Annotated in this window: 320 protein-coding genes, 2 tRNA genes, 11 pseudogenes and 2 riboswitches (2 of these 335 only partly in view); of the genes and pseudogenes, 273 read left to right on the forward strand and 60 right to left on the reverse strand. The window is 53.3% G+C overall.

The window, feature by feature from the left end; all coding sequences use genetic code 11:
* From RGB73_RS03475 to nadA, 23 genes and pseudogenes are all read left to right on the forward strand, one after another.
* A protein-coding gene (locus RGB73_RS03475; RefSeq protein WP_310769209.1) for a type IV secretory system conjugative DNA transfer family protein crosses the window boundary here: on the forward strand, window positions 1-99 show its final stretch. The gene continues 1,395 nt to the left of window position 1, outside the view; the window shows 99 of its 1,494 coding nt (coding positions 1,396-1,494); its start codon lies off the left edge, out of view; the stop codon is at window positions 97-99.
* A gap of 156 nt (window positions 100-255) precedes the next feature.
* Window positions 256-435, forward strand: a complete 180-nt coding sequence (locus RGB73_RS03480; protein WP_310769211.1) for a hypothetical protein — start codon at window positions 256-258, stop codon at window positions 433-435.
* 75 nt (window positions 436-510) lie between these two features.
* Complete coding sequence (locus RGB73_RS03485) at window positions 511-1,395, forward strand: hypothetical protein (protein WP_310769213.1); 885 nt, start codon at window positions 511-513, stop codon at window positions 1,393-1,395.
* Window positions 1,396-1,401: 6 nt separating this feature from the next.
* A complete protein-coding gene (locus RGB73_RS03490) occupies window positions 1,402-1,971 on the forward strand; it encodes a hypothetical protein (RefSeq protein WP_310769215.1) in 570 nt (189 codons plus the stop codon).
* Window positions 1,972-2,684: 713 nt separating this feature from the next.
* A complete protein-coding gene (locus tag RGB73_RS03495; RefSeq protein ID WP_310774104.1) occupies window positions 2,685-3,416 on the forward strand; it encodes a leucine-rich repeat domain-containing protein in 732 nt (243 codons plus the stop codon).
* A gap of 83 nt (window positions 3,417-3,499) precedes the next feature.
* Entirely contained in the window at window positions 3,500-4,156 is a 657-nt protein-coding gene (locus tag RGB73_RS03500) for a hypothetical protein (RefSeq protein ID WP_310769217.1), read from the forward strand.
* Window positions 4,157-5,029: 873 nt separating this feature from the next.
* The gene (locus RGB73_RS03505; RefSeq protein ID WP_310769219.1) at window positions 5,030-5,161 is read left to right on the forward strand and encodes a hypothetical protein; all 132 of its coding nucleotides are present in this window, start codon (window positions 5,030-5,032) and stop codon (window positions 5,159-5,161) included.
* Complete coding sequence (locus RGB73_RS03510) at window positions 5,158-5,598, forward strand: putative toxin-antitoxin system toxin component, PIN family (protein ID WP_310769221.1); 441 nt, start codon at window positions 5,158-5,160, stop codon at window positions 5,596-5,598. The genes RGB73_RS03505 and RGB73_RS03510 overlap by 4 nt, the downstream gene beginning before the upstream one ends.
* 134 nt (window positions 5,599-5,732) lie before the next feature.
* Window positions 5,733-5,945, forward strand: coding sequence for a hypothetical protein (locus RGB73_RS03515; RefSeq protein ID WP_310769223.1), 213 nt, complete (start codon window positions 5,733-5,735; stop codon window positions 5,943-5,945).
* The gene (locus tag RGB73_RS03520; RefSeq protein WP_310769224.1) at window positions 5,935-6,291 is read left to right on the forward strand and encodes a type II toxin-antitoxin system PemK/MazF family toxin; all 357 of its coding nucleotides are present in this window, start codon (window positions 5,935-5,937) and stop codon (window positions 6,289-6,291) included. The genes RGB73_RS03515 and RGB73_RS03520 overlap by 11 nt, the downstream gene beginning before the upstream one ends.
* Before the next feature lie 846 nt (window positions 6,292-7,137).
* Entirely contained in the window at window positions 7,138-8,940 is a 1,803-nt protein-coding gene (ltrA, locus tag RGB73_RS03525; protein ID WP_310764563.1) for a group II intron reverse transcriptase/maturase, read from the forward strand.
* 106 nt (window positions 8,941-9,046) lie between these two features.
* A complete protein-coding gene (gene ssb, locus RGB73_RS03530; RefSeq protein ID WP_310774106.1) occupies window positions 9,047-9,442 on the forward strand; it encodes a single-stranded DNA-binding protein in 396 nt (131 codons plus the stop codon).
* Between the two features lie 129 nt (window positions 9,443-9,571).
* A complete protein-coding gene (locus RGB73_RS03535; RefSeq protein WP_310769225.1) occupies window positions 9,572-10,621 on the forward strand; it encodes a hypothetical protein in 1,050 nt (349 codons plus the stop codon).
* A 197-nt stretch (window positions 10,622-10,818) separates the two neighbouring features.
* Complete coding sequence (locus RGB73_RS03540; RefSeq protein WP_310769226.1) at window positions 10,819-11,370, forward strand: hypothetical protein; 552 nt, start codon at window positions 10,819-10,821, stop codon at window positions 11,368-11,370.
* Window positions 11,367-12,059 carry a PD-(D/E)XK nuclease family protein gene (locus RGB73_RS03545; RefSeq protein WP_024984520.1) on the forward strand — a complete coding sequence of 231 codons (693 nt, stop codon included), beginning with the start codon at window positions 11,367-11,369 and terminating at the stop codon, window positions 12,057-12,059. Before RGB73_RS03540 ends, RGB73_RS03545 begins: the two co-directional genes overlap by 4 nt.
* 10 nt (window positions 12,060-12,069) lie before the next feature.
* Complete coding sequence (locus RGB73_RS03550) at window positions 12,070-13,086, forward strand: DUF932 domain-containing protein (protein WP_310769227.1); 1,017 nt, start codon at window positions 12,070-12,072, stop codon at window positions 13,084-13,086.
* 72 nt (window positions 13,087-13,158) lie between these two features.
* A complete protein-coding gene (locus RGB73_RS03555; RefSeq protein ID WP_310769228.1) occupies window positions 13,159-13,623 on the forward strand; it encodes a hypothetical protein in 465 nt (154 codons plus the stop codon).
* Window positions 13,624-13,777: 154 nt separating this feature from the next.
* Window positions 13,778-14,143: a hypothetical protein gene (locus RGB73_RS03560; protein WP_310769229.1), complete on the forward strand. Its 366-nt coding sequence runs from the start codon at window positions 13,778-13,780 to the stop codon at window positions 14,141-14,143.
* 135 nt (window positions 14,144-14,278) lie between these two features.
* Complete coding sequence (gene radC, locus RGB73_RS03565) at window positions 14,279-14,944, forward strand: RadC family protein (RefSeq protein WP_396136195.1); 666 nt, start codon at window positions 14,279-14,281, stop codon at window positions 14,942-14,944.
* Window positions 14,945-15,048: 104 nt separating this feature from the next.
* Window positions 15,049-16,170: a DNA polymerase III subunit beta gene (gene dnaN / locus RGB73_RS03570; protein ID WP_310769231.1), complete on the forward strand. Its 1,122-nt coding sequence runs from the start codon at window positions 15,049-15,051 to the stop codon at window positions 16,168-16,170.
* 59 nt (window positions 16,171-16,229) lie between these two features.
* Window positions 16,230-16,754 carry a hypothetical protein gene (locus tag RGB73_RS03575; RefSeq protein ID WP_310769232.1) on the forward strand — a complete coding sequence of 175 codons (525 nt, stop codon included), beginning with the start codon at window positions 16,230-16,232 and terminating at the stop codon, window positions 16,752-16,754.
* Between the two features lie 14 nt (window positions 16,755-16,768).
* Window positions 16,769-17,609 (forward strand): annotated as a pseudogene (gene nadC, locus RGB73_RS03580) (carboxylating nicotinate-nucleotide diphosphorylase).
* Window positions 17,606-18,724, forward strand: coding sequence for a quinolinate synthase NadA (nadA, locus tag RGB73_RS03585; protein WP_310769233.1), 1,119 nt, complete (start codon window positions 17,606-17,608; stop codon window positions 18,722-18,724). The pseudogene nadC and the gene nadA overlap by 4 nt, the downstream one beginning before the upstream one ends.
* Before the next feature lie 57 nt (window positions 18,725-18,781).
* Here nadA and RGB73_RS03590 read toward each other — a convergent pair whose 3' ends face one another.
* Together RGB73_RS03590 and RGB73_RS03595 are read right to left on the reverse strand one after the other, a co-directional pair.
* Window positions 18,782-20,011 carry an FAD-dependent monooxygenase gene (locus RGB73_RS03590; protein ID WP_310769234.1) on the reverse strand — a complete coding sequence of 410 codons (1,230 nt, stop codon included), beginning with the start codon at window positions 20,009-20,011 and terminating at the stop codon, window positions 18,782-18,784.
* Window positions 20,012-20,244: 233 nt separating this feature from the next.
* A complete protein-coding gene (locus RGB73_RS03595) occupies window positions 20,245-21,030 on the reverse strand; it encodes an isochorismatase family protein (protein ID WP_310769235.1) in 786 nt (261 codons plus the stop codon).
* Window positions 21,031-21,563: 533 nt separating this feature from the next.
* On the opposite strand from RGB73_RS03595, the gene RGB73_RS03600 reads away from it, so the two are divergent.
* The 8 genes from RGB73_RS03600 to RGB73_RS03635 all read left to right on the forward strand — a co-directional run bounded on the left by RGB73_RS03600 (window position 21,564) and on the right by RGB73_RS03635 (window position 29,711).
* On the forward strand, window positions 21,564-22,385 hold the full coding sequence (locus RGB73_RS03600) for an alpha/beta fold hydrolase (RefSeq protein ID WP_310769236.1): 822 nt from the start codon (window positions 21,564-21,566) through the stop codon (window positions 22,383-22,385).
* A 158-nt stretch (window positions 22,386-22,543) separates the two neighbouring features.
* Entirely contained in the window at window positions 22,544-23,710 is a 1,167-nt protein-coding gene (locus tag RGB73_RS03605) for an ABC transporter substrate-binding protein (RefSeq protein ID WP_310774108.1), read from the forward strand.
* Window positions 23,711-23,721: 11 nt separating this feature from the next.
* Window positions 23,722-24,597 carry a branched-chain amino acid ABC transporter permease gene (locus RGB73_RS03610; protein ID WP_310769237.1) on the forward strand — a complete coding sequence of 292 codons (876 nt, stop codon included), beginning with the start codon at window positions 23,722-23,724 and terminating at the stop codon, window positions 24,595-24,597.
* Window positions 24,594-26,378 (forward strand): branched-chain amino acid ABC transporter ATP-binding protein/permease, encoded by a 1,785-nt coding sequence (locus RGB73_RS03615; RefSeq protein WP_310769238.1) that lies wholly within the window; start codon window positions 24,594-24,596, stop codon window positions 26,376-26,378. The genes RGB73_RS03610 and RGB73_RS03615 overlap by 4 nt, the downstream gene beginning before the upstream one ends.
* On the forward strand, window positions 26,371-27,087 hold the full coding sequence (locus RGB73_RS03620; RefSeq protein WP_310769239.1) for an ABC transporter ATP-binding protein: 717 nt from the start codon (window positions 26,371-26,373) through the stop codon (window positions 27,085-27,087). The genes RGB73_RS03615 and RGB73_RS03620 overlap by 8 nt, the downstream gene beginning before the upstream one ends.
* A 33-nt stretch (window positions 27,088-27,120) precedes the next feature.
* Window positions 27,121-28,146 (forward strand): 2,5-dihydroxypyridine 5,6-dioxygenase NicX family protein, encoded by a 1,026-nt coding sequence (locus tag RGB73_RS03625; RefSeq protein WP_310769240.1) that lies wholly within the window; start codon window positions 27,121-27,123, stop codon window positions 28,144-28,146.
* A gap of 138 nt (window positions 28,147-28,284) precedes the next feature.
* Window positions 28,285-28,965, forward strand: coding sequence for a maleate cis-trans isomerase family protein (locus RGB73_RS03630; protein WP_310769241.1), 681 nt, complete (start codon window positions 28,285-28,287; stop codon window positions 28,963-28,965).
* Window positions 28,966-29,060: 95 nt separating this feature from the next.
* Window positions 29,061-29,711 carry an isochorismatase family protein gene (locus RGB73_RS03635; RefSeq protein ID WP_310769243.1) on the forward strand — a complete coding sequence of 217 codons (651 nt, stop codon included), beginning with the start codon at window positions 29,061-29,063 and terminating at the stop codon, window positions 29,709-29,711.
* A 125-nt stretch (window positions 29,712-29,836) separates the two neighbouring features.
* On the opposite strand, the gene RGB73_RS03640 is transcribed toward RGB73_RS03635, so the two are convergent.
* Window positions 29,837-31,237, reverse strand: a complete 1,401-nt coding sequence (locus RGB73_RS03640; protein ID WP_310769245.1) for a sensor histidine kinase — start codon at window positions 31,235-31,237, stop codon at window positions 29,837-29,839.
* Entirely contained in the window at window positions 31,234-31,941 is a 708-nt protein-coding gene (locus RGB73_RS03645; protein ID WP_310774110.1) for a response regulator transcription factor, read from the reverse strand. Before RGB73_RS03645 ends, RGB73_RS03640 begins: the two co-directional genes overlap by 4 nt.
* Window positions 31,942-32,118: 177 nt before the next feature.
* Between RGB73_RS03645 and RGB73_RS03650 the strand changes: the two genes are divergently transcribed.
* The 5 genes and pseudogenes from RGB73_RS03650 to RGB73_RS30715 form a co-directional block, all read left to right on the forward strand.
* On the forward strand, window positions 32,119-32,925 hold the full coding sequence (locus RGB73_RS03650) for a DUF3048 domain-containing protein (protein WP_310769247.1): 807 nt from the start codon (window positions 32,119-32,121) through the stop codon (window positions 32,923-32,925).
* Between the two features lie 121 nt (window positions 32,926-33,046).
* Complete coding sequence (locus RGB73_RS03655; RefSeq protein WP_310769249.1) at window positions 33,047-33,379, forward strand: carboxymuconolactone decarboxylase family protein; 333 nt, start codon at window positions 33,047-33,049, stop codon at window positions 33,377-33,379.
* Between the two features lie 395 nt (window positions 33,380-33,774).
* Entirely contained in the window at window positions 33,775-34,992 is a 1,218-nt protein-coding gene (locus RGB73_RS03665) for an SEC-C metal-binding domain-containing protein (protein WP_310769251.1), read from the forward strand.
* Window positions 34,993-35,137: 145 nt separating this feature from the next.
* Window positions 35,138-35,851, forward strand: a complete 714-nt coding sequence (locus RGB73_RS03670) for a class I SAM-dependent methyltransferase (RefSeq protein WP_310769253.1) — start codon at window positions 35,138-35,140, stop codon at window positions 35,849-35,851.
* Between the two features lie 237 nt (window positions 35,852-36,088).
* A pseudogene (locus RGB73_RS30715) lies at window positions 36,089-36,821 on the forward strand (IS91 family transposase); the annotation flags it as partial.
* A 51-nt stretch (window positions 36,822-36,872) separates the two neighbouring features.
* On the opposite strand, the gene istB (RGB73_RS03685) reads toward RGB73_RS30715, so the two are convergent.
* Entirely contained in the window at window positions 36,873-37,628 is a 756-nt protein-coding gene (istB, locus tag RGB73_RS03685; RefSeq protein WP_310769255.1) for an IS21-like element helper ATPase IstB, read from the reverse strand.
* Window positions 37,625-39,166, reverse strand: coding sequence for an IS21 family transposase (istA, locus tag RGB73_RS03690; protein WP_310769257.1), 1,542 nt, complete (start codon window positions 39,164-39,166; stop codon window positions 37,625-37,627). The genes istB (RGB73_RS03685) and istA (RGB73_RS03690) overlap by 4 nt, the downstream gene beginning before the upstream one ends.
* 142 nt (window positions 39,167-39,308) lie before the next feature.
* Here istA (RGB73_RS03690) and RGB73_RS30720 point away from each other — a divergent pair.
* The 5 genes and pseudogenes from RGB73_RS30720 to RGB73_RS03720 form a co-directional block, all read left to right on the forward strand.
* Window positions 39,309-39,890 (forward strand): annotated as a pseudogene (locus RGB73_RS30720) (transposase); the annotation flags it as partial.
* A 387-nt stretch (window positions 39,891-40,277) separates the two neighbouring features.
* A complete protein-coding gene (phnC, locus tag RGB73_RS03705) occupies window positions 40,278-41,057 on the forward strand; it encodes a phosphonate ABC transporter ATP-binding protein (protein ID WP_310769261.1) in 780 nt (259 codons plus the stop codon).
* Between the two features lie 19 nt (window positions 41,058-41,076).
* The gene (phnD, locus tag RGB73_RS03710) at window positions 41,077-41,994 is read left to right on the forward strand and encodes a phosphate/phosphite/phosphonate ABC transporter substrate-binding protein (RefSeq protein WP_310769263.1); all 918 of its coding nucleotides are present in this window, start codon (window positions 41,077-41,079) and stop codon (window positions 41,992-41,994) included.
* Window positions 41,994-42,827, forward strand: coding sequence for a phosphonate ABC transporter, permease protein PhnE (gene phnE, locus RGB73_RS03715; protein WP_310769266.1), 834 nt, complete (start codon window positions 41,994-41,996; stop codon window positions 42,825-42,827). The genes phnD and phnE overlap by 1 nt, the downstream gene beginning before the upstream one ends.
* A gap of 2 nt (window positions 42,828-42,829) precedes the next feature.
* Window positions 42,830-43,840 carry an NAD(P)-dependent oxidoreductase gene (locus tag RGB73_RS03720; protein WP_310769268.1) on the forward strand — a complete coding sequence of 337 codons (1,011 nt, stop codon included), beginning with the start codon at window positions 42,830-42,832 and terminating at the stop codon, window positions 43,838-43,840.
* Window positions 43,841-43,914: 74 nt separating this feature from the next.
* Here RGB73_RS03720 and RGB73_RS03725 read toward each other — a convergent pair whose 3' ends face one another.
* Together RGB73_RS03725 and RGB73_RS30565 are read right to left on the reverse strand one after the other, a co-directional pair.
* Window positions 43,915-44,820, reverse strand: a complete 906-nt coding sequence (locus RGB73_RS03725) for a selenium metabolism-associated LysR family transcriptional regulator (RefSeq protein ID WP_310769270.1) — start codon at window positions 44,818-44,820, stop codon at window positions 43,915-43,917.
* A 116-nt stretch (window positions 44,821-44,936) separates the two neighbouring features.
* Window positions 44,937-44,987: a hypothetical protein gene (locus RGB73_RS30565; RefSeq protein ID WP_396136196.1), complete on the reverse strand. Its 51-nt coding sequence runs from the start codon at window positions 44,985-44,987 to the stop codon at window positions 44,937-44,939.
* A 237-nt stretch (window positions 44,988-45,224) separates the two neighbouring features.
* On the opposite strand from RGB73_RS30565, the gene RGB73_RS03730 reads away from it, so the two are divergent.
* Together RGB73_RS03730 and RGB73_RS03735 are read left to right on the forward strand one after the other, a co-directional pair.
* Complete coding sequence (locus RGB73_RS03730; RefSeq protein ID WP_310769272.1) at window positions 45,225-46,874, forward strand: M20/M25/M40 family metallo-hydrolase; 1,650 nt, start codon at window positions 45,225-45,227, stop codon at window positions 46,872-46,874.
* A 375-nt stretch (window positions 46,875-47,249) separates the two neighbouring features.
* Window positions 47,250-47,735 (forward strand): annotated as a pseudogene (locus RGB73_RS03735) (transposase); the annotation flags it as partial.
* A gap of 64 nt (window positions 47,736-47,799) precedes the next feature.
* On the opposite strand, the pseudogene RGB73_RS03740 reads toward RGB73_RS03735, so the two are convergent.
* Window positions 47,800-47,931: pseudogene (locus tag RGB73_RS03740) on the reverse strand (ATP-binding protein); the annotation flags it as partial.
* Between the two features lie 205 nt (window positions 47,932-48,136).
* Between RGB73_RS03740 and RGB73_RS03745 the strand changes: the two are divergent.
* Both RGB73_RS03745 and RGB73_RS30570 read left to right on the forward strand, forming a co-directional pair.
* On the forward strand, window positions 48,137-48,679 hold the full coding sequence (locus RGB73_RS03745; RefSeq protein WP_310769274.1) for a hypothetical protein: 543 nt from the start codon (window positions 48,137-48,139) through the stop codon (window positions 48,677-48,679).
* A 338-nt stretch (window positions 48,680-49,017) separates the two neighbouring features.
* On the forward strand, window positions 49,018-49,083 hold the full coding sequence (locus RGB73_RS30570) for an excalibur calcium-binding domain-containing protein (RefSeq protein WP_396136197.1): 66 nt from the start codon (window positions 49,018-49,020) through the stop codon (window positions 49,081-49,083).
* Between the two features lie 49 nt (window positions 49,084-49,132).
* Here RGB73_RS30570 and RGB73_RS03750 read toward each other — a convergent pair whose 3' ends face one another.
* The gene (locus RGB73_RS03750) at window positions 49,133-49,561 is read right to left on the reverse strand and encodes a helix-turn-helix domain-containing protein (RefSeq protein ID WP_310774114.1); all 429 of its coding nucleotides are present in this window, start codon (window positions 49,559-49,561) and stop codon (window positions 49,133-49,135) included.
* A 59-nt stretch (window positions 49,562-49,620) separates the two neighbouring features.
* Here RGB73_RS03750 and RGB73_RS03755 point away from each other — a divergent pair.
* From RGB73_RS03755 to RGB73_RS03865, 23 genes and pseudogenes are all read left to right on the forward strand, one after another.
* Window positions 49,621-49,668 (forward strand): annotated as a pseudogene (locus RGB73_RS03755) (hypothetical protein); the annotation flags it as partial.
* Between the two features lie 15 nt (window positions 49,669-49,683).
* Window positions 49,684-50,070, forward strand: coding sequence for a magnesium chelatase subunit ChlI family protein (locus RGB73_RS03760; protein ID WP_310769276.1), 387 nt, complete (start codon window positions 49,684-49,686; stop codon window positions 50,068-50,070).
* Between the two features lie 139 nt (window positions 50,071-50,209).
* Window positions 50,210-50,617, forward strand: a pseudogene (locus RGB73_RS03765) (transposase); the annotation flags it as partial.
* 112 nt (window positions 50,618-50,729) lie between these two features.
* Window positions 50,730-51,958: pseudogene (locus RGB73_RS03770) on the forward strand (IS256 family transposase).
* 263 nt (window positions 51,959-52,221) lie between these two features.
* On the forward strand, window positions 52,222-52,761 hold the full coding sequence (istB, locus tag RGB73_RS03775; protein WP_239565551.1) for an IS21-like element helper ATPase IstB: 540 nt from the start codon (window positions 52,222-52,224) through the stop codon (window positions 52,759-52,761).
* Window positions 52,762-52,822: 61 nt separating this feature from the next.
* A complete protein-coding gene (locus RGB73_RS03780; protein ID WP_310769280.1) occupies window positions 52,823-53,407 on the forward strand; it encodes a hypothetical protein in 585 nt (194 codons plus the stop codon).
* On the forward strand, window positions 53,404-55,173 hold the full coding sequence (locus tag RGB73_RS03785; RefSeq protein WP_310769282.1) for a TnsD family Tn7-like transposition protein: 1,770 nt from the start codon (window positions 53,404-53,406) through the stop codon (window positions 55,171-55,173). The genes RGB73_RS03780 and RGB73_RS03785 overlap by 4 nt, the downstream gene beginning before the upstream one ends.
* Window positions 55,161-56,774: a Tn7-like element transposition protein TnsE gene (locus tag RGB73_RS03790; RefSeq protein WP_310769284.1), complete on the forward strand. Its 1,614-nt coding sequence runs from the start codon at window positions 55,161-55,163 to the stop codon at window positions 56,772-56,774. Before RGB73_RS03785 ends, RGB73_RS03790 begins: the two co-directional genes overlap by 13 nt.
* 74 nt (window positions 56,775-56,848) lie before the next feature.
* Entirely contained in the window at window positions 56,849-58,453 is a 1,605-nt protein-coding gene (locus RGB73_RS03795; RefSeq protein WP_310769287.1) for a restriction endonuclease subunit S, read from the forward strand.
* A 16-nt stretch (window positions 58,454-58,469) separates the two neighbouring features.
* Window positions 58,470-59,993, forward strand: a complete 1,524-nt coding sequence (locus RGB73_RS03800) for a class I SAM-dependent DNA methyltransferase (RefSeq protein ID WP_310769289.1) — start codon at window positions 58,470-58,472, stop codon at window positions 59,991-59,993.
* On the forward strand, window positions 59,983-61,236 hold the full coding sequence (locus RGB73_RS03805; protein WP_310769291.1) for a restriction endonuclease subunit S: 1,254 nt from the start codon (window positions 59,983-59,985) through the stop codon (window positions 61,234-61,236). The genes RGB73_RS03800 and RGB73_RS03805 overlap by 11 nt, the downstream gene beginning before the upstream one ends.
* Window positions 61,237-61,253: 17 nt before the next feature.
* Window positions 61,254-64,391 carry a type I restriction endonuclease subunit R gene (locus RGB73_RS03810; RefSeq protein WP_310769293.1) on the forward strand — a complete coding sequence of 1,046 codons (3,138 nt, stop codon included), beginning with the start codon at window positions 61,254-61,256 and terminating at the stop codon, window positions 64,389-64,391.
* A gap of 68 nt (window positions 64,392-64,459) precedes the next feature.
* Window positions 64,460-65,077 carry an SLATT domain-containing protein gene (locus RGB73_RS03815; protein ID WP_310769295.1) on the forward strand — a complete coding sequence of 206 codons (618 nt, stop codon included), beginning with the start codon at window positions 64,460-64,462 and terminating at the stop codon, window positions 65,075-65,077.
* Window positions 65,052-65,636, forward strand: coding sequence for a 7-cyano-7-deazaguanine synthase (locus RGB73_RS03820; protein WP_310769297.1), 585 nt, complete (start codon window positions 65,052-65,054; stop codon window positions 65,634-65,636). The genes RGB73_RS03815 and RGB73_RS03820 overlap by 26 nt, the downstream gene beginning before the upstream one ends.
* The gene (locus RGB73_RS03825) at window positions 65,611-66,573 is read left to right on the forward strand and encodes a hypothetical protein (protein ID WP_310769299.1); all 963 of its coding nucleotides are present in this window, start codon (window positions 65,611-65,613) and stop codon (window positions 66,571-66,573) included. Before RGB73_RS03820 ends, RGB73_RS03825 begins: the two co-directional genes overlap by 26 nt.
* 79 nt (window positions 66,574-66,652) lie before the next feature.
* The gene (locus tag RGB73_RS03830) at window positions 66,653-68,101 is read left to right on the forward strand and encodes a transposase (RefSeq protein ID WP_310764996.1); all 1,449 of its coding nucleotides are present in this window, start codon (window positions 66,653-66,655) and stop codon (window positions 68,099-68,101) included.
* 61 nt (window positions 68,102-68,162) lie between these two features.
* On the forward strand, window positions 68,163-69,092 hold the full coding sequence (locus RGB73_RS03835; protein ID WP_310769302.1) for a CBASS oligonucleotide cyclase: 930 nt from the start codon (window positions 68,163-68,165) through the stop codon (window positions 69,090-69,092).
* 219 nt (window positions 69,093-69,311) lie between these two features.
* Window positions 69,312-70,991 carry a PucR family transcriptional regulator gene (locus tag RGB73_RS03840; protein WP_310769304.1) on the forward strand — a complete coding sequence of 560 codons (1,680 nt, stop codon included), beginning with the start codon at window positions 69,312-69,314 and terminating at the stop codon, window positions 70,989-70,991.
* A gap of 210 nt (window positions 70,992-71,201) precedes the next feature.
* Window positions 71,202-71,951, forward strand: a complete 750-nt coding sequence (locus tag RGB73_RS03845; RefSeq protein ID WP_025844071.1) for an aspartate/glutamate racemase family protein — start codon at window positions 71,202-71,204, stop codon at window positions 71,949-71,951.
* A gap of 42 nt (window positions 71,952-71,993) precedes the next feature.
* Window positions 71,994-73,334, forward strand: a complete 1,341-nt coding sequence (locus RGB73_RS03850; RefSeq protein WP_310769307.1) for an MFS transporter — start codon at window positions 71,994-71,996, stop codon at window positions 73,332-73,334.
* Between the two features lie 38 nt (window positions 73,335-73,372).
* Window positions 73,373-75,415 (forward strand): hydantoinase/oxoprolinase family protein, encoded by a 2,043-nt coding sequence (locus tag RGB73_RS03855; RefSeq protein ID WP_197187489.1) that lies wholly within the window; start codon window positions 73,373-73,375, stop codon window positions 75,413-75,415.
* A gap of 4 nt (window positions 75,416-75,419) precedes the next feature.
* Complete coding sequence (locus RGB73_RS03860; protein WP_310769312.1) at window positions 75,420-77,189, forward strand: hydantoinase B/oxoprolinase family protein; 1,770 nt, start codon at window positions 75,420-75,422, stop codon at window positions 77,187-77,189.
* Window positions 77,177-77,512 (forward strand): cupin domain-containing protein, encoded by a 336-nt coding sequence (locus tag RGB73_RS03865; RefSeq protein WP_007786494.1) that lies wholly within the window; start codon window positions 77,177-77,179, stop codon window positions 77,510-77,512. The genes RGB73_RS03860 and RGB73_RS03865 overlap by 13 nt, the downstream gene beginning before the upstream one ends.
* Window positions 77,513-78,200: 688 nt before the next feature.
* Here the strand turns inward: RGB73_RS03865 and RGB73_RS03870 are convergent.
* Complete coding sequence (locus RGB73_RS03870; RefSeq protein WP_007785944.1) at window positions 78,201-79,214, reverse strand: LacI family DNA-binding transcriptional regulator; 1,014 nt, start codon at window positions 79,212-79,214, stop codon at window positions 78,201-78,203.
* Between the two features lie 595 nt (window positions 79,215-79,809).
* On the opposite strand from RGB73_RS03870, the gene iolG reads away from it, so the two are divergent.
* The 44 genes from iolG (at window position 79,810) to RGB73_RS04090 (ending at window position 126,604) form a co-directional block, all read left to right on the forward strand.
* On the forward strand, window positions 79,810-80,847 hold the full coding sequence (gene iolG / locus RGB73_RS03875) for an inositol 2-dehydrogenase (RefSeq protein WP_283858331.1): 1,038 nt from the start codon (window positions 79,810-79,812) through the stop codon (window positions 80,845-80,847).
* A 14-nt stretch (window positions 80,848-80,861) separates the two neighbouring features.
* On the forward strand, window positions 80,862-81,956 hold the full coding sequence (locus tag RGB73_RS03880) for an LLM class flavin-dependent oxidoreductase (RefSeq protein WP_007785949.1): 1,095 nt from the start codon (window positions 80,862-80,864) through the stop codon (window positions 81,954-81,956).
* A gap of 51 nt (window positions 81,957-82,007) precedes the next feature.
* A complete protein-coding gene (locus tag RGB73_RS03885; protein ID WP_310670599.1) occupies window positions 82,008-82,547 on the forward strand; it encodes an NADPH-dependent FMN reductase in 540 nt (179 codons plus the stop codon).
* Window positions 82,548-82,725: 178 nt separating this feature from the next.
* Window positions 82,726-83,142: a riboflavin kinase gene (locus RGB73_RS03890; RefSeq protein ID WP_310769318.1), complete on the forward strand. Its 417-nt coding sequence runs from the start codon at window positions 82,726-82,728 to the stop codon at window positions 83,140-83,142.
* On the forward strand, window positions 83,139-83,420 hold the full coding sequence (locus RGB73_RS03895; RefSeq protein WP_007785955.1) for a hypothetical protein: 282 nt from the start codon (window positions 83,139-83,141) through the stop codon (window positions 83,418-83,420). Before RGB73_RS03890 ends, RGB73_RS03895 begins: the two co-directional genes overlap by 4 nt.
* A gap of 502 nt (window positions 83,421-83,922) precedes the next feature.
* A complete protein-coding gene (locus RGB73_RS03900; RefSeq protein ID WP_310769320.1) occupies window positions 83,923-85,014 on the forward strand; it encodes a tartrate dehydrogenase in 1,092 nt (363 codons plus the stop codon).
* 71 nt (window positions 85,015-85,085) lie between these two features.
* Window positions 85,086-85,949, forward strand: coding sequence for a class II fructose-1,6-bisphosphate aldolase (gene fba, locus RGB73_RS03905; protein WP_007785959.1), 864 nt, complete (start codon window positions 85,086-85,088; stop codon window positions 85,947-85,949).
* A gap of 63 nt (window positions 85,950-86,012) precedes the next feature.
* Window positions 86,013-87,050 carry a LacI family DNA-binding transcriptional regulator gene (locus RGB73_RS03910; protein WP_007785961.1) on the forward strand — a complete coding sequence of 346 codons (1,038 nt, stop codon included), beginning with the start codon at window positions 86,013-86,015 and terminating at the stop codon, window positions 87,048-87,050.
* Between the two features lie 235 nt (window positions 87,051-87,285).
* Complete coding sequence (locus RGB73_RS03915; RefSeq protein ID WP_007785962.1) at window positions 87,286-88,287, forward strand: LacI family DNA-binding transcriptional regulator; 1,002 nt, start codon at window positions 87,286-87,288, stop codon at window positions 88,285-88,287.
* 103 nt (window positions 88,288-88,390) lie between these two features.
* Window positions 88,391-89,541 (forward strand): IS3 family transposase gene (locus RGB73_RS03920; RefSeq protein ID WP_396136110.1). Its coding sequence is split into 2 segments (ribosomal slippage): window positions 88,391-88,652 and window positions 88,652-89,541, totalling 1,152 coding nucleotides; the frame shifts between segments, so codons are not numbered across the junction.
* A 125-nt stretch (window positions 89,542-89,666) separates the two neighbouring features.
* The gene (locus tag RGB73_RS03925) at window positions 89,667-89,951 is read left to right on the forward strand and encodes a YolD-like family protein (protein WP_310769323.1); all 285 of its coding nucleotides are present in this window, start codon (window positions 89,667-89,669) and stop codon (window positions 89,949-89,951) included.
* Window positions 89,952-90,396: 445 nt separating this feature from the next.
* Window positions 90,397-90,738: a YolD-like family protein gene (locus RGB73_RS03930; protein ID WP_221843642.1), complete on the forward strand. Its 342-nt coding sequence runs from the start codon at window positions 90,397-90,399 to the stop codon at window positions 90,736-90,738.
* Window positions 90,739-90,751: 13 nt separating this feature from the next.
* Window positions 90,752-91,060 carry a hypothetical protein gene (locus RGB73_RS03935; RefSeq protein ID WP_310769325.1) on the forward strand — a complete coding sequence of 103 codons (309 nt, stop codon included), beginning with the start codon at window positions 90,752-90,754 and terminating at the stop codon, window positions 91,058-91,060.
* A gap of 907 nt (window positions 91,061-91,967) precedes the next feature.
* A complete protein-coding gene (gene istA, locus RGB73_RS03940) occupies window positions 91,968-93,473 on the forward strand; it encodes an IS21 family transposase (RefSeq protein WP_024985199.1) in 1,506 nt (501 codons plus the stop codon).
* On the forward strand, window positions 93,470-94,198 hold the full coding sequence (istB, locus tag RGB73_RS03945) for an IS21-like element helper ATPase IstB (RefSeq protein ID WP_310769327.1): 729 nt from the start codon (window positions 93,470-93,472) through the stop codon (window positions 94,196-94,198). Before istA (RGB73_RS03940) ends, istB (RGB73_RS03945) begins: the two co-directional genes overlap by 4 nt.
* Before the next feature lie 464 nt (window positions 94,199-94,662).
* Window positions 94,663-94,738 (forward strand) — tRNA-Gly (locus RGB73_RS03950).
* Between the two features lie 170 nt (window positions 94,739-94,908).
* Window positions 94,909-94,985 (forward strand) — tRNA-Arg (locus tag RGB73_RS03955).
* Window positions 94,986-95,203: 218 nt separating this feature from the next.
* Window positions 95,204-96,157, forward strand: coding sequence for an AAA family ATPase (locus RGB73_RS03960; protein ID WP_310769329.1), 954 nt, complete (start codon window positions 95,204-95,206; stop codon window positions 96,155-96,157).
* A gap of 14 nt (window positions 96,158-96,171) precedes the next feature.
* The gene (locus tag RGB73_RS03965; protein WP_310769331.1) at window positions 96,172-97,377 is read left to right on the forward strand and encodes a DUF58 domain-containing protein; all 1,206 of its coding nucleotides are present in this window, start codon (window positions 96,172-96,174) and stop codon (window positions 97,375-97,377) included.
* A 3-nt stretch (window positions 97,378-97,380) separates the two neighbouring features.
* Entirely contained in the window at window positions 97,381-99,615 is a 2,235-nt protein-coding gene (locus RGB73_RS03970) for a transglutaminase TgpA family protein (RefSeq protein WP_310769333.1), read from the forward strand.
* Between the two features lie 20 nt (window positions 99,616-99,635).
* A riboswitch (purine riboswitch) is annotated at window positions 99,636-99,738 on the forward strand.
* A 215-nt stretch (window positions 99,739-99,953) separates the two neighbouring features.
* Window positions 99,954-101,492: a glutamine-hydrolyzing GMP synthase gene (gene guaA, locus RGB73_RS03975; protein ID WP_310774116.1), complete on the forward strand. Its 1,539-nt coding sequence runs from the start codon at window positions 99,954-99,956 to the stop codon at window positions 101,490-101,492.
* Window positions 101,493-101,624: 132 nt separating this feature from the next.
* Window positions 101,625-101,727: riboswitch (purine riboswitch) on the forward strand.
* A 115-nt stretch (window positions 101,728-101,842) separates the two neighbouring features.
* A complete protein-coding gene (locus RGB73_RS03980) occupies window positions 101,843-103,216 on the forward strand; it encodes an NCS2 family permease (RefSeq protein WP_310769335.1) in 1,374 nt (457 codons plus the stop codon).
* Window positions 103,217-103,642: 426 nt separating this feature from the next.
* A complete protein-coding gene (locus RGB73_RS03985; protein WP_310774118.1) occupies window positions 103,643-104,950 on the forward strand; it encodes a histidine--tRNA ligase in 1,308 nt (435 codons plus the stop codon).
* Between the two features lie 47 nt (window positions 104,951-104,997).
* Window positions 104,998-106,665: a M1 family metallopeptidase gene (locus RGB73_RS03990; RefSeq protein ID WP_310769336.1), complete on the forward strand. Its 1,668-nt coding sequence runs from the start codon at window positions 104,998-105,000 to the stop codon at window positions 106,663-106,665.
* 19 nt (window positions 106,666-106,684) lie between these two features.
* The gene (locus RGB73_RS03995; RefSeq protein ID WP_310769338.1) at window positions 106,685-108,223 is read left to right on the forward strand and encodes a M1 family metallopeptidase; all 1,539 of its coding nucleotides are present in this window, start codon (window positions 106,685-106,687) and stop codon (window positions 108,221-108,223) included.
* Window positions 108,224-108,404: 181 nt separating this feature from the next.
* Window positions 108,405-108,893: a 5-(carboxyamino)imidazole ribonucleotide mutase gene (gene purE, locus RGB73_RS04000; protein ID WP_310769340.1), complete on the forward strand. Its 489-nt coding sequence runs from the start codon at window positions 108,405-108,407 to the stop codon at window positions 108,891-108,893.
* Window positions 108,890-110,059 carry a 5-(carboxyamino)imidazole ribonucleotide synthase gene (gene purK, locus RGB73_RS04005; protein WP_310769342.1) on the forward strand — a complete coding sequence of 390 codons (1,170 nt, stop codon included), beginning with the start codon at window positions 108,890-108,892 and terminating at the stop codon, window positions 110,057-110,059. The genes purE and purK overlap by 4 nt, the downstream gene beginning before the upstream one ends.
* A complete protein-coding gene (gene purB / locus RGB73_RS04010) occupies window positions 110,056-111,351 on the forward strand; it encodes an adenylosuccinate lyase (RefSeq protein ID WP_310769344.1) in 1,296 nt (431 codons plus the stop codon). Before purK ends, purB begins: the two co-directional genes overlap by 4 nt.
* Window positions 111,352-111,622: 271 nt before the next feature.
* Entirely contained in the window at window positions 111,623-112,138 is a 516-nt protein-coding gene (locus tag RGB73_RS04015) for an RNA polymerase sigma factor (RefSeq protein ID WP_310769346.1), read from the forward strand.
* 81 nt (window positions 112,139-112,219) lie between these two features.
* Window positions 112,220-112,918, forward strand: a complete 699-nt coding sequence (locus RGB73_RS04020) for a response regulator transcription factor (RefSeq protein ID WP_310769348.1) — start codon at window positions 112,220-112,222, stop codon at window positions 112,916-112,918.
* Window positions 112,915-113,931, forward strand: a complete 1,017-nt coding sequence (locus tag RGB73_RS04025) for a sensor histidine kinase (protein ID WP_310769350.1) — start codon at window positions 112,915-112,917, stop codon at window positions 113,929-113,931. Before RGB73_RS04020 ends, RGB73_RS04025 begins: the two co-directional genes overlap by 4 nt.
* 64 nt (window positions 113,932-113,995) lie before the next feature.
* Window positions 113,996-114,766, forward strand: a complete 771-nt coding sequence (locus RGB73_RS04030) for an ABC transporter ATP-binding protein (RefSeq protein ID WP_310769352.1) — start codon at window positions 113,996-113,998, stop codon at window positions 114,764-114,766.
* Complete coding sequence (locus tag RGB73_RS04035) at window positions 114,741-116,627, forward strand: FtsX-like permease family protein (protein WP_310769354.1); 1,887 nt, start codon at window positions 114,741-114,743, stop codon at window positions 116,625-116,627. Before RGB73_RS04030 ends, RGB73_RS04035 begins: the two co-directional genes overlap by 26 nt.
* A 77-nt stretch (window positions 116,628-116,704) precedes the next feature.
* A complete protein-coding gene (locus RGB73_RS04040) occupies window positions 116,705-117,175 on the forward strand; it encodes a nucleoside deaminase (RefSeq protein WP_310769356.1) in 471 nt (156 codons plus the stop codon).
* A gap of 264 nt (window positions 117,176-117,439) precedes the next feature.
* A complete protein-coding gene (locus RGB73_RS04045) occupies window positions 117,440-117,916 on the forward strand; it encodes an Lrp/AsnC family transcriptional regulator (protein WP_310769358.1) in 477 nt (158 codons plus the stop codon).
* Window positions 117,917-118,051: 135 nt separating this feature from the next.
* Window positions 118,052-119,620 carry an ABC transporter substrate-binding protein gene (locus RGB73_RS04050; protein WP_310769360.1) on the forward strand — a complete coding sequence of 523 codons (1,569 nt, stop codon included), beginning with the start codon at window positions 118,052-118,054 and terminating at the stop codon, window positions 119,618-119,620.
* Window positions 119,621-119,661: 41 nt separating this feature from the next.
* On the forward strand, window positions 119,662-120,618 hold the full coding sequence (locus tag RGB73_RS04055) for an ABC transporter permease (protein WP_310769362.1): 957 nt from the start codon (window positions 119,662-119,664) through the stop codon (window positions 120,616-120,618).
* Window positions 120,618-121,448 (forward strand): ABC transporter permease, encoded by an 831-nt coding sequence (locus tag RGB73_RS04060; RefSeq protein ID WP_310774120.1) that lies wholly within the window; start codon window positions 120,618-120,620, stop codon window positions 121,446-121,448. Before RGB73_RS04055 ends, RGB73_RS04060 begins: the two co-directional genes overlap by 1 nt.
* Before the next feature lie 97 nt (window positions 121,449-121,545).
* The gene (locus RGB73_RS04065) at window positions 121,546-122,520 is read left to right on the forward strand and encodes an ABC transporter ATP-binding protein (RefSeq protein WP_310769364.1); all 975 of its coding nucleotides are present in this window, start codon (window positions 121,546-121,548) and stop codon (window positions 122,518-122,520) included.
* Window positions 122,517-123,503, forward strand: a complete 987-nt coding sequence (locus RGB73_RS04070) for an ABC transporter ATP-binding protein (protein WP_310769366.1) — start codon at window positions 122,517-122,519, stop codon at window positions 123,501-123,503. Before RGB73_RS04065 ends, RGB73_RS04070 begins: the two co-directional genes overlap by 4 nt.
* Before the next feature lie 20 nt (window positions 123,504-123,523).
* Window positions 123,524-124,105 carry a chromate transporter gene (locus tag RGB73_RS04075; protein WP_310769368.1) on the forward strand — a complete coding sequence of 194 codons (582 nt, stop codon included), beginning with the start codon at window positions 123,524-123,526 and terminating at the stop codon, window positions 124,103-124,105.
* Window positions 124,102-124,632, forward strand: a complete 531-nt coding sequence (locus RGB73_RS04080) for a chromate transporter (RefSeq protein ID WP_310769370.1) — start codon at window positions 124,102-124,104, stop codon at window positions 124,630-124,632. Before RGB73_RS04075 ends, RGB73_RS04080 begins: the two co-directional genes overlap by 4 nt.
* 30 nt (window positions 124,633-124,662) lie before the next feature.
* A complete protein-coding gene (gene ggt, locus RGB73_RS04085) occupies window positions 124,663-126,273 on the forward strand; it encodes a gamma-glutamyltransferase (protein ID WP_310769371.1) in 1,611 nt (536 codons plus the stop codon).
* A 130-nt stretch (window positions 126,274-126,403) separates the two neighbouring features.
* Window positions 126,404-126,604, forward strand: a complete 201-nt coding sequence (locus RGB73_RS04090) for a hypothetical protein (protein ID WP_310769373.1) — start codon at window positions 126,404-126,406, stop codon at window positions 126,602-126,604.
* Between the two features lie 221 nt (window positions 126,605-126,825).
* On the opposite strand, the gene RGB73_RS04095 is transcribed toward RGB73_RS04090, so the two are convergent.
* Window positions 126,826-127,020, reverse strand: coding sequence for a CDGSH iron-sulfur domain-containing protein (locus RGB73_RS04095; protein WP_310769375.1), 195 nt, complete (start codon window positions 127,018-127,020; stop codon window positions 126,826-126,828).
* Between the two features lie 298 nt (window positions 127,021-127,318).
* On the opposite strand from RGB73_RS04095, the gene RGB73_RS04100 reads away from it, so the two are divergent.
* From RGB73_RS04100 to RGB73_RS04170, 15 genes are all read left to right on the forward strand, one after another.
* Window positions 127,319-127,774 carry a prepilin peptidase gene (locus tag RGB73_RS04100; RefSeq protein WP_310769377.1) on the forward strand — a complete coding sequence of 152 codons (456 nt, stop codon included), beginning with the start codon at window positions 127,319-127,321 and terminating at the stop codon, window positions 127,772-127,774.
* Window positions 127,775-127,939: 165 nt separating this feature from the next.
* Entirely contained in the window at window positions 127,940-128,770 is an 831-nt protein-coding gene (locus RGB73_RS04105) for a flagella basal body P-ring formation protein FlgA (RefSeq protein ID WP_310769379.1), read from the forward strand.
* Window positions 128,771-128,773: 3 nt separating this feature from the next.
* Entirely contained in the window at window positions 128,774-129,931 is a 1,158-nt protein-coding gene (locus RGB73_RS04110) for a CpaE/TadZ family protein (protein WP_310769381.1), read from the forward strand.
* 14 nt (window positions 129,932-129,945) lie between these two features.
* A complete protein-coding gene (locus RGB73_RS04115; protein WP_310769383.1) occupies window positions 129,946-131,331 on the forward strand; it encodes a TadA family conjugal transfer-associated ATPase in 1,386 nt (461 codons plus the stop codon).
* Window positions 131,309-132,235 (forward strand): type II secretion system F family protein, encoded by a 927-nt coding sequence (locus RGB73_RS04120; RefSeq protein ID WP_310769385.1) that lies wholly within the window; start codon window positions 131,309-131,311, stop codon window positions 132,233-132,235. The genes RGB73_RS04115 and RGB73_RS04120 overlap by 23 nt, the downstream gene beginning before the upstream one ends.
* 4 nt (window positions 132,236-132,239) lie before the next feature.
* Window positions 132,240-133,175 (forward strand): type II secretion system F family protein, encoded by a 936-nt coding sequence (locus RGB73_RS04125; RefSeq protein ID WP_310769387.1) that lies wholly within the window; start codon window positions 132,240-132,242, stop codon window positions 133,173-133,175.
* Between the two features lie 113 nt (window positions 133,176-133,288).
* On the forward strand, window positions 133,289-133,513 hold the full coding sequence (locus RGB73_RS04130) for a hypothetical protein (RefSeq protein WP_310769389.1): 225 nt from the start codon (window positions 133,289-133,291) through the stop codon (window positions 133,511-133,513).
* Window positions 133,514-133,638: 125 nt separating this feature from the next.
* Complete coding sequence (locus RGB73_RS04135; RefSeq protein ID WP_310769391.1) at window positions 133,639-135,054, forward strand: VWA domain-containing protein; 1,416 nt, start codon at window positions 133,639-133,641, stop codon at window positions 135,052-135,054.
* Between the two features lie 38 nt (window positions 135,055-135,092).
* On the forward strand, window positions 135,093-136,175 hold the full coding sequence (locus RGB73_RS04140) for a hypothetical protein (protein ID WP_310769393.1): 1,083 nt from the start codon (window positions 135,093-135,095) through the stop codon (window positions 136,173-136,175).
* A 42-nt stretch (window positions 136,176-136,217) separates the two neighbouring features.
* Window positions 136,218-136,925: a YciC family protein gene (locus RGB73_RS04145; protein ID WP_310769395.1), complete on the forward strand. Its 708-nt coding sequence runs from the start codon at window positions 136,218-136,220 to the stop codon at window positions 136,923-136,925.
* Between the two features lie 31 nt (window positions 136,926-136,956).
* Window positions 136,957-137,157: a hypothetical protein gene (locus RGB73_RS04150; protein WP_310769397.1), complete on the forward strand. Its 201-nt coding sequence runs from the start codon at window positions 136,957-136,959 to the stop codon at window positions 137,155-137,157.
* 27 nt (window positions 137,158-137,184) lie between these two features.
* A complete protein-coding gene (locus RGB73_RS04155; RefSeq protein ID WP_310769399.1) occupies window positions 137,185-137,379 on the forward strand; it encodes a hypothetical protein in 195 nt (64 codons plus the stop codon).
* A 54-nt stretch (window positions 137,380-137,433) separates the two neighbouring features.
* The gene (locus RGB73_RS04160; protein ID WP_310769401.1) at window positions 137,434-137,847 is read left to right on the forward strand and encodes a TadE/TadG family type IV pilus assembly protein; all 414 of its coding nucleotides are present in this window, start codon (window positions 137,434-137,436) and stop codon (window positions 137,845-137,847) included.
* Window positions 137,847-138,521 (forward strand): Tad domain-containing protein, encoded by a 675-nt coding sequence (locus tag RGB73_RS04165; RefSeq protein WP_310769403.1) that lies wholly within the window; start codon window positions 137,847-137,849, stop codon window positions 138,519-138,521. The genes RGB73_RS04160 and RGB73_RS04165 overlap by 1 nt, the downstream gene beginning before the upstream one ends.
* Before the next feature lie 61 nt (window positions 138,522-138,582).
* Window positions 138,583-139,896, forward strand: coding sequence for a VWA domain-containing protein (locus RGB73_RS04170; protein WP_310769405.1), 1,314 nt, complete (start codon window positions 138,583-138,585; stop codon window positions 139,894-139,896).
* Between the two features lie 143 nt (window positions 139,897-140,039).
* Here RGB73_RS04170 and RGB73_RS04175 read toward each other — a convergent pair whose 3' ends face one another.
* Complete coding sequence (locus RGB73_RS04175) at window positions 140,040-140,627, reverse strand: hypothetical protein (RefSeq protein WP_310769407.1); 588 nt, start codon at window positions 140,625-140,627, stop codon at window positions 140,040-140,042.
* Between the two features lie 214 nt (window positions 140,628-140,841).
* Between RGB73_RS04175 and RGB73_RS04180 the strand changes: the two genes are divergently transcribed.
* Together RGB73_RS04180 and RGB73_RS04185 are read left to right on the forward strand one after the other, a co-directional pair.
* Window positions 140,842-141,636, forward strand: a complete 795-nt coding sequence (locus RGB73_RS04180) for a DUF169 domain-containing protein (RefSeq protein WP_310769409.1) — start codon at window positions 140,842-140,844, stop codon at window positions 141,634-141,636.
* A 30-nt stretch (window positions 141,637-141,666) separates the two neighbouring features.
* The gene (locus tag RGB73_RS04185) at window positions 141,667-142,329 is read left to right on the forward strand and encodes a hypothetical protein (protein WP_310769410.1); all 663 of its coding nucleotides are present in this window, start codon (window positions 141,667-141,669) and stop codon (window positions 142,327-142,329) included.
* A 130-nt stretch (window positions 142,330-142,459) separates the two neighbouring features.
* Here the strand turns inward: RGB73_RS04185 and RGB73_RS04190 are convergent, their stop codons facing one another.
* Window positions 142,460-143,575: an aminopeptidase gene (locus RGB73_RS04190; RefSeq protein ID WP_310769412.1), complete on the reverse strand. Its 1,116-nt coding sequence runs from the start codon at window positions 143,573-143,575 to the stop codon at window positions 142,460-142,462.
* Window positions 143,576-143,662: 87 nt separating this feature from the next.
* Complete coding sequence (locus RGB73_RS04195; RefSeq protein ID WP_310769413.1) at window positions 143,663-144,862, reverse strand: iron-containing alcohol dehydrogenase; 1,200 nt, start codon at window positions 144,860-144,862, stop codon at window positions 143,663-143,665.
* Window positions 144,863-145,203: 341 nt separating this feature from the next.
* Here RGB73_RS04195 and purC point away from each other — a divergent pair, with 341 nt between their 5' ends.
* The 10 genes from purC (at window position 145,204) to purD (ending at window position 156,768) form a co-directional block, all read left to right on the forward strand.
* The gene (gene purC, locus RGB73_RS04200) at window positions 145,204-145,923 is read left to right on the forward strand and encodes a phosphoribosylaminoimidazolesuccinocarboxamide synthase (RefSeq protein WP_310769415.1); all 720 of its coding nucleotides are present in this window, start codon (window positions 145,204-145,206) and stop codon (window positions 145,921-145,923) included.
* The gene (gene purS, locus RGB73_RS04205; RefSeq protein WP_310769417.1) at window positions 145,916-146,164 is read left to right on the forward strand and encodes a phosphoribosylformylglycinamidine synthase subunit PurS; all 249 of its coding nucleotides are present in this window, start codon (window positions 145,916-145,918) and stop codon (window positions 146,162-146,164) included. Before purC ends, purS begins: the two co-directional genes overlap by 8 nt.
* A 4-nt stretch (window positions 146,165-146,168) precedes the next feature.
* Window positions 146,169-146,861, forward strand: a complete 693-nt coding sequence (gene purQ, locus RGB73_RS04210) for a phosphoribosylformylglycinamidine synthase subunit PurQ (protein ID WP_310769419.1) — start codon at window positions 146,169-146,171, stop codon at window positions 146,859-146,861.
* Window positions 146,842-149,085 (forward strand): phosphoribosylformylglycinamidine synthase subunit PurL, encoded by a 2,244-nt coding sequence (gene purL / locus RGB73_RS04215; RefSeq protein WP_310769421.1) that lies wholly within the window; start codon window positions 146,842-146,844, stop codon window positions 149,083-149,085. The genes purQ and purL overlap by 20 nt, the downstream gene beginning before the upstream one ends.
* Window positions 149,070-150,488 carry an amidophosphoribosyltransferase gene (purF, locus tag RGB73_RS04220; protein WP_310769424.1) on the forward strand — a complete coding sequence of 473 codons (1,419 nt, stop codon included), beginning with the start codon at window positions 149,070-149,072 and terminating at the stop codon, window positions 150,486-150,488. The genes purL and purF overlap by 16 nt, the downstream gene beginning before the upstream one ends.
* A 33-nt stretch (window positions 150,489-150,521) precedes the next feature.
* Complete coding sequence (purM, locus tag RGB73_RS04225) at window positions 150,522-151,562, forward strand: phosphoribosylformylglycinamidine cyclo-ligase (RefSeq protein WP_310769426.1); 1,041 nt, start codon at window positions 150,522-150,524, stop codon at window positions 151,560-151,562.
* Window positions 151,556-152,164 (forward strand): phosphoribosylglycinamide formyltransferase, encoded by a 609-nt coding sequence (purN, locus tag RGB73_RS04230; protein ID WP_310769428.1) that lies wholly within the window; start codon window positions 151,556-151,558, stop codon window positions 152,162-152,164. Before purM ends, purN begins: the two co-directional genes overlap by 7 nt.
* Before the next feature lie 1,167 nt (window positions 152,165-153,331).
* Window positions 153,332-153,703: a hypothetical protein gene (locus RGB73_RS04235; RefSeq protein WP_310769430.1), complete on the forward strand. Its 372-nt coding sequence runs from the start codon at window positions 153,332-153,334 to the stop codon at window positions 153,701-153,703.
* Between the two features lie 210 nt (window positions 153,704-153,913).
* Window positions 153,914-155,461 (forward strand): bifunctional phosphoribosylaminoimidazolecarboxamide formyltransferase/IMP cyclohydrolase, encoded by a 1,548-nt coding sequence (gene purH, locus RGB73_RS04240; protein WP_310769433.1) that lies wholly within the window; start codon window positions 153,914-153,916, stop codon window positions 155,459-155,461.
* Window positions 155,462-155,496: 35 nt separating this feature from the next.
* Entirely contained in the window at window positions 155,497-156,768 is a 1,272-nt protein-coding gene (gene purD, locus RGB73_RS04245; protein WP_310769435.1) for a phosphoribosylamine--glycine ligase, read from the forward strand.
* A gap of 51 nt (window positions 156,769-156,819) precedes the next feature.
* Here the strand turns inward: purD and RGB73_RS04250 are convergent, their stop codons facing one another.
* The 4 genes from RGB73_RS04250 to RGB73_RS04265 form a co-directional block, all read right to left on the reverse strand.
* Window positions 156,820-158,034, reverse strand: a complete 1,215-nt coding sequence (locus tag RGB73_RS04250; protein ID WP_310769437.1) for an MFS transporter — start codon at window positions 158,032-158,034, stop codon at window positions 156,820-156,822.
* Between the two features lie 12 nt (window positions 158,035-158,046).
* The gene (locus RGB73_RS04255) at window positions 158,047-158,490 is read right to left on the reverse strand and encodes a MarR family winged helix-turn-helix transcriptional regulator (RefSeq protein ID WP_310769439.1); all 444 of its coding nucleotides are present in this window, start codon (window positions 158,488-158,490) and stop codon (window positions 158,047-158,049) included.
* An 89-nt stretch (window positions 158,491-158,579) separates the two neighbouring features.
* Window positions 158,580-158,714 carry an EYxxD motif small membrane protein gene (locus tag RGB73_RS04260; protein ID WP_310769441.1) on the reverse strand — a complete coding sequence of 45 codons (135 nt, stop codon included), beginning with the start codon at window positions 158,712-158,714 and terminating at the stop codon, window positions 158,580-158,582.
* A 12-nt stretch (window positions 158,715-158,726) separates the two neighbouring features.
* A complete protein-coding gene (locus RGB73_RS04265) occupies window positions 158,727-159,257 on the reverse strand; it encodes a YgaP family membrane protein (protein ID WP_310769443.1) in 531 nt (176 codons plus the stop codon).
* A gap of 187 nt (window positions 159,258-159,444) precedes the next feature.
* Between RGB73_RS04265 and RGB73_RS04270 the strand changes: the two genes are divergently transcribed.
* From RGB73_RS04270 to RGB73_RS04295, 6 genes are all read left to right on the forward strand, one after another.
* Complete coding sequence (locus RGB73_RS04270; protein WP_310769445.1) at window positions 159,445-161,196, forward strand: adenine deaminase C-terminal domain-containing protein; 1,752 nt, start codon at window positions 159,445-159,447, stop codon at window positions 161,194-161,196.
* A 320-nt stretch (window positions 161,197-161,516) separates the two neighbouring features.
* Window positions 161,517-162,773, forward strand: a complete 1,257-nt coding sequence (locus RGB73_RS04275) for a branched-chain amino acid ABC transporter substrate-binding protein (RefSeq protein ID WP_310769447.1) — start codon at window positions 161,517-161,519, stop codon at window positions 162,771-162,773.
* Between the two features lie 151 nt (window positions 162,774-162,924).
* Complete coding sequence (locus RGB73_RS04280; protein ID WP_310769449.1) at window positions 162,925-163,878, forward strand: branched-chain amino acid ABC transporter permease; 954 nt, start codon at window positions 162,925-162,927, stop codon at window positions 163,876-163,878.
* 9 nt (window positions 163,879-163,887) lie between these two features.
* A complete protein-coding gene (locus tag RGB73_RS04285) occupies window positions 163,888-165,171 on the forward strand; it encodes a branched-chain amino acid ABC transporter permease (protein ID WP_310774122.1) in 1,284 nt (427 codons plus the stop codon).
* Window positions 165,172-165,189: 18 nt separating this feature from the next.
* Window positions 165,190-165,966, forward strand: coding sequence for an ABC transporter ATP-binding protein (locus tag RGB73_RS04290; protein WP_310769451.1), 777 nt, complete (start codon window positions 165,190-165,192; stop codon window positions 165,964-165,966).
* A gap of 14 nt (window positions 165,967-165,980) precedes the next feature.
* Window positions 165,981-166,688, forward strand: a complete 708-nt coding sequence (locus RGB73_RS04295) for an ABC transporter ATP-binding protein (protein WP_310769453.1) — start codon at window positions 165,981-165,983, stop codon at window positions 166,686-166,688.
* A gap of 125 nt (window positions 166,689-166,813) precedes the next feature.
* Here the strand turns inward: RGB73_RS04295 and RGB73_RS04300 are convergent, their stop codons facing one another.
* Window positions 166,814-166,897 carry a YjcZ family sporulation protein gene (locus tag RGB73_RS04300; protein WP_310774124.1) on the reverse strand — a complete coding sequence of 28 codons (84 nt, stop codon included), beginning with the start codon at window positions 166,895-166,897 and terminating at the stop codon, window positions 166,814-166,816.
* Window positions 166,898-167,129: 232 nt separating this feature from the next.
* Between RGB73_RS04300 and katA the strand changes: the two genes are divergently transcribed.
* The 11 genes from katA (at window position 167,130) to RGB73_RS04355 (ending at window position 179,363) form a co-directional block, all read left to right on the forward strand.
* A complete protein-coding gene (gene katA / locus RGB73_RS04305; RefSeq protein WP_310769455.1) occupies window positions 167,130-168,587 on the forward strand; it encodes a catalase KatA in 1,458 nt (485 codons plus the stop codon).
* Window positions 168,588-168,775: 188 nt separating this feature from the next.
* Complete coding sequence (locus RGB73_RS04310; protein ID WP_310769457.1) at window positions 168,776-169,627, forward strand: LysR family transcriptional regulator; 852 nt, start codon at window positions 168,776-168,778, stop codon at window positions 169,625-169,627.
* Window positions 169,628-169,914: 287 nt separating this feature from the next.
* Window positions 169,915-171,042 (forward strand): C45 family autoproteolytic acyltransferase/hydrolase, encoded by a 1,128-nt coding sequence (locus tag RGB73_RS04315; RefSeq protein WP_310769459.1) that lies wholly within the window; start codon window positions 169,915-169,917, stop codon window positions 171,040-171,042.
* Window positions 171,043-171,243: 201 nt separating this feature from the next.
* A complete protein-coding gene (locus RGB73_RS04320; protein ID WP_310769461.1) occupies window positions 171,244-172,695 on the forward strand; it encodes an ABC transporter substrate-binding protein in 1,452 nt (483 codons plus the stop codon).
* A 79-nt stretch (window positions 172,696-172,774) separates the two neighbouring features.
* The gene (locus RGB73_RS04325; RefSeq protein WP_310769463.1) at window positions 172,775-173,725 is read left to right on the forward strand and encodes an ABC transporter permease; all 951 of its coding nucleotides are present in this window, start codon (window positions 172,775-172,777) and stop codon (window positions 173,723-173,725) included.
* 22 nt (window positions 173,726-173,747) lie between these two features.
* Window positions 173,748-174,680 (forward strand): ABC transporter permease, encoded by a 933-nt coding sequence (locus tag RGB73_RS04330; protein ID WP_310774126.1) that lies wholly within the window; start codon window positions 173,748-173,750, stop codon window positions 174,678-174,680.
* 13 nt (window positions 174,681-174,693) lie between these two features.
* Window positions 174,694-175,701, forward strand: coding sequence for an ABC transporter ATP-binding protein (locus RGB73_RS04335; RefSeq protein WP_310769465.1), 1,008 nt, complete (start codon window positions 174,694-174,696; stop codon window positions 175,699-175,701).
* Window positions 175,691-176,683 (forward strand): ABC transporter ATP-binding protein, encoded by a 993-nt coding sequence (locus RGB73_RS04340; RefSeq protein WP_310769467.1) that lies wholly within the window; start codon window positions 175,691-175,693, stop codon window positions 176,681-176,683. The genes RGB73_RS04335 and RGB73_RS04340 overlap by 11 nt, the downstream gene beginning before the upstream one ends.
* Before the next feature lie 187 nt (window positions 176,684-176,870).
* On the forward strand, window positions 176,871-178,331 hold the full coding sequence (gene pdxR, locus RGB73_RS04345) for a MocR-like pyridoxine biosynthesis transcription factor PdxR (RefSeq protein ID WP_310769469.1): 1,461 nt from the start codon (window positions 176,871-176,873) through the stop codon (window positions 178,329-178,331).
* On the forward strand, window positions 178,328-179,050 hold the full coding sequence (locus RGB73_RS04350; protein WP_310769471.1) for an AzlC family ABC transporter permease: 723 nt from the start codon (window positions 178,328-178,330) through the stop codon (window positions 179,048-179,050). The genes pdxR and RGB73_RS04350 overlap by 4 nt, the downstream gene beginning before the upstream one ends.
* The gene (locus RGB73_RS04355) at window positions 179,040-179,363 is read left to right on the forward strand and encodes an AzlD domain-containing protein (RefSeq protein WP_310769473.1); all 324 of its coding nucleotides are present in this window, start codon (window positions 179,040-179,042) and stop codon (window positions 179,361-179,363) included. Before RGB73_RS04350 ends, RGB73_RS04355 begins: the two co-directional genes overlap by 11 nt.
* Before the next feature lie 16 nt (window positions 179,364-179,379).
* Here the strand turns inward: RGB73_RS04355 and RGB73_RS04360 are convergent, their stop codons facing one another.
* Window positions 179,380-179,565, reverse strand: coding sequence for a hypothetical protein (locus RGB73_RS04360; RefSeq protein ID WP_310769475.1), 186 nt, complete (start codon window positions 179,563-179,565; stop codon window positions 179,380-179,382).
* A gap of 119 nt (window positions 179,566-179,684) precedes the next feature.
* Entirely contained in the window at window positions 179,685-180,443 is a 759-nt protein-coding gene (locus tag RGB73_RS04365; RefSeq protein ID WP_310769477.1) for an IclR family transcriptional regulator, read from the reverse strand.
* 205 nt (window positions 180,444-180,648) lie between these two features.
* Here RGB73_RS04365 and RGB73_RS04370 point away from each other — a divergent pair, with 205 nt between their 5' ends.
* The 5 genes from RGB73_RS04370 to RGB73_RS04390 are packed head-to-tail and all read left to right on the forward strand — an operon-like array spanning window position 180,649 to window position 185,668.
* Window positions 180,649-181,773 carry an ABC transporter substrate-binding protein gene (locus RGB73_RS04370; RefSeq protein ID WP_310769479.1) on the forward strand — a complete coding sequence of 375 codons (1,125 nt, stop codon included), beginning with the start codon at window positions 180,649-180,651 and terminating at the stop codon, window positions 181,771-181,773.
* Between the two features lie 8 nt (window positions 181,774-181,781).
* On the forward strand, window positions 181,782-182,876 hold the full coding sequence (locus tag RGB73_RS04375; protein ID WP_310769481.1) for an ABC transporter ATP-binding protein: 1,095 nt from the start codon (window positions 181,782-181,784) through the stop codon (window positions 182,874-182,876).
* A gap of 3 nt (window positions 182,877-182,879) precedes the next feature.
* The gene (locus RGB73_RS04380; RefSeq protein WP_310769483.1) at window positions 182,880-183,722 is read left to right on the forward strand and encodes an ABC transporter permease; all 843 of its coding nucleotides are present in this window, start codon (window positions 182,880-182,882) and stop codon (window positions 183,720-183,722) included.
* The gene (locus tag RGB73_RS04385) at window positions 183,719-184,519 is read left to right on the forward strand and encodes an ABC transporter permease (RefSeq protein WP_310769485.1); all 801 of its coding nucleotides are present in this window, start codon (window positions 183,719-183,721) and stop codon (window positions 184,517-184,519) included. Before RGB73_RS04380 ends, RGB73_RS04385 begins: the two co-directional genes overlap by 4 nt.
* 12 nt (window positions 184,520-184,531) lie before the next feature.
* On the forward strand, window positions 184,532-185,668 hold the full coding sequence (locus RGB73_RS04390) for a M20 family metallopeptidase (protein ID WP_310769486.1): 1,137 nt from the start codon (window positions 184,532-184,534) through the stop codon (window positions 185,666-185,668).
* A gap of 98 nt (window positions 185,669-185,766) precedes the next feature.
* Here RGB73_RS04390 and RGB73_RS04395 read toward each other — a convergent pair whose 3' ends face one another.
* Together RGB73_RS04395 and RGB73_RS04400 are read right to left on the reverse strand one after the other, a co-directional pair.
* Window positions 185,767-186,942, reverse strand: a complete 1,176-nt coding sequence (locus RGB73_RS04395; RefSeq protein WP_310769488.1) for an MFS transporter — start codon at window positions 186,940-186,942, stop codon at window positions 185,767-185,769.
* Window position 186,943: 1 nt separating this feature from the next.
* Window positions 186,944-187,408: a MerR family transcriptional regulator gene (locus RGB73_RS04400; RefSeq protein ID WP_310769490.1), complete on the reverse strand. Its 465-nt coding sequence runs from the start codon at window positions 187,406-187,408 to the stop codon at window positions 186,944-186,946.
* Between the two features lie 210 nt (window positions 187,409-187,618).
* Between RGB73_RS04400 and RGB73_RS04405 the strand changes: the two genes are divergently transcribed.
* Window positions 187,619-188,593 carry an aldo/keto reductase gene (locus RGB73_RS04405; protein ID WP_310774128.1) on the forward strand — a complete coding sequence of 325 codons (975 nt, stop codon included), beginning with the start codon at window positions 187,619-187,621 and terminating at the stop codon, window positions 188,591-188,593.
* 84 nt (window positions 188,594-188,677) lie between these two features.
* On the opposite strand, the gene RGB73_RS04410 is transcribed toward RGB73_RS04405, so the two are convergent.
* The gene (locus RGB73_RS04410; protein WP_310769492.1) at window positions 188,678-190,177 is read right to left on the reverse strand and encodes an IMP dehydrogenase; all 1,500 of its coding nucleotides are present in this window, start codon (window positions 190,175-190,177) and stop codon (window positions 188,678-188,680) included.
* Between the two features lie 102 nt (window positions 190,178-190,279).
* Here RGB73_RS04410 and RGB73_RS04415 point away from each other — a divergent pair, with 102 nt between their 5' ends.
* Entirely contained in the window at window positions 190,280-190,624 is a 345-nt protein-coding gene (locus tag RGB73_RS04415; RefSeq protein ID WP_310769494.1) for a hypothetical protein, read from the forward strand.
* Here the strand turns inward: RGB73_RS04415 and RGB73_RS04420 are convergent.
* Both RGB73_RS04420 and RGB73_RS04425 read right to left on the reverse strand, forming a co-directional pair.
* Window positions 190,590-191,990, reverse strand: coding sequence for an ATP-binding protein (locus RGB73_RS04420; protein ID WP_310769496.1), 1,401 nt, complete (start codon window positions 191,988-191,990; stop codon window positions 190,590-190,592). The two genes, RGB73_RS04415 and RGB73_RS04420, sit on opposite strands and share 35 nt — an antisense overlap.
* Entirely contained in the window at window positions 191,987-192,688 is a 702-nt protein-coding gene (locus tag RGB73_RS04425) for a response regulator transcription factor (protein WP_310769498.1), read from the reverse strand. The genes RGB73_RS04420 and RGB73_RS04425 overlap by 4 nt, the downstream gene beginning before the upstream one ends.
* Window positions 192,689-192,865: 177 nt before the next feature.
* On the opposite strand from RGB73_RS04425, the gene RGB73_RS04430 reads away from it, so the two are divergent.
* The 10 genes from RGB73_RS04430 (at window position 192,866) to mglC (ending at window position 204,141) form a co-directional block, all read left to right on the forward strand.
* Window positions 192,866-193,924, forward strand: a complete 1,059-nt coding sequence (locus RGB73_RS04430; protein ID WP_310769500.1) for a DUF3048 domain-containing protein — start codon at window positions 192,866-192,868, stop codon at window positions 193,922-193,924.
* Window positions 193,925-194,038: 114 nt separating this feature from the next.
* Window positions 194,039-194,329: a YerC/YecD family TrpR-related protein gene (locus RGB73_RS04435; protein ID WP_005833464.1), complete on the forward strand. Its 291-nt coding sequence runs from the start codon at window positions 194,039-194,041 to the stop codon at window positions 194,327-194,329.
* Window positions 194,330-194,347: 18 nt separating this feature from the next.
* Entirely contained in the window at window positions 194,348-195,037 is a 690-nt protein-coding gene (gene pcrB, locus RGB73_RS04440; RefSeq protein ID WP_310769506.1) for a heptaprenylglyceryl phosphate synthase, read from the forward strand.
* 274 nt (window positions 195,038-195,311) lie between these two features.
* A complete protein-coding gene (locus RGB73_RS04445) occupies window positions 195,312-195,797 on the forward strand; it encodes a tetratricopeptide repeat protein (protein ID WP_310769508.1) in 486 nt (161 codons plus the stop codon).
* Window positions 195,798-195,848: 51 nt separating this feature from the next.
* Complete coding sequence (locus tag RGB73_RS04450) at window positions 195,849-197,453, forward strand: response regulator transcription factor (RefSeq protein ID WP_310769510.1); 1,605 nt, start codon at window positions 195,849-195,851, stop codon at window positions 197,451-197,453.
* 3 nt (window positions 197,454-197,456) lie between these two features.
* A complete protein-coding gene (locus tag RGB73_RS04455) occupies window positions 197,457-199,226 on the forward strand; it encodes a sensor histidine kinase (protein ID WP_310769512.1) in 1,770 nt (589 codons plus the stop codon).
* 4 nt (window positions 199,227-199,230) lie between these two features.
* Entirely contained in the window at window positions 199,231-200,208 is a 978-nt protein-coding gene (locus RGB73_RS04460) for a substrate-binding domain-containing protein (protein WP_310769514.1), read from the forward strand.
* 121 nt (window positions 200,209-200,329) lie between these two features.
* Entirely contained in the window at window positions 200,330-201,424 is a 1,095-nt protein-coding gene (locus RGB73_RS04465; protein WP_310769516.1) for a galactose ABC transporter substrate-binding protein, read from the forward strand.
* A gap of 160 nt (window positions 201,425-201,584) precedes the next feature.
* Window positions 201,585-203,102 carry a sugar ABC transporter ATP-binding protein gene (locus RGB73_RS04470; RefSeq protein WP_310769518.1) on the forward strand — a complete coding sequence of 506 codons (1,518 nt, stop codon included), beginning with the start codon at window positions 201,585-201,587 and terminating at the stop codon, window positions 203,100-203,102.
* 19 nt (window positions 203,103-203,121) lie between these two features.
* Window positions 203,122-204,141, forward strand: a complete 1,020-nt coding sequence (gene mglC, locus RGB73_RS04475; protein ID WP_310769520.1) for a galactose/methyl galactoside ABC transporter permease MglC — start codon at window positions 203,122-203,124, stop codon at window positions 204,139-204,141.
* A gap of 75 nt (window positions 204,142-204,216) precedes the next feature.
* Here the strand turns inward: mglC and RGB73_RS04480 are convergent, their stop codons facing one another.
* On the reverse strand, window positions 204,217-205,047 hold the full coding sequence (locus RGB73_RS04480; RefSeq protein ID WP_310769522.1) for a glycerophosphodiester phosphodiesterase: 831 nt from the start codon (window positions 205,045-205,047) through the stop codon (window positions 204,217-204,219).
* Window positions 205,048-205,327: 280 nt separating this feature from the next.
* On the opposite strand from RGB73_RS04480, the gene RGB73_RS04485 reads away from it, so the two are divergent.
* The 7 genes from RGB73_RS04485 to RGB73_RS04515 all read left to right on the forward strand — a co-directional run bounded on the left by RGB73_RS04485 (window position 205,328) and on the right by RGB73_RS04515 (window position 215,282).
* Window positions 205,328-205,756 carry a hypothetical protein gene (locus RGB73_RS04485; protein ID WP_310769524.1) on the forward strand — a complete coding sequence of 143 codons (429 nt, stop codon included), beginning with the start codon at window positions 205,328-205,330 and terminating at the stop codon, window positions 205,754-205,756.
* 100 nt (window positions 205,757-205,856) lie between these two features.
* Window positions 205,857-208,184 carry a DNA helicase PcrA gene (gene pcrA, locus RGB73_RS04490; RefSeq protein WP_310769526.1) on the forward strand — a complete coding sequence of 776 codons (2,328 nt, stop codon included), beginning with the start codon at window positions 205,857-205,859 and terminating at the stop codon, window positions 208,182-208,184.
* A 31-nt stretch (window positions 208,185-208,215) separates the two neighbouring features.
* Window positions 208,216-210,231: an NAD-dependent DNA ligase LigA gene (gene ligA / locus RGB73_RS04495; protein ID WP_310769528.1), complete on the forward strand. Its 2,016-nt coding sequence runs from the start codon at window positions 208,216-208,218 to the stop codon at window positions 210,229-210,231.
* Between the two features lie 52 nt (window positions 210,232-210,283).
* Window positions 210,284-211,165 (forward strand): sialidase family protein, encoded by an 882-nt coding sequence (locus RGB73_RS04500; protein ID WP_310774130.1) that lies wholly within the window; start codon window positions 210,284-210,286, stop codon window positions 211,163-211,165.
* A 74-nt stretch (window positions 211,166-211,239) separates the two neighbouring features.
* Window positions 211,240-212,307, forward strand: coding sequence for a CamS family sex pheromone protein (locus RGB73_RS04505; RefSeq protein ID WP_310769530.1), 1,068 nt, complete (start codon window positions 211,240-211,242; stop codon window positions 212,305-212,307).
* Window positions 212,308-212,581: 274 nt separating this feature from the next.
* Window positions 212,582-214,129: an L-glutamate gamma-semialdehyde dehydrogenase gene (pruA, locus tag RGB73_RS04510; RefSeq protein ID WP_310769531.1), complete on the forward strand. Its 1,548-nt coding sequence runs from the start codon at window positions 212,582-212,584 to the stop codon at window positions 214,127-214,129.
* A gap of 178 nt (window positions 214,130-214,307) precedes the next feature.
* Entirely contained in the window at window positions 214,308-215,282 is a 975-nt protein-coding gene (locus tag RGB73_RS04515) for an MraY family glycosyltransferase (RefSeq protein ID WP_310769533.1), read from the forward strand.
* 31 nt (window positions 215,283-215,313) lie between these two features.
* On the opposite strand, the gene RGB73_RS04520 is transcribed toward RGB73_RS04515, so the two are convergent.
* Window positions 215,314-216,240, reverse strand: coding sequence for a diguanylate cyclase domain-containing protein (locus RGB73_RS04520; protein WP_310769535.1), 927 nt, complete (start codon window positions 216,238-216,240; stop codon window positions 215,314-215,316).
* A 253-nt stretch (window positions 216,241-216,493) separates the two neighbouring features.
* On the opposite strand from RGB73_RS04520, the gene asd reads away from it, so the two are divergent.
* From asd to RGB73_RS04545, 5 genes are all read left to right on the forward strand, one after another.
* The gene (gene asd, locus RGB73_RS04525; RefSeq protein WP_310769537.1) at window positions 216,494-217,336 is read left to right on the forward strand and encodes an archaetidylserine decarboxylase; all 843 of its coding nucleotides are present in this window, start codon (window positions 216,494-216,496) and stop codon (window positions 217,334-217,336) included.
* Between the two features lie 1,468 nt (window positions 217,337-218,804).
* Complete coding sequence (gatC, locus tag RGB73_RS04530) at window positions 218,805-219,095, forward strand: Asp-tRNA(Asn)/Glu-tRNA(Gln) amidotransferase subunit GatC (RefSeq protein ID WP_310769539.1); 291 nt, start codon at window positions 218,805-218,807, stop codon at window positions 219,093-219,095.
* A gap of 33 nt (window positions 219,096-219,128) precedes the next feature.
* Entirely contained in the window at window positions 219,129-220,601 is a 1,473-nt protein-coding gene (gene gatA / locus RGB73_RS04535; protein WP_310769541.1) for an Asp-tRNA(Asn)/Glu-tRNA(Gln) amidotransferase subunit GatA, read from the forward strand.
* 5 nt (window positions 220,602-220,606) lie between these two features.
* Window positions 220,607-222,043: an Asp-tRNA(Asn)/Glu-tRNA(Gln) amidotransferase subunit GatB gene (gene gatB / locus RGB73_RS04540; protein ID WP_310769543.1), complete on the forward strand. Its 1,437-nt coding sequence runs from the start codon at window positions 220,607-220,609 to the stop codon at window positions 222,041-222,043.
* Window positions 222,044-222,201: 158 nt separating this feature from the next.
* The gene (locus tag RGB73_RS04545; protein WP_310769546.1) at window positions 222,202-224,367 is read left to right on the forward strand and encodes a YcdB/YcdC domain-containing protein; all 2,166 of its coding nucleotides are present in this window, start codon (window positions 222,202-222,204) and stop codon (window positions 224,365-224,367) included.
* A gap of 86 nt (window positions 224,368-224,453) precedes the next feature.
* Here RGB73_RS04545 and RGB73_RS04550 read toward each other — a convergent pair whose 3' ends face one another.
* A complete protein-coding gene (locus RGB73_RS04550; RefSeq protein ID WP_310769548.1) occupies window positions 224,454-226,199 on the reverse strand; it encodes an RNA polymerase sigma factor in 1,746 nt (581 codons plus the stop codon).
* Window positions 226,200-226,370: 171 nt separating this feature from the next.
* On the opposite strand from RGB73_RS04550, the gene RGB73_RS04555 reads away from it, so the two are divergent.
* Genes RGB73_RS04555 through RGB73_RS04570 form a run of 4 tightly spaced genes read left to right on the forward strand, consistent with a single transcriptional unit; the run spans window position 226,371 to window position 229,673 of the window.
* A complete protein-coding gene (locus tag RGB73_RS04555; protein ID WP_310769550.1) occupies window positions 226,371-226,730 on the forward strand; it encodes a hypothetical protein in 360 nt (119 codons plus the stop codon).
* A gap of 50 nt (window positions 226,731-226,780) precedes the next feature.
* Complete coding sequence (locus RGB73_RS04560; protein WP_310769552.1) at window positions 226,781-227,509, forward strand: ABC transporter ATP-binding protein; 729 nt, start codon at window positions 226,781-226,783, stop codon at window positions 227,507-227,509.
* Entirely contained in the window at window positions 227,509-228,690 is a 1,182-nt protein-coding gene (locus RGB73_RS04565; RefSeq protein WP_310769553.1) for an ABC transporter permease, read from the forward strand. Before RGB73_RS04560 ends, RGB73_RS04565 begins: the two co-directional genes overlap by 1 nt.
* 53 nt (window positions 228,691-228,743) lie before the next feature.
* Window positions 228,744-229,673 carry a DMT family transporter gene (locus tag RGB73_RS04570; protein WP_310769555.1) on the forward strand — a complete coding sequence of 310 codons (930 nt, stop codon included), beginning with the start codon at window positions 228,744-228,746 and terminating at the stop codon, window positions 229,671-229,673.
* A gap of 85 nt (window positions 229,674-229,758) precedes the next feature.
* Here the strand turns inward: RGB73_RS04570 and RGB73_RS04575 are convergent, their stop codons facing one another.
* Window positions 229,759-230,730 carry an ROK family glucokinase gene (locus tag RGB73_RS04575; protein ID WP_310769557.1) on the reverse strand — a complete coding sequence of 324 codons (972 nt, stop codon included), beginning with the start codon at window positions 230,728-230,730 and terminating at the stop codon, window positions 229,759-229,761.
* A 144-nt stretch (window positions 230,731-230,874) separates the two neighbouring features.
* On the opposite strand from RGB73_RS04575, the gene RGB73_RS04580 reads away from it, so the two are divergent.
* Both RGB73_RS04580 and rlmD read left to right on the forward strand, forming a co-directional pair.
* A complete protein-coding gene (locus RGB73_RS04580; protein WP_310769559.1) occupies window positions 230,875-231,765 on the forward strand; it encodes a diacylglycerol kinase in 891 nt (296 codons plus the stop codon).
* A gap of 244 nt (window positions 231,766-232,009) precedes the next feature.
* Complete coding sequence (rlmD, locus tag RGB73_RS04585; RefSeq protein WP_310769560.1) at window positions 232,010-233,446, forward strand: 23S rRNA (uracil(1939)-C(5))-methyltransferase RlmD; 1,437 nt, start codon at window positions 232,010-232,012, stop codon at window positions 233,444-233,446.
* A gap of 69 nt (window positions 233,447-233,515) precedes the next feature.
* Here the strand turns inward: rlmD and RGB73_RS30725 are convergent.
* Window positions 233,516-233,739 (reverse strand): annotated as a pseudogene (locus tag RGB73_RS30725) (tyrosine-type recombinase/integrase); the annotation flags it as partial.
* A 175-nt stretch (window positions 233,740-233,914) separates the two neighbouring features.
* On the opposite strand from RGB73_RS30725, the gene RGB73_RS30575 reads away from it, so the two are divergent.
* From RGB73_RS30575 to RGB73_RS04595, 3 genes are all read left to right on the forward strand, one after another.
* Complete coding sequence (locus RGB73_RS30575) at window positions 233,915-234,502, forward strand: IS3 family transposase (RefSeq protein ID WP_396136198.1); 588 nt, start codon at window positions 233,915-233,917, stop codon at window positions 234,500-234,502.
* A 143-nt stretch (window positions 234,503-234,645) separates the two neighbouring features.
* Window positions 234,646-235,605, forward strand: a complete 960-nt coding sequence (locus RGB73_RS04590) for an AraC family transcriptional regulator (RefSeq protein ID WP_310769562.1) — start codon at window positions 234,646-234,648, stop codon at window positions 235,603-235,605.
* A gap of 334 nt (window positions 235,606-235,939) precedes the next feature.
* The gene (locus tag RGB73_RS04595) at window positions 235,940-236,839 is read left to right on the forward strand and encodes an SDR family oxidoreductase (RefSeq protein WP_310769564.1); all 900 of its coding nucleotides are present in this window, start codon (window positions 235,940-235,942) and stop codon (window positions 236,837-236,839) included.
* A gap of 231 nt (window positions 236,840-237,070) precedes the next feature.
* Here RGB73_RS04595 and RGB73_RS04600 read toward each other — a convergent pair whose 3' ends face one another.
* Window positions 237,071-237,274, reverse strand: a complete 204-nt coding sequence (locus RGB73_RS04600) for a hypothetical protein (protein ID WP_310769566.1) — start codon at window positions 237,272-237,274, stop codon at window positions 237,071-237,073.
* 342 nt (window positions 237,275-237,616) lie between these two features.
* Between RGB73_RS04600 and RGB73_RS04605 the strand changes: the two genes are divergently transcribed.
* The 3 genes and pseudogenes from RGB73_RS04605 to RGB73_RS04615 form a co-directional block, all read left to right on the forward strand.
* A complete protein-coding gene (locus tag RGB73_RS04605; protein ID WP_310769568.1) occupies window positions 237,617-238,594 on the forward strand; it encodes a hypothetical protein in 978 nt (325 codons plus the stop codon).
* 64 nt (window positions 238,595-238,658) lie between these two features.
* Window positions 238,659-239,087, forward strand: a complete 429-nt coding sequence (locus tag RGB73_RS04610; protein WP_310769570.1) for a hypothetical protein — start codon at window positions 238,659-238,661, stop codon at window positions 239,085-239,087.
* Between the two features lie 152 nt (window positions 239,088-239,239).
* Window positions 239,240-240,059 (forward strand): annotated as a pseudogene (locus RGB73_RS04615) (sensor histidine kinase); the annotation flags it as partial.
* Between the two features lie 443 nt (window positions 240,060-240,502).
* Here the strand turns inward: RGB73_RS04615 and RGB73_RS04620 are convergent.
* Complete coding sequence (locus RGB73_RS04620) at window positions 240,503-240,874, reverse strand: hypothetical protein (protein ID WP_310769572.1); 372 nt, start codon at window positions 240,872-240,874, stop codon at window positions 240,503-240,505.
* A 17-nt stretch (window positions 240,875-240,891) separates the two neighbouring features.
* Window positions 240,892-241,557 carry a hypothetical protein gene (locus RGB73_RS04625; RefSeq protein WP_310769574.1) on the reverse strand — a complete coding sequence of 222 codons (666 nt, stop codon included), beginning with the start codon at window positions 241,555-241,557 and terminating at the stop codon, window positions 240,892-240,894.
* Window positions 241,558-242,023: 466 nt separating this feature from the next.
* Between RGB73_RS04625 and RGB73_RS04630 the strand changes: the two genes are divergently transcribed.
* Together RGB73_RS04630 and RGB73_RS04635 are read left to right on the forward strand one after the other, a co-directional pair.
* Entirely contained in the window at window positions 242,024-242,656 is a 633-nt protein-coding gene (locus RGB73_RS04630) for an EcsC family protein (protein ID WP_310769576.1), read from the forward strand.
* Between the two features lie 365 nt (window positions 242,657-243,021).
* Entirely contained in the window at window positions 243,022-244,977 is a 1,956-nt protein-coding gene (locus RGB73_RS04635) for a GTP-binding protein (protein ID WP_310769578.1), read from the forward strand.
* Between the two features lie 74 nt (window positions 244,978-245,051).
* On the opposite strand, the gene RGB73_RS04640 is transcribed toward RGB73_RS04635, so the two are convergent.
* Window positions 245,052-245,495, reverse strand: a complete 444-nt coding sequence (locus RGB73_RS04640; protein WP_310769580.1) for a cell wall hydrolase — start codon at window positions 245,493-245,495, stop codon at window positions 245,052-245,054.
* A 658-nt stretch (window positions 245,496-246,153) separates the two neighbouring features.
* Between RGB73_RS04640 and RGB73_RS04645 the strand changes: the two genes are divergently transcribed.
* Window positions 246,154-248,256, forward strand: a complete 2,103-nt coding sequence (locus tag RGB73_RS04645) for a TerD family protein (protein ID WP_310769582.1) — start codon at window positions 246,154-246,156, stop codon at window positions 248,254-248,256.
* Between the two features lie 161 nt (window positions 248,257-248,417).
* Here the strand turns inward: RGB73_RS04645 and RGB73_RS04650 are convergent, their stop codons facing one another.
* Window positions 248,418-249,071: a nitroreductase family protein gene (locus RGB73_RS04650; protein ID WP_310769584.1), complete on the reverse strand. Its 654-nt coding sequence runs from the start codon at window positions 249,069-249,071 to the stop codon at window positions 248,418-248,420.
* Between the two features lie 220 nt (window positions 249,072-249,291).
* Here RGB73_RS04650 and RGB73_RS04655 point away from each other — a divergent pair, with 220 nt between their 5' ends.
* The 9 genes from RGB73_RS04655 to RGB73_RS04695 all read left to right on the forward strand — a co-directional run bounded on the left by RGB73_RS04655 (window position 249,292) and on the right by RGB73_RS04695 (window position 260,505).
* Window positions 249,292-250,641: an aminotransferase-like domain-containing protein gene (locus RGB73_RS04655; protein ID WP_310769586.1), complete on the forward strand. Its 1,350-nt coding sequence runs from the start codon at window positions 249,292-249,294 to the stop codon at window positions 250,639-250,641.
* A gap of 296 nt (window positions 250,642-250,937) precedes the next feature.
* The gene (locus RGB73_RS04660; RefSeq protein WP_310769588.1) at window positions 250,938-251,909 is read left to right on the forward strand and encodes a sugar-binding transcriptional regulator; all 972 of its coding nucleotides are present in this window, start codon (window positions 250,938-250,940) and stop codon (window positions 251,907-251,909) included.
* Entirely contained in the window at window positions 251,906-252,943 is a 1,038-nt protein-coding gene (locus RGB73_RS04665; protein WP_310769590.1) for a galactitol-1-phosphate 5-dehydrogenase, read from the forward strand. Before RGB73_RS04660 ends, RGB73_RS04665 begins: the two co-directional genes overlap by 4 nt.
* 15 nt (window positions 252,944-252,958) lie before the next feature.
* On the forward strand, window positions 252,959-254,506 hold the full coding sequence (locus tag RGB73_RS04670) for an FGGY-family carbohydrate kinase (protein ID WP_310769592.1): 1,548 nt from the start codon (window positions 252,959-252,961) through the stop codon (window positions 254,504-254,506).
* Window positions 254,503-256,005 (forward strand): sugar ABC transporter ATP-binding protein, encoded by a 1,503-nt coding sequence (locus RGB73_RS04675; protein WP_310769594.1) that lies wholly within the window; start codon window positions 254,503-254,505, stop codon window positions 256,003-256,005. The genes RGB73_RS04670 and RGB73_RS04675 overlap by 4 nt, the downstream gene beginning before the upstream one ends.
* Window positions 255,993-256,982 (forward strand): ABC transporter permease, encoded by a 990-nt coding sequence (locus RGB73_RS04680; RefSeq protein WP_396136170.1) that lies wholly within the window; start codon window positions 255,993-255,995, stop codon window positions 256,980-256,982. The genes RGB73_RS04675 and RGB73_RS04680 overlap by 13 nt, the downstream gene beginning before the upstream one ends.
* 50 nt (window positions 256,983-257,032) lie before the next feature.
* The gene (locus RGB73_RS04685; protein WP_310769596.1) at window positions 257,033-258,037 is read left to right on the forward strand and encodes a substrate-binding domain-containing protein; all 1,005 of its coding nucleotides are present in this window, start codon (window positions 257,033-257,035) and stop codon (window positions 258,035-258,037) included.
* Between the two features lie 13 nt (window positions 258,038-258,050).
* Entirely contained in the window at window positions 258,051-258,689 is a 639-nt protein-coding gene (gene deoC / locus RGB73_RS04690) for a deoxyribose-phosphate aldolase (RefSeq protein ID WP_310769598.1), read from the forward strand.
* 97 nt (window positions 258,690-258,786) lie between these two features.
* On the forward strand, window positions 258,787-260,505 hold the full coding sequence (locus tag RGB73_RS04695; protein ID WP_310774134.1) for a methyl-accepting chemotaxis protein: 1,719 nt from the start codon (window positions 258,787-258,789) through the stop codon (window positions 260,503-260,505).
* A 142-nt stretch (window positions 260,506-260,647) separates the two neighbouring features.
* On the opposite strand, the gene RGB73_RS04700 is transcribed toward RGB73_RS04695, so the two are convergent.
* On the reverse strand, window positions 260,648-261,475 hold the full coding sequence (locus RGB73_RS04700; protein WP_310769600.1) for an S-layer homology domain-containing protein: 828 nt from the start codon (window positions 261,473-261,475) through the stop codon (window positions 260,648-260,650).
* 290 nt (window positions 261,476-261,765) lie between these two features.
* Here RGB73_RS04700 and RGB73_RS04705 point away from each other — a divergent pair, with 290 nt between their 5' ends.
* The 4 genes from RGB73_RS04705 (at window position 261,766) to RGB73_RS04720 (ending at window position 265,777) form a co-directional block, all read left to right on the forward strand.
* On the forward strand, window positions 261,766-262,353 hold the full coding sequence (locus RGB73_RS04705) for a helix-turn-helix domain-containing protein (RefSeq protein WP_310769602.1): 588 nt from the start codon (window positions 261,766-261,768) through the stop codon (window positions 262,351-262,353).
* Between the two features lie 112 nt (window positions 262,354-262,465).
* Complete coding sequence (locus RGB73_RS04710) at window positions 262,466-262,591, forward strand: hypothetical protein (protein WP_310769604.1); 126 nt, start codon at window positions 262,466-262,468, stop codon at window positions 262,589-262,591.
* Window positions 262,592-262,762: 171 nt separating this feature from the next.
* A complete protein-coding gene (locus tag RGB73_RS04715; protein ID WP_310769606.1) occupies window positions 262,763-264,313 on the forward strand; it encodes a Na+/H+ antiporter NhaC family protein in 1,551 nt (516 codons plus the stop codon).
* Window positions 264,314-264,352: 39 nt separating this feature from the next.
* Complete coding sequence (locus RGB73_RS04720) at window positions 264,353-265,777, forward strand: amidohydrolase family protein (RefSeq protein WP_310769608.1); 1,425 nt, start codon at window positions 264,353-264,355, stop codon at window positions 265,775-265,777.
* Window positions 265,778-265,838: 61 nt separating this feature from the next.
* Here the strand turns inward: RGB73_RS04720 and RGB73_RS04725 are convergent, their stop codons facing one another.
* A complete protein-coding gene (locus tag RGB73_RS04725; RefSeq protein WP_310769609.1) occupies window positions 265,839-267,644 on the reverse strand; it encodes an SgrR family transcriptional regulator in 1,806 nt (601 codons plus the stop codon).
* Between the two features lie 141 nt (window positions 267,645-267,785).
* Between RGB73_RS04725 and RGB73_RS04730 the strand changes: the two genes are divergently transcribed.
* Window positions 267,786-268,778, forward strand: coding sequence for an aldo/keto reductase (locus tag RGB73_RS04730; protein ID WP_310769611.1), 993 nt, complete (start codon window positions 267,786-267,788; stop codon window positions 268,776-268,778).
* Between the two features lie 63 nt (window positions 268,779-268,841).
* Here RGB73_RS04730 and RGB73_RS04735 read toward each other — a convergent pair whose 3' ends face one another.
* Together RGB73_RS04735 and RGB73_RS04740 are read right to left on the reverse strand one after the other, a co-directional pair.
* Complete coding sequence (locus RGB73_RS04735) at window positions 268,842-269,291, reverse strand: hypothetical protein (RefSeq protein ID WP_310769613.1); 450 nt, start codon at window positions 269,289-269,291, stop codon at window positions 268,842-268,844.
* A 376-nt stretch (window positions 269,292-269,667) separates the two neighbouring features.
* The gene (locus RGB73_RS04740) at window positions 269,668-270,225 is read right to left on the reverse strand and encodes a hypothetical protein (protein WP_310769615.1); all 558 of its coding nucleotides are present in this window, start codon (window positions 270,223-270,225) and stop codon (window positions 269,668-269,670) included.
* A 399-nt stretch (window positions 270,226-270,624) separates the two neighbouring features.
* On the opposite strand from RGB73_RS04740, the gene RGB73_RS04745 reads away from it, so the two are divergent.
* From RGB73_RS04745 to RGB73_RS04760, 4 genes are all read left to right on the forward strand, one after another.
* A complete protein-coding gene (locus RGB73_RS04745) occupies window positions 270,625-273,243 on the forward strand; it encodes a winged helix-turn-helix domain-containing protein (RefSeq protein WP_310769617.1) in 2,619 nt (872 codons plus the stop codon).
* Window positions 273,244-273,357: 114 nt separating this feature from the next.
* A complete protein-coding gene (locus tag RGB73_RS04750) occupies window positions 273,358-277,317 on the forward strand; it encodes an Ig-like domain-containing protein (RefSeq protein WP_310769619.1) in 3,960 nt (1,319 codons plus the stop codon).
* 310 nt (window positions 277,318-277,627) lie between these two features.
* Window positions 277,628-278,815 (forward strand): MalY/PatB family protein, encoded by a 1,188-nt coding sequence (locus tag RGB73_RS04755; RefSeq protein ID WP_310769621.1) that lies wholly within the window; start codon window positions 277,628-277,630, stop codon window positions 278,813-278,815.
* A 15-nt stretch (window positions 278,816-278,830) separates the two neighbouring features.
* Entirely contained in the window at window positions 278,831-279,487 is a 657-nt protein-coding gene (locus RGB73_RS04760) for a carboxymuconolactone decarboxylase family protein (RefSeq protein WP_310769623.1), read from the forward strand.
* Between the two features lie 71 nt (window positions 279,488-279,558).
* Here the strand turns inward: RGB73_RS04760 and RGB73_RS04765 are convergent, their stop codons facing one another.
* The 3 genes from RGB73_RS04765 to RGB73_RS04775 all read right to left on the reverse strand — a co-directional run bounded on the left by RGB73_RS04765 (window position 279,559) and on the right by RGB73_RS04775 (window position 281,800).
* Window positions 279,559-280,977 (reverse strand): MFS transporter, encoded by a 1,419-nt coding sequence (locus RGB73_RS04765; RefSeq protein ID WP_310769625.1) that lies wholly within the window; start codon window positions 280,975-280,977, stop codon window positions 279,559-279,561.
* A 47-nt stretch (window positions 280,978-281,024) separates the two neighbouring features.
* On the reverse strand, window positions 281,025-281,171 hold the full coding sequence (locus tag RGB73_RS04770) for a hypothetical protein (protein ID WP_310769627.1): 147 nt from the start codon (window positions 281,169-281,171) through the stop codon (window positions 281,025-281,027).
* 242 nt (window positions 281,172-281,413) lie between these two features.
* Window positions 281,414-281,800 (reverse strand): VOC family protein, encoded by a 387-nt coding sequence (locus RGB73_RS04775; protein WP_310769629.1) that lies wholly within the window; start codon window positions 281,798-281,800, stop codon window positions 281,414-281,416.
* Between the two features lie 298 nt (window positions 281,801-282,098).
* On the opposite strand from RGB73_RS04775, the gene RGB73_RS04780 reads away from it, so the two are divergent.
* The 7 genes from RGB73_RS04780 (at window position 282,099) to RGB73_RS04810 (ending at window position 288,920) form a co-directional block, all read left to right on the forward strand.
* Window positions 282,099-283,817, forward strand: a complete 1,719-nt coding sequence (locus RGB73_RS04780) for an amidohydrolase (RefSeq protein WP_396136199.1) — start codon at window positions 282,099-282,101, stop codon at window positions 283,815-283,817.
* A 257-nt stretch (window positions 283,818-284,074) separates the two neighbouring features.
* The gene (gene desA, locus RGB73_RS04785; RefSeq protein WP_310769633.1) at window positions 284,075-285,130 is read left to right on the forward strand and encodes a Delta(5) desaturase DesA; all 1,056 of its coding nucleotides are present in this window, start codon (window positions 284,075-284,077) and stop codon (window positions 285,128-285,130) included.
* Between the two features lie 67 nt (window positions 285,131-285,197).
* Complete coding sequence (locus tag RGB73_RS04790) at window positions 285,198-286,337, forward strand: sensor histidine kinase (RefSeq protein ID WP_310769635.1); 1,140 nt, start codon at window positions 285,198-285,200, stop codon at window positions 286,335-286,337.
* Complete coding sequence (locus RGB73_RS04795; RefSeq protein ID WP_310769637.1) at window positions 286,334-286,933, forward strand: response regulator transcription factor; 600 nt, start codon at window positions 286,334-286,336, stop codon at window positions 286,931-286,933. Before RGB73_RS04790 ends, RGB73_RS04795 begins: the two co-directional genes overlap by 4 nt.
* Window positions 286,934-287,120: 187 nt before the next feature.
* On the forward strand, window positions 287,121-287,696 hold the full coding sequence (locus RGB73_RS04800) for a LysE family translocator (protein ID WP_310769639.1): 576 nt from the start codon (window positions 287,121-287,123) through the stop codon (window positions 287,694-287,696).
* A gap of 24 nt (window positions 287,697-287,720) precedes the next feature.
* Window positions 287,721-288,497 carry an AraC family transcriptional regulator gene (locus tag RGB73_RS04805; protein ID WP_310769641.1) on the forward strand — a complete coding sequence of 259 codons (777 nt, stop codon included), beginning with the start codon at window positions 287,721-287,723 and terminating at the stop codon, window positions 288,495-288,497.
* A gap of 15 nt (window positions 288,498-288,512) precedes the next feature.
* The gene (locus RGB73_RS04810; protein ID WP_310769643.1) at window positions 288,513-288,920 is read left to right on the forward strand and encodes a DUF2000 domain-containing protein; all 408 of its coding nucleotides are present in this window, start codon (window positions 288,513-288,515) and stop codon (window positions 288,918-288,920) included.
* Window positions 288,921-288,989: 69 nt separating this feature from the next.
* On the opposite strand, the gene RGB73_RS04815 is transcribed toward RGB73_RS04810, so the two are convergent.
* The gene (locus tag RGB73_RS04815; RefSeq protein ID WP_310769645.1) at window positions 288,990-289,484 is read right to left on the reverse strand and encodes an HPP family protein; all 495 of its coding nucleotides are present in this window, start codon (window positions 289,482-289,484) and stop codon (window positions 288,990-288,992) included.
* A 446-nt stretch (window positions 289,485-289,930) separates the two neighbouring features.
* Between RGB73_RS04815 and RGB73_RS04820 the strand changes: the two genes are divergently transcribed.
* The 14 genes from RGB73_RS04820 to speD all read left to right on the forward strand — a co-directional run bounded on the left by RGB73_RS04820 (window position 289,931) and on the right by speD (window position 305,860).
* Window positions 289,931-290,680, forward strand: a complete 750-nt coding sequence (locus RGB73_RS04820; RefSeq protein WP_310769648.1) for a DeoR/GlpR family DNA-binding transcription regulator — start codon at window positions 289,931-289,933, stop codon at window positions 290,678-290,680.
* Between the two features lie 52 nt (window positions 290,681-290,732).
* Window positions 290,733-292,256, forward strand: coding sequence for an FGGY-family carbohydrate kinase (locus RGB73_RS04825; protein WP_310769649.1), 1,524 nt, complete (start codon window positions 290,733-290,735; stop codon window positions 292,254-292,256).
* A gap of 30 nt (window positions 292,257-292,286) precedes the next feature.
* Window positions 292,287-293,387 carry a M42 family metallopeptidase gene (locus tag RGB73_RS04830; RefSeq protein WP_310769651.1) on the forward strand — a complete coding sequence of 367 codons (1,101 nt, stop codon included), beginning with the start codon at window positions 292,287-292,289 and terminating at the stop codon, window positions 293,385-293,387.
* A 33-nt stretch (window positions 293,388-293,420) separates the two neighbouring features.
* On the forward strand, window positions 293,421-294,230 hold the full coding sequence (locus RGB73_RS04835; RefSeq protein WP_310769652.1) for a BtpA/SgcQ family protein: 810 nt from the start codon (window positions 293,421-293,423) through the stop codon (window positions 294,228-294,230).
* Window positions 294,231-294,286: 56 nt separating this feature from the next.
* On the forward strand, window positions 294,287-295,369 hold the full coding sequence (locus RGB73_RS04840; RefSeq protein WP_310769654.1) for an autoinducer 2 ABC transporter substrate-binding protein: 1,083 nt from the start codon (window positions 294,287-294,289) through the stop codon (window positions 295,367-295,369).
* A gap of 36 nt (window positions 295,370-295,405) precedes the next feature.
* The gene (locus RGB73_RS04845; RefSeq protein ID WP_310769656.1) at window positions 295,406-296,890 is read left to right on the forward strand and encodes a sugar ABC transporter ATP-binding protein; all 1,485 of its coding nucleotides are present in this window, start codon (window positions 295,406-295,408) and stop codon (window positions 296,888-296,890) included.
* A gap of 39 nt (window positions 296,891-296,929) precedes the next feature.
* On the forward strand, window positions 296,930-297,928 hold the full coding sequence (locus tag RGB73_RS04850; protein WP_310769658.1) for an ABC transporter permease: 999 nt from the start codon (window positions 296,930-296,932) through the stop codon (window positions 297,926-297,928).
* Between the two features lie 19 nt (window positions 297,929-297,947).
* Window positions 297,948-299,000 carry an ABC transporter permease gene (locus tag RGB73_RS04855; RefSeq protein ID WP_310769660.1) on the forward strand — a complete coding sequence of 351 codons (1,053 nt, stop codon included), beginning with the start codon at window positions 297,948-297,950 and terminating at the stop codon, window positions 298,998-299,000.
* A gap of 363 nt (window positions 299,001-299,363) precedes the next feature.
* A complete protein-coding gene (locus RGB73_RS04860; protein ID WP_310769662.1) occupies window positions 299,364-300,047 on the forward strand; it encodes a response regulator transcription factor in 684 nt (227 codons plus the stop codon).
* A gap of 1 nt (window position 300,048) precedes the next feature.
* On the forward strand, window positions 300,049-301,050 hold the full coding sequence (locus tag RGB73_RS04865) for a sensor histidine kinase (protein ID WP_310774136.1): 1,002 nt from the start codon (window positions 300,049-300,051) through the stop codon (window positions 301,048-301,050).
* Window positions 301,051-301,146: 96 nt separating this feature from the next.
* On the forward strand, window positions 301,147-301,830 hold the full coding sequence (locus tag RGB73_RS04870; RefSeq protein WP_310769664.1) for an ABC transporter ATP-binding protein: 684 nt from the start codon (window positions 301,147-301,149) through the stop codon (window positions 301,828-301,830).
* The gene (locus tag RGB73_RS04875; RefSeq protein WP_310769666.1) at window positions 301,827-304,400 is read left to right on the forward strand and encodes an ABC transporter permease; all 2,574 of its coding nucleotides are present in this window, start codon (window positions 301,827-301,829) and stop codon (window positions 304,398-304,400) included. The genes RGB73_RS04870 and RGB73_RS04875 overlap by 4 nt, the downstream gene beginning before the upstream one ends.
* A 155-nt stretch (window positions 304,401-304,555) precedes the next feature.
* Window positions 304,556-304,927, forward strand: a complete 372-nt coding sequence (locus tag RGB73_RS04880) for a hypothetical protein (RefSeq protein ID WP_310769668.1) — start codon at window positions 304,556-304,558, stop codon at window positions 304,925-304,927.
* 123 nt (window positions 304,928-305,050) lie between these two features.
* A complete protein-coding gene (speD, locus tag RGB73_RS04885) occupies window positions 305,051-305,860 on the forward strand; it encodes an adenosylmethionine decarboxylase (RefSeq protein ID WP_310769670.1) in 810 nt (269 codons plus the stop codon).
* 195 nt (window positions 305,861-306,055) lie between these two features.
* On the opposite strand, the gene RGB73_RS04890 is transcribed toward speD, so the two are convergent.
* The 4 genes from RGB73_RS04890 to RGB73_RS04905 all read right to left on the reverse strand — a co-directional run bounded on the left by RGB73_RS04890 (window position 306,056) and on the right by RGB73_RS04905 (window position 310,614).
* Window positions 306,056-306,664: an ankyrin repeat domain-containing protein gene (locus RGB73_RS04890; protein ID WP_396136200.1), complete on the reverse strand. Its 609-nt coding sequence runs from the start codon at window positions 306,662-306,664 to the stop codon at window positions 306,056-306,058.
* A gap of 148 nt (window positions 306,665-306,812) precedes the next feature.
* Complete coding sequence (locus RGB73_RS04895) at window positions 306,813-308,306, reverse strand: S-layer homology domain-containing protein (protein ID WP_310769672.1); 1,494 nt, start codon at window positions 308,304-308,306, stop codon at window positions 306,813-306,815.
* A 144-nt stretch (window positions 308,307-308,450) separates the two neighbouring features.
* Window positions 308,451-309,143: a response regulator transcription factor gene (locus RGB73_RS04900; RefSeq protein WP_310769673.1), complete on the reverse strand. Its 693-nt coding sequence runs from the start codon at window positions 309,141-309,143 to the stop codon at window positions 308,451-308,453.
* Window positions 309,121-310,614, reverse strand: coding sequence for a sensor histidine kinase (locus RGB73_RS04905; protein ID WP_310769675.1), 1,494 nt, complete (start codon window positions 310,612-310,614; stop codon window positions 309,121-309,123). The genes RGB73_RS04900 and RGB73_RS04905 overlap by 23 nt, the downstream gene beginning before the upstream one ends.
* 182 nt (window positions 310,615-310,796) lie before the next feature.
* Here RGB73_RS04905 and RGB73_RS04910 point away from each other — a divergent pair, with 182 nt between their 5' ends.
* From RGB73_RS04910 to RGB73_RS04925, 4 genes are all read left to right on the forward strand, one after another.
* Window positions 310,797-311,594 carry a carbon-nitrogen hydrolase family protein gene (locus tag RGB73_RS04910; RefSeq protein WP_310769677.1) on the forward strand — a complete coding sequence of 266 codons (798 nt, stop codon included), beginning with the start codon at window positions 310,797-310,799 and terminating at the stop codon, window positions 311,592-311,594.
* 182 nt (window positions 311,595-311,776) lie between these two features.
* A complete protein-coding gene (locus RGB73_RS04915) occupies window positions 311,777-312,025 on the forward strand; it encodes a GlsB/YeaQ/YmgE family stress response membrane protein (protein WP_310769679.1) in 249 nt (82 codons plus the stop codon).
* A gap of 155 nt (window positions 312,026-312,180) precedes the next feature.
* Window positions 312,181-313,569, forward strand: coding sequence for an L-cystine transporter (locus RGB73_RS04920; protein ID WP_310769681.1), 1,389 nt, complete (start codon window positions 312,181-312,183; stop codon window positions 313,567-313,569).
* 257 nt (window positions 313,570-313,826) lie between these two features.
* Window positions 313,827-315,092, forward strand: coding sequence for an MFS transporter (locus tag RGB73_RS04925; RefSeq protein ID WP_310769683.1), 1,266 nt, complete (start codon window positions 313,827-313,829; stop codon window positions 315,090-315,092).
* A 58-nt stretch (window positions 315,093-315,150) separates the two neighbouring features.
* Here RGB73_RS04925 and RGB73_RS04930 read toward each other — a convergent pair whose 3' ends face one another.
* On the reverse strand, window positions 315,151-316,803 hold the full coding sequence (locus tag RGB73_RS04930; RefSeq protein ID WP_310769685.1) for a peptide ABC transporter substrate-binding protein: 1,653 nt from the start codon (window positions 316,801-316,803) through the stop codon (window positions 315,151-315,153).
* Window positions 316,804-317,008: 205 nt separating this feature from the next.
* Between RGB73_RS04930 and RGB73_RS04935 the strand changes: the two genes are divergently transcribed.
* The 8 genes from RGB73_RS04935 (at window position 317,009) to RGB73_RS04970 (ending at window position 327,773) form a co-directional block, all read left to right on the forward strand.
* A complete protein-coding gene (locus tag RGB73_RS04935) occupies window positions 317,009-318,313 on the forward strand; it encodes a hypothetical protein (RefSeq protein WP_310769687.1) in 1,305 nt (434 codons plus the stop codon).
* Between the two features lie 262 nt (window positions 318,314-318,575).
* Window positions 318,576-319,058: a DUF6530 family protein gene (locus tag RGB73_RS04940; RefSeq protein WP_310769689.1), complete on the forward strand. Its 483-nt coding sequence runs from the start codon at window positions 318,576-318,578 to the stop codon at window positions 319,056-319,058.
* A 1-nt stretch (window position 319,059) separates the two neighbouring features.
* Window positions 319,060-320,268: an MFS transporter gene (locus RGB73_RS04945; protein WP_310769691.1), complete on the forward strand. Its 1,209-nt coding sequence runs from the start codon at window positions 319,060-319,062 to the stop codon at window positions 320,266-320,268.
* A gap of 19 nt (window positions 320,269-320,287) precedes the next feature.
* On the forward strand, window positions 320,288-322,312 hold the full coding sequence (locus tag RGB73_RS04950; protein ID WP_310769693.1) for an AAA family ATPase: 2,025 nt from the start codon (window positions 320,288-320,290) through the stop codon (window positions 322,310-322,312).
* 497 nt (window positions 322,313-322,809) lie between these two features.
* Window positions 322,810-324,345: an AbgT family transporter gene (locus RGB73_RS04955; protein WP_310769695.1), complete on the forward strand. Its 1,536-nt coding sequence runs from the start codon at window positions 322,810-322,812 to the stop codon at window positions 324,343-324,345.
* Between the two features lie 39 nt (window positions 324,346-324,384).
* On the forward strand, window positions 324,385-325,644 hold the full coding sequence (locus RGB73_RS04960; protein WP_310769697.1) for an amidohydrolase: 1,260 nt from the start codon (window positions 324,385-324,387) through the stop codon (window positions 325,642-325,644).
* A 61-nt stretch (window positions 325,645-325,705) separates the two neighbouring features.
* Window positions 325,706-327,109 carry a M20 family metallopeptidase gene (locus tag RGB73_RS04965; RefSeq protein ID WP_310769699.1) on the forward strand — a complete coding sequence of 468 codons (1,404 nt, stop codon included), beginning with the start codon at window positions 325,706-325,708 and terminating at the stop codon, window positions 327,107-327,109.
* A gap of 160 nt (window positions 327,110-327,269) precedes the next feature.
* Entirely contained in the window at window positions 327,270-327,773 is a 504-nt protein-coding gene (locus RGB73_RS04970) for a GNAT family N-acetyltransferase (RefSeq protein WP_310769700.1), read from the forward strand.
* A gap of 188 nt (window positions 327,774-327,961) precedes the next feature.
* On the opposite strand, the gene RGB73_RS04975 is transcribed toward RGB73_RS04970, so the two are convergent.
* Window positions 327,962-328,552 carry a TetR/AcrR family transcriptional regulator gene (locus tag RGB73_RS04975; RefSeq protein WP_310769702.1) on the reverse strand — a complete coding sequence of 197 codons (591 nt, stop codon included), beginning with the start codon at window positions 328,550-328,552 and terminating at the stop codon, window positions 327,962-327,964.
* Window positions 328,553-328,971: 419 nt separating this feature from the next.
* Here RGB73_RS04975 and RGB73_RS04980 point away from each other — a divergent pair, with 419 nt between their 5' ends.
* Window positions 328,972-330,144, forward strand: a complete 1,173-nt coding sequence (locus tag RGB73_RS04980) for an MFS transporter (RefSeq protein WP_310769704.1) — start codon at window positions 328,972-328,974, stop codon at window positions 330,142-330,144.
* 358 nt (window positions 330,145-330,502) lie between these two features.
* Window positions 330,503-331,483, forward strand: coding sequence for a peptidoglycan D,D-transpeptidase FtsI family protein (locus RGB73_RS04985; RefSeq protein WP_310774140.1), 981 nt, complete (start codon window positions 330,503-330,505; stop codon window positions 331,481-331,483).
* A 436-nt stretch (window positions 331,484-331,919) separates the two neighbouring features.
* Here the strand turns inward: RGB73_RS04985 and RGB73_RS04990 are convergent, their stop codons facing one another.
* From RGB73_RS04990 to RGB73_RS05000, 3 genes are read right to left on the reverse strand one after another with little or no spacing between them, the layout of a single operon-like run.
* A complete protein-coding gene (locus RGB73_RS04990; RefSeq protein ID WP_310769706.1) occupies window positions 331,920-332,234 on the reverse strand; it encodes a DMT family transporter in 315 nt (104 codons plus the stop codon).
* On the reverse strand, window positions 332,234-332,596 hold the full coding sequence (locus RGB73_RS04995; protein WP_310769708.1) for a DMT family transporter: 363 nt from the start codon (window positions 332,594-332,596) through the stop codon (window positions 332,234-332,236). The genes RGB73_RS04990 and RGB73_RS04995 overlap by 1 nt, the downstream gene beginning before the upstream one ends.
* A 19-nt stretch (window positions 332,597-332,615) precedes the next feature.
* Complete coding sequence (locus RGB73_RS05000) at window positions 332,616-333,410, reverse strand: MerR family transcriptional regulator (protein WP_310769710.1); 795 nt, start codon at window positions 333,408-333,410, stop codon at window positions 332,616-332,618.
* A 285-nt stretch (window positions 333,411-333,695) separates the two neighbouring features.
* On the opposite strand from RGB73_RS05000, the gene RGB73_RS05005 reads away from it, so the two are divergent.
* The gene (locus RGB73_RS05005) at window positions 333,696-334,844 is read left to right on the forward strand and encodes an acyl-CoA dehydrogenase family protein (protein ID WP_310769711.1); all 1,149 of its coding nucleotides are present in this window, start codon (window positions 333,696-333,698) and stop codon (window positions 334,842-334,844) included.
* A gap of 263 nt (window positions 334,845-335,107) precedes the next feature.
* On the opposite strand, the gene RGB73_RS05010 is transcribed toward RGB73_RS05005, so the two are convergent.
* On the reverse strand, window positions 335,108-336,466 hold the full coding sequence (locus RGB73_RS05010) for a TrkH family potassium uptake protein (protein ID WP_310769713.1): 1,359 nt from the start codon (window positions 336,464-336,466) through the stop codon (window positions 335,108-335,110).
* A gap of 460 nt (window positions 336,467-336,926) precedes the next feature.
* Between RGB73_RS05010 and RGB73_RS05015 the strand changes: the two genes are divergently transcribed.
* Both RGB73_RS05015 and RGB73_RS05020 read left to right on the forward strand, forming a co-directional pair.
* Window positions 336,927-338,678, forward strand: a complete 1,752-nt coding sequence (locus tag RGB73_RS05015) for an ABC transporter ATP-binding protein (protein WP_310769715.1) — start codon at window positions 336,927-336,929, stop codon at window positions 338,676-338,678.
* 4 nt (window positions 338,679-338,682) lie between these two features.
* Entirely contained in the window at window positions 338,683-340,716 is a 2,034-nt protein-coding gene (locus tag RGB73_RS05020) for an ABC transporter ATP-binding protein (protein ID WP_310769717.1), read from the forward strand.
* Between the two features lie 113 nt (window positions 340,717-340,829).
* Here RGB73_RS05020 and RGB73_RS05025 read toward each other — a convergent pair whose 3' ends face one another.
* Window positions 340,830-341,660 (reverse strand): undecaprenyl-diphosphate phosphatase, encoded by an 831-nt coding sequence (locus RGB73_RS05025; RefSeq protein WP_310769719.1) that lies wholly within the window; start codon window positions 341,658-341,660, stop codon window positions 340,830-340,832.
* Between the two features lie 266 nt (window positions 341,661-341,926).
* Here RGB73_RS05025 and RGB73_RS05030 point away from each other — a divergent pair, with 266 nt between their 5' ends.
* Window positions 341,927-342,253: a DUF1904 family protein gene (locus tag RGB73_RS05030; protein WP_310769721.1), complete on the forward strand. Its 327-nt coding sequence runs from the start codon at window positions 341,927-341,929 to the stop codon at window positions 342,251-342,253.
* Between the two features lie 317 nt (window positions 342,254-342,570).
* Here RGB73_RS05030 and thrC read toward each other — a convergent pair whose 3' ends face one another.
* From thrC to RGB73_RS05045, 3 genes are all read right to left on the reverse strand, one after another.
* The gene (gene thrC / locus RGB73_RS05035; protein ID WP_310774143.1) at window positions 342,571-343,833 is read right to left on the reverse strand and encodes a threonine synthase; all 1,263 of its coding nucleotides are present in this window, start codon (window positions 343,831-343,833) and stop codon (window positions 342,571-342,573) included.
* Window positions 343,834-344,029: 196 nt separating this feature from the next.
* Window positions 344,030-344,716 carry a 23S rRNA pseudouridine(2604) synthase RluF gene (rluF, locus tag RGB73_RS05040; protein ID WP_310769723.1) on the reverse strand — a complete coding sequence of 229 codons (687 nt, stop codon included), beginning with the start codon at window positions 344,714-344,716 and terminating at the stop codon, window positions 344,030-344,032.
* Between the two features lie 12 nt (window positions 344,717-344,728).
* Window positions 344,729-345,376: an MOSC domain-containing protein gene (locus tag RGB73_RS05045; RefSeq protein WP_310769725.1), complete on the reverse strand. Its 648-nt coding sequence runs from the start codon at window positions 345,374-345,376 to the stop codon at window positions 344,729-344,731.
* A 130-nt stretch (window positions 345,377-345,506) separates the two neighbouring features.
* Here RGB73_RS05045 and RGB73_RS05050 point away from each other — a divergent pair, with 130 nt between their 5' ends.
* The 12 genes and pseudogenes from RGB73_RS05050 to RGB73_RS05105 all read left to right on the forward strand — a co-directional run bounded on the left by RGB73_RS05050 (window position 345,507) and on the right by RGB73_RS05105 (window position 355,335).
* Window positions 345,507-346,955: a nicotinate phosphoribosyltransferase gene (locus RGB73_RS05050; RefSeq protein WP_310769727.1), complete on the forward strand. Its 1,449-nt coding sequence runs from the start codon at window positions 345,507-345,509 to the stop codon at window positions 346,953-346,955.
* Window positions 346,956-347,112: 157 nt separating this feature from the next.
* On the forward strand, window positions 347,113-348,048 hold the full coding sequence (gene metA, locus RGB73_RS05055) for a homoserine O-acetyltransferase MetA (protein ID WP_310769729.1): 936 nt from the start codon (window positions 347,113-347,115) through the stop codon (window positions 348,046-348,048).
* A gap of 192 nt (window positions 348,049-348,240) precedes the next feature.
* A pseudogene (locus tag RGB73_RS05060) lies at window positions 348,241-348,378 on the forward strand (SDR family NAD(P)-dependent oxidoreductase); the annotation flags it as partial.
* Between the two features lie 32 nt (window positions 348,379-348,410).
* Complete coding sequence (locus RGB73_RS05065; protein WP_310774145.1) at window positions 348,411-348,485, forward strand: hypothetical protein; 75 nt, start codon at window positions 348,411-348,413, stop codon at window positions 348,483-348,485.
* Between the two features lie 82 nt (window positions 348,486-348,567).
* Window positions 348,568-349,968 carry an Ig-like domain-containing protein gene (locus tag RGB73_RS05070; protein WP_310769731.1) on the forward strand — a complete coding sequence of 467 codons (1,401 nt, stop codon included), beginning with the start codon at window positions 348,568-348,570 and terminating at the stop codon, window positions 349,966-349,968.
* 48 nt (window positions 349,969-350,016) lie between these two features.
* Window positions 350,017-350,565: a hypothetical protein gene (locus RGB73_RS05075; protein ID WP_310769733.1), complete on the forward strand. Its 549-nt coding sequence runs from the start codon at window positions 350,017-350,019 to the stop codon at window positions 350,563-350,565.
* 112 nt (window positions 350,566-350,677) lie between these two features.
* Window positions 350,678-351,562: a LysR family transcriptional regulator gene (locus tag RGB73_RS05080; RefSeq protein ID WP_310769735.1), complete on the forward strand. Its 885-nt coding sequence runs from the start codon at window positions 350,678-350,680 to the stop codon at window positions 351,560-351,562.
* Between the two features lie 96 nt (window positions 351,563-351,658).
* A complete protein-coding gene (locus RGB73_RS05085; protein ID WP_310769736.1) occupies window positions 351,659-352,048 on the forward strand; it encodes a CidA/LrgA family protein in 390 nt (129 codons plus the stop codon).
* Entirely contained in the window at window positions 352,026-352,724 is a 699-nt protein-coding gene (locus RGB73_RS05090; RefSeq protein ID WP_310769738.1) for an LrgB family protein, read from the forward strand. Before RGB73_RS05085 ends, RGB73_RS05090 begins: the two co-directional genes overlap by 23 nt.
* Before the next feature lie 252 nt (window positions 352,725-352,976).
* On the forward strand, window positions 352,977-353,396 hold the full coding sequence (locus RGB73_RS05095; RefSeq protein ID WP_310769739.1) for a GNAT family acetyltransferase: 420 nt from the start codon (window positions 352,977-352,979) through the stop codon (window positions 353,394-353,396).
* Window positions 353,397-353,460: 64 nt separating this feature from the next.
* Window positions 353,461-354,372: a DMT family transporter gene (locus RGB73_RS05100; RefSeq protein ID WP_310769741.1), complete on the forward strand. Its 912-nt coding sequence runs from the start codon at window positions 353,461-353,463 to the stop codon at window positions 354,370-354,372.
* A gap of 138 nt (window positions 354,373-354,510) precedes the next feature.
* Complete coding sequence (locus RGB73_RS05105; protein ID WP_310769743.1) at window positions 354,511-355,335, forward strand: protein-glutamine gamma-glutamyltransferase; 825 nt, start codon at window positions 354,511-354,513, stop codon at window positions 355,333-355,335.
* Window positions 355,336-355,391: 56 nt separating this feature from the next.
* Here the strand turns inward: RGB73_RS05105 and solA are convergent, their stop codons facing one another.
* Window positions 355,392-356,525 carry an N-methyl-L-tryptophan oxidase gene (gene solA, locus RGB73_RS05110; protein ID WP_310769745.1) on the reverse strand — a complete coding sequence of 378 codons (1,134 nt, stop codon included), beginning with the start codon at window positions 356,523-356,525 and terminating at the stop codon, window positions 355,392-355,394.
* A gap of 210 nt (window positions 356,526-356,735) precedes the next feature.
* On the opposite strand from solA, the gene RGB73_RS05115 reads away from it, so the two are divergent.
* From RGB73_RS05115 to motB, 4 genes are all read left to right on the forward strand, one after another.
* Window positions 356,736-357,335 (forward strand): flavin reductase family protein, encoded by a 600-nt coding sequence (locus RGB73_RS05115; RefSeq protein WP_310769747.1) that lies wholly within the window; start codon window positions 356,736-356,738, stop codon window positions 357,333-357,335.
* 110 nt (window positions 357,336-357,445) lie between these two features.
* The gene (locus RGB73_RS05120) at window positions 357,446-358,177 is read left to right on the forward strand and encodes a ZIP family metal transporter (RefSeq protein ID WP_310769749.1); all 732 of its coding nucleotides are present in this window, start codon (window positions 357,446-357,448) and stop codon (window positions 358,175-358,177) included.
* A 164-nt stretch (window positions 358,178-358,341) separates the two neighbouring features.
* Window positions 358,342-359,145 carry a flagellar motor stator protein MotA gene (gene motA / locus RGB73_RS05125; protein ID WP_310769751.1) on the forward strand — a complete coding sequence of 268 codons (804 nt, stop codon included), beginning with the start codon at window positions 358,342-358,344 and terminating at the stop codon, window positions 359,143-359,145.
* On the forward strand, window positions 359,138-359,829 hold the 5' portion of the coding sequence (gene motB / locus RGB73_RS05130) for a flagellar motor protein MotB (RefSeq protein ID WP_310769753.1). The gene runs 118 nt beyond the window's last position; 692 of the gene's 810 nt are visible here — the first part of the coding sequence; it begins with the start codon at window positions 359,138-359,140; its stop codon lies off the right edge, out of view. Before motA ends, motB begins: the two co-directional genes overlap by 8 nt.

The raw sequence follows: 359,829 nt of genomic DNA on the forward strand, positions 1-359,829 counted from the left end.
CAGAGAAAGAAGATCACGATTGTGTTTCCGGAGCAGTCCAATCTTTCCGGGGAAGAGAAATGGTTTACGTTACGAAAAACCAAACGAAAAACGGGATAATACGGCTTCCTCTCAAATGAAGTGGGGGTGTCCATTGGATGAAGTGGCGATTTTGGACCCTGGTTTTGGTAGGAATCACGATAGTAACGGGTTTAACCCTTCTGGAGGCATTCTCTTAGTGGGGCTTCAAGATATTTGGTAAAGGTGGAGTATGACATGGCAAGACAAGCAGCTGTCAACAAGCAACGGATAGTGGCTACCAAGAAGCCAACAACCCGGAAGCAGAGATCAGCAAAAGTCAGCGAGGAGGTACCGTTCGTTCCATTTCTCCGAGTGGACATAAAAACGGGAGCATTTATTCTGGACGAGCGAGAAGAAAGATATTGGAAGATATGATCAATAGCTACTCTCCCATAAGGAAGAGGGCTATTTTTATTTTCTCACATTCATGTGAAAAAGGAGGAATTGTTCATGTTGGCAAACATTTTCGAGCGCAAAGGGGATCAGAAAAACTTCTGGGCGGAGTTGTTCGCCGCCAAACAAAACAACATGGCCATTCAGGCCAATGTTGTCGGCTTGGAGACACACAAATTGAACGAAGAATCCGTTCGCTGTTGGGTATTGGAAGTAGAGCCAACTGGGACTGTGAAAGGACTCGTTCCGCGAATGGAAACAGGCGTAGAAAAATCATCCGAGATGAATGAATTCCTGGGGCAGACCATTCCGGTCATGATCCTGCACATTGACCAGGACGCCGAACAAGTGCTGTGCAGCCGTATCCGTGCCATCGAACTGATGCAGGAAATTGCCTTACGGCGGGTGAAGGTAGGGGATCAATACACGGCTACGGTGACAAAAGTATCGCAGAACCGTATCGTGGCAGAAACCTCCGGGTTTTCATTTACGTTTACCAATTCCGACTTGAAATTGCCATTTAAGGATTTGCGATACGTGTATCAAGTGGGTCATACAATCACCGTAGAAGTCAAGGAGATTGTAAGAGACGAGCAATCGGAGACACGGAGCGAAGCCGCTGACGAAGGGGAGCAACAGCCAAACGAAACCAATACTCGCTCATCCACGAAACTGATTGTTTCCCCTGTTCTTCAGGACAAATGGGGATTGATTGGCACAAAGTTCAATCTCCGTGGTGTATACAAAGGCGTGATTAAACGGCAATTCGACGCCGGATATTGGGTCGAACTGGTTCCAGGTTTGGATGTGTATTGCCTGCATCCGAAGCGAAGCCTGCACAAAGGGTTGCTCAAAGAAGGACAAGTAGTGTTCATTCAATTGCAGCGGGTCAACAACAAAGAGCGTCGGTTGAGCGGCGAAATTACCCGCGTAATCGGGTGAGAAAACATGTTCGGGAAATCATGGAAATTCAACTGGGAACCTACGCAAACCTCATCTCTGGAGGTTCAGTCCCTGCTGCTGGAATGGGTGAAAACCATCGGGATCATCACGGCCACTTCCGCAGACTGGTTTCATGCCACCAAGAGAGAAACACGGGAAACGATCAAGCAGCTTTTGTCGGCTGGCATCATGATGCGCGGCCAAGCCCAATCCGAGGACAACCAAAAGCTCACCGTTTACGCCATCGAACCTCTTGCCGGAGACGAGGCCGTAAAAAAACTGATCCTGGAGCGTGTCTTGGACCACTGGCTAGACTACGTGGAGTCCATTGATATTCAGACAAACCCCAGCGGGGGTACGATCCGGATTGGAGAAGAACTGGTGGACATTCGGATTTTGTATGGGGATGTCCACCCTCCCGAACGGGAGCGGGTATTATGGTTCGGGGCAAATTGGGACAAGTTGCGATCTGTCATTCAGCCGGGACACTTTGCTGCGACCCTGGACCTTTGGGAAAAAGGCATGATGATGAAGTGGGAAAATAATTGGACACCCGTTCCCGTCAATAGTTTGTGAAAATGTCACTTGAATATCAAATTAATGTGCACCAGAGACAAGCTATCAAACGTCAGTAAATTGCGGTTAGTAACATCGCCGCATCCGGTTGACAGCGAGCCTCGCGTAGGCTGTTTGTTGCCAATTGGGTCGCCCCCGTAAGGGGAGGATTGGCTAGCCCACCCGCTTAGCAGACTGCTTGGGATTATCAACAATTTTGTTAAAATCAATCAACCAGTTTAGTAGGAAGGTTTCATCCCCTAATTGGAAGTTCTTTCTCGGAGCCAATTGAATCAAGTTCGTAGACAAAGAGAACCCTTGACCCTATTGGGTGGAAAGTAAGAGAATCCTTTTGGGGATGAATCCTTTCTTTAATTAACGGATATAAGGCTGCATTCGATCTTCAAAGAAGTGTTACTGTTTCCGCAGTACCACATTGAAAAGGGGGCGACTTATTCCTTTCCTAAAATGAATGCTCTAGCCATTGTATCAGTCAGTTTCTGGACAGAATTATTGTATCAGTCAGTTACTGGACAGAATTATTGTTAGGATTCCGGCTATATTTGTTCGCAAAAACAAAATCACCTAAAACGTGTAATTTATGGCATAATTTAGTTTGTGATGCGGTGGATTATACTTAATACCAACAGCGGGTTTTATGAGATGGCTGCAATCCTTGGTGCAAAGAAAAAGCAATATTCAGCGAAAAAAGAACTGGGGTGTTGTGCAAAGTGATGTTCAAAAAAAACATTTTATTACTGTTTGCATTGGCAGTGATAGTATTTTTTTCTTCAATATTTGAGGTCAATCGGGAAGTACGTATTCCAGATCCGAATTTAAAGCGAGCTCTTATAAATCAGGGAGTTGATGCAGATAACAATGGATCTATTTCAAAAGGTGAAATGGGTAAAGTTGTAAAGTTAGATTTGTCGGGTCAAAGCATTGAAGATTTAGAAGGACTTCAGTATCTCAAAAAAATACAATCATTAGACCTATCCAACAATTATATAAATAATTTTGAAAGTATTAAAAGCCTATACACTCTTAACCATTTGAACATTAGTTCAAACGGAATTGAAAAAATTGATTTCCTGAGAGATCTAAAAGAAGCCAAAACGTTATATATATCAAACAATAAGATAACAAATATCGATCCCATCGAAAATCTAACGAATTTAACTTTTTTATCTGCAGGCTTCAATCGAATTACGTCTATTGAGAAACTAGAACGTTTAGTTAACTTGAAACATCTTTACTTAGAATTTAATCAGATAAATGATATATCAGCATTAGCCAATCTATCATCATTAGAGACTCTTCATATTTTCCATAACCAGATAACCGACATTATGCCTCTTCAAAATTTAAGAGTACTAAAAAGATTAAACATTAAGGAGAATAATATTAAGGATTTCTCTCCCTTAAACAAACTAAATCGACTCAATCAACTTGAATATAACAAATAAATCAAAATATATAATATATTGGCAGCATTACCATTATTTAGTAATATCTTTCGTGAAGCTATTAAATTATATGAGGTGATACGATGAAAAAACTATTGTGTAGTATTTTGACCACCTTTATGCTGTTTCTCGTTGGCACATCTGTAATGGCTTCGGAGAAGAGCATCACTGTCAAGGTAACTGATCTTACCCGAGAAGAATATCTTAAGATCCTTGCGGAAGATATGGGTATAACCGTTGAAGAAGCCGATAAGTATGATAAAGAGCAGACCAAAAAAACTGAAGCTAGGCTGAAAAAACAATATCCTGAACTATTTGCAGATACAATCACTACTTTAGCTGAAACTAACTCTTACGCCTATAAAACTGTACAACATACTGAAGAATACCCCGAAAATGATGACTTTAGTGCGAAGGTTGTTGCTACTCTAAAAATTTATGCGTCCGGTAGTTTTCGACAAATTGTCGATGTTACAGGTGTTTCTTCCCGTCGCGTTAGTGGAACTTATGATTATGACTGGGAAGAAAACTACGCTTGGACAAGTCCATCAGCTGAGGAAGTAAGAGAAGAGGGCGCTACTGCAATTGATATTGGTGCTAATGGTTATTTCGTTGTTGAAGTCCCCTATGAAATTAATCTTGGCGGATTTGGTTTTGGCGGTGCTTATGGCAATACATTCAGATATGAATCGGAGGAAATGGATATCATTTTTGAGTATGACCTTTATGACAGCATTTAATGACAATGGAGTATGAAATGTAGATTATGGATCTTCGTTGCTTTCCGATACTAAGCCAGGTATCTTCGCACGGTGCGTTCGGACAACCAGTTTGTTCGCAGGTCGCTTCCTTTCATTGAATAGGATTCGCGAGATCTAAGTTTGGTAGTTTCACACAATCGTAGCGCTTGGCCTTGGCACCAGACCATCAGCAATGTGATTATCTCCTGTCCCACGGTGACATTTTCATGACGGGTTACAGGATGACAATATCACAGGCGTACAACACCCCTCTCTCCCTCTTGACGAAGAGATAGAGCATTAGGTAAAATATGGGCAAACCAAGTCCAATATACGAATCATCAGAGGCTTTTTCCGTGAAGCGGATAGGGGTTCGTATACAATCAACCATGTTGAGCATGGGAGATTGCGAAGAAACGGGATACCTCATACCGTTGGGTAGTTGGCAATACCTTTTCCCAATGAGGAGGATGTTTTACGTTGGGCGTAAAACATCAAGAAATGGTGTGAGGCTTTGACCCATGGTGCGCCTCTTCCAAACATGCAGGGGAAGCAGTTTGGACAACATGGGCGGAACGGATGCCGCGCTTGTCGTATCCTTGCTTGGACAAGAGTGGCATGGGGAGTTGCGAGAGAGCAAGGCACGGACTCGTGACGGGTGCAGGTGGCAAACATGTTGGGCATGGCTGTATCATTTGCACATGAGTAATCGTTTTTGGTGCATAGGCGTAGTACGCTTTTTGCAGGATTTTTCTGTCAAAAGGGGTACTACGCCTTTTTGCGTTTTCAAAACACCTTCTTCAAAATACAATAGGGTAAAGGATGTTGTATCAAAAGGGGGTGAAATCATTTATGGAAAAGGAGAGGAAAGGGATGGACAGTTTACAAAAAGAATTGGAAGCATGCCGGAGAGAGTATGCAGATGCACCGCGGCTTAGTGAAGAAGAATTGGATCGAATCATCAAAGAAGTTCGGAGATCGATTCGGGAAGGAGAGGTACAATGAACGTTATCATTGATACCTCTTCTTTTATTCGAGCGATCATTGAAAATGATTCGGTTGCTTGGGAATGTCTCGAAATGGTCATGGTTCACCATCAACATTTGGTAACAGAAGAAATGGCGAAAGAATTACTTGTCGCGATTTACCAAGTAAGTGGGCGAAAAGGCAAAAATCCGTTACCTGCCTTTCGTATGGCAGCATTGTACTTGCTTCGAGCCAAAGAAATTGAGCCTGACCTAAGTTATTCATGGTGTTTTGATCCGAACGATGCCATGTTCATCGAATGTGCGATCTGTGGAGGCGCAAAAGTAGTCATCTCCAATGACAGAAGTTTGACAACACTTCATGAGTACGTTACGGATGAAGAAGGGAAGCGACTCATTCGTGAGATTGAGTTTTTAACCCCGGAAGAATTTGTAAGTAAATATGGCCTGTCATGATTTTTTCATCAGGCACAGGAAATGGAAGACTTTTCAACCGTGAGGGGAGGAAGTCTTTTTTCATTTTGCCCTCTTCCCTTGCGGTAAATCGTCCGTTTACCAATCAGGATGGACGACAATAGGAGGTGTTGCTTGTGGAGATTTCAAAGTATAATGGCTTTGAGGTGGTCTGTATGACAAAAATCGAATCCATCTTAAAGTCCATTATGGAATTGACCGAAACCGAAAAAAGGGAATTATTTTTTCGGTTATACTCTGAATTGGAAGAGATGGGATTCCTGAAGCTGAGTGAATCTTCACTTGCTGAATGGAATAGTAAGGAGGACGATGTATATAATGACCTATGAACAAGGGAGCATCGTCCTACTTCCCTTTCCTTTTTCCGATCTGGAAGGAATGGAGAAACGTCCCGCTCTGGTTCTGTCGAATGCAGACAGCCAAGAGAAAACGGGGCGTTTTATTTGTATGATGATAACTTCCGCTATGCCAGTTAATGAATACGATATCGTCATTCAAAACTGGGAAGCGGCAGGGTTATTAAAGCCTTCCGTTGCCAAAGTGAACAGAGTGTTTACCATCAATCAGGAACTGGTTATCAAGGTATTAGGGAAACTGGAACATTCCGATTTCTACACGATTTTTCAAGCGTTTTTTCGATTATTTCAGGAGCGCTCCACAAAATCTCAGGAATGATGTTGATTCATTCAGGAACGAAAGACTTTTCTACCGCTTTAGGAAGGAAGTCTTTTTTATTTTGCCCCCGTGCGGGCGAAACAATAGCACGAGCCGAGAAATCGGCGGAAAGGAGAAATCATGAATCGAGTAATTTTGATTGGTCGTCTGACGAAAGATCGTGCGACCTGTTTCCCTATAACCGCCTAAACGCGGGAAATGGGAGGGCAATCGCCCAACTCTGTCCCTGAGTGCAGGAATGACGGCACCATGTCTGCCTGAAACTGCACCGCTAAGACTCCTGCACGCGCCGGGTCTGGCAGGGCACGGGGTGTGAAGCCAGGTAAAGGCGGCTGAACCGCGCCTGGAGCCACCCGAGAGGGAAGGTATGGCGCGGGATAGGCCGGGCGGCTGAAAAGCCGGTCATGGTGAGAACGTCCAAAGCGGACTGACGAATCCCCGAATGTACGGGTCTAAATCGTCACGATGACCGAAAGGCACTGCCAGCGGGAGCTGGGTGGGTGGCGTGGAGTACGAATGGTCTTTAGGAAACACGCTATACCGGACAATGGCGGTATCCAGCCCACAGGCCCAGAGGGGTCACCTAAAACCGGCATGGATAGCTAGGGGACAGGGAACAGGGAAAGCGGCAGACACCCACACCAAACGGACTGCCATCCGGGGTGGTCGCTATAAGGCGGAAGCCGAAATGCGTTTGCTGCCGTGAGAGCGGGGGCGCGACTGATGAAGCTCCTGTAATGGGAGCGGAGGAACAGCCCCCAGTCTTGGGCGCCAAGAACCGATTTTCCAGCGAACTGCAAAGGTCGGGTAGGAACGTGGGGACATTCCGAAAGGAGGAATGCCACGGTGCAGGCTTTAAGATACTGGGAGTACTACGGGATGACCGATACCTTCACCAGACTACATGAAGAGGCGAAGCAAGGGAAGGGGTTCGTCCGCCTCTATGACATCATCACCAGCCGTGAGAACATCCTCCTTGCCTTCCGCACCATCAAAAGCAACAAGGGATCGGTCACACCCGGCACAGATGGGGTTACCATCGAGGATATTAAGAGGATACCAGAGGACGAACTGGTTGAAAAAGTCAGGCGGATACTCTCCAACTACCAACCCAAAAAGGTAAGGAGAGTGTACATCCCTAAAGAAGGCAGAAACGGCAAACGTCCACTCGGAATCCCATGCATGATTGACCGCATCATCCAGCAGGCGTTTAAGCAGGTACTGGAACCGATAACCGAAGCCCACTTCTACAAGCACAGCTATGGTTTCAGGCCGCTGCGCTCGGCACACCATGCGCTGGCACGAGTGCAACACCTCGTAAACCACGCAAGACTTCATTACGTGGTTGACATCGACATCAAAGGTTTCTTTGATAACGTCAACCACTCCCTGCTGATGAAGCAGATGTGGAACATGGGAATCCGGGACAGAAAGGTGCTCCGCATTATCATGAAAATACTGAAAGCCCCCATTGAGGGTGAGGGAGTACCGACCAAGGGCACGCCACAGGGAGGAATCATCTCCCCATTGCTATCCAACATTGTGCTCAACGACTTAGACCAATGGGTAGCAGGACAATGGGAGACATTCCGAACACGGCACCAATACAGCAGCAACGAAAAGAAAAACAGAGCCCTCAAGGAAACCAATCTCAAAGAAGGATACATCGTCCGCTACGCGGATGATTTCAAAATCCTTTGCCGGGACTGGAAAACCGCCCAAAAGTGGTACCACGCCGTCCGCCTGTACCTGAAAGACCGCCTGAAACTCGACATCTCCCCCGAAAAGTCCCAAATCGTGAACCTTCGGAAACGAAAATCCGAATTCCTGGGTTTCACGATATGGGCGATCAAAAAGGGTAAGAAATACGTGGCGCACACGGGCATCCGGGACAAGAAGAAACAGCAAATCAAGAAACAAGCCAAGGAACTCATCAAAAACATCCAGAAATCCCCGACAGCCCAAAATGTGCTACGATACAACAGCTTCGTCCTAGGAATCCATAACTACTTCAAGAAGGCAACACACGTAAACATTGAATTCTCACGCATTGCCTACGACCTAGGCAGGTTCCTGTATAACAGGCTCAAGGGTCTCTCCAGATACGAGCATCCCGAAGACCCGCCACCGACGTACACCAAATTCTATAGGAATGCCTATAGAACGTACAAGGTGGCAGGGGTTTATCTCTACCCGCTGGCAGACGTACAGCATGAATGGAACAGTTATCAATTCAAACAAGAACTAACCCCATTCACTATGCAGGGTAGAGAACTCATCCACAAACGACTACAGGGTGACGTGGAATGGGAACTTCTCAAATTGATGAAGTCCCACATTCCAAACGCAACGGTACAGTATATGGACAACCGCCTAAGCCACTACAGCATGAAGATGGGCAAGTGTGAAATAACGGGCATGTTCCTCTTCGCCGAAGATGTACACTGCCATCACTATCTGCCCAAGCATCTTGGTGGCACGGATGATTTCGACAACCTCAGAATCATCCACAAGGTTGTCCATAGACTGATACATGCCACAGACCCTGAGACGATCCGGAACCTGCTGATACGAATCATGCCATCAAAGACGGTACTGAAGCGCATCAACCAGTATCGGAAGAAAGCTGGGCTGGAACTTATCGGTTAAGTAAGCACCCAAGATGGAACGCCGTATGAGGGGAAACTCTCACGTACGGTGTGAAGGAGGGGAAAAGGCGGCGATAACATCAAAGTCTTACCTATTCCTATCGGAGATGCGCTACACGACAAGCGGAATCGCTGTTACGACGTTTACGCTGGCCGTGAATCGCCCGTATGCCAATCAAGAAGGAGAACGGCAAGCGGATTTTATCAACATCGTAACTTGGCAAAAACTTGCCGATCTGTGCGCAAACTACTTGCGCAAGGGCCGACAAGTTGGGGTGGAAGGAAGGCTGCAAACCCGGTCATACGAAAACCAGGAAGGCCGAAAAGTATACGTGACAGAGGTTGTGGCGGACCGTGCTTATTTCCTTGATAAAGCACAGGATGATCAAGCAAACAACCCGCATTCTAACCATGATCCTTTTGCCTCGGCAGATCCATTTGCCGATCCTTTTGGTGGCTCAGGAAAACCAATCCATATTACGGATGACGATTTGCCGTTCTAGGGAATGGTCATCGCAGGACACAAAAGACTTCTCTCTGATGGTTTGGGAGAAGTCTTTTTGTATACACCAAATCCCTCGTGCGGGAGAAAACAATAGCACGTTGGCCGAGAGGCGAAGAAAGGAGATTCCATGAATAACCCACTGACGGTCATCGATGGACAGGAAACTCGCTTGATGGAGGGCTACAGTTCCCAAGAGATGCACGCTGTCTTGCAGGAGATGAAACAAAAACTCAATCTGACACAGCAATTCTTCAAGGAAGTCATGATTGAGGGGCAAGACTACGGCGTTCTGGAAGGTACTGCGAAACCCACGCTGCTGAAAGCGGGTGCCGAAAAACTATGCGAACTGTATGGCTTCTCACCGATCGTAAAGATGATCGAAGAAACGGCGGAAAGAGATACCGGCTACTATCGGGCTCGGGTAACGATTAGCCTGATCCATCGACGCAGCGGGGTGACCATTGCCGATGGGGTTGGGGAAGCCAATACCATGGAAAGCCGATACCGCTGGCGTTGGGTCTACGAAAACGAGTTGCCGAGGGGGATTGATAAAAACTCCTTGGTACAGAAGAGTTTTCCGAAAAAGAACGGAAACGGAACCTATATCAAATACCGGATCGAAAATGAGGATCTCCACTCATTATGGAACACCGTACTGAAGATGGCCAAGAAGCGCGGCCTGATTGACGCGGTGCTTTCTGCAACCCGTTCTTCAGGTATCTTTACCCAGGATGTAGAGGACTTGAAGGATTGGGCGGAAGCAGCTCCATCGGATGAACCCAACCCACGACGTGAGAATGGAACGCCCGGTCACAACCGAAACGAAAGCAGAAGGGCGTCGAACCGGCCGCAAGGACAAGAAGGGAAGCAACCGCCACAAAATCAATCCGGTGCTCATAAGGAACACGCTGCCATCACTCCGTCTGATACGCCCCGTTGGATTACGGGAACCGTAACGGATGTGCAAGGAACGGCCATCAACGACACACCTTGCTTTATTTTGTTCCTGCATAACGGCAGCAAAGTCCTGATTCCGGAAGATCATCCGGTGGCCCAACAAGACTTAAACAACTTGATGGGGGGACAATTGTTAAAGTTCCTGACTCGCACGATGGGAGATTTTGAGGCAATTGCTGGCCGCAGCGGACAAGAGATTCAGGAGGTGCGCAGTGCATGAGCATTTTTCCTGAAATCTTTGACGTAGCGAATGGTTTCCATCTCTTGGCACAGCAAAAGGCTGCGCCGAGAGGTGAGATTCGCATCCATTGCCCGTTTTGCGGAGAGATTGTCGGTACAGCAGATCGCGGGTTCCATCTTTACCTGAATCCTGTCAAGAATACGTTTCACTGCTTCCGCTGCCAGGTAAAAGGGGGCGTGGCAAAATTTATCGGTCTTCTGCAGGGAAAAGGAGAACAAGAAGTGATCAATGAATATAAGGCCAAACATGAAGCCGCCAGGAGGAAAAAGCGGAAGAAAAAGACATGGGCAGATCATCCGGCCATGAAGCTTTCCGCACACCAATGGAAATTGATGGGCTTTCTCGGGAAGATCGACGGGAAAATGTTTTACACCAACCCGCATTATGCACATGCTGTTCTACAGTGGGCATGGCGGGAGTGGCAACTATTCACGTCTGAGAAATCGAAGGAAGCCTTCCATGTCCTTCTGATTGGCAAATACCTGGCGAATGAAAAAGCTGCGGAGGATTTTGTCAGGAAAACCGAGAAAGAAACCGGTATTGAAAGTCTTTGGGAGCGCGCCGTGAAGATGCATCAGCTCCCCAAGGATTTGTGGGCGGAATGGGCCAAACGAGCTGATGTCACCGTTCGCGAACTTGTAGAAGCAATTCGGAACGAAGAGAAAGCGTCAGATTTGGAAAGTACCATTCAGCGAGAGCTGCAAAAGATGAAGGAGAGAACGGCGTGAGCTGGAAATGGAGCTACAGCCGACTCTTCAAATATGACTCCTGCCCCCATGCGTACTATTTCCGGTACGTGTTGGGGATGCCGGAGAAGGAAACGGAAGCAATGGCGAACGGGAAGCAATTCCACGAAGTCATTGCTTCTTCTGTTTTAAGGCAGCCGCCGCCGGTGGGAATTCCGAAAGACGTGCAGGAGTTGGCATTAAAGGCGTATCGAATGTTGCAAACCCACATTTTCAAAGGGGAAATTGTAGCGGTCGAGCGTGAAATCGTCACTCCCATTACGGAAACGGATCTGTTCCATGTGGTGATTGATCTCATTGTCCAGTACGATTTGTTTTCCCTCACAATTTACGACTGGAAAACATCCTGGGCAGTCTATGAGGTCATGCAGAAGCCCAAGCAACTGCTTCTTTATGCTTGGAGCGCGTGGCAATCCGGTCTTTACGCTTCGGAGGTCGCTTATCTGTTTCCAAGGAAGAATGTCATCAAAACCGCACAGGTAACGCCTGAAGCGATTGCGGAAACCCTCGAATGGGCCAAGTTGAAGATTCACCAGGCGAGAGCCGCCTATCAGGAACTGAAAAAAGGGACACAACCGGAGATAGCTTTCCCGCCCAAATTGGGAAGCAGCTGCACCAACTGCAGCTTTATCCGCGAATGTCCCATGACGAAAAAATACCAAGTTCATTGAGGAGGAATGAATGATGAATTACATGCACAATGCAGGAGAAAATTTCAAGCGGATTTTGGACGAACTGAACCGTCAAGCACAGCAAAAAGAAGATTTCGTTGTACCGGCTAATCAGGTACGGATGCGTGACGATGGACACTTTACGTTCCAGACACTTTTTACGAATGCGGTCGCCAGCCCGGCAACTGAATGGGCGGAAAACCAGATGTATCAAAAACTGGAGTTGCCGGCTCGCTTCATGCGCCGCTGCCCAAGTGATTTGAGGGCAACGAACTTTAACTACTTCGCAGAGCGGCTGCCAGGGGACGAGGAATGGATGTTGCGTACGTATCGGTCACGATCCGAACAACTGGGCCCCATGATTCGTGGTGCCTTGTCCAAGGATTACAGCCGGTTTGATGATGATCAGTTCCTCGGCATGATCGAATCCATGATTGGGACAGAGGAAGACCATCGGATTTCATACTGGTACCGCGATGAGCGCGGCATGCACCTGCGTATTGTGTTCCCTGATCTGACAAGAAATATCGGGAGAACACTGGAGGGTCGACCGGATGTCCACATGGTAGGGGTCCATTTGTCCAACTCCGAAGTGGGGGCTCGCTCGGTTACGATCCAACCGATGGTATACCGCCTGGTTTGCTCGAATGGCTTGATGCGCTGGACCCATGACGGGGACGTGTTCAAGCAGCGCCACATTCACCTGCGGGAGAAGGAGATGTACGCCCGGGTAGCCGAAGCGTTTACGTCTGCCGTCAAAGCCGGGGATGACATGTTGGAACGGGCTTTGGCTGCCAAAGAGGTCAAGGTGGAAAACCCGCTTGATTTCATCAAAACGCTGGCCAAGGACAAAAAATACAGTCAATCCATGACGGATACCATCACCAGTAATTACATGATAGAACCTGGTGACAGCCTGTTCTACGTCATGCAGGCCATGACCCGTGCCGCCCAAACTCTTCAAGGGGATGCTCGGGTGGAGCTGGAACAAGATGCCGGCGAACTGCTCACCAAGGTAGCTGTCTAACAGAACGAAAACGAAGAAGCCGATCTGCATGGGTCGGCTTCTCCCATGATCAAAATGGAGGAGGAATATTGCATGAACATGAACGGTCAAACGGTGATTTTTCCATGGGATGAACCGATGGGTATCGAAGCGGTAGCATTGGTTGATGAAGGAACAATCCCAGTGGATCTTCCGGAAGAAAACAAAGAAGAAAATCACAAACAGGCTCAACAATTGGCGGCTGAGATTCTACATTTGGAAGCGATATTGAAAGCCAAGAAGGAAGAGTTAAAGCAGTATGTTGAGCAAAACGGAAAAGTCGTAGTGGGAGACACCCAATTTGATTTTGTCCCGTCTTTTTCGTGGGAAGGGAATTGGGAAGCTCTTGCCCGACATATCCGGGAAAAAGGGTTGAATCCGTTTGATTTCTTCAAGCTGGGATCAACAGAGGCCACGAAGCTCATGAAAAAGACAGGATGGGACGAAGAGCAAATGAAAGAACACGGTGTCTTTCGTGTCATGTCCGGTAAGCAATTCCGCTCATCCAAAGTGAAATAACAATAGGATGAAGTCAAGAGCTTTCATCCGTGTACCAAGGGAAGAAAAATCCAAAAGTGTAGTTGTCATTGTAAACGGCAAAGGACTAAAAAGCCAGTAACTCTTAGAAGAGCTGCTGGCTTTTTCATTTTTCCAAACCGAAAGGGTGGCTTTCATGGAAAAAGACAAACAGCAGCGGGAAGGAATCGATATTTCATCCTTCGCGCAAGAAATGGGGATCAAGATCCCGGTATTCGTATCTCCTGTTCTATGGAGGACTTATATCGAACCGGAAGAGGCGATTTCCGTCGGCCAAACCAAAAATGGAAGAATCTGGGATATGTTGATGAAGCTGAAGGATTACATCATGGGTCGCGTATTGGTTGATTCCGAGACGATTCACTTTTCTGTTCATTTCGTGATCAACGGAAATTTGACCATGGTTTTCCTCAAGGCCACGTTTCACAAAGACGCAATAGGAAAAAACGCCATCTTCATCAAGCTGCCGGATGAAGAGATAAAGGAGATTGCCATTGGTTAAACCAGTTTGGCTAGGATATTGACCCACTCCAATCATCAAGAAACTTTCGCCTACCACCGTGGCGGTAAACGTGTGGCTCAAACATGGGCCACACGGCCCGGTTTGAGTAGGGAGGTAACAGTGCAACAAATTGACATGTTTCAGTACGAATGCTTTGCAACGGATTTTGTCCAAAAAGCCAAGGAAAGCGTATCGTTCTACGGGACGAAGGAAGCAAATCTGAACGATCTGTTGACGATCATTATCGGAAACGAAGCGGATGCTGTAATCATTCATAAGTTAGCTGGCATCGGGATTCAACAACTCGCTTCGATGTCTGCCCATGAAATCATGGAGCTTGTGCCCATCAGTGAAATGGCAGCACAGCGGATCGTCGCCTCCTTTGGATTGGCACACAAATATGTAACCAGCCCAAGAGAGAAAAGGATTTCCATTCGTCTCCCGCGTGATGTAGCGGAACTAATGATGCCTGAAATGAGGTACTTAACGCAGGAACATTTTATATGTCTGTTTCTGAATACAAAAAATCGTGTAATCGGTAAGCAGACAATCTTTATCGGAAGTTTGGATGCATCGGTTGTCCATCCCCGAGAGGTTTTTAAAGAGGCGATCAAGAGGAGCGCAGCAAATGTGATTTGTCTGCACAATCATCCGAGTGGTGATCCCACGCCCAGTCGAGAAGACATAAAAGTAACAAAAAACCTAATGGAAGCAGGAGAAGTTGTTGGCATCCCATTACTGGATCACGTCATTATTGGGGATGACGGATACATTAGTTTAAAGGAACAGAGGTACATATAGTACCTTGAGGTCACGATTTGTACAAATCAGTACCTTCCACAGGGGGAAAAACGTGTGGCTCGAACGATGGGGCCATATGGCCCCGGTTCGAGGAAGGAGAAAATATGAAGAAAATTGTGATCAAGGATTCAGAACGCTTAATTGCTGATCTTTCGAAAGCGTACCGGGCCGTTGCAAAACAGACGACGATTCCGATTCTCACCGGTTTTCATCTCCAATTCACGGGAGAATCTTTGACCATTACCGGCTCGGATACGGATAACACCATCCAGATTACGGAAGAAAACAATTGCTCATCATCTAAACCGTGCGCGATCGTCGTACCGGCTCGAATATTCCTGGACATTGTGCGTAAGCTGCCGGCAGGTGAGATCCAGCTGAAAATTGGAACAAATGAGATCTCCATCTCTGCAGGGAAATCGACTTTCGAGATTAAGACAATGGAAGCGGATGAGTACCCTTCTTTTCCCTTTGACGATACAGGCGTTTGTGTTGAGATCCAAGCATCGGATTTGGCAAATGGGTTACGTTTGGGATACGCATGCGCGGTATCGACTACGCGTCCCACTCTGCAGGGAATCCATATTTTTGGTAAGGAAAAGGCAGTAACGTTTGTTGCAACGGATGCTCACAGGCTGGGAACGTGGACCGTTCAGTTGGAACAAGTGATCCCGCTACCCAAGATGATTTTACCTGCAAGAGCTGCTGAAGAGATGATCAAGCTGGTTGAGGATGCGACCGATAAGGTCACCATCCACTGCACGGAGAACACGTTGCGAATGTCTCACCAAAACGTGACATATGTGTCACGACTGATTTCGGGTACCTATCCGGATACATCCAGGGTAATCCCGACCAATTTTTCCACCACATTTGTGGCAAATCGGGATGAGTTAGTCAAGGTGCTGGAGCGGGTGAGTATCGTCTCCAAGGAAGGAAAGACCAATATGTGTCGCTTGCAGGTGATCCCATCCGCAATGCCTTCTTTGCTCATTTCGGCCAGCCAGGAGGGAATGGGAAAAGTACAGGAGGAAGTGTTTATCTCGGATCTCGAAGGCGAAATGTTTGAGATGAAGTTCAGCACGAAATATCTCCTGGATGCGTTGCGCCATATGAATGTGAAGGAAGTTATGTTTCATGCATCTGGAGTCAATGCACCGCTCATTATACGGCCGACAGGTAATGAACCAGGGTTTGCCCTGATACTACCTGTACGGTCGGTATAACGCACAAAGCAGAAGGGGATTTCTTAGTCCCCTTCTGTGCTTTTGAAAGGATGTATGGAATGAGGAAGAAAAGATTCTCGACCCACGTATTTTTAGAGCAGCTTCAGAAGCGCAACATGCAATCCAAAATGCATCGAAAGCAAACTCCTGGAATGTTTCGCATCATCGAATACCTGTACGCAGGCGTCGATGCGTCCAAAGTCGATTTTGACAGCTTTACACTGGACGAATTGGAATACGTCTACAATGAAGCCCACGCTTTGTATTCGATGGAAGACATCTACGAGAAAATGACGGCAAATGCCGGAATCGTGCGGAACGAACAAGGACTGACGTCGCTGCGAAACTGGCTGGAACAATTTGACTTTTTGCAGATCGATCGTTCCCGATTGTCAAAAGAAAACATCGAAATCGTCAATATGCTGACGGTGGGCTGGTTGATTGCCTCCTCCGCTTTGGAGCGAAAGGAAAGTATCGGCAGCCATTACCGCTCCGATTGCCCGCCGGCAGAGCCAGCCGGTGACGAGCATATCCGCAGGGAAATTTTGCGGCAAATCAATCAGGAACGAGTATCGCGAAGATGAGGAGGAGAGACGGAATGAACAAATTGCAGCTGCAGAAAATGCTGGAATCTTTCCTGCTGGAGGATATCGGCTCCGGAGATTTGACCAGCAATGCGATTTTCCCGGAAGCCAGCAAGGGAAGAGGTGTGTTTTTGGCAAAGGAAGAGGGCATCGTCTCGGGTCTGGAGGTCATTCGGGAAGCGTATCATCTGCTCGAGCCGGACATGCGCGTGGAAACACGCTATAAAGACGGCGACCCGGTGAACAGAGGCGACGTCATCGCGGAGGTGTACGGGCCCATCCGATCCATTTTGTCGGGAGAACGGCTCGTTTTAAACTTGCTCAAGCGCATGAGCGGGATCGCCACGATGACGCGCAAGTGCGTGGAGGCTCTCGACGACCCTTCACATTTGCGATACGAGAAAAACCGTTCCTGGCCTGAGGATGCTGGACAAATACGCCGTCAGGTGCGGCGGGGGGAAGAACCACCGCAACGGCCTGTATGACGGAGTGATGATCAAGGACAACCACATCGCCTATTGCGGCTCCATCACCCGAGCCGTTCAGGCCGTCCGGGAAAACCTGGGGCACATGGTAAAAGTGGAAGTGGAGACGGAAACGAAAGAAGAAGTGCTGGAAGCGGTGGAAGCCGGGGCGGATGTCATTATGTTCGACAACCGCACGCCGGAAGAAGTGCGGGAATTTGCCAAACTTGTACCCGCTCCCATCGTCACGGAAGCGTCAGGGGGAATCCGTCTGGACAATCTGGCTTCCTACCGAAACACCGGGGTCCACTACATCTCCCTGGGATTTTTGACCCATTCCGTCAAAGTGTTGGATATCAGTTTGCAAGTGCACGAGGGGGAGAAAAAATGAATTTCCTGGAACTGGTTCAGCAGCAAAGCGGCAGCATGATGCCGGAGCATTACAAAACAATGGCAGTGGAAGAAATGGAAGCGGAAGTCCGCCGCATCAAGGAAAAAATGGGCAGCCGGCTGTTCATCCCCTGCCATCATTATCAAAAAGATGAGGTCGTGCAATTTGCCGATGCCATCGGAGATTCCCTGCAGCTGGCGCAGATCTCCGCGAAAAATACGGAAGCGGAGTTCATCGTATTTTGCGGCGTGCACTTCATGGCAGAAACAGCCGATATTCTGACGAGCGATGAACAGAAAGTGATTTTGCCCGACATGTGGGCGGGCTGTTCCCTGGCGGACATGGCCGATCTTCCGCAAACCGAACGGGGTTGGGAAGCGATGCAAAAGCAGTTTGGCGATACCATTCTGCCGCTGACCTATATCAATTCCACAGCCGCCATCAAAGCGTTCGTGGGTGAACAGGGCGGTGCAACCGTGACTTCCTCCAATGCCCGGCCAATGCTGGAATGGGCATTTACCCAAAAGGAACGGGTGCTCTTCTTGCCCGACCAGCACCTCGGCCGAAACACGGCTTACGATTTGGGGATCCCCCTGGAGCAAATGGCGGTCTGGGACCCGGTTCAGGAAGCGTTCGAATGCGCCGGCGATCTGGACCAGGTCAAAATCATCCTGTGGAAAGGGCACTGTTCCGTCCACGCCCTGTTCACTCCGGAAAACGTGAAACATGTCCGTACCCGTCATCCCGACGCCAAGATCATCGTCCATCCCGAATGTGCGCGGGAAGTGGTGGCGCTGGCCGATTTCGCCGGGTCCACGAAAACCATCATCGACATGATTCAAAAGGCGGAGCCGGGCAGCAAATGGGCGGTCGGCACGGAAATGAATCTGGTCAACCGGTTGGCGAAGCAGATGCCGGACAAGGAAGTGTTTTCCCTGAATCCGGTCATGTGCGCCTGCCTGACGATGAACCGGATTGATCTGCCGCATTTGCTGTGGGCCCTGGAAAGCCTGGAAAAGGGAGAAATCATCAATCCGATTACAGTCGATCCGGATCTTGCAGCGAAAGCAAAATGGGCCCTGGATCGGATGCTGGAGCCGAAAACGAGCTGTTGATTGCTCAGCCCACAGCCGGAAGACGGCTGTTCTTCTGCTGGAGCGGGATTCAGGTTTTTATACGGACGCTGCAGACTTCCGAAAACGCTGGGGGCAAGTGGTTGCGTCGTATTCGTATACCCACTCGGCGCTGATGCCGACTGCGTTGGGATTTTCCGCCTGTCTTTCCTTGAGCGCAAGATCCCGGCGGCGCTGCTCTTCCGGCGTTTCCAGGTGATACGTACGTCCTCTTTCACGGGATTGGAGCTGGACATCCCGGGTACGGCTGAGGCGTTCTGTTTCATAGGCTTTCAGGGCCAAGGGGACGTTTCCATCAAAATAAACGAGTGCCTCCGAAAGAACGTACGCGTCCTCGATCGCCATGGCAGCACCCTGGGACAGGTACGGAAGCATGGGATGTGCAGCGTCGCCCAATAGCGTCGCATGGCCTTTGGACCACTGTTTCATCGGGTCGCGGTCGTACAATCCCCATTTGAAAACCTGTGAATTATCCGTACGTTCGAAGAGACGAATCAGGTCGGAATGCCAGCCGTCGTACGCCTGAAGCAGTTCCTGGGTGGAACTGGGCTCAGTCCAGGATTCCTTCACCCATTCATCGGTCTCTTTGCAGGCCACAATATTGACGGCCTTGCCGCCCTTGACGTAGTAGGTAACCACATGCGCCTTGGGTCCAAACCAGAACGTGACGGCCGGCAGCACAATAGGCAGCGGGAAGGAATCGACCGGAACCAGCGCCCTCCAGCACATGTGCCCCGTAAACGCGGGGGCATCCTTGCCCCACAATGCCCCCCGGACGACAGAACGGATCCCGTCCGCGCCAACGATGAGGTCCGCCTCGAATTCCGATCCGTTGTCAAAGACGGCTACGGCCCTGTCATCTTTCAGTCTGACATCGACACATTTGACGTTAAAAGTGATGCAATTTTCCGGTAGTCCTTCAGCCAGGATACTGTGCAGGTCTGCGCGATGTACATGGTAGTACTCGGCGCCAAAAAGATTGACGAAAGTATCCTTTAAGGGAGTTCGAAACAATTCTTCACCTGTTTCCCAACTGCGGCCCACCATCGCTTCCGGCAAGAACCCAACCTGCTCAATCCCGTTTTCAAGACCGAGTGATTTCAGTACCTTGACCGCATTCGGCGTCATTTGGATTCCGGCCCCGACTTCCCGAAATTCCGCTGCCTGTTCAAACAAATGAAAGGAAATACCCCGGCGCCACAAGGATCTTGCCAAAGCGACCCCGCCAATCCCTCCGCCGACAATACCGACACGTAAAGACGTTTTCATGCCTTGCTCCCCCCACTAAGATTTTTGCCCGGAGAAAGAGTGAATCTGCATCAACTTGCAAAACCTTTCAACTTTTGCCGAAAACACCCCCCAAACAATATTCTAACTAGTTCAAACTTACAAAATATTGTTTAAAATTTTGATTTTGATTATACTTGGAATGCAATTTGAAAGTCAACATGTACGTGGGAATGTTATTGCGCGGGGGAAAGAGCAAGGATTCGAAAAGGCCTTTACTTTGTTTTTTTCGCTGAACCCGTCTCATTCAGAAATTGAATCACCTTTTCCAGCTTCACGATGTCTGCGTACCGTGCATTCAAGTCCAGCAAGGTCGATCTTTGAATGGATTCGGAGCGGTCGCCGACTGCTTCTTCCGGAATGATGACCCTGTAGCCGCGCTGCAATGATTCCACAGCTGTGGCCCGGATGCTGCCGCTCGTGGTGGTTCCCGCCAAGATGACGGTATCGATTTCCCGCTGTTTTAGAAACTCCTCCAGCGGAGAACTAAAAAAATCATTAATGTAAACAGTTGCATGAATCATGTCATAGGTGAAATCATCCAATTCCGGATGGATTTTCACCCATGCGGTATTTCGGTCAAGCAGCTGGATGTAAGGGAATTTTTGCCCCCACAGGTAGGAGAACTTTTCTGCAGCGTCATAGATGGTTTTGGTAAAAACGACGGGGCAATGATTGGCAAAAGCCGTTTTAATCAACTGTTTTGCCGCTTCGATCTGCCCGCTCTGCTGAATCGCCAATTTGGAATTCAGATCGGTAAAGGCCAGTGTGAGGTCGCGGACAAGCACGGCAGGTTTGCTTCCAAATCCGATCAGTCCTGAAAACCCCTGCTGCGAGTATAGATGCTGTATCTCATCCAAAATGTATCTGCGTTGGCCCCCAGGCGTATAGATTACAGTCAATCCGTATCCTTCCACGACACCGTCATGTTCCAGTCTGCGCAAGGTGCTTGCCGAGACGCCCAAAAGTTTGGCTGCCTCGGAAATATTTAACAATTTCATTGTAAATGACTCTCCTCCGATACTCTTACACCTGGATCAAAAGAAAACGATTGGGTAAGTTTGATAAGTTTTAATCCCTCCACAAAGGTTATTATATAGAAATAGCTGCCAAGTTGAATATAGCAAAGATTTTTTGTACATAGAATCATTTTTTTGTCGGGAGGAACATTCCGCATTGCCCGAAAACCCTTTGCCCGGAACTGAACGGGAATGGCTTTTTGGGACAGGTTGTTCCGTTTTTGCTTGATGAGGTGTAAAAGCGTCGGAATTGCTGCTTTGCGCAAGTTTGAAATGAATTCAGTCCCGATGCCTTGGGAAACTGGCTGGAAAAAATCTGAAAAGGATATATTGACGAGGGAATTTTGTCTGAATATAATGAATTACAACAAAAATCTATAAGTTTATAAAGTTTTATGCTGATTATTTACCTATATTTCGTGATTTTTACGCAAATATAAGCAATAAAAACAAAAATCTATAAAGTTGGATAAGTTTTTGGAGAGCAAAACTTGTCCGGATTTCGGGAGGGAGTCATGTTGAACGAAAAGGAACCGTTTGAACACGTTTACGTCAGAGGCCTGAACGCGGATATTCATTTGCTTGCCAAAGGCGACAGGAATGGAGTGCCGGTTATCTTTCTTCCGGGGATTACCAGCTACAGCATGTCCTTTGCGGAAATTTTAAAACGGATGCCGGAAAATTTTTATTGTTTGTCCATGGATATCCGCGGGCGCGGAAAATCCAGCTGGCCCAAGCAGGGATACCGGATGCAGGATTACGTCGAGGATTTGCTCAATGTGGTCAATGCGTTGACGGGAAATCCGACAGCTCCCTTTCTCGTCGGCCATTCGATGGGTGCGAGAATTGCAGCCGGTTTTGGCAGTACATACTCTTCACTCATTTCCGGCATCGTGCTCATCGATCCTCCCATTACCGGTCCCGGTCACCGGCAGATTTATCCCAACTCCCTTGCGATGTTTCTTGAACAGAAAGCTGCCGTGGAAGAAGGGAAATGGGAGAAATTCCAAAGTTTTTACCCGAACTTCACGGAAGAACAGCGGAAAATCCGCATCACCGAATACCAGAACGTTTGCCAGGAAGCGATCATCGAATCCTACAACAACTTCATCAAAGAGCCTTTTCAGGTCCATGTGAAATTGACAACATGTCCCATGCTGCTTTTGGCAGCAGACCTTGGCGATACGATTCGTCCCGAAGAACTGGAAGAACTGAAGTCTCTCAATCCCAACTTGCAGGCGATCGTAGTTTCCGGCGTCGGCCACATGGTCTACAAGGAGGCGCCAGAGGAGACATCCGATCATATCCGTTCTTTCATCCGGGATCATCTGAACTGACGGTTTATCATCCGAAAAGGAGGTGGGCGACCTTTTTGCGCACCGCAGATCCATACGCAAATGCAAATCCGATTCTTCGCAAAAGGAACGATCATCAGGATCTGGCTATCCCATATTTTTCAAACTCAAATGAAAAGGGGTTGCGACCATTGAAAAAAATGTTTTCATCGTTGTCAGCAGTGCTGCTGCTTTCGCTGGTTCTTTCCGGCTGCGGAACGAATCATGCAGCGTCATCGGGAAACGGGGAAGGTGGCGGAGGCGAAACGCTGAGTTTGGGATACGTCGGGGGATTGAGCGGGGCGACCGCCGCTTTCGGTATTCCGGCGTTCGATGCGGTCAAGTACGCGGTAAAAGAGATTAACGACAACGGCGGCATACTCGGGATGAAGGTGGAGCTGATATCGGAAGACGACGAGGGGAATCCGTTCAAAGGTCAGCAAGCCATCGACAAAATGGCGAACCAGGACATCCAGTACGTGATCAGCGGATCAAGCAGCGCGGTCGCCTTGTCACAAGTGGCCAAAGTAAAAGAAAACAACATGATCGCTGTGTCGCCAATCGCTTCTGATCCGGCCGTGGTCTCGGAAAATCCGCGCTTCTTCGTCAATTTGGCCAACAATAACCAGTTTGGCTGGGCTGCAGCCCACTATGCCGGGAAAGAGATGGGAGTCAAGGAAGTTATCGCGTTTATCCGCGATGACGCTTATGGCACCAGTATTTACAAAGCTTTTCAGGAAAAAGCTGCAGAGCTGGGGATGAACATCGTCCAGGAATTCAAGTACCCCATCGATGCGAAAGACTTTAACTCGTACATCAGCCAAGGCATCAGTTCGCATCCTGACGCCCACATCTTCCTGTCGGGCTATGCAGCTGACAGCGGATTGATTGCCAAACAGGCCAGGGCGCTTGGTTACGACAAACCGTTGTTCGCGACAAACCCGATCTCCAGTCCGCAGTATTACGAAATCGCCGGTGACGCTTCCAACAATACGATTATCAGTGCTGCCTACATTTCCGACGCCACGATCGGGGAAAAAACGAAAACCTTCATCGAGGCGTGGCGAAAGGAATTCAACCTTGACCCCAACGTTTATCAGGTACATGGATACGACTCCGTCTACATCCTGAAGAGCGCGATCGAAAAAGCGGGTTCCGTCAACCCCGAGGACGTGCAAAATGCGCTGCTGGACGTTCAAAACTTTGAAGGAGCATCCGGGGTTACTTCCTTTAACAATGACGGTTCTGCGACAAAACCGATTTTCATGGTGAATTGGGACAGCGGGAAGCTGAAATTGGAAAAAATTCTGGAAGCCGGTTCGTACTAAGGAGGGCTACGGTGTATTTTGACATATTCGTGAGTGGTCTCGCCGTCGGATGCATTTACAGTTTGATCGCCATGTCATACAGCCTGATTTTTCGTTCCTCGGGTGTACTGAATATGGGGACAGGGGAGTTTGTGATGATCGGCGGACTGGTCGGGTTCAGTCTGATCTCCCAGGTCACGGAAAATTACTATCTGGTCACGTTGTTGACGATGGCCGTTGCCGGTCTGGTCGGATACCTGTCGAATGTGCTGGTTTTTCATCCGGTGCAAAAGCGCGGCGGTCAGGCCATTCATGTCCTGATTGCCAGCATCGGAATCATGATCATCCTGCCGCAGATCGGGGCCTTGATCTGGGGAGCGGAGCCGTTGAGTTTTCCCGGCAGGCTGTCTGCCGGGCAGGTGGAACTGGGGAGCGCCAAAATTTCCGGGATCAGTTTTCTCATTATTCTGTTAAGTTTTGTCATCATGGTTTTGTTCCAGCTGTTCTTTAAGTTTACTCGCCTGGGCCAGGCGATGAGAGCCATTGCCGACGACCGCGTCATGTCCCAACTGCTCGGGGTGAATTACCGCAAATACATCGCGCTGATTTTCCTGGTGGCAGGGGCTTTGACGGGAGTTGCCGGGGTATTGTTAGGCCCCCTCTACTATGTCTCGTATGACATGGGGATCATCGGCATCAAGGCGTTTGCGGCGGCAGTGCTGGGCGGTTTTGGCAACATTATGGGAGCGGTTATAGGCGGTATCCTGCTCGGATTGATCGAGGCATTCGGGGGAACGATGATCAGTTCGGAATTTCGCGACCTGATTTTATACGCGATTTTGATTCTGGTGCTGTTGATACGCCCTGCCGGATTACTCGGGATTAAACAACGGAGGGATACCGCTTGAACAAAAAACGATTCCAATCATATGGACCGATTTGCCTGTATGCGATTCTCTTTCTGCTGGCGGTCGTTCTGGTTGATTCCAATTACTACTTGTCGCTGTTTTCCCAGGCAGCCATTTATACGATTTTGGCAGTGTCGCTGCAACTGATATTCGGGTACGCTGGCCAGGTTAGTCTGGCCCAGGCCGGTTTTTTTGGCATCGGGGCATATACATCGGCCATTCTCACGCTGCATCTGGATGTGCATTTTTTGGTTGCCTTCCTGCTATCGGGAATCGCGGCTGCACTCGCCTCGATTATCCTGTCCCCGATGGCGAAACTCTCGGAAATCTACTTTGCCATGTCTACTTTCGCCTTCAACCTGATTTTAACAATTCTGTTTGCCAACGGCGGAAGCTGGACCGGAGGGTGGAACGGACTGACCAATATTCCCTATCCTGACATCCTGGGCTGGTCGGTAGACAGCAAAAAGGAGTTTTTCATCCTCGCGTCCATTTTGTTGATTGTCCAGTACGTTTTTATGGTACGGCTGACGGAAGGAAGATTGGGCCGAAACTTCCGGGCGATTCGTGACAACCAGTTGGCGGCTGCTTCTGTTGGCATCAATATCGGCGCCACCAAAACAAAAGGATTTGTCATCGGCTGTTTTTGGGCCGGTCTGGCCGGCAGCGTAATGGTGCACATGTACGCGTTTATCAGTCCGGAACCGTTCCAGTTTATCGAATCGATCACCGTGATTCTGATGGTGGTGCTGGGAGGTCTCGGTTCCTTCACTGGAGCTCTTCTGGGAGGATTCGGCGTCACGTTCTTCAACGAATTTTTAAAAGAAATCCCCTTGTACCGGCCGATCATATACGGGGCGAGCATCGTGCTGATGATGATTTTCTGGCCGAATGGCCTGTACGGCCTCTTGCAAAAATGGTTGAAAACGGCGAAGGGGCGAATGCCTTCGGTCAAATCCGCGGTCAATTTGAAGCAAATTTTGTCCCGCTCCAAAGCGGAAAACAATGAAATCCTGAAACTCGAACAGCTAACGAAACAATTCGGCGGCATCAAGGCGCTGACGGATGTCAGCCTGCAGGTGCGGTCCGGAGAAATTTTTGGATTGATCGGGCCGAACGGGGCCGGAAAAACGACATTTATCAATATGGTAACCGGGCTGGAAAGGCCGACATCGGGGAAAATCTTTTTTCAGCAGAAAGAGATCACCGGGAAATCGATGAATGAATTGAGCAGCATGGGCATGGTCAGAACTTTCCAGACCAGCAAGCTGTTTGAAAGCATGACGGTCCTGGAAAATGTGACAGCGGGAATGTCGAGCAAATTGAAAAACGATGTCGGAATGGCGCTCTTGCAAAACCAAAAGTTTCGTGCCGAAGAGGAACATGCTGTCAACGTTGCCTATCAACTGATCAAGCTGACGGGTTTGGAAGACAAGGCGTTTGAATTATGTGCCAACCTTTCCTACGGGCACCGCCGCCTGGCGGAGATCGCCCGCGCCTTGGCCTCGCAACCGGAAATCCTGTTTCTCGATGAACCGGCCGCCGGTCTCAACCTCAAGGAAAGGGAACAACTGCAAGCATTGATATTGCGGTTGCGTGATGAATTCGGAATGACCATTTTTATCGTGGAACATGATCTGAATTTGTTGTCCAACATCTGCGATCACATGGCTGTGTTGAATTTCGGAGTAAAGATCGCCGATGGCAGCCCCGAGGAAGTGATGCGGAATCCGGACGTTGTGCAGGCGTATTTGGGAAGGAGGGACAAAAAGCATGCTTAAGGTTGAGCATTTACGAGCCTTCTACGGAAAAGCACAAGCGCTGGAAGATATCAGTTTTGAAGTAAACCAGGGAGAAATTATCTGCATTCTCGGAAACAACGGGGCAGGCAAATCGACCACTTTGATGTCAATCAGCGGCGTAATGAAGCAGAAAGAGGGGGTGATCCATTTTAAAGGAAGCGATATTGGCAAAAAGCAGCCGCATGAGATCGTCGCTCTGGGGATTTCCCAGGTTCCCGAGGGGCGACGCATCTTTCCCACTTTAACCGTGGAAGAGAATTTGAAAATGGGCGGCTTTCTGAAAAAGCGAATCGACAAGGAAAAAATAGGCGAAATTTACGAACTCTTTCCACGGTTGAAAGAACGAAAAAACCAGTTGGGGGGAAGTCTCAGCGGCGGTGAACAGCAGATGCTGGCGATCGGCAGAGCGCTGATCAGCGAACCGCAGCTGCTGATGCTCGATGAACCCTCGCTGGGTTTGGCACCGCAAATCATCGACATGATCTTTGACAGCATCATTTCCTTGCGCAAAAGGGGAATGACGATTTTGCTGATCGAGCAGAATGCCGAACTCGCTTTGGAAGTTTCCGATCGGGCCTATGTCATTGAACTGGGGAGAACGGTGTTGACAGCAGACAGCGAAACGCTGCGGAAGGATCGGTCCATTCAATCCATCTACATGGGACAGCAACATCTGTTGCATGGTTGATGGGAACCAATACAGGGAAGAGGAGAGGATAGTATGAGCGCGGATTTCAATGAAATGGTGGAACTGTTCAAAACGGAATTGGAACTTTGCCAACTGAAGCCAACGGAAACAATGGCTGTGTTGACTTCAGGCGGGGTTCTCGAAGATTATGCCAAGGCGTTTATGGAAGCAGCGAGAATGATTGGAGCCAATGCGTTTCAGTTGAATCTGCCGCCTGCCAATCGCGGAATTTCCGGTTCATTCGGGGTTACTCCGCTCACAGACAACCGGGTCGCGGTGGAAGTTCTGAAAAAAGCGGATTTGATTATCGATTTGGTGCTGCTTTTGTTCTCCAAGGAACAACTGGAGCTGCAAAACGCGGGGAAACGCATCTTGCTGGTTGTGGAACCGTTTGATGTGATCAAAAGGATGTTCCCGAAACCAAGCGACAAAAAACGGGTACTGCATGCCGCCGAGTTGATGAAAAACGCCAAGGAACTTCGATTTACGAACAAGGCGGGCACGGACGTGACGTACAAATTGGGGCAGTATCCGTTCCTGATTGAATACGGGTTTGCCGATGAACCGGGAAGATGGGACCATCTGCCAAGCGGATTTTCGGCCGGCACGCCGAATGACGGAGGTGTGGAAGGCGTGGTTGTCCTGGATCGGGGGGATATTTTGTTCCCGTTTAACCGGTATGTGCAGGAGCCGGTGACACTGACCATCAAGGACGGTTATGTCACGCAGATTGAAGGGGGATTCGACGCCGTGCTGATGAAAGAATACATGGACAGTTTCAAAGACCCCCGGGCTTACGCGATCTCCCACATCGGTTGGGGACTGAATGATCGGGCACAGTGGCACAGTTTGGCCCTGGACAGCAAGGTGTTTGGCATGGATGGACGCTCTTTTTACGGAAACGTGCTGTTTTCTCTGGGACCGAACACGGAACTGGGAGGAACGAATGATACCCAATGTCACCTGGACATCCCCATGAAAAACTGCACGCTGTACCTGGACGGAAAGCTCATCGTACAGGACGGGGAAGTCGTGATTGAAGAAATGAAACCGGAATAACGGATGTTGCAGCGGTGCCTGTTGCACGTGACCAGCTGAAGAAAACATGGGAAAAAGGAGTAGGTCAGTTTGAAAAATTACCGGATTGGGATGATTGTACCCAGTTCCAATACAACAATGGAAACGGAAATTCCGGCAATGCTCAGATCCCGATCGCAGTTGGCAGAGGAGACGTTTACCTTTCACTCCAGCCGCATGCGGATGCAGCATGTGACGAAGGAAGAACTGAATAAAATGGACCATGACAGCCTTCGCTGCGCGGTGGAACTTTCCGATGCAAGGTGTGACATTCTGGCTTATGCCTGCCTGGTGGCCATCATGTGCAACGAACCCGGTTACCATACGGTTTCCGAACAGAAATTGGCAAAGGCGGCAAAGGAAACGGGGGCAGACGTTCCCGCGGTCAGCAGTGCCGGAGCGTTGATTCAGGGAATTCAAACCCTGGGAGCCCAAAAAATTGCCTTGGTCGCTCCGTACATGAAGCCGCTCACCGGGATGGTCATCGACTACATTGAGTCTTACGAAATCGAAGTGGTGGACTCGATCAGCCTCGAGGTTGCCGATAATCTGGCGGTCGGCAAACTGGACCCGATGAATTTGATTTCGATTTCCGAAAAGTTGAACGTACAGGACGCGGATGCAGTGGTACTCTCGGCATGTGTCCAGATGCCGTCGCTTCCAGCTGTGCAGGAGGTCGAAAACAGGTTGGGCAAACCTGTCCTGACCGCTGCGACGGCCACCGTTTATCAAATTCTCAAGATGCTTCAGCTGAAGCGGATGGTTCCCAACGCCGGTGCGCTTTTGTCCGGCAGTTATTGAACCATGGATCAAAATGGGGATGGACGTGATGTGTGCCGGGGAACCGCGTGAATGTCTCGACAGCCGACAAGAATGTGAAAAAAAGGAGGAAATAAATGGAAAGCATTCAGCGTCAAAACGATTTGCAAAACTTTCGTGAAAGGGGTTTTGGGCAAACTCTCGGCATCGGGAACAGGCCATGTGTCCTTGTGGTAGATGTGATCAAGGGCTTTACCGATCCGGCGATGCCTCTTGGTTCCGATTTGTCTCGACAAATCGAAGTCACCAATCGGTTGCTGCGTGAGGCGCACCAAAAAAACCTGCCCGTCTTCTTTACGACGATCGCGTATGAGGAGAATTTGGAGGATTCCGGAATCTGGCTGGAAAAAATGGGAGGATTAAAAACGTTGAAATCCGGAACGGACGCTGTACAGTTGGACCCGCGGCTCCATTACCAAAAAGGGGATGTCATCCTCAACAAGAAGTATGCATCTGCTTTTTTCGGCACGGACCTGATTTCCCGCTTGAATGTCAACCGGGTGGATACGGTGATTGTCACCGGTTGCACGACAAGCGGATGCGTGCGGGCATCCGTGGTGGACGCACTGCAGTACGGCTATCGTCCCATCGTCGTCCGGGATGCTGTCGGTGATCGTTCTCTTGCTTCACACGATCAAAGCCTGTTTGACATGGAACAGAAATATGCCGACGTTCTCGATGCGAGCGAGTTGATCGCGTACATGCAATCGTATACGGCGATTTCCTAGCATGCCATGGAAGGGCAAGGCCACCAGAGGGGTAAGGCCACCAAAGCAAGACCGCTGATGCAAACTCGTCAGCGGTCTTGTTTGTGTGGAAAGCATGAAATTCAGACAGGGGGCGACTTCCCCATTTACTCGTTCCCCTTCACCGGGATCGTGATCACAAAGCTGGGCCCTTCCGGTTCGTTTTGGGCGTGAATCGTGCCGCCGTGCGCCTCCACCACGGCGCGGGTGATGGCCAGGCCGAGCCCGTGCTTGCCGGATTTGCCCTTGCAAAAGCGCTGGAACAGCTGCGGCAGCAGGGCTTCCTCGATGGGCGGCCCATCGTTGGTGATCTTCACGACCACGTTTGTCCCTTCCTGTCTGCCCGTGATCGTCAGGCGGCTTTTTGCGTAGCGCAGCTGGTTTTCCAAAATATTGACAAAAGCGGTGCCCAATTGCTCGCCGTCCGCATTCAGTACCAGTGCCGGCGGCAGGTCCAGCTCCCATTCGATGGCGGGATTGAGCACGGCGAGGCGCAATTTGAGCAGCGGGAACATCTCGCTCAGATCGACCCGCCCGACCTGCACCATCTGCGCGACTGATTCAATTTTCGTCAGGTACAGCAGCTGGCCCACCACTTTTTCCAACCGCTTGCTTTCTTCCATGATGATCGACAGCCCTTTTTCCGCCTGCGGCCCCTGAAACACGCCTTCCATCAGTCCCTGCGTATAACCCTGGATCGCCATGATCGGGGTCTTCAGCTCGTGGGAAATGTTCTGGATGAAATGGCGCTGCGATTCGTCGTATTCCTTCAACTGATTTTTCATCGAGTCAAAGGAACGGGCCAGCTGCCCGATCTCGTCTCCTCTGTCCATCGTCAGCGGGATATCGAACTGGCGGCGGGCAATTTTTTTGCACAGGTCTTCCAGCTTGCGCAAAGGCTTGCTCAGGTAGCCGCTGAACCAGATGGCGAGCAGCCAGCTGACCAGCAGGAGAAGGGCAAAAATGACCAGAAACTGGCGGGTCAGGATCCAGTTGATCTGGTTGAGCGCCTGTTCCCGGGTAAACAGCACGAGGTAGTAGGGAAAGCCGTGGTAGTCCATCTTTTTGCTGACGAACAGGAAATCGCCGTGTTCGCGTTCCAGCGAGCCGTGCTGGATCTGTCCGTTCGGCCGGTTCGCGGCCTGCCGAAAGAGACTCAGTCTGTCCCGGTGGGAGATGTGCTCGCTGCTGCGGCCGCCCAGGTAGGTGCCGTCTTCCGCGTAGATGATCATATCAAACGAATACTCGTAGCGGGACAGCAGCAGCTGGAGAAAGTAGGGCGCTGCCGCCGGGACCGGGAGCAACTCGCGGTTCTCGTTGAACGTAATGTGTTCCGACAGGGAGAGCAGCTCGTCCTCCAGCAGCTGGTACGTGTTGGAGACGAGGTATTGCTTGACGGCGTAGGGATAGCCGAAACCCAGGCCCAGGCCCAACACGCCGGTCAAAAGCATGAACAGGATGAGAATCTGCCGGGAGAGAGGCAGGTCTTTCAGCCGGAATCGGATCATGGGCGGTTCAGACGGTATCCGTAGCCGTACACCGTCTCCAGCGGAAATTTGCTCATCTTTTTGCGAATGCGCTTGACCAGATCGTCAACGGCCCGATCGGAACCGATGTAGTCCTCTCCCCAGATCGATGCGAGAATTTGCTCCCGGTTGAGCGCCATCCCCTGATTGTGCAAAAAGTAGATGATCAGCTCAAATTCCTTGGTAGTCAGTTCGATCAGCTTGTCGCCTTCCTTTACCTGCCGCCCTTTTTCCGAGATCAGGTAAGGGCCGATGCTCACCCAGTCCTGGAAAGTTTGCCCCAAAGCCACAGCGGGAAGCGGGCTCGCTTTTTCATAGGTGCGCTGCAGCAGCTTTTTCGCCCGGATGACCAGTTCCCGGGGAAGAAACGGCTTTGCCAGATAATCGTCACTGCCCAGTTCCAACCCGATGATCTTGTCGATGTCCTGATCGCGTGCCGAGATGAAGATAATCGGCACGTCGGACTTCCGGCGGATCAGGCGCAAGAGCTCATAGCCATCGATGTCGGGCAGCATGATGTCGAGAATCCACAAATGAGGCTGCTCCGCTTCGTCCAGCACCGCCGCGACTTCGCTTCCGGTCGCAAAGGATCGCACCTGCAGACCGGCGCTTTCCAGGTACGACTGAAGCAGCTGCCGAAGATTGGCTTCATCGTCCACCAGATAGACGAGGTAGGGAGTGTCCATGCGAGAATCCCTCACTTTGATCAGGTATGCCTTCATTCTGTCATTCTTCCATTGTAGCACAGCGAGGAAGACGATATGTGGAAGGGAGGCAAGAGAATCGTGGAAAACATGTGGAAGCAGGATTCACCCGGATGGTGGTGAAAAAAGAAGGGGAGAAAAACTGGAAGGAGCGATCCCATGCAACGCCGTCTGAAAACGCCCCTGGTGCTGCTCACCACGTTGGCCCTGCTGTCCGCCTGCACCGGACAACCCGCAGAAAACGAACAACCACCCGCACCGGAACAGCCGCCCGCTCCGACCGTGGAAACGCCTGAGCCTGAAAAAGAACCCGAATTCGCTTACACGGCGCCGCTGACAGGACTTGGCACCAACCAGCCGCCGGAACAGCGACCCGTCATGGTGATGATCAACAACGCGCCGCCTGCTCGCCCGCAGTCCGGTTTGAACCAGGCAGATCTGGTTTACGAAGTGCTGGCGGAGGGGGAAATGACCCGGTTTCTCGCCGTTTTTCAAAGCCAAAAGCCGGAAGTGATCGGCCCGGTTCGCAGCATCCGCCCGTATTTCATCGAGCTGGGCGTCGGTTTCGACGCGGTTCTGATCCACGCCGGAGGCAGCCCGGATGCCCTGGCCACCCTGTCCCGTTCCGACTACAGCCACGTGGACGAGATCCCCAACGGCAAGTACTTCTGGCGGGAGCAGTTCCGCAAGGCGCCGCATAATCTCTATACCAAACCGGAACTGATCTGGCAGGCGATCGACGACAAGGGCATGCGGAAGACATCGGAGCCGATTCGCTTTTCCTTTTTGCCCGAGGGCGCCGACATTGCGGAGGGAGAACCGGCGGCGACCATTGACATTACCTTTCATTCGCTGAACAAGGCTGCTTTTCGGTACGATCCCGAGCAGAACAAATACCTGCGTTTTACCAATGGTGAGCCGCATCTCGACCTGGTGGACAACAGGCAAGAGGTTCTTGTTTTTTAGGGACGGACATGCGTTGCACGCCGATCGGTCCGCAGTCTGAAACGGCCATCGGATGATGCATACTTTTGGATGCGCCGGTAAAGTTTATTTCCTGAATACGCTGTTTCAGGAGGAAACGATAATGAATGACGACAATTACAAGCGATCGATCAAGCATTTGGAGGAACACCTGCCGGAAGTCGTGGAGCCTTATCACGCGTTGACCGGGACCTGTTTTCAGGCGGGGGAGATCGAGAAAAAGCAGAAGCACCTGATCGCGCTGGGGATCAGCATGAGCCATCGGGATGACAATTGTGTCCGCTATCATGTACAGGAAGCGATCCACGAAGGGGCGTCGGAAAGGGAAATCTGGGAAACCGTCGGCGTCACCATTGCGTTGAGCGGCGGCTTGGCAGTGTCCCAGTGTCTGTATTGGGTAACGGAAGCGTTGCAGCAAGGACCGGATCGCGGCTGAGAAGGCGGCGATCCGGAATGCTTGGGGATCGGTCCGAATGACCAGCTCCCGGGGAAAAAAGGACTTGGACAGATCATCGTCGCTTTCCGGTTCCAAACCGACGCCCCTGTCCAGCTCCCGGTTTCTTGCCGACACGAAAATGACCGGCGTCTGCGGATTCCATGCCCGATTGCAGAAGGAGACTTTCGTAGAAAAATGGCGAAATGATGTGAAAAATATGTGATATTCCATCACCTGGCCAAGGTGTGTGTCAGGGGTGTCAACAGAAAAAATGAGAAGATCAAATGGCCGTTCTTCTTTTCCGGGGACGAGGGTATTTGGGTTTGCGGTAGAATAAAAGAGGATGGCAGCGAGGAATTCGAGCCGGCGAGATTTTTGGGAGAGAGGATGGAAGCATGGACAAGCTGTTGCTAAATGAACGAACCAGGATGATGTTTCTGGAGAGTCTGGGTCAGTGGAAGGAAGCGATTGAAGAATTGGAAGCAAAAGCAGAGGCGAAGCGCTGGGCAAAAATGCAGCATCCAATCTCGCTGGCTGATGCTCTTTCCAGGCTGACAAAAGAGGACTTGTCGAAAATCAGAACGACATTGGATGTCAGGGGGGCCAGTTCCTTGCGAAAACAGGAACTGATTGACGTACTGGTACAGCAGATTCCCGCCAAACTGCCCCGCCTGTTGGGAAAGATGGACGAATCACGCTACAAAATCCTGAAGCGCTTGGCAGAAGGGGGCGGAATCGGGTTTGTTTCGCTGACGCCAGATCAGTTGTCTTATTGGATTTCCAGGGGGCTGGTTTTTTCAGGGACGATTCAAGGGAAAAAGACCTTGGTCATTCCCCAGGAAGTTCTGGCGGCTTTCAGACAAGCGGACGGCGACCCGGCTGTGCAGGAAAAAGTGCGCCGAAATACAGAGTGGCTTAAGATTACCTATGGGTGCCTCTACTATTACGGAACATTGGGTCTGACTGAATTGCAAAGCCTTCTTAAGCAGCATGCCAAAGCAGAACCAGAATCGATCGAGTATCTTTTCGTACTATATGAAGCGGAGCAGTTTGAAAAAAACATTCGTATCGATTTGGATGGCACAACTTCCCACTCCGACGTCTGGGATCCAAAACGCGTGAAACAAGAACACCGGGCGAGACCGGATTTGTCGTTTCGCCCATTCAGCAAGACGCAATTGCTGCGTGCCGGGGAACCGGGTTATGTCGACCGGAATGCGCAATACCAGGCTTTTGTCCAGTTTCTCTGTAACCATTACGTAATCACGCGCGAAGAAGCAGACCAACTGGTGGAAGAATGTGTCTATGCCATCCAGAATGGCGAGGAACTGCAGGATACGCTTGGCATGTTTCAGCAAGAGATGGAGATCGACAGTGTGGATATGCTTCAGGAATTCATGAGGCATATTGTAGAGCTGCACAACCATACCAGACAATGGATTCTGAAGGGCCACACGCCAGATGAACTTTTTGCCGAGGAAAAAAAGGCCTTGCGTCCGCTTCCTGCTGCCAAGGCAGAGGTGGTCGATTTCGCGACGAGAAAAAAAGTGGGGAGAAATGACCCATGCCCCTGCGGAAGCGGCAAAAAGTTTAAAAAATGCTGTGGGCGATGAAACTTGCCTGATCAAAGCCAGGGGCGTGAAAATAGATGAATACCTGTCAAACGAAGGCTTTCCTGTGATACAATCAGTGAATCCGGAAGTTCTGCCGGATGAAACGAGCTGAGTTGAGAAGCGAAGAAAAGAAAGGTGAGCGGAGATGAGAAAGATGGAATCAAGCCATTCATGGGATTTGGACCGGATAGTATTCATCGGCAGGGTTTGGGATGAATACATGCAGATGTTTCATCTTGTCGAGGCGGATTTGGCAGGGCGCAGGATTCTCGACTGTCCTGCCGGTGCCTGTTCCTTTACGGCAGGCTGCAACGAACGGGGATTTGATGTGACGGCATGTGATATCGCTTACTACCACCCCGTCACAATTTTGGAACAAAAAGGGCTTCAAGATTTGGAAACCACGATTTCGAATATGGAAAAGGCTGAGGTTCAAAAAAATTTCCGGTGGGATTCTTTCAAATCTGTCGACGATTTGAAACAGGCGAGAAGGGCCGCATTGCGCGATTGTACCGCGGATATGAGACGAAATCCGAATCGGTATATTCCCGCTGTTCTGCCCATTCTGCCTTTCCGGGATGAAGCGTTCGACCTGACACTTTCGGCCCATTTCTTGTTCCTGTACGAAGATCAATTGGATTACGCCTTTCATGTGCAGGCGCTAAAGGAATTGATCCGGGTGACAAAAGAAGAAATCAGGATATTTCCCACAACCAATTTTGCTTGTGAAAGATATGGATACCTGGATCAACTGATTGAGGAAATCCGTCGCCTGGGATGGACCGCCCAGGAAGTGAGGGTGCCTTACGAATTTCAAAAAAACACCAACCAAATGCTGGTGATCAGGAAAGAGAAATAGCCGTATAGAGTTTCGAGTGACATCCCTGTTTGAAACAGGGGTGTCTTTTTTGACTGTATCAGAAAGTATAAACTTCACGGCTCAGCTTCCTGATACAGCAAGAACAACCTTCAGCTAAAACGCGGACGTTCCTCCTCGAGAAGGCTTCGATAGAGGTTTTCTTAACGTATAAGAATTTATAAATTTTGAGGAACCGAAGGCTTCCCCTTTTTCAGTTTTTTCTGTTATGGTGAAGTCATGGAGACTAACATTTTGTGGCGAATCTTTTTCGATGAACATCAGAATTGGGCTGCTTTCGTAAGAAAACACAAGAAGAACATTCGACCTGTTGTCATAAAAGAGGTTGAAAAGTTTCGAGATTGTGGTAACCCAAGGACAGGATTTAAGCTGTTTGTGTGCGAAGGATGTCATGATGTACGCAGAGTTCCCTATCGGTGCAAGGGGAGATTTTGTACTACCTGTTCGGTTGGGGAGACGGAGGAGTGGAGTCGCCTTTTGGAGGAAGAGGTGTTTCAGGTACATCATCGTCATGTGATCCTGACGATTGACGAGGGGTTACGTGTCGTTTTCCTCAAGCATCGTGAATTGCTAAAAGTCTTTATGGATGAAGGGGCGCGGCTTGTAAAAGAGTATTTTGAGAAAAAACATAAAGTAACTCCTGGGATTATTGTCGGATTACATACATTTGGTTCGAAGATGAACTTTAATCCGCACCTTCACATGCTCGTCACCATGGGGGGAATGAAGAACAACGGGGAATGGAAAACGTATGATTTCATTCCGTTTGAAATGTTGCGCAAGCAGTGGCAAACCATTGTGTTGAAGTTGATCCGTCGAATGTTATCGGAAGAAGAAAAAAAGAAAATACAGCCACTTTTGCAAAAAGTACTCTGCCAATGGAGAAGGCTTCTATGTGTATGCCCCAAAACAAAAAGGGAACATCAAGGCGCAATTGGGGTATATTGGCCGTTTGTAACCGTCAAGTATCTTTGAACAAATTTCACTAATTTATATTCAACAACTAGTAACTTCCAAATATGGTTTCACGGTGCCTGATCCGATAACTGTCTCCCGTCAGATGAATCACCTCACTTCGATGCAGGATGCGGTCCAGAATAGCAGCGGTGACAGCGGGATCGCCAAGCAGATCTCCCCATTCTTCTGGTCCTTTGTTGGATGTGAGAATGATAGATGCTTGTCCGTATAGCTTGTTGACCAACTGGAAAAACAAGTGCGCTTCCTGTCGATCCAGCGCCATGAACATCAGATCGTCCACAATCACCAGATCGGATCGCACGATCCGGTTCACCCGCAGTTGGGCGTTCCGAGAAATCTCTTGCGTTTTCAACAGCTGCAAGAGCTGATCCATGGTGGCGAAGCTGACGTTGTACCCTTGATTCAGCGCCTCAACGCCCAATGCGATCGCCAGATGCGTTTTTCCTACGCCCGGCGGGCCGAGGAACAGCAGGTTGTAATGCTGTTCTAGCCAGATCAGTTCCCGAAGTTGTTGCAGCTGTCGTTTTCCGAGCGAGGGCTGTTGATCAACCCGGAATTCATCCAGGGTTTTCAGCTCCGGAAAAGCAGCACGTTTATATCGGCGGGCAAACTGCTTTTCTTCCCGTTTTTTCAATTCGTACGAAAGTACGCACTGCAAACACTGGCGGTAACTCCACTGTCGGGTTTCGGCTTCCATCAGAAGCTCGTCCAGTGCTTGAGCGGCGGCGGTTAACTGCAGTGCGCTGAATACGGACTTCAGTTCCATCGTCACTTCACTCATCTCGATCCCTCCAGGATTGCTTGGTATACTTCAAACGGACGAATTTGCGGCTTCATCTTCAACATCTGCCGCTGGGGCTCTTCCAACAATCGGATGTCTGTGGGAATGGTTGGTTCCGCGCCCGGTTTTCGTTCAGCGAAATGGTGCAGCGCGTCCACAAAATCCGTGGCCTGGTAGAGTTGATGTTTCAAACAATAGGCCAGCGCTTTCGCAAGTGCGTCCGCATCTGTGTCTTTGGCGTGCTTATCAATCCACTGTAACTGATCCCGAATGTAACGCGGTTTCCGTTCCCGGATCATCGTGAGATAGGATCGGGCTTGTCCCGGCTCGGGAAAACGGGCAGCTACGTGTTCGATGTAGGTGTCAATGCCTTTGGAACGATCTCGGGCATGGTTCGTGTTCTTGATCAGCTTCCCTTTACCGGAATGCAGCGGATGACGAGCCAATTCATCACCGGTTTCCGAGTGAAACGCCAGCAACTGCTTCTCCGACGTTACTTTGATCTCCACGAAGGTGTCCGGACCGGTGTAGGTTCCAAGCGGCAGCGAGTATCGGTTCCCCTGAAAGACAACGGTATTGTCTTTTCGCACCCGTCTTGTTATACTGGGGGCAAATTCGGTTTGTATTTTTTCGGGAACCGGCAGGAGATGGAGCCGCTCTTCGGCGAACACCTCTGCCGGTATTTTTTTCGTAGAGTGATGCATCCGCCCATTTCCGGTTCGGTTCAACCAATCCATGCAGTCTTCGTTCCAGCGGTCGATGTGGGTAAAGATCCGATGACGCGCGAAGTTGTTTTTCACAAAACCGACGACGTTTTCCACTCGACCCTTACTTTCCGGATCCTGCTTACGGCACATGCGAATCTGGAATCCACGCTGTCGGACGTAGGCGGCGAATTGGGCCGTGAGGATCAGATCTCCGTGGTTCTCGCTGACGAGCAGCAAATGATCCTGATCATAGACGATTTCGCGTGTCATTCCGCCGAAAAATGCGAAGGCGTTCTCGTGACAGCGAATAACATCTACTGTGATGAACGGCCGATCTTGCCATTCGACGTATTTGTGCCTGGAATGGGATAAAACGAACGCGATGCACCATAATCGTACGGGATGCCCATAAAGATCGCGGGTTTTCGTTTCGCCGAAATCCACTTGCATCTGCTGTCCCATGGGCGGATCTTCGACTGCCTCGTACTGGCGGATCGGTTTGCTTTTCGGCATGCCATGCTGCTCGCGCAAGCGCCGGACAAAGTTGCGCACGGTACTCTCGCAGACATTGGCATCCAAGCGTCGTTCCTTCAACCAGTCATGAATCTGAGCGGCTGAAAGATCGGGATATTCTCGCAACCACTGAACAACTTGGGGCTCAACCGGATCCAGTTTCTTTCTTCGCGTCTTCACCGATTCGATAAAGGCCTGCATCTCTTCCGGTGACATGTGCAAGTATTTGTACACGGTGTTTCGCGAGATCTTCAATTTACGAGCGATCTGTGAAACAGTAAGCCCCAACTGTTTCAGTTGATAGATTTCGATGTACATAGGCCACCTTTCCGCAAATTTCATTCTCCTCACCCAAATCTAAAAAAAATTCCAGCACTATTATATCGGATGAGGGAAAAGTAGGGAATTTGTGTTGAGAGTTATTTCGTGTTTCTTGTTAATTTTAGTTTAGCGGTTACACCGTTATATTCGTCGACCTGCGATTGCGATCCGACGGATCGAGGAATATGACGGACAGTATGTAACGTATCGTTACCATGACAAGACAGATGGACAAGAGAAGACAGAAACCATCACGGTCGAGGAGTTCATTGCACGATTAATACGGCATATTCCAGATGAGGGCTTCAAGACGATTCGATACTACGGCGTTTATTCGCGCAGAATCAAAAGCCTTTGCAAAAAGGTTATTTCTGCATGGCAAAAAACCGTAAGAAAATGGGTTGTGAAAGTAAAACAAGCTCTTCGTCGTAGGAACTGGAGAGAAAAGCTGATCCATCACACAGGTAAAGATCCTATGGTCTGCCCAAGATGCGAATGTTACTATGAATACAAGGGAGAAGTCTGCCTAAAAGATGGACAACTTACGATCGCGTTTGCTGCATGCGATCTTTCAAGGCGTTGTTTAGAAAGGATGATTGAAGATCTCACAGGTGTCAAAAAAGAAAAAGGCAAAGAAAAACCACAAAGCACTACTCGAAAGTTTCCGAAGGAAACAAGAGAAGAACGAAGTCGTCAAATATGTCTGTTTGACGTGTCATGAAATAGAGGAAATTCCATTGAGTGTAGTTCGTGATTTTGATGCAATGGATGATGGTGATCCATCTGTCCCCCCTCAATTTGGTTGTGAGCACTGCGGAAATCCCATGTACCCTGAGTATTACAAAGGATTGCATGGATATGAGTACAAACTTTCGGATATCCTCTAACGCAAAAAGGCCCGGAGCTTCGCTCCGGGTTTTCTTAATAGGACACAGGCGGCTATCCAGGGTGGGCAAAGTAGCGAGATCATTTATTACGAAATCGAATAAATGATATCTAAAAAACGCTCGTTTTATTAACTATTTATTCATAAAAGGTGAGGATTCGCATTAACATAGCCATGCGAAGATGGAACATGTAAATCACGCAAGGTGAGGTGATCCAATACTTGATCGAGATTCAGGAACTGACCAAAGCATTCGGGGGAAATATCGTTCTGGACAAGGTCACCTTCTCCATTCATAACCGGGAATTTCTCGTCATCCTGGGTTCCAGCGGGGCGGGGAAGTCGACGCTGCTGCGCTGCATCAACGGTTTGCTTGCGCCGACAAGCGGACAGATCCGAATGGACGGTACGGTCTATACACAAAAGAACATCCGGGAATTAAGGAGAAAAGTGGGCTTTATCTTCCAGCATTACGAGGTGATCGGCAACCTGTCCGTGATGCAGAACGTCCTGCTGGGCAGCCTGGGTACAAAATCCTTCTGGAATGTCTTTTTTTCCAGGGAGGAGCGCGTCAAGGCAGCGGAAGCCATCGAACTGGTCGGACTGGGGGACAAGGTCCATGTACGGGTCGATCAGCTCAGCGGCGGACAAAAGCAAAGGGTCGGGATTGCCCGGGCCGTTTTTCAAAATCCGCAGGTGATTTTGGCCGATGAACCTGTTGCCAGTCTGGATCCGGTGACCAGTCTGGAAATCCTTTCGCTGCTCAAGCGAATCAAGGAGGAAAAAGGCACGACCATTGTCTGCAATCTTCACCAGCTGGAGTATGCGCGCACTTTCGGGGAACGGATTATCGGGATTCGCCACGGAATGATTCAGTATGACGGGCAGGCATCCCGGATTACGGAAGCGGATATCCGGAACATTTACGGTAATGCTTACATGCTGGAACAGGGTGAGCGTGAAGAGGAAGGACGCACTGCTGCACAATTGGTTCATTCCTAAACAACGAGGAGGGCTTTTTATGAAAAAACGATTTGTGCTTGGCATGATTCTGGCACTCACCGCCATGCTCGCTGTCGGATGCGGAAGCAACAACACGGCGCCAGCGGGGACAAATGCCGCCAATGAGACAAATGCCGCAAAGGCAAGCAAGCCGGAAAAGCTGCGGGTAGCGCTGCTGCCGGACGAATCGCCGTCCACGGTCATTACGAACAATACCGCGTTGAAAGAGTATTTGTCGAAAACGCTGAACATGGAAGTGGAACTGGTGGTGACCACGGACTACTCTTCCATGATTGAAGCGATGCGAAACGGAAAAATCGATGTCGGCTACTACGGCCCGCTTTCCTACGTGCTGCTGAAGCAAAAAATGGAGAATGCGGTGGCGTTTGCGGCTAAAGTGGAAAACGGCTCTCCTACTTACCAAGCTGTCGTGATTGCCGGCGCCGATACCGGGATTCAATCGCTTTCCGATGTCAAAGGAAAAACCGTTGCCTACGGGGATGTATCGTCCACATCCAGCCACTTGATCCCCAAGGAAATGCTCTTGTCGGAAGGAAAAGCGGAAGCAGGCAAGGACTACGAGGAACAATTTGTCGGAGCGCATGATGCCGTTGCCATGGCAGTACAAAACGGAAACGCGCAGGCTGGCGGGCTGAGCAAGCCAATCTTTGAATCGATGGTGGAAAAAGGGACGATCGACCCGAACAAAGTCAAAGTGATTGCCGAATCGAAACCGTATCCGAACTACCCATGGGTATTGAACGGCGAATTGGACGCTGAGCTGCAGGAACAGATCAAACAGGCTTTCTACAACCTGAAGGACGAGGCTGTCTTAAAACCGTTGAAAGGGGAAGGCTTTGCTCCGATCGAGGACAAGGATTATGATGTAATCCGCAACATGGTGGAATTGCTTGGCGTGGATCTGGAGTCGGTCTGATGAAACCGGAACAATCAGAAGCAGTCCACAAGAAAGCAGCTCTCTCGCCCGGAAACAGCTTCTGGGCGAACTGGGGCTGGGTGATCGGCACGGGAGCTGTCCTGATCGTCGGAGCGTTGGTCTATACCCTCGTGATCAGTTGGGAAGCGTTGATGGCAGGCGACATTCTGGAAAACATGTCCCGCATCATCGGCGAAATGTTTCCGCCCGATCTGTCGATTATCGCCACATTGGGCCAACCGATCATCGACACGTTGGCGATGAGTGTAATGGCTACCCTGCTTGCGGTTTGCATCGCCTTTCCGCTCGGCTTTCTCGCCGCGGAAACCACGACCATCCATCCGACAGTGCGGTATTTGGTCAAAGGGTTGTTCAATGCCTTGCGAACCATTCCTGAATTGATTTTGGCGATCATTTTTGTCGCTTCGGTTGGGTTTGGTATCCTGCCGGGAATTCTGGCCTTGGGCCTGCATTCAGCGGGGATGCTTGGGAAATTTTACGCCGAAGCCATTGACAAGGTGGACAAGGGACTGATAGAAGCGGTGGAAGCATGCGGCGGATCCCGTTTTCACGTCATCGTGTTTGGCGTGATTCCGCAGATTATCAGCCATTGCGTCGATTTCTCCCTGTACCGTTGGGAGTACAACTTTCGGGCATCAACCGTTGTAGGGATGATTGGAGCGGGTGGAATCGGCTTCCAACTGATGGCCTCCCTGCGGATCCTGCAGTATCAAGAGGTGTTGGCCATCCTGGTGGCCGTGTTTGTCATGGTTCAGCTTGTCGATGCGTTCGGAAACGCAATTCGAAACAAATTGATCGTGCGGGAGAGGTAATCATGAAGAAGCCAAAGGTGTTTATTTCGCATTGGATGCCGGCCATCGGCGTGGACATGATCCGGCAGCACTGCGAGGTTGACTACTACGACGGAACGGTTCCCCTGGACAAGAGGGAATTCATTGCCCGGGCAGCAGACGCGGACGCCCTGCTGGTTTTCGTACCGGATGTGATCGACGCAGAGATTTTGGACCATTGCCCCAAGGTAAAAGTGATCAGCAGCTTTGGAAAAGGGTATGACAACATCGATGTGGGAGCGTGTTCCAGGCGGGGCATCCTGGTTACCATCAATCCGGACGCCCTGACGGATTCCACGGCGGATTTGGCCATCGGTCTTCTGCTCGCCCTCTCGCGCAACATTTTGCCGGGAGACGCTCATGTCAGAAGAAAGGCTTTTGCCGGATGGCATGCCACCAACCTGCTGGGAAAGGATTTTCACCATTCCACGTTGGGGATTATTGGCATGGGGGCCATCGGAGAAGCGATTGCCGCCAGAGCCAAAGGATTTCAGACGGAGATGTGGTACACCGATGTGCAGCGTTTTCCGGAAAAGGAAGAGAAATGGGGGATTCGCTATACCGACCTCCAAAGTTTGCTGGAACAATCGGATTTTGTCATCGTCGCCGTCAATCTGGTGCCGGAAACCTATCATCTGATCGGCGGGGATCAGCTGCAGCGGATGAAGCCGGGCAGCTGTCTGATCAATATCAGCAGGGGATCCACCGTGGATGAGGCGGCCGTCGCCCGATCCCTGCAGGCCGGGCATCTGGGAGGATACGCGTCCGATGTGTTTGCGTTTGAAGATCCTTCGAACCCCCATCGTCCGGGGTATATCGCCGAGGAATTGCTGTCCCGCCAGACGGACACCGTCTTTACGCCCCATATCGGCACAGGAACCTTGCAGGCACGGGACCGTTTGGCGGTTTCCAGCGCCAATCAGCTGCTGGCCGCACTGAAAGGCGACCGTCCAACAGGTGCCGTCAATTTCCAGCAAGTCAAAGAGTTGGCTTAAGCAAGAAGGAAACGAAAAAGGAAAACCGGCTGCCGTTCTTGCGGCGATCGGTTTTCCTTTTTTATCGAGACTTTTCAGGATGCAAAATACTTTCCGATATAGTGCAGGAACGTTTCCGTTTGGCTGGGTAGCACTTTGCTTTTGTCGCTGACCAGGTAAAAGGAGCGGTGAAAATGCATGCCTTTCATGGGAATGATCCGCAGCGTCCCCAGTTTCAATTCGCGTGTCAGGGCGAACCGGGACAGGATCGAGATCCCCATCCCTGTTTCCACGGCAGCCTTCACCGCCTCCGTATTTCCCAATTCCATCACGATGTGCAGTTTCTCGGGATCAAGATCCAGCCCTACCAGCGTTTCTTCAATGACCTGACGCGTCCCTGACCCCGGTTCCCGCAGAATTAGCGGGAGGGAAAACAGTTCGTATGGGGTGATGGATTCGCGGTTTTGAAGCAAGGGATGGGGCGATTCCCGTGAGCAAACCACCATCAGTTCGTCATCCAGAATGGGCTGGTAGGAAAGCTTGGGGTGGCGCAGCGAAGACTCGATGAATCCCAGCTGTATTTCGTGGTCCAGCAGCTGGTTGATGATCTGATGGGAATTGTTGATTTGCATACGGATCGTCACTTGGGGATAATCCCTCTTGAAGCGGCCCAGTACATAGGGGAGCACGTGCTCGCCAATCGTCGTGCTCGCGCCGATGTGGACCTCGCCGGTTAAAGCGCCGGACAAAAGGGATATTTCCTTTTCGGCGTTCTCCACCAGGTGAAAGATTCTCTCCGCGTAATGAAACAGGAGGTTTCCGGATTCCGTCAACCGGATCGACTTGGTGGTGCGCTCAAAAAGTTTCGTCTGCAGATGTTCCTCCAGACGCCGGATCTGGATGCTGACGGAGGATTGGGAAATGTGCAGGGACTTGGCCGTTTGCGAAAAATTCCGCTTCTTGGCCGCCACGTAAAATACCTTCAAGTGATCGAGATTCATGGATCTTCTCCTGTTTGCCGAGGTTAGTTTTATCTTAAATCATTTTCCGCGACGGAGAAAGACAGCCAACCGGATTTACGCAAAAAGGCGGTTAGCGCAAGTGACCATCGACCGGGTCAAGTGATGCGGTATACCTTCAGCTTGCGGTGCAAGGTGCGTATGCCGATGCCCGGCTCCTTGGCGGCTTCCTGCTTGCCTTACGATCCGCACCGTGCTTCCTGCGTGCCGCCCGGATGGCAAGACGGGCCTGGAAAATGTGATTGAAGGCCGGTTCATTCATGTAAAAAAGAAAAACAGGCAGGAAGCGGCTGACAAGGCGATGAATTTACTGGGAAGAGTGGGACTGACTGACAAGGCGGACGCGTCGGTTCCTGCAGCAACTATTATAAGGAGAAGGTGGACACATGTTGAATTGCCGTGAACAGATTCTGGCTTTGACCGAAGCGTTGGTGGGTGTGGAAAGCGTTGTAAACACAAAGGGCGAAATCGACATCGCCCGCCATCTCTACCAATACCTGAATACGCTCCCCTATTTTCAGGAAAACCCTGACCGGCTTGTCCTCTCCCGTACAGGTAACGACGAGCTGGAGCGGTACAACGTTTTGGCATTTGTCAAAGGCACCAAGAGACCGAGCAGCAAGACGGTCATCCTGATGGGGCATCTCGATACGGTGGGGATCGAGGATTACAACCACCTGAGAGACAAGGCCTGCCGTCCGCGCCCCCTGATGGAAGCCTTGGCGCGGGAGCCTTTGCCGGAACTGGTCAGGCAGCAGCTGGAATCGGGGGAATGGTACTTCGGCCGCGGCGCGCTGGATATGAAGGGCGGTGTCGCCAGCCATCTCTACCTGCTGCGCCACTACGCCGAGCATCCGGAGGAATTGGCCGGCAATTTGCTGTTTTTGGCCGAGTGCGACGAGGAAGACAGTTCCCACGGTGTCCTGTCGGCACTAAAGGATTTGCAAAAATGGCGGGACGAGCACGGCTTCGAGTACATCGCCCTGATCAACTCCGACTTCGTCGCGCCGCGCTACGACGGCGATCCCAATCGCTATATCTACAAGGGGACCGTGGGCAAGCTGCTACCGTCGTTTTTCATCACCGGATATGAAACGCACGCAGGGTCGGCGTTTGAAGGACTTGACCCGAATTTCATCGCCGCCGAGCTCACGCGTCAAATCAGCTACAATCCCGATCTTTGCGACGAGGCGTACGGCGAAATGCCGGTGCCGCCAGTCTCCTTGAAGCAGACCGACCTCAAGCCCACCTACACGATCCAGACGGCATTGTCCGCTTATGTCTACTTCAATTTTTTCATCCACTCCTGGTCGCCGAAGCAAGTATTGCAGATGCTGAAGGAACAGGCGGAAATCGCCTTTGAGAACGCGCTCACGCTTCTTCGCGAACGCCATCGCCGTTTTTGCGAGCGGAGCGGGCAGGCCTGGACCGAACTGCCGTGGAAAACGCGCGTGCTCGTATACGAGGAGATGAAAAAACAGCTGGTGGAGGAGAACGGCGAGGCCTTCCTTGCCCATATGAAACAGTTCAAGGAGCAGCTGCTGGAAGACAAGAGCCTGGATGTCCGGATGTTCGCTGCCCGTGTCGTGGAGGAAGAATGGAAGTGGATGAAGGACAGGAGCCCGGCCATCATCCTGTTTTACTCTTCTCTCTACTCCCCCCGGATCGAGCTGGTGGGCAGGGATGAGCGGGAGCAAAATCTGATCCATGCGCTAGAGCGTGCTGTCGAGACCGTCCAACCGCATTATCCGCATCCCATCGTGACGCGTCATTTCTTTCCGTTCGTATGTGACATGAGCTTTGTATCCCTCTCCGACGATGAGGAAGGAATCCGGGCGGTTGCGGAAAACAATCCGGCTTGGGGGACGAAGCATTTCGTGAATTATCAGGATGTCCGCGAAATCGATGTCCCTTGCATCAATATCGGACCGTATGGATACGACGCGCACAATCGGTATGAGCGCATGGAGATTCCGTACTCGGCGGAAGTGGTGCCGAATGTGACGAATGAAGTGATCAAGGAACTGTTGACGTAAAGGATTTGTCCCGCAAACAGGAACAAATGGGCGGGCCGTTGTCCTTTTGGGGGTGACGGCTTCTTTGTACAAGTGTCGCTGTACGTTTCTGCCTGGACAGTCGGATGGCGGGAATTTTGCCGTTTCGTGTTTCCGATCGTTTTTGTGTATACTCATTACAGGATTCGAAAAAAAGCAACCTTTTGAAACTGCAAAATGCAATACAAGAAAGCGAGTGAAATAAACGTGAAAGTGGCATCCATCCAATTGGAGATCAAGTTGAGTCCGTATAATTGTGTAAAAACAGCATCTCTCTAAAAATAAGGGAGCCATTTTCAATCCCCCTCGGTTAGAATGAAGTTGACTAGACAACATTCGAAGGAGAGGGAATTTGAAATGGCTCAATACCAGATTACCGTAGATTCGCAACTTTTGCATCAGCTTTTTCTCGGCAATTCACAGGATTCGGGAGTGGCCAAGTTGTTGGAATCCGTATTGAACCAAGTCTTGCAGGCACAGGCGACCGAACAGTTGGGGGCGGAACCCTACGAACGGACAGATGAGCGTCAAGCATATCGAAATGGTACATACCCACACCAATTGACTACACGTGTCGGTACGATCACGCTTCGTGTCCCCCGGATTCGCGGCGGGAAGTTCTCAACGGAGTTGTTTGCCAGTTACCAACGCAGCGAACAGGCTCTGGTGCTAGCTTTGATGGAGATGGTCGTAAACGGGGTGTCGACCCGCAAGGTGTCACAGATCACGGATGAATTGTGTGGCACGGCGTTTTCGAAATCCACGGTGTCGGATCTGTGTAAGTGGCTGGACCCAATCGTGACAGCTTGGAACAACCGTCCGCTTCATGACCATTCGTTCCCTGTTTTTGGCAAGTAAGAAATGTAGTAAATGGCAATTAAAAATGTACCACTTGCCTTCAACTTTTTTATTTACCGTGTAAAAGCGATTCTTTGTACCGATGGCTTTCGCCATTGAATATGATCAAATGAGAGTGATGAATCAAACGATCAATCACTGCCACTGTCAAAATTCGATCGCCAAAAACATGGTTCCATTGTGGGATTGGATCCGTGATATTGATCCGGTCGGTCGGCGTATCGGTAAACAACGAGGAGGCATTTTGGGTTGATCTGAGCAGGATAATCGAGGAAAATATGTATCAAAATCTTCCTTTTTCCACGCTCCCTGCCCACGACTGTATTCTAACCCGTTGTCGTTTTTTACCATCAGGTATATACTGTTGTTTGGAAGGAGGGATGGGGATGCTTAGAAGATTTATGTTGGCGTTTATTGCTCTTCTTTGCCTCGGGGCACAAACTGCTTCCGCAGATGTTTCTGTTAAGGGATATTTCAGAAAAGACGGTACATACGTCAAACCACATATGCGGAGTAATCCAGACGGCAACTTTTGGAACAATTGGAGCACCAAGGGCAACATAAATCCATACACAGGGGAACCTGGAACGAAATCATGGCCGACTTACACGCCATCGTTTACACCGTACACACCAACGTTACCGGAACCGACATTGCCTGACTTTCCAACGTACTCACAACCGAATTACACGCCGTCTCAATCCGAACCTGTCCCGCCAGAGGCACCAGAAACATTTATGTCGCCGAAGCCTGCGAAGGGATGCCAATCCATCACAATTCCAGAACGCAAGATACCTCAAAGGGTGATTCCCAAACGTGTCATTCCTGCTCGGACCATCAACGGCATTTACTATCCGGAAATGGTTTTGCCGGAAGTTGTACTCCCTGAAGTTGTATTGCCTGCCCAAACGATGACTATATGTAATTAAAAAGGAGTTGCGCTCATTTATCAATTGGCTCCCATTTCGTTTTCTGTTATGGGCTTCCTTGTGTACACTTTGATAAATGAGATTCTTCCGGAAAAGCATGATTAAGCGAGTCGCATACGCTGGAAGCGACAGCCCAGCAGCGTACCAGAGATGTGGTCATCGTTTTGCCTGTTGAAAGACAGTCCTTCTCTATTCGGGGAAGGGCTTTTATGCTGCGCTAGCCTGTGAAGCACTGCGTAGAGGCGTGACTCCCTCTTCAACTGGTCGGCCAAGCAGGCGAGTGCTTACCTCGCTCCGGCGTTATGGCTGTGTAATCGACTGACCGCGATGAACACTTCATGTGGCTAAGAGCTGGGTATAGACTTGCTTTGGATCGGGATCGTGATGGAGTAGCGTGTGAATAACATTGTAACGCCCTTCTCGTTTTGAGTAAGGGCGTTGAATTTTAACATTTTAGCAAAGTGAAGCTAAAAACGAATCCAGTATTTCCGTGTGTTTTTCTGAAGGAAGGTACTCATCTTTCTCCCATCCCCAAATCATCCGTGAGCTTACTCCCATTAACTTCCCGAACTCTTTTTTGGTGTATCCATGATACAGACGGGCTTTTTTTATCCGTTGCCCAAGTGTCTCTTCCGGGAGATCCTCGAAACAGCCAAGAAACGCAATGGAAACACCGAGCGCTTTAGATAATTTTCTGAGATTGGGCGGGGTGACAGTCGTTTTGTTTTGTTCCGCATTCCTTAACGATACCACGCTGATTCCTGTCCTAGCAGATAGGTCAACAAGAAGCAAGTTTTTGTCTAACCTAGCACGTCTGAGTCTGCCTCCAGGTGTATCATCTTCGGGTAAAGGTGGCGATAACGAAACATTCTTCTTAATCACAATTTCAAAGGTGTTATCTGAACCCTTGTCCGTGCGGATTTTACGGCACAAGGGAACAGATCGAATGTTGCTGTTCGCCGCAGCAGGTTCAGCGGTACCGATCTCGATTGTCGGGACCGCTATTGGATCGAATCGACATCCACCTGGAGGTGCCCCGCGTACCGGTAGAGGTGCTGGACAGCGGGGGGCGCGAAGAGGCGTCTGCCGCTATCCTCAGCAGGGTGGAGCAGGCACGTTCCCGGCAAGTCGATCGTATTCCCCATCGAAAAGACTTTCCGTTCAACAGCGGCATGACACCGAGCGATATTCGCAAATACGTTGTCCTGGATCAGGAGGGGCAGAAATTGCTCCGCATGGCATTTGAATCCATGGGGTTAAGTGCTCGGGCGTACCACCGGATCGTCAAGGTGGCGAGGACAATCGCCGATTTGGCAGGCTCTTCAGAGGTACGGGCAGAGCACGTGGCGGAGGCGATTCGCTACCGGGCGATGGAGCGGAAGGTGGTGTAACAGATATATAACTAAATAGGGCTTGCTGAACGAATGAAAAATTGAGTAACCACAAGGGTTTTGCCCCGTTTTCATCGAAGTCATGTGCAAGGAAATCGATGATTTTCCTGCAAATTCCTTGCACATGGAGCGGATATGGATGTACGAATATATCTCTCATCGTGAAAACCAATTGCTTCTCCCCGATGATTTCTTCTTGCCGTTTGGCGGCAAGTTGAATAAAGAAAATCGCTGGGTCAAACTGGCTCAGTTGGTGCCGTGGGTATATGCGGAGAAAAAGTATGCCAAATCCTTTCGCAAATCATTTCGTGGACAAAAGGCCGTTTCTATCCGTGTCGCCCTTGGTGCCCTCATCATTCAGGAACGCTTGCAGTTGTCGGACCGGGAAACGGTCCAGCAGATTGTCGAAAACCCGTATCTGCAATATTTCATCGGGCTGGAAGGCTATCAGGATCATCCGCCGTTCCACCCGTCGCTCATGACGCATTTTCGCAAACGTCTGGGCGAGCAAGTTCTCCGCGAAATCAACGAGATCATCGCGGTTGAGTCCGTATAATTGTGTAAAAACAGAATCTCTCTGAAAAATAAGGGAGCCATTTCAGTTCCCTCCGGATAGAATGTGGTTGACTAGATAACATTCGAAAGAGAGGGAATTTGAAATGGCTCAATACCAGATTACCGTAGATTCGCAACTTTTGCATCAGCTTTTTCTCGGCAATTCACAGGATTCGGGAGTGTCCAAGTTGTTGGAATCCGTATTGAACCAAGTCTTGCAGGCACAGGCGACCGAACAGTTGGGGGCGGAACCCTACGAACGGACAGATGAGCGTCAAGCATATCGAAATGGTACATACCCACATCAATTGACTACACGTGTCGGTACGATCACGCTTCGTGTCCCTCGCATTCGCGGCGGGAAGTTCTCCACCGAGTTGTTCGCCCGTTATCAACTCAGCGAACAGGCACTGGTGCTGGCTCTCATGGAGATGGTCGTCCATGGTGTGTCTACCCGCAAGGTGGCCCAGATCACAGAAGAATTGTGCGGTACGGAGTTTTCCAAATCGACCGTGTCCGATCTTTGCAAACGGTTAGATCCCATGGTGACCGCCTGGAATAACCGTCCGCTGCACGCTTCTTCGTTCCCCTTTGTCATCGTCGATGCCCTGTACCTGAAAGTACGCGAAGAAGGACGAGTGCGGTCACGCGGCACTCTCATCGGGATCGGTGTCAATGCCGACGGATACCGGGAGGTATTGGGCGTTATGCTCGGCGACAGCGAGTCGGAGGCCAGCTGGAGCGAATTTTTTGGCTGGCTGAAAAGCCGTGGGCTTAAAAAGGCGTCGATCTGATTGTGTCGGATGACCATGGAGGGTTGGTTCGAGCCATCCGCAGGAACTTCCAAGGGGTGACCTGGCAGCGATGCCAGACGCACTTCATGCGCAACATTCTTGACGCCACACCCAAATCCTTGCAGGACGAGATTCATAGCCGGATTCGCCCCATTCTGGAGGCACCGGATGCAAAGACGGCACGGATGCTGTTAGAGAAGGTACTGGAGGAGTATGAAACGAAAGCGCCGAAGGCCATGGCTGTCCTGGAAGCAGGCTTCGAAGATGTCACAGCCGTCTTGGCATTACCGGAAAAGTACCGCAAGCGTCTTCGCACCACCAATCCGATGGAGCGGTTGAATGAGGAAATCCGCCGCCGTGAACGCGTGATTCGGATTTTTCCGAATCGAGAGTCTGCCATCCGCTTGATAGGGGCATTGCTCATGGAGATCGACGAGAAGTGGGCAAGTGGGAAGAAGTATCTGGATACGTCCGACTATCTTGCATGGCGCGAATCGCAAGCAGGATCTCCCGGTTCGAAAGTTACACGCATCGGTTGACCGACGTAGCCTGTCAAGGCCGCGAAGCGTTCCATTTAGCCTTGACAGGCTGAATGAAACACACTTTTGAAAAACCCAGCAAGAGATTGCTGGGGCTGCCATACGGCGAGTGACGGGGTGCAGGGGGCGAACTCCCTGCGTCTTCTCCTTCGGGGGACGGAAGGGGGCGTTCTAACCGAGGGAGAATTTACACACAAATATGGACTTGATCAAGGGATGCTAACCAAATCGCGAGTCGCATCAAGCACGCCAAATTCCCTTACATGAAAACGCTCGATCAATTTGAATTCTCGGCGATTCCGTCCCTCAATAAGCCCAAATTGCTTCAACTGGCTCGTTGTGAGTACATCGAAAAGGCAGAGAACATCATGTTTATCGGAAACTCTGGCACTGGCAAAACTCATCTCTCCATTGCACTCGGGAAGGAAGCTTGCCATCATGGCTATTCCGTCCAGTTTTGGACTGCCGCTAAAATATGCAATGAGCTTATGGAAGCTCAGTCCCAAAAGCGAATTCTCCAGCTAGAGAGGCAATGGTTGAAAACAGATTTGATTATTTTGGATGAAGTCGGGTTTGTCCCTCTCAGTCGGACCGGGGCGGAGTTATTATTCCAATTTTGTGCGGCCCGCTATGAGAAAGGAAGCATGATCATTACCAGTAATCTGGAATTTACGGAATGGACACAGATTTTCAAAGATGAGCAAATGACGTCAGCCCTGGTTGATCGGCTTACCCATCGTGCCCACATCTTTGCAATGAATGGGGACAGTTATCGCTTTAAACAGAGCATTCAAAGATCGTGATCATGAAAAAGTTACCCACCCGACGGGTGGATTGATTTTTGCCATGGTGGTCAATTTTTTGATGAGCACTGTGGTCAACATTTTGGTTGACATTCACACCGTTGCAAAGGATCGGCTGACATTGATTCGCCCGGCTCTCGAGGCGTTACGATCCGGCAAGAAAAAACAAATTCAGAATTTCGCCGACATTTATTCCAGTGTGTCCATTGACGATTATTTGGATCGGATTGAAGCTGAACAGCGGCAAGCGGAACGATTGGAATTGATTCGGAATGAACTTGGTTACGACGTTGTGGAACAAACCGTGAATGAAGTCTGCGCATGGCTTGTTGAGGCGGGGATTGATCAACTGTCAGCGAAGCAATCGGCCGAGAAGGTTGTAAAGGCGTTTTTGAACGAACTTGATAGTGTAGACCTACATAAGGAGGCCTTAAAGCTGGCTTTACAAACTCCGACTGTGCCATCAAGTTCTTCGCCTAAGCAACGCGGAAGAAGCAGTTCAAGAGTGATTCCGACCGAGCCTGACGATTTGAGAGTAATCGTATCACAAGGGAAAAAGAAGAAGTTGTCAGCTTACGAGGCGCTGAAGGCAGCCGGATATATTAAAAATCCTTTGGAGTTCCTTAATGAGGCATTGAACCCATGAATGAACGGTTTCCAATTCCAATTCCGTATCCAGATGAGCTCTTATACGGCGTGATCAGTCGGTATCACTTAAGGGCTAATAACACAAGTCCAAAATGCACGTTTAAAGAAGTGTATGGCACGAAGAATGTCATCCCGACAATTGACCTGCCAAGTCATATCGAGGCATTTTCGCGTAGAAGTATGTGGCATGAAATGACAGCCGATGATTGGATCAAAGACCACACTTTTTATCCGTATTATTCTCCCTTCTTGCCAAAGGATCGTGCCAATCGTTTAAAGCAACTCATGAAAGGGCCGGATGGTTCGGGGATACATGCACTTGTTGGGATTACCGCCAGTACAGTGGATAGGAGCGGTGATTTACGGTTCTGTTCACAATGCTATAAAGAAGATATCCATCAATTTGGGGAACCGTATTGGCACCGCATTCACCAGTTGCCGGGAGTATGGGTTTGTCCGGTTCATCGGGATGTTCTGCATCGGATGACATACCCGGTTTCAGATCGATATGGGTTGACCGTTCTCCCTATTTCGAAGAAGATGTTCGGCTCAGTACCGATTGTCGCCAACTTGTCAGGTAAAACAATCAATCAGCTTTCAGACATCGCAAGAGACATTCAGGCATTAATGCAAACCAACGATTTGCCAGTTCTTTATGAATCCAGGAACATATTTCTACCACGCTTACGGAAGCAAGGGTATGTAACCGCAGGCGGGCGTATTCGCCAGCAAAAACTTGAGGAACAGTTCGTCATTTGCTATGGGAGAGAGCTGCTGGAGATGCTGGGCAGCCTTCCATACGGTAAGGACTACACATGGCTGAATCTGGCGACAAGGTCCGCCCGGCGGGCGATTCATCCGCTGCGGCAGATGCTGCTGATCCGTTTTTTATACGGGTCATTCAATGGATTTTTAGAACAATCCGAGGTGGATGACGCACCCTTCGGTAAAGGGCCATGGCCATGTCTGAACAAAGCAGCGGAACATTATCGAACCTCAATAATAACGGACCTGCGCATTACGCGTTGTACAGATACCGGCCGGCCTGTAGGAACCTTTACTTGTGAATGCGGCTTCGCCTATTCAAGACGAGGACCGGATCAATCCGAAGAAGATAAATACCGCAGAGGGCGTATCAAATCGTTTGGTCCTGTTTGGATGGATAAGCTTCAGGTACATTTGCGAGAGGGCATTTCCTATCGTTCCATGGCAGCGTTATTGGGGGTTGATACGAATACAGTCATGAAGTACGCCAAAGGTACGGTGACAACACGCAACTTGGAACCTGCATTATTAGAGAGTCCAAGAAAATCTTTCAAACCTGTCCGATCCAAGGGATCTAAACATACACGAGTCGACTGGGGGAAACGTGATCTGGAGCTAAGTTGGATTGTCGAGGAAGCATGTAGAAGGATGTTATCCGATCGCAAAAATAAACCTGTCAGAATTACGATTTCAGCGATAGGCAAACGAATCGGGAAACTGAGTTTGCTAGAAAAGCAAAAACAAAAGCTCCCTGTAACGATGGCAGTCTTGTCCGGCTACCTTGAGTCTACATCTCAATTTCAAATTAGAAGAGTTCGATGGGCTGCTGAACAAATGGCTGGCGAATGGCCCATAAAACGGTGGAAACTTGTGAAAAAAGCCGGACTGCGACCAGGATATGCCCAAGAGGTATCTGATGAAATCGATCGTTGTATTGGACAAGGGGCTGCAATAAACCGAATTGCATCTGCTGAGGTGACACCATTATGGCTGCATTGACATTGCGTTCATGGCCGTTTCCGGATAATCAGGGGGTTGAGTTATTTTGGTTCGGGTCCCCTTTCATGGACTACAAAGGGAATTGGAGAGTTCGAGTCGCATTTCGGACGGAAACCGGGGACTTGAAAGTTGTATCCTACCCATGGGGAACAGTACCTTATTTGCGCATGGGACAAGTCTACACCAACGGAGTATTTGATCAAATCAAGCCATTGGAAGGCATTGTACATAGAATAACGATAAGCAGCTTGGATCAAGGTTTGATGAGCAATGGGTTTAAATTGCCCAAGCGTTTGATTGACTTCCGTCAAAATCCGGAGCTTGGGCTTCAGAAAATTATTCAGTTTCAGTTTGACGGGATGATTTATTGCTTTCCAGTGTTCGAATTCATTCGAGCCATGTTTATTAACTCCAGGTATTTGGCGTATTATTTAATGCAGCCGCACGGTCTGGAAATGTTGATCGATAACAGCGATATGAGAGGAACAACTCTGTATTTTGATTTGAGTTTTCGTGTACCGGCCAAATTGGCAAGCGAAAGTAACGCACGTCACCTATCCTGGATTTACATCGATCCCGCTATTCGTACCATGTGGGATTCCGTTTATCAATTGATGTTTAATCAAGCGATCAAGGACTCGCCTCAGAATCCGAGCGCCAGAATGAAGAAGGGAATTCCGCTTGGCGTTGAGCTCCCGGCTGTTGGTCCTCTTGAGTTTCACGTTCGAGGAGAACAATTCAATAACTACTTCTTGGTGAAAGAAATTCTCGGCATTGGCGGTTTTAAGCATCCGGCGGAAGAAATCGTCTTTTGGCACCCATCGAAGAAACGCCGTGAGTCGATTTCAGGAGATAAACAAGTTCGAGTTACGTCCGGATCTGAAAATAAAGACTACATATTGAATGATCAAAGCGAAAATGCCAGGGAAAACACGCGGCAAGATGTATTGGAGGCCCCTCCTACGTTTATGCGTTTCTCCAATTATCCGAGAGTTACTACTCGTCGAGAGGATGTGAGGCATTCCCATACCGGCAACGACGTGATCATCACCTCCGGGAGAGGCGGGAAGAACTCAGGAGGATTAGAGGAAGTAAGCACACAGGATTCAATGGTCGGCGGTGATACGCCTCCTATCGATTTTCAGACGCTTGAAACTATACCAATTACAGAGGCTATCGGTCTTGAATCTTTTTTCGAAATGACTCAAATCTTGAAGCATGTCTTTCCCGGTCATATCCGGATGTCTGTGCTCAGGATTCCTCCCGGCAAAAGATTTTCTGTATGTCCAAACGGTTCCCGACGAACATGTGCGATCGTACAGGCGGATCATGGTATCACGACTAAGTTTATTGTCGAAGTGGCCCGGCCGGATGATTGGTCCATTTCGACATTGATCCTCCACCCAACCCCGCAGATTTCACTAAAGACAGTTGAGCGTGATATTAAGTTACTCCTTGAAGGGCTTGTTCAAAAAGGCGGTCACTGGGATCAGAACATTTTAAACCAATGCAACGGCTTCAATATCGAAAAGGTTAAACATTATCAGAGTGACTCAGTTAGGGATTGGGCGTATCGGATAAACGGGAAATTATCCGGCTAGACAATAGATGTTTGATTTATTTTGGTATTGAAATACTTGATTCTTGGATGGTATAATTTAGTTGGCTATTGGCAGTGAAAGAAGGTGATGAATTGATTGAATCGTTCTGGAATACTTGTTTGCTTCATGATATCACAACCCGTGATCAGCTGCTGCGCGAAGCCATTCGAGTGAAGCGGACACAACAACTACTGAAACTACAACAGTTGGCCGAAACGGAGCTAATTACGGAACCCGAGAAGCTGTTTCTGTGGATGAAGGAACGCGCTTTAGACAGGGAATTAGGCCATTTCCCCGGCGATCGGGATTTATTTTATAAATTATACCATGCAGGCAAGGACATGGACTTGTTGGAATACGCCATGCTCACCATCCAACAAGATCGGGTTACAGGGAGCATTGTCGTCCATCCTGGAATCGTCGAAAAGTTTGTCGATCAGTGTGAGCGGCGTGGTTGCAAGAACATTCTGCTTGCAGAAGCTGAAAAGTATATCAAAGGACTTGTCGAGACGAAATGTTACCATCGCCCATGGACAATCACATTGTTAACGGAAAACTACATCGTAGGCAGGTTGTTCAAAACGTATTTCGAGTCCTACTCCAATATCCGCATCGTTCAAGGGTCCATTTATCAGCCGCTACCTGCAGAAATTCAATTCGACGCGATCCTGGCGATGCCGAATTTCGGTATGAAAATGAACGATGACGAGGTTGCGGTTCGGGAATCCGAGGGCGCGGCGGCCAGCTATCTGCTTCCACTCTTGCAAGATGGCGGGAGATTAAGCGTGACCTTGCCCGCGCGGATGCTGTTTCAATCCGGCGCGATCGCCAGCTGGCGGAAGCAAATGAATGATCAGGCGCCGGTGCAAACGATCTATTCGCTTCCGGACGGCTTGTTTCGTCCCTACACTTCCATCAAGACCTATCAGGTTGACTTTGGAAAAGCGCCTGTGGAAGAGGTGATCCTCGGGCGGCTCCATATGGAGAAGTCAAAGCTTGTGGCGGAACGGGAGATTGCCATCCATCCAGACCGGTTCCGAGAGCTGGATCATTGGCGAATCGAACTGCTGCTGGATGAAGATCAGGATACACTTCGTTCGTTCCAGCAGGCGGCGACCCCGAAAGTGAAGTTGCGCGATGTGGCAGAAATTTTTCGGGGAAAATCGATTCTTAAGCAGGATCTAAAGCCCGGGAACATTAAGGTGCTGAATATATCCAATCTGGATGACGGCGAAGTGCTATTGGATCAACTTGAAACGATTGACGAGGAAGAGAGGAAAGTGAAACGTTACGAGATTCTCCCGGGTGACCTGGTCATGACGTGTCGCGGCACCGTGAACAAGCTGGCTGTATTTCCGGAGGCTCAAGGGATGGTCATCGCCTCCTCGAATATGATCGTGATCCGATTCAAGTCGGCCATCAAGAGCCATTTTGCCAAAATATTTCTGGAAAGCCCGGTCGGGACAGCTCTTATTCAAAGCTTCCAGCGGGGAACAACCGTGATGAATTTGAATCCAGCGGATGTGGCGGAATTGGAATTGCCTTTGGTACCGGAAGATATACAGCAAGAATTAATACAGCAATATATCCGGGAGAAAGAACGATATAAAGAGGTCGTTCGGGAAGCGGCTAACCGTTGGGAACAAGTGAAGAACCAGTTATATGAGCAACTCTACTGAGGAGGAATTCAGGATCATGGCAACAGCGAACATTGGATTCGAGGAAAAATTATGGAGCATGGCCGATAAGCTGCGTGGCAGCATGGATGCAGCGGAGTATAAGCATGTAGCTCTCGGCCTGCTTTTTCTGAAATATGTGTCTGATGCATTTGAAGAAAAATACGAAGCTTTGAAAAATGAGCCATATGCTGATCCGGAAGACCGGGACGAATATGTTGCTGCAAACATTTTCTGGGTACCGAAGGAAGCGCGCTGGAGCTATATCAAGGATAACGCGAAAAAGCCGGAAATCGGGCAGCTCATTGATAATGCGATGATTGCCATCGAGAAGGAAAATCCAACGCTGAAAGGTGTGCTGCCGAAAGATTACGCCCGCCCGGCGCTCGATAAAACCCGTCTTGGCGAAGTGATCGACCTATTCTCGTTCAAAGTGGGCGATGAAGAAAGCCGTTCGAAGGATGTACTGGGGCGGGTATATGAGTATTTCCTTAGCAAATTCGCAAGCGCGGAAGGCAAGAACGGCGGGGAATTCTATACCCCGAACAGCGTTGTTCGCCTGCTCGTCGAGATGATACAGCCGTTCAAGGGCCGCGTATACGACCCCTGCTGTGGTTCCGGCGGCATGTTCGTTCAGAGCGAGAAGTTTGTAGAGGAGCATCAGGGGCGCATTGGCGATATCGCGGTGTACGGGCAGGAGTCGAATCCGACGACGTGGAAGTTGTGCAAAATGAACCTCGCCATTCGCGGCATCGACGGCAACCTTGGGGAGCATCATGCAGATACGTTCCATAATGATTTACATAAAAATCTGAAGGCCGATTACATCTTGGCGAATCCGCCATTCAATATCAGCGATTGGGGCGGCGAGCGGCTGACAGAGGATGCCCGCTGGACATATGGAGTGCCTCCCGCTGGGAACGCTAACTACGCCTGGATTCAGCACATTGTGAACAAGCTTGCGCCCAGCGGTGTTGCAGGTTTCGTACTGGCGAATGGTTCCATGTCGACGAGCACGACGGCGGAGTTTGAGATTCGCAGCAAGCTGGTTAACGCCGATCTGGTCGATTGCATCGTCACCTTGCCGGGGCAGTTGTTTTACTCCACACAGATTCCGGTATGTCTCTGGTTCATTGCTAAAAATAAAGCGCCAAAGGGCCTTCGGGACCGCCGCGGTGAAATCCTGTTTATTGATGCCCGCAAAATGGGCCATATGGTGGATCGCACACATCGCGAACTCAGTACGGAGGATATCCGGAAGATCGCCGATACATACCACGCATGGCGCGGTCAGGCGGAAGCTGGACAGTATGAGGATGTGAAGGGCTTCTGCAAAGCAGTGAAACTTGCGGAAGTGCAGGAGCACGAGTATATTTTGACGCCGGGGCGTTATGTCGGGATTGAAGATGTGGAGGAAGACAGCGAACCGTTCGAGGATAAAATGGCACGGCTGACTTCGGAGCTAGCGGAACAGTTCGCCAAGTCCCGGCAACTGGAAGACGAAATTCGCAAGCGGCTTGGGGGGATTGGGTTTGAGTTTTGAAACTGGATGGAGAAAGTGTACTTGGGGAGATATTTCTACACTTGAATATGGGAAAGCCCTTAGGGATTATAAAGATAAAACAAGTGGATATCCGGTTTATGGTACTAATGGTTTAATAGGATATACTGAAAAATATCTTTCAGATAAGCCAGGGGTAATAATTGGGCGAAAAGGTGCATACCGAGGAGTTCACTATTCCAATAGACCTTTTTTTGTTATCGATACCGCCTATTACTTATCACCCAAAATTCCCCAACTAAATTTAAGATGGGCATACTATAGTTTGCGTAATATAGATATTAATAGCATGGATTCAGGCTCTGCAATTCCTTCCACGAGTAGAAGTGATTTTTACTCAATTGAAGTTGATCTACCAGATATTTATGAACAACAAGAGATAGCAAATTTGCTCTCAGTATTAGACGATAAAATCGAACTCAACAACGCAATCAACAAAAACCTTGAAGAAATGGCCCAAGCCCTTTTTAATAGCTGGTTTGTGGACTTCGAGTTTCCAAATGAAAACGGAGAACCGTATAAATCCAGTGGCGGCGAGTTTGAGGAAAGTGAATTGGGGCTCATTCCGAAGGGGTGGAAGCAGGGGACAATTAGTGAACTTGGTGAGGTTGCCGGAGGAGCAACGCCTTCTAAGAAAAACGAAGACTTTTATACCGTTAGAGGCATTCCTTGGATCACTCCTAAAGATCTATCGAAAACTAACAACAAATATATCTCGCGCGGCGAAATAGATATTACACAGAAAGGGTTTAGCAACTCCAGTGTAAAGCTTTTACCGAAAGGGACAGTTTTATTTAGTTCGCGAGCTCCTATTGGTTATATTGCAATAGCTAAAAATGAAGTTACAACAAATCAGGGATTTAAGTCCGTTATTCCATTCAAACATGTTGGTTCAGAATTCGTCTATTATCTCTTGAAGAGTAATGTTGAGACGATTGAATGTCGTGCATCGGGCTCAACCTTTAAGGAGATATCCGGGACAGAAATGAAGCGAGTGCCTGTTCTTATCCCTACAGAAAATGTCCTTGCGAAGTTTAATGAGATCGTTGAACCGATAGGGAGATTAACACAAAAGTGTGAAGAAGAAAATGAAGATTTAACCCAAATCCGCGACACCCTTCTCCCCAAACTGATGTCGGGCGAGATCCGTGTCCCTGTGGAGCAGGATCATAATCATCCCGATCTGCCAAAGGTTGCGGAGAGCAGCGCAATCTATCAGCCCTAATCCAAAGGAGGTGCAACATGGCCTACTATACGACGTCCTATACCGAAAGCGACCTGGAGCAGGCCGCACTGGAGTGGTTCGAAGAACTGAACTACGAGAAAGCATACGGCCCGGATATTTCTCCGGAAGGCGAGTATCCCGAACGACAGTTTTACCATGACGTCATCCTGAAAGATCGGCTGCGCGAGGCTCTCATTCGCATCAACAAACATGTGCCGCGCGAAGCGATTGAGGAAGCGATCCGGATCGTTGAAGTGCCGCGCAGTCCCAGTTTGCTGATCAACAACCGGGCGTTCCAGAAGATGATCACTGACGGAATCGACGTGCAGTATCAAGCCGCCAATGGCGAATATCCGACAGAGAAAATATGGCTGTTCGACACCGATCCGGACGGGATCGACAACAACGACTTTCTGGTCGTCAACCAGTTTACCATCGTTGAAAATCAGGGAGAGAAGCGCCCGGATATCGTCGTGTTCGTAAATGGATTGCCGATCGCCGTATTTGAATTGAAAAGCGCCTCCAACGAAGAAGTCGGGATCAGCGATGCCTATAATCAAGTGCAGACGTACAAAGGCGCGATACCGTCCCTGTTCACCTACAACTCGTTCCTGGTCATCAGTGACGGTGTGAATGCGCGGGTTGGCACGCTGACCGCCAATGAAGACCGCTTTATGATGTGGCGCACGATCGACGGCGATGACGTGGCGCCCTCCTCCCTGCCCCAGCTTGAAGTGCTTGTAAAAGGAATGTTCGAGAAAAGCCGACTGCTTGATATTATCAAGCATTTCGTGCTGTTTCAGACCGATGGGGAGCATCTGTTCAAAATATTGGCGGGATACCACCAATACCACGCCACCAACAAGGCGATTGCAAGTACGGAAAGAGCGACGATGGATGATGGGGACCGCAAAATCGGCGTCATCTGGCATACGCAAGGCTCCGGTAAAAGCTTGTCCATGGTTTTCTACGCGGGAAAACTTGTTCTGACGCTGAACAACCCGACGATCGTCGTGGTGACGGACCGGAACGATCTGGACGATCAGTTGTTCAGCACGTTCAGCAAGTCGAAGGACTTGCTCAGGCAAACGCCTCAGCAAGCGGAAAATCGGACTCATTTGCGACAACTTTTGTCGGTGGAGTCGGGCGGGATCATTTTCACAACGGTTCACAAGTTCACCCCCGATGAAAATGAAGACAAATATCCTGTACTTACGGAACGCCGCAATGTGATTGTGATTGCGGACGAGGCGCATCGCAGCCAGTACGGGTTTCAGGCGGATATGGTCGCCGGGGACGACGAAGCGGCCATTAAGTATGGCTATGCCAAATATATGCGCGATGCGTTGCCGAACGCTTCTTATATTGGCTTTACCGGAACGCCGGTCGAATTGACAGACAAAAATACGCCCGCCGTTTTCGGTGACTACATCGATATTTACGATATGACCCGGGCTGTAGAAGATGGAACGACGGTCAGAATTTATTATGAAAGCCGCATTGCCCGCCTGGAGTTATCGGAGGCGGAGCGCCCAGTCATCGACAGCGAGTATGAGGAAATTACGGAATATCAGGAATATACGCAGCGGGAGCGTTTGAAGTCGCGTTGGGCTCGGCTAGAAGCGTTGGCCGGTACGGAGAAGCGGGTCAAGAAAGTCGCGCAAGATGTCGTCGAACATTTCGAGCAACGGCAGAAAGCCGGCTTCGGCAAAGCGATGATTGTTGTGATGTCGCGGCGGATTGCCATCGATATGTACAAAGCGATTGTGGCGCTCCGACCGGATTGGCATAGCGACGACGACAATGAAGGCAAGATCAAGATCGTCATGACCGGAAGTTCCAGCGATCCGGAGGAATGGCAACCGTTTATCGGCAACAAGCGGCGACGTGAACATCTCGCGAAGCGGATGAAAGATGTGAACGATCCGCTTCAGATCGTCATTGTCCGTGATATGTGGCTGACCGGTTTTGACGTGCCGAGCATGAATACCATGTACATTGACAAGCCGATGAAAGGTCATAATCTGATGCAGGCGATCGCCCGCGTGAATCGGGTATTCCGTGACAAGCCGGGTGGTTTGATCGTCGACTATATCGGAATTGCGGATTTACTGAAATCGGCGCTACAACAATATACGGAAAATGACCGCAAAACCGCTGGTATCGATACAGACCAAGCCGTTGATTTTATGCTGGAAAGGCTGCAGCTCATCCGCGAATTGCTCCATAGGTATGACTATAGCAAATTTGCTTCCGAGAAAGCATCCGAACGGATGAAGACCATTGTTGAGACGGTCGATTACGTACTTGGATTAGGTGAAGATAGCAAACGGAACTTCCTAAATTGGACGACGGAATTAGCGAGAGCCTTCTCGCTTTGCGCGACGACTCCCGCCGCTGAGGAAGTTAATGTCGAAATTAGTTTCTTCAAAGCGGTAAAATCCGGTATTATTAAGTTGATAACTGATGAGAACAGGAAGAAAACGACGAAAGAACTCGACGCTGAGTTGAATCAGCTCATTTCGAAATCGGTCGTATCCGATGAAGTTGTCGATATTCTGGAAGCTGTTGGTTTGCAGAAACCGAACATCGCGATACTTTCGGATGAGTTCCTGGAACATGTGCGCGGGTTGAAGCAGAAGAATCTGGCTGTGGAACTTCTTCGCAGGTTGCTTCAGGGTAAAGTGAAGGCCGTTTCCCGGACCAGTATTGTGCAGTCGAAGAAATTTTCCAAGATGCTGGAGGAAGCCATTCGGAAATACAACAATCGTACCATCGAAACGACACAGGTTATTGAAGAACTGATCCAGATGGCTAAAGAAATGAACGCTGCCGTTAAGCGCGGCGAAGATCTCGGTCTGATCAAGGAAGAGCTGGCTTTCTATGATGCGCTCGCTTCGAATGAATCGGCCAAGGAACTGATGGGCGATCTCATGTTGAAGCAGATTGCACATGAGCTGACCCAAGCGATCAAGAGCAACATCAAGGTCGACTGGACACTTCGTGAGAATGTACGGGCTCAGATGCGGATTACGGTTAAGCGGCTGTTGAAGAAATACGGTTACCCGCCGGATCTGGAGAAAATGGCAATTGATTTGGTGCTTCAGCAGGCGGAATTAATGGCGCAGGCGGAGACGGAAGAATTTAAATATTAAATGACATCAGGGCGTGGCAGATTTATTATTGCCACGTCCTATGTATTTTGATTTGTTGGAGGAGAAATGTGATTAATAACCCAATTGATCTAGTAAAGGAACTTAAAAGAAAAGCTGAACAAAACAGACAAATGCATTTTAGCATGTGTAGGAAAGCTAATCGGTTAAATAAAACATTACATGCTTTAGCATTAATAGGTTCTTCAGCAACAGCGATATTAACCTTCTCTGAGTATAAAACATTCCTTCCATGGTTTCCGGATCTTTCAGATAGTGAATATAAACTTACGATTGGTGTTTTTGCAGGACTTGTATTTATTTTAACAATCCTAGAAGAATACTTCCGGTTCGGGGAAAAGGCAGTTTCTCACGAATCGATTGGAAAACAACTGACTTTATTTATTCGTAAAGCCAGCATAATTGAAGATTACGAAGTTATAACAGGCGATGATATTGATAAATTAACAAGTGAATATAATAGCATTCATGAAAATGCTCCAATCATTCCAGATCGTATATTCTTGAAGGAAAAACAACGTCTTAGAATCAAAATTGGGATTAGCAAACAACTTGAAGTAACACCGCACATGAGCATATGGTTTTATAGATTGAGAATGAAAATTAAACAATTTAGTGCGCTGGAAAGTAGGAGTGAAGATAATGGTCGAGAAGAGCCAAACCAATAAAGTGTTGATTTTATTGAGCGGCGGAATTGACTCTACTTCCTTAGTTCATTATTACCTCTCAAAAGGAGAAAAAATAGAAGCAATTTTTTTTGATTACGGCCAACTAAGTTGCGAGCGAGAATATCAGTCAGCTATAGCAATTAGTAAACACTACGACATTCAAATTAAACGAGTAAACTTAGGGTTTACGATTCGTGACCAAGAAGGTGAATTTTATTGTCGTAACGCTCTTTTTGTTTTAGCTGCATGCAGTTTTCTTGGAAATTCCGCATCTTATATCTCAATAGGTGTTCATTCTGGTACACCATACTATGATTCAACACCAGCGTTTATTAGAGATACTCAGACGATACTTGATGGCTATTTCGGTGGCGTATTTAGAATCACAGCACCATTCCTTGAATTCTCAAAAGAACAAGTGTATGAATACGCTCTGCGTGAAAGTGTGCCCATTCACCTAACATATAGCTGTGAAATGGGACAACAAGAGCCATGTGGAAGCTGTCTATCTTGCATTGATAGGAGGATGTTAGATGAAAAATCACCAAGGAAAGATTAGATATATTGAAAAGATTGGAAAAAGAACCCCAATTCTTATTCCTTCGTTCTCTAGCAAAGGTTTTCCCCATGTGAAAGATTTGCATAATTATCTGAAACATAAACTCACAGAAGCATCCCTGGTCAGCACTTATGACTTGTACTATGGAAATTTAGAAATTGATCAAATTTATGAGTCCGATATTCTTTTTGTTGATAGCGGTGGCTACGAGAGAAACCGTGAACATGATGTCTCAGATATTTATGGTACTTTGTATTTTCCAAACGAATGGAATGTTAGCCTGTACGAAGAACAGGCAAGTAAACTAAAAACCATAACAGATATTGTGCTTATTAATTATGATTATCAAGAACCGCTCCCAATGGAAGTTCAATTAAATCGCGCAAGAGTAAATTTTGAGAAGTTTCCAGACTTCGCGTCGGACTTTTTATGCAAACCAACATCAAATGAAGAATCACTAATTAACGTCAATGACGTTGTTCAAAATGTAAATCTTCTAGCTCCTTTTGACATATTAGGGTTTACTGAAAAGGAGTTGGGCCACTCAATACTTGAAAGGGTTAACAATATCTACAGGATCAGAAAAGCACTAACCGATGCTGGATTGGATAAACCGATACATATTTTCGGATGTTTGGATCCGTTATCGGTTGCTTTATTTTTTCTTTGTGGTGCAGACATATTTGATGGACTGTCTTGGCTCCGATTCTCATTTAAGAACGGAATACCTGTTTATATGAACCATTATTCAATTAGTAACGGCTACTGGAACAAACATGAAAATGAAGTTAAGGTTTTGGGGTTTTCAGAGAACCTATGTGAGTTATCCAAATTAAAATATCGGTTGGAAAAGTTCTTGCGTTCATCGGATTGGGACGATATTGGAGTATCAGAACATGATCTTAAGCAATTGATGGTTATTCTAGAAGTCCGGTGAAAAAGTCCGCGTAAGCAGGCCTTTATCACGGGTTTGTCGAATTTATATCGTAACACGATGATCGAAAGAGTGATTGAACATGAAAGCCTATAAGTCATCGGCTATCCAGCCTCAGATGTTCCAATTTGTGGATATGGATGAACTCGTACCGAAAAAGCACATCTTGCGCCAACTGAACGAAGCGCTTGATTTTTCCATCGTCCATGATTGGGTGGCGCCGCTGTATACGGAACGTACCGGACGCCCGGCGGCTGACCCGGAGCGGATGGTTCGACTCATGCTGCTTTCGTATTTGTTCAACCATTCCGAACGGGAATTGTATCAACTGTTGCCCATGCATGGGGGCTACTTGTGGTTTTGCGGACTGGATTTCGAATCCGTCTTGCGCCCGGATCCATCCAGGCCGTCCCTGCCGGATCGGACGACCTTGGTGAAGACCCGGAAATTGTGGCGAAAACACGGTATTTTCGACACGCTCATGAAACATGTCGTCGATCAGTGCATCGCCGCCGGACTGGTCCAACCCGATGTAGATGCGGGAGTCGACGGTTCCCAAGTACGCGCCAACGCTTCTATCCACAGCTTGAAAGAAATCACTCTGGCACCTGTGGAGTCGATTGAAGACTACCTGGCTCGCATGGCCCGGCAAGACGAGCAACCCGAAGGTGACGCCGCTGATTCCGATGATGACAGACGGCCGCCCGCACCGCCCACGCGAACAGAACGGCGTCTGGAAGACGAAGCGACACATGAAGATTTTCATGGCAAAAGGTTCTCGAACAAGACCTACCGCAGCGTGACGGACCCGGATGCTCGCTTGTACAAAAAGAGCAACGGTCAGGAAGCGCATTTGCGGTATTTGGTGCATCATGTGACGGATGTCAAATCCGGCGTCATTCTGTCTACGCAAGCGAGCATCGCGTCCGGAACGGCTGAACGCGAGACGAGCTTGCAACAGCTGGCCGCGATCCGTTTTGCCCATCCGCAAATCCGGATTCGCACGCTTTCTGCCGATAAAGCCTACGGTACGACAGATTATCTGCAAGCGCTGTTCGAGCAAGGGATTATTCCTCTGGTTTCGCTTCGCAACCTGGCACTGGAAGATGTACCGACTTGGAAACGCCAAACGAACGATCCGAAGAAACAACGCAAGCGTCTGGCCAAAATCCGAGAAATCCAAATCCGCAACAAAGCCAAACAAATTCAGCTCAAGGGTTCTTACCGTCATCTGCAAAAGTTACGGACGCGGTGCGAGCATGTGTTTGCCGAAAGCAAAGTCGCGCATGGCCTGGGTCGCGCGCGGAGCCGCGGCCTGGATTGCATGCAGGAGCAGGCACTGCTCACGGCAATCGTTCAAAATCTGAAAAAACTATGCCGGTTTAAGAAGAAACGACCCCAAACCGGTATTTCGGCATGTCCAAAACCGAAATCCGTGATGATGGAGGCGGTGTCGGACCTGCTCATTTCGGCGTTGGTTGGGTTGTTTTCCTCTTTTTTCATGCCGAAGAGACGGATACAACTGACTTAAATCACCGGACTTCTAGAACAGATCGGGGAACACAAAAGTAATGAGTAGAGGGGGAAAAAGAATGAGCGGTAGTGGTGGTGGCTACAGTGTTCCGAGAAAAACACTTGCCGAACTGGAGAAAGAAAGAGCAGCAAAAGAAGAAGGTGAAAAATTTGAAACTGAACTAAATAAGTATATCAAAGAGTTATTGAAAGACATAAACGATCGTGATGTGGAAGGAATAAACCGACACTTAGAAACATTGAGAAATGCTTTGGAAAAGGACATAGAAGGTTATGTGGATCTTAAATTTGGTGGTTCCATCATGAAAAACACATATGCTGATGGCTTAAGTGACGTTGATATGCTGGTTCAAATCAATAATAGTGAATTGGCTGGCGCAAAACCGAATGATGTGTTGAAATTTTTTAGTGAACAGATTAAACGTCGTCTTCCGAACACAGAAGTTAAGATTGGAAAGTTGGCAGTTACAGTAAAATTTGCTTCAGGACATGAAGTTCAGTTGTTACCCAGTGTAAAAACAGAATCCGGATATCGCATAGCTCGTCCTGGCGAAAATAGTTGGAGCAATGTCATTAAACCAAAGAAATTTGCAGAGAAGTTGACCTCTGTTAATCAAGCGAACGCTAATAAAGTGGTTCCACTGATTAAGCTCATGAAAAAGATAAATGCTAGTTTTCCGCCTCATAAGCAACTTTCAGGGTATCACATTGAGTCTCTTGCAATTGATGCTTTTAAGAATGCTACATCTGTACCTAAGACGTACAAAGGAATGGTGGAGCATTTCTGCCGACATGCAGAAAAAGCAGTGTTGAGACCAATAACTGATAGTACTGGTCAATCCGTTCATGTAGATAATTATTTAGGTGGGGCAAATAGTGTTGAACGTCAAAGAGTGAGTACAACTTTTAAACAATTACTAAAGCGGATTGAAACTGCGAATAATACTAACTCGTTCTCTTCATGGAAATCTATACTTGAAGGTGAATGATCAAAAACGACCTTCATAGTAGTTTCTTAGTCTAATACTTTATTTTTTCGAGGAATCGTTTTAATAAACCCTGACCTGAATGAGTCTAAAACTTATTTTTCAAAAGCTGACGATTTTCCACCTCAAAAACCGCGTCAAATCAGCAATTGTAGTCTAATACTTTATTTTCACTGAACATTATCTACTTCTAGGAAGGTTAGGCCGAGAGGAGGATCGAAAATGGGGATCACGGTGCAGGAGATGCTGCGGTTGGACGCGCTGCAAAGTTTACGTGTTATCGCCGGTTTCGATGGTTTGGACAGGATCATCAATCAGGTAAATGTTTTGGAAATGCCCATAACCGAAGTGGAGCATTTGGTTTTGGGAGGCGAGCTTGTGCTGACCACCTTTCACAGCTTGAAAGATGATCTGGAGGCACAAGTGAATACGATTAAAAAGCTTGCTGAAAACGGGGCAGCAGCTTTGGGGATTCATCCGATGATTGCTGACAAGATCATGCAGAAGGCGATCGTGGAGGCAGCGAATATTTCTGGCCTTCCTGTCATTTTGTTGCCTCCTGCGATGCCTTATGCTACGGTTTTTTCTGCCGTGTTGGGGACGATCCTGAATCGGCAATCACAGTTGTTGAAACAATCGGAAGAGATTAACCGGGAGATGACCCGTGTCATACTGTATGGCGGTGATGTGAATGCGATTGCCAAGACGTTGACCGGATTAATCAAGCAGCCGGTAATGATTACCGACGATATGTTCGAAATTTTGGCTTTAGGGTCAAAAGAAGCGGCAGAACATTCGTTTTTAAAAAAGTGTTTGCTTATGACAGAAATGTCGGAGCGGATTCAGTTTGATAAAGCTGGAAACTGGACACACGATTCTGCGATGGAGATGGTGTTTCACTCCAGCTTGTTTGAGATAGAGGGGCAGTCTGTACGGCTGATCGTTATGCCTGCAGGAGTAATAAGCGATCCTCTGGGGTACATTTTTACCTTAGAGATGGGGGCTCCCTTACAAGAGCTTGATTTCATTGCTATCTCGCACGCTTCTACTGCGGTCGCTCTGGAGATTGCCAAGCAGCGGGCGATTACCGAAGCGAAAAGGCGAATGCGAAGTGACTTTTTGACGGAAATGTTCGAAGGGAAATATGTTAGAGAAGAGGATTTGTACGAGAGAGCGAGAGCGGTCGGGCTCAATCTGGTGAAAAAACATATGGTGCTGGTCATGCGTTTTGACTTCAGCGATGGTCTTGAAAAAGAGATGGGTAAATTGGAAAGCCGCATCCACGCGGCGGTCCGGTCAACAATCAATCAGCATGCTCCCAAATGCAATTTTGTGGTAAAGGGGGACATGTTGGTCATTTTCATTCATTTTGACAGGCAATTTGACAAGCAACATTCGCAACAAGAGGCGAAAAATCTTGCGGTCCTCTTAAAAGATGCTATCGAAGCGGGAAGCGGCAAAGCCCGCGCATCTGCTGGGATCGGCGGTTTTTATCCGTCGCCGTTGAATTTGGACCAAAGCTACAGGGAAGCGCTGCAAGCTCTTGAGCTCGGCTGCAAAATGTTTGGGACAGGCAGTATTACAGCAGTGAATGAGCTGGGGGTATTCGGGATTCTGGGGGAAATATCCGGCAAGTTGTTAGACCGGTTTACAACGGGGCTTCTCGATCAGCTCTATCAATATGATGCCAAAAATCAAACGGATCTCGTAAAGACGGTGGAAGCGTATCTGGATGAAAAGGAAATCTTTACAGATGTCGCAAAGCGGTTGTTCGTACATCCCAATACGGTCAAATACCGGATTGAAAAAGCGAAGGAGATTCTCGGGTTTGATCCATTTAAAAAGCCTGAGGAAAGATTGAATTTCCATCTGGCGCTGAAGGCCAGGAAGCTATTGCCATAAAAGAAGCGCAAAACAGCTCGTTTTGTCTGCGATAGACAAAGAAACGGGCTGTTTTTTGTTTGTTTGAAATATTAAGATTATTATTTTTGTGTGAAATAATGTGAACAGAAACAAGCAGTATGACTGAAAGCTATGCAGGAGAGGGGGCTGTGGGCTGCATGATGGACACACAAGATTGGGAAAAACCAAAACCGATGAGGGGGCATTCACATGGATAAAAGAATTTTGTGGATCAATCCGGTCACTACTGATTTGTTCGACACCATTTTCAAGAGCGAGTTTGACAGGATCAAGCAGGCGGGGACGATTGTGGATGTGGTTTCCTTGACCCTGGGGCCTGGACCGACTCATCTGGAGTACAACTGCTACGAAGTGATGCTGATGCCCGAAATCCTCCGCGTGATTAAAAGAGCCGAAGAAGAAGGCTACGATGCGGCAATTATCGGCTGCTTCTATGATCCTGTCTTGAGGGCGGCTCGAGAGATTTCGAAAAAAATGGTCGTTACGGCTCCGGCTGAAGCCAGCTTGCATATTGCGTCGACATTGGGAGAGAGTATCTCGATCATTGTCGGGCGGCGCAAGTGGATACCCGAGATGAGAGAAAACGTCCATAAATATGGCTTTGCCGACAAATTGGCTTCTTTCAAGTCACTCGATATGGGCGTGCACGATTTTCAGAAAGATCATCAGGTGACCATGCAGCGAATGCGTGAGGCAGCGCGAGAGGCTGTCGAGAAGGATGGAGCCAATGTGCTTGTGCTGGGATGCACTATTGAATTTGGCTTTTATCGGGAAATTCAGGAGGAGCTGGGTGTTCCGGTTATTGATGCAAGCCTTGCACCTTTTAAATACGCCGAATTTTTGATAGAGCTCAACCAAAAATTCGGTTGGAGCCACAGCAAGCTGGATGGCTACCAATCGCCGCCTGATGAAGAAGTGGCCTGCTGGAAGCTGTTTTAAAAAACGAGTTAGCGGCTGTGAGAAGAGATAAGGGGGGCCATTATGAGAGCAGAAAGCGGAGTGGAGGTACTGCAAAAGCGATCAGTACCCGTTGGAGCGCTGTTTGAAAACATGCCGGTTACCAGTCAGCATTGGCAAGCGGGATTGGTGCTTTTTTTCTCCTTTGTGATTGAATCGTGGGAAATGATGATTGTCATTCTGGCAAGCGCTTCAATTGGCGGCGAGTTTCAACTGGACGGCACTCAAATCGGATCGCTCATCGGCTCCATTTATCTTGGGATGATCCCGGGATGCCTGCTATGGGGAAAGCTCGTTGATAAAATCGGCCGCAAGCAATCAATGATTTTCAGTTTTGGGCTTTATGGAATCATTTCGCTTATTAGCGCATTCTCACTCACCTACGAAATGCTTTGGTGGACCCGCTTCTTGTCCGGTGTGGCGCTCTCTGGGGTTTTGGTGGCAACGTTCCCCTACTTCGAGGAGCTGCTCCCCATGAAGGTGCGTGGGAAGGCCGCGGTGTATCTGGCTTCTGGATGGCCTGTGGGCTATTTGCTTGCCATTGGCACGACCTACCTCTTTATGGAGCTTGGCTGGCGCTGGATTATTGGCGTCAGCTCGCTTACGGGTTTGTGGTTCCTGGCAATCGCGGCGTTTGTGCCTGAGTCGCCGTACTGGTTGGCCGGAAAAGGTCGCCATTCGGAGGCGAAGGAGGTTATTGACAAACTTTCCAAAGGCACGATGCAAAGAGAGATTAACAGCGTCGAGCTTGCTGTGGAGAATGTGAAAACAGGTTCTTTCCTGGAGATTTTTAGAGGGCAATTCCGGCGTTCGACAATTTTGCAGCTCCTCATCAACTTTAGTTTTTCCTGGGGATATTGGGGACTGTCCTCCTGGATGCCGGCACTTTTGGCGAAAAAAGGATTGAGTGCGCCGGAAGGAATGGGCTTTATGGCAATATCTGCCCTCTTCATGTTTCCCGGTTACATGGTCTCCTCGTATTTGACGGGCAAATATGGACGCAAAAAGGTAATGGCGCTGTTCGTCTTTTTTGCAGCGGTCAGCGGGTTTGGCTTTGCCAACGCAAATACCTTGCAGGAAATGTATATCTGGAATTTTGCCCTTTCGTTCTTCAGTTTGGGGGCGTGGGGAGTATGGGATACATGGATGGCTGAGCTGTATCCGACAGAGGTCCGCGGTGTCAGCTATTCTGTAGGGATGACCGGCCAACGGGTAGCCAACGCGATTGCGCCAAGTGTAATCGGAGCTATGCTGGCGATCAACAGCAGCTTTTTGACTACGGTTTCCTTTATCTCCGCTTTTCTTGTCGTTACATTTGTGGCTTCGCTTTTCCTGAAGGAAACGGAAGGCGAGATTTTGCATTAATGCTGTAACAGTCCATTACTCCTAGAAGGGTGGTTCCTATGCGTGTAGCTACAGATATTGGAGGAACGTTTACTGACCTGGTGTACCTAGATGAGAACGGTAAAATCGGTACCGCTAAAAGCGATACAACACCGCCCCATTTTGAGCAAGGGGTTATCCAAGTGATTCAAAAGGCTGGGATTGATCCTTTGGAAATCGCGACTTTTATCCACGGAACGACGGTAATTATCAACGCATTGACGGAGCGCAAGGGAGTAAAGACCGGGTTAATCACGACAAAAGGGTTCCGCGATGTGCTGGAAATCGCCCGAGGCAACCGTCCCGATTTGTTCAATGTTCGCTATCAGAAGCCGACCCCGTTTGTCGCGCGCTTTCTGAGGAAGGAGGTCAGCGAGCGGATCAACTATAAGGGGGAAGTCATGACCGAATTGGCGGTGGAAGAGGTGAAGGCCACTGTCGAGCAACTGCGGGCGGAGGGAGTCGAGGCTATTGCGGTGTCATTTCTGCATGCCTACGCCAACCCCATTCATGAAAAGCTGGCGGTGGAAGCGATCAGGGAAATTTGGCCGGAGGTAGCAGTGACGGCTTCCCATGAGGTGACCAAGGAATGGCGCGAGTACGAGCGGACCAGTACGGCAGTGCTGAACTCTTATGTCAAGCCGATTGCCAAGTCCTACATCGACAAATTGAGTAACCATCTTCACGACATCGGGCTTGATGGCAATAAATATATCATGCAGTCCAACTCTGGCACGACTACTTTTGAGCAGTCAAAAGAAACGCCGATCAACATGGTCGAGTCGGGGCCAGTAGCCGGGATTTTTGGCTCAGCCATCTTGGGGCAAATTCTTGGGGAAGAAAACATCATTGCTTTTGATATCGGAGGAACGACGGCCAAATGCTCCCTGATCGACAAGGGGGAAGTAAAGGTTACGACGGAATACCGGATTGAGAAAGATGAACGAAATGCTGGATATCCGATTAAAGTACCCGTGGTCGACATCGTGGAGATCGGGAATGGCGGAGGTTCCATTGCCTGGATCGACGGTGCCGGCTCATTAAAGGTGGGGCCACAGTCGGCCGGGGCGTTGCCAGGGCCGGTCGCCTATGGACGTGGCGGTGAAAGTCCGACTACAACCGATGCCAATTTGGTTACAGGGCGGTTATCGCCTGCCAATTTTCAAAACGAGGTAAATATGGAAGCGGTCAAGCAAGCGATCCACGAAAAGATCGCAAAACACTTCGGCATCTCCGTGGAAGAGGCGGCGCTGGGAATTATCCGCATCGCCAACTCCAACATGCTGAATGCGTTGAAGCTCATTTCCATCCGCAAGGGTTACGACCCGCGAGAGTTTTCCCTGGTTGCATTCGGAGGGGGAGGACCGATGCATGCGCTGGCATTGGCCAAGGAATTGGGTGTGAAAAAAGTTATCATCCCGATTGCGTCTTCGGTCTTCTCCGCATGGGGCATGCTGATGACTGACTTGCGACATGACTACATCCAGACTTATATTCGCCGAATGAACGGACTGAATCAGGAAGAACTGAATCGTGAATGGAACCAACTGGAAAAAGAAGCGATTGACCAATACGAGCGCGAAGGAATTGCAGCGGATCAGGTACTGTTTGTACGATATGCGGACATCCGTTACGTCGGACAGGAGCATGCTGTCAAGGTTCCCGTGCCAAATGGACTGATGGATGCAAAAGCGATTGAGGAAGTGATTGATCGTTTCCATGACCTGCACGAGCAGCATTACACGTTCAAACTAGAGCATGCACCGACGGAGATTGTAAACCTCCATCTAACGGCGTTCGGCACAGTGCAAAAACCACGGATAGCCAGTCTGGGAAGACAAGGGGACAATAGCGAGGAAGCGCGCAAGGAAGTGCGTCCGGTTCTGTTCGAAGAGTATGGATGGATTGACACGACAGTCTACGATCGCGAGCTACTGAATGCCGGAAGCGCGGTGAAGGGTCCGGCAATTGTCGAGGAAACCTCTTCTTCAACGGTCATTTATCCTGGACAGCATCTCATTGTTGATGAATATGGCAATCTAATCATTACTACGGGGGTGTAGTCAGATGAGTGAGACAACGTTGAAACATGACCAGTTTACGCTTGAGATTGTGAAAGATTCCCTGATCGCCATTGGGGAAGAAATGTTTCATACATTGGCGCGCACGTCGATGAGTCCGATTATTTACGAGGTGCTCGACTTCGCCAGCGGCTTGACAGATGCAAAAGGTCAACTTCTGACTCAAGGCAACGGTGTAACCGGATTTATCGGGATGCTGACCTTTATGGTGAAGGAAACCTTGAAAAAGTTTTCCGCCAATGGGGAGCTAAAGCCGGGGGATATCATCATCATTAATGATCCTTACGGTGGAGGAGGTTCCCACTTGTCTGATGTAGGTCTTTTGCTGCCAATCTTTTACGAGGGCGAGCTGATTGCCTTCTCGGCCAATAAGGCCCACTGGACCGAAGTAGGCGGAAAAGACCCGGGTTCCTGGACGACCGACTCTACGGAGATTTTCCAGGAAGGTTTGCAATTTCCTTGCGTCAAGCTATTTGAAGAAGGCAAGCTGAATCAGCCGTTGGTTGATATCATTGCAGCAAATGTCCGTTTCCCTGATCTCTCGCTTGGCGATATGTGGGCGCAGGTTGCAGCATTGCGAACAGGGGAGAAGCGCTTTCGCGAATTGTGCGATAAGCATGGAAAAGCGGTAGTGAAGGATGCCATTGACCATTTGTTAAGACATGGCGAACAGTTGGCAGTAAAGGAAATTGCCAAGCTGCCGAAGGGCACGTATGAAGCCATAGATTTTATTGATGATGACGGAGTTGGAAACGGTCCATTCAAGGTACAGGTGAAGGTCACCATTACCGATGACGAGTTTATTTGTGATTTCCGCGGTAGTCATCCGCAGGTGTTGGGGCCAGTCAATTGCTCCTATACCGCCTTGGTTTCCGCCGTTCGCGTTATTTTCCTTGCGGTGACGAACCCGTGTCAGGATGTAAACGATGGCGTTTTCCGCCCGCTCCACATTCTTGTAGATGACCGCTCCATTTTCTCTGCGGAACGCCCGGCAGCCGTATCAACCTACTGGGAAACCATGATGTATGGAGCGGATCTCGTCTGGAAGGCACTTGCACCGGTCGTTCCCCATCGGTTGAATGCGGGGCATCTGCTTTCGGTGTGCGGGGTGGTGCTATCCGGCATCCATCCGGATACGCACGAACCGTTCCTTGTGGTTGAACCTTCAGTCGGAGGATGGGGGGCAGGAGACGGACTGGACGGGATGGCCGGACAGTTTTGCATCGGCGATGGGGAAACGTACAACGTGCCGGTCGAAGTAGCCGAGACACGTTATGGCATCATGGTCGAGGAGTACAGCCTGCGTACGGATGGTGCTGGTGCCGGTAAATATCGCGGCGGCTCAGGAGCTATCCGTTCGTACCGCGCGATGTCTGATGGTCAGACGATCACGGCAACCTTTGGCCGTCACAAATATTTGCCATGGGGCTTTAACGGGGGGCATGACGGCTCCCGCAATGAATTTGAGATCGTCAAAGCAAATGGCGAAGTGGCTGGTCCATTTGGCAAATATGCACGCTTTCCGCTTAATAAAGGAGATGTCGTGCGCCTTGTTACCGCAACAGGTGGAGGATATGGCAATCCGCTGGAACGTCCGATAGAGAAGGTCGTCCTAGATGCCAAAAATGGCTATATTTCCGTAGAACAAGCAAGAGACTTGTACGGAGTAGAGCTGGACAAGGCAACGTATCGTGTAGAAGGGGTGACACCACAGCGTCAGTCTTTTGAACAGGAGGAACAGCAATGCTCATTGTAAATGCCAATGCGATTCAGCCGGAAGATCGTCCAGGTGTAACCCTGAAAACCTTGTTTACCGAAAACCAGGTAGAGAACGGAAAAGCTACTTTTGGTGTCGTCGTCGTTCCGCCTGGTGCGCGTATTCCTTTAAGCGGTTTGGGGAGTCATGAGCAGGACGAGTATTCAATCGTCGTAAAAGGAACGATTCTTGCCGGTACTAAAGAGCGAGAATATCGTATGTCAGCAAATGATGCGTCTCTTATTCCTGCTGGTGAGGCCCACTGGGCATACAACGACGGGAGCGAAGAATGCGAAATCGTCTGGGTGCTTGTAAAGCGATAGGCGAAATAGCGGCATAAATACGGAGAGCACGAAAAAAGAACCTGCTAGAATTGGCGATCTCAATGTCACCGTGAATAGAGCATAGGCTCATATAGGCTCATGCGCTCGGATAGGGCAGAGCAACATACCTTGAATCTACGGACAGGCTGTCGACTTTCTCGACAGCCTGTCCGCTTGGTTTAGCGGTGTTTTTGCATGCGGATAATAGTTTTTGGATAAGTTGTTTCGTTTCTTTTTTACAATAACAAATTCGCGGAACATCCGTTGCACGAACTGTTTTCGGGCGATGTCAGCACAAATAAGACTACAGATAGAGTGGAGGGCCTCTTTACCGAGATTACATTGCTGCATAAACACATCGTCGATTCCGATCTTTGGGGCGATCTGTCATCCCTCGTGTGTCGATTTATCCAATTTCATTTTGCTAAAGTGCCATTTACATAAGTTAATTGGGGAGACGTGGGAGCTTCAGCTTTGTCGCAACAGCGCCGACCCAAGACAGGATTGAACCAAAAAACACCGCGCCATTCTCAGGAAGCTGCTTTTCTGCGCCGAGGTCGGTAGCGTGGTAGATTGAAAGGTGCAGGTGATAGGCCAATCAGCTACCGTTGGCCCATCACTACCTCAACCGACAAGCCATCAGCTTTTCAGCCGAGCAACCCCGCAACCCAACCTATCCCACCCGCCTTCAACGCACCAACTCCCTCGTCGACCTCCTGACAACCAGCTCCGGCCGAAGCTGGATTTTTTGTTTGTTGCGCTGCATCCCTTTGATTTCCTCCAGCAGCAGGTTAATAGAGAGACGCCCCATGTCTTGAATGGATTGCGCCATGGTCGTCAATGGCGGGTTGGACATGGCGCTGAGCACAGTGTTGTCGAAGCCGATGACGGACAGGTCATCCGGAATAGACAGCCCCAGCTCCATAGCTGCGTGGATGACGCCGAGCGCCAGAATGTCGTTTCCGGCGAAAATAGCAGTCGGGCGCTGGGGGGCGGAAAGAATCTCCAGCGAAATTTGCTTGCTCTCCTCGATTGTGGCATTCGGAGAGCTGAAAAAGGTCAAGGTTTTCTCGTATTTCACCTCAAATTCCTCGAGCGCGTGCTTGTAGCCGCGCAGCCGTTCTTTCCCCAGCAGCAGCTCCCCCAGTTGAATCGTACCGATCCGGCGGTGCCCAAGCTCCAGCAAATGCTTCGTGGCCTCGTAGCCGCCGATAAAATCGTCGACCGAGACGCTGTCGATCGGCAGCGGTGTCGTCAGTTCTTTGTTCACAATTACAGTAGGAATTTGCTTGTCGAGCAACTCTTTAATAAACGACTCGTCCTGCGAGCCGGAAATGATGATGATTCCATCGACCTTTTTGTCGATCAAAAAAGCGCTGTGCTTGAGTTCATTCGCTTTTTGGAAGTCCGTGCTGCAAATCAGGATGCTGTAGCCTAATTCGCGGCCACAGTCTTCGATGCTTCGGGCAAATTCAGCGAAGAACGGGTTCGCCAAGTCCGGAATCAACAAGCCGATCGAGTGGGAGAGCTTCCCGCGCGGCGCGGAAGCCACCGTCTTGGGCTGGTAGTTCAACTGCTCCATCACGCGCAGCACCTTTTCTTTGGTCTTGTCGCCAATTTTCCCGGTATTATTGATGACTTTCGATACGGTAGCAGTCGATACTCCCGCTTCTTTTGCCACATCGTATATCGTCGGTTTCATGCATGTACCCCCAATTTTTAAGCAAATAAGCGGACAGATGATCCATCCCCAGCGGAAACGCCGTGTTTTGCGCTGGCGCAACACGTGTTTGCCGGATGGCTTCGGGTGTTTGCGGGCGAGCGGATTGTTTTTTCAGGTGATAAGCCCAGCCCAACGCCGCCCCGCGAAAAACTGCGTGAGCCACAACCGCTCTATGTAAACTATACCATAGCGAAGAGGGAAACTTAAAGGTAAAACAGCGAAATTTAAGGTAACAAAATCAAGTTTGTTACCTTAACTAAACTCACGAAAAAATTATTCAGAAAATTAATTAACTTTCTTGTTGAATTGATAAAACAGAGGGTTTATACTGAGTTACAAATGGAACAGCCCACTTTTTACAGTGCGCTACCAAACAAAACGCGAGGAAACAAAAGGGGGTAACGAAAAGCGGTTAACTAAATGAAGTGTTTTGTTTCTTTCGTTTGTTACCTTGCTGCTTTACCAGCGCACGCCGCGAAGCCATACCCGTACGCATCTGGGAAACTACGTGTTCAACTCGCGCATGTGCAAAAGCGGTGTTCAATTGCCATTTTAGGAAAGGGGTTCGAGTGTCGTGGATCGGAAAGTGCGATGTGCCGTTTTGGGGTTGGGGAGATTGGGCAAAATTCATGCCGAAAATATTGCAGGGAAGATAAAAGGAGCGCAGCTCGTAGCTGTCTCCGATGTGATGCCGGGCGTAGCGGAAACATTCGCCCGGGAGCATGAGGTGAAATACTGGTCCACAGAGCCGGATGCGATCATAGCGCGCGATGACATTGACGCCATCATCGTTGTGACGCCAACCAGCACGCATGCCGAGCTGGCTCGGAAGGTGGCCCGGTCGGGAAAAGCGCTGTTTTTGGAAAAGCCGATTTCGACAGACATTCAGGTCGCGAGAAGAACGGCGAGCGTGATTGAGGAAGCAGGGATTACGTGCCAGCTTGGGTTTATGCGGCGGTTTGATCCGGCTTACGCGCATGCCAGAGACAGAATTGCGGCAGGAGATATCGGGACGCCGCTCTATTTCAAAGGCGTTACGCGGGACCCATTTGTCGCGCATGAAGAGTACGTGGCGACATGCGGCGGCATTTTTACCGATTTGAACATCCACGACTTTGATATCGCCCGCTTTTTGATGGGCCAGGAGATCGTGGAAGTGAATGCGATGGGATCGGTCCTGGCTTCGCCGATCGTGGCCAAGTATGACGATGTGGACCAGGCGTTAACGTATTTGCGGTTTGCCGATGGGGCCGCAGGCGATGTGGAAGGGTACCGAAATGCCAAATACGGCTACGACATTCGCGCGGAAGTGATCGGGACGGAAGGGACATTGGTCATCGCCGGCTTGCGCAATCATAACGTGACGCTTCTCGGGCCGAATCAGGGCAGCTTTGACATTATTCCGTTTTTTATGGAACGGTTTGAGACCGCTTACTTGCGCGAGCTGGAGCATTTTATCGAGTGCTTGCACCGCGATGCCAAGCCTGCTGTCGGCATCAAAGACGGATTGATCGCGCAGGAAATCGCCCATGCGGCCAAAACCTCTTGCCAAACCGAACAAAAAGTGCGCGTAAATGTGCACGGACTGAGAAACGAGCATTTTTCTTCATAAATGGAGGGATTATTATGACGAAATTGAATATCGGAATGTTTTTGATGCCGCAGCATCCGCCGGAGCGATCTTTGTACGATGCGACCCAGTGGGATCTGGAAATGATTGAATATGCCGACAAATTGGGGTATAGCGAAGTGTGGATCGGGGAGCATTTTACCGCGCCGTGGGAGCCGATTCCATCCCCGGATTTAATCATCGCGCAGGCGCTGTTGCGGACAAAGCAAATCAAGCTGGCGCCCGGTGCCCATTTGCTGCCCTATCATCATCCGGTGGAGTTGGCGCATCGCGTCGCCTATCTCGACCATCTCGCCCAAGGCCGCTTGATGCTCGGGATCGGGGCAGGCGGAACCCAAACAGACTGGGAGCTGTTTGCTGTCGACGGAAAAATAAACCGGGAAATGATGATGGAAGCGTGGGAGCTGATGCAGAGATTGTGGTCAGACGAGGAGTCCTTTTCGTTCCGGGGGAAATTTTACAGCGCCAACCAGCCAAAGGCGCGGCATGACGGGATTCTCGGACCGCATATCAAGCCGTTCCAAAAGCCGCATCCGCCTATCGGGATTACAGGGTTCAGCGCGGGTTCAGCCACATTGAAAATGGCGGGCGAACGCGGATTTATCCCGATGAGTCTCGGCTGGAACAGCGAGTATATCAAATCGCACTGGAATGCGGTGGAAGAAGGGGCGCGCTCTGTAGGGAAAGAAGCGGACAGAAGCAGTTGGCGCATCACGCAAGACGTCTTTGTCGCGAAAACGGATGAAGAAGCAATGGCCGGAGCGTTGGGAGGCATGATGGGTCGATTCTTTGACGAGTCATGGCTGCCGCTGTTTAAAAAGCAGGGCGACATCAAAAACTTGAAGCCCGATCCGGCGCTTGCCGACGAAGAGGTAACTGCCGAATTAATGGCCAAAACCGACTGGCTGGTAGGATCGCCGGAAACGGTCGCGAAAAAGCTGCAAAAGCTGTATGACACGGTCGGCGGTTTCGGGACTTTGCTGATTACGGGCTACGACTACAGCGAATCGCCGGAAATATGGAAAGAGTCCATGCGCTTGCTGGTCGAGGAAGTTTTGCCTCGCCTGCATGTAAAGCCGCAGACGGTGTAGCCGAAAAGCGAGCTGCGCTGTTTGCAGCTAAGCAGAAGGGAGGGGCTTATTATGAAGCTGTTGGGAATTTCCGGGACGGTCACAGGCAGGAAAACAGCGGCTGTTGTCCAGGAGGTTTTGCGTCACGTAAAAAAGCAGGACGACAGCATAGAGGTGGAATTGCTGGATTTAAGCGAGTACCAGGTGCAGTTTTGTGATGGCCGGGACCCTGGGACCTATACGGGCGACACCAAAAAAGTGATCGAGCTGGTAACGGCTGCGGATTGTTATGTCATCGGAACACCGATTTTCCAAGGTTCGCTCACCGGAGCGCTGAAAAATTTGTTTGACCTGATTCCCGTCTCTGCCCTGCGCCATAAAGTGATGGGGTTTGTCGCGACAGGCGGAACGTACCAGCATTACCTGGTCATTGAAAATCAACTGAAGCCGATTGCCGGTTATTTTCGCGCATTCACGGCTCCAGGCTACGTCTATGCGCATGCTGACCATTTCAATGCGAATAACGAAGTAGTCGCTCCGGACGTCTTGGAGCGAATCGCCCTTTTGGCGCAGGAGATCGTGTTCATGCAAAAGGCGCTCAAAGGAAACTGAGCGAGCGGAAAAGGACGATGCAGCGTGTGGGGGTTCTGGCAAAGCGAGTCCGTGCTTCGGGTAGGTGTGCTTGGAACGCCGCGGCTACAAACCGCGGCCACAAACCGCAACAAAGACAATTGGAGCGACCAATACGCTACGGAAAGAGGGGAAGAAGATAGAGCAGCCCCTTTGTACTTTGCACGGCCAGGTGGTGAGCGGCAAGCAAGTAGGCAGAACGCTCGGCTTCCCGACCGCGAATCTGTCTCTGCTTCCCCCGCATCCCAGGCTGGAGCAGGGCGTGTACGGGGTGACGCTTTTGTGGAACGGACAGACGCATGCGGGCGTGATGAATGTCGGCCGCAGACCTACTTTTCACGATGGAGTGCAAATCAGCCATGAAGTGCATTTGTTTGAGTGGGACGGAGACCTTTACGGAGCGTGTGTATACGTGGACGTACATTTCTACGTCAGGCCGGAAATGGCCTTTTTCGATCTCACTCAGTTGCAAAAGCAGATCGAGCGCGACGTAAACAGCGTGAAGGCAGCGTTTCGGCTGTCCGGGCAAAAAGGGCGGACAAGCAGAGCGGAACAGGAGGCGATGATCGGCTTGTGACAGCAGCGAGCATTGTGCATTTGCCGGACTTGACGTTTGCGCAGCATCTGCAACGGGAATTTGGCATCAATCGCGGCGTTTTCAATACGATGGATGCGTGGTTTTACGAGCACGGGTACGTGGAGATCACGCAAAGAAGGAAGCTGTTGATCGAGTTTCTCCGCATCGCTCGCGAGCAGAACAGGCAGGGGAGACGGATGCGATTTGGTCACGGCGGTCTGGCTGCCAAAATGAATGATTTTCTCATGCAAAACAACGCGCATCAACGGTTCAGCTAACATCCTCGACGGGGGCCTCGTGCCTCCGTTTTTTTGTTTTGCAGGGCAGCAGCATAGTGTGGCTCCAAATGAAGGGCCAGGGCCAAGACCACGGCCAAGCCCAAGACCAAGCCCAAGACCAAGACCAAGACTTGTGCCCTTTGGAGACAAACTCTTCGCTCATGACTTGACTCCGCGCCAGCGCTCCAATGGACTCATGAAATCCAGAGAAAGCCCAGACGCAAGCCTCCCCCTCCCTCGAAGAAACCGCTTAACCTGCTTTCGTTAAAATACTCACATTTTTTCGATAAATACATTTACACCGGAATTGATCGTAAACTATAATACTAGGGTAACCGCTTAATCTAGCGTCAATTCGCTATTTTTTATGAATGCTGTCCGCAGCGGGGACGCCGGAAGCGCGAAAAAGATTTCCTTGTTATTCGATGCGATTAGTAATGAACACGGGTGTATAAACGCCACAATCCAACAACAATGCAAGCGATTGCGAAAGGAGAAACGTATGACGAAATTGTACAAAATTGCCGTCATCCCGGGAGACGGGATTGGCCCTGAAGTGATCCAGGAAGGGGTAAAGGTGCTGGAAAAGGTCGTAGAGCTGACAAATGTTCGATTCGATTTTCATTACTTTCCGTGGGGCTGCGAGTATTACCTCCAGCACGGAAGGATGATGGCAGAGGATGGCATCGAGCAGTTGCGGCAGTTTGACGCCATTTACCTGGGCGCAGTCGGCTTTCCCGGCGTTCCCGACCACATATCGCTCTGGGATTTGCTCTTGAAGATTCGCAAGGAGTTTGACCAGTACGTGAACATTCGCCCGATCACGCTGTTGGATGGAGCGCCGTGCCCGCTGAAAAACACGGGGAAGGAACAGGTCGATATGCTGTTCATCCGCGAAAACAGCGAGGGCGAATATGCGGGAGCGGGGGACTGGCTGTTCAAGGGAAAAGACAACGAGACCGTGCTGCAAACGAGCGTTTTCTCGCGCAAAGGGACGGAGCGGATCATTCGCTACGCGTTTGAAACGGCGCGCAAAACGGGCAAATCGCTGACCAGCATCAGCAAAGGGAACGCCCTGAACTACTCCATGGTGTTTTGGGACCAGGTGTTTGCGGAGGTGGCGAGCGAATACCCGGATGTCCCGACGCACTCGTATCTCGTAGATGCAGCCAGCATGCTGATGATTAAGCAGCCGGAACGATTCCAGGTAGTCGTTACCTCCAACCTGTTCGGGGATATTTTAACCGATTTGGGGGCAGCGCTCGCCGGAGGCTTGGGCTTTGCCGCTGGAGCGAATATCAATCCGGAGCGGACGCATCCTTCCATGTTCGAACCGATTCACGGCTCAGCGCCTGACATTGCGGGAAAAGGGATCGCGAATCCGTTGGCGGCGATCTGGTCGGCCAGTCAGATGCTGGAGTTTTTCGGCTATGAAGAGCTGGCAGGCAGCGTCTTGAAGGCGATCGAGCAGGTGATGGTCGAGGGCGCAGTACTGACGCCCGACATGGGCGGAAAAGCTTCGACCTCCGAGGTTGGCGATCGGGTAGTCGAGGTTTTGGCGAGCATGCACGCGGCAGCCAAGGCACAGGCGTAAAAGCAGGAGCTGCAACGAACAATAAAACGAGCAAGCGACAAAATACCATTTTTTACTATAGGAGGATTCAGATGCCACTCGTATCCATGACAGCGATGCTGAACAAGGCAGTACAAGAAAAGTATGCAGTCGGACAGTTCAACATTAACAATCTGGAGTTTACGCAAGCGATTTTGCAGGCGGCAGAGGAGGAACAATCTCCGGTTATTTTGGGAGTCAGTGAAGGCGCGGCTCGCTACATGGGCGGCTTCAAGCTGATTGTCGGCCTGGTGAAGTCGTTGATCGAGGAGTACAAGATCACGGTTGACGTCGCCATTCATCTCGACCACGGCTCTTCCTTCGAAAAGTGCGTGGAAGCGATTCATGCCGGGTTTACTTCCGTCATGATCGACGGCTCGCACCATCCGCTGGAGGAGAACATCGCGATTACGAAAAAGGTCGTCGAGGTCGCTCATGTGCTCGGAGTATCCGTAGAGGCGGAACTCGGGCGAATCGGCGGGCAGGAAGACGATCTCGTGGTCGATGACGCCGAAGCGATGTACGCCATTCCGGCCGAGTGCGACAGGCTGGCGAAGGAAACAGGAGTGGACTGCCTGGCCCCGGCGCTCGGGTCTGTGCACGGACCGTACAAAGGGGAGCCGAAGCTCGGCTTTGACCGTATGGAGGAAGTGCAAAAGCTGACCGGATTGCCGCTGGTGCTGCACGGAGGGACGGGCATCCCTACCCAGCATATTCGGCGAGCGATTTCTTTGGGCACAGCGAAAATCAACGTCAACACGGAAAACCAGATCGCCTCGGCAGCCGCCGTTCGCAAAGTGCTGGCCGAAAACCCGAACGTCTACGATCCGCGCAAATATTTGGGCCCTGCCCGAGAGGCGATCAAAGACGCGGTGAAAGGAAAGATGAGAGAGTTTGGCTCCTCGGGAAAAGCGTAGACGGCCGCTTTTTGGCACAAACATGTTTCAAGACCGATTTTTCTTTACAAAGAGAGGGTAGAGATGAAGCCGACCATTTACGATGTAGCAAAGAAAGCGGGGGTGTCGATTGCTACTGTCTCGAAAGTCATCAACAATACCGGCCGAATCAGCGAGAAAACGAAAAATAAAGTATGGAAGGTCATTGGCAGCCTGAACTATCAGCAAAATGTGATCGCTACTGCACTGACCGGGAAGCATACGTACACCATCGGACTTTTGATTCCGGATTTGTCGAACCTGTTTTTCGCCGAGCTGGCGCGCAGCATCGAAGACCGCGGGAATGAGCTAGGGTACAACCTGGTCATTTGCAGCACGGACTACAACCCCGACAAAGAAGCGAAGTATATCGAGCTGTTGAAGCGAAAAAATGTAGACGGGTTCATTTTGGCCTCGGGCTTCGAGAACACCTTGGAGGTGGAAAAGCTGATCGCGGAAAAGTATCCGGTCGCCATCGTCGCTCGCGACGTCCCAGCCTTCAATGTGAACGCGGTGTGCATTGACGATTTTCAGGGCGGGTACGATGCGGCCTCCTACCTGATCGAGCTGGGCCATCAAAAAATCGCGATTATCGCCCGCGACGTCTGGAGCAACCGGGAAAGAATCCGCGGCTTTCGCAAAGCGCTGGAAGATCATGGCGGGATTCGCGAGTACGCTTTCAGCCAGTTTACGCTGGAGTCGAACGTCCCGTGGGGCAAAAAAATCGCGCTCGATTATTTGAACTCCCCCGACCCGCCGACTGCCTTTTTTGCCTGTAACGACCTGCTGGCAATCGGGGCAATCGAGGCGATCCGTGAGAAAAAGCTGCGCGTCCCGGAGGATATCTCGGTCGTAGGTTTTGACAATACGGTAATTGCGACGATCATTGATCCGCAGTTGACGACGATTGCCCAGCCGATTCAGAACATGGGGCGCGAAGTGATGGACCTGATCGTGGCCGAGATCAAAGGGGAAAAGCAATACAAAAGCAGAATCGTGCTGAATACGAAACGCATCGTCCGCGACTCGACCACGCGGCTGAAAAAAGAGAGAAGTATAAGCAAGCAAAAGTCAAACGCCTAGCGGTTTTCTGCTACGCGTTTTTTTATTGGCGGCGGCCCAACCAGAAGCCGTGACGCGGTCGGGGATGCCCCGTGTCCCCTCTGTGCTTGCGCGAGCGCGGATATGGGTTATTGCTTCGCGATTATTTGTTCTTTACAATAAATATAAGCTTAAAGCGCTTAATCACTTGGAATGAAAACGAAGTTCATCCCGGACGTCAGATAGATCGCTATCACTATGATGGAAGGAAACTACAATGAAAAAAACCATTTATGATGTGGCAAGGGAAGCGAACGTGTCTATTGCAACCGTGTCCAAGGTCATCAACAACACGGGGCGGATCGGGGAAAAGACGCGCCAAAGAGTATTGCAGGTCATGAAGGAGCTGGATTACCAGCCGAGCCTCGTGGCTTCCGCCTTGACGGGCAAGTCGACGTACTCCATCGGCCTGTTGATTCCCGACCTGGCGAACCCGTTCTTTGCCGAGCTGGCGCGAAGTATCGAGGACCGGGGCCACGAGCTGGGCTACAGCATCGTCATGTGCAGCACGGACTATCGCCCGGAAAAGGAGTCGAAGTACATCTCGCTGCTTAAGCAAAAGAGCGTGGACGGGTTTATTCTTGCGTCCGGATTTCAAAATGATGCCGTGATCCGCGACTTGCTGAATCTGAAAATTCCGATCGCCGTACTGGCCCGCGACGTCTCCACTGTGTCCGTCGATACGGTAACCGTGGATGATTTCATCGGCGGCTACAACGCGACACAGCATTTGCTCGACCTGGGCCATCAGCAGATTGGCGCAATCCAGCTCGATCTGGAGGTCGGCCGGGAGCGCACGCGCGGTTACCGCCACGCCTTGCAGGAAAATGGTTTGGAATATGATGAAAAATACGTCCTTTTTGGTCCGTCGTCTGTAGAAGGCGGCAAACAGATGGGCTTGAAAATGCTGCAGGCTGCTGAACGGCCAACCGCCATTTTCGCAGGCAATGATTTGGTCGCGATTGGGATTATCCAGGCGGCGAGAGAGCTGGGGCTGTCGATTCCCGATGACGTCTCAGTAGTCGGCTACGACAACACGATTCTCGCTGCTATCTCCAATCCGCCGCTAACGACGGTCGCCCAGCCGTTTCACGATATGGGCCGGCAAGTGATGGACCTGTTGATCGAGGAAATCAAAGGGGAAAAGAAAGGGAAAAAGCGGGTAGTGATGCTGCCGGAACTGTGCGTGCGCGAATCGACCAAACGAATCAGAAAATGAAGCGAGAAAGCACCGGGGAATGGTATTATCCCCTTAAGGTAGACAGTGAAAAAAGAGTTCATGCTATCATGAATTCATCACTGTTGACCGGAGGGGATTTTTCATGCCACCAAAGAAAGGGCAAACATTTAATCGTTATGACGAGGTGACCAAGAAAGAAGCCGTTCGCCTGCGTTTGGAAGAACAGTGGAGCTATCCGATGATACGGGGAAAACTCGGGATTAAAAGTGATGCACAAATTATCAGTTGGGTACGGAAGCACCAGAATGGTGAATCATTTGAGGATTACCGTGGGCGTTGGAATAAGAAACATTTTAGCAGCATGGAAGAGGAAAATGCTTACTTGAAAGCGCAGGTAGAATACCTAAAAAAGCTCAATCCGAATCTGCACGGGGAGGGAAGTTGGATCAGCAAGCCCGGTATCGAACCATCGAAAAAATGAGCAAGAACCATCCAATCGTCATGTTGTGCAAGATCGCTGAAGTATCCCGGGCTGGTTTCTATAAGTGGAAGGCCACTATGGGATGCCGCGAAGCTCGCATCGAAAAAGACAGCGATCTCAAAGAACATCTTTTAGCGATTCATCGTATCAGACCATATTTCGGCTACAAACGTATGCGTACCGCTCTGTACAAAGAAGGGTTTCATGTGAATCACAAGAAAGTGCGACGACTCATGCGAGAGCTGGGAATTCGCTCCGTGATCCGCAAGAAACGACCGTTTGCGGGTTGTAAACCATCCGTAGTCTTTCCTAATGTTCTTAACCGCGAATTTACCGCAGAAGTGGTCTTGCACAAATTTGTAACGGACATTACCTATGTTCGGGTCGGACACGATTTTGTTTATTTATCGGTTGTGTTAGACCTGTACAATAACGAAGTCGTAGCCTGGGAGCTATCTGCGCGCAACGATTTGCAGTTGGTATTGGATACGGTAAAACAATTGAAGGCAAAAGGCGCCATTCTCCATTCAGACCAAGGATTTCAATACACAACGAAATCATACAGCAATCTTTTGGAGGAAAAAGAACTGATTGGAAGCCATTCCAGACGTGGAAATTGCTTTGATAACGCATGTATCGAGTCGTTCTTTTCCCACCTGAAAACCGAAAAGCTTTACCTTGAAAAGCCAGGATGTGAGGCTACTGCGCGCAAATTGATTACAGATTATATCGATTACTACAACAACGAACGTTTCCAGAAAAAACTGGGCGATCTCTCCCCGGTGGAATACCGAGCAGCGATCGCCGCATAGGAAAACCTTCTTTTCTTACTGTCTACTTGACGGGGCTATGACCAAGCAGCTGTCTTTTTTTATCTTGAAAACCAAACATACGTTTGTGTAAAATACAAACTAACGTTCTCTTTGGAGGTGCCGACATGGCTCTGTTTGTGGATGAAACTAAACTCGTACAGCGCCCAACAATCGACGAAGACGAACAAATGGAATACGGCTACATGATTACGGAGAGTCAGAAGGACGGGAAAACTGTCACCATACGCTGGTGGCATCCGGTGAAGGTGAAAGAGAAACTGGGCGAAATCCGCAAAATAACCGGCGTGGTAAAGAAGATCGATACGTCCAACCGCCGTATCCGGGTGGAAAACATGCACGACAGCGTCTGGATCGACGTTGCAAAGATTGTCCGTGTATCAACAAATTGAACGGGTGATGAGTATGCACCGTGAACTACAACGATACCTCAATGCTGGCCAGCTGGTGGAGATTATCTACATAGATCGTCGCGGCCAGACGAGCAAACGAACCTTACGTCTGCACGCAATAACCGGTAACCGCGTCAAAGCTTACTGCTTCACTCGGCAAGCAAAACGCGTCTTTACAATCGCCAACATCCTCGCAGTCGCCCCGGTGGTGACCCGACATGCTGTCTGATATCGAAAGGAAGGTCCTGCGTATCATCGGCAACTATTCTGCCGGCCGTCGCCGGACACCAACGGTAGATGAACTGTGCATCAAAACCGGGAGATCCCGGGGCGGAATCATGGAGGTTTTGGAAGTCTTGAAACGAGAAGAATATATCAATTGGGACCGAATGCAGCCAGACAAAATTGTGCTGCTGGAAGCCTGGGAAAGGGGAGTCCATCATCCATGGCGAGCAAAATAGACAATATGTTTGCAGCATCCCGATTTGTGCTGCCAGAGCAGCGCGAGCTGTATCTGCAGCACAGGGAGGATATGAAGCTGGTAAAGATGCCGGAACTCGAGCAAGACGAGCTTGAGTCATTTCATTACCTCATCAGAGACTCGGCCCGCGAGGACTATGCAATCACCATCACCTGGTGGCAGCCAGTCAAAGAGGACTTGGGCAAAATCTTCAGCATGTGGGGCGTGATCAAGTGGATGGATCAAAACAGCCGGCGGGTTAAACTGGTGAACGATGAGGAGAGCCGGTGGATTCAGATGGAAGCAATCATTGACGTAATTCCATAAAGGGGAGAGCAACGTGTCAAATGTACTTACCTCATTTGATTCAATGGATGTAAGAAGTAGGATCATTGGAGCTATTTTTGTTGTTTTTAAAAAACCAGAAGCGATAGCACAATTTGTAGATGAGAGTACTGGGACCACGTACGTTGTTACTTACAACCGAAAAATATTGAAAATTTCGGTTGGTAACGGTGATTACCAACAGTTCGACAACTTACTCGTATTTTTGACATCTCAGATAGGGCCCCCAGATAAAATTTACACCAAAGAATCAAGGCTTGATCCCGGACAGATGATTTCGTATATGGAGTGGCTCAACAAATAAGAAGCTGTAGACCCGTCTCTGCATTAATCGGAGACGGGTCTTTGCTGTCAATATCGATCCAAATAATCCGCTGTATGCATATTTAATATAGAAGAAATCCGACGGACACTTGGGGACGCGGGGACGAATTGGGGACCAAATCGAACAGTAGGTTTCATTTTTTGCCCTTCCTTACCATAAACAGTTTGCACAAAACCCTTGACCCATCAGCATTCGACATGATACACTCTTATCTGTCAGATGGCCTCGACCAGATTTAGGTTCTGGCGGGCAACCGTGGGGGTTCAAGTCCCTTCACCCGCACCATACATGAAAAAGCCTTGAGAAATCAAGGCTTTTTTTATTTGTCAGGAAACCTGGAATAAAGTCCCCAGCTGTTAAATCCAAGTTGGGGACGAAATCGTTAGCTTCTTGATTGAGAAGGGCCTTTTCACCAATAGTACTTTCCAACAAAAAAACACCCCCAGATGGGAGCGGATATGTATGTTCGTACCGTAACAAGCTACAACCAGCACGGGTAAGTCAGAAGGCTCTATTCGGTCGAAAACATTTGCTTGGCCTTTCGCTTCCGTTTGGAATTGTGCATTTGCTCTTCCCAATGAATGAGACGATACGTTTTTCTCAAATAGGTAGAGGCTCCGCAAACATGGTCCCACTGTTTCGTACCGCAACGAGAACAACGATATCTCCGGCGATGCACCTGAACACTTACCGTGCTGCTATCAACGTAATCCTGATAGGTGTACGTTCGTTTTTCATCTGTTTATGGCAGGATAAAAGTGCAGAGAATTGCGGCGGAAAACTGCAGAGTTCCACCGCAATTCTGAGGCCATGAAAAAGGCACTTGCCAACATCCCCCTACAAAATCTACCCTTGGATTTGGCGAAAATCTGAGGGAGTGAGAGGAATGTTGAAAGTGCCACAACAACAGTATATCCGATTTTTGCGAGAAGTCGAAGGGTGTTCGATTCAGGAAATTGCGGAACGTGTCCAGGTGAATTGGCGAACCGCCAAGAAATATGCGGATCGCGACGATTGGAATGAACCGGTATGCAAGCGAAAAGGCCGCCATCCGGTGTTGGGACCGTACTTAGAGATTATTGACACATGGCTGGAGGATGATGAGCGTCTTCCACGCAAGCAACGCCATACAGCCGTCCGCATGTTTCAGCGGTTACGGGATGAGTACGGCTTCCCTGGCGGGCAGCGAACGGTATCCGAATATGTCTCCAAACGGAAGAAAGCCATGGCAGCCGAACGAGCCGAACATTTTGAGCGTTTGGAGCATCCAGGTGGAGAAGCTCAGGCTGACTTCGGGACGGTGTACGTGGTCAAGTCGGGAGAACTGGTGGAGCGGAAAGTATTGACCCTGTCGTTTCCGTACAGCAATGCCGCCTTTGTGTTCCCGGTTCCGAAAGAAAACACGGAATGCTTTCTGGAGGCCTTAGGGCGGCTATTTCAGCAAATGGGAGGGGTTCCTCGCAAGATTTGGTTTGACAACTTGTCCGCTGCTGTTGTGTCCATCCAGCAAGGCGGAAAACGAGAGTGTACGGAAGCGTTTCGGCGTTTCTGCGCCCATTACCGCTTTGAGCCCCTGTTTTGCAATCCATACAGCGGCCATGAGAAAGGCCATGTGGAAAACAAAGTGGGGTATGGACGCCGGAACTGGTGTGTTCCGCCACCGGTTATCGATACGCCGGAACAACTGGAGACGTATTTGGCGGAAGCTGCCCGTGCGGATATGCAGCGCCCTCACTATGTGAAAAAGCAAACCATTGCCGAGTTGTGGGAGCAAGAAAAATGCAAGCTGCTGACGCTGCCGACGACACCGCTGGAGATTTTCCGGCTGGAGACGTGCCACCTGAACAAATACGCTGAGCTGTCGTTTGACGCGGCTCTCTTCCCGTTGCCGCAGTGTCGGGCCATGCAGCCGGTTTTGGTGAAAGTCAAGTGGGATGTGCTGGAGGTGTTAACGGCAGACGGGACATATACCCCGATTGTGACATTGCCTCGTCCCTATACGGAGAAAGTCATTTCAGTAGATTGGAAGGCGGTATTGAAGAGATATGAAAAACGCCCGCGGGCGGTGATGTATTCTTCCTTTACCAACATGATGCCTCAGGCGCTCCAAACGTTTTTGACGGTGGAAGACATGAATGCACGAAAAGCACGAATTCGCCTGCTCCATCGATTGCTCGACACCTATACGTTGGAGGAAATCGGGCAAGTACTGGGAGAATTGTCGCATCAGCAAGAGCATCTGGCTGTTGCCTTGGAGCATGCCCTTTACGCGATAAAACACCCTGTTTTCCGCCCGGAACCGTTTTCAGAGTCGCATACACCCCCTGCCCTTCACGGGCAGATACCCATGCTGGATGAGTACGACCGGATCCTGGGGGTGAGGGTGGAATGAGAGAAGAGCTGGCAAAGGTGTGCAAAACTTTGCATTTGGCGCATGTGATGGAAACCTATGAACAGGTGCCGTTTGAAGATCGGGAGAGCTTCTTGCTGGGAGTCTTGCGGATGGAGATTCAACAGCGGGAGGAGACAAAGCTGAAGCGACTGATAAAGAAAGCCGCGTTTCCCCAACTGAAGACACTGGAAGATTACGCTTTTGAGGCAGTCACCTTACCGGAAACATGTACAAAGGAGGGATTGATCGACCTACGTTTTTTGGAGCGCAAGGAAAATGTGCTGATGCTGGGAAAAGTGGGCACGGGGAAGACCCATCTGGCAACAGCGCTTGGCGTAGAGGCGTGCCGAAGGGGATATGCCGTTCGATTCTTCCGTGTTCCCGATCTGGTTGCGCTCTTGCAGGAAAAACACGCGAATGGGGCACTGATGCGGTTTCAAAAAGAACTGGCAGACTGTGAGTTGTTGATTTTGGACGAGGTTGGGTTTGTTCCCTTTCACCAAACGGGGGCTGAGCTGTTGTTTCATGTTATCTCGGCCTGCTATGAGAGAAACAGTGTGATTGTGACGTCGAATTTGGAGTTTGGGCAGTGGAATACGGTGTTTGGAGATACGCGATTGACGGCAGCCCTTGTGGATCGCCTCGTCCACCACGCCCATATTCTGGCGTTTACCGGAGAAAGCTACCGACTGCGCCATGCTCTATCCAGCATGAAGTCTTCCTAAATTCTTTTGTATTGATGTTGGCAGTGTTCTGCATAAATTGGCCGCCAAACTCTGCATTTTTGAGTTGCAAAATACATTCATCCTTATGGAACTTGGAACACCCACAAGAATGGCAGTGCATGGGAGGGACAATACGCGGACTTGAATCTTCGATCATAAACCTCATCTCCTCAGAACAGTACAACACATGAATAAGAATAACTATAATAGTATTCCAATAAACAAAAATGAGAAAGAGCCAAATATTTGGGAAAGTTTTTAGACCAGGTTATACCCAAGATGCAGCATGTTTTATCCTACTTTACCATAAACAGATTGGACAAAAATCTTGACCCGTCTGGTTGTATTATGGTAAACTTCTTCTGTCAGTTGCTTTTGGACCATTTGTTGCTATTGCTTGCAAGCTTCAGGTCAAGAGCATCCATATAAGGGTTTGTCGAGAAGAGAGTTACCTCTTTCCTTATGCGGACGTAGCTCAATTGGTAGAGCGTCGCCTTGCCAAGGCGAAGGTCGCGGGTTCGAGACCCGTCGTCCGCTCCATGATGATACTCAGGATCTCTCACCCGTGCCGGGTTCACCCTCGAAGATGAACAAGATGGATGGCTCGGGTACTTCAGATCTGGCTTGCTGAGAAGTGTTTCTGCGCAGCAGCGCCAGTGGAAGCGAGACCCGCCGTCCGCTCCATGATGTATCTCAGGCGCGTTTATATTGTGCCCTTAGCTCAGCTGGATAGAGCGTTTGACTACGAATCAAAAGGTCGGGAGTTCGAATCTCTCAGGGCACGCCATTTTTTCATAATGAAACCGAAGAGTAGGAAACCATCCTACTCTTTTTTGTATCACCGGCAGGCAATTTTACAAATTTTAAGTATTTTTTCCTTGTAACTCCCAATCGCATCCATTACTTTAGGATTAAGATGCTTTCTGTGAACGTTTACAGGGGACGCGTAGACGTTGCTGTTGCAAACCTGACTGAAGAATCTTAAGAAACAGGAGTTGTATCAACATGAACCCGATAAAAGTGGAACATACGCATCCTGCAGTAGCGAAGCTGATTGACAATATACAAAAAGTGCTGATCGGAAAGCGTTCAGTCATCGAGCTGATGGTATCGGCCGTGCTGGCCAATGGGCACGTGCTTTTGGAGGATGTGCCTGGCGTGGGGAAAACGATGCTGGTGCGGGCGCTTGCGAAATCCATTGGCGGTGTCTTCAAACGCATTCAATTTACGCCGGATTTGCTGCCGACCGATGTCACCGGGGTGGCGATCTTCAACCAAAAGAGTCTCGAATTCGAGTTTCGTCAAGGACCGCTGTTTGCGAACGTCATCTTGGCGGATGAAATCAACCGGACGTCTCCGAAAACGCAGTCCTCGCTGCTGGAGGCCATGGAGGAGCGTTCTGTGACGGTGGATGGCGTCACGTATCGGCTGGAGGATCCGTTTTTTGTGATGGCGACGCAAAATCCGCTGGAATACGAAGGGACATTCCCGCTGCCGGAGGCGCAGCTGGACCGCTTTTTGATGCAGTTGAGCCTGGGCTATCCGAGTGTGGAGGAAGAAATGCGCATGCTGTCCCGCTTTTCGGATGAGAATCCGCTGGAACAGCTGGAGCCGGTAATGACCGCAGCCGAGCTCAAGCAGCTCCAGCAGCAGGCGGCAGCCGTCAAAGTGTCCGAAGGGGTCAAAGAGTATATCGTACGGCTCTGCCACCGGACGCGGGAGCATCACCATGTTTACCTAGGGGTGAGTCCGCGTGGAGCGCTCGCTCTCTATCGGGCTGTCCAGGCGCTGGCTTTCGTCCGCGGACGGGATTATGTCATTCCGGATGACGTCAAGGAGCTGGTCCCGGTCACATTCGCCCACCGGATGATTGTGAAGCCGGAAGCACGCCTGGAAGGAGCGACCGTTGATCGGGTGCTGACGGTGATTTTGTCGGAAACCCGTGTCCCGGTGAGCTGAGGCGGTGACTGCGGATGAGACAACAACGATGGGGCAAAGTCAAAGTAATCGGGCTGGTGTTGCTCACCTATGTATTCGCCAAGTTCCAGGGCGGGTTTGCGAGCTGGTTTTTGTTTTACAGCAGCCTGGTCTTTTTGGCGTATGAATTGCTCACATACCTTCTTCTGTTTGCGACGCTGGAGGTCGTACGGGAAATCGACAGGACGCGGCTGCAGGACGGGGACGATGTGATCGTGACAATCCGGCTGCGCCGACGCATCTGGTTTCCTCTGGGCTGGAACATGGTACTCGAGCCGTTGCCGGAGAGGCTGGCTGGCGTGTACGAGCCGCATCGGCAGCTCGTGTTTCCCTGGTTGAAACGGGAAGTGGAATTTCGCTACGTGATCCCGAATTTGCCGCGCGGGCATTACCGGCTGACGGATTGCGTCGTGAGCGGAGGAGACTTTTTCGGATTTATCGTGCAACGAAAGGTGTTTCCGCTCTCGCATGAGTTTCTCGTCTACCCTTCTTACCGAAACGTGGAGCATTGGGCGCTGGGAGACGGCAGCTTCAGCGGAAATGTGCATGTGTCCCACCGGCGTTCGGATGATGTGGCTGCCGTGCGGGGCGTGCGGGAATACCATCGCGGTGATCGTTTGAGCCAGATCCATTGGCGGGCCTCTGCCAGAGGAACGGGATTGAAGACGAAGGAATTCGAGCATCAGGCGATGAATCAGGCGGTGTTTTTCCTCGATGTGGAGAAGGCGAGCTACGAAAAGCTGCCCGAGCCTTTATTCGAGACGGCGGTGAAGCTGACAGCCAGCTTGATCGCGTACGCCAATCGCCAACAGTATCATTACGGGCTGGTGTACAAACAGACGGAACGGCTCTCCATCACCCCCGCCCTTTCGCACACGCATTTCTTGCACGTGTTTGACCAGCTGGCTCGGGTCATGCCGCAGGGCGTGGATTCCTTCTCGCGCATCGTTGGGAGGGAAGCGCTGGAACAGCCGCAGGGCGTGACGCTGATCATCGTGACGCCCCGCGTGGGGAAAGAGCTCCTGGGTAGGCTGATCGCCCTGGCTCAAAAGGGCAGACGCATCCAGCTCTTCCTGGTGCGCACGGAAGCGGCGCTCTCGCCGGAACAAAGCAAGGTCATGCAGCTGTTGACGGCCAGCAAGGTAGCTTGTACGTCTGTCCACATCGACGACGACGAGTGGAAACGGATAGGGGGTGCGTAGCTCATGAGTGTGTGGAAACGCCCGACTCTGCTGGAATGGGTCTCGGCCCTTTTGCTTTTTTTGATGCTGAGGGAGTGGCTGCTGCCTTTGCAAAAACTGACCGATACCGGCATTCTCTGGCCGTTTTTGGTCATTGCGGCCGGCGTTCTGTTGCTTGACGCACTGATCCCGTATCGCTGGCTGACCATGCCAGTCAAGCTGCTGGGGCTCCTTCTGCTCTTGAACTTTACGCTTTTTGACGCTCCGCTCTTCGAGATGAAGTGGCTGAAGGTCTTGTTTGTTCAAATCGGGCGGGACATTCCCTTGGCGATTCACCAGGATTGGGCCTCGATGTCTCCGCTGTCGCGCAATGCCTTGTTTGATCTGCTGCTGATGATTCTGATGTCGATGATCACGTACTTGGTGCTCGAACAACGCCAGGGGCTGTGGTTCGTCGTATTGACGGAGCTTTACCTGGCAGTGCTTGATACGTTTTTGCCGTACGAAGGGGACGGCGGGATCGTCCGGACGTTGATTTACGGCTTTTTGCTCCTCGCTGTCAGCCATCTGACGACGATGACCAAACACGCGACTTTGTCCGGAAAACGGAGCTGGATCGCTCTGCGCTCTCTCCTCGCACCGATGCTGGTCATCGCCGTGAGTGTAGGCATCGCCTATACCGCTCCGAAAAAGGATGCGAGTTGGCCGGATCCCATCGCCTACTTCACGGGATCTGAACAGGGCTCGGCGGTCGGAGCGATGAAAAAGGTCGGCTACGACAATAACGACGAGCGGCTGGGCGGTCCTTTCTTGCAGGATGATACTCTCGTGTTCACCGGAGTGACCAACGAGGAGAGCTATTGGCGCGGGGATGCCAAAGACCTTTATACAGGTGTTGGCTGGGAAAAAGGCATCCGGGAGTACGAATCCATCCTGGATCCGGAGAAGCACGAGTGGAAAAACGAGCTGTTTAGCGGCTTTGAAACCAAAAAGGTCCATGCCTCCCTGGAGTTTAACGGACCCCAGCAGTTCGCTACCGTGTTTTACCCCGGACAGCTGAGCAAGCTGAGCGATTATCGCCCGCCGAATGCGACGGTAGTCTATGACAAGGTGAATCAGCAGCTGGAAGTGCGGGCGGGCAAAATCAAGCTGCTGCAGCCGACCGGCGCGTCAGGACAGCCTGCGACCGGGCCGAATACGCTCTTGCTGAAGCTGAACGAGTATCAGGTGGAGTCGGAAGTGCCGATCGTGAGCGAGAAGGCTGTTATGGAGGCGGGGACCAAATACCCCGAGGATATCGAGCAACGGTATTTGCAGCTTCCTGCGACCTTGCCTCCGCGCGTCAAACAGCTGGCTCAATCGATCACCAAAGATGCCAAGACCCCGTATGAAAAAGTGAGAGCCATCGAGAATTACTTGCGCTCCAGTGGAAAATATAAGTATGAAACCAAAGATGTGCCTGTCCCGGAAAACGGCCAGGACTTTGTGGACCATTTCCTGTTTGACAGCCAGCGCGGCTACTGCGACCATTTTTCGACCGCGATGGCGGTGATGCTTCGCTCGATCGACGTACCGACCCGCTGGGTGAAAGGATTTGCACCGGGCAAGCGAGTCGGGGAAGACGGACAAGGAAACGAGATCATGGAAGTACGCAACAAGGACGCCCATTCCTGGGTAGAGGTGTACTTCCCGAACTACGGATGGGTGCCTTTCGAGGCTACCAGCACGTTCATGTCGCCTGTCCGCTTCAAATACGACCTGCAAACCGTCCAGCCGCAGGTTCCCGTACCGCTCCCCGATCTGGGGAACAGGACCACGCCCGACCGGGGAGATGGCCGCCTCGACGAGCTGGAGGAGGGGGACCGCACGTCCGGGAAAGGCTTCACGATTCCTTGGGGAGTGAAGGCGGGCATCGTCGTCCTTCTGATCGCCGGCGGATACGCTGCCTGGAAGCGCAGGCAGGACATCCAGGTATGGTGGCTGCGCCGTCAGATGCAAAGCGAACGAAGCATAGAGTATGATGTACGGTACAACTTGCTGATGCGCATGATGGAGAGCGTCTACTCGCGCCGCCGGGCGGGAGAGACGTTGCGGGAATACGTGGGCCGTATCTCCATACCGGGAGACAAGCGGCAGGATCTGCGCTATCTGACGGAACTGTACGAGCGAACGGTTTACGGCTGCAAGGAAATGGAACAAAAGGCGCGAGCCATGGCCGAACAGTTAATGGAAAGATTGATCCGTCAACTGAAGCCTTGAACAAAGCTGTGTCATCTGCTAGAATGACGATCAATGAGTCTCGTATAATGATCAGGAATAGGGCCTGAAAGTTTCTACCGTCCAACCGTAAATTGGACGACTACGAGGAGAGCATTTCGGATTTTTGTACATGCAACCGCACAAGTGTACACAAGCTGGGACGCTGCCTCCGTATCCATAGTCGGAGGTAGGAGTCCCGGTTTTTTTTCAAATGTGCGACAATTGCGTGGTCGGTGAATCCGGGAGAAGCGGAACTTTTTACGATGCGAGCAGGGAAACCGGCTGCGGACAGCGCCGATACTTGCGAGTCCTGTGCTTTGCAGGAGAAGGGGGATATGATGGACAAGTCATTGGAAATGGTCGTCGTACTTGATTTTGGAGGTCAGTACAATCAGCTGATCGCACGACGCGTTCGCGATCTGGGCGTGTACAGCGAGCTTTTGCCTTACAATACGCCTGTGGAAAAAATCAAGGAAATGAAGCCGAAGGGGATTATTTTCTCCGGTGGCCCTGCGAGCGTGTATGAAGAAGGGGCACCAAAAGTAGACCCGGCTATCTTTGATCTCGGCTTGCCGGTATTGGGTATTTGTTACGGCATGCAGCTGATGAGCCACATGCTCGAAGGAAAAGTGGAGCGCGCAGGCAAGCGTGAGTACGGCAAAGCGGAGCTGCGCCTGCAGCAATCCCACGACCTGTACGACAAGTGGGAAGCGAACGAAATCGTCTGGATGAGCCACTCGGATAAAGTGGTCGAGCTTCCGACCGGATTCCGCGTAGACGCGGTGAGCGACAGCTGTCCCGTAGCGGCAATCAGCCACCCGGAGCGCAAGCTGTACGGGGTGCAATTCCACCCGGAAGTGCGCCATACCGTAAAAGGAAGCGAGTTCATCGCCAACTTTCTGTTCAACATTTGCGGCTGCGAAGCGACCTGGAGCATGACGAGCTTTATCGAAGACGAAGTAGCACGCATCCGTGAAACCGTAGGAGACAAGCAAGTGCTGTGTGCGCTGAGCGGCGGCGTGGACTCCTCTGTAGTGGCAGCGCTGATTCACAAAGCCATCGGAGACCAGCTGACTTGCATGTTCGTGGATCACGGCCTCCTGCGTCTGGGCGAGGCGGAGAGCGTCATGGAGACGTTCGCCAATCAATTCCACATGAAGGTCATCAAGATCGATGCTCGCGAGCGCTTCCTGAACAAGCTCAAAGGCGTTTCCGATCCGGAGAAAAAACGCAAAATCATCGGCAACGAATTCATCTACGTGTTTGACGAAGAAGCAGCCAAGCTGAAGGACATGGACTTCCTGGCCCAAGGCACCTTGTATACGGATATTGTGGAGAGCGGAACGGCGACAGCTCATACCATCAAATCCCACCACAATGTGGGCGGGCTGCCGGAAGACATGAAGTTCAAGCTGATCGAGCCGCTGAAAGCCCTGTTCAAGGACGAGGTGCGCAAGCTGGGTACCGAGCTGGGACTGCCGGATGAAATCGTATGGCGTCAACCGTTCCCGGGACCAGGATTGGGCATTCGCGTGCTGGGAGAAGTGACGGAAGAGAAACTGAAGATCGTTCGTGAATCGGATGCTATCCTGCGCGAGGAAATTGCCAAGGCCGGCCTGGACAGGGAAATCTGGCAATACTTCACGGCGCTGCCGAATATGACGACAGTGGGTGTCATGGGCGACGTCCGTACGTACTCCTACACCGTAGGAATCCGTGCTGTGACCTCCATCGACGGAATGACGGCGGACTGGGCTCGCATTCCGTGGGACGTACTGGAGAAAATCTCGACCCGGATCGTCAACGAGGTGGACAACGTCAACCGCATCGTGTACGACGTCACCTCCAAGCCGCCGGCAACAATCGAGTGGGAATAAAGCAGAAATAGACGAAAATTGAGTGGGCAAATTCAACTAATCGCTAAATTCCGGATGTTAAACGGTAGCTAAAAATTAATGTTCGTATTTTCGTTGACATTTACTATGTCGCCTGATACACTTCTCAATGTGAACAGGTAATATAAGAAGGTTCGTATATTCTTGGGAATATGGCTCAAGAGTTTCTACGAGGTCGCCAGAAAACGACCTGGCTACGAACAAAATGTCAACGGGATGCGGCAATTGTTATTATTATCGAAATTGTTCCCGGAATGTTTTGTTATAGGCCAGGCGTAGAAATGCGCTACGGCCTTTTTTATTGCCACAACAAAATTTGGGGGGACATTTCGGTGCGCAAGTACTTTGAGTTTGACAAACTAGGCACCAACTACCGTCGCGAAATCATCGCGGGGGTCACCACGTTCTTGGCAATGGCATACGTCTTGGCTGTGAATCCGTACATGCTCAGCGGCGCTGATTTGCCGCCGGATCTGAAAGCCAACTATCCGCAGTTCGATGCTGTCTTTACGGCGACGGCACTGGCTGCCGCAATCGGGTCCATGCTCATGGCATTCATCGGGCGTCTGCCGATCGGTCAAGCACCGGGTATGGGGCTGAATGCGTTCTTCACCTACACGGTTGTGCTGACGATGCAAATTCCTTGGCAGCAGGCTTTGGCCGGGGTATTCCTTTCTTGTACGATCTTCCTCATCCTGTCGCTGACCGGGGTTCGCGAAGCGATCATCAATGCGATTCCGACAGGATTGAAATATGCGGTATCAGCAGGTATCGGTTTGTTCATCGCTTTTATCGGTTTGAAAAACGCAGGCATTGTCGTGGGAAATGAATCGACTTTTGTGGCACTGGGCCATTTTACGTTTTTCCATGAAGGAATGAAGCCGGAAGAAATTTTGGCTGCCAAAAACGCGCTGCTTGCTGTTTTTGGATTGGTAGTCACAGTCGTCCTGATGGTACGCAGAGTCAATGCGGCGATCTTCATCGGGATGGTAATCACGGCAGTGGTCGGGATGATCTTCGGATTGGTCGATCTGCCAAAAGGCGTTTTTGCACCTCCGCCAAGCTTGGCACCCACGTTTGGCGCGGCTTTCCAATATCTCGGGGATATGTCTTCGCTGTTTAGCGTGAAAATGCTGATTGTCGTGCTGACCTTCCTGTTTGTTGACTTCTTCGATGCGACAGGCACTCTGCTGGGGGTGGCCAGCCAAGCAGGTCTGTTGAAGGACGACAAGCTGCCGCGCCCCGGCAGTGCGTTCTCGTCCGACGCGATCGCGGGTATGGCAGGCGCCGTGCTTGGTACTTCCACGACCACGGCTTACGTCGAGTCTACGGCAGGGGTAGCTGCGGGCGGCCGTTCCGGCTTTACCGCACTGGTCGTCGGCGTCCTGTTTATCCTGTCTTTGTTCTTCCATCCGCTGCTGGCGGTGGTGACATCCGCGGTTACGGCTCCGGCGCTGATTCTGGTAGGCGTACTGATGGCGTCACACATCACGAAGGTCGCATGGGACGACTTGGCAGAAGCCTTCCCGGCATTCCTGACGATCCTGATGATGCCATTGACATACAGCATCGCGACTGGTTTGGCTTCCGGCTTCATCATGTACCCGATCATGAAAGTGGTGAAAGGGAAAGCCCGCGAGGTTCATCCGGCGATGTACGTGCTGTTCGTCGTGTTCCTCGTTTACTTCATCTGGCTTCGCGAATAGAACGGCATGCAAGACGGCTTTCTGCCCCGGGGCGGAGAGCCGTTTTTTATACAGGGCAACCGCGGCTCCACCAAAAGGCATGGCGCAGCCAGGCTTTCCAACTGGGGTCGAGAGCTTGCTTGCAATGGCACTCCTTCTGCGGTATGATAGGGAAAATCTTTAGCGGAAGGGATGGTCGCCATGACCGGTCTGTACGTATTCCTTCAACAGCATCACCACGGCTAGAGCGTTTGTATCTTCGGAAGAAATTTCCGCAGGTGCAAGCGCTTCTTGTGCTTTGTGCCTGCGGTGGTGAATGAAAGCCATGCGGGCATGTTGCTGCCTGCATGGCTTTTTCTAGTGGATTCGAAAAGGCGCAGGAGAAGGGGACTGCTCGGCAAAGCCGTGTTTGTCCATTAGAAAGAGGATGAAGAAAGGGTGATTACCATGGAAAACGGGATTCTGAAAAATGTAAAGGGCACGCGAGATTTCATGCCGCAGGAGCAGTCGCTGCGTAACCGCATCAGGCGAACCCTCGAGGGAGTCTTTGAAGAATACGGCTGCAAGCCGCTGGAGACGCCGATGCTGTCGGTGTACGAGCTGCTCGCCTCCAAATACGGAGGGGGCGCGGAAATTTTGAAGGAAGTGTACCGCCTGAGCGATCAGGGGGAGCGGGAGCTGGCTCTGCGCTACGATCTGACCGTGCCGCTGGCCAAGGTAGTCGGGATGAACCCGGAAATGCGTCTGCCATTCAAGCGTTATGAGATCGGCAAGGTATTCCGGGATGGCCCCGTAAAGCCAGGGAGATTCCGCGAGTTCGTCCAGTGCGATGTCGACATCGTCGGCACGTCTTCCATGCTGGCGGAGGCGGAGCTGATCAGCATGGCGTTCGCCGCATTTGAGCGGCTCGGGCTGGACGTCTACATCGAGGTGAACAATCGCAAGCTGCTCTCCGGGATTTTGCAGGAGCTGGGCGTTCCGGAAGAGAGGGCGGGGGACGTGATGCTCTCGCTCGACAAGCTGGAGAAGATCGGTATCGACGGTGTGCGGGACGATTTGCGGGAAAGAGGCGTAGAGGAACCACTGATCGCTGCCATCGTATCGTTTTTGCAGGAAGGAGAAACGACGCTGGAGCAGTTGGCCGGTCGTTTTGCTTCGCCGGGAGTACAGCAGGGCGTCTCTGAGCTCGAGCAGCTGCTTGCGTACCTACAGGGAGCAAACGTGACGGGTGATGTGCGCTTCTCCCCTTTCCTCGCGCGTGGCCTGGGGATCTACACGGGAACGGTGTACGAAATCTTCCTGCAGGATGGCCGGATCACCTCGAGCATCGGCAGCGGCGGCCGTTACGACGAGATCATCGGCCGGTTTTTGGGGGATGGCAGGGAGTATCCGGCAGTAGGGATTTCGTTTGGTCTCGATGTCATTTTGACCGCCTTGGAAATGCGGGAGAGCGAGCAGGCGGAGCGGGCTGCCGATGTGCTGGTTGTGCCTTTGGGGACGGAAGCGGCAAGCCTGGGGCTGGCCAATCGGCTGCGGGCGGACGGAATCAGGACTGAGCTCGAGCTGGCGGGGCGTAGGTTGAAAAAGGCGCTCGACTACGCCAATAAGGAGCGCATCCCGTTCGTCCTGATTTACGGCGAGAACGAGGTCGAAAACGGGGCTGTCGTCCTGCGCAATATGGTGGAGGGGACGGAGCAGGCCGTTCCGCTCGCCGAAATCACGCAGCGGCTGCGGGAAGCTCTCATGATCCGGTAGTCTTTCTTTTCTGCTTCCGGTAGGATAGGAGAAAAGGGGGAGTACGCATGAGAAAACGGCTCTTCGCGCTGGCAGGCCTCGTATCATCCTTGCTCGCCATAGTCCCGGCTGTCCCGGTGGGAGCGAATGGCAGCCCGCCCTCAGCGCTTACGCATTACCAGGCCGATGTCCGTATCGACCCGGTGGCGAAGCGGGTGGCCGGAAGCGTGGAAATTCGGTTCCTGCCGAAGGATGAGGCCCATGTCTACCTGCATCTCTATCCCCTCGCATTTACGGAGGAGCATCAGGGTGTATTGTGGGACGAACTTTTAGGCAAACATCCGAAGCTTGGCACGTATGATAGTAGCAGCATTACCGTTCAGGGGAGACCGGTCGCGGTCAAGCGCATGGGTGACGTGATCGAGGTGCCGCTTACGGAGACGGACGAAATGACGCCGGGTGGACTGCATGCGGCCGCCCCGGATGGAGCAGCGCAGGGGACAGGCACGAAAGCGTCGGAAGGAACATCAAAGGAAACAAGCAGGGAAGAGACGGCAGGTTTCCCGGAAGCACCGGCAGACGACTCGGCCATGGAGCCGATTACGCTCAAGCTGGACTTCGCCATGACGCTTCCCCAGAACGACGGACGGATGTCGTATGACGAGCATGCCATGTGGCTGGGCAACTGGCTGCCGATTTTGGCTGTGAAAGATCGGGCCGGATGGCATCTCGATCCGTACGAGCCGATCGGGGATCCTTTTTACAGCGAAAATGCGGACTATCAAGTCAATGTCACCTTGCCGGCCGGGTACCAGTTGGCCAGCACGGCGTCGGACAAGGCTGCCGTTGTCGACACGGGTGAGAAGGAAAGGACGTTTCATCTACAGGCGGACAACGTACGGGATTTTGCGCTTGTCGCGATGGATTCCAGCTATCATTTCATAGAATCAAAGGTAGGAAACACCGAGGTCAGGACATGGTACCGCAAAGGGGACTCCGTAGAGCAGGCGAAGCGGAACCATTTCGCGGCTGCGGACTCGCTCGCGTACTTCAGCAGACAGTTCGGCACGTATCCGTACACCGAGTACGACGTGGTGCGAACGGGAGGCAGCATCAATGGCATGGAGTACCCGTCGCTGGTCTTTCTGGATGGCCGCCACTTCATGCCGGGCGTAGACGGCGGAGTGGCCACCACTGTGCACGAGACCGCGCATCAGTGGTTCTATTCCTTGATCGGCAACAACCAGATCGACGAGGCCTGGCTAGATGAAGGATTCGCGGAGTACGGGACCCTCGCCTTTCTGTCTGCCACCTATCCCAAGCTGGGGAACGATCGGGTCCTGCGAAGGTGGAAGCAGGGGACGACGTCGATGGCTGCCTACACCGAGGAGAAGCTGCGGCCATGGCAATCGCTGCAGGCTTTTCCCGACAACGAGTCCTACAGCGATCTCGTCTACTCGCGCACCTGCACGATGCTGTGGGCGCTGCGGGAGGCTTGGGGAGAGGAGCGTCTGCATGAAATGCTCAGACGGTATGTCTCCGCCCATCGCTTCGGGATCGCCGATGGAGCGGCCTGGAGAGCCTTTTTGTCGGAAGCGGCGGGAGAGGATGCCGGCAGCTTTCTTGACTACTGGCTGAACCTGGATGGGGGCAAACGGGAGGAAGCGGCCGAGTGGCTAAAGAGGCAGCGCCAACGCCAAACCTATCCGTGGGGGAAAGTCGAGTTAGAGAAGTAACCGAAGGCAGGGGATCGCCATGTGGCGGAAGGGTTGGGTAGTCAGTCTGGTGCTGGGGGCCGTTCTGGCTGGCTTTTTATGGGAAAGGCCGTGGGCAGGACAGGCCGGGGCCGATGAGGCGGAGACGTTTTTGCCTCAGCAAATCCCTGCCTCCGCTTTGTACCGGGCGGATGTGAGCGTAGATATGAAAACCCATACCGTTGCGGGGACGTTGACTGTCCGTTTCGCGCCCCAGGATAGCCAGGCGTATTTTCATCTGTATCCGAACGCCTTTCAAGCGAAGGCGGACCTCGGCGGCGACAATTGGGAAAAGGTCCTCGGAAAGCAGCGGGAGCCGGGGTCTATTTCGATAGCGGAAGTCCGGGTCGACGGCCAAAAGGTGCCGGCCGAACTTCAGGGAAGGCTGCAAACGCTGCTGCGGGTGCCGCTGACCGATAAATCGTCCTCCGAGCAGACGGAAGTCGAATTGCGCTTTACCCTGCAAGTGCCTTACAACAACGGTCGTCTATCGTACAACGATCACGCCATGTGGCTGGGCAACTGGCTGCCGATTCTGGCGGTCAAGGGGGCGGACGGCTGGAGGCTGGATCCGTACTCGGCCATTGGCGATCCTTTTTACAGCGAAATGGCAAACTACCATCTGCGCGTGCAGCTGGCGGAAGGGTACCAGCTGGCGTCCAGCGGAATCGAGAGCGTGGCGGTCGTGACCCAGACGCGTCCGAAGCGGCAGACTGTGTACGAGATCGATGCGTGGAACGTTCGTGATTTCGCCTTGGTCATCATGGATGACACGTACCGCCAGCAGATGGGAAAGGTCGGCGATGTCGTCGTCCGCACGTGGTCGCAGGAAGGGGACGACCCAAAGATCGGAGGCAGGCTGCACGAAGTAGCCATGCAGTCGCTGGGCTACTTCGGCGAGCAGTTCGGCCGCTACCCTTACCAGGAGTACGACGTGGTCAAGACCGGCGGCTTTTTTGGCGGGATGGAGTATCCGAGCCTCGTCTTCATCCAGGACGAATACTTCGACCGCTCCGACATGGTGGCCGAAGCGGTGGTGGCGCACGAGACGGCCCACCAGTGGTTTTACGGTCTGGTCGGGAGCGACGAAGTGAACGAAGCGTGGGTGGACGAGAGCCTGACCGACTATGCCACGATGGCTTTTTTGCAGCGTGCCGATCCAGCTTCCGCCCAGGGCTATATCCAGTTGCGGCTGGGACAGTCGGAGGCGGCGGAGTCGTACGCCGGGCAAGGGCTCCAGGTCGGGCAGTCCGTCGAGCGGTTTCCCACGTGGAAAAGCTATACGGAGCTCGTCTACGGCCGGGGCTCCGCGATGTGGTGGACGCTTCGGGAAGCGTGGGGAGAGGAGAAGCTGCACAGGCTTTTGCGCACGTACGTGCACCGCAATCAGTACGGACAGGCGAGCGGGCAGGAGCTGATCGATATGCTCTCGCAGGAAGCGGGCGCGAACGCGGCTCCGTTTATCGACTATTGGCTCAAGCTCAGAATCGATCGGAAGGCGGCAGCAGAAACGTGGATGCGTTCTGGTAAACACGAATAATGTAATTATTATCATTTTAAATTGTTCGGATACAAGGTTGACAGGCAAACTTTCTCCCTGATAAACTGAGGAAGTCGAAAGAAAACGAGTTCGAATAGCCCAGGCGATGAGTACGGTCCCCAGTGCCGTTAGTCGGTTGGGTTTTCTTCTGAGGATATTGACGTAGGGGGCGAAGTGGGCCATGGCCAAACCGTTGGCAGGTGTCATAATGGGCAGTACGTCTGATTGGGAAACGATGAAGGAAGCATGCGCGATTCTGGACGAGCTGCAAGTTCCGTATGAAAAGAAAGTGGTATCGGCACATCGTACGCCAGACTTGATGTTCGAATACGCGGAGAGCGCCAAAAGCCGCGGGCTGGAAGTGATCATCGCGGGTGCGGGCGGAGCGGCCCATCTGCCAGGAATGGTAGCGGCCAAAACCGAGCTGCCAGTCATTGGCGTGCCGGTGAAGTCGTCCAACTTGAACGGACTGGATTCGTTGCTCTCGATCGTGCAAATGCCGGGTGGCGTGCCGGTAGCGACCGTCGCAATCGGAAAAGCCGGCGCTATCAATGCAGGGCTGCTGGCCGCACAGATTTTGGGCATCAAATATCCGGAGATTCAGGAGCGCTTCGTTGCCAGACGGGATGCGGTGCGCAATCAAGTGCTGGAGGGTAGTGAGCTGGAATGACACACGGATACGAAAAACAGATCAAGCCGGGATCGACTATCGGCATTCTGGGCGGAGGGCAGCTGGGGCGGATGATCGCGCTCGCGGGACGAGCCATGGGCTATCGCTTCGTCACGATGGACCCGACGGAGGACGCGCCCTGCGGACAGACGGCCGACAGGCAAATCGTCGCCGGCTACGACGATGTACAAGCTGCCATGCAGCTGGCTGCGGCCAGCGACGTCATTTCCTACGAATTTGAAAACGTGGACGCCCAAGTGGCGGAAGTGCTGGAGAGCCAGGCGTACGTGCCGCAGGGCAGCCGTCTGCTCCGCATCACGCAAAACCGCATCCGGGAAAAGACTGCCATCCGCGAGCTGGGCATTCCAGTCGCTCCTTTCCGCGTCGTCGCCAGTCTGGAGGACTTGCAGACGGCGGTGCGCGAGTTGGGCCTGCCAGCCGTCATGAAAACGGCGACGGGCGGCTATGACGGCAAGGGGCAATGGGTGATCAGGAGCGAAGCGGAGCTTGCGGAGGCGTACGAGACGCTTAGCAAGGCGGGAACGGAGCTGATCGTGGAGCAGTTCGTTCCGTTCCAGCTGGAGCTGTCCGTGATCGCGGCACGTAATCCGGCCGGCGAGCTGGCCGTTTTCCCGACAGCGGAAAACGTGCATCAGGACAATATTCTGCATCTGAGCATCGTACCGGCACGCGTGAGCGAAGACGTAAGGAAGCGGGCAGAGGAAATCGCGCGGACGATTGTGGAAAAACTGGATGTAATCGGACTGATCGCGGTCGAGATGTTTCTGACCGCAGACGGACAGCTGTACGTGAATGAGCTCGCTCCGCGTCCGCACAACTCCGGGCATTTCACCATGGATGCTTGCGTGACGTCCCAGTTCGAGCAGCACGTTCGAGCGGTGTGCAACCTGCCTCTCGGTTCTACCCAGTTGCTCTCGCCGGTCGTGATGGTTAATATTTTGGGAGAGCATCTGCAGCCGGTCCTGGATCGGATCGATCGACTGCCAGACTCAGCCAAGCTGCATTTGTACGGGAAAGCAGAAAGCAAAGTGAAGCGGAAAATGGGCCACATCAACGTGCTGGCTCCCACCGTGGAGGAAGCGCTCGCCGCAATCGAGCAGCTGCAAATATGGACGAATCAGTCGAAGACGGAGGTACAATCATGATCGAACGTTATTCCCGGCCAGAGATGCGCGCCATCTGGACAGAGCAAAACAAGTTTCAGGCGTGGCTGGAAGTGGAAATCCTCGCTTGCGAAGCATGGTCCAAGCTGGGCGTCATTCCTGAGGAAGACGTGAAAAAGCTGTGGGAAAAAGCGAGCTTTGACATCAACCGCATTTACGAGATCGAAGAAGAGACTCGCCATGACGTCGTGGCGTTTACCCGCGCCGTATCGGAGACGCTGGGCGAAGAGAAAAAGTGGGTGCACTACGGGCTGACTTCCACCGACGTCGTAGATACGGCGCTGTCGTATTTGCTGCGCCAAGCCAACGAGATCCTGGAAAAAGACATCGAGGACTTCATCGCGGTCCTGGCCGACAAAGCCCGCGAACACAAGGACACGGTCTGCATGGGCCGCACCCATGGCGTGCACGCGGAGCCGACCACGTTTGGACTGAAGCTGGCTCTGTGGCACGAAGAGATGAAGCGCAACCTCGAGCGTTTCCGCGCGGCGAAAAAAGAAGTGGCGTACGGGAAAATTTCCGGTGCGGTGGGCACCTATGCCAACATCGACCCGTTCGTGGAAGCGTACGTGTGCGAAAAGCTGGGACTGTCCCCGGCGCCAATCTCGACGCAAACCCTGCAGCGTGACCGCCATGCACAGTATATGGCGACGCTGGCCCTGATCGCGACCTCCCTGGAGAAGTTCGCGACCGAGATCCGCGGTCTGCAAAAGAGCGAAATGCGCGAGGTCGAAGAAGCGTTCGCGAAAGGCCAAAAAGGCTCTTCCGCCATGCCGCACAAGCGCAACCCGATCGGAAGCGAAAACATCTGCGGCATGGCCCGCGTCATCCGCGGCTACATGCTGACGTCCTACGAAAACGTGTCCTTGTGGCATGAACGCGACATTTCCCACTCGTCGGCAGAGCGCATTATTTTGCCGGACGCGACGCAAGCTCTGAACTACATGCTTCGCCGCTTTATGAACATCGTGAAAAACCTGACCGTCTTCCCGGAAAACATGAAGCGCAACATGGACCGCACCTTTGGCCTGATCTACTCGCAGCACGTCATGCTCAAGCTGATCGAAAAAGGCATGAGCCGCGAGAAGGCGTACGACACCGTGCAGCCGCGCGCAATGCAGGCGTGGGAAGAGCAGCGTTCCTTCCGGGCGATCGTGGAAGAGGATCCGACGATCAGCTCGACCCTGACCAAGGAAGAGCTGGACGAGTGCTTCGACTATCGCTACCACCTGAAGCACGTGGATACGATCTTCCAACGTCTGGGCTTGATGTAGCACACGCTCAATCATTCAGAGGGGCCGTCTCATACGGTCCCTCTTTTTGCGTCGAGAGCCCGTTCCATCATTTTTCCATATTCCTGACGCCGCCTTGCCACAACCTGCTGGTATAGTGGACTCGTCCGGAGAGGAGAGGGAACGGATTACGGCAGCCTCACGCGAAACTTACAAAAGTGTAAGGTTCCTGAAAGTAAACTCGATAGTTCCCGCCTCAGATCCGCTTTACAATGAAAACAACTCATACGGATCATGAAATGGGAGATCGATTATGAATACCGCACTTGTCTATCCGAAATTGACTCATCAGCAAATATACGAAGAATATTCGGCCAAAATATACCGCTACTTTCGCTATCGCGTGAAAAACGTCTGGGACGTCGAGGATTTGACGACCACCGTTTTCATCAAGGTCTACTCGAAGCTGGAGCAGTACGACGGCCGCCATCCGTTCGGTGCGTGGATCTTCCGCATTGCGCACAACGCTTTGATCGACTACATGCGCAAAAAGCGGGAGTGCCCGGTGGATCAGGAGACGTTTTCGTCGCTTCGGGCGACGGATGAGCTGCCGGAAGAAAGCATTTTGACCCAGGAGTCCATCGATGTATTATGGGAAAAGGTACATACCTTGACCGCAGACCAACGCAACGTGATCCAGCTTCGTTACCTAGCTGACCTGCGAATGAACGAAATTGCGGAGATTTTGGGCAAAACCGAGGCCTCGGTCAAAATTCTTCATTTCCGCGGGATCAAAAAGCTCCAGCAAATGATGAAAGCTCATGCCTAGGATGGACAACAAGTCCATCCTTTTTTTGGTATAGTAGAGGGTGGAGTGGCGGAGACTTAGGAACGAGAGGAGTACAATTTCATGTCGACCATTATGATCGTTGAGGACGATCCGAAAATCAATCAATTGCTGCAAAACCAACTGGAAAAATATGGTTATCATACAGTCAACGTGGAGCATTTTGACCGGGTCATGGAGGTTTTCAAGGAAATCCGCCCGGACCTGGTTCTGCTCGATGTGAACCTGCCCAAATTCGATGGCTTCTACTGGTGCCGCCAGATGCGGCAGGAATCGAATTGCCCGATCCTTTTCATCTCGGCGCGGGACAGCAAGATGGATCAGGTCATGGCGCTGGAAAACGGCGCTGACGACTATATTACAAAGCCGTTTGACTACGACGTCGTCATGGCGAAAATACGGAGCCAGCTGCGGCGGGCCTATGGCTTGTACGCCCCGCAGGAGGGCGAGCGGACGGTCGAGGTGGCGGGGCTCAAGCTGTTTTTGGAGCGGATGGAGCTGATGATGCACGAGAGCAAGGTCGAGCTGAGCAAAAAGGAAGCGCTTCTGCTCGAGGCATTGATGAACCAGTACCCGCGAGTCGTCAGCCGGGAGCGGCTGCTGGAAAAGCTGTGGGATGAGCAGTTTGTCGATGAAAACACGCTCAATGTGTACATCACGCGGGTACGCGGAAAGTTGAAGGACATGGGCCTGGAGGGAGCGGTCGAGACGGTACGCGGCTCCGGCTATCGCCTGCGAGCGGTTTGGGAGGATGGGCAATGAAGCTGTTCCTTCGGGATCAATGGGCGTTTGCGGCCTTTTTTCTCGTTCAGATGATCTTGCTCCTGCTCATCTTTACGCTCGACGGGTACTGGAATGAATCGTTGATGATCTATGCGGTCTTCCTGTCGCTCTTTTTCGCCGGGGCGTTCATGGTCGTGCGCTACTTGACGCACCGCGCTATCTACCAGCGCCTCAGCAACCCGGTAGAGTCTTTGGAAGAGCTGACGCAGACACACGGCAACGCTGCATTGAGCCGCGCCTTGGACGAGACCTTCCTCGAGCACTATCGCCTGTACAAGGAGCAGCTGCATGCGTACGAGAACAAGCAGCGCGACTACACCACCTTTATTCAGCAGTGGGTGCACCAGATGAAGACGCCGATCTCCGTCATCCATCTGCTGCTCCAAAACGAGGACGACCCGGTGGCCGAGAGCGTCCGGGAAGAAGTGGACCGGATCAAGCGGGGGCTGGAAACCGTCCTCTACATCGCCCGGCTGGACCGGTTCGAGCAGGATTTTATCGTCGAGCCGGTGTCGCTGCAATCCCTGGCGCAAAATGTGCTCGCGGAAAACAAGCGCCTGTTCATCCGCAACCAGGTCTATCCTGAGCTGAAGGTGGACGGGCAGTGGCGGGTGGAATCCGACGAAAAGTGGCTGTCCTTCGTATTGAATCAGCTCTTGACCAATGCGGTGCGCTATTCGGCCGGCAAAAGCAACAAGGTGACAGTCCGCGCTTACGAACGGGGATCCAGCGTCGCGCTGGAAGTGCAGGACTACGGGATCGGCATCCCGCAGCAGGACATCCGCCGCGTCTTCCAGCCGTATTTCACGGGCGAGAATGGCCGCAAGTACCCGGAATCCACGGGGATGGGGCTGTATCTCGTCAAGGAGATATGCGGGAGGCTGAATCACGGGGTGGAGCTGGAATCCGAGGTGGGCGAAGGCACCATCGTGCGCATCGTCATGTCCGCCGTCGTGCCAACCTTACAAGAACGTAAGAAAGCTGAAAGTTAATTCGATGGCGGTGCATCGCGACCTTCCGTATAGTGGGGATGAAGGTGTGAAAGGAGTAAGGCCGATGGACATGTTGCAGGTGAAAAGTCTGAGTAAAATATACGGAGGCAAGGTTACGTACCGCGCGTTGACGGATATAGATTTTACGATACGAAAGGGAGAATTCGTGGGCATTATGGGGCCTTCGGGCAGCGGGAAAACGACGCTCCTCAACATGATCGCCACCATCGATTCCCCTACCTCGGGGGCTGTTCTTGTAAACGGGATCAACCCCCACCAGCTGAAAAAGGAAAAGCTGGCGCTGTTCAGGCGCCGGGAGCTCGGCTTCGTCTTCCAGGATTTCAACCTGCTCGATACGTTGACGATCGGGGAAAACATCGTGCTTCCGCTGACGCTGGAAGGCGAGAGCGTCGCCGTGATGGAGGAGAAGCTTCAGACGATCGCGGCCAAGCTCGGCATACAGGAAATTTTGGACAAGCGGACCTTTGAGGTCTCCGGGGGACAGCGGCAGCGGACGGCGATTGCCCGAGCCATTATCCATACGCCATCGCTTTTGCTGGCGGACGAACCGACGGGCAATCTCGATTCGAAGTCCTCCCGCAACGTGATGGAGACACTCGAAGCCATCAACAAATCGGAAAACACCACGATGATGATGGTGACACACGATGCGCTGGCTGCAAGCTATTGCCACCGCGTCATTTTCATCAAGGACGGACAGCTCCACAACGAGATGTACCGGGGCGAGAGCCGTCAGGTGTTCTTCCAGAAAATCATTGACGCCCTGTCGTTCTTGGGAGGGAACAACTATGACCTTTCGACAGTTCGCGTCTAACAACGTCCTGCGCAACAAGCGGATCTATGCGGCTTTCTTCTTGAGCAGCGTCTTTTCCGTCATGATCTTTTTTGTATATGCGATGTTTATCTTCCATCCGGGGATCGCGGATGAAGAGATACACGGCTCGGTCGCGACCGGCATGATGGTGGCGGAGTACATCATCTTCCTGTTCGCGTTTTTCTTTCTTTTCTATTGCGTGGGAGCTTTCCTGAAGAGGCGGGAGAAGGAATTCGGCATCCTGTTTTTGCACGGGATGACGGCGAAGCAGCGCAATCTGCTGATCGTCATGGAAAACATGCTGATCGGAGTCGTGTCGATCATTTGCGGAATCGGATTCGGACTCGTTCTGGGCAAGCTGTTTTTCCAGTTCGCGGGCTTCCTTTTAGATGTGAAGGCCTTGGCTTTTTACCTCCCGTGGAAGGCCATCGTGCTGACGGTTGTCGCTTTTTTGGTTCTGTTTGCCGCGATCTCTGTTTTTTCAGTCTTGCTGTTGCGCAGCCGGAGCCTAATGGATCTGCTCCAGGGGAGCCAACGCCCGAAGCGGGAACCAAGGGCGTCGGTGTTTCTCTCGGTTTTGGCGGCAGGGCTCCTGGGCATCGCCTACCTGCTCGCCTTGACCGCCGACGGGATTTCGGTCATCGTCCTGCTGCTCCCGGTGACGGTCCTGACGGTCGCGGGGACGTATCTGCTCTTCACGCAGCTCAGCGTGTTTTTGATCGGATATTTGAAAAGGAAACGAGCGTTTTACTGGAAGCGTACCAACCTGCTCGTCCTGTCCGATCTCGATTACCGGATGAAGGACAACGCGCGGATGTTTTTCCTCGTCTGCATTGTCTCCACCATCGCATTTTGCGCGATCGGGACGCTGGCTTCGCTCGCCGGCTCCATCCAGGAAACGGTGATCAAGACCAACCCGTTTGCCTTTGAATACCAGACGAAGAAGGGGAATCCGGAGGCGCAGCGACATCTTTCCCTGATTGAAAACACGCTGCAGCAAGCGGGGTTTTCCTTCGAAAAGCATCAGGCGAGCATGCGTGTCTTGCCGCAAGAGATCAACGGAGAGAAGGTAGGGGTCGTCAGTCTGATGGACTACAACCAGTTTGCGATCGCGGCGAATACGCGGGAGCTCAAGCTGGGGAAAAATGAAGCGTTCTTCGTGGTGCGGTGGTTTGGAGATTCCGTGGAGACGAAGGTGCTGGACGTAGGCGGCAGCCAGTTGGCCGTCAAGACGGACGCGAAGATGAATCCGCTGTTGAGCGGCCTCGAATTCGACCGGCTGGCGGTCATCCCGGACGAGGTCTTTAACCGCTTGCAAGGCTTGGACGAAGAGGTCCGCTACGGGTACGTGGTGCCGCGGTGGAAAAATACCCAGGAGATCAGCCTTCTGCTGCAGCAGAAGATCAACCACTTGACCGAAAACTACTACTTCTCTGCACGGGCTCCGGTATACCACTCCTTGAAGCAAATGGCGAACACCGCTCTTTTCATCGGACTGTTCGTAGGCGTGCTGTTTTTCGTCGCAGCGGCCAGCTTCCTGTATTTCCGGCTGTATACGGACCTGGAGAACGACAAGCGGCAGTACGGCGCGATCGCAAAGATCGGACTGTCTGACCGGGAGCTGTCCCGAATCGTGACGATCCAGATCGCCCTCCTGTTCTTCGTGCCGATCACGGTGGCTATCATTCACAGCATGGTCGCGTTCGTCTCTCTGCAAAGTCTGCTCAAGCTGATGCTCGTCGCGTCAGTAGTCAAGCCGACCGCGATTGTCCTGAGCAGCTTCGTGGCCGTCCAGGCCATCTATTTCTGGATTATACGCAACCGGTATCTGTTCCATCTCAAACGATCGGTGGCAAGATAAATCGCGGGCAGATTTTCAAATACGGATCGCGAACCTGCATAAAATAGACAGAGGAAAGAGCGAGGAGGGCGAAATGGATGGAGCGGGAAGCATGGATGGAAAAAGCGGTGCAGCTGGCCTTGGAAAATGTGCTGCAAAGCAGGGGCGGGCCTTTCGGGGCGATTGTCGTCAAGGAAGGCCGGATCGTGGGTGCCGGGAGCAACGAGGTGACCACGAAGAACGACCCGACGGCGCATGCGGAGGTGCAGGCGATCCGGGAGGCGTGCCGCCAGCTGGGCACTTTCCAGTTATCGGATTGCGAGCTGTACACGAGCTGCGAGCCGTGCCCGATGTGCCTGGGAGCGATTTACTGGGCCAGACCCAAGGCAGTGTACTTTGCCTGCACCAAGCAGGATGCCGCCAAGATCGGCTTCGACGATCAGTTTATTTACGAGCAGATCGGGATCCCTTACGAAGAGAGGACGATCCCCTTCATCCAGCTCCAGCCGGAGAGCTTCCGGAAGCCGTTTGAAGCGTGGGCGCAGTCGCCGAGCAAAGTGGAATATTGATTGTCTGTCCAGAAAAAAAGCATTCATCCAGACGGGTGGATGCTTTTTTTTGCATCCGAATTTTTATATCGCTTCACAATATGATAAACAAAAATAAAAAATTGAAAATGCTTTCAAAATCAAATTTTCAGATAAACTGTTGCATATTGTCGAAATTCGTATTATAGTAACAACAACAATAACGTAATTCGTCCTAAATTCAAATTCAATTGACTGTTTAGTGGTTTATTTTTTAGGGAAAAGGACGAATAAGGTAGGGATGATATGGAAGAAAATTTCCGCCGATCTCTTTATCCAGAATTAGATGACATCGATTACGGCATAGTTCGAGCTTTGCAGGAAAACGCCCGCGTACCATTTACCCAAATCGCCAAAGAGCTGGGCGTCACGGAAAAGACAATCCGGATGCGCGTTCAGCAAATGCAGGATGAAGGCGTCCTGAGTCTGGTTGGCATCGTCAATCCAGTCAAGGCAGGGCTGAATGTGCAAGCGTTTGTGCAGATTGCTGTCGAAGCGGACAAGCTGGACGATGTAGTCGCGGTGTTGAACGGAATCGTGGAAGTGCGCCTGGTTGTGTTGACATCAGGGGATTATCAATTGATTACGCAAATCCTGGTACGCAACTATGAAGAATTATCACAATTTTTAATGAAAACCTTGAACAAGATTCCGGGAATCACCAGGGTGAACGTGATTAACGAATTGAAGATTTTGAAATCCAAGTACAAATTCGTTCGGTGAGACATCGCGATCAATGGGAGGGGGAATGCCGTCGGACGGTCACTGCCGTTGGGAGAACTGATTTCCGAAGAGAGCGACAAGCAGGAAAGTGAATAGTCAGCCAGTTGCGACAAAAAAGAGAAAAGGGGTCATCCTATGTTTTCGAAAAAAACAAGCAAAGCATTGATGAGCGCCGTACTGGGAACCATGCTTCTGGTCACGGGCTGCGGCGGGGGCGGCAGCGCTAGCCCAGGCACAGACGGAGGAAAGTCGGAAGCTCCGGCGCAAAGCACAGGCAAAAAGGTCATCAACATCGGACTGAAGGCAGATCCGCCTTCCATGGATCCGAACATTTCGACTTCTCTGTATGACCGCCAAGTGTACGCGAGCCTCTACGACAAGCTGTTCGACATCGATCCTAGCGGAAAGATCGTCCCGATGCTGGCTGAATCGTACGAAGTAACGCCAGACGGCAAGACCTATACCTTCAAGCTGAAGCAAGGCGTGAAATTCCACGATGGCACCGATTTTGACGCGGAAGCCGTGAAATTCAACTTCGAGCGCAATATGAAAGATGAAAAGTCGAAACGCAAAGGCGACATGAAATTCGTGGAATCCGTCACGGCAGTCGATAAAAACACCGTGAAAGTTCAGATGAAAGAACCATTCGCTCCGTTCCTGTCCATCCTGGCAGACCGTGGCGGTACGATGGTATCCCCTGCGGCGGTGAAACAGTATGGCGATCAATATCTCAACCATCCGGTGGGAACCGGCCCATTCGTCTTCGTCGAGCAAGTAAAAGGCGACCACGTCACCTTGAAAAAGAACGAAAATTACTGGGGCGGCGCTCCTAAAGTAGACGAAGTCACTTACAAGGTATTCACCAACGGTACGGCGAAGGTACAAAACCTGCGTTCCGGCATGCTGGATATCATCGACGACACGCCTGTCAAAGAAATTCCGGCGGTAAAAGGCGATTCCAGTCTGCAGCTGACTGCGGAGTCCGGCTGGGGCTATCAAGGTCTCTACCTGAACAACTCCCGCGCGCCGTTTGACAACAAATTCTTGCGCGCTGCCGTAGACCGTGCCATCGATCGCGAAGCATTGGTGAAAGTGCTGTTCAACGGCTATGCGGCACCTGCACGCACGGCGTTTGCAAAAGGCAGCCTGGCTTACAACGAAGAGTTGAACAAACCGATACCGCCAAATGCGGACGAGATCAAGGACCTGTTGGCGAAAGGCGGACAGCCGAACGGATTTTCCTTCAAGCTGTACATCACGTCTTCCCCTGAAAACGAACAGCTGGGTGCGGTTCTGCAAAACATGTGGAAACAATACGGCATCAATGCGACTCTGGAAAAACTCGAGTACGGCCAATTGCTGGAGACCGGTGAAAAAGGCGAATTCGACGCGCTGCAGCTGGGCTGGTCCGGCCGCCAGGACCCTGACCAAAACTTCCATGACTTTGTCGTGACGGGCACTGCCAACAACGACGGACGCATCTCCCTGCCGAAGCTGGACGAGCTGGTGCTGAAAGCGCGCAGCGAAGTCGACGAGACAAAACGCAAAGCGCTGTATGAAGAAGCGACCAAGCTGCTGCAGGATGAAGCAGGCTATTCCTACCTGTACCACCAATACGTGCTGATCGGCATGAACAAGAAAGTATCCGGCTTCACCTATGTTCCGGACGGTATCATCCGTACCGCGACTCTGGACAAGCAATAAAGACAGAAGCATTATAACAGCGAGAGCGAGGAGGAATTGTCATGATGTTTGTGGTCAGACGCTTACTGCTGACAATCCCGATTCTCCTGCTGGTGTCGATTATGACGTTTTCTCTGATCCATATGATCCCGGGCGATCCTGCCCGGGTCATTTTAGGACAGGAGGCGACACCGGAAGCCTATCAGGCACTGCGAACGGAGCTGGGATTAGACAAGCCGATCGTAGTGCAATATTTTTCCTGGTTGGGAAAAGTGGTAACGGGTGATTTGGGAATGTCCATTACGGACCGCATTCCGGTCTCTGAATTGATCAAGCAAAGGCTGCCCGCAACGGTAGAGCTGACAATCGGGACTTTTCTTGTAGCGATCCTCATCGCATTTCCTGCGGGGATCCTGGCGGCGACGCGGCGCGGGACCTGGATTGATTACACGAGCACATTTACTGCGCTGGGGGGCATGAGCATCCCGAGCTTCTGGCTGGCGATGATGCTGATCATCTACTTCGCCGTAGAGAACCAATGGCTGCCTTCTTCGGGCTACGTCTCCTTCTTTGAAAACCCTGCGCAAAACCTGCTGGCGATGGTGCTGCCTTGTGTGGCTACCGGGCTGCGGGAATCCGCTGTCCTCATGCGCATGCTGCGTTCTTCGCTTCTGGACGTGGTCAACATGGACTTTATCCGTACTGCAAAAGCCAAAGGCTTGAATGAAGCGCGCACCATTCTGGGCCATGCCCTTCGCAATGCCATGGTGCCAGTCGTGACAACATCTGGCCTGATGATCGCAGGTCTCCTGGGTGGTCTGGTCATTACCGAATCGATCTTCTCCATTCCCGGCTTCGGCCGCCTGATCGTCGAATCGGTGTTCAAACGGGATTACGTGACGGTGCAAGGAGCCATTCTCGTTTCCGCCGTACTGGTTGTCATCGTCAATCTGGCCGTAGATATTTTGTACGCCGTGATCGACCCTCGCATCAAGGCTGGGAAAGGAGCAAGTGAGTGATGAAAACCGTAGGCAAATTTCTCCGCAATGGACTCGGCGTCATCGGAGCGGTGATTATCCTCGGATTGATTGTGGTGGCGCTGTTTGCTCCACAGATCGCTCCGTACGACCCCAATGCGCAAGATTACAACAAAATTTTGCTTCCGCCCGGCGGCGACCACCTGTTTGGGACAGACGACCTCGGTCGCGATATTTTCTCCCGTGTCGTTTACGGCGCGCGCATTTCCATGGAAGCGGCACTGATTTCCGTAGGAATCGCGATGCTCATCGGGGTGCCGATCGGACTGTTGTCCGGTTACTATCGCGGCTTTTGGGACGAGTGGATCGTCATGCGAAGTGTTGACGCGATGCAGGCATTTCCCTTCCTGATTTTGGCCCTGGCGATCTCCGCCGTGCTCGGCTCGGGCTTTGGCAACGCCATGCTGGCCATCGGTATCGGGTTTGCCCCCGCTTTTGTCCGGATCACCCGCGGGCAAGTTCTGACTCTTCGCAATATGGAGTACATCCATGCGGCGCGCTCGGTGGGAGTCAAAGATGCGCGCATCATTTTCCGGCACATCCTGCCCAATGCGCTCAATCCGATCATGATTCAGGCAACACTGGCGATGGCATCGGGAATTATCGCGGAAGCGTCCCTTTCCTATCTGGGGCTGGGCGTCCAACCGCCGACCCCGTCGTGGGGCAGCATGCTGAACCAGGCGCAGACGCTGATGTCGGTCGCCCCATATGCTACGTTCTATCCCGGTATCGCCATCTTTCTGGTCGTCCTAGGCTTCAACCTGCTTGGGGACGGGCTGCAGCAGGTTCTGGATCCGCGGGCCCGCAAATAAATGATAGGATACACATCCGAAGCATCGCCAGCCAAAAGGCAAGCCAATACCTGGCGTGCGCGCTATCGGGCAACAAGAAAATAAGGGAGTGGAGCAGATGACGACCATCTTGGAAGTGGAACAGCTGAGAACCCGGTTTCGCACAGACAGCGGTGTCGTCAGTGTCGTTGACGGCGTCGACTTCTCCATCCGGGCCGGCGAAACGCTCGGCGTCGTAGGGGAATCGGGCTGCGGAAAAAGCGTGACCAGCCTGTCGATCATGCGACTGCTGCCGCAGAACGGAACAGCAGAAGGAACGATCCGCTTTAACGGAAAAGACGTGCTCGGCCTGTCGGAAAAAGACATGCAGCGCGTGCGCGGCAACGAAATCGCGATGATATTCCAGGAGCCGATGACCTCGCTCAATCCGCTGCACACCGTAGGCAGGCAGATTGAAGAAGCGGTCATGCTCCATATGAAAGTAAGCAAGGCGCAGGCAAAGGAACGGGCGATCGCGATGCTGAAAGCGGTCGGAATGCCGCGCGCCGAAGAAATATACGGCGAATTCCCCCATCAGCTCTCCGGCGGGATGCGCCAACGCGTGATGATCGCCATGGCGATGTCCTGTGATCCAAAGCTGATCATCGCGGATGAGCCGACCACGGCGCTCGACGTGACGATTCAGGCGCAGATTCTCGATCTGATGCGCGACCTGAAGGAAAAGACCGGTACCTCGATCATGCTGATCACGCACGATCTGGGCGTAGTCGCCGAGATGTGCGATCGCGTCATCGTCATGTACGCAGGCCAGGTCGTCGAAGAGACCGACGTAGACACTTTGTTTGAAAGTCCAAAACACCCGTACACCATTGGCCTCATGAACTCGATTCCGGAGCTGGACGAGGAGCGCGAGTATTTGGAGACGATTCCGGGGGCGGTTCCGCTGCCGCATCAAATGCCGGCGGGGTGCCGATTTGCTCCGCGCTGCTCCAAAGCCATGGCGATCTGCCATGAAAAGCCGCCAGAGCTCTTGCAGCTGGAAGGCCAGAAATGCCGCTGCTGGCTGTACGCGGACGGGGGGGAACAAGCATGACGAAACCTCTGCTGACGGTAAAAGGCTTGAAACAGCATTTTCCCATCAAGGGCGGATTTCTGAAAAAGACAACCGGATACGTCAAAGCGGTGGACGGGATTGATCTGGAAGTGTATCCCGGCGAGACGCTCGGAATCGTAGGGGAGTCCGGATGCGGAAAGTCGACTACGGGACGAACCATTTTGCGGCTGCTGGAACCGAGCTCGGGCGAAGTATGGTTTGAAGGAAAGGACCTGGCGAAGCTTCCGAAAGAGGACATGCGCAAAATGCGCAAGGATCTGCAAATGATCTTCCAGGATCCGTACGCTTCGCTCAATCCGCGCATGACGATCAAGCAGATTTTGCTGGAGTCGCTGATGGTGCACAATATCGGTACAACGGCCGAGCGTGAGAAAACCATCGAAGAAATCATCGAGGTAGTCGGACTGCGTAAGGAGCATTTGAACCGTCACCCGCACGATTTTTCCGGAGGTCAGCGCCAGCGCATCGGGATCGCCCGCGCACTGGTCGTAAAGCCGAAGCTGATCATCGCCGATGAGCCGGTATCCGCATTGGACGTATCGATCCAATCGCAGGTGCTGAATCTGCTCAAGGACTTGAAAAAGGAATTCAATCTGACGCTGATGTTCATTTCCCACGACTTGTCGGTCGTCAAGCATCTGTGCGACCGGATCGCGGTCATGTACTTGGGCCGTGTCGTGGAAATCGCAGACAAGCGCACCTTGTTTGAAAATCCGAGCCATCCGTACACGCAGGCGCTGCTGTCTGCCGTGCCGGTGGCCAAACCCCGCCAAAAGCGGGAGAGGATTTTGCTGACAGGCGATCTGCCGAGTCCGGCAAATCCGCCGAGCGGTTGCACCTTCCATCCGCGCTGCCCTTACGCCACGGATGTTTGCAAAACGACGGTACCGAGTCTGGCCGATATCGGAGCCGGGCAAATGGTATCCTGCCATCTGGTGCAATCGGGGGAACTACGCCGCTAAAGGCAGGATGGAGGTACAGCATGATTTACTGGCAATTGTTTCTCGCGTTTTTCCGCATCGGTATTTTCGGTTTCGGGGGAGGACCGACGATGGTTCCCCTGTTCCATACCGAATGCGTCAAGAAGTATAAGTGGGTCACGGATGAAGACTTTGCAGACAACCTGGCGCTCGGCAACGCGCTCCCCGGTCCGATCGGCACCAAGCTGGCCGCCTTTATCGGGTACAGGGTCAAAGGGTGGAAGGGCGCGCTGGTCGCCAATATCGGGGTCGTCCTGCCTGTCGTCGTCGCCATGATCTGCCTTTTGGAGGTCATTTACAAGTGGAAAGACGCACCCGGCGTGTACGGCATGATTCAGGCGATCGGACCTGTCATCGCCGTCATGACGGGAGTGCTTACCTGGGAGTTCTTGCAGAAGTCGTGGCAAGGGGCCTCCAATAAAGGCGGGGTCAGCATTTCGCTCGCTCTCTCGCTTGTCGCGCTGCTCTTTCTCGACTGGCATCCGGGTATCGTCGTGGCAATCGCGCTGGTGATTTCCTTTGGCTACTCCACTTGGTCGGTCCGCAAGCGCAAGAAGAAGGACGGCAAGGAGGGCGCAGCATGATTTACCTGCAGTTATTTTGGGCGTTTTTCATCTCCAACATCTTGGGGTACGGCGGCGGTCCGCCCAGCATTCCGCTGATCCAGAACGAAGTGGTCGATCATTACAATTGGATGTCGGTAAAGGAATTCGGGGAAATGCTGGCGGTAGGCAACGCGCTGCCCAGCCCGATCGCGACAAAGCTGGCCGGTTATGTCGGCTATCAGGTAGCGGGTATACCGGGAGCGACGGTGGCGCTGTTTGCAACGGTGGCTCCGACTGCGATTGCGATGATCCTGCTGCTGCAATTCATCAATATTTTCCGCAGCGCACCGCAAGTAAAAGCCATGACCCAGTCGGTACGCCCGATCGTCACGGTGCTCTTGGGCACCATGACCTACCAATTTGTCTTGGGGGCAGTGGAAGGAATCGGATGGATGCAGACGATCATCCTGTCAGTGGCTTCCTACCTGCTTCTGGAAACCTGGAAGGTCCATCCTGCTATCGTCATCGTAGCAGCAATGGTGTACGGGTTTATCTTCATAGGCTAATTTCTCACAGTTCTCAAGGAGGCTATCAACATGGTACATTTTGACGCGATGGATTACCCGTACGCATCCAGACGCACGACGACCTTTGCCCGAAATGGGATGGTCGCGACTTCTCAGCCGCTGGCGGCGCAGGCAGGTCTGGATATTCTGAAAAGAGGCGGAAACGCCATTGATGCTGCGATCGCAACGGCAGCTTGTCTGACCGTCGTGGAACCGACGTCGAACGGCATCGGCGGTGACGCGTTCGCATTGGTGTGGGTCAAAGACGAACTGCACGGATTGAATGCGAGCGGGCCGGCGCCGAAGAGCATTTCCATCGAAGCGGTGAAGGCGAAGGGGCATGAAGAAATGCCGACCTACGGCTGGACGCCTGTCACTGTGCCGGGAGCGCCTGCTGCCTGGGCAGCCCTGTCCAAACGTTTCGGCAAATTGCCGTTGACCGAAGTGCTGCAGCCCGCTATCGATTATGCGGAAAACGGCTATCCGCTGTCGCCGACACTGGCGCACTACTGGAAGCTGGCGTACAACAAGTTCTCCAAGCTGTGCACAGGAGACGAATACGCTCATTGGTTCAAGACGTTTGCGCCTGAGGGGAAAGTCCCGCAGGTCGGCGACATCTGGAAGTCACCGGGGCATGCTGCGACGCTGCGCGAAATCGCCGAGACCAACGGGGAAAGCTTTTACCGGGGATCTCTGGCGGACAAAATCGATGCATTCTCCCACGAGTGCGGCGGCTTCTTGACCAAAGAAGACCTGGCGGCATTCGAGCCGGAGTGGGTCAAACCGCTCAGCGTAAACTACCGCGGCTACGACGTATGGGAAATTCCGCCGAACGGCCAGGGCATGATCGCCCTGATGGCGCTCAATATCCTCAAGGGCTTTGACTTTGGGGCCAAAGATACACCGGAGACGTACCACAAGCAAATCGAAGCCATGAAGCTGGCATTTACCGACGGCTTGAAATACATCACCGAATCCGGGAAGATGAGCGTCACGGCCGAAGAGCTGCTCGCAGACGAATACGCGAACCAGCGCCGTGCCCTGATCGGAGAAGAGGCGCTCACACCGGAGCCGGGAAATCCGCGTTCCAGCGGTACCGTCTACCTGGCGACAGCCGATGGCGATGGCAACATGGTGTCGTTCATTCAGAGCAACTACATGGGCTTCGGCTCCGGCGTCGTCATCCCGGACACCGGTATCGCCATGCAGAACCGCGGCCACAACTTCTCGCTGGATCCTGCTCACGACAACCGTCTGGAGCCGGGCAAGAGGACGTATCATACCATCATCCCGGGCTTCCTGACCAAGGACGGCAAGGCGGTTGGACCGTTCGGCGTGATGGGCGGATTCATGCAGCCGCAAGGGCATGTGCAGGTCGTCATGAACACGATCGACTTCCATCTTAATCCGCAGGCTTCGCTGGATGCACCGCGCTGGCAGTGGACGGAAGGCAAGACCGTCGAGCTCGAGCGCCACTTCCCCGAGCATTTGGCGATGGCATTGGAGCGCAAAGGCCACCAGATCAAATGGGCGCAGCTCGGCAATTACTTCGGCCGCGGCCAAATTATCTGGCGCGATGAAAATGGCGTGCTGAGCGGCGGTACGGACATGCGTGCCGACAGCTGCATCGCTGCGTGGTAAAAAAATAAAGGGAACGCGAAGGTCGTATGGAACTTGGTTCTGTACGACCTTTTCATTTGGAAAAATTCGGGATACTATTTTTTTAGATCGTCAACCCGTTGTCATTTCAAACGCTGGGGAAGGAAAGGGGATGGGAAATGTGAGCACGGGTCTGTACCTGTTCATTTTGGTGTTCAACATCGGTTTGTCTTTACTGGTGCTTCCGCGATACAAAGAAAAGTGGGCAGCATTTAGAAATACCCCGATGGCAGGGAGGCTGATCGCGGCCGGATTCGCTGTCGTGGGGCTGTGGGTGTTCCTCCTGTATCAGACGTTTGTCATTTTCTTTTGAGGCGTCATGCTTCGCTCACCAGTTGCAGGGCGCGTGGAACGCGGCCAAGAAAGGGGAACTTTTGCAGAAGAACCGTATGGAGAGCAGCCTCCATACGGTTTTTTTTGTACAGAGAGGAATTTATAAAATCCCTATCCAGTATAAGGGCAACCGCAGCTCCGCCAAAAGGTTCATGCACAAAAGCCCTCTGAATCAAACAGAGGGCCTTTGCGGCTTTTGGTCTAGGAATTGGCTCTTACCACGCTTTCAAACTTACCTTTGTGCGCTCCGTTGCAGAAAGGTTTGTTCGAGGACAAACCACAGCGACAGAGATGTACCTGCGCTTTCGTCTCCATGGGATTCCCTTCGCCATCCAGCAGCTTGAACTCGCCCGTGACCAGCAGCGGGCCGTTATCCAAAACTTTAATGTCTGACATGCTTTCACCTCCAGTTACTGGTTATTTTTGCACAACTCCACTTGCAGTAAACGGGACGTCAGAAGCAAGCCTGCTTCGTTTGGCCTGATCTCGCAGAATTCGACAGCTTTCAGGGGGGACTTTGTATGGGCGACGGAGACGCGAGAGAGGCTATACGTCCTGTGAAAAACGCGTATGAAGTGCGCAATGATGGATTTTTTTGAAAAAGGTCCCAAAAAAACCTGGGAATGCTGCAACAAAATTTACCATATTCCCGTCTGTGATGGTGAAATTGTTCCAAAAGAAGGAAGGGGGGTACATGGTGCTATCTATGTATGTCGTCATTCCTATTCTGCTCGTCCTGGCTGTCGCTGTGTATACCGACCTACGACGCAGGCTCATCTACGATTGGCTGACGCTGCCGGGCATTGCGTATTTTCTCCTGTATCATGCGTTTGTGCATCCACAAGCGTGGGTGTCCTATGCTTTGGGAGTCGTCGTGCTGGGGGGGATCTCCCTGCTCATGGCGGTGATGAGCAAAGGACAGGTGGGCGGGGGAGATATCAAACTGTTTGCGTTGGTTGGCGCGGCGCTGGGGTGGCAGGCCGGTCTGTTGATTGTAGGACTTACTTACCTGTTTGCAGGGATCGCGCTTGTACCGATGTGGATTGCGTCCAAACTCACAGAGCGGGTGACTTTCGGACGAGAAATGCCCTTGGCCCCATTCATTGCAGGGGGAACGAGCATGTTGCTGGCAATGGTCTTCCTTTGGTGAGCGGAATGACTCACGGAATGAAGTCCTATTCGATCAGTAGGTATTTTTCCTTATTTTGTAAAAATTGGTGTTTTATCGACAGTATTTTACACGATTCCATTTTGGGCTCCTGTAAAATTTTTGGGAGAAGACTCCTGATTTTGAACAAAGAGAGGATATTTTCTGATGTTGGAATCCAAACGAAGAGCCATCATTTTCCTTGTTTTATCTTTTTTGCTAGCAGCGCTGGCCGGTTTTCTGTTTTTGAAAAAGATCAAGGATATCAACGCCCAGCTGGGCGAGATGGTGGAGATTTACGAAGCGAATGCCGATATTCCCTCCCGTGCTCTGATCCAGCCGGATCAGCTGACCGTGAGGAAGATACCGAAGAAGTACGCGGATGATTCCTACGTCACCGACAAGCTGAGCTTGAAAAACCAGGTAACCATCGTTCCCTTATCCAAAGGGGACATCATTACGAAAAATATCCTCAAGCCGGCCAATATCGTCCGGGACCAAAACAATCGGCTGGTCACCGTGTTCGCCTCGGGGAATATCGTCTTTGACCAGGAGCTGGAGGCGCTTGACCGCGTAGACATCATCGTCTCCCATACGGTAGGCGGACAGCCGGTTACGGAAGTATTCATGAAGGACGTACCTGTGGCGATGGTGGCCAAGTCGGAAAACAAGTTTAAGGGAGTCGCTCTGGAATTGCCGTTTCAGGAAGTGCCCAAGTTCATCCACCAGCAGCATTACGCGGAAGTCATCCGCATTTTGAAAGCCAATGTCGGGAAAGGGGAGCTGGGGATCCCTGATCCGTTCTCCAAGTCAGGGACGGAGCAAAAGGAAGCAATGCCCGCCGACAAGCCTACAGCGGAAACAAAGCAGGTCGCACCGCCGGCCGGACAGACACCGCCAGCCGGGCAAAATCCGCCTGCAGTGCAAAAGCCTCCTGCAGCGCCGCCCCCGGCGGGGCAGACGCAACACACTACGCAGACACCAAAAACCGGGGGATAAGTCATGAACAAAGATCTGAAAATTCTCGTCGTCGCGGATTACGAGTCGGTCAAGGAAATGCTGCGAGAGTTGCTCGCCGCTTACGAACAAGTGCAATATACGACCTCGATAGAAGTGAAAAAGGAAATTGACCGGATCGGTCCCGACGTCGTGCTGCTCGTCCAGCCGGAAGATGGAGCGGGTGTCGAGCTGGTCCAGTACATACAAGGCGAGCTGCCAGAGGGAATCGTCATTTTTCTTACGGAGAAGCAGGATTTCATCTTGCTGCGGGATGTCGTCCGCGCAGGCGCTGTGGAATACATCGTGATGCCGGATGAGCTCAATCTGCTTACAGACCGTCTGGAGAAAATCTCTGAGCTGGCGCAGATTCAGCAGCGGAAGAGCGGTACGGACGCATCCGGAAAAGCGTTCGTCCGTGGGCGCGGAAAGATTATTTCCTTTTACAGCGGAAAGGGCGGAAGCGGCTGCACCCAGCTGGCGACAGGATATGCCCAGGCGTTGAAGCTGGAATCTACGGCGAGCGTCCTCTTGATCGACCTCAACCTGCAGTACGGCGGGGTCGAAACCTTTCTCTCCTTTGACAGCAACCGCACGCTTGGCGATTTGATCCCTGTCATGAACGAGATCAACGAATTCCATATCCGCAACGTCGCGCAGAGAGAGAACCACTCCAAGCTGGAGGTGCTCGTCAGCCCGCGCGATGCCGAGACGGCGGAAAATATGTCGGAGGCTTTCGTCACCAGACTGATTCGCGCCAGCCGCCGCAGCTACGACTTCGTCATCATCGACTTGCCTTCCCATATGAACGAGCTGACGTACGCAGCACTGTCGGAATCGGACCTGATCTACTATGTGATGAACCTGGATACGCCATCCGTGCAAATTTACAGGCTGGTAGATGACCTGTTTCGCCGCCTGCGGATCGATACGGCAGGCAGGCTGGAGGTGGTCGTCAATCAGGTCGGACGTGACAACGAGCTGCTCGTATCCGATCTCAAAGGGTTGATCAACGTTCCGATCACCGCCGAGATCAGCCGCGACCATCAAGGGGTGCAGGCAGCTGTGAACCAGGGCAAGCCGCTGCAAAAAGAGGCGAACGAGAAAAAGCTCTCGTCGGCCGCCAAAGACATTCGCAAATGGGTACTCAACAAACTGTCATAGAGGGTGGGAGTTAGATGGCGTTATTTCGACGCAAGCAAGAACAGACCACGCCTGGCGAAGAAGCTCCCCGGACGCTTGCCGCCTCGCTTGCGGCTCCTTCCTACAATCCGTACATCGACGAGCTGGCTGAGCATTACAAAACCCGTCTTCTGCGGGAAACGAATCTCGAGCGTCTGACCAGCCTGAATCCTCAGGAGATGCGGCTTGCCATCGAGCGGATGGTTTCCCAGTACATGTCGGAAGAAAAGGTCGTCATTCCCCGGGGCGAAAAGGAATTGCTCCTGACACGTCTGATCAATGAATCGGTCGGGCTGGGGCCGTTGGAGCCGCTGCTCGCCGATCCGGAGATCACCGAGATCTCCATCAACGGCCACAATCTCGTCTACATCGAAAAGCGCGGGAGACTGGAATTGACCGATCTGAAGTTTCGCGACGAGGAACATCTGCGCCACATCGTCGATCGAATCGTGGCTCCACTCGGCAGACGCATCGACGAGAGCTCGCCGATGGTCGATGCGCGATTGAAGGACGGAAGCCGCGTGAACGCGGTCATTCCGCCGATCAGCCTGAACGGCACACTGGTTTCGATCCGGAAATTCCGCAAAGAGCCGTATCTGATGGCAGACCTGATGCAATTCGACTCGTTCAACGAGCCCATGTCGCAGTTTTTGCAGGCTGTCGTCGAGGCGAAAATGAACGTGCTGATCTCCGGCGGTACCGGCAGCGGAAAAACGACGCTCCTGAATGCGGTAGCCAGAGCCATCCCGCACTACGAGCGGGTCATTACCATCGAGGATTCGGCGGAGCTAAAGCTGGCGCATCCCAACTGCGTCGGTATGGAGGCGCGTCCGCCCAACATGGAGGGAAAAGGAGAAGTCACGATTCGCCAGCTCGTGCGAAATTCCCTCAGGATGAGGCCGGACCGGATCATCGTCGGGGAGGTGCGCGGAGCCGAAGCGTTTGACATGCTGCAAGCGATGAATACGGGGCATGAAGGCTCGCTTACCACCGTCCACGCCAACTCGCCTCATGACGCATTCAACCGCCTGGAAGGGATGGTCGTCATGGCGGGGATGGATTTGCCGTCGTCCATCGTGCGCGAGTACATCGTCAGCGCGCTCGATATCATCGTACAGGTCACACGCCTCTCGGACGGAACGAGAAAAATCGTGTCGATCTCGGAAGTGGCGAAATCGGATGACAAACGGATCGAGGTGCAAGAGATTTTTCGCTTCAAACGAACCGGGATCGGCAGCAAAGGGGAGGTGCTCGGTTACTTTACGCCGACGGGCATCGTTCCGAAATGTTTGGAGCGGATCGAAATTTCCGGCATTCAGCTGGATACGTCCATTTTCCGGACGGAGGGAGGGATGATACGTGACCATAGCTATTCTTATTAGTATCGCTGTCCTGTTTGGCTTTTGGGGCTTGTACGAGTACATGGGCTACCGGATGAAGAAAACCGAATGGAAAAAGCGGGCGGAAGAGTGGTACGAGGTCAAAACCAAGCGAAAAAGCTTCATCGTCGTGTGGGGCGACAAATTTGACCAGCTGCCCATGGCCAAAGAAGTGCGTCAAAGGCTGAGAAAGGCGAACATTCCCCTGACCCCGTCCGAACTGTACGCGGGAATGGCGGTGGGGGCCGCTCTGATCGCCTTTTTCCTGAACAATGTCGTCGCCATCCCGTCGCCGTACAATATCATCGCTGGTGTGTCCCTGATGTACATCATCCAGAAATTCGTGTTTTTTACGAGGCGCAACAAATATTTGGACAGATTAAACGATCAGCTCTCAGAGGTGTGCCGACTGCTGGCGAACTCGCTGCGCGCCGGCCTGACTTTGACGCAAGGCATCGCCATCGTAGCCAAGGAGCTGAATGCGCCAGCGGGAGAAGAGTTCAAGCGCATGTCCCGCGAGCTGCAGCTTGGCGTCAGCTTTGACCGTGCCCTGCAGGAGATGGAAAAGCGGATTCCCACACGCGACTTCCGGATTTTTTCGGCTACTCTCCTCATTCAGCGCCGGGCGGGGGGAAACCTCAGCGAGGTGCTGCAGGAGATGGCGGAGACGATGGAGGAGCGCCGCATCGTCTCCCAGGAAATCAAAACGATGACAGCCGAGCAGCGGTACGTTTCGTATCTGGTGCCGATCATGCCGGTGATCCTGGTGCTGATGATGAACATGATCAACCGGGGGTTTATCGACCCGCTCTTTACGCCGGCCGGCCTGATCATTCTCGGGTTGTTTATTGCAGGCACGCTATTGTCCTATATCCTCGTGAAAAAAGTGACCAACATAAAGGTGTGATGGCATGGATGCCCTGATTCTCACATGTCTGTTTCTGTTCTTGTTGTTCTTTTCCATTTTCTTAAAAGAGTGGTATTTGTACTCCAGCGAAAAGCGCAAGCTGATCGATCATATGTACGATGTGACCGGCTACAGGTCCTACGATGTGCGGAAGCCGGAAACAGCCTCGGAGCGGGTGCTGAAACGGCTACTGCGCTACGGAGACGATTATTCAGCTTTAGGTCAGCGTCTCAACTTTTTCAGCGAATCGCACGAGGTCGAAGACTGGCTGTTGAAGGCGGGGCGCCCGCTTGATTTGACTGTCGCCCGGTTTCAGGGAGTCAAGATCGTCCTGTCCCTGCTGGGGGTTATCGCGGGTTCCGTATTTTTTGTTCTGAGCCTGCCCTTTTCGCAATTCGGCATCATTCTCTGGCCGCTCGTCGGGTACTTTCTCCCGATCCTCTGGCTGAAAAGGAAGGCGCGAGAGAGACAGCAGCAAATCCGCTATGACTTGCCGGAATTTCTCGACACCGTCAGTGTCACGCTGCAGGCAGGGGTCAGTCTCGACCATGCGCTGCGCGAGGTGATCCGTTTCTTTAGTGGACCGATCCGGGAAGAATTTTCTCGCTTCAATCAGGAGATCGATCTCGGGGTGCCTCGTGAAAAAGCATACGAGCACTTGCTGCGGCGCAATGACAACCCGGAGTTTCAGATGCTGATCAAATCCCTGATTCAGGGCATGCGGCTGGGGGTCCCCATTTCCGTCACCTTTAAAGTGCAGGCGGAAAACATGCGGCGGATGCGCAAGGAGCTGGTCAAGGAAAAAGCGGCCAAGGCATCGCCAAAAGTGACCCTGATCACGACGCTGGTAGTCGCACCTACAGCCATGCTGATGATTGGCGGGCTTATGGTGTTAAACATTTTAAAAGACACAGAAAAGTTTACAGGCATTTTAAAGTAGGATCCGTTCCTTGGGCTTTGCTAGGAGGTGATGCTGCACACAGTCGAGCATGAATGCAACGTGCAGTTCTGATGAAGCATTTCAAAAATATGGCTTTGGAGGAGTAGATTCGTATGAAAAATTGGATGAAAAAAGTGACTGGTACATTTTTTAGACCGCTGCGCAATCAAAAGGGTGCGCAATCCATTGAGTGGATTGCTTTGGCCGCTGTCGTTCTGGCGGTTTTGGGAGCCGTCGCCACCTATTTTGGCGACGATGAAGACAAAGTAGGGAAAGCTGTATCCGGCACCCTCTCCGATGTCATTGAACACGTTGGCGACAAAATTACTGGAGACTAATCATGTTCATGCTCTCTTGCCATTCGATTCGTACTTGCAGGCAGTGGGAATGCGATCCCCCACTGCCTCGCTTCCCATCTTGATGGCACACAACAGTCTTTGAACGTTACGGGGGTACATAAAAAATGAAGCTGATGAAGATGCTGGCGCTAGCCCTCGTGCTGATGACTTTGTTGCACGCATGCTCCAGCGAGAGTCCGACAGATCCGCAGGAGACCACAGCTCCGCCTCAAACAGCAGAGCCTCCCGTGCAAAGTCCGGCGGTGAATGAACCCGGCAAGCAGCAGCCCTCCCATGAAGAGCGTATGGCGGCGCTCAAAGCCTCGCTGCCGGAGGGAGTCACCAAAGTTCCCGAAACGGCGGAGGAAATAGCAAAATTTCCGGCCGGACGTTTCGCAGGTGCGAACAACAGCAAGCAGGGAGAGCCGATGAAGGAGTTTCTGGAACAACTCCCGCCTGCGCACGAAGCGGATGAAGAGACGGCCAATCTGTACTTTCTCGCTCTCCTGAGTGCGTTTGCCGAAAACTATCCGGACCCTGCGCAAATCGAGTATGACATCAAAATGGCCGCGTTTGGAAGTCCTGAGATGGATGACCCGCGTTACCAATTTAAAGAACAGTACAATGTCGAGATCATATTGGATGCGAGTGGAAGCATGGGTGCGAGCATGGGAGGCCAATCGAAAATGGAGGCAGCGAAGGAAGCCATTCTGTCGTTCGCCAAATCCTTGCCCCAGGATGCGAAGGTAGCCCTCCGCGTATACGGACACAAGGGAAGCGGAAAAGACGCGGACAAAGCCCTCTCCTGCTCCAGCACGGAATTGGTGTACGGGATGCAGGCGTACAACGAACAAACCATGCAGAAAAGCCTCAAAGCATTCCAGCCGACGGGGTGGACTCCGATCGCTTTTTCGTTGCAGGAAGCGCAAAAGGATTTGCAGAGCTTCTCAGGCGAGAAAAGCACCAACATGATCTATCTGGTGAGCGACGGCGTGGAAACATGCGGTGGCGATCCAGTGGCAGCTGCGAAACAGCTGGCTACTTCCAGCATTACACCGATCGTCAATGTCATTGGGTTCGACGTGGACAGCGATGGGCAGAAGCAGCTGCGGGCAGTGGCGGAAGCGGCTGGCGGTCGCTATGTGACGATCAAGGACCAGAAGGCGCTGCAAGAAGAGTTTGGCAAGGCCAGGGAGGCGGCGCGCCAGTGGTACAGCTGGAAAAGAAACGAGTCCCATGAGGCCTACTCGCAAAAAGTTGACTATTTGATCAACAATACGAGCTTCAAGCTGGAGTGGAAGTTCCTGGCGGACGATGAGGCGGACAATCTCAAATGGGCGATTCGTCAGATGGAACGGGACGACCGGTTCTCCAAGGAGCTCGTAGCCGAACTGGAAAAGAAGCAGAAAGAGCGGGAACGACTTGTCAACGATTCAGCGGAGAAACTGGAAGATTTCCTGGATTCTTTGACCAAGAAGTCGTACAAGGAAACGATCGAAGCGATTCAAAAGGAATACAACGCAAACGTAAATAAACCGTAGCCGGGTGAATTTCCAGGCACAAGCAAAGGGGGGAGTGTATGAGCAGCCTGTTACGACGTTCAAAATGGGCCGGAGTCATTGCCTGCCTGATTTTGCTGATGAATCTGTTGCCGTTTGGAGCTATCGTCCATGCAGAAGGACTGTCGACCGGGGACGTCAAGCCCGGTGACATCACACCGGGAGACATTGACCCCGGAAGGCTTCGCCCCGGCGATATACAGCCGGGAAATGTGCAATGGGATACGGGTGGGATCCAGCCGGGGGAAATCCAGCCGGGCGATGTGCAACCGGGCGATGTGAAGCCGGGCAATGTGGATCCAGGAGATTTGCAACCAGGTGACGTGCAACCGGGTGACGTGCAGCCGGGTGACGTGCAACCAGGCGATGTGAATCCAGGCAATGTACAGCCGGGCAATGTGCGGCCAGGATCGGTGCAGCCGGGCGATACGCAGCCGGGGGGTGTCTCATCAGGCGACATCAAGCCGGACAATATCGCGCCGGGAAGCGTAAAACCGGGCGATCTCGGTGGTTCCAAAGATTCGCAGGCGTATGAGTATATCAAATGGTCAGCGAACAATGCCTTTGGCGGCAGCCTGAAATACACGGCGGATTTGACCATGCAAGGGGAAGTATCCCCGAGCAGTCTCGCTTGGGGACGCGGACTGTTTTTGGCGGAGCTCGGCGTGAGGGCCTTTGATATTCAGATGAAGGGTACCCCTTTGGAAGATCTGAGCGGTTCGTTCGTAGACGGATTTGACGGAGCGGCGGGCTATGCCAATGTCAAATTCATTTCCGACCTCAGAAGCGGCCTGCCCGTAACGGGACTCGTCAAAGGGCTGAACATCGCTGCGGCGGGCATCAGCCTGGTTTTTGACGGGTACGACACCTTCACCAATTTCCGCGATGCGTTTGATTCAAGCAAAGGGAAAGACGAGCGAATCGACTTTTTCATTGATGGAACAGGGACTGCGGGCAGTACCTTCATCGACGCCGCCGTCATCGCCGCGATGATCCCAGGCGGGCAAACCGTTGCCGTCGTCCTGGTCAGCGTGGGCGCAGCGCTATGGGTCGGCAGCCGGCTGGTGAAGTGGAGCCGAAAAATATACAAATTGTTTGCGTAGATGGTGCGTGTCTATGATTTCTGAGGATGGGAATGAACACGATTGAAGCATCCATTGAAAGAAAGCTTTCTTTTCTATACGAGACACATCGAATCCATGCTGTTGATCTCGGCAGTGGTGGTCCTTCCGTTTTTGCTCATCCACAACTACGCCGTAAATACGATCAACTTCATGGCTTCGTTCACCGGGGCCAAAATTGTGTCTGGCTATTTCAATCTATTTTTGTTGCTGCTGTTCATCACGATCGTGCAGCTTCCGTTTGCGCAGTTCGTGCAAAACCATCTGGACGGCGAGGAACGGCCTGTCCGCCAGGCGCTGGGCAGCTTTTTGGATAATGGCTTTTCCCTGTTTGTCTTTAGTGTGGTCTACGTCCTGGCGGTGTCGACAGGGATGCTTCTGTTTCTGGTGCCGGGGCTGGTGATCCTCGTCCTGTTTTATCTCACGCCCTACCTGATGGTGATCAAAAAACAGCCTGTGAAAGAGAGCTGGAAAAAGGCGTTTGGAGTCGGAAAGAAGCATTTTTTCCCCATCTTGGGGGTCATCTTGCTCGCGAGTGTCGTGGAATGGATCATCGGGCTGATCGGTTTGTACACGGTGACGTACATTACGACGAGCTTTGGCGCTGTGCTATTTACCCAAATCCTGCTGAATGTGATTATTTTCCCGCTCATTGCGGTGATTTTCACCATGTACACGCACAAATGGATGGATGAATCGAAGAGCGCCGAAAGCGAACCGCTGGAGGGGTAGCAGCAGGGACAAGAAGGGAGAGGGGTACGGGTTGTCTACGAAGGAAGCCAAAATGCAGAGGTTTTGGAACGTGGCCGCCATCATTTTGTACGGGGTATTTTTGCCGTTATCCTGCCTGTTTTTGATTGTGGGTGAATCCATTCCGATCGCCTTGATTCTCTTCTGGTTTTTGCTCCCCTATATCGAGCAGTCGGGGATGGAGCATCTGCGGCAAAAAGAGCTGAAACGATAATTCCCGCCTGGGGAGGAGGAGGTTGCCATGTCCAAGCAGGAACGAAACTGGCGGCGCTTTTGGACGTTCATGCTGATTTATTTTTACGCCTTGATCACGCCGGCGACGATCGTGAGCGCGATCTACACAGAGGATTTTCCGCTTAGCCTGGTGATACTTGCTATCGGACTGCCGTTCATGCGCAAGAATCACCTCGCCGCTCTTCGCAGGAAGCATGCCTGAAGTCCAGTCGCCGGAAAAGAGAGCGGAAATCGCGGAGAGGAGGGGGCGAGCGGCATGCGAATCAAGCAAGCACTGTCCAACGAAAAGGGCGCCATTACGATCGAATTTCTCGGAATCCTGCCGCTGGTCTTCATCATCATGCTGATCTGCTGGCAATTTTTGATTGGCGTATACGGGGTCATTGCCGGCCAATCAGCGGCCAATGAGGCTGCCAAGGTGTATGCGATCACGCAAAGCGAGAGCTCGGCTCTGGCTGCTGCGGAAAAAGTGCTGAACGGTGCTGGAGGCGGCATCCGCTACAGCAGCGGCGAATCGTACGTAGAGACGACAGGGGACGGCTACTTCAAGGTAAAGGTCGGCGTCGATCTGGACATCATCTTTTTGCCGGATATTTTGACCCACAATATGGATGAGAGCGACAAGGTCATTTCTTTTCAACGCGAGATCACGAGCCGGGTGGTTCGCTGATGAAGAACATCGCAGGGTACATTCGAAACGAACGCGGAAATGTCACGATTCTGTCCATCAGCTTCTTTTTCGTCATCATGCTGATCCTGTTCATGGCGCTGTTTAACCTGTCGACGGTTTTCGCCTTCAAGGAGCAGGCGTCGAACGGCGCACAGCAAGCGGCCCTGGCCGCGATCAAGCCGGTGTACGACGAAATGGAAATAGCCATTAGACGATACGATACTGCCCCGGGGCGTTACTATGACGAAAGGTATATATGGCCAGCACTCGAATTGGCCGAAAGCTCGATTCGTGCCAGCCATTGGGATTGGGCGCAGAGCGAAGTCCGGTATGCGGCCATTGACCAGGTCCTCGGCAACTGGCTGCCGGCCAACCCGGAGCTTTTGGGCTATGTCATCGACGGGCTCACTTCGGCCCAGGCCGAAATACCGGGTGTCGTCGCCAAAATTTTAAACGACAACCATGCGACGGTATCCGGCTCCATCGTTGTGATCTTCAATGCGGAGCAGCGTGTCGAAGTACAGACATCCGCCCGCTTTCGCTCTACGACATTTGACTTTCCCTTTATGCCCGACCCGCAGCATGAGGAGGAAGTATACCAGACCGCGCAGAGCAGACAGATTGGATTTTTGGATGCCGTAGGGGGCTGGGGGTCCATTTCCCTCACCTTGTAAAATCACGTCCTGCCAAACGATCACGTAATCATCGACATCATACAAGGAGGCTGTCAAAAGGATGCGAAACATACACAGGCGGCTGTTTGGCCTGATGAACAGTTTCTTGATTCTGCTTCTGGCCAGCGGATGTTCGCTGGGGGCAGCGGGGGCGGGTTCGCAGTCCGGAGGGTCTCGATTGCCGCAAACGACGCAGGAGTTAATCGCAGCCGAACCGGGACCTTTGGCGGGAACGCAGTTTTACCTCGCCCAGTACCCGAATCGAGCCGCGATCACGAACATTTTGGAGAGGATGCCGACGGTGGTGGATGGCATGGACCAGTCCCTGTTGGATACGTACTGGAATCAGCTGCTCCTTCTCTTCTCGGAAGATTACCTCAGTCCGCAGATGGTTGTGGATCGGTGGAAAATGGCATCCTTTGGAAGCCCTGACATCGGGGATGCCCGGTTTCAGTTTCGCGAGAATTTCAACGTGGAAATCATTTTGGATGCGAGCGGGAGCATGGCCGGAAAGATCGGCGACAAGACGAAGATGCAGCTGGCCAAGGAAGCGATCAAGGAATTTGCGGAATCGCTCCCGGAGGAGGCGAAGATTTCCTTGCGGGTGTACGGACACAAAGGAAGCAATGCCGATACCCACAAACAGCTCTCCTGCAGCAGCAGCGACATGGTCTACCAGCTGCAATCGTATAACGCCGAGAAGCTGGATCAGGCTCTCGCCATGTTTGAGCCGACGGGATGGACTTCCATCGCGCACTCGTTGCGTCTCGCGCAGCAGGATCTGGCGGCGTTTGACGCAAAGAAGAACACCAACGTCATTTATCTGGTCAGCGACGGCATCGAGACGTGCGACGGCGACCCCGTGGCGGTCGCCAGAGAATTGTCCCAGTCCAATATCATGCCGCTCCTAAATGTCATCGGGTTCGACGTCAACGCCGAGGGGCAAAAGCAGCTGAAGGCGATCGCTCAGGCTTCCCAAGGGCTGTACGCGAATGTGACCAACCGCGACCAGTTCAAGAAGGAGCTGGAGCGGGCGAAGGAAATCGCCGAGAAATGGGAGCAGTGGAAACGCGACGCCTGGACGGAAGTGGGCAACATCCTCATCGACCGAAGAAAGTGGATAGATGCCTACGATCGGGATTGGTACGAGAAAAACTGGCGCGAGAGCATGAACCTGGGGACGGCGATCGACTATTTGTACGCCACAGGAAAGATCGGCAATGAGGCAAAAGCGTACTTCACCCAACAAAGACAAAGCAGAGAAGCCCTGGCGACCCAGTCCAAAGAAGAGCTGATCGATTACCTCGTCAATCTCACCAACAAGACGTATGAGGAAATGCGCGTGGAGATCGAGGAAAAGTACAGCGGCGGCTAGGGGAGGATTCTCTTTTTCATAGAAACCGAACAAAAAAACAGCGGGAATGGGCCTCCCGCTGTTTTTCATACAGATAGAAATTAAAGGCAACCGCGGCTCCGCCAAAAGCCATGGCGTAGCCGGGTTTTCTAATCAGATGTGTTTTAGATGTACGTGAAGGTAACCACTTGGCGCGACACGGTATCGACTCCGATCGCGATGGCTTGTCGGCCGTCGGTATAGTAAAAGTAGCGTTTCAGATCGTCCGGATTCGGGGGAGAAGTCTTGACCAACTGGAAAGCCGCAGGGGTAAGCAGCCTTTGCGTACGGATGAACTCTTCCGCGGCCTGCTTGAGCTCGGCATCCGTCATCGTCTTTGCGGTTCGCTCTCCATCCGTGCCGAGTACATCGATGGATACCGAGAGCACGACCTTCGACTTCGGGTCGATGATGGCGTGAAAGGCGGAAACTTCTCCGGGTTGGGGGTTGCGGTTCAAGACGGCATGGACGGGAACTCCTCGGAAGATCGGTTCGCCGGTAGCCGACTCCACGAGCTTGGCCGGATCCTCCAGCGTGATTTCCCGATCGGCTGCGCTTACGTCGAGATGGTAGTATTGCCTGACAGCGGCAGAGGCGATCTGCGCCGCTTCGTCTTTGGTAAGTCCCTGCACCTGCTCAGGGGAAGAGTCTGTACTGCAGCCGGTCAGCAGCGAGACAAACAGGAGCAGCTTGATCCACGAAAACTTTGTCATTGTACCCTCCGTTGTTCCTTGTAAGTCATGTCTATCTTAGCAAGGATGGGGTCACATCGAAATCGATTTTCCTTTCCAGCACCTTACGAAGTTGTAAGCTTCGCCTTAGGGGGGAAACCAGGCGGGCAGACCCGCATTTCCAGGAAGAGAGGAGTTCGCAGGAGAAGAGACGAAACATTCAGAGTACGGTTTATTTCCAAAGGAGGGGTAGAGCGTGAACGCAAAAGAGCTGAACCAAGCCATCCGAGATTATGTGAGGACGGAGACGTTTCCTGTGGGAGTCAAAATCGTAAAGGACAAGGGAGCGCTGCCTGCGAAGGCGAAGCGTCCGGTGCGCGATCTGGGATACCCGATCACCATTTGCCAGGCCGTCAGCTTTTCCCGCCGATACGGCTGGAGCATCGCCATGAACGGGTCTGATCTATCCTGTCCCATCGCCCAGGTGGCGTTTGGCTACGAGGAGCCGCTGCCTTACTATGCGGAAGGCAATCTGGCCTGCGGCATGTACACCGATTCGCTGGAGGCGGGGGCGAAAAGCGAGCAGAACGTCCCCAAGCTTTCCGCGGAAGAGAGCGGGTATTACGTGTCCTATCCGCTGGAGCGGGCGGAGGTAGATCCGGATGTCGTCGTCATCTACGGCAATTCCGCACAGGTCATGCGCCTGGTGGCAGGGATGCTGTACAAGCGGGGCGGTTCGCTTCCCTCGACGTTCTCCAGCCGGGCGGACTGCGCGGACATCGCGATCAAGCCGCTGCAGACAGGCGAGCCGCAAGTGATCGTGCCTTGCTATGGCGACAGGCTGTTCGCCCAGACGCAGGATCACGAGATGGCGTTCAGCTTCCATTTCCGGGATGCGGCAGAGCTGGTTGAAGGGCTGGCCGGCACGCAAAAAGGCGGCGTGCGCTATCCCATCCCGTCTTTCCTGCGTTACGAGGCCCAGTTCCCGCCTACCTATCAAAAGCTCACAGACCTGTTTGGGGAAGGGAAAGAGAAGGAGCTGTCGTCGTAGGAGGACAAGGAAGGCTGTAAGGAGGAGACAGTGAGAAACTCAAGGGGAATCGTGCTTGCCGGCTGTCTGGTCGTCGTACTGGCCGGTTTCGTCGGCTGGTACACGGAGGCAGCAGAGACACCTGTTCCTTTTTTGACCCAAACGTCTCTGGATCGCGTGAGCTTCCAGGACCAATGGGATCGGTTCCGACAACAGGCAGGCATATCCGAAGACGCCAGGGTGGAAGAGTTCCATCTCATCCACGATCAGCGGCAACAGGCAGTATCGCTTCGCTTGCGGATCCTGGACGAAGTGGACGGCCAGTTCTACCGCTACCTTTCGAAGGCGTGCTATGACTGTCCGGTTAAAGGCGAGAGCGGGAAGGCTGTTTGGAAAAAGCGCAGGCTGGACATAGCGGAAGCAGGGGAAACGAAAAGGTTGGCCAAAGCCACGTCGTTCTTTCAGGCGTTGGATGCGGGAATGCAAAGCGCGGAGATTTCTCGGAGCGATTTTCCCTACTATTTGATAGCCAGCGATGGCACGTACGAGACGGTTGCGTTGCCAGGCACCTATTATCAGGTCAAAAGATCCAAAGTAAAGCGAATGCCCTCTTCCAATCGGGAGGATGCTGCCGGTTTTTCTATCAAAATCAGGGGAAGCGGCACACCCGGACCGTTTCCCAGCAGCGACGAGGATGTACTCCTGCTATTCTGATCGAACAGAAAGTCGTTGCCAGTCCAGGGTAACGCAAGAGCTGCTTGCCGTACGTCACAATACAAAATAAGGGCAAATCCCGCGTCTTCTTTGAGACGATTGGGATTTGCCCTTTCTACTTGGAAAGCTTCTACACCAGATTTTCCGGATTCAGACCTTCCAGCTCCGGCAGGACGAAGCGGCCGTCTTTGCGGATCAGGACGTCGTCGAACCAAATCTCGCCGCCGCCGTATTCCGGACGCTGGATTTGCACCAGATCCCAGTGTACGGAGGAGCGGTTGCCGTTGTCCGCCACGTTGTAGGCGTTGCCCGGTGTGAAGTGGAAGCTGCCGGCGATCTTTTCGTCGAACAGGATGTCGAGCATCGGATGCAAGATGTGCGGGTTGAAGCCGATGGCGAATTCGCCGATGTAGCGTGCGCCTTCATCCGTGTCGAGGATGTCGTTCAGCGCCTTGGTGTTGGAGCTGGTCGCCTCGACGATTTTCCCTTCCTTAAAGGTGAATTGCACGTCGGTAAAGGAAATGCCGTTGTAGACGGTCGCGGCGTTGTAGAAGATCGTGCCTTCTACGGAATCGCGCACAGGCGCCGTGTATACCTCGCCGTCAGGGATGTTGCGTTTGCCGTCGCATTTGATGGCGTTGATCCCTTTGATGGAGAAACGCAGGTCGGTTTTCGGGCCGACGATGCGGACGCGGTCGGTGCGCTCCATCAGTTCCTTCAGCGGGTCCATCGCGTTGGACATTTTTTGGTAATCGAGGTTGCAGACGGAGAAGTAGAAGTCTTCGAAGCCCTCCAGGCTCATCCCCGACAGCTGCGCCATGGATTTGTTCGGGTAGCGCAGGACGACCCAGCGCTTGTTCGGCACGCGCTCGTTTGTATGTACGGGCTGGTACAGGAAGCGGGAATAGATGCCCATCTTGTCTTCCGGCACGTCGGCGTATTCGTTGATGTTGTCAAAGGCGCGCACGGCGATGTAAGCATCCATGTCTTTCATCCGCTCGTACTCGTACTTGGCCATCAGCGCCATGTGCTCTTCGCTCGTGCCTTGGTACAGGGCCCGGTTTACTTCCTGGTCTTTCAGGGTGACCAGCGGCAGGGCGCCTACTGCAAACGCTTCACGTACGAGTGCGCGCACGAGCTCAGGCTGCAGGCCGGTGTTTTCGATCAGCACTTTTTCCCCTTTTTGCAAATTGAGCGAGTAGCGGACGAGACGGCTGGCGAGTTCGTTAATCCGTGGATCTGCCATTGTTTCGCAACCTCCATAATAAAAATTTTTTTATTAGGTCTATTATCGCACAATTCCCGAAGAGCACGCCAGTCTATATGCGATGCCTTATAAGCACGCTTCGTAAATGGCTACGATGTCCTCGGCATTCAGCTTTCGAGAGCTCGGCAAATACCCGACGCCGCGCCCTCCGATGACTACGGCCTCCTCTGCCATTTTGCCCAAAGCGTCACGAGTTACCCCGAAATCGGCGAGGCGTTCCGTGATGCCCATCCGCTCATACCAGGTGCGCACGGCCGCGATAGTAGCCAGTGCCGCTTCCCGCTCGTCCTCGGCGGTCACCCCAAAGCAGTGGCGGCCCATCCGTGCCAGACGCTCCGGGCGATCCGGGAGAATCACCTGTTCGAAATAGGGAAGGGACAAAATGGCGAGACCTCTGCCGTGAGCCATGTCGTAAATGCCGCTGAGCGGATGCTCCACGCCGTGTAATGGCATCCCTGCCCCACGGCCTGCGTTGGCAAACGGGCTGATGCCAAGTGTGCTGACCCAGAGCAAAGTAGAGCGCGCTTCTTCATGGTCAGGCTGCTCGATGGCAGTAAGCGAATGCCGTGCGACCAGGCGGATGAGCGTTTCCGAGATGCCGTCCTGGACATGGGTGCCTTCTGCGCTGATCAGATAGGCTTCAAACAGATGGGAGAAAATGTCGGCGCACGCCTCCGCTGTGACTCGAGCGGGCACGGTATACGTGACCGACGGATCGAGAATGGCGATTTTCGGATAGAGAGCAGGGCCGTTGATGGACGATTTTTCGTGTGTGTCCCAATGGGTCAGCACACTGATGTTGTTGGCCTCGGAACCGGTGGCGGCAACCGTCGGCACGGTCATCAGCGGCAGGGCTTCCTGCACGGGGACGAGCTCCTTGGCCGAACCGCTCGGATTGCCCCGCATGTAATCGTAAATCGGTCGTCCGGAGCGGGCAGCGGCAGCAATCGCTTTGGAAGCGTCCATGACCGAGCCGCCTCCCACGGCGAGAATGAAGTCGCAGCCGTGCTCACGAGCCATGGCGGCTCCGGCGTCGACGGTGGATGTGCGCGGGTTCGGCTCGATTTTGTCAAAAAGGACGCTCGCGACTCCTGCTGTCTGCAAGAGCGCCTGTACCTGATCCAGCAGCCCGGTCCGCTTGGCGGCATTTCCACCCGTGACGAGCAGCGCCTTTTTGCCCATGGAACGGGCTGCCTCGCCGAGGCGGTTCAGCTCGCCGACGCCAAAGTATATGTGGGTAGGAAAAGATACTTCAAAAGGAAACATCTGAATACCTTCCTTCTTTCTTTGCTTCGTTCTTCATTAGAGTGCACCACTCTCAGTGTATCACATGAAAGGGAGGAGAGCCCAGGCGAGAGGCGCGGGGGAGGTTTGGGCAGGAAGGAGGAGAGGTGAAGCGGCGGAGCAAAGGGAAGGTAGGGAAAAAGGTGTACAAACGAATATTAGACTAGGAATAAAAGATGAATTGCTAGCAATTCCCGAACTATTGTCGAGAGACGTTCCTGCTTTTTTCGTTGATAAATGCGTATGTTTGTGTTTTAATGTAGTTGAAACGTTCGTGAATTCGCATTAACTCAACCTTTTTAGCTGGGAAGGTGGCTCCTAAAGTGGAAAAACAGGAACAACTCTACGAAGGTAAGGCGAAACGTATTTATCGGACATCGACGCCTGATCAATACTGGGTGGAGTATAAAGACGACGCAACGGCATTCAACGGTGAAAAAAGAGCGCAAATCACGGGCAAAGGCGAACTGAACAACCGGATTACCGCCATCTTTTTCACGATGCTAAAAGAGCGTGGGATCGACAACCATTTCATCCGCCTGTTGTCAGCCACGGAGCAAATCGTGCGCAAAGTGGACATTATCCCCTTGGAAGTGGTCGTCCGCAACATCGCGGCAGGCTCGCTGGCCAAGCGGCTGGGCATGGAGGAAGGCACCGTGCTTCCGCAGCCGGTTGTCGAGTTTTACTACAAAGACGATGCTTTGGGAGATCCGCTGGTGAATGCGTCCCACATCAAGGTGATGGGAATCGCGAGCGAAAGCGACCTGGCGACCCTCGAGAAAATGGGCCTCGCCGTCAATGAAGTGCTGCGTCCCTACCTGAGGGAACGAAACATCACGCTGGTCGATTTTAAATTGGAATTTGGCAAAACGGCGGACGGAGAAATTCTCCTCGCCGATGAGATATCGCCGGACACGTGCCGGTTCTGGGACTCCGAAACGAACGAAAAGCTGGATAAGGACCGCTTCCGCCGCGATTTGGGCAATGTAGAGGAAGCGTATCAGGAAATGCTGAAAAGATTGGGAGGAGACGTACATGTTTAAAGCAATCGTTTACGTAACTTTGCGCGAGAGCGTATTGGACCCGCAAGGACACGCGGTGAAAGGCGCCCTGCATTCTCTCGGTTTCGATGAAGTAAACAATGTGCGCATCGGCAAGTACATGGAGCTCGAGCTGGGCACGAACGACCGCGCCCAAGCGGAAGAGCGCGTACGTGAAATGTCCGAGAAGCTCTTGGCCAATACGGTGGTTGAAGACTATCGCTTTGAGATCGTGGAGGGTTAACGACATGCGAGTAGCGGTTATTGTCTTTCCCGGCTCCAATGCCGACATCGATTTGTACAACGCGGTTGAAGACGTCATGGGAGTGCCGGTCGATTACGTATGGCACTCGGATACGGACCTTTCCCGGTATGACGCGATTTTTCTGCCGGGCGGTTTCTCCTACGGGGACTACCTGCGCTGCGGTGCGGTCGCCCGATTCTCGCCGGTCATGGAGCAGGTGGTAAAAGCGGCGGAAGAAGGCAAGCTGGTCATGGGGATTTGCAACGGCTTCCAGATCCTGACCGAAGTCGGCTTGCTCCCTGGCGCGCTGCTGCGCAACCGTTCGCTCAAATTCCGCTGCAAGCTGTCCGCGCTGCGCGTGGAAAACAACGACACCCCGTTCACCCGCGACTATGCGGCCGGGGAAGTCATTCACATTCCGATCGCGCACGGCGAAGGAAACTACTACTGCGATGAAGCGACGCTGGCCCAGCTGAAGGCGAACGGCCAGATCGTCTTCCGCTATCACGGCGAAAACCCGAATGGCTCGCTGGAAGATATCGCAGGCATCTGCAATGAGCGCGGCAACGTCCTCGGCATGATGCCTCACCCGGAGCGCTCCGTCCACACCTGGATGACTTCCGATGACGGACGCCGGATGTTTACCTCGATTCTAAAGACGTGGAGGGAAAAAAGCAGTGTCACAACTCACGCATAAAGAACCGACAGCCGAGCAAATTGCCGATCAGAAGCTCTACCGCGAGATCGGCCTGACGGATGAAGAATACGGCCGTGTCGTAGAGATCATCGGCCGCAAACCGAACTGGACAGAAACTGGTCTTTACAGCGTCATGTGGTCGGAGCACTGCTCGTACAAAAACTCCAAGCCAGTGCTGCGCCGCTTCCCGACAAAGGGTCCGCGCGTCCTGCAAGGTCCAGGGGAAGGTGCCGGGATTGTGGACATCGGCGACAACCAGGCCGTCGTCTTCAAGATCGAGAGCCACAATCACCCGTCTGCGATCGAGCCGTACCAAGGGGCAGCGACAGGCGTGGGCGGCATCATCCGCGACGTGTTTTCCATGGGCGCTCGTCCGATTGCCCTCCTCAATTCGCTTCGTTTCGGGGAGCTTACGTCTCCTCGCGTGAAATATTTGTTTGAACACGTCGTATCAGGGATCGCGGGCTACGGGAACTGCATCGGCATTCCGACCGTAGGCGGCGAAGTGAACTTCGACCCGACCTACGAGGGCAACCCGCTGGTAAACGCGATGTGCGTCGGTCTGATCGACCATGAGAAAATCCAGAAGGGTGTCGCTTCCGGGATCGGCAACCCTGTGATCTACGTAGGCTCCAGCACAGGCCGCGACGGGATTCACGGCGCGACCTTCGCATCCGAAGAGCTTACCGAAGAATCAGAGAAAAAGCGTCCGGCAGTACAAGTGGGCGACCCGTTCATGGAAAAGCTGCTGCTGGAAGCTTGCCTGGAGTTGATCGACACTGGCATCGTCGTCGGGATCCAGGACATGGGGGCGGCTGGCCTTACCAGCTCCAGCTCCGAAATGGCTTCCAAAGCGGGCAACGGAATCGAGATGAACCTCGATCTGGTACCGCAGCGCGAAGCAGGCATGTCTGCTTACGAAATGATGCTGTCCGAATCGCAAGAGCGCATGCTGGTCGTCGTAGAAAAGGGCAAGGAAGCGGAAGCGATCGCGATCTTTGACAAGTGGGGCTTGGCTTCCGCTGTCGTGGGCAAAGTAACGGATGACAACATGCTCCGCCTCTTGCACAAGGGCGAAGTCGTGGCGGAAGTGCCGGTGAACAGCCTGGCGGACGAAGCGCCTGTGTACCATCGTCCCTCCGCAGTTCCGGCTTACTACGAGGCGGGCGCAAGCGTAGACGTGCTGGCCGCGATCCCTCAGCCAGCCGACCTGAACGAAACGCTGAAAAGCATTCTGGCGCAGCCAACCGTGGCCAACAAATCGTGGGTGTATGAGCAGTACGACCATATCGTTCGTGCAAATACCGCGGTGAAGCCTGGTTCCGATGCGGCTGTCGTCATGGTCCGCGGCACCCGCAAGGCGCTGGCGATGAGCACAGACTGCAACGGCCGCTACGTGTATCTCGATCCGAAAGTGGGCGGCGCGATTGCGGTAGCGGAATCCGCGCGCAATGTCGTCTGCTCCGGTGCAGAACCGCTGGCCATCACCGACTGCCTCAACTTCGGCAGCCCGGAAAAGCCTGAGGTGTTCTGGCAGTTTGAAAAGGCGTGCGAGGGCATGAGCGAAGCGTGTGTAGCCCTGGATTCGCCGGTAATCGGCGGCAACGTCTCTTTCTACAACGAACGCAGCGGCGATGCCATCTACCCGACCCCAACCGTCGGAATGGTGGGACTGATCACCGATGTCGACCATATTACCACGCAAAACTTCAAGCACGAAGGCGACGCGATCATCCTCCTGGGTGAGACTTTTGCAGAGCTGGGCGGCTCGGAATATCAAAAACTGGTGACAGGCTCCATCTCCGGTCGTCCGCCGCAAATCGACCTGGCCAAGGAAGCGGCGGTTCAAAAACTGACGCTGGAAGCGATCCGCAGCGGTCTCGTCAAGTCCGCGCACGACCTGTCCGAGGGCGGACTGGGTGTCGCCCTGGCGGAATCCTGCTTTGGCGAAGGCTTCGGTGCGCAAGTGACGCTGGAATCGGCACTTCGTCCGGATGTTCTTTTGTTCAGCGAATCGCAATCCCGCATTCTGCTCAGCACGTCCGCAGACAAAGCGGAAGCGCTGCTGGCGCTGGCAGCGAAGCACGGAGTGCCTGCTGCGAAAATCGGTACGACCGGCGGGGATCGCCTGGTCGTCAACGTAAACGGTAAGGAAGAAATCAACGCTTCGATTCAAGAGGTGAAAGCAGCCTGGAAGGATGCGATTCCATGTTTGATCGGATAATCTGGGACGAACTGAATGAAGAATGCGGCGTCTTTGGCATCTACAACCACAAGGAAGCTCCCCAGCTGACATACTTGGGACTGCACGCTTTGCAGCATCGCGGTCAGGAGAGCGCAGGAATCTGCGCCTCCGACGGCGAGAAGTGGTATAAGCACCGCGGAATGGGCCTGGTGGCGGAGGCGTTTGGCAAAGGCGACCTGGAGAAGTTCAAAGGGCACATCGCCATCGGCCACACCCGTTACACGACAGCCGGCTCCAGCAAAATCGAGAATGCGCAGCCGCTCTTTTTCCGCTATGCGCAAGGCAGCATGGCTGTCGCCCACAACGGAAATCTCGTAAACGCCGCTGTGCTGAGAAAAGAGCTGGAAGCCAAAGGCTCCATTTTTCAAACGACCAGCGACACCGAGGTCATTGCCCACCTGATTGCCCGTTCCGAGCGTACCGATCTGCCGGGAGCGGTGAAAGATGCACTCCAGCACATCAAGGGCGCGTATGCGCTCTGCGTCATGAACGAGCATCAACTGGTGATCGCACTCGACCCGAATGGCCTGCGTCCTTTGTCGCTCGGCCGTCTGGGCGATGCCGTCTGCGTCGCTTCCGAGACGTGCGCCTTTGACATCATCGGCGCGGAATACTGGCGGGATGTGCAGCCGGGCGAGTTGATCGTAGTCGACGAGAACGGCATCATGGAGTCTACTCATGCAGAGAAGACGCAGCGCTCGATGTGCATCTTCGAATACATTTACTTCGCACGTCCGGACAGCGACATTGACGGAATCAACGTGCACATGGCACGCAAACGGCTGGGCAAGCAGCTCGCCGCCGAAGCCCCTATGGATGCGGACGTCATCATCGGCGTGCCTGATTCCAGCATTTCGGCCGCGATCGGGTTTGCGGAAGCGACCGGCATCCCGTACGAGATCGGCTTGATCAAGAACCGCTACGTCGGGCGCACGTTTATCCAGCCGAGCCAGGAGCTGCGCGAGCGCGCGGTCTACATGAAGCTCTCTGCCGTCCGCAAAGTGGTGGAAGGCAAGCGCGTCGTGATGATCGACGACTCCATCGTGCGCGGGACGACCAGCAATCGCATCGTCCGCATGCTGCGCGAAGCAGGTGCCAAGGAAGTGCATGTGCGCATCAGTTCTCCGCCCGTCATGAATCCGTGCTTTTACGGCATCGATACCTCGACGCGCGACGAGCTGATCGCCGCCACCAAGTCCGTAGAGGAAATTCGCCAGGCGATCGGTGCGGATTCGCTCTCCTTCCTGTCTGTGGAAGGGATGCTCCAGGCGATCGGCCGGGAAGATTCGGCTCCAAACAACGGTCATTGCCTCGCTTGTTTCACCGGGCAATACCCGACCGAGATCGACTTTGAAGAAGCGCTGCCGGCGCTCAAGTGCTAAGGCAGCCCAGCACCTCTTGTAGGGGGAGAAACGATGAGTGAAGCATACAAACAAGCAGGCGTCGACATCGATGCGGGGAACGAAGCAGTCGAACGCATGAAAAAGCATGTCAAGCGGACCTTCCGTCCCGAAGTGCTGACCGATTTGGGCGGCTTCGGAGCGCTGTTCCGCATGGATACCAAGAAGTATGAGAAGCCGGTGCTCGTCTCCGGTACGGATGGCGTCGGCACCAAGCTGAAGCTGGCGTTTGCCATGGACAAACACGACACCATCGGGATCGATGCGGTCGCGATGTGCGTCAACGACGTGGTCGTGCAAGGGGCGGAACCGCTCTTTTTCCTCGACTACCTGGCTGTCGACAAGGTCATTCCCGAGAAGATCGAAGCGATTGTCAAAGGAATTGCGGATGGCTGCACGCAGGCAGGCTGCTCCCTGATCGGCGGAGAAACGGCAGAGATGCCCGGCATGTATTCGGAAGGCGAGTACGACATCGCCGGCTTTACCGTAGGCGTCGTCGATGAGAGCAAAATGATCACCGGCCAAACCGTCGCGCCGGGTGACGTCCTCATCGGTCTGGCGTCCAGCGGCGTGCACAGCAACGGGTTTTCGCTCGTGCGCAAGGTGCTCCTCGCCGACAAAGGCATGTCGCTCCACGACCATGTAGACGTACTGGGCAAAAAGCTGGGCGAGGAACTCCTGACGCCGACGCGCATTTACGTCAAACAGGTGCTTTCTGTGCTGGAAACGCATGAGGTAAAGGCGCTGGCCCACATCACGGGCGGCGGCTTCACGGAAAACATCCCGCGCGTCCTCCCGGAAGGCACCCAAGCGGTGATCGACGTCGGCGCCTGGCCAGTCCTGCCGATTTTCGAGCTCGTGCAAGACGCCGGCAGCATCTCCTATCCGGACATGTACAAGACCTTCAATATGGGCATCGGCATGATTCTGGTCGTCAAGCCGGAGGATGCGGGATCCGTCACGGAAAAACTCCAGGAGCTGGGTGAGCAGCCGTATCGCATCGGCGAAATTCGGGCAGGGGAGCGAAAAGTCGTATACAACGGGGTGGAATGGTGAAAAAGGTAGCCATTTTCGCCTCCGGCAGCGGCTCCAACTTCGAAGCGATCGTCCAGGCCGTGCAAAGCGGACGGCTGAACGGCGTCGAAGTCGAGCTGCTCGTCTGCGACAAGCCGGGAGCCAAGGTGCTGGAACGGGCACATCGTCTGGGCATCGAAGCGTTCGTGTTCGAACCGAAGTCGTACCCGGACAAAGCCGCTTTCGAAGCGGAAATCGTCGCCCAGCTCCAGCAGCGGGAAATCTCTCTGGTGGTCCTCGCGGGATACATGCGCCTCGTCGGGGACACGCTCTTGTCCGCCTATGAAGGCCGCATCATCAATCTCCACCCGTCCCTCCTGCCGGCGTTTACCGGCAAGGACGCGATCGGCCAGGCACTGGCTTACGGGGTAAAGATAACGGGGGTAACGGTACACGTGGTCGACGCCGGTCTCGATACCGGACCGATCATCGCACAAATTCCCGTAGCCGTGCAGGACAATGACACTGCCGAAACTCTGGCTGCCCGCATCCACGAAGTCGAGCACGGCCTTTTGGTAGACGTCATCCAATGGATCGCAGAAGGAAGAGTCAAACTGGAAGGCCGCCACGTCCAGTTGCTATAAAGCATAAGGGAATGAAGGAAGGAAAAGCGCTCTGTTCGAGGAACAGGCGCTTTTTTTTGTTGGTCGGAGCGACGAGTCCCTGTTTCCGGCAGATCAGTTCGAGCAAGCAGGAATAGAACTGCGAAGCGCATGCCCAAGCATGCTTTTGCAAAGCCCGCCAAACAAAATAGCCGCCCAGGAAAAAGGGGAAAAAAGCGAAGGTCTTAGGGACACCACCCAGGCGGAGCGGAAAAAGTGGAACACGCCCGAGCGGCCACCCATGAGAAGCTTCCGTGATACGGCGACTTTGGCCGCCGTTCCACTTTTGGAGCGCAGCCGGCCAGAGATAGCATCCGTGCAAGTGTCCCTACGAACCTGGAGCGTTTTCCCCTTTTTCCACCCCAGGCACAGAAGTCCGAGCGAGCTCAAAGAAGAACAACGAAGCGGCACCCAGACAAACATTTGGATCTTTACAAAGCCGGCCAAACAAAAAGGCCGCCCAGGAAAAAGGGGAAAAAAGCGAAGGTCTTAGGGACACCACCCAGGCGGAGCGGAAAAAGTGGAACACGCCCGAGCGGCCACCCATGAGAAGCTTCCGTGATACGACGACTTTGGCCGCCGTTCCACTTTTGGAGCGCAGCCGGCCAGAGATAGCATCGAAGCAGTGTCCCTACGAACCTGGAGCGTTTTCCCCTTTTTCCGCCCCAGGCACAGAAGTTCGAGCGAGCACAAATAAGAACAACGAAGCGGCACCCAGACAAGCATTTGGATCTTTACAAAGCCCGCCAAACAAAATAGCCACCCAGGGAAAAGGGGGAAAAAAGCGAAGGTCTTAGGGACACCACCCAGGCGGAGCGGAAAAAGTGGAACACGCTAGAGCGGCCACCCATGAGAAGCTTCCGTGATACGGCGACTTTGGCCGCCGTTCCACTTTTGGAGCGCAGCCGGCCACAGATAACATCCGTGCAAGTGTCCCTACGAACCTGGAGCGTTTTCCCCTTTTTCCGCCCCAGGCACAAAAGTTCGAACGAACCAAGAAAAGAACTCCGCAGCTTATGTTGCATGCTTTAAAACCCTCGCATGAACAAACGCCCGAAAAGGTAGGCAAGCACGGATTAAGCAAACCAAATAACCCCCCCTCACATATGGTAAAGGGAAGAACGAAGCCGTAACCGAGGAGGGGCCCATTTGAACGGGGATTTTGTTGCCGATTTGCTGGGCAAGCTAAGCAAGAAGACAGGAAGGGAATGGACGCTCGCCGACATCATGAGGCTCGCTGAGAAATTCCCCAAAGACGGATCGAAAGACATCGACTCGGTCATGAACGAGTTAGCCGATATGGGACTCGACGTCCCGCAGGAGACCAGGGAAAAAGTCAAAGAACGGATGAACAGCGGCGAAGGTCTCGGTATGGATGAACTCGGAAAGCTGATGCGCAAAGATGTGAAAGGCAAGCGCAGCAAGGTGAAAAAGCCGAAACCTGCCGTTGCCAAATCGAAATCCCTCTCGCTGGCAGAGCGGGTACGAAAGTTGTCGGGCAATCACAAGAAAAAACGCTGATCAATCGCATAGAATAAAAAAGCAGTCGCGAGTGCCGAACAGGCATGGGCGGCTGCGTTTGTTTTCCGCCATGAAAACATTGATTAAAACGTACAATTATGATTTAATAGTATTGAAATGTTCGTGTTTTTGCTTCGATATCACGCATCTAGACATCTTTGAACAGCCTCTCCAGAGGTTTTCATACTAAAAGTCCAGGAGGTTCTATCCGTGAGTGTGAAAAAAGCGTTGATCAGCGTTTCTGACAAGACAGGATTGATTCCGTTTGCTCGTCGTCTGGCAGCTGCCGGGGTAGAGATCATTTCAACGGGAGGGACGGCTTCTCTCTTGAAAGACGCGGGTGTTCCCGTCATCGGCATCTCCGAGGTAACCGGATTTCCGGAAATTTTGGACGGACGCGTCAAAACGCTGCATCCGAATATCCACAGCGGTCTCTTGGCTGTTCGGGACAATGAAGCCCACCGCAAGCAGCTGGAAGAACTGAAGATCGAAACGATTGACCTGGTTGTCGTAAATTTGTATCCTTTCAAGGAAACCATTGCCAAACCGGACGTAACCTTCGAAGAGGCGATTGAAAATATCGATATTGGCGGTCCAACCATGCTCCGTTCGGCTGCGAAGAACCACGCGTTTGTCAGCGTCGTCGTCGATGCGGCAGACTACGAAACCGTAGCAGCGGAAATCGAGGCCAACGGCGATACGACGCTGGAGACGCGCCGACGCCTGGCTGCCAAAGTATTCCGTCACACGGCTGCTTACGACGCGCTGATCTCCCGTTACCTGAGCGAACAGGTAGGCGAGCTTCTGCCGGAGAGCTTCACGGTGACGTACGAAAAGGCGCAGGATTTGCGTTACGGCGAAAACCCGCACCAACGCGCCGCTTTTTACCGCGAGCCGCTTGCAGGCACTGCCAGCATCGCGTACGCGGAGCAGCTGCATGGCAAAGAGCTCTCTTACAATAATATTAACGATGCGGATGCGGCTCTGGCCATCGTCCGGGAATTTGCCGAACCGGCGGTAGTCGCGATCAAGCACTCCAACCCGTGCGGAGTCGGTATCGGAGCTACGATTCGCGAAGCGTACCAAAAAGCTTACGAAGCGGATCCGGTATCCATCTTCGGCGGCATCGTGGCGGCGAACCGCACGATCGACCGCGATACGGCGCTGGCGATGAAGGAAATCTTCCTGGAAATCATCCTTGCCCCTGATTTTACCGAAGAAGCGATTGCCGTTTTGACCGAGAAAAAGAATCTCCGTCTGCTGCGCATTCCGACCTTGAACGAAGCTTCCGTAAAGGCCAACCACTTCCGTGTGGCCCCGGTAGCCGGCGGCGCGCTGGTGCAGGACTACGATGTAAAGCAGCTGGAAGATGCGGAGATCAAGGTGGTCACGGACCGCGTACCGACTGCTGAAGAGCTGGAACAGCTGAAATTCGCCTGGAAAGTAGTCAAGCATGTGAAATCCAATGCGATTCTGCTGGCCAAAGACAACATGACTGTGGGTGTCGGGGCTGGTCAGATGAACCGCGTCGGCTCAGCCAAAATCGCGATCGAACAAGCGAAAGACCTGGCAAAAGGCTCAGTAATGGCTTCAGATGCGTTCTTCCCGATGCCGGACACCGTCGAAGCGGCTGCAGCGGCCGGCATTACGGCGATCATCCAGCCGGGTGGCTCCGTGCGTGACCAGGAGTCCATCGACGCATGCAACCGCTTCGGGATCGCGATGGTCTTCACCGGAACTCGTCACTTCAAACACTAATAGAGCGGATCACCTCTCGCACAGGAGGAAAGACGATGAAAATTTTGGTAATCGGCGGTGGCGGACGGGAGCACGCCATCATCTGGAAATTGCTGCAAAGCAAAGGTGTCACGAAGGTATACTGCGCTCCGGGGAACGGCGGAACGGCCCAGATCGCGCAAAATGTACCCATTGGCGTACATGACTTCGCCGCGCTGGCGCAATTCGTAAAAGACGAAGGGATCGACTTGACCGTCGTAGGCCCTGAGGATCCGCTTCTGGGCGGCATCGTGGACTTTTTCCAGGAGCGCAACCTGCCGATCTTCGGTCCGAGCGGCCGGGCTGCGATGATCGAGGGGAGCAAATCGTTTGCGAAAAAGCTGATGATGCGCTACAGCATTCCGACCTCTGCCTACGAGTCGTTCATCGATTACGAGTCGGCGGTCGCCTACGTTCGTGAAAAGGGTGCGCCGATCGTCGTCAAGGCGGATGGACTCGCTGCTGGCAAAGGAGTCGTCGTGGCGGAAACGTTGGAAGAGGCGGAAGAGGCGCTCCGCCAAATCATGGAGGAAAATGTGTTCGGCGAAGCAGGCGCGCGCGTGGTGGTAGAAGAGTGCATGCGCGGGGAAGAGCTGTCTCTCCTGGCTTTCGTCGACGGGGCGACGGTCAAGCCGATGGTCACCTCGCAGGATCACAAGCGCATTTTCAACGATGACAAAGGGCCGAACACAGGCGGCATGGGGACGTACGCGCCTGTGCCCCACATGTCCGACGAGCTGGTAGAGCAAATCGTCGAGACCATCGTCAAACCGATGGCGGAAGGGATGGCGAAGGACGGCATTCCGTTCAAAGGCATTCTGTACACCGGTTTGATGATCACCGAGCAAGGCCCGAAAGTCGTCGAGTTCAACGCGCGCTTCGGCGATCCGGAGACGCAGGTCATCCTGCCCCTGCTGGAGACTGACCTGCTCGACATCGTAGTGGCGACCGTAAAGGGTGAACTGGATGCGGTCGACGTGAAGTGGAAAGACGGCAGCGCCGTGTGCGTCATCATGGCGGCACCCGGATACCCGGGCGACTATCCGAAAGGCGAGCTGATTTCGGGATTGGAGAGTGCCGGTGAAAACGTCACGGTCTTCCATGCAGGTACCAAGTCAACCGAGGACGGGATCGTCACAAGCGGCGGCCGCGTGCTTGGCGTCACGGCGACGGGAGAAAACCTCGCCAAAGCGCGTGAAGCTGCGTATGAAACCGTGCAGAAGATTTCCTTCGAAGGGGCACAGTATCGGACAGACATCGCAGCAAAAGCGATGCGCCATCAAAAATAGCGGATGAAATGCAAAAGCCCAGGCAGATCTATGCCTGGGCTTGTCTTCTGGTTATGCTTCGTAATTTTGGCTGACAACTGTGTTCACTACCGCATTTTTGCGTTGTTTGACGGCAAATGCGCGAGACACAAAGTAGATGATCAAAAACAGCAGCATGAGGATCGACGACAAGCGGTACATCATGGCGTAGCTCGTATGGGCCGCCACGGAGCCGAGCAGGATCGAGCCGACAGCGATGCCGAAGTCGATGGAGTTCAGGAAGAAACCGTTTGCCATCCCGCGCTGCTCCGGCTTCACCTCTTTGACCATCCAGGCTTGGATCGAAGGCTGGATGCAGCCGTAGCCCAGTCCGTACAGCATGGCCGAGACGATCAACAGGGTGTTGCCGTCGACCATCGACAAGCCGAGAAGACCCAGTCCGATAAAGATCGCTCCTGGCGGAAGCACAGCGATATGGCCTTTTTTGTCAAACAGCTTTCCGGCAATGGGACGGACGAGGACGATCGCGACGGCGTTGCAGAGGAAAAACCAGCTGATGTTTTCCATGTTCGTTTCTTTGCCGTACAGGGCGAGAAAGCTCACGAGTCCGCCGTAGGTGATTGACATGCAAAAATTCAAAAAGGCGGGCAGCAAGATCTTCTTGTCGTAAAACCGTTTGAGTCCTTTTTCGTGGGCATGGGCGTCAGGTGTGGGCTCCTTGTAGGCGCGAATGATGGAGGTGAGCGGCAAAATCAGCACGATGCAGACGACCCCGACGGTCAGCATCGAGCCGAAGCCCAGCGTCGTCAATACGGTCAGGCCGATCATCGGTCCCAAGGCCTGTGCAAGGCTGTTGGACAGTCCGTAGTAGCCCATCCCTTCCCCGATCCGCTTACCCGGGATGGCGTTTGTCACGATCGTCGGAAGCGTCGTGCTGCTGATCCCGAACCCGGCTCCGAACAGGGCACGCATGATGAGCAGAAGCATGACCGAGCCGGTCCAGTAGTAACCCGCGGTGGTAAGACCGACGACACCAAGCCCGATGAGGAGGATGGTTTTGCTGTTTTTGCTTTTCAGCAGCTCGCCGGTGAAAATTCTCGCGACAACCGCCCCCAATGCAAAAAAGCTGGCAGTAAGGCCGGCGACAAAATCATTAGCTAAGTAAGTTTCTTTGACATAAGTAGGAAACGTGGGCAACTGCATTTGGACGATCATAAACAGCAGCAAATTGCTCACAGTAATGAGGACGAAATCCTTCGTCCACAGTTTCTCTCTCGATTCTCCCAATGTTGACACTCCTTATTCTTTTGTATGTCTGTTCACGTTTGCTGCGATGTCCAGCAAGGTCTGTCTGAGCAGGTCAAGCCGATCCGGGGCGATTCCTTCGAGCACTTCCCCCATCGCCTTCGCTTCCGCCACAGAAGCAATGCCGATCAATTCCCTGCCTTTCGGTGAAAGCATGAGCAAAAAAGCGCGGCGATCCGTTTCGCTCGCTCTCTTTTCGATCAACCCTTTTTTGGACAAGGCGTCGAGGAGCCTGGTGATGGTTGGCTGGTCCTTGGCGGTGCGGACGGCCAGCTCCTTTTGATTGATGCCCTCTTGCTTGCTCAGGCTGAACAAGACAGAGAACTGCTCAGGAGTCAGGTCGAATTCCCGCAAGTGCGTGGTGACGTGCATGACGATTTTTCGATACGTTTTGCCGATCAGAAAGCCGATGGATTCATCCTGCCAATGTTCCGTCAAGAAAGGTACCTACTTTCCTTCCAAAATACTTGCTTTACTAATTATATGTTAAACAAGTAAAATTGCAAAGAAAAAGTACCGCCAAATATTTACTGGCGGTACCTTCCTCTTTTTCGCGAAGAGTTGTAAACAAAATAACCCATGGCGGCGATGACGCCGATCACTGCTGCAATGACAAAAAAGTTGTGCGAGAGCCATTCGTAAAAGGGAGGGCCGGTGATCATAGACAAAGCCTCCTAAGAATAGGTTGGGTAACGATGCTCGTCGTGACTGTATTGGTCAGACTGGTTTTTTTCATGCGTGGAATCGGTTCGGTGCTCATCCATGTCCTCGGAACGATACGAGACGAATTCTCTCGCTGCTTTCTCGAGACGTTCGTCTTCGGGAGAAAGCTTCCGATCCTTGGTACGGGCTGCATCATGTGCAGCGGAAGCGGCAGTATGCTGTTGTTGACTTGCAGGCGTGCTTTCGTCTTTTCTGGCGTTCAGCGTGCGCGTCACTTGCTTCATGACCATTTGAACACCCTTGTCCTTCGCTTGGCTCCACATGTCTTGCATGCCTTTTTCGGAACGCGTGTTGATTCCCATCGCCCTGTACATCGGACAGTGCCTGGTGATGCCCTCCGCCACCTTCATGGCGGAAAAAGCCATCAACAACCACGGAGCATTGTACGGGCGTCGACTCATTTTGCCTATTCCGTAAGCCAGTCCCAACAGTCCCCCTGTAATGCGGATGAGGGCATCTGTCGTGCCGACGTTCTTGCGCATAATAGCCAGCCTCCTATCGTCGTTCCTCTATGACTAGTTTGCTTCCTGCACAGGAAAAGCAGCCGCGGAAATTGTTGCTAGCCATGACAGGAGGACCATACCTGAACGGCGAAGGTGTAACGATCTGCGTGAATGAGCAGTCAGTTGGTTCGGATTTACGTTGCGAAGTCGGGGAGGAGAGAACCAAATGCGAGTACGGCCACTAGACTCAGAAAAACATCTTCACCTGCTGCGAGTGAGCAGAAGGCAGGCGCCGGCCAGTATGTGGATCAAGGGCGCCCAAGTCCTGAACGTGTATACAAAAGAATGGCATCAGGTACATGTGGTCACGGCGGGCGAGCGCATCGCTTACGTGGGGGAAAAAGAGCCGTTGACAGACGAAAAAACCGAGATCGTGGATGCCAGCGGGGCCTTTCTCGTTCCCGGATATTTTGAGCCGCATGCACACCCCTTTCAATGGTACAATCCGTTTTCGTTGGCTGACTTTGCCCTTCAGCGAGGGACGACGACACTGGTGTCGGATACGCTCATGCTGATGAATCTGCCGTTTGCCGAGATCGAGGCCATGATGGAATCGCTGATGGAACATCCCGTCAAGCAGTACTTCTGGGCGAGATTCGATCCGCAAACGGGAGCCGATCATCCGAAATTTACGAGAGAAGGCATCAAGCGGATGCTGGAGCATCCGCTTGTGATACAAGGCGGCGAGCTGACCCGCTGGCTGGGAGTGCTGAACGAAGAGGAAACCATCCTGTTCGGGCTCAGGCACACGGGCGATCTGGGCAAACGGATGGAAGGGCATTTGCCCGGAGCGTCATGGGAGACGTTGAATGCAGCGGCTGCCGCAGGGATTACTGCCTGCCACGAAGGAATCACAGCCCAGGATCTGCTGGCGCGGCTTCAGCTCGGCATGTACGCGACCTTGCGCCATTCCTCGATTCGGCCTGACCTGCCTGATCTGGTCAAAGGCTGGCTGGAGCTGGGCTTGCCCTGGTCGCCGCGAATGATGCTCACATCTGACGGCAGCACGCCGCCGATGCACCGAAACGGGTTGATGGACGGCACGATCCGAGTGGCGATCGAAGCCGGCATGCCTCCGGAAGAAGCCTACGTCATGGCATCGCTGAACCCCGCCGTCTACTACGGCCTCGACAGTGAGATCGGCGGGATCGCACCGGGGAGAATCGCGGATATGCTGCTGCTGTCCGCCAAAGACGAGCCGACGCCTGTGGCTGTGTTTGCCAACGGGAAGCGGGCCGTACAGGACGGCAAGCTGCTGGTCCCAACAGTGCAGCCTGAATGGGAGAGGTATTCGTTTCCAAAGCTCGACGTCCTGGAGGAAAAGGCGAATCCGGACTGGTTCCGGTTGCGGCAAACAGCTAAAACTCCAGTCCTGCACATGGCAAACGCGGTGATTACCCGTCTGGAGATGGAAGAGCTGCCGGTCGATCGGGAAGGCTTCGTCACGCTCGACCACGACCCGCAGCTGGCTCTGATCGCCTGCATAGATCCTACTCGGCGCATGCGTACGGCGGCAGTGCTGAAGGGCTACGGAAGCGATCTGGAGGCACTTGCCAGCACCTACACAGCCTCAGGCAATTGGATTGTGCTGGGCAGGGATCCCGAAGCAATGGCCCGGGCTCTGCAGCGGGTACGGGATATTGGCGGTGGCGTCGTGCTGATCGATGAAGGCATCGTTGCAAGCGAATGCCCTTTGCCCCTGGCTGGAAAGCTGTCCCCGGCCCCCATGGACGAAGTCATCCGCATGGCCGAAACGCTGGTCGAACGCTTGCGGGCAAAGGGACACCTCCACCTCGACCCGATCTATTCCATTCTGTTTTTTACCGCCACGCACTTGCCGTACGCGAGGCTGACGGCAGACGGAATTATCGACGTAAAAAGCGGCCGCATTGTGGTCCCATCACTTCCGCTCGATTGAGCGGAAGTTTTTTTGCGTCTGAAGCGGAAAAAAATTTTTATGGATAACGTTAATGCTTTCCAACGGTGAAGGAATGATATATTGATTTAATTTCAATTTGATTCCAAAAATGACGAGTATGTAATGATTCTTCATGTATCTGAAAATTATATTTTTTCTCTTGTAAATTTTTCGATTTATTTTACAATAAAGAAGAACCGGGCCATATCTGTCTTTGTACCTAATAGAATCAGTGCTTACCAAGTCGCAACCTGGGAAAAAAGACAGGTGGTTTTGGAAAACAAAAAATAAAGAAATGTAAAAGGGGGATTCAATTCCGCATGAAAAAACGCTCTCACATCAGCATTCTCTCTGCGGTATTGGTGGCAAGCGTTGCATTGACAGGTTGCGCAGGTGGTAACAGCTCATCAGGATCAGGAGGAAACAGCGCCAGCGGCGGGAGCCAGCAGCCGGCACAGACTCAGTCTGGGAGCAATTCCGGCAGCGCTTCGCCAGCTGACGGGGGAGTCATCAAAATTGCGACGCAGACCCCGCTCTCCGGTAACCAGTCCTCCCTGGGAGACGCCATCAAGACAGGCGCTGAGTATGCACTGAACCAGCGCAAGGAAGAATTCAAGAAGCTCGGCTTCGATCTGCAGCTCTTCCCTCAGGATGACCAGGCTGACCCGAAAATCGGCGTCTCGAACGCGGAAATGCTCATTTCCAACCCGGATGTATACGGGGTGGTCGGCCACTTGAACTCGGGCGTCGCCATTCCTTCGTCCGTGAAGTACGAAGAGGGCAAGCTGGTCATGGTCTCGCCGGCGAACACCGCAGTCAAGCTGACCGAGGAGGGCAAGAAGACGGTGCACCGCATCTGCGCCCGCGACGATGCCCAAGGGCCGAAAGCGGCGATGTACGCGAAGAACACGCTGGGCGTGAAAACAGCCTTCATCATCCACGACAAGACCGCGTACGGCCAAGGGCTGGGCGACCAGGTGAAAATGCAGTTCGAAAAGGACGGCGTGCAAATCCTGGGCTATGAAGGCATCACGCAAGGCGAAAAGGATTACAGTGCCGTTCTCAATCAGGTGACCGCGAAAAACCCCGACATCATTTTCTTCGGCGGCCTCTATCCGGAAGGCGGAATTCTGATCAAGCAAGCGAGGGAAAAAGGGTACAAAGGCTATTTTATGGGTGGCGACGGCTTGGACTCTTCTGATATGATTAAAATTGCCGGCGATGCTGTCGAAGGTGTGGTTTTCACGTCGGTTGCTGGCGACGTGACCCAGACCGAAGAGGGCAAGAAGTGGGCGGAAGAGTACAAGAAAACCACGAACAAACCTCTCGAGACCTATTCCGTTTACGGCTATGACTCGATGAACGTCATCCTGAACGGAGTACTGGAAGCCATCAAGGCAAATGGCGGCAAAAAACCTACCCGTGAGCAAGTCCTCGACGCTGTACACAAAACAAAAGATTTCCAAGGGCAATTTACTAAAGTCAGCTTTGACGACAAAGGAGACAACATCAACGCCGACGTATTTATTTATAAGTATGATAAGAGCAAGTCGAATTTTGTAGGCAAGGCGCAGTAAAAACACCTGACATCGCAGTTCTTTTTCAGCCTCATCCAAAATAAGGGGCGACACTTTGTGGACGCCCCTTCCTTTATGGGCATTCGTCCGTTACTATAATGAATGCAGAAAATTTCTGACAAGCTTACGAAGAAATGGGGGATGGGATCGCATGTTGCTCAACATTTTGCCTCAGGTGTTGGTTGACGGTTTGACACTTGGCTTCATGTACGCTGTTGTCGCACTTGGTTACACCATGGTTTACGGGATTTTGGAATTTATCAACTTTGCTCATGGGGAAATTTTCATGGTAGGTGCTTTTGTCGGTACGGAGGTTTTGCTCATTACCGATGCACTGGGAGCACTTGAAGGCATGAATCCGTTTGTAGCCTTGTTCATGACGCTGATCATTGCCATGGTGTTGACGGGGGCTCTGGGGGTCTTGATTGAGAGGGTGGCTTATCGGCCGCTGCGCGGAGCGCCGAGGCTGGTTCCGCTGATTTCCGCAATTGGTGTCTCGTTTTTGCTGCAAGACGTGGTTCGTTTTACGGAAGCGCTGGCTCGCAACGAATTTTATCTGAACACTCCTACTCTTTTCACTAGTTCCATTTCTCTGGGTGGCATTGCGACCATCCCTGCAAAAGGCTTGATTGTCATTGTTCTCGCGATTGTGATGATGTTGGCTTTGACTCTGTTTGTGAACAAAACAAAGTGGGGAATCGCCATGCGTGCCGTTGCGCAAGACAGAAGCACGGCTTCGCTGATGACTATAAATGTGGACAAAGTAATCATGCTGACCTTTTTGATCGGCTCCAGTCTCGGCGGAGCGACAGGTGTGCTGTTCGCGCAAAACTACGGGACGATCGATCCGTATATCGGCTTTATTCTCGGGTTAAAAGCCTTTACTGCCGCTGTTTTGGGAGGAATCGGCAACCTGCGCGGAGCGATGGTGGGGGGCGTTCTCCTCGGCCTTTTGGAATCGCTCTCCGGTGCCTACATGGGGCCGCTTACGGGCGGGGCGTTCGGTGCCGAATACAAAGACGTATTTGCTTTCAGCATCCTAATTCTCGTGCTTCTTTTCAAGCCGGAAGGTCTGTTTGGCGAAGCCGTGAAAGAGAAAGTGTAGGTGATTGATGTGGCAAACATGAAATGGAAATCGTTCAAAGGCATTCCTCTCCTCGTCACGCTGTTGTGGATTGTGGCGTTTGCGGCAGCCCTGCACTTCATGGAAAAATCGGTAATCGCGTTTCTGGGAATTCTCTCGTCCATCGTTCTGGTTTACTACACGAATACGTCCAAGATGATCAAAATGGTCGTCGGCGCGGCTGTTCTTTTGCTGATCATCCCGCTGGTCGCCGGCGACAACCGCTACTACATGGAGGTAGCGTCGCAGGTAGGCATTTACGTGGCGATGGCGCTCGGTCTGAACATCGTAGTCGGCTTTGCCGGTTTACTCGACCTTGGCTACGTGGCGTTCTTTGCGGCAGGCGCGTATGCGTACGCCATTTTCTCCACGTCCCAGGCCAATGAGTTCATCGCAGGCAATCTGTTCCCGCTGTCGGGCGGATGGTTCTGGCCGTTTCTGATTGTGGGGCTGATCGTCGCCGCTATTTTCGGGATCTTGCTGGGGTTGCCCGTTCTCCGGGTAAAAGGGGATTACCTGGCGATTGTGACCCTGGGCTTTGGAGAAATTATTCGGATTATTTTCAATAACCTGGACAAACCGATCAATATCACGAATGGTCCACAGGGGATTACACCGATACCGTCTCCGGAACTGTTTGGCGTGAAGATGGGGACGCCGTTCTATTTTTACTTTATTGTCCTGTTCGTCATCGCCTTCATCGTGCTGGCCAACATCCGCTTCGAGCACTCCCGGCTGGGACGTGCGTGGATCGCTGTTCGCGAAGATGAGCTGGCCGCGCAGTCGATGGGGATTTCCCTTTTGAACGCCAAGCTCGCCGCTTTTGCTACGGGCGCGTCCTTTGCCGGCGTGGTCGGCGTGATCTTTGCAGCGAAACAAACGTTTATCGACCCTACTTCCTTTACACTGATGGAATCGATTGGGATTCTGGTCATGGTCATCCTGGGGGGGAGCGGCAGCATCCCGGGTGTCGTCCTTGGTGCGGCCTTTGTCACCATCCTGCAGGTCCAGCTCTTGAAGGAGTTTTCCAACTTCCTGCATTCCCTGCAGCAATCCGGCATCATCAACCTGCCGAACCAGTTGGATCCATCCAAGTTCCAGCGTCTCGTGTTCGGGATCATGCTGATCCTCGTGGCGTTGTATCGACCCAACGGGCTGATTCCGGCGAAGAGGAAGAAAAACGATGTGGAAGCGATCAAGGCGAGCAAGTTCGGCCAAGCAAAACTGGGGATTTTGAGCAAGATTTCCCAGGCTTCTTCGGGCAAGCAGTCGTAGGGACAAGGAGGGAAGATCATGGCACTCTTGGAAGCGAAGCATCTGACGAAACGCTTTGGAGGCCTTGTGGCCAATCAGGACGTTTCCATTTCCATCGATAAAGGCAGCATTACGGCAGTCATCGGCCCGAACGGAGCGGGCAAGACGACTTTCTTCAACATGATCACGGGCTTTTACGAGCCGGACGAGGGAGAAATTCTGCTCGGGGGCAAGAGCATCAAAGGGCTGAGGCCCGACCAGATCGCCAGCCGCGGGATTACGCGGACGTTTCAGAACATCCGGCTGTTCAAGGAAATGACGGCTTTGGAAAACGTAATGGTCGGCGTCCACAGCCGGTTGACTGCCGGGCTGCTCGGCATATTGTTCAACACGAAGCGAGTGCGGGAGGAAGAGGAAAAAGCCCGCGTCGAAGCCTACCAGCTGATGGAATACGTGGGGATCGCCCATGTGGCCAACGAAGCTGCAGGCAGCTTGCCGTACGGTTTGCAGCGGCGTCTGGAGATCGCACGGGCCATGGCGACCAATCCGCAAATCATCCTGCTGGATGAACCAGCCGCAGGGATGAACCCGCGCGAAACCGTGGAAATGACGGAGTTTATTCGCCGTCTGAAGCGGGAGCTGGATTTGACGATTATCCTCATCGAGCATGACATGAAGCTCGTCATGGGGCTGAGCGAATACATTCACGTGTTGGATTACGGGAGGAAGATTGCGGAAGGGACCCCGGAGCAGATCCGCAACAACCCGAACGTGATCGAGGCGTATCTCGGAAAAAGCGCGTCGGAAGTGTCGTAGAAGGAGGAAACGATATGGCACTGTTGGAATTGCATGGCATTCACACCTATTACGGCGGAATTCACGCGTTGAAAGGCTTGACCATTACCGTGGAGCAAGGCGAGGTAGTTACGCTGATCGGTTCGAATGGTGCGGGGAAATCGACCACGCTGAAAACGATTTGCGGACAGACGCGGGCGAGCGAAGGGAAGATTATCTTTAACGGCAAGGACATCACGCAAATGCGCACGCATGACATCGCACACCTGGGAATTGCGCATGTGCCCGAAGGCCGCCGGATTTTCCCCAAGCTGACGGTGCGAGAAAATCTGGAGATGGGGGCCTTTTCCGTCACGGATAAAAAGATTATCGACGAAGGAGTCGAGCGGGCATTCGCCTACTTTCCCCGCTTGAAGGAACGCATCAACCAAAAAGGCGGCACGATGTCCGGCGGCGAGCAGCAGATGCTGGCAATCGCCCGCGGCTTGATGATGAAGCCGAAAATCCTGATGCTGGATGAGCCGTCCATGGGTTTGGCGCCGATTCTGGTCGAACAGATTTTTGATATCGTCACTGAGCTGAACAAGGAAGGCATGACCATCCTGCTGGTCGAACAAAACGCCAACCAGGCGCTTTCGGTAGCGCATCGGGGCTACGTCATTCAGACAGGAGAAATCATTTTGAAAGACGACGCGCAGACCTTGCTGGCCAATCCGCAGGTTCGCGAGGCGTACCTGGCATAAACGGCATCGACGATGAATATCCCCTTTGTATAGGCGTGAACCGCTGGACTGCGGCGCTGCGCCTACTCAAAGGGGATTATTTGTTGCGAAGGCAAAAAGGAGAGGAGATCTCCCCGATTCCGAACTTAGCAATCACAGCTGCACCCAACGATTACCAGCAGAATAAAGAGTACGAGAATCAAGGCAAAATTGTCATCAAAGAAACTCATTCGCTCTCCCTCCCTCCCGGTGAATACTTGTAAGGTATGATGAATTGGCCGGGTATGTATGGACAGATGAAGGGGATGACGAAAAATAGGCGATGGGTATGTATTTATTAGATGGAATATTCAATTAATTATAGTAAGTGTAAAATAGTATTGATTTTATTTTGAAAATGATTATCATAGGACATATAGTCTTCCGCAAGTTCATATATAAATCTACAGAGGTGATGCGATAATGAGCACGAACAAGAACCATTTGACGACCAGTTGGGGGGCACCGGTAGGGGACAACCAGAACTCCATGACCGCCGGAGGGCGCGGGCCGACATTGATCCAGGACGTGCACCTGCTGGAAAAGCTGGCCCACTTCAACAGGGAACGTGTACCGGAACGCGTCGTTCATGCCAAGGGAGCCGGAGCTCACGGTTATTTTGAAGTAACCAACGACCTGACTCGATTCACAAAGGCTAAATTTTTGTCGGAAGTAGGCAAACGCACACCGCTGTTTATTCGTTTCTCGACGGTAGCAGGCGAGCTCGGCTCTGCGGATACCGTACGTGACCCTCGTGGTTTCGCAGTCAAGTTTTACACGGAAGAGGGCAACTACGATCTGGTCGGGAACAATACCCCTGTCTTTTTCATTCGCGATGCCATCAAATTCCCGGACTTCATTCATACGCAAAAACGCGATCCTCAGACGCACCTGAAGAATCCGACGGCAGTATGGGACTTCTGGTCGCTCTCGCCCGAGTCGCTGCATCAGGTGACGATCCTGATGTCTGATCGCGGCATTCCGGCCACGTATCGGCACATGCACGGCTTTGGCAGCCACACGTTCAAATGGGTGAATGAGCAAGGGGAGGGCGTCTGGGTCAAATACCATTTCAAGACGGAACAAGGAATCAAAAACCTCGACGCGCAGCTGGCAGCTCAGATCGCAGGTGAAAACCCCGATTACCATACAGAAGATTTGTTCAACGCGATTGCCAAAGGAGACTATCCGTCCTGGAAGCTGTGCGTGCAAATCATGCCGCTGGAAGACGCCAATACGTACCGGTTCGATCCGTTCGACGTGACGAAGGTGTGGTCGCAAAAAGATTACCCGCTGATCGAAGTGGGGCGCATGGTCCTGAACAAAAACCCGGAAAATTACTTTGCAGAGGTGGAACAGGCGACGTTCTCCCCTGGATCGTTCGTACCGGGCATCGAAGCATCCCCGGACAAAATGCTGCAAGGCAGGCTGTTCGCATACTCGGACGCGCACCGTTATCGGGTGGGCAGTAATCACAATCTTCTGCCGATTAATCGTCCGAAGTCGGAAGTGAACAACTATCAACGCGACGGGGCGATGAGATTCGACAACAACGGCGGCGGCTCCGTCTATTACGAGCCCAACAGCTTTGGGGGGCCGAAAGAAACGCCGCAGAACAAAACGACCCCGTATGAAGTCGTGGGATACGCAGACAGTGTCGCTTACGATCACGACGACCATTACACCCAGGCAGGCGACCTGTATCGCCTGATGGACGAGGGCGAACGTTCCCGTCTGGTGCAAAACATTGCGGCGTCGATGAAGGGCGTACAGAAGGAAGAGATCAAGCTCCGCCAGATCCAGCACTTCTACAAGGCGGATCCGGAGTATGGACAGCGCGTGGCGGAAGCACTAGGCCTGGCTGTGCAGCAAGAAAAGTAAGAGAAATGCAAGCATATCCCCCTATAAGCGGCTCTGTGAAATCTCCTGTCCAAAAAGGAGCGACATGCTGCTTGGAGGGGGATTTTTGTTTGATTCCGCATACAAGGAGTAGCCCTTCTCTTATCGAATACAGTCTCCAAGGTAGAATCGATGAGCGGAGGATGGCTATGAACGAGAAGGATTGCTTGATGCTGAAATATATTTGGGAAACACAAAATCTGACGAAGGCTGCAGAACTTCTCTATATCACACCTCCGGCCTTAACGTATCGGCTGCAGCAGCTGGAGAAAGAGTTCGGGGTGAACATTCTCACCAAAAACGGCAGGAGCATCGAATTTACACCGGAAGGCAGGTACCTGGTTCAGTACGCCAAGAAATCATGGATGGATTTGCGAAAGACAAAAGACTATATGCTGAATATGGGAAGTGAGGTACAGGGAATCCTGCGGCTTGGAATTTCCAGAGTCATTGCGCATTACAAGCTGCCTCCGATTCTGAAGGCATTTTTGAATCAATTTCCCAAGGTCGAGATCAATGTGAACACCGGGATCAGCGACGAGGTATACGAATTGCTGCGAAACAATGAGGTTCATGTGGGGATCGTCAGGGGCAGCTATACGTGGTCAGAGAAGAAGCATTTGCTGAAAGAAGAAAATGTCTACATCCTTTCGAAAAATCCAGTACGGCTTGAGGACTTGCCCACGATCCCCCGAATCAACTATCGCAATAGCTCTGACTTTAACGAGGAGATTAATAATTGGTGGTATGAACGATTTACGGATCCTCCCTTGATCAACATGCAAGTGGATACGTTTGAAATTTGCAAGGAAATGGTAAAAAACGATCTGGGATATGCGATTATTCCGCAGATTTTTTTGAAGGAAGACGATCCGCTGTACAAGGAAGGACTCATCAACAAAAACGGGGCGGCCGTTACGATGAAAACGTGGATGCTGTATCGGGAATCTTCCACCCAATTGGCAATGGTAGACAAGTTTGTGAATCACATGAAGTCGCTTGACCTCATGGAATATTCGTGACGATGCAATCAAAGCAGCGCTTATTCAAGCGCTGTTTTTTATGGTGGTGCCTATAGAGTGCTGAGATGGGGAGAAAGCAGGCTTCCGAAGTGGCTCCGCCAGGAAATCGGCTTCTCCTGTAGGGCAATCCTTAAAATTTTTTGAAGAGTTAAGCAAAAATTATGAAATTTACTTTAAGGAAAAGATATGTAATATTTCCATTAAGCGAAATATTTAAAAAACGGGACTTCCCTAAAAAGGAGATGAACAGAATCCGGGAAGGAAACCAAGCGTAAGGAGAAAATCGTATGTCGGAACGAACAAAAGAGATGCATAAAGACAGATCCCGGAAGTCCTTTCCGTTTTATCGGTTTTGCGGCACACATCGGCAGATTGGTCAGCAGTTTGGGGAAGCGTGCTCGGAATTGATCAGGAAACATCGCGATTATGCGGTGGAACGATTGAACGGCAAATTTCAGGTTTCATCCAGGAGGTTGCAAGAGGCGGTCCTGAAGTACCGGCCCTTTGTCCAAAAATACGCCCCGGGCTTTGATGACGAGGTGCAGGGTATCGCGGAAGGGGCGGGCATCACACTGGAGGATGCGTATTTGCTTCAACTGAGAGCTGAGATCAACCATTATTGCAGGTCGAATACGGAGTGCACGACGTTTGCGATTTTGGCGGAAGCCACCTCCAATGGCATTCCGCTGATCGGTCAAAACTGCGACCTGCCCGCTTTTTATTCCGATCTGGGTGTGGTGGTCGAATACGTTCCCGATGAAGGGCCTGCCTGTCTGATGCTTACGCCTGCCGGTCAGGTGTCCTATATCGGGATCAATGATCTGGGAATGGGGACATTCGCCAATTTCCTCACCTGCGAGGGATGGAAGCCTGGCTTTCCTCGGTATATGCTGTCACGGCTTGCTCTGACCAAAGGGACGGTCGAGGAAGGGATCGATCTGGTCCGCCATGTAGAACGGGCATCCTCCCGCAATCTGATTATGCTGGACAAATACGGAGGGGCGGCCGATCTGGAAAATACGCCGACTCGAGATGCCTTGATCCGACCGGAAAACGGGCTGCTCGCCCACTCCAATCACTATACGGCGGACAGCTTGCTGGAAGAGGAGCGGCTGCATGGAGTCGAGCTGGAAAATTCGCGAATCCGCCTGAAGCGCATGGAGGAATTGCTGAGAGAAAACCACGGCAGGCTGAATGCCCTCGCCATGCAGGAGATCTTGCGGGACCGCGGCAGCTATCCCCACTGTTTATGCCAAATTCACGGGGATGAGAAAGTGCAGTCGCCGGGGGATAAAGGGGCTGACATTATCACATTCGCTTCGGTGATCGCAGAGCCATCGGAAGGCAGTCTCTGGGTCGCGATCGGACCTCCCAATCAATACGAATACAAACGCTACAGCTTCTCCGGGATCTAGAGGAGAAAAAAGGAGAGAAGCCAAGCCTAAGGGGGAAATGGCATGAAAGGGTCTGGAATTGCCAAAAAGGTAAGTATTTTTCTCCTCGCATGTTCTCTTGCGGGATGCGGGACACCATCTGGACAGAGCGAAGGATCCAAAACGCAAACAAAGACAGAAAACGGTACATCGGCGCCAACGGAAGCGAAAGCAGGGGGGGAATTGAGAATTGCCTATCAAGCGCAGCCTCCCACGCTTGATCCTCATGTGACGACATCGCAGGCTTCGGCTACCATTGGCAGAAACGTCTTTGAGACGCTGGTTACGGTCGATTCCAACTACCGCACGCAGCCGTTGCTGGCCGAATCCTGGGAGCAAAGCGAGGATGGGAAAACCATTACCTTCCATCTGCGGAAGGGAGTTCGTTTTCACAACGGCAAAGAGATGACGGCAGACGATGTCGTCGCGTCCATGAACCGGTGGATTCAAATATCCAGCGCAGGAAAGGACCATTTTAAAGGAGCGCTCTTTGAAGCGAAAGATCCGCAGACAGCCATTCTGCACCTGCAAAACCCTACCTCTACGGCGCTGCCGATCATGGCATACGGGGGAGGAAATTATCCGGCTATCATGCCAAAGGAACTGATAGATGGCGCCGATCCCAAAGGCGTCAAGGAGTACGTGGGAACAGGCCCTTTCCAATTCAAGGAGTGGCAGCAAGACCAGGAAATCCATCTGAGCAAATTTGCGGATTACCAGGCGAGGAGCGAAGCGGCTGATGGACTGGCCGGAAAAAGAGAAGCGCTGGTGGATGATTTGCGCTTCATCTTCACCCCTGATTCCTCCACGCAAGTCGCAGGGCTGCTCTCCGGTGAGTACGACGTGGCAGCTGACGTTTCCTATGACAGTGTGCAGCAGTTGGAGAACGATTCGGATATTCAAGTCAACGTGGCTCCGACAGGAATGCTGAATCTGTTCTTCAACAAGAAAAAAGGACTGTTTGCCAATGTAGCGGCACGCCAGGCCATCGGAGCGGGCATTGACGTGGAATCGATCCTGATCGCGGCTTATACGGATCCGAAGTACTATCAACAGAACCACAATATGATGATGTACTACCAAGTCGGGCAATGGGCCAGCGAGAACGGAAAAGAGCTTTACAACCAGAACAATCCGGATAAGGCGAAGCAATTGCTGAAGGAAGCGGGTTATCAAGGGCAGGAAATCAAGATCGTCACGAGCCGCGATTACGAAGACATGTACAACGGGGCAGTGGCCTTGCAGCAGCAGATGGAGAAGCTGGGCATGAAAACCAAGCTGGAAGTATACGATTGGCCGACTTTCACCGAGCTGCGTAACGATGAGAACAAATTCGACATTCTGGTGATCACGAACACGCCTAAGCCGGAGCCAAGCTCGCTGGCCTTCATGAGAAAGGACTTCCCGGGATGGACGGACAGTCCGGAGCTGGACAAGCTGCTAATCGAATTCCGAAGCGCGCCAAACCTGGAAAAGGCGATGAGCGTGTACGGCAAGCTGCAATCGTGGTTCTACGAATATGTGCCGGTAGTCAAAGTCGGGGACGGAAATTCCATCTCTGCCTCCAAGAAGACCGTCCAAGGCATGAAATGGCTGGACGGCCTCGTATTCTGGAACGTTTCCAACCAGGAATAGTCAGCATCCTCTCCACCCATTCTATCGCTGGAATGGGTGGAGAATTTTCGATCAAACCGGACGAAAGGTAGGGTGAACCGTGAGAATTTACCTGATAAAGCGAATACTCGCCCTGATTCCCGTGTTGTTTGTGGTGTCCGTCGTCATCTTTTTGATTATCCATATCACCCCTGGGGACCCGGCTGCGGTCATGCTTGGGGAATCGGCTACGGAGCAAGATGTAAAAGCGCTCCGGCAGCAGCTGGGGCTTGATCTTCCGCTGCATACGCAATACGTGAACTGGATGGCCGATGTGCTGAGGGGGGATTTGGGAGACTCCTACTTCATGAAAGAATCGGTAGCCGAGTCCATTTTCAGCCATTTGCAGCCGACACTCTCTCTGGCCATCCTCGCCCAGATCGTCGCACTGGTCATTGCCATCCCGATCGGCATTGCCGCCGCATTGCGCCGGGGAACGGCAACGGATCAGACGGTCATGGGGTTTTCCTTGCTGGCTATGGCGGTTCCGAGCTTTTTGCTTGCTCTCTTTTTGATTCTTTTGGTCGGGGTGAAGCTGCAATGGCTGCCTGTAGCCGGGTACAAGCCGCTGGAGGCGGGACTGTGGAACCATCTGAAATACTTGATTCTTCCCGCCATTTCTCTCGGCGCCATCCAATCTGCGCTGATTACGCGCATGACCCGGTCTTCCATGCTGGAGGTTCTGAACACCAATTACATCAAGACGGCACGCTCCAAGGGAGTCAAGGAGCGCACACTTGTCTACAAGCATGCGCTGCGAAACGCGTTCCTCCCGATCCTGACGGTCATCGGGCAAACCTTTGGCGGCTTGGTCACCGGTGCCGTGGTGACGGAAACCATTTTCAACATTCCGGGAATCGGTCAGCTGATCATCAATTCCGTGGAGCGGAGGGACTATGCCGTCATCCAGGGAGTCGTTCTGTTTGTGACCGCCGCTTATGTATGTATCAATCTGATCGTCGACATGCTGTACGGTGTGGTTGATCCGAGGGTGCGGCTCGAGCGGAAGTAGAAGGGGAGGAGTAATCATGAGTATGGGTGCCCTTGGATCAAGCGCTGGCAAAGTCGAGCTGTCCCAAGTGAAACAACGATTGCAAAAAGAGCAGCAAAGGCTCCTGCTGCGCCGCTTTCTGTCCAATAAACTAATGCTCACAGGGAGCCTGATCATCGTCCTGATGACGGTTTTCGCCATAATCGGACCGCATCTGGCTTCCTTTGATCCGTATGAAATGGAGCCGTCCAATCGACTGCAGCCGCCTGGCGGGGAGCATCTGCTCGGGACGGACAACTTTGGCCGCGATCTTTTTGCGCGGATCGTCTACGGGGCGCAAGTATCCATCTGGGTCGGATTTTCGGTGGCCCTCATCTCCGCATGCATCGGTATGGTGATCGGATTGTACGCAGGCTATTATCGGGCACTGGATCAAGTGCTGATGCGCATTTGCGACGGCCTCATGGCGATACCGGGAATCCTTTTGGCGATCGCCCTGGTAGCTGCACTTGGGCCCAGGCAGGAAAATGTCATCATTGCGCTGGGGGTCGTGTTTATCCCGTACATTGCCAGGATCGTCCGTTCTGCAACGCTCGTCGTGCGGGAGGAGACCTATATCGAAGCGATGAAGGCACAAGGAGCCAGTGCGACGCGAATCATCTGGATGCACATTGCGCCCAACACGCTGTCACCCCTCGTCGTGCAAGCGACTTTCGTGTTTGCTGACGCCATCATCACAGAAGCGGCGCTCAGCTTTTTGGGGGCTGGCGTTCCGACACCGGATCCGAGCTGGGGCAACATTTTGTACGATGGAAAGCTGGTCATCTTTAAAGCGTGGTGGATGACCGTGTTTCCCGGCGTTTTGATCATTTTGACCGTGATGGGCTTGAACTTCTGGGGAGATGGCCTGCGCGATCTGGTAGACCCGCAGTCCAAGCACAACTGGAAGAGGAAGAGGAAGAAAAAAGGAAGCTAGGGGGATTTTCGCGGTGAATCAACCTCTCTTGGAAGTGAAAGAGCTCAAAATCCATTTTCATACCGAACGCGGCACCATCACAGCGGTCGACGGCATTTCGTTTCATGTGGAAGAAGGAGAAATCCTTGGGGTCGTGGGGGAGTCGGGCTGCGGAAAAAGTGTGACATCCCAGGCCATTCTTCGATTGTTTGACGAAAAGCATACCGTACAGTACGACGGAGAGATTTATTTTAAGGGAAAGGATCTTCTTCAGCTTTCTACGGATGCCATGCAGCAAATCCGGGGGAATGACATATCCATGGTGTTTCAGGATCCGCTAAGCTCCCTGAACCCAGTCTATACGATCGGCTACCAGATCGCCGAATCCATCCTGCTGCATCAGAAGGTCTCGAAAAAAGCGGCTTATGAAAAGGCGGTCGATCTGCTGCGCATGACAGGAATCCCCGCCCCTGAAAAGCGTGTGCATGAATATCCCCACCAGCTGTCGGGAGGCATGCGCCAGCGGGCGATGATCGCGATGACGCTAGCCTGTCAGCCAAAGCTGCTGATCGCAGATGAACCGACGACGGCTCTCGATGTCACCATTCAAGCCCAGATCCTGGACTTGATGCTGGAATTGAACCGCGATCACCAGATGGGCATCATTTTTATCACACACGATCTCGGGGTGGTAGCGGAGATTTGTACCCGCGTGGTGGTGATGTATCTGGGTCAAATCGTGGAGGAGGCGGATGTGGATACGCTGTTTGCAAAGCCGCGCCACCCGTATACCAGGGGCCTCATGAAATCCATCCCGCAACTGGACGGAGATCGGTCGCAAAAACTGCACGTCATCGAAGGGATGGTGCCATCTTTGGACAATATCCCTGTCGGATGCCGCTTTGCTCCCCGATGCCCTCATGCCGATGGCTTGTGCAGCGAACATCCCCCCGAATACAGGGAGTACGCAGCCGGCCACAAGGTCAGGTGCTGGCACGCCGAAAAAATCGCGCAGGAAGAGGAGAGAAGCCATGTCTCTTGAACACCAAGAAACCAAACGGCCGCTCCTGGATGTCCGAGGGCTGAAGAAATACTTTCCCGTCAAGGGCCCGCTCGGCAGCCTCGGCGGCGTCAAAGGATATGTAAAGGCGGTTAACGACGTATCCTTTCACCTTTACGAAGGGGAGACCCTCGGCATAGTAGGGGAATCCGGCTGCGGCAAAAGCACGATGGGACGAACGATCCTGCGTCTGACAGATCCCACGGAAGGTCAGGCGTTGTACAAGGATGAGGACATTTTTCAGCTGTCCGGCAAAAAAATGCAGCCGATCCGCAGGGATGTGCAAATGGTGTTTCAGGACCCCTTTTCATCGCTGAACCCGCGCAAGCGTATCGGGCAGACACTGGAAGAACCTTTGGCCATCCACTCTATCGGGGAAAAGCAGGAACGAACGGAACGGGTGATGGACATCATGAACAAGGTGGGGCTGCAGCTGGATCACTACTACCGTTATCCCCATGAATTTTCGGGAGGGCAAAGGCAGCGGATCGGTTTGGCGAGAGCTTTGGTGGCAGGGCCGAAGATCGTGATTTCCGATGAGCCCGTATCCGCGCTTGACGTATCGATCCAATCGCAAATCATCAACCTGCTGCAGCAGTTGCAGGAAGAGTATAAACTGACCTATCTGTTTATCGCCCATGACATCAGTGTGGTTCGTCACATTTCTGACCGGATCGGCGTCATGTATTTGGGACAAATGGTGGAGCAGGCCCCGACTCCCAGCCTGTTCGCCACTCCGCTGCACCCGTACACGAAGGCATTGTTGTCAGCTGTACCGATCCCCCATCCATCGCGGAAAAAAGAGCGGATCGTCCTGCGAGGCGAGATTCCGTCTCCCATGAATCCGCCGACGGGGTGCGTTTTTCATACGAGATGTCCGTATGTGACGGATGTATGCAAGACGGAGACGCCGGTAAAAAAGGAAGCAGCTGCCGGGCATATGGTGGCTTGTCATTTATATTGAAAGGCGGAATCAGCCCGATCTGGCAAAGGGGATGCAGAACAATGTTCTGCATCCTTTTTTCTTGCACCGAGGGAGGAATCTGCTACCCGTTTCTGCTATGATAGTCGTATTCGTAAAGGTTCCTCTTTATTTTTCGAATGTTACAAATGGCAGGTGCTTCAGTTCGTTTGCGTAAGGAGGGGAACGTGTGCTGGATATCAGTCCTCACCTGGAAGAAGGTGCCGACGCGCTTTATTTGCAATTATATCGATATTTTTGTGCAGAGATTCAGTCCAGACGCTTGCCGTCGGGGACGAGACTGCCATCGGTCCGGGCGCTCAGTCAGCATTTGCGGGTGAGCAAGACAACCGTGGAGACAGCGTACCATCAGCTGCTCGCGGAAGGGTATTTGGAGAGCCGGGAGCGAAGCGGCTTTTATGTGGTGGACGTGGACTGGGATAGTCTTGCCGCTTTCGGTGGCCCAACCGTGCGGACGAAGCAGGGAAAAGTCGCAGCGCAGCCGCCGGCAGCAGGTGTGCGGAAACAGGCTTCCTGCACGATTCGGTACGATTTCCATCAAGCGCAGGTCGATGCGGAGCATTTCCCTTTTGAGCTGTGGAGAAAGTACTCCAACCAGTGCATGCAGCGCGAAAACCGCAGTGTGCTCTACTACGGAGACCGTCAGGGGGAGCCCGGCCTGCGCGAGGAAATCGCCCGCTATCTAGGGCAAGCTCGGGGTGTGCAGGCAACAGCCGAGCAGGTGGTGGTCGGTGCGGGGACACAGGTCATCATGACCCTGATCGGCCTGTTGTTTGGACTCCGGGGGCAAGCAATCGCCATGGAAGACCCGGGATACCACGGGGTTCGCACCGTATTCCAGCAATTAGGTTTTGCGATTCAGCCGATTCCGCTCGAGGAAGATGGCATTGATGTAGAGGCACTGGGACGGAGCGATGCGCGGCTGGTCTATATTACGCCTTCTCATCAGGACCCGACCGGGATTGTGATGCCCTATGCGAAGCGGCTCAAGCTGCTGCAATGGGCGAACCGGACGGAAAGCTACATCCTGGAGGACGATTACGACGGGGAGTTCCGCTATCACGGGCGGCCCATTCCGTCGTTGCAAGGCTTGGATAAGGATGGACGAGTGATCTATCTGGGGACGTTTTCCAAGGCCCTACTGCCGACGATTCGAATCAGCTACATGGTGCTTCCGCATTCCTTGCTGCCGGCATTTCACGAGCGACTCGCCGAGTTTGACCAGACGTGTTCCCGGGTTCATCAGGAGACGCTGGCGCTGTTCATGAAAAATGGCGATTGGGTGAGGCACATTCGCAAGATGAGGACCTTGTACCGCAAGAAGCATGAAGCGATGCTTCGCGCCCTGCAGGAGCAATTCGGGAGCGGCATTCACGTCACGGGCCAGGATGCGGGAATGTCCGTGATGGTGGAAGTCCACAGCGATTCCAGCTCCGCGGATTTGGCGGACATCGCGAAAGAGGCGGGCATCCGCGTCCATCCGGCGTGCCACAAATGGATCGACCAGGCGCGGAAAGGATCGCCGTCTTTTCAGTTTGGCTTCGGCGGGCAGTCCGTCGAAGAGATCGAGGCTGGTCTCAGGCTGCTTAAGGAAACGTGGCAGCCTTATCTACGGGAGGGCGCTAAATGAAAGAAGAGAACGTGTATGGGAGAGAAGAGACAACAGCCAGCTTGGCTTACGCACCATTTGTAAAAGGAATGAAGCAAATCTTTCCCGTAGCAGCTACAGGAATCGTAGACAGGTTGGTGTTTGGCATCCTGGCGAGACAGGCGGGCCTGGGAGTGACGGAAGCCATGCTGTTTTCGCTGTTGGTCAATGCCGGCTCCTCCCAATTTGCAGCTGTCGGCCTCATCTCGCAAGGAATCGTGGGATGGCCGATCCTGGTCTCGACGCTGTTGCTCAATGCCCGCCATCTGCTGTACGGGCTGTCGCTCGGCCCCACCTTTCGGGGAACGGCGACGTGGAAGCTGGCCTTGATGGGAGGCTGGCTCAACGACGAGACGTACGCGCTGACGGCTACGAACCTGGCGGCAGGGGAAAAGCCGAGCCTGTCCTACTTTGCCGGGGCGAGTGCCGCTGATTACCTGATCTGGAATATCAGCACGCTTGCCGGCGCGTTGTTCGGGACCATCTTTACCAATACGGAAGCGTACGGGCTGGACTTTGCCTTCGTGGCGACCTTTCTCGGGTTTCTTGCGGTGAATCTGGCGTCGTCTTTTCATCTGAAAGTAGCGGGGTGTGCAGCTGTCGTAGCCTGCATCGGATACGCCATCGGAGGAGCGACGATCGCCATCATCGCGGGGACCTTGACTGCAGTGGTGATAGGGGCGGTGAGCGGTGAACGATAAGATCCTGCTTTATATCGGACTGATGGCATTGATTACGTATCTGACCCGTTTCCCCATGCTGCTGTTCAGCTCCCGATGGGACATTCCCGCGTGGCTCAAACGGGGGCTGGCAATGGTGCCCGTCGGAGTATTCAGCTCGATGACGATCCCGACGATCCTGTTCCACGCGCCTGGCGGGTCGTGGAACCCGGAATACCTGGGCGCAGGCCTGGTCTCGCTCGGGGTCGGCTTGTGGAAAAAACAGATCGTCTGGGCTTTGTTTGCCGGAGTCGTCACGATTGCACTGTGGCGGCAAGTGGTCCAGTGGATGTAAAAAGCTCTGGATGAGCTCACATTTTGGTTCGCGATGAGAGACAGGATACCAGAAAGCCAATGCCGCTCAGGAGCAGGAGGAAGGGCGGGAGGATCGCAAAGGAAATGCCGTTGTGATCGATCCACTGCAACACGATGGAAGTGAGCGAAAGCACAATCATCAAGACGGATGCAACGAAGCTGACGCGTTTTTTTATCGTCATGGCCAACTCCTATGATCGGTTTCTATATCTTTAGACGAAAAGAGGTTGGGGATCGTTTCCAAAACCAAAAAACACCTCTTGCGCATCCGCTACGGAGAAGCGCAAGAGGTGTTTTGCATTCAGGATGACCGATACCCGAGCTGTGCAGACATTTCCTGTACAGTCGCGAGCGTCTCGCGCAAGAGTTCTTCTTTCTGCGGCAGGACGCGGTCGGAAGGGCCGATGACGCTGATGGACGCGGTCACCTGGCCGGATGCGTCGAAAATCGGGGCGGCGATCCCCGTCACTCCTGCATTGCGGCGATTGGAGCTGATCTCGTAGCCGCGCTCTTTGATCATGGTCAGATCTTGCTTCAGTTCGCTCACCGAGGTGTAGGAGTGAGGCGTGTACGTCTTGAGCGTCTCCCCGAGTATCTCATCCTGGAAGGACTCCGGTTGATAAGCCAGCAAGACGCGGGCTGCCGACGTCGAATAGAGCGGAAAGCGCCGAAACGACTCGACCGTAAAGCGAATCGGGTGGGGCGAGTCGACCTTCGCCACATAGATGGCGTCCTTGCTGTCCTTGACGCAGAGAACGACCAGCTCGCTCGTGCGTGACACCAAGCGCTGCAAAAACGGCATCGAGAAATCGACGATATCGTGGTTTTTCAATACTTTGGTCCCCAGCTCCAAAAGCGTGTAGCCAAGCGTGTACTGCTTGGTTTTTTCATTTTGGCGGATGAACCCTTCGGACTCGAGGGTGGAGAGCAGCTTGTGCACCGCCCCTTTTGAGAGCTGAAGCATTTTGCTCAGTTCGGTTACCCCGAGCTCCTTTGGCGAATCGAGAAAAATTTTTAACAGCCGGCAGCTGTTGCGGACAGAAGACAGCACTTGATCCATAGATAGGTCTCCTTCAAATTGCATTGCCCTCATTCTACCACAAAACAGGCAAGCGCTTGCCCCCGAGAATTGAGCCAATGGTTTTTTTATATGACTACCTTGAATAGTCAGTTTCTTTTATGATAGGATAACACTATCGTTCTCGAATAGCAAACATCGTTCTCTATTCGTGAACAACCAAGAAAAAATCGGGGGTTGAACATTCGTGAAGAAAAAGACATTATCCGTGCTCTCCATTTTCGCTTTGACCGGTTCTTTGCTCGCGGGCTGTGGCTCGCCTGCACCGCAATCGTCGGCTCCGGCCCAAAATGCCGGCTCCAAAGAAGGGGGACAGGCAGAGGCGCAGGTGCAGCTGGAAGACGCGCTCGTCGTCGCCGGGAATGGCGCAACCGTAGAAAAGCTGATGAAAGATGAGATCTTCAAAAAGTTCAATGAAAAATATCCGAATGTGAAGCTGACCTATGTGTCCGGTGTGTCGACCGAGATCGTGGCGAAAGTGAAAGCGCAGCAAAACGCTCCGCAAATCGACCTGACCATCGTAGAAGGCGGCGAGCAGGAAAAAGGACGCCAGGAAGGCTTGTGGGATACAGTATCGGCCGCAGATATCCCGAACATGAAAAACGTGCCGGACGACCTCAAGATCAAAGACGACAGCGGCGTAGTCGTGAACTTCACGCCGATGGGGATTTCCTATAACAGCGAGCTGGTCAAAGAGAAGAACCTGCCTGTGCCAAAGTCCTGGAACGACCTGGCCAAGCCGGAAGTGAAGGGTAACATCACGATGACCGACGTGGCGAGCAACTTCGGCCGCTCCACGATGATCATGCTGGCTTATGCCAACGGCGGTTCGGAGAAAAACATCGAGCCTGGCTTTGAAAAGCTGGGGACTATCGCAGGGTACATGCCGACTTTTGCCAAGAGCGCGGCTCAGCTCCAGCAAAACCTGCAAAACAAGAGCGCTGCCTACACCACCTGGACGATGGCTCGCAGCCTGACCCAGAAGGAAACCGGATTGCCGATTGAATTCGTCTTCCCGGAAGAGGGCGGAAACATCGTGCCGAACGTCGCGACATTGGTCAAGGGAGCCAAACACCCGCAAGCGGCCAAGGCCTTTGTCGACTTCCTGCTGACGGATGACGTGCAAACCATGTATGCGACCAAGCTCTACTACAACCCGGCTACTCCTGTGAAGCTGCCTGACGACGTGGCGAAAACGCTGGAATTTGACCGCTCCAAAGTAGTGAACTTCGACTACGAGGTCCTGAGCAAGGAAACGTCGAACTGGTTGGATCGCTTCAATAAAGAAATCGCACCCAAGACTGGAAAGTAGGTGTCAATGTGGCCAAGGTGATTGACGTCGAACTGCGCGGCATCATGAAAACGTTTCAAAACAATGTCGTGGTTCAGGACTTCAACCTGCAGGTGGAGCAAGGCGAGTTCATTTCCTTCCTGGGACCGTCCGGTTGCGGGAAAACTACGACCCTGAACATGATCGCGGGCTTTCTCGATCCGGATGGCGGCGACCTGCTGATCAAGGGGCAGCGCATGAACGGCGTGCCTCCTTACAAACGGGAGCTGGGGATGGTGTTCCAGACCTACTCCCTCTTCCCGCACATGACGGTGGCGGAGAACATCGCATACGGCTTGAAGCTGAGAAAAGTAAGCAAAACGGAAATGCAGGAGCGCGTCAAACGCGTGCTTGATCTGGTCAAGCTGCCGAATGTAGCGGACCGTTACCCGAAGCAGCTATCCGGCGGCCAGCGCCAACGGATCGCGATCGCAAGGGCTTTGGTAATCGAGCCTTCCCTGCTGCTTTTGGACGAGCCGCTCAGCAACCTCGACGCCAAGCTGCGCGAGGAACTGCGCGACGAGCTCAAGCGGCTCCATCAGGAAATCGGGGTCACGACGATCTTCGTCACACACGATCAGGAAGAAGCGCTGTCCTTGTCCGACCGGATCGTGGTGTTGAACCACGGTTTTGTGGAGCAGATCGGCACGCCGCTGGAAATCTACAATCAGCCGGCCTCGGAGTTCGTCCATACGTTCATCGGCAAGACGAACCGGATGGAGGGCGAAATCGTCGGGCTGGAAGGCGATCGACTGACCATTCGCACAACAGAAGGAATGATCATCCATGCGGGCAAGCAGCAGCGCCCGTTCGCGTTGGGACAAAAGGCAATCGTGTTCGTTCGGCCAGAAAAAATCGTGCTCACGGATATTGCCGCCGGCGACTACATCAATCAGGTGGAAGGCCGACTGCAGCTGGCGTCCTTCCTCGGCTCCTACACGGAGTGCGAGGTGCGGGCGGGTGGACACACGCTGGCCGTCAAGGTGCAGATGAGCGACAAAGCGGCGCAGCGTGAACCGGGAGCCAGCCTGTTTTGCAGCTGGAATGCGGAAGACGTGCTGGTCATGCCGGCAGAGAGGGGATGACGGATGAGCAAACGTCTCTCGATTACACTGCTGACGGCGCCTGCCATGATTGTTCTGCTGGGTGTCTTTCTCATCCCGATGCTGCTGATGCTGCTGCTCAGCTTCCAGGATGAAAATCAGGCTTTTTCGCTGGAGAATTACTCGCTGTTCGTGCAAGATCCGTTTTATCTGCAAATTTTGTGGCGGACGATCCGCGTCAGCCTGTGGACGGTGCTCGCCACACTGGTGCTGGGCTATCCGGTCGCGATGTACATGGCGCAAGCGACGGGCAAAATGCGCGGCATCGTGACTATGCTCATCCTGGCACCCCATCTGATCAGCGTGGTCATCCGCAACTTCGGCTGGGTGGTCGTGCTGGGGGAAAAGGGCTGGATCAACGAGATGCTTCTTGCGCTCGGCATCATCGAGCAGCCGCTGCGCCTGTTGTACAACGAGCTGGGTGTGGTGATCGGCTTGACCGACTCGTTCATCGCCTACATGGTGCTGGCACTGGCGACGAGCATGTACGCCATCGATCCGTCGCTGAACAAGGCGGCAGCCATTCTCGGCGCATCGCGGGTGCGCACATTCTTTAGCGTGACGCTGCCGCTGAGTCTGCCGGGGATCGTCGCGGGCACGACGCTGGTGTTCAGTCTGTCGATGAGCGCCTTTGTGACGCCGGCCTTGATGGGCGGCACCTCCGTCAAAGTGATGCCTGTCATTGCCTACGAGCAAATCATGTCGACGTTGAACTGGCCGCTGGGTGCCGCGCTCTCCTTCCTGCTGCTCGCCAGTACGATCGTGCTGGTCACGCTGTATACCAAGCTGGTGGAAACGAAGAGGTACAAAGAGGTGTTTGCGTCATGAAAAAGCTGAATATCACGGGACTCATTACCTTTTTGGTGCTGCTTCTGGTCAATCTGCCGTTTTTGGTGATCATCCCCAGTTCGTTTACGGCTGCCGGCTATCTGGCTTTCCCGCCGGAAGGCTTTTCCTGGCAGTGGTATACGATGATTTTGGACAGGCCGGAGTTTATCGACTCGTTCTGGACGAGCCTCAAGCTGGCGGCGATCACGGCTGTGCTGGCGACGTTTTTGGGCACGCTCGCGGCGTTTGCCCTGTCCAAGTACAAATTTAAAGGGAGCGGCGCCATCAATGCTTTGATGCTGTCTCCACTCACGGTCCCGTCCTTGATCATCGGGATTTCGGCCCTGTTGTTCTTTACGCGGATCGGCATCGCCGGGACGTTTACCGGGCTTTTGCTCGCCCATATTTTGATTTCCATACCGTACGTGGTGCGGCTGGTCTTGACCGGACTCAGCTCGTTTGACTACACGCTGGAAAAGGCGGGGTATATGCTGGGGGCGCATCCGTTTCGCGTGTTTTGGGACATCACATTGCCCCTGCTGCGACCGGCGATCGTATCCGGGATGATCTTTTCGTTTTTGACGTCGTTTGACAACGTGACGGTTTCGCTCTTTTTAGTGGCGCCGGACACAACCACACTGCCGCTCGCGATCTTCACCTACATGCAGGAAACGCTGGACCCGCTGGTCGCTTCCATCTCGTCCGTCGTCATCCTGCTCAGCCTGGTGTTTATCGTCCTGCTGGAAAAAGTGTACGGGCTGGAGCGCCTGTTCGGGCTCAACTCCCAATCCCACTAAGGAAGAGGCAATATGTCCATTCACACGTATTTACAAGACAACATGAACAGCTTTTTGAAACTGCTGGAAGAGGCAGTCAACATGGATTCCCCATCGCGGGACAAGGTTCTGGCGGACCGGATGGCTGGGTGGTTTGCCGTCCAGTTTCAGCGATTGACGGGAGGGGCCGCTGAGCTGATTCCCAATCCGACCTACGGCGATCAGGTGAAATGCACGCTCGGAAGCGGAGATCGGCAGGTGCTGGTGATCGGGCACTACGATACCGTATGGCTGAAGGGAGAAGCCGGCAAAAGGCCCTTTGCCATCCGGGAAGGGAAAGCTTACGGCCCCGGCGTCTACGATATGAAGGCAGGGGTGCTGCAAGCGATATATGCGATGCGAGCCCTGGTGCAGCAGGATCGGCTGCCAAAGGATAAAAAAATCGTCCTGCTCCTCAGCAGCGATGAGGAAATCGGCAGCCCGACATCGCGCGCGCTGGTGGAAGAGGAGGCTTCCCGCTCGGTGGCGTGCTTTGTTCTGGAGCCTCCGACGGAGCCCATTGGCGCCCTCAAGACATGGCGAAAAGGGAGCGCTCATTTTACCTTGCAGGTCCATGGCGTCTCGGCTCATGCCGGCGTCGATCACCAAAAAGGAATCTCGGCGATCGAAGAGATGGCCAGACAGATTCAGTATTTGCACGCGCTCACAGATTACGAGCTGGGAACGACCGTCAATGTCGGTCTGGTCCAGGGCGGAATCGGCTCGAATGTGGTCGCGGATTTTGCGGAGGCGCAAATCGACGTGCGCGTCGTTTCCATGGGGGAAGCGGGGCGGATCGAACAGGTGATCCGCGGGCTGCAGCCGTTTTTGGCGGGAACGAGCGTACACGTGACGGGAGGGATACGGCGTCCTCCGATGGAGCGGACAGAAGAGACTGGCGCATTGTTTGAGCTGGCGAAGACGATCAGTTTCCACGAGCTGGGCTTCGCGCTTGAGGAATCGGGGACAGGAGGGGTAAGCGACGGGAACTTCGCAGCCGCCTGCGGTGTCCCGACGCTGGACGGACTGGGCTCCAAGGGCGCGTTTGCCCACTCGCCGGACGAATATATCGAACTGGGTGAAATACCGGTCCGCGCCGCACTGCTGGCGCGACTGATGGAAGAAGTATAGAGAGAAAGCAACAAAAGGCACCTGCATGGATGGGAGGACAAGTCCCCATCCGGCAGGTGCCTTTGCTATTGCGATGAATCAGAATCACGAAAAAACGATCAGTCGAGATTGGACAGGTGCCGGCGTCCGATGAGCAGAGCGAGCATGCTGATCAGGACGGCGAGAGCCCCCGCGTAAAACGGAATGCTGGAGGAATACCACTCGGACAGTTTGCCGGCCAGCCACGGAGCGATCGCACCGCCGACGAACCTCACGAAGCTGTATGCAGAAGACGCAATCGCTCTTTCGACGGGAGCCACATCCATCGAGCAGGTTGTCAGGACGGTATTGATGATCCCCAAGAGACCGCCGGCGATCACGATCGCGATGACCAGTCCGGTCTGCGAGCCTACGCCAAAGCCCATGTACGCGAGGACGATAGCGAGCAGAAAAAGGATGGCGAACAGGGTCGACACCGAACCGAATTTCTCTTGCAGCTTCGGTGCGACGATGACGGACGTGATGGCGAGCAGCACGCCCCAGCAGAAGAAGACAAGGCCCAGGCTGTGCTCATCCATGTGCAGCACGAATGGCGAATACGCCAGCAAGGTAAAGAAGCCGAAGTTGTACAAAAGCGCTGTGACGGCCATCGTAAACAGTCCGGGATGGCCAAGCGCGCGGAACGGATCGAGGATCGACGTGCGTTTTTTCGGTTTGGGTATATCTTTGAGCAGGACGAAGACGGCCAGGAACGCGATTGCCATCAGGACGGATACGCCGAAGAAGGGACCGCGCCAGCTGATTCCGCCAAGAAGTCCACCGAGCAGCGGACCGACGGACATGCCGAGGCCGATGGCAGCTTCATACAGAACAATGGCCGCCGCGGTGCCTCCGCTCGCTACGCTGACGATGACGGCGAGTGCGGTGGAAATGAAAAAGGCATTCCCGAATCCCCAACCCGCGCGGAACCAGACAATCCCGGTAACGGAATTGGCCATGCCGCCCAAGAAGGCAAAGACGATGATGGCAAGCAAGCCGAACAGCATGGTTGGTTTTGGACCGATCCGGCTGGAAAGCCAGCCGGTGACGAGCATGGTAATCCCGGTCATGAGCATGTAGCTCGTAAACAGCAGCGACACCTGGCTTGGCGTGGCGTTCAGCTTGCTGGCGATGGCCGGCAGGATCGGGTCAACCAGACCGATCCCCATGAACGCGACGACACAGGCAAAGGCGACGGCGTAAGCAGACTTGGTCTGTTTCAGTATCGTACGAAGTGAGTGTGCTTCCGAAGACATGTTAGTTGGTTCCTCCCTTGTATTTGGACGTCAGCTCGTTTCGCTTGCTGACAATGATCTCCAGCTTTTCATCAAAGCTTTGCAGCAGATCCTGCATTCGCTCGATCTTGCTTCGTAGCAGGTTGCGCTGGGGTCTGAGGGTATCCTCGAGCTTCTGCAGCATTTCGATTCGCTTGAGCAGCTCGGGTCCGTCCAGATCGCGGTTCTTGTAGTTCTCGTTGTAGAACTCCCGCTGCTGCTCGTAAAGGCGGCCGAGCTCCACCATCTCCTTGATTTCGCCCAGACTGGCTCCAAGCAGATCGCGCATGTCCTTGACGTGTAAAATCCGTTCGACGTCTTCTTCGGTGTACATGCGGTAACCGCCATCGGTTCTCCCGGATGGGGAGACCAGTCCCAGCTCTTCATAATAGCGGAGCGCTCGTTTGGTCAGCTTCGTTTTTTGCGCGACCTCATCGATTTTGTACAACAGATCCCCTCCCATCCTTTCGCGTTCCTCCCGTATCGTTTCGGTACAACAATAACATTAACGTAAACGTTATTGTTTTGCAATGTGAAATTTTTTCGCTTCCGTATAGGTTTTCCTAAAAAGCGTTTTCACAGCAAAGGAGACATTCTGCCTTCCTTGAGAGATAATGGTAGAGAAGCATGGAAGATCATCCGAAAAGAGGGAGAAGCGATGCACTATCGCCGTTTGGGCAACAGCGGCCTCAAGGTCTCGGCTCTGGGTTTGGGCACCAATTCATTCGGAGGACGGGCGGACGAGACTGCTTCCGCCAGAATCATTCATCAAGCGATCGAGAGCGGGATTACGTTTATCGATACGGCCAATATTTACACCAATACCGAATCGGAGCGCATCATCGGGGCGGCGCTGGAAGGAAGGCGGCATGAAGTCGTGCTGGCGACCAAGGCTGGCCTGGTGCGCGGCGAAGGCCCCAACCGGCGGGGCTCATCGCGGTATCACCTGGTCAGCGAGCTGGAGGGCAGCCTGAGACGGCTGCGGACGGACTATGTGGACTTGTACCAGATCCATACGTTCGATCCTGAGACGCCGTTGGAAGAGACGCTGCGGGCGCTCGACGACATGGTGAGATCCGGCAAGGTCCGCTATATCGGGGCATCCAACTATGCGGCGTGGGAATTGGCAAAAGCGCTCGGCATCAGCGAGCGGGAAGGTCTCAACCGCTTCGTTTCCACCCAGGTCAGCTACTCGCTTGCCGACCGGACGCCGGAGAGGGAGCTGGTGCCGGCTTGCCTGGACATGGGCGTGGGGATCATTCCGTATTTTCCGCTGGCCGGCGGGATTTTGACCGGAAAGTACGCCGCTGTGGATGAGGTGCCGAAAGGGTCACGCGCCGATATCGAACCGCGCTTTACCCGCTTTTTGAAGGAAGACAAGGTCGCTTTTGGCCAGCGTGTAAGCGAGATGGCCAAGGGACTGGGGTATTCGTCAAGCGTTCTTTCCCTCGCCTGGCTGATGCACCAGCCTGTGGTTTCGACTGTGATCGTGGGCGCGACTCGCGTAGAACAGCTGCTGGACAACGTGCAGAGCGCTTCGGTCAGACTGGACGAGGAGACGCTGGCCGCTTTGGATCAGCTCAGCGATTCGTACCGTTACGGGGAGCCATTTGCGGAGTACCGTCTGCCGTAAGTGCAGGACAACGAAGGGGTAAGGCCAAAATCGCACAAAAAACGGCCCCGGACACAATTGCAGGTCCGTGGGCCGCCTTTTCTTTTATTCCGCTGCCATCGTGCTTTCTTTCAAGATGACGTCGTGCGCGCCGCCTTCGACCAGGCTGGTCGCGGAGATGAGGGTGATGCGCGCTTTTTGCTGCAGTTCGGCAATGGAGAGCGAGCCGCAGTTGCACATGGTCGACTTGATTTTGTGCAGGGTGCGGTCCATGTTTTCGCGCAGGCTTCCGGCGTACGGTACGTAGGAGTCTACGCCTTCTTCGAACACCAGGCCTTGCTTGCCGCCTGAATCGTAGCGCTGCCAGTTGCGGGCGCGGTTGGAGCCTTCACCCCAATACTCTTTTACGAAGTTGTTCCCGATCTTCACTTTTTTGGTCGGGCTCTCGTCGAACCGGGCGAAGTAGCGGCCCAGCATGACGAAGTCGGCGCCCATCGCAAGTGCCAGCGTCACGTGGTAGTCGTGGACGATACCGCCGTCGGAGCAGATCGGGACGTAAATGCCGGTCTCTTTGAAATATTCGTCACGCGCTGCCGCGACTTCGATTACAGCGGAAGCCTGGCCGCGGCCGATTCCTTTTTGCTCGCGTGTGATGCAGATGGAGCCGCCGCCGATCCCTACCTTGATAAAGTCGGCCCCTGCTTCCACCAGGTAGCGGAAGCCTTCCTTGTCGACGACGTTGCCCGCGCCAATCGGAACCTTGAAGTTTTCTTTTACGTATTGGACCGTTTCGCTCTGCCATTCGCTGAAGCCGTCGGAGGAGTCGATCACGAGAATGTCTACTCCTGCTTCCACCAGTGCAGGTACCCGTTCCTTGTAGTCCCGTGTATTGATGCCGGCTCCGACGATGTAGCTCTTGTTTGCGTCCAGGAGCGACAGCGGATTGTTTTTGCGAGCGTCGTAGTCCTTGCGGAAGACGAGGAAGTCCAGGTGCTGTCTGTCATCCACGATCGGCAAGCAGTTCAGCTTGTGCTCCCAGATCAGGTCGTTCGCTTCGGAGAGAGTGATGCCGGACTTGCCGTAGATCAGGGAGGAGAAAGGCGTCATGATTTCGCTGACCGGCTTGTCCAAGGAGTCGCGGCTGATCCGGTAGTCACGCCCTGTGACGATGCCGAGCAGTTTGCCTTTCGCAGAACCATCTTCCGTGATCGCCACTGTGGAATGGCCGGTTTGTTCCTTCAGTTCCAAAATATCTTTGAGGGTATGGCTGGGGGTCAGGTTGGACTTGCTGACGACGAAGCCGGCTTTGTACGCTTTCGCTTTGCGTACCATGGTCGCCTGGCTTTCGATCGATTGGGATCCGAAAATAAAGGAAATACCGCCACATTGAGCCAAAGCAACCGCCATATGATGGTCGGATACTGCTTGCATGACTGCAGATGAGAACGGTATGTTCAAGGAAATGGCAGGTTTTTCACCTTTTTTAAATTTGGTGATAGGGGTGCTAAGGTCGACGTTTTGAGGCGTGCATTCCTTTGTGGTCAGGTTCGGAAGCAGCAAATACTCGTTGAACGTCCGTGATGGTTCTGTGTAATAAAAAGCCACTACTCTCTCCTCCTAAGAAATCTTTTTATAAGAGAAATTTTAATCATGGTAACCGTGAAAACGCACTACCGTCAATAGGGAATCGAAAGGTGGTATGGATTCTTGGTGAAAATGCTGGATCGTGTCGAACAATTGCAATTGCTGAAACAGGTGGAATTGGAACAAGCGTATAGGCTTTACGGCAGCTTGCGTCTGAAGGCGGACCGCAGCCTGACGCTCGCGGATTCGGGAGAGCTGGGGTGGAAGGCGGCCGGCTCCTACTTGCGGGGAATGCCGTTTCATGTGTTCACCTTTCCGAAAGGCTCTGCTTTTCCACGGTCGAGCGCTATTCCTTCTTCACGTTTCGGTGGTAGCGAAAAAGCCCCTCTCCCCACGTTTCCTTCGCGTGGAAAGGGGCTTTTGCCATGGGAGCTTACGCTTTGGGATCGACGGGAATGGTCATGGTAAAGCAGGGGCCATCCGGGTCGTTGCGGGCCACGATGGTGCCTTTGTGCGCCTCGAAAACCGCCCGGGCGATCGCCAGTCCCAGCCCGTGCTTGCCGGACTTGCCTTTGCGGAAGCGCTGGAACAGATGGGGCAGCAGCGCTTCCTCGATCTGCGGGCCGTCGTTGGCGATGCTGATGACAGCGTTCTGGCCGACCAGTCTGCCGGTAATGGTCAGGCGGCTCTTGGCGTAGCGCAGCTGGTTTTCCATGATGTTGACGAAGGCGGTGCTCAGCTGCTCGCCGTCCGCCTCCACGATCATCTCGGGAGGCAAATTCAGCTCCCACTCGACATTCGGGTTCAACACCGAGAGGCGCTGCTTCAAAAGGTGCATCATTTCCGCCAGGTCCACTCGCCCCATCTGCATCATCTGGGACACGGACTCGATTTTGGTCAGGTACAGGAGCTGTCCGACGACCTTCTCCAGCCGCTTGCTCTCTTCCATGATGATCGTGAGTCCCTTTTCCGCCTGCGGCCCCTGGAACACGCCCTCCAGCAGCCCTTGGGTATAGCCCTGGATGGCCATGATCGGCGTCTTGAGCTCGTGGGAAATGTTCAGGACGAAATGGCGCTGCGATTCGTCGTACTCCTTCAGCTGGTTTTTCATCGTGTCGAACGAGCGGGCGAGCTGGCCGATTTCGTCTCCGCGATCCATGGTGAGCGGGATATCGAACTGCCGGCGGGCGATTTTTTGGCACAGCTCGTCCAGGCTGCGCAGCGGCTTGCTCAGGTAGCCGCTGAACCAGATGGCAAGCAGCCAGCTGACCAGAAGCAGGAGACTGAACACCAGCAAAAATTGCCGGGTCAGGATGGAGTTGATCTGGTTGAGCTCCTTCTCCTTGGAAAACAGCACCATGTAATAAGGAAAGCCGTGGTAATCCATCCGCTTGCTGACGAACAGGTAGCTCTCGTTACCGCGATTCAGCGTGCCGTGTTGAAGCTGGTCGTTCGGATGGGCGGCGGCGCGGGCGAACAGTTCCCGACTGTCGGAAGGCGGGATGCGCTCCGTGCTCCGGCTGCCCAGCTCTTTCCCGTTTTCCGCATACACGATCATGTCAAACGAATATTCATAGCGGGATAATAGCAGTTGCAAAAAGTAGGGAGCCGCGGCGGGAACGGGGAGCAGCTCGTTGTGCTCGTTGAACGAAATGTGCTCGGACAGCGTGTAAAATTCATCCTCGAGCAGCGCGTACGTATTGGAGACGAGGTACTGCTTGACGGCAAGGGGATAGCCCACCCCCAGTCCGACGCCGAGGACCCCGGTCAAAATCATGAACAAGATGAGAATTTGCCGGGAGAGCGGCAAGTTTTTCAACCGGAATTTGCTCATACACGCATCATCCGGTAGCCGAATCCGTAGACCGTCTCCAATGGAAACTTGGGCATTTTTTTACGGATACGCTTCACCAGGTCATCGACGGCCCGGTCCGAGCCAATGTAGTCTTCGCCCCAGATCGAGGTGAGAATTTGCTCGCGGTTGAGCGCCAGCCCCTGGTTGTGCAGGAGATACACGATCAGCTCGAACTCCTTGGTCGTCAGCTCGATCAGATCGTCCCCTTCTTTTACTTGGCGGCCTTTTTCTGAGATCATATAAGGACCCACATTTACCCAGTCTTGAAAGGTCTGCGACTGCGCAGGTACGGCGCCTTGCTTCTCGTAGGTCCGCTGCAGCAGCTTTTTGGCGCGGATGACCAGCTCGCGGGGGAGAAACGGCTTCGCCAGGTAGTCGTCGCTGCCCAGCTCGAGTCCGATGATTTTATCGACGTCCTGGTCGCGGGCCGAGATGAAGATGATCGGCACATTCGACTTTTCGCGGATGAGCCGCAGGAGCTCGTAGCCGTCGATGTCCGGCATCATGATATCCAGGATCCACAGATGCGGCTGGTGCTCCTCATCGAGAAGCGGAAGCACGTCGTTCCCGCTGGAAAATGCTTTTACCTGCAGCCCGGCGCTTTCCAGGTACGACTGCAGGAGTTCTAACAGGTTGGTTTCATCGTCCACCAGATAGACGAGGTAAGGGGTGTTCATGTGTTTCGCCCTCGCTTTTCTTCGGTCTTTAGTCGTTTCATCTATTGTAGCACAGGAAAAATGGCCGCGTGTGGCAGGGCCGTAAGAGAATCGTGGAAAACATGTGGAAGCAGGATTCGCCGGAAGCCTCACGAAAAAGGTAGAAGACTATCCAGAAAAATGGAAAGGAGCGATCTCATGCAACGTCGCATTCAATCGTCACTCGTCATGCTCAGCTTGCTGCTGCTTACCGCTTGCAGCGGACAACCTGTCGATACGCAGCCCAAGCCGGCTCCCGAGCAGCCGCCCGCTCCGACCGTACAGACCCCGCCAGTCGATCAGCCGCCCCAGTATCCTTACAAGGCGCCTTTGACGGGTCTGGGCAGCCAGGAAAATCTGGACAGCAAACGCCCCGTCATGGTGATGATCAACAACGCCCCGCCGGCTCGTCCGCAATCCGGGATCAGCAAGGCCGATATGGTCTACGAGGTGCTGGCAGAAGGCGAAATGACGCGCTTCCTCGCGATTTTCCAGAGCCAGAAGCCCGAAATCATCGGACCCGTCCGAAGCATTCGCCCCTATTTTATCCAGATCGGAATCGGATTCGACGCCGTACTGGTACACGCAGGGGGGAGCCAGGAAGCGCTCGAGACGCTCGCCCGCTCCGATTACAGCCACCTCGACGAAATACCGAATGGCCGCTACTTCTGGCGGGAGAGCTTCCGCAAAGCTCCGCACAACCTGTACACCAAGCCGGAGCTGCTGGAGCAGGCCATGCACGATAAAAACATGCGGACGACATCGGAAGTGCCGCATTTTACGTTTTTGCCCGAAGACGCAGTCATCAAGGAAGGGGAGCCTGCTACCAAGGTGGATCTCACCTTCCATTCTTTGAACAAAGCCGGCTTCGAGTACGATGAAAAAGAGAAAAAGTACATGCGCTTCACGGAAGGAAAGCCGCACGTCGACCTGTCGGACAACAAGCAGCTTTCGACCTCGAACTTGCTCGTCATCGCTGCCAAGCATCGCGTCCTGGACAAGGAAGGCCGGCGTCAGGTAGATGTGGTCGGTCCGGGCGACGGCTACCTGTTCCAGCAAGGCAAGGCGCGGAAGATCAAGTGGAAGCGCTCGGGAGGCGTCATCCGGGCCTACGCGGATGCAGCGCTCACTCAGGAGCTGCCGCTGCTGCCTGGAAATACGTGGATCGAGATTTTGCCAAGCACACCCGGCCTCGCGCAATCCTTGAAGTTCCAGTAGGAAGAAAAGGTTGCAGTCCATGACGGTTTCTTCTAAGATATTTCATGAAGGCTTTAACGCTTAAAAATTGTACAGTGAGAAACCGGAAACGGATCCGATAACGGGGTGAAGGATATGCAACTGGAAAAGCTGAAAGGCAAGGGAATCGAGCAGTTGTTTGAAGCGATTCTGTCCTTGGAAACCATGGAAGAATGCTATCAATTTTTTGATGATCTGTGCACGGTGAACGAGATGCAGTCGCTCGCTCAGCGACTGGAAGTGGCGCGCATGCTGCGAAAGGGCTTCACCTACAACCAGATCGAAGCCGAGACGGGAGCCAGCACGGCTACCATTTCCCGCGTGAAGCGCTGCCTGAACTACGGCAACGACGGGTATCAAATGGCGCTGGAACGGATCGGCAAATAGAGTAGGAGGCAGGCATCGTTGATTGACTATCGTGGCTGGCGCCATACGTTTAAACTAGACCCGGACAAATCCATCAGCGACGAGGCCCTCGAGGCGATCTGCGAGTCGGGGACCGATGCCGTTATTGTGGGAGGCACGTACGGGGTCACCTTTGACAATACGCTGGAGCTGATGTCCCGCATTCGTCGCTATGCGACCCCTGCGGTACTGGAAATTTCCTCGCTTGACGCGGTCGTGCCGGGATTTGATGCGTACTTCATCCCGCTTGTCCTCAATGCGGGGGACCCGGACTGGATCTTTGCTCCTCACGTCTCGGGCCTTACAGCGTACGGCTCCTACATACATTGGGATGACATCATCACGGAAGGCTATCTGATTGCCAATCCCGATGCAGGAGTCGCCCAGCTGACACGGGCCCGCCCCGTCGAGGATGCGGCCGAAGCCAAGGCGTACGCACAGGTCGCCACCAAAATCTGCCGCCTCCCGCTTGTTTACGTGGAATACAGCGGAGCGTACGGCGACCCGCAAATCGTTCGGGCTTGCCGGGCAGGCGCGGATGAAGCGCACCTTTTTTACGGGGGAGGCATCCGTACTCCCGAGCAGGCAGCCGAGATGGCGGCCATTGCCGATACGGTCGTGGTGGGCAATGTGATTTACGACGATCTGCAGGCGGCACTGGCTACGGTGAAAGCCGTGAAGGCGCTGTAAAGAAAAGGCTGCTGGCTGGACGGATGGGTCCAGAAAAACAAAGCATCATGAATGAAAGCCGAGTCGAACAGGAAGTACCTGTGGCGCTCGGCTTTTTTTGTACAGATAGGAATTAATAAAATTCCTATCCAGTATAAGGGCAACATAGCGAGACTTCGAACACAGTGAGATAGCGAGACTTGTGCCCTTTGGGTACCGCGGCTCCGCCAAAAGGCATGGCGTAGCCAGGTTTTCTAAGTTTCTTTGACAAGGGGAAAAGAGGAGCGGATGAAACATGAACGAAAAACTGCAGGAAGTCGTACGACTGCGAACGGCAGGGAATTTGGAGGAAGCGAGAGCACTCGCGCTGCAGCTGGCAAGTGAATCTCCCGCAGACCCTGTCGTCCACTACCAGTGCGCGTGGTGCCACGATGCCGCCGGCCTGGAAAGGGAAGCCGTTCCATTTTACGAAAGGGCGATCCAGCTCGGGCTTCGGCCAGAGGACGATTTGGCGGGAGCCTTGCTGGGACTGGGAAGCACGTACCGCACGCTGGGGCAGTACGAGCAGGCGGCTGAGACCCTCGCCAAAGGCATGCAGCAATTCCCTGAAGACCGCGCCTTCCCCGTGTTCCTCTCCATGGCCTTCTACAACCTCGGCAGACATCACGAAGCGATGCGGCTGCTCATGCAAAACCTCGCGGAGACGACGAGCGATCCCGCCATTTCCGCGTACCGGAAAGCGATTTTGTTTTACGCCGACGATCTGGACAAGACCTGGTAAGCAGGAGTTCACGCAGCCCCCGTTGTACATGTACATCAGCGGGGGGTGCCTATGTACAAATTGATTCTGGTAGATGACGAGGAAGACGTGAGAGAAGGGGTCAGCCAGGAAATCGACTGGCACGCGCACGGCTTTGAGGTGCTGGCAAAAGCCGAGAACGGCAAGGAGGCGCTGGATCTGGTGGAGCGTCTGCGGCCGGATGTGGTCGTCACCGACATCCGCATGCCGTTCATGGATGGGCTGCAGCTCGCAGAGGCTGTACGGCGGCAGTTTCCGGCGACCCGTATCATCATTCTCACGGGCTTCGACGAGTTTGAATACGCGCAAAAAGCGGTCAAGCTCCACATTGACGAATACGTGCTCAAACCGTTTTCCGCCGTCGAGCTGATCGACGCGCTCGGCAAGGTGAAGGCTCGGATGGACGAGGAAGCGGCCCATCGGGAGAACAACCAGCTTTTGCGGGAGAGCTATCGAAAAAGCTTGCCTGTCCTGAGGGAAGTTTTTTTGTCATCCCTGCTGAATCGCGGACTGGCGAAGGAGGACATCCTGGCGAAAGCGACCGAGTACGGTGTGCAGCTGATTGGAAGCGAATATCTGGTGGCGCTTGTCTGCCTCGATCAGAAGAACAAGGAAGAGCAGCACATCCTGCTGTTCGCCGTCAAAAACATCGCGGAAGAACAGCTGACGCTCGGAGAGTGCCCCGGCCTCGTCTTTTTGCACAACGATCAGGTCGTGCTTCTGCTGCGAAAGGAACAGGACAGGGAGGATCGCCTGGAGCGGCTGTTTCAGTCGGTCGGGGAGGAGATCAGGCGCTCCGTTGAAAAGTACCTGGGTGTCACGGTGACGGTAGGTGTCGGCACGGTGGTCCGCGAGTTGACGGAGCTGCCGTACTCGTACGAGGAGGCGGCAGTGGCGGTAGACTACAAGAGCATCCTGGGAAACAATCGGCTCATTTTCATCTGCGACGTGGAAAAGCAGCCGCGGGACAGCGTCCGTTTCGACGAGCGAAAAGAACACGAGCTGGTCCGCTGCATCAAAATGGGGACCTTGCCCGAGCTGCATCAGGCGGTGGAGGAGCTGTTCGCCGAGGTGACGGATGGCAACGTCTCCATTCAAGACTATCGTATCTACCTGCTGGAGATCATGACCACGATTTTGAAAACCGCCCAGCGCGCCGATCTCGACATGGACCAGCTGTTTGGCGGCCAGGCGCGGCTGCTTGCGGAAATCACCTCGTTCAACAGCGTGCAGGAGGCCCGAGACCGGATCATTGACCTTTGCGAGAAAATCATGGGCGGCATCGCGAACGGCCGGACCCATACATACAAGCGGCTTGTCGACCAGGCGATCGCTTATACCCTCAAGAACTACCAATCCCCTGACATTTCGATCCACAAGGTGTGCGCAGAGCTGCACATCAGTCCAGGCTATTTCAGCAGCATTTTCAAAAGAGAGACCAAGACGACGTTCGTGACCTACCTGCTGCAGCTCCGCATGGAAAAAGCCAAAGAGCTGCTGCGAACCACGGACCTGAAAACGTTTGAGATCGCGGAGCGGGTGGGCTACTCCGATGCGAACTACTTCAGCTTTTGCTTTCGAAAACACGTCGGCCAGTCAGCTAAAGAGTACCGAAGCAGCAGCGGCAAAGAGGAGTGACCGATGAGAAAGCTCCTCGTTGGCGTAGTGGATTCGGTCAAGGCCAAGAGCATCCAGTTCATCATTACGACGTCTTTTACCCTCGTCACCGTGCTGGTCGTGCTGTTTGTCGGCGTCATGCTGTACAGCAAATTCACCGAGACAGCGGAGCAAAACGCCTACCTCAATACACAGCAAATTCTCGAACAGGTCAAGTACAACCTCGACAGCTACCTGAACGGGACCACGCAAATCTTCGAGCTGGTCGACGACAAGATCAGGCGAAGCCAGTCCATTTCCTCGGAAAAGCTGAACGAACAGCTGGAAGCCATCGTGGAGACGCGGAAGGACATCGTCTCGATCGCGGTGTTCAGCAGGAAGGGAGAGCTCTTGATGGGCACTCCGGCCAGGGCGATGCGCAAAAACAGCAAGCTCACGGATCAGAGCTGGTTTCAATCGGCGATCGATGATCCGAACAACCTATCGTTTTCTTTGCCGCACATCCAAAACCTGTTCAAGGGAGAGTACACCTGGGTCGTCTCCATGAGCCGAGGGATCACGGTCAAGGGACCAAGCGGCGATGTCCAAGCGGTACTGCTCGTCGATGTAAACTTCAAGGAGATCGACGACCTCTGCCAGCGAGTCGGCTTGGGGAAAAAAGGGTACGTGTACATCATCGACCTGGTCGGGAATATCGTCTACCATCCGCAGCAGCAGTTGATTTACGTCGGCCTGAAAAACGAAAACCGCTCCTTGCCGCTGAAGTATTCGTACGGCAGCTACGTCGACGATAGCGGCAAAGAGAAGCGCCTTATCACGATCAAGACCGTCGATCAGCTAGGCTGGAAGATCATCGGCGTCTCTTACATGGACGACATCGCCACGACGAAAAGCGAGATCAGCCGCTTCCTCATTTGGCTGTTGATTGTGGTGAGCATCATCGTCCTGTTTGTTCTCTCGTACATCTCGGCGAAAATTTCGCGTCCGATCAAAATGCTCGAGCGATCGATGGAGCGTGTGGAGCAAGGCGATTTTACGGTCAACGAACCGATTCGCGGCAGCCATGAAGTGGAGCAGCTGTCCCTGCGCTTTCATTTGATGGTGGCCAAAGTCAGGGAGCTGATGAGCCAGATCATCCGGGAGCAGGAGGCCAAGCGGAAAAGCGAGCTGGAAGTGCTGCAGGCGCAGATTCACCCGCATTTTTTGTACAATACGCTGAATTCCGTAGTGCGGATGGTCGGCATCGGGAAAAACGAAGACGTCATCACGACGATCACGTCCTTGTCCAAGCTGTTTCGCATCAGCCTCAGCCGGGGCAAGAGCGTCATCACGGTGCAGGAAGAGCTGGAGCACGTCCGCCATTACCTGATCATTCAAAAAATGCGCTACAAGCAGAAATTCGCGTACTGGATCGAGGCGCAGGAGGAAGTGCTGTCCTGCAGGACGCCGAAGCTGCTGCTACAGCCGATCGTGGAAAATGCCATCTACCACGGCATCGAGCACATGGCGGATCCCGGAGAGATTCACGTGTCGGCCTCCTTGTGCGACGGGAAGGTGCTGCTTCAGGTGCGGGACAACGGGCTGGGCATGTCCCCCGATGTGCGGGAGCGGGTGCTGGCAGGCACGTACAAGAGCGAGGGCGGATCGGGAGTAGGCATCCGCAACGTGCATGAGCGCATCCGGCTGTCCTTTGGAGACGAGTACGGGCTGGAAATCGAGAGCGAACTGGAGGTAGGGACAGTGGTCAACGTATGGATTCCCTGCCGGCGAGACGACGAAGGGCAAGAGGGGTGAGCGGATGGGGGCAATCAAGCGCTATGGAGTATACGTACTGCTGCTGGCGGCAGCCATTGCCGCCTCTGTCTCCTGGTACTCCCGGACGGTCGATTCGGCGCCGGACAAGAAAAAGACGGTGGCGCTGATCGTGCGGATGAAGCACGGGGACTACTGGCGCACCGTGAAGCTGGGGGCGGAAATGGCTGCCAAGGAATACGATCTCAACCTCAACTTTTACGCTCCCGACTATGAAGAGGACTCCCAGAGCCAGATGGAGCTGGTAAACCAGGCTGCACGGGACGGGTATGACGCGCTGGTCGTCGCCCCGAGCGACGACAGCGTGCTGCAGGAGGCGATCTCCCAGACCAAAGGGGGCGTGCCGATCATCGCGCTTGATGCGGAGGGAGAGCGGGCGGAGGTAGCCGGCTACATCGGCACGGACAATTACGATATGGGCAAGAAGGCGTGCGAGAAGATGATTCAGCTGATCGGCAAGAGTGGCCGTATCGCTCTCGTCGGCACGGGCAGAGGCAAGGAAGGGGCGACGCGCCGGGAACAGGGAGTGCGCGATGTGATCGCCCAGAACAGGCAGGTGGAGCTGGTGGCGAGCCGGTACGCCCAGCCGGACAAGAAGCTGGTGGGCGAGCTCATCCGCGAGCTGATTCAAAGCGAGCCGGACATCAGGGGAATCATCGCCCTGGACGCTGGCACCTCGATCAGCGTGGCGGAGGAGATCGAAAAGCTCGGCTTGCAGGAAAAGGTAAAGATTGTCGCGATCGACAGCCCGCTGGAGGTGCTGGAATATTTGCAGGAAGGAGTCATATCGGCAACGGTCATCCAGAAGCCGTTTTCGATGGGGTATCTCGGCGTCAAATACGCGCTGGATGCCAGCCGGGGAGCGGGTGTGCCGAGCCGGGTCGACACGGGGACGAAGGTCATCGACCGCGAGAACATGTTTTGGTCCGAAAACCAGAAGCTGCTGTTCCCCTTTGTCAAATAGCCGGCAAACTGATGAGAATTTTCATGAAAAAGCGGAGGATTTTCGATGGTCTGCTGATTGGAAAACGCTTACATTTACTATATATCAGATGAACACATAGGGGATAAAGGGGGAAGTTTTCATGAGAAAGCTGATTGCCAGTACGCTGGTCGCGGCGGTAACGCTCACCGTCGTCGGATGTTCCCAATCTTCGGGCACCTCGCAGCCTGCAGCCTCGGGGGGAGGGGGCGGCAGCTCATCTGCACCCGCTCCTTCTGCGCCCGCACCGGCTCCAGCAGCCGAAGGCCAACCCAAAATCGGCGTGGCCATTTACAAGTTTGACGATACGTTCATGACGGGTGTGCGCAATGCGATTTCCAAAGCGGCGGAAGGCAAGGCAGAGGTGGACATCGTCGACAGCCAAAACGCCCAGCCGACCCAAAATGACAAAGTCGATCTGTTCATCAACAAAAAGGTAAACGCGCTCGCCATCAACCCGGTGGACCGTACGGCGGCCGGTGTCATCATCGACAAAGCCAAGCAAGCGAACATCCCGGTCGTCTTCTTCAACCGCGAGCCGATGCCGGAGGATATGCAGAAGTGGGATAAGGTGTACTACGTGGGTGCGAAAGCCGAAGAATCCGGAACGATCTCCGGGCAGCTCCTCGTGGACTACTGGAAGGCCCATCCGGAAGCGGACAAAAACAAGGACGGCGTACTGCAATATGTGATGCTCAAGGGCGAGCCGGGGCACCAGGACGCCGAGTTGCGCACCAAGTACTCCGTCAAGGCGATCGAAGACGCGGGGATCAAGGTGGAAAAGGTCGCGGAAGATACGGCGATGTGGGACCGCGTGAAAGGCCAGGAAAAAATGGCGGCGTTCCTGGCAGCCTCCGGTGACAAGATCGAAGCGGTGCTGGCAAACAACGACGACATGGCCCTGGGCGCAATCGAAGCCCTGAAAGCTGCGGGCTACTTCACCAACGGAAAATACATGCCCGTCGTAGGGGTAGACGCGACGGCGCCGGCGCTCAAGGAACTGGAAGCGGGCACGCTGCTCGGCACGGTGCTCAACGACGCGAACAACCAGGGCAAGGCGACGCTCAACATCGCGGCAGCCCTGGCCAAAGGGGAGACGCCCAACAAGGAAACGACCGGCTATGACATTACGGATGGCAAATACGTATGGGTGCCGTACAAAAAAATCACGAAGGAAAACATGAACGACGCAAAATAGGGCTTCCTGCCGGCGACTGGACTGATCGCTTGGGGGAAACGAAACGGGCGAGAGAGTCGGTGGATGGATGTATCGATCTGTCTCTCTTGCCCTTTTCCTGCCTTTGGGGGCGGCTGCGATCCTCCGCGAGATCCACATTCACAGGCGAGGAGGCATGGACATGAGTCAAAGCGATTACGTGCTTGAAATGAAGCACATTTCCAAAGAGTTTCCGGGTGTGAAGGCGCTGGACGACGTCACGCTGCGAGTGCGGCCAGGTACCGTGCACGCTCTGATGGGAGAAAACGGCGCCGGCAAGTCCACCTTGATGAAATGCCTGTTTGGCATCTACAAGCCGGATTCGGGCGAAATCGTACTGAGCGGAGAGAGGGTGGCGTTCGCCAGCTCGAAGGACGCGCTCATGCACGGGATCTCGATGATTCACCAGGAGCTGCACCCGGTTCCTTTTCGCAGCGTGATGGAGAACATCTGGCTGGGGCGCTTTCCCGTCAGGAAGATCGGGCCCTTTCCGTTCGTGGACGAGAACAAAATGGTGCGGGATACGGAGAAGCTGTTCGCGGATCTCGGAATGGAGATGAATCCGTACGAGATCGTGCGCAATTTGTCCGTATCCAAGGTGCAGTCGCTGGAGATCGCCAAAGCCGTCTCGTACCAATCCAAAGTCATCGTCATGGATGAACCGACTTCCTCGCTCACCGGAAACGAAGTGGAGCAGCTGTTTTCCATCATCCGCGAGCTGAAGAGCAGGGGAGTATCGATTATTTACATTTCCCACAAAATGGAGGAGATTTTGCGCATTTCCGACGACGTGACGATCATGCGCGACGGCAGGCTGATCGGCACCTGGCCCGCCGCGGAGCTGACGACGGACCTGATCATATCCCGGATGGTGGGCCGTGACCTGACTCAACGCTTTCCGCAGAAGAGCAGTACGCCCGGAGATGTCGTGCTCAAGGTCGAGGGGCTGACCTCCGCTTTCGCCCATTCGTTTCAGGATGTGTCGTTCGAGCTGCGCCGGGGGGAGATTCTCGGTGTGGGCGGTCTGGTGGGAGCACAGCGTACGGAGCTGATCGAAGCGCTGTTCGGCTTGCGGCAAATCGCGTCGGGAAGGATCGTGCTGCACGGAAAGGAAGTGCGAATCCGCTCCCCGAAGGAAGCGAAAAAGCACAAGATGGCTTTGCTCACGGAAGAGCGCCGGGTGACGGGAATCATTCCGGTCCTGCCCGTCCTGGAGAATACCGTAGTCGCCAACCTGGCCAAATACCAGACGCGCTACCTGCTGCTTCATGAGCGGAGGCGCCGGGAGGATGTCAGTCAGAGCATCGACATGCTCCGGGTGAAGACGCCGTCGATGAAGACCCTGATCAAAAACCTGTCGGGCGGCAACCAGCAGAAGGTCCTGCTGGCGAGATGGCTGCTGACGGAGCCGGATATTCTTTTGCTGGACGAACCTACCCGCGGCGTAGATGTCGGGGCCAAGTACGAAATATACTCCATCATCGCGGACCTCGCGCGGCAAGGGAAAAGCATCGTCATGATCTCCTCGGAGATGCCCGAGCTGCTCGGGATGTCGGACCGGATCATGGTCATGTGCGAAGGGCGGCTCTCGGGCGTCATCGCCGGTGCCGACGCGACAGAAGAAGAGATCATGAGGCTGGCAACCAAACATTTGGTTTGACCGGGAAAGGAGGACTCACATGAGCAGCACTGCTCAAAAGCAAATACAAGGCTTCGTGACGCAAAACGCCATCTACATCGTCCTGGTCGTGCTCATCGTTGGCATCGCGATCTATGAGCCTCATTTTCTGTCAATCACGACCTTGCGGGATATTCTGCTCCAGTCGTCGACGCGGGCGATCATCGCCTTGGGAGCGGCGTTCGTCCTGATCACGGGAGGGACGGACCTCTCGGCGGGGCGTGTCGTCGGCTTGACTGCCGTCATATCGGCATCCCTGCTGCAGGATCAGGACTACCCGCGACGATTTTTCCCCGATTTGCCGGACCTGCCGCTGCTGGTGCCGATCCTGATCGCCATCGCGGCAGGCCTCGTCGTTGGACTGATCAATGGCATCATCGTGTCCCGCTTTAGCGTCCCGCCGTTTATCGCCACGCTTGGCACGATGGTCATCGTATACGGCGTCAACTCGATCTACTTCGACATGGAACCGAACCAGTCGCAGCCGATCGGAGGGCTGCGAAAGGACTTCAGCCATCTGGGCACCGGTTTTATCGGCCCGAGCGGCCCTTATTCCGTGCCGTACATCGTGATCATCGCCATTGTGGTGGCGCTGCTCGTCTGGGTGATCTTCAACAAGACGAGGCTCGGCAAAAACATGTACGCCATCGGGGGAAATATCCAGGCGGCGACGGTGTCCGGCATCAATGTGGCCTGGAACCTGATGATCATCTACGCCATCGCTGGAGCCTTGTACGGACTGGGCGGCGTGCTGGAGTCTGCGCGGACGGGCGGCGCGACGAACAACTACGGCAACATGTACGAGCTGGATGCCATTGCGGCGTGCGTCGTCGGCGGGGTGTCCACTTCGGGAGGAATCGGCACGGTGCCGGGCGTGCTGGCCGGCGTCCTCATCTTTGGCGTCATCAACTACGGGCTGACGTTTATCGGGGTAAACCCGTACTGGCAGCTCATCATCAAAGGGCTGATCATCGTGGCGGCCGTCGCGTTTGACATCCGCAAATATTTGGCGAAAAAGTAGAGCGATGCAAGAATCAAGGAAGAACCCCGACTGTGCCTCATCCTTGGAGACAGTCGGGGATTCTTCGTCCTCGCTCTATTTGTGCTTGTTGCGCGGTACGTAATCAGGGTAGTCGGTGATGATGTCGTCGACCCCGGCTTTCAGCAGCGGCTCGACTTCCTCGGGCTTGCGGACGGTCCAGACCGAGATTTGCATGCCGAGGTCGTGGATGCGGTCCACGAGGTCTTTTGTCACCAGCTTTTGCGTCGGGTTCACGTAATCCGAATAGACAGCAAATTCGGCCAGCTTCTCGTCCGTCAGATCTTCCTTGTTGCTGGTCAGTACCCCGATCGGAACCTTGGGCAGCAGCTTGTGGAAGGTCTTCATGGAGTCAAAATTGAAGGACTGCACGATGATCTTTTCGTTTGCAGGCTTGTCCAAATTCCGCTCAGCCAGGGCGTCGGCCACTTTTTCCTCGATCCCCGGATACAGCTCCGGCGATTTCAGCTCGATGAGAATGCCTGTTTTTCCTCGGAATTCATCCAGGACTTCTTCAAAGGACGGGATGCGTTCCCCGGCGAATTCGGGTCCGAAGAAACTGCCGGCATCCAGTTGGCGAAGCTCGTCCCACGTGAAGCTTCCCACTTTTCCGGTGCCGTCCGTGGTACGGTCTACCGTGGTGTCATGGATGACGACGAGCTTGCCGTCTTTGGTTGCCTGCACGTCGAGCTCGATGTAGTCGGCTTTCATTTTGACGGCTTTGCGGAAGGCAGCCATGGTGTTCTCCGGAGCATAGCCGGACGCTCCCCGGTGGGCGATGGTGTCCACCCGATCAGCCTTTTCGCTCGGCGCAGCGGAAACAGACAGCGGTTGAAGCAGTCCCGTCAAAACAGTGGCGGCAAGCAATGTCTTCCTCACTCGATTCATGTCTACATTCCTCCTTTGATTGGAACTTCCCCTTGACTATAAGAAAAGCATGTAAAGCCTCGGTAAAGTCCATGTAAAGATGTGCTTATACGGTTGTTTTTCGTTCGGAAGACCCTGATCCCCGCCTCGATACACGTTTCCAAGGAACTGGGGAACCCGCATTTCCCAGGAAAAAGGAGGGAAGAGGTACCCGATCCAAAGACGCAGAAGACCCCGAAACTAAATGGGGCAATCTTCCGTCCAACATCTAAAGGAAATTCTTTTGGATGGAGGGAACGGGATGAAGCCGATCACGCGCGGCAGATGGGCTGCTGGCGTTTGCTACTACCGCTGGAAAAGGCGGACGGAATGGCTCTTCGGCAGAAAGAAATACGCTCGGGAAAGGCAGTCGGGCAAGCTGCCGCACGTTCATTTTCGCCACCGGACGATTCTGCTCCGCCCACTGAAAGCCTTTCAGCTGCATGTGTACGTAACCGAGTCGCACCTGGTAGGAGAATGGCGTTCGGACATGCCGCCGACACGAACGTATGAGATCGTAGAAAAGGAACACGCCATCCAGCCGGCCATCTGGGGCGGGTACGAGCGCTCCAACCATTTGTACCGCAACGTCTGCACGCTGGACGGGGAGTGGCTGTACGAGGAATGGGTGACGCAAAATCAAGCGAGGATGATGTACGAGCCGCTTTTGACGGAAGGTGCGGGAGGATGATCTTTCCTCCTGTTGATCCCAACTGGAACTCCACTGCGATCTGTGCGAAAATAGGAACATATGCTTTCGTCTAGGAACGTGGAAAGGTGGACTCATACATATGTCATCTGTTGAGCGAATTACATCTGGCCTGAATCCGGAGCAGCGCGAAGCTGTTCTCACTACGGAAGGGCCGGTCCTGATACTGGCCGGTGCAGGCAGCGGAAAGACCAAGGTGCTCACCCAGCGCATTGCTTATCTCATCAGCGTCAAGCAGGTGGCGCCTTGGAGCATTTTGGCGATTACGTTTACGAATAAGGCAGCGCGCGAGATGCAAAACCGTGTGGCAGGCATCATTGGCGGTGCGGCGGCGCAGGATGCGTGGATTTCGACGTTCCACTCCTTGTGCGTGCGCATTTTGCGGCGGGATATCGACCGCCTGGGGATCAGCCGCAGCTTCTCCATTTTGGACGCGGGCGATCAGCTCTCTGTCGTCAAGCAGTGCATGAAGGACTTGAATCTCGATCCGAAGCAGTACGAGCCGCGGTCCATCCTGGCTACGATCAGCTCGGCGAAAAACGAGCTGACCGATCCGGCGACCTTTGCAAGGCTGGCGGGAGATCCGTTCGCACAGGCGGCTGCCAAGGTGTACGAAGCGTATCAGAAAAAGCTGAAAAACAACCAGTCGCTGGACTTTGACGACCTGATCATGACGACAGTGCGGCTGTTCAAAGAAGTGCCGGAAGTGCTGGAGTTTTACCAGAAGAAATTCCGCTACATCCACGTCGATGAGTACCAGGATACCAACCGCGCCCAGTACCTGCTGATTTCCATGCTGGCGGACATGCACCGCAACGTCTGCTGCGTGGGTGACGCCGACCAGAGCATCTACAAGTGGCGAGGCGCTGATATTTCTATCATTTTAAACTTTGAAAAAGACTATCCCGAAGCGAAAATGATCAAACTGGAGCAAAACTACCGTTCCACCAAAACGATCCTGCAAGCGGCCAACCAGGTGATCGCCAACAACAAGCTGCGCAAGGAAAAGAAGCTGTGGACAGAAAACGCGGGCGGCGAGAAAATCGCCTGCTTCCAGGGGGATTCGGAGCACGACGAGGCTTACTTCATCGTCGATTCCATCCGCAGGCAGATGGCCCAGTACAAGCGCTACGACAAGTTCGCCGTGCTGTACCGGACCAATGCCCAGTCCCGTGTGGTGGAGGAAGTGTTCATCAAGTCGAACATCCCGTACACCATCGTGGGCGGTACGAAGTTCTACGACAGAAAAGAAATCAAGGACATCCTCGCCTACTTGCGGCTGATTTCCAACCCGGACGACGACATCAGCCTCACCCGCATCATCAATGTCCCCAAGCGGAATATCGGGGATACGACGGTGGAAAAGCTGCAAGCGTACGCCAACGCAAACGGAATGTCCCTCTACCAGGCCATCCAGGATACGGCCTACATGGGGCTGCCCGCCCGCACGACCAATGCAATTCTTTCCTTTAACGACCTGATCACCAACCTGATGAACATGACGGACTACCTGAGCGTCACGGAGCTGGTCGAGGAAGTGCTGAAACGCTCCGGGTACCGGGAGTCGCTGAAGGAAGACAAAACGCTGGAAGCGCAGGCGCGCCTGGAGAACATCGAGGAGTTTCTGTCCGTGACCCAGGAGTTCGAGCGCAAAAACGAGGACAAGAGCCTACTCGCCTTTTTGACCGACCTCGCACTGGTCGCGGATATCGACTCGCTTGGCGATGACGGGGCGCAGGAGGAAGTCTCCGCCGAAGGGCAAGTCGTCCTCATGACGCTGCACAGCGCCAAGGGTCTGGAATTTCCCGTCGTTTTCCTCGTCGGCATGGAGGAGGGCGTATTCCCTCACAGCCGCTCGCTCTTTGACGAGTCCGAGATGGAGGAGGAGCGCCGCCTTGCCTACGTAGGGATCACACGGGCCGAAGAGCGCCTCTTTTTGACTTGCGCACGGATGCGGACCTTGTTTGGCCGGACGAACGTCAATGCGCCATCCCGGTTCCTGCAGGAAATCCCGGCTGATTTGCTCGAGGGAAGTCCTGTTGCCGAACGGGCTTTTGGCGGCGGCACGGGAGGATTCGGTCAGCGGGACATGGGACGCTCTTCCTTTGGCGGCGGAGGCTATCAGGCGGGGGCGTCCGGACGAATCGGCATGGCGCAGCGCACAGCGGCGGCTAGCGGCTCGCCGTTTGCCCGACCTGCCGCACAGGCGCCAGACAAATTGCCTGGCCATGGCGCCGGAGCAGGAGTCGACTGGAAAGTGGGAGAAAAAGTAAAACACGGCAAATGGGGAACGGGAACCGTCGTCAAGGTGAAAGGGACCGGTGACGACATGGAGCTGGATATCGCGTTTCCGAGCCCGACCGGAATCAAAAAGCTGTTGGCAAAATTTGCTCCGATCGAACGGGGATAAGGAAAAGTCGGCAAAGTAAAGGATGGACGAAATGGATCGATTGACGGCGGAAACAAAAATTGCGGAATTGACGAAACGGATTGAGCGGCACAACCGTCTTTACTATGAAGAGGATCGCCCTGAGATTTCAGACCAGGAATACGATCAATTGGTGCGGGATTTGCAAGAGCTGGAAGCCAAGTTTCCCGACCTGGCAAAGGAGGATTCTCCGACACGGCGAGTGGGCGGACAGCCCCTGCCTTTCTTTGAGAAGGTCGTGCATAAAACGCCGATGCTGAGTCTGGGAAATGCCTTCAGCGAAGAGGATCTGCGGGATTTTGACCGCCGCGTGCGCCAGGCAGTCGGCAATCAGACGGTACGCTACGTCGGCGAGCTCAAGATCGACGGCCTCGCCGTCTCGCTGCGCTACGATAACGGCGTGTTCGTGCAGGGAGCCACGCGCGGCGACGGTACGACCGGAGAGGACATTACGCAAAACCTCAGAACGATCCGTTCCATTCCGTTGCGGCTGACGCGGCCGGTGTCGCTGGAGGTGCGCGGCGAGGCCTACATGTCCAAGGGGGCCTTTGAGCGGCTGAACAAGGAGCGCGAGGAGAAGGGCGAAGCGCTTTTCGCCAATCCGCGCAACTCGGCGGCAGGCTCGCTCAGGCAGCTCGACCCGAAGATCGCCGCATCCCGCCAGCTGGATACGTTCATCTACGGCATAGGAGAGCTGCAAGGGGAGACGGTCGAGTCGCACAGCGAAGGGCTCGCCCTTCTGGAGGAGCTGGGCTTTGCCGTCAACCCGGAGCGCCGGGTGTTCGACAACATCGACGACGTGATCGCCTTTATCGCGAGCTGGACGGAAAAGCGGCCGAGCCTGCCGTATGAAATCGACGGTATGGTCATCAAGGTAGACAGCTACGCCCAGCAGGAGGAGCTCGGTTTCACCGCGAAAAGCCCGCGTTGGGCCATCGCCTACAAGTTCCCGGCGGAAGAAGCGGTCACAGTGCTGGAGGGCATCGAGGTATCGGTCGGCCGTACGGGAGCAGTCACTCCTACTGCGCTGCTGAAGCCCGTGAGCTTGGCCGGGACGACGGTCAAGCGCGCTTCTTTGCACAATGAAGACATCATTCGGGAAAAGGGCCTGCTTATCGGAGATCACGTGGTCGTAAAAAAAGCCGGGGACATCATCCCGGAGATCATCGCGGTGCTGCCTGAACGCCGTACGGGCGATGAGACGCCATTTTCGATGCCGACCCATTGTCCGGAATGCGGCAGCGAGCTCGTGCGCCTCGAGGACGAAGTGGCCTTGCGCTGCATCAACCCGATGTGTCCGGCGCTCATTCGCGAAGGCATGATCCACTTCGTATCCCGGACGGCAATGAACATCGACGGCCTCGGTGAAAAAGTGGTGGCGCAGCTGTTCAACGACGGTATCATCCACAGCGTGGCCGATCTGTACTATTTGCACCAGCAGCGCGATGTGCTCCTGGGGATGGAGCGGATGGGAGAAAAATCGGTCGACAACCTGCTGGCAGCCATCGAGGCGAGCAAGCAAAACTCCCTGGAGCGCGTGCTGTTCGGGCTGGGCATCCGCCTGGTGGGGGCAAAGGCGGCGCGCGTCATCGCCGAGCATTTCGGCACCATGGATGCGATCATGCAGGCGAGCGAGGAAGAGTTTACGCAGATCGACGAGATCGGTCCGAAGATGGCGGCGAGCCTGGTGAACTACTTCGCTCAGCCGCAGGCCAAAGCTGTCATCGAGCGGCTCAAGGCAGCCGGCGTGAATATGGAGTACAAGGGCCTGCGCGTCGAAGCGGGCGAGGATCTGCCATTCGCCGGCAAAACGATCGTGCTCACGGGCACGCTCTCGCAGATGTCCAGGCAGGAAGCGGAAGAAGCAATTGCGCGTCTGGGCGGAAAAGTGACGGGCAGCGTGAGCAAGAAAACGGATCTGGTCATCGCAGGGGAAAAGGCCGGTTCAAAACTGGAGAAAGCAGAAAAACTGGGCGTTGCCGTGATGGACGAAGCGGGATTCCTGCAAGTGCTCGAGGGCAACGGCTGACTCAATACCGCAGGCGTAGACGGGATGAGGTAAGGAAAGGGACGTGAAGGGCATGAAGGGCTTCCTACGATGGGGAATTGGAGCAACGGTTCTGGCACTCTTGGTCGGCTGCAGCGACACGGAGCGCGTAAAACCGGCTTCACCCTCCGTGACGGCAGCAGCTCTAAAGGGTGACCTAACGTATCAGGATGTGTTGGAAAAAGGTGAGACCGTGCACAATTTGGCCATGACAGCGGACGCCCAGCGAGTCTGGGTGGGCACGCACTCGGGCTTGTACAGCTCGACGCCGGACGGCCTTTGGAGCCTGCTGTCTGCCCAATTGGAACAGCACGACATTGTCGGGTGGTTCGTCGATCCAAACGACCCCAACCAGATCTTTGCTGCAGGCAGCGAGGGCGTGCTTCGCTCATGGGATGGCGGGAAGTCGTGGTCATCCATCGGGACGGGACTGCCCACTCCCGCCGATATCGGCAGCTTTGCCGGTGTCAGGGAAGGGGAAGAGATTCGTCTGTTCGCTTTCGTCACCGGCGAAGGAATCTATCAATCGGTAGACGGCGGCGAGAAGTGGAGCCTTTGGCAGCCGATGGACCAGGAAGTATTTGCCATGGATTTCAACCTGGAGGAAAACCGTCTCTATGTGGCGGCGCAGTTCAGCTTGCTTTATAATGAGGACGGGACCTGGAAGACGGAAGTCCTCCCCGATGCCCAACAGATTTACTCTCTCTCCGTCGACAAGCGCACAGGTGTCTTGGCTGTGGCCACGGAAAAAGGCATTTTCGAAAAGAAAAAGGGCGAATGGCAGCCGTTGAATGCCCGTTCGCCGGAAAAACTGATCATGATTTCTTCTGGCGAAGGAGATACGAAGTGGGTGGGGGTCGGGGAATCGGCTCTGATCTACAAGCTTTCCGACAACAGATGGATCAAATGGAATTAATCCGAAAAGCAGGTGCAGGCTCCGTCACGCTTCGTGGCGGAGTCCAGTTTTCTAAGGAAAAAAAGGAGTAGCGTATGAATGCGAAGTTTTTGACAGGATGCAGGCTGATGACGGCGTTCCTTCTGACGATGGCAGCAACCGGTTGTTCGCTGCTGCCTGGCAGCCAGGAAAAAGGGGTAGAGCCCGCGACTCCCTCCTTGTCTCCGATCGTGGAAGTTTCGGAAGATTACTACGGCAGCCTTCCGCCGTACAAGCCCAACCAGACGCGAGGCATGCTCAGCGATACGAAATACCGCATTGACTTCAGTCACCTCGAGCTCGGGCTGATGGAATTTGCCCGCGACACGTTCCCGACTTCCGAGTACTACTTCCAGGAAGGCCAACAGATCAAAAAGGAACAGGTAACGGAGTGGATCGCCCAGGACAAGGCAAGTGCTACGGGCGGACAGAAGAAAAAAGGGATTCTGGTACACGTTCTGGAACATGACTACGTGACAAAGGACAAGGGGCAGTTGGCCGGAATGGTGCTTGGATTGTCGCTTTCCCCCGAATATCAGGACGCCACGGGACAGGATAAAATGTACACGACGCAGGAGCTTCAGGCGAAAGGCCAGCAGCTGGCATCCCGTATCGTGCAGTCGGTTCGTGTCAATACTCCGACGGTGCCGATGCTCGTCCTGCTTTATCAGGTGCCGGAAGCGAACTCATCGCTGGTGCCGGGCCACTTCATCATGTCCGGTACAGTCAACGCCAATGAGGCAGCCATCTCCAAATGGCAGCCGATCGATGAGGAGTTTTACTTGTTCCCGAGCTCGGACGTAGAAAAGAAATACGCCCAGCAGTCGCTGCAATATGACAAGCTGATGCGCCAGGCTCAGTCGTACTTTGGCGAATACGTCGGGATGACGGGTGTGGGCAGGTTCATGAGCGGAAAGCTGACGGAGCTGACCATCACCGCGACGGCAGAATACGATTCCCGCACCGAGGTCCTGCAGTTTACGCAATTTGCCGCAGGGGCAATCAACCAGCTGTTCGACAAGAGCGTGCACGTCAACCTGTACGTCCAGTCGATGAACAAACCGCTGGCGATCTACATTCGTCCGAACGCGGGCGAACCGTATATGCACATCTATCGGCAGTAACAATCAGAACAGACAGGCTCTTTCACCAAGACGTGAAAGAGCTTTTTTTCTGGCATCGGCAGCAAGTGTTCTCTATGACCGCAAACATTTGTGTATAACAGTGTGCATAAAATAAACAAATGTGTTCAAGGGAATGGGATGAGCCTGACCGTTGTTTTTTTGCAAAACATGCAAACAATATCGGAATGCACCGACGCGTGTTTTGTTGGTATGATCCTTGCATATATTTAAAGAGTGATCCTAACCATGGAAGAAACGATAAGGAGGCGTCACCATGCAAGTAGAATTCAAAAACGAACCGTTTACTAATTTTAGCTTGCCGGAAAATAAAAAGGCCTTTGAAGAAGCACTCGCGAAAGTGGAGAGCGAACTGGGCCGCGAATACGATCTGATCATCGGCGGAGAGCGCATCAAAACCGAGAAAAAATCCCGCTCCATCAACCCTTCCAATAAAGAGCAAGTCGTGGGTATCGTATCTCAGGCTGACCAGGCGCTGGCGGAAAAGGCGATTCAAGTGGCTGCCAGCACCTTCGAAACGTGGAAAAAGGTGCCGGGTACTTCCCGCTCCCGTTACCTGTACAAAGCGGCAGCCATTCTGCGCCGCCGCAAGCACGAATTCTCCGCATGGCTCGTGAAAGAGGCCGGGAAAAGCTGGGCGGAAGCAGACGCGGATACCGCAGAAGCAATCGACTTCATGGAGTACTATGGCCGTCAAATGGATAAGCTGTCCCAGCGCCACGACCTGCCGCGCATTCCGGATGAAGACAACGAGCTGTACTATGTTCCGCTTGGCGTAGGGATCGTCATCCCGCCGTGGAACTTCCCGCTCGCGATCATGGTAGGGATGACCACTGCAGCGCTGGTGGCGGGCAACACCGTCGTTCTGAAGCCGGCTTCCACGACTCCTGTCATCGCTGCGAAATTCATGGAAATCCTCGAGGATGCTGGCGTGCCGGCAGGCGTAGTGAACTTCGTTCCGGGCTCCGGCGGCGAAATCGGCGACTTCCTCGTCGAGCATACGCAAACCCGTTTCATCAGCTTCACAGGCTCCCGCGATGTAGGTCTGCGCATCAACGAGCTGGCTGCCAAACATCGTCCGGGACAAAAATGGATGAAGCGTCTGGTCGCGGAAATGGGCGGAAAAGACTCTATCGTTGTAGACAGCGACTGCGATATCGAACTGGCTGCACAAGCAATCGTAGCTTCTGCATTCGGCTTCTCCGGTCAAAAATGCTCCGCCTGCTCCCGTGCGATCGTACACCAGGACGTATACGATCAAGTGCTGGGCCGCGTCGTAGAGCTGACCAAAAACCTGACCGTCGGCGATGTGAGAAGCAACGAGTTCTATACAGGCCCGGTCGTGGACGACAAAGCGTACAACAAGATCCTCGAGTACATTGAGATCGGAAAAACAGAAGGCAAACTGGTTGCAGGCGGCGAGAAAGGTCCGGAAAGCGGCTACTTCATCCTGCCGACCGTATTTGCTGACGTCGCTCCGGATGCGCGCATCATGCAGGAAGAAATCTTCGGACCAGTGGTTGCGTTCTGCAAAGCAAACGACTTCGATCATGCGATGGAAATCGCCAACAACACCGAGTACGGCCTGACCGGCTCCGTCATCAGCCGCAACCGCGCCAACCTGGAGCGCGCACGCGAAGAATTCCACGTGGGCAACCTGTACTTCAACCGCAAGTGCACAGGCGCTCTGGTGGGCGTGCATCCGTTCGGAGGCTTCAACATGTCCGGTACCGACTCCAAAGCGGGCGGACCAGACTACCTCCTGCTGTTCACCCAAGCCAAACTGGTTTCGGAAAAACTGTAAGGCTTCCTCGCTCTAACAAAGCTGCCTCTTTCACGGAGGCGGCTTTTTTTTACAGATAGGAATTAAAAAAATTCCCATCCGGTATAAGGGCAGCTACTGCTCCACCAAAAGGCATAGCGTAACCAGTTTTTCGAATGCCCTTTTTGTCCAAACTAAAGACAAAAGAAGGCGCGGGCAGGTGAGAAAGCTGTTTACCTATGTAGTAACGGGGCTATCCGCATTTTTTCTCGTCTATTTGCTGATGCCGGCTGCGAATTGGCTGGCATGGAAGACCAAGCTGCTGGACATTCCGCGAGGGCGAAAGGGACATAGTCGGCCGATGCCGTTGTCTGGCGGGGTCGCCATGTTTGTCGGGATGATGGCAGTGTCAGTTTTTTTTGCATGGGTGCAAAAAACGGTTGCAGTTTTGGCGGTTGGCGGAGCGATATTGATCGCGATCGGGTGGGTCGACGACGCGTTCAAAGCACGGAGGAAGGATTTTCCGGCGTTACCCAAATTATTGGTGCAATTGTTGGTAGGAATAATGGTATTTTTCTTTGACATTCGCTTCCGGGGCGTCAGTCTTTCCTGGTTGGGCGGCGAGGATGACGCTTTTGTTACCTTTCCTGTCTGGATCTCGCTTCTCGCGACGGTCGTCTGGATTGTCGGTTTGATCAACATGGTCAATTTTTTGGATGGGGTAGACGGGCTTGCGGCTGGGGCGACGGTGTTCTCCGCTGTGACGCTGTTTTTTCTTTCCTTGGTAAAGGGACAGGAGCTCACGGCACTTTTGGCTGTGGCATTGGCAGGGGCTGCGCTTGCGTTTTTGCGCTTTAACTTTTATCCGGCAAAAATGTTCATGGGAGATGCGGGCTCGATGTTTTTGGGGTTTGCATTGGCTATTATTTCGTTGGAAGGAACAATGAAAGGGGCCACGCTGATTTCACTCGTGGTGACGGTTCTCGCATTGGGGCTTCCCGTGATGGATACTTTGCAGGTCATGATCAGTCGATTGCTCGCAGGATCTCCCATGTATCAAGCGGATCGGCGCCACGTGCACCATCGGCTGATGTCCCACGGATTGACCGCAAAACAGACGGTGGTGGTATTGTACGTCGTCAGCTTTTTGTTTTCTGCTTTATCGCTGTTTTTGTTCTACTTTCAGAGAATTTGAGGGCAATGGCAGGCGGCGCGGCGGTCGGTCTTTATTTCACGGCTGATGGCGTAAAGAAGCGAAACTGGTTGCGGCCGGAGTCTTTCGCCAAGTAGAGGGCTTTGTCTGCTTGCATCAAGAGCTGGTCGGCGTCGAGGGCTGTCGTCGGATAGAGGGCGATACCGATGCTTGCCGTGCATTGAAACTCGGCCCCATCGATATCCCATGGCTTTTGCAAAACGGTCAGAATACGGTTTGCCACCTTTTCGACCTGTTTGGACGACTGGATGGCAGTGAGGACGACGACGAACTCGTCTCCACCGAGACGGGCTACGGTATCCCCTTCGCGGACGCAGGACGAGAGCCGGTCCGCTAGCATTTGCAGGAACATATCTCCGGTATTGTGCCCGCTCGTATCGTTGATCTGCTTGAAGTGGTCGCAGTCAAGGAAGAGGACGGCGAGCATGTCCCCGTTTGCTTTTGCTGCCGCAAGGGCGTTGTTCAGGTGGATGTGGAGCAAACGCCGATTGGGCAGTCCCGTCAACACATCGTGATAGGCCAGGTACTCCAGTCTGGACTCCAGTTTTTTTCGTTCTGTGATGTCGCGGGTGACGGAAAAGACATGGGTGCATACGCCATCCTTGTTGAAAACAGGGGAAAGGATCGACTCTCCGATTACGTCGCCTTCACTCGTGTAGTGAATCGGCACACCGCCCTGGACGGCTTTTTTGTACATACAGCTCAATTCGGCCGCCTTGTGCGCGGGGTACACGTCTTCGATGCGCTTTCCGTAGGCTTCCTCCGTCAGATGGGCGACTTGCATGGCAGCGGGGTTCATCAAGACGTAGCGAAATTCCAGCTCGCCGGCCTCAGACTCCTCGACCGACATGAGAAAGAACATGTCCGACAGATGTTGAAAGAAGCTGGTCAGGATCTCCCCGTATTGGCTGATCAGTGTTTCAATGTCGAGCTTTGACATAGCTGTAGTCTCCTGATTGTAGGCTTGTCCACCATATTATAGTATAGCAAGCGACGCGTGGAAAATGATGAGCCGATGGTAGGAGTGCGGGGTTTACTGACGATTGGCGTAAGTGGTAAAGTAAGGTTATCCTTTTTTCCAGCAGACTGGCTTTGGGGAGAGGAGACGGAGGTGTGGCAAGACGAAAAACGCCCGGGCGCAGGCAGCCACCTTCCATGGAAAAAGAGTGATTGGAAAAACGAGGAGTTGTCCTATGCGTAAAAAGTTGCTTCCCGGCCTGATTCATCGCCTGCCGCAAAATGCGATGTCTCGGACGATGGGAAAGATTACGGCATCACGATTCAGCCGATTGGCGATTCAGCGTTACATACGCCATTACCACATAGATGCTACCGTCATCGAAAAGCCGGTCAGCCAATACCGCACCCTGAAAGAATTTTTTTGTCGCCGACTCAAGCCCGGCGCCAGGCCGATCGCTCCCGGAGCGAATGTCATCGTCAGCCCGGTTGACGGCACGGTTTCCCAATTGGGAGACATTTGCGAAGGGACGCTGATCCAGGCGAAAGGCAAAGAATTCGACGTCGTCGAGCTGCTCGGCGGCTCCACGGAAGAAGCCAAACGCTATTACGGCGGAAAGTTCATCACCATCTATTTGAGCCCGAGGGACTACCATCGGATCCACATGCCTGTCGAAGGCGATCTGGTCCGCTACAGCTACCTGCCCGGACGGCTTTATCCGGTCAACAAGCTGGGGATCGAAAATGTGGACCGGCTGTTCGCCCGCAACGAGCGCCTCGTCACCTACATCCACACAAACGGGCTGGGCGACATCGCGCTGGTCAAGGTAGGCGCCCTGTTCGTCGGAAGCGTCAAGGTCTCGTACAACACCGCTACGACCAACATCAAGCACGGCCGCCAAACCAACTCACCCATCCAAGGCACCCCGCATTACCAAAAAGGGGAAGAGCTCGGCTGGTTCGAATTCGGCTCCACCGTCATCCTCTTGCTGGAATCCAGCCACATCCAATGGGCGGAGGGAATCGCCGAAGGATGCTCCCTGCTCATGGGCCAGCTTTTGGCAGTCAAAAACGACTAAATAGCTGCCGCAAAACGCAGCGCCGCGAAAACTCCAAGGTCGCCGAACGTATGGCGGTTTGGGGTTTTTAAGTTTGCTGGGCGGGAAAGGGGCAGAAGGGTAAGCACCGTGTGTCATCACTCAGAAGACTTTGCCCCAGCAGGCTGTCCGTAGCTGAGACGAAAAAAGGCAAACGGCAGCGGAGGAACAATAGATTTTGGGCTATGATGATGGCGAGCATAGATGGATCGGATTGAGCGAAGACGAATGTTTGCCGAGTCCTCTTTGCTGAACATAATGGGCACCAGAATATTTTCCATCAGGAATAGAAGCTTTTAAGAATGCCCGTCAGACCACCTCAGCTGCTCAGGAAAAAGGGGAAAAAAGCGAAGGTCTTAGGGACACGACCCAGGCGGAGCGGAAAAAGTGGAACACGCTCGAGCGGCCACCCATGAGAAGCCTCCTGAGACGGCGACTTTGGCCGCCGTTCCACTTTTGGAGCGCAGCCGGCCAGTAAAGACATCCGCGAAGTGTCCCTACGAACCTGGAGCGTTTTCCCCTTTTTCCGCCCCCGCCGCTGAAGCCCGACGGGAGTCAAACTTCGAAGCGATTCCAGTCCATTTTGAAAGAATTATCGGTTAACGGAGGGTGAACCTCTAGTGTGTGAAAAAGTGTGAGACAGCGAAGCAAATCCTTCCATTCTTTTAAAAGCTCGCCAAAGAAACCAGCTGCCCAGGAAAAAGGGGAAAAAAGCGAAGGTCTTAGGGACACGACCCAGGCGGAGCGGAAAAAGTGGAACACGCTCGAGCGGCCACCCATGAGAAGCCTCCTGAGACGACAACTTTGGCCGCCGTTCCACTTTTGGAGCGCAGCCGGCCAGTAAAGACATCCGTGCAAGTGTCCCTACGAACCTGGAGCGTTTTCCCCTTTTTCCGCCCCCGCCGCTGAAGCCCGACGGGAGTCGAACTTCGAAGCGATTCCAGTCCATTTTGAAAGAATTATCGGTTAACGGAGGGTGAACCTCTAGTGTGTGAAAAAGTGTGAGACAGCGAAGCAAATCCTTCCATTCTTTTAAAAGCTCGCCAAAGAAACCAGCTGCCCAGGAAAAAGGGGAAAAAAGCGAAGGTCTTAGGGACACCACCCAGGCGGAGCGGAAAAAGTGGAACACGCTTGAGCGGCCACCTATGAGAGACTTCCTGAGACGACGACTTTGGCCGCCGTTCCACTTTTGGAGCGCAGCCGGCCAGTAAAGACATCCGTGCAAGTGTCCCTACGAACCTGGAGCGTTTTCCCCTTTTTCCGCCCCACCGCTGAAGCCCGACGAGGTAAACATCAAAGCAATCCCCTCACGGACCCTTTCCAACCCTGTTAAAATATTTTCAACCGACCCACATTCCTTTCCAACGACAGAAATCCCGTCGAAAATTGACTGAACCCGCTCTTTTCAAGTAAGATCAAAGTTATGTGATACAGATTCGGAGGTGGAAACATGAGTGCCATTACCCGCAAGGAAGTCGAGCACGTAGCCAATCTTGCCCGCTTGCAGCTGACTGAAGAAGAAGCAGAGCGTTATACCAAAGACCTCAACGCCATTTTGGAATTCGCCGCCAAGCTAAACGAGCTGGATACGTCCAACGTACCCCCAACCAGCCATGCGACCGACGTGAAAAACGTCATGCGCGATGACGTCAACCGCCCGTCCCTGCCGCGCGAGGAAGTGCTGAAAAACGCGCCGGATCACGAAGAAGGACAGTTTAAAGTACCAGCCGTGTTTGAATAAATCATCCAGGAGAAGAGAAGGGAGGAACCCACTGTGTCGCTGTTTGACAAGCGATTGTCGGAAATACATAGCGCCCTGCGCGCCAAGGAATTGTCCGTGACCGATCTGGTGCAGGCTTCCATCGCCAGCATCAAGGAGCACGACAACGAAATCAAATCCGTCCTGCACGTAGATGAAGAAGGGGCTCTTGCTCATGCCCGCCGATTGGACGAGCGTCTCGTCAAGGGAGGCGAAGAGCTGGGCCTCTTGTACGGTCTGCCGGCCGGACTCAAGGACAACCTCATTACGAAGGACGTCCGTACCACCTGCGCCAGCAAGTTTTTGGCCAACTTTGATCCCGTGCATGACGGGACCGTTTCCAAAAAGGTGAAGGACGCCGATGCGGTGATCGTGGCCAAGCTGAACATGGACGAGTTCGCCATGGGCGGCTCCAATGAAAACTCCGGCTTCTACCCGGCGAAAAACCCGTGGAACACCGAGTACGTACCCGGCGGCTCCAGCGGCGGTTCGGCGGCGGCCATGGCTGCGCGCCACTTCTACTTTACCCTCGGGTCGGATACAGGCGGCTCCATCCGCCAGCCAGCCGCTTTCTGCGGCGTGGTAGGGCTGAAGCCGACGTATGGCCGCGTATCCCGCTTCGGACTCGTAGCCTTCGCGTCTTCCCTTGACCAGATCGGTCCGGTGACGAAAAACGTGGAAGACGCTGCTTACGTCTTGCAGGCCATCTCCGGCCACGATCCGTACGATTCCACTTCCGCAGACGTCGAAGTGCCTGACTTCCTGTCCGCGCTGACCGGAGATGTCAAGGGGCTGCGCATCGGTGTGCCGAAAGAACTGATCGGCGAAGGCATCGATCCGGAAGTGCGCGACGCCGTGCTGGCTGCATTGAAGCAGCTCGAGAGCATGGGCGCGACCTGGAGCGAGGTATCCATGCCGCATACCGAGTATGCTGTGCCTGCGTATTACCTGCTCTCCTCTTCGGAGGCATCGTCCAACCTGGCCCGCTTTGACGGTGTACGCTACGGCGTGCGTGCCGACAATGCGTCCAACCTGATCGACCTGTACAAGGAATCCCGCAGCCAAGGATTCGGTCCGGAGGTAAAACGCCGGATCATGCTCGGTACGTACGCTCTGTCGTCCGGCTACTACGATGCGTACTACAAAAAGGCGCAGCAAGTGCGCACCCTGATCATCCAAGACTACAACAGCATTTTTGCCGACTTCGACGTGATTCTTCATCCGACGACCCCGTCCACGGCCTTCAAAATCGGGGAGAACGTCGACGATCCGGTCAAAATGTACCTGGAGGACATTTGCACCGTGCCGGTAAACCTGGCAGGACTGCCAGCGATCAGCGTGCCGTGCGGTTTCTCCCAGAAAGGGCTGCCGATCGGTCTGCAGATCATCGGAAAAGCGTTTGACGAATCCACCGTATTGCGCGTGGCGCATGCCTACGAACAGTCCGTCGGCTACCATCAGCGCAAGCCGGAATGGGTGAGGGGGTAAAGAGCATGAGCAAGTACGAAACCGTCATCGGCCTGGAGGTCCATGCCGAGCTGTCCACCAAGAGCAAAATTTTCTGCGGCTGCCCGACCGAATTCGGCGCGGAGCCCAATACCCATACATGCCCGATCTGCTTGGGCCATCCCGGCGTGCTGCCCGTCACCAACAGACAGGCTGTCGAGTTCGCGATGAAGGCGGCCCTCGCCCTCAACTGCGAAATCTCCCGCGAGACCAAGTTCGACCGGAAAAACTACTTTTACCCGGATTCTCCGAAAGCGTACCAGATCTCCCAGTACGACCAGCCGATCGGCTACAATGGCTGGATCGACATCGAAGTGAACGGGGAGACCAAACGCATCGGCATCACGCGTCTGCACCTGGAGGAGGACGCGGGCAAGCTGACGCACAGCGACTTCGGCGGCGAGTCCCTGGTAGACTTCAACCGCGTGGGCGTGCCGTTGATCGAGATCGTCTCCGAGCCGGACATCCGCACACCGGAAGAAGCGCGGGCGTACCTGGAAAAGCTGAAAGCGATCATCCAGTACACCGAAGTGTCCGACGTCCGCATGGAGCAAGGCTCGCTGCGCTGCGACGCCAACGTCTCCATCCGCCCATATGGCCAGAAGGAGTTCGGCACCAAGACCGAGCTGAAAAACATGAACTCCTTCCGCAACGTGCAAATGGGCCTGGAGTACGAAGTGCAGCGCCAGACCGAGGTAGTCTCTTCCGGCGGTACGATCGTGCAGGAAACCCGCCGCTGGGACGAAGCCAACCGGAAGACGGTCAGCATGCGTTCCAAGGAGGAAGCGCACGACTACCGCTACTTCCCGGATCCGGACCTCGTGCGCATGCAGATTTCCGAAGAGTGGATTGAAGCCGTCCGTGCAACGATTCCGGAGCTTCCCGACGCTCGCCAGGCGCGTTACGTAAACGAATTCGGGCTTTCCAGAGATGACGCGGCAGTCCTCACGATGTCCAAGGAGACGGCCGATTTCTTCGACGAAACCGTCAAGACGGGGGCCGAGCCGAAAGCGGTCGCCAACTGGCTGATGGTTGACCTCCTGGCCCATCTGAACGCCAACAACCTGGTCTTTGCCGACGTGAAAATGACGCCGCACGGACTGGGCGAAATGATCAAGCTGATCGCCGACGGCACGATTTCTTCCAAAATCGCGAAAACCGTCTTCAAGGAAATGGTGGAGACAGGCAAGGAACCGAAGAAGATCGTGGAAGAAAAAGGCCTGGTACAAATCAGCGACGAGGGTGCACTGCGCCAGATCGTCGTCGATGCGATCAACTCGAATCCGCAGGCAGTGGCCGACTACAAGGCCGGAAACGAAAAGGCAGCCGCTTTCTTCGTGGGCCAAGTGATGAAGCAGACCAAAGGCAAGGCCAACCCGCCGATGGTCAACAAACTGATTGCGGAAGTCTTGAAAGAAATGTAAAAGTGAAGCATAGCTGATCGAAGCCGGTCAGCTGGCAGGCGCTCCCCGACTCGTGCGGGCGGGCGCCTTTTTTGTACAAGCAACCCGATGACAATTCTGCCAGTCTGTATCATAATGGGTGTAGTTCCAGATACATACAGAGGAAATCGGGGGAGACTATGAAGCTTGCAGATTGGATCAAAAGAGGAACGGCAATGGCGCTGTGCGGAAGCTGCCTCGTCTTTTTGCCGGTTGTGGACGGAAACGCAGGGGCGGTTGTATACGCAGCCTCGGACAAGACCCTGTCGCTCACGGAAGCCCAAGCTGCCCGGATGGCCAAAGCGTGGCCGATCGACCTGAAAGATTACGAGCTTGCCGAGGTGTTTCCAGATGAGCGGCTGTCCCATGAGAGAGGCAGCGAGGTTTGGACGATCGACTGGAAACATACAAAAGATGAAAGCCAGCGAAAGTGGACGACGGTGGAGGCTTCCACCGGCAAGCTCCTGCGCTACTCGCGGTTCCAGGGGGACAAGCAGCCGGACGCTGGCGAACGGACCATTTCCCGAGCTGAAGCGTTGAAGCTGGCGGAGAAGTTTTTGCAGCTGGCAGCTCCCGAAGAGTTACAGCGGACGGCGAAAGACAACCAGTTCCAGTCGATAGAGCCTCACCCGCCGCGGGCAGGCATTTACGCGTTTTCCTTTGCGCGCGTGGAGAACGGCATTCCCTTTCTGGAAAATGCCTTGCAGGTGACGGTCGATATCCAGGGAGAAATCGTGTACTACGAACGGAACTGGTTCGACGGGGCGCTGCCTGATCCCGAGCCGAAGCTTTCGCTTGTGGAGGCGAGGAAGCGCTGGGAAGAGGCTGTACAGCCCTCGCTTGGCTACGTGTATGCAGGAGAAGAATTGATAAAGTACGGCTTGAAGCAAAAGAAGACCATTCTGGCCTACCATTACAACGAAAAAGCTCCGGTGCTCATCGACGCCTTGACCGGACAACCGTATAACATCCTGGGCGAAAGCGTGAGCCAGCCAGCCAAAATCGCACCGTTGGGAGAATCGGGTAAAGGTGCCAGGACAGCACAAAAGGAGCTGACCGAGTTCGAACTGAGAAATAGGGCGGATGGCATCGCCCGCGATCTCTTCGGCGCGGAGCCGGATCGAAGCAGGGTAGGTGGGACGACCTTTGTGGTCATGGACGATTTTGGCGAAGGAGGAGGCGGCAATAGCAGTTTGTTCTTCTATGTACGTCCCGCCAGCGGTGAGGAGAGGGAAAAGAGGTACTCGCTTGGCATGGATGACTACGGAAACGTGACGAATCTGTCGCTCGACGAGGAGCGGCGGGAAGAGAAGCGCGAAACGGTTTCCCATCCGATTTCGTACGAAAAGGCGCAAGCCATCGCGACTGATTTCGTCAAGAAGCTGTTGCCTGACCAGTTGGGCGAGCTGTACCCCGTCCAGCTTCCGCCTGCCGAAGAGAGCAAAAAGTATCTCTTTGGGCAAAACGGCGGCTACTTCATCGTTTTTGGCTGGCTCAAGCAGGGGATCCCGGTAGAACATCTGGAAACAGAGGTCATCGTCGATCCGGTGACAGGCGAAGTCAAAGGGGTGTACTCGATTCCGATCTATCAAAGGATGGAGGAGATTCCGCAACAGTCGGCAGGCATTGATGTGTCGCGGGCCAAGCAGGTGGAAGCGGAACAGCGGGAGCTGCTGCTGACTTATTTCATACCCCATCCCGAGTGGCGACAGGGCAGCTATTTGGTCAAACGAGAACCGAAACTCGCATACAGAATGACGGGCGACGACGGCGTGGTGGATGCGAACGAAGGCAAGTGGGTGAGCTTTACGGCGTACCGGCAGTCGAAAATCCCGGAGGATATCGCGACACATCCGCAACGTACGGCCTTGGTGAACGCGGTAGACAAAGGATATTTCCCTGTCGTGGGGAGCAAGCTCGAGCCGGAGAGACCCGTCACCCGTGGGGAGTTTGTGCGCATCCTTGTCCAGTCCAATCGGTTCTACGGCTTCGCGGACTCGTACCGTGAAGAGGTAGCCCTTGCCTTTTCCGACATTGCACAAAGCCATCCCCTCTATGAAACGATGAAAAAAGCCGCAAGTATAGGCTTGGCTCAGCCGAAAGCATCGGGGGCAGCGTTCGAGCCGGACCGGCCTGTAACCAAGCAGGAAGCACGCGAAATGATAGGCGACTTGCTCGGCTCGGATTTGAGAGATCGCGTCTTTCAGCAAGTGGGGAAAGTGCGGCAGCTCCACGACCATTTGACGCTGGCGGATGCGGCCGTTTTGCTCAGCGAGATGGAGTCCGCAGCTAAAGCGATGCGGTAACTGGCGGCGAGTGGCTGCACAAGGATCGCTCGGATAAAAAAGCACGGCTGTCTCTGGGCAAGCTCTCGAGACAGCCGTTTTTTAGGTTATTCGGACAGAGCTTTCTGCATATTCTCCAACAATGCCGCCGCCCGCTGCTCTTGGCTCTGGATGTTTTGCAGCAGCTGGATCGCCTTTTGGCTCTCTGCTGGGGCGTTTGGTTCGCCGCCAGCAGGAAACGGAAAGAGTAGGCAAAGCTCGGCGTACCCTTCGGCGATTCCTCCATACAAGTCCGCCGCTTCCAGCCAGGAGGGGCGAACGGCGTCAAATGCGGAGTCGGTCCATGTGTCGGCCAGCTCGCGCCAAAATGCGGAGGCGTTGCGGCGGGCATCATGGACGACCGCCAGCGTGTAGGAGTTTCCGTTCGGTTCGATGCCCCGCTTTTCAAAGGCTTCCAGCCATTTGGCGTACGCTTCCAACCCGTTTACGGCTCCGCATCCTGGTTCTGTTCCCCGGTAGTGCTCGATCGCCATTTGCAGAGCCCCGATGAGCATCTGGCGTTGATCGGTTTCCACTGCCTCCCCGAGAGTGAGGACAAACAAATCCTCCATCAATCCGCGACCCAGATGATCGTACGCAATCGTAGCGTTATGACCGCAGTTGTCCCCGGCATGCAGCTGTTTTTGTTCGTCGTCGTACCCGTATATCAGCCCGAACTCGGGAATGAACAAGTCCCAGGCCGCGACCGGATAGCCTCGATCGATGGAACGATGGATCAACTCCAACGCTCGCGGAAGCATCTGGGAGAGCTCCCGTTTCTCGCGGGCTTTCGCGCCGAGCAGGGAGGGATCTACAAAATTGGCGTTGACCCCGATATTTTCGCCCGGCTTGAAATCGTTGACGACGTGGGAGGAGAAACCCATATTTCGCAGGCCCTGTTGCAGCACTTCGTTAAAGGGGAACATGGTAGGACCGGCAATATGGATCTGCTCCGGGACGACCGTCAAACGGAAGGCGTGCCCGGAAAGTCCCATCACCATCGGGAGGGAGAAGCTGCGGCCGGCAGCATTCACCATCCCGTGCAGGGCCATCGCACACGTCACCCAGGTCTGTAAACCAAACGCTTCCGGCGTCTTCAAAACCGCTTTTTTCATCATACTCGCTTCCTTTCGAGACAGGACGTATTGGTCAACAGCGACGCGAGTTTTTTCCTGGAGCAGCTTTTTGCGCGAACGGGACAGGAGCTGGTAGACATTTGCCTGAGAAATCTGGAACAGCCGGGCGATCTCCTGCGGCGAGAGATGGTCGAAAAAGTGGGACTCCACAATCCGCCGCTCCCGGGCACTCAGACAGTGGAGCATGCCGGTGATCGTTTGCAAGAGCTCCTTGCGTACGAGTACATCCTCGGGAGTTTCCCCAGGGTTGGCAGGCTGCGACCATCGGCGGCCCAATCGGTGCAAAATGCTGTCCAAGTCTTCCCAGTCGGTGTTCTCTTGCATGGATGGAGCGGAGGACAGCCCGGAAAAGACCTGCTCCCGTTTTTGCGGCGCCTTTTGCAGACGGGTGTAGGCCTGGTTTCGCACGATCCGGTGCAGCCAAGGCAAAAAACGCCGGCTGTCTACCAATGTGCCCAGGTGCAAAAACGCCCGGATGAGCGCATCCTGTACGATGTCTTCCGCAAGAAAAGGCTCCTGCGTGTACGAGCGCGCATACCCGTATACCTTGGCGCGATGCCGCCTGACCAGCTCGCCAAACGCCTCGCGGTCGCCTGCCTTGGCCCGCTCTACCAGGATGTCGTCTGCCGTTTGCTGCTCTTCCTGCTCCTCGTGTCGACTCAAGATCGTGGCATCCATCGAAATAACTCCTCGCTTGTTTGTTGACTTGCTACATAGACTCGAACAGGGCGGATTTTCTGACAACGTCCCCGAAAATTTTTTGTGCAGAATCGGGAAAGGGATTATTTGTAACCATTTCCACTCTCCCCTATAATGAACATACACGAATATGAAGGGGGAAGAAAGCAGATGAAACTGATTTCCGTCACCGGTGAAAATGTGCCGCCAAGCAAAGGAGGATCGCCTGCGGAGACGTTCGACCGTTCCATCGCGACGTATGAAGAGAACGGCGAACAAAAGACCCTGACCGTTACGTATGTCCGCTACTTCGCGAAGGTGCTGGCCGAGCGCGGCATCTACGACGAGGAGGCGGAGGGCGTCCCGGTCCATCACCTGGTCGCGCTGCTGTTCGCGGAAAAATATCCGAACCTTCCGGAAAAACGCCATTACATCAACGACACCGATTCGTTCACGGCGCTGTTCGAAGGCTTTTCGCTTGCTGCGTTCCGGGATCGCTATCCGGGATTGATCGGGCACACCGTGGCGTAGCGGCCTAGGCCCGCGTTTGTGTCCGCAACCATCGGGAAGGAGGAATGCGGATGATCGATGTCAAGCAAGTCAGCAAACGATTTGGCCAGTTGACGGCAGTCGACGATATTTCTTTTCGGGTGGAGGCGGGAGAAGTGTACGGCCTGCTCGGGGAAAACGGCGCGGGAAAGACGACCACCATGCGCATGATGGCGACCATTTTGCAGCCCACCGAGGGAGATATCGAGATCAGCGGGTATTCCGTCCGGCGCGATCCGGTCGAGGTCCGGCGCCGCATCGGCATCCTGTTTGGCGGGGATGTAGGCTTGTACAATCGCTTGACAGCCCGCGAGAACATCGCGTATTTCGGCAGCCTGTACGGACTTGAGCCGGCACATCTGCAAAAGCGGATCGACAGCCTCAGCCGGATGCTGGACATGGAGGATTTTATCGACAGGCGAGTCGCTGCCTTTTCGCGGGGGATGAAGCAAAAGGTGGCGATCGCCCGCACGCTCGTCCACGATCCGGATGTGATCCTCCTCGATGAGCCGACGACCGGCCTGGACGTGACGGCCGCCAATATCTTCCGACGCATGGTAGGCCGCATGCAGGAGGAAGGCAAAACGATTTTGTTCTCGAGTCACAACATGGGAGAGATCAACAAGCTGTGCAAGCGGATTGCCCTGATTCACAAAGGGCGGCTCCGGTTTGCGGGGACGCTGGACAGCTTGCGGGAGCGATTCGGCATCGCCGATCTTGACGACATTTTCATGGCCGTGGTGGAAGGGAGCGAGAGCTGATGGGCAGGGGAGTCGTTTGGACCGTCTTTCAAAAGGAAATGCTCGACCTGCTGCGCGATCGCAAGACATTGCTGGGAACATTCTTGGTTCCGTTGGTCATTATTCCATTTGTCTTCTTTTTGCTCGGAATGTCGTACAGCAACGTGGAAAAAGAGGCCCGTGCCTATGTGCCGATCGCGATCGAAGGGGAGTCCGGGCTGGTCGCGGCCCTCAAGGAAATACCGGGCGTGCGCATCCTGGCGCCGGACGATCCGGAGCAAGCCCTGCAAGCGGGGACGCTGCGGGCGGTCATTACCATTCCGCCAGCCTTCGACGAGAAGATCCGTACTGGAGGAACGGCTGAGCTGACGGTCTCCTACGATTCCACCAACCAAAAGTCCGTGTACGCGCGGGACGTGATCGAGCAGACGGTGAAGACGTACAGCCAGAAAATCGTCGCGAACCGTTTGAAGCAGGCCGGCCTGTCCGAGGGGGCTATCGAACCGATCGCTTCGACCTTTCAAAACGTAGCCACCGAGGAGAGGCTGTCCGGGGGCATGCTGGCGGGGATCATCCCGCTGATGCTGGTCGTGTCGCTCGCGTCGGGCGGAGTCGCTTCGGCCAATGATCTGATCGCCGGGGAAAAGGAGCGGGGCACGCTGGAGTCGCTCATGACCGCCCCGATTGCCGCCAACCACATCCTGACCGCCAAGCTGCTGACTGTCATGGTGATGAGCTGTTTGAGTGCGGCGGCTTCGCTGGTATCACTCTCGCTAGTCTTGGGCCTCGGCCCCTTGGACATGGAGGGGGCGGGCTTCACTCTCGGGTTCATCTCGCCTTCTACCTTGCTCGTGCTTGTGCTGACCATTCTGGTGCTAGCCGCTACGTTCGCTGGCCTGGAGCTCGTATTGAGCACGATCGCGAAGTCGTTCAAGGAAGGGCAGACCTATATGAGCGGCGTCATTTTCGTGGCGATGGTCCCCTCCTACATGCTGATGCCGCTCAATCCGGTCGACGTTCCCGCTTATTATTATTTTCTGCCCGTATTCAACGGTGTGGCTCTTTGCAAGGAAGTCTTTTACGGAAAAGTCGATCCGCTGCACGGTCTGATCGGCCTCGGGACGTCGCTGGTGTATGTGGCGGTAATCATCGCCCTGACGTCCAAACTGTTTCGCAGGGAAGGGGCCGTCGTCAAAAATTGAGGCGGCTTCTCCCCGGTGTCGTGGCCATGAGGGAAAGCTGGTGAAAAGAATAAATGAATCCACTTTATACAGGGGTCTTGTTCGTATTGGTTTCGGCTGCCGGCTTCGGCGTCATGTCGATCTTCGCCGTCTTTGCGTATGCGGCGGGCGTGCCGGTATCCACCTTGCTGTTCTTGCGTTTTCTGTTCGCCGGCGCGCTCTTTTTCGGCTGGCTCGCCTGGCGCAGGGAGCGGCTCCGCATTGATAAAAAGCAGGCGCTGAGCCTGTTTGCCTTGGGCGGTGTGCTGTACACCCTGCAGTCGCTCAGCTATTTTTCCGCGGTTCAGTATATCCCCACATCGATGGCGGCCTTGCTGCTGTATACATTTCCGGTGTTTGTCGCCGTCTTGAGCTATTTCGTAGACAAAGAGGCGCTGCGCAAAAAGACGGTCGTCGCCATGCTGATTTCGCTCGTGGGACTGGGCATGGTGCTGGGCCTATCGTTTGGAGGAATCCAGCCGATGGGAGTCGCCCTTGCGCTTGCCGCCGCCCTTTTTTACTCGGTGTACATCGTATCGGGCAACCGGGTCGTAAAAGGACTTTCCCCGCTCGTCACCTCCGCGTACATTTCGCTGTTCGCGAGCCTGTCGACGTTTGCGATCGCGCAAAAGAACGGAGGGATCGACCTGTCATTCGGCCCGCAAGGCTGGTGGGCCCTGGCCGGCATCGTGATCTGTTCCACCGTGGTGGCCATCGGCTTTTTCTTCCGGGGGCTGCAATTGATCGGGTCGACCAAGGCCTCCGTGTTGAGCACACTCGAGCCCGTCGTGACCTTCATCTGTTCCGCGCTGCTGTTGGGCGAGGCCTTCAGCTGGCTGCAGCTCGCGGGGGGACTGGCGGTACTGGGCGGTGCGGCGCTCATCGTATCGGGTAAGGACGAAACGGCGGGACAAGCCGGCAAGTCTGCGAAGTCCGCGAATTCTGCACACAACAGCCTTTCGTAGTTCACGCAAAAAAAACGCTCCCGCGAATGTCTCTTCTTTTCCCATTCGCCGGGAGCTTCTTCGTTTGGTTCGTGTATTCGTTTATTCAATCGGCCAGCCGGGAGCGGATCATCCAGCCTGCGCCGTAGACGCCGGCATCGTTGCCGAGGCGGGCGGCGGCGATCTCCGTAGACGCTATGACATACGGAAAGGGTACGAAGCGGGCGAACGACTCGCGGACGCGGGAAAACAGGAATTCACCTGCTGCTGCCACGCCGCCGCCGATGACGAACTTGGCCGGGTTTAGCATGATCGCCAGGTGAGACAGGGCGAGGCCGAGGTAGAAAGCGGCCTGGTCGACAATTGCGAGAGACGCAGCATCGCCTTCCTTGGCTGCATCGAGGACGTCCTTTGCCCTGATTTCCCCGCGCTCGGCCCATACAGCGGCGAGCGGAGGACTCGTGCCGTTTGTGGCTGCCAGCCGTCCCTCGCGGATGATGGCCGTGGCCGATGTGTAGGTCTCCAGGCAGCCGGTTTTTCCGCAGTTGCAGATGGAGCCGCTGTTTGGGGTCATCGTGATATGGCCGATTTCTCCGCCGACGCCGTTGATGCCATGGACGACGTTGCCATCCACGATGATGCCGCCGCCGACTCCTGTCCCCAGCGTGATGACGACCAGATCCTTTGCGCCCAGGCCGGCCCCCTGCCACATTTCGCCCAGAGCGGCCATGTTGGCGTCATTCTCGACCGCGACCGGAAGGCCTGTCAGCGCTTCCAGTTTTTCGCGGAGGGGAACAGGCTGGCGCCAATGCAGGTTGACCGCTTGCAGGACGACGCCGTTTTCCGCGTCGATCGGTCCGGGCACACCCACTCCGATACCGCATGCCTGCTCGGTGGAAAAGCCGTGCTTGTGGAGCAGCTCCTGTGTCATTTGCGCCACTTTTTGCAAGATACCGTCTTCCCCTTGCGCGACGGGCGTCGGTTCCTGCACCTTGGTCACCAGCTCGCCGTCCGGGGTAATCAGAGCCATTTTGATTGCCGTCCCTCCGATGTCCACGCCTACGATGATTTGCTCCACGACTGTCCCTCCCGTCCATGAAATTGCCATCTTTTTCTATCTTATCACGCTGGGCGCCGCATAGCGATTCCCAAAAATGGCTATACAGGATATGATGAGAAGAGATGAAAATCCGTGAGCGAGGGAAGGAAGAAGGGATCTGCCTTGAAACGAGCCAGATTAATCTACAATCCGAGCTCCGGCCGGGAGATCGTGCGTCGGCGTTTGCCGGATATCCTCGATTTGCTGGAATCGGCCGGATACGAGACGTCGTGCCATGCGACCAGGGGAGAAAACGATGCGACCGTAGAAGCGGCTCGCGCGGTTGCCCGCGGCTTTGACCTGATCATCGCCGCTGGCGGAGATGGAACGATCTATGAAGTGGTAAACGGGATGGCGGAGCAAAAAGGGCGCCCCACCCTCGGCATAATCCCGTGCGGAACGAGCAACGACCTCGCCCGCGCTGTCGGCATCCCCAAGTCGATCACCCGCGCCTGCGAAATCATCACCAAAGGGAAGAAGAAGAAAATCGACCTGGGCCGGATCAACAACCGGTATTTCATCAACATCGCGGGCGGCGGCTCGCTGACGAACCTCACCTATGAGGTCCCAAGCAAGCTCAAGACCATGATCGGGCAGCTGGCGTATTACGTCAAAGGGCTGGAAAAGCTGCCGTCGCTGCACCCGATCCGCGTGCGCCTGGAGACCCGCAAAGAGGTGCTGCTGGACGAAGAGATCATGATCTTCCTCATCGCCAACAGCCATTCCGTCGGCGGCTTCGACAAGCTGGCTCCGGATGCGGACCTCTCCGATGGCAAGCTGGACGTCATCGTGGTGAAGAAGACCAACATCGCGGAGTTCATCCGTCTGGCTACGCAGGCAGTGCGCGGCGAGCACCTGAAGGACCCCAACATCCTCTATTTCCAGGCAGACTACATCAAGGCGACGTCCCCCGGCGGCGAGATCGTGCAGCTCAACCTGGACGGCGAGCTGGGAGGGCAGCTCCCCTGCGTGGTGGAAGCATTGCCGGGCCATATCGAGTTGTTCGTACCGTAGGAAGATAGTAAAATGGATAGCAACTGCCAAGGGATGCCGATGAGCATCCCTGACGCATGTTTGGGAGGGAAGAGGGCTTGAAGTGCCTGTAGTGCCTGTGCAAGGCAAGGCGACTCCCGGGTGCCAGCAGCTGTCAGAGAAGCGGCGCGCACTGTCCAAAGTAATGTCATGCAGAGGAGCTTCGACAGCGATTCGTACAAATCGCTGATGAAGTCCCATTCGTATATAAAGGAGTAAAGAAACCGTGGCGAAGACAACCAAGAAGCGGCGCGGGCCGCAGCCGGCGCCAAAGGCGGAGCTCAATGTGCCCGTCCGCGTCGGACAAACCGTGGAAGTGGAAATCACCGGACTCAACCACGAAGGAGCCGGCGTCGGCCGGATCGAAGGATATACGCTGTTCGTGGACGGCGCTCTGGCAGGCGAGAAGGTGCTTGCGCGCGTCGACCACGTAAAGAAAAACTTCGGCTTTGCCAAGCTGGCGAAAGTCGTGGAGCAAAGCGCGCATCGTGCCTTGCCGCCCTGTCCCGTCTACGACCGCTGCGGCGGCTGTTCGCTCCAGCATCTGGCGTATGAGGAGCAGCTGCGCCACAAGCAGCAGATCGTCCGGGACAACCTCCGCCGGATCGGCGGCTTTCCGGTGGAGGGAGAAGGCGCCATCACTGTCCACCCGACACTCGGCATGGCCGATCCGTGGCGCTACCGCAACAAGGCGCAGGTGCCCATCGGGGAGGAAAACGGCGCGCTGGTCGGCGGCTTTTACGCGGAGAAGTCCCACTCCATCATCGATATGGACGAGTGCCTGATCCAGCATCAGGCCAATGACGAAGCCGTGGCCGCCGTGAAGAGGATCGCGGCCCGCCTGAACATCCAGCCGTACGACGAGGTCCGCCACACCGGACTGCTGCGCCACGTCGTAGCCAAGATCGGTGTGCGTACCGGAGAAGTCATGGTCGTGCTGGTGACGACCGAGGAGACGATTCCCCGCTCGGACGAGCTGGTGGAAGCCATCCGCACCCAGGTCTCCGGCGTAGCTAGCATCGTGCAAAACATCAACCCGGACAAGACCAACGTCATTTTCGGCAAAAAGACCGTGACCCTCTGGGGCAGCGACGTCATCTACGATTCCATCGGACCGATCAAGTTTGCTATCTCCGCTCGTTCGTTCTACCAGGTGAACCCGGCACAGACCGAGGTCCTGTACAACAAGACGCTGGAGTACGTCGGCGCGACCGGCACGGAGACCGTCATCGACGCATACTGCGGCATCGGCACCATCTCGCTGTTCCTCGCGCAGAAGTCCAAGCACGTCTACGGCGTCGAGATCGTGCCGGAAGCCATCGCGGACGCCAACCGCAACGCGGAGCTGAACGGCGTGAAGAACGCGACTTTCGAGACAGGCCCGGCCGAGGTAGTCATCCCGGCCTGGAAAGAGCAAGGCATCCGCCCCGACGTCATCGTGGTCGACCCGCCGCGCAAGGGCTGCGACGAGGCGCTGCTCGCCACCATCCTGGAAATGCAGCCGCAGAAGGTGGTCTACGTCTCCTGCAACCCGTCGACGCTGGCGCGTGATTTGAAGGTGCTGGCGGAGAAGTATGAGGTGCGGGAAGTGCAGCCGGTGGATATGTTTCCGCATACGGGGCATGTGGAGAGCGTTGCGCTATTGATCTATAAGAGTTTTTGATTAGGCGAAATTACACTTGGGGACGAAAGAGGACTAATAAAAACGGCACATGTATCGTGTGTCGTTTTTTTATTTTTCGTTGGTTTTCCTGAAAGGGAGTATATTCTCGAATTTGTTGGCAACTTCTTTATCAGCCGATTGAAGTGCACGACCATATACGTTCATGGTGGTGGTTATGCTGGTATGGTCCAGGTGCTCAGATATGTGATTTTCGCATGTACACCTTCGTTGATAAGCAGGGTGGCTGATGTGTGGCGCAAATCGTGAAAGCGGATATAGCGCACACTACGCTGCCAACGCGCTACGCGATGCAGCGGGCATCCCCAAAACATGACATATGCCCTCCTGGAGAGTGATATTATCCCCTTTAAGTAGACAGTAAATAAAAAGCCCTTTACTGTTTAACTTGGAGGGGAATATTTATGGGGCCAAATAAAAAAGAGCTACTTCCCTTGAATTCAATCGCGTATTCGCAGGAAACGGAAGTTTTTTGGCCGTAGAGAGCAGGTAGTCGTTTCCGACAACAAATTAAACCGTGATTTTACCGCTACACATCCTCGGGAGAAATGGGCTACAGATATTACATTCGTGATTTTTAACGGACGACGCCTGTATCTGTCGGTTATTTATGATCTCTTCAACAACGAGGTCATCGCCTATAAGATCAGCAAACGGAACGACATTACGCTCGTTATGGATACCGTAAAGGCTGCCCAAAAAATAAAAGAGGCGAACGGCGTCATTTTACACAGTGATCAAGGGTACCAATACACATCTAGGAAATATAACGAATTCCTAAAAGCATCTAACATTACTGTTAGTATGTCGAGAAAAGGAAATTGCCTGGATAATGCTTGTATCGAAAGCTTTTTCAGCCACATCAAAACAGAATGCTTGTATTTAAATGTTTTTACTAAGGAAGATGAGGTGAAGAAGGCAATACAACGATACATACACTTCTATAATTACGAGCGTATTCAAGTCCGGCTAAACAATCTGAGCCCGGTTCTTTACCGAGCTCAGATTGCCTATTATTCACTGAAAATAATGGATTAGACTTTGAAAATGTAGTTGTAGATTAAGAAAATAATGCTTTAGACAAACTTGAGCCATTACGCTAAAACGGGTAGTTTACTCCAACATATCAGCGTTCTAATATTAGATTGAATCAGGTTCAGGAATGGAGTTGTTTGGAGACCATGAGGACGTTTGATGAACATGCGGTTCCATCTATACCAGATAACGCCGAGAAATCGCTTGATGCTGCAACGGCCAGGCTGGCACGCCTGATCTGCGCCCATGCTCCACATGACGGTATCTTTAGCGGACGCATCCCGGGATTGTACTTCGGCCGTCATTCACGAATCGATACGGAAAGTGAGCATACCATCTTCTCTCCCTCTATAGGCATCGCCGCACAAGGTTCAAAGACCGTCAGTGTGGGACAGGAGGTCTATCGGTACGTGGGGTCGCGTATTTTCGTTGCTCCCGTTGCCGTACCGGCCCGTATGCAGACCACACTCGCCAGCTCTACCGAACCTTTCTTGGGTGTTAGATTGGACCTGAACCCACAAAGGATCTCCGAATTAGTGCTGAAAGTGTACCCCAAAGGTCTGCCTGCAGTTCGTCATTGGAGCGCAGGTTATATAATTAACGCTGACTTGAGCATTATCAACGCAGTGACGAGGCTGGTGGAATGTCTGTCCAGCTCCGTCGACGCTGATTTGGTCGCCCCGCTCGTGGTGGATGAGATTTTGATACGGCTCCTTTGCAGCCCCATCGGGGCTCACGTAGCTGAAATGGGTACAGCAAACTCTAGTGTGCAGCGAATAGCAAAGGCGATTGCTGCGCTTCGTGACAACTTCTCGCAACAAATAAAGATCGCAGACTTGGCCGATTTGGTACATATGAGTGTGTCCTCTTTTCATGAGCATTTTAAGTCAGTGACCTCGATGAGCCCGCTGCAATACCAAAAAGCGCTACGCCTTCACGAAGCGAGGCGTCTGTTGTTATCTGGTGAACTGGACACGGCCACTGTGTATCAGTTGGTTGGATATGTGAGCCATTCCCAATTCAGCCGAGATTATAAACGCTTTTTCGGAAACCCTCCGAGCCGGGACATCGCCAGACTACGCAAACAAGCCTATAAACTCGATTGATTATGGAATAACACCAAGGCCCCACACCTTCAATGCAGGATGCATTGAATCCAGCCATTTTTCCTCATATCCCACGCCTGCAGGGCTTTGCGGGCTTTTTTTGTTTCAAGGATTACCAGCCTCGTTTAAAGAATTATCCATTTTCCTTGCACGGTTAAAACTCAGTGACAGTGTTCGATTCGTAGGATTAGGCAAAAAGCAACGAGGAAAAGGCACACTTTTGAATGAGACGGATGCTAGAATGACTCTAGCCTTGAAACCAGTGGTGCGGTTCGTATATGTGCACTTCGGGAGTTTCAAGTAGCTCTACAACCCAGTTTAGGAGGGTATCATTATGCGTGTTTTTGTAACTGGAGCGACAGGGTTCATCGGTTCCGCTGTCGTCAAAGAACTCATTGAAGCAGGGCATCATGTCGTAGGGCTTGCTCGCTCAGACAAGACTGCCGCCGCGTTGACGGCCGCTGGCGCCGAAGTGCATCGCGGTTCTCTTGATGATCTCGAAAGCCTTCGCAGCGGCGCTGCTGCAGCAGACGGCGTCATTCACCTGGCATTTAAGCACGACTTCTCGGACTACGCCGGCGCGGTCGCAGCCGATCTTCGAGCCGTCGAGGCAATGGGGGAGGTTCTTGAGGGCAGTGGCAAACCGTTCGTGATCACCTCAGGGACATTGATGCTCACATTCGTGCTCCCTGCAGGGCAACTCGGGACGGAGAAAGATGCGGTCAACGCCTCAGTGCCCCGGGGCGCAGCGGAGAACGCCGCGGTCGCTCTGGCTGAACGCGGCGTTCGGTCAGCGGTCGTCCGTCTCGCGCCTTCCGTGCATGGCGAGACAAAGGCTGGCTTCGTCTCCATGTTGATCGACATTGCTCGTGACAAAGGCGTCTCGGCCTACATCGGTGACGGGTCAAACCGCTGGCCGGCCGTTCATTACCTCGATGCGGCGCGTCTGTTTCGATTGGCGTTGGAAGCTGCCCCAGCTGGATCTATACTGCACGGGGTCGGTGACGAGGGAGTGCCAGTCCGTGATATCGCCCACATTATCGGTCACCGCCTGAACCTGCCGGTGGTCAGCATTCCCCGCGAAGAGGCAGACGCCCACTTCGGCTTCTTCGGTGCCTTTGCGTCGACCGACAACCCAACGTCGAGTGCACTGACTCAAGAACGCTTGGGATGGCGGCCAACACATCCCACACTGATAGTGGACCTCGAAGAAGGTCGCCTTTTCAACGACTGAACATCGTATCGTGAACTCAGGATGAGTTATAATATTGGCCATTACGCTAACGGGTATCGATAGTTCAATAAAAACAGCGGTGAGCTTAAGACTTTATTATCAGGTCTTAAGTCGCCGCTGTTTCATGTATTAGGCTTAGTTTAAAACTTAATTTTCAACGAACACCTAAACGAGGGCTTGTTTCAAACTGTCTACTTGACAGGGGTAAGACCAGATCCGGGAGGGCTTTTTCTATTTAAATAGTTTTTTCAGCAACGAGAACACGTCAAAAGACGTACGTTGATACACCTTGTTGTATGCGTATTTCTTCGGGCTGGGTAGCCATCCCCAGCCACGCGGCATTTTCAGGCCATATCTATGGACAATCTGGCGTTTCAGACTAGTTCTTGCTGAGGTTCTCCTTTTTAGGCTTGGCTTTCTCATCCCGAAAAACATAGTCATTCTCCCTTTTCCACTTGTACCACCAACCCAATAATTAGGAAACTTCAGTTCTTTCGAAAGCATTCAGTACAACAATACAAAAGTTCATGTCTGTATAGTTTACGAGTTTCAAAGCAATCGTAAATAGATAGTAGTTACATACTTAACTTTTTATAAATAGTTACCCAATTGTAACTATTTTCCAATGTTAATTAGTTAACATTTAAGTATCGTTAATGGAAGGTTGTGGTACTAAAGTGATAAAAAGGAAATTTTTATATGCAAGGAGTAGTGGTGTTTTTCAGTAATGAAAGTATTATCGTAGACTGAAGTGCGAAAATTGTTGGAGGTGTAAAAATGTTAAAAAAACTATCTTTAATGCTTTTTGCTGCACTTCTTCTAACATCGACGGCAGTGTCTGCACAGGGTAAAGCTGGAAATCAAAGAAGCGACAGATCCATAGAATTAGAACCAGGAGTTTTTCAAATTGTATTGACTGACGAGGAAAAAGCAAATTACTATGAAAAAACAGGTGAACAATTACCAAAAGACTATTCTAATGTAGGGAATATTGTAAAGAATCTTATCGAGACAAGTAAGGAAGAAATAGAAGATAAACATGGGAAAAAGCATATAGTAACATACTATCGAGTAAATTATAAAGATACAAAAGAAGCTAGAAATGTTCAGAAAAAAATTGAACAAGCGAAAATTGTTAACCAATCTATTGATGGAAATATCGAACCATTAGGAGTAACTCCTACAGAAGGCGATGTTCGAATTGATGTTACTTTTGAAAAACTGCTTGACGGCTCAAAATTCGATTCGAGCACTAAAAACTATTTAACAGCCTTTAATGCGGAATACTATCGTAAAGTTTTCGACATTGCTAACGGATACGCAGTCTCTAACCCAATTCTCAATTACTTTACTGGTCTTGTACTTACAGACCTTCAGAGTTCACTACAAGGAAAAGGTGATGCTTTTTCATCTTACCGATTAGTTCATAAATTAGGGCAGGTATATCATAATAATAAATGGCAAACTTATTATGATACATACCAGAGAGAATGGTACTGGAAACATGACCAAATAAGTTACAATTCAAATAACACCGTCAAAAATACTGGAACAGCTTATTATTACCCGGATGACCAAGGGTATCTCCCATTCACTTGGGCAACAACATCTGATTTTAATAACAATACAAGAATTCAGGATGTTGCATTGTATCAGTACTCTCTTAACCCAAATGGTACTACTCCTGCACGCGATTTTTTCAAAACTGAGAACTATCGATCAGATTGGAAAGCTAAAGGAAAAATGAGTTATTAAGTCTTTTGAGAGCTCTAATGTTTAGGGCTCTCTATTTCTACTAATAAAATGTGAGGTGAAAGAATTGAGCGGAATAAGATGGTTAATTAGTATTGCTATAATACTTGCTATTGCTATTACGTACTTTCTTTATGTTCATGAGACTCCGATAGGGATTGTAGATGCTACAATTAAAAAAGTTAGGGTTGGGTCAATAAAGGAATTAAATCTTAATCGGGAAGATGTTGAAAAGATCACCACATTTTATTCATTTGTTGATAATAAGCATCTTAGCCGACCTGATGTGGAATATAGTGAAGTAACTATTTCAAATAAACAGAGTCAGGTAGTAGCGTCATTCCAAGTAATTGAATATAACGATAGTAACTCCAATTTAAAAATATATGATGGGAAATTAATTTTCACATTACAAAAAAGTGGTTTTTTCAAATGGAGTATTATAAAAATAGAGATCGGTAAAGAAATGGGAGAGGTAACCCCACAACGAGGGTAATTACATGGTATGAATTATTTGCCTTTGGTAAAAGAGGGTAATGGGCACAAAAAAATAAGCCCTTGCAGAGGGCAAACGGTCGTGTAACGACTTTAATCCAAGAATGTCGAAATGATGTTTTGTTCTCCGTATATTGTGATAAATAACCTGAAAAAAGCATCAACTGTATTGCCAATGGAAAACTGGGCTTAACAATCAGGGTTGAAGGTAAAGACGAACTCACCCAATTAGTTCAAAATATTAATTATATGTCCAAAGAGATTGAAAATAAATTTGAGCACGAGAGAAGATTAGAAACGGCAAAAAATGAACTGATAACGAATGTATCCCATGATTTACGCACTCCTTTAACCTCGATCATTGGATATGTGAATTTATTAAAACAAGGTCAATATGACCATTCGCAGCACCAAGAATACCTTGAAACAATTTATTCAAAATCACAAAGACTGAAAATCCTAATCGATGAACTTTTTGAATTTACTCGATTATCAAGTCCCGATGTTACATTAAATTTAAATGAAGTCGACTTGGCAGGAGTATTGGAGCAAATAATAGGAGAATATATTCCTATATTTGAAAAGGAAATTCTTTTTGTTAATAAGACGATAACAGAAGAAGATGTGCCAGTTTTAATGGATGTTGAAAAGATGGTACGTTTATATGAGAATCTTTTCATGAATGCGATGAAATATAGTGTGAAACCATCCGAATTGCGTATCAATCTCGAAACAAATGGCAACACGGCAATTGTGACAGTATCAAACGGATCGGAAAATCCCTCTGTCAGTGATGTTAGTAAGTTGTTTGATCGGTTCTATAGAGGAGATCAGGCAAGAAGGGATAATGGTGGAACAGGACTAGGGCTTGCTATCTCAAAAAGGATTGTTGAGCTTCAGGGTGGGTCCATTCGTGCAATATAAAGATGGATGGATGAATTTGATTATCGAATATCCTACAATCAGACGATAACTTTTGGGGCTACGCTTCTCCATAAGTTTTTTTGTTGGTTTTTGACGTAAGTAATCTTAAGGGGTTTTATGGAGTGCTTCTTAATTTCATTGCTTTGGATGTATGGATCGAAAGCTATGAGGAGAGTGACAGTATTGAAACAGAAAGTTGCCGTTCTGATTATAGGGCCATTACTACGAATTATTACTATTGAAAGAAAAGGACTTTTATTAGAGTAGCTTTATCTGTTGAGGGACCCACTCGTTCATTCCATCTTTGTAAAGCATGGTTGGTTATCTGTATTCGATTTAAGCAACTACGATTATACCAATAATGCTCTCGGTTTTTATTGAGAAAAAATTCTTTTATGGGGCTAAGATTACCTTCGCTCCTCTCAAATTGTATTTAACCACGATAATCTGCAATGTCTATGCTTTTGGTAAAACGGTCGTTAATACTCATGATCATATCGCCCCCTTCAAATCCTCTGGTTTGTTTCCCATAATCATCTTGCAAATGTTGTTGTACCCAATTAAACGATTTTTTTTAAGGAATTCAGAGAAATAGTGATAATCTCCATAATGCTCAGTTTTTAGAAGGAGCAGGTTATGGTGAATCTCGGCAAGCTTGGCCTGATTTCGAATTTTTTTTATGTATCGCTCATGGATCTCGACATCCATGATACGTTGGCAAATATACCCTAATGGAATTTTATGGTATTCGGCTTTGTATAACAGTGGAAACAGTTTTGAGAAAAATTCGGGATAAGTTGCTCGCATGGATTGAATCGTAGAATAGACTAACTGTAATTCTTGCAAAGATGCTTCAGCAGGCATAGTATCTCCTCCGTACATTATCCATAGATTGCCCATGGCGTGATTAGCTTTTTAATCTGTTTGATGGTCGATTTCTTTGCTTCTTTGGCTTCATTGCTCCCCAGATTTTGCGTTAGCAGGATACTGTTAAGAACGGCAAGAAGCTGTTCATCGGTTAACTCATCTTCAAGAGAGAATATATCGTCATCCTCATCCCAGCTAATAATTGGTTTCTTCATTTCAGCCTTCCCATCATCCGAATCTACAAGTGTTTCCGCCCAGTCTGGCCAAAGAGACGGCCACTTTAGTATTTTTTCGTCTCCAGGATGAATGTCAAACTCCATGATGGTTGTTTGAGCATCGAATACATCCATTGGGACAATCTTAGAGGGGATAAACAGCTTTGATGCTTCTTTCGTAAACTTGTCCCACCCGCGCTCGTTGTAAAGATATCTACTGAAAACAGTCAACTCTTTGGCTGTTACTTTATCAGGAGTACTTCGTTCATAAACGAGCATCAAGCGAAGTGCAACTCCTTCAACTTCCAGAACCGTAATTCTCTTAATACCTTGAAAACGATTATTGAAAAATTCTGCGGCATCATACGTATCTTCTGCAAAGTCATCCAATCCGTTTGCGAGAGCCAATTCGCTTGGGGACTTCAGTTTCAGGTCAAAATAGAAAAAGCTATAAGATTGATTCAAGACGATCTCTCCTTCCTTATGATTAAATAATAGCAAATAAGAATAGCAAAAACAACAAGAATTTTATTCTTACAATTCTTGATCACTAAAACCTGTTACCTTTATCCAGTTTTCGAATCCTTTTCTTCCACATATTACATAGAAGGTTCATATAAACCAGAAGGGGACTTCTATGTTTTTGTTTCCACAGCACCAGAAGAGGTATCAGGATTTCATTAGGCGAGATGGAACTCATCCAAAGGATAGGGAAAAGCAAACGTTATTTTTCGTCTTTGCAGGCTTCGAAGATCTGGGTATAGCATTGATCATTTCTACGACTTTGACCTCGTATGATCCGTCCAGAGGGCTTTGAAGAGGTTGATTTGTACGATAAGCGTGAAGGAAAAGTTTACATTGTGTCGAATGATTTTAGCGATTGTAAATATATGGAGATACATAACTTTGAAGTGCTTGAGGAGAGTAAGATATGGCACAAGAAACGCTAAATCAAGGCATGATAATGAGAACATTGGATTGGGCATACGATAAAGCTATAAATGGAATACCTGGTTTTTATTCTGCTGAGGAAATGGCTAACGATTACCTCAAAGGGAATGGTTCATTAACTGATAAAGTCAATTCATTGATTCGTTGGCAAAATGCTAAATCCGCAACATCGGGCTTTCTTTCAGGGTTAGGAGGAGTAATTACACTGCCTGTAACGATACCTGCTAATATTGCATCAGTAATGTACGTTCAAATCCGTATGATTGCCGCAATTGCTCATATGGCAGGCTATGATCTACGAGATGATCGGGTAAAAACATTAGTTTATACTTGTCTCTGTGGTAATGCCGCAAAGGATATTGTTAAGGAGTTTGGAATCAAGCTTGGTACAAAGTTAACAGAAACTGCTATCAAAAAAATTTCTGCTGAGGTCATCGTCAAGATCAATCAAACTGTTGGTTTTAGATTATTAACAAAGTTTGGTGAAAAGGGAATGATAAATCTGGGAAAAGCCATTCCATTAGTTGGGGGAGTGATTGGAGGTACTATTGATGGAATTTCAACAAATTTAATTGGTAATGTTGCAAGGGATACGTTTCTTGCAACAAGCTAATTTGTTTTACAACATTGGATCATATTTAAGGAGAAATACGGTAAAAATGCAGTACCAAAATAGCCGAGCAGATATCGGGGGTTCTATTCCGAGCTTCTCGGCTTTAATTTCCTTCATGGAAAATCCAGGATGCTCATAAGCAATGTGTAATCAAGATATAATCGGTTGAATCAAAGGTTAATATTGAATGCAGGCAAAATGAGCTTTATATGTACAGAAGCCCATGAAACCAACAGAATGAGCAGTGTCCAGCTCAGTATCCCTCACCAAATGCTCCACTACTCGGCAACGCTATTCTTGCCCTCGCGTCTTATGTTTTAATGAAAGAAGAGATTCAAGTCGAGTAGCTACGGAAGAGGGATAACATGAAGCGTCTAACGATCGGCTTGTTTGCCCATGTGGATGCGGGCAAGACGACTTTCGCAGAACAGCTGCTATATCATACGAACAGCATCCGGTCGCGGGGCAGGGTGGATCATCAAGATGCCTTCCTGGACAGTCATGACATCGAACGGACTAGAGGCATTACGGTGTTCGCCGATCAGGCGGTGATGCACTATAAGGGCGACATGTATTATTTGATCGACACGCCTGGGCACGTCGATTTTTCCTCCGAGATGGAGAGGGCGATAGGGGTCATGGATTACGCTATCGTCATTGTCAGTGCGGTAGAAGGCGTCCAAGGGCATACGGAGACAGTCTGGGAGCTACTGCGCAAGCATCGGATTCCGACGTTCTTCTTCATCAACAAATGCGACCGGATCGGCGCGGATGCAAACAGAACAGAAGAGGAGATACGCCGTCAGTTGACGGGGGAGGTTTGTTCCATCCAGGGCAGCTTCGCTGACGGTATCGTCGGTGAGGAGCTGCGGGAGAGGATGGCGGAGCGGGACGAGTCTTTGCTGGAAGCGTTCCTGGAGGGAAAGGAGGATACGACCTTTTGGCTAAGCGCTTTGCAAGAGATGATACGAGAGGGGCGTCTCTTTCCTTGCGCGTACGGCTCGGCGCTGCAGGACGAGGGCGTCGTTGAATTCCTGGATCAGCTGCATCTGCTGACGACCGTGTCGTATGACGAAACGGCTTCGTTCGGGGGGCGCATTTACAAGATTCGGCACGCTGCAAACGGACAAAGGCTGACGTTCATCAAAGCAGTAAGCGGCACGCTGAAGGTACGGGAGCTGCTCGGCTATGAGAGCAATGGACTTCGATACGAGGAGAAAATTACGCAGATCTTATTGTTCAACGGCAGCAAATCGCACCCGGTTGAACAAGTGGCAGCCGGCGATCTGTTCGCAGTCGCCGGGTTGTCTGAAGCCGAGGCCGGCCAAGGAGTCGGGCTCTATTCAAACAAATTTGCATGCGAGACCCAGCCGACGCTACAGTCGAAAGTGCAGTTCAATGAGTCGCTGCACGTGCAGCAGGTGCTCGGTGCGTTTCGCATCCTGAATACGGAGGATCCGTCGCTGAATCTCGCCTGGGAAGAGAGCTTGCAAGAGATTCACATTCGTGTCATGGGCCTGATCCAGTTGGAAGTGCTGGAGCAGGTAGTGAAGGAGCGCTTCGGTTTCGAGGTCTCGTTCGGCCAGCCGGAAATCTTGTATAAAGAAACGATCCAGTCGGTTGTGACGGGGTATGGACACTTCGAACCGCTCAGGCACTATGCGGAGGTGCACCTCCTGCTGGAACCGGGGGAGCGAGGCAGCGGGATCCAATTCGCCAGCTCTTGTCATCCTGATGAACTGAGCTATCCCTACCAGAATCTGATTCGCTCTCATCTATTCGAACGGGAGCATCATGGACTGCTGACGGGCATGCCGGTTACCGATATGAAAATCACGCTGCTCCGAGGCCGTGCGCATAACGAACATACCCATGGGGGCGACTTCCGCGAGGCCACCTTCCGTGCGCTGCGGCAAGGGCTGGAGAAAGCGAATAACCTCCTGCTGGAGCCGTATTATGACTTCAAAATCAAGGTGGGCCTGGACGAAATGGGGAGAGTGCTGTCTGATATCCAGCGCGCCTCCGGTTCGTTCGAGCCGCCGCAAATGTCGGATACGAATGCGGTCATAACGGGGAGGGTGCCTGTGTCGACATTTATGAACTACGGCACTGAGCTTGCATCCTTCACGCATGGTCGAGGCAGCATCCGTTGCACGTTTGGCGGTTACGACCTTTGCCATAATACGGAGGAAGTGATCGAAAGGAAAGGTTACCAAAAGGATGCCGATCCGCTCTACACATCCTCCTCGATCTTCTGCGCCAAGGGGGCGGGCTACTCGGTGCCGTGGGACGAGGCGGAAGCCAAGATGCATCTGCTCTGAGCGGAGCTCGAAAAAAACACTGCCCCCATTTTCGGTTGGGGCAGTGTAATGCCTGAGCAGTTTTCCTCATCAAATTAAAAGACATTATATACGTTTTCACATTCTTGCGCGGTCGGCTCATAAAAACAATGAAGCCTGTACCGTCCTACGTGCGGCTGATTGTACCAGGTCGGCGGACATGGCTGGGGTGCTGCGGCTGTTCCCGGACGAAAATACCAGAGGGAGAATTTGGCCGGCCAATGCCGCTCTCCATTGACAGCCCGTCGCGCCAGACGGCGTTCCTTGTCTCTGGCCCTTTGGTAGAACATGCCATGAAGCAGGGCTTCAAACGCGTGCGGCTGGTTGATCATTTGCGGAATGGTCCGGAGTCCTTTGAAATCGGAGCAATTCGCTCTGATTCGGTTGATGCCAACATTCCCCACAAGGAGCATACCCATTTCGCCTTCGCCTTCAGCCTCGGCTCGAAGCAACCTGGCCAACATGTCGATATCACTGCTCCTGGCTTTTACGACTGCCATCGGCTCACCTCTTTATCATGGTTCTAGGCACATCATATTGTAGATGGGAAGGATATGTGACACTGCCTTCTGTATCAGCGAACAAGTAAGAAGCCCAAAAGCAATGAAGAAAAGAAAGTTCCCTATGAAGTATGGGGCAATGAGGAATTGCTCGCGCCGTTATCATGGGAGCCTCATATCGACTCCGACAACGACTGGCTCTCAGAGATTCGGGGAGACATAACATGGGGCTATCTGACAAAAAGACAGGCCGAGGCTTTAAAGAGGCGGAAGGCAGCCGTTATCGACCACTGCCAACAAACAACCCGAGCGATTGTATCTCAATCACTCGGGTTGTTTCATTTGGCGACGTCAACAAGCGATCCAGAAAAGGACAAGGCTGACGTGAGCAAAAATTTTCCAATATCGTAATACTTTCGCCATGTTCCCACGCCGAAAACCATGCGATCATGAATCCAACAAGAGTTCAGGGCCATCGGCTTTGAACTCCCCCCTTCAGGCTATTGCGATCCTTCCTTCTACTACAACTTGGCGGATTAGGGTCGCAGCTTTCCTGAAGGATTTCTCTTACAGAGAGGAGGCGTCCAGGCTATCGTATTCCTTCCTTCTCAGGGGTCCTTTCAAGACAATAGGGATACGGCTTTCCTGGACTCTTTTTATGATGCTCAACACCATCTATTTGCGAAGAGCGAACAAACTGATTGTAAACCAGGGAGATCAGTCGGAGCAGCTCCCAAAGGCATACCTTGCTGCCGCTATGAGGAACATTGAAGCTCTCGGCTTTACGTTCTCCTATCCATTGATTCGCGCATTGCGCACCTTGTCCAAGGAACGGTTCGAAGCGTTGTATCGCCAGCTGGAAGCCGATTTGAGGGTGCTGGTAGAGGCTCATGTGAAATACCAGCCGATGTATCCGGATTTCCCGGTGCAGGTGATGCGGGAGGACGACGCGGAGCTGTATTGGAATGCGATCGTTCATTATCTTACGCTGGACCTGCCTGGCTACGAACCTGGGGACAGACCGCCTTTGCTGGATGAGGGCAAGCTGAAAGTGATCGATCTGGGAAGCAAAGCGGATTTCCACGCCATGATCCGTCAGCTGATGCAAGCCCATTCTTCTATCTCCGAGACGGATCGAGCAGATATCGATGCCGCTATCCAAGACAGCGAACCGGATGAGTTGGCCACGATACTCCCGGCCGAGATTCCATACAAGGAGAATGCGGGATTCGTGGCGGCTGCCTTATTGAAGCACGACAAGGCGAATATGCAGCTGATCGGCCGATACTTCAGGACCGCCACCGATGTCCTTCGTCTGGCTGTGGCTTGGTCGGATGGCGATGTCAGTCTGGCTGCCGCTACGCGTTTTCGCAAGTTCAAACGGAGCGAGAGGCGGCTGCTGCTTGGATTGCTGGAACGGTGCCACCCGATTACAGAGGATATGCTGAGATACAAGGACCGCTGGATTCGCTTGGGAGAAATCCTGCATCCTTCCGAATACAAGCAACGGTTTCCGCGTTGTGAGGAAGCGTTTGATATTTTACGCAACAACAAACCCTTTGCGACGTTTAACGGGAGAGTGGAACTGGCCTTCCAATATCGCCAGGTCTGGGATTTGCTCGAGCTGCTGATGCAGCGCCCGGGTGAATTTGCAAGAAGGCTGGATCATTTGTTGCGGTCGACGGAGCACACGGAGTATGTCGTCCTGGCATTTGGCCAAGTGGCGCAGCAGGTTTCGACGCCGGTGCTGCTTCAACTGAAAAATCATTTTGCCCGCCGGCATGAGCGGCAAAAGCTCCGTGTCTTTTTTCCGAAGGGCATTGTCGCCAAAGCTTTTGCCGTACCCGATACGCTCCCGGCTATCGACGAAGCGGCATGCCAGGAAATCGTGCGGTTGTGCAACGAGACGCTCATCCAGCGGTTCTCCGCGCTGCCGCCGCTGGGAGTCGTCTATGTCGATGAGCGCTTGAAGAACTACCCCGTGCCATTCTCCCAGAGATCGGCAAGCAAAGCGCTGCGTACGATTGCGCGGGGGAGCCGTTTGCCGATTGCGGAAGGGGACACGATTCGTTTCTTCTGCTGGTGGAAGGAAGGGACGGTGGACGGCCAGCCAACGGGCCGCGTCGATATTGACTTGTCCGCGGTCATGTACGATCACAACTGGCAGTATGTCGAGCATATCTCGTATACGAATCTGCGGTCCACCAAATACCAGGCCGTCCACAGCGGAGATATCGTGTCGGCCCCTCAAGGAGCGTGCGAGTTCATCGATCTGCACATTCCGTCCATCGTCGAGTACGGCGGGCGCTATGTGGTCGCCACCCTGCATTCCTTCACGAGTCAGCCGTACTGCAACCTGCCGGAGTGCTTCGCGGGCTGGATGATGCGCAAGAGACCCGGTTCCGGCGAGATATTCGAGCCGAAGACGGTGGCCAATAAAGTCGATCTCACCGCCGATACGCAGATTGCCATTCCTGTCATCCTGGATCTGTGGGAGCGCACGGTCATCTGGACAGACGTGGCTTTGACCCGATATCCGCACTACTACAACAATGTAGAAGGGAACCAGAAAGGCATGGTACTCATGGGCAAAGCAATGACGTCCCTGCGGAAACCGGACCTGTACGATTTGTTCTCGCTCCATGCCCGGGCAAGAGGGACAGCGGCGGATACTCCGGAGCAGGCCGATGCGATCTTTTCCGTGGAAAAAGGGGTGACTCCCTTTGACATCGAGCAGATTATGGCAGAGTATCTGGCTTGATTGAGCCGCTATGGATGAGAGGTGCTGCCTCTCATACGTGATTCGCTGGCGGAATATCCCCTCTGTTTTGACGGACCAAGACGTCACCCATTTCACGGTGACGTCTTTCTGCTTTCGATGGTCTGTCGTTCAGCCAAAGGCGTAAGACATGTGGCACGTGCTCATTCAAACCCGTTCCAAACGACCGTCTGCTCCACTGGGAAGCGGGTAGTAGGCCGGGCAGGTTTGGCGGCTTTGCCGATGGCCACGAGCAGGACCGGAATGTATCGAGGCGGGACATGAAACGCTTTGACGAAGGAGTCGGCGTCGAAGCCAACCATCGGGCCCGAATCGAGACCTTTCGCTTTTGCGGCGAGCATGAGCTGCATGGCGGCCAGGGAGGCGTTTCGTATCGCTTCATCGCGCCGATACGAGGACGCTGCGCCGGCCGCATACGCCTCTTCGATTTGAGCGAACAGGACTTGATGGGAATGATAGCCCGCGTAAGAATCTTCGCGACCGGCCTGGATGACGGGGCCGTACACTGCTTCTGCATTCCGATTGGCCTCGAGGTCTCCGAGGATGGCGATGGTGACGGAAGCGTCGACGACTTGCTTTTGGCCGTTCGCGATCGGGAGCAATGCTTCCTTGGCAGCAGCTTCGGTAAAGGCAACGAACTTCCAGTGCTGGAGATTCCAGGACGACGGAGCGCTGCCCGCAATCTCAAGCAGCTCCTTGATTTCTTGTTCGCTCATCTTGTGTGAGGCATCGAAATGTCTGACGGAATGACGTTCACGAAACAGAGTGGAAAAATCGGCTTGCAGAGCGGATGACATGATTTACTCGACTCCTTTGTCTGTGTGAAGAATGGGTACGGACTCTTGCGTATATCGCCTTGTCAGGCTTTCCCCATGGCTTGATGGAGCGGCCGGCCTTGAATCCGTTACCTGAGATGGTAGTGCGATTTGCGGCTTGGAACAATCGCATTTTTTCCAAAGTGTCTCAATACAGTTGACCGCGTATAATAGAGGGGCCGGGGGAAAGCGAGGGAGCGGAATGAAAAAATACGTGGAGATTCTCTCCGATATCGAACAACAAATCAACGAAGGGAGATTCGCCTCGGGCCAAAAGCTGCCATCCGTCCGCAATGCCGCCAGGATGTACGGCTGCAGCGTCAACACGGTAGCACGGGCGTACATGGAATTGGAAAAGCGCCACGCTGTCTATTCCATTGCCCAAAGCGGCTATTACGTGGTGGAAAAGCCCGGGAACCGGCACAACGCTGCGGAAGCCAAGACGATCGATTTCTCCGCTTCGTCGCCGGATCCAAGTCTGTTTCCGTATTTGGACTTCCAGCATTGCCTGAATAAAGCATTGGACTCCTACAAGTACGACCTGTTTACCTGCGGCGATGCGACAGGGCTGGAAACTCTCCGCCACACGCTCGTTTCCCACTTGGCGAAAGACCAAGTGTTTGCCAAAGCGAATCAGGTGATCGTCATGTCAGGGATTCAGCCGGCGTTGGAAATCTTGGCGAAAATGCCGTTTCCGAACGGGAATTCGGCCATATTGGTAGAGCAGCCAAGCTACGATATATTTTTGCGCTTTCTGGAGGCGGAGCGCATCCCGGCAATCGGAATTGCCCGCACGGCTGCCGGTATTGATTTGCGGGAATTGGAAGAGAAGTTCCGACAGGGCAATATCAAGTTTTTCTACACCATGCCGAGGTACCACTCTCCTCTCGGCACCTCGTACAGCGTCGACGAGAGAAAAAAGATTGTCCGATTGGCGAGCAAATATGGCGTATACGTCGTGGAGGACGATTACATGGCCGATCTGGGGGAAGAGCCGGGCTCCGATCCTATTTACGCCTATGACCGTACGTCCTGTGTTGTTTATTTGAAAAGCTTCTCGAAAATCATTTTCCCGGGACTCAGGCTAGGAGCCGCCGTTTTGCCGGAAACCCTGCTGGAGACGTTCCTTGAACACAAGAGATATGCGGATACATCGCAGCTGTCCCAAGGGGCGCTCGAGGTGTACATCAAAAACGGCATGTACGAGCGGCACAAACGCAAAATAGCCAGCCAGTATGCAGCGCGGATTCAGACGCTGAACGAGGCGGTCCGGAGGCATAACGATGCAGGCTTGCTCGAGATAGCAGAGGTCCAATCCGGTGTGTACGTGCAGTTCAAGCTGCCTCAAACGGTCAATCTGGAACGCCTGATCGAGCGGCTTGCGGCGAGAGGGATCCTTGTCCTCTCCGGAAAGCGGTTTTATTTATCGGACTTCCTGGCACGGGAGAAGTTTTTGCGGATCAGCATCGCACGAGCTCAGCAGGAGCAAATCGAGCTAGGGGTAAAGGGGATCATCGAGGAAGTGAGGAGGGGAGTCAAGTCCCTGTTGTAATGGCGAAAAACGGACATCGAACAAGCGGCAAAGGGCTCCTGACAGAGTCCTTTGTTTTTTTGCTGGAGCAGGTGGCTGCAAAGGAAGGGAAGCATGGAGCCGCGTGCTGCGCTTCGAGAACAGCAGGCATTCCGAATTTCTCCGAGAGTTGCCTTAAGGCAAAATTGAAATTTTGTGCAATATTTAAATCATTCTTAAAATTATGTAGCATGTAGGGGTGCCGCTGGCTATAATCAAGGTGTGATTTGAAATTAGGTGCAAGCGCGTGAACAAAATTTCAAGAGAGGAGGGACAGGATGTACACCCAAAGGGAAATGATTCGGGTCGCCAAGCTTTACTACGAAAAAGGGATGACCCAGCAGGAAATTGCGGCCCTCGAAAATATCTCCCGCCCGACAGTCAGCCGGATATTGGATGCAGCCATTCAGGAGGGAATCGTCACGTTCTCGATCCAGTACCCGCTGGAGTCGGTGGATGACCTGGAAGAAGAATTGAAAAAGAGATTGGAGCTCATGAAGGTCTGTGTCGCGCCTGCCATTATTCCGGAGCCGTCCTTCATCTTGACGGACGTGGGCAAGCTGCTAGGCGAGTATTTAAACGAACTGGTATCCGACGGAGATACCATCGGCATCTCCTGGGGGAATAGCCTTACCTATGCGGCCAAGCAGCTGAAGCCGGTGAAGCGCAAGAACGTTCGCGTGGTGCAGCTCAACGGCGGTGTCAGCACGACGGCTTTCTCCACCGGCGCGATGAACATTCTCGATCAATTTGCCAGAGCGTTCGAAGCCCAGCCGCATGCCCTGTCTGTCCCGACCATTCTGGATTCCAGCGAGATTGCCGCCGCGCTTTTGAGCGATTCGAGTATCCGCGAAATTATGGCGGTGGGCAGGGAAGCAAACATAGCCGTCTTTGGGATCGGGCGCACTTCCTATCAATCAGTGCTGAATCTGGCGGGCTATTTTAAACAGGACGAGTATGACAAGCTGCTGCAAAAAGGGGCGGTCGGCGATATTTGCTCCCGCTTTTACTCCATCGACGGATCGATCAGCGACGAGCAGCTCAATGATCGGACGATCGGCTTGCAGCTGGACGATTTGCGCCGCAAGAAGCATACGATTGCCATCGCGTGCGGAGAAGACAAGGTTCCGGCGGTGCTTGGCGCCGTTCGTGGAAAATACATCAATACACTGTTTACCGATGAAAATACGGCAAGAGAATTGATCAAACAGCATGATCTTGTGCAAACAGCGGAGGTGCAGCATAAATGAAAGCGGTTAAATTGTATGAACCTGGAAACCTGCAGGTAGAAGAAATCGACATCCCCGAGATCGGAGCACGCGAAGTGCTGGTCGAGGTAAAAGCCGTCGGTGTGTGCGGCTCTGACATTCCCCGTGCGCTGTATAAAGGGGCGTACTACCAAGGACTGACGCTGGGGCATGAGTTCTCCGGCCAAATTGTCAAATGCGGTCCGGAGGTAGAGGGGTGGCAGGCAGGCGATCGCGTTTCGGTGGCTCCCCTGATCCCGTGCAATGAGTGCCAATACTGCCGGCAAGGCGACTACTCGCTGTGCGAGGACTACAATTACTACGGGTCTCGGACGGATGGCGCCATGGCGCATTATATAAAAGTCACACCGGACAATCTTGTGCGTCTCGGCGACTCCGTTTCCTACGAAGCGGGTGCGATGATCGATCCGGCGGCCAATGCGATTCACGGATTGTGGCGCGGGAAGTGCAAAGCAGGCGATACCGTGGCGGTGTTCGGCCTTGGGGCCATTGGGCTGTTTGCCGTCCAGTTTGCCAAGGTGCTGGGGGCAAAGCAGGTGATCGCCGTCGATATTCACCAGGAAAAGCTGGAGCTGGCTCAAAAACTGGGAGCGGACATCGTGATCAATTCGACGAAAGGGGATCCCGCTCGGGAGATTGTCGAGAAAACGGGCGGGGCCGACTTCATCCTCGATACCTCGGGGTCGCCGATCGCGCAAAATCAGGCGGTTTGCTCGGCAGCCAAGCAGGGACGCGTCGTCTTCCTGGGCATTTCCAACAGCGAGCTGACCTTGAGCAAAGAAGCGGTCAACAACCTTCTGCGCTACGAACTCGCCTTGTACGGTTCGTGGAACTCGTTCTCCAATCCGTTCCCGGGACGCGAGTGGTCATTTACAGCCGAGCTGATGGAAGAGGGCAAGCTGCAGGCAGAGCCGTTGATTTCGCATCGCTACCAGCTCGATCAGGCTCCGGAAGTATTTCAGAAGATTAAGAATAGAGAGCTGATTTTCAATAAAATCATGTTCCTGCCCAACTAAGCAAGGGGGGATAACATGACAACACATCAAGGCTTGGTAGCGGGTATCGACTTTGGCACGCAGGCATTGAAGATCAGCTTGTTTACGCTGGAGGGCAAGCTCGTCTGGAGAGGGGAGCGCGCCTATCCGACCGTCTTCCCACTGGCGGGCAGAGCGGAGCAAAAGCCGGAGCATTGGTGGCAAGCGCTTGTGGAGGTGCTGAAGGAAGCGGCGAAATCCGTCCAGCTCTCCCGGATCGAGGGGATTGGAGTTTGCGCGACGTCTTCCACCGTCCTCGTAGTAGATGAAGCGGGTATGCCGCAAACACCGGCGCTTCTGTGGATGGACAATCGGGCTGTTGACCAGGCAAAGGCCATCAATGAAAATGCAGACACTGCCGTGAAGGAAGTTCTCCGGTATTCAGGAGGAAAGGTATCGGAAGAATGGATGGTCGCCAAAGCCCTTTACCTCAAGGAGCATGGCTACCTGACTCCGGGAAGAAAAGTCGTCGAGCAGCTGGACTGGATCAACTTCAAATTGACAGGAAGGTGGGCAGCATCCCAGTGCAATGCTGTCTGCAAATGGACATACCAGGCAGGCAAAGGGTTTTCTCCCGCCTTTTTTGACGCGATCGGTCTCCCCGACTATCAAAAGCTGTGGCCGCAGGAAGTCATTCCTGTCGGCGACCGGGTAGGCGAGGTGACAGAGCAGGCTGCCGCAGAGCTGGGCATCGCTCCGGGCATTCCCGTCTTTCAGGGAGGAATCGACGCGCACATCGGCATGCTGGGGGCAGGTGCTGTGGAGCCGGGCGTCATGAGCTTGATCATGGGGACGAGCTTCGTCCATCTGGTCCATACCGAGAAGCCTGTTTTTCACGAAGGGCTGTGGGGGCCTTATGAAAATGCCATCCTGCCCGATCAATGGCTGATTGAAGGCGGACAGCTTTCCTGCGGTTCCTTGACGACCTGGTTTTTGCAGCAGTTTTACCCGCATGTGTCTGCCGAAGAAATGGGATCGGTGTATGAGGAAGTGGTGGCGGAAGCCGGAAAGATTGGGCCGGGCAGCGACGGATTGGTCATGATGGACAGCTGGCAGGGAAATCGGACGCCTTATCGCAATCCGCTCGTGACGGGCTCGATGGTCGGGTTGACCCTGGCACATACACGCTATCACATCTTCCGGGCCATTCTGGAAGCGACGGCGTACGGAACACGCAATATTATCGCGGCGTTTGAAGACTCCCATGTGCCGATCAAACGGATCATCGCCTGCGGCGGCGGTACCAAAAACGCACTGTGGATGCAGATTTTAAGCGATGTGACGGGGCTCGTCATCGAGACGCTGGAGGAGACGGAGGCCGGAAGCAAAGGAGCGGCCATTGTCGCGTCTTACGGACTGGGCAAATATCCGAGCCTGGCCGATGCAGCCAAGGCCAATGTCCAATCTGGGCGTGTCTATACGCCGCAAAAAGAAGCCCAGGAGAAGTACGACCGGTACTTTGCCGCCTATCTGGATTTGCATGTAGCGCTATTTCCGATCATGAAAGGGTTGGCGTCACCTGAGAAAGGAGATGGGATGCGATGACGGAGATCCTCAGGATGAAGAATATATCCAAGTCGTTTCCAGGCGTGAAAGCGCTGCAAAATGTGGACTTCTCTGTGAACAAAGGGGAAATTCACTGCTTGATCGGTGCCAATGGGGCAGGGAAATCCACCTTGATGAAAATTTTGGCGGGCGTCTATCCAAAGGACGAAGGCGAGATCTATCTGGAAGGGGAGAAGGTGCACATCTCCACCCCTGCTGACAGCAAACGTCTCGGCGTCATCACCATTCATCAGGAGCTTTCCCTTGTGGAGCATTTGAGCGTTGCGGAGAACATCTTTCTGGGTTCCTACGCCAACCCGCGATTTGGCATGGTTTCATGGAAGCGCTTGCGGGGACAGGCACAGGAGCTGATCGATCGTCTCGGGATTGCGATCGATGTCGATACCCCGGTGTCCGAACTGAGCATGGGTCACAAGCAAATCGTAGAATTGGCCAAGGCTTTGCAGGCAAATGCGAAAGTCATCATCATGGATGAGCCGTCTACGACCTTGTCCGAAAAGGAAATTCGCACGCTTTTCACGATCATTGAAGAGCTGATCAAGCAAGAGATCACGATCATTTATATTTCGCACAAATTGGAGGAGCTGTTTGCGATCGGTGACCGCGTAACCGTCCTGCGCGATGGCAAGTGGGTGGCCACGCAGCAAATGAGCGAGCTGGATCAAGCCAGCCTGACGGAGCTGATCATCGGCTACAGGATGGAACGGCAGGAGCGGAATACGGAGCAGCAGCACTTCTCGGAGATGCTCCGAGCGGAGGGACTTCGGACGCGCCATATTTCCGATGTGTCGTTTTCGCTGGGAAAGGGAGAGGTACTCGGCTTGTACGGCCTTGTCGGGGCAGGCCGGACAGAGCTGCTCAAAGCCTTGTACGGAGTCGATCCTCTTCTCTCCGGCAGCATCTATCTCGAAGGAAAAGCGGTGAGCATCGATAGTCCGAGCAAAGCGATTGGCCTCGGGATGGGACTCGTGCCGGAAAACCGGAAGACGGAAGGGGCGATTCTCGGACTGAGCGTCGAAGAAAATGCCATCCTGCCCGCCTACGACCGCTTTGCGAGCGGCGGTGTCATTCATCCCGGGCGCATTCGCAGCCAGGTAGAAGAAAAAATCCGCGAGCTGAATGTGAAAACGCCGGATGTGCTGACGTTAATGGGCAACCTGAGCGGCGGAAATCAGCAAAAGGTCATCATCTCCAAATGGCTGATCGGCCAGTCCCGGATCATTCTGTTTGATGAACCGACGCAGGGCGTAGACATTGGCGCCAAGCAAGAAATTTACAAGATCATTCAGAAGCTCGTAGCAGAGGGAACCAGCGTCATCGTGGCCTCGTCGGAAATCAATGAGCTCCAGGAAATCTGCAACCGCATCCTCGTCATGTTTCGGGGGAGCATCGTCGGAGAATTCCGCGATCCCGGGAGACAGAAGGAAGAAATTCTCAATTTCGCAGTGACAGGGGGGACTACGTTATGGAACACGTAAAGGAAGTGAGCAGCGAGAAGAAAACAGCGCCCTCGTTCGACCTTGGCAAAATGCTGCGCAAATACAATCTGTTTTTTCTGCTGGTGGTCTTTATCGTGATCGGCTCTGCGCTGTCACCCAAATTTTTGACCATCCAAAACTTCCTGAACCTGCTGCAGCAATCCGCTGTAGTCGGGATCATCAGCATAGGAATGACCTTTGTCATCATCGTGGCCGGGATTGACTTGTCCGTCGGCTCCGTTCTCGCCCTGGCGGGAATGGCTACGGCGCTCGCGATTCCGTATACGGGCGTATTTGGCGCCATTTTACTGGGGCTGATCGCCGGTGCTGTCATGGGCTATATCAACGGCCTGGTGACAACGAAGCTCAAAGTGCCCGCCTTTATCGCCACGATGGCCATGATGGTGGCTGCCCGCGGTCTGGCGCTGCTGTTCACGGATGGAAAGCCTGTGTACAACCTGCCTGAGTCCATCCGCTTTTTCGGCAAAAATCTCTTCGACCGCATCCCGGTCTCCGGAATCATCTGGATTGTTCTCACCATATTGGCTGTGCTCGTCCTGCGCTATACCACGTTTGGGCGCAAGCTCTACGCCATTGGCGGCAATCCGCAATCGGCGCATTTGTCCGGCATACAGGTGAACCGGTACATCACCTACACGTACATCATCAGCGGCGTGCTTTCCGCCTTGGCGGGGATCGTGCTCGCATCCTGGCTTACTGTAGGGCAGCCCACCGCCGGAAAAAGCATCGAGCTGGATGCCATTGCCGCTGTGGTACTCGGAGGAACGAGTCTGTTTGGCGGAATTGGCGGCGTAGGCGGAACATTCGTCGGAGTCCTGCTGATGAGCATGATCACCAACATCTTCAACCTGCTGGGACTGTCCTCGTACTTCCAATCCATCTTCATGGGCGCCATCATCGTCCTGGCACTGGTGCTGAACCGGTTTGTGATCTCCAAGCAAACCAAAGACGTGTAATGCATGATTGGGTTTCACATTCTCCACAAAAAGGATAAGGGGGATTTCACATGAAGAAAACAAACAAATGGCTTATGGTTTCCGCGCTTTTCACCAGCCTGGTCTTTGCCGGCTGCTCGTCGCAGCCATCCGCTTCCGAGGGCAGCGGCGGGAGCACAGCTGCCGGCGGCGACAAAAAAATCGTCATCGGCTTCTCGCAAGTGACTTCCGAGTCGCCCTTTTACACGGCGCTGGTCGACGGAGCGAAGGCAGAGGCAGCGAAACAAGGCGCAGAACTGGTCGTAATGGATGCGCAGAACGACATCGAGAAGCAAAACGCTGACGTACAGGATCTCATCACCAAAGGAATCGACGTGCTGATCTTGAATCCGACGAATCCGACGGCGGTAGTGCCTGCCCTGACGGCAGCGAAGCAAGCCAACATTCAGGTCGTGACCGTCGACCGTCCGACCGAAGAAAAAGTAGCGGCTTTTGTCGGGCGCGACAACAAGGAAATGGGCCGGATCGCCGGGAAGCAGGCGGTTGCGCTTCTGGGCGGCGAAGGAAAGGCTACCGGCAAAGTAATCGAGCTGCAAGGCGACGCCGGCGGCAAGGTCATGATGGATCGCCACGACGGCTTTCACGAGATCGTAAGCAAGGAGCCAGGAGTCAAAATCGTGGAAGGGCCGTATTCGGACTACATTCGTTCCAAAGCGGTCAAAGCATTCCAAGACCTGCTGCAGGCGAATCCGGATGTGAATCTGGTATACGCGCACAACGATGACATGGCGCTCGGAGCGCTGCAGGTACTGGAGCAAGCCAACATGCTGGACAAGGTGAAAATCGTGGGCATCGACGGCCTGTCTGAAGCCGTGAAAGCGATCATCGATGGAAAATACAGCGCAACGGTCTTCAACGATCCGATCAAGCTCGGCTCCATCGTGGTCGATACGGCGCTGAAAGTAGCAAAAGGAGAGCAAGTTCCGGAATACGTGGACGGCGGCACGGGTCTGATCGATGCGTCCAACGCGAAAGATGTCTACAACGAAAAAGACGTGTTTGCACAAATGAAATAGGGAGGCGTCCAGGATGATTGCATCTTACATCGATCACACTCTTCTGAAACCGGAGGCCACAGAAGAGCAGGTGATGAAATTATGTGTGGAAGCTCGCGAGTATGGCTTTGCCTCCGTCTGCATCAATCCTTCCTTTGTGGAGCTGGCAGCCTCCATGCTCCAGACCTCCAAGGCGAAGGTCTGCACGGTCGTCGGCTTTCCGCTTGGGGCCAATACGACGGCAATCAAGGCAGAGGAAACGAGACAGGCTATCCGTGACGGCGCCGAGGAGATCGATATGGTCATCAATATCGGTGCATTAAAGTCAGGCGATGCCAAACGGGTGGAGGATGACATCCGGGCGGTCGTGGAAGCGGCGGAGGGCAAGCTGGTCAAAGTGATTATCGAGACGTGCCTGTTGAACCGGGAAGAAAAGATTTTGGCCTGCCAATTGTCGGAGAAAGCGGGCGCCCACTTTGTCAAAACCTCGACGGGCTTTTCAACAGGGGGAGCGACGGCAGAGGACGTAGCCTTGATGAAGGAAGTAGTGGGAGATCGCTTGGGTGTAAAAGCATCAGGAGGAATCCGGGACCTGGCTGCCGCCCAGCGCATGATCGATGCCGGAGCCACGCGCATCGGTTCGAGCAACAGCGTCGTCATCGTGAACAGTTAAAGGCTTCACGTGCAGCAACGGATGAGAGAGAGCTTCTCGTCCGTTGTTTTCGCGCGCTTTTTACGAAGCTAGCTCAGGAGGAAAACTTGTGAAGAGGATGAATCGCCTGCGGATTTTTCCGCGAATCATGCTGTTGCTGGTCCTGATGCTGGTCACCATGACCGGGATCTGGTTCTCGGGCTTTTACTACCTGAAGGAAACCGGCCAAAACATGCAAATGGTTCACCAGAACAATCTGGTGCCGATTTTGGAGGTCGGGAAAGTTCGGACGAATTTGCGTACGATGGAGACCCTTTTCTATCAGATGACATTGGAGGCGGACACAGCCAAGCACAATGCTCTGATTGGACAAATGATGGCGCTGATCAGCGAAAACAACCAGCTGCTCTCCTCCTTTTCCGATTCCGTGAAGGAGCCGGGACAAAGGAAACGGCTGGAGGAACTGATGGGCATGCTGAAGGAATACCAGGCAAAGCGCTCGGAGCTGATCCAGCTGGTGCTGCATCAGGAGGGCGGGGAGGCGGCAAGCCGGTACCAGACGCTTTCCCCCTTGCTGCAGGAGATCAACAATGGCTTTCAGGAGCTGATGGCAGCCAAGGAAAGCGAAGCACTAGCAAACTATCAAAGGACCACAGCGGATGGAGCCAATGCCAACCGGATCATGATTGCAATCCTCGCGGGAGCAGGGGTGCTGTCCGCACTGCTTGGCATTGGAATTGCCCGCTCGGTGTCCCAGCCCGTGCAGCAGGTGACGGAGTGGATTACCGCATTTGCCGAGAAAACAGCCAGAGGCGAATCAGACTTGACGCAGCGGGTGCGGATCCAGGGATCGGGCGAGATCGGCACACTCATTTCTTCGTTCAATGTGTTTATCGAAAAAGTGCAGGAAATCGTCCATGCCACCAAGGAGAGCGTCGACGAACTGCTGCTCTCTGCGGAAGGCTTGCAGCAAAGCGCGACGCAATCGTACGCTGCGTCGACAGGCGTGAGAGCTTCCATGAAGGAAGTCTCTGCCCTGACGGAAGAGCAGCTGTGCAGTACCGAAGAGGTGGGGGCCGTTGTCGTGCAGGTGAGTACAGGTGTGCAGGAGATCGCGGACAGGACGTCTGCCATCGCGGAAGCGTCAGCGGTGATGACTGGAGGAGCGCAGCAGGGAAACAGCCTGCTGCGGGCAGTCGTGGAGCAAATGGAGCGGATGGATGACAGGGTGAAAGAGACTGCAGGAACGATCCGCGACCTGGGAGAGAAATCGCAAGAAATCGTCCTGGCCTTGGGCGTCATTTCGGATATTTCCAAGCAGACCTCGCTGCTTGCGCTCAATGCGGCGATTGAGGCGGCGCGGGCAAGCGAACACGGGCGGGGATTTGCCGTGGTCGCCGACGAAGTTCGCAAGCTCGCCGAACAATCGCAGCAGTCGGCTGCGCGGATCGAACGATTGATTGCAGAAATCAAGATCGGCTCGCAGCATGCCGTGACCGCGATGGAGGGCATGGTTCTGGAAGTGGAATCGGGCCTCGGGTCGGCTCATGAAACCGGAAACGCCTTTGAACGAATCATGGGCTTGGTGGCAGAGGTCACAGCGCAGCTGCAGGAAATATCCGCTGCCTCCTTGCAGGTCAGCGCCGGCGCACAGGAGACGTCGGCTTCCGTGCAGCAGTTGACCTCGTCTGCGCAGACGGTATCGATCCACAGCAAAGAGGTCGTGGTCCATGCGGAGGAGCAGCTCGCTAGCTCCGAAAAGGTCAGTCAGATGGCAGAAGTCATAGGAACGAGAGCAGAGCGTTTGAAATCGATTGTGGCGGGATTTGATACGTAGTAGGCGGCAAAGCCCAACCGAAGCCCAACCGAAGCCCAACAGCAACCCGAGCGATTGGAATCTTCATTGCTCGGGTTTTTTGTATGTGGAGAAGTGCTTGCCCGGTGAATGAAGCTGCTGATTGTCGATAGAAAGAAATAGGTTACTTGGATGAGTATGCTTTGATTTCACCGTTGTTCTCAAGGTGCTTGTACAAGCGATAAAGAATGGTGACCGCTTCAGCGCGGGTGAGCGGGTCATAAGCTTCGAACTCTCCGTTATACGTTGTCATAAGCCCATCCAATTGCAGACTGGTTAACGTGCTGCCCGTGACGAAAGTATAATCATCGAAGTTCGTGTGCATGCCTTCGGAGTCCTTTACGAACAACAACGGATAGAGCGTATTCGTCGTATCGATCCCCTCGAGATACCCATACCTGCCATCGTTTTGGTAAGACTCTATTTCATCGGGATTTGTAAAAACTTTTACGGGAATGTCCTTCATTTTCGACACAGCATCGTAAATTTCTTGGTCGGTTGGCTCCTTCGGGGTGTAGATGTTGCTCAGCAATTTTGCCATGCCGATCCGGGTTAGCTTTCTTTCCGGGTCAAAACAGACCCCTTTGTCTGTGAAGTAGATTCCCGACCACGCAGATGTTACCATTTCGGAGATGTACTTGTGGCCCCAGTAATTTTGTGGAGCGTCCACGATGCGGTTTGTAGAGCCATTCGAGATATTGGGCCTATATTGATCGAACAGTTTGTAAACCATCACGACGAATTCGGCTTTCGTGACGGGAGCGTCAGGATTAAAACGGCCATGCTCATCGCCGCGGATCACGCCCTTTTGGTTCATGAAGGTGAGGGGTTCAATTGCCCAGGAATGCGTGACGGGATTTACATCAGGGAAAACGGTATCTGCCGCATATGTATTGGAATTAGAAAAAGATAGACCGAGAAGCGCTAGCATCATGACAAGTTTTTTTCTCATTCACTGCCACCTCGTTATCAGGGAGAATTGGGAGAAGATAATTTTACATCATTTCCATCTAATGTGAATAGAGCGACCTTCCTTTTTCTCATTATCGAAAATGCCCCAACAAATGGTATACTTAAATGACATAACCCGGAATCAATACGATGATCGTGCGCGCCGGCTGCGGCGGTTGCGAGACGGATCAACATGCGTTTTGCATAGATAGGTAACGAGCTGTATCCGAATTGCTTGCGATCGCTTCCCTTGTACCCATTCGCGATAGACCCAGGAGGAATGTAAGTAGAATGAATGACATACATCAGTTCGAGCTCCCGATCGGCGTCATCGGAGAGAGAATTCGCTCCAAACGAAAAGAGGCGAATCTGACCGTGGACGAGGTCGCGGAGAAGATCGGTTTGAGCCAGAGCATGGTTTCCCAGCTGGAACGCGGAAAGGCGAAGCCCTCTCTGGATACGCTATGGAAATTAAGCATCATCTTTGACGTGTCTCTTTCCTATTTTTTCGAGGGGATCAAGAAAAACTCCGTATTCCTCTCCAGACGCGAAGAGCAGGAGATTCTCACGATGCGGCACCCGAATGTGCAATATCGGGTCTTGGCTCCTCTGACCGGCACCAAGCTGGAGTTCTTTGAAATCATCGTCAGCCCTGACCGCGGTGAAAAAATCGTGCCCTTGCCTCATCAGGGGGAAGAAGGGGGCATCGTGCTGCACGGAGAAATCGAGGTTACCATTGGCGATGAAACCTACTTGTTGAAGCAAGGGGACAGCATCTACTTTGACAGCACCAAGCCCCATGCATTCCGGAACCCGGGAACGGAGCCCGCCATCGCGATTTGGACGGGGACTCCGTGGGTGCCTATCGATGAAAGCTAATCGCTACGGTATGAATAGGTCGAATAGCAAGAGTGTTTCCCTCGTGGTGACAAGGATGAAAGCCGTCTGAAAGGATCGGCTGCCATTGTCGGCCAGGAGGGTTTTTATTTGGATGGAAGCTGTCGAGCACGAGATCATTGCGCATCCTGCGCGCGACACACCGGGAAGCTCTGGAGAAGAAGGATGGGAGTCGCAGGCGATTGAATTGAGTGAATTTATAAACTATAAATATGAGTGATAAAAAAGTAATGTGAGTAATTTTATTCTTGATTATCGCAATACAATTGCTATTATATTAAATATAATTAATTTTTAGACAGGTGAGGAGGCTGCATTTTCGAACCGAGGAACCGATGCTTTGACATGGGGGAGCAGTAAAACACAAACGATCACAAGGGAGGTTCACCACATGGAGTATGGCATTCTCTCGCTCATCCCGCCGCTAGTAGCCATTATCTTCGCTTTAAAGACCAAGCAGACCTTATTGTCTTTATTCGCAGGGGTTTGGGTAGGGGCCACGATCCTCAATGCGTGGAATCCGGTCGAGGGGCTCGTCAAAGTCATTTCCGACTTCGTGGTCCCGTCTGTCAGCGACAAAGGAAACGCATCGTTGCTCATTCTCGTTTCCCTTGCCGGAGGATTCATCTATAGCCTGAAGGTTTCGGGGGCAGCCGAATCGTTTGCCAGAATCATTACGAAGAAGATCAACACGAAGAAAAAGGCACAGTTGATGACATGGGCATGCGCGTTCCTGTTTTCCTATACGGAGCCGATTCTGATTCTGGGCACAGTGATGCGGCCCATTACGGACAAGGTAAAGGTAGCGAGAGTAAAGCTGGCTTATATTCTTCACTCGATGGGCGGTCCGCTCGCTGCTTTTTCTCCCATCAGCAGCTACGGGCCCTTTATCATCGGACTGATCGCCCCGCAGCTGGTGGCTTTGCAGCTTGGCGACAATCCTTGGTCCGTGTACCTCGATATGTTCGCCTTCAACCTGTACGGACTGTTTGCCATGCTGACGGTTTCCTTCGTGGTGATCACCGGTTTTGATATCGGCGGCATGTATCAGGCGCAAAAAAGGGCCGACGAGACGGGAGAACTGATCGGGGAGAATGACGTCCCGATGGTCTCGGAAAATGAGGAAGATGCGCTGCCGTCCGGCTATCGTCCGAGCTTGTGGAACTTCCTTGTTCCGATGGGGCTTCTTTTCATCGGGATCTTCTCGGTGATTTTTTGGACAGGGGAAATTGGAACGAATGGTTTTGTAGGCGCTTTCTTGCATGGAGATATCGTCACTGCCATTTCCATCGGTTTTTTGGCAGGAGCGGTCGGCGCGTCATCCATGGCGGTTGCAACTCGCCTGCGCACCTTTCAGCAAGCGGTGGATGACTGGGTGAAGGGCGTCAAGCAGATGATGAACGTCCCTCTCATTTTGGTCATGGTCTGGTCGATCGGTGCGGTCACCAGCAAAATGGGCGTAGGGGGATACATCACCCAGCTGATCGATGGCTTCCTGCCCGCAAGCATTGTTCCAGCCTGCATTTTCGTGATCGGCGCCCTCATTTCGTTCGCGACCGGAAGCTCGTGGGGAGTATGGGCCATTCTCATGCCGATTGCCATTCCGATGGCGCACAGCATGGGGGTGTCGCTTCCCCTGGTCATTGGAGCGGTCATCAGCAGCGGCCTGTTTGGAAACCACTGCTCCCCGATCGCGGATACGACCGTCATGACCGCAACCGCCGCCGCCTGCGACCCCATCGAGCACGTCCGTACCCAATTGCCCTATGCGCTCATTATTGCAGCGACGACGGTTTGCGGATACCTGATCGGGGGAATGACGGGGCAAGCGATTCCGAGCTTGTGCGGACAGGCTGTTTTGATCGTAGCAATCTTCTGGATCTTGAACAAAAAAGTAAGGAAGAGGGCACGCGCAGCGAAAAACATAGAAAGCGTGGCGTAAAGAGGGACCACCATCCAAAGCCAAAAGGAGGACTTTCACATGCTGGATATCATCATTTACAACGGTACCGTGATCACGATGGAGGGAGAAGGAGTAGGCGCCATTCCAAACGGGGCTGTCGGGATCAAAGGCAATCTCATCGAAGTCGTGGGGGAAACATCGGAAGTGCTGAAGGACTACAAAGCCCATCGCTATGTGGATGCGCACCGGAAAGTCGTCATGCCGGGACTCATCGACGCCCATATCCATTCCGGAATCGCCTTGCTGCGAGGATTGTCGCAGGATACGGACAACTGGATGGAAAAGGGGCTGTGGCCCTTCCATAAAGTGCTGACCCACGAAGATCGGGTCGCGGGCTCGTTGGTCAACATCATCGAAGGGCTGAAAGCGGGAACGACGACCTTCTGCGACTATGACGATCCGATGCGCGAGATTGTGAAAAATCATGCGATGCTCGGGACGAGGGCCAGGGTCACCGAAATGGTAAACGAGCTCCCGGACGACTTGAGCGATGTAAAAGTGGGCGAGCTGTACACCTTTGATCCGGCGATCGGACAGCGAAAGCTGAAGGAAAATATCGCCCTCCTCGAAGAATGGCACGGGAAAGAGAATGGACGCATCACGTGCCTCCTGGGTCCACAGGGGCCGGACATGATGTCGAAGGAGCTCCTGCTGGAAGTCAAAGAACTGGCAAACAAGTACGACACGAACATCCATATGCACGTGGCCCAGGGAGATCGGGAAATCAACCAAATGGTCAAGCGGTACGGGAAGAGGAGCATCCAGTTTCTGGAGGAACTGAATTATTTGGATGAGCGCCTCATGGCCGTGCACCTCACCGAGGCGACGCGGGAGGAGACGCACGTATTGGGCCGTTCGGGCGCTGCGATGATCCTTTGCTCGGGAAGCATCGGGATTATCGATGGCATCGTGCCGCCGGCTGCGGAATTTCTGGAGGTAAGCAATCGGCTGGCGCTCGGATCCGATCAGGCGCCTGGCAACAATTGCAACAACATGTTCAATGAAATGAAGTTCACAGCCATCTTGAACAAGTGCAAGGTGAAGGACCCGCGCGTCTTCCCGTCGTGGAAGGTACTGCGCATGGCTACCATCGATTCCGCAAAAGCGATTGGGCTCGGGCATGAAATCGGTTCTTTGCGAAAAGGGAAAAAAGCAGACGTGATCATCGTCGATTTCGATAGCCCGAACCTGGTACCGATCATCCAGGAACCGATTCGCAACATCATTCCGAACTTGATATATTCCGCGAAAGGCAGCGAGGTCGAGACGGTGATCATTGACGGGCAGTTTGTCATGGAGAATCGCGTCGTGCTGACGGTGAATGAGAAGCAAGCGGTGAGGAAAGCCCACGAAGCTGCGGCAGAGCTGGCCGAGAGAGCGAAAGCTTCCTTCCACAAGATGGACACCCCGATCGCCAACATGATGAAAGACGGATATCTGTAAGAAGGTGAACCCCCTTCTCTAGAAAGTGAGCAGGACCGCCAAGAGCGGAAATCGCCCCTTTCTAGGAAGGGGATTTTTTATCTGTGCTCCCCTCCGCCCCTTTTCGAATCCATGCCTTCGTGAAATCAATCCACCCAAAGGAGTCGCGGTAAATACCATGAAGCGCAGGATGATGCTTCGATACCCGGTTGATGTGGTAACCGAATAATACCCAATTCTCGTGGCGCATCTCCTGTTCGATTCGGTCCACGATCCGATCACGCAGATCCCGAGATGGCAGCTGAACCATGCTGTCCAGGTATTCCTCCACCCAAGCATGCTGCACATGATCGAAAAATCGGTGCACAAAGCTGGCTTCATCCTGCAGCAGCCGCAGATATCCCCATTCCGTATCGTCCTCCAGCGCTTCGTTAATGAGCAGCAAATCCGCCTCTTGGTCCGCATCGGTCGTATAGTATTCGGACAGAGAGAAGGGATGGAGGGAGATGTGCAGCCCGATCGATTCGCATCGCTGCTGCAGCCACCTGGCGTCGTCCCGCAATTCCTTCCTGTCCAGATAGTACAGCTTCAGCGTTTCGCCCCGATACCCGCTTTCCAGAAGAGAAGCCGCCGCTTCTTCCAGCGTGGGTCTCCCGTAGGGGGCATGCTTGCTTTTCTCGGGGAAAAAGCTGTCCGCCGGTGCAATCCGATTTCCTTTCAACTCTTGGATGATCGCGAGTCGATCGAATAGCAGCCGGACGGACTGGCGAAAAGCTCGATGATGATGAATCCCGTTTTTTCTGAAATTGAAAACGATGAATTGGCAGCCCTCCAGTACCGATTCAAATTCACCGCTAGGCGAGTCGATTGGATGCGGAGCGCTTCCCAGGCTCGGGAGCTGATACAGATCGTCCGTGGTGTCCTTTGGCATCAGCCACCACTCGACCCGATCCAAGAGAGGTCTATTCAGGAAGTAATCCTCATGCGCTTCCAGGACAATCGCCTGGTCTGTGAACTCGGCGATACGAAATGGCCCCGTACCGATCATGGTTCTTTCCGAATACTCGACGTCATAGGGGAGGATCGACGTATAGAACGAACCGAAAAAGTGCAAAAACATGCGATTGGGCCGACGCAGGGAAAAGGAGATCACATGGTCAGACTCGATTTCGACTCGTTCGATCTCCCGGTACTGCCAGCGTGATGGAGAATGCACATCCCGGAGTCGTTCCACCGTATACTGCACATCTTTGCTGGTAAGCGTTCGCCCGTGGTGAAAACGAACACCCTTCCTTAAAAAGAACGTCCATCGGCTTCCATCTTCGTTGTATTCCCAGTCATGGGCGAGTGCCGGAGTGTAGGTATTGCTCCTGGGATCGAAGGACACCAGCGTATTGCAGATTTGCCGAAGAATAAAGGCTTCAGCCGAGCTGGATACAAAAGCGGGATCGAGGGATGCGGATCTGCGGGTCATCTTTACGCGCAGCACGTCGACGGCAGCAGTGACCTTCTGCTCCACTCGATGGCCAAACCGCTGGTCGAGCTGCCCGCGCAGCTTGTTGCGCAAGGGGACGGGCAAATCTTTATGATAGAGCAGATCCATGACCTCTTTGATTTTGCCCCTGTCCAGCAGATCCAGAAAGTGTTCGCCTGCCACATCCTCCATCTCCCGGAGGAAGCGCAGCTGCGAAGGGTTGCCCCGGCCTACACCGGCACGCCATTCGATAAAGCCGTCCTCGATCAGCTTGCGAAGGGTCATCTTCACATTGCGCGGCGTACAGTACAGAATTTCCGCCAGCTCCTGGACCGTGATCGAGACGGTTCCGTCCTTGGCCCGTTTTGCCTGGGGTGACATCAGGATCGTCAGGTAATGCTCGGTGGGGTTCATTTTTTGCCCTCCGTTTTTTGAAAAGGGTGAAGTTTTGGCTTAGATAATACCCTTTTTCTTTCACGCATTCAAGCTACGATTAGAAGAGTGCGGCACGGATTTCCAAGCTGTGTCCCGAATATGACGCAAGGAGGAACGGAAATGAACCACCGGAAATTGGGAAAAAGCGGACTGCTCGTATCTGAATTGTGCCTGGGAACCATGCTGTTTGGCGGGTCAACAGAGGAGGAGGAGGCAATCCGCATGGTGCATCGGTTTCTTGATGCGGGCGGAAACTTTATCGATACGGCAGATGTTTATACAGAAGGGGTTTCCGAGCAGATAGTGGGGAAAGCGATCCAAGGGCGCAGATCCGAGGTCGTACTGGCTACGAAGGCGGGGATTGCAGTCGGACCTCACCCGAATGACAGAGGCTCGACCCGGAAACATCTCATGGATGGCGTGGAGGCAAGCCTGCGCCGATTGAATACCGACTACATCGATTTGTTTCAATTGCACGTATGGGACCATGAAACCCCGTTGGAAGAAACCTTGCGGACGCTCGACGATCTGGTCAAGGCGGGAAAAGTGCGATATGTGGGCTGCTGCAACTTTCTCGCATGGCAGCTGATGAAATCGCTGGCCTGCAGCGATGCCAAAGACTATGTTCGCTTCGTTTCCATTCAGCAGCAGTACAGCCTGGTGAGCCGGGAAATGGATCGGGAGCACATGTCGCTGTGCCAGGAGGAGCAGGTAGGGATCATTCCATGGGGGCCGCTTGGGGGAGGTCTGTTGACAGGTAAATACAGTTCGCTTGAAAAGCCGGACGCCGGTCGATTCTCTCTCGGATTAAGCGGGGAGTTTGATTACCAGAACAAGTTTACGCCGAAAAATTTCGAGATTGTTCAAGCAGTGAATGAGGTGGCCCGCCAAACGGAAAAAACGCCGTCACAGGTCGCATTGAACTGGTTGTTAGGCAAAGAGGGGATTGTGTCCCCGATTATAGGGGCAAACAGCTTTGCTCAATTTGAACAAAATATGGGCGCTGCCGGTTGGTCGCTCACGCCTGAGCAGTGGAGCTATCTGGATGACGTCAGCCGTTTGCCAAGCGAATATCCGGCCCGCATGCAGGAAAGATTCAGACGTACATGGTAGACGGGGGCGGGAATCGTGGTGAACGTAGAACGGAGGGGCTCGATGCCCCTCCGTTGTTGTGGGTTACTGGTACAGAAAGTATTGGAACAAGGATTGTAGAGCGTTAATCGGCAGTTCGATGACGATTGTCCAGACCAGGAATGTGCATGCCAGATTCACGAGCTGTTTTCTCACGCTGGCTTCAGGAATGTGCGCTTCCCCTTTCGTGGGTTTTCTCAAAAACTTCGCGTACAAAAGGTAGGCGATGCCAAACATCAGAATCATTTCTACGAGAATCGAGATCCAGAAAGTACGGATAGGAATTGCAAATAGAAGATGCTGAAAAATAGTGCTGATCACAGAACCGATAAGTATGGCAAACTCGATGAGAAGGAGCTTACGTGTACTCTGCTTGGGGGTGAAAACTGATTTACCGCTCGTATACATGACTAATTTGACGATGCCAGCAATAAACAAGGTACCTAGAATCAAAAAGGGCATGATTGCAAAAATCAAAGAGGACAGACCGCTCATACTCATCTCCCGTTCCTTCCGCTGCGTGTAAGTAGGTAAAGTGTGTACATTCTTTATATCGGTACAAATGCTCAGTAGATTTAGGTCTTTTGGTCTATCAACCAAGATTTCAAATCTGCACCTGTACATATAGCAAAGAAGGGGCATTTAGCCCCTCAGTCTAACAAACTGTACATCGGCCGCTCTGCTCTTTTCCAAGTGCAGACCTTCTCCTTTTACCCATATGCCGCCATGTGCCACCTAGCAACCTGCACCTTCCTGTCATACGCTGTCAATGTGTCCCACTAGCTGCCAGCCGCTCGCTGGACATCCAGCGTCCTTGTCAGAATGGACATGGTTGGTTCACTTGCTTGGTCGTGCGTCCGAGGGGAAATTCCTACTCGTTGGATGGAGATCCGATTTGATCCAGCTTTTTCAATAGCTCCGATACTTGAGCTGCCAGGTCGGCATTTCCGTCTCGCAGCCGTTCAAAGTCGGGGATGGCCTCCAGTAGCAGCAGGCCGCTGTAATAATAGTAGCTGTAGAAGGGCAGCTCCCCGTACCCCGGCGGGTCCTCCTGCTCCCACATGAGCTCATCTTCTTGCTCATCGAGAGGCCATAGATAGCCTTCTTCCAGCAATAATCGGGGCTGCGCTACATGCGGCATGGAATCCAGCTCCTGGTCGGTGAGGGGATCTGCAATTGCTTCGTAGACGTGCAGCTCTGCAAGCGAAACGTCTTCAGGTCGTTTCGTCTTCAGCTCCCGCAGCAAAAATGACAGGACCCACGGGGTCACTTGCCAGAGCGTGCTCTGATGCTCGACCAGGTTTGCGATTTCGTCATAGCGTCCGTTTGCGATGAACTCCGGCAAGTCGCTGCCTCTGCCATACGGGGTAGTCAGCCTTTGCCAGGGGATATCCGCCAGGTTTATCTCCCCAAAGTGGTCAATGATCATCTTGATTCCTCCCCGCCCGCATCCTTTTGATTTTTCTTCCGGATGCCATTTTCCCTACCATTGTAGCTGATCGATTCCCCCGCAACAATCCGTACGACACCCCAAAGTTTCTGAACGAACCCGAGGGGATTCTACCGATGGGCAGGGAAAAACCGCAAACCTGTCTTGCTGCAAGTAAACGCTGAGAAGGCGTCGAAAGAAGGGATCGCGTTTTACCAGGGCAATCATGCTGTATGGTTGGCGGATCGTGTTCCTTCCGCGTTCAGTTCTGTATGGAAAGAATCGGTTGAACCTTGAGCGGCTCCATGCCCCTCAAGGTTCTTTTTTTGATGATGACAATCTGCAGCCTTATCGCCCGTTTCCAACCAATGCTACAATGAAAAAAACGGGATGAAGGCGATGATGACGATGAAAACTACAGGCGATCCGAAGAGCTTTCTGCTGCAGTCCAAGCTTCTGCTGCCGCGTTCCGCTACTCCTGTCGTACCGAGGCCGGAATTGATTGCGTGGTTGAATGAAGGGCTGGAGCGAAAGGCTACCATGATTACGGCGCCGGCAGGGTACGGAAAGACGACGCTCGCGAGTGAATGGGCCGGGCAGTTGACCAGGCCGGTCGCATGGGTATCGCTGGATGAAAAGGACAATGACCTGATCCGGTTCTGGTCGTACGTGGGGGCAGGCATGGAACAGGCGCTGGGCGGTTCGTTCGGCTCGTTTCGCTCGGCGCAGGCCACGCTCGCTCCGGGACAATCCGAGCCGTTTCTGGTGGAATGGCTGAATGAACTGACCGACGTGGAGGAGCCGCTTCTGCTGGTGCTGGACGATTGGCATGTGATCGACGAAGAGAGCATCGTCTCCTCCATGTCGTTCTTTTTGGAATATTTGCCGCCGACGGTGCATCTGTGTTTTATCAGCCGCACGGCGCCTGAGTGGCTGAAAGCGAAGTGGACGAGCCGGGGCTGGACCAATGAATTCGATATCACGTATCTGCGCTTCAATGTACAGGAGACCGTGGACTTTTTCCACTTGCATAACAAGCAGGAGATGACCAGGGAGCAGGCGGAGCAAATGCTGGCCGATACGGAAGGCTGGGTGACGGGGCTGAAGCTGTACTCTCTGGTCATGCGCCATCGGGAGCGGGTGCCGATGCTTCCGGGGAATCATCCTGGGGAGCGTGCGCGAATTCAGCAGTACTTGCTGGAGGAAGTATTTGATGCGCTCGACGAGGACACACAGCGGTTCTTGCTCGCCCTTTCTGTTGTGTCCCGGTTTAACGGGTCGCTTGGTTCGCATTTGACGGGAGAGGTGGACGGAGCGGGAAAGCTTGCGGAGCTGGCTGCCGCCAACCTGTTCTTGATTCCGCTGGATGAAGGGCGGGAGTGGTTCCGGTTTCACCATTTGTTCGCGGATTTTCTGAGGGCGATGCAAAAACGCCGTTGCCCGGAGCGTACGGCGGAGTTTTACAAGGCTGCGGCAGAGTGGTGCGAGCAACAGGGGATGGAGGAAGACGCCGTCGATTACTACCTGGCGGGACATCATTACCGGGAAGCGATACGGCTGCTTGAACAGATGAAATCGGTCATGGTGCGCAGGCAGTTTTCCACGCTGCGCGTCTGGCTGTCTGCGATTCCCGAGGAGCTGCTGCGCGAGCACCACTACCTGTATTATTCGTATGTGCTGGCGCTGCTGTGGGACAACGAACCCGAACGGGCGGAGAAGCATTTGCAGTCGGCGGAGCAATACTACAAGCTCGCGTCTTCTTCCTGGAGCCGCGAAGAAAAGGACCGTTACCTTGGCAATTTGTATTATGTCCGGAACTTCAAAGCGACGAAGTACGACATGGAGGTGGTAAAAGGGCTGGAATACATTCAGCTCGCCATCCAGCATAGTCCGACCGGGACTGATCTTCTTTTCGGATCTCCCTCCATGCCGCTCGCGCCTTCCATCTTGAGATCCTACAACGGCAAGCGCGGACGGCATCTGCCAAGAGAGCTGGCGGATCCTTTTTTTCATAAGATGATCGAATTCATGACACCCATGGGCATCCAGGCATCCACCGAGGTCTGTTACGGAGAGCTATTGTACGAGCGAAACGAATTGGAGCAAGCGGAGGCCATGCTGAAGCGCGGGCTCATGGATGTGGAGCTGACCCCGCATGAACGGGAGAAGGTATACGTCCCTGCCTATCTGTTTCTTTCACGCATCAGCAAGGCCAGAAAAGACTATGGCCAAGCCCGGCAGTGGCTGGATGAAGCGGGGCAGCGGGCCGGCTCGGACATGGAGCAAGCACGGGAAGCCCTTATTCTGATCGAAGCGGAACGGGCAGCCATGCAATTGGACATGGGAGATCTGTCGGCTGCGATCCGATGGAAGGAGCGGTATCAAGTCTCCGGCACGGATCCTGTATCGGTTCATCAACTGTTTGTCTACCTCTTTCTGCTGCGGCTGCTGACGGAGAAAGGCGAGTGCGAGGCAGCCTGGCAATTGTCCGAGAGGCTCCTGGACGTCGCGCAGAAAAATCACAGGCCGATGGAAGCGCTGGAAGTCGAGATACTCCAGGCGGTGATTCTGCTGCGGACGAACAGACCGGAGCGGGCCGTCCTGAAGCTGGAGGCGGCGTTGGATGATGGGGAGCCGGACGACTATATGCGCGTCTTTCTCGATAAGGGGCAGCCGGTCGCCGAACTGTTGGTCGAGTATATTCAGCTGCGGCAAAAAGGAAGCATCCGGGACAAGCTCACGCCAACGCTGGGATACGTACGCCGGATCCTCGCCTGCTTTGGCGGTGCCGGTCTTTCGGCGGATCAAACGGAGACTACTTTGGAGACGCTTCTGACCAAGCGGGAGCTGGCCGTGTTCCGCTGCATGGAAGAGGGGCTGGACAACGCAGCCATTACAGAGAAGCTCGGCATCGGAATGGGCACGCTGAAAGCCCACATCAACCGGATCTACAGCAAATTTCAGGTGACCAACCGCGTAGAAGCGATTCGGCGGGGGAAGGAGCTGCAAGGACTATAACCGGGCTTATAACCGCGGTTAGATTTCACGGTTCGTCCATTGAAATATAATCGGAATAGGTCGATGACCGCCAGGAATTCGACGTGGTTATCTTACATGGACGGAGGGAGTCTCGTGGTTTTCCGCAATCATTTATACAAGCGAATGCTCTTCATGGTATGCGCGCTGCTGCTGGTCTGGATACCGTATGCGCCCGGCGCACAAGCAGCCGCAGCCGACCGGTTGGTCAGCTCACCGCCGGCTTCCTTAGGACTGGGAGGGGGAGTGAGAGATTACCAGCCCACTTCCGACGGAGGATACGTGGCTGCCGGGGGCTCCAGCGTGACGAAGCTGGACGCTTCGGAAAATATGCAATGGTCTGCAAGCATCTCGCCACCGGAGAATGTGCGGATACTGGCCGTTCGCGAACTGCCGATGGGAGGGTATATATTCTCCGGAGAGAAGACGGGCCGATTTATGTACGGGACGCTCAAAGCGAATGGAACCCTGAACCATATGACGCTAAGTCCCCATCCCATAGGCGAAGCGACATCTATTGTCAAAGTCGGCAACGATGGTTTCGTGATCGCAGGACATGTACGTACAAATTTGGGCGATCCGCTCGATCCGTTCTTGATGCGGACAGACGTATCCGGCGTGCTCCTAGGCGAGAAAGTCATTTCCATCCCGGGAGACCAGCGTGTAGACAGCGCGATTGCCGCCGCGGGTACGGACACGGATGTCATTTTGGCGGGAAGCACGAGCGAGAACGCGTCGCATGAAGGCTATATGGCCGAGGTGACCGGCTCGGCGGACAATTTCGGATCGGTGGTATGGGCAAAGAACTATGGGGCCGACAGCACATCCTACTATTCATTAAGTTCCGTCGGTTACGCGAAAGACGAAGCCGGACAGCCAGGCTACGTGGCTACGGGAAATGTGGTGAAACGATCCGGAGTCCAAAATGCCCTGCTTCTTTTTACAGAGCTGGACGGAAAGGAAAAATGGCTGCAGACGTACCAGGCGTCTCCCCAGCTCGGGCTGGACGTCGCACAGGCAAAAGACGGGGGCTTCGCAATCGCCGGGGGCAACAACAATACGGCCGGCTTCCTGTATAAAACCGATGCGAACGGCAATCTGCAATGGCAAAAAGAATGGCCGAACACGGGCAATCTGCTTGACGTCATGCCAATGGACGACGGGATCTACCAGCTGGCCGGAGGAATTTCTGACGGCATTACCTTCCAGACGTGGGTAGGTCCTCCGGCCGGACTTGTCGCGGATGACGATGCCAACCGGATCATCGGGCTGGATGAATCGATGGAATATTCCACAGATGGAGGAAACCGATACGAGGCTTATACCGGCCAAGATCCGGTGTTTGACGGGGAAGTCAGCGTGTTGGTGCGGTACAAGGCCGATCCTGCCGGAGGATATGAGGCTGGCAAGACGGCGACATTCATCTTTACCGCGAATCCAAGTCAGCCGGGTTTGCCCCCGGGATACACATACAGCCAGGACGGTTTCGGCTTTAGCGGCGCGGTAGAGGCCGAGCCCCTCGGCGACCGGATTGTCATGACAGGCTACAACGATTGGCCCAGTGACTTTTCGCTTGATTCAGGCCAATCTTTAGGCGCGTTCAGGGGCGGTGTCTATGACGGCGAGAGCATCTGGATGATTCCGTACGATGCCGATCAGCTGATCAAGCTCGACAAACATACGGGCGAGATGACGGGGTATCACAGCTGGCCAGCGGGCTTCAGCAAACAAAGCCATGCCTTTTCAGGCGGGGTCGACGACGGCAAAAACATCTGGATGATCCCGCAAAATGCGGATCGCGTCATCAAAGTGGACAAATCAACCGGCAGCATGACAGGCTTCAATGCTTGGCCCGACGGTTTTACAAAATCATACGCTGCTTTTTCCGGCGGCGTCTATGACGGCAGGAACATTTGGATGATTCCGGTGCTCGCCGATCGCGTCATCAAGCTGGATACGGTCACGGGCGAGATGACGGGCTACGACCAATGGCCCGACGGCTTTGCCAAGAGCTCGAACACGACGTTCGGCGGCGGTGCTTATGACGGCGAAAATATTTGGCTCATTCCATACGGCTCCGATCAGCTGATCAAACTCGATGCGGGGACAGGGCAGATGACGGGCTATCCTATCGTCGCGCCACAGAACGGCAGCGCCTTTGCTTCGGGAATCTATGACGGCGAGAGCATCTGGATGATCCCGTACCATTCAGACAAGGTCGTCCGAGTCGACAAAGCAACTGGAGACATGACCGAATACAACAACTGGCCGAGCGGCTTTTCCAAAGGATGGACGGCATTTTTCGGCTCCGTTTACGACGGGGAGAGCATCTGGATGATTCCCTATTTTGCCGACCGCGTCGTGAAACTGTCCGCAGCGCCGTTGACATACTCCCTCACCTATGACGGCAATGGGGCCACAAGCGGAGCCGCGCCGTCCGACAGCGCCCAATACCAGTCAGGCGATGTCGTTACCGTATCGGGCAATACGGGCGGCCTGGAGAAGACCGGATACACGTTCTCCGGCTGGAATACGGCAGCAGACGGAAGCGGTACGGACTACGCCCCAGGCGCGAGCTACACGATCACCGGGAATGCCACCCTGTATGCGAAGTGGACGAAGCAAAACAGCGATGCGGATTTACGCAGCCTTGCGCTTTCTGACGGCATGCTGACCCCTTCGTTTTCTGCGGACACGCTGCAATATTCGGCCAATGTCTCCAACCGGATCTCCTCGGTGACCGTCACCGTGGCGACTGAGGAGGATGCCTCGACAGCGACAGTGAGCGTGTATGACAGTGCCGGCCAGCTCGTGCAGGGGCCGCTGCATCTGACGAACGGCGAGGCGTCCGACCCGCTTTCCCTACATGTCGGCCGCAATACGCTGATCGTGACAGTAACCGCTCAGGATGGGACGGAAAAAGCCTACACGGTCTCGGTCACAAGAGCACGGGCGAATCAACCGCCACCGCCTACACAGCCGCCCACTCCGCCCCCGTACTACCCGGTGACGGACATCAGCCTGGACGAAACCGAGCTGACATTCACCGAGGGAGACGAGGCGGTCGAGCTGAAAGCCGCGATTGTGCCGTCCTACGCGACCAATCAGCAGGTCACATGGAGTTCCAGCGATCCGGATGTGGCGACGGTAGATCAGGATGGGACAGTCACGCCAAAAGCACCGGGAACCGCAGTCATCACGGTGACGACAGCAGACGGCAACAAAACCGCATCCTGCAAGGTGACCGTGGAAGCGAAGGAAAGGCCGTTCAAAATCGAGACATCCGATAAGGAAATCCTCGTGGGCCCGAACCGGATGGTATCGTTTCGATCGTTTGTTGTCTACCCCAATGGCAAGCGAAAGGAAATCACGTGGTCGCGGGATGCCGAGTACAGCAGCAGCTCTTCGCTCCTAACTGTAAAGAACGGTCGAATCAAAGCGGGGAAAAAAGAGGGAGAAGCGTTTGTCACGATTTCCTATCAGGGGGAAGAGAGGAAAATCCCCGTACAAATCACGAAAACGCTGGTCAAAAGCCTTTCTGTCCCCTCCAAAACCGTGAAGCTGAAAAAGGGAGAAGGGCAGCAGCTCGAGTTGACCGCCAATCTGACAGACAAACAGACGAAGGATGTCACCGAGCGGGCGGTATGGACGTCGAGCAACGAAAAAATCGCCAAAGTGAGTGACACTGGCGAGGTAACGGCAATCGGTGTCGGATCCACCTGGATACGGGCCAACTACGGGGGTTTCCAGTTATCCGTACGGCTCATCGTAACCAAGGACAAACCGGATCTGAAGAAGCTGACGGCAAGCAGCCGGACGCTTCGCATCGGTGAAGGAGACAGCGAACAGGTGACCCTGACAGCGGTCTTTGAGGATGGCTCGGAGAAGGACGTCACGACAGATGCCGATTGGACCTCGGATGACAGCCGTATTGCGGAGGTAGCCGAGGGGACGATTACGGGCATCACGGCCGGATCCACAACGGTTACGGCAAGCTATGAAAAGAAGAAAGTGACAGTGAAGGTGACCGTTTTGGCCGCGAAAACGACTGAGTGAAAGGGGAGGGCTTTAGCCCTCCTTTCCCCTGTTTCTCTCCACCTTTGGCAGCAGAGGAATCATTGCCTCTCTTATGATTTCAGAAAATTAGCAAATCATTGACTCTTATGGGATAACGACTTATCATGTGAATACATTCTTAAAACAGGCGGATGGGAAGAGGGCACGCCCACCTGCATTCATGAAGCTTTTCTGGGCATCATGTTTGGCAAATGCGTTGGGGCGAGGAGCTGCGGCTGCATCGGAAGCAGGCGGCTTGGCTCTACAGTTGGCAGCAAGGAAATTGGTAGAGAAAGAAGGAGGAGGCGGCATGCAGTACAATTTTGACAAAGTGATCGATCGTTTCCATACAGCTTCTGTGAAATGGGACGAGCAGGAGAAGCTGTTCGGCCAAAAGGACCTGCTCCCGCTGTGGGTGGCTGATATGGATTTTCAGCTGCCTGCGCCTGTCCTGGAAGCGATGAGGGCGCGAGTCGACCACGGCATTTTCGGGTATACCGAGCGTCCCGAATCCTATTACGAGGCAGTCATCGGCTGGATGCAGAGACGGCATGGATGGCAGATCCAAAAGGAGTGGATTTGTTACTGTCCCGGCGTCGTTCCGGCCTTGAGCTACCTCGTGCAATCCTTTACCAAGCCGGGGGAGAAAGTCATGATCCAGCCGCCCGTCTACCCTCCGTTCTCGGGCGTCGTCACCGCCAATGGACGGGAAGTCGTGGAAAATCCGCTGAAATACGAGGATGGGCGCCTCACGATGGATTTCGATGACATGCGAAGCAAAATGGACCCGGACGTCAAGCTGTTCATCCTGTGCAATCCACACAATCCGGGAGGCAGAGTCTGGACGCGGGAAGAGCTGACCGAGCTGGGGAACATTTGCATGGAGAACAACGTCATGGTCATTTCCGACGAAATCCACGGGGACCTCGTGCTGAAAGGGCACACCCACATCCCGTTTGCCTCCATTTCGGAGGAGTTCGCCCAGCACAGCATCGTCTGTACGGCTCCCAGCAAGACCTTCAACATGGCTGGCCTGCAGACGTCCAACATCATCATCGCAAACGAAGAGTGGCGAAACGCTTTCCAGCATACCTTAAACATCCTCTCCCTGCGGCTGACGAACACCTTTGGCGTAGTGGCAACGGAAAGCGCCTACCGGTACGGCGACGAGTGGCTGGACCAGCTGCTGGAATACCTCCAGGGGAATCTGGCGTTTCTCACTTCGTTCATCGAGAGCCGCATTCCCAAGATCAAGGTAGTGCAGCCGGAGGCTACCTACCTCGTCTGGCTGGATTGCCGGGAGCTGGGCATGGATGAGAAAAGCCTGCAGCGCTTTCTATTGACCCAGGCAAAGGTGGCGGTGAATCAGGGCTATACATTCGGGCAGGGGGGAGAGCAGTTCATCCGCTTGAACATCGCCTGTCCGCGCTCCATTTTGGAAGAAGGTCTGAAGCGGATCGAGCAAGCCGTAAACAGCCTGCAAAGCGTGGCCAATTAAAAAGGAGGAGTTCGCATGAGCGATGACAATCTGTACAAAAGGTCGTACGGTGCAAGATTGAGAGAGCTGGGAAAGCTGGCTCCGGAAGCCTTCCGGGCGTTTATGGCGTTTAACCAGCAGGCGATGGCGGAAGGATCGCTGTCCGGGAAGCTGAAGGAATTGATCGCGGTGGCGGTCGCGCATGTCACCGGTTGTCCGTACTGCATCGAAGCCCACGTCAAGGCAGGCAAGAAGTGGGAGGTTTCCAAGGAAGAGATGATGGAAGCGGTGATGGTCGCCACCGCACTGAAGGCGGGTTCGGCGATGGCGCATGGAGCGAATGCGCTGCAAGCCTACGACGAAACAGGCGGCGATGATTTGTACACGAAGTCAGCCATGAGCGAGTACGTGGCGTATCGCAGGGAAAACGCCGAGATGTTCCGGACCTACTCGGCATTCAGCCAGCAAGCGATGCAGCCGGGGCTGCTCAGCCAGAAGGAGAAGGAGTGTATCGCGGTCGCGGTGGCGCATGTCACGGGTTGTCCGTATTGCATCGACAGCCATACGAAGGCGGCGAAAAAGCTGGGCGTGACTCGCGAGGAGCTCGTTGAGGCGATCATGGTCGCTACCGCGCTGAAGGCAGGCTCGGCCATCGCCCACAGCGTCAATGCCCTGAACGCGTACGACGAATAGACCCGCGAAGGAGATACGGAACAAGCCTTTGGGAAGCATCCCGAAGGCTTGTTTGCTGTTAAGCCTGTACGCTAGCGGTCTTTCCTCAGCCAGAATGCCGCTGCGAAGGCAATCACGACGGCGAAGGCCGCCGCCAGAAAGGCATCCGAATAGGAAACGGCATCCAGCATGTACAGGGGATTCAAAGGACGGGAAGCTTCCCGGCGAGCGGATAACAGCGCCCCGATCATTCCTGCCCCCACACCGGCTCCCAGGTACAGCGCCCCCTGGAATATGCCCATCCTGATACCGACTTGGTCTTTTGCGAGCGCACTAACCGCCGCGTTGTTGACAGGGGAATTCGTCAGCGCAAAGGCGATCCCCGCCCCCCATACGCCCACAGAAACCCATACGGGAGAAGCTCCTGAGGCGAAGGTCGACAAGTATAGCGTCGAAGCTCCCATCACGGCCACTCCTGCTAGAATCAGCCGTTTCGTCCCCAATCGATCGGAAATGCGGCCAACAAACGGGGATAGGAGCGCTACGGCCGCGCCGCCCGGCAATAAAACGATCCCGGCCTGCACGGGTGAAAGTCCGTTTACTTCCACGACGAGCAAAGGCACGAAAACAAGCACGGAAAAATACGCGAACATCGAAAAAACGGCCACGATCAAGGAGCTCACGTAATGCCTGTTTTGAAACATAACGGGAGGAACAAAGGGATTCTCGGCAGTGACGATGCGCCAGATGAATCCGCTCAAAGAGAGCAGGGAGCCGGCAAGACTGCCGAGCGAAGGGAAGGAGGCAAAGCCGACCGACTCTCCTTGTGTCACCCCCAACAGTAGCAGCCCTGCTGCAAGGCCGAACAGCGCTCCCCCGATGAGATCAAATTGTCGCGGCTTTTTGGTCTCCCGCACAGGAAGGAATGTCGGCAGCAGGCTGAGCGCGCAAACGGCAACGACCATCGACAGTATAAAGGTAATCCAAAACAGATACGGCCAGCCGAACAACTGTCCAACCACTCCGCCAAATATCGGACCTCCCGCTGTTCCGACTCCTATGCATCCGGCGATGATACCAAGAGCCCCGCCCCGTTTTCCCGGCGGAAATACCTTTGAAATGGCGACGACCGAAAGAACGGGTATGGCCGACATCCCGGCACCTTGAATCATCCGTCCCACAACCAGGCTAAGAAGATTGGGGGCCAGAGCACATATCAGGCTTCCGACAGACAGGATGGAGACTGCGAAAGCAAACAGCTTTTTCAATTCAAAGAAATCCGACATGCGTCCATACAGAGGAACGCCAATCGCCAAAACAAGCGCTACTCCGCTTACCACCCAGCTTACTTGCGCTTTGGTGGCTCCCCATTGTTCGCCGATCAGGTGGAGAACGGGATTCACCATATCGACGGTGACAGCAGCTACAAGGACCGCGAGAGAGAAGATCATCACCAAGAGCACTGTGGGGTGCGGCAAGGCGGAAGGTACGGGTCTATGATTCGGTCTCATACGTTTGCCTCCTAAAAATGATGTGTGTCTATTTTTAGGAGGCGACATCAATTGCTTTCTTCACGAAACTCCTCACCCCATTCCAGTTTGGCGCCACTGCGAAAGGAAGAGCTGTTCAAATGGTTGCCAGCAACACTTTCGATGGCATAGAAAAAGGCGTCGAACGGATCGACGCCTGCTTTTGCCGGTTGCATGAAAAATGTGCAACGTGACTAGCCGTTGCATAGTTTCATAGAAAGAGGCAGAACATTTCCGGTCGTTGTACGGGTATGCGGATTGACTCGGTTGCCTGAAAATGGGCAGACGTATCCCGTTGCAGTCCAGTCACCGGATTTTTTCATCGTTTCTGCCCCCTCTCTCGCATGGATATTCCCTTATTATAGGCAAGGTGGAATCGAAGCGCAATCCGCTGCATCCCACAATGATTCCGCCTGCCTTAAGGTCTGTGGAAAAACTCGACCCACTCGCCTTCGGGTCCGTAGATGAAGAAGTAGCGATAGCCATTCGGCAAGGTGACGATTTCCGGATCGACGAAGCGGGCGCCGAGCTTGCTTACGCGCTCGTACTCTTCTTCGAGGTTGTCCACGTTCACGGCGAAGTGATGGACTTTCCCTTCGGAAGGAAGCTCGTCGTTGTAGCCGTGAATGATTTCCAGCTCGGTCTCGTCCGAGTCTCCGAAGCCGAGGAACGCCAGCTGGAAGGTTCCGTTGGTATGCGTGATCTTGCCTTTCAGGGTGAAGCCGACGACTGTTTGGTAGAACTCGATCGCCCGCTCAAAATCTTTGACGACCATGCCGACGTGGTCAATGCGCTTTTTTGCCATAGGAATCCGCTCCATCTCTTGGAATAGTGAGTGCCCGGGAAAGGGCTTGTCTTCTTTCATTTAAAAAGGTGAAATCCGAGTTGTCAAGTATGGATTAACTCAAAGAACGAGAAAATGACCGAAACGAGGAAACTCGTGGAATTTTCAGAGTTGCGGTGCTACAATCAGCTTTGGCTTGTTTTTTTCTGCAATCGTCAGGGGGAATCCAGCCGGCAAACAGAAGAGAGATAGATAGGTGGGGATTACTTTGTTCAAAAAATGGACGGGCGTGCTGCTCGCCACGGCGTTGGTCAGCCCGATGGCAGCATTGGCCCAAGGGCCTGCGCAAACCGCCCAGGCTCCCGCGGATGGGACCGGAGGCGCGGAAGCCGTACAACCGGCGGACCAGGTCTTGACGAATGGCATCGTCTACACGGTGGACCGCAACCGCAACTTCGCCGAGGCTGTAGCGATTCGCGGCGACAAGATCGTCTACGTCGGCAGCGACGAGGATGCGAGAAAGTACGTCGGAAAGAATACCAAGGTCACCGACTTGCAGGGCAAGATGGTGCTCCCGGGCTTCATCGACAGCCACACCCATGCGAGCAAGACGACCGGGCTGATCTACTCGATCGACTTGTTCGACGGCGGTTCCATGGAGGAGTACGTCGCAATCATCAAGGAATTTGTCAAAGCCCATCCGCAGGAGCCATCGCTGCAAGGGCGGGGCTGGAGCAATCCGGTAGCGCCGGGGATCGGGCCGCGCAAGGAAGTGCTCGATGAGATCGACGCGAAGACGCCGATTGCCTTGACGTCCGATGACGGGCACTCCCTTTGGGTGAACTCGGCAGCCCTCGCGCTGGCTGGGATCACCAAAGAAACCCCGAATCCGGAGGGCGGCATCATCGAGCGCGATCCGAAAACGGGCGAGCCGTCCGGGACGCTGCGGGAAAAGGCGATGGACCTCGTCCTGAAAAAAATCGGGGGCTATACGGTTCAGCAGTACAAATCCGGAATCGAAGAGTACCAGCGCAGGGCGGTGGAACGCGGCGTCACGACGGTGCGCGATCCGGACATGCTGCGCTATCCGAACGTGCTGGAGGCGTACGAAGAGCTGGCCAAGGAAAACAAGCTCACCATCCGCTTCCGCAACGCCGTGACGGCCAATCCGGACAAAGGACCGGAGCAGATCGCCGAGTTCGTGAAAATCAGGGAGCGGGATCAGTACCCGCTGTTCCAGGTAAACGCCGTGAAAATTTTCATGGACGGCGTGGTCGAGGGAGCGACCGCCTATCTGGAAAAGCCGTATGAGCACAAGGAAACAAACGGGGAATTGATCTGGGACGTGGACAACTACAACAAGACGGCGGCTGCGGCTGACAAAGCCGGCTTCCAGCTGCACGTCCATTCCATCGGGGACGCTTCCACCCGCATCGCGCTGGACGGCATGGAATACGCACAAAAGCAAAACGGTGCGCACGACGCCCGCCACTCGCTCGTCCATTTGCAGCTCGTCAATCCGCAGGACATCGAGCGCTTCCAAAAACTCGGAGCGGTCGGCATCGTCCAGCCGTTCTGGTTCATGCAGGAGGACGGTTACTACGACGAAATCGAGGTGCCGTATCTGGGTGAGGAACGGGCCAAGAAAGAGTACCCGATGAAGAGCTTTTTGAACAAAGGAATTCACATCGCCTCCTCCAGCGATTACATCGTGACGCCGGAGTTCAATCCGCTGCACGGGATTCAGCAAGGGATCACGCGGATTGCGGAAGGCGAGACCGACCCGGGGAAAATCGCAAATCCGGATGAACGGGCGACGCTGCCGGACATGATCGCCAGCTTCACCATTGACGGAGCGTACGCCAACCACGTAGAGGACATCACGGGATCGCTAGAGCCAGGAAAAAAAGCGGACTTGGTCGTGCTGGAACAAAACCTGTTCGCGATCCCTGCGGCGAAAATCAAAGATGTGAAGGTGCTCCTCACGATGGTGGAAGGAAAAGAAGTCTACCATTCCCAGAAGGAAACCAAAAAATAAGGAACGCGGATAGCATGGGTGCTCCAAAAGCCGGACAAGCGGCTTTTTGGAGCCCTTTTTTTGTTCCCGGATCGACCTTGTTATGGGATTGTATGGGAGAAACTGCTTTCACGTATGACATTTGTCATATCCTCCTCCTGACGTTTATGACTACATGAAATAGTCAGTATTTTCTACACTATAAGTGAAATGAAACAACGTTCGACAATAATTGATAGATCGTCCCAACGTACGCGTCCGAACGAGGAGGAATATTGATGTCCCGACACACCATAGCCCAACTGAAAAAAGAGGTCGCTCCTTTTGAAAAAACGGATACGAAAGCGAGTATCCGCCAGCTGATCAATACGCTTGGCCCGCTCCTGCTGCTGTGGTATGCCGCCTATTTGTGTCTGTCCGTCTCATACTGGCTCACCCTTCCCTTGACGATTGTCGCTGCGGGATTTACCGTTCGCACCTTTATCCTGTTTCACGACTGCTGCCATCAGTCGTTTTTCAACAGCCGGCTGGCCAATGACATCCTCGGCAACATCACCGGCGTCCTGACCTTGTGCCCGTATGAACAGTGGAAAAACAGCCATGCGATCCATCACGCCACGAGCAGCAACCTCGACAAGCGCGGAGTGGGCGACATCTGGATGATGACCGTCCAGGAATATCTGGAAGCGCCGCTGTGGCAGCGCATCGCGTACCGGATCTACCGCCATCCGCTCTCCCTGTTCATCTTGGGCCCTACGTACGTGTTTGTCCTGCAGTACCGGTTCAACCGCAAAGGAGCGAAACGCAAGGAACGTCTGAACACCTATTTGACGAATGTCCTGATCGTCGGCCTGTATGCGCTCCTGATCGAAGCGGTTGGCTGGCAAGCGTTTTTGCTGGTGCAAGGACCGATCTTTTTCGTATCCGGTCTGCTCGGCGTCTGGCTGTTTTACGTCCAGCACACGTTTGAAGACTCCTACTTTGAAGAGGAATCCGAGTGGAGCTACGTGAAAGCGGCAGTCGAAGGCAGCTCCTACTACCAGCTGCCGAAAGTGCTGCAGTGGATCACGGGAAACATCGGCTTTCATCACGTGCATCACTTGAGTCCGAAAGTCCCCAACTACTATCTGGAGGAGGCCCACAACACGGCGAAGCCGCTTCAAAAGGCGACGACGATCACGCTGGCGACCAGCCTGAGATCGCTGCGCTTCCGCCTGTGGGACGAAGCGAACAAAAGATTCGTCGGATTTCAAGAGATTCGCCGCCCCGCCTCAGTAGCGGAAGCACTGAACGAGTCTCTGCCGCTGACAAGAACGAGCTTGGAAGGAAAATAACCCTGCCATTCCCCCGCCGCTTCCGCTACACTTAGCGTAAGCGGCGTTTTTAAAAAGGTGGGCTCCCATGCAAAAGTGGTATCAAATTCTCCATAAAAACACAGGACTCAGCCCGTACGTCTGGGTGGTCTTTTACATTCTTCCGTTTTACTTCATCTTCCGGTCCTCCTCCACCATGGAGGTGGCGATCGGGATCGTCATGATCTTGATGTTTTTCGTCTGTTACGTGCTTGCCTTTCTCTCCAAAGGCTGGCTTGTCTACTTTTGGACCGGCTTGCAGATCGTGATCTCGATCACCATGACCCTCTTGTTCGGCTACGTGTACTTCTCGCTGTTTCTGGCGTTTTTTATTGGGCACATCCAAAACAAGATCGGATTCTTTACCTTGTACACGATTCATCTGATCAGCACGGTGGTGACAGTCAATGTCGGCCTGATCACAAGAAATCCCGAGGTTGTGGGCCAGCTGCCGTTTGTGCTCGTCAGTCTCATCGCTGTCATTCTCCTGCCTGTCACGACGTACAACTGGAACAAGCGGGAAAAGCTGCAGGGTCAGCTCGAGGATGCCAACAAACGGATTTCCGAGCTGGTGAAGCTGGAGGAGCGGCAGCGCATCGCCCGCGATTTGCACGATACGCTCGGGCAAAAGCTGTCGCTCATCGGGCTCAAAAGCGACCTGTCGTCCAAGCTGATCAGCAAAGATCCCATCCGGGCCAAGCAGGAGCTGGAGGAAATTCGCCAGACCGCCCGGATTGCTCTCAAGGAAGTGCGGGAAATGGTCACGCAGATGCGCGGCACACGGCTGGAGGATGAGCTGCTGCGAATCCGGCAGATCACGAAAGCGGCGGAGATCGACTTCGTTCTCGAGGGAGATCCGGTTCTGCAAGACACTTCGCTGATGGCGGAAAACGTCCTCAGCATGTGCCTGAAGGAAGCCGTCACGAATGTCGTGAAGCACAGCAGCGCGAAGACGTGCTCTGTCGTCATCGAGCCGGCGCGCACCGATCTGGTGCTGAAGGTCAGAGACGACGGGATCGGCATGGCTGCGGAATGCGCGTACATCCGAGGCAACGGACTGCGGGGCATGAAAGAACGGCTCGAATTCGTAAACGGCAGCATGGACATCGAATCAGGCCAGAGCGGAACGACTGTCATCATCAAAGTGCCAAATGTCTTCAAACAAACAGAAAAGGAGGCGGGGCTATGATTCGCATCGTCATCGCCGAGGACCAGCGCATGCTGCTGGGGGCTTTGGCTTCCCTGCTCGATTTGGAAGAGGATATGAAGGTCGTCGGACGGGCGAGCAACGGGGAGGATGCTGTCAAACTCGTGCATCAGCACCAGCCGGACATTTGCATCATGGACATCGAGATGCCGGTCAAAAGCGGTCTCGAAGCCGCCGAAGAACTAAAGGGAAGCGGCTGCAAAGTGATGATCCTCACGACGTTTGCCCGCCCCGGCTACTTCGAACGCGCGCTAAAGGCCGGAGCCAACGCATACCTGCTCAAGGACAGTCCGAGCGAGGAGCTCGCCAGCTCGATCCGCAGCGTCATGGCAGGGCGCCGCATCTACGCTCCTGAGCTGGTGGACGAGGCGTATGGACAGGAAAATCCGTTGACTGAGCGGGAAAAGGAAGTGCTGGAGCTGATCGCCGACGGAAAAAATACCAAGGAAATTGCCAGCCAGCTCTTTCTTACCACGGGTACCGTCCGCAACTACATCTCCGTGATTCTCGACAAGCTGGGAGTCAGCAACCGCATTGAGGCGATCACGCATTTCAAGGAAAAGGGATGGTTTAAATGACCATTTTCTTTCGTTTTTAGCAGAGGAGTAGTTAGGGATAATGTATTGCAGAAATAACGGAGGTTCCTGGGACCGGTTTCCTTCCGCCACCCGTCAGATTCGCTTCGTTGCAGCTGCAATAATGTACTATATACCATTTATGTTGAGGTGTAATTTATGGGAGAAGACATCGAAAGGAGTTTTCTTCATGAATATTACATCTTTTTTACTTTACTGTATTGTTGTTACTTTTACACCAGGCCCCACTAATATCGTTATTTTATCCACCGTGCATCATTCGGGGACAAAAAAGGCAATGGAGTATACGTACGGAGCAACGATTGCTTTTGGTTTGTTGCTTGTTATTTCTGCTATGCTGAATACGATGCTAATCACGATCATTCCTAAAGTGATATTTGTTATGCAGATAATCGGAAGTCTTTATATGTTCTATCTCGCTTATCAAATTTACAATATGGATGCCTCAAAGCCAATCGTAAACCAATCAGCTACTTTTCTGTCAGGCTTCCTTATGCAGTTTTTAAATCCAAAGGTAGTACTATTTACAATGACTGTCATTCCTAGCTTTATTATGCCCCGCGATGCCGCGATGCCTGTGGTTACCATAAGTGTTATCGCGATCACTCTGATTGGATTTTTGGCATTTATTACATGGGTCCTTTTCGGCACTATCTTCAGGGAGTTTTTACAAAATCATAGAAAGACAGTTAATGGAATGATGGCATTATTTCTCGTTTATGCTGCCATCATGATCTGGATGTAGGCAAGCAATGAAGAGGTGAATGAAATGGAGAAATTTATCTACAAAAAATCGGCAGGGATTACTGCGTTGTCAGCAAGCTTTATCGATTTTACGTATAAAAAGCACTCTCATCAGGAGTATGCAGTCGGTGTAACATTGCGTGGTATTCAAAAGTATAACTTGGATGGCAGTTTACAATTGTCCTATCAAAATGGCGTTATGCTTTTTAATCCGGAACAAGCACATGACGGAATGGCACATGACGAGACAGGTCTTGATTATGTAATGCTCTATATTGAGCCACAATTGCTTTTAGAAGCTGCCCAGAAAAAGGATATCGTTCGTTTTACTACCCCTATTGTATATGATTATCGACTTGAGCAAAGAATCGTAAGTCTTGCCGATGCGATATTAAGCGATAAAAATGAGGCTTTGTGCACTGAATTACTCCTCTCCCTGACAGATCACCTTGTTCAAACGAATCTTTCTACAGGAGATAAGAAAGATAACGATCTGCTTAGAAAAGCAAAGGAGATGATTCACAGCAACTTGGATCATGTCCTTAAACTTGACGATATATGCAGAGAGATTCAATTGTCGAAGTTTCAGTTTATCAGATTTTTCAAGGCTCATACTGGAATTTCACCATACCAGTATTATCTTAACTGCAAAATAGAACGTGCAAAGCGGTTAATAGAAAAGAATAGAGATATTTATTCAGCAGTAGCCGAATGTGGCTTTGTTGATTTAACCCATTTAAATAAGCACTTCAAAAGCGTATATGGAACAACAGCCTTTGAATATATGTCCCATTTAAATTGAGGAGGTGTTTTTACAATGGATTTTGATACGAAGCTTGCAGTTATCCTCAAAGAGGACCTTTTCCCATGGCAAAAACTAAATGTTACGGCATTTTTAATGAGTGGAATCGGCGGCACACAGCCTATTATCGGTGAGCCTTATGTTGATGGCGATGGAGTCTCTTATTTGCCGATGTCACAGCAACCAATCATGATTTATTCCGCGAATGGGGACGAGTTGAAAGAGATCCTGCAAAAGGCTCTTCGTAAAGACGTTGCGATGACGATCTATACCGATGAAATCTTCAAGACATATCATGATGAGGACAATCGTGCAAAAGTTGCGGAGTATAAAACGAACGACTTAAACCTTGTTGGTATTGGCATGTTCGGCAAGAAAAATCATGTCAGCAGACTGACAAAAGGACTTCGTCTACATGAGTAGATACATGTAAAAAAACAGTCAAACACCATGTAAAAGTGTTTGACTGTTTTTTTGTATATGATCTGTCCACTACCCAGCAATATCCAGCTTTTCGGACTTCGCTGCTGCCTTGTTGCCCCCGATAAAAGAAAAAACATCGGCCCATTTTTGTTCGATTCGTCCAGCAACGTATAAAAATAGCATTAAACCAAGCATTCCTGCGGCCACAGACAACGGTATGTATAAATGATGGCTGGAATGCGAGAAGAATGGAATGAGCGAGACACCTACGATAGGCGGCGCATTCCACTTGAATTTATTGATCAGCCAAATGGTAAGTAGTACGTTGATAAATATCATGATGGAACTAGGATAGATAAAAAACAGAAGGGTTCCTATGACTGATGAGATGAACGCTCCCAACGTAATTCTGCTAATTTCTGAAAAAGGGAATGAACGCGAGATGAAAAATAGGCTGAATGCCCCCAATGTAGGAAAAAATAATGTATCCAGAAAGGAAACATGCAAAGAAAGCCAATAGATGATCATGATATACACACAAGCAACAACGATTTTAAAATTCATGTACACGACTCAACCCCAATTAACCATCTCTCACAGGTACTCTGCGCACCCGGTACATTCTATTTTGTTTCATGGGCGCTGTCAATGATCACATTGGAGCATATTGTTTCCGGGGGAGTACAAAAAAGGCCTCTTTGCGCCGTTCACACTCCCCGCTCTGCAAAGCGTTGCACCCGGATCGGGTGCATTTGTTTTTGTCCGCACTCCTTCTTGTGGAAACAATCAAAGCAATCGGCTGTGAATCCGGCTACTGATCGAGAAGCACATTCCCACCGGGGCCCTTCTCCGCCGACCGGGCTATTCTGCCACAAGTCTTGCAATCGCTTGCACGATCACATATGATCGAATTGAGAGTTGGAAGTGATCAATTTCTGATTATTTTTGATTTATTATTGATCGAAAATGATCAATCTTGTATGATTTTACTCAAGAGGAGATCGATAAGGATGGCAACCGAACGCGAAAAGGAAATTCTGAATTTTCTGGGTAAAAAATCTCCCCTGACTGTGGAAGAGCTGGCAGCCTCTCTGCACGTTTCCGAGGTCACTGTCCGCAGGGACCTCACCGCAATGGAAAGGCAAGGGCTGATCGTCCGCAAAAGAGGGGGAGCTTCCCTGCCCGAGCTGGGCTTCGAGCCGATGTTCAACCAGCGGCAAAAGAAAAATATCGAGCTCAAGCAAGCGATCGCCAAATACGCCGCAAGCATGATCCAGGAGGGCGAGGTAATCGCGCTGGATGTCGGAACGACGACGGCCGAGCTGGCAAGAGAGCTGGCGAAGCGCTCCGGTATCACGGTGTTTACCTCCTGCATTCAGGTCGCGTCGATCCTCGCCAAGAGCAATCTCCAGGTCTACATGATCGGCGGGTTGATCCGCAAAAGCGAGATGTCGATGGTCGGCAGCATCGCCCAGGAGACGATCCTGAAATTCAATTTCGACCGCTTCTATCTGGGGATCGCCGGCATCAGCCAGGATGCGGGGCCGACGGATTACAGCATCGAAGAGACGGAGATCAAAAGGGCGTTCATCCAACGTTCCAAAGAGGTCGTCGCTCTGGTCGACCGGACCAAATTCGGCGAGTCTTCGCTTATCAAGGTGTGCGAAGCGGAGAGAATCGATGAAGTGATCACAAACGGAGGGGACTTCGGCGGTCCACACCCGGAAGCCCATTTTCGCGGGAAAATCACGTACGTCTGATCACTGGGCGTCATTGGGGAGCGATCATCTTACTGCGAGGAGTGTGAAGGACGTGGCCTATGTCCTCGGAATCGACATCGGCACCTACGAGTCCAAAGGAGCGCTGACAGACGAGACAGGAAGGCTGCTTGTGAGCGAGTCGGTGCCGCACCGCTTGGAAATGCCCCAAAAAGGATGGGCCGAGCATGACGCGGAGCAGACCTGGTGGCATGATTTTACGTATCTGAGCAAGGCCATTACGCGGCAGGCGGCTGACCAGTACGGGATTCGGCCAAAGGAGATCAAAGCCGTGGGGGTCAGCTCGATCGCCCCTGCGGTCGTGCCGGTAGATGCCCAGGGGCAGCCGCTGCGCAAAGCGATCCTGTACGGGGTGGATACGCGTACCCAAAAGCAGGTCGCCGAGCTGAACGAGCGGCTCGGGGCGGAGCGGATCTTCCAGGTGTCCGCACAGGCATTGTCAGCCCAGTCTGCGGGACCGAAAATACTGTGGATCCGGCAGGAGGAGCCGCAAGTGTATGAGCGAACGGCCACGTTCCTCTGCGGCTCCGGCTACCTGGTCCACAAGCTGACGGGGGAGCGGATTATCGACCGCTATACAGCCGCCTCTTACGCTCCGCTCTTCGATATCCACAGGCTGAGCTGGAGCGGGGAGCTCGGCGGCAGCGTGTGCGAGCTGGACAAATTGCCGCGTCTTCTCTGGAGCCATGAAATCGCAGGGGAAGTGACGGAACAAGCGGCGGCGCAGACGGGTCTCGCTCAGGGTACCAAGGTGATCGCGGGTACGGCGGATGCCCTCGCGGAGGCAATCAGTGTCGGCGCGGTGCATACGGGCGATCTGATGCTGATGTACGGGAGCTCTACCTTTTTCATTCTGCTGTCTCCACGTCTGCCCCACACCCAGACGCTGTGGGCCAATTTGCACGCCGTCCCGGGAATGCACACGGTTACAGGCGGCACCGCTACAGCGGGTTCGCTCACCCGCTGGTTCATCGATCAATGGCTTTCGGTTCCAGGCCACAGTCGTATGACCGTAGACGAAGCGTACACCCATGCGACAATGCAGGCACAACAGAGCCCTCCCGGCGCAAACGGACTGCTCACCCTGCCTTATTTTAGCGGCGAGCGGACGCCCATCCATCACGCGACGGCAAAAGGTGTGCTGTTCGGGCTGACCCTGCAGCACACGCAAGCGGACATGTACCGCTCGATTCTGGAAGGCATCTCGCTTTCCATCCGCCACAACCTGGATGAGATCAAGAGCTTGCAGATGCCGATCCACAGGGCCATCGCCGTCGGTGGAGGCGTCAGGAACCGCCTCTGGCTGCAGAGCGTGAGCGACATTTGTCAGGTCACTCAGGCCATCCCGGAAATCACGCTGGGGGCCGCCTACGGAAACGCCTTTTTGGCTGCCTTGGGGCTCGGCTGGTACCGCGATCTTGCGGACATGGAGCGCTGGGTGAAAATCAGGGAGGAGATTGTACCGAGGCAGGAGCATCTGGCTTTATACGAGCACCGTTACGAGCTGTATCGGCGGCTTTACCGGCAAACGCGGGATCTGATGGACGAGTTGGCATGAACGTTACCGAAGACGACGGGGGAGACGACGATGAATTCTGATTTTTCGAAAATGAAGGAAATCTTGCGGGGTTTGACCTCTTGCTTGGCTCTGCCGGGCTACGAGGATTCCGTCATCCGCTATGTGAAGGAGCATCTGTCGAACAAGGCCCAGGACGTTCAAGTAGATCCCCTGGGGAATGTAATCGCACGCATGAATCGCTCGCAGGCGGAAAATCCGTATCGAGTGATGGTGTTCGCCCATATGGACGAGCTGGGGCTGGTCGTGAACAAGGTGGAGGAGGACGGGTTTTTGCGCCTGGAGCGCGTCGGCGGGATACCGGAGAAAAGCCTCGCGGGAACGACCCTCCTCATCGAAACCGGCGGGCGGCAATGGAACGGCATCGTGGGCACCAAATCGCACCATGTCACCCGCCCGGAGGAAAAGTACAAGGTGCTTCCCGTGAGCGAGATTTATGCCGACTTCGGCTTTCGCAGCAAGCAGGAGGTGCTGGACGCGGGCATCTCTCCCGGTACGCCGGTAGGCTACGCGCGGCAGTTTTTTTCCAACGGCTCGATCGTGTTCGGCAATGCGCTGGACAACCGCGTCGGCTGTCTGGCGCTGCTGGAGCTGGCTGACCGGATCGACGCCGCACAGCTGCCCTGCGAGCTGTACCTGGTCTTTTCCGTCCAGGAAGAGTTCAACCTGCGTGGGGTGCTGCCGGCCGTGCGAAAAGTGAACCCGCACCTGGCCATTACCCTCGACATCACCATCGCTGCGGATACTCCCGACCTGAAAGGCGGTCCGGACATACGGCTGGGAGGGGGACCGAGCATCGGCATGTACACGTTTCACGGCAGAGGAACGCTGGGCGGGCTGATTCCCAATCCAAAGCTGGTCAAACAAATCCAGCAGGTCGCGAGGGAAAACGACATTCCGCTTCAGCAAGCGGTGTTCATGGGAATCTTGACGGACGCCTCGTTTAGCCAGCTGGAGAATGACGGCATCCCCATGGTCGATCTCGGCTATCCGGCCAGGTACACGCACGCACCGGTCGAAGCGGTCGATCTGCGCGATGTGGAGCAGCTCGTTTGCCTGCTGGAAAGGCTGCTGCCTGCGTGCGATCACAATCTCGACCTCACCCGTGGGTAAGCGTACTACAAATTGGAGGAGTGGAGTCCTGCTATGACTTGGTTAAAAGACGTAATCGGTACGGAAAAAGCGATCATCGCGATGTGCCACTTGTTGCCGCTGCCCGGCGATCCTTACTTTGAAAAAGACAAAGGGATGGACTACGTGGTAGAAATGGCTCGGAAGGACCTGCGCGCCCTTCAGGAAGGCGGAGTGGACGCCGTGATGTTTTCCAACGAGTTCAGCCTTCCGTACCTGACCGATGTGAAGACGGAGACGGTGGCCGCGATGGCGAGAATCATCGGGGAGATCAAGGGCGACATCAAGATCCCGTTTGGAGTGAACGTGCTGTGGGACGCGAAAAAATCGCTTGACCTTGCAGTGGCCACCGGTGCCCAGTTTGTGCGTGAAATTTTCACCGGTGTGTATGCCAGCGACTTCGGGATCTGGAACACCAACGTCGGCGAGACTGTGCGGCACCAGTATCGGATCGGAGGGGAGGGTGTGAAGCTGCTCTTCAATATCGTCCCGGAAGCGGCGAAGTACATGGCGGAGCGGGACATCGAAACCGTCGCGAAGTCCACCGTGTTCAACAACCGGCCGGATGCCTTGTGCGTCTCCGGGCTGACGGCGGGCACCGAGACCGATTCGCAAATCTTGAAGCGGGTAAAGGATGCCGTGCCGGATACGGTCGTCCTGGCGAATACCGGGGTCAGGCTGGCCAATCTGGAACAGCAGCTGTCAATCGCAGACGGAGCGGTTGTCGGCACGACGTTCAAATACGACGGAAAATTCGAAAATCACGTGGAGCAAGACCGGGTCCGCGTATTCATGGACAAGGTCAAGGCGTTTCGCGAGCGGTAGTCCAACACATGCAGCTGTCATTTTCCAACCAAAAGAAAAAGGGAGGTCCAAAGTCCATGAACAGACAGAAACGGAATGGGACGCTGGCATGCTTGATGCTGGCTGTACTGCTGCTCTTCCTTACGGCATGCAGTGGCGGTGGGGCAGGCTCGCAGAATGGAGCGGGGACACAGCCGCAGGGACAGCAGGATCAGCAGGGCCAAGGGCAACAGGCGGGCGGCAAAAAGTACAAAATCGCCACGGTGGTCAAATTGACCGGCGTCGCCTGGTTTGACCGTATGAATGAAGGCATCAAGAAATTTGGGGAGGACACCGGCCACGAGACGTTCATGCAAGGTCCGCAAAAGGCTGACGCCGCCTTGCAGGTACAGATTATCGAGGACCTGATCGCGCAGAAGGTAGACGCAATCACCGTCGTACCGTTCTCTGCCGAAGCGCTCGAGCCGGTACTGAAAAAGGCAAGGGAGAAAGGCATCGTCGTCATCACGCACGAAGCCGATGGTTTCCAGAATACCGACTTCAACATCGAGGCGTTCGACAACCTGGATTACGGAGCATTTTTGATGGACAACCTGGCGAAGGCGATGGGCGAGCAGGGCGAATACATGACGACAGTCGGGAGTCTGACGACCAAGTCGCACATGCAGTGGGAAGAGGGAGCCTACAAGCGCCAGCAGGAAAAATACCCGAACATGAAAGCGGTCGCGCGCAAGCTGGAGACGAACGACGACCAGAAGACCGCGAGCGAAAAGTTCCGCGAGACGCTGAAGGCGTATCCCAATCTGAAGGGCTTCCAGGGTGCATCCGGGAATGACGCTGCGGGGGCGGCGCTGGCAGTCGAAGAGATGGGACTGCAAGGGAAAGTCAGCGTCGTGGGCACGAGCGTCCCGTCCGTCAGCAAGCAGTATCTGGAGAGCGGCGCGATGAGCATGATCGGATTCTGGGATCCGGCCGACGCCGGATACGTCATGAACAGGCTGGCGGTCATGGTGCTGGACGGCAAGAAGGACGAGATCAAGGAAGGCGCCGATCTTGGAGTGAAAGGCTACGAGCACATCAAGGTGGTAGACGGAAAGTATCTGTTCGGCAGCGCCTGGGTAGGCGTCGGCAAGGACAATATGAACGAGTACAACTTCTAAATCCGAGCGCGAAAGCAGAAAGGGTGAACCGCAATCATGCCGCTCATGCAATTGTCGGGAATCAGCAAGTCATTTGCCGGAGTGCAAGCCCTGAAAGACGTCAGCATCGAGCTTGATTACGGAGAGATCCACTGTTTGGCCGGAGAGAATGGTTGCGGGAAATCCACCCTGATCAAGGTCATGTCCGGCGTTCATGCGCCGGACTGTGGCGAGATGCTGATTCACGGACAGAAACGCACTTTTCACAGTCCGATCGATGCGATCAACGAAGGGATTCAAGTCATTTATCAGGATTTTTCCATCTTTCCAAACCTGTCTGTCGCGGAAAACATCGCGCTGGGGACGGAGCTGGCTCATGGCAAAAAGCTCGTCAACTGGCGCCGGATGAGGCGGATGGCCAAGCAGGCGCTGGAGAAGGTGAACGTGGGACTGGATCTGGATGCCAAAGTCGAGACGCTGTCCGTCGCTGACAAGCAGCTCATCGCCATCTCCCGGGCGCTGATGCACAACGCCAGGCTGATCATCATGGATGAGCCGACGACTGCCTTGACGCAAAGAGAAGTCAGGGCGCTGTTTTCGGTCATCAGCGGCTTGAGGCGGGAAGGAATCTCGATTCTGTTTGTCAGCCACAAGCTGGAAGAGGTCTTCGAGATTTCCGAGAGGATCACGATCCTGCGAAACGGCCAAAATGTGGTGTCGGAGCCGGCCGGCCGGTTGGATCGCGACAAGCTCGTCTTTTACATGACGGGCAGGCAGATCGCAGAAAGCAGCTACGAGATCAAAGAGGAAGAGACAGTGCCGGTCTTGCAAACGGAGAACCTGGGATTGCAAGGGTGCTTTGAACATATTTCCATGCAGATCAGAGCGGGAGAAATCGTGGGATTGACAGGACTCTTGGGCTCGGGGCGCACCGAGCTGGCCGAAGCGCTCTTTGGCCTGCGGCCTGCGACGAGCGGGAAGATTTTCATCGACGGTACGGAGAGGCAAATTCGTACCGTCCAAGACGCCATCCAGCAAAAAATGGCCTACGTCCCGGAAGACCGGCTGACGGAAGGTCTGTTTCTGGAGCAATCGATCGAACGGAACATGGTGATCAGCGTCGTGGATCGCCTGGCCAACCGCTGGCGCACGATCGATGCAGACAAAGCGAAAGCGACGGTCCGAGACTGGATTGCGACCCTGGGCATCGCGACGCATTCGCCTGCCCTGCCCGTCAAGACGCTTTCCGGTGGGAATCAGCAGCGCGTCGTCCTGGCCAAATGGCTGGCGACCGAGCCGCGCCTGCTCATTCTGAACGGACCGACCGTCGGGGTGGACATCGGGTCCAAAGAAGACATTCATCAAGTTGTTCGGAGCTTGGCGAAGGAAGGGATGGCCGTGCTGATGATTTCCGACGATCTTACCGAACTGAGGCAAAACTGCAATCGGGTGCTGGTGATGAAAAAGGGGCGACTGGTCGGGGAAATGGCGGGAAAAGCCTTGACCCAGGAGGAGTGGACGAGGCTCCAGGAAGCGACGTAGACGTGGGGCCAGCGAAGGAAAAGAGGTGTACATCCACAGATGAAAAAGGTAGTGCAGACCAGTGAGTTTTACGTGGCGGTCGTCGTCCTCGCGCTGTTCCTCGTCATCGGCAGCCAAAACGAAGCGTTTTTTACCACCGCCAACCTGTTCGATTTGATTCGCAGCGGCGTCGTTCCCGGCATATTTGTCATGTGCGCGATGCTGGTGATCATTTCAGGGGGAATCGACGTCTCCTTTCCGGCTATCGCGACCTTCAGCATGTTCAGTGCGACGAAGATTCTCCATTCCATCCAGTACGACGGTCCCGTGATCGCGGCCTTCCTTTTGTCCGGTCTGATCGGGCTGTGCCTGGGGATCATCAACGCCGTCTTCATTTCGCTGTTTCGCTTGCCCACGCTGATCGTCACTTTGGGGACCTCCTCCATGTTCAGCGGGTTTCTCCTGACGTTCGTCGGCAGCAGCCAGATCAGTGATTTGCCCCGGTCCTTGCTGGCGTTTTCCAAGGAGCAGATTTTCAAATTTACAAACGAGAGCGGTATCACGGTGGGACTTCCCGCTGCGGTGCTGATCACGCTCGGAGTGATTGTATCCGTAGCTATGCTCTTGCGGTATACGATGATCGGCAGAGGGATCTACGCGCTTGGGGGCGATGCCGTGTCCGCAGAGCGCATAGGCTTTTCCCCGGTTCGCCTCCAGTTTTTCATTTACAGCTTGGTCGGCCTTTTGGCGGGGATCGCGGGCATGATTCACACGACGATGATGCGAAACTCCAATCCGGTCGATTTGCTGGGGACGGAGCTTTTGATCATCGCAGCAGTCGTGCTGGGCGGGACCCGCATCACGGGCGGACATGGGACGGTGCTCGGATCGCTGCTCGGGCTGATTCTCGTCGTCACGATCCAAAACAGCCTGATCCTGCTGGGGATCCCCTCCTACTGGCAGCGATTTGTCATCGGCGCATTGATTTTGATCGGGACCGGCGTGGCGGCCTATCAGGTAAAGAGGTCGATCATGAGGCGGAAGTCGATCATAACGTGACCACAGGAGGAGGCCTTGTATGACAAAAATCGAAGGAAACCATCCCCAACCGTCCATGCCGAAACGCCCCCTGATGCTTGCCCTGACACGCTATTTGCCGCAGGAGGCCAGCGCGAGACGGCTGTTTCTAATCATGGTAGCGGTCTTTGCCTTGATGGCGGCAGTCAGTCCGGGTACGTTTCTGTCCCTGGACAGCTTTACCTCGATGGCGTTCCAGTTTCCCGTGTTCGGCATTTTTGCGCTGGCGATGATGCTCACGATGATTTCCGGGGGGATCGACCTGTCCATCGTAGGAATCGCCAACCTGACTTCGATCACAGCCGCCTCAGTGATGGCACGGCTGCTGCCCGCCGAGGCGACTGCAGGCGAGAGCGCAGCTTTCATAGGGCTGGCAATGCTGGCGGCACTCGCTGTGGGACTCGTGTGCGGACTGTTCAACGGCTTTGCCGTCACGAAGATCGGGATTCCGCCCATTCTGGTGACATTAGGGACGATGCAGCTCTACATGGGAACAGCCATCGTCTTCACAAAAGGGCAAGCGATCGTCGGCCTTCCCGAGCTCTACACGGCGATCGGCAACGGAAGCGTGTGGATCATTCCTGTACCGCTGCTGATATTCGGCTTGTGCACCTGGGCTGCGTATTTCCTGCTGAACAAACAGTCGTACGGCTTGAAGCTGCAAATGCTGGGCGCAAATCCGACCGCTTCCGCATACGCAGGAGTGAACAACACACGTGTGCTGCTCAGGACGTACGCCCTCAGCGGCATGCTCGCCGCAATCGCTGGCCTGGTCATCGTCGCGCAGACGAATTCGGCCAAGGCGGACTACGGGACATCGTACATCCTGCAGGCGATCCTGGTGGCCGTCATGGGCGGCGTCGACCCCAAAGGCGGCTTCGGGAAAGTCTCGGGGATCGTCATGGCGGTCCTGACGCTGCAATTTTTGTCGAGCGGCCTGAACGCCTTGCACGTGGGCAATTTCTTCAAAGACTTCATGTGGGGAATTGTGCTCCTCGCCGTCATGGTCATCAACGAATGGAGCAATCGCAGAAAGGCCAGGAGACTTGTGTAATCAATCAAACCGTTTGAGGAGCCATCCTTCGTCTGGAATCGACGGAGTAGATGGCTCCTTTTTGCCGAGGCATGCTGCTTTCCTATCCATTTGCTTTCCCGTATACCCTTCATGCCAATCGTTTCGCTGACAGACAGGAAAAGAGTGGTGTTAGATTTTTGTTGAACGAACGGAGATGGATAGGGTAATGTATACGTATCATTAAGTGCTTATTTTTGATAGATAAACGTTGATGGAAAATGGCTTCGCAGGATGATGTCTTCATCTGTGGAGCCATATTTTCTGTTCTGCAGGTGTTGAGCCGGTGCTGCTCTCTTGCTTAAGCATAGTCATTTTAAAAAATGAAACTAGGATGATGGTCCAATGAACATTTTACTTGTGGAAGATGACAAAACCATTGCGTCTGGACTCGAATATTCTCTGCAGCAAGATCAGTTTTCCACGGTTCTTTGCCATGACGTCGCATCTGCGAAAAGAGTTTTAGCCGAGAAGATGGATCAGTTTGATTTATGTCTGTTCGATTTATCACTCCCGGATGGAAGCGGGTATGAACTATGTAAAATGGTGAAGCAGCGAAGCGATATGCCCGTTATTTTTTTGACAGCCGTTGATGATGAAGTCAATGTTGTGATGGGACTGGATATGGGAGCGGACGACTATATTACGAAGCCTTTTCGAATTCGCGAGCTGCTCTCCCGGATTAAATCCGTATTGCGCAGATATCACAAGCAGCCGCAGGCCAAGGTTGTCATCGAAATCGATCCGATCCGCATCCATACGCTTGAAGGAAAAGTATACAAGCACGGCATTGAAATTCCATTGACGGCTTTGGAGTACCGCTTGTTGCTGATCTTCGCCAACCATCCCGGGCAGATACTCTCCCGAAATCAGCTTTTGGAACAAATTTGGGATGTGGCAGGGGACTTCGTCAACGACAATTCGTTAACCGTTTATATGAAAAGGCTGAGGGAAAAGCTGGAGGATGATCCGAAGGCTCCAACGATCATTAAAACCGTACGCGGTTTCGGGTATAAGGTCGGTGAGTAGCATGATGCGCAATCGCGAGATCCGCCTCGTACTCTTGGTGATGTGTACGATCAGTCTGGTTTTGCTTGTAGTCGCGGCTTTTTTTTCGCTTGCTGCCGTCGTCCTCGTCCTACTTTCTTCGATTTTACTCATTGGATGCAGTCTCCTTTCTGCGAGATGGAGATATCAGGAGATTGAAAAGCTATCGGGCTATGTGCGGCGAATTAGCGGTGGTGATTATACCCTTGATGTACGCGATAATCGTGAAGGGGAACTCAGTATTTTGAAAAATACGATTTATAAAGTAACAGTCATGCTTTCGGAGCAAAGCGCCCTTTTGCATAAAGACAAGATCCATCTGACAGATGCGATTTCGGACATCTCGCATCAGCTAAAGGCACCTTTGACCTCGATGATGGTCATGGCGGATTTGGTAGATGACGCCAAACTGCCGGATGCGAAACGAAGGGAATTTACACGCAATATTCGCATTCAGCTCGAACGGCTGGATTGGCTTGTTTCTTCGTTATTAAAGCTTTCAAAAATTGATGCAGACGCCGTACCGTTCAGGAAAGAGCAAGTCATGGTGGCAGGACTCATTGAAAAAGCCATGCAGCCCGTGCTCATTCCAATCGACATCAAAGGCCAAACGATTTCGATAACGGGCGAAGACAGCGTCTCGTTTCTAGGCGATCTGAGCTGGACAACGGAAGCGGTCCTCAATATTTTAAAAAACGCTGTGGAACATACGCAAGAAGGCGGAACCATCGCGATTTCTTTTTCGGAGAACCCGCTGTATACGGAGATTATGATCAAAGATAACGGGAAAGGCATCCCCAGGGATGAGCTCCCTTTCATTTTCAAGCGTTTTTACAAAGGAAAGAGTGCAGGAGAGAGCAGCAGCGGCATCGGTCTCTCGATGGCCCACAGCATCATCACGAAGCAAAATGGAGATATAGAAGTTCAGAGTGATATTCATGAGGGAACTGCGTTTCGGATTCGCTTCTACAAGCAATTCATCTAGCCAGGGCTAAGTGACGGGATTGTCACTTTCCAGTCACTGTAAAGTCACTTCGGACAGATATACTACATCCATCAGCAAAAGTATGGAGGCTTCCGTATGGAAATTCTGAAGATCGAACATCTGTCAAAAGTGTTTGGAAAAGGTGACACGGCAGTAAAAGCGCTCGATGACGTATCCTTCTCAGTGAACAAAGGGGAGTTCGTTGCTATCGTCGGCCCGTCCGGTTCGGGGAAATCGACACTATTACATTTGTTGGGCGGGGTAGACCGGCCAACGAGCGGAAAAGTATTTGTGGACAGTACGGACATGTATAGTCTGAATGAAACGCAGCTGGCTATTTTCCGGCGGAGACAAATCGGTTTGATTTATCAGTTCTACAATCTGCTTCCGATTTTAACGGTGGAAGAAAACATGCAGTTGCCGCTCTTGCTGGATGAGCACAAGGTGGATCAGAAGCTGTTTGACGATCTGGTGAAGACGTTGGATTTACAAAATCGCTTACATCATCTGCCCAACCAGCTCTCCGGCGGACAGCAGCAGCGGGTCTCGATAGGAAGAGCGTTGATGAATCAGCCCGCGATCATACTGGCTGATGAGCCAACCGGTAATTTGGACAGCAAAAACAGCAGCGAAATCATTGACTTGTTGAAAATGTTCAACAAAACCTATCATCAGACGTTGATTATGATTACCCATGATGAGCGAATTGCTTTGCAGGCGGATCGCATTATCGCGATTGAAGATGGAAGGATTGCGAGAGATGAGGTCATTCGACCATGAATATCATCCATAAGCTAACGCTCAGACATTTAATGAAAAATAAGAAACAAACGCTAGTGACGATTATGGGAGTCATTATTTCCGTGGCGATGGTAACGGCTGTGATCACGCTAGGTTCGTCTTTTTTGACGCTGATGCAAAAGGAATCGATCAAAGACAGTGGAGAATGGCATGTCCTTTACAGGGGCGTAAACAAAGAGCAGTTAGACGCGATCAAGCGGGACGATGCAACCAAACAACTCATGATTTCAAAGGAACGCGGCTATGCCTGGCTGCCGGGAAGTCAAAATGTCAACAAGCCCTATTTGTTTATCAAAGCGTATAATGCCCAGGGCTTCGCAAACTTCCCGATTGAATTGAGCGAAGGGCGGCTTCCAGAGCGAGCGGATGAGATTGTTCTCTCGGATGCGATCGCCACAAACGCCAAAGTCGCGTATCGGATCGGGGATCACGTAACCCTCGAGGTTGGACAGCGCCATAATCAAGCTGACCCAAGCGATACGAATCTGTCCCAAAATGACCAATTGCGATCTAGCGCCGGTGCGAGTGTCGAAACCTTAGTTGATACAACCGCCGAGACGTATACCGTTGTCGGGTTTATCAAACGCCCTACGTGGGAGCAGACGTGGGCGCCGGGATATACGGCTCTTACATACGTAGATGAGCACAGTTTGGACGCAAGCAAGACTGTTGACGTGAGCGTTGTCGTGAAGAACATCGATCGCACTATATATGATCATGCCAATGACTTGGCAGAGAAAAACAGCATCAGCTCGTTTAAAACGAATGACTCGCTGCTCCGTTATTATGGTGTGATGGGTGGGGGATTGGGCCAAACTTACAACTCGTTATTACTCATTGTTATGCTGGTGATTGTTGTCGGCTCTGTTTCGTTAATCTACAATGCTTTTGCGATTTCCGTCTCGGAGCGTTCCCGATATTTAGGAATGCTCTCAAGTGTCGGAGCAACGAGACGGCAGAAGCGAAATTCGGTATTTTTTGAGGGAGCAGTGATTGGCGTCATTAGCATTCCCTTGGGTGTCATCTGCGGCATGCTTGGAATCGGCATTACATTTCGCTTCATAAACCCGATCCTTGAGGATGCGATGGGTGTCACTGAAAAGCTGACGTTGGTCGTCACGCCTTTATCGATTGCACTCGCCTGTCTGGTCTCGATCATCACGATCTTCATATCTACGTATGTTCCAGCGCAAAGGGCTTCGAAAATCTCCGCCATCGATGCCATTCGGCAAACTGCGGATATTAAGCTCACCAGTAAAGCATTGAAAACCTCGAAGCTGGTCAAACGGATATTCGGCGTAGAAGCGGAGATCGGCTTGAAAAATTTGAAAAGAAACAAACGCAGATATTACGCTACTGTTTTTTCGCTTGTCATCAGCATCGTGCTGTTTCTGGCTGTTTCCTTTTTCACTTCCAACCTGCAGAAATCCCTTGATATTTCACAAAACGGCTATAACTATGACATCGCCATCTACACAATCGGTGATGGGGCAGCGTTGGAGGACGAACAATGGGTAAGAACGATCACATCGTTGGAAAATGTCACGGAATCGAATCTGATGAAACAAATGAATGGCAGCTTCGTGTGGCTTGCTGAAGAGGCTGTTTCGGAAAATGCAAAGCCGTATTTGTACCAGGAACATAACTTGTATAAATACAATATACGTGTAAACAGCATGCACGAAGATAAACTGAAAGCGTATGCCAAACAGGTTGGCGTAGAGTATACGAAGCTGACGAATCCGGATCAGCCGACCGCCATATTGATTGATACCATGACGTTCCTAGATGAAAAAGGTAAATTTGTCGAGACGAGAGTCAATGGGAAAGTCGGGGAAAAGCTGGATCTCGTCTCCGAAGATGCTAAGCAGCAAGCGGTCAACAAGGTGGAGCTGGCAGCAGTGACTGACCAATTTCCTATGGGAATAACACCATCAGATAGCATGCTTCAAGTGAATCTTGTCGTGTCCGAGCCCGTCTTCGAGCAGCTCCTGAAAAAAAGCGTCTTCGTTTCCTCTTATTCGGGACTCTACCTGAAAAGCAAGGAGCCTTTGAAAACCCAGCAAGATATTGAGGAAATGCAAAAGGATGTAACCGTCATGAACCTGTTTCAAGAGAGGCAGCGCTCTGAACGAAAAATTTTGTTTATGTCTGTCTTTGTGTATGGCTTCGTAGCATTAATTACCGCGGTTTCGATAGCGAATATATTCAACACGATTTCGACGAGCATTGCCCTTCGCCTTCGAGAATTCGCGATGCTAAGGTCGGTTGGAATGACCCCGAGCAGCTTTCATAAAATGATCAACTATGAAAGTATCTTTTATGGGATCAAGGCGTTGGCTTACGGCCTTCCGATCAGCGTAGGGATTATGGTGTTGATCTACCGTTCCTTCATGAATAGTTTTTCGTACGAATTCGCATTGCCTTGGACTAGCATGTTGTATGTGATTGTCGCTGTATTTGCTATCGTAGGCTTGTCCATGTCCTACGCGAGCATAAAAGTGAAGAAAGCAAACATCATTGACGCTTTGAAACAGGAGAATTTATGAGTCTTCGCAAAAATATCGTCCGCCGGTGCCCTGCTATGGCTGTGGGAAAGCCGGAATAATGTACGTTCGCCTACGTGACGTCTCCCCATGGGTTCATATAATGTAGGGTACCTTCCCGCTCGAGAGTCACATCATGGATGAAGGAGAGAGCGACCGTGGCAATTGGACAAATGACGAGGGTCAGCCTGCCCTACCCGACGACATGGGATATTCAGGCCAGCTTTGGCGGCAGGCCGACCACGCTTGGGACATTGAGCATCCAGGGTGTCACGCACAACCAGCTGATCGGCTCGGTGAACTTCCGGGGGACGCCGCTAGCCATCCGGGGAACGTGGAATGAAGCGGCGAGGCAGATCGCTTTCGATTCTCCCTTCGCCAGCTTTGCCGGGACGATGTTTTTCAGGGACGATCCCCAGATTCAGCTGCGGCATTACGTATTGCAGGGGCAAGTGCGGATGAAGCCGCCTTCCATACGGGCGGGAGAGACAGGGACGTGGACGGCTACCACTCACGTCCGGATGCGTTAGCAAAAGAGGTCTTGTCCAGAAATGGATAGGGCCTTTTTGCCGTCCGGTTTTCCGCCCGGATGGATGAAAGCAACCGATTGGGAAAACCTGAAAAAGAGCGTTCAACGGGAAGGAGAGGAAAGCGTGGAACCGATACGGCAACAACATGTCACGCTGCACGGCTTCAACAATCTGACCAAGTCCTTGAGCTTCAATATGTACGACATCTGCTACACGAAGACGAGGGCGGAGCGGGAAGCCTATCTGGATTACATAGACGAACAGTACAATGCTGACCGGCTGACCGCCATCCTGAAGACCGTGTCCGACATCATCGGGGCGCACGTCCTGAATATCGCGAAGCAGGACTATGTGCCGCAAGGGGCGAGCGTCACCTTTCTCGTGTCCGAGGGACCGGTCGTGGAAGTTCCAAGGGAATCGTACGAGGAGTCTCCCGGCCCCCTGCCGGACTCGGTGGTCATGCAGCTGGACAAAAGCCACATCACCGTGCACACGTATCCGGAATACCATCCGGATGAAGAAATCAGCACGTTTCGGGCGGATATCGACGTCTCGACCTGCGGAGAGATCTCTCCGCTCAAAGCGTTGAATTATTTGATCCACTCGTTTGATACGGACATCATGACGATCGATTACCGGGTCCGCGGCTTCACCCGGGACATCACCGGCAACAAGCTGTTCATCGACCACGACATCAGCTCGATCCAAAACTACATCCCGGACGAGGTCATCGATCTGTACGACATGATCGACGTCAATGTCTACCAGGAACACATTTTTCATACCAAGTGCAAGCTGAAGCAGTTCGATTTGAACAATTACCTGTTCGGCTATACGAAAGACAAACTGACGCCAGAGGAGCAGCGGGACATCACCGAGCGGCTGCGTCTGGAGATGGATGAAATTTACTACGGAAAGAACATCATACGGTAAGCGGCGGTCATCTCGACAAAGACGCACTGCGGGTCCACGGAATCGCGGTGCTGTTGTCGTGCAGAATGGGGGAAAGAGGTGCGCGCAGAAGAAAGGAGCGCAAAGAAAAAGGAGCGGATGAAATCTCGCTCCTTTTTTCGAGCACGGGCAGGCATGGACTGTCCTCACGCAGGGTCTGGCAGCTACGAGGGACAGTTACTTCGCTCCGGCCTGCGTCAATGCCTCAACCATTTCCCGAAAACCGCGGTTTTTCGCGTGCTGCAGCGGCGTGACACCGTCATGATCGGCCAAATTCACGTCAGCGCCGTGCTCGATCAACAGGCGGACGATCTGCTGATGCCGCTCTCCGCCGTCTCCGAGGATGACCGCTTCGAGCAGGGCGGTCCAGCCCAAGCGGTTGACGTGGTCGATATTCACGTCGGAGTGGGTCAGCAGCTCCTCGACGATGGCGACGTGCCCGCGGTCCGCAGCAGGGATCAGCGCCGTACCGCCGAAGCGGTTGGTGATCGTCGTATCCGCCCCTGCCGCAATCGCTGCTTGGACAAAGTCGAGCTTGCCTGCCGCGCTGGCATAGAGCAGCGGATTGTCCAAGCGCTGGTCGCGGATGTTGATATTGGCGCCCTGCTCGATCAAGAGCTGGAAGATCGGCAATTGATCCGTGTGCACGGCGATCAGGGCGGAAGTCCGGCCCGTCTCATCCGTAGCATTGATGTCTGCGCCTTCTGCCAGCAGCCGCAAAATAGCGTCCTGATCCCCCTGCTGTACGGCCGCCAGCAGGGATTGGTTCAGCTTTTTCATCTCCATGTTCACAGTAAGGGACGCTTGCTGCTCGCTGCCGGGAAGAACAGAATCAACAGCCGCCCCGCAGCCCGCGAGCGCAAGAGTGAAGGCGATCAGTCCCGTGAGCAGCAAGGCATCCTTTCCCCTTTCCGCAGATTTGTTCATCCCTCTATTATTCCACAGTCAGCTTTGCCTGGGAATCGCCTGCCCAATCGCCGACAGGTGTGACCGTATACGCAGTGCCGGCAGACAGTTTGCCGCCCTGCTGGAGGTCGAAAATGCCGACGGCTCCTTTGCGGCTGGAGTATTTGTAGGTGGCCAGCAGCTTCTCTCCATGGTCAGCTGTCAGCTCTACGCTGCGTCCGGAGAACAGCTCGTCGCCGGGATCTTCCGTCAGAGTGACGGCGATGGACGTATCGGAGAGCGCTTCGGCTGCGGCGATTTCCACTGGCGCGATCTCTTTTGCCACGAAAGTCGGATTCTTGATCGTGGCCCAATCGGAGGACACGGTGTACGTCACTCCCGGAGCGAGTACTTGTCCTTCCGGCAGGCGGAATTTCGGCTCCTGCTTGCCGTCTGTCGATTGGGTAAACGGCACGTACTTCGCAACGATCGGCTGACCGCCGGCAGGCGTGATGGTCACTTGTCTGGCCTGCATGGACGAGATGATCTGATACGTCGTGCCGTTCGCGCGATTGTTCGCATCCAGGACGAAGGCGTTTTCTCCGCGTCCCGCGCTGTAAGCGGAAATGACATATCCGTAATCGGTGACATTGTCGGACTTCAGCGCCTCGATCTCAAAGGTGTCGTTGGTGACCTGTCTGCTCTCGTTCATTTGCAGCTTGGTGGCGTTCCCTGTGAATGTTCCCGCTTGCTTGCCCTTGTACGTCAGCGTGTACGTCACGCCTGGCTTTTGGACCGACGTCGGGACGATGTACGTGGCGATGGAGCCTGTTTTCAGGCGAGGCAAGTTGGTCAGGGTGAGTCCATCGTTAAAGGAGAAGTCGACCTTGGCCTTGTCAAATGCCTCATCGGCAGCCGTCAGCGGCGCGTCGAAGGTGACGATCAGCGTGATGGCATTCAGCGACTGCACGCTCGTGATTTTCGCTTTTTCGGACGGGATTGCTTTTTGCGCTGTCTTCAGCAGGTAGGCGACTTCCCCGCGGGTAGCCGCTTGGCCTGCCGAGTAGAAGCGCTCCATCCAGTACTGCACAGATTTGACGTCGCGCTTCAACGCTTTGGACACGATCTGCACGAGCTCGTCATCCGTGACTGTTCCCGCAGGATCGAAGCGTCCTCCATCTGCCTGCATGATGCCAAGTCCGACGAGCTCGGAGGCGTATTGGTAGGCCCATGAGTTCGGCTGCATATCCGTCAGCTTCGCAGGCGTCTGTGCCGTGCCTTCCAGATGTAAGGCCTTTACGACCATTTTCGCCAGCTCGGCGCGGTTGATCTGATTGTGGGCGCCCATGGAGCGGTCGGTGTAGCCTTGCATGACGCCGAGGCGAGCCAGCTCGCTTACCGCTTCCTGAATTTCCTGGGCGGACAGCGGGGCGAGAGCATGGGCGCCGGCAGCGTGGGCTGTCGGCACTGCAAGCGGGAGCGAGGCAGTACCCAGGGCGGCAGTCAAAAGCAGGGCGGCAATTTTATTGGAAACGGGTTTCATTATAAAAATCCTCCTCGTATCGTGATGGAAAGGCGACGTTTGCCTTATCCACAGGATAGAGGAGAGACCTAAACTGCCTAGAAACCTGGTCTTAAAAGATTCGAAACCAATCCTTAAAAAAAGATAAACGGGGGACGTTTGTTCCTACACCGTAAACCGGTAGCCCGCACCCCACACTGTCTCGATGTACTGGGGGTTGGACGGATCGACTTCGATTTTCTCCCGCAGTTTTCGGATGTGGACCGTGACGGTGGCGATATCGCCGCTCGAATCCATCCCCCAGATCCGTTCGAACAGCTCGCTTTTGCTGAACACGCGGTTGGGGTGGCTCGCCAAAAACTCGAGCAGATTGAACTCCCGCGTGGTGAAAATGACCTCCTGATTGCGTACGTAGACCCTGCGGGACGCCTTGTCCATGACCAGTCCGCGGATGCGGATCTCGTCCTTCGGCGGCCCGCCCGCTTTCCCAAGCAGCCGCTCGTAGCGGGCCAAATGCGCCTTGGCGCGTGCGACCAGCTCGCTCGGGCTGAACGGCTTGGTGATGTAATCGTCCGCCCCGAGATTGAAGGCGCGGATCTTATCGAGCTCTTCCTTTTTAGCCGAGACGATCAGAATCGGCACTTCCTTGGCCCTGCGAATCTGGCGGCAAAGCTCGAAGCCGTCCATTCCCGGCAGCTGCAAGTCGACGATGAGAAGGCCGTAATCGCCGTCCAGCGCCAGCCGCAAGCCTTCATCGCCTGTGTGGCAGAGGTCGACTGCGAAGCCGTTCAGCTCAAAGTAGTCCCTCTCCAGTTGGGCAATCGTCGTTTCGTCTTCAATGATCAGGATTCGTGCCATGTGCGCCTCCCGAATTCGTCGTGCGTTTTAGTGAGAAGAACAAGCTGGTGCCGGCTCCCTGCTGACTGTCGGCCCAAATCTCACCGCCGTGCCCTTCGATGATCTCGCGGGCGATGGCGAGCCCCAACCCGCTGCCGCCGGTGGTAGAGTTACGGGACTGCTCCGCGCGGTAAAAGCGCTCGAACAGATGGGGAATGGCATCCGGGGCGATGCCCATGCCGTTGTCGCGAATCTCGACTGTGACCCGAGCCTCGTCGGCATTCAGGGAGACGCCGATCCGTTTCTTTGGCTTATCCATGAACTTTTGGGCGTTGTCGATGATGTTCAGCACCGTCCGCTTGAGCTTTTCCACGTCGGCGAGCACCCACAGCGGTTCGTCCGGACGCTTCTCCCAGCCCAGGTCGATGCCTTGCTCCTGCATGCCGTAGTGGAGCTCCTCGATGCAATCGTCGAGGAACGCGACGATGTCCACTGGTTCATAGGTAAACGGCACCTGCTTGAGGTCGAGCTTGGAGTACAGGAACAGCTCGTCGACCAGCTTGTCCAGGTCTACGGCTTTGGTGTAGATGATGTCCACGTATTTGTCCATTTTCTCGGGGGTATCGGCCACGCCGTCGCGGATCCCCTCGATGTAGCCTTTGATGTTCGTAATCGGGGTGCGCAGGTCGTGCGAAATGTTGGAAATCAGCTCTTTTCGGCTTTCCTCGTCCAAAAGGCGGAGCTGCACCGATTCTTGCAGCCGCTTCCGCATATTCTCGAACGCTTCGTTCAGCTGCCCGATCTCGTCCCTGGAGCTCAGGTTCAGGGCAAATCCCAGGTCGCCCTCCTGGATGCGCTCCGCAGAGCTGCGCAGCAGATTGAGCGGCTTGATCACGCTTTTGGTAATCCACCGGTAGAGGAGCAGGTTGGCGATCACCAGCACGCCGATCAACAGCAGCGTGAGAATGGGGAGCAGCCTGCGGGTCACCTCTGCGAACGGGCTGCGCTCCCGGATGACGAATACGCTGCCTTTGGCTCCATCCGAGTACAGGAAATCGAATTTCGCGTACGCGTAAAACCGTTCGCCGATATTGAACGTGTTGCGAATCTGGCTGTTGTTCAGGTCATAGGGAGGAAGGTACTGCTCCAGCTGCGGCTGATGAAACGTGTACGACTCAAACACCTGGTTGCTCTCCCGCCGCACGTAGAGGCCGGCCCTCACCGTGCGAAGCTTGAAATCGTAGTCGACGAGCAGGTCCTTGTCGAGCAGCTGATCGGGTTCGTTTTTGGCCAGGTACTTGAGCTCGAGAAAGATCGACTCCTCTTGTTCCGTCAAGGGATTGAGCTGGTAATGCACTTTATAGAAATCGCGGATGCTGTGGATGTCGCCAGTAGCCGCAATGGTAAACAGCCCTGCGGCAAGCGCGAATATCAGGAGGCTGAGAACGAGCATCCCGGTGTAGGAGAGAAGCAGCTTGATGCGGATCGACAAAAGTCCCACCTCCCGTCTGTCATGTCAAGTCCATTATATACAAGCGGGTGGCCAGGTAAAGAATTTCCCTTCGCCAAATTGCCGCACGTGCGCCGATGGGAAGAAGCGACTCCTTCCCATCGGCAAAAATCCGTTATACTATTCAGTAAGTACTGTGACCAACCCGAAAGGCGGAGAAAACGATGAAAGTAGCGATTGCGCAGCTCACCTCCACCATGGACAAAGCGGACAACCTGCAAAAAGCAGTAGCCTACATCGCGAAAGCAAAAGCGGGCGGGGCGGACTTTGTCATCTTGCCCGAAATGTATCTCGCCCCTGCCACCCCGACGACCGAAGTCAAGCCGGCACAGGTAGCGGAGCCGCTCGACGGGCCGTTCGTTTCCGGGCTGGCGGATGCGGCGCGCGAGCACGGCATCTACGTCGTTTGCGGCGTGTACGAGAGCATCCCGGACGATCCGAACCGCGCTTACAACACGACCGTGTTTTTGAACCGCTCCGGCGAACTGATCCACACCTACCGCAAGACCCATCTGTACGATGCCTTTTCCTTCAAGGAATCCGATGCGATCGCAGAAGGGGCGGGCCCTTATCAGGCAGTCGAGACGGAATTCGGTAAGATTGGGCTCATGGTCTGCTATGAAGTCAGATTTCCCGAAATCGCCAGGCAGTTTGCCCTGCAGGGAGCCGACATCCTGTTCGTGCCGGCAGGCTGGGTAGCGGGTGCCATGAAGGAAGACCACTGGGAGACGCTCGTCCGTGCCCGCGCCATCGAAAATACGATGTTCGTATGCGCAGCGGACCAGGTAGGAAACATCTTCGCGGGGCGAAGCATGATCGTCGATCCGATGGGAGTCGTGCTTGCGAGCGGCGGCGAGGAAGAAACGCTCGTCACGGCGGAGCTCGACCTCGATCGCATCCGGCGCGTGCGCGGCAAATTGCCGAGCGTAGCCAACCGCCGTCCGGAATTGTACGCGAAGTAAAACCAAAGCAAACGAAAAGGCAGCGGCAGCATTCGAGGGATGCGGCCGCTGCTTTTTTTTTTCGGTAAAACAGGCACGTACCTACGAACCTCTTGGCATGTTCTCAATATGATGGTAGCAGATAACTATAATTTTTATGGTCCTCATGTAAGCGTTACCATCATGAGAAAGGGTGTGTGCGTATGTATTGGATTGTATGGGCATTGGTCGGGCTGGTCGTATGGTGGGCTGTCAACATGGTGATGACAGGAAAGGCGGGCGGAAACAACTGGTGGGCTTCGCTGATCGTAGCGCTGCTGGGCAGCTGGCTGGGCGACGTCCTCTTGGGCAACTGGCTGTGGATGTGGGCCGGCTTCAACGTCATTGCCGGCGTGATCGGCGCCGTTGTGCTGACATGGCTCTGGAATCTTGTCAGCAAGCAGCTCAAATAAGCGAAGGTGGGTGGGACCCAGGAGCCGTTGCCAGCGGTTCCTGGTTTTTTTTGGAAGTGTAATTTCTACTTTACAAATAGGAATTACCCGAATATAAATATATAAGGCGTCAGATATCTAAGAGACATACGAAGGGAAGAAACGGAGGAGGAATCATGTCTACGCTGCTTATCATTGTGAATATTGCGGTATTGCTCTTATTCATTATCGGCTTGTATGCCATGCAAAAGAAACACGTCTCGTTCTCCAAGCGGGTATTTCTCGGTCTTGGACTCGGAATTGTCTTCGGACTGGTCTTGCAGCTCATTTATGGAGCCAAATCCGATGTGCTGAAGACGACGATCGACTGGTACAACATCGTCGGAAACGGCTACGTGAAACTGCTGCAAATGATCGTCATGCCGCTGGTGTTCATTTCGATCGTCTCGGCTTTCACGAAGCTGAAGCTATCGAGCAACATCGGCAAGGTCAGCTCGCTCATTCTCAGCATCCTGGTGGGGACGACCGCGATCGCGGCAGCCGTCGGCATCGCCGCCACGCTGACCTTCCACCTGGACGGCGCGCAGCTCCAGCAAGGTGACGCGGAAACGGCGCGGATTGAGCAAGTACAGCAAAAACTGGGCGATGTCTCGGGTACTACTTTGCCGCAAAAGGTCGTTTCGCTCTTGCCGGCCAACCCGTTCCAGGACCTTACGGGTGACCGCCCGACCTCGACAATCGCAGTTGTGATTTTCGCAGCGATTATCGGCGGGGCATTTTTGGGAATCAAACGAAAAAATCCGGAACAAGCGGATCTGTTCGTCAAAATCGTCGATACGCTCCACGCAATCGTGATGCGGGTCGTGACGCTCATCCTGCGCCTGACCCCGTACGGAGTGCTGGCCATCATGACGAAGGTGACCGCCACCAGCGATTACAATGCCATCTGGCAGCTGGGGAAATTCGTCGTCGCATCTTATGTCGCCTTGGCCGTCGTGTTCATCATCCATCTGCTCATGCTGGCAGCAGTCGGATTGAATCCGTTGACGTATGTGAAAAAGGCGCTGCCTGTTCTCACGTTCGCCTTCACATCGCGGACCAGCGCCGGGGCTTTGCCGCTCAACGTGAAAACACAGACCAGCGACCTGGGGGTTCCCGAGGGAATCGCCAACTTCGCAGGCTCCTTTGGCCTTTCGATCGGGCAAAACGGCTGCGCCGGCGTCTATCCCGCGATGCTCGCCGTGATGGTAGCGCCGCTGGCAGGAATCGATCCACTGAGCCCGTCGTTCCTCCTGACGTTGATCGCTGTCGTAGCGCTCAGCTCGTTCGGAGTCGCGGGCGTAGGCGGAGGGGCGACCTTTGCCGCACTGCTCGTCTTGTCGTCGCTGAACCTGCCGATTGCGATCGTGGGTCTGCTGATCTCGGTAGAACCGCTGATCGACATGGGCCGTACTGCACTGAACGTAAGCGGCAGCATGACGGCGGGGCTGCTCACCAGCAAAGCCACAAAGGAACTGGATACCGGTGTCTACCACGGGACGAAGGAACAATCCGTCACCGTGTAACGAAAGAAAAAACGGCTGCACTGCCTGAAGAGGCAAACGTGCAGCCGTTTTTTTGTGCAGATAGGAAGGGATAAAATTCCTATCCAGTATAAGGGCAATCGCGGGTCCGCCGAGGTTTCGAATCGTGACAATCCGCTGTTATGAGAATTTTGTGAATGAATATACTCATTTGAGATTTACCGTTACCCAGTTAAGCAGTATTATATTTTATATACAAAACGTATGTTTTGTATATAAAACTCCTGGGGGTGTACTCGATGATGGCTTCTGGCAATCCTGGCAAACTGCGTTGGTGGGGTGTCATCACGCTTTTGCTGATCGTAATCATTTCATACGTCGACCGCATGAACGTGTCCGTCCTGATTACGAACGATGATTTTTTGCAGCATTTTGGCATCAAGGGAGATCGGGTAGCGCAGGGTGAGCTCATGTCCTTGTTCCTGATTGGATACGGGATCGCCGCGTTTTTCCTCAGCCCGCTGTACGAAACGTTTTTGGGGGTACGCAAAGGTCTTTTGATCAGCATTTTGATCTGGGCGGTCATGACGATCATTTCGCCTGTGGCGGGTTCGGTCGGTCTGCTGCTGGTGATCCGCTTTATTCTCGGAGCGAGCGAAGGCCCACTGTTCTCACTGAAGACCATGTACATCAAGGACATGTTCGACACACATGAGCGGGGAAAACCGAACGCGGTCAGCTCCATGGGCGTCTCCATCGGTCTGGCGGTAGGGTTCCCAATCGTCACGTTTATCGTACTTCATTCCCACTGGCAAGCTTCGTATTTCATTCTCGGAATCTTAAATTTGATTATCGGGCTGCCGCTGATTCTGCTCTTTATCCGCGAGACCGGCAAGAAAGAGAAAGCGCATTCAGAAGGGTTCTCCGCCAAGGCCCTGAAAGAGACGTTCCGCCAAGCGTGGAAGACACCGGGCTTGATCTGGATTCTGCTCATCGAGATTGCCACGCTCAGCTATTTGTGGGGAAGCAGCTCCTGGCTGCCCTCGTATCTGCTCAATGAGCGGCACTTTTCCATCAAGGAGATGGGGATACTGGCTTCCCTGCCGTTTATTTTCAGCATCGGCTCCGGCTTTCTGGGCGGGTACATCATCGACCGCATCTCGCCGAAACGAGTCTCCCTGCTGTTCGTCGTCGGCGGTTTGGGCACTGCGATCAGCGTCTCCATCGCGATCTTCTCGGCGAGCCCTTACGTATCTGCGATCGGTCTCATTGTAGCCAATCTGTTCTGGGGGATTCAAGGGCCTGCGATTCCGAGCATCGTCCAGTACGCTTCGCCTGGCCAGAGCGTCGGCAGTACGTACGGGATCGTCAACGGGGTCGGCAACCTGGTATCCGCGCTCATGCCGACCGTCATGGGAGCGATGATCGCCGGAAACGGTGCGGAAAGCTTTACGGCAGGGTTTACGCTGCTGATCGGCACGCAGGTGCTGACGGTCATCTGTGCGATCATCGCACTGTCCCGCAATGTGTTTGCTCCGAAAAAGGACATCGCCAAACAATCCTGATGCAAAAAAACAAGCTGCACCGATGCGGGTGCAGCTTGTTTCGTCTTTCGCCGGTCTTTTACTTCACGACAGAGGTAAATTTGAAGTACGCGCCGCCCAGCGGGAAGATGACGAAGTCCTTGACCTTGTCGTTTTTCACGTACGGGCTGCCGCGGAAGTTGATGGGAGCCAGCGGCATTTCGTCCATCAGAATGGTTTCGGCCTCGAGCAGGATTTGCTTGCGCTTCTCCAGGTTCGGCTCCTGGTAGCTTTGGTCGATCAGCTCTTTGAACTTCGGATTTTCCCAGTCCGGATGGTTGTTTCCGCCGGTCTTGTCGCGGAACATTTCCAGGAAGTTGATCGGGTCGTTGAAGTCCGCGCCCCACTGGAACCGGATCATGTCGAAGTTGCCCGTGGACCGCATGTCGCGGTATACCTTCAGCTCGGCCGTGTACAGCTTCACCTGGATGCCCAGCGTTTTCTTCCATTGGTCCTGCAGCGCTTCAGCCATCTTTTTGTTGACGTCGGTGGTGTCGTACGTGTAGGTGACTTCCGGGAACTTGGTGAGGCCCAGTTCTTTCATGCCTTCCGCAAGCAGCTGCTTGGCCTTTTCCGGATCCTCCTTGAAGTAGCCGTCCGGCTTGAGGCCCATGGAGGTCGGCACCCATCCGTAAGCGGCGGGAACGCCAGTCTGCAGGATGTTGTCGATGAGCTCTTGACGATTGATGGCGTAGGCGAAAGCCTGGCGGATTTTTTTATTGTTGAAAGGCGGCTTGGTCGTGTTGAAGACGACCGACTGCGTGCCGGGGTTGTCCGCCACCATCAGCTTGCCCGCGTCCTTCAGCGATTGGATGGCGTCTGTCGGCAGCGTGGAGGCCGGATAGCCGCCCCAGTCCACTTCACCGTTTTCAAACATGGAGAAGGCGGTGTTGTTGTCATCGATCATGGCTATTTCGATGCGGTCCAGCTTGACGTTGTCCTTATCCCAGTAAGTCGGACTTTTGGCGAAGACGATCTTGCTCTTGTGCTCCCATGTTTCCATGTTGAACGGACCGTTGGAGACGATGGTTTTGGCTTCTGCTGCCCAGTTCGGATTGCCCTCCACCGTTTTTTGATGCAGCGGGAACAAGGTCGGGAAGAAGGTCAGCTCCCGGAAAAAAGGAGTAGGCGACTTTAGGTCGAATTGGACGGTGTAGTCATCCAGCGCTTTGACTCCGACATCCTCGGCTTTGCCCTTGCCGGTGTTGTATTCCTCTCCGCCTTTGATGTAATAGAGCTGGTAGGCGTATTCGGAGGCAGTCTTCGGATCGAGATTGCGGCGGATCGCGTAGACGAAGTCGTGGGCGGTCACGGGGTCGCCGTTGTTCCACTTGGCGTCTTTGCGAATTTTAAACGTAAATTGGGTGTAATCGTTATTGTTCGTAAAGCTTTCGGCCGTCGCGTTGGTCAGCTGGCCGTTCAGATCGTAGTTCGTCAGCCCTTCGAACGCCGCGTAAATCATGTCAAACGAATCCGCGTCGACAGCGATACCCGGGTCCAAGGAAGGCGGTTCGCTGTTGATGCTCCAATGCAACACCATCGGTTCTGTCTTTGTAGTCTCTGCGGGTGTCGCCGTGGTTGGTGCCGACGAGGAAGGTGCCTGCGGTTCCGGCTGTGAAGAATTGGAACAGCCTGCGAGGACTCCCCCGAACAGCAAGGTCAGACAGGTTGCCAGTGCAATGCCCTTTTTCATAGTGATCCCCCTTGAAAAAAATGAAAGCATATGTTCAGAATATTTCTCCGTCTTTTTAAAGGCAATAAAAAGATTATCTTGATCGACAAAAAGATTCGTGGGACTGGCTGTCTGCTGGCAGTCGGCACCCAGTACGCGCCAGACGCTTTGTCTGTTATAGTAGAAATAACATTCATCCTATCTAATCGGGGAGCTAATCGGAACTATGTATAAAATCGGTGTGGTGGGACCGCCTCCGTCCGTTGAGCGGATCTTGGCGGTGGCCAATGAATTTGAACACAGCATTGAATTCGTCCCTTTTACGTACGAGGATGCGAAGGAAGTCAGCCGCATCGTCTCCGATCGTAACCGGGAATTCAACGGATGGTTTTTCTCCGGTCCGATTCCCTTTACGATCGCCAAAAACGTGCTGAGCCCGGAAGCCAATATCGTGTATTGTCCGCCGACCGGGTCCAATCTGTACCGGTGCTTTATCCAGATGTCGATCGACAGAGGCGAGGTGATCAATCGCGTGTCCGTCGACATGATCGAATCCGAGGGAAGGTACTTGCACGAATCGCTGTACGAGCTGAATCTCCCGGAAGAGGACATGCATGTGCTGACCTACGACGAAAACTACGATCCCCAGGAAATTATCCAGTTCCATCTCCAGCTGTGGAAAGAGGGCAGGACGCAGGGGGCGTTTACCACGCTGTTTTCCGTCGAGCGCGCGCTGCAAGAGCTGGGCATCCCCGTCTACCGGGTGTTGATGACCAAAATGGAGATCAGGCAAGCGATGAAGATTTTGGTGGAAAGGGCGAAGAGCTCCTACTTCAAGGACACCCAGATCGGTGTGGAGATCATCGAGCTGGAGCAGATGGACAAGATCGCGGAGCGGGCCAAGACGCGGTTTCTCCTGCAGCATCTGGAGCTGAAAATCAGGCAGATCTTGCTTTTGCTGTGCGAAAAGCTGGATGGCTCGCTCATGGCAAACGGAAACGGGCGCTACCAGATTTTCAGCACGCGCGGCGCTATTCAACGGGAGCTCGAGATGCTGCGGACGACGGTGCAGCAGCTGTCGCTCGAGGCGGATGTCCCGGTCGCAGTCGGGGTAGGATTCGGCGAAACAGCATTTTCGGCGGAAAACAATGCACGAAAAGCGATTCAGCACGCCAAGGAACGGCCGGAATTCGGGATCGTCATCGTCCAGGACGACGGTGTCATCATCGAGTCGGTCAGCGAATCCGAGCAGCTGTCGTACTCGTATCGCTCCAGCAACAGAGAGCTGCTGGACAAATTGAACAAGGCCAATGTCAGCATCAAGACGTACAACAAGATCGAGGCGCTCGTACAGCGGATGGGCTGGAACACGTTTACGACGACGGACATCTCCACGTATTTGTCCATGACGGTACGAAACGCCCAGCGCATCATGGGCAGCCTGTGCGAGTACGGCCTGGCGGAGCTGAAAGGCGAGGAGCAGCAGGCTGTGAGGGGCCGACCCAAGAAAATGTATACGCTTAAAAAGTAAGCAGAGAACGTGAAAAGAGACTGACCAACCGGGGAGACTGGTTGGCAGTCTCTTTTTTTGTGTGTGTGCGTGTATCGCGTTCACAGAAAGGCGCCGGTCCTTGGGAGAATGCCTATGAAAGGCAGGCAGCCCTTCCTCGGGAACGCCCATTTTTGAAAAACGGATTGACGCGCGATGAAATCCAAGATAGAATGGTCACTAATTTAGTAAATCAGTAATTTAGTAAATTACTAAATCAAAAAAACGGAAGAAGGGAACAAAAATGAAAATGCCAACGGCGCCCAGCCATAAGCCTGTTATCGTGTCAGAAAACTATGAGCGGGTCGATGGAAGGCTAGCCCGAAACACGGATGCAAAAAGTCTTTCGTTGGGATTGGCCGAAAGGAACGCCGATCGAGGAGCGGCCGATCTTTTGGCCAAGGTATGGGGCTATGAGGGGGATACGTTATCCGAACAATCGGTAGAACTGCCTCTTCATCGCGTGCTGGACTTGTCCATTCTGATTTGCCGGTCTCTGGCGCATTTTCGGGATGCTTACCGATATGAGCATTTGTATGATCCGCAAAAGCCGATCCTCGACCGGATTGGCTTGCAGGGCGATGCCATGACGGTGGCGGTCTGCACCGGCAATGACAGCATTCACGATGACATCAAGCTGTTCAGCCAGGCTCTGAGCGACGATGATGAGATGCTGAGCGAACGTCTTCGCGTGTTATCCAAAATCCTAAAGGATATGGGGTATTGATATGCTTTCCAATCGCTATGTTCGAACGGTGATTCTCTCCCGGGTCTTGCTTCATCTGGGCATCTGGATCCGGAATTATGCGGTGCTCCTGTACGTGACCGATTTGACCAAGAATGATCCAGTGTATGTATCGCTGATTTCCGTTGCGGAATTCGCGCCGATTTTTCTCTTTGCCTTGATTGGCGGGACCTTTGCCGACCGATGGCGGCCGAAGCGGACGATGGTCTGGAGCGATTTGCTGTCCGGCTTGTCTGTTCTGGTCGTACTGCTTGCTCTCCTGAACGGCGGGTGGATGGCGTTGCTCGTGGGATCCTTTGTTTCCGCCAGCTTGTCGCAATTTTCCCAGCCATCGGCCATGAAGCTGTACAAGAGGCATGTGCCAGGCGAGCAATTGCAGGGGGTCCTGGCGATGTCCCAGTCTCTTGTCGCCCTCTTCATGGCCTTGGGCCCGGTCATCGGCACGTTTGTATTTCTACAGTTTGGAATTGGCGTCTCTCTCGTCCTGACGACCATTCTGTTCCTGGGATCTTCCCTTGTGCTGTCGACGCTTCCTCGTGACGGGGAAGAACCGAGGACGGATCAGGCCGGCAGCTTCCGCAAGGAGCTGATGGACGGGATTCGCTATATCGGGTCGAATCCAGCCTTGCGCACACTCTGTTTGACTTTCGCGGTAGTCGGGTTCGCATCGGGTCTGAACCAGCCGCTGCCCATTTTCGTTGTCATCGAAAAGCTGGGCCAGGACAAACCATTTTTGCAGTGGCTGGTCATGACCAATGGAGCAGCCATGCTTGCAGGCGGAATCGCTGTGATGGGGATTGCAAAAAAGGTGAAGCCGCAGCTTTTGCTCATGGCAGGCTTGCTGGTATCCGCTGTCTGTACGATTGGAATAGGCGGGTCCACGATGATTTGGCTGACGATCGTTCTTTTAGTCATCAGCGGACTGGTTTATCCTTGCATCCACGGCGGAATCCAGACGCTGATTGTACGGAACACGGAGGGGGCGTTCATTGGCCGGGTGTCGGGAGCGATCATGCCTGTCTTTATGGGAATGATGGTAGTGGGCATGTTCCTGTCCGGCTACGTGAAGGATGCGCTTTCCCTGTCCGGGGTATATGCGGCCAGCGGCGTGTTGATTATGGCCGGTTCGCTTTTGCTTATCCCTCTTTTCACAGAGAACAGAAGCAGCGCGAAGAGAGGGCCAGCATCTTGAAGGAGAGGAGGAGAGTCGGATGACGGGAGATGAAGATTATCGTTTGTCGCCCGGACGGCAATTGACAGCGGAAGAGGAAAAGCTGGTGTGGAAGAGGCCGTTGTCCCATAAAGTCAGCGAAGAGGAACGGCGCATCAGCAGGGAAATCAAACGCAACTGGAATCGCGGAGAAATGAAAATCGCCAATATCCTGCTGGAAGGTGACGCGGGCTCCGGCAAGACTCAGCTGGCCAAAGCGCTGTCGGCGAACTTCGGGCTGCCGTATACGAAAGTGACCTGTTTTGCCGATATGGATCAATCGGATCTCATCGGGGCCATTTTGCCGGTGGTTTCTACGGACCGACTGGAGAAAATGGAGCCTGTCGACCAAAGAGCTCTGAAAGCATTGTACGAAAGCGATGGTTTTCAAAGCGCGACGGAAATCTTGATGGAGGTACTGGGGATTGCCCGGGAGCAGGCTGCCTTGCAGCTCAAGCGACTGCTCAAGCTCGCAGCCGAATGGACGGATGGCGAAGCGGTACAATATCGCTTTTACCCATCGGAGATCGTCAGAGCCTATCAAAAGGGGTATCTGCTGGAAATACAGGAACCAAACGTGATCCGCGATGCGGCAGTATTGATGGCGTTAAACTCGGCCCTGGAGCTGGATGGCAGCATCAATCTCCCCACCGAAATCGTCCGCAGACATCCGGACTTCATTGCGGTCATCACGGCCAATCGCAGCTATGCCGGGGCAAGGCCGCTCAACGAAGCGCTGCGCGACAGGGTCCAGCATACGGAAAAGATGGATTTGCCGACCAAGGAAGTGATGATCGAACGCGCCATGGCCAAAACCGGTTATCGAGATGAAACGGTCCTGGGCGTTTTGGCAGATGCCATCATCCTTTTGGACAAAACAGCCCGGGCCAACGCGATCAAGGGTGTAGCCGGCATGCGTTCCTACTTTTACTGGGCGGATGCGGTCGCCTGGGGCGCCTCTGCCAAGGAATCCCTGTACCACAAGGTCATCTACAAGATCACGACGGATTCCGAAGAAATCAGATTGCTGGAGGAAGCGCTTGAAAAGCAGGGGCTGTTTGCCGACCTGGAGAAAGTCCGGTCCGAGCTCGCCAAACCAAAAAAGGGGAACGATGCAACGGAGATCAGGACATGGGGGGCGATCGACGAATCGGCCTTTGAGCCTGGCCGAAAAGAAGGGGAAAAAGGGATTGCCCTCAAAAAATCCGCGGATAGCGACACAAGCGCGACCCGTGTCCCTGATGAATCTCTCCATTTGGAGCGTTCCGGTCTGGAGGGAGATGGCTCTCCCTGCTATCATCCGGACAGCCCCGAGACTGCGTCTGAGGATGCGAGGCAAAGAAACCGCGACTTCCGGAAAAAGCTGAATCGGGCTGCGAGGGAAGTCGTGTCCGATTCCATTCATCGGAATGTCAGGCTGATCGTGCACCGTCCCTGCCCGCCGACGGAGTCCCCCTCCCTGGTCGTCGGCCTTCGGATCGACGAATCCGCGTCGATGTCGGCTTTTGGAAGACTGGAAGCGGCAAAACGAGCAGCCATCGCGGTCTATGAATTTTGCCGGATTTGCCAGATTCCCATCTTGATCTACGGAGATACGGCGGATGTGTCGAAGCTGGAGCAAATGTCGGTCTTTGCCTATGCCGACTTTGCGCACATGGATCCCGATGACCGGTTCAGACTCATGGGGATTCGGGCCAGGACCAACAATCGGGATGGGATGGCTCTTAGAATCATGGCGGAACGGCTGGCGGCTTCACCGCAGCAGACCAAGCTGCTGATCAGCATCAGCGACGGGCAGCCAAAAGCCATGGACGACTATACCGGAAGCTATGCCGTTGCCGACATGCAGCAAACCATAGAGGAATACGAACGGATAGGAATCACGTTTTTGGCGGCAGCAATCGGTCAAGACAAGGAGGTCATCAGTGAAATCTACGGGAACGAAAGGTTTCTCGATATTGCCAACCTGCAGGAGTTCCCAGCCCAGCTCGTGCGAATGATCGCGCGGTATTGGAGAAGTTCATGAGGATTCCATTCGCTGCGATAAGAATCACGTCCCCGGTCGGGCAATCGCCAACTCGTCCGGGGCTTTTTTTGGCTCAGAAAAGCGCCCAGGAAAAAAAGCCTACACAATTTTTCCTATCAAATATTTACAGAGGAATCAGGAAGAAAACCTCGTGTTTTCGCGGTTCAGGGGCATTTTTGAAAATACGGGAAGGTACGGAATGCCAGTAAGACGCTTTTGTATTTTGCAAGAAGTCAAACAATTGTATTGAAAAAAATTAAAGAGCGCTATATAATTCAATTAAACGAAATTGTCTTTTAATATTCGCATAATGAAAAGCGGACTATCATCACGAAAGGAGTACATGCTTACTATTTTCTGAAGCGAAATTGAAAGGGCTTTCAATTTTGTCGCGGCAGAAGACTGATCACTCACTCAGCATTGCGTTGTTTCCCATCAGTACCAACGAGAAAGTATGGAAGAGAAAGAAGTAGAAACGACCCAAGGGGGATTGCTCTATGAGTGCACAACCAGTAAGAACCGACCAATATGAGCAACAAGCACAAGGAGGCCTTTTGAAATGGGTCGAGCGTATTGGTAACAAGCTGCCGAATCCATTCATGCTGTTCCTTTATCTGATTGCCATTTTGATGGTCGTCACCGCACTTTTGTCCTGGTTCCACGTGACCGCGATGGATCCGATCAAGAACGAACCAGTAGCAGTGAAAAACCTGCTCAGCCAGGAAGGGCTGCAATGGCTGCTGCCCAACATCATTAAAAACTTCTCCAGTTTCTTGCCGTTAGGCTCCATTTTGACCTTGATGCTCGGGGTCGGGCTGGCTGAAAAAGTCGGACTCCTGGAAGCCGTTATCCGCAAGATGTCTCTGAAAGTAAGCGCCCGCTATGCCAGCTATCTGGTAGCGTTTATCGCCTTTTTCAGCCACGTGTCTTCTGACGCTGCATTCGTCATTATGCCTCCGCTCGGAGCGCTGATCTTCATGGCGGTAGGGCGCAATCCGATCGCCGGTCTCTTGGCAGCGATCGCGGGTGTCGGTTCCGGTTTTACGGCCAACATCCTCATCGTGACCACCGACGTGCTGCTCTCCGGTATCAGCTCGGAAATTTCCAAATCCGTGGATCCGAATGTCACGGTCAGCGTTCTGGACAACTGGTTCTTCATGGCGGCTTCCGTATTCTTGCTGTCCGGTATCATCGGCTTTATCACCGACAAGTTCATCGAGCCGAAGCTGGGTGTCTACAAAGGCGATAAAGCAGGCAAACTGGAAGACTTGTCCGACGTTCAAAAGAAAGGCCTTCGCGCAGCTGGTGTAGCGGCTCTGGTGTTCATCGCCGTCATGGCGGCGCTGGTTGTACCTGCAAACGGTATCCTCCGCGATCCGAAGCTGGGCACAGTGGTTCCTTCGCCTTTCATTTCCGGGATTGTTCCTGTCATCCTGTTGTTCTTCTTCACAGTAGCAATCACATACGGTATTAAAGTCGGCGCGATCAAGAAGCAAAATGACATTCCTGCTTTGCTGACAGATCCGATCAAAGGGATGGCTGGTTTCATCGTCATGGTGTTCCCGCTCTCGCAATTCGTCGCCATGTTCAACTGGAGCAACATGGGCAGCTTCCTCGCTCTGTCCATTACGGATGTGCTGGAAAAACTGAACATGACAGGCGCTCCGGTCTTCATCGGTCTGATGTTCCTGTCCGCGTTCCTCTGCATGTTTATCGCCAGCGGTTCTGCGATCTGGTCGCTCTTGGCGCCTGTATTCGTACCGATGTTCATGGCACTTGGCTTCCACCCGGCATTCGCGCAAATCGCATTCCGGATTGCTGACTCGTCCGTAATTCCGTTCGCGATTGTATCGCCGTTCATCCCGCTGTTCCTGAATTTCTTGCAGGAATACAAAAAGGACGCCAAGCTGGGAACCTACTATTCCTTGATTCTGCCTTATCCGATCGCCATCTTCACTTTGTGGACGCTGCTCTTTGTCGCATGGTATTTCCTTGGTTTGCCTATTGGTCCTGGGGTTTATCCGCACCTGTAAGTTTTGGGATTGCCCCAGAAATAACAGGAGGTATGTGTTATGTTGGATCTGGTTTCACTACGTAGAGATTTTCATATGCACCCGGAGGTGGGGTTCACTGAATTCCGTACCGCTTCCAAAGTGGTAGAAATTTTGACCTCCCTCGGATATGACGTGATTTATGGACAAGACGCGCTGGACGGGCCTTCTCGCAGAGGCCTGCCGGCGCAGGAAGTCCTGGATGGAGCCTATGAACGGGCGCTGCGTGACGGCGCCAATCCTGCCATTCTTGAGAAAATGCGCGGCGGCTACACGGCCGTGATCGGCGTGAAAAAAGGCAAGGCGGACGGACCTACCGTCGCATTCCGCTTCGACATGGACGCGCTCCCCGTGCTGGAGAGCAAAGACGCGGACCACTTCCCGCAAGCGAATGGCTTCCGCTCGCGCTATGAAGGCAACATGCACGCGTGTGCCCACGACGGACACACCACCATCGGTCTGGGGCTGGCGGAAAAGCTGGCAGACGGCGACTTTTCCGGCACCGTCAAACTGATCTTCCAACCTGCTGAGGAAGGCGTACGCGGAGCTTATTCCATCGTCCAAAAAGGAATTCTGGACGACGTCGACTACATTTTCTGCCAGCACCTGGGGGTCAATGTCCCGCTGGGCGAAATCCACGGCGGCTCCCACGGACTCCTGGCGACGACGAAAATGCTGGTTCATTTCCACGGCGTGTCTTCCCATGCGGGCGCTTCTCCGGAACATGGGAAAAACGCGCTCTTGGGAGCGGCTACTGCTTTGCTCAACATCCACGCGATTACGCGCTTCAGCTCCGCTTCCACCCGCATCAACGTCGGCGTGCTGGAAGGCGGAACGGCAGCCAACATCATTCCGGCCTATGCGAAAATGGTCGTGGAGACCCGCTCCGAGACGGAAGAGGTCAATGCCGAGGTCGAAAAACGGGTGCGCAACATCATCGCGAGCAGCGCTGCCATGCACGAGCTCGATTACGAAATCGAAGTCATCGGGGGAGCCATCCCGATCAACTACGACGAGGAAATGGCCGATCTGGCACTGGAAGAAGCCAGACATGTCGATGGATTCCATTCCTTTAAAAAAGGCGAACACAACGCGATGGGCAGCGAGGACGCCAGCTTCATGATCAAGCGCGTACAGGAACGCGGCGGCAAAGGGACCTATATGTCGATCGGGACGGATCTCCCGGCGCCTCACCATCATCCGAAATTCGATATTCAGGAAGAGATCTTGCCGCGCAGCGTCGAGCTGCTTACTCGCATCGCCAAACGGCTTCTTACTTAAGAAACCCTTCTATTGGTCACAGGCGAACGGATTCACAGGAAAATAGAGAGGATGTTTCTACATGCATACACAACGGATTGCAGACATGATCGAAAGCAAAAGAGAAAAGTTTATCAAAGTGAGCGACCGCATCTGGGAATTTGCGGAGACTCGTTTTGAAGAGTTCCAGTCGGCGGAACTGCTTGCGAAAACCCTGGAGGAAGAAGGGTTTAGCGTAGAGAGAGGCGTCGGGGGGATCAAGACGGCTTTTATCGGAAGCTTCGGAAGCGGCAGCCCGGTTGTGGCGATCTTGGGAGAATTCGATGCCCTCTCCGGCATGAGCCAAAAGAAAGGGCAGGCCGTGCAAGAGGCGGAAGTGCAGGGAGGAAACGGACACGGATGCGGACACAATCTGCTCGGTACCGCTTCTCTGGCGGCCGCCGTCGCGGTCAAGCAGTACATGGAAGAAAACAATCTGCCGGGGACGGTCCGCTACTACGGCTGCCCGGGGGAAGAAGGCGGCTCCGGCAAGACCTTCATGGCGCGCGCCGGGCTGTTCAATGACGTCGATTTCGCCCTCTGCTGGCACCCGATGGGCTACAACAGCGTCATGGCGATGAACTCGTTGGCCAACTACCAGGTGTACTTCAAATTCCGCGGGAAAAGCTCCCACGCAGCAGCGAGCCCGCATCTGGGACGCAGTGCGCTGGATGCCGTCGAACTGATGAACGTCGGCGTAAATTACCTGCGCGAGCACATCATTCCGGAGGCGCGCGTGCACTACGCGATCACCAACTCCGGCGGATTGTCGCCAAACGTGGTGCAGCCGTATGCCGAGGTGCTGTACCTCGTGCGCGCACCGATCGTGGAGCAAGTGCAGGAAATCTACGAGCGCGTCTGCAAAATCGCCAAGGGCGCGGCTCTCATGACCGAAACCGAAGTGGAAATCGTGTTTGACAAAGCGTGCTCCAACCTGGTGCAAAACCAGACTCTGGAAGAGGTCATGTACCGCAACTACCAGGAGCTGGGCGTGCCGGTGCACGACGAGGAAGAGCTGGCTTTGGCCAAATCTGTGCGCGCTACCTTGACCGAGGCGGAGCTCCGCACATCGGAAAAAGAGACGCCGGACGGTCCGGACGTGGATATGGTCACCTGGCTCAATCCGTACAACGGCGAGCAAAGACCGCTGAACGGCTCCTCCGACGTAGGGGATGTGAGCTGGATCACACCAACCGCTCAATGCACGACCGCCTGCTTCATCAACGGCTCGACCTTGCACTCCTGGCAATGGGTTTCGGTCGGCGCGACCTCCATCGGCCACAAAGGAATGCTGCACGCCGGGAAAGTCATGGCAGCGACAGCCGTGGATATGCTGAAAAATCCGGAGCTGATCGAGAAGGCCAAAGTCGAATTGAAACAGCGCGTCGGCGAAAACGGATATGTTTGCCCGATTCCGGAAGGCGTCATGCCTTCCGTGAAGAAGTAATCAGGATGAAATAGCTAGTCTTTCCAAAGCCGGCGGTTCCGAATGAAAGGAACCGCCGGCTTTTTCACCGATTTTACATACCTTCCACACTGCATCCATTCAGGCTTTACATGTCTCTGCTAAAGTAAAGACATAACCGAAGGGAAGGAGGCGTGGAAACATGGACGTACGAATCGAACCGGTAAGGCGGGACGATTTTTCAGAGATGATCCGACTCGCGGATTTGACGCTGCCGGATCGCATGAATCTGCATGAACTGAAGAAGTACATCGAGCTGTTTCCCGAACTCATTTTCAAGGCGACTCATGAGGGCCGGCTCATTGGCTTTGGCTGTGCGGGAATCGACATGTACCAAACGACAGGCTGGCTGCTTTTCAGCAACGTGCACCAGGACTACCAGGGAAAAGGGATCGGCAAAAGGCTGGTTGAAGCCCGTTTGCAAGCCCTGCGCCAATTCTCCACGCTCCAACAGGTTCTCGTCACCGTCAGCGAAACGAATATCAAATCCATTCGCGCGCTGGAAGCCTTTGGCTTTGTGCTCGCGCAAAAGGAAGAGGACTACTACGGGACAGGCAAGCAGCGCAACATCATGACGCTGCCGGTGCTGGCGATGCCAAGCCTCGCTCCCAAAGCTGCAGGGGTGTCGATCAATCCTGTTTTGTAGAAGATGCTTATCCAAGTAGAAGAAAGCCGATGTCTCCCAAGGAAACAGGATGGGAGCATCGGCTGTTTTTGTTGGGGAGCTCTGGTGGTTCCTCCCGTTCACGGTCACCGTGCAGTTTACCGGTCGAATCGGTGATTCAAGTTAATGGTTTCATCTGAACGGGCCGGGCAGGGCAATAGCGAAAGGACCTATCCCAGCAGTTCTTTGGCTCCGTTCATTACTAGGGGCAAAGACTGTTCAACGAATGATTCCGCACTGATTAGACACCCCTCCTTGTTCCAAACGTAAGCCGCCCCATACATCCCCCAACTTAACATGATAGCTGCTGTATTTATTAAGAATGGAGCGTTTGGAGTCGCTAGCATCTTGTCCTTGTCTATAAAGGAAAGAAGTATCGTTTGAATTTTTTCCTTTATTTGAATTTCGAATACAGGGACGAGCGATGTATTTCTTCTTTTGCACATAGTGCCTAGACCTTTGTGAAATTCGCATAACCCCAGAAAAATACTTTGAATGGTTTCTTCATTCAATACTTCGTGGCCGCGTATTCTACGATTTATGATTGTCATAAAGGATTCCATTAGTCTGGCCTCAAGAATTTCAAATTTATCTACAAAGTGCGCATAAAAAGTCGCTCGGTTAACAGTAGCCCGCTCTGCAATATCCCTAACGGTTATCGATTCAAAGTCTTTTTCTTGAATTAATGAATCAAAAGCGTCTTGAAGGAGTCGCCGTGTACGTATCACACGAGGATCAGCCTGGTTCTTTTTACTTGTCATGGTTAAGATCTCCCCAGTAAAACGACATTATAGAAATGGTGTTGTCTATACAACGGTTTATGGTTATTGATGATTGCGTACCATTCGGTTGTTATTATAGCATCAAATACAACAGATGTTGTTCAAACGACTGATGTTGGATTGATACAAAATGCTGAATGTCGTTTTTTTAAAAGGAGGAGAGAACCATGTCGGTTTCACAACCGTCGCAAACGAGGAAGCACCAACTTTTTTTGATAGTATTCGAGAACACCTGTCGGTTCGTAGCTATGATCCCGAGATCAACATTTCGCGGGAGGAATTGACCGAAAGATTGAGGCAAGCCGCACGCTGGGTACCTCAGCCGCTAACATGCCGCCGTGGAGGGTTCTCGTTATCGACAAAAATATCGTTATTAAAAAAAATTAGGAGAATGAATTATGAAGAGCACATGGAAAGTTTATGTTCTAGCCTTGATCAGCTTTTTAGTGGGAACATCCAATTACATCATTTCCGGGATATTAGACCGAATCGCAGCGACGTTGGGAACAAGCGTTGCGGCAGCAGGCCAGCTCATTACGGTTTATTCCCTGGCCTATGCGGTCGGCACGCCTATCTTGATGGCACTGACGGCCAAAATGGACCGACGTAAGCTCCTCCTTTATTCGCTTGGCCTCTTTATTGCCGCAAATCTGCTGACATTTATATTGTCCGGCTTCGGTCTCTTCATTGCCGCGAGAATCATTACGGCGTTAGGCGCCGGGGTGGTCACCGTTAACGCGCTCAGCATCGCCGCCAAAATCGCTCCGCCAGGCAAGCAGGCCAGCGCCATCGCAAACGTCACCATGGGCATTACCGCATCGCTCATCATCGGCGTTCCGCTCGGCAGAATGGTAGCCTCGGCTTTTGGCTGGAAAGCGGTATTTCTGGCCATCGCAATTGTCGGGGTCATCGCCATGCTTGTCATTGCTGCGGTTCTACCACGTATGCAGGGCGACAAGCCTGTCCCTTTGATCAACCAATTTGCTTTGTTAAAAAGAACTCAAGTTTTGGTTGCTTTAGCGATTACTTTTTTCTGGTTGGGAGGATATTCGCTCGCCTATACCTACCTCTCCCCTTTTCTGCTAGAGGTGACTCATTTCAATGAATCATTGATTAGCGCAGCTCTGTTCGTGTTCGGCATTGCCAGTTTGATTGGCTCGAAAGTCGGCGGCTACAGCGCGGATAAACGGGGCATCAAATACACGCTCGTTTCAGGGATGGTGCTTCACGTCATTTCGTTGATTTTGCTATCCTTAGTCGGACAGTCGGTCATTGCCATATTCGCCATTTTGATCTTTTGGTCTTTTACCGCCTGGTCATCCGCTCCGGCGCAGCAATTCAACCTGGTTTCGCTTGTTCCCGAATCCTCGGGCGTCATGCTTAGCTTGAACAGTTCCATGATGCAGCTTGCCATGGCTGTCGGTGCAGGAATCGGCGGGTTGATCGTGAACCGTATTTCTTTGGCATCCGTTACCTGGTTCGGGGCACTCGGCGTACTCATCGCCATCATTGCTGTGTTTGTATTGTCCAGCAGGGCATCACGGCAATCGGTGGTTCAATCAGTGGAGTAAGGGTATCTTTCAGTTCTTCGCAAAAAAGCGGATTGCAAATGAACTTCCCTTTCGGAAATTGATTTTCACTACCGCCAAATATGTATCAATAACGGAAAGGCCGGAAAAGATCGAATGATTCCGTATCCGCAATCATGCAAAGAGCTGTTGGCCATGCACGCTGATGCGAGGAAGAAAAAATACAAGGAACGGGAAACGCAAAGATTAGTCAGAATATTCAGTACAATATAATGCTGTACAAAAACTATCATACTTTCAGCATAAAGGTTAAAAGAACAAGTAGATCCATTCGCGCGAAGATTTTCGGGATTAACCTGTCGACAAGGTCACCACGATCGATCCGCAGATTCAGTCGTTGGTGGAAGCGGCGCTCGGCAAGACAGCAGCCGCCTATGACCCTGAAAAAATAACGGTCATCGTATCCGATCCAATTACCGGCGAGATTCTCGGTATGGCGAACCGCAGCAGGCATGCTCCGAACGGAAATCCCGCGGACATGGCCAAAGCGGAGCACGACCCGGTTGCCGCGTTTCAAATCGTGACCCTTGCGGCAGCGATCGAAGAGGGGAAGTTTGACCCGAGTGAAATCTATGAGTCTGGGACCTACAAGGAAATTCCGGGAGCCCCCATTAGAGATCACAATAACGGCATCGGGTGGGGGAAGATTACGTTTGAAGAGGGAATTCGACGCTCCTCCAATGTCGCATTCGCCAAGCTTGCCTATGAACATTTGCAACAACATTTGCTCCAGGAATACTGGGATCGATTTGGCTTTGGACAAAAGACGGGTATCGAGCTTCAAAGCGAAGAAAGCGGAGCACTGCCCAAAATGACAGGTCCACGGGAAGTGGCCCTGGCCAGTATCGGATACGGAGGATCTGCTTCCGCCATTCAACAGATAGCCGCTGTCGGTGCCATCGCCAATGGCGGGGAGCTGTTGAAACCACATTTGATGAAAAAGGCGCAAGCGGATTCAGCTAACGATTACAAGATTCGCAGAGTGGTTTCAGAGGAGACGGCCAAGCAGGTACGAGAAATACTAGAATCGGTTGTAAACAGCGACGTTGGCTCGGGGCGCGCATTTCATATCGACAAATACCCAGTCGCCGGGAAGTCAGCTGTGAACCAGAAGTACGATGAGCAAGGAAAGGTCATGGAAGGACATTACATCGCTTCATTTCTCGGATTTGCACCAAGCGATGATCCAAAACTGCTAATTTACGTAGCAGTCGATGACCCTAAGACTGAACTTCATGTGGGAATAGAATGGAAGAAAATTGTTGCACCGCCGTTCAAAGAAGTCATGGAAAAGAGTTTGCAGTACTTGGAGAAGCGATAAGGGCCGCAGCAAATTGGGGGAAACCCAAGACAGCATGCCTGTGAAACGCAAAGTGAGGGAGTATTCATAGAAAGAGGAAAGAATAGCCCGCCCAAGCACCCCAGCTGTCCAGGAAAAAGGGGAAAAAAGCGAAGGTATTAGGACACCGCCCAGGCGGAACGGAAAAAGTGGAACACGCCTGAGCGTCCACCATGAGACGCCTCCTGAGACTGCTGCTTTGGACGCCGTTCCACTTTTGGAGTGCAGCCGATCAGCGAGGACATCCGTGCAAGTGTCCCTACTACCCTTTGGCGTTTTCCCCTTTTTCCGCCCCCGCCGCTGAAGCCCGAAAAAGTAAGACAAGGGCATCGGGTACATGCTGCAAAGGCTCAAATCCGCTGTGGAACAAAACCAGGAGATTGCTCAGGTCAAATAATCCGTCCCCGTTTTCCCCCGGCTATTCGACAAGCCGAAGCCCGATTACGCAACCGATCACGCCCAGGATGCAGAGCAAGCGAATCGTGTTTTTGGGTTCCTTGTAAAACAGCATGCCTACGACTGCCGCACCGACTGAACCGATGCCGGTCCAGATCGCATAAGCCGTCGACAGCGGGATCGACTCCATCGCTTGTATCAGCAAGGCGAAGCTGGTGATGAAACCTCCAAGAAGAATGAGGTTATTGGTAAAGTTGTTGTGTACGGATACCCGTTTGATTCCAATGACGCCGACGACCTCGAGCAGCCCGGCGATAATAAGCAGCGTCCAAGCCATCAGTGGCGGTCCTCCCCGCTGGTCAATTTTAACCCGATGATAAACAGCAGCAGAAGCAAAATGATGCCGATTTTGAGCAGGCTGATCCCTCCGGAGAAGAACGACTCCACCGCCACCGTTCCGATCGTGCCGATTCCGGCAAATACGGCGTAGGTCGTGCCAACCGGTAAGACCTTCGTGGCGCGGATCACGAGTTCAAAGCTCGTCAAAAGGGCAATCAGCACGAGGATCGAAGGAATCTCGTCATATTTAAACCCCGTTGCCCAGACAATTTCCAGGGCGCCCCCGGCCACGACATATGCCCATGCCTTGTTTTGGCTTAACGGTTTGCTGGTCTTTGCTGCTTTTCCTATTCCGCTCAAATGATCCCCGCCCTTCCCTTCATTGCGATTCCGATTCTTTCGCTTTTCCTTGCCGCAAATATTCGTCCACGATCCGGTCGATGTAGGACATCGTGTCCTCATCCAAGCCGAGGACCTTTTCGCTGCCTCCGGGTTCCGGACGAATCCATTCCCAATACTTGTCCAAAACGTCCTCTCTGCCCTGGAACCATTGTTCTCCGACTTCCAGCACCCGCTTCGCCAACCTTCTGGACATCGGGGAATCCGGCGGCTCCCCGATATGGGCGCGAATGTCCCGAAGCAAGCCGATCCATTCGTCTGCGCGCGGGTCGTCTTCATCGAACCTCGGCAGCCTTTCGATAATCGTCAGCTCGTCGGAATTAAACTGCTTCATGCGGTTTTCCAACTGAGTAGAATTCGCTGCCGTGCCGTCGTCGTTCGTCTGAAGAGCATGGATGAACAGGAGCAATTCCTCCGACCGCACCTCATTTCGAAGTTCAATTGTACGCAGAGTGGTCAGCAGCATGCGTTCGAGCAGATCCAGCCGATTTTTCTCTTTTCGGAGCATCTCCAATTGCATGCGAATCGCGTGCGTCCATGTTTCCGCGCGAAACCACCCGGCCCCCTCTTCCAATACACTCCGAATTTGCGGGAGCGTAAAGCCAAGCTGCTTTAACATGGCAATATGATGCAGCTTCATGATGTCGTCTTGGTTATAGTACCGGTAACCGGTATCCGATACGTAGGAGGGTTTCAGGATCCCCAATTCGTCATAATAGCGCAGCGTCCGAATCGAAATGCCGGCCTCTTTGGCCAGTTGCCCAATTTTATACATCTCTGGTTGCACCTCCCGCCACCTATACTAAACCCTCACGTATAGGTGAGAGTCAAGAAGGTGGAGCCTGTTTTTCCAGTCCATTTTACAGGAAGCCATTAGGAGGACAACAAGCAGCAGAAAAGTGAAGAACCGAGCATATGCTCAAAGAGGGAGCTTCTTCATGCCAAGGCTATTGTTGGACAACAGAGAAAGCGCTTGCAGGAGGGGAGACGAGGAGACGCGGCGAAAACAACCGATAGCGGTATCTGCACTGATCCTGATCTAACGAGGAGTGTGAGTCTGATGGATTTTCGATTGTCAGAGGAGATCCTGTCGTTGAAGCGAGGCATACGCGAGTTTATCGATCACGAAGTGGAGCCGTACGCAATGGAAATCGAAGAAAAAGATGATATTCCCGGGAAAATCATGGAGCTGTCAAAGGAAATGGGGCTGTTTGGCCTCAGCATACCGGAAGAGTACGGCGGGCTTGGCGTAGGCATGGTGGGAAAGTGCGCGGCATCGGAAGAGCTGGGACGCACGCACAACGGCTATACGACCGTCATCGGCGGACACATCGGCATCGGTACCGTCGGCATTGTCGAGATGGGGAGCGAAGCGCAAAAACGCAAATACTTGCCTGACATGGCCGCGGGAAACCGGATCGGCGCCTTTGCCCTGACCGAGCCGAGCGCGGGATCAAACGCGACCAATCTCAAGACGACTGCCGTGAAAAAGGGCGACAAGTACATTCTCAATGGCAGCAAGCACTACATCACCAATGCGTTTATTGCGGACGTCTTTACGGTCATGGCGGTCACCGACCCTTCCAAAGGATCGAAAGGCATCACGTCCTTCATCGTCGAAAAGGGTTTTCCCGGTTTCCACGTCGGGAAGAAGGAGAAAAAAATGGGGCTGCACGGATCCCATTCCGCCGAGCTGTTTTTTGAGGATTGCGAAGTTCCTGCGGAAAACGTGCTGGGGGTAGAAGGGCAAGGCTATGTGAACGCCTTGAAAATCCTGACCAACGGACGGGCAGGGCTGGCCGCGCGGAATCTGGGATCCTGCGACAAGCTGCTGGAGATGTCCCTCGACTACGCCCACACGCGAGTCCAGTTCGGCAAGCCGATTTTTGAACAGCAAATCATTCAGCATTACTTGGCGGAGATGGCGTTGGAGACGGAAGCGTTGCGCTCGATGGTGTACCGCGTCGCGTGGATGGTCGACCAAGGCATGAAAGTGATCAAGGAAGCGGCGATGGTCAAGCTGCTCGGCTCGGAGACGTACAACCGGGTAGCGGACAAGGCGGTGCAGATCCACGGCGGCATGGGGTATATCGCGGACTATCCCATCGAGCGCTTCTACCGGGATGCCCGGATTACGCGCATTTACGAAGGGACATCGGAAATCCAGAAAAACATTATTGCTGCCCAGCTGCATGAAGCATACAAGTAAGCCATACAAGGGATGCCCACAGGGGAAGGAAGCACAAAGGAAGCGGCAATCCCTGAGGATACAGCTGAGGGGGCAGGCGTGCAAGAGAGCGTGCAAGAATGCGGGAAAGACAATTCAGCGCCAAATAAAAGAAATGCCTGTGTGACGGCAGCCCACACAGGCATATTTCTTTGTCAGGCTCGCAGAACTGAACAGTGATTCCAGACCGGCAGGATTGCTTTGCACAGTCTCGGCCGCTCAGCGGTGAAGGTGTACAAGCCACCCTACTGCCCGATAATCACGCGCTCTTTTGGATGGTGGTAGCGCACGATCTGCTCTTTCCGCTTGAGGAACAGCAGCAGGTTGATAATCCCGATCCGCCCTACGACCATGGTGATGATCAGGATGATTTTGCCGCCTGTCCCGAGATTCGAGGTGATTCCGGTCGACAAGCCGGTCGTTCCGAAGGCGGAGCACACCTCAAACAGGACGTGCTGGAAGGGCAGATCTTCCATCCAGACCAGGAGTATGACGGCACTGAAGACCAGGATGACAGCGACGAAAAAGACTGTAAATGATTTCATGATGTCTTCTTCGACCAGCTCCCTGCCGAATACCTTGACGTCCTTGTAGCCTCGCATGTTCGCGAACACGGTGGCGATCAGGACAAAGAACGTCGTGGTCCGGATCCCCCCGCCGACACTGCTCGGAGAAGCCCCGATGAACATCATCCCTGACAGCATGATCAGTGTAGGCGTAGACAGCAGGCTGATGTCCATGGTCGCCAGCCCGCCGCTTCGCGAGGAGACCGAGTGAAACAACGAGTAGAACAAGATCTGATCCCACGTCTGCCCCTGGAAAAAGGCGTGCCGCTCAAACAGGTAGATGAGCACGGCGCCTGCTACGATCAAGGAGAAAAAGGTCAGCGTGGTGATTTTGGTAAACAGCGAAAAGGTAAACCGCAGCTTGGCCCGGCGGTACGACAAGTAGGTCCGCAGCTCCACGAGAACGGGAAAGCCGATGGCGCCGCAGATGATCAATATCATGACGATCGACTGAAAAATGTAGTCGTGGGTGAAGCCGAGCATCGAGTTTCCATACAAGTCGAATCCGGCGTTTGTAAACGCGCTGACCGAGGCGAAATAGCCGTGGTAAAACGCGGTATACCAGTCACTGTAATAACCGGCGATCAGAAAGTGGACGCCAAGCAATATCGTGCCCGCAAGCTCGATCATGATGGCAATGACGAGAATATTCCGCATCAGATCGACGAGCCCGGACAATGTGGCGCGATTGTGGTCCGTGGCGATCCAGATGCGCTGCTCCAGTCCGATCTTGTGCCCCAGCAGCAGCCAAAAAAAAGTGCCCAGCGTCATGATCCCGATCCCGCCGACCTGAAAGAGCAGAGTCAAAAACAGGATGCCCCACTGATTGAACACTTCGTGGACGGTGATGACGGTGAGACCTGTGACACTGATGGCGCTTGTCGCCGTGAACAGGGAGTCGATATACGACAGCGACACACCTGGCTTGTGGAAGATAGGCAAGCACAAGAGCACCGAAGAGACCAGAATCAGCCCCACATAAAAAAAGACGATGATTTGCACAGATGTCAAACGGCGTTTTTGAGAGGAAGTTAACAAAACGAATGGCCTCCTGGTTTTTCTTCAAAGGTAATCATACCAAAAAAAGAGAGCGAGCAAAAATGGAGATGTCGACAAAAACAAACCGTTGACAATGGCGTGCTGCCAATGGTAAAGTTCAGAATGTATTTATTGGAAATTTACAACAATTGTGGAAAGGTGGGATTGTCATGATTCGGTTTGTACATCAATGCGGACAAAATTGGATACATGACGGTACCACACGATCCGGGCGAGTAAAGTAAGCACGTTTTACTGTACACGTACACGCGGCGCTGGTTACCTGTCTTCGTAACCCGCGCTTTTTCTGTTCTCAGGAGGGAAAAGGCAGATTGCCCATGGGCGATGTGCCTTTTTTTTCGGAAAAAGGCAGGACTTCTGGTAGCGGCAAAGCCGGAAGCGCAGAGGGGAGCGAGGCTGACCAGCGGTGTTCCACAAAAAAGAGAGGAGCGGAGGGCGGATGTTTTCAGTATTATCGAAGCTCGACTGGTTTTTTCGGGAGCATAAAAAGCGGTATATCGTCGCGATTCTGCTGCTGATTTGCGGCGGCATTCTCGAAGTGGTTCCGCCGAAGATCATCGGGGTGGCGATCGACGAGCTGCAGATGGGGACGATGACCGGGGAGCGATTGCTCCAGATCCTCCTGTTTTATGCAGGGCTGGCGGTCGTCCTCTACTTGGTCAATCTCGTGTGGGTGAACAAACTCTTCGGAGGGGCGTTTCTGGCGGAGCGGACGCTGCGATCGAGGCTGATGAGCCATTTTCTGAAGATGACCCCGACCTTCTATCAAAAAAACCGCACGGGCGATTTGATGGCAAGGGCCACGAACGACCTAAAGGCAGTGTCGATGACAACGGGCTTCGGCATATTGACGCTGGTGGACTCGGCGTGCTTTACCGGCGCGATTCTCTTGACGATGGGCTTTTTTGTGAGCTGGAAGCTGACTCTGGCCTCCATATTGCCCTTGCCGCTGATGTCCTATGCGATTCACCGGTACGGGAAGGTCATTCATGAACGGTTTTCCAAGGCGCAGGATTCCTTCGGCGAGCTGAACGATCAGGTGCTCGAGTCGGTGGCAGGCGTCAGGGTCATTCGCGCATACGTACAGGAGACGGCGGACGAAAAGCGGTTCCGCGCGATGACGGACGAGGTGTACGAGAAGAATATCGCAGTAGCCAAAGTCGACTCGCTGATCGAACCGACCGTAAAAATTCTCGTGGGGATCTGCTACATGATCGGCCTCATCTACGGCGGCTACCTCGTCTTCCGCCAGGAGCTGACGCTGGGAGAGCTCGTCGCCTTCAACGTCTACCTGGGGATGCTGATCTGGCCCATGTTTGCCATCGGCGAACTGATCAACGTCATGCAGCGGGGGAGCGCTTCCCTCGACCGCGTCCAGGAGACATTGGCGTATCAGGCCGATGTGACGGACCATCCGGAGCCCCTATCTCCGCAAATTCCGCAAACGATTCAATTCGACCGCGTCACCTTCCGTTATCCGACCGCTCATGTCGACCAGTTGAAAGAAGTTTCCTTCTCCTTGGAGCGGGGACAGACGCTGGGCGTTGTCGGGAGGACAGGGAGCGGCAAGACGACGCTGGTTCGCCAGCTCTTGCGCGAATTTCCGCTCGGGAAGGGCTCTATCACGATATCCGGCACGCCGTTGGAGAGAATCTCGCTCGACACGCTCAAAGGCTGGATCGGCTACGTTCCGCAGGAGCAAATCCTGTTTTCCAAGACCGTGCGGGAAAACGTGCTGTTCGGAAGCAAGGACGGTACGCGGGAGGAGCTGCAGGAGGCTTTGCGGCTGGCCGCCTTTGCCCGTGATGTGACGTTTTTGCCGGAAGGGGTGGAGACGCTCGTCGGGGAAAGAGGGGTAGCTCTGTCGGGGGGCCAAAAGCAGCGCGTGTCGATCGCGCGCGCCCTGCTCATCCAGCCGGAAGTTTTGATTCTCGACGATGCCATGTCGGCCGTGGATGGCAAGACGGAGGCGGAAATGATCGCAAATATTCGCCGGGAGCGCGCAGGCAAAACGACCATCATCACGACGCATCGCCTGTCCGCCGTGAAGCATGCGGATTGGGTGCTGGTGCTGGACGAGGGAAGAGTCGTGGAGGAAGGCACGCATGAGCAGCTCATGGCGCGCGGAGGATGGTACAAGGAACAATACGAGCGTCAGCAAATGGAAGCGCAATTGACGGAAGGCGAGTGATTGCATGTCGACAGGAAAGCGATTATTCCGCTACGCGGCTTATTTCAAGAAAACGATCCTGCTCGGCCTCCTGATGCTGTCCCTGGCGGTGGCGGCAGAGCTGACAGGTCCCTTTTTGGCCAAAAAGATGATCGATACCCACATTCTCGGGATCGAGCAGCCGTGGTACGAGACGGAGGAGCGAAGCGATTCCGCCTTTTATCAAGGGAAATGGTACACCCGCCAAGACCATTTGAGCGGGACGGAGCGGCAGGGCCAGCAAGTACGCGTGCTGCAGGTCGGACGGGACTATTACTTTATCGGGCAGCCGATCGCGGCGGATGGTGCGAGGGAGGTGCGGGATGGTCTGCTCACCGTCGCGGGCGATTCCGGAAGCGCCACGTATCCGGCCCAAAAGCTGTCCGTCCAGGAGGCATTCGGGTTCTTCCGCCCGGAGACGAAGGGTCTTTTGACTCTGGCCGCCGTCTATATGGGACTGATCGCACTGGCGTCGGTCTTTCATTATGGACAAAAGTTCATGCTGCAGAAGTCGGCCAACCAAGTCATCCAAAGGCTGCGGATTGACGTCTTCGCGCACATTCAGCGTCTGCCGATCACGTATTTCGACAATTTGCCTGCGGGGAAGGTGGTTGCCCGCGTCACGAACGACACGGAGGCTGTCCGTGAGCTGTTTACCAAGGTGCTGGACCAGTTTTTCAGCAGCTGCATCTATCTGATCGGGATTTTCGCGGCGCTGTTTCTGCTGGATGTTCGTCTGGCGATGGTTTGCCTCCTTATTCTGCCGATCATGGCGGTCTGGGTCTTCCTCTACCGGAAGTACGCCGCTGCCTACAACCAGGTCATTCGCAGCCGACTGAGTGACATCAATGCCATGATCAACGAATCGATTCACGGCATGGCCATCATCCAGGCGTTTCGCAGGGAGACGGAGACGAAGCGGGAATTCGACGAGATCAACGAAGAGATTTTCGCCTATCAAAAAAAGATGCAGCGCTTCAACTCGCTGGCTTCCTTCAATCTGGTCCAGCTGCTGCGCAACACCGCTTTCGTTTTGTTCATCTGGTATGTGGGCGGAGCGTCCGGCGGGGTAGGAAGCCTGTTCACGATGGGGGTCCTCTACGCATTCGTAGACTATCTGAACCGCTTGTTTCAGCCGATCACGCAAATCGTCAACCAGCTGGCCACGCTCGAGCAGGCTAGGGTAGCGGCAGAGCGTGTCTTTGAACTGCTCGACGAGGAAGGCACGGAAGTCGATCGGGGAAAAATGCCGTGCTATCAGGGAAACGTCCGCTTCGACCGAGTTTCCTTCGCTTACCAGCCTTCCCAATACGTCCTGCGCGACGTATCCTTCGAGGCATGGCCCGGAGAGACGGTTGCGCTGGTTGGCCATACCGGCTCCGGCAAGAGCTCTATCATCAACCTGCTGTTTCGCTTCTACGACGTCAGTCAGGGGGCTGTCATGATCGATGGGCGGAATGTGCAGGATATGACCCGCCAGCAGGTTCGCCAGCACATGGGCATCGTTTTGCAGGATCCGTTTTTGTTCACCGGAACGATTCTCTCCAACGTGACCCTGGGAGACCCGGCAATCACCCGGGAAAAGGCGGAGAAAGCCCTCCGCGACGTAGGAGCGGACCATTTGCTCAAGACCTTGCCCAATGGCTTCGACGAGCCGGTGATCGAAAAGGGAAGCACGCTTTCCGCCGGGCAGCGTCAGCTCATTTCGTTCGCGAGGGCACTGGCGTTTGATCCCGCCATTCTGGTGCTGGACGAAGCCACGGCGAGCATCGACACCGAGACGGAAGGGATCATCCAGGAAGCGCTGGAGGTATTGAAAAAAGGACGGACGACATTCATCATCGCCCACCGCTTGTCGACGATCAAAAACGCCGATCAAATTCTGGTGCTGGATCGGGGAACCATCGTGGAGAGGGGCAAGCATGACGAACTGATGGAGAAGCGCGGAAAGTACTTTCAGATGTATCAGCTGCAGCAAGGGGAGGCTGCGTCAAGCGGCGCGGTCTTGGCATCGCCGTAAAAAGCTGCTCTGGACAACGAAAAAAGCTGCCCGCATGGAACGGTGCCTCCTGTCTAACAGAGGGGGCAGTTCAATGGAAAGGCAGCTTTTTTGCATGAAGTCGCCGGGCTTGCTTACCAGACGAAGAAGAAAATGATCGCAGCCAGTACGATCCGGTACAGAGCGAAAGGCACCAGCTTGATTTTGTTGATCAGCTTCAGGAAGAAGCGAATCGCCAGCAGGGCAAAAACGAATGCGCTAATGAACCCGACGATGAAAAAGGGGAGCGTATCCGCCGTAATGAACTGCCAATGCTTCAGGAGCGACAGAAAGCTGGCGCCCGCCATGACAGGAACCGCCATGATGAAGGTAAAGTCGGAAGCGGCCCGGTGACTGAGACCGAGCAAGACCCCTCCGGAGATGGTGGAACCGGAGCGGGAAAAACCGGGCCAGAGCGCAATACACTGGAACAAGCCAATGATGAATGCCTGTTTGTACGTAATTTGGTCGACACTCGCCGCTTTCGGCTTTCCTGGGCGGAACCAGTCGGCGGCGATCATCAGCAGCGCGCCGGCCACGAGTCCGATCAATACGGTGTTGACCGAGAACAGATACTCATCGATGTAGTCGTTGAACAGCAATCCCAATACGGCAGCCGGCAAAAGTCCGACGATCACCTGAGACAAACGGAGCTTGTGGCCTGGGCCGTTGCCATCCGGGGAGATTTTTTTGAGTCCGAGAAGACTGAGAAAGCGATCCTTAAAGACGATGACGGCTGCTAGAATCGAGCCGAGCTGGATGACTACCTTGAAAGTATTCGCGACTTCCGGTGAAAACAGCAGTTTTGAATGCAGTAAGGTATCATCGACGATAATCATGTGCCCAGTTGAGGAGACGGGCGCGAATTCCGTGAGTCCTTCTACGAGTCCCAACACAAACGCCACGAAAATTTGCCAAAGATCCATGGTTACTCACCTTTCCAAAAACGCCTCTCTAGTTTGGGCGCACGTGTAATAGAATTGTCCCTCATACACTTTAATATAAATGCTGCAAAATAGTAAGCCTTTCCTTGCTGGGAGGGGAAAACCAAAAGGAAGATACGTTTCACACCAGGGAAACGGTACAGGTCTTCTGTAAAAAAGGCGGCGTAAAAATTGGCTACTCAGACAACAAGAGGAAAGGTATGATAAAGACAGTCATTTGCCTACTGCAAGGAAAAGGAGGAACCGTTATGCCGCAATTAATCGTGCGAGGGATCAAGGCAGAACAATTGGCGACCGTCAGCGAGCCGCTGCTCACGGAGCTGGCTGCGCTCTGCGGGTGCGGAACGGACAATTTTACCATCGAATGTTTGCATACGACAGGCGTGTTTGGAGGAAAAGTGGTAGAATCCTATCCGTTCATCGAGGTAGGTTGGTTCGAGCGCGGTCAGGAGACAAGAGATCGGTTTGCCGAAATCGTGACCAGGCATGTCCTGTCCCTCGGCATTCCCGAGGTGGAAATGGCTTTCATCCCTTACCAAAAGGAAAGCTACTACGCAAACGGCAAACATTTTTAGACAAGATCGAGATTTTCCGTGCTGTCGATTTCCCGGGAAAGATTTTGAGGATTCGACAGGGGAAAGAAGAAGACCAGCCCCGCATGATGGATGGGAGGCTGGTCTTCCTTATTTGACGACGGGTGTCGCGATATCCTCTGCCCAGTCCAAAATGAAAGCCGCTTGATTGGAGTTGAGCGGGGATGGCAATTCGGTCCTGGAAAAGAATCGGTGTTCATAGCCTAATAAATCGAAGCCGTTCCGTACACAGAAAGCTCTTGCTGTCGGGCGATGGAGTGTGACGGTTGCGTTTGCCGTAAAAGGTGCTGCTTATTCCCTTACAGCAGACCGGCGATGTTGGACAATGTGAGCTCGGCTCCGTGTATCGCATTGCGGAAAGTACCATTCGACGACTCGTCCAGATGGTATTCGCGCAGCGCGTCGGTGTCCTTGAGCATATTCCCCGTCAGGATGCAGACAGCCGTCTCGTCCTTGTCGATGACCTGCCGGGATACGAGCTTGCGCAGCCCCGCTACAGTCGCGGCAGAGGCCGGCTCGCAGCCGATCCCGCTCTTGTCGACCAGCGCTTTGGCATCCAAAATTTCCTGATCGGTTACCGAGCAGGTCACGCCCCGTGTCTCCTCGATCGTGCGCAGCGCTTTTTTCCAGCTCGGCGGATTCCCGATGTTGAGCGCAGATGCACGGGTATAAGGAGCAGGCTCAGGGATCAGCTCGCTGCGCCCTTCCGACATCATGCGATGAAACGGACTGGCTCCCTCGGCCTGGATGAGCGCGACACGGGGCAGCTTGTCGATCAATCCGAGCGATTTCAGGTCTTGCAGGCCTTTCCCCAGTGCGGTGACATTGCTGAGTGCGCCGCCGGGGATCACGACCCAATCAGGCAGCTTCCAGTCGAGGTACTGGGCGATTTCGTAAACGATGCTTTTTTGCCCTTCGATTCGGAAAGGGTTGATCGAATTGCAAATGTAAAGTCCGAGCTCCTTGCTATGCTGCTCGTAAAAGCGGATACCGTCGTCATAGGTGCCGTCAAAGCTGATGACCTTGGCGCCGTAAGCGAGCGTCTGCATCACTTTGTTCAGGGAAATGTTCTTGTTGGGGACGAACACGTACGATTCGCCTCCCGCGATGCTCGCGTACATGGCGAGTGATGAAGACGTGTTACCCGTCGAGGTGCAGGTAAAGCGCCGGTAGCCAAGCGAGCGTCCATGGGAGACAGCGACGGTCATGCCGTTGTCCTTGAAGGAGCCGCTCGGGTTTTCGCTCTGCGCCTTCAGCATGACCTGGCGGTTGCCGGTGTACGACGAGATCAACTCGGAGGCGTACAGTCCGGTGTTGCCCTCGTATTTGGTGGCGATGTACTCTTCGGGCAGGTCGGGAAAGATCAGCTCCTTGTAGCGCCACACCCCGCTGGCGTAAGGAGTCATGCGCTCGGACAGCCGATCGTGAAAGACGCGCTTGAGCTGTTCGGCGTCCAGGTGCCGAAAGTCGTGAGCAATGTCAAACAGTCCGCCGCACTCACACTGATAGGCGAAGGATTCTGCGGGGGATTCCTTGTGGCAGTCGACACAAACCAGTTTCATCATACGTGAGATTCATCCCGTCCAGGGAACGGGTGGCTCTCTCCACCTCTTTTCTCTGTATTTGCCGGCCCGTAGAAACCGGCTTCTGCCCTTTATAGTAGCGGGACGACTCCTGGATGTAAATGCGAAATATTCGTAATAATAGGCCGAATAAAAGACAGGACAGCGTATGGAGGCACGCTCATCCTGTCTTTCGCTACAAGCTTTTATTCAGCTCCTGCAATTCCTCCGGGGTGAGGTCGCGCCACTGCCCGACCCGCAAATGGCCCAGGTGAATGTTCATGATCCGCACCCGCTTCAGCTGCCGCACCTGGTAGCCGAACGCCTGGCACATGCGGCGGATCTGTCGATTGAGGCCTTGGGTGAGGATGATCTGAAAGACGCGGTCGCCGAGCTTGGTCACTTTGCAAGGCTTGGTGACTGTACCGAGGATGCGGACCCCGCCGGCCATTCCTTGCAGGAAGGTTGGCGTTATCGGCTTGTCCACGGTGACGATGTATTCCTTTTCGTGATTGTTCTCGGCTCGCAGGATCTTGTTGACGATGTCGCCGTCGTTGGTGAGCAGTATCAGTCCTTGGGAGTCCTTGTCCAGTCTCCCGATGGGAAAGATGCGCTCCGGATGTCCGACAAAGTCGATGATGTTTCCTTTTACGTGCAGCTCGGTCGTGCAGGTAATGCCGACAGGCTTGTTCAAGGCGATGTAGACATTTTTTTTCTTCGGGCCGACGGGATTGCCGTCGATCCGCACATCGTCTCCCGGATCGACGGTGCTGCCCAGCTCTGCCGGGCGGCCATTGATCGTTACGCGTCCCGCTTCGATGAGCTTGTCGGATTCTCTGCGCGAGCAAAAGCCGGTTTCGCTAATGTACTTGTTGATTCGCATGGAACGTTCCTTTCATGACTTCTGCTGCTTTTCCAGCAGTTTTTGGCGCCAGGGCAATGCGAGCTCTTCCACTTCCAGCATTCGCTGGATCACTTTTGGATCCGGAGATTTTTCGTGGAAGTACAAGTGATGGATCGAGGCGACGGTCACCTGAAGCGGATGGGCAGACAGCTGAACGATAGGAGAATCCTTCTTGATGATTCCTTCCTGCAGGACGCGGAAAAAGTAGCCGGTATAGCCGGTCTCGATGATCTTCTTCAGCAGCAGGTTGTTGCCGTTGCGCTTGTTGATCGTCCCGCACGGATAGCGGCCTTGCGCTACCTGCAGGATCGCATCCCCGAACTGGTAGACGTCCCCGATGCACACCTGGTCCTCCCGCATATTTTCGGCGGTTACATTTTCCCCAAATGCGGATTTATCCAGGGGCTGCTCAAAGACCCGCTCCCAATGGGCATAATGTTCAAAAGGATAGAGGCAGACGACGCGATCCGGGCCGCCATGGTACGCATGGTTGGCGACGTCGTCCTCTTCGATGCGATGAGAGCGGACGTGCAGCTCGTCGGCTTGCTCCTTCCAGATGCCCGAGCGGAAGTCCTGTCCGTTGTATTGCTTTTCCTTGGGCAAGCCCTTGCTTATGTATACGATTTTTCGGCTTGACATTTCATCCACTCCCCACTTGTGCACTCCTTTCATACTATAACAAATCACCCTCCGCTTACCACTCCCGGGGGACAAAGGTGCCCAACTCTGGTATGATGGTAAAAAGGCAGGCACAGGAGGCTTACGTACCATGCAATCGTCAGGTGTGGTTTTGCACACGGATAAATACCAAATCAATATGATGTACGCCCACTGGATCAACGGAACACACAATCGCAAAGTGGTCTTCGAGGCTTTTTTCCGCAAGCTTCCCTTCGGCAATGGCTACGCGGTGTCGGCAGGGCTGGAGAGGATCGTCGCCTACATAAAGAATTTGCGCTTTGAAGAAAGCGATCTTGCGTATTTGAGCCAGATGGAGGAGAACTACGACCCGGGATTTCTGGAAGAGCTGCGCAATCTGCGCTTCACGGGCTCGCTGTACTCGGTCAAGGAAGGGACGCTGGTCTTTCCGAATGAGCCGCTGATTCGCGTCGAAGGGCGGATGATCGAAGCCCAGCTGGTCGAGACAGCCCTCTTGAACTACATGAACTACCAGACCTTGATCGCGACCAAGGCGTCCCGCATCAAGAACGTGGCAGGCTCCGACATTCTCATGGAGTTCGGGACGCGGCGGGCGCAGGAAGCCGATGCCGCGCTGTGGGGGACGAGAGCGGCGTACCTGGCCGGATTCGATGCGACTTCCAATATGCTCGCGGGAAAAATGTTCGACATCCCGACCAAAGGGACGCACGCCCATTCGTGGGTGCAGAGCTTTGACAGCGAGGAAGAGGCGTTCGAACGGTTCGCGAAGGCGCTGCCGGGCCAGGTGACGCTGCTCGTGGATACGTACGACACGCTGAACAGCGGGGTGCCCCATGCGATCGCCCTGGGCAAACGGCTGGAGGCGGAAGGGAAAAAGCTGGATGCGGTGCGGCTCGACAGCGGGGACCTCGCCTACCTGTCCATCAAGACTAGGGAGATGCTGGATAAAGCGGGACTTTCCTACGTGAAGATCGTCGCCTCCAACGACCTCGACGAGCACACGATACTGAGCCTCAAAGTGCAGGGGGCACGCGTAGACAGCTGGGGGGTCGGCACACAGCTGATTACGGCCGCAGACCAGCCGACGCTGGGCGGCGTCTACAAGCTGGTGGCAAGGGAAGGCGCGGACGGAAGCTACTTGCCGACGATCAAGATTTCGGGCAATCCGGAGAAAGTGACGAATCCCGGGATCAAGGATATGTATCGGCTGATCGATCCGGAGACGAACAAGGCCATTGCGGACTACCTGTGCTTCCCGGAGGAGCAGCAGGTGCCGAAGGGAGAGGCGCTGCATCTGTTCAACCCGAGCCACCCGTACCTGAACAAGCAGTTGAAGAAGTACAGGGCCGAGGCGCTTCTGGTTCCGATCTTCCAGGACGGCGAGCTGGTCTACGATCTGCCGTCCCTGGATGAAATCCGGACGTATCACCGCGAGCAGCTGGGCTTGTTCTGGCCAGAGTACTTGCGGATGCTCAATCCGGAGCACTACCGCCTGTACATGAGCGACGAAGTGTGGGAAACGAAAAATCGGCTGATGAAAGAGCATATGAAAAAGTAGCCTGGAGAGCAGCGTCCTTGGGGGAAAAACCTTCGCCCATGGACGTTGCTTTTTTTGGTTCCAGCCATTATCCTAGCAGGAAGGAATGTATTTTTGTCGAATTAGTCGGATTATTGTTTTTCTGCCTGATTTGCAAAGGATGGAAAGGGGGATACTCATGCCAATCAAATTGCCTGACGAGTTGCCAGCTACCGAGATACTGGCGAAGGAAAATATTTTCGTGATGAAGGAAAGCCGGGCTTTCACGCAAGACATCCGGCCGCTGCGCATCGTCATCTTAAACCTGATGCCGCTCAAGGAAACCACGGAGACGCAGTTGCTCCGCCTCCTGGGGAACACGCCGCTGCAGGTGGAAATCGTGCTCTTGCACATGTCCAGCCACACCTCCAAAAACACATCGGAAGAACATTTGTCCCTATTTTATAAAACGTTTGAGGAAATCAAGGATGAGCGCTTTGATGGCATGGTGATCACGGGAGCGCCGGTCGAGCAGCTCGAATTCGAGGAGGTCACGTATTGGCGGGAGCTCCAGCAAATTCTCGACTGGAAAATGACGAATGTGACGTCGACCCTGCACATCTGTTGGGGAGCACAAGCTGCCCTCTACCATCACTTTGGGGTTCCCAAGCATCCGCTGCCGGAAAAGATGTTCGGAATATTCCCGCACACGCTGAACAAGAAAAACGTCAAGCTGCTGCGCGGGTTTGACAACTACTTCTACATTCCGCATTCGCGGCATACGGAAAACCGCCGCGAGGACATCGAGAAAGTGCCGGAGCTGGAGATCCTGTCGGAGTCGGATGAAGCGGGGGTCTACATGGTGGCTACCACAGACGGGCGGCAAATTTTCGTGACAGGGCACGCGGAGTACGATCCGACGACCCTGCAGGATGAATATCGGCGGGACATAAACAAAGGGCTGGACATCGCGGTTCCGCGCAATTACTACCCGAAGGACGACCCGACCCGCGAGCCGATCGTCACGTGGCGTGCCCACGCCAATCTGCTGTTCTCCAACTGGCTGAACTACTATGTCTACCAGGAGACGCCGTACGAGTTGAACCCCGTCAAGCAGGCGGAAACATCCAGATAAAAGAAAACAGCCATCCGCATCAATCGGGTGGCTTTCGTTATTTCAGGATCGGCGTCGTGCAGGGAAAAGGCAGGGCGGGCAGAATGCAGAATATGGAAACGACAATCGGTGATGGACGCTTGGAGCTTGCCGCATGGACGACTCCCATGCCTTGCGATCCGGCGGACACGCCATGACCGAAGGGATCAGGACATGAACAATTTGCAGGGAAAGGTAGCGCTCGTGACGGGGGCCAGCTCTGGAATCGGGCGGGCGACAGCGGAATTGCTAGCAGCACGTGGGGCGAAAGTAGCCCTTCATTATCATGCCAACCAGCATGGAGCAGAGGAAGCGGAAGCAGCGCCCCGCGTGACGTCGCGGAAATGATCGCGTTTCTGGCATCGGACGCAGCGGATTACATCACCGGAGAAATCATCAATGCGAGCGGCGGCAGATAACGGGCAGGTACATACTGTAATCGGCGTATCCAAATGCCGATATAGAAAAATGTGGTAGGAAAAAGTGGAAGGAGAGATCGAGATGAGAAAGACCCATGGCGTCTTGCGGGGATGGCAGAAAGCAGCTCTCGCCGCGGCAGTTGCGCTCGGAGTGGCGCTGTCCGGCGCGGCACACACACCGGTATACGCCAAGACGGAAAAGGCGGAAGCTGCCCAGAAGAAGCTGACCAAGCTGAGCGTCGATGCCAAAACGGTCAAGCTGAAAAAAGAAGGGACACAGCAGCTGACGCTGACCGCCGCTTATAATGACAGGACGACAGAGAACGTCACGGAGCAGGCAGACTGGAGCATCTCGGACAGCGAGATAGCGACCGTGGAAGCTGGGCTGGTGACGGCCCTCCAATCCGGCAAGGCAAAAATCAAAGCGACTTACGGCGGCAAGTCCGTGACGATCCCGGTCGAGATTGAGCTCATCTCCAAGCTGGCGCTCGATCAGAAAAAGCTGGCGCTGAGAAGCGGAGAGACCAAGCAAATCGTCGCCACCGCGACCTACTCGGACAAGGCCACAGCCAACGTCACAGAGGGAGCAGAATGGGAGACAGCGGACAGTAAAATCGCGACAGTCGAAAAGGGTCTCGTCACAGCTGTCGGCTTTGGAAAAACGAAAATAACGGTCACCTACGGCGGCAAGACGACGACGATCCCGGTGGAAGTGGACGTCATCTCCAAGCTGGCGCTAGATCAGAAAAAGCTGGCGCTGAGCAGCGGAGAGACCAAGCAAATCGCCGCCACCGCGACCTTCTCGGACAAGAAGACAGCCAACGTCACAGAGGGAGCAGAATGGGAGACTGCGGACAGTAAAGTCGCGACAGTCGAAAAGGGTGTCGTCACAGCTGTCGGCTCCGGAAAAACGAAAGTAACGGTTGCCTACGGCGGCAAGACGGTGACGATCCCGGTAGAAGTGGACGTCATCTCCAAGCTGGAGCTCGATCAGAAGAAAGTCTACGTCAAACCAGGCGACTTCCTGACGTTGAAGCTGACGGCGACTCTGTCCAATGGCAGCAAAGTGGACGTCACGGAAAAAGCCGAGTGGACGACCAGCGATGCCAAGGTCGTCACGGTAGAAGGCGGCGTCGTGACAGGCGTCGGATCCGGCAAAGCTAAGCTGACTGTCAAATACGGCGGGAAGACCGTCACTCTGCCCGTAGAAGCCGCCGTCATTTCCAAGTTCGAGGCGGAAGTGAAAAAGCTCACGCTGAAGCCAGGGGAGAGCAAAGACGTCAAAGCAATGGTCACCTATTCGGACAAAACGAAAGCAGACGTGACGGAACAGGCGTACTGGGTATCGCTGGATCAATCCGTCGCCGTGGTAGAAGGCGGCAAGATTCTTGGGGTCAAGGCCGGCAAGGCTACCATCGTCGCTACGTACAATGGAAAACGGGCCAATGTGCAGGTCACGGTGGAAGAGCAAAAGCAAAAGTAATGACACGCAAGCATTCATGGAAAAGCTGCCTCCCCAGGCGGCTTTTTTGTGGTCGAATTGATTTTCTATATAGTAGGAGTTTTGCTGAACATAACGTATTTAGGATGTGGAAAAATATGGGTGATGGAGGCGGAGCTCTTGCCAAAAATGATCAAAGCTTGTGTGGCGTTTGTCCTGCTTATTTTTGTTGCAGGATGCTCTTCAACCGAGTGGTCCTATCGTTATGAGGGGAAGACCGATAACTGGATTGCGGTCGCTGAAATCGTCCCGGATCAAGAAACCGGTGCCCGGTTCATAGGGAAAATCAAAAATGGTACCGATAAAAAAGTCAAACGTATCGAGTATCAGGCCGAGGTGACGAGCACGAGCCAGCTTTCAGGAAAGCTTGAAAACCCTGTTTTTACAGAGGGATTCATCGTTTTGTTTGAAGATATCCCGAATACGGATCAAGCAAGGAAAGACTTTCAAAATGGTGTGACGGAAGAGGAAATCAAACGTTTCTTTGGAGAATATCCCGTTTATCGGATCACTTGGCTGGATGAGCTCGGAAATGAGCAAAGTGAAACGATTCGGCTGAATTTTGTCGAGCACAACTAAAATCATGCTGCGGGTGATATGTCCCCGCTCATTCCTGGCGGAGTACGCCCCCCCGGCGTCTCCTGTGGTAAGCTGGTAGTACCAACGAGGAGACACAGACGGGGGTTTCTTTATGGACATCAGGCAGTTGCAGTACTTTGTAGAAGTGGTCAATCAGAAGAGCTTTACCAAAGCAGCCGGCACTTTGCACGTCTCGCAGCCTAGCATCAGCAAGATGATCAAGGCCCTGGAGGAGGAGTTGGGGATCGTGCTGCTGGATCGGACGGAGCGGAAAATGGAGCTGACGGACGGGGGACAGCTGGTCTACGAGCACGCGGTGAAAATGCTCCAGCTCATAGACAGCCTGTCTTCGTCTATCGGGGAGATACGTGGCATGGAGCGTGGACGGGTCAAGCTCGGGATGATGCCGACTGTGGGATCGTTTCTGTTGCCGAATGTGATCGCGCTGTTCAAAAAGCGCTACCCCGGCATCGACATCGAAATGAAGGAGTACAGCGCCAAGCTGTTGGAAGTCCAGGTGGAGCAGGGCAGCATCGACGCCGGCCTGACCGTTCTGCCAGCCGATACGGACCAGTTCACTGCGGTTCCGTTGGTGGCGGAAGAATTGGTCGCCATCGCCCATCGGGATCATTGGCTCGCCGAAAGGGAGTCGGTGAATTTGGCGGAGCTCAAAGAGGAAGCATTCATCCTGTTTACGGAAGAATACGCTATCCATGATGTGGTCAAGAAGGCGTGCCAGCTCTCCGGCTTCGAGCCGAAAGTCGCGTATATGAGCTCGCTTTGGGATTTCGTCGGCGAGATGGTGGCGACCGAGCTCGGAATCTCGCTTGTCCCGCGTTCAATTGTGCGGAGGCTGAACAACAGTGAGCTGGTCACGGTCAAGATCTCGAAGCCGGCGATTGATTGGCAGTACGCGCTCATTTACCGCAAAGACCGTTATTTGTCGCACGCGGCGCGGGCCTTCATCGCGTTTGCTAGGCAGCATTTGTCTCCATAACCAAACGGAATCGATTCTATGATAGTTATGTATTGTACGAATAGTGCCGAGAGCAATTAGAATGAAACCACAACATGTGAAAGCGGAGTGGTTTGGATGAAGAGATGGCTCTCGGCGTTGCCGCAAATCTTGCTGCTGCTGATGTTTGCCTGGGCGGGAAAATGGCTGTCCGCTGTATGGCAGCTTCACGTGCCCGGCAGTCTGATCGGCATGGTCCTCCTGTTTCTGTGCCTGCAACTGGGCTGGATACGGCTGAATTGGGTAGAGGCGGGCGCTACGCTCCTGTTCTCCCAGATGATTTTGTTTTTTGTGCCGGCGATTGCGGGGATCATGCAATATCCGTGGCTGCTCGGAATCAAAGGACTGCTCGTCCTGATTGTCGTCGTGAGCGGCGCTGCGCTCGTGATGATTTCGACAGGCGTCTTGGCTGAGCGTGTGTTCAGGGCCGGAGAGGTGAAGCAGCATGATTCTGTGGAAAATATGTAGCATCCTCGCGACCGTGCTCCTATTCGCAGCGGCAAAACGGCTGAATCGGATGAAGCCGGGCTTGCTGTTTTCGCCGGCCGTTCTCGCCCCTGCGGGCATCATCGTGCTGCTGGTGGCGACCGGCACCCCATTTCAGGAGTATGCAAAAGGAACCGATCTCTTCAATGAGATGCTTGGAGCGGTCACGGTCGCGTTTGCCATCCCGCTCTACCGCAACTGGCCCATTCTCGTCTCGCACTGGCGGATGATTGTGCTCAGTCTGGCCACCGGCTCGCTGATTGCGGTGATGGCCGGGGTCTCGACGACGATGCTGCTCGGGCTGGGAAAGGAAGCGGCGATCAGCGTCATCCCGCGCTCCATCACACTGCCGATCGCGGTGGGACTGTCCGAATCGATCGGGGGGATATCTTCGATGACGGCGCTGTTCGTCATGCTGACCAGCTTTGCCGGCGTCTTCTGGGGGCCGATTCTCATCCGAAAAATGAGGCTGCGGCATCCGGTCTCGGTCGGTTTGATGTACGGCATGGGGGCTCACGTGCTGGGGATGTCCAAGGCGTTTGAGCGGGGCGAGCTGGAAGGAGGCAGCGCCACGCTCGCATTGATTGCCGGTGCGGTCATGACAGTGGTATGGGCATTTCTTTTGCTGCCGGTCATCCAGTCATGGCTGGCGGTATAGTAAGAGTGAACGGGAGTAAAGAGGCCGGCATGGGGCTGGCCTCTTTTTGTACAGATAGGAATATATAAAATTCCTATCCAGTACAAGGGCAACATAGCGAGACTTCGAACACAGTGAGATAGCGAGACTTGTGCCCTTTGGGTAACCGCGGCTCCGCCAAAAGGCATGGCGTAGCCAGGTTTTCTAATCTGGCAATAACCGTATAAATATTTATAATGATGTATAAATATAAGTAGCTTTGGAGGGAATACCATGCGCATCCATTCATTTACGATGGAGCTGTACGAGGAAGTAACCGCCCTGTGGCGGCGGGCCGGACTGAACTTGTCCCGTTCGGATACGCCGGAAGGCATTCGACGAAAACTGGAGCGGGATGGGGAGCTGTTTTTGGTGGCGCGAGCGGACGACGGCAGCATTGTCGGAGCGGTGATGGGAAGCTACGATGGCCGCCGGGGCTGGGTCAATCATTTGGCGGTCGACCCTGACTGCCAGGGGCAAAATCTGGGGACACAGCTGATGCAGGAGCTGGAACAAAGACTTGCCGCGGTAGGCTGCGACAAGGTAAATCTGCTGATCGAGCCGGAGAATGGGGCGGTACAGTCGTTTTACCGCAAACTGGGCTTTTCACGAGACGAGTTAATCTTCATGGAAAAGTGGATAAAGCCCACCTAAAATTCCGCGAAAGGTGTATGATAGATCCAGACTAACAATGAACTCATACTACCAAGGAGGATCTATGAAACCGATTTATGCCGTCCTCTTGCTCTTTACCAGCTTGCTTTGGGGAGGAAACTTCGTCGTCGGCAAGTTTTTGGTCGGTCATGCCTCTTCGCTGACGTTGACCGATTTGCGCTGGATCATTGCGGTCGTCTGTTTGATCCCGTTGGTTTGGATTCGGGAAAAGCGGATTTTGCCGTCCAAACAGGCTGTACTTCCCTTGATTCTGATGGGGGTGACCGGTGTTGCCCTGTTTAATCTGTTCATGTTCTGGGCGCTGGAGAAAACGGATGCCACGAACGTCGGGCTGTTGTCTACGCTGAATCCGGTGTCCATCGCGATTTTTTCGTTCCTGCTGATCAAAGAAAAGATCAGACCGCTGCAAATTGTGGCGATGCTCATCTCCTTTTCAGGCGTGCTGGTGGTGATGAGCAAGGGCGATATGACGCACTTGGCGAATTTGCATTTCAACGTGGGCGATCTCTGGATGCTGGCTGCGGTCGCGATGTGGGGAATTTATTCCGTATGCGGGCGCTGGGCGATGAAGAGCGTCAGCCCGATGATGTCGACCCTGTATTCCGGGTTGTTTGGAGTCGTGCTGATGCTGCCGTTCAACCTGACGACCTTTACTGTGCAAAATACGAGCTGGTCGTTCTGGCTGTCTCTGTTCTACGTCGGGGTAATGGCGACGGTGGTCAGCATGGTGCTGTGGAATGTCGGTGTGCAAAAGGTAGGGGCTACCTCCGCCGGCATGTTTCTCAACTTCAACCCGATTTTCACGGCGATCCTCGCCTTCCTTTTGCTGGACGAAAGAATGACGGGGGTGCAGCTGCTGGGCAGCGTCATCGTCATTGCCGGCTGTTACCTGTTTTCCCGGTTGAAAAATGTTTCGCTGAAGGGAAAGTCTGTCGTCAGGCAGGCTGATCTATAACGAAATGCTAACGTGGCTCCCCGCCTGTTTTTCAGGCGGGGTTTTTCGCGCTGGACAGAAAGTCGATTTTCTTTTCACACGTGGACCTGGACTTCCGCATAGACATAATCATGATGGACTGCGAGAAGGGGGATACCCATGATTGTGATTGCCGGAAATCAGGTGAGCCCGTCTGCATTGGCGGCAGACAGGGGACTGAACGCGGTGCAGGCCGAAGTCGTCGCCAGGATGGCAGCAAGCCCGGAAGTGTTTGAATATTCGTCAGCGGATTTGCTGCAATTCGAATTGAAGATGAGAGACCATCTCGTCAGGTCAGCCAAGGCGCTTTTTGCCAGCGGGATCGCTTTTTCCACGTTTGTGGACTCGCGCTGCAATGAAGCGTACTGGAACCGGACCGAGCTCGGCGGGTTCCGTCTGCGGGAGGGCATACTGCCTTCGCAAGGCATCATTGATATTTTTCGAAATGGAAGGCTGTACGCGACGGAGTGCGCCACAGCCATGGTCATCATCCTGTATCATGCGACGCTGAAATCGATCCGGCCGGCAGACTTTGAGCGGCTGTTTGCGGACATCCTGCTCTACGACTGGCGCTACGACCAGGATCTGGATCTGCAAACGGCTGTGACGAGCACGTTTTTGCCGGGAGATATCCTTTATTTCGCCAACCCCGATTACAACCCGGAGAAGCCGTGGTGGCAAGGAGAGAATGTCGTTGATCTGGGGAGGGGTCTGTACTACGGGCACGGAGCAGGGATCAAGACTGCCGAAGAGGTCGTTGGCTTTTTGAACGATGAAAGGCGGCCGGGAGCGTTCCGCTCGGCTTATCTTGTCAATCAGGCGACAAGGCCGGGCTTCGCCTATCTATCCCGGTTCAGCGACAGCCCACCGGGGGCGCCGGGCCCGATCAACCAGGTGAGCACGCACATCACGGCCCGGATCGGATCGACGGTCTGGAGGGGGTAGCACCAAAAAGAAGCCTCGTCTCCACAAAAGGGAAACGAGGCGTTTTGCACTCGATGCTACTTGAAACGGCTGATTGAGAACATGGAGAGATCGTGCGTGGCCGAACCCTTCGTGAGCAGCTCGCTGGCAGCCTCGCCGACTGCGCTCGCAAATTTGAAGCCGTGCCCGGAGAAGCCGGCGGCCAGCACGATCTGCGGATAGTCAGGGTGGCGGTCGATGACGAAGTGCTCGTCGGGCGTCATCGTGTAGAGGCAGACGCGCCCTTGGCGCAGTGGTCCCGCAGCCTGGGGCATGTACGTCTCCAGAAACGAGCGCACGTCGCATTCATCGGGCAGGAGTGCGCCAAACGTGCGTTCCAGCTGGTCGGGATCGACCGCAAGTCCGCCGTCGTGCCTGCCGATCTTGACACCCGCTTGATCGATGCTGGGGAAGCCGTAGTAGGAGGAATCCTCCAGGTGGAAAATAAAAGCAGGAAATTGATCAGAGCTGTACAATTCCTCGTCCGCACCGAACCAGGCGACAGTTTTTCGAGTCGGGACGAGAGGCAGGACGTGGCCGAGAGAAGCGAGCAGCGCCGGATTCCATGCACCTGCGCTGAGCAGCAGCTTGTCAGCTTTGTACGTGGCGGTTTTGGTCACGACGATCACGCCCTCGCCGTCCGGCTTCAGATCGGTTACGGCAGACCCGGTGTGGATTGTTGCGCCGGCGGCGATTGCCAGCTCGCGGTAAGCGCGGATGCACGCTTCGGGGTAGAGGACTCCCGAATTCGTCTCCAGGCAGCCGTAGAAACCGGCGGGCAAGCGGATCCCCGGCCAGCGGGCATTGACTTCATCCGCACCGAGCACTTCCAAGGGAAGGCTGTATGCTTCGGCGCTTTCCCGCAGCTCTCGCAGGAACGGAGAAGGGAGAGGACCCGCACTGAGGACTCCTGTCTTTTCGAACAGCTTGGTACCGGCAGCCTCCTGCAGTTCCAGCCAAAGCTGCTGGGCGCGCAGGACGAGGGGCACATACCCTCTGCCCTCCCCGTAGGCATGCCGGATGATGCGAGTGTCACCATGGTGGCTGCCCATCGTATGAGGGGGATCGTAAGCATCCAGCAGCAGTGTGCGTACACCCTGCTTGGCCAGGTAATACCCGGCTGCCATGCCCATCGATCCTGCCCCGACAACGATCACCTCGTAGTTTTCCATGTGAATCCCTCCGATTCGTTGAACGTAAACACGTCCTTGCAAGTCATTGATTTTATTATCCTACAAGAACGGTCGGAAAACGAGATGATTGTTGCGAAATTTCCGAAAGAAGCTTGCGGGCATACTTCGAGGGAGATGGAAATGATGGCGCGGTAAAATAAGCGAGCAAACAGTAAAATGCCATTTTTTCCAAAGGAGAGCTTGATCCAGATGAGTCACATTACCATCCATCCCAAAATTTTGTACTACGGAACTCCCGTCATCCTGCTGTCGACCGAAAATACGGACGGTTCCACCAACATCAGTCCGATTTCCTCGTCCTGGGCATTGGGGAGGTACGTCATCCTCGGCTTGGGAGTTGGCTCGCAAGCCTACGAAAACATGAGAGAGCGTCGGGAATGTGTCATCAATCTCCCCGACGCCGGATTGTGGCGGCAGGTAGAGGCGCTTGCTCCTTTGACCGGCCGCGATCCGGTGCCGCCCAACAAACAGGAGCTGGGCTTCCGCCATGAAAAGGATAAGTTTGCCGCGGCCGCTCTCACGTCCGTGGCTTCGGAGGAGATTCGGCCCGAGCGGATCGCGGAGTGTCCCCTGCAATTCGAGGCGGTCGTTCGCGATATTCGCATTCCCTCGTATGCAGACGATTTCGCCATCGTGGAAACGGAGGTCCGCCGCGTACACGCAGCCGAGCAGATCGCGATCGGGGATCGGTACATAAACCCCAAGGCCTGGAACCCGCTCATCTACAGCTTTCGGCATTACTTCGGGCTGACCGACGAGCTGGGCAAAAGCTACCGGTCGGAGACTTGATCCAGGCCGGGAAAGACATCGGGTAGTCGTTTTTCCACGGGCGCGATTTCTTCCGGATCTTCTTGATGGTATGATTTGCAAGAGGGGAATCAAGAGGTGGAGGTATCGAAGTGGAGCAACTTTTAATGGGGAGTTTTCTATCGGCGATGGCGACGGGAGCGGGGGCGCTGCCCATCCTGTTCTTCAGGACGGTCACGCATCGCTGGCGCGACATCCTGCTGGCTTTTACCGCCGGCATCATGGTAGCGGCTGCCACGTTCAGCCTGATCCCGCAAGCGATGGAGACCGCCCCTTTTTATATCGTGTGCCTGGGCGTGCTGACCGGGACGCTGGCGCTCACGGTCCTGGAGAGCTTCATTCCGCATATCGATCTGGAGCATTCGCGGGTTAACCTGTCCATGGATTCCCAAGCGCTGCTCGTTTTGTCAGCCATTACGCTGCATAACATCCCGGAAGGACTGTCCGTCGGCGTCAGCTATTCGAGCGATCAGGCGGGACTCGGTGGGCTGGTTGCGTTTGCGATCGGCCTCCAAAATGCGCCGGAGGGCTTTCTCGTCGCTCTGTTTTTGATCAACCAGCACGTCAGCCGAGCCAAGGCGTTTCTGCTGGCGACTTTGACGGGAGCGGTAGAGATCGTATCCGCCGTCATCGGCTTCTACCTGACGGCATTAGTGAAAGGGCTGGTCGCCTACGGCCTGTCGTTTGCCGCAGGAGCCATGCTGTTTATCGTCTACAAGGAACTGATCCCGGAGAGCCACGGCGACGGCCATGCGCGATCCGCCACGTTTTCCTTCATTATCGGGCTGCTGGTGATGATCGGAATGGTCCAGCAGTTCGGGTGAAACCTTCTTTCTTTGAGTGTGGGCCGTTTGGGTCTGCTTGCTTATGTACGGGCAGGCCCTTGCGGCTGTTTTCATTTTTTCACCAACTTCCTCTCACAAATCGGACCGAATTTACCGAAACCATATATAGAGAGATTTCGATTATGGAAGTAGGGAGTGTCACGATGGAAAAGTCGACCTTGATAGGTATAGTACTAGGTCTCGTCGCATTAATTGTCGGGATGATTTTGAAGCACGCCAGTCCCTCCGCCTTATTAAATCCAGCAGCATTCATGATTATTATCGTAGGGACGGCTGCCGCGGTGTTCAACGCGTTTCCGCTCTCGGAAATCAAACGGATTCCCGCCCTTTTCAAGGTACTGTTTACAGAGCAAAAACTCCCTGGCAAGCGCGAACTGATCGGTCAGTTTATGAATTGGGCGTCGATCGCCCGTCGGGAAGGCTTGTTGGCCCTTGAAAACACATCGGATGAAATTGAAGATCCATTCCTGCGCAATGGCATGAAAATGATCATTGACGGTGGAGAGCCGGATTTCGTCCGCGATGTATTGAATGAAGAAATCCACGCTATCGAAGAGCGTCATCAAGCGGGCGCACTCGTATTCAGCCAGGCTGGCAGCTACGCGCCGACCCTCGGGGTATTGGGGGCGGTAGTAGGGTTGATCGCCGCTCTCGGCAACCTGAGCGACATCGATGCCCTCGGCCTATCCATCGCCGCGGCCTTCGTGGCGACGCTCCTCGGTATTTTTACCGGGTATGTGCTGTGGCATCCTTTTGCGACCAAGCTCAAGCGCAAATCGAAGCAAGAGATTGAAATCAAGAAAATCATGGTAGAAGGTCTCCTCTCCATACAGGCAGGCGTATCGCCGGCTGCTATCGAACAAAAGCTGCTCGTGTACATTCCGTTCCAGGAGCGTGCCGAGGTGAAAGAAGAAAAGGGGGAGGAAGGAGCGACGGTAAATGGCTAAGCGACCAAAGCGACATGCTCAGCATGAAGAGCATATGGACGAGACTTGGCTGGTACCTTACTCCGACCTGCTCACTCTGCTTCTTGCCCTGTTTATCGTACTGTTTGCCTCGAGCGAGATGGACGCCAAGAAGTTTGACCAGTTGGTGAAGTCCTTCAACGTGGCGTTAAACGGCGGGGTGGGCGTTCTCAATCAGCCGAGCCCGGTGCCGCTCGATCCGAACATGGCCCAGCAGACGATCCACAAGGGGGCGCAGGAGTCGGAACGGCCGAAGACCGAAGCGGAGAAAAAGCTGGAGGAAGCGGTACGCAAGGAAACCGAGGATCTGAAAAAGCTGCAGACGCAGCTCGAAGGCTATATTCAGCAAAACAAGCTGCAGGACAAGCTGCAGACGAAGCTGACCGAAGAGGGGCTGCTGATCACGATCCTCGACAATGCCCTCTTCGACTCGGGAAAGGCGGACCTCAAGCCGGAAGCGCGAAAGCTCGCGGCCGAGATGGCCTCGATGCTGGTGCCGCATCCCAAGAAGGTCACTGTAACCGGACATACGGACAACGTCCCGATTCATCGTTCGGAATTCCCTTCGAACTGGGATTTGAGCGCAAAGCGCGCGGTGAACTTCCTCAAGGTCTTGTTGGAAAACCCCAACCTCGACCCGACGAAGTTCAGCGCGACAGGGATGGG

The sequence above is a fragment of the Brevibacillus brevis genome (assembly GCF_031583145.1).
Taxonomy (GTDB): domain Bacteria; phylum Bacillota; class Bacilli; order Brevibacillales; family Brevibacillaceae; genus Brevibacillus; species Brevibacillus brevis_E.

What these genes read in the sequence shown, in the direction of transcription:
- RGB73_RS03480 (WP_310769211.1), top strand. Translation starts at nt 256, where the DNA reads ATGGCAAGACAAGCAGCTGTCAACAAGCAACGGATAGTGGCTACCAAG.
- RGB73_RS03485 (WP_310769213.1), top strand. Translation starts at nt 511, where the DNA reads ATGTTGGCAAACATTTTCGAGCGCAAAGGGGATCAGAAAAACTTCTGG.
- RGB73_RS03490 (WP_310769215.1), top strand. Translation starts at nt 1,402, where the DNA reads ATGTTCGGGAAATCATGGAAATTCAACTGGGAACCTACGCAAACCTCA.
- RGB73_RS03495 (WP_310774104.1), top strand. Translation starts at nt 2,685, where the DNA reads ATGTTCAAAAAAAACATTTTATTACTGTTTGCATTGGCAGTGATAGTA.
- RGB73_RS03500 (WP_310769217.1), top strand. Translation starts at nt 3,500, where the DNA reads ATGAAAAAACTATTGTGTAGTATTTTGACCACCTTTATGCTGTTTCTC.
- RGB73_RS03505 (WP_310769219.1), top strand. Translation starts at nt 5,030, where the DNA reads ATGGACAGTTTACAAAAAGAATTGGAAGCATGCCGGAGAGAGTATGCA.
- RGB73_RS03510 (WP_310769221.1), top strand. Translation starts at nt 5,158, where the DNA reads ATGAACGTTATCATTGATACCTCTTCTTTTATTCGAGCGATCATTGAA.
- RGB73_RS03520 (WP_310769224.1), top strand. Translation starts at nt 5,935, where the DNA reads ATGACCTATGAACAAGGGAGCATCGTCCTACTTCCCTTTCCTTTTTCC.
- ssb (WP_310774106.1), top strand. Translation starts at nt 9,047, where the DNA reads ATGCGCTACACGACAAGCGGAATCGCTGTTACGACGTTTACGCTGGCC.
- RGB73_RS03535 (WP_310769225.1), top strand. Translation starts at nt 9,572, where the DNA reads ATGAATAACCCACTGACGGTCATCGATGGACAGGAAACTCGCTTGATG.
- RGB73_RS03550 (WP_310769227.1), top strand. Translation starts at nt 12,070, where the DNA reads ATGATGAATTACATGCACAATGCAGGAGAAAATTTCAAGCGGATTTTG.
- RGB73_RS03555 (WP_310769228.1), top strand. Translation starts at nt 13,159, where the DNA reads ATGAACATGAACGGTCAAACGGTGATTTTTCCATGGGATGAACCGATG.
- RGB73_RS03560 (WP_310769229.1), top strand. Translation starts at nt 13,778, where the DNA reads ATGGAAAAAGACAAACAGCAGCGGGAAGGAATCGATATTTCATCCTTC.
- radC (WP_396136195.1), top strand. Translation starts at nt 14,279, where the DNA reads ATGTTTCAGTACGAATGCTTTGCAACGGATTTTGTCCAAAAAGCCAAG.
- dnaN (WP_310769231.1), top strand. Translation starts at nt 15,049, where the DNA reads ATGAAGAAAATTGTGATCAAGGATTCAGAACGCTTAATTGCTGATCTT.
- RGB73_RS03575 (WP_310769232.1), top strand. Translation starts at nt 16,230, where the DNA reads ATGAGGAAGAAAAGATTCTCGACCCACGTATTTTTAGAGCAGCTTCAG.
- nadA (WP_310769233.1), top strand. Translation starts at nt 17,606, where the DNA reads ATGAATTTCCTGGAACTGGTTCAGCAGCAAAGCGGCAGCATGATGCCG.
- RGB73_RS03590 (WP_310769234.1), bottom strand. Translation starts at nt 20,011, where the DNA reads ATGAAAACGTCTTTACGTGTCGGTATTGTCGGCGGAGGGATTGGCGGG.
- RGB73_RS03595 (WP_310769235.1), bottom strand. Translation starts at nt 21,030, where the DNA reads ATGAAATTGTTAAATATTTCCGAGGCAGCCAAACTTTTGGGCGTCTCG.
- RGB73_RS03600 (WP_310769236.1), top strand. Translation starts at nt 21,564, where the DNA reads ATGTTGAACGAAAAGGAACCGTTTGAACACGTTTACGTCAGAGGCCTG.
- RGB73_RS03605 (WP_310774108.1), top strand. Translation starts at nt 22,544, where the DNA reads ATGTTTTCATCGTTGTCAGCAGTGCTGCTGCTTTCGCTGGTTCTTTCC.
- RGB73_RS03620 (WP_310769239.1), top strand. Translation starts at nt 26,371, where the DNA reads ATGCTTAAGGTTGAGCATTTACGAGCCTTCTACGGAAAAGCACAAGCG.
- RGB73_RS03625 (WP_310769240.1), top strand. Translation starts at nt 27,121, where the DNA reads ATGAGCGCGGATTTCAATGAAATGGTGGAACTGTTCAAAACGGAATTG.
- RGB73_RS03630 (WP_310769241.1), top strand. Translation starts at nt 28,285, where the DNA reads ATGCTCAGATCCCGATCGCAGTTGGCAGAGGAGACGTTTACCTTTCAC.
- RGB73_RS03635 (WP_310769243.1), top strand. Translation starts at nt 29,061, where the DNA reads ATGGAAAGCATTCAGCGTCAAAACGATTTGCAAAACTTTCGTGAAAGG.
- RGB73_RS03640 (WP_310769245.1), bottom strand. Translation starts at nt 31,237, where the DNA reads ATGATCCGATTCCGGCTGAAAGACCTGCCTCTCTCCCGGCAGATTCTC.
- RGB73_RS03645 (WP_310774110.1), bottom strand. Translation starts at nt 31,941, where the DNA reads ATGGACACTCCCTACCTCGTCTATCTGGTGGACGATGAAGCCAATCTT.
- RGB73_RS03650 (WP_310769247.1), top strand. Translation starts at nt 32,119, where the DNA reads ATGCAACGCCGTCTGAAAACGCCCCTGGTGCTGCTCACCACGTTGGCC.
- RGB73_RS03655 (WP_310769249.1), top strand. Translation starts at nt 33,047, where the DNA reads ATGAATGACGACAATTACAAGCGATCGATCAAGCATTTGGAGGAACAC.
- RGB73_RS03665 (WP_310769251.1), top strand. Translation starts at nt 33,775, where the DNA reads ATGGACAAGCTGTTGCTAAATGAACGAACCAGGATGATGTTTCTGGAG.
- RGB73_RS03670 (WP_310769253.1), top strand. Translation starts at nt 35,138, where the DNA reads ATGAGAAAGATGGAATCAAGCCATTCATGGGATTTGGACCGGATAGTA.
- istB (WP_310769255.1), bottom strand. Translation starts at nt 37,628, where the DNA reads ATGAGTGAAGTGACGATGGAACTGAAGTCCGTATTCAGCGCACTGCAG.
- istA (WP_310769257.1), bottom strand. Translation starts at nt 39,166, where the DNA reads ATGTACATCGAAATCTATCAACTGAAACAGTTGGGGCTTACTGTTTCA.
- phnD (WP_310769263.1), top strand. Translation starts at nt 41,077, where the DNA reads ATGAAAAAACGATTTGTGCTTGGCATGATTCTGGCACTCACCGCCATG.
- phnE (WP_310769266.1), top strand. Translation starts at nt 41,994, where the DNA reads ATGAAACCGGAACAATCAGAAGCAGTCCACAAGAAAGCAGCTCTCTCG.
- RGB73_RS03720 (WP_310769268.1), top strand. Translation starts at nt 42,830, where the DNA reads ATGAAGAAGCCAAAGGTGTTTATTTCGCATTGGATGCCGGCCATCGGC.
- RGB73_RS03725 (WP_310769270.1), bottom strand. Translation starts at nt 44,820, where the DNA reads ATGAATCTCGATCACTTGAAGGTATTTTACGTGGCGGCCAAGAAGCGG.
- RGB73_RS03730 (WP_310769272.1), top strand. Translation starts at nt 45,225, where the DNA reads ATGTTGAATTGCCGTGAACAGATTCTGGCTTTGACCGAAGCGTTGGTG.
- RGB73_RS03745 (WP_310769274.1), top strand. Translation starts at nt 48,137, where the DNA reads ATGCTTAGAAGATTTATGTTGGCGTTTATTGCTCTTCTTTGCCTCGGG.
- istB (WP_239565551.1), top strand. Translation starts at nt 52,222, where the DNA reads ATGAAAACGCTCGATCAATTTGAATTCTCGGCGATTCCGTCCCTCAAT.
- RGB73_RS03780 (WP_310769280.1), top strand. Translation starts at nt 52,823, where the DNA reads ATGAGCACTGTGGTCAACATTTTGGTTGACATTCACACCGTTGCAAAG.
- RGB73_RS03785 (WP_310769282.1), top strand. Translation starts at nt 53,404, where the DNA reads ATGAATGAACGGTTTCCAATTCCAATTCCGTATCCAGATGAGCTCTTA.
- RGB73_RS03790 (WP_310769284.1), top strand. Translation starts at nt 55,161, where the DNA reads ATGGCTGCATTGACATTGCGTTCATGGCCGTTTCCGGATAATCAGGGG.
- RGB73_RS03800 (WP_310769289.1), top strand. Translation starts at nt 58,470, where the DNA reads ATGGCAACAGCGAACATTGGATTCGAGGAAAAATTATGGAGCATGGCC.
- RGB73_RS03810 (WP_310769293.1), top strand. Translation starts at nt 61,254, where the DNA reads ATGGCCTACTATACGACGTCCTATACCGAAAGCGACCTGGAGCAGGCC.
- RGB73_RS03820 (WP_310769297.1), top strand. Translation starts at nt 65,052, where the DNA reads ATGGTCGAGAAGAGCCAAACCAATAAAGTGTTGATTTTATTGAGCGGC.
- RGB73_RS03825 (WP_310769299.1), top strand. Translation starts at nt 65,611, where the DNA reads ATGAAAAATCACCAAGGAAAGATTAGATATATTGAAAAGATTGGAAAA.
- RGB73_RS03830 (WP_310764996.1), top strand. Translation starts at nt 66,653, where the DNA reads ATGAAAGCCTATAAGTCATCGGCTATCCAGCCTCAGATGTTCCAATTT.
- RGB73_RS03835 (WP_310769302.1), top strand. Translation starts at nt 68,163, where the DNA reads ATGAGCGGTAGTGGTGGTGGCTACAGTGTTCCGAGAAAAACACTTGCC.
- RGB73_RS03840 (WP_310769304.1), top strand. Translation starts at nt 69,312, where the DNA reads ATGGGGATCACGGTGCAGGAGATGCTGCGGTTGGACGCGCTGCAAAGT.
- RGB73_RS03845 (WP_025844071.1), top strand. Translation starts at nt 71,202, where the DNA reads ATGGATAAAAGAATTTTGTGGATCAATCCGGTCACTACTGATTTGTTC.
- RGB73_RS03850 (WP_310769307.1), top strand. Translation starts at nt 71,994, where the DNA reads ATGAGAGCAGAAAGCGGAGTGGAGGTACTGCAAAAGCGATCAGTACCC.
- RGB73_RS03855 (WP_197187489.1), top strand. Translation starts at nt 73,373, where the DNA reads ATGCGTGTAGCTACAGATATTGGAGGAACGTTTACTGACCTGGTGTAC.
- RGB73_RS03860 (WP_310769312.1), top strand. Translation starts at nt 75,420, where the DNA reads ATGAGTGAGACAACGTTGAAACATGACCAGTTTACGCTTGAGATTGTG.
- RGB73_RS03865 (WP_007786494.1), top strand. Translation starts at nt 77,177, where the DNA reads ATGCTCATTGTAAATGCCAATGCGATTCAGCCGGAAGATCGTCCAGGT.
- RGB73_RS03870 (WP_007785944.1), bottom strand. Translation starts at nt 79,214, where the DNA reads ATGAAACCGACGATATACGATGTGGCAAAAGAAGCGGGAGTATCGACT.
- RGB73_RS03880 (WP_007785949.1), top strand. Translation starts at nt 80,862, where the DNA reads ATGACGAAATTGAATATCGGAATGTTTTTGATGCCGCAGCATCCGCCG.
- RGB73_RS03885 (WP_310670599.1), top strand. Translation starts at nt 82,008, where the DNA reads ATGAAGCTGTTGGGAATTTCCGGGACGGTCACAGGCAGGAAAACAGCG.
- RGB73_RS03900 (WP_310769320.1), top strand. Translation starts at nt 83,923, where the DNA reads ATGACGAAATTGTACAAAATTGCCGTCATCCCGGGAGACGGGATTGGC.
- fba (WP_007785959.1), top strand. Translation starts at nt 85,086, where the DNA reads ATGCCACTCGTATCCATGACAGCGATGCTGAACAAGGCAGTACAAGAA.
- RGB73_RS03910 (WP_007785961.1), top strand. Translation starts at nt 86,013, where the DNA reads ATGAAGCCGACCATTTACGATGTAGCAAAGAAAGCGGGGGTGTCGATT.
- RGB73_RS03915 (WP_007785962.1), top strand. Translation starts at nt 87,286, where the DNA reads ATGAAAAAAACCATTTATGATGTGGCAAGGGAAGCGAACGTGTCTATT.
- RGB73_RS03925 (WP_310769323.1), top strand. Translation starts at nt 89,667, where the DNA reads ATGGCTCTGTTTGTGGATGAAACTAAACTCGTACAGCGCCCAACAATC.
- RGB73_RS03930 (WP_221843642.1), top strand. Translation starts at nt 90,397, where the DNA reads ATGGCGAGCAAAATAGACAATATGTTTGCAGCATCCCGATTTGTGCTG.
- istA (WP_024985199.1), top strand. Translation starts at nt 91,968, where the DNA reads ATGTTGAAAGTGCCACAACAACAGTATATCCGATTTTTGCGAGAAGTC.
- istB (WP_310769327.1), top strand. Translation starts at nt 93,470, where the DNA reads ATGAGAGAAGAGCTGGCAAAGGTGTGCAAAACTTTGCATTTGGCGCAT.
- RGB73_RS03960 (WP_310769329.1), top strand. Translation starts at nt 95,204, where the DNA reads ATGAACCCGATAAAAGTGGAACATACGCATCCTGCAGTAGCGAAGCTG.
- RGB73_RS03965 (WP_310769331.1), top strand. Translation starts at nt 96,172, where the DNA reads ATGAGACAACAACGATGGGGCAAAGTCAAAGTAATCGGGCTGGTGTTG.
- RGB73_RS03970 (WP_310769333.1), top strand. Translation starts at nt 97,381, where the DNA reads ATGAGTGTGTGGAAACGCCCGACTCTGCTGGAATGGGTCTCGGCCCTT.
- guaA (WP_310774116.1), top strand. Translation starts at nt 99,954, where the DNA reads ATGGACAAGTCATTGGAAATGGTCGTCGTACTTGATTTTGGAGGTCAG.
- RGB73_RS03985 (WP_310774118.1), top strand. Translation starts at nt 103,643, where the DNA reads ATGGAAAACGGGATTCTGAAAAATGTAAAGGGCACGCGAGATTTCATG.
- RGB73_RS03990 (WP_310769336.1), top strand. Translation starts at nt 104,998, where the DNA reads ATGAGAAAACGGCTCTTCGCGCTGGCAGGCCTCGTATCATCCTTGCTC.
- RGB73_RS03995 (WP_310769338.1), top strand. Translation starts at nt 106,685, where the DNA reads ATGTGGCGGAAGGGTTGGGTAGTCAGTCTGGTGCTGGGGGCCGTTCTG.
- purE (WP_310769340.1), top strand. Translation starts at nt 108,405, where the DNA reads ATGGCCAAACCGTTGGCAGGTGTCATAATGGGCAGTACGTCTGATTGG.
- purK (WP_310769342.1), top strand. Translation starts at nt 108,890, where the DNA reads ATGACACACGGATACGAAAAACAGATCAAGCCGGGATCGACTATCGGC.
- purB (WP_310769344.1), top strand. Translation starts at nt 110,056, where the DNA reads ATGATCGAACGTTATTCCCGGCCAGAGATGCGCGCCATCTGGACAGAG.
- RGB73_RS04015 (WP_310769346.1), top strand. Translation starts at nt 111,623, where the DNA reads ATGAATACCGCACTTGTCTATCCGAAATTGACTCATCAGCAAATATAC.
- RGB73_RS04020 (WP_310769348.1), top strand. Translation starts at nt 112,220, where the DNA reads ATGTCGACCATTATGATCGTTGAGGACGATCCGAAAATCAATCAATTG.
- RGB73_RS04025 (WP_310769350.1), top strand. Translation starts at nt 112,915, where the DNA reads ATGAAGCTGTTCCTTCGGGATCAATGGGCGTTTGCGGCCTTTTTTCTC.
- RGB73_RS04030 (WP_310769352.1), top strand. Translation starts at nt 113,996, where the DNA reads ATGGACATGTTGCAGGTGAAAAGTCTGAGTAAAATATACGGAGGCAAG.
- RGB73_RS04035 (WP_310769354.1), top strand. Translation starts at nt 114,741, where the DNA reads ATGACCTTTCGACAGTTCGCGTCTAACAACGTCCTGCGCAACAAGCGG.
- RGB73_RS04040 (WP_310769356.1), top strand. Translation starts at nt 116,705, where the DNA reads ATGGAGCGGGAAGCATGGATGGAAAAAGCGGTGCAGCTGGCCTTGGAA.
- RGB73_RS04045 (WP_310769358.1), top strand. Translation starts at nt 117,440, where the DNA reads ATGGAAGAAAATTTCCGCCGATCTCTTTATCCAGAATTAGATGACATC.
- RGB73_RS04050 (WP_310769360.1), top strand. Translation starts at nt 118,052, where the DNA reads ATGTTTTCGAAAAAAACAAGCAAAGCATTGATGAGCGCCGTACTGGGA.
- RGB73_RS04055 (WP_310769362.1), top strand. Translation starts at nt 119,662, where the DNA reads ATGATGTTTGTGGTCAGACGCTTACTGCTGACAATCCCGATTCTCCTG.
- RGB73_RS04060 (WP_310774120.1), top strand. Translation starts at nt 120,618, where the DNA reads ATGAAAACCGTAGGCAAATTTCTCCGCAATGGACTCGGCGTCATCGGA.
- RGB73_RS04065 (WP_310769364.1), top strand. Translation starts at nt 121,546, where the DNA reads ATGACGACCATCTTGGAAGTGGAACAGCTGAGAACCCGGTTTCGCACA.
- RGB73_RS04070 (WP_310769366.1), top strand. Translation starts at nt 122,517, where the DNA reads ATGACGAAACCTCTGCTGACGGTAAAAGGCTTGAAACAGCATTTTCCC.
- RGB73_RS04075 (WP_310769368.1), top strand. Translation starts at nt 123,524, where the DNA reads ATGATTTACTGGCAATTGTTTCTCGCGTTTTTCCGCATCGGTATTTTC.
- RGB73_RS04080 (WP_310769370.1), top strand. Translation starts at nt 124,102, where the DNA reads ATGATTTACCTGCAGTTATTTTGGGCGTTTTTCATCTCCAACATCTTG.
- ggt (WP_310769371.1), top strand. Translation starts at nt 124,663, where the DNA reads ATGGTACATTTTGACGCGATGGATTACCCGTACGCATCCAGACGCACG.
- RGB73_RS04090 (WP_310769373.1), top strand. Translation starts at nt 126,404, where the DNA reads ATGGGAAATGTGAGCACGGGTCTGTACCTGTTCATTTTGGTGTTCAAC.
- RGB73_RS04095 (WP_310769375.1), bottom strand. Translation starts at nt 127,020, where the DNA reads ATGTCAGACATTAAAGTTTTGGATAACGGCCCGCTGCTGGTCACGGGC.
- RGB73_RS04100 (WP_310769377.1), top strand. Translation starts at nt 127,319, where the DNA reads ATGGTGCTATCTATGTATGTCGTCATTCCTATTCTGCTCGTCCTGGCT.
- RGB73_RS04105 (WP_310769379.1), top strand. Translation starts at nt 127,940, where the DNA reads ATGTTGGAATCCAAACGAAGAGCCATCATTTTCCTTGTTTTATCTTTT.
- RGB73_RS04110 (WP_310769381.1), top strand. Translation starts at nt 128,774, where the DNA reads ATGAACAAAGATCTGAAAATTCTCGTCGTCGCGGATTACGAGTCGGTC.
- RGB73_RS04115 (WP_310769383.1), top strand. Translation starts at nt 129,946, where the DNA reads ATGGCGTTATTTCGACGCAAGCAAGAACAGACCACGCCTGGCGAAGAA.
- RGB73_RS04125 (WP_310769387.1), top strand. Translation starts at nt 132,240, where the DNA reads ATGGATGCCCTGATTCTCACATGTCTGTTTCTGTTCTTGTTGTTCTTT.
- RGB73_RS04130 (WP_310769389.1), top strand. Translation starts at nt 133,289, where the DNA reads ATGAAAAATTGGATGAAAAAAGTGACTGGTACATTTTTTAGACCGCTG.
- RGB73_RS04135 (WP_310769391.1), top strand. Translation starts at nt 133,639, where the DNA reads ATGAAGCTGATGAAGATGCTGGCGCTAGCCCTCGTGCTGATGACTTTG.
- RGB73_RS04140 (WP_310769393.1), top strand. Translation starts at nt 135,093, where the DNA reads ATGAGCAGCCTGTTACGACGTTCAAAATGGGCCGGAGTCATTGCCTGC.
- RGB73_RS04155 (WP_310769399.1), top strand. Translation starts at nt 137,185, where the DNA reads ATGTCCAAGCAGGAACGAAACTGGCGGCGCTTTTGGACGTTCATGCTG.
- RGB73_RS04160 (WP_310769401.1), top strand. Translation starts at nt 137,434, where the DNA reads ATGCGAATCAAGCAAGCACTGTCCAACGAAAAGGGCGCCATTACGATC.
- RGB73_RS04165 (WP_310769403.1), top strand. Translation starts at nt 137,847, where the DNA reads ATGAAGAACATCGCAGGGTACATTCGAAACGAACGCGGAAATGTCACG.
- RGB73_RS04170 (WP_310769405.1), top strand. Translation starts at nt 138,583, where the DNA reads ATGCGAAACATACACAGGCGGCTGTTTGGCCTGATGAACAGTTTCTTG.
- RGB73_RS04175 (WP_310769407.1), bottom strand. Translation starts at nt 140,627, where the DNA reads ATGACAAAGTTTTCGTGGATCAAGCTGCTCCTGTTTGTCTCGCTGCTG.
- RGB73_RS04190 (WP_310769412.1), bottom strand. Translation starts at nt 143,575, where the DNA reads ATGGCAGATCCACGGATTAACGAACTCGCCAGCCGTCTCGTCCGCTAC.
- RGB73_RS04195 (WP_310769413.1), bottom strand. Translation starts at nt 144,862, where the DNA reads ATGTTTCCTTTTGAAGTATCTTTTCCTACCCACATATACTTTGGCGTC.
- purS (WP_310769417.1), top strand. Translation starts at nt 145,916, where the DNA reads ATGTTTAAAGCAATCGTTTACGTAACTTTGCGCGAGAGCGTATTGGAC.
- purQ (WP_310769419.1), top strand. Translation starts at nt 146,169, where the DNA reads ATGCGAGTAGCGGTTATTGTCTTTCCCGGCTCCAATGCCGACATCGAT.
- purF (WP_310769424.1), top strand. Translation starts at nt 149,070, where the DNA reads ATGTTTGATCGGATAATCTGGGACGAACTGAATGAAGAATGCGGCGTC.
- purM (WP_310769426.1), top strand. Translation starts at nt 150,522, where the DNA reads ATGAGTGAAGCATACAAACAAGCAGGCGTCGACATCGATGCGGGGAAC.
- purN (WP_310769428.1), top strand. Translation starts at nt 151,556, where the DNA reads ATGGTGAAAAAGGTAGCCATTTTCGCCTCCGGCAGCGGCTCCAACTTC.
- purD (WP_310769435.1), top strand. Translation starts at nt 155,497, where the DNA reads ATGAAAATTTTGGTAATCGGCGGTGGCGGACGGGAGCACGCCATCATC.
- RGB73_RS04260 (WP_310769441.1), bottom strand. Translation starts at nt 158,714, where the DNA reads ATGATCACCGGCCCTCCCTTTTACGAATGGCTCTCGCACAACTTTTTT.
- RGB73_RS04265 (WP_310769443.1), bottom strand. Translation starts at nt 159,257, where the DNA reads ATGCGCAAGAACGTCGGCACGACAGATGCCCTCATCCGCATTACAGGG.
- RGB73_RS04270 (WP_310769445.1), top strand. Translation starts at nt 159,445, where the DNA reads ATGCGAGTACGGCCACTAGACTCAGAAAAACATCTTCACCTGCTGCGA.
- RGB73_RS04275 (WP_310769447.1), top strand. Translation starts at nt 161,517, where the DNA reads ATGAAAAAACGCTCTCACATCAGCATTCTCTCTGCGGTATTGGTGGCA.
- RGB73_RS04280 (WP_310769449.1), top strand. Translation starts at nt 162,925, where the DNA reads ATGTTGCTCAACATTTTGCCTCAGGTGTTGGTTGACGGTTTGACACTT.
- RGB73_RS04290 (WP_310769451.1), top strand. Translation starts at nt 165,190, where the DNA reads ATGGCACTCTTGGAAGCGAAGCATCTGACGAAACGCTTTGGAGGCCTT.
- RGB73_RS04295 (WP_310769453.1), top strand. Translation starts at nt 165,981, where the DNA reads ATGGCACTGTTGGAATTGCATGGCATTCACACCTATTACGGCGGAATT.
- RGB73_RS04300 (WP_310774124.1), bottom strand. Translation starts at nt 166,897, where the DNA reads ATGAGTTTCTTTGATGACAATTTTGCCTTGATTCTCGTACTCTTTATT.
- katA (WP_310769455.1), top strand. Translation starts at nt 167,130, where the DNA reads ATGAGCACGAACAAGAACCATTTGACGACCAGTTGGGGGGCACCGGTA.
- RGB73_RS04310 (WP_310769457.1), top strand. Translation starts at nt 168,776, where the DNA reads ATGCTGAAATATATTTGGGAAACACAAAATCTGACGAAGGCTGCAGAA.
- RGB73_RS04315 (WP_310769459.1), top strand. Translation starts at nt 169,915, where the DNA reads ATGTCGGAACGAACAAAAGAGATGCATAAAGACAGATCCCGGAAGTCC.
- RGB73_RS04330 (WP_310774126.1), top strand. Translation starts at nt 173,748, where the DNA reads ATGGGTGCCCTTGGATCAAGCGCTGGCAAAGTCGAGCTGTCCCAAGTG.
- RGB73_RS04340 (WP_310769467.1), top strand. Translation starts at nt 175,691, where the DNA reads ATGTCTCTTGAACACCAAGAAACCAAACGGCCGCTCCTGGATGTCCGA.
- RGB73_RS04350 (WP_310769471.1), top strand. Translation starts at nt 178,328, where the DNA reads ATGAAAGAAGAGAACGTGTATGGGAGAGAAGAGACAACAGCCAGCTTG.
- RGB73_RS04360 (WP_310769475.1), bottom strand. Translation starts at nt 179,565, where the DNA reads ATGACGATAAAAAAACGCGTCAGCTTCGTTGCATCCGTCTTGATGATT.
- RGB73_RS04365 (WP_310769477.1), bottom strand. Translation starts at nt 180,443, where the DNA reads ATGGATCAAGTGCTGTCTTCTGTCCGCAACAGCTGCCGGCTGTTAAAA.
- RGB73_RS04380 (WP_310769483.1), top strand. Translation starts at nt 182,880, where the DNA reads ATGAGCAAACGTCTCTCGATTACACTGCTGACGGCGCCTGCCATGATT.
- RGB73_RS04385 (WP_310769485.1), top strand. Translation starts at nt 183,719, where the DNA reads ATGAAAAAGCTGAATATCACGGGACTCATTACCTTTTTGGTGCTGCTT.
- RGB73_RS04390 (WP_310769486.1), top strand. Translation starts at nt 184,532, where the DNA reads ATGTCCATTCACACGTATTTACAAGACAACATGAACAGCTTTTTGAAA.
- RGB73_RS04395 (WP_310769488.1), bottom strand. Translation starts at nt 186,942, where the DNA reads ATGTCTTCGGAAGCACACTCACTTCGTACGATACTGAAACAGACCAAG.
- RGB73_RS04405 (WP_310774128.1), top strand. Translation starts at nt 187,619, where the DNA reads ATGCACTATCGCCGTTTGGGCAACAGCGGCCTCAAGGTCTCGGCTCTG.
- RGB73_RS04420 (WP_310769496.1), bottom strand. Translation starts at nt 191,990, where the DNA reads ATGAGCAAATTCCGGTTGAAAAACTTGCCGCTCTCCCGGCAAATTCTC.
- RGB73_RS04425 (WP_310769498.1), bottom strand. Translation starts at nt 192,688, where the DNA reads ATGAACACCCCTTACCTCGTCTATCTGGTGGACGATGAAACCAACCTG.
- RGB73_RS04430 (WP_310769500.1), top strand. Translation starts at nt 192,866, where the DNA reads ATGCAACGTCGCATTCAATCGTCACTCGTCATGCTCAGCTTGCTGCTG.
- RGB73_RS04435 (WP_005833464.1), top strand. Translation starts at nt 194,039, where the DNA reads ATGCAACTGGAAAAGCTGAAAGGCAAGGGAATCGAGCAGTTGTTTGAA.
- RGB73_RS04445 (WP_310769508.1), top strand. Translation starts at nt 195,312, where the DNA reads ATGAACGAAAAACTGCAGGAAGTCGTACGACTGCGAACGGCAGGGAAT.
- RGB73_RS04450 (WP_310769510.1), top strand. Translation starts at nt 195,849, where the DNA reads ATGTACAAATTGATTCTGGTAGATGACGAGGAAGACGTGAGAGAAGGG.
- RGB73_RS04455 (WP_310769512.1), top strand. Translation starts at nt 197,457, where the DNA reads ATGAGAAAGCTCCTCGTTGGCGTAGTGGATTCGGTCAAGGCCAAGAGC.
- RGB73_RS04460 (WP_310769514.1), top strand. Translation starts at nt 199,231, where the DNA reads ATGGGGGCAATCAAGCGCTATGGAGTATACGTACTGCTGCTGGCGGCA.
- RGB73_RS04465 (WP_310769516.1), top strand. Translation starts at nt 200,330, where the DNA reads ATGAGAAAGCTGATTGCCAGTACGCTGGTCGCGGCGGTAACGCTCACC.
- RGB73_RS04470 (WP_310769518.1), top strand. Translation starts at nt 201,585, where the DNA reads ATGAGTCAAAGCGATTACGTGCTTGAAATGAAGCACATTTCCAAAGAG.
- mglC (WP_310769520.1), top strand. Translation starts at nt 203,122, where the DNA reads ATGAGCAGCACTGCTCAAAAGCAAATACAAGGCTTCGTGACGCAAAAC.
- RGB73_RS04480 (WP_310769522.1), bottom strand. Translation starts at nt 205,047, where the DNA reads ATGAATCGAGTGAGGAAGACATTGCTTGCCGCCACTGTTTTGACGGGA.
- RGB73_RS04485 (WP_310769524.1), top strand. Translation starts at nt 205,328, where the DNA reads ATGAAGCCGATCACGCGCGGCAGATGGGCTGCTGGCGTTTGCTACTAC.
- pcrA (WP_310769526.1), top strand. Translation starts at nt 205,857, where the DNA reads ATGTCATCTGTTGAGCGAATTACATCTGGCCTGAATCCGGAGCAGCGC.
- ligA (WP_310769528.1), top strand. Translation starts at nt 208,216, where the DNA reads ATGGATCGATTGACGGCGGAAACAAAAATTGCGGAATTGACGAAACGG.
- RGB73_RS04500 (WP_310774130.1), top strand. Translation starts at nt 210,284, where the DNA reads ATGAAGGGCTTCCTACGATGGGGAATTGGAGCAACGGTTCTGGCACTC.
- RGB73_RS04505 (WP_310769530.1), top strand. Translation starts at nt 211,240, where the DNA reads ATGAATGCGAAGTTTTTGACAGGATGCAGGCTGATGACGGCGTTCCTT.
- pruA (WP_310769531.1), top strand. Translation starts at nt 212,582, where the DNA reads ATGCAAGTAGAATTCAAAAACGAACCGTTTACTAATTTTAGCTTGCCG.
- RGB73_RS04520 (WP_310769535.1), bottom strand. Translation starts at nt 216,240, where the DNA reads ATGTCAAAGCTCGACATTGAAACACTGATCAGCCAATACGGGGAGATC.
- asd (WP_310769537.1), top strand. Translation starts at nt 216,494, where the DNA reads ATGCGTAAAAAGTTGCTTCCCGGCCTGATTCATCGCCTGCCGCAAAAT.
- gatC (WP_310769539.1), top strand. Translation starts at nt 218,805, where the DNA reads ATGAGTGCCATTACCCGCAAGGAAGTCGAGCACGTAGCCAATCTTGCC.
- gatB (WP_310769543.1), top strand. Translation starts at nt 220,607, where the DNA reads ATGAGCAAGTACGAAACCGTCATCGGCCTGGAGGTCCATGCCGAGCTG.
- RGB73_RS04545 (WP_310769546.1), top strand. Translation starts at nt 222,202, where the DNA reads ATGAAGCTTGCAGATTGGATCAAAAGAGGAACGGCAATGGCGCTGTGC.
- RGB73_RS04550 (WP_310769548.1), bottom strand. Translation starts at nt 226,199, where the DNA reads ATGGATGCCACGATCTTGAGTCGACACGAGGAGCAGGAAGAGCAGCAA.
- RGB73_RS04555 (WP_310769550.1), top strand. Translation starts at nt 226,371, where the DNA reads ATGAAACTGATTTCCGTCACCGGTGAAAATGTGCCGCCAAGCAAAGGA.
- RGB73_RS04560 (WP_310769552.1), top strand. Translation starts at nt 226,781, where the DNA reads ATGATCGATGTCAAGCAAGTCAGCAAACGATTTGGCCAGTTGACGGCA.
- RGB73_RS04565 (WP_310769553.1), top strand. Translation starts at nt 227,509, where the DNA reads ATGGGCAGGGGAGTCGTTTGGACCGTCTTTCAAAAGGAAATGCTCGAC.
- RGB73_RS04570 (WP_310769555.1), top strand. Translation starts at nt 228,744, where the DNA reads ATGAATCCACTTTATACAGGGGTCTTGTTCGTATTGGTTTCGGCTGCC.
- RGB73_RS04590 (WP_310769562.1), top strand. Translation starts at nt 234,646, where the DNA reads ATGAGGACGTTTGATGAACATGCGGTTCCATCTATACCAGATAACGCC.
- RGB73_RS04595 (WP_310769564.1), top strand. Translation starts at nt 235,940, where the DNA reads ATGCGTGTTTTTGTAACTGGAGCGACAGGGTTCATCGGTTCCGCTGTC.
- RGB73_RS04600 (WP_310769566.1), bottom strand. Translation starts at nt 237,274, where the DNA reads ATGTTTTTCGGGATGAGAAAGCCAAGCCTAAAAAGGAGAACCTCAGCA.
- RGB73_RS04605 (WP_310769568.1), top strand. Translation starts at nt 237,617, where the DNA reads ATGTTAAAAAAACTATCTTTAATGCTTTTTGCTGCACTTCTTCTAACA.
- RGB73_RS04620 (WP_310769572.1), bottom strand. Translation starts at nt 240,874, where the DNA reads ATGCCTGCTGAAGCATCTTTGCAAGAATTACAGTTAGTCTATTCTACG.
- RGB73_RS04630 (WP_310769576.1), top strand. Translation starts at nt 242,024, where the DNA reads ATGGCACAAGAAACGCTAAATCAAGGCATGATAATGAGAACATTGGAT.
- RGB73_RS04635 (WP_310769578.1), top strand. Translation starts at nt 243,022, where the DNA reads ATGAAGCGTCTAACGATCGGCTTGTTTGCCCATGTGGATGCGGGCAAG.
- RGB73_RS04640 (WP_310769580.1), bottom strand. Translation starts at nt 245,495, where the DNA reads ATGGCAGTCGTAAAAGCCAGGAGCAGTGATATCGACATGTTGGCCAGG.
- RGB73_RS04645 (WP_310769582.1), top strand. Translation starts at nt 246,154, where the DNA reads ATGATGCTCAACACCATCTATTTGCGAAGAGCGAACAAACTGATTGTA.
- RGB73_RS04650 (WP_310769584.1), bottom strand. Translation starts at nt 249,071, where the DNA reads ATGTCATCCGCTCTGCAAGCCGATTTTTCCACTCTGTTTCGTGAACGT.
- RGB73_RS04655 (WP_310769586.1), top strand. Translation starts at nt 249,292, where the DNA reads ATGAAAAAATACGTGGAGATTCTCTCCGATATCGAACAACAAATCAAC.
- RGB73_RS04660 (WP_310769588.1), top strand. Translation starts at nt 250,938, where the DNA reads ATGTACACCCAAAGGGAAATGATTCGGGTCGCCAAGCTTTACTACGAA.
- RGB73_RS04665 (WP_310769590.1), top strand. Translation starts at nt 251,906, where the DNA reads ATGAAAGCGGTTAAATTGTATGAACCTGGAAACCTGCAGGTAGAAGAA.
- RGB73_RS04670 (WP_310769592.1), top strand. Translation starts at nt 252,959, where the DNA reads ATGACAACACATCAAGGCTTGGTAGCGGGTATCGACTTTGGCACGCAG.
- RGB73_RS04675 (WP_310769594.1), top strand. Translation starts at nt 254,503, where the DNA reads ATGACGGAGATCCTCAGGATGAAGAATATATCCAAGTCGTTTCCAGGC.
- RGB73_RS04680 (WP_396136170.1), top strand. Translation starts at nt 255,993, where the DNA reads ATGGAACACGTAAAGGAAGTGAGCAGCGAGAAGAAAACAGCGCCCTCG.
- RGB73_RS04685 (WP_310769596.1), top strand. Translation starts at nt 257,033, where the DNA reads ATGAAGAAAACAAACAAATGGCTTATGGTTTCCGCGCTTTTCACCAGC.
- deoC (WP_310769598.1), top strand. Translation starts at nt 258,051, where the DNA reads ATGATTGCATCTTACATCGATCACACTCTTCTGAAACCGGAGGCCACA.
- RGB73_RS04695 (WP_310774134.1), top strand. Translation starts at nt 258,787, where the DNA reads ATGAATCGCCTGCGGATTTTTCCGCGAATCATGCTGTTGCTGGTCCTG.
- RGB73_RS04700 (WP_310769600.1), bottom strand. Translation starts at nt 261,475, where the DNA reads ATGAGAAAAAAACTTGTCATGATGCTAGCGCTTCTCGGTCTATCTTTT.
- RGB73_RS04705 (WP_310769602.1), top strand. Translation starts at nt 261,766, where the DNA reads ATGAATGACATACATCAGTTCGAGCTCCCGATCGGCGTCATCGGAGAG.
- RGB73_RS04710 (WP_310769604.1), top strand. Translation starts at nt 262,466, where the DNA reads ATGGAAGCTGTCGAGCACGAGATCATTGCGCATCCTGCGCGCGACACA.
- RGB73_RS04715 (WP_310769606.1), top strand. Translation starts at nt 262,763, where the DNA reads ATGGAGTATGGCATTCTCTCGCTCATCCCGCCGCTAGTAGCCATTATC.
- RGB73_RS04720 (WP_310769608.1), top strand. Translation starts at nt 264,353, where the DNA reads ATGCTGGATATCATCATTTACAACGGTACCGTGATCACGATGGAGGGA.
- RGB73_RS04725 (WP_310769609.1), bottom strand. Translation starts at nt 267,644, where the DNA reads ATGAACCCCACCGAGCATTACCTGACGATCCTGATGTCACCCCAGGCA.
- RGB73_RS04730 (WP_310769611.1), top strand. Translation starts at nt 267,786, where the DNA reads ATGAACCACCGGAAATTGGGAAAAAGCGGACTGCTCGTATCTGAATTG.
- RGB73_RS04735 (WP_310769613.1), bottom strand. Translation starts at nt 269,291, where the DNA reads ATGAGCGGTCTGTCCTCTTTGATTTTTGCAATCATGCCCTTTTTGATT.
- RGB73_RS04740 (WP_310769615.1), bottom strand. Translation starts at nt 270,225, where the DNA reads ATGATCATTGACCACTTTGGGGAGATAAACCTGGCGGATATCCCCTGG.
- RGB73_RS04745 (WP_310769617.1), top strand. Translation starts at nt 270,625, where the DNA reads ATGATGACGATGAAAACTACAGGCGATCCGAAGAGCTTTCTGCTGCAG.
- RGB73_RS04755 (WP_310769621.1), top strand. Translation starts at nt 277,628, where the DNA reads ATGCAGTACAATTTTGACAAAGTGATCGATCGTTTCCATACAGCTTCT.
- RGB73_RS04760 (WP_310769623.1), top strand. Translation starts at nt 278,831, where the DNA reads ATGAGCGATGACAATCTGTACAAAAGGTCGTACGGTGCAAGATTGAGA.
- RGB73_RS04765 (WP_310769625.1), bottom strand. Translation starts at nt 280,977, where the DNA reads ATGAGACCGAATCATAGACCCGTACCTTCCGCCTTGCCGCACCCCACA.
- RGB73_RS04770 (WP_310769627.1), bottom strand. Translation starts at nt 281,171, where the DNA reads ATGCAACCGGCAAAAGCAGGCGTCGATCCGTTCGACGCCTTTTTCTAT.
- RGB73_RS04775 (WP_310769629.1), bottom strand. Translation starts at nt 281,800, where the DNA reads ATGGCAAAAAAGCGCATTGACCACGTCGGCATGGTCGTCAAAGATTTT.
- RGB73_RS04780 (WP_396136199.1), top strand. Translation starts at nt 282,099, where the DNA reads ATGGCAGCATTGGCCCAAGGGCCTGCGCAAACCGCCCAGGCTCCCGCG.
- desA (WP_310769633.1), top strand. Translation starts at nt 284,075, where the DNA reads ATGTCCCGACACACCATAGCCCAACTGAAAAAAGAGGTCGCTCCTTTT.
- RGB73_RS04790 (WP_310769635.1), top strand. Translation starts at nt 285,198, where the DNA reads ATGCAAAAGTGGTATCAAATTCTCCATAAAAACACAGGACTCAGCCCG.
- RGB73_RS04795 (WP_310769637.1), top strand. Translation starts at nt 286,334, where the DNA reads ATGATTCGCATCGTCATCGCCGAGGACCAGCGCATGCTGCTGGGGGCT.
- RGB73_RS04800 (WP_310769639.1), top strand. Translation starts at nt 287,121, where the DNA reads ATGAATATTACATCTTTTTTACTTTACTGTATTGTTGTTACTTTTACA.
- RGB73_RS04805 (WP_310769641.1), top strand. Translation starts at nt 287,721, where the DNA reads ATGGAGAAATTTATCTACAAAAAATCGGCAGGGATTACTGCGTTGTCA.
- RGB73_RS04810 (WP_310769643.1), top strand. Translation starts at nt 288,513, where the DNA reads ATGGATTTTGATACGAAGCTTGCAGTTATCCTCAAAGAGGACCTTTTC.
- RGB73_RS04815 (WP_310769645.1), bottom strand. Translation starts at nt 289,484, where the DNA reads ATGAATTTTAAAATCGTTGTTGCTTGTGTGTATATCATGATCATCTAT.
- RGB73_RS04820 (WP_310769648.1), top strand. Translation starts at nt 289,931, where the DNA reads ATGGCAACCGAACGCGAAAAGGAAATTCTGAATTTTCTGGGTAAAAAA.
- RGB73_RS04830 (WP_310769651.1), top strand. Translation starts at nt 292,287, where the DNA reads ATGAATTCTGATTTTTCGAAAATGAAGGAAATCTTGCGGGGTTTGACC.
- RGB73_RS04835 (WP_310769652.1), top strand. Translation starts at nt 293,421, where the DNA reads ATGACTTGGTTAAAAGACGTAATCGGTACGGAAAAAGCGATCATCGCG.
- RGB73_RS04840 (WP_310769654.1), top strand. Translation starts at nt 294,287, where the DNA reads ATGAACAGACAGAAACGGAATGGGACGCTGGCATGCTTGATGCTGGCT.
- RGB73_RS04845 (WP_310769656.1), top strand. Translation starts at nt 295,406, where the DNA reads ATGCCGCTCATGCAATTGTCGGGAATCAGCAAGTCATTTGCCGGAGTG.
- RGB73_RS04850 (WP_310769658.1), top strand. Translation starts at nt 296,930, where the DNA reads ATGAAAAAGGTAGTGCAGACCAGTGAGTTTTACGTGGCGGTCGTCGTC.
- RGB73_RS04855 (WP_310769660.1), top strand. Translation starts at nt 297,948, where the DNA reads ATGACAAAAATCGAAGGAAACCATCCCCAACCGTCCATGCCGAAACGC.
- RGB73_RS04860 (WP_310769662.1), top strand. Translation starts at nt 299,364, where the DNA reads ATGAACATTTTACTTGTGGAAGATGACAAAACCATTGCGTCTGGACTC.
- RGB73_RS04865 (WP_310774136.1), top strand. Translation starts at nt 300,049, where the DNA reads ATGATGCGCAATCGCGAGATCCGCCTCGTACTCTTGGTGATGTGTACG.
- RGB73_RS04870 (WP_310769664.1), top strand. Translation starts at nt 301,147, where the DNA reads ATGGAAATTCTGAAGATCGAACATCTGTCAAAAGTGTTTGGAAAAGGT.
- RGB73_RS04875 (WP_310769666.1), top strand. Translation starts at nt 301,827, where the DNA reads ATGAATATCATCCATAAGCTAACGCTCAGACATTTAATGAAAAATAAG.
- RGB73_RS04890 (WP_396136200.1), bottom strand. Translation starts at nt 306,664, where the DNA reads ATGGAGATGAAAAAGCTGAACCAATCCCTGCTGGCGGCCGTACAGCAG.
- RGB73_RS04895 (WP_310769672.1), bottom strand. Translation starts at nt 308,306, where the DNA reads ATGAAACCCGTTTCCAATAAAATTGCCGCCCTGCTTTTGACTGCCGCC.
- RGB73_RS04900 (WP_310769673.1), bottom strand. Translation starts at nt 309,143, where the DNA reads ATGGCACGAATCCTGATCATTGAAGACGAAACGACGATTGCCCAACTG.
- RGB73_RS04910 (WP_310769677.1), top strand. Translation starts at nt 310,797, where the DNA reads ATGAAAGTAGCGATTGCGCAGCTCACCTCCACCATGGACAAAGCGGAC.
- RGB73_RS04915 (WP_310769679.1), top strand. Translation starts at nt 311,777, where the DNA reads ATGTATTGGATTGTATGGGCATTGGTCGGGCTGGTCGTATGGTGGGCT.
- RGB73_RS04920 (WP_310769681.1), top strand. Translation starts at nt 312,181, where the DNA reads ATGTCTACGCTGCTTATCATTGTGAATATTGCGGTATTGCTCTTATTC.
- RGB73_RS04925 (WP_310769683.1), top strand. Translation starts at nt 313,827, where the DNA reads ATGATGGCTTCTGGCAATCCTGGCAAACTGCGTTGGTGGGGTGTCATC.
- RGB73_RS04930 (WP_310769685.1), bottom strand. Translation starts at nt 316,803, where the DNA reads ATGAAAAAGGGCATTGCACTGGCAACCTGTCTGACCTTGCTGTTCGGG.
- RGB73_RS04935 (WP_310769687.1), top strand. Translation starts at nt 317,009, where the DNA reads ATGTATAAAATCGGTGTGGTGGGACCGCCTCCGTCCGTTGAGCGGATC.
- RGB73_RS04940 (WP_310769689.1), top strand. Translation starts at nt 318,576, where the DNA reads ATGAAAATGCCAACGGCGCCCAGCCATAAGCCTGTTATCGTGTCAGAA.
- RGB73_RS04945 (WP_310769691.1), top strand. Translation starts at nt 319,060, where the DNA reads ATGCTTTCCAATCGCTATGTTCGAACGGTGATTCTCTCCCGGGTCTTG.
- RGB73_RS04950 (WP_310769693.1), top strand. Translation starts at nt 320,288, where the DNA reads ATGACGGGAGATGAAGATTATCGTTTGTCGCCCGGACGGCAATTGACA.
- RGB73_RS04955 (WP_310769695.1), top strand. Translation starts at nt 322,810, where the DNA reads ATGAGTGCACAACCAGTAAGAACCGACCAATATGAGCAACAAGCACAA.
- RGB73_RS04960 (WP_310769697.1), top strand. Translation starts at nt 324,385, where the DNA reads ATGTTGGATCTGGTTTCACTACGTAGAGATTTTCATATGCACCCGGAG.
- RGB73_RS04965 (WP_310769699.1), top strand. Translation starts at nt 325,706, where the DNA reads ATGCATACACAACGGATTGCAGACATGATCGAAAGCAAAAGAGAAAAG.
- RGB73_RS04970 (WP_310769700.1), top strand. Translation starts at nt 327,270, where the DNA reads ATGGACGTACGAATCGAACCGGTAAGGCGGGACGATTTTTCAGAGATG.
- RGB73_RS04975 (WP_310769702.1), bottom strand. Translation starts at nt 328,552, where the DNA reads ATGACAAGTAAAAAGAACCAGGCTGATCCTCGTGTGATACGTACACGG.
- RGB73_RS04980 (WP_310769704.1), top strand. Translation starts at nt 328,972, where the DNA reads ATGAAGAGCACATGGAAAGTTTATGTTCTAGCCTTGATCAGCTTTTTA.
- RGB73_RS04990 (WP_310769706.1), bottom strand. Translation starts at nt 332,234, where the DNA reads ATGGCTTGGACGCTGCTTATTATCGCCGGGCTGCTCGAGGTCGTCGGC.
- RGB73_RS05000 (WP_310769710.1), bottom strand. Translation starts at nt 333,410, where the DNA reads ATGTATAAAATTGGGCAACTGGCCAAAGAGGCCGGCATTTCGATTCGG.
- RGB73_RS05005 (WP_310769711.1), top strand. Translation starts at nt 333,696, where the DNA reads ATGGATTTTCGATTGTCAGAGGAGATCCTGTCGTTGAAGCGAGGCATA.
- RGB73_RS05015 (WP_310769715.1), top strand. Translation starts at nt 336,927, where the DNA reads ATGTTTTCAGTATTATCGAAGCTCGACTGGTTTTTTCGGGAGCATAAA.
- RGB73_RS05020 (WP_310769717.1), top strand. Translation starts at nt 338,683, where the DNA reads ATGTCGACAGGAAAGCGATTATTCCGCTACGCGGCTTATTTCAAGAAA.
- RGB73_RS05025 (WP_310769719.1), bottom strand. Translation starts at nt 341,660, where the DNA reads ATGGATCTTTGGCAAATTTTCGTGGCGTTTGTGTTGGGACTCGTAGAA.
- RGB73_RS05030 (WP_310769721.1), top strand. Translation starts at nt 341,927, where the DNA reads ATGCCGCAATTAATCGTGCGAGGGATCAAGGCAGAACAATTGGCGACC.
- thrC (WP_310774143.1), bottom strand. Translation starts at nt 343,833, where the DNA reads ATGAAACTGGTTTGTGTCGACTGCCACAAGGAATCCCCCGCAGAATCC.
- rluF (WP_310769723.1), bottom strand. Translation starts at nt 344,716, where the DNA reads ATGCGAATCAACAAGTACATTAGCGAAACCGGCTTTTGCTCGCGCAGA.
- RGB73_RS05045 (WP_310769725.1), bottom strand. Translation starts at nt 345,376, where the DNA reads ATGTCAAGCCGAAAAATCGTATACATAAGCAAGGGCTTGCCCAAGGAA.
- RGB73_RS05050 (WP_310769727.1), top strand. Translation starts at nt 345,507, where the DNA reads ATGCAATCGTCAGGTGTGGTTTTGCACACGGATAAATACCAAATCAAT.
- metA (WP_310769729.1), top strand. Translation starts at nt 347,113, where the DNA reads ATGCCAATCAAATTGCCTGACGAGTTGCCAGCTACCGAGATACTGGCG.
- RGB73_RS05070 (WP_310769731.1), top strand. Translation starts at nt 348,568, where the DNA reads ATGAGAAAGACCCATGGCGTCTTGCGGGGATGGCAGAAAGCAGCTCTC.
- RGB73_RS05080 (WP_310769735.1), top strand. Translation starts at nt 350,678, where the DNA reads ATGGACATCAGGCAGTTGCAGTACTTTGTAGAAGTGGTCAATCAGAAG.
- RGB73_RS05085 (WP_310769736.1), top strand. Translation starts at nt 351,659, where the DNA reads ATGAAGAGATGGCTCTCGGCGTTGCCGCAAATCTTGCTGCTGCTGATG.
- RGB73_RS05090 (WP_310769738.1), top strand. Translation starts at nt 352,026, where the DNA reads ATGATTCTGTGGAAAATATGTAGCATCCTCGCGACCGTGCTCCTATTC.
- RGB73_RS05095 (WP_310769739.1), top strand. Translation starts at nt 352,977, where the DNA reads ATGCGCATCCATTCATTTACGATGGAGCTGTACGAGGAAGTAACCGCC.
- RGB73_RS05100 (WP_310769741.1), top strand. Translation starts at nt 353,461, where the DNA reads ATGAAACCGATTTATGCCGTCCTCTTGCTCTTTACCAGCTTGCTTTGG.
- RGB73_RS05105 (WP_310769743.1), top strand. Translation starts at nt 354,511, where the DNA reads ATGATTGTGATTGCCGGAAATCAGGTGAGCCCGTCTGCATTGGCGGCA.
- solA (WP_310769745.1), bottom strand. Translation starts at nt 356,525, where the DNA reads ATGGAAAACTACGAGGTGATCGTTGTCGGGGCAGGATCGATGGGCATG.
- RGB73_RS05115 (WP_310769747.1), top strand. Translation starts at nt 356,736, where the DNA reads ATGAGTCACATTACCATCCATCCCAAAATTTTGTACTACGGAACTCCC.
- motA (WP_310769751.1), top strand. Translation starts at nt 358,342, where the DNA reads ATGGAAAAGTCGACCTTGATAGGTATAGTACTAGGTCTCGTCGCATTA.